Source organism: Pseudarthrobacter sp. GA104, from assembly GCF_009741265.1.
Classification (GTDB): domain Bacteria; phylum Actinomycetota; class Actinomycetes; order Actinomycetales; family Micrococcaceae; genus Arthrobacter.
In genome coordinates, this window is record NZ_WOWL01000001.1 from 2401039 (window position 1) to 2857933 (window position 456895).

The 456895-nt window shown below is 65.9% G+C and carries 404 protein-coding genes, 1 tRNA gene, 6 rRNA genes, 4 pseudogenes and 4 riboswitches (2 of these 419 running past the window's edge); of the genes and pseudogenes, 181 read left to right on the top strand and 234 right to left on the bottom strand.

Annotation, left to right across the window (positions count from 1 at the left end):
• Together GK109_RS10960 and GK109_RS10965 are read right to left on the bottom strand one after the other, a co-directional pair.
• A protein-coding gene (locus GK109_RS10960) for an acyl-CoA dehydrogenase family protein (RefSeq protein ID WP_157240396.1) crosses the window boundary here: on the bottom strand, positions 1–460 show its 5' end (the start). It extends 1586 nt beyond the left edge of the window; the window shows 460 of its 2046 coding nt (coding positions 1–460); it begins with the start codon at positions 458–460; its stop codon lies beyond the left edge, outside the window.
• Between the two features lie 62 nt (positions 461–522).
• On the bottom strand, positions 523–825 hold the full coding sequence (locus tag GK109_RS10965) for a hypothetical protein (RefSeq protein ID WP_157240398.1): 303 nt from the start codon (positions 823–825) through the stop codon (positions 523–525).
• Positions 826–1054: 229 nt separating this feature from the next.
• Here GK109_RS10965 and GK109_RS10970 point away from each other — a divergent pair, with 229 nt between their 5' ends.
• The 8 genes from GK109_RS10970 to GK109_RS11005 all read left to right on the top strand — a co-directional run bounded on the left by GK109_RS10970 (position 1055) and on the right by GK109_RS11005 (position 12182).
• Entirely contained in the window at positions 1055–2509 is a 1455-nt protein-coding gene (locus tag GK109_RS10970; RefSeq protein WP_321214716.1) for a DUF3375 family protein, read from the top strand.
• Positions 2506–3312 (top strand): DUF4194 domain-containing protein, encoded by an 807-nt coding sequence (locus GK109_RS10975; RefSeq protein WP_157240400.1) that lies wholly within the window; start codon positions 2506–2508, stop codon positions 3310–3312. The genes GK109_RS10970 and GK109_RS10975 overlap by 4 nt, the downstream gene beginning before the upstream one ends.
• Positions 3309–6788: an ATP-binding protein gene (locus GK109_RS10980; protein ID WP_370460542.1), complete on the top strand. Its 3480-nt coding sequence runs from the start codon at positions 3309–3311 to the stop codon at positions 6786–6788. Before GK109_RS10975 ends, GK109_RS10980 begins: the two co-directional genes overlap by 4 nt.
• Before the next feature lie 207 nt (positions 6789–6995).
• Complete coding sequence (locus GK109_RS10985; RefSeq protein WP_323058228.1) at positions 6996–8087, top strand: iron-siderophore ABC transporter substrate-binding protein; 1092 nt, start codon at positions 6996–6998, stop codon at positions 8085–8087.
• A gap of 25 nt (positions 8088–8112) precedes the next feature.
• Positions 8113–9204, top strand: coding sequence for an iron ABC transporter permease (locus GK109_RS10990; RefSeq protein WP_157240402.1), 1092 nt, complete (start codon positions 8113–8115; stop codon positions 9202–9204).
• Positions 9205–9269: 65 nt separating this feature from the next.
• Positions 9270–10313, top strand: a complete 1044-nt coding sequence (locus tag GK109_RS10995; protein WP_370460778.1) for a FecCD family ABC transporter permease — start codon at positions 9270–9272, stop codon at positions 10311–10313.
• A 1-nt stretch (position 10314) separates the two neighbouring features.
• Entirely contained in the window at positions 10315–11130 is an 816-nt protein-coding gene (locus GK109_RS11000) for an ABC transporter ATP-binding protein (RefSeq protein WP_370460544.1), read from the top strand.
• A complete protein-coding gene (locus tag GK109_RS11005; protein ID WP_157240404.1) occupies positions 11127–12182 on the top strand; it encodes a siderophore-interacting protein in 1056 nt (351 codons plus the stop codon). The genes GK109_RS11000 and GK109_RS11005 overlap by 4 nt, the downstream gene beginning before the upstream one ends.
• A 22-nt stretch (positions 12183–12204) precedes the next feature.
• On the opposite strand, the gene GK109_RS11010 is transcribed toward GK109_RS11005, so the two are convergent.
• Entirely contained in the window at positions 12205–13155 is a 951-nt protein-coding gene (locus GK109_RS11010; RefSeq protein ID WP_231754845.1) for a family 16 glycosylhydrolase, read from the bottom strand.
• Between the two features lie 340 nt (positions 13156–13495).
• Between GK109_RS11010 and GK109_RS11015 the strand changes: the two genes are divergently transcribed.
• Positions 13496–14341 carry an SGNH/GDSL hydrolase family protein gene (locus tag GK109_RS11015; protein ID WP_157240406.1) on the top strand — a complete coding sequence of 282 codons (846 nt, stop codon included), beginning with the start codon at positions 13496–13498 and terminating at the stop codon, positions 14339–14341.
• A gap of 41 nt (positions 14342–14382) precedes the next feature.
• On the opposite strand, the gene GK109_RS11020 is transcribed toward GK109_RS11015, so the two are convergent.
• Positions 14383–14670 carry a YciI family protein gene (locus GK109_RS11020; protein ID WP_157240408.1) on the bottom strand — a complete coding sequence of 96 codons (288 nt, stop codon included), beginning with the start codon at positions 14668–14670 and terminating at the stop codon, positions 14383–14385.
• A 70-nt stretch (positions 14671–14740) separates the two neighbouring features.
• Between GK109_RS11020 and GK109_RS11025 the strand changes: the two genes are divergently transcribed.
• The 17 genes from GK109_RS11025 (at position 14741) to GK109_RS11105 (ending at position 39558) form a co-directional block, all read left to right on the top strand.
• Positions 14741–15220 carry a MarR family winged helix-turn-helix transcriptional regulator gene (locus GK109_RS11025; RefSeq protein ID WP_104999378.1) on the top strand — a complete coding sequence of 160 codons (480 nt, stop codon included), beginning with the start codon at positions 14741–14743 and terminating at the stop codon, positions 15218–15220.
• Positions 15221–15272: 52 nt separating this feature from the next.
• Positions 15273–16034 carry an SGNH/GDSL hydrolase family protein gene (locus tag GK109_RS11030; RefSeq protein ID WP_157240410.1) on the top strand — a complete coding sequence of 254 codons (762 nt, stop codon included), beginning with the start codon at positions 15273–15275 and terminating at the stop codon, positions 16032–16034.
• A 253-nt stretch (positions 16035–16287) separates the two neighbouring features.
• Positions 16288–16524: a 50S ribosomal protein L28 gene (rpmB, locus tag GK109_RS11035; protein WP_013602738.1), complete on the top strand. Its 237-nt coding sequence runs from the start codon at positions 16288–16290 to the stop codon at positions 16522–16524.
• A complete protein-coding gene (gene rpmG, locus GK109_RS11040) occupies positions 16524–16691 on the top strand; it encodes a 50S ribosomal protein L33 (RefSeq protein WP_013602737.1) in 168 nt (55 codons plus the stop codon). The genes rpmB and rpmG overlap by 1 nt, the downstream gene beginning before the upstream one ends.
• Positions 16692–16693: 2 nt before the next feature.
• The gene (gene rpsN, locus GK109_RS11045) at positions 16694–16999 is read left to right on the top strand and encodes a 30S ribosomal protein S14 (protein WP_009358853.1); all 306 of its coding nucleotides are present in this window, start codon (positions 16694–16696) and stop codon (positions 16997–16999) included.
• Positions 17000–17664: 665 nt separating this feature from the next.
• Positions 17665–19187: ribosomal RNA gene (locus GK109_RS11050) — 16S ribosomal RNA — on the top strand.
• A 496-nt stretch (positions 19188–19683) separates the two neighbouring features.
• Positions 19684–22810 (top strand): 23S ribosomal RNA (locus tag GK109_RS11055).
• Between the two features lie 201 nt (positions 22811–23011).
• Positions 23012–23128, top strand: a 5S ribosomal RNA gene (gene rrf, locus GK109_RS11060).
• The 16S, 23S and 5S rRNA genes sit together here, the layout of an rRNA operon.
• A 97-nt stretch (positions 23129–23225) precedes the next feature.
• Positions 23226–24233 (top strand): LacI family DNA-binding transcriptional regulator, encoded by a 1008-nt coding sequence (locus GK109_RS11065; protein ID WP_157240412.1) that lies wholly within the window; start codon positions 23226–23228, stop codon positions 24231–24233.
• A gap of 119 nt (positions 24234–24352) precedes the next feature.
• Entirely contained in the window at positions 24353–27430 is a 3078-nt protein-coding gene (locus GK109_RS11070) for a glycoside hydrolase family 2 TIM barrel-domain containing protein (RefSeq protein ID WP_157240414.1), read from the top strand.
• 564 nt (positions 27431–27994) lie between these two features.
• Positions 27995–29516: ribosomal RNA gene (locus GK109_RS11075) — 16S ribosomal RNA — on the top strand.
• A gap of 496 nt (positions 29517–30012) precedes the next feature.
• Positions 30013–33139 (top strand): 23S ribosomal RNA (locus tag GK109_RS11080).
• Positions 33140–33367: 228 nt separating this feature from the next.
• Positions 33368–33484, top strand: a 5S ribosomal RNA gene (gene rrf / locus GK109_RS11085).
• 427 nt (positions 33485–33911) lie between these two features.
• Positions 33912–34199, top strand: a complete 288-nt coding sequence (locus GK109_RS11090) for an HU family DNA-binding protein (protein ID WP_009358243.1) — start codon at positions 33912–33914, stop codon at positions 34197–34199.
• A 114-nt stretch (positions 34200–34313) separates the two neighbouring features.
• Positions 34314–36482: a cytochrome c oxidase assembly protein gene (locus GK109_RS11095; protein ID WP_157240416.1), complete on the top strand. Its 2169-nt coding sequence runs from the start codon at positions 34314–34316 to the stop codon at positions 36480–36482.
• A complete protein-coding gene (locus GK109_RS11100; protein ID WP_157240417.1) occupies positions 36482–38509 on the top strand; it encodes an NHL domain-containing thioredoxin family protein in 2028 nt (675 codons plus the stop codon). The genes GK109_RS11095 and GK109_RS11100 overlap by 1 nt, the downstream gene beginning before the upstream one ends.
• 167 nt (positions 38510–38676) lie before the next feature.
• Complete coding sequence (locus tag GK109_RS11105) at positions 38677–39558, top strand: type IV toxin-antitoxin system AbiEi family antitoxin domain-containing protein (RefSeq protein WP_157240419.1); 882 nt, start codon at positions 38677–38679, stop codon at positions 39556–39558.
• A gap of 42 nt (positions 39559–39600) precedes the next feature.
• On the opposite strand, the gene GK109_RS11110 is transcribed toward GK109_RS11105, so the two are convergent.
• From GK109_RS11110 to GK109_RS11140, 7 genes and pseudogenes are all read right to left on the bottom strand, one after another.
• Positions 39601–40593 (bottom strand): hypothetical protein, encoded by a 993-nt coding sequence (locus GK109_RS11110; protein WP_157240421.1) that lies wholly within the window; start codon positions 40591–40593, stop codon positions 39601–39603.
• Between the two features lie 70 nt (positions 40594–40663).
• Entirely contained in the window at positions 40664–42343 is a 1680-nt protein-coding gene (locus GK109_RS11115) for a helicase HerA-like domain-containing protein (protein WP_157240423.1), read from the bottom strand.
• 152 nt (positions 42344–42495) lie between these two features.
• Positions 42496–43293, bottom strand: coding sequence for a polyphosphate--glucose phosphotransferase (gene ppgK, locus GK109_RS11120; protein ID WP_157240424.1), 798 nt, complete (start codon positions 43291–43293; stop codon positions 42496–42498).
• The gene (locus GK109_RS11125) at positions 43293–44969 is read right to left on the bottom strand and encodes an alpha-amylase family glycosyl hydrolase (protein WP_157242865.1); all 1677 of its coding nucleotides are present in this window, start codon (positions 44967–44969) and stop codon (positions 43293–43295) included. The genes ppgK and GK109_RS11125 overlap by 1 nt, the downstream gene beginning before the upstream one ends.
• A 92-nt stretch (positions 44970–45061) precedes the next feature.
• Positions 45062–45952, bottom strand: a complete 891-nt coding sequence (locus GK109_RS11130; RefSeq protein WP_157240426.1) for a carbohydrate ABC transporter permease — start codon at positions 45950–45952, stop codon at positions 45062–45064.
• A complete protein-coding gene (locus GK109_RS11135; protein ID WP_157240427.1) occupies positions 45949–46887 on the bottom strand; it encodes a carbohydrate ABC transporter permease in 939 nt (312 codons plus the stop codon). Before GK109_RS11135 ends, GK109_RS11130 begins: the two co-directional genes overlap by 4 nt.
• A gap of 39 nt (positions 46888–46926) precedes the next feature.
• Positions 46927–48203, bottom strand: a pseudogene (locus GK109_RS11140) (ABC transporter substrate-binding protein).
• A gap of 80 nt (positions 48204–48283) precedes the next feature.
• On the opposite strand from GK109_RS11140, the gene GK109_RS11145 reads away from it, so the two are divergent.
• A complete protein-coding gene (locus tag GK109_RS11145) occupies positions 48284–49513 on the top strand; it encodes an ROK family transcriptional regulator (protein WP_157240431.1) in 1230 nt (409 codons plus the stop codon).
• 63 nt (positions 49514–49576) lie between these two features.
• Here GK109_RS11145 and GK109_RS11150 read toward each other — a convergent pair whose 3' ends face one another.
• Complete coding sequence (locus GK109_RS11150; protein WP_157240433.1) at positions 49577–52732, bottom strand: glucan 1,4-alpha-glucosidase; 3156 nt, start codon at positions 52730–52732, stop codon at positions 49577–49579.
• A 123-nt stretch (positions 52733–52855) separates the two neighbouring features.
• On the opposite strand from GK109_RS11150, the gene GK109_RS11155 reads away from it, so the two are divergent.
• On the top strand, positions 52856–54079 hold the full coding sequence (locus GK109_RS11155) for an ROK family protein (protein WP_197432446.1): 1224 nt from the start codon (positions 52856–52858) through the stop codon (positions 54077–54079).
• 160 nt (positions 54080–54239) lie between these two features.
• Here the strand turns inward: GK109_RS11155 and GK109_RS11160 are convergent, their stop codons facing one another.
• The 4 genes from GK109_RS11160 to GK109_RS11175 form a co-directional block, all read right to left on the bottom strand.
• Complete coding sequence (locus GK109_RS11160) at positions 54240–55841, bottom strand: APC family permease (protein WP_157240437.1); 1602 nt, start codon at positions 55839–55841, stop codon at positions 54240–54242.
• Positions 55842–55930: 89 nt separating this feature from the next.
• Positions 55931–57574, bottom strand: coding sequence for a GMC family oxidoreductase (locus GK109_RS11165; RefSeq protein WP_157240439.1), 1644 nt, complete (start codon positions 57572–57574; stop codon positions 55931–55933).
• Positions 57575–59092 (bottom strand): aldehyde dehydrogenase family protein, encoded by a 1518-nt coding sequence (locus tag GK109_RS11170; RefSeq protein WP_157240440.1) that lies wholly within the window; start codon positions 59090–59092, stop codon positions 57575–57577.
• A 100-nt stretch (positions 59093–59192) separates the two neighbouring features.
• On the bottom strand, positions 59193–59819 hold the full coding sequence (locus GK109_RS11175; RefSeq protein ID WP_157240442.1) for a TetR/AcrR family transcriptional regulator: 627 nt from the start codon (positions 59817–59819) through the stop codon (positions 59193–59195).
• Positions 59820–60075: 256 nt separating this feature from the next.
• Here GK109_RS11175 and GK109_RS11180 point away from each other — a divergent pair, with 256 nt between their 5' ends.
• Positions 60076–62613 carry a PxKF domain-containing protein gene (locus GK109_RS11180; RefSeq protein WP_157240444.1) on the top strand — a complete coding sequence of 846 codons (2538 nt, stop codon included), beginning with the start codon at positions 60076–60078 and terminating at the stop codon, positions 62611–62613.
• 88 nt (positions 62614–62701) lie between these two features.
• On the opposite strand, the gene GK109_RS11185 is transcribed toward GK109_RS11180, so the two are convergent.
• Together GK109_RS11185 and GK109_RS11190 are read right to left on the bottom strand one after the other, a co-directional pair.
• Positions 62702–63400: a type 1 glutamine amidotransferase domain-containing protein gene (locus tag GK109_RS11185; protein WP_157240446.1), complete on the bottom strand. Its 699-nt coding sequence runs from the start codon at positions 63398–63400 to the stop codon at positions 62702–62704.
• A gap of 24 nt (positions 63401–63424) precedes the next feature.
• Complete coding sequence (locus GK109_RS11190) at positions 63425–64297, bottom strand: aldo/keto reductase (protein ID WP_157240447.1); 873 nt, start codon at positions 64295–64297, stop codon at positions 63425–63427.
• A 142-nt stretch (positions 64298–64439) separates the two neighbouring features.
• Between GK109_RS11190 and GK109_RS11195 the strand changes: the two genes are divergently transcribed.
• The 3 genes from GK109_RS11195 to GK109_RS11205 all read left to right on the top strand — a co-directional run bounded on the left by GK109_RS11195 (position 64440) and on the right by GK109_RS11205 (position 69924).
• Positions 64440–65429, top strand: coding sequence for an LLM class flavin-dependent oxidoreductase (locus GK109_RS11195; RefSeq protein ID WP_321214685.1), 990 nt, complete (start codon positions 64440–64442; stop codon positions 65427–65429).
• A 320-nt stretch (positions 65430–65749) separates the two neighbouring features.
• Positions 65750–68380: a trehalase-like domain-containing protein gene (locus GK109_RS11200; protein ID WP_197432447.1), complete on the top strand. Its 2631-nt coding sequence runs from the start codon at positions 65750–65752 to the stop codon at positions 68378–68380.
• A 65-nt stretch (positions 68381–68445) separates the two neighbouring features.
• On the top strand, positions 68446–69924 hold the full coding sequence (locus GK109_RS11205) for an MFS transporter (RefSeq protein ID WP_157240451.1): 1479 nt from the start codon (positions 68446–68448) through the stop codon (positions 69922–69924).
• Positions 69925–69930: 6 nt separating this feature from the next.
• Here GK109_RS11205 and GK109_RS11210 read toward each other — a convergent pair whose 3' ends face one another.
• The 4 genes from GK109_RS11210 to GK109_RS11225 form a co-directional block, all read right to left on the bottom strand.
• Complete coding sequence (locus GK109_RS11210) at positions 69931–71073, bottom strand: FAD-dependent oxidoreductase (protein ID WP_157240453.1); 1143 nt, start codon at positions 71071–71073, stop codon at positions 69931–69933.
• 18 nt (positions 71074–71091) lie between these two features.
• Positions 71092–72018, bottom strand: a complete 927-nt coding sequence (locus GK109_RS11215; RefSeq protein ID WP_157240454.1) for an AEC family transporter — start codon at positions 72016–72018, stop codon at positions 71092–71094.
• A gap of 66 nt (positions 72019–72084) precedes the next feature.
• Positions 72085–72510 (bottom strand): aspartate 1-decarboxylase, encoded by a 426-nt coding sequence (gene panD / locus GK109_RS11220; RefSeq protein ID WP_197432448.1) that lies wholly within the window; start codon positions 72508–72510, stop codon positions 72085–72087.
• 152 nt (positions 72511–72662) lie between these two features.
• The gene (locus GK109_RS11225) at positions 72663–73577 is read right to left on the bottom strand and encodes a LysR family transcriptional regulator (RefSeq protein WP_157240456.1); all 915 of its coding nucleotides are present in this window, start codon (positions 73575–73577) and stop codon (positions 72663–72665) included.
• A 155-nt stretch (positions 73578–73732) separates the two neighbouring features.
• Between GK109_RS11225 and GK109_RS11230 the strand changes: the two genes are divergently transcribed.
• Positions 73733–75196, top strand: coding sequence for an amino acid permease (locus tag GK109_RS11230; RefSeq protein ID WP_157240458.1), 1464 nt, complete (start codon positions 73733–73735; stop codon positions 75194–75196).
• A gap of 128 nt (positions 75197–75324) precedes the next feature.
• Here GK109_RS11230 and GK109_RS11235 read toward each other — a convergent pair whose 3' ends face one another.
• Together GK109_RS11235 and GK109_RS22365 are read right to left on the bottom strand one after the other, a co-directional pair.
• Positions 75325–76128, bottom strand: coding sequence for an IS3 family transposase (locus tag GK109_RS11235; protein WP_370460774.1), 804 nt, complete (start codon positions 76126–76128; stop codon positions 75325–75327).
• A 47-nt stretch (positions 76129–76175) separates the two neighbouring features.
• A complete protein-coding gene (locus tag GK109_RS22365; RefSeq protein ID WP_370460487.1) occupies positions 76176–76499 on the bottom strand; it encodes a helix-turn-helix domain-containing protein in 324 nt (107 codons plus the stop codon).
• Positions 76500–76944: 445 nt separating this feature from the next.
• On the opposite strand from GK109_RS22365, the gene GK109_RS11240 reads away from it, so the two are divergent.
• Positions 76945–80451, top strand: coding sequence for a bifunctional proline dehydrogenase/L-glutamate gamma-semialdehyde dehydrogenase (locus GK109_RS11240; RefSeq protein WP_157240460.1), 3507 nt, complete (start codon positions 76945–76947; stop codon positions 80449–80451).
• A gap of 98 nt (positions 80452–80549) precedes the next feature.
• On the opposite strand, the gene GK109_RS11245 is transcribed toward GK109_RS11240, so the two are convergent.
• Both GK109_RS11245 and GK109_RS11250 read right to left on the bottom strand, forming a co-directional pair.
• Positions 80550–80867, bottom strand: coding sequence for a hypothetical protein (locus tag GK109_RS11245; protein ID WP_157240462.1), 318 nt, complete (start codon positions 80865–80867; stop codon positions 80550–80552).
• A 159-nt stretch (positions 80868–81026) separates the two neighbouring features.
• Positions 81027–81881: a LysR substrate-binding domain-containing protein gene (locus tag GK109_RS11250; protein WP_321214677.1), complete on the bottom strand. Its 855-nt coding sequence runs from the start codon at positions 81879–81881 to the stop codon at positions 81027–81029.
• Positions 81882–82024: 143 nt separating this feature from the next.
• On the opposite strand from GK109_RS11250, the gene GK109_RS11255 reads away from it, so the two are divergent.
• Complete coding sequence (locus tag GK109_RS11255) at positions 82025–83434, top strand: MFS transporter (protein ID WP_370460545.1); 1410 nt, start codon at positions 82025–82027, stop codon at positions 83432–83434.
• Between the two features lie 7 nt (positions 83435–83441).
• On the opposite strand, the gene GK109_RS11260 is transcribed toward GK109_RS11255, so the two are convergent.
• The 3 genes from GK109_RS11260 to GK109_RS11265 form a co-directional block, all read right to left on the bottom strand.
• A complete protein-coding gene (locus GK109_RS11260; RefSeq protein ID WP_370460546.1) occupies positions 83442–84596 on the bottom strand; it encodes a N(5)-(carboxyethyl)ornithine synthase in 1155 nt (384 codons plus the stop codon).
• Complete coding sequence (locus GK109_RS21920; protein WP_197432449.1) at positions 84593–84733, bottom strand: hypothetical protein; 141 nt, start codon at positions 84731–84733, stop codon at positions 84593–84595. The genes GK109_RS11260 and GK109_RS21920 overlap by 4 nt, the downstream gene beginning before the upstream one ends.
• A 97-nt stretch (positions 84734–84830) precedes the next feature.
• Positions 84831–84904 (bottom strand) — tRNA-Gly (locus tag GK109_RS11265).
• Positions 84905–85141: 237 nt separating this feature from the next.
• On the opposite strand from GK109_RS11265, the gene GK109_RS11270 reads away from it, so the two are divergent.
• Entirely contained in the window at positions 85142–85621 is a 480-nt protein-coding gene (locus tag GK109_RS11270; RefSeq protein WP_157240464.1) for an SRPBCC family protein, read from the top strand.
• 3 nt (positions 85622–85624) lie between these two features.
• On the opposite strand, the gene GK109_RS11275 is transcribed toward GK109_RS11270, so the two are convergent.
• Positions 85625–87337, bottom strand: a complete 1713-nt coding sequence (locus GK109_RS11275) for a CAP domain-containing protein (protein ID WP_370460547.1) — start codon at positions 87335–87337, stop codon at positions 85625–85627.
• A gap of 146 nt (positions 87338–87483) precedes the next feature.
• Between GK109_RS11275 and dcd the strand changes: the two genes are divergently transcribed.
• The gene (gene dcd, locus GK109_RS11280; RefSeq protein WP_321214672.1) at positions 87484–88059 is read left to right on the top strand and encodes a dCTP deaminase; all 576 of its coding nucleotides are present in this window, start codon (positions 87484–87486) and stop codon (positions 88057–88059) included.
• Positions 88060–88089: 30 nt separating this feature from the next.
• Here the strand turns inward: dcd and GK109_RS11285 are convergent, their stop codons facing one another.
• The 3 genes from GK109_RS11285 to GK109_RS11295 all read right to left on the bottom strand — a co-directional run bounded on the left by GK109_RS11285 (position 88090) and on the right by GK109_RS11295 (position 91261).
• Positions 88090–89271, bottom strand: coding sequence for a cation:proton antiporter (locus GK109_RS11285; protein WP_370460548.1), 1182 nt, complete (start codon positions 89269–89271; stop codon positions 88090–88092).
• Positions 89272–89276: 5 nt separating this feature from the next.
• On the bottom strand, positions 89277–89759 hold the full coding sequence (locus GK109_RS11290; protein ID WP_157240465.1) for a cation:proton antiporter regulatory subunit: 483 nt from the start codon (positions 89757–89759) through the stop codon (positions 89277–89279).
• A 98-nt stretch (positions 89760–89857) separates the two neighbouring features.
• Entirely contained in the window at positions 89858–91261 is a 1404-nt protein-coding gene (locus GK109_RS11295) for an MFS transporter (protein WP_157240467.1), read from the bottom strand.
• A gap of 194 nt (positions 91262–91455) precedes the next feature.
• Here GK109_RS11295 and GK109_RS11300 point away from each other — a divergent pair, with 194 nt between their 5' ends.
• Genes GK109_RS11300 through mnhG form a run of 6 tightly spaced genes read left to right on the top strand, consistent with a single transcriptional unit; the run spans position 91456 to position 97854 of the window.
• Entirely contained in the window at positions 91456–94527 is a 3072-nt protein-coding gene (locus tag GK109_RS11300) for a Na+/H+ antiporter subunit A (RefSeq protein WP_370460549.1), read from the top strand.
• A complete protein-coding gene (locus GK109_RS11305; RefSeq protein WP_157240469.1) occupies positions 94524–95045 on the top strand; it encodes a Na(+)/H(+) antiporter subunit C in 522 nt (173 codons plus the stop codon). Before GK109_RS11300 ends, GK109_RS11305 begins: the two co-directional genes overlap by 4 nt.
• Complete coding sequence (locus GK109_RS11310) at positions 95042–96646, top strand: Na+/H+ antiporter subunit D (protein ID WP_323057558.1); 1605 nt, start codon at positions 95042–95044, stop codon at positions 96644–96646. Before GK109_RS11305 ends, GK109_RS11310 begins: the two co-directional genes overlap by 4 nt.
• Positions 96643–97188 carry a Na+/H+ antiporter subunit E gene (locus GK109_RS11315; protein ID WP_157240470.1) on the top strand — a complete coding sequence of 182 codons (546 nt, stop codon included), beginning with the start codon at positions 96643–96645 and terminating at the stop codon, positions 97186–97188. The genes GK109_RS11310 and GK109_RS11315 overlap by 4 nt, the downstream gene beginning before the upstream one ends.
• The gene (locus GK109_RS11320) at positions 97185–97463 is read left to right on the top strand and encodes a monovalent cation/H+ antiporter complex subunit F (RefSeq protein WP_157240472.1); all 279 of its coding nucleotides are present in this window, start codon (positions 97185–97187) and stop codon (positions 97461–97463) included. The genes GK109_RS11315 and GK109_RS11320 overlap by 4 nt, the downstream gene beginning before the upstream one ends.
• A complete protein-coding gene (gene mnhG, locus GK109_RS11325) occupies positions 97453–97854 on the top strand; it encodes a monovalent cation/H(+) antiporter subunit G (RefSeq protein WP_157240474.1) in 402 nt (133 codons plus the stop codon). Before GK109_RS11320 ends, mnhG begins: the two co-directional genes overlap by 11 nt.
• Before the next feature lie 18 nt (positions 97855–97872).
• Here mnhG and GK109_RS11330 read toward each other — a convergent pair whose 3' ends face one another.
• From GK109_RS11330 to GK109_RS11350, 5 genes are all read right to left on the bottom strand, one after another.
• Entirely contained in the window at positions 97873–98136 is a 264-nt protein-coding gene (locus GK109_RS11330; RefSeq protein WP_104999338.1) for a DUF4235 domain-containing protein, read from the bottom strand.
• Positions 98137–98214: 78 nt separating this feature from the next.
• Positions 98215–98430: a CDGSH iron-sulfur domain-containing protein gene (locus GK109_RS11335; protein WP_157240476.1), complete on the bottom strand. Its 216-nt coding sequence runs from the start codon at positions 98428–98430 to the stop codon at positions 98215–98217.
• A 56-nt stretch (positions 98431–98486) separates the two neighbouring features.
• Positions 98487–99584, bottom strand: a complete 1098-nt coding sequence (locus GK109_RS11340) for an iron-containing redox enzyme family protein (RefSeq protein WP_157240478.1) — start codon at positions 99582–99584, stop codon at positions 98487–98489.
• The gene (locus GK109_RS11345; RefSeq protein WP_157240480.1) at positions 99571–100149 is read right to left on the bottom strand and encodes a DUF4383 domain-containing protein; all 579 of its coding nucleotides are present in this window, start codon (positions 100147–100149) and stop codon (positions 99571–99573) included. Before GK109_RS11345 ends, GK109_RS11340 begins: the two co-directional genes overlap by 14 nt.
• A gap of 127 nt (positions 100150–100276) precedes the next feature.
• A complete protein-coding gene (locus GK109_RS11350; RefSeq protein WP_157240482.1) occupies positions 100277–100819 on the bottom strand; it encodes a heme-degrading domain-containing protein in 543 nt (180 codons plus the stop codon).
• Positions 100820–100905: 86 nt separating this feature from the next.
• Positions 100906–101046: riboswitch (TPP riboswitch) on the top strand.
• 64 nt (positions 101047–101110) lie between these two features.
• On the opposite strand from GK109_RS11350, the gene GK109_RS11355 reads away from it, so the two are divergent.
• Genes GK109_RS11355 through GK109_RS11365 form a run of 3 tightly spaced genes read left to right on the top strand, consistent with a single transcriptional unit; the run spans position 101111 to position 104087 of the window.
• The gene (locus tag GK109_RS11355; RefSeq protein ID WP_104999333.1) at positions 101111–101734 is read left to right on the top strand and encodes an ECF transporter S component; all 624 of its coding nucleotides are present in this window, start codon (positions 101111–101113) and stop codon (positions 101732–101734) included.
• A complete protein-coding gene (locus GK109_RS11360) occupies positions 101734–103290 on the top strand; it encodes an ABC transporter ATP-binding protein (protein WP_157240483.1) in 1557 nt (518 codons plus the stop codon). The genes GK109_RS11355 and GK109_RS11360 overlap by 1 nt, the downstream gene beginning before the upstream one ends.
• Positions 103287–104087 (top strand): energy-coupling factor transporter transmembrane protein EcfT, encoded by an 801-nt coding sequence (locus tag GK109_RS11365; RefSeq protein WP_157240485.1) that lies wholly within the window; start codon positions 103287–103289, stop codon positions 104085–104087. The genes GK109_RS11360 and GK109_RS11365 overlap by 4 nt, the downstream gene beginning before the upstream one ends.
• A 13-nt stretch (positions 104088–104100) precedes the next feature.
• Here GK109_RS11365 and GK109_RS11370 read toward each other — a convergent pair whose 3' ends face one another.
• Positions 104101–104889 (bottom strand): hypothetical protein, encoded by a 789-nt coding sequence (locus tag GK109_RS11370; RefSeq protein WP_231754847.1) that lies wholly within the window; start codon positions 104887–104889, stop codon positions 104101–104103.
• A gap of 244 nt (positions 104890–105133) precedes the next feature.
• Between GK109_RS11370 and GK109_RS11375 the strand changes: the two genes are divergently transcribed.
• Complete coding sequence (locus GK109_RS11375) at positions 105134–106657, top strand: UDP-N-acetylglucosamine 1-carboxyvinyltransferase (protein WP_157240489.1); 1524 nt, start codon at positions 105134–105136, stop codon at positions 106655–106657.
• A 67-nt stretch (positions 106658–106724) separates the two neighbouring features.
• Complete coding sequence (locus GK109_RS11380; RefSeq protein WP_157240491.1) at positions 106725–107951, top strand: glutamate--cysteine ligase; 1227 nt, start codon at positions 106725–106727, stop codon at positions 107949–107951.
• Between the two features lie 99 nt (positions 107952–108050).
• Here the strand turns inward: GK109_RS11380 and GK109_RS11385 are convergent, their stop codons facing one another.
• Entirely contained in the window at positions 108051–109805 is a 1755-nt protein-coding gene (locus tag GK109_RS11385) for an HNH endonuclease signature motif containing protein (RefSeq protein ID WP_157240492.1), read from the bottom strand.
• A 185-nt stretch (positions 109806–109990) separates the two neighbouring features.
• On the opposite strand from GK109_RS11385, the gene GK109_RS11390 reads away from it, so the two are divergent.
• Positions 109991–110293, top strand: a complete 303-nt coding sequence (locus GK109_RS11390) for a DUF1905 domain-containing protein (protein WP_370460550.1) — start codon at positions 109991–109993, stop codon at positions 110291–110293.
• Between the two features lie 32 nt (positions 110294–110325).
• Here GK109_RS11390 and GK109_RS11395 read toward each other — a convergent pair whose 3' ends face one another.
• The 4 genes from GK109_RS11395 to GK109_RS11410 all read right to left on the bottom strand — a co-directional run bounded on the left by GK109_RS11395 (position 110326) and on the right by GK109_RS11410 (position 112886).
• Positions 110326–111534 (bottom strand): O-succinylhomoserine sulfhydrylase, encoded by a 1209-nt coding sequence (locus GK109_RS11395; RefSeq protein ID WP_370460551.1) that lies wholly within the window; start codon positions 111532–111534, stop codon positions 110326–110328.
• Positions 111535–111945, bottom strand: a complete 411-nt coding sequence (locus tag GK109_RS11400) for a rhodanese-like domain-containing protein (protein WP_157240494.1) — start codon at positions 111943–111945, stop codon at positions 111535–111537.
• Entirely contained in the window at positions 111942–112220 is a 279-nt protein-coding gene (locus tag GK109_RS11405) for a DUF1737 domain-containing protein (RefSeq protein WP_370460552.1), read from the bottom strand. Before GK109_RS11405 ends, GK109_RS11400 begins: the two co-directional genes overlap by 4 nt.
• A gap of 12 nt (positions 112221–112232) precedes the next feature.
• Positions 112233–112347, bottom strand: a riboswitch (SAM riboswitch).
• A gap of 284 nt (positions 112348–112631) precedes the next feature.
• Positions 112632–112886, bottom strand: a complete 255-nt coding sequence (locus tag GK109_RS11410; protein WP_157240496.1) for a hypothetical protein — start codon at positions 112884–112886, stop codon at positions 112632–112634.
• A 265-nt stretch (positions 112887–113151) separates the two neighbouring features.
• Between GK109_RS11410 and GK109_RS11415 the strand changes: the two genes are divergently transcribed.
• A complete protein-coding gene (locus tag GK109_RS11415; protein ID WP_157240498.1) occupies positions 113152–113862 on the top strand; it encodes a TetR/AcrR family transcriptional regulator C-terminal domain-containing protein in 711 nt (236 codons plus the stop codon).
• Positions 113863–113889: 27 nt separating this feature from the next.
• Here GK109_RS11415 and GK109_RS11420 read toward each other — a convergent pair whose 3' ends face one another.
• Positions 113890–114354, bottom strand: coding sequence for a pyridoxamine 5'-phosphate oxidase family protein (locus GK109_RS11420; protein WP_157240499.1), 465 nt, complete (start codon positions 114352–114354; stop codon positions 113890–113892).
• Positions 114355–114420: 66 nt separating this feature from the next.
• The gene (locus GK109_RS11425; RefSeq protein ID WP_157240501.1) at positions 114421–115350 is read right to left on the bottom strand and encodes an aminodeoxychorismate lyase; all 930 of its coding nucleotides are present in this window, start codon (positions 115348–115350) and stop codon (positions 114421–114423) included.
• 131 nt (positions 115351–115481) lie between these two features.
• Between GK109_RS11425 and cls the strand changes: the two genes are divergently transcribed.
• Positions 115482–116921, top strand: a complete 1440-nt coding sequence (gene cls, locus GK109_RS11430; RefSeq protein ID WP_157242875.1) for a cardiolipin synthase — start codon at positions 115482–115484, stop codon at positions 116919–116921.
• Between the two features lie 12 nt (positions 116922–116933).
• Here cls and pabB read toward each other — a convergent pair whose 3' ends face one another.
• The 7 genes from pabB to GK109_RS11465 form a co-directional block, all read right to left on the bottom strand.
• The gene (pabB, locus tag GK109_RS11435; RefSeq protein WP_157240503.1) at positions 116934–119009 is read right to left on the bottom strand and encodes an aminodeoxychorismate synthase component I; all 2076 of its coding nucleotides are present in this window, start codon (positions 119007–119009) and stop codon (positions 116934–116936) included.
• A 16-nt stretch (positions 119010–119025) separates the two neighbouring features.
• A complete protein-coding gene (gene ykgO, locus GK109_RS11440) occupies positions 119026–119148 on the bottom strand; it encodes a type B 50S ribosomal protein L36 (protein ID WP_157240505.1) in 123 nt (40 codons plus the stop codon).
• Positions 119145–120221: a GTP-binding protein gene (locus GK109_RS11445; protein WP_157240506.1), complete on the bottom strand. Its 1077-nt coding sequence runs from the start codon at positions 120219–120221 to the stop codon at positions 119145–119147. Before GK109_RS11445 ends, ykgO begins: the two co-directional genes overlap by 4 nt.
• Positions 120222–120333: 112 nt before the next feature.
• A complete protein-coding gene (locus tag GK109_RS11450) occupies positions 120334–120870 on the bottom strand; it encodes a low molecular weight protein-tyrosine-phosphatase (protein ID WP_157240508.1) in 537 nt (178 codons plus the stop codon).
• Positions 120871–120998: 128 nt separating this feature from the next.
• Positions 120999–121622 carry a LysE family transporter gene (locus GK109_RS11455; protein ID WP_321214658.1) on the bottom strand — a complete coding sequence of 208 codons (624 nt, stop codon included), beginning with the start codon at positions 121620–121622 and terminating at the stop codon, positions 120999–121001.
• Between the two features lie 47 nt (positions 121623–121669).
• On the bottom strand, positions 121670–122488 hold the full coding sequence (locus GK109_RS11460; RefSeq protein WP_157240512.1) for a methyltransferase domain-containing protein: 819 nt from the start codon (positions 122486–122488) through the stop codon (positions 121670–121672).
• Positions 122489–122559: 71 nt separating this feature from the next.
• A complete protein-coding gene (locus tag GK109_RS11465) occupies positions 122560–123093 on the bottom strand; it encodes a MarR family winged helix-turn-helix transcriptional regulator (protein ID WP_157240514.1) in 534 nt (177 codons plus the stop codon).
• Between the two features lie 198 nt (positions 123094–123291).
• Here GK109_RS11465 and GK109_RS11470 point away from each other — a divergent pair, with 198 nt between their 5' ends.
• From GK109_RS11470 to GK109_RS11500, 7 genes are all read left to right on the top strand, one after another.
• Positions 123292–125499: an efflux RND transporter permease subunit gene (locus tag GK109_RS11470; protein WP_157240516.1), complete on the top strand. Its 2208-nt coding sequence runs from the start codon at positions 123292–123294 to the stop codon at positions 125497–125499.
• A gap of 144 nt (positions 125500–125643) precedes the next feature.
• Positions 125644–125919: a hypothetical protein gene (locus GK109_RS11475; RefSeq protein ID WP_157240518.1), complete on the top strand. Its 276-nt coding sequence runs from the start codon at positions 125644–125646 to the stop codon at positions 125917–125919.
• A 251-nt stretch (positions 125920–126170) separates the two neighbouring features.
• On the top strand, positions 126171–128048 hold the full coding sequence (dnaK, locus tag GK109_RS11480; RefSeq protein ID WP_157240520.1) for a molecular chaperone DnaK: 1878 nt from the start codon (positions 126171–126173) through the stop codon (positions 128046–128048).
• 5 nt (positions 128049–128053) lie between these two features.
• A complete protein-coding gene (locus tag GK109_RS11485; RefSeq protein ID WP_157240522.1) occupies positions 128054–128734 on the top strand; it encodes a nucleotide exchange factor GrpE in 681 nt (226 codons plus the stop codon).
• A gap of 260 nt (positions 128735–128994) precedes the next feature.
• Positions 128995–129966: a DnaJ C-terminal domain-containing protein gene (locus GK109_RS11490; RefSeq protein ID WP_157240524.1), complete on the top strand. Its 972-nt coding sequence runs from the start codon at positions 128995–128997 to the stop codon at positions 129964–129966.
• A 14-nt stretch (positions 129967–129980) separates the two neighbouring features.
• Positions 129981–130406 (top strand): heat shock protein transcriptional repressor HspR, encoded by a 426-nt coding sequence (locus tag GK109_RS11495; RefSeq protein WP_104999308.1) that lies wholly within the window; start codon positions 129981–129983, stop codon positions 130404–130406.
• A gap of 205 nt (positions 130407–130611) precedes the next feature.
• Entirely contained in the window at positions 130612–130998 is a 387-nt protein-coding gene (locus tag GK109_RS11500; RefSeq protein ID WP_157242877.1) for a hypothetical protein, read from the top strand.
• A gap of 22 nt (positions 130999–131020) precedes the next feature.
• Here GK109_RS11500 and GK109_RS11505 read toward each other — a convergent pair whose 3' ends face one another.
• From GK109_RS11505 to arsB, 5 genes are read right to left on the bottom strand one after another with little or no spacing between them, the layout of a single operon-like run.
• Positions 131021–131536, bottom strand: coding sequence for a DinB family protein (locus GK109_RS11505; RefSeq protein WP_157240526.1), 516 nt, complete (start codon positions 131534–131536; stop codon positions 131021–131023).
• Complete coding sequence (locus tag GK109_RS11510) at positions 131536–132900, bottom strand: FAD-dependent oxidoreductase (RefSeq protein WP_157240528.1); 1365 nt, start codon at positions 132898–132900, stop codon at positions 131536–131538. Before GK109_RS11510 ends, GK109_RS11505 begins: the two co-directional genes overlap by 1 nt.
• Before the next feature lie 34 nt (positions 132901–132934).
• Positions 132935–133912, bottom strand: a complete 978-nt coding sequence (trxB, locus tag GK109_RS11515) for a thioredoxin-disulfide reductase (protein ID WP_370460779.1) — start codon at positions 133910–133912, stop codon at positions 132935–132937.
• A 53-nt stretch (positions 133913–133965) separates the two neighbouring features.
• Positions 133966–134388, bottom strand: a complete 423-nt coding sequence (locus GK109_RS11520; RefSeq protein WP_157240529.1) for an arsenate reductase ArsC — start codon at positions 134386–134388, stop codon at positions 133966–133968.
• A gap of 24 nt (positions 134389–134412) precedes the next feature.
• Positions 134413–135507, bottom strand: a complete 1095-nt coding sequence (arsB, locus tag GK109_RS11525) for an ACR3 family arsenite efflux transporter (protein WP_370460553.1) — start codon at positions 135505–135507, stop codon at positions 134413–134415.
• A 98-nt stretch (positions 135508–135605) separates the two neighbouring features.
• Here arsB and GK109_RS11530 point away from each other — a divergent pair, with 98 nt between their 5' ends.
• Entirely contained in the window at positions 135606–135956 is a 351-nt protein-coding gene (locus tag GK109_RS11530) for a helix-turn-helix transcriptional regulator (RefSeq protein ID WP_157240533.1), read from the top strand.
• A 12-nt stretch (positions 135957–135968) separates the two neighbouring features.
• Here GK109_RS11530 and GK109_RS11535 read toward each other — a convergent pair whose 3' ends face one another.
• From GK109_RS11535 to GK109_RS11565, 7 genes are read right to left on the bottom strand one after another with little or no spacing between them, the layout of a single operon-like run.
• Positions 135969–136121 (bottom strand): hypothetical protein, encoded by a 153-nt coding sequence (locus GK109_RS11535; RefSeq protein WP_157240535.1) that lies wholly within the window; start codon positions 136119–136121, stop codon positions 135969–135971.
• 11 nt (positions 136122–136132) lie between these two features.
• Positions 136133–137857, bottom strand: a complete 1725-nt coding sequence (locus tag GK109_RS11540; protein WP_370460554.1) for a rhodanese-like domain-containing protein — start codon at positions 137855–137857, stop codon at positions 136133–136135.
• On the bottom strand, positions 137835–138197 hold the full coding sequence (gene trxA / locus GK109_RS11545; RefSeq protein WP_157240537.1) for a thioredoxin: 363 nt from the start codon (positions 138195–138197) through the stop codon (positions 137835–137837). The genes GK109_RS11540 and trxA overlap by 23 nt, the downstream gene beginning before the upstream one ends.
• Positions 138198–138254: 57 nt before the next feature.
• Positions 138255–138551 (bottom strand): rhodanese-like domain-containing protein, encoded by a 297-nt coding sequence (locus GK109_RS11550; protein ID WP_157240539.1) that lies wholly within the window; start codon positions 138549–138551, stop codon positions 138255–138257.
• A gap of 30 nt (positions 138552–138581) precedes the next feature.
• Positions 138582–138923, bottom strand: coding sequence for a rhodanese-like domain-containing protein (locus GK109_RS11555; RefSeq protein WP_321214650.1), 342 nt, complete (start codon positions 138921–138923; stop codon positions 138582–138584).
• A gap of 26 nt (positions 138924–138949) precedes the next feature.
• Positions 138950–139711 (bottom strand): sulfite exporter TauE/SafE family protein, encoded by a 762-nt coding sequence (locus GK109_RS11560; protein WP_157240542.1) that lies wholly within the window; start codon positions 139709–139711, stop codon positions 138950–138952.
• The gene (locus GK109_RS11565; protein ID WP_157240544.1) at positions 139708–140322 is read right to left on the bottom strand and encodes a rhodanese-like domain-containing protein; all 615 of its coding nucleotides are present in this window, start codon (positions 140320–140322) and stop codon (positions 139708–139710) included. Before GK109_RS11565 ends, GK109_RS11560 begins: the two co-directional genes overlap by 4 nt.
• Before the next feature lie 121 nt (positions 140323–140443).
• Here GK109_RS11565 and GK109_RS11570 point away from each other — a divergent pair, with 121 nt between their 5' ends.
• Positions 140444–140701, top strand: coding sequence for a metal-sensitive transcriptional regulator (locus GK109_RS11570; RefSeq protein WP_104999301.1), 258 nt, complete (start codon positions 140444–140446; stop codon positions 140699–140701).
• A gap of 64 nt (positions 140702–140765) precedes the next feature.
• Here the strand turns inward: GK109_RS11570 and GK109_RS11575 are convergent, their stop codons facing one another.
• From GK109_RS11575 to GK109_RS11635, 13 genes are all read right to left on the bottom strand, one after another.
• Complete coding sequence (locus tag GK109_RS11575) at positions 140766–141884, bottom strand: L-idonate 5-dehydrogenase (protein WP_157240545.1); 1119 nt, start codon at positions 141882–141884, stop codon at positions 140766–140768.
• Entirely contained in the window at positions 141884–142654 is a 771-nt protein-coding gene (locus GK109_RS11580) for an SDR family oxidoreductase (RefSeq protein WP_157240547.1), read from the bottom strand. Before GK109_RS11580 ends, GK109_RS11575 begins: the two co-directional genes overlap by 1 nt.
• A complete protein-coding gene (locus GK109_RS11585) occupies positions 142651–143634 on the bottom strand; it encodes an NAD(P)-dependent oxidoreductase (RefSeq protein ID WP_157240548.1) in 984 nt (327 codons plus the stop codon). The genes GK109_RS11580 and GK109_RS11585 overlap by 4 nt, the downstream gene beginning before the upstream one ends.
• 92 nt (positions 143635–143726) lie before the next feature.
• Positions 143727–145076: an MFS transporter gene (locus GK109_RS11590; protein WP_321214645.1), complete on the bottom strand. Its 1350-nt coding sequence runs from the start codon at positions 145074–145076 to the stop codon at positions 143727–143729.
• A gap of 145 nt (positions 145077–145221) precedes the next feature.
• Positions 145222–146022, bottom strand: a complete 801-nt coding sequence (locus GK109_RS11595) for an IclR family transcriptional regulator (RefSeq protein ID WP_066279747.1) — start codon at positions 146020–146022, stop codon at positions 145222–145224.
• A 119-nt stretch (positions 146023–146141) separates the two neighbouring features.
• A complete protein-coding gene (locus tag GK109_RS11600) occupies positions 146142–146879 on the bottom strand; it encodes a fumarylacetoacetate hydrolase family protein (protein WP_157240550.1) in 738 nt (245 codons plus the stop codon).
• 34 nt (positions 146880–146913) lie between these two features.
• Positions 146914–147966 carry a D-2-hydroxyacid dehydrogenase gene (locus GK109_RS11605; protein ID WP_157240552.1) on the bottom strand — a complete coding sequence of 351 codons (1053 nt, stop codon included), beginning with the start codon at positions 147964–147966 and terminating at the stop codon, positions 146914–146916.
• Positions 147967–148069: 103 nt separating this feature from the next.
• Positions 148070–148882, bottom strand: a complete 813-nt coding sequence (locus tag GK109_RS11610) for an HpcH/HpaI aldolase/citrate lyase family protein (protein WP_197432450.1) — start codon at positions 148880–148882, stop codon at positions 148070–148072.
• On the bottom strand, positions 148867–149652 hold the full coding sequence (gene hpaH, locus GK109_RS11615; protein ID WP_157240554.1) for a 2-oxo-hept-4-ene-1,7-dioate hydratase: 786 nt from the start codon (positions 149650–149652) through the stop codon (positions 148867–148869). The genes GK109_RS11610 and hpaH overlap by 16 nt, the downstream gene beginning before the upstream one ends.
• Before the next feature lie 3 nt (positions 149653–149655).
• Positions 149656–150765, bottom strand: coding sequence for a 3,4-dihydroxyphenylacetate 2,3-dioxygenase (gene hpaD, locus GK109_RS11620; protein ID WP_157240556.1), 1110 nt, complete (start codon positions 150763–150765; stop codon positions 149656–149658).
• A gap of 29 nt (positions 150766–150794) precedes the next feature.
• Positions 150795–152309 carry a 5-carboxymethyl-2-hydroxymuconate semialdehyde dehydrogenase gene (gene hpaE, locus GK109_RS11625; protein ID WP_157240558.1) on the bottom strand — a complete coding sequence of 505 codons (1515 nt, stop codon included), beginning with the start codon at positions 152307–152309 and terminating at the stop codon, positions 150795–150797.
• Between the two features lie 68 nt (positions 152310–152377).
• Complete coding sequence (locus tag GK109_RS11630; RefSeq protein WP_157240560.1) at positions 152378–153061, bottom strand: GntR family transcriptional regulator; 684 nt, start codon at positions 153059–153061, stop codon at positions 152378–152380.
• Positions 153054–154520: a fumarylacetoacetate hydrolase family protein gene (locus tag GK109_RS11635; RefSeq protein WP_157240562.1), complete on the bottom strand. Its 1467-nt coding sequence runs from the start codon at positions 154518–154520 to the stop codon at positions 153054–153056. Before GK109_RS11635 ends, GK109_RS11630 begins: the two co-directional genes overlap by 8 nt.
• 218 nt (positions 154521–154738) lie before the next feature.
• Between GK109_RS11635 and GK109_RS11640 the strand changes: the two genes are divergently transcribed.
• Entirely contained in the window at positions 154739–156649 is a 1911-nt protein-coding gene (locus GK109_RS11640; RefSeq protein ID WP_370460555.1) for an FAD-binding monooxygenase, read from the top strand.
• Here the strand turns inward: GK109_RS11640 and GK109_RS11645 are convergent.
• The 3 genes from GK109_RS11645 to GK109_RS11655 form a co-directional block, all read right to left on the bottom strand.
• Positions 156631–157488 (bottom strand): prephenate dehydratase, encoded by an 858-nt coding sequence (locus GK109_RS11645; protein WP_157240564.1) that lies wholly within the window; start codon positions 157486–157488, stop codon positions 156631–156633. The genes GK109_RS11640 and GK109_RS11645 overlap by 19 nt on opposite strands.
• A gap of 110 nt (positions 157489–157598) precedes the next feature.
• On the bottom strand, positions 157599–159500 hold the full coding sequence (locus tag GK109_RS11650; protein ID WP_157240566.1) for an alpha-amylase family glycosyl hydrolase: 1902 nt from the start codon (positions 159498–159500) through the stop codon (positions 157599–157601).
• 69 nt (positions 159501–159569) lie between these two features.
• Entirely contained in the window at positions 159570–160217 is a 648-nt protein-coding gene (locus GK109_RS11655) for an AmiS/UreI family transporter (protein ID WP_157240568.1), read from the bottom strand.
• Between the two features lie 205 nt (positions 160218–160422).
• Between GK109_RS11655 and gdhA the strand changes: the two genes are divergently transcribed.
• The gene (gene gdhA / locus GK109_RS11660) at positions 160423–161760 is read left to right on the top strand and encodes an NADP-specific glutamate dehydrogenase (RefSeq protein WP_157240570.1); all 1338 of its coding nucleotides are present in this window, start codon (positions 160423–160425) and stop codon (positions 161758–161760) included.
• Here gdhA and GK109_RS11665 read toward each other — a convergent pair.
• The 4 genes from GK109_RS11665 to GK109_RS11680 form a co-directional block, all read right to left on the bottom strand.
• Complete coding sequence (locus tag GK109_RS11665) at positions 161757–163448, bottom strand: alkaline phosphatase D family protein (RefSeq protein ID WP_157240572.1); 1692 nt, start codon at positions 163446–163448, stop codon at positions 161757–161759. The two genes, gdhA and GK109_RS11665, sit on opposite strands and share 4 nt — an antisense overlap.
• A gap of 95 nt (positions 163449–163543) precedes the next feature.
• On the bottom strand, positions 163544–164287 hold the full coding sequence (locus GK109_RS11670) for a ThuA domain-containing protein (protein ID WP_157240573.1): 744 nt from the start codon (positions 164285–164287) through the stop codon (positions 163544–163546).
• Positions 164287–165423 carry a Gfo/Idh/MocA family protein gene (locus tag GK109_RS11675; protein WP_157240575.1) on the bottom strand — a complete coding sequence of 379 codons (1137 nt, stop codon included), beginning with the start codon at positions 165421–165423 and terminating at the stop codon, positions 164287–164289. Before GK109_RS11675 ends, GK109_RS11670 begins: the two co-directional genes overlap by 1 nt.
• 152 nt (positions 165424–165575) lie before the next feature.
• Positions 165576–166574 carry a LacI family DNA-binding transcriptional regulator gene (locus tag GK109_RS11680; protein WP_157240577.1) on the bottom strand — a complete coding sequence of 333 codons (999 nt, stop codon included), beginning with the start codon at positions 166572–166574 and terminating at the stop codon, positions 165576–165578.
• A gap of 476 nt (positions 166575–167050) precedes the next feature.
• Here GK109_RS11680 and GK109_RS11685 point away from each other — a divergent pair, with 476 nt between their 5' ends.
• Positions 167051–168340: an ammonium transporter gene (locus GK109_RS11685; protein ID WP_157240579.1), complete on the top strand. Its 1290-nt coding sequence runs from the start codon at positions 167051–167053 to the stop codon at positions 168338–168340.
• A gap of 130 nt (positions 168341–168470) precedes the next feature.
• On the opposite strand, the gene GK109_RS11690 is transcribed toward GK109_RS11685, so the two are convergent.
• Both GK109_RS11690 and GK109_RS11695 read right to left on the bottom strand, forming a co-directional pair.
• Complete coding sequence (locus GK109_RS11690; protein WP_370460556.1) at positions 168471–169145, bottom strand: hypothetical protein; 675 nt, start codon at positions 169143–169145, stop codon at positions 168471–168473.
• Positions 169146–169248: 103 nt separating this feature from the next.
• Positions 169249–172752, bottom strand: coding sequence for an SNF2-related protein (locus GK109_RS11695; protein WP_370460780.1), 3504 nt, complete (start codon positions 172750–172752; stop codon positions 169249–169251).
• 256 nt (positions 172753–173008) lie between these two features.
• On the opposite strand from GK109_RS11695, the gene GK109_RS11700 reads away from it, so the two are divergent.
• A complete protein-coding gene (locus GK109_RS11700; protein WP_157240583.1) occupies positions 173009–173860 on the top strand; it encodes a hypothetical protein in 852 nt (283 codons plus the stop codon).
• A gap of 74 nt (positions 173861–173934) precedes the next feature.
• On the opposite strand, the gene GK109_RS11705 is transcribed toward GK109_RS11700, so the two are convergent.
• Positions 173935–174528 carry a DUF5655 domain-containing protein gene (locus GK109_RS11705; protein ID WP_157240585.1) on the bottom strand — a complete coding sequence of 198 codons (594 nt, stop codon included), beginning with the start codon at positions 174526–174528 and terminating at the stop codon, positions 173935–173937.
• A gap of 179 nt (positions 174529–174707) precedes the next feature.
• Here GK109_RS11705 and GK109_RS11710 point away from each other — a divergent pair, with 179 nt between their 5' ends.
• The 3 genes from GK109_RS11710 to GK109_RS11720 all read left to right on the top strand — a co-directional run bounded on the left by GK109_RS11710 (position 174708) and on the right by GK109_RS11720 (position 176877).
• Entirely contained in the window at positions 174708–175391 is a 684-nt protein-coding gene (locus GK109_RS11710) for a protein tyrosine phosphatase (RefSeq protein WP_157240587.1), read from the top strand.
• A 192-nt stretch (positions 175392–175583) separates the two neighbouring features.
• Positions 175584–176162, top strand: coding sequence for an RNA polymerase sigma factor (locus GK109_RS11715; protein ID WP_157240589.1), 579 nt, complete (start codon positions 175584–175586; stop codon positions 176160–176162).
• Positions 176155–176877, top strand: coding sequence for a hypothetical protein (locus GK109_RS11720; protein ID WP_157240591.1), 723 nt, complete (start codon positions 176155–176157; stop codon positions 176875–176877). The genes GK109_RS11715 and GK109_RS11720 overlap by 8 nt, the downstream gene beginning before the upstream one ends.
• A 10-nt stretch (positions 176878–176887) precedes the next feature.
• On the opposite strand, the gene GK109_RS11725 is transcribed toward GK109_RS11720, so the two are convergent.
• On the bottom strand, positions 176888–177415 hold the full coding sequence (locus GK109_RS11725; protein WP_157240593.1) for a hypothetical protein: 528 nt from the start codon (positions 177413–177415) through the stop codon (positions 176888–176890).
• Positions 177416–177582: 167 nt separating this feature from the next.
• Between GK109_RS11725 and GK109_RS11730 the strand changes: the two genes are divergently transcribed.
• Both GK109_RS11730 and GK109_RS11735 read left to right on the top strand, forming a co-directional pair.
• Positions 177583–178083 (top strand): sigma-70 family RNA polymerase sigma factor, encoded by a 501-nt coding sequence (locus GK109_RS11730; protein ID WP_157240595.1) that lies wholly within the window; start codon positions 177583–177585, stop codon positions 178081–178083.
• Entirely contained in the window at positions 178080–178742 is a 663-nt protein-coding gene (locus GK109_RS11735) for a zf-HC2 domain-containing protein (protein ID WP_323057516.1), read from the top strand. Before GK109_RS11730 ends, GK109_RS11735 begins: the two co-directional genes overlap by 4 nt.
• 66 nt (positions 178743–178808) lie before the next feature.
• On the opposite strand, the gene GK109_RS11740 is transcribed toward GK109_RS11735, so the two are convergent.
• From GK109_RS11740 to GK109_RS11750, 3 genes are all read right to left on the bottom strand, one after another.
• Positions 178809–179657, bottom strand: coding sequence for a DUF1206 domain-containing protein (locus GK109_RS11740; protein WP_157240597.1), 849 nt, complete (start codon positions 179655–179657; stop codon positions 178809–178811).
• 142 nt (positions 179658–179799) lie between these two features.
• Complete coding sequence (trmB, locus tag GK109_RS11745) at positions 179800–180723, bottom strand: tRNA (guanosine(46)-N7)-methyltransferase TrmB (RefSeq protein WP_157240599.1); 924 nt, start codon at positions 180721–180723, stop codon at positions 179800–179802.
• Positions 180724–180759: 36 nt separating this feature from the next.
• Positions 180760–181029 (bottom strand): hypothetical protein, encoded by a 270-nt coding sequence (locus GK109_RS11750; RefSeq protein ID WP_157240602.1) that lies wholly within the window; start codon positions 181027–181029, stop codon positions 180760–180762.
• Between the two features lie 303 nt (positions 181030–181332).
• On the opposite strand from GK109_RS11750, the gene GK109_RS11755 reads away from it, so the two are divergent.
• Positions 181333–182652 carry an MFS transporter gene (locus tag GK109_RS11755; RefSeq protein ID WP_197432451.1) on the top strand — a complete coding sequence of 440 codons (1320 nt, stop codon included), beginning with the start codon at positions 181333–181335 and terminating at the stop codon, positions 182650–182652.
• Between the two features lie 13 nt (positions 182653–182665).
• Complete coding sequence (locus GK109_RS11760; protein ID WP_370460557.1) at positions 182666–184066, top strand: MFS transporter; 1401 nt, start codon at positions 182666–182668, stop codon at positions 184064–184066.
• A 63-nt stretch (positions 184067–184129) separates the two neighbouring features.
• Here GK109_RS11760 and GK109_RS11765 read toward each other — a convergent pair whose 3' ends face one another.
• Positions 184130–184900 (bottom strand): bifunctional 2-polyprenyl-6-hydroxyphenol methylase/3-demethylubiquinol 3-O-methyltransferase UbiG, encoded by a 771-nt coding sequence (locus tag GK109_RS11765; RefSeq protein WP_157240604.1) that lies wholly within the window; start codon positions 184898–184900, stop codon positions 184130–184132.
• Positions 184901–185289: 389 nt separating this feature from the next.
• On the opposite strand from GK109_RS11765, the gene GK109_RS11770 reads away from it, so the two are divergent.
• Positions 185290–187176, top strand: a complete 1887-nt coding sequence (locus GK109_RS11770; protein ID WP_157240606.1) for a DEAD/DEAH box helicase — start codon at positions 185290–185292, stop codon at positions 187174–187176.
• An 89-nt stretch (positions 187177–187265) separates the two neighbouring features.
• Here GK109_RS11770 and GK109_RS11775 read toward each other — a convergent pair whose 3' ends face one another.
• From GK109_RS11775 to pulA, 4 genes are all read right to left on the bottom strand, one after another.
• Positions 187266–187916 (bottom strand): MBL fold metallo-hydrolase, encoded by a 651-nt coding sequence (locus GK109_RS11775; protein WP_157240608.1) that lies wholly within the window; start codon positions 187914–187916, stop codon positions 187266–187268.
• Positions 187917–187926: 10 nt separating this feature from the next.
• Positions 187927–188919, bottom strand: coding sequence for an aldo/keto reductase (locus GK109_RS11780; protein WP_157240610.1), 993 nt, complete (start codon positions 188917–188919; stop codon positions 187927–187929).
• A 58-nt stretch (positions 188920–188977) separates the two neighbouring features.
• Positions 188978–189604, bottom strand: a complete 627-nt coding sequence (locus GK109_RS11785; RefSeq protein ID WP_157240612.1) for a nucleoside/nucleotide kinase family protein — start codon at positions 189602–189604, stop codon at positions 188978–188980.
• Positions 189605–189770: 166 nt separating this feature from the next.
• The gene (gene pulA, locus GK109_RS11790; protein ID WP_157240613.1) at positions 189771–192848 is read right to left on the bottom strand and encodes a pullulanase-type alpha-1,6-glucosidase; all 3078 of its coding nucleotides are present in this window, start codon (positions 192846–192848) and stop codon (positions 189771–189773) included.
• Between the two features lie 195 nt (positions 192849–193043).
• Between pulA and GK109_RS11795 the strand changes: the two genes are divergently transcribed.
• On the top strand, positions 193044–194129 hold the full coding sequence (locus tag GK109_RS11795; RefSeq protein ID WP_157240614.1) for a LacI family DNA-binding transcriptional regulator: 1086 nt from the start codon (positions 193044–193046) through the stop codon (positions 194127–194129).
• On the opposite strand, the gene GK109_RS11800 is transcribed toward GK109_RS11795, so the two are convergent.
• From GK109_RS11800 to GK109_RS11815, 4 genes are all read right to left on the bottom strand, one after another.
• Positions 194071–194409 carry a multidrug efflux SMR transporter gene (locus GK109_RS11800; RefSeq protein WP_157242884.1) on the bottom strand — a complete coding sequence of 113 codons (339 nt, stop codon included), beginning with the start codon at positions 194407–194409 and terminating at the stop codon, positions 194071–194073. The genes GK109_RS11795 and GK109_RS11800 overlap by 59 nt on opposite strands.
• A complete protein-coding gene (locus tag GK109_RS11805; RefSeq protein WP_157240615.1) occupies positions 194409–194732 on the bottom strand; it encodes a multidrug efflux SMR transporter in 324 nt (107 codons plus the stop codon). Before GK109_RS11805 ends, GK109_RS11800 begins: the two co-directional genes overlap by 1 nt.
• Before the next feature lie 9 nt (positions 194733–194741).
• Positions 194742–194807, bottom strand: a riboswitch (guanidine-III (ykkC-III) riboswitch).
• A 148-nt stretch (positions 194808–194955) separates the two neighbouring features.
• Entirely contained in the window at positions 194956–195486 is a 531-nt protein-coding gene (locus GK109_RS11810; protein ID WP_157240616.1) for a ferritin, read from the bottom strand.
• Positions 195487–195541: 55 nt separating this feature from the next.
• Complete coding sequence (locus tag GK109_RS11815) at positions 195542–196723, bottom strand: ROK family protein (protein WP_157240617.1); 1182 nt, start codon at positions 196721–196723, stop codon at positions 195542–195544.
• A gap of 125 nt (positions 196724–196848) precedes the next feature.
• Here GK109_RS11815 and GK109_RS11820 point away from each other — a divergent pair, with 125 nt between their 5' ends.
• The 6 genes from GK109_RS11820 to GK109_RS11845 are packed head-to-tail and all read left to right on the top strand — an operon-like array spanning position 196849 to position 203722.
• Positions 196849–198177: an ABC transporter substrate-binding protein gene (locus GK109_RS11820; protein WP_157240618.1), complete on the top strand. Its 1329-nt coding sequence runs from the start codon at positions 196849–196851 to the stop codon at positions 198175–198177.
• Positions 198177–199082 carry a carbohydrate ABC transporter permease gene (locus GK109_RS11825; RefSeq protein ID WP_197432452.1) on the top strand — a complete coding sequence of 302 codons (906 nt, stop codon included), beginning with the start codon at positions 198177–198179 and terminating at the stop codon, positions 199080–199082. Before GK109_RS11820 ends, GK109_RS11825 begins: the two co-directional genes overlap by 1 nt.
• Positions 199079–199963, top strand: coding sequence for a carbohydrate ABC transporter permease (locus tag GK109_RS11830; RefSeq protein WP_157240619.1), 885 nt, complete (start codon positions 199079–199081; stop codon positions 199961–199963). The genes GK109_RS11825 and GK109_RS11830 overlap by 4 nt, the downstream gene beginning before the upstream one ends.
• Before the next feature lie 22 nt (positions 199964–199985).
• Entirely contained in the window at positions 199986–201074 is a 1089-nt protein-coding gene (locus tag GK109_RS11835; RefSeq protein WP_157240620.1) for an ABC transporter ATP-binding protein, read from the top strand.
• Complete coding sequence (locus GK109_RS11840) at positions 201071–202414, top strand: glycogen debranching protein (RefSeq protein ID WP_157240621.1); 1344 nt, start codon at positions 201071–201073, stop codon at positions 202412–202414. The genes GK109_RS11835 and GK109_RS11840 overlap by 4 nt, the downstream gene beginning before the upstream one ends.
• A gap of 3 nt (positions 202415–202417) precedes the next feature.
• Positions 202418–203722, top strand: coding sequence for a Gfo/Idh/MocA family oxidoreductase (locus GK109_RS11845; protein WP_321214609.1), 1305 nt, complete (start codon positions 202418–202420; stop codon positions 203720–203722).
• Here GK109_RS11845 and GK109_RS11850 read toward each other — a convergent pair.
• Positions 203706–204287, bottom strand: a complete 582-nt coding sequence (locus GK109_RS11850; protein WP_157240622.1) for a HutD family protein — start codon at positions 204285–204287, stop codon at positions 203706–203708. The two genes, GK109_RS11845 and GK109_RS11850, sit on opposite strands and share 17 nt — an antisense overlap.
• 102 nt (positions 204288–204389) lie before the next feature.
• On the opposite strand from GK109_RS11850, the gene GK109_RS11855 reads away from it, so the two are divergent.
• A complete protein-coding gene (locus GK109_RS11855) occupies positions 204390–205004 on the top strand; it encodes a phosphoribosylanthranilate isomerase (protein WP_157240623.1) in 615 nt (204 codons plus the stop codon).
• Positions 205005–205074: 70 nt separating this feature from the next.
• Positions 205075–205476, top strand: a complete 402-nt coding sequence (locus tag GK109_RS11860; RefSeq protein ID WP_157240631.1) for a YccF domain-containing protein — start codon at positions 205075–205077, stop codon at positions 205474–205476.
• A 36-nt stretch (positions 205477–205512) separates the two neighbouring features.
• On the opposite strand, the gene GK109_RS11865 is transcribed toward GK109_RS11860, so the two are convergent.
• Both GK109_RS11865 and GK109_RS11870 read right to left on the bottom strand, forming a co-directional pair.
• A complete protein-coding gene (locus GK109_RS11865; protein WP_321214608.1) occupies positions 205513–206322 on the bottom strand; it encodes a 2-phosphosulfolactate phosphatase in 810 nt (269 codons plus the stop codon).
• On the bottom strand, positions 206319–207188 hold the full coding sequence (locus GK109_RS11870) for a DUF4031 domain-containing protein (RefSeq protein WP_157240633.1): 870 nt from the start codon (positions 207186–207188) through the stop codon (positions 206319–206321). The genes GK109_RS11865 and GK109_RS11870 overlap by 4 nt, the downstream gene beginning before the upstream one ends.
• A gap of 119 nt (positions 207189–207307) precedes the next feature.
• On the opposite strand from GK109_RS11870, the gene GK109_RS11875 reads away from it, so the two are divergent.
• The 4 genes from GK109_RS11875 (at position 207308) to GK109_RS11890 (ending at position 210498) form a co-directional block, all read left to right on the top strand.
• The gene (locus GK109_RS11875) at positions 207308–207718 is read left to right on the top strand and encodes a molybdopterin-binding protein (protein WP_157240636.1); all 411 of its coding nucleotides are present in this window, start codon (positions 207308–207310) and stop codon (positions 207716–207718) included.
• Complete coding sequence (gene modA, locus GK109_RS11880; protein WP_370460559.1) at positions 207715–208521, top strand: molybdate ABC transporter substrate-binding protein; 807 nt, start codon at positions 207715–207717, stop codon at positions 208519–208521. Before GK109_RS11875 ends, modA begins: the two co-directional genes overlap by 4 nt.
• 100 nt (positions 208522–208621) lie before the next feature.
• Complete coding sequence (locus GK109_RS11885) at positions 208622–209452, top strand: ABC transporter permease (RefSeq protein ID WP_321216305.1); 831 nt, start codon at positions 208622–208624, stop codon at positions 209450–209452.
• A complete protein-coding gene (locus GK109_RS11890) occupies positions 209449–210498 on the top strand; it encodes a sulfate/molybdate ABC transporter ATP-binding protein (protein ID WP_370460560.1) in 1050 nt (349 codons plus the stop codon). The genes GK109_RS11885 and GK109_RS11890 overlap by 4 nt, the downstream gene beginning before the upstream one ends.
• A 19-nt stretch (positions 210499–210517) precedes the next feature.
• Here the strand turns inward: GK109_RS11890 and GK109_RS11895 are convergent, their stop codons facing one another.
• Entirely contained in the window at positions 210518–210853 is a 336-nt protein-coding gene (locus tag GK109_RS11895) for a hypothetical protein (RefSeq protein WP_157240638.1), read from the bottom strand.
• A 236-nt stretch (positions 210854–211089) separates the two neighbouring features.
• On the opposite strand from GK109_RS11895, the gene clpB reads away from it, so the two are divergent.
• Positions 211090–213735 (top strand): ATP-dependent chaperone ClpB, encoded by a 2646-nt coding sequence (gene clpB / locus GK109_RS11900; RefSeq protein WP_157240640.1) that lies wholly within the window; start codon positions 211090–211092, stop codon positions 213733–213735.
• Positions 213736–213782: 47 nt separating this feature from the next.
• Here clpB and GK109_RS11905 read toward each other — a convergent pair whose 3' ends face one another.
• A complete protein-coding gene (locus GK109_RS11905; RefSeq protein WP_370460561.1) occupies positions 213783–214448 on the bottom strand; it encodes a septum formation family protein in 666 nt (221 codons plus the stop codon).
• A 274-nt stretch (positions 214449–214722) separates the two neighbouring features.
• On the opposite strand from GK109_RS11905, the gene GK109_RS11910 reads away from it, so the two are divergent.
• A complete protein-coding gene (locus tag GK109_RS11910) occupies positions 214723–214956 on the top strand; it encodes a DUF3073 domain-containing protein (protein ID WP_009359485.1) in 234 nt (77 codons plus the stop codon).
• Positions 214957–215123: 167 nt separating this feature from the next.
• On the opposite strand, the gene GK109_RS11915 is transcribed toward GK109_RS11910, so the two are convergent.
• The 11 genes from GK109_RS11915 to uraD form a co-directional block, all read right to left on the bottom strand.
• A complete protein-coding gene (locus tag GK109_RS11915) occupies positions 215124–216854 on the bottom strand; it encodes an ABC transporter permease subunit (protein WP_157240642.1) in 1731 nt (576 codons plus the stop codon).
• An 8-nt stretch (positions 216855–216862) separates the two neighbouring features.
• A complete protein-coding gene (locus GK109_RS11920; protein WP_157240644.1) occupies positions 216863–218392 on the bottom strand; it encodes an ABC transporter substrate-binding protein in 1530 nt (509 codons plus the stop codon).
• Between the two features lie 63 nt (positions 218393–218455).
• Positions 218456–219718 carry an MFS transporter gene (locus tag GK109_RS11925; protein WP_321214601.1) on the bottom strand — a complete coding sequence of 421 codons (1263 nt, stop codon included), beginning with the start codon at positions 219716–219718 and terminating at the stop codon, positions 218456–218458.
• 17 nt (positions 219719–219735) lie between these two features.
• On the bottom strand, positions 219736–220539 hold the full coding sequence (locus tag GK109_RS11930) for an ABC transporter ATP-binding protein (protein WP_157240646.1): 804 nt from the start codon (positions 220537–220539) through the stop codon (positions 219736–219738).
• On the bottom strand, positions 220536–221267 hold the full coding sequence (locus tag GK109_RS11935) for an ABC transporter ATP-binding protein (RefSeq protein WP_157240649.1): 732 nt from the start codon (positions 221265–221267) through the stop codon (positions 220536–220538). The genes GK109_RS11930 and GK109_RS11935 overlap by 4 nt, the downstream gene beginning before the upstream one ends.
• Positions 221268–221478: 211 nt before the next feature.
• Positions 221479–221784 carry a hypothetical protein gene (locus GK109_RS11940; protein WP_157240651.1) on the bottom strand — a complete coding sequence of 102 codons (306 nt, stop codon included), beginning with the start codon at positions 221782–221784 and terminating at the stop codon, positions 221479–221481.
• A 439-nt stretch (positions 221785–222223) separates the two neighbouring features.
• Positions 222224–223384 carry a phosphoribosylformylglycinamidine cyclo-ligase gene (gene purM / locus GK109_RS11945; RefSeq protein WP_157240653.1) on the bottom strand — a complete coding sequence of 387 codons (1161 nt, stop codon included), beginning with the start codon at positions 223382–223384 and terminating at the stop codon, positions 222224–222226.
• The gene (gene purF, locus GK109_RS11950) at positions 223381–225054 is read right to left on the bottom strand and encodes an amidophosphoribosyltransferase (protein ID WP_370460562.1); all 1674 of its coding nucleotides are present in this window, start codon (positions 225052–225054) and stop codon (positions 223381–223383) included. Before purF ends, purM begins: the two co-directional genes overlap by 4 nt.
• A gap of 74 nt (positions 225055–225128) precedes the next feature.
• Positions 225129–225443, bottom strand: a complete 315-nt coding sequence (locus GK109_RS11955; RefSeq protein ID WP_157240655.1) for a hypothetical protein — start codon at positions 225441–225443, stop codon at positions 225129–225131.
• A 27-nt stretch (positions 225444–225470) separates the two neighbouring features.
• Positions 225471–225809 carry a hydroxyisourate hydrolase gene (uraH, locus tag GK109_RS11960; protein ID WP_157240656.1) on the bottom strand — a complete coding sequence of 113 codons (339 nt, stop codon included), beginning with the start codon at positions 225807–225809 and terminating at the stop codon, positions 225471–225473.
• The gene (gene uraD, locus GK109_RS11965; RefSeq protein WP_157240658.1) at positions 225806–226303 is read right to left on the bottom strand and encodes a 2-oxo-4-hydroxy-4-carboxy-5-ureidoimidazoline decarboxylase; all 498 of its coding nucleotides are present in this window, start codon (positions 226301–226303) and stop codon (positions 225806–225808) included. The genes uraH and uraD overlap by 4 nt, the downstream gene beginning before the upstream one ends.
• 327 nt (positions 226304–226630) lie before the next feature.
• Between uraD and GK109_RS11970 the strand changes: the two genes are divergently transcribed.
• Positions 226631–226957: a hypothetical protein gene (locus GK109_RS11970; protein ID WP_231754849.1), complete on the top strand. Its 327-nt coding sequence runs from the start codon at positions 226631–226633 to the stop codon at positions 226955–226957.
• A gap of 254 nt (positions 226958–227211) precedes the next feature.
• On the opposite strand, the gene GK109_RS11975 is transcribed toward GK109_RS11970, so the two are convergent.
• Together GK109_RS11975 and GK109_RS11980 are read right to left on the bottom strand one after the other, a co-directional pair.
• The gene (locus GK109_RS11975; RefSeq protein ID WP_231754850.1) at positions 227212–227757 is read right to left on the bottom strand and encodes an ABC transporter substrate-binding protein; all 546 of its coding nucleotides are present in this window, start codon (positions 227755–227757) and stop codon (positions 227212–227214) included.
• A gap of 283 nt (positions 227758–228040) precedes the next feature.
• Positions 228041–228610, bottom strand: a complete 570-nt coding sequence (locus GK109_RS11980) for a GNAT family N-acetyltransferase (RefSeq protein ID WP_157240660.1) — start codon at positions 228608–228610, stop codon at positions 228041–228043.
• Between the two features lie 146 nt (positions 228611–228756).
• Between GK109_RS11980 and GK109_RS11985 the strand changes: the two genes are divergently transcribed.
• Both GK109_RS11985 and GK109_RS11990 read left to right on the top strand, forming a co-directional pair.
• Positions 228757–228960 (top strand): hypothetical protein, encoded by a 204-nt coding sequence (locus tag GK109_RS11985; protein ID WP_157240662.1) that lies wholly within the window; start codon positions 228757–228759, stop codon positions 228958–228960.
• A gap of 56 nt (positions 228961–229016) precedes the next feature.
• Complete coding sequence (locus tag GK109_RS11990; RefSeq protein WP_157240664.1) at positions 229017–230513, top strand: MFS transporter; 1497 nt, start codon at positions 229017–229019, stop codon at positions 230511–230513.
• Positions 230514–230646: 133 nt separating this feature from the next.
• Here GK109_RS11990 and bcp read toward each other — a convergent pair whose 3' ends face one another.
• From bcp to GK109_RS12025, 7 genes are all read right to left on the bottom strand, one after another.
• Positions 230647–231126 carry a thioredoxin-dependent thiol peroxidase gene (bcp, locus tag GK109_RS11995; protein ID WP_157240666.1) on the bottom strand — a complete coding sequence of 160 codons (480 nt, stop codon included), beginning with the start codon at positions 231124–231126 and terminating at the stop codon, positions 230647–230649.
• 79 nt (positions 231127–231205) lie between these two features.
• Complete coding sequence (locus tag GK109_RS12000; protein ID WP_157240668.1) at positions 231206–231868, bottom strand: winged helix-turn-helix domain-containing protein; 663 nt, start codon at positions 231866–231868, stop codon at positions 231206–231208.
• Between the two features lie 8 nt (positions 231869–231876).
• The gene (allB, locus tag GK109_RS12005; protein ID WP_157240670.1) at positions 231877–233220 is read right to left on the bottom strand and encodes an allantoinase AllB; all 1344 of its coding nucleotides are present in this window, start codon (positions 233218–233220) and stop codon (positions 231877–231879) included.
• Positions 233213–234412 carry a glycerate kinase gene (locus GK109_RS12010; RefSeq protein ID WP_157240672.1) on the bottom strand — a complete coding sequence of 400 codons (1200 nt, stop codon included), beginning with the start codon at positions 234410–234412 and terminating at the stop codon, positions 233213–233215. The genes allB and GK109_RS12010 overlap by 8 nt, the downstream gene beginning before the upstream one ends.
• A gap of 22 nt (positions 234413–234434) precedes the next feature.
• On the bottom strand, positions 234435–236225 hold the full coding sequence (gene gcl, locus GK109_RS12015; protein WP_157240674.1) for a glyoxylate carboligase: 1791 nt from the start codon (positions 236223–236225) through the stop codon (positions 234435–234437).
• Between the two features lie 120 nt (positions 236226–236345).
• Positions 236346–237275 (bottom strand): 2-hydroxy-3-oxopropionate reductase, encoded by a 930-nt coding sequence (locus GK109_RS12020; protein WP_370460781.1) that lies wholly within the window; start codon positions 237273–237275, stop codon positions 236346–236348.
• A gap of 85 nt (positions 237276–237360) precedes the next feature.
• On the bottom strand, positions 237361–238161 hold the full coding sequence (locus tag GK109_RS12025; protein WP_157240678.1) for a hydroxypyruvate isomerase family protein: 801 nt from the start codon (positions 238159–238161) through the stop codon (positions 237361–237363).
• A gap of 345 nt (positions 238162–238506) precedes the next feature.
• On the opposite strand from GK109_RS12025, the gene GK109_RS12030 reads away from it, so the two are divergent.
• On the top strand, positions 238507–238905 hold the full coding sequence (locus GK109_RS12030) for a cupin domain-containing protein (RefSeq protein WP_157240680.1): 399 nt from the start codon (positions 238507–238509) through the stop codon (positions 238903–238905).
• A 79-nt stretch (positions 238906–238984) separates the two neighbouring features.
• Here the strand turns inward: GK109_RS12030 and GK109_RS12035 are convergent, their stop codons facing one another.
• Together GK109_RS12035 and GK109_RS12040 are read right to left on the bottom strand one after the other, a co-directional pair.
• Positions 238985–240274 carry an MFS transporter gene (locus tag GK109_RS12035; protein WP_157240682.1) on the bottom strand — a complete coding sequence of 430 codons (1290 nt, stop codon included), beginning with the start codon at positions 240272–240274 and terminating at the stop codon, positions 238985–238987.
• Positions 240275–240334: 60 nt separating this feature from the next.
• Entirely contained in the window at positions 240335–241567 is a 1233-nt protein-coding gene (locus GK109_RS12040) for a M20 family metallopeptidase (protein ID WP_370460563.1), read from the bottom strand.
• Positions 241568–241705: 138 nt separating this feature from the next.
• On the opposite strand from GK109_RS12040, the gene GK109_RS12045 reads away from it, so the two are divergent.
• The gene (locus GK109_RS12045) at positions 241706–242737 is read left to right on the top strand and encodes an Lrp/AsnC family transcriptional regulator (protein ID WP_323057485.1); all 1032 of its coding nucleotides are present in this window, start codon (positions 241706–241708) and stop codon (positions 242735–242737) included.
• 59 nt (positions 242738–242796) lie between these two features.
• Here GK109_RS12045 and GK109_RS12050 read toward each other — a convergent pair whose 3' ends face one another.
• Together GK109_RS12050 and GK109_RS12055 are read right to left on the bottom strand one after the other, a co-directional pair.
• Positions 242797–244494 (bottom strand): amidase, encoded by a 1698-nt coding sequence (locus tag GK109_RS12050; RefSeq protein WP_197432453.1) that lies wholly within the window; start codon positions 244492–244494, stop codon positions 242797–242799.
• On the bottom strand, positions 244491–244796 hold the full coding sequence (locus GK109_RS12055) for a hypothetical protein (RefSeq protein WP_157240684.1): 306 nt from the start codon (positions 244794–244796) through the stop codon (positions 244491–244493). Before GK109_RS12055 ends, GK109_RS12050 begins: the two co-directional genes overlap by 4 nt.
• A gap of 240 nt (positions 244797–245036) precedes the next feature.
• Between GK109_RS12055 and GK109_RS12060 the strand changes: the two genes are divergently transcribed.
• From GK109_RS12060 to GK109_RS12070, 3 genes are all read left to right on the top strand, one after another.
• Positions 245037–246494 carry a cation:dicarboxylate symporter family transporter gene (locus GK109_RS12060; protein ID WP_157240686.1) on the top strand — a complete coding sequence of 486 codons (1458 nt, stop codon included), beginning with the start codon at positions 245037–245039 and terminating at the stop codon, positions 246492–246494.
• 38 nt (positions 246495–246532) lie between these two features.
• Positions 246533–246832 carry a putative quinol monooxygenase gene (locus tag GK109_RS12065; protein ID WP_157240688.1) on the top strand — a complete coding sequence of 100 codons (300 nt, stop codon included), beginning with the start codon at positions 246533–246535 and terminating at the stop codon, positions 246830–246832.
• Positions 246833–246925: 93 nt separating this feature from the next.
• A complete protein-coding gene (locus GK109_RS12070; RefSeq protein WP_157240689.1) occupies positions 246926–247855 on the top strand; it encodes a Rieske 2Fe-2S domain-containing protein in 930 nt (309 codons plus the stop codon).
• A gap of 133 nt (positions 247856–247988) precedes the next feature.
• Here the strand turns inward: GK109_RS12070 and GK109_RS12075 are convergent, their stop codons facing one another.
• Genes GK109_RS12075 through GK109_RS12095 form a run of 5 tightly spaced genes read right to left on the bottom strand, consistent with a single transcriptional unit; the run spans position 247989 to position 253788 of the window.
• Entirely contained in the window at positions 247989–249698 is a 1710-nt protein-coding gene (locus GK109_RS12075) for an HNH endonuclease signature motif containing protein (RefSeq protein WP_157240691.1), read from the bottom strand.
• A gap of 54 nt (positions 249699–249752) precedes the next feature.
• Positions 249753–250955, bottom strand: coding sequence for an N-acetylglucosamine-6-phosphate deacetylase (locus tag GK109_RS12080; RefSeq protein WP_157240693.1), 1203 nt, complete (start codon positions 250953–250955; stop codon positions 249753–249755).
• The gene (locus tag GK109_RS12085; protein WP_157240694.1) at positions 250955–251707 is read right to left on the bottom strand and encodes a copper homeostasis protein CutC; all 753 of its coding nucleotides are present in this window, start codon (positions 251705–251707) and stop codon (positions 250955–250957) included. Before GK109_RS12085 ends, GK109_RS12080 begins: the two co-directional genes overlap by 1 nt.
• Positions 251708–251709: 2 nt before the next feature.
• Positions 251710–252489: a glucosamine-6-phosphate deaminase gene (nagB, locus tag GK109_RS12090; protein WP_157240696.1), complete on the bottom strand. Its 780-nt coding sequence runs from the start codon at positions 252487–252489 to the stop codon at positions 251710–251712.
• A 48-nt stretch (positions 252490–252537) separates the two neighbouring features.
• Positions 252538–253788 (bottom strand): PTS transporter subunit EIIC, encoded by a 1251-nt coding sequence (locus tag GK109_RS12095; protein ID WP_157240697.1) that lies wholly within the window; start codon positions 253786–253788, stop codon positions 252538–252540.
• 228 nt (positions 253789–254016) lie between these two features.
• On the opposite strand from GK109_RS12095, the gene GK109_RS12100 reads away from it, so the two are divergent.
• Complete coding sequence (locus GK109_RS12100; protein WP_157240699.1) at positions 254017–254247, top strand: glucose PTS transporter subunit EIIB; 231 nt, start codon at positions 254017–254019, stop codon at positions 254245–254247.
• Positions 254247–254702, top strand: coding sequence for a PTS glucose transporter subunit IIA (locus tag GK109_RS12105; protein WP_157240701.1), 456 nt, complete (start codon positions 254247–254249; stop codon positions 254700–254702). The genes GK109_RS12100 and GK109_RS12105 overlap by 1 nt, the downstream gene beginning before the upstream one ends.
• Positions 254703–254741: 39 nt before the next feature.
• Here GK109_RS12105 and GK109_RS12110 read toward each other — a convergent pair whose 3' ends face one another.
• Entirely contained in the window at positions 254742–255500 is a 759-nt protein-coding gene (locus GK109_RS12110; RefSeq protein WP_323057478.1) for a GntR family transcriptional regulator, read from the bottom strand.
• A gap of 194 nt (positions 255501–255694) precedes the next feature.
• Here GK109_RS12110 and GK109_RS12115 point away from each other — a divergent pair, with 194 nt between their 5' ends.
• Positions 255695–256546 carry a hypothetical protein gene (locus GK109_RS12115; protein WP_231754851.1) on the top strand — a complete coding sequence of 284 codons (852 nt, stop codon included), beginning with the start codon at positions 255695–255697 and terminating at the stop codon, positions 256544–256546.
• A 93-nt stretch (positions 256547–256639) separates the two neighbouring features.
• Here GK109_RS12115 and GK109_RS12120 read toward each other — a convergent pair whose 3' ends face one another.
• Positions 256640–257248: a thymidylate kinase gene (locus tag GK109_RS12120; protein ID WP_157240703.1), complete on the bottom strand. Its 609-nt coding sequence runs from the start codon at positions 257246–257248 to the stop codon at positions 256640–256642.
• 185 nt (positions 257249–257433) lie between these two features.
• Between GK109_RS12120 and GK109_RS12125 the strand changes: the two genes are divergently transcribed.
• Both GK109_RS12125 and GK109_RS12130 read left to right on the top strand, forming a co-directional pair.
• Positions 257434–257703, top strand: a complete 270-nt coding sequence (locus tag GK109_RS12125; protein ID WP_157240704.1) for a hypothetical protein — start codon at positions 257434–257436, stop codon at positions 257701–257703.
• 8 nt (positions 257704–257711) lie between these two features.
• Complete coding sequence (locus tag GK109_RS12130) at positions 257712–258647, top strand: threonine/serine dehydratase (RefSeq protein ID WP_157240706.1); 936 nt, start codon at positions 257712–257714, stop codon at positions 258645–258647.
• Positions 258648–258696: 49 nt separating this feature from the next.
• On the opposite strand, the gene GK109_RS12135 is transcribed toward GK109_RS12130, so the two are convergent.
• Complete coding sequence (locus tag GK109_RS12135) at positions 258697–259035, bottom strand: hypothetical protein (RefSeq protein ID WP_157240708.1); 339 nt, start codon at positions 259033–259035, stop codon at positions 258697–258699.
• Between the two features lie 154 nt (positions 259036–259189).
• On the opposite strand from GK109_RS12135, the gene GK109_RS12140 reads away from it, so the two are divergent.
• Positions 259190–260134 (top strand): hypothetical protein, encoded by a 945-nt coding sequence (locus GK109_RS12140; protein ID WP_157240710.1) that lies wholly within the window; start codon positions 259190–259192, stop codon positions 260132–260134.
• An 84-nt stretch (positions 260135–260218) separates the two neighbouring features.
• Here GK109_RS12140 and GK109_RS12145 read toward each other — a convergent pair whose 3' ends face one another.
• From GK109_RS12145 to GK109_RS12155, 3 genes are all read right to left on the bottom strand, one after another.
• A complete protein-coding gene (locus GK109_RS12145) occupies positions 260219–260860 on the bottom strand; it encodes an NADPH-dependent F420 reductase (protein WP_157240712.1) in 642 nt (213 codons plus the stop codon).
• A 70-nt stretch (positions 260861–260930) separates the two neighbouring features.
• Positions 260931–261614, bottom strand: coding sequence for a YitT family protein (locus GK109_RS12150; RefSeq protein WP_370460564.1), 684 nt, complete (start codon positions 261612–261614; stop codon positions 260931–260933).
• Entirely contained in the window at positions 261611–262705 is a 1095-nt protein-coding gene (locus GK109_RS12155) for a histidinol-phosphate transaminase (protein WP_157240714.1), read from the bottom strand. The genes GK109_RS12150 and GK109_RS12155 overlap by 4 nt, the downstream gene beginning before the upstream one ends.
• 92 nt (positions 262706–262797) lie before the next feature.
• Here GK109_RS12155 and GK109_RS12160 point away from each other — a divergent pair, with 92 nt between their 5' ends.
• Together GK109_RS12160 and GK109_RS12165 are read left to right on the top strand one after the other, a co-directional pair.
• Positions 262798–263301 (top strand): Lrp/AsnC family transcriptional regulator, encoded by a 504-nt coding sequence (locus tag GK109_RS12160; RefSeq protein WP_157240716.1) that lies wholly within the window; start codon positions 262798–262800, stop codon positions 263299–263301.
• Positions 263302–263509: 208 nt separating this feature from the next.
• Positions 263510–265507, top strand: a complete 1998-nt coding sequence (locus GK109_RS12165) for a rhamnogalacturonan lyase (protein ID WP_157240718.1) — start codon at positions 263510–263512, stop codon at positions 265505–265507.
• Positions 265508–265591: 84 nt separating this feature from the next.
• Here GK109_RS12165 and GK109_RS12170 read toward each other — a convergent pair whose 3' ends face one another.
• From GK109_RS12170 to GK109_RS12180, 3 genes are all read right to left on the bottom strand, one after another.
• Entirely contained in the window at positions 265592–266533 is a 942-nt protein-coding gene (locus tag GK109_RS12170) for an SRPBCC family protein (protein ID WP_157240720.1), read from the bottom strand.
• A gap of 179 nt (positions 266534–266712) precedes the next feature.
• Entirely contained in the window at positions 266713–267375 is a 663-nt protein-coding gene (locus tag GK109_RS12175) for an SRPBCC family protein (protein ID WP_157240722.1), read from the bottom strand.
• Between the two features lie 201 nt (positions 267376–267576).
• The gene (locus GK109_RS12180) at positions 267577–270243 is read right to left on the bottom strand and encodes a Tat pathway signal sequence domain protein (protein ID WP_157240723.1); all 2667 of its coding nucleotides are present in this window, start codon (positions 270241–270243) and stop codon (positions 267577–267579) included.
• A 249-nt stretch (positions 270244–270492) separates the two neighbouring features.
• Here GK109_RS12180 and GK109_RS12185 point away from each other — a divergent pair, with 249 nt between their 5' ends.
• On the top strand, positions 270493–271104 hold the full coding sequence (locus GK109_RS12185) for an NADPH-dependent FMN reductase (protein ID WP_157240725.1): 612 nt from the start codon (positions 270493–270495) through the stop codon (positions 271102–271104).
• A 71-nt stretch (positions 271105–271175) separates the two neighbouring features.
• Here GK109_RS12185 and GK109_RS12190 read toward each other — a convergent pair whose 3' ends face one another.
• Positions 271176–271652, bottom strand: a complete 477-nt coding sequence (locus GK109_RS12190; RefSeq protein ID WP_157240727.1) for a sensor histidine kinase — start codon at positions 271650–271652, stop codon at positions 271176–271178.
• Positions 271653–271866: 214 nt separating this feature from the next.
• On the opposite strand from GK109_RS12190, the gene GK109_RS12195 reads away from it, so the two are divergent.
• Positions 271867–272622, top strand: coding sequence for a ZIP family metal transporter (locus GK109_RS12195; protein ID WP_157240729.1), 756 nt, complete (start codon positions 271867–271869; stop codon positions 272620–272622).
• A gap of 46 nt (positions 272623–272668) precedes the next feature.
• On the opposite strand, the gene GK109_RS12200 is transcribed toward GK109_RS12195, so the two are convergent.
• Together GK109_RS12200 and GK109_RS12205 are read right to left on the bottom strand one after the other, a co-directional pair.
• Positions 272669–273388 (bottom strand): ABC transporter ATP-binding protein, encoded by a 720-nt coding sequence (locus GK109_RS12200; RefSeq protein WP_231754852.1) that lies wholly within the window; start codon positions 273386–273388, stop codon positions 272669–272671.
• Between the two features lie 12 nt (positions 273389–273400).
• Positions 273401–274507 (bottom strand): FtsX-like permease family protein, encoded by a 1107-nt coding sequence (locus tag GK109_RS12205; protein WP_370460565.1) that lies wholly within the window; start codon positions 274505–274507, stop codon positions 273401–273403.
• A gap of 183 nt (positions 274508–274690) precedes the next feature.
• On the opposite strand from GK109_RS12205, the gene GK109_RS12210 reads away from it, so the two are divergent.
• From GK109_RS12210 to GK109_RS12235, 6 genes are all read left to right on the top strand, one after another.
• On the top strand, positions 274691–276034 hold the full coding sequence (locus GK109_RS12210) for a sensor histidine kinase (RefSeq protein WP_157240731.1): 1344 nt from the start codon (positions 274691–274693) through the stop codon (positions 276032–276034).
• Entirely contained in the window at positions 276027–276686 is a 660-nt protein-coding gene (locus GK109_RS12215; RefSeq protein WP_157240733.1) for a response regulator transcription factor, read from the top strand. The genes GK109_RS12210 and GK109_RS12215 overlap by 8 nt, the downstream gene beginning before the upstream one ends.
• Before the next feature lie 160 nt (positions 276687–276846).
• Positions 276847–277665 (top strand): pyruvate, water dikinase regulatory protein, encoded by an 819-nt coding sequence (locus GK109_RS12220; protein WP_157240735.1) that lies wholly within the window; start codon positions 276847–276849, stop codon positions 277663–277665.
• Positions 277666–277814: 149 nt separating this feature from the next.
• Positions 277815–280208, top strand: a complete 2394-nt coding sequence (ppsA, locus tag GK109_RS12225; RefSeq protein ID WP_157240737.1) for a phosphoenolpyruvate synthase — start codon at positions 277815–277817, stop codon at positions 280206–280208.
• Between the two features lie 95 nt (positions 280209–280303).
• The gene (locus tag GK109_RS12230) at positions 280304–280753 is read left to right on the top strand and encodes an SRPBCC family protein (RefSeq protein WP_157240739.1); all 450 of its coding nucleotides are present in this window, start codon (positions 280304–280306) and stop codon (positions 280751–280753) included.
• A gap of 10 nt (positions 280754–280763) precedes the next feature.
• A complete protein-coding gene (locus tag GK109_RS12235; protein WP_157240741.1) occupies positions 280764–281228 on the top strand; it encodes a pyridoxamine 5'-phosphate oxidase family protein in 465 nt (154 codons plus the stop codon).
• A gap of 214 nt (positions 281229–281442) precedes the next feature.
• Here GK109_RS12235 and GK109_RS12240 read toward each other — a convergent pair whose 3' ends face one another.
• Both GK109_RS12240 and GK109_RS12245 read right to left on the bottom strand, forming a co-directional pair.
• Positions 281443–282699, bottom strand: coding sequence for an SLC13 family permease (locus GK109_RS12240; RefSeq protein ID WP_231755048.1), 1257 nt, complete (start codon positions 282697–282699; stop codon positions 281443–281445).
• A gap of 403 nt (positions 282700–283102) precedes the next feature.
• The gene (locus tag GK109_RS12245) at positions 283103–284146 is read right to left on the bottom strand and encodes a LacI family DNA-binding transcriptional regulator (RefSeq protein ID WP_157240745.1); all 1044 of its coding nucleotides are present in this window, start codon (positions 284144–284146) and stop codon (positions 283103–283105) included.
• Positions 284147–284311: 165 nt separating this feature from the next.
• Here GK109_RS12245 and GK109_RS12250 point away from each other — a divergent pair, with 165 nt between their 5' ends.
• Positions 284312–285247: a dihydrodipicolinate synthase family protein gene (locus tag GK109_RS12250; protein WP_157240747.1), complete on the top strand. Its 936-nt coding sequence runs from the start codon at positions 284312–284314 to the stop codon at positions 285245–285247.
• Between the two features lie 124 nt (positions 285248–285371).
• Positions 285372–286670, top strand: coding sequence for an Nramp family divalent metal transporter (locus GK109_RS12255; protein WP_197432455.1), 1299 nt, complete (start codon positions 285372–285374; stop codon positions 286668–286670).
• A 466-nt stretch (positions 286671–287136) separates the two neighbouring features.
• On the opposite strand, the gene GK109_RS12260 is transcribed toward GK109_RS12255, so the two are convergent.
• From GK109_RS12260 to GK109_RS12275, 4 genes are all read right to left on the bottom strand, one after another.
• Positions 287137–287517, bottom strand: coding sequence for a universal stress protein (locus GK109_RS12260; protein WP_157240749.1), 381 nt, complete (start codon positions 287515–287517; stop codon positions 287137–287139).
• Between the two features lie 35 nt (positions 287518–287552).
• Positions 287553–289523: a tripartite tricarboxylate transporter permease gene (locus GK109_RS12265; protein ID WP_157240751.1), complete on the bottom strand. Its 1971-nt coding sequence runs from the start codon at positions 289521–289523 to the stop codon at positions 287553–287555.
• Positions 289524–289531: 8 nt separating this feature from the next.
• Positions 289532–290743: a tripartite tricarboxylate transporter substrate-binding protein gene (locus tag GK109_RS12270; protein WP_157240753.1), complete on the bottom strand. Its 1212-nt coding sequence runs from the start codon at positions 290741–290743 to the stop codon at positions 289532–289534.
• Positions 290744–290827: 84 nt separating this feature from the next.
• On the bottom strand, positions 290828–291907 hold the full coding sequence (locus tag GK109_RS12275; RefSeq protein ID WP_157240755.1) for a PrpF domain-containing protein: 1080 nt from the start codon (positions 291905–291907) through the stop codon (positions 290828–290830).
• 278 nt (positions 291908–292185) lie between these two features.
• Between GK109_RS12275 and GK109_RS12280 the strand changes: the two genes are divergently transcribed.
• Positions 292186–293100 carry a LysR family transcriptional regulator gene (locus GK109_RS12280; RefSeq protein WP_157240757.1) on the top strand — a complete coding sequence of 305 codons (915 nt, stop codon included), beginning with the start codon at positions 292186–292188 and terminating at the stop codon, positions 293098–293100.
• Positions 293101–293106: 6 nt separating this feature from the next.
• Here the strand turns inward: GK109_RS12280 and GK109_RS12285 are convergent, their stop codons facing one another.
• Positions 293107–293751 (bottom strand): DNA alkylation repair protein, encoded by a 645-nt coding sequence (locus tag GK109_RS12285; protein ID WP_157242902.1) that lies wholly within the window; start codon positions 293749–293751, stop codon positions 293107–293109.
• A 200-nt stretch (positions 293752–293951) separates the two neighbouring features.
• On the opposite strand from GK109_RS12285, the gene GK109_RS12290 reads away from it, so the two are divergent.
• The 8 genes from GK109_RS12290 (at position 293952) to GK109_RS12325 (ending at position 305005) form a co-directional block, all read left to right on the top strand.
• Positions 293952–297665, top strand: a complete 3714-nt coding sequence (locus GK109_RS12290) for a nitrate reductase subunit alpha (protein WP_197432456.1) — start codon at positions 293952–293954, stop codon at positions 297663–297665.
• Positions 297665–299359 carry a nitrate reductase subunit beta gene (gene narH / locus GK109_RS12295; RefSeq protein ID WP_157240759.1) on the top strand — a complete coding sequence of 565 codons (1695 nt, stop codon included), beginning with the start codon at positions 297665–297667 and terminating at the stop codon, positions 299357–299359. The genes GK109_RS12290 and narH overlap by 1 nt, the downstream gene beginning before the upstream one ends.
• Positions 299356–299976, top strand: a complete 621-nt coding sequence (gene narJ / locus GK109_RS12300; RefSeq protein WP_370460566.1) for a nitrate reductase molybdenum cofactor assembly chaperone — start codon at positions 299356–299358, stop codon at positions 299974–299976. The genes narH and narJ overlap by 4 nt, the downstream gene beginning before the upstream one ends.
• A gap of 2 nt (positions 299977–299978) precedes the next feature.
• A complete protein-coding gene (gene narI, locus GK109_RS12305) occupies positions 299979–300866 on the top strand; it encodes a respiratory nitrate reductase subunit gamma (protein ID WP_157240761.1) in 888 nt (295 codons plus the stop codon).
• Positions 300867–300878: 12 nt separating this feature from the next.
• A complete protein-coding gene (locus GK109_RS12310) occupies positions 300879–302114 on the top strand; it encodes an MFS transporter (RefSeq protein WP_157240763.1) in 1236 nt (411 codons plus the stop codon).
• 5 nt (positions 302115–302119) lie between these two features.
• On the top strand, positions 302120–302866 hold the full coding sequence (locus tag GK109_RS12315; RefSeq protein WP_157240765.1) for a hypothetical protein: 747 nt from the start codon (positions 302120–302122) through the stop codon (positions 302864–302866).
• 374 nt (positions 302867–303240) lie between these two features.
• Positions 303241–304377 carry an ice-binding family protein gene (locus tag GK109_RS12320; RefSeq protein ID WP_231754853.1) on the top strand — a complete coding sequence of 379 codons (1137 nt, stop codon included), beginning with the start codon at positions 303241–303243 and terminating at the stop codon, positions 304375–304377.
• Between the two features lie 10 nt (positions 304378–304387).
• Positions 304388–305005 carry a class F sortase gene (locus GK109_RS12325; protein ID WP_231754854.1) on the top strand — a complete coding sequence of 206 codons (618 nt, stop codon included), beginning with the start codon at positions 304388–304390 and terminating at the stop codon, positions 305003–305005.
• 70 nt (positions 305006–305075) lie between these two features.
• Here GK109_RS12325 and GK109_RS12330 read toward each other — a convergent pair whose 3' ends face one another.
• Positions 305076–305594 (bottom strand): GNAT family N-acetyltransferase, encoded by a 519-nt coding sequence (locus tag GK109_RS12330; RefSeq protein WP_157240769.1) that lies wholly within the window; start codon positions 305592–305594, stop codon positions 305076–305078.
• An 84-nt stretch (positions 305595–305678) separates the two neighbouring features.
• Positions 305679–306095, bottom strand: coding sequence for a hypothetical protein (locus GK109_RS12335; protein WP_157240771.1), 417 nt, complete (start codon positions 306093–306095; stop codon positions 305679–305681).
• Between the two features lie 88 nt (positions 306096–306183).
• Here GK109_RS12335 and GK109_RS12340 point away from each other — a divergent pair, with 88 nt between their 5' ends.
• Positions 306184–306852 carry a metalloregulator ArsR/SmtB family transcription factor gene (locus GK109_RS12340; protein ID WP_157240773.1) on the top strand — a complete coding sequence of 223 codons (669 nt, stop codon included), beginning with the start codon at positions 306184–306186 and terminating at the stop codon, positions 306850–306852.
• A 211-nt stretch (positions 306853–307063) separates the two neighbouring features.
• Here the strand turns inward: GK109_RS12340 and GK109_RS12345 are convergent, their stop codons facing one another.
• From GK109_RS12345 to GK109_RS12380, 8 genes and pseudogenes are all read right to left on the bottom strand, one after another.
• Positions 307064–307729, bottom strand: coding sequence for a haloacid dehalogenase type II (locus tag GK109_RS12345; protein ID WP_370460567.1), 666 nt, complete (start codon positions 307727–307729; stop codon positions 307064–307066).
• Positions 307726–308382, bottom strand: a complete 657-nt coding sequence (locus tag GK109_RS12350) for a TetR/AcrR family transcriptional regulator (RefSeq protein WP_197432457.1) — start codon at positions 308380–308382, stop codon at positions 307726–307728. The genes GK109_RS12345 and GK109_RS12350 overlap by 4 nt, the downstream gene beginning before the upstream one ends.
• Positions 308379–310871, bottom strand: coding sequence for a PEP/pyruvate-binding domain-containing protein (locus tag GK109_RS12355; RefSeq protein WP_157240775.1), 2493 nt, complete (start codon positions 310869–310871; stop codon positions 308379–308381). The genes GK109_RS12350 and GK109_RS12355 overlap by 4 nt, the downstream gene beginning before the upstream one ends.
• 373 nt (positions 310872–311244) lie before the next feature.
• The gene (locus tag GK109_RS12360) at positions 311245–311616 is read right to left on the bottom strand and encodes a PH domain-containing protein (RefSeq protein WP_104999181.1); all 372 of its coding nucleotides are present in this window, start codon (positions 311614–311616) and stop codon (positions 311245–311247) included.
• 18 nt (positions 311617–311634) lie between these two features.
• The gene (locus tag GK109_RS12365) at positions 311635–312141 is read right to left on the bottom strand and encodes a TM2 domain-containing protein (protein ID WP_157240777.1); all 507 of its coding nucleotides are present in this window, start codon (positions 312139–312141) and stop codon (positions 311635–311637) included.
• 253 nt (positions 312142–312394) lie between these two features.
• Positions 312395–313823 (bottom strand): annotated as a pseudogene (locus GK109_RS12370) (MFS transporter).
• Between the two features lie 364 nt (positions 313824–314187).
• Positions 314188–314841, bottom strand: coding sequence for a TetR/AcrR family transcriptional regulator (locus tag GK109_RS12375; RefSeq protein WP_197432458.1), 654 nt, complete (start codon positions 314839–314841; stop codon positions 314188–314190).
• A gap of 91 nt (positions 314842–314932) precedes the next feature.
• Complete coding sequence (locus tag GK109_RS12380; RefSeq protein WP_157240780.1) at positions 314933–316054, bottom strand: alcohol dehydrogenase catalytic domain-containing protein; 1122 nt, start codon at positions 316052–316054, stop codon at positions 314933–314935.
• A gap of 165 nt (positions 316055–316219) precedes the next feature.
• Here GK109_RS12380 and GK109_RS12385 point away from each other — a divergent pair, with 165 nt between their 5' ends.
• The 8 genes from GK109_RS12385 to GK109_RS12420 all read left to right on the top strand — a co-directional run bounded on the left by GK109_RS12385 (position 316220) and on the right by GK109_RS12420 (position 325188).
• On the top strand, positions 316220–317062 hold the full coding sequence (locus tag GK109_RS12385) for an alpha/beta fold hydrolase (RefSeq protein WP_197432459.1): 843 nt from the start codon (positions 316220–316222) through the stop codon (positions 317060–317062).
• A 58-nt stretch (positions 317063–317120) separates the two neighbouring features.
• Positions 317121–318635, top strand: a complete 1515-nt coding sequence (locus tag GK109_RS12390; RefSeq protein ID WP_157242908.1) for an NAD(P)/FAD-dependent oxidoreductase — start codon at positions 317121–317123, stop codon at positions 318633–318635.
• A gap of 63 nt (positions 318636–318698) precedes the next feature.
• Positions 318699–319469, top strand: coding sequence for an SDR family NAD(P)-dependent oxidoreductase (locus tag GK109_RS12395; protein ID WP_157240784.1), 771 nt, complete (start codon positions 318699–318701; stop codon positions 319467–319469).
• 11 nt (positions 319470–319480) lie between these two features.
• Positions 319481–320350 (top strand): SDR family NAD(P)-dependent oxidoreductase, encoded by an 870-nt coding sequence (locus GK109_RS12400; protein WP_197432460.1) that lies wholly within the window; start codon positions 319481–319483, stop codon positions 320348–320350.
• Positions 320351–320459: 109 nt separating this feature from the next.
• On the top strand, positions 320460–321431 hold the full coding sequence (locus GK109_RS12405; protein ID WP_157240789.1) for a tripartite tricarboxylate transporter substrate binding protein: 972 nt from the start codon (positions 320460–320462) through the stop codon (positions 321429–321431).
• A 55-nt stretch (positions 321432–321486) separates the two neighbouring features.
• Positions 321487–321999 (top strand): tripartite tricarboxylate transporter TctB family protein, encoded by a 513-nt coding sequence (locus GK109_RS12410; RefSeq protein ID WP_197432461.1) that lies wholly within the window; start codon positions 321487–321489, stop codon positions 321997–321999.
• A 13-nt stretch (positions 322000–322012) separates the two neighbouring features.
• Positions 322013–323659, top strand: coding sequence for a tripartite tricarboxylate transporter permease (locus GK109_RS12415; RefSeq protein WP_157240793.1), 1647 nt, complete (start codon positions 322013–322015; stop codon positions 323657–323659).
• Between the two features lie 11 nt (positions 323660–323670).
• Positions 323671–325188, top strand: a complete 1518-nt coding sequence (locus GK109_RS12420; RefSeq protein WP_157240795.1) for an MFS transporter — start codon at positions 323671–323673, stop codon at positions 325186–325188.
• Between the two features lie 35 nt (positions 325189–325223).
• On the opposite strand, the gene GK109_RS12425 is transcribed toward GK109_RS12420, so the two are convergent.
• From GK109_RS12425 to GK109_RS12480, 12 genes are all read right to left on the bottom strand, one after another.
• Complete coding sequence (locus GK109_RS12425; RefSeq protein ID WP_370460568.1) at positions 325224–325985, bottom strand: CoA-transferase subunit beta; 762 nt, start codon at positions 325983–325985, stop codon at positions 325224–325226.
• Between the two features lie 71 nt (positions 325986–326056).
• A complete protein-coding gene (locus GK109_RS12430) occupies positions 326057–326971 on the bottom strand; it encodes a CoA transferase subunit A (protein ID WP_370460569.1) in 915 nt (304 codons plus the stop codon).
• A 17-nt stretch (positions 326972–326988) separates the two neighbouring features.
• Positions 326989–327444, bottom strand: a complete 456-nt coding sequence (locus GK109_RS12435) for a MaoC family dehydratase (RefSeq protein ID WP_157240801.1) — start codon at positions 327442–327444, stop codon at positions 326989–326991.
• Between the two features lie 40 nt (positions 327445–327484).
• Positions 327485–328483 carry a tripartite tricarboxylate transporter substrate binding protein gene (locus GK109_RS12440; protein WP_197432462.1) on the bottom strand — a complete coding sequence of 333 codons (999 nt, stop codon included), beginning with the start codon at positions 328481–328483 and terminating at the stop codon, positions 327485–327487.
• 83 nt (positions 328484–328566) lie between these two features.
• Positions 328567–330147, bottom strand: a complete 1581-nt coding sequence (locus GK109_RS12445) for a tripartite tricarboxylate transporter permease (RefSeq protein WP_157240802.1) — start codon at positions 330145–330147, stop codon at positions 328567–328569.
• Between the two features lies 1 nt (position 330148).
• Positions 330149–330682: a tripartite tricarboxylate transporter TctB family protein gene (locus GK109_RS12450; RefSeq protein ID WP_157240804.1), complete on the bottom strand. Its 534-nt coding sequence runs from the start codon at positions 330680–330682 to the stop codon at positions 330149–330151.
• A gap of 18 nt (positions 330683–330700) precedes the next feature.
• Entirely contained in the window at positions 330701–331675 is a 975-nt protein-coding gene (locus tag GK109_RS12455; RefSeq protein ID WP_197432463.1) for a tripartite tricarboxylate transporter substrate binding protein, read from the bottom strand.
• A gap of 251 nt (positions 331676–331926) precedes the next feature.
• Positions 331927–333111 carry a thiolase family protein gene (locus GK109_RS12460; protein ID WP_157240808.1) on the bottom strand — a complete coding sequence of 395 codons (1185 nt, stop codon included), beginning with the start codon at positions 333109–333111 and terminating at the stop codon, positions 331927–331929.
• The gene (gene fabG / locus GK109_RS12465; RefSeq protein WP_157240810.1) at positions 333111–333887 is read right to left on the bottom strand and encodes a 3-oxoacyl-ACP reductase FabG; all 777 of its coding nucleotides are present in this window, start codon (positions 333885–333887) and stop codon (positions 333111–333113) included. The genes GK109_RS12460 and fabG overlap by 1 nt, the downstream gene beginning before the upstream one ends.
• 59 nt (positions 333888–333946) lie before the next feature.
• The gene (locus GK109_RS12470) at positions 333947–335107 is read right to left on the bottom strand and encodes an acyl-CoA dehydrogenase family protein (protein ID WP_157242910.1); all 1161 of its coding nucleotides are present in this window, start codon (positions 335105–335107) and stop codon (positions 333947–333949) included.
• A gap of 102 nt (positions 335108–335209) precedes the next feature.
• A complete protein-coding gene (locus tag GK109_RS12475) occupies positions 335210–335623 on the bottom strand; it encodes a thioesterase family protein (protein WP_197432464.1) in 414 nt (137 codons plus the stop codon).
• Positions 335616–336824 (bottom strand): CaiB/BaiF CoA-transferase family protein, encoded by a 1209-nt coding sequence (locus GK109_RS12480; RefSeq protein ID WP_157240814.1) that lies wholly within the window; start codon positions 336822–336824, stop codon positions 335616–335618. Before GK109_RS12480 ends, GK109_RS12475 begins: the two co-directional genes overlap by 8 nt.
• A 208-nt stretch (positions 336825–337032) precedes the next feature.
• Here GK109_RS12480 and GK109_RS12485 point away from each other — a divergent pair, with 208 nt between their 5' ends.
• The 3 genes from GK109_RS12485 to GK109_RS12495 all read left to right on the top strand — a co-directional run bounded on the left by GK109_RS12485 (position 337033) and on the right by GK109_RS12495 (position 340199).
• On the top strand, positions 337033–337935 hold the full coding sequence (locus GK109_RS12485) for a LysR family transcriptional regulator (protein ID WP_157240816.1): 903 nt from the start codon (positions 337033–337035) through the stop codon (positions 337933–337935).
• Positions 337936–338063: 128 nt separating this feature from the next.
• Positions 338064–339284, top strand: a complete 1221-nt coding sequence (locus GK109_RS12490) for an acyl-CoA dehydrogenase family protein (protein WP_157240817.1) — start codon at positions 338064–338066, stop codon at positions 339282–339284.
• Positions 339285–339332: 48 nt separating this feature from the next.
• On the top strand, positions 339333–340199 hold the full coding sequence (locus GK109_RS12495) for a 3-hydroxyacyl-CoA dehydrogenase family protein (RefSeq protein WP_157240819.1): 867 nt from the start codon (positions 339333–339335) through the stop codon (positions 340197–340199).
• Between the two features lie 13 nt (positions 340200–340212).
• On the opposite strand, the gene GK109_RS12500 is transcribed toward GK109_RS12495, so the two are convergent.
• From GK109_RS12500 to GK109_RS12525, 6 genes are all read right to left on the bottom strand, one after another.
• The gene (locus GK109_RS12500) at positions 340213–341334 is read right to left on the bottom strand and encodes an amidohydrolase (RefSeq protein ID WP_157240821.1); all 1122 of its coding nucleotides are present in this window, start codon (positions 341332–341334) and stop codon (positions 340213–340215) included.
• Positions 341331–342443, bottom strand: coding sequence for a mandelate racemase/muconate lactonizing enzyme family protein (locus GK109_RS12505; protein ID WP_157240823.1), 1113 nt, complete (start codon positions 342441–342443; stop codon positions 341331–341333). The genes GK109_RS12500 and GK109_RS12505 overlap by 4 nt, the downstream gene beginning before the upstream one ends.
• A gap of 62 nt (positions 342444–342505) precedes the next feature.
• Positions 342506–343315, bottom strand: coding sequence for an amino acid ABC transporter ATP-binding protein (locus GK109_RS12510; protein ID WP_157240825.1), 810 nt, complete (start codon positions 343313–343315; stop codon positions 342506–342508).
• A complete protein-coding gene (locus tag GK109_RS12515) occupies positions 343312–344328 on the bottom strand; it encodes an amino acid ABC transporter permease (RefSeq protein WP_157240827.1) in 1017 nt (338 codons plus the stop codon). Before GK109_RS12515 ends, GK109_RS12510 begins: the two co-directional genes overlap by 4 nt.
• On the bottom strand, positions 344325–345266 hold the full coding sequence (locus tag GK109_RS12520) for an ABC transporter substrate-binding protein (protein WP_157240829.1): 942 nt from the start codon (positions 345264–345266) through the stop codon (positions 344325–344327). Before GK109_RS12520 ends, GK109_RS12515 begins: the two co-directional genes overlap by 4 nt.
• Before the next feature lie 23 nt (positions 345267–345289).
• On the bottom strand, positions 345290–346156 hold the full coding sequence (locus GK109_RS12525) for a chorismate synthase (RefSeq protein ID WP_157240831.1): 867 nt from the start codon (positions 346154–346156) through the stop codon (positions 345290–345292).
• Between the two features lie 104 nt (positions 346157–346260).
• Here GK109_RS12525 and GK109_RS12530 point away from each other — a divergent pair, with 104 nt between their 5' ends.
• Positions 346261–347859 (top strand): CdaR family transcriptional regulator, encoded by a 1599-nt coding sequence (locus GK109_RS12530; protein ID WP_157240833.1) that lies wholly within the window; start codon positions 346261–346263, stop codon positions 347857–347859.
• Between the two features lie 5 nt (positions 347860–347864).
• Here the strand turns inward: GK109_RS12530 and GK109_RS12535 are convergent, their stop codons facing one another.
• Positions 347865–348893 carry an ornithine cyclodeaminase gene (locus GK109_RS12535; RefSeq protein WP_157240835.1) on the bottom strand — a complete coding sequence of 343 codons (1029 nt, stop codon included), beginning with the start codon at positions 348891–348893 and terminating at the stop codon, positions 347865–347867.
• Between the two features lie 163 nt (positions 348894–349056).
• Positions 349057–349488: an Lrp/AsnC family transcriptional regulator gene (locus tag GK109_RS12540; RefSeq protein ID WP_157240837.1), complete on the bottom strand. Its 432-nt coding sequence runs from the start codon at positions 349486–349488 to the stop codon at positions 349057–349059.
• Between the two features lie 201 nt (positions 349489–349689).
• On the opposite strand from GK109_RS12540, the gene GK109_RS12545 reads away from it, so the two are divergent.
• Entirely contained in the window at positions 349690–351423 is a 1734-nt protein-coding gene (locus GK109_RS12545) for an ABC transporter ATP-binding protein (RefSeq protein WP_157240839.1), read from the top strand.
• Positions 351420–353444 (top strand): ABC transporter ATP-binding protein, encoded by a 2025-nt coding sequence (locus tag GK109_RS12550; RefSeq protein WP_157240841.1) that lies wholly within the window; start codon positions 351420–351422, stop codon positions 353442–353444. The genes GK109_RS12545 and GK109_RS12550 overlap by 4 nt, the downstream gene beginning before the upstream one ends.
• Positions 353445–353513: 69 nt before the next feature.
• Here GK109_RS12550 and GK109_RS12555 read toward each other — a convergent pair whose 3' ends face one another.
• Both GK109_RS12555 and GK109_RS12560 read right to left on the bottom strand, forming a co-directional pair.
• On the bottom strand, positions 353514–354434 hold the full coding sequence (locus GK109_RS12555) for a DUF4435 domain-containing protein (RefSeq protein ID WP_157240843.1): 921 nt from the start codon (positions 354432–354434) through the stop codon (positions 353514–353516).
• The gene (locus tag GK109_RS12560; protein WP_197432465.1) at positions 354431–355606 is read right to left on the bottom strand and encodes an AAA family ATPase; all 1176 of its coding nucleotides are present in this window, start codon (positions 355604–355606) and stop codon (positions 354431–354433) included. The genes GK109_RS12555 and GK109_RS12560 overlap by 4 nt, the downstream gene beginning before the upstream one ends.
• Before the next feature lie 741 nt (positions 355607–356347).
• Here GK109_RS12560 and GK109_RS12565 point away from each other — a divergent pair.
• A pseudogene (locus GK109_RS12565) lies at positions 356348–357084 on the top strand (homocysteine S-methyltransferase family protein); the annotation flags it as partial.
• 93 nt (positions 357085–357177) lie between these two features.
• Here the strand turns inward: GK109_RS12565 and GK109_RS12570 are convergent.
• Both GK109_RS12570 and GK109_RS12575 read right to left on the bottom strand, forming a co-directional pair.
• Positions 357178–358077 (bottom strand): hypothetical protein, encoded by a 900-nt coding sequence (locus GK109_RS12570; protein ID WP_157240847.1) that lies wholly within the window; start codon positions 358075–358077, stop codon positions 357178–357180.
• A gap of 80 nt (positions 358078–358157) precedes the next feature.
• Complete coding sequence (locus GK109_RS12575) at positions 358158–358784, bottom strand: hypothetical protein (protein ID WP_157240849.1); 627 nt, start codon at positions 358782–358784, stop codon at positions 358158–358160.
• Between the two features lie 470 nt (positions 358785–359254).
• Here GK109_RS12575 and GK109_RS12580 point away from each other — a divergent pair, with 470 nt between their 5' ends.
• Positions 359255–360148 (top strand): hypothetical protein, encoded by an 894-nt coding sequence (locus GK109_RS12580; protein WP_157240851.1) that lies wholly within the window; start codon positions 359255–359257, stop codon positions 360146–360148.
• Between the two features lie 328 nt (positions 360149–360476).
• Here the strand turns inward: GK109_RS12580 and GK109_RS12585 are convergent, their stop codons facing one another.
• On the bottom strand, positions 360477–361112 hold the full coding sequence (locus tag GK109_RS12585) for a hypothetical protein (RefSeq protein WP_157240853.1): 636 nt from the start codon (positions 361110–361112) through the stop codon (positions 360477–360479).
• 241 nt (positions 361113–361353) lie between these two features.
• Between GK109_RS12585 and GK109_RS12590 the strand changes: the two genes are divergently transcribed.
• The 3 genes from GK109_RS12590 (at position 361354) to GK109_RS12600 (ending at position 367301) form a co-directional block, all read left to right on the top strand.
• Positions 361354–362046: a hypothetical protein gene (locus GK109_RS12590; RefSeq protein ID WP_157240855.1), complete on the top strand. Its 693-nt coding sequence runs from the start codon at positions 361354–361356 to the stop codon at positions 362044–362046.
• Positions 362047–362400: 354 nt separating this feature from the next.
• Complete coding sequence (gene metH, locus GK109_RS12595) at positions 362401–366039, top strand: methionine synthase (protein WP_157240857.1); 3639 nt, start codon at positions 362401–362403, stop codon at positions 366037–366039.
• Positions 366040–366068: 29 nt separating this feature from the next.
• Complete coding sequence (locus GK109_RS12600; RefSeq protein WP_370460570.1) at positions 366069–367301, top strand: trans-acting enoyl reductase family protein; 1233 nt, start codon at positions 366069–366071, stop codon at positions 367299–367301.
• Positions 367302–367395: 94 nt separating this feature from the next.
• Here the strand turns inward: GK109_RS12600 and GK109_RS12605 are convergent, their stop codons facing one another.
• A complete protein-coding gene (locus GK109_RS12605; protein WP_370460571.1) occupies positions 367396–368220 on the bottom strand; it encodes an alpha/beta fold hydrolase in 825 nt (274 codons plus the stop codon).
• Between the two features lie 391 nt (positions 368221–368611).
• On the opposite strand from GK109_RS12605, the gene GK109_RS12610 reads away from it, so the two are divergent.
• Positions 368612–370177, top strand: coding sequence for an alpha/beta hydrolase domain-containing protein (locus tag GK109_RS12610; protein ID WP_157240859.1), 1566 nt, complete (start codon positions 368612–368614; stop codon positions 370175–370177).
• 34 nt (positions 370178–370211) lie between these two features.
• On the opposite strand, the gene GK109_RS12615 is transcribed toward GK109_RS12610, so the two are convergent.
• Both GK109_RS12615 and GK109_RS12620 read right to left on the bottom strand, forming a co-directional pair.
• Positions 370212–373049, bottom strand: a complete 2838-nt coding sequence (locus GK109_RS12615) for an ATP-binding cassette domain-containing protein (protein ID WP_157240861.1) — start codon at positions 373047–373049, stop codon at positions 370212–370214.
• The gene (locus GK109_RS12620; RefSeq protein WP_231755054.1) at positions 373046–373615 is read right to left on the bottom strand and encodes a hypothetical protein; all 570 of its coding nucleotides are present in this window, start codon (positions 373613–373615) and stop codon (positions 373046–373048) included. Before GK109_RS12620 ends, GK109_RS12615 begins: the two co-directional genes overlap by 4 nt.
• Before the next feature lie 132 nt (positions 373616–373747).
• On the opposite strand from GK109_RS12620, the gene GK109_RS12625 reads away from it, so the two are divergent.
• Together GK109_RS12625 and GK109_RS12630 are read left to right on the top strand one after the other, a co-directional pair.
• Positions 373748–375028: a wax ester/triacylglycerol synthase domain-containing protein gene (locus GK109_RS12625; RefSeq protein WP_157240863.1), complete on the top strand. Its 1281-nt coding sequence runs from the start codon at positions 373748–373750 to the stop codon at positions 375026–375028.
• 91 nt (positions 375029–375119) lie between these two features.
• Positions 375120–376571: an HNH endonuclease signature motif containing protein gene (locus GK109_RS12630; RefSeq protein WP_157240865.1), complete on the top strand. Its 1452-nt coding sequence runs from the start codon at positions 375120–375122 to the stop codon at positions 376569–376571.
• 39 nt (positions 376572–376610) lie between these two features.
• Here the strand turns inward: GK109_RS12630 and GK109_RS12635 are convergent, their stop codons facing one another.
• The 7 genes and pseudogenes from GK109_RS12635 to GK109_RS12665 form a co-directional block, all read right to left on the bottom strand.
• Positions 376611–377084 carry a GNAT family N-acetyltransferase gene (locus GK109_RS12635; RefSeq protein ID WP_157240867.1) on the bottom strand — a complete coding sequence of 158 codons (474 nt, stop codon included), beginning with the start codon at positions 377082–377084 and terminating at the stop codon, positions 376611–376613.
• 36 nt (positions 377085–377120) lie between these two features.
• The gene (locus tag GK109_RS12640; protein ID WP_370460572.1) at positions 377121–378734 is read right to left on the bottom strand and encodes a phospholipase D-like domain-containing protein; all 1614 of its coding nucleotides are present in this window, start codon (positions 378732–378734) and stop codon (positions 377121–377123) included.
• Positions 378735–378918: 184 nt separating this feature from the next.
• Positions 378919–379283: pseudogene (locus GK109_RS12645) on the bottom strand (GNAT family N-acetyltransferase); the annotation flags it as partial.
• A 131-nt stretch (positions 379284–379414) separates the two neighbouring features.
• Positions 379415–380344 carry a 3-keto-5-aminohexanoate cleavage protein gene (locus GK109_RS12650; protein ID WP_157240869.1) on the bottom strand — a complete coding sequence of 310 codons (930 nt, stop codon included), beginning with the start codon at positions 380342–380344 and terminating at the stop codon, positions 379415–379417.
• A gap of 23 nt (positions 380345–380367) precedes the next feature.
• Complete coding sequence (locus tag GK109_RS12655; RefSeq protein WP_157240870.1) at positions 380368–381132, bottom strand: SDR family oxidoreductase; 765 nt, start codon at positions 381130–381132, stop codon at positions 380368–380370.
• 27 nt (positions 381133–381159) lie between these two features.
• Entirely contained in the window at positions 381160–382494 is a 1335-nt protein-coding gene (locus GK109_RS12660; protein WP_231754856.1) for an MFS transporter, read from the bottom strand.
• Positions 382495–382588: 94 nt separating this feature from the next.
• Complete coding sequence (locus GK109_RS12665; RefSeq protein ID WP_370460573.1) at positions 382589–383641, bottom strand: LacI family DNA-binding transcriptional regulator; 1053 nt, start codon at positions 383639–383641, stop codon at positions 382589–382591.
• Between the two features lie 281 nt (positions 383642–383922).
• Between GK109_RS12665 and GK109_RS12670 the strand changes: the two genes are divergently transcribed.
• Positions 383923–384396, top strand: coding sequence for an SRPBCC family protein (locus tag GK109_RS12670; protein ID WP_104999867.1), 474 nt, complete (start codon positions 383923–383925; stop codon positions 384394–384396).
• Positions 384397–384574: 178 nt separating this feature from the next.
• Positions 384575–385348, top strand: a complete 774-nt coding sequence (locus tag GK109_RS12675) for a methyltransferase domain-containing protein (RefSeq protein WP_157240872.1) — start codon at positions 384575–384577, stop codon at positions 385346–385348.
• A gap of 59 nt (positions 385349–385407) precedes the next feature.
• On the opposite strand, the gene GK109_RS12680 is transcribed toward GK109_RS12675, so the two are convergent.
• Both GK109_RS12680 and GK109_RS12685 read right to left on the bottom strand, forming a co-directional pair.
• Complete coding sequence (locus GK109_RS12680; RefSeq protein ID WP_157240874.1) at positions 385408–386394, bottom strand: aldo/keto reductase; 987 nt, start codon at positions 386392–386394, stop codon at positions 385408–385410.
• Between the two features lie 129 nt (positions 386395–386523).
• Positions 386524–387300: a peptidase gene (locus tag GK109_RS12685; RefSeq protein WP_370460574.1), complete on the bottom strand. Its 777-nt coding sequence runs from the start codon at positions 387298–387300 to the stop codon at positions 386524–386526.
• 440 nt (positions 387301–387740) lie between these two features.
• On the opposite strand from GK109_RS12685, the gene GK109_RS12690 reads away from it, so the two are divergent.
• Positions 387741–388112, top strand: coding sequence for a VOC family protein (locus tag GK109_RS12690; protein WP_157240876.1), 372 nt, complete (start codon positions 387741–387743; stop codon positions 388110–388112).
• On the opposite strand, the gene GK109_RS12695 is transcribed toward GK109_RS12690, so the two are convergent.
• Together GK109_RS12695 and GK109_RS12700 are read right to left on the bottom strand one after the other, a co-directional pair.
• Positions 388109–389344, bottom strand: coding sequence for an NYN domain-containing protein (locus GK109_RS12695; protein ID WP_157240878.1), 1236 nt, complete (start codon positions 389342–389344; stop codon positions 388109–388111). The genes GK109_RS12690 and GK109_RS12695 overlap by 4 nt on opposite strands.
• 108 nt (positions 389345–389452) lie before the next feature.
• Positions 389453–389773 carry a hypothetical protein gene (locus GK109_RS12700; RefSeq protein ID WP_231754857.1) on the bottom strand — a complete coding sequence of 107 codons (321 nt, stop codon included), beginning with the start codon at positions 389771–389773 and terminating at the stop codon, positions 389453–389455.
• 117 nt (positions 389774–389890) lie between these two features.
• Here GK109_RS12700 and GK109_RS12705 point away from each other — a divergent pair, with 117 nt between their 5' ends.
• Complete coding sequence (locus GK109_RS12705) at positions 389891–390643, top strand: GPP34 family phosphoprotein (RefSeq protein ID WP_157240881.1); 753 nt, start codon at positions 389891–389893, stop codon at positions 390641–390643.
• Between the two features lie 33 nt (positions 390644–390676).
• Here the strand turns inward: GK109_RS12705 and GK109_RS12710 are convergent, their stop codons facing one another.
• Positions 390677–392023: an MBL fold metallo-hydrolase gene (locus GK109_RS12710; RefSeq protein WP_157240883.1), complete on the bottom strand. Its 1347-nt coding sequence runs from the start codon at positions 392021–392023 to the stop codon at positions 390677–390679.
• 218 nt (positions 392024–392241) lie between these two features.
• Here GK109_RS12710 and GK109_RS12715 point away from each other — a divergent pair, with 218 nt between their 5' ends.
• The 5 genes from GK109_RS12715 to GK109_RS12735 all read left to right on the top strand — a co-directional run bounded on the left by GK109_RS12715 (position 392242) and on the right by GK109_RS12735 (position 398196).
• A complete protein-coding gene (locus GK109_RS12715) occupies positions 392242–393243 on the top strand; it encodes a LacI family DNA-binding transcriptional regulator (protein ID WP_157240885.1) in 1002 nt (333 codons plus the stop codon).
• A gap of 182 nt (positions 393244–393425) precedes the next feature.
• Entirely contained in the window at positions 393426–394760 is a 1335-nt protein-coding gene (locus GK109_RS12720; protein WP_370460575.1) for an extracellular solute-binding protein, read from the top strand.
• Between the two features lie 27 nt (positions 394761–394787).
• A complete protein-coding gene (locus tag GK109_RS12725) occupies positions 394788–395690 on the top strand; it encodes a carbohydrate ABC transporter permease (RefSeq protein ID WP_157240890.1) in 903 nt (300 codons plus the stop codon).
• A gap of 2 nt (positions 395691–395692) precedes the next feature.
• Positions 395693–396589: a carbohydrate ABC transporter permease gene (locus GK109_RS12730; protein WP_157240892.1), complete on the top strand. Its 897-nt coding sequence runs from the start codon at positions 395693–395695 to the stop codon at positions 396587–396589.
• 68 nt (positions 396590–396657) lie between these two features.
• A complete protein-coding gene (locus GK109_RS12735) occupies positions 396658–398196 on the top strand; it encodes an alpha-N-arabinofuranosidase (protein ID WP_157240894.1) in 1539 nt (512 codons plus the stop codon).
• Between the two features lie 59 nt (positions 398197–398255).
• On the opposite strand, the gene GK109_RS12740 is transcribed toward GK109_RS12735, so the two are convergent.
• Positions 398256–398540 (bottom strand): DUF427 domain-containing protein, encoded by a 285-nt coding sequence (locus GK109_RS12740; RefSeq protein WP_157240896.1) that lies wholly within the window; start codon positions 398538–398540, stop codon positions 398256–398258.
• Between the two features lie 152 nt (positions 398541–398692).
• On the opposite strand from GK109_RS12740, the gene GK109_RS12745 reads away from it, so the two are divergent.
• Entirely contained in the window at positions 398693–399154 is a 462-nt protein-coding gene (locus tag GK109_RS12745) for a RidA family protein (protein ID WP_157240898.1), read from the top strand.
• Between the two features lie 66 nt (positions 399155–399220).
• Here the strand turns inward: GK109_RS12745 and GK109_RS12750 are convergent, their stop codons facing one another.
• From GK109_RS12750 to GK109_RS12765, 4 genes are all read right to left on the bottom strand, one after another.
• Entirely contained in the window at positions 399221–400357 is a 1137-nt protein-coding gene (locus GK109_RS12750; protein ID WP_157242918.1) for a fumarylacetoacetate hydrolase family protein, read from the bottom strand.
• 59 nt (positions 400358–400416) lie between these two features.
• Positions 400417–401898 (bottom strand): aldehyde dehydrogenase (NADP(+)), encoded by a 1482-nt coding sequence (locus GK109_RS12755; RefSeq protein ID WP_157240900.1) that lies wholly within the window; start codon positions 401896–401898, stop codon positions 400417–400419.
• Entirely contained in the window at positions 401895–403241 is a 1347-nt protein-coding gene (locus GK109_RS12760) for an enolase C-terminal domain-like protein (protein ID WP_157240903.1), read from the bottom strand. The genes GK109_RS12755 and GK109_RS12760 overlap by 4 nt, the downstream gene beginning before the upstream one ends.
• Positions 403242–403404: 163 nt before the next feature.
• On the bottom strand, positions 403405–404130 hold the full coding sequence (locus tag GK109_RS12765) for a GntR family transcriptional regulator (RefSeq protein ID WP_321214471.1): 726 nt from the start codon (positions 404128–404130) through the stop codon (positions 403405–403407).
• Between the two features lie 222 nt (positions 404131–404352).
• Here GK109_RS12765 and GK109_RS12770 point away from each other — a divergent pair, with 222 nt between their 5' ends.
• A complete protein-coding gene (locus tag GK109_RS12770; protein ID WP_157240905.1) occupies positions 404353–405690 on the top strand; it encodes an MFS transporter in 1338 nt (445 codons plus the stop codon).
• A gap of 98 nt (positions 405691–405788) precedes the next feature.
• Here the strand turns inward: GK109_RS12770 and GK109_RS12775 are convergent, their stop codons facing one another.
• Positions 405789–407021: an amidohydrolase family protein gene (locus GK109_RS12775; protein WP_157240907.1), complete on the bottom strand. Its 1233-nt coding sequence runs from the start codon at positions 407019–407021 to the stop codon at positions 405789–405791.
• Between the two features lie 103 nt (positions 407022–407124).
• Positions 407125–408378 carry a DUF3100 domain-containing protein gene (locus GK109_RS12780; RefSeq protein WP_197432466.1) on the bottom strand — a complete coding sequence of 418 codons (1254 nt, stop codon included), beginning with the start codon at positions 408376–408378 and terminating at the stop codon, positions 407125–407127.
• Positions 408379–408748: 370 nt separating this feature from the next.
• On the opposite strand from GK109_RS12780, the gene GK109_RS12785 reads away from it, so the two are divergent.
• The 4 genes from GK109_RS12785 (at position 408749) to GK109_RS12800 (ending at position 413541) form a co-directional block, all read left to right on the top strand.
• On the top strand, positions 408749–410236 hold the full coding sequence (locus GK109_RS12785) for an amidohydrolase family protein (protein ID WP_157240910.1): 1488 nt from the start codon (positions 408749–408751) through the stop codon (positions 410234–410236).
• A gap of 185 nt (positions 410237–410421) precedes the next feature.
• A complete protein-coding gene (locus tag GK109_RS12790) occupies positions 410422–411759 on the top strand; it encodes an amidohydrolase family protein (protein WP_157240912.1) in 1338 nt (445 codons plus the stop codon).
• Positions 411760–411843: 84 nt separating this feature from the next.
• The gene (locus GK109_RS12795; protein ID WP_157240914.1) at positions 411844–412830 is read left to right on the top strand and encodes an ornithine cyclodeaminase family protein; all 987 of its coding nucleotides are present in this window, start codon (positions 411844–411846) and stop codon (positions 412828–412830) included.
• A gap of 42 nt (positions 412831–412872) precedes the next feature.
• On the top strand, positions 412873–413541 hold the full coding sequence (locus GK109_RS12800) for a GntR family transcriptional regulator (protein WP_157240917.1): 669 nt from the start codon (positions 412873–412875) through the stop codon (positions 413539–413541).
• 32 nt (positions 413542–413573) lie between these two features.
• Here the strand turns inward: GK109_RS12800 and GK109_RS12805 are convergent, their stop codons facing one another.
• Positions 413574–413933, bottom strand: coding sequence for a VOC family protein (locus tag GK109_RS12805; RefSeq protein ID WP_157240920.1), 360 nt, complete (start codon positions 413931–413933; stop codon positions 413574–413576).
• A 94-nt stretch (positions 413934–414027) separates the two neighbouring features.
• Between GK109_RS12805 and GK109_RS12810 the strand changes: the two genes are divergently transcribed.
• From GK109_RS12810 to purU, 10 genes are all read left to right on the top strand, one after another.
• Positions 414028–414327 (top strand): hypothetical protein, encoded by a 300-nt coding sequence (locus tag GK109_RS12810; protein ID WP_157240922.1) that lies wholly within the window; start codon positions 414028–414030, stop codon positions 414325–414327.
• Positions 414328–414494: 167 nt separating this feature from the next.
• A riboswitch (glycine riboswitch) is annotated at positions 414495–414592 on the top strand.
• A gap of 160 nt (positions 414593–414752) precedes the next feature.
• Positions 414753–417605 carry an aminomethyl-transferring glycine dehydrogenase gene (gene gcvP, locus GK109_RS12815; RefSeq protein ID WP_157240925.1) on the top strand — a complete coding sequence of 951 codons (2853 nt, stop codon included), beginning with the start codon at positions 414753–414755 and terminating at the stop codon, positions 417603–417605.
• 10 nt (positions 417606–417615) lie between these two features.
• Entirely contained in the window at positions 417616–418737 is a 1122-nt protein-coding gene (gene gcvT / locus GK109_RS12820; RefSeq protein WP_157240927.1) for a glycine cleavage system aminomethyltransferase GcvT, read from the top strand.
• A 195-nt stretch (positions 418738–418932) separates the two neighbouring features.
• Positions 418933–419316, top strand: coding sequence for a glycine cleavage system protein GcvH (gcvH, locus tag GK109_RS12825; protein ID WP_157240929.1), 384 nt, complete (start codon positions 418933–418935; stop codon positions 419314–419316).
• Positions 419313–420647, top strand: coding sequence for a serine hydroxymethyltransferase (glyA, locus tag GK109_RS12830; protein ID WP_370460576.1), 1335 nt, complete (start codon positions 419313–419315; stop codon positions 420645–420647). Before gcvH ends, glyA begins: the two co-directional genes overlap by 4 nt.
• A gap of 163 nt (positions 420648–420810) precedes the next feature.
• A complete protein-coding gene (locus GK109_RS12835; RefSeq protein ID WP_157240931.1) occupies positions 420811–422250 on the top strand; it encodes an L-serine ammonia-lyase in 1440 nt (479 codons plus the stop codon).
• Positions 422251–422274: 24 nt separating this feature from the next.
• Positions 422275–423294, top strand: a complete 1020-nt coding sequence (gene lipA / locus GK109_RS12840; protein WP_157240933.1) for a lipoyl synthase — start codon at positions 422275–422277, stop codon at positions 423292–423294.
• Between the two features lie 54 nt (positions 423295–423348).
• Positions 423349–424200: a methylenetetrahydrofolate reductase gene (locus GK109_RS12845; protein ID WP_157240936.1), complete on the top strand. Its 852-nt coding sequence runs from the start codon at positions 423349–423351 to the stop codon at positions 424198–424200.
• On the top strand, positions 424190–425656 hold the full coding sequence (gene cycA / locus GK109_RS12850; protein ID WP_323058033.1) for a D-serine/D-alanine/glycine transporter: 1467 nt from the start codon (positions 424190–424192) through the stop codon (positions 425654–425656). The genes GK109_RS12845 and cycA overlap by 11 nt, the downstream gene beginning before the upstream one ends.
• Positions 425653–426591: a formyltetrahydrofolate deformylase gene (purU, locus tag GK109_RS12855; protein ID WP_157240938.1), complete on the top strand. Its 939-nt coding sequence runs from the start codon at positions 425653–425655 to the stop codon at positions 426589–426591. Before cycA ends, purU begins: the two co-directional genes overlap by 4 nt.
• A 287-nt stretch (positions 426592–426878) precedes the next feature.
• On the opposite strand, the gene GK109_RS12860 is transcribed toward purU, so the two are convergent.
• The 5 genes from GK109_RS12860 to GK109_RS12880 form a co-directional block, all read right to left on the bottom strand.
• Entirely contained in the window at positions 426879–427046 is a 168-nt protein-coding gene (locus tag GK109_RS12860; protein WP_157240941.1) for a hypothetical protein, read from the bottom strand.
• 200 nt (positions 427047–427246) lie between these two features.
• Positions 427247–427669, bottom strand: coding sequence for a universal stress protein (locus tag GK109_RS12865; protein ID WP_104999110.1), 423 nt, complete (start codon positions 427667–427669; stop codon positions 427247–427249).
• Positions 427670–427902: 233 nt separating this feature from the next.
• Entirely contained in the window at positions 427903–429486 is a 1584-nt protein-coding gene (locus tag GK109_RS12870; protein WP_157240943.1) for an HNH endonuclease signature motif containing protein, read from the bottom strand.
• 86 nt (positions 429487–429572) lie between these two features.
• The gene (locus tag GK109_RS12875; protein WP_157240945.1) at positions 429573–431339 is read right to left on the bottom strand and encodes a DUF5671 domain-containing protein; all 1767 of its coding nucleotides are present in this window, start codon (positions 431337–431339) and stop codon (positions 429573–429575) included.
• Complete coding sequence (locus GK109_RS12880) at positions 431336–431800, bottom strand: hypothetical protein (protein ID WP_157240947.1); 465 nt, start codon at positions 431798–431800, stop codon at positions 431336–431338. The genes GK109_RS12875 and GK109_RS12880 overlap by 4 nt, the downstream gene beginning before the upstream one ends.
• A gap of 184 nt (positions 431801–431984) precedes the next feature.
• Here GK109_RS12880 and GK109_RS12885 point away from each other — a divergent pair, with 184 nt between their 5' ends.
• Positions 431985–432845 (top strand): phosphatidylinositol-specific phospholipase C/glycerophosphodiester phosphodiesterase family protein, encoded by an 861-nt coding sequence (locus GK109_RS12885; protein ID WP_321214457.1) that lies wholly within the window; start codon positions 431985–431987, stop codon positions 432843–432845.
• Positions 432846–432880: 35 nt separating this feature from the next.
• Positions 432881–433930 carry a metallophosphoesterase gene (locus GK109_RS12890; protein ID WP_157242922.1) on the top strand — a complete coding sequence of 350 codons (1050 nt, stop codon included), beginning with the start codon at positions 432881–432883 and terminating at the stop codon, positions 433928–433930.
• 104 nt (positions 433931–434034) lie between these two features.
• Here the strand turns inward: GK109_RS12890 and GK109_RS12895 are convergent, their stop codons facing one another.
• Positions 434035–434439 (bottom strand): Hpt domain-containing protein, encoded by a 405-nt coding sequence (locus tag GK109_RS12895; RefSeq protein ID WP_157240949.1) that lies wholly within the window; start codon positions 434437–434439, stop codon positions 434035–434037.
• Positions 434440–434635: 196 nt separating this feature from the next.
• Here GK109_RS12895 and GK109_RS12900 point away from each other — a divergent pair, with 196 nt between their 5' ends.
• Positions 434636–435430 (top strand): oxygenase MpaB family protein, encoded by a 795-nt coding sequence (locus GK109_RS12900; protein WP_157240951.1) that lies wholly within the window; start codon positions 434636–434638, stop codon positions 435428–435430.
• Between the two features lie 79 nt (positions 435431–435509).
• Entirely contained in the window at positions 435510–436364 is an 855-nt protein-coding gene (locus GK109_RS12905) for a phosphatase PAP2 family protein (RefSeq protein ID WP_157240953.1), read from the top strand.
• A gap of 27 nt (positions 436365–436391) precedes the next feature.
• Here GK109_RS12905 and GK109_RS12910 read toward each other — a convergent pair whose 3' ends face one another.
• The 6 genes from GK109_RS12910 to GK109_RS12935 all read right to left on the bottom strand — a co-directional run bounded on the left by GK109_RS12910 (position 436392) and on the right by GK109_RS12935 (position 443562).
• A complete protein-coding gene (locus GK109_RS12910) occupies positions 436392–436874 on the bottom strand; it encodes a hypothetical protein (RefSeq protein ID WP_370460577.1) in 483 nt (160 codons plus the stop codon).
• Entirely contained in the window at positions 436871–439279 is a 2409-nt protein-coding gene (locus GK109_RS12915; protein WP_370460578.1) for a molybdopterin oxidoreductase family protein, read from the bottom strand. The genes GK109_RS12910 and GK109_RS12915 overlap by 4 nt, the downstream gene beginning before the upstream one ends.
• 165 nt (positions 439280–439444) lie before the next feature.
• Positions 439445–440821 carry an LLM class flavin-dependent oxidoreductase gene (locus GK109_RS12920; protein ID WP_157240955.1) on the bottom strand — a complete coding sequence of 459 codons (1377 nt, stop codon included), beginning with the start codon at positions 440819–440821 and terminating at the stop codon, positions 439445–439447.
• Positions 440822–440846: 25 nt separating this feature from the next.
• On the bottom strand, positions 440847–441617 hold the full coding sequence (locus GK109_RS12925; protein ID WP_157240957.1) for an ABC transporter ATP-binding protein: 771 nt from the start codon (positions 441615–441617) through the stop codon (positions 440847–440849).
• Positions 441593–442450, bottom strand: a complete 858-nt coding sequence (locus GK109_RS12930) for an ABC transporter permease (RefSeq protein WP_157240959.1) — start codon at positions 442448–442450, stop codon at positions 441593–441595. The genes GK109_RS12925 and GK109_RS12930 overlap by 25 nt, the downstream gene beginning before the upstream one ends.
• Positions 442447–443562, bottom strand: a complete 1116-nt coding sequence (locus GK109_RS12935) for an ABC transporter substrate-binding protein (protein ID WP_157240961.1) — start codon at positions 443560–443562, stop codon at positions 442447–442449. The genes GK109_RS12930 and GK109_RS12935 overlap by 4 nt, the downstream gene beginning before the upstream one ends.
• Before the next feature lie 498 nt (positions 443563–444060).
• On the opposite strand from GK109_RS12935, the gene GK109_RS12940 reads away from it, so the two are divergent.
• Positions 444061–445203, top strand: coding sequence for a sorbosone dehydrogenase family protein (locus GK109_RS12940; protein WP_157240963.1), 1143 nt, complete (start codon positions 444061–444063; stop codon positions 445201–445203).
• Between the two features lie 12 nt (positions 445204–445215).
• On the opposite strand, the gene GK109_RS12945 is transcribed toward GK109_RS12940, so the two are convergent.
• Entirely contained in the window at positions 445216–446100 is an 885-nt protein-coding gene (locus tag GK109_RS12945) for a helix-turn-helix transcriptional regulator (protein WP_157240965.1), read from the bottom strand.
• A 139-nt stretch (positions 446101–446239) separates the two neighbouring features.
• On the opposite strand from GK109_RS12945, the gene GK109_RS12950 reads away from it, so the two are divergent.
• From GK109_RS12950 to GK109_RS12960, 3 genes are all read left to right on the top strand, one after another.
• Positions 446240–447460: a multidrug effflux MFS transporter gene (locus GK109_RS12950; RefSeq protein ID WP_197432467.1), complete on the top strand. Its 1221-nt coding sequence runs from the start codon at positions 446240–446242 to the stop codon at positions 447458–447460.
• 112 nt (positions 447461–447572) lie between these two features.
• The gene (locus GK109_RS12955; protein ID WP_157240969.1) at positions 447573–448613 is read left to right on the top strand and encodes an NAD(P)-dependent alcohol dehydrogenase; all 1041 of its coding nucleotides are present in this window, start codon (positions 447573–447575) and stop codon (positions 448611–448613) included.
• A gap of 109 nt (positions 448614–448722) precedes the next feature.
• Complete coding sequence (locus GK109_RS12960; protein WP_157240971.1) at positions 448723–448902, top strand: hypothetical protein; 180 nt, start codon at positions 448723–448725, stop codon at positions 448900–448902.
• Positions 448903–448913: 11 nt separating this feature from the next.
• Here the strand turns inward: GK109_RS12960 and GK109_RS12965 are convergent, their stop codons facing one another.
• The 8 genes from GK109_RS12965 to GK109_RS13000 form a co-directional block, all read right to left on the bottom strand.
• Positions 448914–449951 (bottom strand): nitronate monooxygenase, encoded by a 1038-nt coding sequence (locus GK109_RS12965; protein WP_157240973.1) that lies wholly within the window; start codon positions 449949–449951, stop codon positions 448914–448916.
• A gap of 29 nt (positions 449952–449980) precedes the next feature.
• Entirely contained in the window at positions 449981–450826 is an 846-nt protein-coding gene (locus GK109_RS12970) for a type II CAAX prenyl endopeptidase Rce1 family protein (RefSeq protein WP_370460579.1), read from the bottom strand.
• Between the two features lie 170 nt (positions 450827–450996).
• Entirely contained in the window at positions 450997–451194 is a 198-nt protein-coding gene (locus GK109_RS12975; protein WP_157240975.1) for a hypothetical protein, read from the bottom strand.
• Between the two features lie 312 nt (positions 451195–451506).
• A complete protein-coding gene (locus GK109_RS12980; RefSeq protein WP_157240977.1) occupies positions 451507–452277 on the bottom strand; it encodes a GAF and ANTAR domain-containing protein in 771 nt (256 codons plus the stop codon).
• Entirely contained in the window at positions 452274–452528 is a 255-nt protein-coding gene (locus GK109_RS12985; RefSeq protein ID WP_157240979.1) for a hypothetical protein, read from the bottom strand. The genes GK109_RS12980 and GK109_RS12985 overlap by 4 nt, the downstream gene beginning before the upstream one ends.
• Positions 452529–452530: 2 nt before the next feature.
• The gene (locus GK109_RS12990) at positions 452531–453256 is read right to left on the bottom strand and encodes a GAF and ANTAR domain-containing protein (protein ID WP_157240981.1); all 726 of its coding nucleotides are present in this window, start codon (positions 453254–453256) and stop codon (positions 452531–452533) included.
• Between the two features lie 169 nt (positions 453257–453425).
• Positions 453426–453773, bottom strand: a complete 348-nt coding sequence (locus tag GK109_RS12995; protein ID WP_157240983.1) for a hypothetical protein — start codon at positions 453771–453773, stop codon at positions 453426–453428.
• Positions 453774–453782: 9 nt separating this feature from the next.
• On the bottom strand, positions 453783–454502 hold the full coding sequence (locus tag GK109_RS13000) for a GAF and ANTAR domain-containing protein (RefSeq protein WP_157240985.1): 720 nt from the start codon (positions 454500–454502) through the stop codon (positions 453783–453785).
• Positions 454503–454662: 160 nt separating this feature from the next.
• Here GK109_RS13000 and GK109_RS13005 point away from each other — a divergent pair, with 160 nt between their 5' ends.
• Positions 454663–455397 (top strand): GAF and ANTAR domain-containing protein, encoded by a 735-nt coding sequence (locus tag GK109_RS13005; protein WP_157240987.1) that lies wholly within the window; start codon positions 454663–454665, stop codon positions 455395–455397.
• A 29-nt stretch (positions 455398–455426) separates the two neighbouring features.
• Here the strand turns inward: GK109_RS13005 and GK109_RS13010 are convergent, their stop codons facing one another.
• Positions 455427–456155: a hypothetical protein gene (locus tag GK109_RS13010; RefSeq protein ID WP_157240989.1), complete on the bottom strand. Its 729-nt coding sequence runs from the start codon at positions 456153–456155 to the stop codon at positions 455427–455429.
• Positions 456156–456255: 100 nt separating this feature from the next.
• Between GK109_RS13010 and GK109_RS13015 the strand changes: the two genes are divergently transcribed.
• A complete protein-coding gene (locus GK109_RS13015) occupies positions 456256–456588 on the top strand; it encodes a metalloregulator ArsR/SmtB family transcription factor (RefSeq protein ID WP_157240991.1) in 333 nt (110 codons plus the stop codon).
• A 12-nt stretch (positions 456589–456600) separates the two neighbouring features.
• Positions 456601–456895: the 5' portion of an SRPBCC domain-containing protein gene (locus GK109_RS13020; protein ID WP_157240993.1), read on the top strand. 206 nt of this gene lie beyond the right edge of the window; only the first 295 of its 501 coding nucleotides appear in the window; the start codon lies at positions 456601–456603; the stop codon falls past the right edge of the window.

Sequence of the window (456895 nt, forward strand, 5' to 3'; positions counted from 1 at the left end):
GGGCACGGCCGTAGTAAACCAGGGAGAGCCCCAGGCCGCCGTATTCCTCCGGGATCTTCATCCCGAAAACGCCGAGGTCCGCCAGGCCCCGGATGTACTCGTCCGGGATCTTGGCCTCGCGCTCGATCACCCGGCCGTCCATGGTGCGGGCGAACCCGGTCAGGCGCTCCATGAATGCTTCGCCCCGCTCCACGGAGGCAGGATCGGGGGTGGGCCAAGGGTGGACCAGCCCGAGGTCGAAGCTGCCCAGGTAGAGTCCCTTCGCGAAGCTTGGGCGCTCCCAGCCGGTTTCCCGGGCGGCCTCTGCCACGGCGCGGGCGTCCTGGGCTGTGGCGCCGGCACCTAGTTTTCCGGCGGGAACGGGGGTCTCCCCGGGGTGCGCGTCCGTTGCCGTTGCGGTGGAAACGGGGAGGCCGGTGGCGGGGCTTGTTGCGGAGGTGCTGTCAGTGGCGGAGCTCATGGGTTATCTCCTTGGCCGGAATGGCCGGGTGTAGCCATGGATCCGCCGGGTTGGAGAACCCTTCAGCTGTCCCTCAAGATTACCCGCGGGTAGGTTCCGGTGCTAGGGGAGTGCTGGGCCTGGAAATCCCCGGAAACATCCACCGTCGTCGCGTGGTGCACCAGCCTGTCCCAGCCTGCGTTGATGCCGTGGACCACGGCCAGGAGGATGGTGGAAACCACGGTCCAGCCCAGCTTTCCGATCCCCAGCAGCACCAGGGCAACCAGTCCTGCTGCCAGGACGAATGCTGCCAGGACAACCGCGAACACCAGGGTGCCCGCGAAGACCAAGGTGGCGGTTTCAACTGAACTGAGATCGAAGTGCATTGAGTCCCCCTGCTGCGACGTTGCTTTGGTTGAGATCAGTAGCAGAAGCGTAGGGTGGGACCTCTCCGGCCAGCCATAGCCGCCGGGCCGGAAGTAGCTGTTGGTATGGGATCGAAACACTACGGCCGGGTAGGTCACGAAGCGGTCGCGGCGCCTGCGTTAACCTTGTAGTTGGCAGTTTTCGATCCAAGCCGCCGCCCCGCCCCCGCAAACAGCCCAAGGAGAGTGTGTGCCCCGCTCCGCCAGGTCATCCGCTGACGCCATCAGCGCCCGGCTCCGGGACCTCGAACTCCTGACCAAAGGACCTGCCTGGGCCTTGACGCGCTCGGCGCCCTGGGTGATCGCGGTGCTGCAGGCATCCTTCACCCGCACCCGCCCCCAGCTTCCGCTCGAGGAGTTCCACGCCGACGTCGACTCCTTCCTTGAGGAGCTGCGCAGGCAGGATCCCGGGCTGGGCGGCGGCGCCAACGGAAAGTCCTTTGGCGACGAGTGGACGCGCCGGCAGTTCCTGACGCGGCGGAACCAGTCCGGCCAGATCGTTTACGAGGTAACGGAACCGGCCGCCCGTGTGCTCGCCTTCCTGGACAGCCTCTCCAGCGAACGCTCCACCCTCAACGGGTCGCGCCTCGGCACGCTGCTGGGCGACGTCGAGAAGCTCGCCAACGAAACCAACCCGGACCAGAGCGCCCGCCTCGAGTCGCTGGAAGAGGAGATTGAAGAACGCCAGCAGCTGATCCAGGACATCAGCTCCGGCGAGTTCGACGGCCTGCTGGACGACGACCAGGCGGTGGAAGCCGCGGGCAACATCCTGGACCTCGCCGCGAGCCTGCCGGCCGACTACAAAAAGATGCGTGACCGGATCGAGGAACTGGTGGGCGGGCTGCGCAACCAGATCATCGAGGAGTCGCTCACCAAGGGCGCCACCATGGCCCAGGTCCTGGAAGCGGACAAGCGCCTCCGCCAGAGCCCCGAGGGCAGGACCTTCCGTTCCTTCACCGCGTTCCTCGAGGACCCGCAGCAGCAGCTGAGGTTCCGGTCCGCGATCGGCGAGGTCCTCAGCCGGCAGTTCGCCGACGACCTCTCGCCCGAGGACCGGGAAACGCTGAAGAACCTGGTGGCCGAGCTTCGCCAGCAGCACAGCCAGATCCAGCGGATCTACGGCAAGCTGAGCGAAAGCCTCAACACGTACGTGCAAAGCGACGACTTCCGCCAGTCGGTCCGGCTCCGCCAGGTCCTCCGGGAAGCCGAGCAGGCCATCCGGTCCCTTCCGTACGAACGGGAACGCCCCGGCCTGGTCCGCGGTCCTGTCCTCTTCAACGCCGGGTTCGAGTCGCTGTCCATGGTCAAGCTCTTCGACCCTGACGAGTTCGCAGCTCCGCCCAAACTTGCGGACCCTATCGCCTTCAGCGATGCCGACCGCGTGCGCTCGCCGAGGACCGGCAAGGCCAAGCCCGAGGTGGTGCGCGCGGCCATGGCCGGCGCCGCCACGCTTTCCGAAGCCTGGCAGCAGCTGCCCCCGGAAGAGCAGCACATCAACACCATCCGGGCGCTCCTCTCCCACGCCCTTCACGCCGGAGCGGGCTTCGACAAGGAAGCCCTCGACGCCCTGGACTTCGAACAGATAGACGGAACCTCACGCAGGGCCTACCTGCCGCTGGTCACGCTTCCAAAGGATTCACGATGACTGAAGAAATGACCACGACGGCGGCCCCGGAGGCAGAGCGCGGCGAAGGGGCGGCGTCCGGTGCGGAGCGGCCTTTCGCCGTCACCCCGCGCGATACGTTCGTCGACGGTGCGGCCCTCTTCCCGGGTGATACTGGCGTTCTCCCGATGAAGGTGCGGCAGGCACTGGTGAAGCTCCTCAAAGGTCCGTATATCGACGGCGGCCGGGACGAGAAGCTCTGGACCGTCCTCCTGGACAACCAGGTGATCCTGCGCAGCCGGTTGTCGGAGCTGTTCCTCACCATGGAACTGGACCACGAACGGAAGATCGCCGTCCTGCGGCCGGTGGACCCGGACGCGATCGGGGGCAGCGCCCGCTCCAGCATCCTCCGGCAGCAGCGTGCGCTCAGCCGGGTGGAGACCATTGTGCTTCTCCGCCTGCGCCTGCTGCTGGACCGGCATGTCACCGCGCAGACGGACCCCACCATCACGCGCGAGGAGATCGCCGACCTCGTGGCGCACTACCAGCCCGCGGGCCAGCAGGACGCGCTCCGGGATTCGGACGTGGTGAACAGGGCCATCACCAAGCTCCTCGCCCGCCAGCTACTCCTGCCCACGGGCCTGGAGGACGTCTACACCATCTCCAACGCCCTGCCCCTGGCCCTCCCCTTCGAGAACATCGGCGACATCCCGGCCCAAATAGAAGCCTTGGTGGCGGCGACCACAGATCCCGCGGGCACCGAGGCATTAATAGAGCTGGACTCGGATCCGGCGGCTGACCCCGCCGGGACCGGGGACGCAACCGAAGTGGAGGATGCCCGGTGAGCATCGCGAGCATGCTGCCGATGGGCGAGCTGACGAACCCCGGCCAGATGCGCCTTGCCCTGGTGCAGGTGGTCAACTGGGGCACGTTCCACGGGGCGCACACGATGCACGTGGACCGGAACGGCACGCTGCTGACCGGCAACTCAGGTGTAGGCAAGTCGACGCTGTTTGATGCCATGCTGCGGGTTTTCGACGCCCGGCCGAGGTCCAACGAGGCCGCCGCCCAGCGGTCCGGCGGTGCCGTGGAGGACAAGCGGACCACGTTTACGTACATGCGCGGCAAGGTGGGCGACAAGGCCGTCGGCGAGGGCTCGGCGAGTGCCTTCCAGCGGCCCGGGGCCACCTGGTCCGCCGTCGCCCTGACGTTCGACAACGCCGCCGGCACGCGGGTTACCGTGTCTGCGCTGTTCGACCTGCCCAAGAACGGCACTGAGTCCAGCGTGGGACGGTTCTACCTGGTCGACCACCAGCCGCTGGACCTGGAGGCGCTGGAGGGCATCGCGGACAAACGGTTCACCAAGGCTGCCCTGGAGGCGATCTTCCCGGACGCCCAGGTTTTCGATGTCCACAAGGCGTTTGCGGAACGGTTCCGCCGGCTGCTCGGCATCAACTCGGACCAGGCCCTACCGCTCCTGCGCGTGATCCAGGCCGGCAAGGGCCTGGGCGGCAGCGTCAACACGTTCTTCCGCGACCAGGTCCTGGACGCCCCGGCCACGCTCGCGGCAGCGGACGACGTCGTGGAGGAATTCAGCAACCTGATGTCCATCCGGCAGCGGCTGGAGGACGTCCGGCAGCAGCGGGACCAGCTCGCCCCGGTTCCCGGGCTCAACAAGGAGTATGCACAGGCACTGCTGGACGCGAACCGGCTGCGGGACCTGGCAGGCGAAGAATTCGAGGCCTACAAGCAGCAGCTGGCCGTCACGGTCCACGAAAAAACGCTGCTCCGCTTCAAAGAGCTGGCGCAGGCGAAGGCCAAGGAGCTCGGCGCCGAACGAACGGTCCGGGACGGGCTGGCCAAGGAGCTGCGCCAGCTGGAGGCGGACTACAACAACCAGGGCGGCAACGCGATTTCCGCCATTGAGCAGTCGCTGGAGAACGCGCGCGTGGGCCTGAAGCTCCGCGAGCAGGTGGAGGAGGCGGCGCGCCAGGCATTGGCCGACGCCGGCCTGCAGCTGGAGTGGACCTCCGGCGGCTGGGAACAGGCGCACGAGCAGGCGGCCGCGAGGTCGGCAGAGCTCAAGGACGATTCCCAGGCCCTGCAGGAGCTGCGCTTCGAAGCGTTCGACGCGCACGCCACGAAGAAGCGGGAGCTGGCCGCAGCCGAGCAGGAGCTCGTCTCGCTGAAGACGCGCAAGTCGCTGCTGCCGCCGTCGAGCATTGAAAACCGCGCAGCGATCGCCGCCGCCACCGGCATACCCGAGGACCGGATGCCGTTCGCCGGCGAGCTGATGGACCTTGCCGAGGGGGAGGAAAAGTGGCGCCCCGCCGCCGAGCGCGCGCTCCGCAACCTCGCCACCACGCTCCTGGTGCCCGGTGCCCACTTCGCTGCCGTGACCCGCTACCTCAACGACCACAACGTGCGCGGAGCATTGCGCGCGGTTGACGTGTCCAGGCCGCTCTCCGGCGGTGCGCTGGCGCTGGAGGACGTGCACGACGGCGACCTGCTCACCAAGCTGGACATCCTCACCACGGGCGTCGCGGCCGAGGCAGGTTCCTGGATCCGTGAGCGGATCGCGCTGGATTTCGCCTATCCCTGCGTAGAGGATCCGGACGAGCTCGCCGGGCTGGACCGTGGCCTCAGCCTGGGCGGCGTGGTGAAGCGCAACCGCCACACGGTGGAAAAGGACGACCGCTTCACCAGCCGGCAGGACTACGTCCTCGGGTTCGACAATGCCGCCAAGCTGGAACTCGTGGCCGGCCAGGTGGAGGACCTGCGGCAGGAGGTTGCCAAGGCGGCTGAGCTGGCGCAAAGCCGGGAAGACTCGCACCAGGGCATGAGCCGGCAGCTGGAGGCCCTGCGCCGGATCGCGGAGGACCACCGTTCGTGGGAACAGGTTTCGGCGGAGGTTGCTGCCGAGGAGCTTGCCCGGATCGAACAGCGCCTCAAGGATGCGCTGGCCGCCCAGGCGGACCTCGAGCCCCTCCGCGCGGCCATCGAAGAAGTGCGGCAGAAGCACCAGTCCAGCACCGAGGCCGCCGCCGTCCTGCAAAGCGAATACAAGTCGCTGGACCGGCAGCTGACCGCGGCGGATTCACTGCTGGAAGCCGCACGCAACCGCCTGGCCCAGGCGCCGCCGTCGGACGCTACCGTCAGCGCGCTGGAACCGTACTTTGCCGGCTTCGGCGACGTTACTGAGATGCACGAGCTGGACAACCTGGCCAACCGGGTGCGGACCGGACTGCTGGGGGAACTGCACGCAGCGGAGTCGCGCGGGCAGGCGACGGCCGAGCGGCTCACGAGGATTTTCGAGGGGTTCGTCCGGGAGTGGGGGAGCGCCATCTCCGCGGACCATGGCACCTCCATTGGCGCCGCGGGTGAGTTCGAGACCCGCTACCACGCGATCGTGAGCGACGGGCTGCCCGCCCAGGAGGCGGAATTCCGGCAGTTCTTCAACCAGCGCACGCACGAATCCTTCAGCACCCTCCTGCACCTGCTGGACGAGGAACGCCGCTCCATCACCAGCCGCATCCTTCCGCTGAACGGCATCCTCTCGCAGGTCAACTTCCACGAGGGCAGCTTCCTGGAGCTGGACATCAAGCAGACGCTGCCGCCCACTGCCAAACAGTTCAAGGACGCCATCCAGAGCGCGCTCAAGGCGCGCCACACCCGGCCCGCCCGCGCGGACGCCTCCAAGGCGGAGGGCCAGGGCCAGGAGAGGGACGACGACGCCGAGCTCACCGCCCGCTACAAGTCCCTGGAAACCCTGGTGAAGCGGCTGGGCTCACAGGCGCCCGAGGACAGGCGCTGGCGGGCCGAGGTGCTGGACGTGCGCGGCCACCTGTTCATCCAGTGCAAGGAACACCGCGAGGTTGCAGGGCCGGCGTCGGGCAAAAAGGGCGGCGCCAAAAAGTCCGAGGTCTTCATGCACGCGGACACAGGATCCATGTCCGGCGGTGAACGGCAGCGTTTCACGGCCTTCATCATGGCCGCGGCCCTGAGCTACCAGCTGGGCATCGCCGAGCAGGGTTTCACCACCTACGGCACCGTGATGATGGACGAGGCATTCGTGCTGGCGTCCGAGGAGTTTGCGGGCGCCGGGATCAAGGCGCTGCACGAGTTCGGGTTCCAGCTGCTGCTGGCTGCGCCGGAGAACGTCATCGACCTCTCCCGGCACCTCGGTTCCGTCACCGAAATCCTCCGCGACAAGCGCACCAACCGCTCCGGCGTGCTCACGGCGCCTGTCATCAAACCGCGGCCGGGCGAAGAAGGCGCCTGGCGCTCCGAAGCGAACCCGGTGGACATCGTCCTGCGCTGACGGCACGCTCTCTCACTTAATGTGCCTTTTCCCCAAACCCTCCATCACCCGGTGATAGAGGGTTTGGGTTTTTCCTGCATTAAGTGAGAGAGCGTCGGGTGGGTGTGTGCTTCGTCACGAAGGGGAATAAGTTACAGAAACCTTGCGTAATGGCGATAAGGGTAGGTTAGCCTTACTTAAGTTCGCTTCATTCACTTAAGGAGTTCTGTGACTTCCCCCCTCTTCTCCGGGCCCGGCACCACCCGCCGCACGCTGTTCAAGTCAGCCGGCAAGGCCACCGCTGTCCTGGCCGCAGCGGCACTTACCCTCTCCGCCTGCTCAACAGGCCCCGCGTCCTCCACCCCGGACGCCGGGGCATCCAGCTCCAGCAGTGCGCAGTTCCCCGTCACCATCGAGCACGTGTACGGCAAGACCACCATCGAGAAGCAGCCCACCCGGGTAGCCACCGTTTCCTGGGTCAATGACGATGTGGCCATTGCCCTGGGCGTTGTCCCGGTGGGCGTTCCCAAGAACGAATGGGGCGGCAACGAGCAGGGCTCCACGCCCTGGAAGGACGCAGCCCTGGAGGAGCTTGGCGCCGGCTTCGGCTCGGACAAGGCCCCGGTCCAGTACTCCGAGGCGGACGGCATCAACTTCACCGAGATCGCCAAGCTCACCCCGGACGTCATCCTGGCCGCCTACTCCGGCCTCACCGAGGAGGACTACAAGAAACTGAGCGAGATCGCCCCGGTTGTGGCCCATCCGGAACTCGCATACGGAACTTCCTGGCAGGACTCCACCTCCATCATCGGCAAGGCACTTGGCAAGGACGCCGAGGCAACCAAGCTGATCTCCGACACCGAGGCCGCCATCAAGGACAAGGTTGCCGAGTACCCGCAGCTGGCCGGCAAGAGCTTCATCTACGGCAACCTCGAGCCGGCCAAGGGCGACGGCGTCAACGTCTACACCGCCATGGACAACCGCCCGCGCTTCCTCAGCGGGATCGGCATGAAGCTGGCCCCGATCGTTGAGGAGAAGTCCAAGGGTTCCAAGGAGTTCTTCCTCCCCTGGTCGGCTGAAAAGGCCAATGAGCTCGAATCGGACATCTTCGTGACTTGGGTGCCGGATGCAGCCACCGCTGACTCCATCAAGTCAGATCCCCTGCTGAGCCAGATCCCGGCCATCAAGAACGGCGCCCTGGTTGCTGATTCGGACAACACCCTGACGCTGTCCATCTCCGCTTCCTCCCCGCTGAGCCTGCCGTGGTCGCTGGATACGTTCCTGCCCCAGCTGGCCACCGCAGCGGATGCCGTGAAGTAAGCACCGCTCAGGTAGGAACAGATAAATGACGGACAGTACGACGACGGCGGCCCGCCAGGAGCCGGCGCCCGGCACCTTCGTGCCGGGCACGGGGCCTGCAGTACATGCCCCCGGCCGCACGTTTGGAGGGCCGCGCGCCGCCTGGCTGCTGGCCGCCGTCGTTGTACTGGCGCTGCTGGCCGGGGCCTCCCTGGCCATTGGCGCGCGGGGCCTTCCCCTCGCCACCGTGTGGCAGGCGCTCACCTCGTTTGATCCCGCCAACGGCGACCACGCCGTGGTCCACGCCCGCATTCCCCGCACCGTCCTTGGCCTGCTGGCCGGCGGTGCGCTGGGCCTTGCGGGCGCAGCCATGCAGGGCGTGGCCCGCAACCCGCTCGCGGACCCGGGCATTTTGGGTGTTAACGCCGGCGCGGCCCTGGCCGTGGTCACCGGCATCTATGTTTTCGGCGTCGGATCCCTCTCCGGCTACATCTGGTTCGCCTTCGTCGGGGCAGCAGCCGCCGCCGTCGTGGTGTACCTCATTGCTTCCCTGGGCCGGGACGGCGCCACCCCGGTGAAGCTCGCCCTGGCAGGCGCGGCACTGAATGCCGGCCTGTACTCGCTGATGAACGTCATCCTGGTCTCCAGCCAGGACACTTTGGACCGGTTCCGCTTCTGGCAGGTGGGCGGCATCGCCGGGCGCGACTGGTCCGCGGTGCTCTCCGGACTTCCATTCCTTGCCGCGGGGGCCTTCATTGTGCTGCTGACCGGCCGCATCCTCAACAGCCTGGCCCTCGGCGACGACATTGCCCGCGGCCTCGGCCAGCGCGTTGGACTGGCAAGGGCCGTCACGGCCCTCGGCATCGTGCTGCTGTGCGGCTCCGCCACTGCCCTTGCCGGACCCGTCGCCTTCGTGGGCCTGGTCATCCCGCATGCGGTCCGCTTCCTCACCGGCCCCGACTACCGCTGGATCCTGCCGTTCTCCCTGGTCCTTGCGCCGGCGCTGCTGCTGGGGGCCGACATCATCGGCCGCGTGGTCCTCCTGCCCGGCGAAGTCCCGGCCGGCATCATGACCGCCCTCGTCGGCGCGCCCGTCTTCGTCTGGCTGATTCGCCGCGGCAAGGGAGCCGGACTGTGAGCATCACCAAAACCCCCGTCGACCTGTCAGATACGGCTCCGACAACCGGCTTTAAGGGACCAAGACTGACAGGGCAACGCCGGGGACGGCTGCGGGTGAACCGGACCGCCGTCCTCGCCGCCGCCGTCGTAATCCTCTTCGCAGTGTCCGTGCTGCTGGGCAGCTATACCGTGACCATCCCGGACTTCTTCAAAATCCTCGTTGGGCACCTGACAGGCGGGGAAAAGGTCCCCGGCGCCAGCTTCATCGTGATGGAGAACAAGCTGCCGCGGGCGGTCCTCGGCACCATGGTGGGCCTGGCGTTCGGCCTGGCCGGTGCCCTGTTCCAGACCATGCTGCGCAACCCGCTGGCCAGCCCGGACGTCATCGGCATCAGCTACGGCGCCAGCGCCGCCGCGGTGGCCGCCATCGTCATTTTCGGTGCGTCCGGTGCCGTGGTTTCCGGGGCAGCGCTTGCCGGCGCGCTCGGCGTCGCGGCGCTGATCTACGCCATCTCCAGCGGCACCGTGGGCGGAACCGGCCGCGGTGATGCCGCCGGCAACCGGCTCATCCTGGCGGGTGTGGGCATCGCCGCCGCGCTGCATGCCGTGGTGAGCTTCCTGATGACCCGCGCAGACATCCGCACCGCAGCGGATGCCCTCGTCTGGCTCAACGGCTCCCTGAACTCCGCCAGCTGGGACCGGGCCGGGGTGCTGGCCCTTGCCCTCGCCGTCCTGATTCCCGCCGTTGCAGCCATCGCCGGGCCGCTGCGCATCCTGGAGCTCGGCCCCGATGCCGCCGCCGGCCTGGGCATCCGCGTCGGTGCCACCCGCCTCGCGCTGGTCACCATCGCTGTCTCGCTCGCGGCAGTGGCGACGGCGGCTGCCGGCCCGGTCTCGTTCGTCGCCTTCCTGGCCGGGCCCATCGCCCGGCGCTTTACCGGCAAGGCCAGCCTCCCGGCGTCGGCCCTGGTGGGCGCCCTCATTGTCCTCGCGGCAGACTACCTCGCCGCCAATCTTGCACCCCTGCTGCTGGACGGCACCGTCCTGCCGGTGGGCGTCATCACCGGTGCGCTCGGTGCCCCGTTCCTGCTGTGGCTCCTGGTCACGGCCAACCGAAAGGAAGCCTGACGTGGCAGTTCTCAACGCCAAGGACCTGACGCTGAAATATGACCAGCGCTGCGTGGTGGACGGGCTCAACGCCGAAATCCCGGAAGGCAAGGTGACCATGATCGTGGGTGCCAACGCCTGCGGGAAGTCCACCCTCCTCCGAGGCCTGTCCCGGCTCCTCAAACCTGCGGCCGGCACCGTCGCCCTGGACGGCAAGGACATCCACTCGCTGCCCGCCCGTCAACTGGCCCGCACCCTGGGCCTCCTCCCGCAGCACCCCACAGCCCCGGACGGCATCACCGTGAGGGACCTGGTGGGCCGCGGACGCTATCCGCACCAGGGCTTCTTCCGGAGCTGGAGCCCGCAGGATGAGGCTGCGGTGCGGCGCGCACTGGAAGCCACCGAGACGCTGGCCCTCGCCGGGCGGAACGTGGACGAACTCTCCGGCGGACAGCGGCAGCGGGTATGGATCGCCATGGCTTTAGCGCAGGAAACCGACGTGCTGCTCCTGGACGAGCCCACCACCTACCTGGACCTCGCGCACCAGGTGGAGGTCCTGGACCTCGTGACAGACCTGAACCGGCAGCGGGGCACCACCGTGGCCATCGTCCTGCATGACCTGAACCTGGCCGCCCGGTACGCGGACACCGTTATCGCCATGAAGGGCGGGGCCGTGGTGGCAGTCGGTTCCCCCGCCGAGGTGGTCACGGAGGGCCTGGTCCGCAATGTCTTTGGCCTCGAGTCCCGCGTTATCCCCGATCCCCTTTCCGGAACACCCCTGGTCATTCCCATCGGCCGCCACCACGTCCCCGCCAACGAACTGGAGCTCGTTTCATGAAAACCCGGGAAACTGCCGCCGCAAAGACGATGAACACCGAGCCCATGACCCTGGCGTTCGAAGTCACCGTGACATCGGTCCAGGAATTGAGCCCCAACTTCCGCAGGATCACGTTCGGCGGGTACTCGCTGCGGGACTTCGGCGTCCACGGCGACACCCTGGACCTCCGGATCAAGCTCATGATCCCGTCCCTCGCGGCGGACGGCAGCCCGCTGCCCCTCCCGGTGTTCGAAATGAGCTCCTCCGGCTGGTACCGCGAATGGCTCGCCATGGATCCTGCCGTCCGGGGCTCGATGCGGACCTACACGGTCCGGCAGTCGCGCCTCGACGCTGTGTACCCGGAAATCGACGTCGACTTCGTGATGCACTTTGACCACTGTGGCAACGGCGGGCCGGCCGCCAACTGGGCCCTCAACGCGAAGCCGGGCAACGCCATCACCATCATCGGGCCCAACAACAGGGCCGCGCACTGCGTCACCGCCGAGACCTACTCAGGCATCGAATGGCGCCCCGGACTGGCGCAGCGCATCCTGCTGGCCGGCGACGAAACAGCCGTCCCGGCCATCTCCGCCATCCTGGAAAGCCTGCCGGAATACATGACCGGGCACGCCTTCCTGGAAGTCCCCGAAGCCGGCGACTTCCTCGAACTGACCTCGCCGGCCGACATCGAAATCACCTGGCTGGCCCGAGGCGCCTCGATCGGCCGCTCCCGCCCGCACGGCGAGCTGCTCCAGCAGGCAGTGCGTTCGGCGGTTCCTGAGCCCGGTTGGGTTGGCATCAAAGCGTCCGACGGCGGCGCCGGCCCGGAGCCCGAAGACGTCAACGTGGATGTGGACATCCTCTGGGAGACCCCCGCGCGGATGGAGACTTCGGACATCCAGGCCACCAAGAACCCCGACAGACCGGCCGGCGCCATGCCCTTCTACGCCTGGATCGCCGGGGAAGCCGCCGTCATCAAGGACATGCGCCGCTACCTGGTCCGGGACGTCGGAATCGACCGGAAACAGGTCGCGTTCATGGGCTACTGGCGCCAGGGCAAGGCCGAGCTGTAGCCTCAGCCGGAAAAGGGCTGCCTTACTTGTAGACGCGGACCCAATCGACCTGCATCTGCGATGGCTTGGTGGCGGAGCCGTCCGGGAACCAATCCAGCTGCACTGTCTGCTTCATTACGGTAGAGGGCTGGTGCGCCGGGTTCGTGTCCGTGAAGGTCTTTACTCCGTCGACGTATCCGCTGATGCCGTCCGGGGTCCACTCCACCGCGTAGTTGTGCCACTGCGTGCCATCGACAGGCGTCGCCGCTGTGGTCTGGAAATCCGCTCCACCACAGGCGTAGTGCAGGAAGAACCTCATCACGGAGGTGACTGAGCTGCCCTCGGCATAATCGATCTCGGCGCAGTTCGGGGCACTGTTGTTGTTGAGGATCAGGACCGGGTGGTATTTCGGGTCCCGCGCATTGGTTTTCATGCGCGTTTCCCAACGGCCATACCTTTGCTCCGCGAACTTTGCCGACATGCCTCCAGTGGTGCCGGCTGCGTCTCCGCTAACGGTGGCTACGCCGTTGGCAACGGACCAGGCCTGGGGGCTGCGCAGGCCTTTGCCTGCATGCCCTGCACTGTTATAGACACTCCATTTCGTCCGGTCCGGTGCGCCGGTGTAGGAGAATTCGTCGCCCGTCAGGACCGGGCCCCAACCGAAGGCGGTAGCTGCCTGCGCACCGTCACCCGTCGTCGCGAGAGCCTGGCTGACCGGCTGGGCGGCCGCAGCCGCAGGCGCGGGTGCCGCGGCAGGCGCCGGCGCAGACGTGACCGGTGTCGCCTCGGTTGCCTCCTCCGCAGCTGGAGTCTGGCTGCTCGAAGCCGTGGCCGCCGGAGATGCTGTGTCCGTGTCAGTGGGGCCTGGAGTGGCAGGCGCGGACGCGCCGTCGGCCGAGGATGGGTCAGCCGCCCCGTTGGTCGTAGGGGCCGGGCCGCATCCTGTCAGGGACAAAGCACCCATGGTCATAACGATGGCTATTTTCTTGAACAAGATACCTCCGGGCTTAGGGCAGGAAGAAACGACTGATGCACTTGAGACGTTGACGAGTGCGGAAAGCATCTTTGGGCCCCCTTTGGCGGGGCCAGAGCTAGCAGGCGCCGAAGGGGCGCAGCGGGGTCCAGTGATCGGGCGCCCGGGGCCCTGCATTGGGGCCAGCCGCCCACGTTACCTGATCGTGACCATCGGTCGCAAAAATACGACAAGGACCAAGTAGCTGCTGATCGGGCCGATCTGGCCCGGCTCGCGGACCCTGCCGGCAGCTGTCGCCCTTCTGCACATCCTGTTGCTGTCCGTTTACCTTGGCGTCTCTTTGGGCGGTTACTTTCGTCGGATGGGTGCTAATCCTTTGCTTCCGGAGCTGGAGGGCCGGCGGGTATTTGTTGCCTTGGGCGATTCGTTTACCGAGGGCGTCGGGGACCGGGATGAGCGGCTGCCCAACGGGGTCCGGGGCTGGGCAGACCGGGTTGCGGAGAAACTGGCCAAGGCCCAGCCGGGTTGGCGGTACGCGAACCTGGCCATCCGGAGCAAACGCCTCCGGCAGATCATCAACGAGCAGCTGGAACCGGCACTGGCAATGAAGCCCGCCCTGGTAACGCTGTACGCGGGCGGCAATGACATCCTGGACCTGAAGACGGACATGGTGGCCCTCATGGCCGACTATGAAAACTTCGTGGCACAGCTGGCGGAGACCGGAGCTACCTTGGTGCTCTTTACCGGTTTCGACGTCAAGGTCTCAGCGCTGTTGGAACCGCTGAAGAAGCGCAACACCTTCTACAACCAGCGGGTTCGGGCGATTGCGGCAAAATATGGCGCAGTCCTGGTGGATTACTGGTCCCTCGATGCCTTCCATGACCGGCGGATGTGGGACTCGGACCGGCTCCACATGTCCAAGGCCGGGCACAAATACCTGGCAGGGCAGGTGCTGGACCGGCTGGGCGTGCCCCACAAGATCACGCCCAAGGACTGGGAACCGCCCTTACGGCCCAGTCTGCGGGAGTGGGAGCGGCAGCAGCGGCGCTGGATCCACGACTGGGTACTGCCGCTCTTCGGCCGCAAACTTCGCGGCGTCACCCTGGGGGACGAGCTCACCCCGCGGTGGCCGGAACCGGTGAAGGTGCCGCGGAAAGGCGGGCTGAAGAAGCTGGCGGCGAAGTCCTACTGCAGTGAAGCCAACTAGCGTCCCCGGCCTGAGCCTTAGGCCTCAGCTGTCCGGCAGATTTAGCTGTCCAGGAGGATTTCGTAGCCCGGCGCCACCCTTGCGGCGTGGAACTCCATGACTTCGAAGTCCGCAACGCCGTTCGTGTAGAACGGGTCCTGCTTCAGGCAGGCATCGAGGGTGGCGCGGTCCGCCTGGGAGAGCAGCAGGCCGCCCGTCCGCGGCACCTTGCGGCCTGCGGCAATAAAGACTCCGTCATCAAAGGCCTTCTGAAGCCAGGAAATGTGGCCCTCATTGTGGAAGTCCACGATGTCCTGCGGAACCCGGTAACTCAGGGAGACAACATACATGGCCCCAGCCTACCGGCCGCCACAGGACCTACTTGAAGGATCAACCAGGCCGCTCTCGTAGAATGAGGGAATGACCGAACCGCGCTGGCTCAACGCCGACGAACGCCGAGCCTGGCTGGCCCTGGTGAGCATCAATACCCTCCTGCCTGCGGCCTTGGACACCAAGCTCCACACAGCGGGAAAGCTTTCGCTTTTCGACTACACCGTCCTGGCCATGCTCTCCGAAGCGGAAGGCAGGTTCTTGCCCATGAGCGAACTCGCTGCCCGCAGCAGCGCGTCGTTGTCCCGGCTCTCGCACGTGGTGACCAAGCTGCAGAAGCGCGGCTGGGTGGAGCGGCGGCCGCATCCCCATGATGCCCGGGTCACCACCGCACACCTCACCGACGAGGGGATGGCAACCATCGTGGGCCTTGCACCCGGCCATGTGGAGGACGTCCGTGACCTGTTCCTTGATGCCCTCACCGAGCAGGACGTCCTTGACCTGGCCCGGATCGGCGAAAAGGTAGTGGGCCGGCTGGATGCGGACCACTGGATCCTGAGGGAAAACTAGGGTCCCTCGCCCGCGGTTGGTTGCTTCCAACAACTGATGGCAAACTATCCGAATGGATTTCACAACCCGGTTCGTTGCCCTTGGCGACTCCTTCACGGAGGGTGTGGGCGACGACGATTCCACCCGCCCCAATGGTGTCCGCGGCTGGGCGGACCGCGTGGCCCAACAGCTGGGAGCCGCTGACCCCGCCTTCGGCTACGCCAACCTCGCCATCCGCGGGAGGAAGCTCCGCCACATCCTGGCTGAGCAGGTGGACGCCGCCGTGGAACTTAAACCCACCCTGGTGAGCATCTACGCGGGGGCCAACGACATCCTGCGCCCCAGGATCGACATCGATGACCTTTTGGTGGAGTACGACGACGCCATCGCCAAGCTGCGTGCCACCGGTGCCGCCGTGGTGATGTTCACGGGATTCGACGCGCGTGGCTCGAAGGTGTTCAGCACCATGCGTGGGCGCACGGCCATCTACAACGAACTGGTCCGCGGCATCGCCGGCGACCACGGCGCGCTGCTGGTGGACTACTGGCGCTTCAGCGAGTACTACGACTGGGGCATGTGGGCGCAGGACCGGATGCACATGTCCGCTGCCGGGCACGCCAACATGGCCAAGCGGGTGCTGGACGTCCTGGAGCACGACCACTCCATCGACATCCCGCCCATGACGCCCGTCCCCGAACTCAGCGGGCTGGACGCCATCCGGGCCAACGCCCGGTGGTTCCGCGAGTACGCCGGGCCGTGGGTGGTCCGCCGGGTCACCGGGAAGTCGTCCGGGGACGGCCTTAGGCCGAGGTACCCACAGCTCACGCACCTCTAACCCCGGGCCTGCTTATACACCCTCCAGCGCCGGATTGGTCTTTAATTGCGCGAACTCGTAGACTTGGTAGGCGCTAAGTGCGCGGAGCGTGCGCAATTGCTCCGGTTGCCCGGTAATTTCTCCAGGGTGGCCGGTAGTTAGGGGCTCAAGTTGCGTGACTAACCGTTGCCCTTCTTCATTTTTGGGTCGCCCTTAGCAGCATGGTCCAGCAGCAGATATGCGGATCATTACTTTCAATTCTTGAGGAGAAGTCATGGCAGCACACTGCCAAGTGACCGGAGCCGAGCCGGGCTTTGGGCACAGCATTTCGCACTCGCACCGCCGCAACAAGCGCCGGTTCGATCCGAACATTCAGAAGAAGCGCTACTGGGTTCCGTCCCTGCGCCGTAACGTCACGCTGCAGGTCTCTGCACGTGGCATCAAGACCATCGACGTACGCGGCATCGACGTAGTCGTCGCCCAGATTCTGGCTCGTGGGGTGAAGCTCTAGTGGCTAAGGACAAGGACGTACGTCCGATCATCAAGCTCAAGTCGACTGCGGGCACGGGTTACACCTACGTAACCCGCAAGAACCGTCGTAACGATCCGGACCGCATGGTCCTGAAGAAGTACGACCCCAAGATCCGCCAGCACGTCGAATTCCGAGAGGAGCGCTAAACATGGCTAAGAAGTCCAAGATTGCTCGCAACGAGCAGCGCAAGGTCATCGTGGAGCGTTACGCTGCAAAGCGCCTCGAGCTGAAGAAGACCCTGGTTGACGAAAACGCAACCGACGAAGCACGCGAAGCGGCCCGCCTGGGCCTGCAGAAGCTGCCCCGCAACGCGTCCCCGATCCGTCTGCGTAACCGCGACATCATCGACGGCCGCCCCCGCGGTACCTTCCAGAAGTTCGGCATCTCCCGTGTCCGCTTCCGCGACATGGCCCACAAGGGCGAACTTCCGGGCATCACCAAGTCTTCCTGGTAATCCAGCACTGCTGATACCAGCTGCTTGAAAAGGGCCGGCAACCTCACGGTTGCCGGCCCTTTTGCTGTTAAGGATTCTCCGGTTGGCGTCCTTCGATCCGGCGGCCAGGCACTGTGCTGCAGCACACAGGAACGGGATACGACGCCGGGTGGGCTCCCGCGGCCGCCCGTGGGCCGCTTTGCCGCGGAAACACGGGGTTCAGAGGGCCTCGCCAGGGGGATTTGCGGAGGCCCCCGGGGAGGTGTATTGTTTTCTAAGTCGCCGCGAGGGAGACAGCGAAGAGCTGGTTACCGCGGGCGGCCAAACCCCCAAAATCAAGACCAAATTCTGGCAGGGCTTTCGAGCGCTCCTGAAGAGGTGGGGACGACTTCCCGCCGATGAGAATCCTGAAACACGGATTTGCATCGGAACGGAGAGTCGGGTAAGTTTGAAAAGTTGCTCCGGAGCGATCCACGGTGGTTTTTTGCTGGTGGTGGTGCCGGGTGTGTCTGTTGTTTGAGAACTCAATAGTGTGCCAAGTTTGTTGATACCAATTGTTTTAGTGATTGGTTGAATTGACCGGGCTGTCCGCCCCTGTGGGTGGTCTGGTTTTTACAGCTGGTTTCAAATTTTGTGCAGCCTTTTTGTCCCGTTTTCCCGGGGCTGGGGGTTGTGTCTGTTTTACTTCAACGGAGAGTTTGATCCTGGCTCAGGATGAACGCTGGCGGCGTGCTTAACACATGCAAGTCGAACGATGAACCTCACTTGTGGGGGGATTAGTGGCGAACGGGTGAGTAACACGTGAGTAACCTGCCCTTAACTCTGGGATAAGCCTGGGAAACTGGGTCTAATACCGGATATGACTCCTCGTCGCATGGTGGGGGGTGGAAAGCTTTTTGTGGTTTTGGATGGACTCGCGGCCTATCAGCTTGTTGGTGAGGTAATGGCTTACCAAGGCGACGACGGGTAGCCGGCCTGAGAGGGTGACCGGCCACACTGGGACTGAGACACGGCCCAGACTCCTACGGGAGGCAGCAGTGGGGAATATTGCACAATGGGCGCAAGCCTGATGCAGCGACGCCGCGTGAGGGATGACGGCCTTCGGGTTGTAAACCTCTTTCAGTAGGGAAGAAGCGAAAGTGACGGTACCTGCAGAAGAAGCGCCGGCTAACTACGTGCCAGCAGCCGCGGTAATACGTAGGGCGCAAGCGTTATCCGGAATTATTGGGCGTAAAGAGCTCGTAGGCGGTTTGTCGCGTCTGCCGTGAAAGTCCGGGGCTCAACTCCGGATCTGCGGTGGGTACGGGCAGACTAGAGTGATGTAGGGGAGACTGGAATTCCTGGTGTAGCGGTGAAATGCGCAGATATCAGGAGGAACACCGATGGCGAAGGCAGGTCTCTGGGCATTAACTGACGCTGAGGAGCGAAAGCATGGGGAGCGAACAGGATTAGATACCCTGGTAGTCCATGCCGTAAACGTTGGGCACTAGGTGTGGGGGACATTCCACGTTTTCCGCGCCGTAGCTAACGCATTAAGTGCCCCGCCTGGGGAGTACGGCCGCAAGGCTAAAACTCAAAGGAATTGACGGGGGCCCGCACAAGCGGCGGAGCATGCGGATTAATTCGATGCAACGCGAAGAACCTTACCAAGGCTTGACATGAACCGGTAATACCTGGAGACAGGTGCCCCGCTTGCGGTCGGTTTACAGGTGGTGCATGGTTGTCGTCAGCTCGTGTCGTGAGATGTTGGGTTAAGTCCCGCAACGAGCGCAACCCTCGTTCTATGTTGCCAGCACGTGATGGTGGGGACTCATAGGAGACTGCCGGGGTCAACTCGGAGGAAGGTGGGGACGACGTCAAATCATCATGCCCCTTATGTCTTGGGCTTCACGCATGCTACAATGGCCGGTACAAAGGGTTGCGATACTGTGAGGTGGAGCTAATCCCAAAAAGCCGGTCTCAGTTCGGATTGGGGTCTGCAACTCGACCCCATGAAGTCGGAGTCGCTAGTAATCGCAGATCAGCAACGCTGCGGTGAATACGTTCCCGGGCCTTGTACACACCGCCCGTCAAGTCACGAAAGTTGGTAACACCCGAAGCCGGTGGCCTAACCCCTTGTGGGAGGGAGCTGTCGAAGGTGGGACTGGCGATTGGGACTAAGTCGTAACAAGGTAGCCGTACCGGAAGGTGCGGCTGGATCACCTCCTTTCTAAGGAGCACCTACAGATTGTTCGTGCCGTGTATGCGGTGCGGGGGTTTGTCAGGAGTACAGCCCGTTGCGCAGACGCAAGTTCTGCGGCGGGTGCTCAAGGGTGGAATATCAACGAATAGCGGCTGCCGGTTCTTTCCGGTGCTTAGTACGGTTCCTCTTTGCGGGGGTTCCTGGAAGGGTGCTGGTGGGTGCGGGTGGTTTCGTGTTTGGCACACTGTTGGGTCCTGAGGCAACAGGGCCGTGGTTCCGTCCCGTTTTGCGGGGCGGGGTTGCGGGTTTGTTTGTTTCTGGTTTCCTGGCTGCACCGATCATGCATGTTGTGTGTGTGGGGTGTGTGGTTTGGGGTTGTTGTTTGAGAACTACATAGTGGACGCGAGCATCTTTTATAAGAAGCAATTTCCAAGAATATGAACCTGGATCTGTTGTGCTGTCTTTCGGGATGGTGCAGTGGTTTTCGTGGTTTTCTCGAAAATTAGCGTTTTTGATCTTTTGTGGTCAAGTTTTTAAGAGCACACGGTGGATGCCTTGGCATTAGGAGCCGAAGAAGGACGTAGGAATCTGCGATAAGCCTGGGGGAGTCGATAACCGGACTGTGATCCCAGGGTGTCCGAATGGGGAAACCCCGCCGAGCGCGCGAGTGACTCGGTGACCCGCATCTGAACACATAGGGTGCGTGGAGGGAACGCGGGGAAGTGAAACATCTCAGTACCCGCAGGAAGAGAAAACAATAGTGATTCCGTTAGTAGTGGCGAGCGAACGCGGATCAGGCTAAACCGTTCCATGTGTGATAGCCGGCGGGCGTTGCATGGTCGGGGTTGTGGGACTTTCCATACCAGTTCTGCCGGGCTGGTGGGGTGTGATGTGCAGGCATAGGTGAACGGTCTTGAAAGGCCGGCCAGAGAGGGTGTTAGCCCCGTAACCGTAATGTTGTGTACCGCCTGTGAGAGTATCCCAAGTAGTACGGGGCCCGAGAAATCCCGTGCGAATCTGTCAGGACCACCTGATAAGCCTAAATACTCCCTAATGACCGATAGCGGACCAGTACCGTGAGGGAAAGGTGAAAAGTACCCCGGGAGGGGAGTGAAACAGTACCTGAAACCGTGTGCTTACAATCCGTCGGAGCCAGTCTGATTCTGGTGACGGCGTGCCTTTTGAAGAATGAGCCTGCGAGTTAGTGTTACGTCGCGAGGTTAACCCGTGTGGGGCAGCCGTAGCGAAAGCGAGTCTGAATAGGGCGTTGCAGTGGCGTGATCTAGACCCGAAGCGAAGTGATCTACCCATGGCCAGGTTGAAGCGACGGTAAGACGTCGTGGAGGACCGAACCCACTTCAGTTGAAAATGGAGGGGATGAGCTGTGGGTAGGGGTGAAAGGCCAATCAAACTTCGTGATAGCTGGTTCTCCCCGAAATGCATTTAGGTGCAGCGTTGCGTGTTTCTTGCTGGAGGTAGAGCTACTGGATGGCTAATGGGCCCTACAAGGTTACTGACGTCAGCCAAACTCCGAATGCCGGTAAGTGAGAGCGCAGCAGTGAGACTGTGGGGGATAAGCTTCATAGTCGAGAGGGAAACAGCCCAGACCACCAACTAAGGCCCCTAAGCGTGTGCTAAGTGGGAAAGGATGTGGAGTTGCGAAGACAACCAGGAGGTTGGCTTAGAAGCAGCCATCCTTAAAAGAGTGCGTAATAGCTCACTGGTCAAGTGATTCCGCGCCGACAATGTAGCGGGGCTCAAGTACACCGCCGAAGTTGTGGCATTCAAATATTAGCTAAGCCCTTGTGGTTCAGGCGTTTGGATGGGTAGGGGAGCGTCGTGTGGGCGGTGAAGTCGCGGTGTAAACCAGCGGTGGAGCCTACACGAGTGAGAATGCAGGCATGAGTAGCGAAAGACGGGTGAGAAACCCGTCCGCCGAATGATCAAGGGTTCCAGGGTCAAGCTAATCTGCCCTGGGTAAGTCGGGACCTAAGGCGAGGCCGACAGGCGTAGTCGATGGACAACGGGTTGATATTCCCGTACCGGCGAAAAACCGCCCATGCTGAACAGGGGATACTAACTGCCCGAGACCTGCCTGACACCCCTTGTGGGTGAAGGGTTTTGGTGGAGCGCAGGACCTGATCCTGGGAGGCAAGCGTATTAACAGGTGTGACGCAGGAAGGTAGCCGAGCCGGGCGATGGTTGTCCCGGTCTAAGGATGTAGGGCGAACGGTAGGCAAATCCGCTGTTCATGATGCCTGAGATCTGATGGGACCCCCGTTTGGGGGGATTCGGTGATCCTATGCTGCCGAGAAAAGCATCGACGCGAGGTTTTAGCCGCCCGTACCCCAAACCGACACAGGTGATCAGGTAGAGAATACTAAGGCGATCGAGAGAATTATGGTTAAGGAACTCGGCAAAATGCCCCCGTAACTTCGGGAGAAGGGGGGCCCCAACCTTGAACACCACTTGCTGGTGGGAGGGGATCGGGGCCGCAGAGACCAGGGGGAAGCGACTGTTTACTAAAAACACAGGTCCGTGCGAAGTCGCAAGACGATGTATACGGACTGACTCCTGCCCGGTGCTGGAAGGTTAAGAGGACCGGTTAGCCGCAAGGCGAAGCTGAGAATTTAAGCCCCAGTAAACGGCGGTGGTAACTATAACCATCCTAAGGTAGCGAAATTCCTTGTCGGGTAAGTTCCGACCTGCACGAATGGAGTAACGACTTCCCCGCTGTCTCAACCATAAACTCGGCGAAATTGCAGTACGAGTAAAGATGCTCGTTACGCGCAGCAGGACGGAAAGACCCCGAGACCTTTACTATAGTTTGGTATTGGTGTTCGGAGTGGCTTGTGTAGGATAGGTGGGAGACGTTGAAGCCCGGACGCCAGTTCGGGTGGAGTCATCGTTGAAATACCACTCTGGTCACTTTGGACATCTAACTTCGGCCCGTAATCCGGGTCAGGGACAGTGCCTGATGGGTAGTTTAACTGGGGCGGTTGCCTCCTAAAAAGTAACGGAGGCGCCCAAAGGTTCCCTCAGCCTGGTTGGCAATCAGGTGTCGAGTGTAAGTGCACAAGGGAGCTTGACTGTGAGAGAGACATCTCGAGCAGGGACGAAAGTCGGGACTAGTGATCCGGCGGTACATTGTGGAATGGCCGTCGCTCAACGGATAAAAGGTACCTCGGGGATAACAGGCTGATCTTGCCCAAGAGTCCATATCGACGGCATGGTTTGGCACCTCGATGTCGGCTCGTCGCATCCTGGGGCTGGAGTAGGTCCCAAGGGTTGGGCTGTTCGCCCATTAAAGCGGTACGCGAGCTGGGTTTAGAACGTCGTGAGACAGTTCGGTCCCTATCCGCTGCGCGCGCAGGAAATTTGAGAAGGGCTGTCCTTAGTACGAGAGGACCGGGACGGACGAACCTCTGGTGTGTCAGTTGTACTGCCAAGTGCACCGCTGATTAGCTACGTTCGGATGGGATAACCGCTGAAAGCATCTAAGCGGGAAGCTCGCTTCAAGATGAGATTTCCATACACCTCGTGTGTGAGAGGCCCCCAGCCAGACCACTGGGTTGATAGGCCGGATGTGGAAGCGAGGACTAACGACTCGTGAAGCTGACCGGTACTAATAGGCCGATAACTTACACCACACACCACACCCGTGAAACCGGTTCAAAAGCGGTTCCACACCAGGGTTGGTAAAAAGATAACAAGACTGCTTGCGTCCACTATGTGGTTCCCGAACAACAAACCATTTGTTGCAGGGAACACCAACTGAATAACAACACCACAATGTTGTAACCACAACACTTCCCACCCCCCGGGACACCCGGGCGGACGGGTAACAAGGTTACGGCGGTCATAGCGTGGGGGAAACGCCCGGTCCCATTCCGAACCCGGAAGCTAAGACCCACAGCGCCGATGGTACTGCACCCGGGAGGGTGTGGGAGAGTAGGTCACCGCCGGACAACCATTAGGTCGAGGCCCCAACCACCAGGTTGGGGCCTCCCGCATTTAAAAACCACACACCACCACACCACCCACAGCCCGCCTAGACTTACCGTCATGACCTCTAGCTCCAGCGGCCCACAGGTCCGCCGCGCCACCATCCTGGACGTGGCGGCCGCCGCCGGAGTATCCCGGCAGACAGTCACCCGGGCCATGAACGACATGCCTGGCATCAGCGCGGCCACCCGTGAACGTGTCAAGGCGCTGGCAACAGAGCTCGGATATTCCCCTAGCCGGTTCGCGAAAGGCCTGGTGCAGGGCGCCCGCACCTCACTGGGTCTGGCCATTCCGGACCTCACCAACCCGTATTTCCCGGCGTTTGCCTCCAGCGTGGTGGAGGAAGCCACGCAGCGGGGCTGGAACGTGGTGATGGATGATTTTGGCCACGGCAGCGGAAGCGGCCTCGACGCCGTGGCCCGGCTCGCGCCCCAGGTCGATGCCCTGATCGGATACCTTGGGGCCAGCTCGCAGAAAGCCCAGTCCTTGATGGGACGGCGTCCTGTGGTGGTCCTGGACTACCCGGCGGGACAGGCCGCCGGCCGGATCTCCTTTGACTACTTCCATGCGGCACGCATGGCGCTGGAGCACCTTCTGGCGGCACAGCGCCGACGGATCGCCTACCTCGATTCGGACGAAGGCGGGCAGGCCACCACCCGCGGGCTCGCTGTTGCGGCAGCGGCCGCCGACGCCGGCATTGACATCATCATCCTCGAGGCGCAGGACACCGCCCCGGCGGCACGGGAGGCAGTCCGCTCCCTGCTCGAGCAGCACGGCACGGTCGACGGGCTCCTGGTGTTCAACGACCTGATGGCGGCGGGAGCGCTTAAAGCCCTCAATGCCGCCGGCAGGGCAGTGCCGCGGGACTGTGCAGTGATCGGCATGGACGGCATACCCCTGGGCGAACTGGTCTCACCCGAGCTGACCACGCTCGCACTGGACCTGCGTGCAGTAGGCCGGGCCGCCGTCGGACTCGTGGCAGACCTGCTGTCCGGCGCAGTGGAGGCTGGGAGCCCGGACGCCTCCTTGATCCTCAAGCATCAGCTGGTGCTTCGCCAGTCGGCCTGACCCTTCTCAAAGCAGACCTGAACGGCTAGGCTTGAGGCGCTGCCGTGAACGTTCACGTACGGCGAGCGAGACACGGTTCCCCGCACCACAGCCGCAGCCTCCCTGAAGCAAGGAAGCCCATGCCAGCCCATTCGCTTGCCGCCATGGCGGACAGCACGCCCGAAATCATCCCCGGTTCAGCAGCCCGACGCCTGGATCTTGGTGCTGGTGGGATCACGGACCTGGAATCTGTTGAACCCGGCAAGGGCACGTTGCCTCCGCGCGCTTACCTGCACAGCGACGCACCACGGTTGTCGCTGAACGGGGACTGGCAGTTTCGCCTCAGTTCCGGAATCCGGACCGCGCCGAAAGCCGGCTGGCAGTGGGGCAGGCACCTTGATGGGTTCGAGAGCCTGCCCGTACCATCGAGCTGGCCGATGCACGGGCATGGGTCCCCCGCCTACACCAATGTCCAGTTTCCCTTCGCCGTGGAGCCGCCGCATGTGCCGGACGCCAATCCCATTGGCGACCACGTAGTCGTCTTTGAGGCCGGCCCCGAGTTCTTCCCCCACGCCCTGCTGCGGTTCGACGGCATCGAGTCCGCGGGAACCGTGTGGCTGAATGGAAGGGAGCTCGGTACTACGCGCGGCAGCAGGCTGGCCCATGAATTCGATGTGTCCGGGATCCTGGTCCACGGGCAGAACACCCTTGCCGTGCGCGTGGCGCAGTTCTCGGCCGCCAGCTACGTGGAGGACCAGGACATGTGGTGGCTCCCCGGCATCTTCCGGGATGTCACGCTCCAGGCAAGGCCTGAGGCCGGCATCGACGACGTCTTCGTCCACGCAGGCTACGATCACGCCACCGGCGAAGGCACCCTCAAGGTCGAGGTGACCCGGGGCGGACAGGCGATTGACGCCGTCGTCCGCGTTCCCGAACTGGATGCGGAACTGCCCGCAGGCGCGGAACTGCGCATCCCCGCCGTCGAACCCTGGTCTGCGGAGGTGCCCCGGCTCTATGAGGCCACAGTCAGCACCCCCGGAGAGTCCGTGGAGCTGCGGCTCGGCTTCCGCAGCATCGCCATCGAGGACGCGCAGTTCAAGGTCAACGGGCGGCGGATCCTGCTGCGCGGCGTCAACCGTCACGAACACCATCCGCGCCTTGGCCGGGTGGTTCCCAGGGACTTAATGGAGGCCGAACTGCGGCTCATGAAGCAGCACAACATCAATGCCATCCGCACCTCCCATTACCCGCCGCACCCGGATTTCCTGGCACTTGCCGACGAGCTCGGCTTCTACGTTGTGCTCGAGTGCGACCTCGAGACCCATGGCTTTGAGAGTGCCGGCTGGGCCCGGAACCCGAGCGACGACCCGCAGTGGGAAACGGCGCTGGTGGACCGCATGCGCCGCACGGTTGAACGGGACAAGAACCACCCCGCGGTGATCATGTGGTCGCTCGGCAACGAGGCGGGGACCGGCAGGAACCTCGCCGCCATGTCCCGCTGGACCAAGGACCGGGACCCTTCCCGCCCCATCCACTACGAGGGCGACTGGTCCTCCGCGCATGTCGACGTCTACTCCCGGATGTATGCCAGCCAGGCAGAAACGGCCCTGATCGGGCAGGGGATTGAGCCGGCGATCGAAAATGCCGCGCTGGATGCCCGGCGCAGGGCGATGCCATTTGTCCTTTGCGAGTATGTCCACGCCATGGGCAACGGCCCCGGCGGCATGAGCGAGTACCAGGAGCTTTTCGAGAAGTACCCGCGCCTGATGGGCGGCTTCGTGTGGGAGTGGCTGGAACACGGCATCACCGTCGCCTCCCCGTACGGTGGCGAGCACTACGCCTACGGCGGGGACTTCGCCGAGGAAGTTCATGACGGCAATTTCGTCACCGACGGCCTGGTTGATGCGGACCGCAGACCCCGGCCCGGCTTGCTGGACTTCAAGAAGGTCATCGAGCCACTGCGCATAGCGGTGGCAGGTGACTGGTCCGGTTTCACGGTGCGCAACGGCCAGGACTTTGCGGACACCGCTGCGTTCAGCTTCCGTTATGCGGTGGAAGCCGGCGGCAGGACCCTCGCCGCCGGCACTTCGGACGTTCCGCCCGTGGCTCCCCGGGCGGAAGCGGTCATTGGGCTGCCCGCCAGTGTCGCCGCCCTCGCCGCTGCGGAACATGACGGCCGGCCTGCGGTGCTCACCGTCAGTGCAGTCCTCGCCGCTGATTCGGCCTGGGCTGCCTCGGGTCACGAGCTTGCCTGGGGGCAGTCTGTCCGGGAGCCTGACGCTCCGGCCGGTCCGGCGCCGGCTGCAGCCGTGGACGTCCGGGACGGTGAACTGACGCTGGGACCTGTTGTCTTCAGCCGGGTGACGGGCATGCCCACCTCCATAGGCGGCATCCCGGTGGAAAAGTTCGCGCTGAATCTGTGGTGGGCCCCCACGGACAACGACCTCGGCCGTGAATGGGGCGGTGCCGACGAGCGTCCCCTGGCCGCCCAGTGGAAGGATGCCGGCCTCAACCGGCTCCACACCCGGCTGCTGGGTATCACTGCGGACCGCGCTGCCGGCCCCGCCCCTGGGTCCACTGCCGGCCTCACTGCCGACGGCGGGCGGAACGGTGGCGAAGTCCTGACCGTCCGGACGCGTGTAGGTGCTGCGGACAAACAGTACGGAGTATTTGTGGACTATGCGTGGACGAGCGACGGTGAAGCTGTCGGGCTTCGGACGTCGGTCCGGCCGGACGGCGCGTGGGCCAATCGAGGCTCCGGCGTGGAATGGGCGCGGATAGGGCTGGAACTTGTGCTGGGAGAAGAGACGGAGCTGGTGAGCTGGTTCGGCCAGGGCCCCCACCAGAGCTACCCGGATACGGGGCAGGGAGCGCGGAGGGGCTGGTTCTCGCTCCCGCTTTCGGACATGGACGTGGACTACGTGCGGCCACAGGAGTCCGGCGCCCGGTCCGGAGTACGGTCCGCTGCTTTGCGGATTGGGGACCGGGCACTGGAGATAGCCGGTGATCCCTTTGCGCTGACTGTCCGGCCCTACAGCCAGGACGTCCTCGACGCTGCAACGCACCGTCCGGACTTGAAGGCGGACGGCCGGAGCTACCTCTATCTGGACCATGCGCTCAGGGGGGTGGGAACCGCTGCTTGTGGTCCCGGCGTGTTGCCGCAGTACCGGCTTGAGCCCCGTCAAGCCGACTTCTCCCTGACCCTGAGGGTGCGCTAGGGGAGCCGCAAAATGTGAGCCAGTCCATACCACCGGAGGTTGCGGCGCAGAGGTGCCGGCTAAGGCCAAAGAGCCCTGAAAACCGCGGATTTCCGGTGTTCCCAGGGGTCTGTCCCACCCGAGGGGGAGGATTTGCAGAGCGGCTTCCCGCCGTGTATTGTTTTCTGAGTCGCCGCCGCTGAAGCGGAAAAATAGCGGCCAAACCCCTTAGCAAACAGCCTGAAAATGGTTCGCCACTTGGCGCGCCAAACGCGGGCGGGGCCGGGTTCGGAGCAACGAAAATCGCGAAAACGCCGATTTGCAAAGCTCCTTGAAACCGGGTAAGTTTGAAAAGTTGCTCCGGAGCGATCCACGGTGGTTTTTTGCTGGTGGTGGTGCCGGGTGTGTCTGTTGTTTGAGAACTCAATAGTGTGCCAAGTTTGTTGATACCAATTGTTTTAGTGATTGGTTGAATTGACCGGGCTGTCCGCCCCTGTGGGTGGTCTGGTTTTTACAGCTGGTTTCAAATTTTGTGCAGCCTTTTTGTCCCGTTTTCCCGGGGCTGGGGGTTGTGTCTGTTTTACTTCAACGGAGAGTTTGATCCTGGCTCAGGATGAACGCTGGCGGCGTGCTTAACACATGCAAGTCGAACGATGAACCTCACTTGTGGGGGATTAGTGGCGAACGGGTGAGTAACACGTGAGTAACCTGCCCTTAACTCTGGGATAAGCCTGGGAAACTGGGTCTAATACCGGATATGACTCCTCGTCGCATGGTGGGGGGTGGAAAGCTTTTTGTGGTTTTGGATGGACTCGCGGCCTATCAGCTTGTTGGTGAGGTAATGGCTTACCAAGGCGACGACGGGTAGCCGGCCTGAGAGGGTGACCGGCCACACTGGGACTGAGACACGGCCCAGACTCCTACGGGAGGCAGCAGTGGGGAATATTGCACAATGGGCGCAAGCCTGATGCAGCGACGCCGCGTGAGGGATGACGGCCTTCGGGTTGTAAACCTCTTTCAGTAGGGAAGAAGCGAAAGTGACGGTACCTGCAGAAGAAGCGCCGGCTAACTACGTGCCAGCAGCCGCGGTAATACGTAGGGCGCAAGCGTTATCCGGAATTATTGGGCGTAAAGAGCTCGTAGGCGGTTTGTCGCGTCTGCCGTGAAAGTCCGGGGCTCAACTCCGGATCTGCGGTGGGTACGGGCAGACTAGAGTGATGTAGGGGAGACTGGAATTCCTGGTGTAGCGGTGAAATGCGCAGATATCAGGAGGAACACCGATGGCGAAGGCAGGTCTCTGGGCATTAACTGACGCTGAGGAGCGAAAGCATGGGGAGCGAACAGGATTAGATACCCTGGTAGTCCATGCCGTAAACGTTGGGCACTAGGTGTGGGGGACATTCCACGTTTTCCGCGCCGTAGCTAACGCATTAAGTGCCCCGCCTGGGGAGTACGGCCGCAAGGCTAAAACTCAAAGGAATTGACGGGGGCCCGCACAAGCGGCGGAGCATGCGGATTAATTCGATGCAACGCGAAGAACCTTACCAAGGCTTGACATGAACCGGTAATACCTGGAGACAGGTGCCCCGCTTGCGGTCGGTTTACAGGTGGTGCATGGTTGTCGTCAGCTCGTGTCGTGAGATGTTGGGTTAAGTCCCGCAACGAGCGCAACCCTCGTTCTATGTTGCCAGCACGTGATGGTGGGGACTCATAGGAGACTGCCGGGGTCAACTCGGAGGAAGGTGGGGACGACGTCAAATCATCATGCCCCTTATGTCTTGGGCTTCACGCATGCTACAATGGCCGGTACAAAGGGTTGCGATACTGTGAGGTGGAGCTAATCCCAAAAAGCCGGTCTCAGTTCGGATTGGGGTCTGCAACTCGACCCCATGAAGTCGGAGTCGCTAGTAATCGCAGATCAGCAACGCTGCGGTGAATACGTTCCCGGGCCTTGTACACACCGCCCGTCAAGTCACGAAAGTTGGTAACACCCGAAGCCGGTGGCCTAACCCCTTGTGGGAGGGAGCTGTCGAAGGTGGGACTGGCGATTGGGACTAAGTCGTAACAAGGTAGCCGTACCGGAAGGTGCGGCTGGATCACCTCCTTTCTAAGGAGCACCTACAGATTGTTCGTGCCGTGTATGCGGTGCGGGGGTTTGTCAGGAGTACAGCCCGTTGCGCAGACGCAAGTTCTGCGGCGGGTGCTCAAGGGTGGAATATCAACGAATAGCGGCTGCCGGTTCTTTCCGGTGCTTAGTACGGTTCCTCTTTGCGGGGGTTCCTGGAAGGGTGCTGGTGGGTGCGGGTGGTTTCGTGTTTGGCACACTGTTGGGTCCTGAGGCAACAGGGCCGTGGTTCCGTCCCGTTTTGCGGGGCGGGGTTGCGGGTTTGTTTGTTTCTGGTTTCCTGGCTGCACCGATCATGCATGTTGTGTGTGTGGGGTGTGTGGTTTGGGGTTGTTGTTTGAGAACTACATAGTGGACGCGAGCATCTTTTATAAGAAGCAATTTCCAAGAATATGAACCTGGATCTGTTGTGCTGTCTTTCGGGATGGTGCAGTGGTTTTCGTGGTTCTCTCGAAAATTAGCGTTTTTGATCTTTTGTGGTCAAGTTTTTAAGAGCACACGGTGGATGCCTTGGCATTAGGAGCCGAAGAAGGACGTAGGAATCTGCGATAAGCCTGGGGGAGTCGATAACCGGACTGTGATCCCAGGGTGTCCGAATGGGGAAACCCCGCCGAGCGCGCGAGTGACTCGGTGACCCGCATCTGAACACATAGGGTGCGTGGAGGGAACGCGGGGAAGTGAAACATCTCAGTACCCGCAGGAAGAGAAAACAATAGTGATTCCGTTAGTAGTGGCGAGCGAACGCGGATCAGGCTAAACCGTTCCATGTGTGATAGCCGGCGGGCGTTGCATGGTCGGGGTTGTGGGACTTTCCATACCAGTTCTGCCGGGCTGGTGGGGTGTGATGTGCAGGCATAGGTGAACGGTCTTGAAAGGCCGGCCAGAGAGGGTGTTAGCCCCGTAACCGTAATGTTGTGTACCGCCTGTGAGAGTATCCCAAGTAGTACGGGGCCCGAGAAATCCCGTGCGAATCTGTCAGGACCACCTGATAAGCCTAAATACTCCCTAATGACCGATAGCGGACCAGTACCGTGAGGGAAAGGTGAAAAGTACCCCGGGAGGGGAGTGAAACAGTACCTGAAACCGTGTGCTTACAATCCGTCGGAGCCAGTCTGATTCTGGTGACGGCGTGCCTTTTGAAGAATGAGCCTGCGAGTTAGTGTTACGTCGCGAGGTTAACCCGTGTGGGGCAGCCGTAGCGAAAGCGAGTCTGAATAGGGCGTTGCAGTGGCGTGATCTAGACCCGAAGCGAAGTGATCTACCCATGGCCAGGTTGAAGCGACGGTAAGACGTCGTGGAGGACCGAACCCACTTCAGTTGAAAATGGAGGGGATGAGCTGTGGGTAGGGGTGAAAGGCCAATCAAACTTCGTGATAGCTGGTTCTCCCCGAAATGCATTTAGGTGCAGCGTTGCGTGTTTCTTGCTGGAGGTAGAGCTACTGGATGGCTAATGGGCCCTACAAGGTTACTGACGTCAGCCAAACTCCGAATGCCGGTAAGTGAGAGCGCAGCAGTGAGACTGTGGGGGATAAGCTTCATAGTCGAGAGGGAAACAGCCCAGACCACCAACTAAGGCCCCTAAGCGTGTGCTAAGTGGGAAAGGATGTGGAGTTGCGAAGACAACCAGGAGGTTGGCTTAGAAGCAGCCATCCTTAAAAGAGTGCGTAATAGCTCACTGGTCAAGTGATTCCGCGCCGACAATGTAGCGGGGCTCAAGTACACCGCCGAAGTTGTGGCATTCAAATATTAGCTAAGCCCTTGTGGTTCAGGCGTTTGGATGGGTAGGGGAGCGTCGTGTGGGCGGTGAAGTCGCGGTGTAAACCAGCGGTGGAGCCTACACGAGTGAGAATGCAGGCATGAGTAGCGAAAGACGGGTGAGAAACCCGTCCGCCGAATGATCAAGGGTTCCAGGGTCAAGCTAATCTGCCCTGGGTAAGTCGGGACCTAAGGCGAGGCCGACAGGCGTAGTCGATGGACAACGGGTTGATATTCCCGTACCGGCGAAAAACCGCCCATGCTGAACAGGGGATACTAACTGCCCGAGACCTGCCTGACACCCCTTGTGGGTGAAGGGTTTTGGTGGAGCGCAGGACCTGATCCTGGGAGGCAAGCGTATTAACAGGTGTGACGCAGGAAGGTAGCCGAGCCGGGCGATGGTTGTCCCGGTCTAAGGATGTAGGGCGAACGGTAGGCAAATCCGCTGTTCATGATGCCTGAGATCTGATGGGACCCCCGTTTGGGGGGATTCGGTGATCCTATGCTGCCGAGAAAAGCATCGACGCGAGGTTTTAGCCGCCCGTACCCCAAACCGACACAGGTGATCAGGTAGAGAATACTAAGGCGATCGAGAGAATTATGGTTAAGGAACTCGGCAAAATGCCCCCGTAACTTCGGGAGAAGGGGGGCCCCAACCTTGAACACCACTTGCTGGTGGGAGGGGATCGGGGCCGCAGAGACCAGGGGGAAGCGACTGTTTACTAAAAACACAGGTCCGTGCGAAGTCGCAAGACGATGTATACGGACTGACTCCTGCCCGGTGCTGGAAGGTTAAGAGGACCGGTTAGCCGCAAGGCGAAGCTGAGAATTTAAGCCCCAGTAAACGGCGGTGGTAACTATAACCATCCTAAGGTAGCGAAATTCCTTGTCGGGTAAGTTCCGACCTGCACGAATGGAGTAACGACTTCCCCGCTGTCTCAACCATAAACTCGGCGAAATTGCAGTACGAGTAAAGATGCTCGTTACGCGCAGCAGGACGGAAAGACCCCGAGACCTTTACTATAGTTTGGTATTGGTGTTCGGAGTGGCTTGTGTAGGATAGGTGGGAGACGTTGAAGCCCGGACGCCAGTTCGGGTGGAGTCATCGTTGAAATACCACTCTGGTCACTTTGGACATCTAACTTCGGCCCGTAATCCGGGTCAGGGACAGTGCCTGATGGGTAGTTTAACTGGGGCGGTTGCCTCCTAAAAAGTAACGGAGGCGCCCAAAGGTTCCCTCAGCCTGGTTGGCAATCAGGTGTCGAGTGTAAGTGCACAAGGGAGCTTGACTGTGAGAGAGACATCTCGAGCAGGGACGAAAGTCGGGACTAGTGATCCGGCGGTACATTGTGGAATGGCCGTCGCTCAACGGATAAAAGGTACCTCGGGGATAACAGGCTGATCTTGCCCAAGAGTCCATATCGACGGCATGGTTTGGCACCTCGATGTCGGCTCGTCGCATCCTGGGGCTGGAGTAGGTCCCAAGGGTTGGGCTGTTCGCCCATTAAAGCGGTACGCGAGCTGGGTTTAGAACGTCGTGAGACAGTTCGGTCCCTATCCGCTGCGCGCGCAGGAAATTTGAGAAGGGCTGTCCTTAGTACGAGAGGACCGGGACGGACGAACCTCTGGTGTGTCAGTTGTACTGCCAAGTGCACCGCTGATTAGCTACGTTCGGATGGGATAACCGCTGAAAGCATCTAAGCGGGAAGCTCGCTTCAAGATGAGATTTCCATACACCTCGTGTGTGAGAGGCCCCCAGCCAGACCACTGGGTTGATAGGCCGGATGTGGAAGCGAGGACTAACGACTCGTGAAGCTGACCGGTACTAATAGGCCGATAACTTACACCACACACCACACCCGTGAAACCGGTTCAAAAGCGGTTCCACACCAGGGTTGGTAAAAAGATAACAAGACTGCTTGCGTCCACTATGTGGTTCCCGAACAACAAACCATTTGTTGCAGGGAACACCAACTGAATAACAACACCACCCTGCCCTCACACGGGCAGGAAAGCATGTTGTAACCACAACACTTCCCACCCCCGGGGATCACACCCGGGCGGACGGGTAACAAGGTTACGGCGGTCATAGCGTGGGGGAAACGCCCGGTCCCATTCCGAACCCGGAAGCTAAGACCCACAGCGCCGATGGTACTGCACCCGGGAGGGTGTGGGAGAGTAGGTCACCGCCGGACAACCATTAGGTCGAGGCCCCAACCACCAGGTTGGGGCCTCCCGCATTTAACGCCCCCGGGGTTCCCTCTCTCACTTAACGCCCGCTCCCGGGGGACCCTCTCTCACTTAACGCGCCCTCCCGGGGACCCTCCCGCACTGCCCGGCCGGCCCGCCGTCGACCACCAGCGCCAAACTGCAAGAGCATCCCAGGAAACCCCACATCAACCGAGAGAGCATCGCCGAAAAACCCGCATCAACTGAGAGAGCGTCCGCTGGCGGCTGAATCCGGGGTGAAAAACCCGAAAAATCCGGTGATTAACCTCAAAAAGTCGCGGAAACACGCGGAATTTGCGGAACGCGGAGGCCCAAGCTGGTAAGTTTTCGAACAGTGGCTTGTACGCATGCCGCGTATAGGCTCCAGAATCATGACCGTCCAGGAGGACATAAATGGCTAAGAACCGTAGTGAACTTGTTGCAGAGGTAGCTGGCAAGGCCGGCACCAGCCAGGCAGCCGTCAACTCCGTCCTCGACGCACTGTTCGAGGTTTTCGAGACTTCTGTCGCAGCGGGCGAGAAGATCACCATTCCGGGCTGGCTCGCCGTCGAGCGTACCGACCGCGCAGCACGCACCGGCCGCAACCCGCAGACGGGTGAGACCATCCAGATCGCGGCAGGCCACAGCGTCAAGCTGACCGCCGGCTCCAAGCTGAAGGCTGCAGTTTCCAACAAGAAGTAGGCTTCTTCCTCCCCGGCGCGCAGCCGGCGCGGAAAAGGAGCGGCAACCACCAGGTTGCCGCTCCTTTTGTCTTTAAGCCGATTCGCGGCCCGGGCAGGCGTAGCGGACAATGGAATGGTGTCTTCTGCCGCAAAACCACGTTCCACCCAGCCCCCGTCCGTTCCCGGCAAGGGAGTTCGGGGCAACGGTGCGCAGGCGGGGGACAGCGGTGCCTTGGGGATCTCCCGGACATGGCAAGTGGCCGGACTGGCCGCCCTCTTCCTGGGCCTGGCAGCTGCGCTCATCTTCTCCGGGGCTGCCGGCGCCAGGGCAGTCTCTGATCCTGGAGCGCTTGTCCGTTGGGGGCTCCCCGTCAGCAAGGCAATCCACAACGTGTCGCTGGCCACCGTCATCGGCGGCCTTGTCTTCGCCGTCGGCATCCTGCCCAGGAATGCGGGGCCCCGCAGCCGGAGCAAAGAGAGCAGTGAGGCACCCGAACACCCTGCCTTCAGCCGCGCCCTGGCCGTAGCGGCCGCAGCAGGTGCGACGTGGACATTGTCGGCCATCGCGGTCCTGGTCCTCACCTACTCTGATGTTGCCGGACAGGGACTCTCCGGCGATGCCGAGTTCACCCAGGCCCTGGTCTACTTCATGACGGATATCGAGACGGGGCGGGCCTGGCTGGCCGTCACCATCATCGCCGCCGTCGTGACAACGGCCCTGTTCGGAGTGCGGTCCCTCGGCGGCCTGGCGCTGACCCTGATCCTCGCCCTGGCCGGCCTGGTACCCACAGCACTGATCGGCCATTCTTCAAGCTCCTCGGACCACGAAGGCGCCATCAACTCCCTGGGCCTGCACCTGGTAGGGGTCAGCACCTGGGTGGGCGGCATCATCATGCTGGCCCTGCTGTCCGGAATCCTGACCGGCCCCAAAGCCGCAACCGCCACCGACATCACCGAGCCGACGCTCCGCCGGTTCTCGTCGCTGGCCGGTTTTGCCTTCGTGCTCGTTCTCGCGTCCGGCATCATCAACGCCAGCATCCGGGTCACCAACTGGGGTGACCTCTTCGGTTCCCCCTATGGCCAGCTCATCCTGGCCAAGGCGATGGCCACGCTGGTCCTGGGCGGGATCGGGTTCATGCACCGGCAGTGGGTGATCCCGCAGCTGAGCCGCAAGGGCTCCACCATGTCCTCGCGGCGGGTCCTCTGGCAGCTGGTCCTGGCGGAATTCCTGGTGATGGGCGCAACGTCGGGCGTCGCCGTCGCCCTGGGCCGGTCCGCCCCGCCGGAGCCCACAGCCTTCGCGCCCGATGCCACGCCCGCCTTCATCCTCACCGGGTATGAGCTTCCCCCGGAGCTGACCCCCGAACGCTGGCTGACAGAGTGGCGCCTGGACTGGCTCTGGATCGCCGCGGCGCTGTTCGGGCTTGTGTCCTACTTCCTTGGCGTGGCCAAGATCTACCGGCGCGGCGACAAGTGGCAGTGGTTCCGCACCGTGAACTGGGTCATTGGCCTGCTGGTGCTCACCTACATCACCTCTGGTCCGCCGTCGGTCTATGGCCGCGTGCTGTTCTCCGCCCACATGGTGGACCACATGGCGCTGACCATGGTGGCGCCGATCTTCCTGGTGCTGGGGGCGCCTGTGACCCTCGCACTGCGGGCCCTGCCTGCCCGTGGAGACGGTTCCCGCGGGGCGCGTGAGTGGCTGCTGGTGTTCGTCCACTCGAAGTTCTCGCAGCTGGTCACGCACCCGCTCTTCGCCGCCGCGAACTTCGCCGGCTCGATTGTGCTGTTCTACTACTCGGACCTGTTCGGCTTCGCCATGCGCGAGCATGTGGGCCACGAGCTGATGACCGTGCACTTCCTGCTGACCGGCTACATCTTCATCCTGAGCATGATCGGCACCGACCCGCTTCCGCTCCGGGCGCCGTACCCCATGCGGCTCGTCCTGCTCCTGGCCACCATGGGCTTCCACGCGTTCTTCGGCGTGGCCATCATGGGCGGGACCAACCTGCTGGCCGCGGACTACTTCGGGAACCTGGGCAGGGCCTGGGGCCAGTCGGCACTCGCAGACCAGCAGACCGGCGGCGCCGTGGCCTGGGGCATCGGCGAGGTGCCCACGCTCCTGGTGGCAATCGGCGTCGCCATCATGTGGTCCCGGTCGGACGCGCGGGAGACCAAACGCGTGGACCGGGCGGCGGACAGGAATAACGACGCCGATCTCACCGCTTACAACGATATGTTTGCCAAGTTGGCTGAACGCGATGCCAAGCTGGCTGAACGAAACAAGCTGGAAGGACGCTGATGAGCGAAACCGTACGCACGCATGCCCGGGTCCGGGCTTCCGAACTGGTGGGCCGTAACTGGTTGAACACCGGCGGCAAATCACTGGACCTTGAAGCCCTCCGCGGCAAGATCGTGCTGCTGGACTTCTGGACCTTCTGCTGCATCAACTGCCTCCACGTCCTGGACGAGCTGCGGCCGCTGGAGGAACAGTACTCCGATGTCCTGGTGACGGTGGGCGTCCACTCGCCCAAGTTCGAGCACGAGGCCGATCCCGTAGCGCTGGCTGCCGCCGTGGAGCGCTACGAGATCCACCACCCGGTCCTGGACGACCCGGAGCTGGAGACCTGGAAGGCCTATACCGCCCGGGCCTGGCCCACCCTGGTGGTCATCGATCCCGAGGGCTACATCGTGGCGCACCTCTCCGGCGAAGGCCACGCGGACGGCCTGGCCGTGCTGATTCCCGAGCTGATCGCACAACATGAGGCCAAGGGGACGCTGCACCGCGGTTCCGGCCCGTACGTGGCGCCCGAGCCCACGTCCGGCACCCTGCGCTTCCCGGGCAAGGCGCTCTTCCTCCCGCCGGGCCGCGGTTCCACCGCCTCGGAGGGAACGTCCGACGGCGGTACCGCGGCGGGTGCCGCGGCCGCCGGTTCCCCAGCAAGTAAGGGCTCGTGGCTGGTCACCGATACCGGCCACCACCGGCTGGTGGAGCTTGCCACCGACTTCCACACTGTCCTGGGCACCTTTGGCTCCGGCAGCCGGGGCTACTCCGACGGCCCGGCCGCCGGTGACACAGCCGCGGCCCGGTTCAACGAACCCCAGGGCCTGGTCCTGCTGCCGGAAGACGTGGCAGCCAAGGCGGGTTACGACGTCGTCATTGCCGACTCCGTCAACCACCGGCTCCGCGGGCTGTCCCTCGCGGACGGCAAGGCCTCAACCCTGGCCGGCAGCGGCGTCCAGCGGCTGCTGGAGGCGGGACCCGCGCGCGTGGATGAGGACGCGGCGGGATTCACCGGCGAGCTCGGCGGGCACCCGCTGGACGTTGCCCTGAGTTCGCCGTGGGATGTTGTCTGGTCGCGCAAGCTCAACGCCGTGGTGATCGCCATGGCCGGGACGCACCAGATCTTCAGCTTCGATCCCATCACCGGCTCTGTTGCCATTGTGGCCGGCAACGGGCTGGAGGGCCTGCTGGACGGCGCCCCGCACGAGGCCTGGTTCGCCCAGCCCTCCGGCCTGGCCGAGGACGCGGACGGGAACATTTGGGTGGCAGACTCCGAGACGTCCGCCCTCCGCAAGTTGGTGATTGACGACGACGGCAGCGTCACGGTGGAGTCCGCCATCGGCAAGGGGCTGTTCGACTTCGGCTTCCGGGACGGCCCCGCCGCAGAGGCCCGGCTGCAGCACCCCCTGGGTGTGACAGTCCTCCCGGACGGATCAGTGGCGATCGCGGACACCTACAACGGTGCCGTCCGCCGCTACGACCCCGCCTCGGGCACGGTGTCAACGCTCGCGCGCGGCCTCCTGGAGCCGTCAGACGTGATTGTGGACCACACGCATTCGGCCGGTTCCGAGCCACTGCTGGTGGTGGTTGAGGCCAACAAGCACCAGGTGGTGTTCGTTCCCATCCCCAAGGAAGCCCAGCAGGTGGATGAGGGAGCGGTCCAGACCCACCGGCCCAAGAGCCCTGTGGCGCCAGGACCCGTTGAACTGGCCGTCCGCTTCACCGCCCCCACCGGGCAGAAGCTCGATGACCGCTGGGGCGATCCCACGCAGCTGAAGATCTCCTCCACCCCGCCGGAGCTTCTGGTGTCCGGCGGCGGAACGTCCGTGGGGCTGCTGCGGACGCTGGAGCTTTCACCTGAGGTGGCCGAGGGCGTCCTGCACATCACGGCCCGGGCTGCTGCCTGTGACGGCCCCGAGACCGAGGACGGCGAAATCCCGGACCACGCCGCCTGCCACCTCTACCAGCAGGACTGGGGCATCCCCGTGGTGCTGCAGCGCGACGGCGACCGTGAGCTGGTCCTGGACCTCCGCGGGATGGACTGACGCGCCGCCGAGTGTCCAACTGGCCCGGTTATTGGCTTGATGCCGCTTGAAACCGGGCCAGTGCCGCACCTTTTGCCCCCAAAACTGGGCCAGCCTGGGCCCAGGGTTCTCCACATAGCTCCCTTGCTGCCTCCCGTCGACCATGGGACTGCCGACAGTCTGGCTTGATGGACCCAACAGAGATCCTCAGGTCGGCCGGGGGAGTCTTGCTGCGGCGGGATGTGCTGGCCGCCGGTGCTACGGATGTGGAGCTTCGCCGGGCGGTCCGCAGCGGCCAGGTGCTACGGCTGGAACGAGGACTCCTGGCCACGGCAGATGCTGATGCGGAACTGGTGGCTGCAGGTCGTGCCCGCGGCATGGTCACGTGTGTTTCCGCGGCACCGTCATACGGCCTCTGGCGGCTCCGACCTGCTGCCAGTCCGCACTACTGGCAGAGCAATGGCCGGATCGCAGTCCGTTGTGTCAGCCATCGTCTTGCCCTGACGCAGCCACCCCGGTATCGGACCCTGGCAGCACTTCCCGATGTCTTGCTTCATGCCCTTCTTTGCCTGCCGGAACTTGAGTCCCTGGTGATGGTGGAGTGTGCCTACAACCGCGGCGACATCGATCTGCCGTATCTGCTGCGCCACCTCGAGGGCAGCCGGTGTGGCAAAGCGCGGAACGTGGTGTCCAAAGTTGACCGTGGTGCGGATTCCCTGCTCGAAACACTGGCCCGGGTATTGTTCCGGGATGCGGGCATTCTTACCGAGACCCAAGTGTGGATCGACGGAATCGGACGAGTGGACTTCCTGCTGGAAGGGTTCCTCATCGTAGAAATTGACGGGCTCGCCTTCCACCTCGAGGCGCGCCAGTTCAAAAAGGACCGGCGGCGGGATAACTCGGCAATACTGCAGGGCTTGCCCGTGCTCAGGTTCTTCTACGACGACGTGGTTCACGGGCCGGAATCCGTCCTGGCGCAGGTCCGTGAGGTTCTTGCCCGGGGTTCGCTGCGGTGGCCGCAACCACACCGGCCCGGTTATTCGCCCAGCTGGCGCCACAAAGGCCGGTAAACCTGGCATTAGGCAACTAAAACTGGGCTGTTGTGGCAGGGGCTAGAAGCTTAGCACCGGCGTGACCTTGACTGTGTCTCCTGAGACGTCCAGCCGGGTGGTGAAGCTGAAGTCCACCTCTTCACTGAGGGGGTACCAGGCGCCGGTGAACAGGTTCTGCTGGAGGGCCTCAACCTTGGCCTTGCCGTCGAGCGGAGCCACCACCCAGCGCCCGTCGAAGGGCTCGATGGACACGTTGGGGTACTCCGTCACGGTCCACTTGATGGTGCCGTCCTGCACCCTGTTGTTGCTGGCGTAGTAGAACGGGCAGTCGGGCTGGAGCTTCTGCTCCTTGGCTGCTTCGGCTGCGCAGCTGTCCAGGAATTCCTTGACCTTCGCCGAGACGTCCTTCTTCAGGGTGTCCGTGGCCTGGGTGAGGAGGTTGAGCGGCGCTACGGGGGCATCGCGCGCCGTCACCGTGGCCCTGGTGGGTGATGCCGAAAAGTACTGGCCGTTCACGGTGGCCTCGTACTCGCCCGGATAGAACACCGCAAAGGAGTTCCGGCCGTTCGGCATGTTCACCGGCACGCCGTTGACGGTGGCCTCGCTGGCGTTGACCACCGTGATGTCAAGAGTGGGAAGCCTCGACGGAACAAAGGCCCACGTGTTGAAGAAGAGCCACTCGGTTCCGGTTTTCTCCAGCAGAAACTCGGTGCGGAGCCGGCTGCCGTCAATGGTGTATTGCATGGGCACCATGACCTGGTTGTCCGGGAGCTCCACCGCGTCACCGATATCCACGTTCGTGAACCGGGACGTTGCAGTCTGCAGGGCGGTTCCGTCCAGCATGGCGGCGTTGCTGGGCGGCACGGTTGCCCTAAGCAGCCCCAGTGCCTTGCCGCCGTCGCCGCTTTGCAGTGCCTCCAGATACTCCCGGACCGGCTGCTGCGGGCCAGCCACCGTATTGTTGACCAGGTTCACCGCAACGACGGCTCCGGCGACGGCAAGCATGAGTCCCAGCAGCCATCCGGCCGCGATCCTCACCAACGCTTGACTCATCTGCACTGTCATTACGTTACCTGCCAAGCGGCCGACGACGGCAGTCGGGCATGGCGGATGCGGTACCTGGTCAGCGGCGGCGCCGCCGGGACGACGTGCCGAACACCCCGCGCAGCAGCTCCCGCCCAAGCTGCGTGCCGATGGACCTCGCCATGCTCTTCAGCCCGCCGCCCAGGGCTCCGCCCAGCACGCCACCCAGATCCCCCATCATCGAATCACGCGGTTCTTCCGTCCGGGAGCGGCGCGTTCCATCCCCGGAAGCTGCCGGCCGGCTGCTGGGGCGGCCGAGGATCTCCTCCTCGATCCGGCGTGCCTCGGCGTCGATGTCGGTAGTGTCGCCGGCAGCCCTGCCGGGGACGGCCACCCGGCCATCGGCGGCCGGCCCCGTGGGAGCGGCAGCCTTCCCGGAAAGCTTTTCGAAGGCCGACGGATTGTCCACCGCCGTTCCGTACCTGGCCAGCAGGGCTGAAGCCGCCACGGTGCTGCGGACCAAAGCCTCGTCGCTCGGACCCATCACGGACTCGGGCGCCCGCAGGCGGGTCAGCGCCACGGGGGTGGGGGCACCCTTCTCATTCATGACGGTGATGACGGCCTCGCCGATGCCGGCGGACGTCAGGGTTTCCTCCAGGTCGTAGTCGCTGAGCGGAAAGGTGGAGACCGTGGCCTTCAATGCCTTGGCGTCCTCCGGGGTGAACGCGCGGAGGGCATGCTGCACCCGGTTGGCGAGCTGGCCCAGGACCTCGGCCGGGACGTCCTTGGGGGTCTGGGTGACGAAGAAGATTCCCACGCCCTTGGAGCGGATGAGCCGGACCGTGGTGGTGATGGCCTCCAGGAACGCCTTGGAGGCGTCGTTGAAGAGCAGGTGGGCTTCATCGAGGAAGAACACCAGCTTGGGTTTGTCCAGGTCGCCGGCCTCGGGGAGGTCCTCGAACAGGTCGGCCAGCAGCCACATCAGGAAGGTGGAGAACAGCATGGGCTTGGTCTGCAGCGTGGGCAGCTCCAGGCACGTGATGACCCCGCGGCCGTCCGGGGCGGTCCGCAGCAGCTCCGCGGTATCGAATTCGGGTTCCCCGAAAAACCTCTCCAGTCCCTGCGCCTCGAGGCTCACAAGCTCGCGCAGGATCACCCCGGCGGTCGCCTTGGACAGGCCGCCGAGTTCCTCGAGCTGGTCTTTGCCCTCGTCCGAGGTGAGGAACTGGATGACGGCACGGAGGTCCTTCAGGTCAATGAGTTCCAGGCCGTTCTTGTCCGCAAAATAGAAGACCAGCTGCAGGCTCGATTCCTGCGTGTCGTTCAGTTCCATGATCCGCGAGAGCAGGATGGGCCCGAAGGAGGACACCGTGGCCCGCACGGGGACGCCGTTGCCATCGCCGCCCAGGGCCAGGAACTCCACCGGGAACGTCTTGCCCTGCCATGGCTGCCCGATGCCCTCCGTGCGTGCGGTGAGTTTTTCACTGCCGACGGCGGCGGTGGCCAGCCCGGAGAGGTCGCCTTTGATGTCCGCCAGGAAGACCGGCACGCCGGCGGTGGAGAGCTGTTCGGCCATCATGTGCAGTGTGACGGTCTTGCCCGTGCCGGTGGCACCTGCCACGAGGCCGTGCCGGTTCATCATGGAAAGCGGCAGCCGCACCGGCGCGTCCTTGTGGAGCTCGCCGTCCACGATCGCGGCTCCCAGCTCTATGGTGGCGCCTTCCAGCGTGTAGCCCTTCTGGAGGGTGGCAAGCTTCTCTGCTGTGGTTTTGTTGGCCATGGCGTTAGCTTAGCGGCGGCCGCAACCCCGCACCGGTCCGCGCGTCGTGACTAAGGACCGCTTGGGCGGGTGGCAGCTTCGTTGGAAGGGCCGACGGCGGCGTGGTGAGTGCCGCCGTCGGCCCTTTTTGGGGACGGTTTCGTCGGGTGCCCTCAGGCTGCAGCTGCCTGCAGGGCAGCACCCACGACGCCCGCAGAGTTTTCCAGGCTGGCCGGGATGACCGGGGTGCGCAGTGACAGGCGAGGCAGGTATTCGTTGCTGCATTCCGAAATTCCCCCACCGATGATGATCAGGTCGGGCGAGAAGAGGAACTCCACATGTGACAGGTACAGCTGGAGCCGGTCCGCGTACTCAATCCAGTCCAGGCCTGCATTTTCGCGGGCGACGGCCGATGCCCGGGATTCTGCCTTGTGCCCGTCGATTTCCAGATGCCCCAGCTCGAAATTGGGTATCAGCTTTCCATCAACGATGAGTGCTGATCCGATGCCCGTTCCCAACGTGAGGACCAGGACAACGCCGCGTTTGTCCTTCCCGACGCCGTAATGGGCCTCTGCCATACCAGCGGCGTCGGCGTCATTCACCACGCAAACGGGCCGGCCAAGCCGTTCCCGCAAGTAGGCTTGAACATCCAGTCCGATCCAGCCGGCGTCCATGTTTGCTGCCGACCTGGCCACTCCGTGCTGGACTATCGAGGGGATGGCGACGCCGACAGCAGGGGCGCTATGGCCGGGGCTTTCGGATTCGAGCTCATCGATGAGCTGGTCCAGGGTGTTTGCGACTTCATCAACCGTGCCGCAGGCAGGTGTCCGGAGGCGACGGACGCCGCCGACCGGGGTGCCGCTGCCCATGTTGATGATTGCGCCCTTGATCCACGTCCCGCCGACATCGATGCCGATCCCGAAATCCAGTCCGGATGGCACGTCCGTGGTATTGGCCGAGGGTCCTGTCATCACGCTTCCTGGAGCCAGGCCGTGGCCGCTCCGGGCAGGGAACCTGCCGGGAGGGGCGAACTGGAGACCAGTACCTTGCCGGCGGGCAGTTCGAAGGCTTCCGTGCCGAAGTTCGTTACGGAGGTCCAGCCGTTGGGGCGCCGGAAGGCCAGGACGTCAGGCCGGCCGGTTTCCAGCCATTCCAGCGCTTCAGTGGTCTGCAGCCGTGACCGCAGGGCAAGCGCCCTGCGGTAGAGGGACAGGGTTGACTCTTCCCGGGCCTCCTGGGCTTCCACTGAGTAGCCTGCGAACCATTCCGGTTGCGGCAGGTGGGCGCCGCCCGTCCCGAAACCGAACGAGGTGCCCGAGCCTGTCCAGGGCAGCGGCACGCGGCAGCCGTCGCGGCCGATTTCCACGCCTTTGTTGCGGAAGAAGGCCGGGTCCTGGCGTTCTGCGTCGGGGATTTCGCTGCCGACTTCCTGCAGGCCCAGTTCCTCGCCCTGGTAGAGGTACGCGGAGCCTGGAAGGGCGAACATCAGCAACGATGCGGCACGGGCGCGGCGCAGGCCGAGTTCCACGTCGACGTCTTCCTGCTTGCCGCCGGCCAGCAGCCACTGCTTGCCGGCCTCGCCGGCCATGATCCCGCCCTCGGCCGAAGGTCCGGAGACTGGCAGCCCGTAGCGTGTGGCGTGCCGTACGACGTCGTGGTTGGAGAAAACCCACGTGGAGGAAGCGCCGGAAGCCTGGGCCTCGGCGAGGTTCTTGGTGATGATCTTCCGGTACTGGGCGCCGTCAAAGTCTGCCTGCAGCAGGTCGAAATTGAAGGCCTGGCCAAGGCCCTCCGGGCTGGCGTAGCGGGCCCGGCGGTCCGAGTGCACCCAGGCTTCGGCGACGGCGGTGCGCGGCGGGTTGTACTCGTTGAAGAGCTTGCGCCACTCGGCGTAGATCTCGTGGACTTCGTCGCGGTCCCAGTACGGATGCGCACCGGCAAGGTACAGCGCCTCGCCCTGGGTTTCGAGGTCTGCCTTGGTGGGCAGGGACTCTTCGAGGTTCTTGGTCAGGGCATGGGCGACGTCAATCCGGAAACCGTCCACGCCCCGGTCGGACCAGAAGCGCAAGGTCTTCAGGAAGTCTTCGCGAACCTCGCGGTTGTCCCAGTTGAAGTCCGGCTGTTCCTTGGCGAAGATGTGCATGTACCACTGGCCCGGAGTTCCGTCGGGTTCTGTGATGCGTTCCCAGGCGGGACCGCCGAACACGGAGTCCCAGTCTGACGGCGGAAGTTCACCGTTGTCGCCGAGTCCGTCACGGAAGATGTAGCGGTCGCGGGCGGGGGATCCCTTCGGGGAGGCGAGGGCTTCCTGGAACCACTCGTGGCGGTTCGAGGAGTGGTTGGGCACGATGTCCACGATCAGCTTGATGCCGGCGGCGTGCAGGGCGGAGGCCATGTCGTTGAAGTCCTCGAGAGTGCCGAGCCGCGGGTCAACGTTACGGTAGTCGTCCACGTCATAGCCCCCGTCGGCGAGGGCTGAAGGGTAGAACGGGCTCAGCCAGACCGCATCGATTCCCAGAGCCTTCAGGTAAGGGACCTTGGCGGTGATGCCGTTGATGTCACCGATACCGTCGCCGTTGGAGTCGGCGAAGCTGCGGGGGTATATCTGGTAGACCGAGGCCTGGCGCCACCAGTCGGGGTCGGTCATCTGCTTGGGCCCGGTGCTGGTTGCCTTGGTGGCGATGGAGGGCAAGACTTTGTCCTTTACTTTTGTGTCTGTGGTCGGTTTGGCGGCTGGCGTCACTTGACTGCGCCCTGGGTCAGGCCGGACATTACCCAGCGCTGGGTAAAGAGGTAGACGACGATCGCCGGCGCCATCGCCATCAGGTACGAGGCGAAGGCGACGTTGTAGCTGTTGCTGAACTGCGTCTGGAAGATCTTCTGCAGCACCGGGATCGTCTGCAGTTCCGGGTCGGAAATGATGAGTGACGGCATCATGAAGTCGTTCCATGACGCGATGAAGGCGAAGATGCCCACCGTTGCACTCATCGGCCCGAGCAGGGGGAAGATGAGCTTCCAGAACACCTGCCACGTGCCGGCGCCGTCAATGCGCATGCTTTCCTCCAGCTCCAGCGGGATGGAGCGCAGGAAGGCCGTAAAAAGCATCGTGTTGAACGCCAGGGCAAACACGATGTGCAGGATCGCGACGCCGAGTGGATTGTCCAGTCCGACAAGGCCCGTGAGCTGGATCTGCGGCAGCGCCACCACGGGGAACGGGATGAACATCGCCGCGAGCAGGTAGAAGAAGGACCAGCGGAAGAGCCGGCGGTCCCAGTTGCGGACGATCGCGTAGGCTGCCAGCGCCGACACGATGATCTCCCCCGCAACGGCGGTCACGGACACGAACACCGAGATTCCGAAGCCGCGCGGGAAGTTCGTGAGCGTCCATGCCTGGACGAAACTGTCGAAGGTCAGGGGGCTTGGCAGCGAGAAGGCGTTGCCGTCCACCGCCTGGCCGGTGGTTTTGAAGGCCATGCTGATGGTGACGTACAGCGGGACGAGCACGCTGAGCGTGCAGACGATAAGGATGATGGTCGCAGGCCAGTTGCTGCGTTTTTTGCCGGCGCGGATCGGATGTTTCTTCCCGGCGGCCGTGGGTCCTGCTGTGATGGTGCTGGGTGCGCTGCTCATGCTGCGACCCCTCCTTTGCCACGAGTGAAGCGAAGCTGGATGAGTGCGATGACGATGCTGATGAGGAAGAAGATCACGGCATTGGCCATCTGGTACGCGTAGTCGCCGCCTTCGAAGCCACGGAAGATCGACATCGCGACGCTGCGTGTGGCGACTCCGGGGCCGCCGTCGGTAAGGCCAACGATGATGTCGTAGGCGTTGAGGTAGTTCTTGAAGCCAAGGACCATATTGATGACCGCATATCCGGCGACCAGCGGCAGGGTGATGTGCCGCAGGTTGTGCCAGGGCGAAGCTCCGTCGATGGAGCTTGCCTCGTAGACCTCGGCAGGAACCGTGAGAAGCCCTGCGATGTAAATCAGCATCGCACTCGGAATGGACTGCCACGCCGCGACGAAGACGATCGCCAGCCACGCCAGATCGGGGTTGGCGAGGATGCTCGTCGCCAGCGGTTCGATTCCCATGCTTTGGCCCACAAGCGGCAGCGAGTTCGAGAAGAGGTACTGGAAGACGAACGCGATGACGATGCCCGAAATCACCATGGGGATAACGAATACCGTGCGCAGTGCAGCGCGGAAGCGGACACGGGACGTGAGTCCCAGCGCCAGGAGGAAGGCCACGGCGTTGACGGCGATGACGGTCACGAGCGCAAAGGCGAGCGTGAAGCCGTAGGCGCTGAGGACCCCTTCATCCTGGAAAACCGCTATGAAGTTCCGGATGCCGATGAAGTCGAAGTCGCCGAAGCCGACGGAGTTCGTGAAGCTGTAGACGAATCCGAGTACAGCCGGCAGCGTGACGGCGACGGTGAAAATCGCCAGCGCCGGGAACAGGAAGAAGTAGTAGATCGGATCGAGGCGGCGCTTTCGCGCAACCGTCGCTCTGGTCGCTGCCGGGGCCGTCACCACCGCTCTAGTGGAAGGCTTAGTCGTCGATGACATGAATGGTCCTCGTTTCGTGCATTAGAACGGAAGTGGTGGTCACGCGCGGAAAGCCAGGCGCGCCCAGTCGGCGTCAAGCCGGCGCAGCGTGCTCTCGACGTCGGCGCCGCCGATGATCGACTGAAGATAGTTCGCGGCGGGAATGGAGTTCGGAATGAACTGTGAGGCTCCCATGTAGAAGCGGCCGTCGTCGTAGTACTTCTGCATCTCAACGATCCGGGGGTCGGTCACCGCTGGCGCGTCCTTGGTGGTGCCAAAGCCCAGGAATTCGGCGTTGTAGGAGTTCTGGATCTCCGGCTCCATGAGGTATTGAAGGAAGTCGCGGGCACCCTCCTGGGCGTTGGCGACTTCGGGAACCCAGAGCGAAAGGTCGATGTTAACGCGGACCTTCAGGTCGGCGGGGTCGCCGGTCATCGGCAGCGGAAAGGTGCCGAGATCCACATCTGTGCCGGCCTTTTCAATCTCTCCGAAGGCCCACGGCCCCTGGAAGTACATCGCTGCCTGCCCCTGCGCCATGGCAGTGTTGCCGTCCCCGTAGCCGCGGCTGGACGCATCGGGGTTGACGTACGACGTCAGCTGGACCATGCGCTTCACTGGCTCAAGCAGCGTTTTCTGGAACGACACCTCGGAATCCGGTCCGACCTTCTCGCCGATCCGGTGCATTGCCTTGTAGAAGTCGCGCACGTCGACCATGCCGCCGACCGTGTAGTCGAACAGGCCCTGGGCAATCGTCCAGGGGTCGCGGAAAGTGCCGTAGATCGGTGTGATGCCGGCTGCCTTGAGCACCTCGCAGACCTCGATCAGTTCATCCCAGGTTGTCGGGACGGACAGCCCGTTCTGTTCGAAGATGCGGCGGTTGTAGATGACTGAGGCAGCCATGACCGAGTAGGGGATGACGCTCGTACGGCCCGGGTAGGTGGGATACCAGTTCGTAAGGTCGAGGACGTCGTCCCGGATGGAAGCTGCTGCCGGAAGATCCGAAAGGTCCGAGAGCGCCCCGCGCTCCATGAACCTGGCCATCTCAAGGTTGTAGTTGAGGCAACCGAGATCCGGCGGACTGCTGCGCACAAAGCTGGCAGAAAGATTTGTCGCCATGTCATGCAGGACGCGGACCTGGTCCTGCGACGCGGAAAACTTTGCCGCCAGATCGCGGAAGTATGGGACAGCTTCAGGTTTGGACTGGTGGAACGTGACGGTGGGGCGTGTGCCTCCCGGTGCACAACCGGCCAGGGCGAAAGCGGCCAGCGCCCCCCGGAAGCGGCAAGGAAGGTGCGACGGGAGACTCGCGTCCCGGCGGACGTCAAAGGTGGCAACATCGGCTCCTAAGTCGAATTTATTTGGATCTTATATTTAGGTCCTATATGAGGATGGGGGATGCGGGCGATATCGTCAAGGGATGAATACGACGTCGGCGAGCTCAACGCAGCTGTTGCGGCAAATCAACTCCGATGCACTGCTTCGCTTCGCCCTCGAGGAACAGGTGTTCACAGCCGGAGAGGCCATGGCCGCGACCGGGCTGACACGCGCCACGGTACTCGGCGTCTGCGACGGTCTGGTCGACATTGGCTGGCTTGAGGAAGTGGAGGACGGGCAGTCCGATGGCCGTACTCACAAAGGCCGGCCGGCCCGCCGCTACCAAGTGCGTGAGGCTGCCGGTGTTGTTGTTGGGCTGGACGCGGGGGAGTCCTACTTCACGGCGATCGTCGCCGACCTGCGCGGCCGCGAGCTGAACACGCGTCGACAAAGTATTGACTCGCATGCGCTGGGGCGTGCCGGCCGCGGTGCGAGTGCACGGGAGATGATCCGTCTGACCCTCCGCGACATCGGACGCACCCTCGACGACGTCTTACTTACCGTCGTCGGCGTTCCCGCGCCGATCGACGCTTATGGCATGTCCCCCGAAGGCGACTTCTGGCATCTGATGAATTCCGGCTTCGCGTCCCATCTGCCGGGCATGGTCATCGTCGAGAATGACGCCAACCTCGCCGCTATCGCCGAACGCGCCCACGACCCGTCAGCTAATCAAGCAACGTTGCTGACAGGCGAGCGATTCGGCGCCGGCCTGATCGTCGATGGGCACTTGCTGAGAGGACCGCGGGGCGGCGCAGGCGAGATGCGATTCCTCGACACTCTTACCGCCGGCAAGTTCGTGCCCGACGAAGGGGGCACGGACGGGTTTGGCGCACTTGCGCGGAAATGGGCACGCTCGCGCGTTCACTCATACGAGGGCAAAACCATGCTGCGGCACATCCCCGAGGGGGAAATCACCGCGGAGGACGTCTTCCAGGCAGCCCGCGAGGGAGATCCGTTCGCGGCGGACATCATCGCCCGGCTCGGGGACCGACTGGCGCGGATTGCGGTTGTGCTCTCCAGCCTTCTGGACGTTGAACGCGTCATCATCGCAGGAGGGATTTCACGGGCCATCGAACCTGTCCTCGAACACGCACGCACCCTGCTGCGCACGGATTCGGACCTGCCGCTGCCGGAACTCGTTGCGAGCACATTGGGAGCGGAGGTGGTGGTCAGAGGCGCCATCGAGTCCGCTTTGACACGGATCAAACACGAACCTGGCGCGTTCCTCCCGCGGCCGCCCGTTCCTGAAGAGCTGCGGGGCAAACTCCAGTGAAACCGGTATGCCGAATGAGGAAGGCGGGGCCGGAGTTTTCCGGCCCCGCCTTGAGATTAGGACTTATGGTTTCAGCCCGACCATGGGAACCACAACGGGTGATGCTGCTTGCCAGTCAAGAACCGCGGCCTGGCTTTGGCCCTCGCGGACAACCACATCCAGGGCATTTGGATCGCTGGTGTCGGTATCCCGTGAAGGTGTGCTGCCGTCGAATACGCCGGCGCCGCCGCCGAAGCGCCACTCCTTGATCCAGGACGGATCTCCGGCCGCCCAGTATCCGCCGTCGTAGACGGGACGTACGTTGCCGATGCCCTCACCTGGTTCGGCGTTTCCAAACATGGCAACGGCGAATTTTGCGGAGGCAGGATTCAGGTTGCCCAAGCCAGCCTTGGGCACCATGGTGACGATCTGGCGGGCTTCCGGCACCGTCAGCAGTGTCACGGCTGACGTGCGGGTTCCGTCAGGAGCATAAACGCCCGCCCCGTCGAAGCGACCGTCGGTGACAACGACGGAATCCCAGGCATCTTCGACGTTCATGTTTGTGCCCGGCAGGGCCGGGGTGGGGGTCGTATCGCCGTTGCTGAGGTAGACGTTGATCCGCTGGTGTGAGATGCCCTGACCGCCCCAGGGGTTGGTGACCTCGCCTGCAATGGTGGTGACAAACGCGTAGTTATCGTCGGCATCATAGACGTCGACGTCAGTGAGGTCGAAGGCGCCGGGGACGTAGGCCGGGTTGCTCGGGTAGGTGTAGCTTCCAGGACCGTTGTCATCTCCAGACGGGTCCTGCAGTCCGCCGATGCGGGTGCCGTAATGCAGGACGGTCCGGTCCTCGACGGCAGTGCCGCCGTCGGCTCCCACGGCGGCTACGGTCACTGTGTTCTTGGTGCCGGTAAGGGATACGTCCAATGAGAACTTGGATGTGCCGTCGCCCGTCGGGGTAAGCGGGGCCTCGGCAACATTACCGTTGACGGAAACGTATACCTTGGCTGCAGCCGTGATGCCAGCGACAGTGGTGCTGGGGGAGTCGGAAGTGCTGAGCTGGGCAGGTGATTCGACCGTAAGTGCGGGTTCGGCGACAGCGCCTGAACCGTACCGCCGAGCAACGTTCTGCGGTGTCTCAACCGGTGATCCGTTTTCCATGCCCGCAGCAAGCCGCACGTACTGTGCCATTGCCCACGAGAGCGGCGAGGCGGAGCCGGTGCTGCGACCCAGTTCGTGGCGGTAAGTTGTCGGTTCATCCTGGTCCCAAACCTGCTCGGGAATCATGAATCCGTCGTTGGCTGCGGAGTGCATGGTTGCCAGGTACGGGAGCGCATCCTGACCGTTAGCCAGCGCGTATTCGCCCCGCTCACCGGTCAGCAGCGGCCAGAGTCGTCCGATTCCGGTCCCGTCCCATGGCGAACCGTCGGCCTTTTCCCCGTAGCCGTCGTACGTGTAGCGATGCCACATGCGGCCGCCTGGGGTGTCCTGTGAAATGGAGGCGTCTGTCTCGGCAAGGGAATCCGCGACGTGCGCATCGGCGGGCGGCTTCACGCCAAGCCGGACAAACTCCAGGAAGCCGGCGTCCAGCACGGCGTTCTCCGGATGGATGCCTGCACCGTTGCCCCAGTCGCGGACAGCGCCATCGTTGGGGTCGCCGCTTCCGCTGATGCGCAAGTAGTAGTTGCCGTCACCTACCGGTCCGTTGGTCGTGAACATCCACTTTTCCGTGTTGCGCTGCCACTCGTCCGCAGTGGCCCGATAAATCGCAGCGGAAGCGGCGTCACCATTCCCTTCTGCTATGTCTCCGGCAGCCGCCAGGGCGGCGATCTGCGACGCCAGGGTCGACGTTGAATATCCGCCTGTTTCCTCCCAGCGTTCCTGCGGGGTCTTGGGGCCGGCGGCAACAAGATAGTCCGCTGCGGGCTTGAGTTCTTTGGCGTAGAAGTCAGCATCTGTGCGTCCAATTTGGCTCGCCAGCAGGATGGGAAACGCTGTTTCATCCAACTGGATCCCGTTCTGGCCCACGGTTCCGTCAACCTTCGACGTCTGCGGGAAATGTCCGTCCGGCAACTGCTGATACTTGAACAGCCACTCAACGCCGCGGCGGGCAGCTTCCTCGTCCCCGGCAGCGAGCAGGGCAGTCACCGATTGGTACATGTCACGTGCCCACACCGCGTGGTATCCCTCACGGTGTTGCTCGGCGTTCGCTACCTGCCCCCACGGCGTGGTCAGCGATGCGATGAAGGCCCCCGGGAAGGTCTTGTCTTCATGGGCTTTGACCGTCATCAGGGAGACGTTGTACTGCGTCAGAAGATCACCGTCCAGGGCCTTGGCCGGCTTGTCCAGGGATTGCAGGTACTGCTTCCATTCTTTGGTGTACTCCTTCGACACTCTGGGGAAGCCTTGCTTCACGCTCGCGTTTGCGGTCTCGAGGGCCTCCTGCGCATTCGCGCCAAAGCCCAGGGCAAGGGAGAATTCCGTCTTTGCTCCCGTCAGCGCGATCGTTCCCGTCTGGGCGATATTCCCGGGCCCGGCGCCGGTGTAGGCGCCGTCGAGTCTGCCATCTGCACCAAGGTCCGTTCCGCCGTCGCTGGTGCCGACATATCCGGTGCTGGTGGCGCTGAATCCTGAGCTTGAAACCACTGCGGAGGCAACCGGGGTGTCCGGAATGGAAAGGTCTTCTGCCACCAGGGCATTACCGACAGTCCTGCCGGAGTCCCCGCCGGAAGTGCCGGCCAGGGAAGGATCGAACAGGGCATGGAGCTGGTAATTCCCGCCGTCGAGCACCTCGAAGGTAACCCCGAGCATCACAGCAGAGCGCTGCGGGTCTGTCACATAGGTTTTCGTCAACCGCCAGCGACTGGCACTGTCTTCAGTGATCTGCCGGTAGCTCAGCGCCTGCGGGTCAGCGAGCTCCACCCGCCGGGTCGTGTCCTCATTCTCACGCTGGGTGCGGGATCCGTCGCTGACGGCAAACTGGAGTTCGCGGGTATTGGGGGTGTCTGCGCGCGGGTAGTACACCTCGCTGAGGGTCCCCTCTGTCAGGGTGTACCAGACCTTCGAAGCTGTGCTGACGGACGAGCCAACGCCCTCCTTGTCGCCTTTTGTCCACGTCGCGGAAGCCCCCGGCGCCCCCGGCGCGGGTTCTGCTTCTGCGCTGGCAGGGGAAAAGGCGACAGTCGACGCCGCAACTGCAAGGGCGACGGCGGCGCAGCCCGTTCTAAGGTGATGCTTCATTGCTCTCCTCGGTTTTTGAGCACCTGGTATCCCCATCAGTGCTCTCGGGACGAATATATAAAAGCCGTTAATAAACGCACCCCTAGTATGGTGAGCAGTACATAAGCCGGTCAAGGGATGGCGTTGAAAAACAGCACAAGAAAAACGGAGGCCACGCTCCCCGTGCTCCGCAAGATCTCCGCCTCGGCCGTGATGGGAGCCCTCGTTTCCGGCGCCAAACTGGATGCCAGCGGCCTCATGGAAGCGACCGGCCTTTCACGGCCTACCGTCCTGGCCGTCTGCGACGAACTGCTCAAGCTGGGATGGCTGACCGAAGACGGGACCCGCCCGGGATTGCCCACGCGAAGCGGACGCCCATCACGACGGTTCGGGCTGAATGCCAGGGCCGGCTACGTGCTGGGGATCGACCTCGGAGCCACAAAACTGCAGCTGTGCTTGTCCGACCTCGCTGGCACCATCGTCGCCGAATGGTCAGAAAAGTGGCGCGACGAGCACCTCGGGGCGCCTGAACGCCTACTGGTCGCACGGAAGGCCACACGGGAAGTCCTGGCCCGGTCCGGCGTGGATCCGTCCAAGGTGATGGCGGCCGGGATGGCAGTGCCTGCCCCCGTCAGGCCAAACGGACATGCGGTTGCGCTGGAGTCATACCTGCCGGGGCTTTCCTCCCTGGACCTCCGCCTAGCCCTCCGACCGGACTTCAACTGGCCACTGATCGTCGACAATGACGCCAACCTCGCTGTCATCGCCGAGCGCTGGATCGGCGTAGCCCAGGACCTCGATGACGTCGTGGTGCTCCTCTCCGGCGAGCGGTTGGGTGCCGGGATCTACATTGGCGGCCGGCTCATTCGCGGCGGAGGGTCAGCCGGTGAAATGCGGTTCCTCGAACTGGTGGAAGGCGTAGGGAATACAGACGCCATTGGCGGCATGTGCCGGGAACTGGGGGCTATTGCTGCCGCAGACATACTGGACGGCGAGCGGCCGGGATCCCCGAACAGCAGCGAGCTGCTGCGTCTCTGCGGCGGAGTTCCGGCCGCGGTGAACGCCGAGATGGTGATCGAGGCGGCCCGGAAGGGCGACCCCGCAGCATCCGAAGTGATCGATATAGTCACGGAGCGCACAGCCCGTGCCATTGCTGTTGTAGCTACCCTCCTGGATCCCCAGCTGATCGTACTCTCCGGCGGCCCGGCAGGGGCGGGGGATGTCCTCATCCCGTCGCTCGACGAAAAGCTGAAAGAGCTTAATTCCGCTCACCCACGCCTCGCCGCCTCGACACTCACTGACCATGCGGCCCTCCGCGGGGCAGTCCGGGTCGCGCTTGACCACGCCTTTGCATTGTTACTGGACTAGGACAGAATCCTGGCAGGGGTAGCGATCCGTGTGACGGTGGTTCGCCTATCAATGGAGGCCTTGGCGGAACGCTAAAGGAAGGGGCGACGGCGGCACTGAGGTGAGTGCCGTCGTCGCCCCTTCCTTGAAGACCGTCAGCTGACGGTTTAGGACACTTGCCCTAATGCACTTTGGCGTCCACCACGTCCAGTTCTTCCGGAGCCGCCGGAACTACCGGACCTGACGACGGGTGCGCCGCGACTGCCGCGGCGTGCTCCGCCAGCACCCCGGTCTGATGGCGGATCTTCAGCCGGTACAGCAGGGCCCCGCCGCCGGCGACCGCCGCCACGAAAAGCACCCCGCCCCACTGCAGGTACCACTCGAACGGCGGCACGGAGTTGTAGATCTCCTGGCGCGGCCACACCAGGTTCACCGTCATGGCGCCGCCCCACAGGACCGCGAGGATGTTCACGGGCAGTCCCCACGTGCCCAGGCTGAAGCCGGGCTCGGAGCCGTCCTCGGCAAGCGGCCACTTCTTCAGGAGCCGGTTGCGCAGCAAGGGAACGGTGACCAGCAGGTAGGACAGGTAGATCAGGACGATGCTGATGCTGGACATGATGGTGAAGATTGCCGGCTGCATCACATTGACCAGCAGCGGGATGACGGCCATAACGCCGATCACGATGGCAGCGACGGTGGGGGTCCGGCGGACCGGGCACACCTTGCCGAGCTGCCGGCTGAACGGCAGGTTGTTGTCCCGCGCCATGGCGAACATCATGCGGATCGCGGCGGCGTGGACGGCGAGGGTACAAACCACCACGGCCACCACGATGCAGGCGAGGAATGCCTTGCCGAAGGGGCCCCCGAGGACGGAGAGCACCAGGTACTGCAGCCCGCCGTCGGCCGCCCCGAGCTTGGGGTCGGCCAGGTCCGGAGCCGCGAGGATGCCAAAGAGCAGGATCAGCCCGCCCAGCACGAAGGATGCCGTGACGGCACGCAGGATGGCCTTGGGTGCCGTGCGTTTGGGGTCCTTGGTTTCCTCTCCGAGGGAGCTGGCTGTGTCGAAACCGTACATAACGTAGCCGGAGGCCATGGCGCCGATCAGGAACACGCCGAAGAAGCCAAGGTCGTGGCTCTCCCCGAAGCCTGCGGTGTCGAAGAAGACCTCAGGCCCACGCATCACGTGCCAGCCCAGTGCGAGGATCAGGAGTACGGCGGCGATCAGTTCCACGAAGACGCCGATGCTGTTGATCCTGGTCATCAGCTTCACGCCGAAGGCGTTGATCATTGTGGAAATACCGATCATGATGCTGGCCAGCACCACACCGTTCATGGCGAAATCGTACGGGCCGGTGCCATCACCGACGAACTGGAAGCCGGACCAGAGCTGGGGCAGGGTGAGCTGCAGGGCAAGGGCCACGGCGCCGAGCGCCACGATGGACGAGATGAGCAGCAGCCAGCCCGCCAGCCAGGACCAGGTCCCGGAGGCGAGCCGCTTGGCCCAGTTATACACCGATCCGGCCACCGGGTAGCGGCCCGCCAGTTCGGCAAAGCACAATGCCACCATCAGCTGGCCCGCGAAGACGAGGGGCCAGGACCAGGCGTACGCCGGGCCGGCCATGGAAAAGCCAAAGTAGAACAGTTGAAATACACCGGTGAGGATGGAGATGTAGCTGACGCCTGCCGCGAAGCTGGCAAACTTGCCGATGCTCCGGTCCAGGGTCTGCGTGTAGCCAAACTCGTCCATGCCGCTTGAATCAATACTCTTGCTGGGTTCCGCCATGTGGACTCCTAAATCAGAAAAGCACGATGATGATGACCGGCCGGCTGTGGCGCATGGAAGGTTGATGCCCGCCGCCGGGACCTTGCCGCTTAGGCGAGGGACGCGGTGAGCTCCATTTCTTCCATGGTCATGGTGTCGCCGGACCGGCCGGCGCGGATGAGGTCCGCGCAGCGCTCGCCGATCATCATGACGGTGATGTTGGGGTTGACGGTGACGTGTTCCGGCATGACCGAGGCATCGGCGACGCGCAGGCCGGTGACGCCCTTGACACGCAGCTCGGGATCCAGCGGTGACATGTCGTCGTCGGAAGGGCCCATCCGGACGGTGCCCACCGGGTGGTAGACGGTGTTGTGGGTCTTGCGGATGTACTCCCGCAGTTCCTCGTCGGTCTGTGCCTCGATGCCGGGCGAAAGCTCACGCCCGGTCCATTCCGCCATGGCGGGCTGCCCGGCGATTTCGCGGGCCTTGCGGATGCCGGCCACCATGACGCGCATGTCGTGGCCGTCGGGGTCCGTGAAATAGCGGGGGTCCACCATCGGCTTGTCGCGGAAGTCGCGGCTGCGCAGCCGGACGGTGCCGCGGGAACGGGCGTGCGTGACGTTCGGGGTGAGGCTGAAGCCGTTCTCCGTGGTGGGGTAGCCGTGCCGCAGGGTGTTCATGTCGAACGGGACGGAGCCGTAGTGCATCATCAGGTCCGGGCGGTCCAGGCCGTCCTCGGTGGGGGTGAAGATGCCGATCTCCCACCACTGCGTGGACGTCTGCACCATCGGCTGTTTGGCCTCGAACTGCACGACGCCTTCGGGGTGGTCCTGCAGGTGCTCACCCACGCCGGGGGAGTCCACCAGGACCTCGATCCCGTGGTGGGCGAGGTGCGCTGCGGGGCCGATGCCGGAGAGCATCAGCAGCTTGGGGGAGTCGATGGCGCCGGTGGACAGGATGACCTCGCGGTGCGCGGAGAGCCGGTGGGTCCGGCCGAACGCCGAGTCCACCACGTCCACGCCGGTGCAGCGCTTGTCCGCGTCGAATACCAGCTGGCGGGCGCGGAGGCCGGTGAGGAGTGTGAAGTTTTCGCGCTCGATAATCGGGTGGATGTAGGAGACCGAGCTGGAGGACCGGGTGCCGTCCGCGCGGCGGTTGATCTGGAAGAAGTTGGCGCCGTTGACCACGGTGGTCCCGGTGTTGAATTTGGCGCGGGGAATGCCAGCCTGTTCGCAGGCATCGAGGAGCGCGACGCCGGCAGGATCCACCGGGGGCACGTTCATCAGGTGCACGGGGCCGGAGTCCCCGTGGTGCGGGGCGTCCGGGCCGGCGTCCTCGTTGGTTTCCAGGCGCCGGTAGAGCGGCCAGGCCGCGTCGGCGTTCCAGCCGGCGGCGCCGTACTTGGACTCCCACTCGTCCAGGTCCTCCCGTGGAGCCCAGAAGGCGATGCACGAGTTGTGGCTGGAGCAGCCGCCCATGACCTTGGCGCGGGCGTGGCGCATGAAGGAGTTGCCGTTTTTCTGCGGTTCCACCGGGTAGTCCCAGTCGTAGCCGGATTCCAGCAGCTCCATCCAGCGGTCCAGCTGCAGGATCTCGGGGATGTTGCGGTCGTCCGGGCCGGCCTCCACGAGGGCCACGGTCACGTCCGGGTCCTCGCTCAGCCGGGCGGCGACGGCGGCTCCGGCGGATCCGCCGCCGATGACGACGTAGTCGAATCCGCGCTCGCTGAGGTCCTCGATGTTGTCGAAGTGCATCTAGTTCTCCTTGCCGTGGCCAGCGAACCAGCCGGTCACCTGGGGGCTGGTGTTCTGGTAGATGTGCTTGGCTTCCTGGTACTCCGCCAGGCCCGTGGGGCCCAGCTCGCGGCCGACGCCGGACTGGCCGAAGCCGCCCCACTCAGCCTGGGGGAGATAGGGGTGGTAGTCGTTGATCCAGATGGTGCCGTGCCGCAGCCGGGACGCCACGCGCTGCGCCTTTCCGGCATCCTGCGTCCAGACGGCGCCGGCCAGTCCGTAGATGGTGTCGTTCGCGGTGGCCACGGCTTCGTCCTCCGTGCGGAAAGTCTCCACGGTCACCACCGGGCCGAAGGCCTCGTCCACGACCACGGACATTCCCCTTGTCACGCGGTCCAGGACGGTGGGCTGGTAGTAGAAGCCGCCGTCGTACTTTTCCCCCGCCGGCGCCGCGCCGCCGCACCGCAGCCGGGCACCCTCCTTGATGCCGCGCTGGACGTAGGCGTGGACCTTGTCCCGGTGGGCTGCGGAGATCAGCGGCCCGGTTTCTGCGGTCTCGTCGAACGGGCCGCCCAGCCGGATGTCCTGTGCGCGCCGGACCAGCTCGTCCACGAAGCGTTCGGCGATGGATTCCTCCACCAGCAGCCGGGCGCCGGCCGAGCAGACCTGCCCGGAGTGGACGAAGGCGCCGTTGAGGGCGTTGTCCACGGCGGCATCGAAGTCCGCGTCAGCAAACACCACGTTGGGGTTCTTGCCGCCCAGCTCCAGCGCCACCTTCTTGACGGTGCCGGCAGCAGCTGCGGCAATCCGCTTGCCGGTTTCCAGGCCGCCGGTGAAGGAGACAAGGTCGACGGCGGGATGGTCCGAAAGCGGTGCACCCGCCTCCGCGCCGGGGCCGGTGACGAGGTTGGCCACGCCGTCCGGCAGGCCGAGGTCCTGCAGCAGCTGCATGGCCAGGATGGCGGTGGACGGCGTCAGCTCGGACGGCTTGAGGACGAAGGTGCAGCCGGCGGCCAGTGCGGGCGCAATCTTCCACGCGGCCTGGAGCAACGGGTAGTTCCACGGAGTGATGAGGCCGCAGACGCCCACGGGCTCGTAGACGATTTTGCTCACGACGGCGGGGTCCCCGGCGTCCACCACGCGGCCGGACTGCTGCCCGGCGAGCCGGCCGAAGTATTCGAAGCAGGCGGCGACATCGTCCATGTCGATGCGGCTTTCAGCGATCCGCTTCCCGGTGTCCAGTGACTCGGCGCGGGCGAACTTCTCCCGCCGCTCACGGAGTTCCGCGGCGACCCGGAGCAGGAAGGTTCCGCGCCCGGGCGCCGGAACACTTGACCAGACTCCGGAGTCGAAGGCTGCCCGGGCCGCCGCGATGGCCCGTTCGGTGTCTTCCCGGCCGGCCTCGGAGACCGTGGCGGCCAGTTCACCGTCGGCGGGGTTGTGGATTTGGCGTACTGCGCCGGAGGCTGCCGGCTCCCACGCGCCGTTGATGAAGAGGGTGGATGCTGTCTCGTCGTTAGACGGTGTGGCGTAAGTCATACGGAGGACAGTAGCGGAGGTTGAACGAGTGTTCAATACCTATCTTGAACAGACGTTCAAGATTACGGAGGAGGCGGAAGCCGCCGGGATGGGATGTGCCTTACTGCCCCTGGAGCGCGTCCCGGCTGCTGCTGGCGTCGCCCGGCGGGGCGAAGGCGATCTGCTCCGTGCGTGCGATGCTCCGCTGGATGGATTCCTTGTCCACGCCAAGGAGCGACGTCAACCACATGCCGTTTTGTATGACCACGATGTCGGATGACCGCGCGCGGCATTCCTCCCAGGAGAGCCCGGGCAGGGCGTTGGACACCAGCGCCGCCAGGCCGTCGATATAGCGGTCGAAGGCGGCAGCATTGATCTGTGCATAGTCCTCGTCTGCCTGGGCGAGGGCCCAAAGGTGCAGGCGCAGGGACAGGTAGCGGGTGGTCAGCAGGTCGGCGCCCGCTACCCGCCGCAGGGACTTGCGCAGCTGCTCGTCCGGGGGAGACGACGGATCCTGTGCAACCAGCAGGAGATCGTGCTCGTCCACCCGGCGCAGGGCCGCGCGGATCAGGCTGGTCTTGTCGTCGTAGTAGTAGTTCACCAGGCCCAGGGCCACCCCGGCTTCACGCGCCACCGCACGCATGCTCACCCCTGAGATACCGTGACGGGACAGCAGATCGAGCGCTGCTTCGAGGATGCGGGACTGCCTGTCGATCTGTTCGCCATTGTTCACGGTGGTTGTCCCCATCTGGCCAGACTATTGCCAAACCCTTCACGAGTGCACTTTGAGGTTCACGCCGTGGGGCTGGCCTGGCCCTTTCTGCGGTCGCCATCGGGCCGGCCGCAGGCCCAAAACCAAGTAGTGCCGGTCAGCGTGCGCTTCAGAAAACGAGTACTCAAAGAGCAAAGACAGGTGTGCGACTACGCGTGTGCTGTTGCCCCCTCAGCCCATACCTTGAAGTACGTTGCGCCCGCAGTGGGCACATGGTCTTAGGGAGACGCACATGATGAATTCGCCAGGTAGGACGACTGCTGCTGGGGATAGGAGCCTGCTGGGGCGGACGGGCACCCGGGTGGCCGCGGCGGTTGCGGCTGCGGGGCTGGTGCTGGCTGGAGGCGGCGTCGCTTGGGCAGACGCGATCGCGAACAGGCTGGATACCACGGTGGACACCGTCGCGGAAGCCATGACGTTGAACCTCGGTGGCTCTAACGGCACAACCCAGCTGTACGTGGTCAAACTCCCGGATTACGGTACGAATGGCTGCACGATCCAGGGCGGGGAAGCCATTAGCCTCAGCCTGGTATCAAGCGATCCGGACGTGGCAACAGTATCTCCGGCCACCGCGACTTTCGGGAGCTGTGGAGCGGAGACCACTCTCACCGTTACGCCCAAGGGACTTGGCACCACCAACATCGTTGCCACGCCCGGGACCAACACTACGGGCGAACCCTACGACGTCACGCCGGTCAACTTTGGCGTGACGGTGGTGGCTCCAGCCCCTTCAAACACAGCTCCTGTCCTCACCATGTCCGGCGTAACGCCCGGTACCTCCTACACGAAGGGGTCAGCCCCCACCGTTGTCTGCCAGGTGGCGGATAAGGAAGATGGCGCCAGTTCCTTCAACGCCACGCTTGGTGCGCTCTCCGGACCGGACGCCGCCAACGGCCTCGGCTCCCAGACAGCGTCCTGCAGCTACACCGACAAGGGTGGGCTCACCGCCGCGAGTTCGGTAACGTACAACATCGTTGACGGCACGGCCCCCGGGATCAGCTATACCCTCGACGCGGCGCAGCCGGACGGCTTGAACGGGTGGTACCGGAACGCCGTCACGCTGAAGTGGACCGTCACCGAGGGCGACTCGACCAGCACCCTGAACAAGGTCGGCTGCAACGACGTGACGGTGGCGCTGGACCAGCTGCCTGCTGACTACTCATGCTCCGCGAGCAGCAGCGGCGGCTCGGCCGGCACAGTCACCGTCCCCATCAAGAAAGACGGCACGGCGCCGACGGTGAGCTACGCCGACGCGACAGGAAAGGCCGGCAACGACAACTGGTACACCTCCGACGTACTGGCCCGCTTCATTGCAACAGATGCCACATCCGGACTGGCCCCGTCCTCCCAGGAGGTGTCCTCCAGCGGCGAGGGTGCCGATGTAAGGGTCCTGAGCCCTGCGTTCACGGACAACGCGGGCAACACCGTGCCCGACGGAACCATTTCCCAGTCGTTCAAGATCGACAAGACAGCCCCCAGCGTCACCTATGACGCTGCAACCGGAACCGCAGGCTTTGGCGGCTGGTACACCTCCGATGTCCAGGCCAGCTTCAAAGGAACGGACCTCACCTCCGGGCCCCTCAGCGCAACGCAGACGGTGACCTCGTCCGGGGAAGGCGAAGCCGTGACTGTCCAGAGTCCTGCATTCTCGGACAACGCCGGCAACACCACACCTGCCGGCGCCGCTTCCCAGCAATTCAAGATCGACAAGACGGCGCCGTCCGTTGGCTACGACGGGGTCGCATCAGGCACGCTGGGGGAGAACAACTGGTACGTGACCGACGTCGGGGCCCGCTTTACGGCAACGGATGCGACGTCGGGACTGCTGACGTCCTCGCAGACGGTGTACTCCAGCGGGGAGGCAGCGGATGTTAAGGTACTGAGCCCGGTATTCGTAGACAACGCAGGCAACATCACGCCTGCGGGCGCCACGTCCCAGTCCTTCAAGATCGACAAGACAGCGCCGACGGTCCGCTATGTGGGCACGAGCCCCGCAGCCAACCACGACGGCTGGTACAACACGGACGTCGAGGTCACCTTCGGCGCCACCGATCTCGTGTCCGGACCGGTTGACGCGACGAAGAGCGTGACAGCGTCGGACGAAGGGGACACGGTGACGGTCCAAAGCCCCGAGTTCAAGGACCGCGCCGGCAACGTCCGTGCTGCGGGCGCAACCTCCACCACGCTCAAGATCGACAAGACGGCCCCCACGGTGACCTTCGATTCGGTCATCGCGGACGGCTACTACGGGTCGACGCCCGCGGAGCCGACCTGCTCGGCCTCCGATTCACTGTCCGGAGTGCTTGGGACCTGCGAGGTTACCGGTTACGGCACGGGAGTTGGGAAATACACCCTCAGGGCCACGGCCACGGACCTCGCCGGCAACACCACCACCGTTACCCACTCCTACGAAGTCAAGGCCTGGACCATGAAGGGCTTCTACCAGCCGATCGACATGGGCGGTGTCTTGAACACGGTCAAGGGCGGCAGCGCTGTGCCGGCCAAGTTCGAGGTTTTTGCGGGCGAAACCGAGATCACGGACCCCAACCTGATGAAGTTCACCATGGGAACCATCGTCTGTGCACCGAACGCCCAGACCGATGCTATCGAGACGACAGCGGCGGCCGGCAGCACCGTTGTCCGCTATGACGCCATCGCCGGCCAGTTCATCTACAACTGGAAGACGCCTGCAAGCCCCGGCAGCTGCTACCAGCTCACGATGACAGCAAAGGACGGTACCTCGATCAGCGCCAACTTCAAGCTGAAGTAGCGCCAACGGCGGCGGCGCCCAAGGACGTGCGCCGCACAGAAGGGGCCCGGTCACCAGACCGGGCCCCTTCTCTGCCTGAAGTGTGGGACTAGCCCAGCGCCTTGATGACTTCCTTGGCCACATCCTCGCTGGACTGCGGGTTCTGGCCCGTGATCAGGTTGCCGTCCCGCACAACATTTGACGTCCAGGCGGCAGCATTTTCGATCACCGCACCCTTGTCCCTCAGGGCGTCCTCCACCAGCCACGGCGTGTTCTCGCCGGTGCCGCCGCCCAGTTCCTCCTCGTTGCTGAACACCGTGAGGCGACGTCCCGCGAAAACGAAAGCGCCGCCGTCGTCCGTTGCACTCAATAGCCCTGCGGGACCGTGGCAGAAGGGAGCGATGACCTTGCCGTCCTTGTCCGCCGCCGCCAGGAGCCGGCCGAGGTCGGCGTCCTGGTACAGGTCGGCCATGGGCCCGTGCCCGCCGGGCATCACAACGGCGTCGTAGCCGGACGGGTCGACGTCGGCCAGCACCAGCGGGCGCGAGAGCTCGCCGTCGATTGAGTCGAGGTAGTCGCGGAAACCTTGCGCCCGTTCCTCGCCGCCTGCTGACTCGGGAGCCAGGCTCACCTGGTCCACGGTGGGCTTCGCACCCCCGGGGGTCGCGATGTGGACAGTGTGGCCGGCGTCCAGCAGGGTCTGGTGTGCCACCACCAGTTCCTCCGCCCAGAAGCCGGTGGGGTGTTGGCTGCCGTCCTTCATGGTGAGCGAATCGGCGGCCGATACGACCATCAGAATGTTTGCCATAGTGCTGCTCCTGTCTGTGCTTCTCTACTCGCCTGCTGCTTCAAGTTCAGCGTAGGTTTCCTCGTCCAGGGTGACGCCGGCCGCGGCCATGTTTTCCTCCAGGTGCTGCACTGACCCGGTGCCGGGGATCGGCATCATCACGGGAGAGCGGCGCAGCAGCCAGGCCAGTGCAACCTGGGAAGTGGTGGCACCCAAACGCTTGGCGGCCTCGTCCAGCGGCCCTCCCGGCTGCGCCAGCTCACCCGCGGAAATGGGAGCCCACGGGATGAAGCCGATGCCGTTCTCCTCCGAGTAGCGCAGGACGTCCTCGGAGCTCCGGTCCGTCAGGTTGTACCGGTTCTGGACCGTGGAAACGGTGAAGTGCTTCCCGGCCGCCTCGAGCTCCTCCACGCTCACCTGCGAGAGGCCCAGCGCCCGGACCTTGCCCTCGTCCTGGAGCTCGCGCAGCACGCCGAACTGCTCCTCGGCGTCCACCTTGGGGTCGATCCGGTGCAGCTGGAGCAGGTCCAGGGTGTCCACCTTCAGCTTCCGCAGGCTCAGTTCTGTTTGCTGGCGCAGGTACTCCGGGCGGCCCACGGGGATCCACTTGCCTGGCCCGGTGCGGGTGAAGCCCACCTTCGTGGCGATCTTCAGCCCGTCCTTGAACGGGTACAGCGCCTCGGCGAGGATTTCCTCGCTGATGTTGGGGCCGTAGGAATCTGCGGTATCGATGAAGTCAACGCCGAGTTCGACGGCGCGGCGCACCACCGCCACCGCCGCCCGGCGGTCCGCGGGCTCACCCCAGACGCCGTCACCCACGATGCGCATGGCACCGAAGCCGAGCCGGTTCACGGTTCCCAGATCCTTCAAATCGATCGTTTCGGACAGTTCCAACTGGTTCGTTGTCTCTAGGCTCATAGGGGCGGCAACGTCATAAGTTTGCTGAGTATTCCGCAGGTTCCAGAAATAAGCCGGGCGCCGCCGTCGTTATGCCTATCGTGCCCGCCGCGACCCGGCGGGCACATCCCTGCGAAACGTTCCCGAAAGGCCGGCACCTACCGTGACTCTCCCCCTCTCCATCCTTGACCTGGCAACCATCGGCAAGGGCCAGACGGCGGCGGAGAGCTTCGCGGGCAGCGTGGCCATGGCGCAGAGCGCGGAGAAGCTCGGGTACCGGCGGGTCTGGTACGCCGAGCACCACAACATGTCCTCCATCGCGTCCTCCGCCACGAGCGTGCTGATTGCCCATGTGGCCGCCCACACCGAAAGCATCCGGCTGGGTGCCGGCGGCGTCATGCTGCCCAACCACTCGCCGCTGACCATCGCGGAACAGTTCGGAACCCTGGAGACCCTGCACCCGGGCCGCATCGACCTCGGCCTGGGCCGCGCCCCCGGCAGCGACCAGAACACCATGCGCGCGCTGCGGCGGGATCCCATGTCCGCGGACAGCTTCCCGCAGGACGTGCTGGAACTCCAGGGCTACCTCACCGGTCCCACCCGCATCCAGGGCGTTGAGGCCACGCCAGGCAAGGGCACCAACGTGCCGCTGTACATCCTGGGATCCTCCCTGTTCGGCGCGCGCCTCGCCGCCCAGCTGGGACTGCCGTACGCGTTTGCCTCCCACTTTGCACCGAACGCCCTGCAGGATGCCGTGGCCCTGTACCGCCGCGAGTTCAAGCCCTCCGCGCAGCTGGATGCCCCGCACGTCATTGCCGGCGTCAACGTCATCGCGGCGGATTCCGCCTCGGAAGCGCAGGCCATGCTGCAGGCCACCAAGCGCGCCCGCGTGTCCCTGTTCTTCGGCGGCGGCCGCGAGTTCACCGACGACGAAGCGGACATGATCCTCGACTCCCCGCAGGGCCAGCACGTGAGCCAGATGATGACGTACTCCGCGGTGGGAACGCCCGACGTGGTCCTTGATTACCTGGACGGTTTCGGGCGGCACGCCGACGCCGACGAACTCATTGTGGCCCACCAGAGCACCGGCACCGAGGCGCGGCTGCGCTCCGTGGAACTCCTGGCAGAGGCAGCCGGGCTGGTCCGGGTGTAGCGGGCGGGGTCCTGCGCGTCACGCCCAGCACCCTTTTGGGAATGCACGACGGCGGGTTCCCCGGTTCCGGGCGGCAGGCGCCGGCGTCGTGGTCCAGAAAGCTGCCCTGCGTGACGCCGGCTCTCCATGACAACGGCGCTGTCCGTCGGACTTTTACACATACGCAATAAAGGGGACTTTCGGGGGAAACGGCCGGGGCTGAGCATGGGAACTGCCCCCTCGGGAATTACTGGGATTCCCGGGAGGGGCACCAACCGGTAGTCCGCAGGCGATCCAGCGGCTGTAGTCCCGGCCTGGTCCGGCCTCAAAGGGGTACCTGCATGCCTACGCCGTTGAACCAAAGCGTGGCGGATTCCGCACTGCTCACCCGGTCCCTTCCGCTGGATATGCTCCGCGCCTTCATCCAGTCGGATGCGGCGGACAACGGCCTGACGCCTGCGCTGCTGGCCGAACTGAAAGTGCTGGCACGGGTTCCGGGATTGCTGGTGGCCTGCAACTACGGCGGGACCCTGTGCGACGCCGAAGGCATCTCCACCGAGATCCTGCCCCTGGGCAATGCGGCGATAGCCCTGCGCGCCCTGGCTGCCCTACCCAATACCCACGCCGCCATCATTTCGGGACGCTCGCTCCGCGACCTTGCGGCGGTGTCGCGGCTGCCCGTTGAGGTGCACCTGATCGGTTCGCATGGCGCAGAGTCGGATATGGGCTTCGCGCACGCGCAGACCCTGGCCACCGAATCAGTCCTGCAGAAGGTCAACGCGGCGCTCAATGAAGCCGTGGGGTTCCAGGAGGGCATCTGGATTGAACGCAAACCGGTGGCCGTTTCCGTCCACACCCGCCCGGCGCCGCCGGACGTGGTGGAATCCGTGACGGAAACCGCCCGGGAGATTGCCCGCGCCCACGGACTGTTCTTCATTGTGGACGGTTCCGTGCTGGACCTCTCCGTCGTGGAACCGTCCAAGGCCGAGGCGCTGGAAACCCTCCGGTCCCGGCTCGGAGCCAGCGCCGCGATGTTCGCCGGGGACGCCCACAGTGACGAACTGGCCATCGCCACCCTGCGCGGGCCGGACCTCGGACTCAAGGTCGGCCCGGGGGAGACCGCCGCGGCGCACCGCGTCCGCGACCCCGAAGCCTTCGCCCGGGTCCTGGCCCTCCTCTTCGAGCTGCGGCGGGCCTGGCTGTTCGGCGAGGACGCGGTGGGCCTTGAACGGCACACGATGATCGGCAACGGATCCTCCACCGCACTGCTGACGCCGGACGCGAAGATCTGCTGGATGAGCCATCCGCTGCCGGATTCCGGGTCACTTTTCGCCCACATCCTGGGCGGAGACGCGGCCGGCCACTTTTCCGTGGAGCCGGTCAAAGCCTCCCAGGTGCTGGGACAGCGGTACGTGGACAGCACCATGATTGTTGAGACCCGGTGGGCGGACGTCACGGTCACGGACTACCTTGAGCCCGCGCCCGAGGGCATCACCAGTTTGGTCCGGGTGCTGACCGGCCATGGTGCCGCCCGGATTACTTTTGCTCCCAGGCCGGACTACGCCAACGCCCCGTTCAGCATGGAGGCCCGCGGCGGGGAACTGCACGTGGTGGGGACCTCGGAGCCCATCATCCTGTTCGCGCCGGGCGCCACCTTCAGCATCACCTCGGACGGGCGCCACGCCACGGCTACGGCGGCGGTGAACCTGCAGGACGGTCCGGTGGTGCTCAACCTGCGCTGCGGCGATACCGAACCGCAGCCTGCGGACCCCGGCGGGGAGACGGAGCGGCGGGCCGGGGTGGCCCTGCATGCCCGCCAGTGGGTGCAGAAACTTGCCCTGCCCTCCGTCAAACCCTCCCTGGTGCGGCGGTCAGCCCTGGTGCTCCGCGCCCTGGTCCATGAGCCCACCGGCGCCGTCCTCGCGGCCCCCACCACGTCGCTGCCGGAGGGAATCGGCGGCACAAGGAACTGGGACTACCGGTACTGCTGGCTGCGGGACGGGTCCATGACGGTCAACGCGCTGGTGGACCTCGGCTCCACGGCGGAGGCCGCCGGCTTCCTGGCATGGCTGGGGCGGATCCTCGAACATGCGCCCGGCCCCGAGTGGCTGCACCCCCTGTACTCGGTGACCGGCGCGCCGCTTTCCACGGAGGCCGTCGTCGACAGCCTCCCGGGGTACGCGGGCTCCCGTCCGGTCAGGATCGGCAACGCCGCGGACCACCAGGTCCAGTTGGACGTTTTTGGCCCGGTTGCCGAACTGATCCATGCCCTGAGTGAGCGGGAGGGCGCGCTGGCCGACGACCACTGGGAGCTGATGGTCCAAATGGCCTCGGCCGTCCTGGCCCGCTGGCACGAGCCGGACCACGGCATCTGGGAGGCCCGGCGCGCAGCGCGCCACCACGTCTATTCCAAGGTGATGTGCTGGGTGACGCTGGACCGGGCGCTGCGGACGGCTGCCCGCCACGGCCGGGAGCCGGACCCGGCCTGGGCACCCATGGCAGGCACCATCCGCGAGGAGGTGCTGCGCGAGGGCTGGGACGAGTCGGCGAGGTCCTACACCGTTGCCTACGACAGCCCGGACCTCGACGCCGCCGTCCTGCACATCGGCCTCTCCGGCCTGCTGGACGTTTCGGACCAGCGCTTCCTGGACACCGTCACCGCGGTGGAGCGGGAACTGCGCGTGGGTCCCACCGTTTTCCGGTACAGGTACGACGACGGCCTGCCGGGCCTGGAGGGCGGGTTCCACATCTGCACCACCTGGCTGATCGAAGCGTATGTGGCCGTGGGCCGCATCGATGAGGCCTGGGACCTGTTCGACCAGCTGGTGAACCTCTTCGGTCCCACCGGGCTGCTGCCGGAGGAGTACGACCCCGGCACGGAGACACACCTGGGGAACCATCCGCAGGCGTACTCGCACCTGGGCTTCATCCGCTGCGCGCGGCTCCTGGACGCACACCAGGGCAGGCGATAGTCGGGGTCGGCCGCGGGTACCTAGAGTGGAGGTAGCAGGGACCCAAAAAGACTGAAACGAGACTCATGAAGACCGCGCGCGCCCAAGGGGTGGGGTTCCGCTCCGAACGGGGCCCCATCCTCATTGCCCTGATGCTGTCCACCGGCCTGGTGGCCATCGATTCCACGATCGTGGCCACCGCCGTCCCGTCGATCGTCCGGGATGTGGGCGGTTTCGAGTCCTTCCCCTGGCTGTTTTCCGCGTACCTGCTGGCCCAGGCCGTCTCGGTGCCCATCTACGGCAAACTGTCCGACATGCTTGGCCGGAAGCCCATCATCCTGGCGGGCATCGGGCTGTTCCTGCTCGGATCCGTCCTCTGCGGCATCGCCTGGAGCATGCCCGCACTGATCGCGTTCCGCGCCCTGCAGGGCCTCGGTGCGGGGGCCGTCCTGCCGGTTTCCATCACCATCGCCGGGGACATCTACTCGCTGGAGGAACGGGCAAAGGTCCAGGGCTACCTGGCCAGCGTCTGGGCTGTCTCCTCGGTGGTGGGCCCGAGCCTCGGAGGCATCTTCTCCTCGCTGGGAATCTGGCGCGGGATCTTCCTGGTCAACATTCCGCTGTGCCTCCTTGCCGGGTGGATGCTGTTCAGGACCCTGCACGAAAATGTTGAACGCGCCAAGCACCGGGTGGACTACGCCGGGGCTGCCCTGCTGGCTGTGTCACTGGGCCTGCTGATCCTTGGTGCCCTCCAGGGCGGCCAGGGCTGGGCGTGGAATTCCCCGATCAGCATCGGCATCTTTGTTGTGGGCGCCGTGCTGCTGGCGGTGTTCCTGATGGTGGAACGGCGGGCTGCGGAGCCGGTCCTGCCGTCCTGGGTGGTTTCGCGCCGGCTGTTGGGCACCACCACGCTGGTGTCCTTCGGCGTCGGGGCGGTGATGATCGGGCTGACCTCCTATGTGCCCACGTTCCTGGAGGGGGCGCTGGACACTTCGCCCTTTATGGCCGGCCTGGCGCTCGCGGCCCTGACCCTTGGCTGGCCCCTCAGTGCCTCGCAGGCGGGCCGGTTCTACCTGCGGATCGGGTTCAAGGCCACGGCCTTGATCGGGATCTCCGTTACCGTGGCGGGACTCCTGGTCCTGGCCCTCACGGCCGCCACCCCCAATGTGGCACTGGTGGCCGCCAGCTGTTTCGTGGTGGGGCTCGGCCTCGGGCTGGTTGCCACTCCCACCCTGATCTCTGCCCAGTCCAGTGTTGAGTGGAATGAGCGCGGCGTGGTCACCAGCAGCAACATGTTCGCGCGGTCCATTGGGAGCGCGCTGGGTGTGGCGGTCTTCGGCGCGGTGGCCAACGCGGTCTACGCCACCACGGCCGGCGAAGGCGCGGCACCCGCCGTCGTGGCTGCGTCCGGCGCCGTGTTCCTGGCCGCGCTGGTGGGCGGCATCCTCACCGTGGCGGCCGTGCTGGCAATGCCGGCGGTGAAGGCGGGCGCCTCCCGAAAGGACGACGACGGCGGCACGGGCGGGGAGCCGGCCCTCGCCGAAGCAGAGGACAAGACGCGGTAGGCGCTTTTAGCGGGAAGCGCGGAAGATCTCCGGCGCCGGACGGGTGCCTGTGGCGAGGTCGGCGAGGATGCGGCCAATCACGGGGGTGAACTTGAACCCGTGCCCGGAGAACCCGGCGCCGATCACCACGGGGCCGATCCGGTCCAGGATAAAGTCCTCGTCCGGGGTGGTGGTGTAGGTGCAGCTGATGGCCTCGAAGGAATCGGCGTCCACCCCGGGCAGCCACGTCCGCGCGTAGTCCTGCAGGGCGGCGAGCTGCCGGGGTTCGGGCTGGAAGGAGCGCCGGTCAGGATCAACGAGCGGTCCCACGCCGTGCCAGCCGGCCTTGATTCCCTCACCGGGCGTCTCCATGCCGTACACGGGGGAATACCAGCCCTGGTAGTCCGTACCGGTGCCGGGGCAGTGGTTGAAGCCGGGCCACACTGCGCCCGCGTCCGCCACCCGGAAGTGCGCCGGCTGCTCCTGCGTGACCCGCAGCCTGGGAATCTGCAGCCCCGTACCGGTGCTGTTGCTGAACACCGGGCCCAGGAGCTTGTCCGTCCAGCCGCCGGCCGTGACCACAACCTGCGCAGCGGTGACCACCTCGATGCCGGCGCCGGACTCCAGGCCCAGCCGGACGCCGTCGTCCATCACCTGCAGGTCCACCACCTTGGTGTGGTGCCGGATCTCGGCGCCGCGGGCTGCGGCGAGGCGCTGGAATGCAGGAAGCGCCGCTTCGGGGTTGAGCTGGCCGCCGTCGGGCATGTGCAGTGCCTGCTGGTCGAAGCGGATGCCGCGCCAGCGCTCCCCGGCCTCCGCCGGGGGCAGGAGCTCCGCGCGGATGCCCGCCTGCGTCAATGCCTCGGCGATGTCCGGAAGCCGGGGGTCCGGGCCGTGGTTCACAACCCCCGTCCGCGCCAGCAGCGTCTCACCGCTTTCCTGCTCAAGCTCATCCCACAGGGCCAGCCCCTCTGCCAGCATGGCCACATATTCGGGGCGGTGGTAACCGGGGTTCAGGTTGCGGGTGGTGCCGTGCGAGGCCCCGATCTTGTGCCCCGGCCCGAACTGCTCCACCAAAGTCACATGCCGGCCCCGGCGGGACAGCGCCCACGCGGCGGCCGAGCCCATGGCGCCGCCGCCGATCACCACGGTGTCCAGAACAGTATTCATCAGCCCTCCAAACTCGGGTCAGGTCAGCAGCAGTGCCACGCCGATCATCGCCGGCACGGCCACAACGGTTGTGATCAGCACGGTGTCTTTCGCCACGGTGAGGCCGGTCTTGTACCGGCTGGCAGCCACAAAAACATTCTGCGCTGTGGGCAGGGCGGCGGTGACCACCACGGCGAACAGGACATGGCCTTCAAGCCCCAGCACGAACCGGGCAAAGAGATAGGCCAGTGCGGGCTGGACGGCCAGTTTGAAGCCGCTGGCCAGCAGCGTGTCCAGGCGCCGGCAGGCCGAGGCCTGGAGCGGGCGGGTGCCGTTCAGGCTCATGCCAAAAGCGATCAGCATGGCCGGAATCGCCGCACCGCCGATCAGGTGGATGGGCTCCATCACCAGTTGCGGGACCTGCCAGCCCGTCCCGGCGACGGCCAGGCCCAGGGCCGAACCCACGATCATGGGGTTCCGGAGGATCATCACGATGAAGTTCAGCGGCGTGGTGCGGTGGGAGCTGGTGCTTGAATCCAGGAGCATCAGGAACAGCGGCGTGAAGAAGGCGAGCTGGAAGATGAGCAGCGGTGCCACGTAGCTTGCGTCGCCCAGGACGTACACCGCAATGGGGATGCCCAGGTTGGCGGAGTTCACCAGTGAGGCCGCCATGGAGGACATCAGGGACTCGGGCAGCGAGCGTTTGAGCCAGAACCTGGCGATGGCGAAGAAAATGGCCGCGGTGGCCACTGCCGAGACCGCAGCGACCAGCAGTGGCGCCGCGAAAACCTCGGCGAGGCGGGCTTTGCTCAGCGTTTCGAAAAGCAGGGCCGGGCTGGCCACAAAGAAGGTGAGGGAGCTGAGGACCTGCCGGGCGTTGTCGCCCAGGATCTTCTGCCGGCCCACGAACCAGCCCACCAGGATGATGCACCAGACCACAAAGAACCCGGCGAGGACCCCTAGCAAGGGACAATCCGCAGGGAATCAGCCCGGGGGGTGCGGGGGAGCGGTCTGCCGGAAAGCACTCTCCGGTTACAGGGTGGCGTTGTTAAGCGCGAAAGGGGGCCGCATCATTCCCGGCGTGAGGCCCTCGGCCGGGTCGTTGCCCAGCTGGATCACCCGGTTGTTTTCATCCACGTGGACCACCCGCGGTTCATAGGCCTTGGCCTCTTCGGTGGTCATCTGGGCGTAGGTGATCAGGATGACGACGTCGTTCTCGTGCATGAGGTGCGCCGCTGCACCGTTGATGCCGATCACGCCCGAGCCGCGCTCGCCGGCGATGGTGTAGGTCTCAAGCCGCGAGCCGTTGGTCACGTCCACGATGGAGACGAGCTCGCCGGGAAGGATGTCGGCGGCCTCGAGCAGGTCCAGGTCGACGGTGACCGACCCTACGTAGTGCAGGTCGGCGTGCGTGACGGTGGCCCGGTGGATTTTGGACTTGAACATTGTGCGATTCATAACGGCATCAGTCTAGCGTTGGGGGCCCGCCGGCGCAGTGACGCAGGGAACAGTGACGCCGGGGCGGCTCCTGCGCAGTGACGGGGCCCGTCGTTGCGCTGGCCGGTACCCCTGGACGGACACGCTGGAAGGCCACGCACGACGGCGGCTGGTCACCCGCCGTCGTGCTGTGCCACAGCCGCTGCGGTCGCCGCAAGGGTCTCCCGCGCGGCGAGGATCGCGGGCCGCTGGGCGCTGGAGCGGCGGACGGAGGTGAACACCGTGCGGTGCGGCTTGCCTGGCAGGTCAAGGAGCCGGGCGGTGGTGCCGCGCCCCGTCCACACCAGGTCCGGCATCAGCGCCACGGCGTTCCCGGACTCGATGAGGCGGATCTGTGCCTGAAGGTCCGCGGTTTCAAAACGCACGTCGGGCTCGAACCCCGCGCTCCGGCAGGCCTGCTCGGCCCAGTGGCGGGATGCCGCCCCGCGTGGTTCCATGACCCAGGCGAGTTCCGCGGTGTCCTCGATCGAGGAGATGGCGGGACCGCCGTCGGACGCGGGGGGAACGGCGAGCCGGATGGCGTCGGTGGTGAGCTTGACGCGGTCCAGTTCGGGATAGCGCGGGGCGGCGTGCCCGGGGTACTGCTCGGCGATGACAAGGTCGAAGTCGCGTGCCCACGTCTCGTGCAGCGCCGTTTCCGGCTCACGCTGGATCATCTCGATGCGAACTTCGGGATACGTACTGGCCATGCGCGTCAGGGTCTCGGGCATGAGCGCCAGCGCGGCCGACTGGAACACTGCGATCCGCACTGTGCCGGTCACGGTGGTCAGGGACGCCGCAAGGTCCGCCTCGGCCTGTTCCATGGTCTGCAGCAGGCTTGCGGTGTGGGCCACCAGGACCTCCGCCTGCGGGGTGAGCTGCACCCGGCGTCCCGTCTTGCGCAGCAGCTCCACGCCCACTTCCTTTTCCAGCAGCGCCAGCTGCTGGGAGACTGACGACGGGCTGTACTGGAGTGCTTCAGCCACCTCCGCGAGCGTCCCCCGGATGCTCAATTCCCGGAGCAGGCGCAGCCGGCGGACGTCAAGCATGAGGAAATCCTTACCGAAACTAACGAATATAGGTTAGAAGTAGTCACTTTATCTAATGCAAGCCCCCTTGCATACTGTTGGGACCGAGTTACCCCCGTCACAAGCGATTTTTCGCGCGCCGTGGCGGGGTCGCACCCCCCAAGCAGGAGTTCCTGATGAGCACACGAGACATGACCCAGTCGATCATGCGGCGCAAGCCGATTGACGACATTGAAGAAGAGAACAAACATAGTGGCCTCTTTAAGTCACTCGGGCTTTGGCAGCTGACGGCAATCGGCGTTGGCGGCATTATCGGCGTCGGCATCTTCTCCCTCGCGGGGCTGGTGGCCGCCGGTAGCGAAACCACACCCGGGGTGGGGCCCGCGGTACTGATTTCGTTCCTGATTGCCGGCCTCGCGTCGGCAGCGGCAGCACTGTCCTACGCGGAGTTCGCGGGCATGATTCCGCGCGCCGGGTCCGCCTACACCTACGGGTACGTGGCCTTGGGCGAGATCATCGGCTGGTTCATCGGATGGGACCTGCTGCTGGAATACATCGCCATTGTGGCCGTGGTGGCCATCGGCATCTCCGGCTACTTTGATGCCTTCCTCTCCGGAATCGGCATCCACATGCCGGTCTGGATGACATCCACCCCGGATGAGGGCAAGGGCGGAATCGTCAACATCCCCGCCATCGTGGTCTGCCTGATCGTGACCTGGATCCTGTCGCGCGGAACCAAGGCGTTCGGCCGGTTCGAACTGGTGGCAGTGGCCATCAAGGTGGTCCTGATCCTCTTCATCATCGGCCTTGGTGTCTTCTACATCGACACCAACAACTACAACCCGTTCATGCCGTCCGGCTTCGGCCCGGTTCTTGCCGGTTCCGCCACCGTATTCTTCGCGGTCTTCGGCTACGACGCCATGAGTACCGCAGCGGAGGAGGCCACCGACGGCAAGAAGCACATGCCCAAGGCGATCATCCTGTCGCTCATCATCGCCATGCTGCTCTATGTGGCAGCCACCCTGGTCCTCACGGGCATGCAGAACTACAAGGACATCGACCCGAAGGCCGGGTTCGCGTCAGCCTTCACCAGCGTGGGGCTGCCGGTCATTGCCACCATCATTTCCGTCTTCGCGGTGCTGTCCATCCTCACCGTGATGCTGACGTTCCTGCTCGGCGTTACCCGCGTCTGGTTCTCCATGAGCCGCGACGGGCTGCTGCCCGGCTGGTTCTCCAAGACCGACCGGCACGGCACGCCGCAGCGCGTGACCTGGATCGCGGGCGTCGCCTCCGCGCTCCTGGCGGGTGTGTTCCCGATCAAGGCAGTCGCCGACCTGACCAACATCGGCATCCTGGCGGCGTTCGTCGTCGTCTGTTTCTCGGTCATCGTGTTCCGCTACAAGAAGCCCGATGCCCCGCGCGCGTTCCGGCTGCCGTTCATGCCGCTCGTCCCGGCCTTCGGGGTGCTGGCCTCCGCATTCCTGATGTTCCAGCTGCACTGGGAAACGTGGGCGCGGTTCGGCGTCTGGCTCGTCATCGGCCTTGCCATCTACTTCTTCTATGGCAAGAAGAACTCGCTGATGAATCCCGACAGCCCCCGGCATGAGGAGATTGTGGAGATGCACCGCCCCGTCGGCTGACGCTCTATCACTTAACGTCGCTTAAACACGGACGCTCTCTCACTTAACGTCGCTAAACCTCGGACGCTCTATCACCTTCCTGTGGAGGGTGAACTGGTCCCCGGAAGTTGGACTGGCCAAATAGGATCCTAAGCTGCGAGGGCCTGGGCACGGTATTGGACCGGGCTCAGGCCCTTGAGCTTTGTTGAGATTCTTTTGGTGTTGTACCAGTGGATGTATTCCTCGACGGCGGTTGCCAGGGCGTCGGTGTTGAGGAACCGGACGCGGTGGAAGAATTCTGACTTGAGGTGGCCGAAGAAGTTCTCCATGACCGCGTTGTCGTAGCAATTTCCCTTGCGGGACATTGATTGGACCGCGCCGGCGCCCGCGATCAGGGTGCGCCAGGAGGCGTGCCGGTATTGGAAGCCTTGGTCCGAGTGCACCAGCGGTTGCTGACCGGGCTGCAGGCAGGTCAGGGCCTCACGCAGGGAATCGTTGGTGAGCGCAAGGTTCGGGGATGAGCCCAGCGAGTAGGAAATGATCTGCCGGTCGAAGAGGTCCATGACCGGTGAGAGGTAGAGCTTCCGGTCCCCGACGCTGAATTCCGTCACATCAGTTACCCACTTCTGGTTCGGTGCATCAGCGTCGAACTCGCGGTTCAGCACGTTGGGCGCGACCGCGCCCTGTTCGCCTTGGTAGGAGTTGTAGCGCTTCCGGCGCCGGACCTTGCAGACCAGCCCGAGTTCCTGCATCAGCTTCAGCACAGTCTTCTTCGCGACCGTCCACCCTTGTTTGACCAGCTCGCTGTGGATGCGGCGGTGCCCGTACCGGCCATGGTTCGTTTCGAAGATCTCCGTGACCGCGGCTTTGAGTTTCTCTGTCGGGTCCGGCGCCTGCAGCCGGGGCTGGTGATAGAAGAACGTGGACCTGGCCAGCCCGGCGATGTCCAGCAGGACACCAAGCGGATAGTCAGCCTTGAGGGAAACGACGGCTTGAACCTTTACCGTCGTCCCTGTTCCCTCAAGGCCCGCAGTTTTCCCAGGTACGCCACCTCAGCGCGCAGCCGTTCGTTCTCCCGCCGCAACCGCTCAAGCTCGGGCAAATCCGCAGGCGGCGGGGAATCGGGTTTCCGCGGCCGGCCTTTGGGCTTCGGCCGCAACCCGTCCTCGCCTTCGAGCCGGTACGCCCGGACCCACTTTTGCAGCAGCTCACGGGAGGCCAGACCTGCCTCGACTGCCAGATCCGGGCCGGACTCGCCCGCGAGGAAGCGCTCGACCAGGGCACGTTTGAACTCAAACGAGTACGACCTCACCGCCCTGCCCACCAGCACTGCTTGCCCATGAATCCTCCACCGCCCATACAGTGCCCTGACCGGCACACGAGGCGCATCCAGCACCCGGGCCGCCGACCCATACCCGACACCCTTCTCAAACAACGCTACAGCCGCCTCGCGCTGCGCCTCAGACAATGAACTACGTGCATGCATAAAACTGCTCCCCGGAAGTCGGAACTGAATTTCTCAGTCCAACTTCCGGGGAGCAGTTCAGGGTGATAGAGCGTTTCGGTTTTTCCCGCATTAAGTGAGAGAGGGTGGCAAGTACGGTTCGCCGCGTGAGGGACGGGCCGGTGGGGGAAGGGCAATCCTGCCGGGTTCAATGGTTCATTTTTTCTAACCGGTATTGCTTAGAAAAGATCGCTTTATCTTATGTGACTGGAAGCTCATACTGGTTGATAAGACCTCCTTGAACCCCAGAAAGATCGGGAAAACAATGACCCACATTGCAATGGAACCCGCAGCTGCCGCCGGAACTGCGCCCCGGACCGTCGACGTCGACGTGCCCCAGGCCAAGGCCCTGGCAGCCGACGCCGTGGCGCTGGTCCGCCACTGGCTGACCGAGGCCTCGAAGGTGCCCGTGGACGCTTCGGCCCAGCAGCTCGCCGGCGTCCTGAAGGACCCCAACGGCCTGGAATTCACCGTTGGCTTCGTGGACGGCGTGGTCCGCCCCGAGGACCTGAACGTTGCCGCCCGCAACCTCGCGGCACTGGCGCCCAAGGTCCCCGCGTTCCTGCCCTGGTACATGCGCAGCGCCGTAGCGCTGGGCGGAACCATGGCTCCGGTCATGCCGCAGGTGGTCATCCCCATTGCCCGCAAGGTCCTGCGCGAAATGGTGGGCCACCTGATCGTTGACGCGACCGACGCCAAGCTCGGGCCCGCGATTGCCAAGATCCGCAAGGACGGCATCAAGCTCAACGTCAACCTCCTCGGCGAGGCTGTCCTTGGCGAGCACGAGGCCTCCCGCCGGCTCGAAGGAACGCACGCCCTGCTGGCGCGCCCCGACGTCGACTACGTCTCCATCAAGGTCTCCTCCACCGTTGCCCCGCACTCCGCCTGGGCCTTCGACGAAGCCGTGGAGCACGTGGTGGAAAAGCTCACCCCGCTGTTCACCCGCGCAGCTTCGTTTCCCAAAGCCAAGTTCATCAACCTCGACATGGAGGAGTACAAGGACCTGGACATGACCATCGCGGTCTTCACCAGGATCCTGGACAAGCCCGAATTCAAGGACCTGGAAGCGGGCATTGTGCTCCAGGCCTACCTCCCGGATGCCCTGTCCGCGATGATCCGGCTGCAGGACTGGGCGGCTGAACGGCGTGCCAACGGCGGCGCCGCCATCAAGGTGCGTGTGGTCAAGGGCGCAAACCTGCCCATGGAGCAGGTGGAATCCTCCCTGCACGACTGGCCGCTGGCAACCTGGGGCAGCAAGCAGGACTCGGACACCAGCTACAAGAGTGTCATCAACTACTCCCTGCACCCCGAGCGGATCAAGAACATCCGGATCGGCGTGGCCGGCCACAACCTGTTCGACATCGCCTTCGCCTGGCTCCTTGCCAAGCAGCGCGGCATCGCGGATAGCGCACAGCAGAGTATCGAGTTCGAGATGCTCCTGGGCATGGCCCAGGGCCAGGCCGAAGCCGTCAAGAAGGACGTCGGCTCCCTGCTGCTCTACACGCCGGTGGTGCACCCGGCCGAGTTCGACGTCGCCATTGCCTACCTGATCCGCCGCCTCGAAGAGGGCGCCAGCCAGGACAACTTCATGTCCGCCGTGTTCGAGCTGGATAAGAATGAAGTCCTGTTCGAGCGCGAGAAGCAGCGCTTCCTCGCCTCCCTCGCCGAACTGGACAACCGTGTCCCGGCGCCCAACCGAAAGCAGAACCGGAGCCTGCCGCCCGTCCCCAGGCCGCACGACCACTTCGAGAACACCCCGGACACGGACCCGTCCCTGCCCGCCAACCGCGACTGGGGCCGGGCCATCCTGGACCGCGTCCCGTCCTCCACCCTGGGCAGCGCCTCCGTGAAAGCCGCCTTCATCAATGACGAAGCAACCTTGAACGGCGCCATCCAGGCCGCCGTGGAGAAGGGCAAGGCCTGGGGTGCCCTGTCCGGCGCCGAGCGCGCCGAAATCCTGCACCGCGCCGGCGACGTCCTGGAGGCGCGCCGCGCCGACCTGCTTGAGGTCATGGCCAGCGAAACCGGCAAGACCATTGACCAGGGCGACCCCGAGGTCAGCGAAGCCGTGGACTTTGCCCACTACTACGCCGAGTCCGCACGCAAGCTGGACGCGGTCGACGGCGCCACGTTCGTCCCGGCGAAGCTCACCGTCGTAACCCCGCCCTGGAACTTCCCGGTTGCCATCCCCGCCGGGTCCACCCTCGCGGCACTCGCCGCCGGCTCCGCCGTCGTGATCAAGCCTGCCAAGCAGGCCGCCCGCAGCGGCGCCGTCATGGTCGAAGCCCTCTGGGAGGCAGGCGTCCCGAAGGACGTCCTGACCATGGTGCAGCTGGGCGAGCGGGAACTGGGCAAGCAGCTCATCAGCCACCCGGCCGTGGACCGCGTGATCCTCACCGGCGGCTACGAGACCGCCGAACTGTTCCGGTCCTTCCGCCAGGACCTGCCGCTGCTGGCCGAGACGAGCGGCAAGAACGCCATCATCGTCACCCCCAGCGCGGACCTGGACCTGGCAGCCAAGGACGTGGCGTACTCCGCGTTCGGGCACGCCGGCCAGAAGTGCTCGGCCGCGTCGCTGGTGATCCTGGTGGGATCGGTCGCCAAGTCCAAGCGGTTCCACAACCAGCTCATCGACGCCGTGACCTCCCTCAAGGTGGGCTACCCCGAGGACCCCACCAGCCAGATGGGCCCGATCATCGAACCCGCCAAGGGCAAGCTCCTCAACGCCCTCACCACCCTGGGCGAGGGCGAGAACTGGGCCGTGGAACCGAAAAAGCTGGACAACACCGGCCGGCTCTGGAGCCCGGGTGTGCGCTACGGCGTCAAGCGCGGCTCCTACTTCCACCTGACCGAATTCTTCGGACCGGTCCTGGGCGTAATGACCGCCGACACCCTTGAGGAAGCCATCGCCATCCAGAACCAGATCGAGTACGGCCTCACCGCAGGCCTGCACTCCCTGAACTCCGAGGAACTGGGCGTCTGGCTGGACAGCATCCAGGCCGGAAACCTGTACGTGAACCGAGGCATCACCGGCGCCATCGTGCAGCGCCAGCCGTTCGGCGGATGGAAGAAGTCCGCCGTTGGCGCTGGCACCAAGGCCGGCGGGCCAAACTACCTGGCAGGGCTCGGCGATTGGGCGCCCGCCACGGCCTCGGCGCATGCCGCTGTCACCAACCCCGGCGTGCGGCGCATCCTCAACGCTGCCGGCGCTGCCCTGCAGCCCGCCGAGCTCGAGTCCGTGCACCGGGCCCTGGCGTCCGACGCCCAGGCGTGGACGGAGGAGTTCGGCACAGCGAAGGACGTCTCCGGCCTCAGCGCGGAGCGCAACATCTTCCGCTACCGCAGCCTGCCCGTGACGGTCCGCCTGTCCGAAGGCGCGCCGCTGGGCCACCTGGTACGGACTGTGGCAGCCGGTGTGCTGGCGGGTTCTGCGCTCACGGTGTCCTCCGCCGTCGAACTTCCCGCCCAGCTGCGCACCGTGCTCACCGCGCTGGACATCGAAGTAACGGTAGAGTCCGACGCCGAATGGCTGGCTTCCGCGGGCCGGCTCGCCGCGGCGGGGAAGCTTTCCGGCGCACGGGTCCGCCTCATCGGCGGCGATGCGGCAGGCCTTGCCAAGGCCACGGGCGGCCGTCCCGACCTGGCAATCTATGCCCACCCGGTCACCGAAGCCGGCCGCGTGGAACTGCTGCCCTTCCTGCACGAGCAGGCCGTCAGCATCACCGCCCACAGGTTCGGAACGCCCAACCATCTTTCGGACGCCCTGATCTAGAGCCCTGATCCAGGAGTTGCCGGCGCAAGCGTGCCGGCACAAAGAGGGCCGGACGCTCACCTTGCGGTGACCGTCCGGCCCTCTTCGGCCTGCGGATACTAGCCCAGGTACCACCCGGGCGGCGTCCACGTGACTGGAACGCTGTGGGCCGAGAAATCCTCGCACCGGGTGCAGGTGTAGGCGACTTCACCCAGGGTGCCTACCGAACCGTCGCGGCGGTAGGTGGGCGGAATGTAAGACTCAAGGTAGACAAACTCGTCAGTGCGGCATCTGTCACAGGTAGGTTTGCCGACGTATCCGGAGTCGGTGGTGGCAATGCCTGCACCGAGCCTGGAATTGCGGGTTCCAAGCGGCCGCGCAGGGGCGTGTGAGCGGGCATGGGCCGGGCTGTAATGGGGGTTCTTGGCTGTCGTCATTGGCTGCCTGTCCCGAGCCGGAATCCTGGCATGCAGGAGCGGCCTCGTGTTTGGATGACGGCCGGCTGCTTGACCCTGGAAAATTCAGCATAAGCGATGCGGCCTTCCGCAATCAATGGAAACACCGGCTTGGCTTCGTCTGCGGAACACCTTGGGGCGTTATGCTGGTCGGTTAATGGTCCTGCCCACAATTGACTGCGTCAGGGCGTCAATGACTTCGGCGTTGGCCAGCGGGTTGCGGATCAGGGTGAAGTCCACGTCGCCCACCGCGGGCAGGTCGAAGCGCCGGGTAATGATCTTCAGGTCCTCCGGGACGAGCGACGACGGCATGACGGCGACGCCGATCCCCGCCCGTACCGCCGCCAGCACACCGCTGATTTGCCGTGTTGTGCAGGTGATCCGCCAGGTCCTGCCATGGGACTCGAGGGCGTCGATGGCCAGTTTGCGGCTCAGGCTGGGGGACGGGTAGGCGATGAGCGGAACGGGGGCTGACGGGTCCAGCGTTGTCTGCTCCAGGCCCACCCAGGAAAAGGAATCGTGCTGCACCACCGTTCCGTCCTTGGCTCCGGCCACCCATTTCACGAACACAAGGTCCAGTTGCCCCGCGTTGAGCTTCCGGTACAGCTGGTCGCTTTGGCCCACCGTGAGTTCAAGGTTGATCTGCGGGTAGATCTGCCGGAACTCCCGCAGGATCCGCGGCAGGCCTGTAATGGCAAGGTCGTCAGCAGTACCGAACCGCAGCCGTCCGCGCATCGCGGAACCGGAAAAGTACCGTGAAGCGGAGTCGTGCGCAGCGAGGATGTTCCGGGCGAACCCCGCCATGGCGTCCCCGTTGTCAGTGAGCCGGACGTCCCGCGTGTCCCGGCTGACCAGTACCCGCTTGGCGGCCGCCTCCAGCTTGCGGACATGCTGGCTGACCGTGGGCTGGGCCAGTCCGAGCCGCTCGGCGGCCTTTGTGAAACTGAGTGTTTCCGCCACGGCCAGGAAAGAGCGCAGCTGGGCTGGTTCGAACACTATGGACTCCGGGGGCGTCGGGGTGGACGTTGCTGTATTGCAGTCTGCAATAGGAGTTATAGGGACGATACGTCTCCATAATCCGGTGCCTCCAGCCTAGCGTTAAGGACATCCCGGACCGCACGCACTGTGAGGACACACCTGTGGCACCCCCACCGCCTTCATCGGCAACCGTCACCCAGCCCGTCATCGACACCGCACACTCCGCCCCGCCAGATAGCCAAACCCGGCGCGACCAAACCCAACCCAACCAAACCCAGCCCATCGCCGTCGTCAGCGAACGCCTGCCATGGAAGCACACGTTCATCTCCCTCAGGGTTCCCAACTTCCGCATCTTCGCGATCGGCCACTTCATCGCCGTAGTCGCCATCTGGATGCAGCGGATCGCCCAGGACTGGCTGGTGCTGGAACTCTCCGGCTCCGTGACCGCAGTTGGCATCACCGTGGCGCTGCAGTTCCTGCCGTCCCTGCTCCTCGGGCCTTGGGGAGGGATGATTGCGGACCGGTTCGCCAAGCGGAAGATCCTGATCCTGTGCCAGGGCATGGCCGCGGTCCTGGCCGCCGCTCTGGCAGCCCTTGCACTCAGCGGCGCCATTGAGGTGTGGCACGTCTACCTCATCGCACTGGTGCTTGGCCTGGTGACCGTCCTCGACCAGCCGGCACGCCAGGTGTTCGTCAACGAACTGGTGGGGCCCAACTACCTGCGCAACGCCATCAGCGTCAACTCCACCACCTTCCAGCTGGGCGGCCTGATTGGCCCCGCCCTGGCAGGATGGCTGCTGACCGCCGTGGGGGCGGGCTGGGCCTTCGCCGGCAACGCCTTCGCCTGCTGCACTACGGTGGCCATGCTGCTCATCCTGCGCAAGGACCAGTTGTTCGTCAGTGCGCCCACCCCGAAGAGCAAGGGCATGCTGCGCGAGGGGCTGCGGTACGCGTTGGGCAAGCCCACCATCTACTGGCCGTGGCTGATGGCCGGCTTTATTGCGGTCTTCGCCATGGGGCTGCCGGTGGTGCTCGCTGCCTACGCGGACCACGTCTTCAACGTGGGTGCCGGCGGCTATGGCCTCCTGAACGCCCTGGTGGCGCTCGGCGCGCTGGCCGGGGCTGTGGCGTCCACCCGGCGCCGCCACCTCCGGCTGCGGTCCGTGGTGTTCTGCGCGGGAATGTACGGCGCCATGCTCTGCCTGGCCGCCCTGGCCCCGTCCATGCCGGTGTTCGGCGCAGTGATGGTGCTGTCCGGGTTCTGGTGCCTCATGTTCCTCACCGGGTCCAACCAGCTGGTCCAGGTCAGCTCCAACATGGGCATCAGGGGCAGGGTGATGAGCCTGTACATCATGGTGCTGATCGGCGGCCAGGCCATTGGTGGCCCCATGCTCGGCTGGGTCGCTGAACATGCCGATCCGCATGTGGCGCTGATGGTGTCCGGCGGGGTGCCGGCCCTCGCGGCCGTGACCGTCGCACTGATCCTGGCACGCAAGGGTTCGCTGCTGCTGCGGGTGGACCTCAAGGACCGTCGGCAGCCCGTGAGGATTGTCCGGCGGGCGGCGGCGTAGCCTGCGGCTAAAGCGCCCGGTGCGGGTAAGCCTCTTCCCGTTTCTGGAATTCGAGCACGTCCTTGTTGCGGACCACGCCGTCGCGGATCTCGATGGCGCGGGAAATGGTTTCGTTGCCGTCCCATGCCTCGGGGCCGCTGACCACAGTTTCCAGGAACGGCAGCAGGGCCTGGCTGATTTCCCAGCTGGCGGAGTTCCAGAGGTAGGACGGGCTGTGGTCAACGGCGTAGTAGTTGATATGGTCGCCCACCGTGAACATGGGGTCCGCGAAGGTGGTGGACCGTGCCCAGCTGAAACCCATTCCCTCGTCGCATGACACGTCCACGATGAGGCTGCCCGGGTTGAACGCGGCGAGGTCCTCCGTGCGCAGATAGGTCAGCGGGTTGTTGGGATCCTGCAGGGTGCAGTTGACCACGATGTCGCTCTCGGCCAGGAACGGCGCCAGCGGCACCCTGCCCCGTTCAGTGATGACCTGACTGAGGAAGGGTGCTTCGGCGTCGTGATCGAACTGGACGATGTTGACCGAGTGGATGGGGGCGCCGACGGCGGCCACCCCGCGGTTGGTGAGCACCTGGACGTCGTGGATGCCATGGGCATTCAAGGCCGTAACGGCGCCGCGTGCCGTAGCGCCGAAACCGATGACTGTGGCGCTGAGCCGGCGTCCGTAGTCGCCGGTTGAGCCGGTCAGTGCCAGTGCGTGGAGCACTGAGCAGTACCCTGCGAGCTCGTTGTTCTTGTGGAAGACGTGCAGCCCGAAGCCGCCATCGCTGGCCCAGTGGTTCATGGCCTCGAAAGCGATCAGCGTGAGCTTCTTGTCAATGGCCAGCTGCGTAATGGCGCGGTCCTGGACACAGTGCGGCCAGCCCCAGAGGACCTGGCCGTCCCGCAGGTCGGACAAATCCTCCGCTTGCGGCTTCGGCAGGAGGACGACGTCGGCCTCCGCCAGGAGGGCCTCCCTGCCGGCCATCCTGCCCACCAGGGTGGAGAGGTGCGCGTCCGAAACGCCGAAGCGTTCCCCGTAGCCGTGCTCAAGGATGATGTGCTGGCGGATCTCCGGCGCAATGCGCTCGAAATGAAGGGGATGGATGGGGAGGCGGCGTTCGTCCGGTTTCCTGGTGGACGCCAGCACGCCAAGGGTGAGTTGGCTCTGTTGGCCGGTCACTTCTTTTTGGCGGCCTTGCTCGAGGTGATATCCAGGGAACTCGCCGGCGCTGCGGCGGCCCGCTTATCTGCGCGCTTTTCCTTGATGGACTTGCCGGATTTCTTGGATGCTGCTTGACGGGGGGACTTGTCAGCCATGATCGCTCCTGTAGTGGAACCGAATAGGTTCCTGACTACTGACGATACAGGGCGGTACCTAATGGCCCGGCGGGTGCTGGCGGCCCCCCTGAAAACATGGAGCGGCTGACGGGAATCGAACCCGCGTATCAAGCTTGGGAAGCTAGCGCTCTACCATTGAGCTACAGCCGCAATGCCCCGCCGAGGAGGGGCAGAACATAGCTTAGCGCAGATGTGTGCCTGCCCTGCCCATTCGAGGCGCCGGGCGCCGTGTCCTGGCCGGCCCGCGCGTCATCCAGTAACTCTTGAATAACGTCCGCGGCCGTGGCTAGGTGGGCACGCGGAGCGCTGGCTAACCTGAACCGGGTAGCTGCGGTGCCGGGGGGCGCAGCTGCTGCGGCCAGCCGACGTCCACACAGAAAGATCCCCATGGCATTTGCGGAGCATGAGGTCCTGATCAGTCGTGACGCCATGGCCGTATACCTGTACCTGCTGGATGCCACCAATCTTCCGCTCTGGTGCGACTCGGTCCGCAGCGTCACGCTGCTGCAGGGCGCTTCCGCCGCCAAGGGCGCGGTCTACCGGAAGATGGTGGCCGGGCGGTCCGGACTGAGCATTCCAGCGGAACTGGAAATTACCACGGCCCGGCCCGGCGCGGAGATCGAGTTCCAGGTCGTCTCCGGACCTGCGCACCGTTCGGGCGGGTATTACCTCAGTACGGAATCCGGGGGAACGCGTGTCCGGTTTGCCCTGGAAGCCCGGGCGAAGGAGGCCATCGGGTTCCTGAACCGGCCCGGTTTCCTGAACAAGCTCGGCTTTACCAGCAGGATGTTCCAACGGAACCTCCGTTCCGAAGTGGCCCAGCTGGAACGCCTCAAGGACGTCCTGGAGCTCCAGCCGGCCATCTAGTGCCTACTGCGCCAGCCGCTGCCCGGTCCAAGGTCCTGGAATGTTCGACGGCGCCGCCAGGCTTCCCGAGGTCAGGTCCCAGTACTGGACAACATCGGTTGCCCGCCGCAGCGCCAGCCCCGTGGAGTTCAGTCCGGTGACGTCCCTCAGAGCCCTGATGCCTGTTACGTCTCCCCAGCCGGTGGCGACCGTAGGCCTTGTTTCGGCGCGCAGCGCGGGGGTGCCCCAGCCGCGGTGGAGCTGGACCGATCCGTCGGCCCGCAGCGCGAGGACATCCTGGAACCCGTCGGCGTCGTAGTCCACCATGGACAGCTTCCGGGCAGCGCCGACAGAGCCTACGAACGCACGCTCTGAAAGGTCGCCCAGGCCCTTGTTCGGGTACAGGAAGAGACTCCCGGCTCCGTCCAGCGCAAGCAGCTGCGGCATCCGGTTGTTGGCGCACCAGCCACCCACGGCAAGGGTGAGGGGCTCCCATCCCCCTCTCCCGAGGGTGGCAGCGGCCTGGAACCCGCCTGTGGCGATGCCCCGGTGCAGGGTCAGGGTGCCGTCGGTCCACTGGGTCAGGAGATCGTAGGCACCATCCCGGTCCCAGTCGGTCACGAACACCTCCTTGGCGCCCGTGAAGCCTGAACCGATGACCCTGGCGGCGGCATAGGTGCGCGCGCCGGTGGCAGCGCGGGCAAGGAGCTGTCCGGCGGAATCGACGGTCACGAGGTCACCCGGCCCCTTGACCGCTGCGGCTGAGAGGTCCAGCGTGGGCGGCATATGTTTGACGGGTGCGTCGCACACGCTGGCTGCCGCCGGTGGGAAGGCGTTGCCGGACCCGGCACCGCCGGGAGCATCGAGGGTGCCGGCTGGAAGAGTGGTATAGCCGAAGAAGTTCACCACTCCCCAGATCTGGTACGTGCGGTCCGTGTACGAGATGCCGGCGCCCATGACGTTGAAGCGCGGATCGAGCAGCATGGCGTTATGGCCGGCGGAGCTCTTCCACCATTCCACGAGCAGCGCGGCATCGCGGTCAGTTCGGATAGCGATGACCTCGCCGGCGCCGTTGGTCGGACTGAGGGCACGCGGATCGGTCCAGAAACTGGCGCGGTGCTCAATTACCTCGCGGGACGCGATGCTGTCCGACCACTCCTGCGCCAGCCCGGCCACCGTTGGGTGGTATTTCACCGGATTAAGGCCCTTGGACGCCCGGTACTCATTGATTTTGGTGAAGACTGTGAGAATCGCTGCGGCATTGCTGTCCGGAACCAGGGCCTCCGTCGAAGGCAGTGCGGTGGCCGACTCGGGAGCCGCCAAGCGGGAGGGCGCCGGTGAGGCCAGTTCTTCATCCGGGGCCCAGAGCGGCGGAATCCAGGGGACCTCGGGGGCCGGTTCCGCAGTGGCCGTACTCGGCGCCGGTGCCGCCTGCACGCCAGGTGACGGCGCAGCGGGTGCAGGCTCCGGTGCCACTGCGACGGCAGCGCCCGCGGGCGACGCCGGACGGATGCCAGGTTCCACGGCGGGGGTGAGCCCCGACGCAGCCGGGCTTTCGCCCGCGGAGGTACCGCCGTCGTCGTTCACGGTGGCCGTGGCCAGGACGACGCTGGACGGACCCGCCGCTCCCGTTGTCACCCCAGGCGACAGCGGCAGGGGAGGCGTGCCGGCCGACGAGGAGACCAGCGCCAAAGCGCAGAGCGCGCCAATGAAGGCGGGCGCCACCAATTTATTCACAACAACCCCAGCTCTGTTGGGCCATCCGGGAGACCATCCGGCGCCTGAATCACTGAGGCAACATTAGCCCCAGCAGACGCCAGCAACAACGAAAGAATGCGGTTGTGGATAACAGGTACTGATAGGCCATGCGGTAATTTGGGACGGTGCTGATCTCTGACCGCGACATTCGTGCCGAAATAGACTCCCAGCGGATCGTGCTTGAGCCGTACGAACCGGCGATGGTCCAGCCGTCCTCCGTGGACGTGAGGATCGACAAATTCTTCCGCCTGTTCGATAACCACAAGTACGCACACATCGACCCGGCGGAGGAACAGCCGGAGCTCACCCGCCTGGTGGAGGTGGAACAGAACGAGCCGTTCATCCTGCATCCGGGCGAGTTCGTGCTGGGTTCCACCTATGAAACCGTCACGCTGCCGGACGACATCGCCGCCCGGCTGGAGGGCAAGTCCTCCCTGGGCCGGCTGGGGCTGCTGACACACTCCACCGCGGGCTTCATCGACCCCGGTTTTTCGGGCCACGTCACCCTGGAGCTTTCCAACATGGCCACGCTGCCTATCAAGCTGTGGCCCGGCATGAAGATCGGCCAGCTGTGCTTCTTCCGGCTGTCCTCCGCGGCGGAGCACCCCTACGGATCGGGCGAGTACGGCAACCGCTACCAGGGCCAGCGCGGCCCCACGGCGAGCCGCAGCCACCTGAACTTCCACCGCACGTCGATCTAGGCGCGCGCGGTTGGCATCAGGCCCGCGTTCCTAGGCTTTGGCGGCCACGCTCCGGGGCCGCAGCAATGGCCTCACCAGCGGCTCAACATAGCGGGCAGCCAGCGGACCGATGACGGCCATGAGCAGGACGTACGCAGTGGCAAGGGCTGCCAGTTCATCCGAAACCGCTCCTGACGCCACTGCCAGGCCGGCGATGACGATGGAGAACTCGCCGCGCGCAACGAGCGTGGCGCCGGCGCGAAACCGTCCGGGCCTGGCGATCCCTGCGCGCTTGGCCGCCCAGATCCCGGTGGCCATCTTGGTGGCCGCTGTGATGACAGCCAGCACCAGTGCCCAGCCGAGCACCGGCGGGATGGATGAAGGATCGGTGTTGAGCCCGAAAGCCACGAAGAAGATGGCGGCGAAGAGGTCCCGGAGCGGTTCCAGGATGCGGGTGGCGTTGTGGGCCGTTGCCCCTGAGATGGCGATGCCGAGCATGAAGGCACCCACCGCCGCGGAAACCTGCATGGCGGAGGCCAGGCCGGCCACCAGCAGGGCGGCGCCCAGCACGTTCAGGAGGAACACTTCCGAGTTCTCGCTATGGACGGCCTTGGACACGTGATGCCCGTGGCGCAGGGCCACCATCAGCACCACGCTCACAACGGCAAGGGCAATGCCCACGGTGGTGAGGCCGCCGAGGAAGCTGACCCCGGCAAGGATGGTGGTGAGGACCGGAAGATAGACGGCCATGGCCAGGTCCTCGAACACCAGGATGGACAGGACCACCGGCGTTTCCCGGTTGCCCAGCCGGCCCAGGTCCGTGATGACCTTGGCCGCGATCCCCGATGAGGAGATGTAGGTGACCCCGCCCATCACCATGGCGCCGACGCCGCCCCAGCCCAGCAGGTAGGCAAGGGCCGCGCCGGGCAGGAAGTTCAGGACCAGGTCCAGGACACCGGCCTGCCAGGACCGACGCAGGCCAGTAAACAGCTCCGCTGCCGTATATTCCAGTCCGAGCATAAGAAGCAGCAGGATCACGCCGATTTCCCCGGAGAGATGCGCGAACTCCTGCATCCCCTCCAGCTTGACGATGCCGCCGGCGCCGAAGGCCAGCCCGCCCAGGAGGTAGAGCGGGATGGGTGACATTCCGATCCGTCCGGCCAGCCTGGCCAGGAGGCCGAGGCAGAACACAACGGCCCCCAGTTCAACGAGGGTCAGGGCCAGCGGATCCACGGCGTTTATCCGTGACGCAGGATATCGGCTGCCGCGTCGAGGCCTTCCTGGGTGCCCACCGCCACCAGCAGGTCGCCTGTGTGAAGGACGACGTCGGGTCCCGGCGAGGGGAGCACCTCGCCTTCGCGCATGATGGCCACGATGGAGACGCCGCACCTGGTGCGGATGCAGGCCTTGCCCATGGGCTGGTTCTGGAACGGGGAGTCCGGGGCGATGGAGAACTGGCGGGTCACAATTCCCGGAACGTCCTTGTGCTCTTCCGTCAGTTTCATGGCCAGGTGCTGCCCGCCGAGGAGATTGCCCAGGGTTGCGGCCTCCTCGCTGGTAAGGGGTATGGATGCCTGGCAGGTATCGGGATCATCCCAGGTGGAAACAATCAGTTCCGTCTGGCCCTCACGCAGCTCCACCACGCCGATCCGGCGGCCGGAGGCCGTCATGAAATCCTTGCGCCGGCCCAGGCCGGGAAGGTTCGTTTCGTCCACGTTCATGCTTCCAGCCTAGTCTGCCAAGGCCCTGTTGGCGTGGGGGCGGCCACGGGTCCGGGAGGTACCGCAGGACCAGCCGGCATCCCGTGAATCCGCCGCGCCTAGGCGGCCGGAACCACCGCGATGGGGGCCTTGTCCGGAGACTTCACCGGCAGCAGGACCAGCAGCCCGGCCAGGAGCACCACCATGATGCCCAGGATGCCCCAGCGCTGCGCCTCGCCCGGGGCCACGAAGGGAGTGGCCAGGGCGATGCTCAGGGTGAAGAGCGCCGGCGCCAGGAAGCTGACGGCGCGGCCGGTGGTGGCGTAGAGGCCAAAGAGCTCGCCGGATTCCCCATGCGGGGCAAGCCGGGCAAGGTAGGCCCGTGATGAGGACTGGGCGGGCCCCACGAACAGGCAAAGGAAGAGCCCGAACACCCAGAAGGTGGTGCTGCCGGCCCAGGCCATGCCCAGGAACACGTAGTCGCCGTTGCCGAGCACCAGGATGACGGTGCCGGCAACCAGGAGGCCCGCCAGCGATCCGATGATCACCCGCTTCGGGCCGATCCGGTCGTCCAGGAACCCGCCGATGACCGCGCCCACAGCCGCCACCACATTCCCGAAGATGGCGAAGAAGATCACCTGGGACAGCTCAAAGCCGAAGGTGCCCGCGGCGATGATCCCGCCGAAGGTGAAGACGGCGGCCAGCCCGTCGCGGAACACGGCGCTGGCCAGCAGGAAGTAGATGGTGTGCGGGCTGGTGGCGTAGATCGCCTTGATCCGCCGGACCAGCAGCCCATAGCTGGCCAGGAAGCCGAGCCGCCGTGCCTGGGCAGCGCGGGGGAGTTCGGGAACGGCGAAGAGCACGGGAAGGGCGAAGATGAAGAACCAGAGCGCCGAAAAGACGGCCACCAGGCGGATGTTCAGGCTGTCCTGCGTGGACGCCCCGAACCAGTCAAAGCGGGGCTGGACGAACAGCTGGAGCACGATCAGCAGGGCCACGATGCCGCCAAGGTAGCCCGCGCCCCAGCCGAGGCCGCTGACCTTGCCGATGTTCCGCGGCGTGGAGATCTGCGCGAGCATGGCGTTGTAGTTGACGCCGGCGAACTCGAAGAACACGTTGCCCAGCGCAATGAGGGTCACGCCCAACAGCAGGAATTCCGGCTGCGGGAACACGAAGAAACACAGCGCCGTAAGGATGGCGACGGCGGCCGTGTTGACTCCCAGCCACAGCTTGCGCCGGCCGCCGGCGTCAGAGCGCTGGCCCGTGACCGGTGCCAGCAGGGCAATGGCCAGGCCTGCGACTGCCAGTGCAGCTCCAAGGACCGCCGAGGCCCGGTCTTCGCCGCCGAAGGCGTTGGAGGTGAGGTAGACGGTGAAGACGAATGTGGTCATCACCGCGTTGAAGGCCGCTGATCCCCAGTCCCAGGACGCCCACGCCAGGATGCGGCCCTTGCTGGTGGCCTGGGTCCCGGATTCAAGTTCCGAGGACGACTGCGTTGCCCCGGGAGCGCTGGCGCTGTTCATAGGATGCATCGTATCCGCCTGCGGCGAACAGGACGCGGAGCGAACCCCGGGACGCCGGTGTCGGCGGGCGGCCCGCCGGCAAAGACGGGGAAGGCGGCACCGCGGCCTTGATAAACTGAACCTTCCCGGACCCAACGAATGAACCGCCTGCTCCAACTTTTGACAATCGAATCCCTGACGTTGCGGAGATACCAGTGATCACAGTCCTTGCCGTGCACTTTTCGGTGGCTGTCCTCGCGCCACTCCTGTTCAGGGCCTGGGGCCGCAACGCGTTCTACGCACTGGCCGCCGCTCCCGCGGCCTCCTTCGGTTGGCTGCTGCTGCAGCACGGTCCTATCTATTCCGGAACAGGATCCGTCAGCGAAGCAGTCCCCTGGATCCCCGGACTCAAGCTTGAGCTTGCCTTCCGGATGGACGCACTGGCCTGGGTCATGTCGCTGCTGGTGCTGGGTGTGGGTTCCCTTGTCCTGGTCTATTGCGCCCGGTATTTCAAGAAGAAGGACCAGGACCTTGGCGCTTTCGGTGCGCAGCTCCTGGCCTTTGCCGGCGCCATGTTCGGGCTGGTGGTTGCCGATGACCTGCTGCTGCTGTTCATCTTCTGGGAACTCACCACCATCCTGTCCTACCTCCTGATCGGATTCGCGCGGACCAGGCTGGCCGCACGGCGGTCCGCCCTGCAGGCGCTGATCGTCACCACGGCCGGCGGGCTTGCCATGCTGGTGGGCCTCATCATGCTGGGCCACGCGGCCGGAACCTACCGCATCTCCGGCATCTTGGACCAGGCGCCCGCCCTCGCCGGCGGAGACTCCGGCTCGCTGGTGACCGCCGCCGTCGTGCTCATCCTGGTGGGCGCCATCACCAAATCCGCGCTTGTCCCCTTCCACTTCTGGCTTCCCGGCGCCATGGCGGCGCCAACTCCTGTCAGCGCCTACCTGCACGCCGCGGCGATGGTCAAAGCCGGCGTCTACCTGGTGGCCCGGCTCGCTCCGGGCTTTTCCGAGACGGCTTACTGGCAGCCCTTGGTGCTGGGACTTGGCCTGGCCACCATGCTGGTGGGCGGCTACCGGGCGCTGCGGCAGAGCGATATCAAGCTCATCCTTGCCCACGGCACCGTCAGCCAGCTGGGTTTCCTCACCGTGGTGGTGGGCCTTGGCACGCCGGATGCCGCCCTGGCGGGCCTGGCGATGCTCCTTGCGCACGGCCTGTTCAAGGCCACCCTGTTCCTTGTGGTGGGCATCATCGACCACCAGTCGGGGACACGCGATGTCCGGAAGCTGTCCGGGGTGTTCCGGAGTTCCCGCGCGCTCGGGGTAGTCGCCGCCATTGGAGCCGCGTCCATGGCGGGGCTCCCGCTGCTGGCCGGCTTCGTGGCCAAGGAGTCGGTGCTCGAGGCTTTTGTCCACCATGCCAGCGACCCGGCTGCCGGGCCGTGGGGCATGGTGGTCCTTGCCGGCCTGGTCCTGGGCTCCATCCTCACTTTCGCCTACAGTGCGCGCTTCATGTGGGGGGCTTTCGCCGTCAAGCCAGGGGTGGAGCCCACGCCCTTCAAGGCCATCAGGCCGTCGTTCCTGGCCGCACCGGCCATCCTCAGCCTCCTGACCGTCGCCTATGGACTGTGGCCGGCCCCCGTAGATGCGTGGATCCAGCCGTACGCGGCCCTCTTTGCGTCCACCGCGGCCGACGCCGGATCAGCCGCCGGGCAGGCCGGCCACCTGGCGCTGTGGCACGGCTTCACTCCTGCGCTGGGCCTGACGGCCCTCACGTTCGCACTCGGCCTGGCGATGTACTTTGGCCGCAACGCGGTCTCGCGGGCGCAGGCCCTGGTACCGCCGTGGGTGGACGGGGACAAGGCTTACCAGAACACCATCGGTGCGCTGGATGACGTGGCGGTGTGGATCACCGGCCGCACGCAGCGCGGTTCGCTGTACTACTACCTGGCCGTCATTCTCAGCGTCGCGTTCGTGTTGCCCTTGTCCGCCATCCTGCTGGCCGGCAAGCCGTTGCCGGACGGAATCTACCTTGTGGACCCCGGTTCCCCGCTCCAGCTGGTGGTGGGCGCGGGCATCGTGATCGGCGCCCTGGCCGCAGTGAAAGCCAACAAACGGTTCCTGGCGGTCCTGATGGTGTCCGTGACCGGGTACGGCATTGCCCTGATGTTCGCGCTGCAGGGCGCCCCGGACCTGGCCCTGACGCAGATGCTCGTGGAAACCATCATCCTGGTGGCCTTCGTCCTGGCGATGCGCAGCCTGCCGGCCGAGCTCCGGGACCGCACCGGCGGCAAGTACAGGGTGGTGCGCGTAATCATCGGCCTGGGCTTTGGCGCCACCATGGTGTTCGCCGCGATCTACGCCATGGGCGCACGGATCGCCACCCCCGTCTCCCTGGAGTTCCCGCGCCTGGCCTACGAGGGCGGTGGCGGACTCAATATCGTCAACGTCACCCTCGTGGATATCCGTGCCTGGGACACGTTCGGTGAAATCACGGTCCTTGCGCTGGCGGCCACCGGCGTGGCGAGCCTCATCTTCGTCCGCGGCCGCGGCGACCGGATCCTGAAGTCCGCCACGGTTGCCGAGGGCACGGTGGGCCGCCACCGCGGCGTCGACCCCGGCACCCGGGACGCGGCAGCCCTGGCCGTCAGCCGGAAGTTCGCCGCGTCCGCGCGGGACGCGTGGATCGTTGCCGGCCGGACCCTGGCGCCGGAGCGCCGGTCCATCATCTTCGAGGTGGTCACCCGGCTGATCTTCCACTCCATGGTCATCTTCTCGCTCTACCTCCTGCTGGCCGGCCACAACCTGCCCGGCGGCGGATTCGCAGGCGGCCTCACGGCGGGCCTCGCCCTGACCATCCGGTACCTGGCCGGGGGACGGTTCGAGCTCCGCGAAGCCACACCGGTGAGTGCCGGCGCCCTGCTGGGGATCGGGCTCGCCGTGGCTGCGGCTTCGGGCGTGGTGCCGCTGCTGCTGGGCGGCCAGGTCTTCCAGACGGCCATCATCGAACTGTGGCTGCCGGTGTTCGGCGACATCAAGTTCGTCACCTCCACCATCTTTGACATCGGCGTCTACATCGTGGTGGTGGGCCTGGTCCTGGACGTCCTGCGCAGCCTCGGGGCCGAGATCGACGAACACTTTGAAGAGCGCTCCGCGGCTGCAGGCGGAACGCCGGCCGAAGGACAGGACTCCACCTTGGAGGCGCCGGCACCAGCTCCCGACTGGGAGCACGAGCCCGAAGGCTTGGCTCCCGAAACCACCGCAAGGGGCCAAGCATGAGTGTGAACCTGACCCTCCTGATCATCATGGGAGCCCTGTACGCCTGCGGCATCTACCTGATCCTGGAACGCAGCCTGACGCGTGTCCTGCTGGGGCTGATGCTCCTGGCCAATGCAACCAACCTCCTGATCCTGGCGACGGGAGGGTACGCGGGGCTCGCGCCGCTGTACTCAAAGGACATTGCGGCCGGGGACTACAGCGATCCACTTCCGCAGGCGCTGATCCTCACGTCCATCGTCATTTCCTTTGCCGTCACCGCCTTTATGCTCGGCATCATCTACCGCACCTGGGTCCTGGCCCGCCGGGATGAGATCCAGGCCGACATCGAGGACCTCCGGGTTGCGGAAACACCAAGCTTCGACGCCGAGGACGACGCCGAGGTCCCCGCAGAGACATCCGAGTTCCCGATGGCCACGGTCCTGGCCGGCGGCCGCGAAATACCCGCGGAGCAGGCAGCAGCGGAAGAAAAGCCCGGCTCGGAAAACATCACCCCCGGCCCGGAAGAAGGCGGAAAGTGAACCTCGCAAGCCTCGCGCCGCTCGCCGTCGTACTGCCCATCGTGGGCGCCGCCCTGACCTTCCTGCTGATCCGCCACTCACGGGCCCAGCGGGTGGTCAGCATCCTCCTGCTGTCCCTCACGCTCCTGCTCGAATGCCTCCTGCTGGCCTCCGTGTGGGACGGCGGCACGGCGGCGGTGAGCATCGGCGGCTGGCTGCCGCCGTGGGGCATTGTGATGGTGGTGGACCAGTTCTCGTCCCTGATGCTGGTGGTCTCCTCGGCGGTGAGCCTGGCCGTGCTGGTCTACGCCACCGGGCAGGGCATGGCCGACGGCGACCAGGACGCGCCCGTCTCGATCTTCCACCCCACGTACCTGATCCTGGTGGCCGGGGTGTCCAATGCGTTCCTTTCCGGCGACCTCTTCAACCTTTACGTCGGTTTCGAGATCCTGCTGACGGCAAGCTACGTGCTGATGACGCTGGGCGGCACGGGGCCCCGCATCCGGGCGGGCGTCACCTATGTGGTGGTGTCCGTGGTGTCGTCGGTGCTGTTCCTGATCTCGATCGCCATGGTCTACGGGGCCACCGGAACGGTCAACATGGCCGATCTTGCCATGAAGCTCGGTGAGCTGGACCAGGGCACCAGGACCCTCCTGCACGTGATGCTGCTGGTGGCGTTCGGCATCAAGGCGGCCGTGTTCCCGCTGTCGTTCTGGCTGCCCGACTCCTACCCCACCGCCCCGGCGCCGGTCACGGCCGTGTTCGCCGGCCTGCTCACCAAGGTTGGCGTCTATGCCATGGTGCGGACCGAGACGCTCCTCTTTCCCGGGGATTCCCTGAATACTCCCCTCATGGTGGCCGCCCTGCTGACCATGGTGGTGGGGATCCTGGGTGCCCTGGCGCAGAGCGACATCAAACGTCTGCTTTCCTTCACCCTGGTGAGCCACATCGGGTACATGGTGTTTGGCTTGGCGATGTCCTCCGCGGCAGGGCTGGGAGCCGCAGTCTTCTATGTGGCGCACCACATCACCATCCAGACCAGCCTCTTCCTGGTGACGGGGCTGATCGAACGCCGCGGCGGGAGCTCCTCGGTGGACCGGCTGGGCGGCCTCGCCAAGCTGTCCCCGCTGCTGGCACTGCTGTTCTTCATTCCCGCAATGAACCTGGCCGGAATTCCGCCGTTCTCCGGCTTCCTGGGGAAGGTGGGGCTCATGCAGGCCGGGATTGAACTGGGGACGCCGCTCGCGTACGTGCTGGTGATCGGCGGGGTGCTTACCAGCCTGCTGACCCTGCTTGCCGTAGCCAGGGTGTGGAACCGTGCGTTCTGGCGCCGGCCCTCGGACGCCGAGCACCCGGATCCGGTGCTGCTTGCCCCGGCCGCCGGGCGGGCCGACGGTCCTGGCGCCAAACGGAACACCGTCACCCTGCTTCCGCGCACCATGGTGGGCTCGACAGTGGGGCTGGTGGTCCTCGGCCTTGCCCTGACGGTTTTCGCGGGGCCGCTGTTCACGGTCTCGGACCAGGCTGCGCGCGACATGCTGGACCGGACCTCCTACATCCACGCTGTCCTGGGCGGAAACATCGACGTTCCGATGGTTGCCACGCCGGGAGGGGGAAAATGAGCCGCCGCCGTATTTCCCTCCGCCAGGAGCTGCCGCTCCTGGTCTGGCTGGTCATTGTGTGGGGTGCCCTGTGGCAGGACTTCAGCCCCGGCAACCTCCTGTTCGGGGCGTTGCTGGCCGTGGCGGTTGCGCGTCTGTTCTACCTTCCGCCGGTGGAACTCAGCGGCCGGTTCAACATCCTGTACGCCGTTCCCTTCGCGCTCGTCTTCCTGGCCAAGGTGGCGGCTGCCAGCGCGCAGCTCCTGTACCTCGCCATCGCCAAGGGGCCGAAGGTGACCAACGCCGTCGTCGCCGTCCCGCTCCGCAGCCGCCAGGACCTGATGGTCACGGCCACGGGGCACGTGATTTCCCTGATTCCGGGCTCGCTGGTGGTGGAGGTGGACCGCTCCACGTCCACCCTCTACCTGCATGCGCTCAACATCAGTTCCCCGCAGGAAGTCGAAAACCTGAAAAACGAGGTGCGGTCCATCGAGGCGGGGCTGATCAGGATCATGGGCACCAAGGAAGAACTCGAAACCGTGCGAATGGAGGCCGGCGCATGATGCAGACCGTCCTGGCTATTACTGCCGTAATTTTCTCGGTGGCCGCCGCCGGTGCCATCATCAGGATCTCCCGGGGGCCTTCACTGCTGGACCGGGTGCTGGCCACGGACGTCCTGTTGGCCATCCTGGGCGGTGCCCTGTGCGTGGACATGGCCGTCAACAGGCACCTGAACAACCTGATGCTGGTGGTGGCCATTTCCATCATCGGCTTTATCGGGTCCGTGACGGTGGCAAGGTTCGTGGCGGACCGGAGGGAGCAGCCCAATGAGTCCTGATTCCACTGGCCTGGACGCCTGGGTGGATGTGCTGTCCGCCGTGTTCATGATCGTCGGGGCCATCATGTCCCTCGGCGCGGCCATCGGCTTGCTGCGGTTCCCCGACCTGCTCAGCCGCATGCATGCCGCCACCAAGCCGCAGGTGCTGGGGCTGTTCCTGCTCCTGGCGTCCATCGGCCTGCAGCTGCGCACCTGGTGGGTGTGGCCTGTGCTGTTGGTGGCGTGGATTTTCCAGCTGCTCACCGTGCCCGTTTCGGCACACATGGTGGGCCGGGCCGGCTACCGCACCAAGCACCTGCACCGCGAGCTCCTCACCTCCGATGAGCTCGAGGCCGTGGTGCAGAAAGCCGCCGCCAAAGCCGCCCGTGAGGACGGTTCCAGCGACGGCTGAACACCGTTCGGCGTGCTGCTAGACGATGTCCTGGCTCTTGGCGAACCGGGTGATGGCGCGCTGGGTGCCACGGTTGGCCAAGACCTGGATGATGGTGCTCACCGAGGCAGAGATCAGGGCGAACGTCAGCGCCGAGTGAAGGCTCGTGGGGACGTCCTCGTGCTTGCCGGTGGGGGGCTTCCGGCCGGTGGTCTTTTCCCAGATGGCGTTGACGAGCTTCGTGCCGACAAAGCCTGCGCCGAGGCTCACGCCAGTGCCGAGCAGCTTGATGAAGAGGTTCATTCCTAGTACTCCTTGCGGGCGGAAAACGGGCTGTCCCTAGCCTAACCGGCGATGGCGGCCGGCCGGTGCAGGCCTTGCTCAGGTTGCCGGAGGTTCCGTCCGGAACTTGATCATCTTGTGCGTCCCATCGCAATAGGGCTTGATGGCTGACGCCCCGCAGCGGCACAGTGCCACGGTTTTCCGTTCACGGGGCAACGGTTCGCCGGAGGGCGTGACGATCTCGAAGTCGCCGCGCACGATCAGCGGACCGTCGGGGCACACCACGATGGAGCTATCGGCGGGTTCCTGGTTCATTCTTGCTCCTGCTTAGGTAGCCGGGGTGACGGACGACGGCGGGGGACTGGCGCCGCTCATGCTGCCGCCGGGACTGCCGCCCTTAGTGACGTCCCGCCGTTCTCCCAGGACTGCAGGAGATGGGCAGACAGCCTGCCGTCCACCGCCATGGCTGCCGTGGCACCAAACAATACGTCTCCAAGAAGTCCTGGTTCGGCCTCGACAAGGCCGCCGGCCAGGTCGCGGCCGGCGATCTGCTCGTGGACGGCGTCTGCTTCCACGTGTTCATCGAAATAGTGGGTGACGGCGGCATCGAATCCATGCCGCCGGAAACCGCTCCCGTATAAGCGGTTGGGCTGGGAGGAGGTCATCTCATAGATGGCAAGGTGCCCGGTGATGGCACCCCGCAGCCGGCGGTTCAGCGCGAACAGGGACATCAGGTTCACTGCGGCGAGGGAGACGGCCGGGACGGAATCGGCGTAGGCGCCGTATTCGTCCGCCATTCCCAGGCCTCGCAGGGTGCGGGCGAAAAGTGCGCTGTGCATCCGTTCGGGACGTCCGCCGCCGTACTCATCCGCCTGGATTTCCACCAGCGCGGCCTTGGGGCGCCCGGCCAGCCGGGGAATGGCAAAGGTATGGGGATCCGCCTCCTTCAGCTGGTAGATGGACTTATGGATCAGGAATTCCTTGAGCTGGTCCAGGCTGGCCTTCTTTGCCACGTACCGTGAGAGGCTGGGGCCGGTGTCGCGGGCTGCGAGGCTGAACAGGACATCGGCCACGGCATCGCTGGTGGGACGCGAGGCCGCGGGAAGCTCCAGTTCGCCGGCTGCTTCCCGGGCGGCCAGCCTGAGCGCTGACTCGAACGGTTTTTCCAGCAGGTGGCGGACCTGGATCAGTCCCGGCGCCCATTCCCACTCATCGCTGACGCCTTCGAGTCCGCTGTAGTGGAGCTCGTAGAGGCAGAAGAGCGTCAGCTGGAGATCGTCGTCGCCAATGATGTCCGGGGTGGCAGCCAACTGGCCGGTGACCGCCCGGTGCAGCGCCGCTGTTCCGTCGTCCAGGGTTCGGTCATCGGCGGTGCGGCCGCAGGGGCGGGTGCCAAGGGTGCCGGGCGCCTCCGTGAGAAGGGCGAACAAGGCGGTGCTGGCAGGACCGCGCGCTTCAGGGATTTTCATAGTGCTCCTTCAGGTGCGGCGTTGGTGCCGGTTCCGTGACGTCGTCGCTGAGGCTTCCTGACCGGTTGCCGCTGTTGCCGCTGTCGCCGCTGTTGCTGCCGTCGCTGCCGGCAACGCCTGCGGGAACGGCGGGGCCTCGGGCGGCCAGGATGATGGCCAGCGCAATCATGGCCAGGCCGAGGGCCAGGTGCAGCCAGTCGTCTGCGTTGTTCGCGGGGAGGAAATTGGCAGGCGTGGTGTCGCCCGCAAGGAAGCCGTACAACCACAGGAGCAGGTAGGTTACGCCCCCGTAGATGAGGAAGTTCCTGGCCTGGGGATGCGTCCGCGCCATCAGGACCCCTGCAATCCCGAAGAGCAGGTGGAGCGCGTTAAGGAGAATGGACACTTGGAAGACGCTCAATAGCAGCGCCCCTGAACCAGGTCCGGCAAAGCCCAACGAGCCATAGTTGGAGGTAACGCCCGGGATGAAGCCCAGGACGCCGAAAAGGACGAAGACTATTCCCGTTCCGAGGGCGGCCTTTTGCAGGCGTGTTCGTGGGCCCGCCAGGCGGGTGCTTGCTGCCATGTCCTGTTCTCCTCAAAACCCGGAAGACAACATAGTAAGCATGATTACTAATAAATGCTAAGCAGCCTTTGTATTTCTGCTGCCGGTGGACGTGCGTGCAGTGTGGGTCAGTCCGCCAGCTTTGGCATCAGTCCGCCCCCGCGGAGTGGAGCATTTCGCGCAGGGCTTCGACCACCAGGTCGTGATCCTGCACTTGGGGAAGCCCTGAAACCGTGACGGTGGCCACGGCGCCCACTCCGGTGACGTACAGCGGGAAGGAGCCGCCGTGCGCCGCGTACCGGCCCTGGTCGAACCATCCCTGGTCCTCGATCCGGCCGCCGCGAAGCCGGCCGCGCAATCCCACCAGCAGTGAGGGGACCTCATACCGTGCCGCCGTGCGCTGCTTCGCCCGGATCCAGTGATCGTTATCCGGCGTCGCACCGGGCAGCGCCGCATGGAACAGCACCTGCCCGCCCTTCGTGATGTCAATCGCGATGGGCAGCCCGCGCTCCTTGCCCAGCTCCACGAGGAGCAGTCCCAGGTTCAGGGAGTCGTCGAGGGAGAAGCCTGGAAACTGCAGTTCCCGGACTTCGCCTTCAATCCGGGCGATCAGTGCCGCCAGCGATCCCTCCGGCTGGATGGCATCGGAATCCGGGTCGAAGTCGGTCACATGCGGGGAATTGGCAGCCATGGCCCACAATCTACCCCCGCCGCGGTGTAAACTGGACAACGCCCAACAGGGTATTTCTGCAACGAATCATTTCAAGCAAAAGCAACATTCAACGACAGGGGAGCGCCGCCGTCGGGCATCACTGGCAATGCCAGGATCCGCAGGTGGGCGCTGAGAGTGCGGGCAGCCGCAGACCCTCGAACCTGATCCGGTTAGTACCGGCGCAAGGGAGTCGAGTTCTCGAAGTGCGCGCAGCGGCAGCAGTGCCGGCAGCAGCGTCCACTTTCCCCTCCTGTTCCTCAGGAGGATCACATGGCAACAACAGCAGTCAAGAAGACCAGCAGCAAGTCCTGGCGCGTCGTGGACATCGTGGTGGCGGCCCTCATTGCCATCGCCGGCGGTGTCATTTTCTGGGCCTGGTCCCAGGGCGCGGCCGCAGTGTCCGGCCCCATGAACGCCACCTACCCGCCACTGACCGGCCTGATCGCCGGCGGCTGGATGATCCCGGCCGTGCTGGGCATGCTCATCATTCGCAAGCCCGGCGCCGCGCTGTTCTGCGAGACGGTAGCCGCCACCGGTGAGCTGCTCATGGGGTCCCAGTACGGGGCTTCCGTGCTGTTCTCCGGCTTCGTCCAGGGCCTCGGCGCCGAGATCATCTTCGCCATCTTCGTGTACCGGAAGTTCAACCTGCCCGTGGCACTGCTGGCCGGTGCCGCCGCCGGTCTCTTCTGCGGCCTCAACGACTCCTTCGCTCCGTGGGGCTGGAACATCGCCTACTCCGGCGGGGACAAGCTGGTGTACATCGTCTTCACCGCCATCTCCGGCGCGATCATCGCCGGCGCCCTGTCCTGGATCGCCACCCGGGGGCTGGCCAGGACCGGGGTCCTGAGCTCGTTCGCGTCGCGGAAGGCAGCTACGGAGCCTGTTTTCTCCTGATGTCCGCACCTTCCCGCCAGGGCGCGCCCACCGCAGTGCGTCCCGCCGCCGTCACGGCCCGCGGCTGGGGCTGGCGGCATGCCGGGCGCGCCAGGCCGGCGGTCCATGCCCTCGACCTGGACATCCGTCCGGGAGAGCGGGTGCTGCTTTTGGGGCCTTCCGGCGCCGGCAAGTCCACCCTCCTCCATGCTTTGGCGGGGGTCCTGGGGGATGTGGACGACGACGGCGGCGCGGCCGGCGATTCCGACGAGTCGGGTTCGCTGCTGGTTGACGGAGCCTCCCCCCGCGAACAGCGCGGGCGCGCCGGCCTTATGCAGCAGGATCCCGAGACGCAGGTGGTCCTGTCGCGCGTGGGTGACGACGCCGCCTTCGGCGCCGAGAACCTCGCCGTGCCCCGCCACGCCATCTGGAGCCGCGTGCACGAGGCGCTGGACGACGTCGGACTTTCCCACCTCCCGCTGGACCATCCGACGTCGGTACTCTCCGGCGGGCAGAAACAGCGGCTGGCGCTCGCAGGCATCCTTGCCATGCGTCCCGGCCTGATCCTGCTGGACGAGCCGACGGCCAACCTGGACCCGGCGGGCGTGCTGGAGGTCCGCGACGCCGTGGCGCGGTGCCTGGACAAGACCGGCGCCACCCTGGTGGTGGTGGAGCACAGGGTGTCCGTGTGGAAGGACCTGGTGGACCGGATCGTGGTGCTGCAGCCCGGCACCGACGCGAAGGACGCCGTGCTGCTGGACGGTCCGCCGGACCAGGTGCTCAGGGAAGCCCGGAGCATGCTGATTGCTGCCGGGGTGTGGGTGCCCGGCTATGTTCCGGACACCCGGCTGCGGGCGGCGGATCCAGCCAGCGGGACGGGTGGCCTCCTGCTCGCTGCCGAGGAACTGGCGGTGTCCCGTGAACGGGCGCGGCGCAGCGGCTTCCGGAAGGTTCCGCCGGTACCCGTGCAGGCAGGTATTTCCGCGCAGGTCCGGGCCGGGCACGCCTTGGCCGTCACGGGGCCGAACGGGGCCGGGAAGTCCACGTTTGCCCTGACGCTTGCCGGGCTCCTGGAGCCCGTGGCCGGCAAGGTTTCGGCCACGCTGGACCTGAGCCGCGGCGCCGGAATAGACCCGTACAAGTGGAAGGCCGATCAGCTCATCGAGCGGATCGGCACAGTGTTCCAGGAACCCGAACACCAGTTCGTCACAGGGAAGGTGCTGGACGAACTGCTGTTCGGCCCCCGGCACCTTGGCCATGGTGAGGAGCGCGTGGACGAACTGCTGGAGCGCCTGCGGCTTACCCATCTTGTGGATGCCAACCCCTACACGCTTTCGGGCGGGGAGAAGCGGCGGCTGTCCGTGGCAACGGTCCTGGCCGCGCATCCCCAGGTGCTGGTCCTGGACGAGCCTACGTTCGGCCAGGACGCCAACACGTGGGCGGAGCTGGCATCGTTCCTGTCCGAGCTGCTGGATGCCGGCACCGCCGTGGTCTCCGTGACCCATGACGCCGAATTCACGGCGGCGCTGGGTGGAACGGAACTGCGGATGGCCGCGGCGGAACCGGCGGCACCATGAGGCAGGAGCTGAACCTTCGCGGCAACAACGCGCTGCTGACCCGGGCGAACCCGCTCAGCAAGTTCGCCGCCGTCTTCCTCATCACGGCCGTGCTTGCGCTCTCCATAGACTGGGTGTCCGCATCGGTGGCGCTGGTCTTTGAGGTCCTGCTGTTTCCGCTGGCCGGCCTGACGCTCGCACTGCTGTGGCAGCGCGGCTGGCCGCTGATCCTCGCCGCCGCAGTGGGAGGCTGGAGCACCTCCATCCTGGCGCCGGACAGCGGAAAGACGCTGATCGACGTCGGCATCTGGACCATGAGCGAAGGCTCACTGGAGCTGGGCGTGGGCTTCATGCTGCGGGGGCTGGCGATTGCCCTGCCGGCAGTGCTGCTGATGAGCTGCACCGACCCCACAGACCTCGCTGATGCGCTGGCGCAGAAGGCGCGCCTCCCGCACCGCTTCGTGCTGGGAACCCTCGCGGCCATGCGGCTGGTGGGCCTGATGGCAGAAGAGTGGCAGACCATCGGGATGGCCCGCCGCGCGCGCGGGGTGGGTGCCCGCGGCAGCGCCCTGCAGCGCGTGAAGGCGACGCTGGGGCAGAGTTTCGGGCTGCTGGTCCAGGCGATCCGCCGGGCATCGCGGCTCGCGGTGACGATGGAAGCCCGCGGCTTTGGCGGCGGCCGCCGGACGTGGGCCCGCGAATCGACCTACAGTGTGTTGGATGCGTGGGTGCTTGCCGGCGGTGTGGTGATGGCGGCAACAGCGGTTTTTGCCGCAGTCTCGCTGGGCACCTGGAACATGGTGTGGCTGGGGACCTGAAAGCGGGCCAGGCTTACGGGCACGAATAGTTGTAGTCGAAACCCCGCGATACGAACTGGGTCAACTCCACCTCGCCGCCGCCGGTGAGGGGCGCATGCGAACAGGCCATCGCTGCTCCTGACGCGTTCCGGGATCCTGCCAGCCAGCTCGGGAGTGAGTAAAGGTTGCTCGACCCGCTGACAGTTCCAACAATCTGGTCCCACTGCCGGCCCGAGGAGTAAATCCCCACCTGCGCGCCAATGCTGTGGAAGAAATCGGTCATGCCTTCCAGGACTGTCCGGTTGGCATCCTTGTCGGTGTAGGACCAGCTGTTTTCGGTCTCCACATCCAGCCACCAGACGTACGAGCCCGGGTTGCTGATGCCGCGGTGGTGGGCGTCATCGTATGCCTTGGCGAAGCCGTACATGTAGGCGCACGCCTTGCCGTAATCCCCGTCCTTGCAGGGGCCGTACGGGTTGTGCACCGCCCGGCCTGCCGGGTACTCGTCCTCCGCCGGCCACCACGATCCCGCGGCGCCCGGGTTGGCAGTATTGACGTACAGGGACACCGTGGGCCGGCCAGGGTGGCCCGCGGAACCTTCCGCCCAGTCAAGCTGCTCGGCCAGGCAGGGATTGGTGGTGTTGGCCAAACCGTTGTTGACGCCCACAATGGCAAAAGCCTGTCCCGTGGGGAAAGCCGTGTTGCATTGCGGCCAGGAGATGTCGTTCCCCAGGAGCGACTGCACTCCCTCTCCCGGGGAGGGCACCGCGTAGGCAGGCGAGCCGCAGATGAGGAGCAGGGCCGCGAGTAACGGTGCTGCCATTCCCGGCACGCTCCGTGTGCTGCGGGCCGGTGCCCGGCTGACTGGCATCGGCGTGGCTGGTGTCCGGCGCATACTGCCTCCGTTGCCGCTGGACGAACGGGTGCCTTCAGTCTCCCGCCCTTGGAAGGTGCGGTCAAGGAGTCCGTCCCCCTTCGATCGCATCGTTCGGGTAAACGCTCTCCAGCGGCCGCGTTTCAGACTGCCGTGACGGGACCTTTAACTCATTTATGATATAAAGTTGTGTATGACGCAGGAAACCGCTGAACACGTTGCCGCCATGCTGAGGGATGCCCGGGCTGAGAAGGGCTGGACCCAAGGCCAGTTGGCTGCCGAGCTGGGAACGAGCCAGAGCGCCGTTGCCCGCATGGAACAGGGCAAGCAGAACCTGAGCCTGAAAATGATCCAGCGCCTCGAAGTGATCTTCGACCGGAGCATCGTGAACGTGGGCAGGCCGCAGATGACCCACCTGCGCGTTGAAGGCGGGCGCACCCTTTCGGGGTCCGTGGACGTCAACAGCAGCAAGAACGCCGGAGTGGCTTTGCTGTGCGCCAGCCTCATTAACCGGGGGACCACCATTCTTCGCCGCCTCGCACGCATCGAAGAAGTGAACCGGATCGTTGAAGTCCTGACCAGCATCGGTGTGGAGTGCACCTGGCTCAACGACACCGACCTGCTGCTCCGCCGCCCGGCGGTCCTGGACCTGGGCGCGATGGACGTGGACGCCGCGCGCCGCACCCGGAGCGTCATCATGTTGCTGGGACCCCTGCTCGATGAGTCGGCCAGGTACAAGCTTCCCTATGCGGGCGGCTGTGACCTTGGTACCCGGACGGTTGAGCCGCACATGCAGGCACTGCGCCAGTTCGGACTCTCGGTGGAAGCGACAGCAGGCTTCTACGACGTGCAGGCCCCGTCCGCAGACACCCGGGACCGCTCCTTTGTCCTGACTGAGCGCGGCGACACTGTCACCGAGAACGCCATCATGGCCGCGGCCCACCGTGAGGGCACCACCGTTATCCGGAATGCCAGCCCCAACTACATGGTGCAGGACCTCTGCTTCTACCTGGAGATGCTTGGAGTGGTTATCGAGGGGGTGGGAACCACCACCCTGAAGATCACCGGACGCCGGTCAATCGATGCCGACATTGAGTACTACCCCTCGGAGGATCCTATCGAGGCCATGAGCCTGATTACCGCGGGCATTGTCACCAACTCGGAGGTGACCATCCGGCGGGTGCCCATCGAGTTCATGGAAATCGAGCTGGCAACCTTGGGGCAAATGGGCCAGCAGTTGGAGATCTCGGGCGAATATATGGCCCGGAACGGCCGGACGCGGCTGGTGGACGTCACCACGAAGCCTTCCGAGTTGCGCGCTCCGGAGGACAAGATCCACCCAATGCCGTTCCCCGGGCTGAACATCGACAACCTGCCCTTCTTTGCGGTCATCGCAGCGAACGCGCATGGCCAGACCATGATCCACGACTGGGTGTACGAAAACCGGGCCATCTACCTGACCGAGCTGAACCGGTTGGGCGCCCAGGTGCAGCTCCTTGACCCGCACCGGATCTACGTCAACGGCCCCACCAAGTGGCGCGCCGCGGAGGTTGGCTGTCCGCCCGCGCTCCGCCCGGCAGCGTGCCTGCTGTTGGCAATGCTTGCCGCGCGGGGAGTGTCCGAGCTGCGGAACATCTATGTCATCGAGCGTGGCTACGAAGACCTGGCGGAACGGCTTAATACCATCGGGGCGAAAGTGGAGTACTTCCAGGACTAACCATTCACGCTTCGTCATGAACTGCTGTTGACCCTCAATTTCGTCCCTGTTGTCGGAGAATGTCGGTATGCGAACTTTCGGCGTCGAGGAAGAGCTCCTGATCGTTGATCCGGAGAGCGGGGAGCCGCTTGCCCTGGCGGATGCGCTGCTGTCCGGCCGCCGAATGGCCGCCGACGACTCGCCGGATGCACCCCGCCTCCTGGAGACGGAAGACAAAACCGTTTACGACGACGAGATGGGCCTGAGTGCCGAGCTCAAGCTGGAACAGATCGAAACCCAGACGCGGCCCTGCCTGGAGTACCGTGAGCTCCTGGAACAGATCCGGGCCGGGCGGGCACTGGCAGATAAGGCTGCCAAGAAAAACCACGCACGGGTGGCCGCCCTTGCCACCTCGCCGCTGGGCTTGGCCAGCCACACCACTCCGGATCCCCGCTACGCGCGGATGCTTGAGCGCTTCGGCCTGACTGCCCAGGAGCAGCTGACGTGCGGCTTCCATGTCCATACCTACATTGAGTCGCACGACGAAGGCGTGGCTGTCCTGGACCGCATCCGGGACAAGCTCGCCGTCCTTACCGCCTTGAGTGCCAATTCCCCCTTCTGGAACGGCATCCAGACCGGCTTTGAGAGCTACCGGACCCAGGCCTGGAACCGTTGGCCGACGGCCGGGCCCACGGGCATCTATGGCACGTACTCCGCGTACCGGCGGGTGGTCACGCGGCTCCTGGACAGCGGGGTAATGCTGGATGAGGGCATGTTGTATTTTGACGCCCGGCTCTCCCGCAACCATCCCACGGTGGAGGTCCGCGTAGCCGATGTCTGCCTCCGTGCTGAGGACGCCGCACTTATAGCTGTCCTGGTCCGCGCCTTGGTGGAGACTGCGAGCCGCGAGTGGCAGGACGGCGTAGATCCTGCCCCCGTGCCCACGGTGCTTTTGCGCATGGCGTCCTGGCAGGCGAGCAGTGCGGGCCTCAGCGGGGAGCTGCTCGACTTTGGCACATTCCGCCCGGCGAGGGCCGCTGACGTGGTGCGCTCACTGGTGGACTACCTTGCCCCGGTACTGCAGGAACAGGGTGAACTTGCCCTGGCCCGGCAAGGGGTGGAAGACATCATTGCGCGCGGAACAGGAGCTGCCGAACAGCGGCGGGTCCGGGACAAGGTCCTGTCCTCGTCGCAAGGCGGGGACCTCGGCTTCGATGCAGTGGTAAAGCATGCAGTCGACGTGACCATGCGCGGCGGACTGGATCTTTCAAAGGTGGACGAGGCCCCCGAACTGCTGCGCGTCAGGCAGTCCTAGCGGGCAGGGGGCCTTCAGCGGTTCCCGACAAAGCCGTGCCGCCTGGGGCAGTCATGACAGAGCCGTTCGGCCGGGGTCCGTCCCTACACGGCTGTGGTGCTAGGGGACTCCGAGGGATTCCGTGAGCCAGAGGTGCCATTCCGGAAACGGGTCCTTCGGCAGTTCGTCTTCGGAAGGGCCAGGGTCTTCGGGCACATCGAAATCCGGGAGGTCCAGGTCCTTCACCAGGTCAAACTCTTCCGGCAGTGCAAAGCACGCAGGTACCTCAAAGTCGTCGGGCATGTTGAAGTACGCAGGTAACTCACGGCACCCCGGCAAGCTGAAGTACTCGGGCACGTACAAGTCCTGACCCTTCGGCCTAGCCGCTGAAGATGCGTTCCGTAGTCCCGCATTCCAGTCCGGCCAGTGGGGTGGTTCCCAGTCTTGGTGTTCGCTTGTGTAGTGGCGGCCGGTGGGTGAGGTCCAGCCGGGTGGTGCGGTTGTGGTGGCGGGGGTGGGTTTCCAGCCGCTGGTGTGGCGGAGTTTGTGGTGTTTCGGGCAGGGCTGTCCCAGGTTCGAGACTTCGGTGGTGCCGCCGTTGTGCCAGGCGAGGAGGTGGTCGGCTTCGTTGTCGAGGGAGGGGTTGCTGCAGCCGGGGAAGGGGCATTTGCCGTCCCGCAGCCTGAGCCAGTTCCGCATGGCTTTGGTGACCCGGTAGCTGGTGCGGCCGATTTCCAGGGGCGCGCCGTCCCGCGGGTCCACCAGCACCCGGTAGAAGGAGCTGGCACCGTCGGCGACGAGGTCCCGGGCCATCGAGGCAGGGATGGGGCCGGCCCCGTCCAGCACCGCCGGCTCGTCCGTCAAGCCCATCAGGGAAAACACGGGCACGGTGACCAGCACCTGCGGCCGAATCGACGACGACGGGCCGGGACCTGCCACCTCCCCGCCGCCGGAACTTCCCGCCTCACCGTGCCCGGCACTGGTTGCCTCGCTGTGCCCGGTAACCCGGGAGATGTTCCCGCCGCCCAGGAGCGCCTCGGCGAAATTGTCGGCCCTGAGCTGGGTCAGGGTGCGGGCCTCGTCCGGGCCCTGCAGTCCCCGGGAAATGGCGGTCAGCCGGTTCCAGATCGCGGACGCCTGGTCCGCGGGCAGGTAGGCGGCCACCCAGGCCATCGCATCATTATCCGGCCAGCACTCCACCCGCCGGTCCGCCAGGGACTTGGCGTGCCGCTTCGCCAGGCTCTCCGGATGGTGCCGCTCCCGCCACCCCCGCGCCTTGGCCCTGAACCGGTACGCGGGCATCTCCCCCACAGGGCACCCGCGGACCGCCCCCGGGGCGTCCGGGTCCAGGAAATGGGCCTCCAGGGCCGCCGCCCCGGCCGGGCCAAGGCCGACGGTCTGGTCCACCATGGTCCGGGCATGCGCCCAGGAAATCGTCCCGCCCTGCAGGGCGGCCAGGGTCCGGGGCAGCGACGCGGTCAAGGCATGGGCTTCAGCCAGCAAAGCTCCGGCGGCCCGGTCACCGATGGCCAGCGCACACCCGACCTCCGCCACCAGGCTCCGGTCCTGCGCCGTGGCCTCGTGAGGGGACCCGGGCGGAGGATTCATCGCCTTCGTCGCCCCGGCAAGGGCCGCCGCGGCCACTGCCTTCACCGCCGCCAACTTCGCTTCCGACCGCGCCACCCCACCCAGGACATCCAACGCCGCATCAGCAACCCGCTGCAACGGATCATCAACGCCCCCGCCCCCGCCACGGCCACCGGAAACGGCAGGCCCGCCCGCGGCAAGGCCTCCGCCAGCCAGCGCAGCCATAAACGCCGCGACAGAAGCGTCAACCGCTTCCTCCCCCTGCACCACCGCCGCGTTCGATTCCATACCCCCATCATCGCGAGGGGGTCCGACATTATTAGGCCCTACGACGGCCTTCCGGAAAATACTTTTGAAGTTTTTTGTGCCACCTATTCGAGGAAGCGGTGCCCTCGCCTTCCGGGACAAAAGACGCCGGCCGCAAGTGCGGCAAGCTGTGGCGTCCTGCCAACGTCCCGTGCCATACTCAGCGCGTGGCGGCGTCGTATTCCTTCAAAGCAGGCCTGTGGCGCTATCCCGGGGAAGCCGGTTGGCATTTCCTGACCCTGCCGGCGGACGTCGTGGACGATATCCGCGCGCGCAGTTCCGGCCACAGCAAAGCTTTCGGTTCGGTCAAAGTGGCGGCGGAGATTGCCGGCCACGCGTGGCAAACCTCGCTCTTCGCGGATGCCAGGACCGGCACATACCTCTTGCCCGTCAAGAAGGACATCAGGGCCAAGGCCGAGATTAGCGACGGCGACGAAGTGGCCGTTCACCTTTCCCTGCAGAATCTTTGAGGCCATGGCCCCGGGGTGCCGCGGCCGGAGCGCTAGATCTGCTTAAGTGCCTGCTCCAGGTCGCCAATCAGGTCGTCCACGTCCTCCAGCCCCACCGAAAGCCGCACCACGCCGTCGCTCAGCCCAATGGCGGCCCGGCCCTCGGGTCCCATCGCGCGGTGCGTGGTGGTGGCCGGGTGGGTGATGAGCGACTTGGCATCGCCAAGGTTGTTGGAGATGTCGATGATCCGCAGGCCGTCCAGCAGCGCAAACGCCGCGTCCTTGCCCGAGCGGCCGCCGGAGGGGGCGAGTTCCAAGGTGAGGACAGTGCCGCCGGCGCTCATCTGCTTTACGGCCAGCTCGTACTGCGGGTGCGATTTCAGGAGCGGGTACTTCACCCAGCTGACGGCAGGCTGTTCCTCCAGCCATTCCGCGAGGCGCAGGGCTGACGCCGAGGAGTGGTTGACGCGCAGCGCCATGGTCTCGAGGCCCTTGGTCAGGACCCAGGCGTTGAACGCGGACAGTGCTGGTCCGGTGTGGCGCATCAACTGCTTCACCGGCCCGTCAATGAACTCCTTGGTACCCAGGATGGCGCCACCAAGCACCCGGCCCTGGCCGTCGATGTGCTTGGTGCCCGAGTAGACAATCACATCGGCGCCGAACTGCCCGCACCGCTGCAGCAGGGGGGTGGCAAAAACGTTGTCGACGACGACGGTCGCCCCGGCAGCGTGCGCCAGGTCGCTGACCGCAGCAATGTCCACGATCTCCTGCATGGGATTGGACGGCGATTCGAAGAAGACGGCGGTGGTGGGCTCGGAGAGCGCTTCGCGCCACTGCTCCATGTCAGGGCCGTCCACGAAGACGGTCTCCACGCCCCAGCGCGGCAGGATTTCGTTCAGGATCACAAAGCACGAGCCGAAGAGTGAGCGGGCGGCAACCACCCGGTCCCCGGCCGCCAGCAGCGCACCCAGGGCGGTGAAAACCGCGGACATGCCGGACGCCGTCGCGAAGCACGCCTCGGTCCCCTCAAGCAGGCGGAGGCGTTCCTGGAACGTGGCCACGGACGGGTTGCCGTAGCGCGAGTAGACAAAGCGTTCGTCCTCGCCCGTAAAGGCCCGCTCAGCAGCAGCGGCGGATTCGTACACGAAACCGGAGTTCAGGAAGACAGCCTCGCTGGTCTCCTGGAAGTTGGTGCGGTCCAGCCCGCCGCGGACGGCCTGGGTGTCGGGGCTCCAGCCGGCGGCGTCTTCGTTGAAGGTCACTTAGTTCTTTCCCAGGTTGGTCGGCAGGCCGCGGTTCTTCCAGCCGTTGACGGTACGTTCTCCATAACGGTCCGGTTCACCCTCAAAGCCTTCCAGGACGTTGTAGGAGGTGAAGCCGGCCTGCGTGGCGGCGATAGCGGCCGCGATGGAACGCTGGCCGGAACGGCACAGGAACACCAGTTCGGTTGACTTGTCCTCGGGCGCCTGTTGGCTAAGGTCGGTGATGAAGTCGGGGTTGGGGATTCCGCCCGGGAAGGTCCACTGGATGAACAGCGGATCGTTCTCGGTGGCCTTGGTGTCGGGAATGCCGATGTGGGCCCATTCGCCCTCCGTGCGCACATCCACCAGGATGGCGCCCTGCTCGAGCTTTTCCCAGGCCTCCTGCGGGGTCAGGTCTCCGGCGTAGCTCATGCGTGGCCCTCGCCGCCGAAGTCAAGGTCATCGCCGGCGGACTCGAGGTCGTCAACGGCATCTGCCACGGCAGCGTCCGCGGAAGCGATGGCTGCCGGCAGGACTACCGCCTGCGCCACGATCACGCTGCTGCCGTTGAAGGTTGCCGCCGGGCTGCCGTGGAGGACATAGCCTTCCGCCAGCGCGGCGGAGATCCGCTCGCAAAAGGCGCGGTCATCCGGCCCGCTGATGAGGCGGTACGACAGTTTCTCTTCAGGGGCAGGTGCGTCAGACACGACGATCTCCTTCTCTCACGCTTGCAGCTCGAATGGGTCGATATGCCGAGTGTTCACCTGAGGCACCCCGCCGCGAAAGGAGGGTTGCCGACCGGCCAGTCAGGGCTTGGCGCCGGTACTCATTACTCCCCAAAAACGTAACACTTGCCGCCCGCGGCCGCACCGCCGTCGTCGTCATGTTGCGTAACTGAAGTAGGCCGGGCGCCGCAGTGGAGCCCAGTGCCGTCCGGCACCTTCACCTAAAGTACGACGGCGGCTCCTCCTTGGGTGTCCGGGGGTGGGACCCGCGGGAGCGGCAGGATCAATTGATGCAGTAGCAGGGAGCGCGCCTAAGCGCGCTTAAAGAGGAACGGCGTGGACCCTGTGCCCCCAGGCACGTGGTCCACGCCGTATTCGTTTTGATGCCGTTGCTTAGACGAGGCCCGGGTAGCTTGCCAGGATGTAGTCCGCAGCGGCGGGGCCTTTCATGCGCAGCCCCTTGCGGCCGTGCCTGATGCGGCAATTCATGGCTATCCAGAAATTGGATTCCAGGCCGGGCTTCTGCTGGTTGATGAAGCACCAGCTGGTGTACAGGCCGTAAAGGCGGTCACGGTCGAGGGTGGCGTCCGAGGCCTGGTCAATGTAGGTGGCTTCTTTTAGAAAGAGATCGAACTGCGAATGCGCCATGACGGCTTCCCTTCGCTAAGTGCGGTGGTGCCGCCGTTCGGCTACAGCAGCGAACCTCAATGCCGTGCACGGGGCATGGAGTGTTGATGAAGCCCGCGGAAATCAAGAACTAGTTGAAACCGGGGGCTACTAGTTGAAATCAAGGGCTACAGGGCGGTGTCACTGCCGCATCTACAATGTAGACTTTACTCGTAGACAACGGATTCGGCAAGCGAATGGATTACCTATCCGGGTAAAGGGCTTGCCGCCTTCCAGGACGGAAATCATGGCTTCCCCGAAAGTCCAGTCCCCCACCGGGCCGGCCCAAAAGCAAAAGCTGAGCAGGGAGCTGGTGCTAACCAAGGCGCTCGAAGTTGTTGACGCGGAAGGCTTGGAGGCGCTGACCATGCGCCGCCTTGGCCAGGAACTGGGCCGGGATCCGATGAGCCTCTACCGCTATGCGGAGAACCGCGCCGCGCTGCTGGACGGCGTCACCGAACTGGTGCTTAACGAACTCACCATCCACCCCGACGATCCCGATTGGAAAGCCCAGCTGCGCCGCATCGCACACGACCTTCGGAGCCTTGCGCTCCAGCACCCCAATGTGGTGCCGCTGCTTGTGACCAGGCCGCTCTCCACCCCGCTGGGGCTGCGGCCGCTGGGCACGCTGCGTCCCCTCGAGCAGATCCTGTCCCTGCTGATTGGGGCAGGGTTCAGCCCGTCGGACGCCCTCCACGTCTACCGCGCCTACTACGGCTTCCTCTACGGCCACATCCTGAACGAGCTGCAGGAATTCGTTGTGGACCCGGAGGAAAACGAAGTGCTGCTGCGGCTGGGACTGCACCGGTTGCCTGCCAAGGAGTTCCCGCGGCTGCGTGCGCTGGCCCCCGCCCTGGCGGACTACGAAGGATCCGCGGAACTTGACCAGGGGCTAAGTATCCTGCTCTCCGGCCTTGAAGCCCAACTGTCCCTTCAGGACGCAGAGCCAACCGGCTAGCCTGGCCGGACAGGCATTCCGGCCGGGTTATTCGAAAGAGGCCCGCCGCTTGTCCTGCTGGCGCGTGGCCCAGACGTCCGGCCGGTTCACCTTGAAACGGCGGCCGGTCAAAGCACGGGCTGTCAGCCGGATGTAGTTTGCCTTTTCTCCCGGCTGCCATGGCTCCAGCCCCAGGCTGTCCACGGCGTCCTTGTCCGCCTGGTCCTCGATGATCGCCGTATCGCCGCGCAGCACCACGCTCCAGGCCTCTTCGGTATGGGGATCGTAGCCGTCGATCTCCAAGGCGGCAGGCCTCTCTGTCAGGGCACTCCACAGCTTGGTGACGCCGGCCGTACGGAACGCGATGCTGCGGCGGTGCACCACGTAGTTGATTGGAAAGATCTCGGGGTGGCCGTCAACCACCAGTGCAAGGCGGCCGACAGTGTCATTGGCCAGGAGTTCCCAGCATTCGTCAAAGGTCAGGTTGTCATTCGGCTGCGTCTGCGAGTCCATGAACCAAACCTTACGGCCACTGCCCCCGCCGAACCTAGAGCGCAAAGGCCGGAATCACAGGACCGTTTACTGGATGCCCGCGAACAACTCGTTCAGTTCGGCGGTCAGCTCCTTCTGGACGGAGGGCGTGCCGATTTCCTTGCCGTCGATCCGGTTGACCGGCGCCAGCAAACGGACGCTGGAGATCAGCCACACCGCGTCGGCATCCAGCAGGTCCTGCGGCTCAAGCGGGCCGTAGCCCAGTTCCCAGCCCGCAGCCTTCGCCGCGGTGAACAGCGCGCCCTGCGACGTGCCCGGCAGGATGCCGCTGTCCAGCTGGGGCGTGATGAGGCGCTTGACGGAAGTGCCGTCGTCGGACGTTCCTGCGTGGGCCAGCAGCACGGTGGAGGTGGGCCCTTCCAGTACCCGGCCGTCGGAGGAGATGAAGATGACGTCGTCCGCGCCCTGTTTATGGGCATGGCGCAAAGCGGCCATGTTGACGGCGTAGGACAGCGTCTTCGCGCCGAGCAGCAGCCAGGGGGCGCGCTCGGCGGCGTCGCTGTCGTAGCCCCGGTCAAGGAGGATGACGTCGATTCCCGTCTCCCGCTGGCGGCGCGCCAACGCCCCCGTGGGGGACACCTGGACCCAGGCGGTGGGCGCGGCGGCGCCCTCCACACCGCGGGTCACCACCAGTTTGACCACGAGTTCGTCCTCGGCGGCGGAGGCAGGCGGATACTCGGACCGGTACTCGCTCAGTGCAGTCCCGATGGCCCTGCGCCACTCGTCCTCCGGCGGGATAACCAGGTCAAGGGCGTCCGCGGAGCGGGCCAGGCGGTCCAGGTGGGCCTGGACCTTCCGCACGTTGCCGCCTACAGCCAGCATGGTTTCGAAGATCCCGTCCCCGCGGGTGGCGCCCTGGTCCGTGACCAGGAGCTGGGGCTTGGAGGCATCGGCGAGCCGGCCGTCCGGGAACGCGGGGTCGAGGAAAACGAGAACCACGGAAGCTGGAGAGGTCATGGCTCCAGCTTAGTGCGGCGCCGCACGGATAAGCTGGGCAGAGTGCCCTGGCTGGAAACGGTCCGCCGGGAGCCCATCCTCCGGGGGTTTATTTCGTGTTGTGGCCATTCTCGCTTGCCGGCACCGCGCCAATGTGGGTGGTGGTGCTGCTGGGCGTCGCCGACCTCCTGATCAGGGTGCTGGCTGTGGGCATCATTCCGGGCAACAGGCGTCCCACCACGGCGATGGCGTGGCTGCTGGGCATTTTCTTTGTGCCGTTCGTGGGCATCCTGCTGTTCCTGCTGTTCGGCAACTTCAAGCTGTCCAGCCGCCGGCGGGCGCAGCAGCAGCGGGTCAACGAACGCGTGCGGGCCGGGATCTCCTCGCTTTCCGACGTCGAAAGCGACTACCCCGGACCGGAGTGGGTGAAGTCCGCCGCGGAACTGAACCGCCGGCTCGGGTCCCTGCCCATGGTGGACGGCAACTCCGTTGACCTGATTCCCGGCTATCCGGACTCGATCCTGCAGATGACGGAGGCCGTGCGCAAGGCGAAAGAGTTTATCAACGCCGAGTTCTACATCATGAGCACGGACCACATCACCGACGACCTCCTCACCGCGCTGGAGGAGGCAGCCGAGCGCGGCGTCGAAGTCCGCGTGCTGTTCGACCACATCGGGACCCTGCGGGTGCAGGGCTACCGGAAGCTCCTGAAGCGGCTCCGCGCGGGCAAGATCCAGTGGAAGCGCATGCTTCCGCTCCTGCCCATCCACGGCCAGTGGCGCAGGCCTGACCTGCGGAACCACCGCAAAATCATGGTGATCGACGGCGAGGTTGCCTTCACCGGCTCGCAGAACCTGATCGAGCCCTCCTACAACAACCCCCGGCACCGCAAGGCGGGCCGCGAATGGGTGGAGCTCATGGCGCGCCTGCACGGGCCCATTGTGACCACATTGAATGTCGTCTTTGCCACCGACTGGCTCAGCGAAACCGACGAATCCCTGGAGCACCAGCTGCAGCTCCCGTCCAACCCGCACCCCGGGAACGTGACGGCGCAGGTGGTGCCGAGCGGCCCGGGGTTCATCACCGAGAACAACCTGCGGCTTTTCAACACGCTCATCTACTCCGCCCAGCACCGGATCTCGATCTGCAGCCCGTACTTCGTTCCGGATGATTCCCTGCTCTACGCCATCACCACCGCTGCCCAGCGCGGTGTGGACGTGGAGCTGTTCGTCTCCGAGAAGGGCGACCAGTTCCTGGTCCACCACGCCCAGCGGTCCTATTACGAGGCCCTGCTGGAGGCCGGCGTCCGGATCTACTTGTACAAGGCCCCGTTCGTGCTCCACGCCAAGCACTTCACCATCGACGACGAGGTGGCGGTGCTGGGCTCCAGCAACATGGACATGCGTTCCTTCTCCCTGAACCTTGAGGTGTCCGTGATGCTGCTGGGCGAGGACATCGTCACCAAGATGCGTGCGGTGGAGGACACCTACCGGGACATCTCCCACGAGCTGAAACTGGCGGACTGGATCAACCGGCCCCTGGCGGCCCGCTACGTGGACAACGTGGCGAGGCTGACCGCCACCGTCCAGTAAAAACTCCGGGGGTCAGGCGTCCGGGAAGTCCGCTCCCAGGGTGGAGAGGACGCCGAACGCCTTGGTGCGGATTTCCTCGTATTCGTCCTCCGGGACCGAGTCGGCGGTGATGGCGCCCCCGACGCCGAGCGTCAGTTCCGCCGTTCCGTCGCCGGCGGCGTCGATCACCAGGGTCCGGATGGCGACGGCGAGGTCCGTGGCGCCGTTCAGCGAGAAGTAGCCGATGGCGCCGGAGTAGAGCCCGCGCCCGCCACCTTCGAGCCGGTCCAGGATGGCCATGGTGCTGATCTTGGGGGCGCCGGTCATCGAGCCCGCCGGGAAGCAGGCGGCCACGGCTTCGGCCCGGGAGGATCCCCGCTGCAGCTGCGCATCGATCGTGCTCACCATCTGGTGCACCGTGGCGTAGCTCTCGATGGCGCAGAGCCTGCTGACCGTGACGGAGCCCGGGACCGCGAAATGGCTCAGGTCGTTACGCAGCAGGTCCACGATCATGATGTTCTCGGCGCGGTCCTTCAGCGACGCCGCCAGGTCCGTGCGAAGCTGCGCGTCCTCGTGCGGGTCGGCAGCCCGGCGGCGGGTGCCCTTGATGGGCTCGGCGCGCATGCCGCCGTCGGAGGCTATCTTCAGGAACCGCTCGGGCGAGGTGCTGGCCACCGTGAGTCCGCCGAACGCCAGGTAGCTGGCGAACGGGGCCGGATTCCTCCGGCGCAGGGCCAGGTATGCCTGCCACGGGTCCAGCGTGGCCGCCGGAACTTTCGCTGACAGAGTGGTGGTCAGGCAGACCTCGTAGGTGTTTCCCTCGGCGATTTCGTGCTGGGCGGCAGCGATCTTCTCCCGGTACTGCTTGGCGGTATCACGGCTTTGGAATGTGGGCGCTTCCGGAAGTACGACGCCGTTGCTGCCGCCGGCCCGGGCTGCCACGGCCGCCGGCGCGGCGGGGCCGGACGCTGCCTCGACCGCGGCGCGCGCGCCTTCCAGCCACTCGTCGGCATCCGGGGCGTCGAGAGCCAGGAGCCAGGCCGTGCCTTCCGCATGGTCCAGGACAACCGCCCTGCCTGCGAAGATCAGCGAAGCATCAGGCGTGGGCGCGGAATGATCGGATCCGCCGGTTTCCCGCTTGAGTTCGTAGCCCAGGCATCCCAGCCAGCCAAGGGTGAACTCACCGGGGTAGCCTTCGGGGGTGCTGACTGCCGGGTTGCCCCAGACGGTGTCCAGCCAGCGGAAGAAGGGGCGCGCCACCGTGGCGGTGGCGCAGCCTGCCCTTAGCTCGCTTTGTCCGGAACGGTGCGTCATGGACTGGCCGTGTGTGCCGGCGTCGTCCGCCATGATGCTGAAGCGGCTCCGCCCGGCGGCCTCGGACCCTGCCTGGTCACCGGCCTGGCTCGCATTCGATGAGTCGAGCCAGACGGCGTTGGCCGAGGTGCCGTAGAGGGAATTGAACAGCGCTGCTGGATCCGGCCTGGTGTCCAGCTGTTCGGTGCGGATGCTGAGGCCACGGCGCGCCGAAAGCTCGGGGGACAGCGCCGGGGCCAGGGCGGGGAGATACGGCAGGAGCTGCAGGACGTCCGCCGGGGCGGATCCGTCGGCGCGGTTCAGTACCCGGACGTCGGCGTGCTGCGGCACGTCGTCGGTGCGCAGCCATTCCTCCTCCTGCGCAGCCCACTGGTCCCAGTAGGGTTCGTAGGTGCCGCCGTCGCGGTCCAGCGCCCGGGTGCGGCGGACCTCCTCCGGTGAGTCCGCCCAGATGACGGCGCTGAGCAGGCGCCGGGCCGCGGCCGCGGCGGCGCCCACTCCCTCAACGATGACAATCTCGGCCGGCAGCGTGACCCGGGAGTCGCCGTCGTAATGGTTCTGCCAGTCCCAGCTGGTCCAGGTGGCGGCGTCGCCACGGCTCAGGGGCTCCAGAACCGTGGCGACGTAGCGGTCAATGCCGACCATGAGGCCGTTCCAGCCCGGATAAATGTCCTCGAGGTGGAACAGCGACACCCTGTGGTGGGCCCGCAGCCGCGCCGCCAGTTCAACTGCGAGGGTGGTCTTTCCAGCGCCCGAGCGCCCGTCGATGGCAATGATGACGGGGGCTGGGCTCATGAATTAGAGCGTACCGTCATCCCTGCCGCGCTTTCATCCGGGGGTTCTTCCTGTTGATGACGAAGGTCCTCCCGCGCCGCCGGACAACCTGCGCGCCGGGGATCTTTTTCAGTGCGCGGAGTGAATTCCGTACCTTCATGCTGTGCTCCTTGTTTGGTGGTGGTGCAATGCCAGTTCTTCATCGGTGAGCTGGCAGGACATCAGCAGGTTCCCGAGTTCCGCGGCATCAAGGTCCTCGCCCGTCGCTGCTATGACGGAGGCGGCCGGGGCGCCGTGGCCGGCCGGCTGGCTTCCCGCCCCGGGTGCGGCGTGGCCCTCCGGCCAGGCACCGAGGTTCTCCAGCCACACGCGGGGGCCGATGCCCTGGATCGCTATCCGGCAGGCCGGTGCGGACGCTATCCACAGCTGGCCGCGCAGGAGGCAGCATCCTTCTGCCAGGGTTGCCAGTGCGTCCCGGAACCGTCCGGGGTGCAGCGGCCGCTCGATGCGGTGGAACACTGTGGCAAACGGCGACTCCATGCTGCGGGCCGGGGGACCGGGCGGTTGGGCGTTTCCGGGTGCTGTCCTGGCCACCGCGTCGGCGTAGCGGTGCAGTCCCTGCCTGACTGCTGCCGCATCACGGGCCACCTCCGCGTGCGGAGCGAGTTCACGGAGCAGGTGCAGCCCGCGCTCGCGGCCCGGCGGGTCGGGCGGCACAATGTCCGGCTCGGTGAGCAACACGGTGTCCGCGAAGGCGAGTTCGCCCACCAGGAATTCGCCCGGCGTCCGCTCGTCTTCCGGTGCGGGAGTGAAGCCGGATTCAAACAAGGTGTGGGAATCCCAGATGTGGTCCTCCAGGGCATCCGGGGAACACGCGAGGATTACCGTACCCACAGGTGCTGCGCGGGTGAGGCCGCGCCGCAGTGCGGACACCGCGGCTGATGCAGGGACGGCAGGCGGCAGGCCAATGATGATGGCCCCCTTCGTGTTTTCGAGCAGCCGGTCGATGCTCGGGACAAGGTCCAGCCGGACGGCGCAGCTGAGGCAACCGTGTTCCAGCATTGTCTCCTCGCGTTCCAGGAGGATCCGGCCACTGAATATTCGCCGGACCACGAGTCCGTCCTCCATGAGGTCATGAAGGACCACCAGGCTGCCCGGATGGGCTGCCGCAAGGTCTTCGCACGCCTGCTGCCGGCAGAGTGCATCAAGGGAACTGATGACGGTGAGGTTCATGCCATCAATGTAGTTGAGAATCGTTCTCAACTACAAATGGAAGGCCAGCCTTGACGGCCGCCTGCCGCCGTCGTGCCTTCGCTCCGCCTGGCTGTCCTGTTCTGCTGCTTGCCTAAGCCTGGCGCTGGAGCTCGGCGTTCCGGACCGCGGCCACTTTGATGTAATCCAGCAGTCCGGGAAGTGCGGCGTGTACCTGATGCCAGACGGTGTCGAAATCGGCGTGGCCGCCGTACCAGGGGTCTTCGATTCCCTGGTCGAGAAGGTCTTTTTCTGCCAGTTGCGGGTCGAAGCTGCGCAGCATCCGGATCTTGTCCCGGGACTCCTGGTCCGGGGCGGACTCGCTCAACCAGGCGTGGTGGTCGATGTCCAGTGCCAGGATCAGGTCCCGTTCGCGGAACCATTCCGGCTGCCACTGGCGGGCAATGTGCCGGCTGGAGGTAAGTTGTGCCGCTGCCAGCCGCCTGGCCGCCCTCGGGTCGATGGGCCGTCCGGCCTCGTATCCCGTTGTGCCCGCGGATTCCACCGTAACCAAACCGCCCAGCCCTGTGTGTTCCAGCGCCGCGGCGAGCATCAGCTCGGCCATGGGGGACCGGCAGATGTTCCCGGTGCAGACGGCGATCACGCGGTATGGGCTCGGCGGTGAGTTCATGATGCTAAGCATGCGCGCTATTTGCCCCTGTTGGCTAGCGCGTGATTCACAATGCTTGACTGGTTTGTAAAGATTCTGGACTTTCGGTCACATGCTCTTCCGTGGGGCGGCCGGAGCGCGCTGCGTCGTCAGTGGAGGAAGGCCAGCAGGATGCCCACGGCCACAAACAGCACCCCGAAGGCCCGGTTGAGGACAAGTTGGCCGCGGGCGCTGTGGGTGAAGCGCTCAAAGGACCTGGCCGCGGCGGCGAAGAAGAACCACATCACCAGGATGTCAATGGCAACGATGGTTGCCGTCAGTACTGCGTACTGCGCCAGGAGGGGCTGCTCCGGCCGGATGAACTGGGGCATGAAGGCGAGGAAGAAGATGATGGCCTTTGGGTTCAGGAGATTTACCCAGAATCCGCGCCGGAAGATGGACCAGGCGGGCTCGTTCCGAAGGCCGGCAATCTTCTCCTGCCCAAGGTCCGGCTTGCTGAGGAACTGCCGGATGCCCAGATACACCAGGTAGGCGGCGCCCGAATAGCGGATCACGTTGAAGGCGATGGGCGAGCTGGCAACGAGCACCCCCACGCCGAGGGCAACGATCACCACGTGGATCACCAGTGCCGCCTGCTGGCCAAGGATTCCCCACATGGAGCGCCGGAACCCGGCATTCAGCGAGTTGCTCATGGTGTTGATGGCTCCGGCGCCGGGGGTGAAGCTGATCAGGACGCCGGCGCCCGCCAGCGCGAGCCAAAGGGAGAATTGCACCAGTCAATCCTACGTGTGCCCGCCGCGGCGTGGCGGATGGGCGGGCCCTACGCCCGGGCGATCACCTCGCCATTGGGGATCAGGAACCAGCCGTCGTCGGTGGATCCCCAGCGGTGCCAGCCCGCGGAAATCCTTGCCAGGTCCGCCGGGTTGGCGAAGCCATACTCCAGTGCCTGCTCCGCGAAGGCCGAGTGCAGCACGCGTTCGCCCCAGACGCGGGCCTGCCACCGGCGCTGCTGGCCGGTGGCATAGAGCCAGTTGCTGCTGGAGGGCGCGACGTCGGTGAAGCCTGCAGCCTGCGCCCAGCTGACAAGCCGCCGCCCGGCGTCGGGTTCGGCCCCGTTCCTGCGGGCGATGCGCTGGTACAGCTCCATCCATTCGTCAAGCTCCGGAATGGCGGGGTACCAGCTCATGCCGTGGAAGTCGGCGTCGCGCACGGCAACGATCCCGCCGGGCTTGGCCACCCGCCGCATCTCACGCAGGGCCTCCACAGGGTCCGTGAGGTGCTGAAGGACCTGGTGGGCATGGACGACGTCGAACGTCTCGTCCTCGAAGTCCAGGTCGTAGATATTGCCGGCCACGAACTCGACGTTCGGCACCTCCCGCTCCATGGCGAGGGCCTTGGCCTGGGCGATGATGTCCGGTGACCGGTCCAGGCCAGTCACCTTTCCCGGAGCCACCAGAACGGCAAAGTCGCATGTGATGGTGCCCGGGCCGCAGCCGACGTCGAGCACGTTGCAGCCCGGCGTGAGGTGCGGCAGGACGAACGCTGCCGAATTCTGGGCTGTCCTGGCGGCATGGGCGCGGACCACCGATTCGTGGTGGCCGTGCGTATAAACGTCGTCTTCAGGCTGCTGCGCGCTCATAACCAAACGCTACCCCCAACTAGGTAGCGCTAAGTGTCGTTTTGGCCCCTCAAAACGACACTTAGCGCTACCTAGTTGGGTGGGGCGGCTGCGTCCGGCTGGCCTGCGGACGAATCTTCCCGCGCAGCCACCGTTGCTTCCACCATGGCGGCCATGAACCTGCTGACAGTCTCCAGTTCCGCCGGAGTGAAATCGGCCATGGCAGCTCCCATGTGGCGCGCCAGCGGGGCGAAGATGGCGCCGCCGTCCTGGTAGGCCTTGGGCGTCATCTTCAGCTGGACCTGCCGACGGTCCGAGCCGTGCCGCTCGCGGGTCACGTGCCCCGAATGGTCCAGCCGGTCGATCAGGGCGGTTGTCGCGGGGGAGCTCAGGTGCAGTTCCTTGCGCAGGAGCCCGGGCGTGACCACGTTTCCCTTCGCCGTGTGGCGCATGATCGCGGCCAGGGCATTGAGGTCCGTGCGGTGCATGTCCTTCCGCCCGCCTGCTGTATCCACATACCGGTTGGCCTCCAGTGTGAACTCCTGCAGGAGCAGGACCAGCGGGTGCGGCCCCGCGGGCGGACCGGAAGGAGGCCCCTGCAAGGCCGGGCCGGTATTGCCTGCCATGTCCACCTCCTGAATTCGGGGCACCAGTGCATGGCACCGGTGCTTGGCCGTCGGCCGTCCTGACGGATATTACGCCAGCCCGGCCGGCCTGGAGGTACCGGCCGGAGCAAGAAAAGTTAGCCAGGCACTTATCTCTATGATGGAGATACTCTAGTATGGAATCAATCCTACCCGCGTCCCTCCCCTGGAAGGCAAAAAATGAGAACCACATCCAAAGGTTCGGAGCGTGTCCCGTTCTGGTTGCGCTGGCTGCTTCCCGTCATCCTGGTGCTGACCTGGCTGGCGCTGGCGGGCGTCGGAGGGCCAACATTCGGGCGGCTCGAAGAGGTCTCCTCCAACGACCAGGCCTCCTTCCTTCCGGCAGGTGCAGAAGCAACCGAGGCGCAGGACTGGCAGGCCAAGTTCCGTGACTCGGATGAGGTCCCGGGAGTCATCGTGATCGAGAGCAGCGAGGCCTTCACGCCGGCCCAGCTGGGGGAGGTTGCAGGACTGCGGGCGGAGCTCGAGGAACTGCAACTCGGCAGCGCGGTCATTGGACCCATCCCCTCCGAAGACGGCAAAGCCGTCCAGTTCATCGCGCCGATCGATTCCTCGGCCGAGGTCAAGGAAGCCGTGCAGGAGTTGCGGGACACCGTAGCCGGCGCGGCCCCGGAGGGCATGCAGACCTTCGTGACCGGCCCGGCCGGGCTCGCGGCGGACCTCACTGCCGCCTTCGCCGGGATCGACGGGATCCTCCTGCTGGTGGCCCTGGCCGCAGTGTTCGTGATCCTGCTGGTGGTGTACCGCTCCCTCCTGCTGCCCGTCATGGTGCTCCTGACGTCCGTCTTCGCGCTGTGTGCGGCCATCCTGCTGGTGTTCGGCATGGCAAAGGCCGGATGGATCCAGCTGAACGGCCAGAGCCAGGGCATCCTGTCCATCCTGGTCATCGGCGCCGCCACGGATTATGCCCTGCTGTACGTGGCGCGGTTCCGCGAAGCCCTGACCCACACCACCAACCGAACCGCCGCGGTCCTGACCGCGTGGAAAGCGTCCTTCGAGCCCATCCTGGCCTCCGGCGCAACGGTGATCATCGCCCTGCTGTGCCTGCTCTTCTCCGACCTCAACTCCAACAAGGCGCTGGGTCCCGTGGCAGCGGCCGGCATCCTCTGTTCACTGTTTGCCGCGCTGACGCTGCTCCCGGCCCTGATGGCGCTGCTGGGCCGGGCTGCCTTCTGGCCCTTCCGTCCCAAGCTGCTCCCCGCGGACCAGCGCGAACCCGAGCTGGTCACCGGTCTGGAAGGCCAGAAGGGCCTGTGGCGTGCCACCGGGTCCCTGGTTTCCCGGCGGCCCCGCGTGGTGTGGATCGCTTCCGTCCTCCTGCTGCTGGTTGCCTCGGCCGGCGTCCTGCAGCTCAAGGCCAACGGCGTTCCACAAACCGACGTCATCCTCACCGCATCCAACGCCGTTGACGGCCAGGATGCCTTGGCGCGGCATTTCGACGCCGGCAGCGGCAGCCCCGCCGTCGTGGTTGCGGACCAAGGCAGGGCACAGGAAGTACTGGACACCGTGAAAGCGGCCGACGGCGTGGGCGAGGCTTATCTCCTCGCCCGGGGTTCCGTGCCCATCACCGGAGCCCCCGGCGCTCCCGGCGCACCTGACGTCCGCGACGGCAAAGTGCTCATCAACGCCACCCTCAACTCCGCCGCGGACTCCCTTGAAGCCGAGGAAGCGGTCAAGGCGCTGCGCGCCGACGTCAAGTCAGTGGACCCGGAAGCGCTGGTGGGCGGCGTAACCGCGACGGCGCTGGATACCAACACCACCGCACAGCGGGACCTGGTTATCATCATCCCGGTGGTCCTGGTGGTGATCCTCTTCATCCTGATGCTGCTGCTCCGCTCCATCCTGGCGCCGGTGCTGCTGGTGCTCTCGGTGGTGCTGTCCTACGCCGCGGCCATGGGCGTCTCCGCCTTTGTTTTCAACAACATCCTGGGCTTCCCGGGGGCGGATGCCACAGTCCCGCTGTTCGGTTTTGTGTTCCTGGTTGCCCTGGGCGTGGATTACAACATCTTCCTGATGAGCAGGGTCCGCGAGGAGTCCCTCAAGCACGGCACCCGGCCCGGCATCCTTCGCGGGCTGGGCGTCACCGGCGGCGTCATCACCTCCGCCGGCGTGGTTCTTGCGGCCACGTTCGCCGCGCTGGGCGTCATTCCGATCATGTTCCTGGTGCAGCTGGCCTTCATCGTGGCCTTCGGGGTGCTGCTGGACACCGTCCTGGTCCGGTCGCTGCTGGTTCCGGCGCTCGCCTACGACATCGGGCCCCGCATCTGGTGGCCGGGCAAGCTGGGGCGGCCGGAACTGGATGCGGCCATCCAGCGGGAAGCCGGCGGCAGCCCCGAGCGCGTGGTGGAGGGTGCAGGCCGCCGCTAAATCCCGGACCCGGCCAGTGCCGTGCCCCGGATTGCACGTGCCCCCTGAAGGCCGCTGCGCCGCGGCCCTGTTGGCTAAAAGACCCGCTCGATAGACTGCAAATGCGCCCGTATGGACGCGGAACCTCAAGGGAGAGAAGTCATCATGACGGAACATCACGCCGATGAGCAGCCCCGCAAGGGCAGTACAGCGCCGGGACTGGAAGGCGAAGGCGGACAGTATGTGGACGGCGACTACGGCGATGCCGGCACTGTGGGGGACGTCGCCGCGAACCGTGAAGACGGCGAATATGAGGACGGCGATTACGGCGCCGCCGGTACGGCCGGCCGGGCCCGTGAAGCGGATGTGATCGGTGAGGAGCTCACCGACGAACAGGTGAATACCACTGCCGAGGAGCGCCGCCCGGACGGCGACAGGTAACACGGCAGCAAGAAGCAGCGCGGCGGCAGGTTCTCCAGCAGCGAAACGGGGAACCGCCGTCGTCCGCGTTTAAAACCCGGGAACCGCGCCATTGCGCGGGAGTCGCGGCATGTGCGGACCGCCCCGTACCAGAAGTTGAGTGTAGTACGCTCAACTTCGTATTGACATCATCTGTGCGCTGAGTAAAGTTGAGTGCAGAACGCTCAATCAGTGGGCGCCAACCAGTTTCCAAGGAAAGAAGGAAGCAACTCATGTCACGTGCAGTAGGTATTGACCTCGGAACCACCAACTCCGTCGTCTCCGTTCTCGAAGGTGGCGAGCCCACCGTCATTGCCAACGCCGAGGGTGGCCGCACCACGCCGTCCGTCGTTGCGTTCTCCAAGTCCGGCGAGGTCCTGGTGGGCGAGATCGCCAAGCGCCAGGCCGTCAACAACATCGAGCGCACCATCGCCTCGGTCAAGCGCCACATGGGCACCGACTGGACCAAGTCCATCGATGACAAGAAGTACACCCCACAGGAAATTTCCGCGCGTATCCTCATGAAGCTGAAGAACGACGCCGAGTCCTACCTGGGTGAAAAGGTCACCGACGCTGTGATCACCGTCCCGGCGTACTTCAACGACGCCGAGCGCCAGGCAACCAAGGAAGCCGGCGAAATCGCAGGCATGAACGTGCTGCGCATCGTCAACGAGCCCACCGCCGCGGCACTGGCCTACGGCCTGGACAAGGGCAAGGAAGACGAACTCATCCTGGTCTTCGACCTCGGCGGCGGTACCTTCGACGTCTCCCTGCTGGAAGTCGGCAAGGACGAGGACAACTTCTCCACCATCCAGGTCCGCGCCACGGCCGGTGACAACCGCCTCGGCGGCGACGACTGGGACCAGCGCGTTGTTGACTACCTGCTGAACCAGCTCAAGGTCAAGGGCATCGACCTGTCCAAGGACAAGATCGCCCTGCAGCGCCTCCGTGAAGCAGCTGAGCAGGCCAAGAAGGAGCTCTCCTCCTCCACCAGCACCAACGTCTCCCTCCAGTACCTGTCCGTCACCCCCGACGGCCCGGTCCACCTGGACGAGCAGCTGACCCGCGCCAAGTTCCAGGACCTCACCAAGGACCTGCTGGAGCGCACCAAGAAGCCGTTCCACGATGTCATCAAGGAAGCCGGCATCAAGCTCTCCGACATCGACCACATCGTCCTGGTGGGCGGTTCCACCCGTATGCCCGCCGTGTACGAGCTCGTCAAGGAACTCGCCGGCGGCAAGGAGCCGAACAAGGGCGTGAACCCGGACGAGGTTGTGGCCGTTGGCGCAGCCCTCCAGGCAGGTGTCCTGAAGGGTGAGCGCAAGGACGTCCTGCTGATCGACGTCACCCCGCTGTCCCTCGGCATCGAAACCAAGGGTGGCGTGATGACGCACCTGATCGAGCGCAACACCGCCATTCCCACCAAGCGGTCCGAGACCTTCACCACCGCTGACGACAACCAGCCGTCGGTGGCCATCCAGGTCTTCCAGGGTGAGCGCGAATTCACCCGCGACAACAAGCCGCTGGGCACGTTCGAGCTGACCGGCATCGCCCCGGCCCCGCGTGGCATCCCGCAGATCGAGGTCACCTTCGACATCGACGCCAACGGTATTGTCCACGTCTCCGCGAAGGACAAGGGCACCGGCAAGGAACAGTCCATGACCATCACCGGCGGCACCGCGCTCTCCAAGGAAGACATCGACCGCATGGTCCGTGACGCCGAGGAGCACGCAGCCGAGGACAAGGCCCGCCGCGAGGCAACCGACACCCGCAACACTGCCGAGCAGCTCGCCTACTCCGTGGACAAGCTCATCGCGGACAACGCCGACAAGTTGCCTGAAGAGGTCAAGACCGAGGTCCAGGCCGACGTCGACAGCCTCAAGAAGGCACTCGAAGGTACCGACGACGCTGCCGTGAAGGCCGCCTTCGAGAAGCTGCAGGCTTCCCAGGGCAAGCTGGGCGAGGCCATCTACGCCCAGTCCGGTTCCCCGGACGGCGCCACCGGTGCTGCCGGTGCTGAAGGCGCTTCCGCGGGGGCCAAGGCAGGCTCTGCTTCCGATGAGGACATTGTCGACGCCGAGATCATCGACGAAGACGAAGCGAAGAAGTAGCAGCCATGCCCCATCACGGTAACGAGGAAGAGCACACTTCCGCAGGCCAGGAGAACACGGACCAGCGGGGCGACAGCCATGAGCCGGTCATCCGGGACAACCGCAAGGTTGACCCGGTGACCGGGCAGGCCCGCCACCCCGAGGGCGGCCACGCCGCCGCTGCCAAGGATTCCGACGGCGATGCGCTCGCCCAGGCTGAGGAGATCCTGAACGGTGTGGAGGTGCCGGCTGCGGAGTCCGTGGCCCAGGGCGCTGGTTCGGCAGGGACAACCGCAGAGGCCGCCGAGCTGAGGAACGACCTCCTCCGCCTGCAGGCCGAGTACGTCAACTACCGCAAGCGCGTTGAACGCGACCGCGCGGTGGCAGGGGAAATGGCCGTCATCGGCGTCCTGAACTCCCTGCTGCCGGTCCTGGACGACGTCGATGCGGCCCGCCAGCACGGCGACCTCGTTGACGGTCCGTTCGCCGCGATCGCCGCCAAGCTGGAGAACGCGCTGAAGACGTACGGCCTGGTCCGGATCGACGAGACCGGCGTGGAGTTCGATCCCACGATCCACGAGGCCCTGATCCAGCAGCCCGGCGAGGACATCGAGGTTGACACCGTCAGCCAGGTGCTCCGCTCCGGCTACAAGTCAGGCGAACGCGTCCTCCGCGCAGCGCAGGTCATCGTCGCAGTTCCGGCTTAGTCGGGGGTACTTCGGCGCTACGCCGGATAGGGGGCGGTGCCCTCCACACCGCCGCCCCCTATCCGGCCTCCGCGCCGGCGGTCATCTCGCCTAAGGTGAGGTAACCACAAAGCTCGCAGCGGTACAGGGGCCCCGGGAGTGGCATCGGGCCTGCCGGAGCGTGGCGGCTGGGGTCCGCGAGGACCCAGCCGCCACGCGAAGGGGCGGGGGCCCTGTACCGCGGAGAGCTGTTAGTTAGAAGACTTTGAAAGGAAACGCCATTGGCTAGCCAGGATTGGGTGGACAAGGACTTTTACAAGATCCTTGGTGTCGCCAAGGACGCTTCCGACGCCGATATCAAGAAGGCTTATCGGAAGCTGGCCCGGCAGCACCACCCTGATACCAATGCGGGGAACACGGCTTCCGAGAAGAAATTCAAGGACATCTCCGAGGCTTACTCGGTGCTTTCGGATCCCGAGGAGCGCCAGCAGTACGACGCCATCCGGGCCATGGGCGGCGGCGCACGGTTTGCGCCCGGCGGTGCCGGGGCGGGCAACGGCGGCTTCGAGGACATGTTCGGCGGCCTCTTCACCGGCAACACCGGCCGGCATGCCGGCGGCTTCAATCCTTCCGCCGGCGGCATTCCGCCGGAGTTCGCCGACCTGTTCGGCGGCGGCTTTGGCCAGACAGGGTTCCAGCGGACGCCCCAGAAGGGTGCGGACCGTACTGCCTCCACGAGCATTTCCTTCGCCGGCTCCATACGCGGCACCACCATTGGCCTGCGGGAACCGAGCGGTGAAGTCATCGACGTCCGGGTGCCAGCCGGCATCAAGGACGGCCAGAAGGTCCGCGTCCGGGGCAAGGGCCAGCCCGGCGCTGCCGGTTACGGGGACCTGGTGGTGTCCGTCTCGGTCCAGCCGCACGCCTTCTACACGCGCGACGGCGACAACCTCCGTATCCACGTCCCCGTCACCTTCCCCGAGGCTGCTTTAGGTGCGGACATCGAGGTGCCCACTATCGACGGCGAAAAGGTGCGGGTCCGCGTGCCGGCCGGGACGCCGTCGGGCCGCACTCTGCGGGTCAAGGGCAAGGGCGTGAAGACGTCCAAGGGAACCGGCGACCTGCTGGTGACCATCGACGTCGCCGTTCCCAAGAACCTAAACAAGGAAGCCGAAACCGCGGTCAAGGCGTTTGCCGAGGCCACGGCGGGAGCCGATGTCCGTGAGGGCCTGGCCGCCAAGGCCCGGTTGTAGCAGGGAGGTGTGCAGTGGACGTCAGTGCTGACCAGCCCATTTTCGTGATTTCGGTGGCGGCTGAGCTTGCGGACATGCACCCCCAGACGCTGCGGCAGTACGACCGGCTGGGTATCGTCTCGCCTAGCCGCGCTCCCGGAAAGTCCCGCCGCTACTCACAGCGGGACGTGACCATGCTGCGTGAAGTGCAGCGGCTGTCCCAGGAAGGCGTCTCGCTGGAAGGGATCAAGCGGATCCTGGAACTCGAGAACCAGGTGGCCGCCCTGCAGGGCCGGATTGCGGAGCTGACCGAGGAACTCGGCCGGCGCCGGCAGCCCCTGGACGCACGGATCTTCGCGGCCGGCGCGGCCGGCGACGTGGTGAGCCTGGCACGGGGCCAGCGCCCGCGCCCCCGCTCGCAGGCTGTGGTGCTCTGGCGGCCCCGCTCCCTCGGTACATAGCTGCTTTCGCAAGCCGGACCTAAGTACCGCGCCGCCGGTACCGGCCGGAATTAGAGTACTCGCTACTCGTGACCCCGGAGCCCCCGGAAACTTCAATGGAACCACTGCTGGATCAGCAGCAGTGGTTCCAAGGTTTCTGGGGGTTTTCCATGTGTGGTTCCGCTTTTAGCAGCCCTGCCCGTGAGGCGCACCGATGAGCCCGGGGATGGAGTCGGTGGCAGCGTTCAGCGGCTCGCTTCCGGGCCAACTGCTGCTCGCCTTCGGCCAGACGATTGTGGTGGTGTGCGTCTGCTTCGACATGGTGCGCGCGCTGTCCGTCCCGAGGTCCCACCGGCGCTACCTGGCAAGCACTGTCTTCCGGACCCTGGCGGTGCCGTCCATCATCGTCAACGGGCTGACTGTCCTGATCGCCCTGGTGCTGGCGTCCTGGATCGATGTGGTGATGGGAATGTTCGTGCTGATGGCCATCATTTTCCGCCTGCACCACGACAAGGACGAGGACAACTGGTGGAAGGGCAAGGGCAAGAAGCTTGCCCGCTGGGCGCGCCGCCAGTTCTCCGGGCGGACCGCCGTCGCCCCGGCGATGGGGTAACAGGCGTCTCCTGCCGCGGGTGCTAAAGGCTCAGTTGCTTGGCATGGAAGTCGAAGTGCAGCGTGGGGTAGCGGTATACCTCGGCAAGCGTCATCGATGGAGCGAAGAACGGGTCCCACCTGTCCGGAAACGCCATGGAGCGGGACAGCGACGCCTCGCTCTCGCGCTCCAGGCGGCGGGAGAGCGCAGCCAGGGTCCTGTCCAGTTTCCGGCCCATTCTCCGCCTGTCGTAGACGGTCGAAGCCGCCCGCGAGCCCCAGTAATTGACGACGTCGAAAGGCCGGGTTCCGGCGTTGAGCAGCGCCGCGAACGCCTCGCCGGCCGGCTTGGGCAGGCGGCTGACAACGTGGACCAGGGGAATCAGGGCCCGCACCACCATGTACCCGAAGACCATGTGGAAGAGCAGCTGCTCATTGGTCCATCGGGTTCCGTTGCTGCCGCGGCGCAGGTCTTGTGGTGTTGCGCCGTCCAACAGGACCTTGAGCTCGCGGGCCGCACGGGCATACCCGTCCGTGATGTCCTCCTTCGTTGGATCCATCACTGCCTGCCATGCGAAAGCCCGGTGGGAAAGCCCACCAGTACCGGCTCGGGGGCGGTGCAGCAGCCCGCTTCGGAACCCGCCGGGGTGGCGGCCGGGACCTCGCAGCTGGTGCCGGCGTCCGTGGAGCAGACGCCCGTCTCGGGGAGTACCAGCTGGACGGTGTTGGAGGCTTCCTGGTCGCCGGCCAGGGCGGCGACGACGGAGCGGACCTGCTCGTACCCGGTTGCCAGCAGGAAGGTTGGGGCCCGGCCATAGGACTTCATGCCCACGACGTAGAAGTCCTTGTCCGGGTGGGCGAGGAGCTTGGCTCCGTGCGGCGGCACCGTCCCGCACGAGTGGAATTCGGGGTCGATGAGTGGCCCAAGCTGGCGGGGAGCCTCGACGGCAGGGTCGAGGTCAAGCCGGAGCTCGCGCAGCATCGCCAGGTCCGGGCGGAAACCTGTGCAGGGGACGACGACATCGGCATCAAGGGTTCGGCCGTCGACGGATTGCACCGTTACGCCGGAGTCCAGCGCTTTCAGCGAAGCGATGCCAAAGCGGGTGTGCAGTTCGATGGTGCCGGCCTGGACCAGGCGCCGCAGCCGTGAACCCAGTTGCCCGCGCGCCGGCAGGCCGTCTGCGTCCCCGCCGCCATAAACCTTCTCTGCGGACCCGCCACGGACCGCCCACAGGATCCGGGTTGCCGGCTCCTGCCTGGCGAGGTCGGCGAGGCTGATCAGCGTGTTGGCGGCGGAGTGCCCGGCACCGACCACCAGCACCCGCCGTCCCGCGAAGCGGCTCCGCTCCCGGCCGGAAACGTCCGGGAGCGGCGAAGAGATCCTGTCAGCTGCCGCGTTTTCGCCGACGGCCGGCAGCCCTGAGGTGCCCAGCGGGTTCCGGGTGCCCCAGGTGCCGGACGCATCGATCACTGCTGCCACAGTGTGGTCGCGGGTCTCGCCGTTCCCGTGCTGCACCCGCACGGTGAACGGCGTGGTGTCCCGGTCCCGGGAGTGGGTCTTGTCCAGGCCGGCGCGGGTCACCGCCGTGACCCGCGCGCCGGTCTGGAGGCGGGAGCTGATGGCGGGGGTCGCAGCCAGCGGTGCGAGGTAGTTGTCGATGAGTTCCCCGCCGTAGGGCAGCGCGGTGGGGCGGGGGGCTTCCCAGCCGGCGGACTCCAGGAGGCGCACCGCGGCGGCGTCGAGGTTGAACCGCCACGGCGAGAACAGGCGGATGTGCCGCCAATCACCAATGGCCGCGCCCGCCGTCGTGCCTGCCTCAAAGATCAGCGGCTCAAGCCCGCGCTCCAGCAGGTGCGCCGCGGCTGCCAGGCCCACGGGCCCGGCGCCGATTACGGCAACCGGCAGGTTCGTCGTCGAATCCATGTGTCCTCTTTTGTTCTTGGGTGGGCGGGGCGGGTCAGGCGTGGGTTGGTTCCTCGACCAGGGCGGTGGCGATGCTGTCCGCGTCCTCCAGCGCCGCGAGGTAGCGCTCGGCATCCAGGGCGGCGGCGCAGCCGGTGCCGGCCGCGGTGATGGCCTGGCGGTAGCGGTGGTCCACGGCGTCGCCGCAGGCGAAGACGCCGGTGAGGTTGGTGACCGTGGTGGGGGCGTCCACCTTGATGTAGCCCTCGTCGTCCAGGTCCACCTGCCCGGCCACGAGTTCGGTGCGCGGGAGGTGGCCGATGGCGACGAAGATTCCGGTGGCGGACTGCTGGCGGGTTTCCCCGGTGCGGGTGTCCGTCAGCGTGACGCCGGTGACCTTGGTATCGCCGTGGATGGCGGTGACGGCGGAGTTCCAGGCGAAGCTGATCTTGGGGTTGTCCTTGGCACGCTGCGCCATGATGCGGGAGGCCCGCAGTTCGCCCTTGCGCACGACGACGGTGACGGACTTGCCGAACCGGGTCAGGAACATCGCCTCCTCCATGGCCGAGTCGCCGCCGCCTACCACGATGATGTCCTGCTCGCGGAAGAAGAACCCGTCGCAGGTGGCGCACCAGGAAACGCCGTGGCCGCTGAACTTCTTCTCCTCCGGCAGCCCGAGTTCCTTGTAGGCGGAGCCGGTGGCAAGGATGACGGCGGGAGCCTCGTGCACGTCGCCGCCGCCGGTGACCACCCGCTTGAGGTGGCCCGCCAGCGAGACTTCCGTGACGTCGTCGAACACCACCTGCGCGCCGAACTTCTCCGCCTGTTCCTGCAGCCCGTCCATGAGTTCCGGACCCTGGATGCCGCCCGGGAAACCGGGGAAGTTCTCCACTTCAGTGGTGTTCATCAGGGCGCCGCCGGCGGTGACCGAGCCGGCCAGGACCAGGGGCTTGAGCCCTGCCCGGGCGGCGTAGATGGCGGCGGTGTAGCCGGCAGGGCCGGACCCGATGATGATTAACTGTTCTGTGTTCACGGCGTTCACGGTCTCGCTCACGGGAATCTCCTGGGGGTCGGAATCTTGTGGATCTACTTGGCGGCCGGGATGAGGGATTCGATCAGGCCCTCGATGCGGGTCCTGATCTGGTCGCGGATGGGGCGGACGGATTCAACGCCCTTGCCTGCGGGGTCCTCGAGGACCCAGTCCTCGTAGCGCTTGCCGGGGAAGTACGGGCATTCGTCACCGCAGCCCATGGTGATGACGACGTCGGATTCCTTCACGGCCTCCGTGGTCAGGACCTTGGGAACCTCGGCGGACATGTCGATGCCCACCTCGGCCATGGCTTCCACGGCGGACGGGTTGATCTTGTCCGCGGGCTGGGAGCCGGCGGAGCGCACCTCGATGGCGCCCTTGGAAAGGCTGGTGAGGAAGGCAGCGGCCATCTGGGAACGGCCGGCGTTGTGGACGCAGACGAACAGGACGGACGGTTTCTTGGCGGTTTCGGTGCTCATGGTGTTCTCCGGTGGTAACGGTGGTCAGAGGATAGCGGTGGCGGGGCTGAAGAAGCGCTTGCGGGCCCAGAGGGCCGCATACACCAGTGCAACAAGTGCGGGGACTTCTATCAAGGGGCCGACGACGCCGGCAAGGGCCTGGCCGGACGTCACGCCGAAGGTGCCAATCGCCACAGCGATGGCCAGTTCGAAGTTGTTGCCCGCCGCCGTGAAGGCCAGTGTGGTGGTCTTGGCGTAGCCAAGGCCCAGCGACTTGCCGAGCAGCATGCCCGCGCCGAAGACAACCACGAAGTAGACCAGCAGCGGAAGCGCGATGCGGGCTACATCCAGCGGGCGGGCGGTGATGGAGCCTCCCTGCAGGGCGAAGAGGAGGGTGATGGTGAACAGCAGGCCGTAGAGCGCCCAGGGGCCGAGCCTGGGGAGGAATTTTTCCTCGTACCAGTCGCGGCCCCGGGCTTTTTCGCCGAGGGTGCGGGTGAGGAAGCCGGCCAGCAGCGGGACGCCCAGGAAGATCAGCACTGAAAGGGTGATGGCCCAGAAGGAGAAATCGGCGCTGGTGGTGGGAAGGCCCAGCCAGGACGGCAGGAGCTGCAGGTAAAACCAGCCCAGCGCGCCGAACGCAGCCACCTGGAACAGGGAGTTGATGGCAACCAGGACGGCAGCGGATTCCCGGTCCCCGCAGGCGAGGTCGTTCCAGATCATCACCATGGCAATGCACCGGGCCAGGCCCACGATGATCAGGCCGGTCCGGTACTCGGGAAGGTCTGCGAGGAAGAGCCAGGCCAGGACGAACATGAATGCGGGGGCCAGGACCCAGTTGATCACCAGGGACGACACCATGAGTTTCCGGTCGCCCAGCACACGGCGGGTCTGGTCGTAGCGGACCTTCGCAAGCACCGGGTACATCATGACCAGAAGGCCGACGGCGATGGGCAGCGACACTTCGCCCACTTTGACGGCTTCCAGCGCGGTGTCCAGACCGGGGACCAGGTTGCCAAGGAGGAGGCCCAGCACCATGGCAGCGATGATCCACACGGGGAGGAAGCGGTCCAGGGTGGAGAGCTTGCCGGCGACGGCCTCTTCCCCTTGGATGGGCGGTGTCTCGGTCCGGGTGCTCACGGGTCTCCTGTGCTGCTCGGCGATAGATTGATGGAAATCGATATGTGAAGTATCCCCAGCTATATCGATGAATGTCAATCTATTGCATAATGGAAGCCATGAACCCGTTGCAGACTCGTGAACCCGCCGTCGACGCTTCCTGCTGCGTCCCGTCGGGGAGGCCGGTGCTCGGCGCGGAAGATGCCCAGCAGAAAGCCCTGGTTTTCAAGGCACTGGCCGATCCCAACCGCCTGCGCCTGCTGTCGATCGTCAAGGCGGAGGAGTCGGGGGAGTCCTGCGTCTGCGACCTCACGGAGCCACTGGACCTTGGCCAGCCCACCGTCTCCCACCACTTGAAGATCCTGGTGGAAGCCGGGATCCTGCACCGGGAAAAGCGCGGGACGTGGGCCTACTACTCGCTGGTCCCGGGGGCCTTGGACGGCGTCGCCGAAATGCTCGCGGCGCTCTAGGTCACCGCCGCCCTAATACCGCCGGTGGTCTGCGCGGCGCATCCGCACGGCCACCGCGATGCCGGACGCTGCGGTGCTCGCGGCGATCGCCGCGAGCAGGGTGGGGCAGACCATCAGCAGGGACTGCGCCAGGTTCTGGCGCAGTCCCAAAGCGATCGCTGTCATTACTGCTTTGCCTAGTTGCTGGACACGGATTCCCGTGCCTGCTTCCAGGCGCTCCAGCCGGCGTAGCTGCCGTCCAGTTCGACGACGTCGTACCCGGCGCGGCGCAGCGCGCTGGCTGCGACCGAGTTGCGCACCCCGCTCTGGCAGTAGGTCACGATGGTGCCGTTGGCGGGAAGTTCATCCAGGTGCCACATAGCGCGGCCTCCGCTGAGCTGGCGCGATCCGGGGATGTGTCCCGCGGTGTGCTCGGTCCTGTTGCGGACGTCCAGGACCATGGCGGCGTCGAAGTCCTCGAGTTCCTCGGGCTGGATGAGCTTCGGGACGGCGGCGGGGAGGCCTTCAAGGCTTGTGACGTAGCCGGCGACGTTGTCGATGCCGACGCGCACCAGGTGGTCCCACATGTCCTGGGCGGTGTCCTGGTCCGGTGCCAGCAGCACCAGCGGGTTCTTGTCGGTTTCCGGGTTGACTACCCAGGCGCCGTAGCTGGCCACTGATTTGCCGGCAGGGACGTTCAGGGAACGTGCCACCGTGCCTTCGTGGACTTCGCTGTTGGGACGGGTGTCAATGAAGGTCAGGGTGTCCTCCGCCAGGCCTGCAGCGACGATGCCGGGTGCGAGTTCGGGCAGCGGTGCGCGTTCTCCCATGACGGCCGGGCCTTCACGGTTTTCGCGCTTCATGCGGCCGAAGTAGGCGTGGGCGTCCGGCTGGCCGTCGAGGAGCTCGTCGATGAAGCCCTGCTCGTCGTTGGCGGCGAGGTAGGGGCCCCACCAGGCGTAGAGGCGTTCGTAGCCCACCGTGGAGGAGGGGATGGCGCCCAGCGCCTTGCCGCAGGCGCTGCCGGCACCGTGGGCAGGGTGGACCTGGACATAGTCCGGCAGGGTCAGGAACTTGTCCCGGAGGCTGGTGAAGAGCTGCTTGGCCCCCGCGAAGCGGGTGTCGACGCCGCCCGCGGCCTCGTCGAGCAGATCGGGTCGTCCCAGGTCACCGGAGAAGACGAAATCCCCGGAGAGCAGGTAGCCCGGCTGGTCGCTGAACGCGCCGTCCGTCACCAGGAAGGAGAGGTGCTCCGGAGTGTGGCCGGGGGTGTGCAGCGCCTTGATGCTGATGTTCCCCAGGGTGATCGTGTCGCCGTCGAACAGCCGCTCGCCGTCGAATTCGTACTGCCAGTCCGGGCCGCCCTCACCGGAGACATAAATGGTTGCGCCGGTGGCGGCGGCCAGTTCACGGGTGCCGGAAAGGTAGTCCGCATGGATGTGGGTTTCGGTGACGGCCACGATCTTCATGCCGTTCTTCCTGGCGAGGTCCTGGTACACCGCGATGTCGCGGCGGCCGTCGACAACCACGGCTTCGCCCTTTGCCTGGCAACCGATCAGGTAGCTGGCCTGGGCAAGGTCTTCATCGTAAATACGCTCGATAAGCATCTGTTGCTCTCCTTCGTGAAAGCGGTGGAGGGGAAGGTCTAAGGCGTGCTCTGGTATCAATGCTAATACCCCTGGGGGTATACAGCAAGCCTGCTGCTGCCTGTCAGGAATGGCGTGGGGGCAGTCTGCGAGGCGGGCGGGCAGGTCATCCAGCGGGATATTCAGGCTGCCCGGGATGCGGGCGATGGAATACTCCTCCCGGCTCCGGACGTCCACTACCGCGGCGCGGGGCCAGACGCCGGCCAGGCCGTCGGCCGTGATGGTGCGCCACGGTTGCGCCGCCGTCCCCGTTTCAGGCCAGCTGCCGGGCTGCATCCGCGCGGAGCTTGTCCGTGTCCAGCTTCCTTACTTCCTGGATGACTTCTTCGAGGCCGGTGGCGTTGAGGGCTCCAGGCTGAGAGAAGACGAGTGTCCTGTCCTTGAAAGCCATCAGGGTGGGGATGGAGGTGATGTTCGCTGCGGCGGCGAGGGACCGTTCGGCTTCGGTGTCCACTTTGGCGAAGGTGATGTCCGGGTGCCGGTCAGCTGCGGCGCCGTAAGTGGGGGCGAACATGCGGCAGGGGCCGCACCATGCCGCCCAGAAGTCAACGAAGACAATGTCGTTGTTCTCCAGGGTCTCAGCGAAGCTCTGTTCCGTGACGTCGATGGTAGCCATGGAATTTCGTGTCCTTTCGGGCTTTTTGTTGTGGCGGTTCTTGGCGGGATGCAGGAGTCAGGTGGTGGGCAGGCCGGCGCGGGTCCAGGCGACCATGCCGCCGGCCATGGTGTCGGCGGTGAAGCCGGCGCCGTTGAGGGCGTCGGCGACGCGGGCTGAACGGTTGCCGCTACGGCAGACCACTATGACGGGGACGGCAGGGTCCAGTTCGGACAGGCGTGCCTGCAGCTGGCCCATGGGGATGTGCAGGGCGCCGGGGATCATGCCTTCCTCGACCTCGAAGTCCTCGCGGACATCAAGGATGCGGGCGGTGGATAGACGCTGTTCGGCGTCGGTGACGGTGATTTCAGCCATGGGATTCTCCTTCGAAATAGTGGGCTGTTGTCAGCGGACGGGTTCGCCGGCCGAGCGCCAGGCGCCCATGCCGCCGCGCAGGGAGTAGGCCTCGTAGCCCTGCGAAGCGAGGAGCCGCGCCGCTGAAGCGGAGCGGACCCCGGACTGGCACATGGCTATCACTGCCCGGTTCTTGTTGATGCCGGGGGTGCCGGCCTGCAGCCGGTCCAGCGGGATGTGCTTCGCCTGGGGTGCGCGTCCGGAGCGCCATTCCTGGGCGGAGCGGACGTCGATCAGCGCGGCGCCCGAGGACAGGAGGTCCTTGGCCTCAGCTACTGAGACGGTTTTGTAGGGCTTGCTGAAGGCTTTTTTCAGGGAGCTGATGAGGCCCACGGGTTCTCCTTGGGGGGGGTGGTTTGCTAGGCGGTGACGGTACTTGCGGTGACCCATGCCGCGACTGCGAAGATGAGCACCGCGAAAGAAATGCGGACGTGTTTGTCCTTCAGCCGGCGGGCGAGGCGGGCGGCGATGAGGGAGCCAAGGACCGCCGGCACCGCAAAGCTCAGCAGGCCTGGCCAGTCAATGCTGAATCCTGCAGCGTGGGCACCAAAACCGGCGGCTGAATTGATCACGATGATGGCAAGGGCTGAACCCACGGCTTGCTTCATACGCAGGCCCAGGAGCAGGGTGAGGGCGGGTGTAATCAGGAACCCGCCGCCCACCCCGAGCAGCCCCGTGAGGAATCCGACGAGTACGCCAACCCCCACCGCCTTGGGTGCGCAGGAGCGGAAGGCGCGGCTTGGTCCCGTGCTGCAGGATCCGCCGCCGGATTCCTTGGCCTTCATTAGCATGCGTATCCCCGCTGCCACCATGATGACCGCGAAGGCGAGCATCAGTATGTTCGGATCCAGCAGCCGACCCACCGCTGTCCCGCCCCACGCGGCGGGGACGCCGGCTGCGCCGACAATCAGCACTACGGGCCAGTTGATGCCCTCGCGCAGGCGTGGGATCAGCGCTGCCAAGGATGAAGCGCCAACCACCAGGAGGGAAGTGGGGATGGCCTCGGCGGGGGTCATCCCCACGCCATAGACCAGGGCGGGAACAGCAATGATAGAGCCCCCGCCGCCTACTACACCGAGGACGATCCCGACGAAGAGGCCCAGCGACAGGGCCGTAATCATGCTGCCGGCGTCTGCTCGGTGTTGACGGGGAGGGTCAGAATGGCGCTTTCGCGGGTGGGTTCCTTGGCGGCCTTGTTCCACGGCATCGCCGAGAGGGCCTGGCCCATGGCGCAGGTGTTGGTGGCCGCCGAAAACGTGAGGCCGGTGCCGATGGCGCCGGCGAGCATGCGGATCTTCGGCGAGACGAACCTGCCGCCGGCCAGGCCCAGGACCACCAGGGAGCCTGCGGCGAGGCGGACCTGGCGCTCCAGGTCCCAGCGGTCCTTGCCCTTGACGACGTCCCCGCCGGCGGCGGCGAAGCCGGGCGCCCCGCCGGTCAGGACGTAGGCGCCGTCGATCCCGGACTTGCCCAGCCGCTGCCGTGCCTGCTCGGCCCGCGCTCCGGACTGGCAGACCAGGACCACGCGGGAGCCCAGGCGGGCGGCGAGCTCATCGGTGTGCTCGGACAGCAGCGGCAGGGGCACGTTGTAGGAGCCGCGGATGTGCATGGACTCGAATTCTGCGGCGGAGCGCACGTCGATGACGACGAGGTCCTGGTGCTGTTCGATCCAGGTGCGCAGGGTCTCGGGAGCAAGGGCGGTGACGGCCGGTGCCGTGGAAGGGGAAGTCATTGCTGGCCTCTCGTCGGGGGAAGGTGAATACCCCACCGAGTATTACAGATACCCCCGGGGGTAGTCAAAACACCCCGAGGGGTATATAGTTGGAGGCAAGAACCCCACCTACGGAGACCTCATGGAACTCGACTCGACTGAACTGGCCCCAGTGGTCAACCGCCTCAAGCGCGCCCAGGGCCAGCTCGCCGCCGTGACGCGGATGCTGGAGGAAGGCAGGGACTGCAAGGACATCGTCACGCAGCTCGCCGCCGTATCGAAGGCGCTGGACAGGGCCGGCTTCGCGATCATCGCCAGCGGCCTGGAGCAGTGCATTGTCCGCGAGGACGCCACCATGGACAGGAAAGAGCTGGAGAAGCTCTTCCTTTCCCTCGCCTAACCAGGCGGTATTAGAGACTCCGCGCCGGGTGCAGGTCCCCCAAACTGCCCCCGGCGCGGTCCCTTTAGCGCGGGCGTGCTGCTTCTGCAGCTCCTGGTCCGGTGGAGAGCGACGCATCAGGATCGAAGTCCAGCAGGACCTTGCCGGACTCGGCCGAGTCCTTGGCCGTTTCAAAAGCTTCGAGACCGCGTTCCAGCGGGAAGACGTGCGTGGTCACCGGGGCCACGAACAGGGACCCGTCGCCCAGCGCGGCGATGACCTCATCGATCTCGTCGTTGAACCTGAATGATCCCAGCAATTCCAGCTCCCGGGTGATAGCCAGTGAGATCAGTACAGGCTGGGGTCCGGACGGGAGCAAGCCGACCATCACCACTTTGCCGCCACGCACCGCTCCTTTGATGGCCGTCGCCAATCCATAGTGGGAGCCGGAGGACTCGATAACAATGTCTGCCTGGACCGCTGCCAGGGCCTGGGCCTCGCTGGCTTCCAGCACCTCGTCCGCTCCAACTGCCAGTGCAATGTCGAGCGGTTTTCGGTGCAGGTCCGTGGCCACGATGCGGGCCGCACCCGCACGCTTGAGGACGGCGACGGTCAGCGTACCGATAGGGCCGCAGCCCACCACCAGGAACGTCTTGCCCCTGACATCACCGGCGCGGCTCACGGCATGCCACGCCACGCTGGCCGGTTCGATCAGCGCCGCTGCCTTCAGGTCCAGGCCAGGCGGCAGGACCCGCAGCATCCGCGACGGCAGGTTGACGTACCTGCTGAAGGCGCCGTCCGTATGCGGGAACCGTGCGGCACTTCCAAGATAGGTGCAGCCGGGGGACAGGTTGGGCCGGTCTTCGGGATACCTGGCATAGTCCGGACCCTCTCCCGGCCCGGGCGTGGCCGGATGCACGGCGACCGGTGCGCCCTCAGCCGGTCCCGACCCGTCCGCTGCCGCGCGGATGACAGTCCCCACGATCTCGTGGCCAAGCACCATGGGGGCCTTCAGGACCGATTCCCCTGCGGCACCGTGCAGCCAGTAGTGCAGGTCGGAGCCGCAGATTCCGCCGTAGGCAATCTCCACCACGGCCTGGTCGGGCAGGGGTACCGGGAGCGGAATGCTTTCAATGCGCAGGTCGCCTGCAGCATGGGCGACGACGGCGGGACCCGCCGCCGGCAGTTCGGCAACGGTGCGCATCAGACCACCACCGTCATTCCGCCGTCGATGAAGATTGTTTGTCCATTCACGAAATCTGAACCGCTGGAGGCCAGCCAGACTGCCGGTCCGGCGAGGTCCTGGACGGTGCCCCAGCGGTGCGCGGGGGTCCTCCCAAGGATCCAGGTGTTGAACTGCTCATCGTCCACCAGGTTCCGGGTCATTTCGGTGTGGATGTAACCAGGGGCGATGGCGTTGATCTGCAGGCCGGAAGCCGCCCATTCCGCCGTCATGGCGCGGGTGAGGTTTCGCAGGCCGCCCTTGGCAGCGATGTAGGGCGCGATGGTGGGCCGTGCAAGGTCGGCCTGGACGGAGCAGATGTTGATGATCTTGCCACGGCCGCGGGGGATCATGAAGCGGGCGGCCGCCCGGCCCACGAGGAAAGCGCTGGTGAGGTCAGTGGTGATGACCCTTTCCCAGTCTTCGACGTCCAGGTCAACCATGGCGACGCGGTGTTGGATTCCGGCATTGTTGACCAGGATCTCCAGTGGACCTACGTTCTCCTCCACCCAGGCCACGGCACTGGCCACCTCCGCGTCCTTGGTAACGTCGAAGGCGCAGCTGTGGATACGGCCTGGCGGGAAATCGGCGGACATGGAGGTTTCTGCAGCCTTGAGGCGGTCCGCATCCATCCCGTTCAACACCACCGTTGCACCGGCATCGGCCAGGGCACGGGCAAGGGCGTTGCCTATTCCCCGGCTGGAGCCGGTAACTAGCGCCGCACGCCCGGTCAGGTCGAAAAGTGAAGTCATCGTGCAGTCTCCTTGGCCGCTTCGGTCCCGCTGTGGGAAGCGTCTGTGGTGCTGAGGTTCGCAATGGCCTTACGCACCACGGCCAGGTCCAGGTCCCCCAGGCCTTGCGCGAGCAACTGCGCGTAGAGTTCGGTCCCGGCGGACGCCATCGGCGCAGCGGCACCGACGCTTCGTGCACTCTCCACGACAAAAGACAGGTCCTTGTGCATGAACTTAGCCGGTCCTGTGGGCGTGTAGTCCTTTGCTGCCAGGCGGGGACCTACGAGTTCCAGCACCCGGCTTGCAGCGAGCCCGCCGGAGAGCACCTCGAAGAGGGCCGTGACCTCCAGACCGGAGCGTTCCGCAAGCTCGGCTGCTTCGGCGAGGGCCGCCGTCGTGGTGCCGACAACCAGCTGGTTGCATGCTTTGGCCAAGGAGCCCGCCCCGAGCCCGCCGAGCCGCCGGACTGTTGCGCCCATGGCCTGCAGTGCCGGCCGGACCCGCGCGAAGTCCCCTTCCGAGCCGCCTGCCATGATGGCGAGGTCTCCTTGCTTTGCGCCGTGTGTACCGCCGCTGACGGGCGCATCCAGCACTGTGGCGTTCCCGCCGCTTGCCTCGATAACCGCCCGGCCGAAGTCTCTGACGCCCACGGGTGAAACGCTGCTCATGACCACAACGACCGTTCCCGGTTCAGGCGGCGAGGTCCGCCATGCGTCGAGGAGCCCTGCTGCGGCATCTTCAATGAAGGAAAGATCGGGGAGCATAAAAATGATGACCGGCTCGTCCCTCAGGTCCGCCACCGTGGCGGCGCCGCTCCCGCCCAGCCGCAGCAGGTCTTCAACAGCGGCGGGGGAGCGGTTCCATCCCGTGACGGACCATCCCGCCCGCAGCAGGTTGGCGGCCATGGGTGCGCCCATCAGCCCCAGCCCGACAAACCCGGCCCGCGGACGGGTTTGTTCGGCGCCGGAGGGTGGAGCGGCGGAGGTGGTGGCGTTGTTCATGTTCAACCTTTTGGGGACCGGAGGGGCTTGGGGTGCTGACGAACCCGGGGGGCGGCCCCCGCAAGGGGCCGCCCCCCAAGGATCAGGGACTACTACCTGGCGTCCTCAACGAGCACCAGGTCGCGGCCGTTGGTTTCGGGAGTAAAGAACGTGGTGACAAAGGAGATTGCGGCCAGGACCAGTGAGTACAGCGCGGGAACCAGCCAGGAATGGTTGGTTGCAGCGAGCAGCGCAACGCCGATCATGGGTGCGAACCCGCCGGCGAGGACTGCCGAGAGTTCACGGCTGAGGGCCACGCCGGTGAACCGGTGCTGGGAGCCGAAGAGTTCAGGCAGCAGGGCGCATTGCGGACCCAGCATGGACTGCACACCCAGGGCGATGCCTACCGCCATCACTGCCCAAACCAGGGTGACGTTGCCCAGCGTGACCAGGTAGAACGCGGGCAGTGCAATGAGGGCCTGGAATAGTGCCCCGTAGCGGTACACGGGAACCCGGCCGAACCGGTCGGACAGGGCGCCGAAGGTGACCACCATGACTGCTGCGCAGCCGGCGGCGATCAGCAATCCTGTTGGACCAATGAACTTGTCGCCCGGGAATACGCCGGCTGGAAGGCTGATGAATGAGACCAGAAGCGCGGAGTAAACCGACGAGTTGCCGTTTTCACCCATGCGCAGGCCGATTCCGACGAGCACGTTCTTCTTGGAGTGCTTCCAGATTTGACCCACCGGATTCTTGACCACCGCTTTGTGCTTCTCCAGCTCCTGGAAGACCGGTGTTTCCTTCAGTCGGAGCCGGATAAAGACAGCTATAACAATAAGAATGACGCTGGCCAGGAAGGGTACCCGCCACAGCCAGCCCAGCAGGACATCCCGGTCCGCGAGGGCCATCAGGGCGAACGTGCCCGCTCCGAGCAGGGTGCCCAGCTGGATGCCCACGAAGGGCAGGGAGGCAAAGAACCCGCGCCGGCTTCGCGGAGCCACCTCGGAAATCAGCGTGGTTGCCCCGGCCTGCTCGGCGCCGGCGCCAAGGCCCTGGAGGATGCGGAGGGCGACCAGCAGGACGGCACCGAGCATTCCTGCCTGTTCAAAGGTGGGCAGGAGGCCGATGGCGAAGCTTGCCATTCCCATCAGGCCGATGGTGAGGATCAGCACCATCTTCCGGCCGAAGCGGTCTCCGATGTAGCCAAAGACCACCCCGCCGAAGGGCCTCGCGGCAAAGCCGACGCCGTACGTGGCAAACGAGGCGATGACTGCGCCGCTTTCACCCAAGGGGGAAAAGAACAGCGGACCAAAGATCAGTGCTGACGCGAGGCCATAAATGTAAAAGTCGTAGTACTCGAGGGCTGACCCTACAGAGCTGGCAAGCGTTGCCCTTCGCAGCTGCCCCGGTTCGACCACATGGCCGTTCCTGTCGGTCTGCGGTGATTTAGTACGAGTTGTCACAGTAACTCCCTTAAACGCACTCCAGACCCTCGTTGGCCTGGTGGGATAGCAACGACACCTGTTGCATCGATCACTATGCTGAACACAATACAGCAAGTTGAACAGACGGCAAGGGTGAATGCGTTTGTGAAGGAAGCGGCGGCGGTTACCCCATGGGGTTGCCCAGGGAATGGGCGAGTTCCTGGAGTTCCTTGACCATCTGGGCACCCTGCTCAGGCGTGTACGTGGCCTTGAGTGCTGTCACTGACAGGCCGAGGCTGGGACCGTGGGCTCCGCGGGTGGGCACGGCAACGGCCAGGCAGACCACGCCGGTGGTGGATTCCTCGTCCTCAAAGGCGTAGCCCTGTTCGCGGATGGTCTGCAGCTGTGCCTTGAATTCGGCTCCCGTGCGCAGCGACTTCGGCGTCAGCACGGGCAGTTCCGCGTCATCGGGGAAGAGTTCCTCGATGTCATGGTCATGCAGCCGCGCTATCAGTGCCTTGCCCACTGCGCAGAGCGAGACTGGCATTTTGTCGCCGATATTCGACGTCAGTCGTACGGCGGGGTGGCCCTCGTAGCGCGCTAGGTAGATAACGTTCAAGCCGTCGAGCATCGCGATGCGAACGGTCTCGCCGGAGAGTACCGGGGCCTGCTCGCAGTAGCGGTAGAACTCCTGCACCTCATCCAGGCGGCCAAGGTATGCCGCGCCGAGTTCAACCAGCTTGCGGCCAAGGGTGAACTCACTGCCCTGGCGGTTGATAAGCCTGGCTTCCTCCAGCGCCAGCAGCAGGTTCGACGTGGATGATTTGGGGATGCCTACTTCCCGCGAGAGGTCGCTGAGGGTGAGGCGGCCAGTGGCGGAGGAGGCCAGTGCATCCAGGACGGCTGCCGCCCGCGTGACGGCGGGGGCGGGTGAGGCGTTGCCCTGGTTGTCTGGTTGAGGGCCGGAGTTGCGGGAATCGGCCATGATTCTCCTTCGGGTTGCCGCGGCAGGACGAACTGGTGTTCATTTGACTGAACACCATCCATCATAGGGGCGCGCGTCATCGCGTCCCATGCCATGCGTGCTCCGGAAGGCGGGGGAACTCAGGCGACCTTGTTTGTAAGGGTGCCGATTCCCTCGATCACGATGTCCACTTGATCGCCCGGCAGGACTGCCACTGCGGTCCCGGGAGCCCCTGTCATAAGCACGTCGCCGGGTTCCAGCGTCAGCCAGGAAGTTACGTAGACGAGGCACTCCACCACTGAGGAGGGCAGGTTGGACGTCCCGGAGTTCGCCTGGGCCACTCCGTTGACGATGACGTCGATTCCCACAAGGTCCGGATCCGGGATGTCGGTTTCGATCCACGGGCCAAGGGGCGTGTAGTTCACGCCGGCCTTGCCCTGGAAGTTCCGTTCATCCACCAGGCCCTGGTCCACGTTGGTCACGTCATTGACGCACGTATAGCCGAGGACATGCTCCAAGGCGTTGCCGGGCGTCAGCTCCTTCGCTTGTTTCCCGATGACCACTGCGAGTTCGCCTTCCACGTTGACCGTGCCGCGGTCCCGGACGGCGACCACCGGATCGCCGGGATTGGCGAGGGTGTGCACAGACTTATGCCAGGCCTGGATGGGCAGCGGATGGTCGTTCAGCGTCCGGTTGTGTCCGATGCCGAGCACCACAGCCGGCCGGACCGGGGCGAGGAACACGGCATCTGCGCCGGAGGTGGTGTGCCCTGTGTAGCTGAAGGGTTCCTCGAACGGATCAACAATGTGGTGCCACATCCCGCTCCGCTCCACGGCGTGCCGGGCTCCCTCTGCCGTCTTGATTCTTGCGATGCGCATGGATTTCTCCTGACCGTGCTTCGAGCCGGGGGGCTTAGTAGAAGTGGACCGTGTCCACGAGGTGGGGGAGGTCGCCGCCGTCGAGGAAGGTCCGCAGGTTGCTGCAGAAGCGCTCGGTGATGAGGCGGTTCTCGGCGGCACTGAGGGCGGATGTGTGCGGGGAGACCATGACCCTGGGGTGCTCCCAGAGGGGGCTGTCCTCCGGAAGGGGCTCGACGGCGAAGACGTCCAGGCAGGCGTAGCCGACCTGGCCGTTGTTGAGGGCTTCCAGCAGGGCCTCTTCGTCGACGACGGTGCCCCGGCCCACGTTGATGAAGACCGTCCCGGGCTTCATGGCGGCGAACGTTTCATGGTTGTAAAGCTTCTCCGTGAAGGCGGTGCCGGGCAGCGTGTTCACTACTGCATCGGCCGTGGCCAGCAGGGCCGGAAGGCCGGCGTTGTCCACCACCTGCTCGATGCCGTCGATGTGTTCCACGGACCGTTTGGTTCCGCTGACCTTCATCCCCAACGCCCTGGCGATCCTTGCGGTCTCCAGCCCGATTTCGCCCAGCCCGGTGACCACCAATGTGGAGCCGTTGACCAGGCGGGTGGGGATCCGCAGTTCAGGCCATGTTTTGGCGGCCTGGTCCTGGGCCAGTTCTGCGCTCCGTTTGAAGCCGTTGAGGATTCCGAGCGCCGCGAACTCGGCGAGGGGCAGGGCGTGGACGCCGGCTGATGTGGTGATCTTGAACTTTTGCAGGATGTCCTGGTCCAGTCCGGAGGCCTTGGCGGCTCCGCCCGCCCCTGCGGCCATTGCGTGGATCCACTGCAGGCGCGGATTCTCGCGGGCTATGCGGGCGAGGCCGGCGGGGCTTTCGTTGGGGAAGCCGTAAAGCACCTGTGCGCTGTTGAGCATGGCCCAGTAGCGCTCTTCCTGGGCTGGAGTGCGCTTGAAGGCCGGGTCGCCGGAGTGGTCGGCCGGGTAACGCTCGGGTGGCAGGAGCTCGGGCTCGTAGAGGACGGTAACTGACGGATCGACGGCGCGGATCTGCTCCACCAGCTCTGCTTCGAGCGGTACAGCAATCGCAAGGGTGATTGTGGAGGTCATTCGTTCACTATACTGGCTTATGGCTAATATGCTGAACAGATGGCCTGCTGGCTGTCTTCACCTCTGCGAGGCGTCACGCGAGGCAGGTGAATGCGGGACGACGTCAGTAGCTGGCGGTGTTGTCGCGATCGGCAGCCTCCGCCGCCTGGATGTACTGCGCTGCCAGGGCTTCGGAGCCCCTTGCCAGGAGGGCGACGTCGGCGCCCACCAGGATGAAGTTGGCACCCTGGTCGAGGTAGTGGCGGGCGGTGTCCGGGTTGAAGGCGTTAACGCCCGCGGGTTTCCCGGCGGCTTTGGCGGCAGCGAGGCAGTGTTCGACGGCGGCGCGCACCTCGGGGTGTTCCTGCTGTCCCAGCAGGCCCATGGAGGCGGCGAGGTCGGACGGGCCCACGAAGATGGCGTCGACGCCGTCGACCGCCAGGATGTTTTCCACGACGGCTACCGCGGCTTCGGATTCGATCTGTACGGTGACGCTGATGGTCTCGTTGGCCCGGGCGAGGTAGTCCGGGACCCGGTTCCAGCGTGCCGCGCGGGCCAGGGCCGAGCCGACCCCGCGGACGCCCTGCGGCGGGTAGCGGGTTGCGGCCACGGCGGCTTCCGCCTCAGCGGCTGAGTTGACCATGGGGATGAGCAGGTTCTGCACGCCCAGGTCCAGGTACTGCTTAATGAGCACGGTATCGTTGGCGGGCGGGCGGACCATGGTGTGGGCGGGGTAGCCGTGGATGGCCTGGAGCTGGGCGAGGATGGATTCGAGGCTGTTAGGGCTGTGCTCTGCGTCCACCAGGAGCCAGTCCAGCCCGGATCCAGCGCACAGCTCGGCGACCAGGGGGCTTCCGGAACAGACCCACATCCCGGCCAGCGGCCGGTCCGCCCCAGCGAGGGCGTCGCGGAAGGTGTCCTCTATTCGAAGCGGCATGTGACACTCCCCAGGGGTCCGTAGTCGGCGTGGACGGTATCTCCCTTGTACACCCAGAGCGGGCGGGTGAAGGAACCGGCGAGGATGATGTCGCCGGCTTTCAGTGAGTCGCCGTGGGCGGCGATCTTGTTGGCCAGCCAGTGGACGCCGTTGGCCGGGTGGTCCAGGACCCCGGCGGCGACTCCGGTCTCTTCAACGGTCTGGTTCTTGTAGAGGATGGCGGAGACCCAGCGGAGGTCCACGGCGTCGGGCTTCACGGGCCGGCCGCCGATCACCATGGCGCCCATCGCCGCGTTGTCCGAGATGGTGTCCACGATGGTCCTGCCTTCCATCTCGATCCGGGAATCCAGGATCTCCAGGGCCGGGACAACGTAGTCGGTGGCTTTCAGGACGTCGAAGATGGTGCAGCCCGGGCCTTTCAGCCCGTCTTTCAGGACGAAGGCCAGCTCCACCTCCACCCGCGGGTGGGTGTACTGGTCCCAGTCCACGGAGCAGCCGGTTTCCAGCACCATGTCATCGAAGATGGCGCCGTAGTCCGGTTCGGTGATGCCGGTGGCGGCCTGCATGGCCTTGGACGTGAGGCCGATCTTGCGCCCCACCAGGCTCCGTCCGGCTTCCTCGTTCCGCCGCCGCCACAACAGCTGCACGGCGTAGGAGTCCTCCACCGTCATGTCCGGGTAGCGTGCGGTCAGGCGCGGCACAGGTTTCCGGTTACGGCCCGCCTCGACCAGTTCGTCCGCGATGGCCTCGATCGTCCTGTCATCCAGCATGATCTAGACCTGCGCCCCCAGCTTGAAGCCGGTCTTCTGTTCAGTGGCACCGGCGCCTTCTCCTTCTGTTTTCCGGGTGTAGGAGAAGCCGTCGGCACCCACGGTGACCGCCATTTCGCTCTTTTCCTCGCGCTCGATGACCGGCTGCGGGTTGCCGTCCAGGTCCAGGACCAGGGAGGCCTCCGTGTACCAGGAGGGGACCACGGGGTTGCCCCACCAGTCGCGGCGCTGGTTGTCGTGGACGTCCCAGGTGATGGTGGGGTTGTCCGGATCGCCGGTGTAGTAGTCCTGGGTGTAGATCTCCACACGGTGGCCGTCCGGGTCCAGGATGTAGAGGTAGAAGGCGTTGGACACGCCGTGCCGGCCGGGGCCGCGTTCGATCCGGTCGCTGATGCGCAGGGCGCCCATCTTGTCGCAGATCTGGATGATGTTGTGCTTCTCGTGCGTGGCAAAGGCAATGTGGTGCATCCGCGGCCCGTTGCCGCCGGTGAGCGCGGTGTCGTGGACGGTCTGCTTGCGGTGCATCCATGCGGCGTACGTGACGCCGTCGGAATCCTGGATGTCCTCCGAGACGCGGAAGCCGAGGTCCTCGAGGTATTTGCGGCCGCGCGGGACGTCGGGGGTGACCTGGTTGAAGTGGTCCAGGCGGACCAGCTCACCGGCGGAGTAGAGGTCGTAGCGCTGGGTAAGGCGCTCCACGTGCTCCACGTCGTAGAAGAACTCGTACGGGAAGCCCAGCGGGTCTTCGACGCGGACGGAGTCTCCGATGCCCTTGGTGAAGCCTTCCTTGCGGCGTTCAACCCGGCAGCCCAACTCGCGGTAGTACGCCTCTGCGGCGTCCACTTCGGCGGGGGACTTCACCCGGTAGGCGAAGGCCGCTACGGCGGCGACGGGTCCCTTGCGCAGCACCAGGTTGTGGTGGATGAACTCCTCCAGGGTACGCAGGTAGATGGCGTTCTCGTCTTCTTCGGTGACGTGCAGGCCGAGCATGTCCACGTAGAACGCGCGGGATTTGGCGAGGTCGGTGACCACGATTTCCATGTAGGCGCAGCGGACGATGTCCGGAGCCGGGACAGTGGGGGTGGGGATAGGGCCGGTGAACGGGTTGCTCATGATGGTCTCTCTTCTTTGAAAGGGGTTGGCTAGGCGCCGAATTTGGGGGTGTGGACGGTGCCGAGGGTGATGTGGACGGCCTGCTGGTCGGTGTAGAAGTCGATGGAGCGGTAGCCGCCCTCGTGGCCCAGCCCCGAGGCCTTGACGCCGCCGAACGGGGTGCGCAGGTCGCGGACGTTGTGGCTGTTCAGCCAGACCATGCCGGCCTCGACGTTCTGCGAGAAGTTGTGGGCGCGGGTGAGGTTCTGCGTCCAGATGTAGGCGGCGAGGCCGTACTTGGTGTTGTTCGCCAGGGCGAGGGCCTCGTCGTCGTTCTCGAACGGGGTGATCGCGACGACGGGGCCGAAGATTTCCTCCTGGAAGATCCGGGCGTCGGGGGCGACGTCGGCAAACACCGTAGGTGCGATGTAGTTGCCGTCGGGGAGTCCTTCGGGCCGGCCGCCGCCGGCCAGGAGCCGGCCTTCGGATTTGCCGATCTCCACGTAGGAGGCCACCTTTTCGTAGTGTTCGGGGTGGACCAGGGCGCCCACCTCGGTCTTGGGGTCATGCGGGTCGCCGACGACGATGTTCTTTGCGCGGGCGGCGTACTTTTCGCAGAACTCGTCGTAGATGGCGCGTTCCACCAGGATGCGGGAGCCGGCGGTGCAGCGCTCGCCGTTGAGGGAGAAGACGCCGAACAGGGCCGAGTCGATGGCGGCGTCCAGGTCGGCGTCGGCGAATACGACGCAGGGGGATTTGCCGCCGAGTTCCATGGACAGGCCCTTGAGGTTGGCTGCGGCGTTGCGGAAGATCGTCTGGCCGGTAGTGGTCTCGCCGGTGAAGGAGATCAGCGGGACGTCCGGGTGCTTGACCAGGGCGTCGCCGGCTTCCTCGCCGAGGCCGTTGACCAGGTTGAACACCCCGTCAGGGAGGCCGGCGTCCTTGAAGATGGTGGCCCACAGCGAGGCGGAGAGCGGGGTGAACTCGGCTGGCTTGAGGACCACGGTGTTGCCGGTGGCCAGGGCCGGGGCGAGCTTCCAGGACTCCAGCATGAACGGGGTGTTCCACGGGGTGATGAGGCCCGCGACGCCGATCGGCTTGCGGTTCACGTAATTGATCTGTGAGCCGGGGACCTTCATGGCGTCGTCGAACTGGGCCACGATCAGGTCGGCGAAGAAGCGGAAGTTCTCCGCCGCGCGGAGGGCCTGGCCCTTGGCCTGGGTGATGGGCAGGCCGGTATCAAACGTCTCGAGCTCGGCAAGCCGGGCTTCCTGCGCCTCGACGGCGTCCGCGATTTTGTTCAGGACGCGGGCGCGTTCTCGGGGCTTCATCTTCGGCCACGGGCCGTTGGTGAACGCTTCCCGGGCGGCGGCGACGGCGAGGTCTATGTCCTCCTTCTGGCCTGCGGCGGCGGTGGCGTAGTTGGTGTTGGATACCGGGTCCAGGACGTCGAAGGTCTTGCCGGAGACGGAGTCGACGAACTCGCCGTTGATGTAGTGCTGGATGTGGTTGGGAAGGTCCTGCGGCACGTAGTGGGTGGCGGACTGTTCTGCAGTGAACGTCATTGTTGTTTCCTTCGTGATAGTTCAACGCGGGGTCACTTCTGGGCCGATTGGGGCCGTTTATTGGGCGTTTAGTGACCCCGCGTTGCTGGTTGCGGGGTGGTCTGGGCGAGGTAGGCGTCCAGGGTGGCGGAGCGGTGCAGGCGGGCGGCCTTCTCGATGGAATCGGGGTCTGCTCCGGATTCGATGAGCTGCAGCAGCCCTTCGTGCTCCTCCACCGATTCGCGGGCACGGCCCGGGACAAAGCGGAACGTGGAGGACCGCAAAGCTGCCAGCCGGTTCCAGCCGCGGTGGACCAGGTCCAGGATGTGCGGGTTGGGGCAGCGCTCGAACAGGATGCTGTGGAAGTCCTGGTTGAGCCGGGTGAAGCGGACGGGGTCAAAATGCTGGAGGCACTCGCGCATCTCCTCATTCACGGCGCGGGCCCGGGCAATCGCCGCGGCATCGACCAGCGGAGCAGACAGCGCGGTGGCGGCACCTTCCACGATGCTCAGGGTCTGCATGGTGTAGAGGTACTCGGTGGGGTCGATCCCGGCCACGGTGGCGCCCACGTTGCGTTCGAACTTCACCAGTCCTTCGGCCTCGAGCCGGCGGATGGCTTCCCGGACCGGGACCACGCTGAACCCGAGGTCCTTGGCGATGCTGCCGAGCACCAGCCGGTACCCGGGGGTGTAGGTTCCTTCCACAATCCGGGCCTTCACTGCGTCGTAGGCCTGTTGCGACTTGCTGCCCGCGGCCAATACTGCCTCAGTCATTGCTCTTGCCCGCTTTCCAGTCCTCGTACCGTGCCTGCCACTGGGCGTTCATGGGGTAGAGGCCGTCAACGCTGTTGCCCTGCTTCACCATCTCGAAGATGAAGGCTTCTTCCTGTTCCTGCCGAATGCAGTCCTCGACGAGTTCCCCGGCGATGGCCGGCGGGATCACCAGGATGCCGTCGGAGTCGGCCACGATGATGTCGCCGGGCTGCACCGTTGTACCGCCGCAGGCGATGGTGATGTCCGTGTCCCACGGAACGTGGCGGCGTCCCAGCACCGCGGGGTGCGGGTTGGCGAAGTAGGTGGGCATCTCCAGTCCGGCCACGGCGGCGTAGTCCCGGACGCCGCCGTCCGTGATGATCGCCGCGGCGCCGCGGACCTGGGCGCGCAGGGCCAGGATGTCACCCACCGTCCCGGTGCCTTTCTCGCCGCGGGCCTCCATCACCAGGATTTCGCCCTCGTTCACGGAATCGATGGCGCGCTTCTGGGCGTTGAAGCCGCCGCCGTGGGACTTGAACAGGTCCTCCCGGTTGGGGACGTAGCGCAGGGTCCGGGCCAGCCCGACGACGCGGCGGTCCGGGCGCGTGGCCTGCAGCCCGTCGATGCTGACGTTATTAAGGCCGCGTTTGCGCAGCTGCGAGGACAGCGTGGCCGTGGCGACGCTCTCGAGTTTGGCTTTCAGTACCGGGGTGAGGACGCTGGCCGGAGCAGGAAGGCCGGCAGCTTCGCGCGAACCCCACGCTTCCTCCCGCTGCACGTCGTCAACCTTGGGGCCGGCACCAAAGTCAGCGAACGGCGTCGTGCCTTCCTCCACCCTGGTGACCAGGCGGCCGGTGGTGGGGCTGCCATCAAGCGTGCCCACCTCCACCTCCAGCACGTCCCCGGGCCTGGCCACGGAGGCGCCGGCGGGGGTGCCGGTGAGGATGATGTCCCCTTCCTCGAGGGTGAGCAGCTGGGAGAGGTCGGCGACCAGGCGGGCGAACGGGAAAAGCAGGTCCTCCGTGGTGTCGTCCTGGACGAGCTGGCCGTTGTGCCAGGTGCGGATGCGCAGCTTGGCGGGGTCGACGGCGTCTGCCGGGATCAGTGCGGGGCCCACGGGAGTGAAGCCGTCGCCGCCCTTGGAACGCAGGTTCGAGCCTTTGTCCGCCCAGCGCAGGTCATACACGCCCAGGTCGTTGCTCGCGGTAACGGCGGCGACGTGGCTCCACGCGTCCTCGAGCCCGACCCGGCGGGCGGCCTTGCCGATGACCAGGGCAATCTCCCCCTCATAGCCGAGGAGCTCGCAGCCGGCAGGCCGTTCCACCGCGCTGCCGCTCAGCGAGAGCGACGAGGACGGCTTGAGGAAGTACGACGGCTGGGCCGGCGTGCGTCCCCGCTGCGCGGCCCGGCTGGGGTAGTTGATGTGCACCGCGATGACCTTGCGTGCCGCTGCAAGGGTGTCCCCGTTGACCTGCTCCAAACCGTCTCCTCATCGAGTACAAAATCGTATACGATCACTATCGCGCTCGCGTCGGCGTTCGTCAACCCCTTTTCCCGAGGGAATCCCGGTCCCTTGTAGTCCCCGTCACAGGTGGCGTACTGTGGTGCTCAATCGCAGGGTTTCTTATATGGAACCTGAAATTCTATTATCGAACAGCTCGTGCAGCTGAAGCGCCACACAACGAAGTGAGGAATCCCGTGCAGTTTCACCACCACGGTTACGTGTCGGGCGACCCCCGGGTCAAGCCTGCGGCAGGCGTCGGCATCAACCGGCCTGCTGACCTTCCGGACGAAGTCGACGTGCTGATTGTGGGCACCGGACCTGCCGGCATGCTTGCAGCCGCGCAGCTTTCCCAGTTCTCGAATGTCACAACGCGCATTGTTGAACGCCGGGAAGGGCGTCTTCCCATCGGCCAGGCGGACGGCATCCAGGCCCGGAGCGTGGAGACGTTCCAGGCCTTCGGTTTTGCCGAGCGGATCATCGCCGAGGCATACAGGATCACCGAAATGGCGTTCTGGAAGCCGGACCCGGCGGACCACTCGCGCATCGTCCGGGCCGCCCGTGCCGTGGACGACGAGATGGGGATCAGTGAATTCCCGCACCTCATCGTGAACCAGGCCCGCGTCCTGGATTACTTCGCCGAGGTCATGGCCAACTCGCCCACCCGCATGAAGCCCGACTACGGCTACGAATTCCGCGGCCTTGAAGTCACGGGCCAGGGGGAGTACCCCGTCACTGTGACCCTCGCCCGCACCTCCGGCCCAAGCGAAGGCCAGGAGCGGGTGGTCCGCGCCAAGTACGTTGTTGGTGCGGACGGCGCCCGCAGCAAGGTGCGGGACGCCATTGGCTGCCACCTCGCCGGCGACGCCGCCAACCACGCCTGGGGCGTTATGGATGTCCTGGCCGTTACCGACTTCCCGGACATCCGCACCAAGTGCGCCATCCAGGGTGAGAAAGGCAGCATCCTGCTGATCCCCCGGGAAGGCGGCTACCTCTTCCGCATGTACGTGGACCTTGGCGAGGTGGATCCGGACACCAAGGGCGCCATCCGCAAAACCACCATCGAGCAGATCATCCACAAGGCCAACGAGATCCTCCACCCTTACACGCTGGACGTGCGCAACGTGGCATGGCACAGCGTCTACGAGGTGGGCCACCGCCTGACGGACAGGTTTGACGACGTCCTTCCGGAGGACCGCGGCACCCGCACACCGCGGGTGTTCATCACCGGCGACGCCTGCCACACCCACAGTGCCAAGGCCGGCCAGGGCATGAATGTCTCCATGCAGGACGGCTTCAACCTGGCCTGGAAGCTGGGGCACGTGCTGGAAGGCCGCAGCCCGGAGAGCCTGCTGTCCACCTACTCCGAGGAGCGCCAGGTTGTGGCGAAGAACCTTATCGATTTCGATAAGGAGTGGTCCACCATGATGGCCAAGAAGCCCGAAGAGTTCGAACACCCCTCGGACCTTGAGGACTTCTACGTGCGCACCGCTGAATTCCCGGCCGGCTTCATGACCCAGTACACGCCGTCGATGGTGACCGGCAGCGACATCCACCAGGACCTGGCCACGGGTTTTCCCGTGGGCAAGCGCCTCAAATCGGCGCCCGTGGTGCGGGTGGGCGATACCAACCCGATGCACCTGGGCCACCACGCTACGGCTGACGGCCGCTGGCGGATCTACGTTTTCGCCGACGCGGCACCGGCCGGCGGGCACTCAGGTGTGGCGGACTTCGCCGAGTGGCTGGCGAACTCGCCGCAGTCACCGCTGGCCGCGACGCCGTCGGACGCTGACCCGGATGCCTGGTTCGACGTGAAAGTGGTTTACCAGCAGCCCCACACCGCCGTTGACATCAACGCGGTACCGGCGGTGTTCAGGCCGCAGGTGGGCCCGTTCAAGCTGACCGACTACGAGAAGGTGTACGCCACCGATCCCAGCGCGGACATCTTCGAGCTGCGGGGCCTGGACCGCGGCGGCGTGGTGGTGGTGGTCCGTCCGGACCAGTACGTGGCCAACGTCCTGCCGCTCGCGGCGACGGCGGAGCTGGCGGAGTTCTTCGCCGGTCTCCTTAAGCCGCGCCATGCAGCGGGTCAGCCGCTGACGGTCTGAGCCGTCCTGTAGTCCGCGGCGGAGTAGACGCCCAGGATCCGCACCTCGGTGGTGAAGAAGTCCAGTTCCTCGAGGGCCAGCTTCAACGGCAGGTCCTCGGGGTGGCCTTCGACGTCGGCCATGAACATGGTGGCGGCGAATTCGTTGCCCACCATGTAGCTTTCCAGCCGGGTCATGTTCACGCCGTTGGTGGCGAAGCCGCCCAGCGCCTTGTACAGGGCCGAGGGGACGTTGCGGACGCGGAACACAAAGCTGGTGACTGCCGGTCCGGGAAGCTCATCCCGCGCCGGCAGCTCCTTTTCCCGGGCCAGGACCACGAAGCGCGTGGTGTTGGAGGGGTCGTCCTCAACCCGTGAGGCCAGCACTTCCAGGCCATAGATCTGGGCCGCGAGCGGGGGAGCGAGGGACAGCTTGCGGGGATCGTTCCATTCGCTGACTTCCCGGGCGGAACCCGCGGTGTCGCCGGCGATGACGGGCTTGAGGCCGTGCTCGCGGATGAGCTTCCGGCACTGGCCCAGGGCGTGGATGTGGCTGTGCACCTCGGTGGCACCTTCGATGGTGCTGCCCGGGATGCCAAGCAGGTCGAAGTGGATGGGCAGGAAGAACTCCCCCACGATCTGCAGGTTGGACTGCGGCAGCAGGATGTGGATGTCCGCCACCCGGCCGGCGATGGAGTTCTCGATCGGGATCATGGCCAGCTCGGCCTCGCCGCTGGACACGAGTTCAAACGCGTCCTCGAAGCTCGCGCAGGGCACGCTTTCCATGTCGGGGAACATCTGCTTGCACGCGATATTGGAGTTGGCGCCGGGCTCACCCTGGTACGCAATCTTCTGGGCCATGATCCGTATGGTTTCACGCCCCGCCCCCGCCCGCCCAACTGGGTAGCGCTAAGTGTCGTTTTGGGCGGCCAAAACGACACTTAGCGCTACCTAGTTGGGATGGGACGGGCCTAAACGGGAGTGACGCGCAGCCAGAGGTACTGGCGGGGGAGGAGCGTGACCCCCTCGTCCAGCTGCAGCGCTGCTTCGGAGAGAAGGTCGACGGCGGCAGGGGAGTACCCGGAGAAGGTTTCGGCGGGCAGGGCCTGGGGCTGGTCGCTGAAGTTGGCGAGCGCCAGGACCCGTGTTTCAGCCGCGGCGCCGGGCCGCTGGTAGGCAAGGACGGAACGGTTGTTGGTGGAAAAATCCACCAGCCTGGTACCGGCCAGTTCAGGCGTGGCCGCCCGGACCTCAACCATCCGCTTCAGGCCGGCGTACACCGCGCCCGCGGGGGTGGACGGGTCGTGGCGGAGCGCGTATTGGCCCGCCGGGTAGTGGGGCCGGTGCACCCAGCGGCTGTCGGCCTCGTGCCCTTCCTCTTCTGCATACCCGTAGTCGTTGACCTGCCCCACCTCGTCGCCCAGGTACAGGAGCGGGATGCCGCCGGTGCTGAAGGCCACCGAGTGGGCAAGGAGGATCCGCTCCACCGCCTCGGCCGGGTCCACCTCCATGCCGCACAGGGACGCCGTGGTACCTGAAATCCGGCAGTCCCCGGTCTTGGGATTGTCCTGGAACGGGACGCCGCGGGCGAAGCTGCCCGGGAACCGGTTGACGTAGAAGGAGTTCAGGAAACGGCGGTGGTCGAAGCCGTTGATGCCAAGCTCTGCCGCGTCCTCGTCGGCGAAGGTCCAGCCGATGTCGTCATGGCTGCGCACGTAATTGACCCAGGACGTGCCGTCCGGGATGTTGTGCCTTCGTTCGAGCGCCTGCGCCAGCAGCGAGACGTCCCGGGTGGCCAGGGATTCCCAGATCAGCGCCATCTGCAGCGGATTGTAGGAGAGCTGGCATTCGGCCGGATCGATGTAGAGGGCCACCTCGTCCGGATGCACGATTGCCTCGGACTTGAACAGCAGCGACGGCGCGGCCAGCCGGCAGACGGCATTGAAGGCCTGGAGGAGGATGTGGGCCTCGGGCAGGTTTTCGCAGGGGGTGCCCAGCTGCTTCCAGATGAACGCCACGGCATCCATGCGCAGGATGTCAACGCCCTGGTTGGCCAGGAAAAGCATCTCCCCGGCCATGGCCCGGAAGACGTCCGGGTTGGAGTAGTTCAGGTCCCATTGGTAGGTGTGGAAGGTTGCCCACACCCAGCGGCCGTCCTCCATTTGGATGAAGGACCCCGGGTGGTTTTCCGGGAAGATTTCACGCACGTTCTGCTCAAAGGCGTCCGGCATGGTGCGGTCGGGGAAGATCCAGTAGTAGTCGCTGTACTCCGGATCCCCCGACGCCGCCTTGCGGGCCCACTCGTGTTCGTCACTCGTGTGGTTGAAGATGAAGTCCACCACCAGACTGATGCCGTGGGTCCGGAACTCGGAGGCAAGCTCACGGAGCTGTTCCATGGTGCCCAGCTTGGGGTTGACTTGGCGGTAGCTGGAGACGGCGTAGCCGCCGTCGGAGTGCGGCTCGGGCGCGAGGAACAGTGGCATGAGGTGCAGGTAAGTGAGGCCCAGTTCCTTGAAGTACGGAATGTGGGTGCGCAGCCCTTCCAGGCTTTCGGCGTACCTGTCCACGTAGCAGACGCCGCCGAGCATGTTGTTGGACAGGAACCAGCCGCTGTTGGCCTCCCGTTCAGCGTCCAGGGCCTTCAGCTCGGCAGGGCGCCCATCCCAGGAGCGTGCACCCTGGACCACCAGGGCGGCCAGCTGGTCCTGCCAGTCCGGCCGGGATCCGTACAGCGTGCGGAAGAGGCGGCACAGGTCGGGGAAGTGTGCGTCGAACCGCTGCTGAAAGGCGCGATCCGGGGCGGTCCCCGCCTGCGCGAGCGCATCGACGACGTGCTGCCGCACTGTTTCGTCCGCACTGACGAACTCCTGCATTGAAGAACCCCTTCCGACCTCCAGCCGGCGGATCCGGCAGAAACTGGTTACGGCAGTATGCCACGGCGGCTAGCGCCGCGGCTCCCGGGGCAGGGCGGCAGCGGTACCGGGCTTATCCGGTGCGCGCCATTCGCCCGCAGGCGGCCGCCGCGCCAGTATCCCCGCGGCAAGGAAGAGAAGTCCCAACAGCCCGGCGGCGCCGGCGGCAACGTGGGCGCTGCGCGGCCAGAGCCCGGCCATTCCCAGGAAGGCCGGCACCGTGGCGGTCACCTGGCTGGCCAGGACCAGTGCCCAGCCCATGAAGGGGTCCAGCCCGCTCCGGCCGCAGGCCAGGGAGGCGAACATCAGGCCCCAGAGCACCGCCCACGCCAGCCACAGCACGGCGAGCAGGGGATCGGCAGGAAGCCAGAAGAAGGCAAGCAGCACGGCAACGAACGCAACCATCCCGCAGAACCAGCCCAGGCCCTTCGCCCCAAGGCCCAGCAGGATGTCCAGGCCCGCATAGGCGTAGGTCAGCCCGAACAGGAGGATCCCTGCTGCGGTCGGCGCCGTGCCGGCCGCACCGCCCAGGGACAGCACGACGACGCCGAGCACCAGCTGCACGATCCCCACCACCAGGCTCAGGACGGCTGCGTCGCGGCGGGGCAGGTGCCCCAGGGTGGCGAGTCCGTTGACCAGCAGTGCCGCACCGGAGAGGAGCAGGCAGGCGTACGGCATCAGGACGCCCCGCCGCCCGCCGGAAGCGCCGACGGAATTATCGCTAAGTGGAATTTTTCTGTCACAATACGGAGGTTAGAGCATTGTGATTGGGGCCGCCTAACAGTGGCTGGTCGCAATCAGTTAAGTTGAAGCGTAAACTATTTGGGACGACGCCGCCCGCCGCGTGGCTGCCCAGTGTTACGCCCACGGTGAGGAAAGATTCATGGATGCACGGCTGGAGGCCATCAGGGACACTGTCCTGGCCAGGAACCCCGGCGAAGCGGAGTTCCATCAGGCAGTAGTTGAGGTCTTTGAAAGCCTGGGGCCCGTCCATGACAGGCATCCCGAACTCCTTGAAGCCGCAATCCTGGAACGGCTCTGCGAACCGGAGCGGCAGATCATCTTCCGCGTGCCGTGGACTGATGACCAGGGCCGGGTGCAGATCAACCGCGGCTTCCGGGTGGAATTCAACTCGGCGCTGGGCCCGTACAAAGGCGGCCTGCGGTTCCACCCCTCGGTCTACCTGGGCATCGTCAAATTCCTGGGCTTTGAACAGATCTTCAAAAACGCCCTCACCGGCATGCCCATCGGCGGCGGCAAGGGCGGCTCGGACTTCGACCCCCGCGGCCGCAGCGATGGCGAGGTGATGCGGTTCTGCCAGTCCTTCATGACCGAGCTGTACCGGCACATTGGTGAATACACCGACGTCCCGGCCGGCGACATTGGTGTGGGCGGCCGCGAAATCGGCTACCTGTTCGGGCAGTACAAGCGCATCACCAACCGCTACGAATCCGGCGTCCTTACCGGAAAAGGCATTTCCTGGGGCGGATCCCTGGTCCGGCCGGAAGCCACCGGCTTCGGAACCGTGATCTTCACCCAGGAAATGCTGAAGACCCGCGGCACGTCCTTCGACGGCCAGCGCGTGGTGGTCTCAGGCTCCGGAAACGTGGCCATCAATGCGATTGCCAATGCGCAGGCGCTGGGTGCCACTGTGGTGGCCTGCTCCGACTCCTCGGGTTACGTGGTGGATGAGGCGGGCATCGACGTCGCCCTTCTTCGCGAAGTGAAGGAAGTGCAACGGGGCCGCCTGAAAGATTATGCCGAACGCCGTGGCGGCGTGTCCTACGTGGACGGCGGCTCCGTCTGGGAGGTCGATGCCACCGTGGCGCTGCCCTGTGCCACCCAGAACGAGCTCGACGGCGGTGCTGCCGCCCGGCTGGTCCGCAACGGGCTCCTTGCCGTCGGCGAAGGCGCCAACATGCCCTCAACCCGCGACGCGGCGGCCGTGTTCCAGCAGGCCGGCGTGCTGTTCGGTCCGGGCAAGGCCGCCAATGCCGGCGGCGTTGCCACGTCGGCGCTGGAGATGCAGCAGAACGCCAGCCGGGATTCCTGGTCCTTCGAACATACCGAGGAGCGGCTCACCGACATCATGGTGGGCATCCACGACCGCTGCGCCTCCACGGCTGACGAGTACGGCGATCCGGGCAACTACGTGCTCGGCGCCAACATCGGCGGGTTCGTGAAGGTAGCGGACGCCATGCTGGCCCAGGGCCTGATCTAGGAGGGCAGGACGGCAGCATTTCCTGCCGTCCTGCGTGGAGCGACGGTTATCTCGGCCACGCGTTCCAGGCGGGGGTTGAGGTTGTCGCCGCCGTCCACCACGCCCCGCTGCCACCACAGCTTCAAGCCCTCCGGCACCACTTCGAGGCAGGCCAGGTTGTTGTCGAACCATGGGCCTTTGATGCCGGACCAGCGGAAGGGCGGATCCGGAACCCTGGCGGAGCGTGCCGCCAACGCCCCGATCGGCGCGGCCAGGCCGTAGGACATCACGGCGCCGAAGGAGCGCATCAGCCGCGGGAGCGGGTTGCGGATGGGAGAGCAGACCGCCTGGATGATGCGGCTTCCCGAGGGCCGCTCCACTTCGGAGACGTAGGAAAAATGCACGTCGCCCGACAGGAAGGTGACAGTCTCCGGCGCCGGACCGCGCGTCCCCTCTGCCACCTCCGCGGCCATGGCGGCCATCCGCCGGAAGCTGTTTTGGAAGGCACCCCAGTGCTCCAGGTCTACCGCCTGGCGCAGTTTCTCGCCGACCCGTGCCGGGAGCCTGCCCCATGCGCCCTCGGAGACTGCCTCGTCCCAGGCTTCAAGGTGGTGCAGGCCCATCGGCAGGAGGAACGGCAAGGACGTTGCCACGAGCAGGTGCCGGAACCCGCCGCGCATCCGGGCGTCCAGCCAGTCCATTTCGGCGTCGTCCAGCAGGGCCCGGCGGTCAGGGTCCAGGTTCCGGGCGGCACGGGAATCAACCACAAGCAGCCGGGTGTCGCCGAAGTCGCGGCAGTAACTCCACCGGTAGGTTTCCGGATCCTGGTCGGCCCGTTCGGCGAAACTGTCCAGCTCAGCGCTGATGTCCGGTTCGCCGTCCCCGCGGCGGGATGTGATCTTTTGCCAGATCACATCCGCGGCGCGCTCCTGCGGGGACAGGTTTCCCAAATGCTGGTAAACCCAGTACGAGGCCAGCCCGGCCACAATGCGCCCCTGCCACCAGGCGGTGGCCTGCATCGCCTCCCGCCAGCTCCTCGACGAGTTCCAGTCGTCCCGGATGTCATGGTCGTCGAAAATCATGGCACTGGGCAGGGTGGACAGCAGCCATCTGTTCGCGGGGTCGGACCATGCCAGGTGGTAGAGGTGCGCGTACTCCTCGTAGTCCTTGAGCTCTTCGCCGGGAGGCGCCTCAATATCACGCCGGGCCTTGATGAATTCCTGCATCTGTTCGCTGGTTAAATCCGCGTAGACCTGGTCCCCGAGAAATGCCACCAGGTCCGGCCACGGCTCCCCGCCGCCGCCGGAACTCATCGCCACTGCGTAGGCCCGCAAAGCGTCCACGCCGTGGCTCCGGTTGCCGGACTCGTCGTGCGGGACGCTGGTGCGGCAGGAACCGAAGGCCAGGCGCAGCGGCTTGCCGGGTTTGAGGGTGGCGATCACCGGCGGCAGGAACCCCGTCCCGGGCTCGGGCCACACTGGCACTCCGTTGACGGCCACCGCGTACGGTGTCACGGATCCGGGCTCCAGCCCGTCCACTTCCACCAGCGCGTAGTGGTGGCCGTGGACGGCGAAGGTCCGGGCTTTCCACTCCCCGGCCCCGGCGCTGACCGTCACGCTGGCGTTGTCCCGGGTTTCCACCCAGATGCTCGCCGAGGTCTGGTCCACGTACCGCATCATGGGGCCTAACACCAGTGCCGGGGTAGTCATCCCTCAGTTGTACCCGCTGGAACCGGCCCCGGCTATGGGAAACCCGCAGCTGCTGTCGCCAGGGTTGCCATGCCGGAGGCCGGCTGCAGCCATCCTTAGCTGAACCAGTCCCGCGCGGGGTTGGTGACCCCTGGGGCCGAGCGGTGCAGGCCCGGCTGGGCCGCCCACTTCACGCCGTTGGCCAGGACCCGCTGGACCTGCGGGTGGTGGTACACCGGGTACTCCTGGTCGCCGGGGCTGAAGTAGAAGATGCGGCCCTTGCCCCGGGTGAAGGTGACGCCGGAACGGAACACCTCGCCGCCCGCGAAGGAGCTGATGAAGATGAGGTCGTCCGGCTCCGGGATATCGAACAGCTCGCCGTACATCTCCTGTTCGGGGATGACGATGGGGCTGTCCACGCCCTCAGCGATCGGGTGCGAGGGCTTCACGGTCCACACGAGCTCGCGCTCGCCGTCGTTCCGCCAGGCGAGCGAGCAGCTGGTGCCCAGCAGCCTGGTGAACACCTTGGCGAAGTGCCCCGAGTGGAGCACGATCAGGCCCATGCCGCCGAGGACGTGCCGGTGGACGCGTTCGACGACGGCGTCGCTCACCTCATGATGGGCCATGTGTCCCCACCACAGCAGGACGTCCGTCTCCGCGAGCACCTCCTCGTCGAGGCCGTGCTCATCGTCCGTGGCGAGGACCGCCGTCGTAATCTCTGCCTCCGGGTAGAAGGAACGGAGCCCGGCGGCGATGGCACCGTGGATGCCGTCAGGGTAGATCTCCCCGATGTGGGGCGGCTCGTTGATGGCCTCGTGGACGCCCTCGTTCCATACCCGGATCTTCAGTTTGCCGTTCATTAGAGCCGAACCTCCCTCTGCTCCAGCGCTGACTGGTAGCACGCGTCGATGATCTGTGCCCGGTAGAGCGCCAGGGAGCCGTCATGCCCGCCCCAGACTGCCTCGCCGCCCCGGACTGCCGTGACGAAATCCTCCACCACTGCATCATGGGCGCGGCCCGGCAGTACCGGCGGGACGTAATCGGCGCTTTCGCCGTCCTTGTCCGTGAACACCCGCAGCTGGCCCACGGGCGGGAAAGGCGCGCCCTGCACCTTGAGCTCCGCGCCGCCGTCCGTTCCGTAAATCGTGAAGTCCAGGAGGTCGTCCGTCTCCCGGTACGTGGCCCAGCTCGCCTCGATCACCAGGGTTCCGCCGCCCTCGAGCCGGAGGAACGCCGAGGCGAAGTCCTCCACGTCGAAGGCGTGGCTGGATGCCAGGGCGGAGTAGGCGCTGCCGCCGCCCCGCCCCTGTGGTCCCAGTTCCGAATGGGTGGCCGCCGAGACGGCCACCACTTTCGGTTCGCCCAGCAGGTGCAGGGCGTAATCCAGGGCGTGGACGCCGATGTCCGCCAGCGGTCCGCCGCCGGCAAGCTCCGGGTTGGTGAACCAGCTGCCCAGGGTGGGGATGCCGGAGCGGCGCAGCCAGGATGCCTTGGCGTAGTACGGCCGGCCGAGCCCGCCCGCATCGATGACGCCCTTCAGCGCCTGGATGTCGCCGCGGCGGCGGTGGTTGAAGGCGACGTCCAGGACGCGCCCGGCTCTGCGGGCAGCGTCAACCATGGCTTGGCCTTCGACGGCGTTGCGGGCGATGGGCTTCTCGCTCAGGACGTGGATTCCCCGTTCCAGGGCGGCGATGGTGATGGGGGCGTGCAGGAAGGTTGGCACTGCCACGCTGACGGCGTCCAGTCCGCCGTGGTCCAGCATGTCCTTCCAGTCCGCGAAGGCGTTCGGAATGGCGTATTCGGCCTGCAGGGAGTCGCGGAGTTCCTGCTCCATGCCGGCAAGCGAAACGATGCTGACGCCGTCAAGGGCGTGGTAGGCCTTCAGGTGCTGCTGGCCGGCCCATCCGATGCCTACCACGCCCACCCGCAACGCTTCTGCCGGTGCTTCTTCGGGAAGGGCGGCGGGCTGCACTGACGGCTGCTGCTCGTTGATCAAAGGGGTGCTTCCTTAACTGGTGGGTGGCGGAGGGGGCTCTGTGAAGCCGGTTGGAATCGATTCCAACCCGTCGCACCGTTGAAGGCTGCCGCAGGTTTGGAATCGATTCCAAAAGTCTTGCAGCCGCCGTCGAGGACTGTCAACCCCCGGTGCTAGCCCTTCGTGGAGTCGCGGACCACGAGCTCGTGGGGGAGGAAGGTGCGGCCTCGGCGGTGTTCGCCTGGCTCAGTCATGCGTGCGAACAGCGCTTCAAAGGCCACCCGGCCCATCTCGTAGGCGGGCTGCCTGATGGTGGTCAGTTCAGGGACACACATTTCCGCCTGGACGGAATCGTCGAAACCTGCCACGGCGATGTCGTCCGGAACCCGCAGGCCGGCGTCGGTAATCTCGCGGACGCATCCGGCGGCCACAGTATCGCTGCCGCAGAAGACGGCATCGGGCAGCGGGTCCAGCAGCAGGAGTTCCCTGGTGAGGCGGCGCCCGGCATGGAAACCGAACTCGCCCTCAGCGAACAACAGGTGCTCCGGCTGCAGACCTGCCTCCCGGACGGCAGCAAGGAATCCTTCCTCCCGCAGCCGGCCGGAGCGTGCCGCCCTGTTGCCGATCATCGCCAGGCGCCGGCTGCCCGTTGCCAGGAGGTGCCGGGTGATGTCCACGGCGGCCCGCCGGTCGTCGATGGAAACACCGAATGCCGCCTCGGAATCGACGATCTCGCACACCTGGACAACGCTCAGTTGCCCTGCCAGTGCCTCAACATCGGCGTCCGGCATGGTGGGCGAAAAGAGGATCAGGCCGTCCACCGAGCCGTTGCGCAGCATGTCCACCAGCTGCTGTTCCCGCTCGAGGTCCCCCGAGGTGGGTGCGATGAGGCTGACATAGCCGGACAGTGCCGCGGCGTCCCCGAAGCCACGGAAGGCTTCGCTGATGACAGGGGAGTCGAGGCTCTTGGCGAGGGCCAGCAGGCGCATGGTGCGGTCGCGGCGCAGGTCGCGGGCAGAAGCCAGCGGCCGGTAGTTGAGTTCGCGGATGGCACCCTTGACCTTTTCCTTGCTCGCAGCGCTGACTGCCGGGCTGCCGTTAAGGACCCGTGAAACTGTCCCGACCGACACTCCTGCCGTTTTGGCGACGTCCTGGACTGTCGCTCGCGCCATTCCCTCTTCCTTCCGCGACCATTGCACCGGGGTCCTCGCTGCCGTGCCCGTGCATGCAGTGCAGTGGCGGTTTTCCCCAGCTTAGCCGCAGAGCCCTCGCGGCCTGCCACCTATGATGGCCGACATGGGCGGCCAGGCCCGCAATGAGGTCGCCGGAACACTCGCACGAGTGATCGCGACCCGGTTGCGGCGCTACCGCACGTCTCCCGTGCCGCAGCAAACCGTCACGGCGGCCCTGGGGGAGGACCCTGCGCTCAGAGGGACGCCTGAAACTCGCTGGCGGATGACCGAAACGATCATTTAACACGCCGGAAACCCACCCCGAAATAGCCGCCATACAGTTGGAACCAGACGGCAACAGCCGCCCCTCCGCTGAACGTGGTCTCTCCATCCGCGTCCCTCCCCCGGAGTGCCTCCACGGAGCGGCTCTGACGGCAACTTACCGTTCTCTCTTCGCATCTTGAAAGGGGTTTCCCATGGATTCGGGAAATGTCGCTTGGATACTGGCCAGCTCGGCGCTGGTCTGCATGATGATCCCCGCCCTCGCCCTGTTCTACGGGGGCATGGTGGGGTCGCGCCGCATTCTCAACATGATGATGATGTGTTTCGGCGGCGCCAGCCTGGTGGCTGTCCTCTGGGCACTGTTCGGGTACTCGATGGCTTTCGGCAACTCGGTTGGGGGGCTGGGGCTGATCGGTGACGTCACCGAATTCCCCGGCATGGGGCAGCTGCTGGCCGCGGATGAGGAGGCGTCCATCCCGGTCATCCTGTTTGCTGCCTTCCAGCTGTTCTTCGCCTGCGTCACCACGGCGCTGGTGGCAGGCGCCGCAGCGGGCCGCATGAAGTTCGGCGCCTGGATGCTGTTTGCCGGCATCTGGGCCACGATCGTCTATTTCCCTATCGCGCACTGGGTCTTCGCCTTCACTTCGGCGGATGGCAGCGTGACCGGCGGCTGGATCGCCAGCGGGATCAAGGCCATCGACTTCGCCGGCGGCACCGCCGTGCACATGAACGCCGGCGCGGCAGCACTGGCCCTGGCCCTGGTGCTCGGCAAGAGCTCCGGCTGGCCGAAAGTGGAGCACGCCAAGCCGCACAGCCGCCCGCTGGTACTGGTTGGCGCCGGCCTCCTCTGGGTGGGCTGGTTCGGCTTCAACGCCGGCTCCGCGCTGTCCGCCGGCCAGTCGGCGTCGGTGGTTCTCCTCAACACCGCCGTAGCTGCCTCGGCCGGCCTCCTGGCCTGGTCCCTGGTGGAACGGCTCCGCCGCGGGGCAGCCACCAGCATGGGCGCAGCGTCCGGCCTGATCTCGGCGCTCGTGGCCATCACCCCCGCCTGTGGCGCGGTAAGCCCGCTGGGCGCGCTGGCCATCGGGGCGATCGCCGGGGCCGTATGCTCGCTGGCCATTGAACTGAAGTACCGCCTCGGCTACGACGACTCGCTCGACGTTGTGGGCGTCCACCTTGTGGGCGGCATCCTGGGCACGCTCCTGATCGGCCTCTTCGCCACCGATGCTGCCCCGAACGGGGTCAGCGGACTCTTCTACGGCGGCGGCGTTGAACTGCTCGGCGTCCAGGCCCTCGCCACTGTCACGGTGCTCGTTTACTCGTTCGGCATCACCTGGATCCTCGCAAAGATCCTGGACAAGACGATTGGCCTGCGGATCAATCCCGAGGACGAGATGCGCGGCATCGACCTCGCAGCACACTCCGAGCTCGCATACCTTACGGATGAGGATCCGGTGGAGCTGGGCTCTCCGCAGCGCGTGTAGGGATTCCCAGGAAGTCCGGGTGCATGCCATCCGGATCACGAGTCAGGCAGGGGGCCAACCTCCGGACCGGTGCCAGCAGCAGCTGGCTTATAGTTCCGGGGACTGGCCCTTTGTCATGCCCGGGCCGGTGTTAACCGTGTGCCTTGTCCTGTCCGCCATGGCGTGCCCGGAAGGCGTAGACCAGCAAGGCAGTGCCCGCCAGGATCATGACGGCAACCACCACGAAGTCCGCGGCGAGGAGCAGCACCGTGGACTGCAGCGCGAAGATCACCCCAAGCACTGCAAGGACAGCGGCGGGAATCAAGGGCCACTTCATCCGCCCGGCCTGACCGGCCGCCGGGACCGGAACGAGGGACAGCACACCAAAGGTGGCAGCCAGGCCCAGGAACAGGACGGCGGCGGTGGGCATGCCCTGCACCTGCGGCGGGAGTGCCACGACGAGTGCCAGCGTGAACATCACTCCGCCCGGGATAACGGCCCACCAGTTGTCCGGCTGGCGAAGGTAGACCGCGGCAAATCCGGCTGCCATGAACAGGAACAGGAAGGCCGCTCCCGCGCCGCCGCCGGTGAGCTGGGTGGCGGCGACAACCGCAGCCAGGCCCAGGAACACCGATCCGGGGATCGCCGCCCACCAGAACTCCCGGCCGCGAACAAAGAGCGATACGAATACAGCCCCCACAGCGGTGAAGATCACTATCGGCACATAGGCCGCGCTCTCGATCACGTCGAGGAGGTCCAGCAGCAACAGCACACCGACCGCTATCAGGATGACGCCGGTAATGATGCTTGCGTTTGCCGATTTCACTATTCGCCTCCAGGAAGCCGGCAGGCGCCCCGGCCGCTCTGCCGGTTTCAGGTTACGGCGCCTCCCCGAAGCGGACGTAGGGCACAAAGCCCCGCCTTCGCCACTACTCCTTGAACAGCCCGGCCAGGTCTTCCGCAGTGATGGCTCCGCCGGCAAGGGCGTCGCCTTCCATGACATCGGAAAACAGCTGCGACTTGCGGGCCTTCAGGGCCATGACCTTTTCCTCGATGGTGTCCTTCGCCACGAGCCGGTAGACCATCACGTTCCGGGCCTGCCCGATCCGGTGGGTCCGGTCCACGGCCTGCGCCTCCGAGGCCGGGTTCCACCAGGGGTCCAGCAGGAACACATAGTCGGCCTCGGTAAGGTTGAGCCCGAACCCGCCGGCCTTCAGCGAAATCAGGAACACCGGAGCGCTGCCGTTCTTGAACTCGTTGACCACGTCCGCGCGGTTGCGGGTGCTGCCGTCGAGGTAGCAATACTCGATCTTTTCCTCGTCCAGCCGATCCCGCACCTTGCCCAGGAAACCGGTGAACTGGCTGAAAATGAGGGCGCGGTGGCCTTCCGCCACCAGGTCCTCCAGCTGCTCGAACAGCACGTCCAGCTTGCTGGAGCGCACGCCCGAGAGCGACGGGTCGATCAGCGAGGCGTCCAGGCTGAGCTGGCGCAGCAGGGTCAGCGACTGGAAGATGGTGAACCGGTTCTTGTTCACGTCCTCGATCAGCCCCAGGATCTTCTGCCGCTCGCGCTGCAGGTGGGTCTGGTACACCTTCTGGTGGCGCGGGTTCAGCACCACTTCCAGGATCTGCTCCTGCTTGGGCGGCAGGTCCTTGATCACCTGGTCCTTGGTGCGGCGCATCATGAGCGGGCGGACCCGGCGGCGGAGCTTGTCCAGCTGCGCCTTGTCACCGTTCTTTTCCACCGGCTTCTGGTAGTACTCCGCGAAGCGCTTGGGGCTGGAAAAGAGCCCCGGCGCAACAATCGATGTCAGGGCCCAGAACTCCATGAGATTGTTTTCCAGGGGCGTGCCCGTGATGGCCAGCTTGAACGCCGCCGGCAGTTTGCGGGCGCACTGGTACGCCTTGGACTGGTGGTTCTTCACGAACTGCGCCTCGTCCAGCACCAGGCCGGACCATGTGCGGGAGGCATAGGACTCGTAATCGATCCGGAACAGGGCGTAGGACGTGATCACGATGTCCGCCCCGGCCAGGACCTCCGCGGCGTCCTGCCCGCTCTTTCCGAACGTCTCGCTGACGGCGTGCACCTTCAGGCCGGGCGCAAAGCGCGCCGCCTCCGCGGCCCAGTTGCCCACCACGCTGGTGGGGGCAACCACCAAAAAGGGAGCACCGGCGTCGGGCTGGCCTGCTGAAGCGATGGCGCCGGTGATGCTGTCACCGCTGCGGCGAGCGCCGGCGTCGGACGCTGGAGTGTCTGCCGCCGCCAGCGCCAGCTCCTTGGCGGCGCACATCAGGGCCAGCGCCTGCACGGTCTTGCCGAGGCCCATGTCATCCGCGAGGATGCCGCCCAGGCTGTGCCGGTACAGGAAGGTGAGCCAGTTGAAGCCTTCCAGCTGGTACGGGCGCAGCTCCGCGTTGAGGGTGGCGGGGAGCGGGAGGCCGTCCATGCCGCCTTCGAGCAGGCCCCCCACCGCGGACCGCCACGCGGCCGCCTGCTCGTCCACGACACCCAGCTGGGCCAGTTCATCCCACAGGCCGGCCTGGAAGCGGCTGATCTGCAGCGGCGCGTCCTTGTTGTCCTGCAGCGAGCGGGCTTCCTCAATGAGCGCGCGCAGCTGGTGCAGCTCGGGCAGGTCCAGGGAGAAGTAGGCGCCGCTGGGCAGCAGCATCTTGGTCTGCCCGGCGGCCAGGGCGGAGAACACCGCGGCGAAGGACACCGGCTGGCCTTCCAGCGAGATCTGGATGCCAAGGTCGAACCAGTCGCGCTGCTCGGTGGCCTTGGTGGAGAGGGACACCACCGGAGCTTCCTCGGCCTCGCGGTAGTCGGCGATGTCGCCCACGGTGTCCACCTCGACGTCGGGGGCTTCGCGCAGGCGCGGCAGGACCTCCTCGGTGAAGGCCAGGGTGTCCAGGCCCGTCAGTTCGGCGGAGGCCGCGAGCCGGGGGGTGCCCCAGCCGCCGGTGGCGGACTCGCCCAGCGCCGGCACCATGTCCCACGGCTGGCCGATGCCTTCCAGGATGCGGGCCTCGGCGGTGTCGTCGCGGTAGCCGTGGTCGCCGGGGTGGCGCCAGAGGGGCTGGGCCGTGACGAGGTTTCCGCTCTTGTAGTGCCACTCCCAGTGCAGCCGCACGCGGTGGTCCGCGCCGTAGTTTGCCAGCAGGGACAGGGTGGGGACTGCGAGCGCCGGCAGCTCGACGGATTCGTCCCTGGCAGTGACCCGGGCAGTCTGCTTCAGCTTCGGATAGAAGCCGGTCAGGAAGCGCGATTCGTCCTTGGCCGGAATGTGCAGGGTGCTGCCGGCCGTCACGAACGCGAGCAGCTCCTCGCTCAGGCCGCTTTCCAGCGGTGCAAGGGTGATGATCCCGTCGGGGTCGGGCACGCCGGGCAACGACGCTTCTCCGGCGGTGAAGAAGATCCCGTGGGCGGGCCGGCCGATGGTGCCCACGGACGCCGGATCAACCTCGGCCCCCTCCACGGTGATGGCGGGCGCCAGTTCCAGCCCGCCGTCGGCAGCTGTTGTGCCTTGGGAACCTGCCCCGGCGGCGGAGGGTCCGGTGCCGGGGGAGCCGTAGCGGCCGAGGTTAAGGCCGACGGCGGCAGGGGCTTCGGCGAGCCGCACAGGCTCAGTGCCGCGCGAGTGCACCAGGGTGAGGCCGATCTTGCGGGCGTCTGCCAGCAGGCTCCACAGGTTCTTGCCGGCGTAGGAGTTCAGGCCGAGCCAGAAGCCGGAGGGGTTGTACGTCCGGCCGGCAGCGGCGGAATGGCCGGCCAGGAACTCCTGCATCCACTCCACATGCGCCGGGTTGCACTCGCGCCGGAAGTTCAGGTAGTTCAGGGTGGTCCAGGAGACGTCACCGCGGATCCACTTGCCCTTGGCGCCCATGATCACCGGCCGGGCCTTGAGCTGGCGCACGCTGCGGAGCGGGTCCCGCCGACCTGTGTAGGAGAAGTGCGGGGCGGGTTCTTCGATCTCAAATTGCAGCGCCAGCGGAACACCCGTGCTGGGAGGTGCGGTTCCCTGCGAGATCAGCGGGCTGAGCGCCTGCTCCCAGTCGGACAGGGCGGGAGCGGACGGGCTGCGGGACAGCTGTGTGGACGTTGACGGCGCCAGCAGCTGCACGCGGATGGCGGGGTTGTCCTCGGCGGCGAAGAGCAGCGCGGCCACGTGCTTGCAGTCCTTGCGGACCGGGCAGCTGCACACGCCCACGGTGCAGCTCCAGCCGCCTGCCTTGCGGACCAGCTTGGCAGTGGTGGAGTAGGGCACGTCCGCCCCGCCGCGGACCTTGCCCAGCATGAGCCCGGTGGCGGCGTCGAACGAAATGCCCGAGACGCGGCTGCCCATGGCATACGCCAGCCCGGCCGCCAGGGAACGGTCGTTGATGGCGGGGGTTTGTATTGCCAGTGCCGTACTTTCGTCCGGTTGGGATGGAATGGTGCGCGCTACTTTCAGCAGGCCGCGGCGGGCCGCGGCCGGTGGGTGGTTATCTGATCCATCTTAGTTCGCCGGCCGGGCGTGGCGTGCCGCCGTTCCCGCGGCTCCCGCCCTTCGCCGGCTGCCCCGGCGCCGGAAACTTCGCGGACCCGGAAACTTCGCCCGACGTTCATTTCTTCCTCAGCAACACGTCGGCCCGCCCGACGTAGCGTGAAAACGTACCCTGCACCACCCGTCAACAGCAGTGAGGATTTCCATGATCACCAGCCAGCAGCCCGTCGTCCTGACCAGCAGCAGCATCGACTCAAGCGACGAGGACGTCGTAGAGGCCAACGTGAGCATCGTGGATGCCATGCACACCGCCCTGCTCCGGACCGAAGAGATGTCACCCGTGGCCGTCCGCAGCTACTACGTGGACTTCTACCTCACCCAGGCGCTGGAGGGCGGTTTCGCGCAGTACGTGTTCACCGCCGTCGACAGGTCCGAAACTGACACGCTGATCCGCGAAGGCATGGCGGGCATGGGCGCCGCCGCCCACCTTGACCTCTTCAACAGGGCAGTTGAGGCGTTCGACGACCTTTCCGAAGAAGACGAGGAGAACTACCTCGACGGCGGCCTGGATGACACGCAGGACACTCCCGAGGGCGTCCTCCGGATGGAGGAGCTCGACGGCGAGTTCGAGGAGCTGCTGGAGAGCGAAAACATCACCGCGCTTAACGCTGCCTGGCTGCGCGGCCAGGCGGAACTGCTGGTGCTCGACGACGAAGAGGTCGGCGCGTACATTGAGCGCCTGGCGTCAATGATCACCGACCTGCCCGAGCGCAAGGCCCAGGCCGAAGCCGAAGCGCTGGAGGAGGCTCCCGACTTTGAGCTCATCATCCGCGAGCTCTGCAGCGTTGCGGGGTATGAGCTCCTCAAGATCACCATGGGCGACCCCAACTACGTCCACGACGGCGAGCGCGTCCTGGCGTGGCACTTCTCCACCGATCACGGCGACTTCCTCATGGTCGAGGAAGAGGACGAGGCCTACATGATCAACCCGGAAACCCGGGAGATCGTGGCCGCGGTGGAGTTCGAAGAGGCCGACACCGAGATGGCCAACGCCTAGGAGCGTTAGCGGCCGGGCATTGACGGCCCGGGCCGCCGTACTCCAGGCGCGCCCGGGTCCCGTGCCTTGGCCTGTCAGCGGTTCTGCTGCAGGGCGGTCACGAGGATGTCCAGCAGATCCTCATCCACCTGGTCCACGGATGTCAGGCGCACCTTCCGGGTGAAGGGGTCGTCCGCCCGGGTCCTGGCTGCCTCGATCCTGCCTTCAGCAGGGCCGTCGAGCCGGAGGGTCACATCCACTGCCGTATTGGTGGTGCGGGTAACCTGGGCAAACTTGCGCCGCGGGCTGTGCAGTGAAACGTAGCCCTTCCGCATCTGGATCTGCACGCCTTCGGTGGCGGACGCCCAGCCCAGGATGGCGTCCGCGATGGGCCGCAGCCGGGGGTGGCCGGCGTACTGGTCGTCGAGCAGCTCATCGGCGTCCCGGAGCATGAACTCCGGGTAGCCGAACATTTCCCATGACACCGCATACCGGGCGTAACCCGTCACCCCGAAGCCGTCCCGCATCCAGGTGCGGAGCCCGTCGTCGTCCTTGATGCCGGCCGCGCGGGCCTGACCTGCCCAGTGCGCGGTGTCTTTGCCTGTCTTCCGCAGAAGCAGCGCCTTATTGTTGTCCACCATTGTTTGCCAGGTGCTGGCCTTCTTTGTGGGTTCCGGATCCGTAGGCATGGGTCGATCGTAGCGCCGCCGGTCCCGGCCGTCCGGCAGCCGGTGCGGCCTCCTGCAGCAGGGCGTGAAAAAAACTTTTGGCCCTCCGTAACCTTTCCGCCTTCCCCTGCGATGTAGGAGGTGATGGGTCCGCCCGCCGGGCCCGAACCAAACGTGTTGTCTAGTTTCTGGAGTCTCTTATGTCGTTGTTCACCGTTCTTGCCACCAGCAAAGTAGCCGCCGGAGTCCTGGCAGCAGGCACCATCGCCGTCGGCGGAACCGGCGCCGCCGCCGTTTCCGGTGTCCTCCCCGCCGAGGCGCAGCAGACCGCCCACGACCTTTTCGGCGCCCCGGCCCCGAAGCTGGCAGCAGAAGCAGCAGGCGACGCGCAGGCAACTGCCGAGGCGGCCGCTGACGCTGCTGCTGACGCCGACGCTTCCGCAGATGCAGACGCCGACGCTGCGGCCGAAGGCGGCGCCACCGTCACCGACGAAAACGTCTCCGCCAAGGCCGCTGCCTCCGCTGGTGCCAACACGGCCGTTGATGCAGCCGGTGCCGCAGCCTTCGGCCTGTGCACCGCCTTCACCAACGGCGGCCTGAACGCTTCCTCCGAGGGCTTCTCCTCGCTGGTGATCGCCGCTGAAGGCGAGGCAAACATCGAAAGCTTCTGCGCCGACGTCGTTGCCGAGGCTGACGCCGCCGCCGAAGCCGGCGCCGCCGCCACAGGGTCTGCAGCTGTTGATGTTGAACTTCCCGAGGCGCCTGCTGTTCCGGCAGTTCCCGCCGTTCCCGGTGTCGACGGCGAACCTGCCGTTCCCGCCGTTCCGGCTGTCCCCGCCGAGGCCGGCAGCGTAGTGGACACCCCCTCCGTTTCGGTCCGCTAGCCGCCAGTCGGTAGTCTGTACTGCGGGAACGGCAGTGGCTCCGTTCCCGCAGTACGGCAGTCCGGGACTGCACGAACGCCAGCCGCACGTGCCGCAACGTGCCCCGGACCAGATGCCGAATGACGGCACGCAACACCATGGAGACTGGCAGTCCGAACCGGAGACCGGGACAGGCGTGAGCCGCGCCCCGGGATGGAGGAGCCGCTGGTGCTAAGCACTTTGGCCCAAGAAGAGACCGACATACTCGAGAGTACGGCCGGAACAGATCCGGCGGTGCTGTTCGGTGCTGCCTACCGGTCCTTCGCCGGCCCCGTCCAGGGGTACCTCCGGGCGCGCGGGGTGGATGATCCGGAGGCGGTGACGCAGGACGTCTTCCTTGCCTTCTACCCGAAAATCGGCGCTCTCACCGGCGGGCTCCAAGGCGCCAAGTCTCTGCTCTTTTCCATTGCACACGCGCGGATGGTTGATTATTACCGCCGGCTGGAGCGCAGGCCCCAGCTGAGCCCCTACGATCCCGCGCAGGACGCCAGGACCACGCCGTCGGCAGAAGAACACGCCGTTGAACTTCAAGGCGGCGCCGCTGCAATGCTGGACGGACTCAGCGAGGAACACCAGGAAGTACTGGCCCTCCGCGTAGTGGCCGACCTGTCCATAGAACAAGTAGCGGACATCATGGGCAAAAGCACCGGAGCCGTCAAACAGCTCCAGCGCAGGGCCCTGCACAACCTCAAGGCACAGACGCTTCAAAGAAACCAGGCGAATCATGAGTGACACCGCAGCATCCCGCAGCGACGCGTTCGTAAACCAGCTGCTCCTGGAGGCAGGCATGGACGACGACGCCCGGCTCCGCCCCGCGCTGCTGGAGCTCCGTGAGCTCGCTGACGCGGCGCCCGAGCCCTCCGCCGCGGTCGCTGCGCTGATGGCGCCGGCCGGGGCAGCGGCCCTTCACCAGACCGCAACCGTGGAGGATGTCCCTCGTGCGGATGAGCTGGCGGCGCGCCGCAGGGCCAAGCGGCGCCTCGCGCTCACCGCGCTGTCCGTGGCAGTTTCGCTGAGTGCCGGCGGCGCTGTTGCCGCGGCGTCGGACCAGGGGATCCGCGAGTCTTTTACCCACTTGGGCCACAGCATCACGTCATTCGTGACCGGTTCCGGGGGAGCACCTGCCGGCAACCGGGCCGAGGAACCCGCTGCGCCCCTCCCGGCGACTCCAGCCGGCCCGGCAACAGCCCCGGCCGTACCAGCCCCCGCCCCGGATTCCGTGCCGGCCGGCGGAGTCCCGGCTGTGCCTTCCGAAGAGCCCACAGCCCCGGCAACCGCTCCCGGCCAGGCCGTGCCGGGCAAGCCCGCCGACGTACCGGCAGCCGGCACGCTGCCCACCGCCGTTCCGGAGGACCTCGCGGACGGCCTCAGCCGCCCGCCGGTCCCCGTCCCCGGGCCGTCGGACATCCCGCTGCCCCGGACACTGCCCACCGTCCCGGTGCCCTAAAGCACGGCTCTCAATACGCTGCACCACCTGCCTTGATCATGGCGCCTGACGGGCTGGCCAGATACCAGACATTGTTGACGCCCTGGCCCAGGATGTCGCCGGGCTTGGCGTCCTTGGCGAAGTAGTACAGCGGCAGTCCCTCCAGGGTTACCTGCTTCTTCCCGTCCGGCGTCGCGATGGTGCCCAGCGTCCCGCTGACGCCGTCCGCGGACGGCCGTTCCGAGGTAGTGGTGACCGGCGGCCACGCTGCAAGGCAGGCGTCCGTGCAGGCGCTGGTGCCGGAATCCTTTGAATCCTTCGTGAAGAAGTAGACGCTCATGCCCTTGGCGTCCACAACGATGGTCCCGGCGGTTGAAGAGGCCGTCTTGAGGTCGGCGGCGGTGCTGGCGGTTGCAGTGGCTGCGGGTGATCCCGCAGTGGCCGCGGGACTGGCCGCCGGACTGGTGGTGGCCGGTGCTGTGCCGGTGCTGCCGCCGCAGGCAGCCAGCGCCGCGGAAAGGGCCAGCGCGGCGAGGCCTGCGGCTAAGGTGTGTTTCATGGTTTGCTCCTTGGCTGGGCCCGGCGTCGGATCACCGGACGCTAACCCCTACGACGCACCGGGACGGGCTTTGGTTCACCCCGCCTGCGCATTGAACCTTCCGCCGTCCCATGGCGTCTTTACGGGCGTATAAAGAACTGTGCGAAGAACCCGGCAGGAGGGACGGCATGCCGCTTGACGAGGACGTGGTGAAGTCCATCTACCGCGACCACGGCGCTGCCCTGCGCCGCTTTGTGCTGGGCATTTCCCGCGACCCGCAGCTCGCGGAGGACGTGGTCCAGGAAACCGTGTTGCGCGTCTGGCAGCAAACGCCTGAAATCACCGGGAGCCTCCGCAGCTACCTGTACCGGACGGCCCGGAACATCATTATCGACAACTACCGCAGGGCGCAGCGCCGCCCCGCCGAGATGCTGGAAGGCGACGTTACCGAGCCCGCCGTCGTCATGGAAAGAGTGGACGAGCTCCTCAACCGCGTGCTGGTCGAGGAGGCCCTGGTCCGGCTGAGCAAGGAACACCGGGACGTCCTGGTGGCCCTGCACTACCGGCGCTTCACCGTGAACGAGGCCGCCGTCCAGCTCAACATCCCCAGCGGAACGGTCAAGTCCCGCGCCTATTACGCCGTGCGGGCGCTGCGCACCATCCTGGACGAGATGGGCGTGGAACGGTGAACACCGCGGAACCGCACCAGCTGCTGGGCGCTTACCTCCTGGGCGGCCTCGACGCCAAGGACCTCGAAACGTTCGAGGCCCACCTGCAGGAGTGCGGGAAGTGCCGCGACGAACTTGCCGGCCTGGAGAAGATTCCCGTGCTGCTCGACGCCCTCCCCGTGCCGGACGCAGTGGCGCTCACGGCTGTGCCCGGGAGGCTGCCGGATCCGGTGCCGTCCCCCGATCCGGCGCCGCTGCTGCGCAAACTGGCGCACCGCCGTCGGACATTACGACGGCGGTGGACGGCGCTGGCAGCCGCCGCAGCCGCCGCCTGCCTTGCCCTGGGCCTGGCGGGCGGTCCCCTCCTGGCCCGGCCCCCGCAGCCGGACGCCACCTACTCGGTACAGTCCGGCGGCGGCCTCCAGTTCAGGGTCGACCTCGCCCGGAAGACCTGGGGAACGGAGCTTGCCGTGAACGGCAGCAGCCTCCCGGCCGAGGGGACGCTGTCGCTGTGGGTACGGGACCGTGATGGCGGTGAGGACCGGGCGTGCGCCTGGACGGCGACTCCCAGCGGCAGGGTCAAGGTCACCGGGGCCACGCCGCTTCAGTTGGGGAGCATCTCAAGCGTTGAACTGCGCGATGCCACCGAACGCGCCGTGGCCGTGATCACCGTGCCCTGAGGTGCCGCCCCGTGGGGAAGCGCCACCCTTGGGGTAGCGCCAGCCCCGTGGAACCGCCAAAACAGGCTAGTGGTTCAATTTGCCCAGCTTGGCGCGCACCATCATGAATACGCCGTAACAGATCAGGCCTGCCCCCACCGCGGCCAGGAGGTAGACGCCGAAGGGCTGGTCACGGAGGGCGCGGAGCCCGCCGTCGAGCCCCGTGGAGTCCTCCGGATGGGCCTGGAGGGTGGCGACCATGATCAGCAGTCCCGTCAGCAGCAGCACCGTGCCCTTGGCCACGTACCCCGCGACGCCAAGCACTGTAACGGCAGTCCGGGCTGGCGGGGCAGCCGGCATGACCAGGTGCTTTTCGAAGGATTTCCTGAGGCCGCGGATGCCGTAGATGACTCCGGTGACGGCGATGGCGGCGCCCAGCAGGACCAGCAGGGCCACACCGCCGGGAGCCTTCATCAGGGTGAGGGTGAGGTCGGTGGCGGACTTTTGGTTGTCCGCGCCGGACCCTGTTCCCAGGGCGAAGGACATGAGCGTCAACGCGAGTCCGGTGAAGACGAGCGCCTGGGCGCCCGCCTTGGCCTTCTTTCCGGCTTTTTCCTTGGTGGGCAGGCGGTTGTAGTCAAAGATCGCATCGCTGGTTTGCCACAGTGCCAGCCCCGCGCAGGCCGCGAAGCTTGCCCACAGGAGGAATGGTCCCGCGGGCTGGGTGGCGAGCTCGGCCACCGCGCCGCTGAAATCAGCGTTCCCCGTACCTCCAAACGCCAACCGGATGGCGATTGCGCCGACCAGCAGGTGCAGGATGCCGCTCGCCGCGAACCCTGCCCTCGCCAGCAGTTCCAGCGTCCGGGAGTTGGTCACGTTCTCCGCCGCGTCGACGGCCTGCTTCATTTCCTTTTTGATGGCTGTTCCTTTGTGCATCCGCTGAGCTGGCGTGCGCCCCCTGCACACAGGGCAATCGTGCCACGCGAAGGCGGTGCGGAACAGTGGCCGGGCCCCGGCGGCCGGCGGGAGTGGCGGCAGCAGCGTGGCCTGACGCCGGCTGCGGCCCTGCAGGAAGGTCCTACAGCCGGCGGTAGCAGAGATCGAAGATCAGACGCCCGGCCTCGTGGGCCTTGGCCTCGAAGCTGGTCCGGATCCTTCCTTCGAACCGGGGCGCCCAGCCTCCGGTTTCGTCGATTCCTTCGTTGGGTCCGGTGTGCTCGGTGCTGACGGGGGCGCGGCCCTCCCGGACCGGTGCTCCGCCAACGACGGACTCGACGCCCGACTGCCACACCTGCGTGAGGGGGCTTTCGGGCCCGCGGCGCTCGCCGGTGTGCAGGTTTTCAAAGTCCTTGGAACCTGCCAGGACATCCCGGACGTGGACGGCGTAGTTGGACCAGTCGGTGGCGATCCGCCACAGGCCGCCCGGCTTCAGGGCACGGGCCGCGAGGTCCGCAAACTCCGGCTGGATGAGGCGGCGCTTGTGGTGCCGGGACTTGTGCCACGGATCGGGAAAAAAGACCCAGAGTTCGCTGACGGAGCCCGCCGGGAGCATCGTGGCCAGGACCTCGGGGGCGTTGGCCTCCACCACCCGGACATTGCTGAGGCCGCGGCTGTTGATCTTGATGATGGTATTGGCCAGGCCCGGGGTGTAGACCTCGACTGCCAGGAAGTCGGTGTCCGGGTTCTGCTCGGCGGCGTGGCACACGGCGTCGCCCAGGCCCGAGCCGATCTCCACTATGAGGGGAGCCTTGCGGCCGAACTCGGCTTCGGCGTCGAACGTGTAGTCGGGGTGGACCGAGGTGTTCGCAATGTGGCGGGGGACGTCCACTGCCCACCGTTCCGCATGCTCCTCCCAGGCTGCCTGCCGGCGGCCCTGCAGGCGCGTGCCGCGGCGGACGAAGCTGACCGGCCGGCCGCCGTACGTGCCGAAGGAAGCCTGCGTCCCCGGCGTGACGGGCCTCGGGACATGCGGCTGCTGGGGGTTTTCTGGGGATTCGCTCATCACTTCCAGAATAGCGGCGCACGGCCAATGCGCTGCTCACAGTTTCCCCAACTGGTTCAGCGCAGGCCCCGCGGCCAGGGCAACCACTAAGCCGCCGATGCACAGTGCACCAGCAGCCCGCCGCCGCCCGGGCGATGACTGCGGTTGGCCGTACACGATGGGGACGGACAGTGCCAGGGACGGCAGCGAAAAGAGGAGTGGCAGGCTGAAGAACACCAAAGGCACCAGCCAGGGCGTCTCTGAGGGGCCGTTGGACGGATACGTGGCAAGCATGGCAAACATGGCCAGCGGCGCAGTAATGGTCATGCTGGCAAGGGCAAGGCCGGCCAATATCAGGCTGGCGTTTGCTTTGCGGACGTTGCCGTGGACATGGGGCGCCCTACTCTCAGCCGGGGTTTCCCCAGCCTGCGACAGCCCGTGCCCACGTGGCTCATTCGGTGGCTGAATGCCCATCACTCTCCTGTCGTTTGCGTGATCACTGTGCAACCTGCGGCTGCCGCGGACTGCTGCTGCGGGTTCCAACGTAGGCGCAGGGGCGGAACCGCCGGGAGGTGCCGCGGTCCATATGTGGATAACCAGGCAGCCAACCCATCCTGCAAGAATGGGCGGATGAGGGAAGCGACCAACGCCGAGGCAAGGAACCGCCGGGCAGATGACCCTGCGGTGAAGGGGCAGCCAGGGACGCTGGTGGACGCAGAGGTTGACGAGACGCCCGCGCCCGGGCCCACCCAGGTTGGCAGCCGCCGGCAGCTCGTATACCTGGGGCTGTGCCTGGTCCTGATCGGACTGAACCTGCGGACAGTCTTTTCCAGCTTCTCCGCAGTCTTCCCCGAGGTAACGGCCCAGGCAGCCCTGCCCGGCTGGGCCGTGGTGGTGCTGACCACCGTGCCCGTCACGCTGCTGGGCGTGTTCGCACCCCTGGCCCCCGTACTGGCCAGGCGGTTTGGTGCCGAGCGCGTGCTCCTCGGCGCCATGGCGGTGCTTACGGCAGGGCTGTTGCTGCGTCCCGCTGAACTCGGCCTGCCGGGAACCGGGCAGGCCGCCGGCCACCTGCCCGCGCTCCTGGCCGGGACAGCGGCCTGCGGGGCGGCCATCGCCCTGTGCAACGTGCTGCTGCCCGGGCTGGTCAAGCGCGACTTCCCGCACCGGCTGGGCTTGATGGGCGGGCTCTACACCACGGCCATCTGCGCCTCGGCGGCGTTGGGGGCCGGCTTCACCTACCCGGTCTACACGGCAACGGGCGAGTGGACCCTGGCGCTGTGGTCCTGGGCGGTGCCTGCCGCCGTCGTCCTTCTGTTGTTCCTCCCGGTGGCCCTCCGACAGCCGCGCATCCGGCACCAGGCCGTCCGGGACGGCGTGAACGTGTGGCGCTCCCCGGTGGCCTGGCAGGTGACCATCTTTATGGTGCTGCAGGCCATGATGTCCTTCAGCGTCTTCGCCTGGCTGGCGCCGATCCTCCGGGAACGGGGTGTGGACGGGGCAACGGCGGGGCTGATCGTCTCGATGTCCATCGTGCTGCAGATGCTCGGCTCGTTGTTCGCGCCCGCACTTGCCGCCAGGTTGAAGGACCAGCGTGCCATCAACACCGCCGTGGCCCTCCTGACCGGGGCAGGTTTCGCGCTCAGCATCTTCGGCCCCCTGGACCTGGTCTGGGTGTGGGCGGGCCTGCTGGGGCTGGGCCAGGGGAGCCTGACCGCCGTGGCGCTGACCATGATCATGCTGCGGACCCGTGACGGGCACACCGCCGCACACCTGTCCGGAATGATGCAGGGCGTGGGCTACGGGCTGGGCTCCACCGGCACGCTGATGGTGGGCCAGCTGCACCAGGCCACAGGGTCCTTCACCGCCGCGGGTGTCCTGTTCCTGGTGGTGGGCCTGCTGGCGGGGATCTTCGGATACCGCGCCGGCCGCAACCGGTTCGTCAGTTAGGGGCCGGGCTGCCGTGCAGGATTCCGTTGTTCCAGCCACCCGTCCCGCCGCGGGCATTCTCCGGGGGCCGTACCTCTGGGTGACCGTGGGCACGTGCGCCCTGGTGTTCCTGGCGGCGTTCGAATCCCTGGCCGTCACCACCATCATGCCCCTGGTCAGCCGCGAACTCGACGGCGCAGGACTCTACGCGCTCGCGTTTGCCGGCCCGCTGGCAACAGGGGTGATCGGCATGGTTGCCGCCGGAAACTGGTCCGACCGGCGCGGCCCCACAGCCCCGCTCTATGCCTCCGCGGCCTTGTTTGTGCTGGGCCTGCTGATTGCCGGAACCGCGGTGTCCATGCCCGTGCTGGTTGCAGGCCGCCTGGTGCAGGGCCTGGGCGGGGGAGCCCTGACAGTGGCGCTGTATGTGCTGGTGGCGCGCATCTATCCCGGCGCCCTGCACCCCAAGATCTTTGCCGCGTTCTCCGCGGCGTGGGTGGTCCCGTCCCTGGTGGGGCCCTTTGCGGCCGGGATCGTTGCGCAGGTCTTCAGCTGGCACTGGGTTTTCCTGGGCGTCGTGGGGCTGGTCATCCCCGCCCTGCTGATGATCGCGCCTGTGCTCCGGGGACTGGAACCCCCTCCCGGACCGGCCGGGGAGTCGCATCCGCCGCCACCCTGGGCGCTGGGCCGGTTGGCCTGGGCAACCCTGGCGGCGCTCGCCGTGCTGGGGCTCAACCTGTCACGGGAGATCCGGATCCCCGGCGTTCCCGCCGCTCCGGCACTCCTGGCGGCCGCCGCCGTCGTGATTGCCCTGCTGGCCGTCCGCCCGCTGGTGCCGCGGGGCACCCTCACCGCCCGCCGCGGCTTGCCCAGCGTGATCCTGGTGCGCGGGCTCGCCTCGGCCGCGTTCTTCGGGGCCGAGGTTTACCTGCCATACCTGCTGATCGAGCAGTACGCCTTTTCGCCCACCTTCGCCGGCCTTACGCTTACCGGCGGGGCGCTGGCCTGGGCAGGAGCGGCGGCAGTGCAGGGCCGCCTGGGCAGCAGGCTGTCCCATCGCCGTGCGGCGGGCATCGGCGCGCTGATGGTCCTCGGGGCGGTGATCCTCGCCCTGGCCACCACCGCGCTCCACTGGCCTGCCGCCGTCGCGATTGCCGGCTGGATTTTCGCCGGCGGCGGCATGGGGCTGCTGTATCCGCGGCTCAGTGTCATGACCCTCGCCCTGTCCAGCAAGGAGAACGAGGGCTTCAACAGCTCCGCCATGTCCATCGCGGACTCGCTGGGCGGGGCGCTGGCCCTCGCTGCGACGGGCATCGTCTTCGCAGCGTTTACGACGACGACGGAATCCTTCGCCGGGGTCTTTGGCCTTGCCGCCGTGCTCGCCGTAGCCGCGGCCGCCGTCGCGCCCCGGGTCACCGGCCGCCCGCGCACGTAGCGCGCCCGACGGAGCTCCCGGGCAGGTCTGATTCCTGTGGCTGGCCTGATTCCTGGCGCGGGGTCAGGGCAACCGGGTGGCCCGCAGGACGACGTCGGCGATCGTTGCGTGCTGGCCGTCAGGCCCCGTGACCGGCCGCTCCCGGCTGGTCTGGACCTCCAGCTGCCATTCGGGGCTGTCCAGTCCCAGCTCCCGGACGAGCTCGTCACCGGTGTAGAACATCCCCCTGTGGTCGTGCCCGCCGCCCCACGGCGGCAGCCTGTCCGGGTGGTGGCCCACCACCAGCAGCGTGCCGCCGCGCTTGACTGCCGCCGCGGCGGTGCGGAGCGGGCCCTGCCAGGTGAGCTCCTGCGAGTGCAGGAACTGCGATGTCACCAGGTCGAAGGCGTCCCCGGGATCCCATTGGTCAAGGTCAGCCTGCTGCCAGGTGATCCGGCTTCCGATGGCGCCCTCCGCGGCATGGACGCTTTCGCGGGCCAGCCCGGCCTTTTCATGGGAACGTGCCCGGTCCAGGGCCACCGCGGAGACGTCGACGGCGGTGACTGTCCACCCCTGCCGGGCAAGCCAGATGGCATCAGCTCCTTCGCCGCAGCCGAGGTCCAGCGCTTTCCCGGGACGGAGGCCGCCGGCTTCCCGCACCAGCTGGGGGTTGGGCTTGCCGCTCCACAGCCGGGGTTTGCTGCGGTAGCGGTCGTCCCAGATGGCCGCGGCATCGGCTCCGGCGTGTACTGCCACGCCCTCGGCGAACGTGCCGCCGGAGGGGCCGGCGTCGTGCAGCTTCTGCTGCGGTGCAGGATGCTGCGCTTCATTCCGGTGGGGCGCGTGTTCACTCATGCCTCAAGCCTGCCCCGGCCCCGGGCCCAAGGCAACGCCCAACTAGGTAGCGCTAAGTGTCGTTTTCAGGGGTCAAAACGACACTTGGCGCTACCTAGTTGGGAGGGGCGGAAATGGGGAGCGGTCCCGGGATGCTAGACTGGTGGAACTTGATGTGCAGTGATGCCCAGGTTTTCCGGTGTGAAGGTCCTCCTTCATCCAGGGACTGGGCTTTTTTCATGTGAGAGGCACATCCTGCGTCGATGAACGCGTTCCATTTGGTCCCGGCCGCCGCTTTGCATAAGCGGCAGCAGGCTGGTTGATCACCTGAATTTTCTTCGGCGAACCCTTGAGCCAACCGGCATCGGGGGCCGATATCCGCACGGATACCGCCTGAAAGACCTTTGACTTTGACTACATTTGCTGCCCTCGGCACGCCCAAAGCCCTTGCTGACACCCTCACCGCCCAGGGAATCGAAACCCCGTTCCCCATCCAGGTGAAGACCCTCCCTGACACCCTTGCAGGACGCGACGTCCTGGGCCGAGGCCGCACCGGCTCCGGCAAGACCATCGCTTTCGCCATCCCGCTTGTAGCAAGACTCGCTGAGCGGGAAGCCAAGCACTTCCGCAAGCCCGGCCGCCCCATGGGCCTGGTCCTTGCACCTACCCGCGAACTGGCCACCCAGATCAACGCCACCATCGAGCCGCTGGCCAAGGCCGCCGGCCTGAACACCACCGTGATCTACGGCGGCATCTCCCAGGCCAGGCAGGAAAAGGCCCTGCGTGCCGGCGTCGACATTGTCATCGCCTGCCCCGGCCGCCTGGAGGACCTGATCCGCCAGCGCATCCTCACCCTTGAGGCCGTGGAAATCACCGTGCTGGACGAAGCGGACCACATGGCCGACCTCGGCTTCTTGCCCGTAGTGAAGAAGCTCATGGACATGACCCCCAGCCAGGGCCAGCGCCTGCTCTTCTCCGCCACCCTGGACAACGGTGTGGACAAGATCGTCCAGCGCTACCTGTCCAACCCGCTGACCCATTCCGTGGATGACCCGCAGGCCGCGGTCACCACCATGGAGCACCACGTCCTGGTGGTCAACGACCAGACCGTCAAGAAGCAGCTGATCGTGGAGCTTGCCTCCGGCGCCGGCCGCCGTGTCCTCTTCATGCGGACCAAGCACCACGCCCGCAAGCTTGCCAAGACCCTGACCGACGCCGGCATCCCCGCCGTCGACCTGCACGGCAACCTGTCGCAGAACGCCCGTGACCGCAACCTCGCCGAGTTCTCCAACGGTGACGTCCGCGTCCTGGTGGCCACCGACGTCGCCGCCCGCGGTGTTCACGTGGACGACGTCGAACTGGTCATCCACGTCGATCCGCCCACCGAGCACAAGGCATACCTGCACCGTTCCGGCCGCACCGCCCGTGCCGGCTCCGACGGCACCGTGGTCACGCTGACCCTCCCGGAGCAGCAGTCCGACGTGAAGAAGCTGATGAAGGCCGCCGGCGTCGAGGTCAACTTCGAGCGCGTCACCGCCAACTCACCGCTGGTTGCAGAACTCGTGGGCGAGATGGCCGACAAGATTGATCCGCGCACCCGCGCAGCACTGCTGGCCAAGAAAGCCGCGCAGCAGGGCGGCGGCGCCTCCACCGGTGCCAACGCCGAGCGCAAGCGCGCCCGCCGGCAGGCCGCACCCACCACGGGTGGCCGTGGCGGACGGGGCGGACGGGGCAAGGTTTCGGCCGAGCCCGTCCGCACCGATGTTCCCCGCGCCGAGCGCCGGGCCGTGGCCTTCGAGGGCCGCACCGAAGCCCGCGCAGCATTCGACCGGGTGGCTGAGCAGAACGAGGACCGCGCCATTGCGGCGGCGGCGGCACGGCGCAACAACCGTGGCCGCGTCACCGCTTCCACGCACCGCAACGACGTCCCCGCAGCAGGTGGCCGTGCATCGGCTGGCCGCGGTTCGGACGGCCGTGCAGAATCACGCGTCACCCGCAGCGACGCCCCGCGCGGCGGCACCGGGCGCCCGGCTACCTCGGGTGGCCAGCGCAGTGGTCGCCCGGCAACCGGCCAGCGGGCCGCAGCAGGTGCCGGTGCAGGTACCCGCGGTGGCGGTTCACGCTCCGCTGGTGCAGGTGCGGCCACCGGCGGCAACAAAGCCGTCTGGTCCTCCAACACCGGCGGCACCTCCGGCGGGTCCTACGGCTCAAGCAACGGCGGCGGCTCCGGCCGTCCCGCCCGCAGCGGTCCCCGCCGCGCGTCGGCTCCGGCGTCGAACGAGCGCCGCAGCCGCTAACCTTTCGGACTTTCGCGCCCGAAACGGACGGCCGCTCCCGGGATCCCGGGAGCGGCCGTCCGATTCGGTAGCGGAAAGCGGCGGGGTGCTCACCAGCCGCGGGCGCGCCACTCCTCGAGGTGCGGCCGCTCGGCGCCCAGGGTTGTCGGCTTGCCGTGGCCCGGGTGGACGACGGCGGAGTCCGGGTAGGCGCCGAACAGCCGCTTGGTGACGTCGGACAGCAGCTGGCTGAAGCGCTCCGGATCCTTCTGGGTGTTGCCTACGCCGCCGGGGAACAGCGAGTCGCCGGAGAAAATGTGCGTTGGCCCCTCGGGGTCTTCATACACAAAGGCAGTCGAGCCCGGCGTGTGCCCGCGCAGGTGGACGGCCGTGAGCGAAAAGCCGTCCACGGCAACGGTGTCCCCGTGCCCAAGGGGCCGGTCCACTGCGACAGGCAACGCGCCGGCGTCGTCCGTTCCCGCAACGGTCGAAGCCCCGGTGGCGGCCACCAGCTCCTTCAGCGCCCGGACATGGTCCCAGTGCTGGTGCGTGGTGGCGACTACGACCAGCCGGGCTGGTGCGGACGCGTCAGCGGCGCCGTCCTGCAGCAGCTGCTGGATGGCGGGAAGGTCGTCCGCGGCGTCGATCAGCACCTGCTCGCCGCTGCCTTTGGCTGTCAGCAGGTACACGTTGTTGTCCATTTCGCTGACTGAAATGCGGCGGATGGTCAGGGCGGGCAGGTCATACAGAAGTGAGTCCATGGGCCTGAGTCTATTCACGGCCCTCGGACACCCAGTTGGGGTCCGCTGAGCGGGAACCGACGACGGCGGCCGAGGCCTGGTCCAAAGCGTCCAGTTGGGCCGGGGCGAGGTCCAGGGCCAGGGCGCCCAGGTTTTCGTCGATCCGGTGCCGCTTGCGGGTGCCGGGGATGGGGACCACCGGCAGGCCCAGCCGCCTGCCTTGGGCGAACAGCCAGGCGAGTGCCACCTGCGCGGGCGTTGCGCCCAGCTGGCCTGCCACGGACCGGACGGTGTCCACCACTGCCTGGTTGGCACTTGCAGCATCCAGGGCGAAACGGGGGATCCGGCGTCGGAAGTCCTTCTCGCCCAGGCTCGAGGCGTCCACGGTGCCGGTGAGGAATCCCCGGCCCAGCGGCGAATACGGTACAAAACCCACTCCCAGGGCGGCCGCGGCAGGAACAACGTTGCGTTCCACGTCGCGGCTCCAGATGGACCATTCACTCTGGACCGCCGCAATGGGGTGGACGGCGGAGGCGTCCTCCAACTCCTGGGCCGTCACTTCAGACAGCCCCAGGTGCTTGACCTTGCCCTGCTGCACAAGCTCCGCCATGGCCTCCACGGTTTCCACAATCGGAACGCGGAGGTCACGGCGGTGCATGTAGTAGAGGTCGATCACGTCTGTGCCCAGCCGTTGCAGGCTGCGGTCTACGGCCTGGCGGATGTAGCCGGCGTCGCCGCGGATGTCCGTGTACCCGTCAGCCGGCGTACCCACCAACCCGAATTTGGTGGCCAGCTGGACCTCGTCCCGCCGCTCCTTCAGCAGCCGGGCGATCAGTTCCTCGTTGCTGCCCCCGCCATAGATGTCCGCGGTGTCAATGAAGCTGACACCGGAGTCGACGGCGTGATGCAGCGTCCGGAGCGCATCCTCCGCGTCCACCTCCCCGTAGACCGGCGTGAGCGCCATTCCGCCGAAGCCGAGGGGGCTGACGTTGAGGCCGTCGCCCAGTCCAACTGTGGAAGCCATGGGTTCTCCTGTTCGTTTGCTCTTGTTCAGGTTCAAATATTCACAATCGCGGCACGGCCTAATCCCAGGGGATCACCCGGTCCGCCGCCTGCCGGGTGGCCTGGATCAGCACGGCATTGGCTTCGTCGGGACCGGCTGCCCACGCTTCCGCCGCCTGCCGGTCCATCCCGAACGAGACATGCCTTTCCACGAGCCTGCCCAGCCTCAGCGCCGGCGGCGTGTCCACGAACCACACCTCGTCCAGCCGGGCGCGGATGTCTTTCCAGGGTCCCTGCTCCATCAGCAGGTAGTTGCCCTCCGTGATGACCAGCGGCACCTCCGCCGGCACCGCAATGGAGGCTGCCACGGGTTCATCCAGGGTGCGCCGGAACTCCGGTGCGTAAACCACCGGCTCGTCGCGGCGGGCCAGGCGGTCCAGCAGCGAAAGGTACCCGCCGGCGTCGAACGTGTCCATGGCCCCCTTGCGCTGCCGGAGCGGCGTGCCGTCAATGATGGCGTTGCCCAGGTGGAAGCCGTCCATGGGGACCACCACGGCCTGCCCGGGCCCGAACTGCTGCCGGATCCATGCCGCGAAGGTGGACTTGCCCGAGCCGGGCGCTCCGGCGATGCCCAGGATGATGCGCGTCCCGGGAACCAGCCGGCGCCGGAGGGCGTCCATGGCCTGGGTGATCTCGGGGGAGTCCATGCCAAAAGCCTAGACTGCCCGGGGCCCGGACATGCGCTGAGCCTCCCCGCCTTGGGCTTCGGGGACGGCAACGTTCGACGGCGTTTCGCCGGGACACGCCGTCGTCCGTCCTTGAAGGCGGGGAGGCTCAGCAGCGGGCTCTTCAGCCGGGCTTGCTTGGGGCGGGCTAGCCGGCCTGGAACACCGCTACGGTGCGGGCCGGGACGGTGAAGCTGCCGGTGGCCGGATTGTGGGTGGCCGTCCTGACCACCGGATCGATGCCCGATGCCTGGACCGGGTGCAGGCTGTAGGCGGTACCGGTTGTTCCGGCAACTGCCTGGGTCACAGCCTCATCGGCGGCGTTGAACACCACCACCAGCCCGCTCAGGTCCTTGTCCACGTCCGGACCCACTGAATCGTTGATGTGCATGACCACGACGCCTGGAGCCTGGTCCGGCCCTGCGGCAGGGAAGGAGACCTTCTGCTGCACCAGGCCGGCATCACCCAGGTGGAACAGGGGCGTGCTCTTGCGGATCTGCAGCAGCTCAGCCGCCCGGCCGCGCGCTTCAGCGATCGCGGCGGGTGCTGGCTTCAGTGCGGGGTCCGCCAGCAGCGGGCGCAGGTACTGGTACTTGTCCTCGTTGTCGGCCTTGGGCGGGAGTCCGCGGCCGAAGCCGTTGGTGCCATCCGTGTGGTCAAGGATGTTGAACCAGTCACCCGAGTCGTAGCTGTTGCGGTCCAGCGACTTGCTGCGGAGGGATTCCCCGCCCGCGTGCCAGAAGGAGATCCCCTGGCTGAACGCCGTGGTGCTGAGTGCAAGGGTCTGCATCCGTGTCCGTTCCGCCATGGGAGTGTCCTGCGGCAGCTTCAGGGCGAGGGCATCGAACAGTGTCTCGTTGTCGTGCGCCTCCACATAGGTGACCGCCTCCTGCGGATCGCTGGTGTAGCCCGCCGGTGCCCCGTTGTAGGGCACATCGGAGCCCTTGACGGTGGCTCCGGTGCGGTCAACGAAGGAGTAGTCCTTCAGGTTGCCGGTCAGTCCCACCTTGATCAGGTCCTGGGCAAGGAGGAGCGTTGCCTTCTGCTGCTCCGGCGTGCCGTTGGCCGGGGAGCTGTTGGGGTCGGTGAACAGGCCGGACGCGAAGCCCTGGACCCGGGGGTCGGGATCAAAGGGACCGCCGCCGCGGACGGCGTCACGCAGCCGGTCGTTGAAGGTGCCGATGCCCGTTCCGGCCATGTTCTCCTGGGTGGCCTGGACGAACCTGGCATTGTTGGCCACCTCGCCGAAGTTCCAGCCTTCGCCGTAGAGGGTGATGTTCTTGCCGTCCACGCCGTCCTTGGCGAGGGTCAGCTCATCCAGCGCTGCCCGGACGTCCAGCATGTTCTGCTTCGAATGGTGGCCCATGAGGTCAAAGCGGAAGCCGTCCAGTTTGTAGGTTTTGGCAAGCGTTACCAGGGAATCGATCATGAGCTTGCCCATCATCGTGTTTTCGGTAGCCGTGTTGGCGCAGCAGGTGGAGGTCTCAAGGGATCCGGTGGCGGCGTTCAGGCGGTGGTAGTAGCCGGGGACAATCCGGTCCAGGTTGTTGGAGCCGGACTGGCCGGCGCTCGAGGTGTGGTTGTAGACCACATCCTGGATGACGCGCGCACCGGCAGCGTTGAGGCCGGCCACCATTTCGCGGAACTCGGTGATCCGGGCGGTTCCGTCCGGGCTGGTGGCGTAGGAGCCTTCAGGGGTTGTGTAGTGCAGGGGATCGTAGCCCCAGTTGAACCCGTCCCTGGCCGCCGTTTCCGCGATGCATGCCTGCTGTTCCTCCGAATCCGCGGGGAGGGCCGCGAGGTCGCATCCTGGTTCGAGCTGTTCGCTGCGCTGCTCCTCGATGGTGCCGATGTCGTTGACGGGCAACAGGTGGACGGCGTTCATGCCGGCAGCGGTCAGCTCCCGGATGCGCCGCATGCCGTCGCTGTCCGGGTCTGCGAAGGCCTTGTACGTTCCGCGGTGTGTTTCCGGGACGGAGGAATCCGTGATCGAGAAGTCGCGGACGTGCAGCTCGTAGAGGGAGAGGTCCTCCGGCTTGTTGAGTGCCGGCTTCTGCAGCTTCTTCCAGCCGTCAGGGGCAAGGGACCTGTCCTCCACGTCAACAAAGAGGCTGCGCTCAGAGTTGGCTGAGAGGCCCACGCTGTAGGGATCGGTAACCAGGTTCCGCTCAACCTTGCCGGTTTCCGGCACAAAGACCTCCACCTCGTACAGGTAGTAGGCGCCCTTCCAGTCCTTGTCTCCGCTCACGGACCAGACACCGTCCCGGGACGGTTCCATGGGGCGGCTGGAGACGGGCCCGCCGCCGGAGCCCGAGGCGTAGGTGTGGACGGTGACGCTGCGGGCAGTCGGCGCCCACAGTGACAGCTCCGGGCGGTTGCCCTTCCACGCCAGCCCGAGTTCCCGTTCCGCCGCGCCGCGGTACAGGGTGTCCAGAATGCCGGGAACCTGGACTCCGGTGGCTGCCGTGACCTTCCCGTCGGCACCGACGGCAGCGACGAGCAGCTGGCCCTTGAGCAGTTCGCCGGCGCGGGCCGCGTCACCTTCCGCCATCCGCAGCGAGGCAAAGCCGGCCAAGTGGGGGTACCTGGCCGCCAGCCCTGCCTCCAGTGCGCCGGCCGTTTTTTCCAGTGCTGTGTAGCTGCCGCCGGTGACCTGCCCGTCCGCCACCGCCAGGCCGCCGTCGGGCGCGCTGTAGAGGCGGTAGGTTGTTCCCTCGGCTGCGGGGGCCTGCCAGGCGATGGTGTCCGCTGACAGCCAGTGCGCGCCGGCTTCGGCGCCGAGTGCCTCGGGGACGTCGTCGCTGAGGGTGTGGCTGGCGTGGTCGTAGGTGAAGGTGACAGGGCCGCCGGGGGCGTTGAGGACAAGGTCGCCGCCGCCGGCTGCTCCGCCTGCACCGTAGTTTTCGTCCCACGAATTGTTGAGGGCAACCTTCATGCCGTAGGTGCCGGCGGGGATATCGAAGGTGGCGCGGTAGAGCGTTGCCGAGCCCTCAACGGGCCGGAGCCGGCTGGCCGCGCAGTCCGGCTGCCAGTCCCCGGGGCAGCCGATTTCCGATTGCAGCGAGCCAACGAGTGCCACCGCCTGGGGTACGGCCGTGTGGTCCGCGGATGCCGGGAGGGCGAAGCTCCCCAGGGCCAGAGGCGTGGCACAGGCCGCGGCCAGGGCTGCGGTGAGTTTCCTGTTGAGGGCAGCGGGCGGCCCGGATTTTGTGGAGTGATGAGTCATGGAAGACCTTCCTTGAAGACGCCCCGGCCGTCAGCGGTGAGGAGCGGGGGTATCCACGAGCCTAAGTTTCCTTTCACATAGCGTCAATGTTTTTGCTGAAAATTTCACGTCTCGTTTTCATGATCCGAGCAGCCAATTGTCCGTACACTTGAAAGCACCATGACGTCCGGACTCCTGTTCCGGTGAAGGAGCCACATGAGCATGACCGGGGGCGGGGCGGCACCCGCCGCAACCGAACGTCCAAAATTGGAAGACCTGGCGCGGAAGGTCGGCGTCAGCATCGCCACGGTGTCCCGGGTGGTCAACGGGCGCAAGGGCGTTTCACGGGAAGTCCGGCAGGCAGTGCTGGCCGCCATGGACGACCTCGGCTATGAACGTCCCGACCGGGCCCGCAGTGACGTAAAGGGCCAGGTGGGCATCATCGTCCCGGACCTGGCCAACCCGATCTTTCCCGCCATAGCCCAGGCCGTGGTCTCCCTGCTCTCCCAGGAGGACTTCCTTCCCGTCATTTGCGCCCTGCCCGGCGGAGGGCGTTCCGAGGACGAATACATCGAGATGCTCGTGGCGCAGGGTGCCGCCGGCATCATCTTCATCTGCAGTGCCCACGCTGACGGGCAGGCGAGCCTCGAGCGCTACCACCGCCTTCGCGGCCGGGGAATCCCCTTCGTGCTGGTCAACGGCCCCCGCCCGGAACTCGGAGCGGCCTCGGTGTCCAATGACGATGCAGCCGCGATCAGCACCGCTGTCCAGCACCTTGCCAGCCTTGGACACCGCAAAGTGGGATTGGCCATTGGTCCCCACCGCTTCATCCCCAGCCGGCAGAAACTCGCCGGCTTCCGCTCGGCGCTCGCCGAATTCCTGGGCGTGGACAACCCCGAGGCCCACACGGCCACGAGCATGTTCACCGTGGAAGGCGGCCAGAGCGCGGCCAACGAACTCCTCGACTCTGGCCATACCGCGATTGTGTGTGCTTCCGATGTCATGGCCCTTGGAGCCATCCGTGCCGCCCGGGCAAGGGGCCTGCGCGTGCCCGAAGACGTATCCATCGTCGGTTTCGACGACTCGACGTTGATGGCCCTCACCGATCCGCCGCTGACAACGCTCCGGCAGCCTGCCGCCGCGATTGCCCACGCTGCGGTCCATGCCCTCGCTGCCGAGCTTGCCGGTGAGCAGTCCACGCACTCGCCGGTGGTCCTGGCATCCGACCTGGTGCTGCGCGGTTCTACCGGTCCTGCGGCAAAGCCTTCAGGCCGGCAACGCAGCCAACGATCCCCGCAATAAAGACCACTTTGAGCACGCTGAAGGCTTCCGCGCCGGTGGCCATTGCCCAGCCGACGGTCAGGGCGGCGCCAACCCCCACCCACACGGCGTAGGCGGTGCCCAGGGGGATGTGCCGGATGGCCCAGCCCAGTCCCAGCATGCTGAACGTTGCCGTAACGGCGAAAACTATGGTAGGGAGCGGTTTGCTGAAGCCGTAGGACAGGCCAAGGGCCGTGGCCCACACGGCTTCCAGGGCCGCCGAGGCCAGCAGGACTACCCAGGGAACCCTGCGCTGCAGCATCACGCCACCACCTTCAAGCCCGCCACGCACACGGCGATGCCGGACAGCAGGAGGAGGCGTGCCGCCGTCGGGCGCTCCACCCTGGTGGCAATCGCGTAGGCGGAGGTCAGCACCACGCCCACGCCTACCCACACGGCGTAGGCCGTGCCGGTGGGAATGGACTGCATGGCCAGGGCCAGGCCGCCGGTGCTTGCCGCGGCGGACGCCAGGAAGAGTGCGGCCGGAGCGATGCGGCGGCGTCCGGAAGCCTGGAAGGCGCGGTGCAAGGCTGCCGCCCAGACGGCTTCAAGGGCGCCGGAAAGAATGAGTATCAGCCACGACATACGGGATCCTTTGGCCAGTCTTGTCGTGTGCCGGGTACTGAACCGTCGTCCGGAGGCTCGGGTGCAGAGCCTTGGTTTCCAGCGTAGCAACGCACGACGGCGGCGGGCCACCGGTGGTGCCGAACCTCACCACCGCCTCCCCCCACCCCAACTAGGTAGCGCTAAGTGTCGTTATGACCCTCCAAAACGACACTTAGCGCAACTTAGTTGGGCCGGGCGGGGGTTAGAGCGCGCCGCCCGCCGCTTCGGGAGCGGAAGCATCGCGGCCGCCGTCGCCGATGGTCTCCCGGGCGATGAAGTTCTCGATGTCGAACAGGTTGTCCGCGCGCTCGGCGATGTTCAGGAGCGTGGTCATCGAGGAGACTTCCTCCACCTGTTCCTTGAGGAACCAGAGCATGAACTGCTCGCCCAAAGCGTCATTTTCGCCACGGGCCGCCCGGAACAGGTCCTCGATGTTCTTGGTCACTTCCTTCTCCTGCTGCAGGGCCAGGGCCAGCGGCTCGGTGACGGAGGCGAAGTCGTTGCGGACGGCCGGAACGCCGGGGATGGTGAAGGTGATGTCCCGGTCCAGCATGTACTGGACCATCATCATGGCGTGGTTCCGCTCCTCCACGGACTGGCGGTAGAAGTACCTGGCCAGTTGGGGGAGGTCCTGGTTGGCGAACCAGGTGGCCACGGCAATGTACTGCTGCGACGCAGTGAACTCATTGCCGATCTGGGTGGACAGGAGGGCATTGAAGTTTGAAGTGGTCATAGCCCGAGTCTAGGGACGGCCGAGGGGCGTGGCCAGTGTGGGAAGGCTTCACTTCTCAGCCGGCCCGCTGCACCAGCAACTGTTCAACACGCTCCGGCGCGTAAAGGCTCTCCTCCACCAGCCTGCACAGTCCAATGGCCGTGGCGGTCCTGCTGTCCGCCGGCACAATCTCCAGGTCCACCAAGGAGGGTTCGAAGGCGTCGTCCAGGATCTGCCGGCGGCAGGCGCCCAGGAAGTCCGGGAGCACTCCGACGAGCCCGCCAATGGCGATGCGCCCCGGGTTCAGCGTGCCCACGGTCGCGGCGAGCGCACGTCCCAGCACCCTTCCGGCTTCCGCGACGGCGGAGCGAACGGCGGGATTGCTGTCACAGGCGTCCACAAGCTGCCGCAGCGTCCCATAGCTGGAGAGCTTCGGATCGGCGAGCAGCGCCCGCCCCGAGGCCACCGCGGCGAGGCAGCCGTCCCTGCCGCAGCGGCAGCGCCGGCCCGCGGCCTCGGGAACGCGGACGTGCCCGATGTCCCCGGCGGCGCCGTGGGCGCCACGCACCAGGGCGCCGCCGACGATGATGCCGGAGCCGACGCCGGTGCTGACTTTGACAGCCACGAGGGATTCCAGCGGCTCCCGGACCCCCCCGACGGCCATCGAGCGGGCGTCATTTTCCAGCAGGACCGGGCAGTCCAGCCTTGACTCCATCACCTCCTGCAGGCGCAGGAGGTCCCAGTGGGCAAGGACAGTCCGCTCCAGCCCCAGCCGGTGGAGCGGGTCCACGGGAGCGGGCAGTCCCACTCCCGCCCCCACGGGCTGCCGCCCGTCGAGCAGCCGGAGGGATTCCTTGATGACCTGGCCGGCCACGTCCTCCTGGGACCGCGTGATGTCGATGGGCAGCCGGGCGGAGCCCACGATTTCGCGGCTCAGGGACAGGAGGTGGATCCCCGCATGGGTGTGGCCGATCTCGATGCCGAGGACCAGCTTGTTGCGGTCATCGAAGCGAAGGGCGCGCGGCGGCCTGCCGCGCTGCGCATGGATTGGGGTGGATTCGTAAACCAGGCCCGCGGCGAAAAGCGCGTCGAGCCGTTCATAGAGGGTGGACCGCGCCATGCCCGTGATGTCCAGGAGTTCCGCGCGGCTGTAACCTGCCGCGTTCGAGCGCAGCAGCTGGAGGACATGGCCGGCGCTGGTGGCCAGCCCCACCGGAGGCTGGCCAGAGCCCCCGACGAGCGTCCTCTGCTGGGTCATGCTGCTCGCTCCCTCTGAAGTGGACCAGGCTGTCCTGCAGCCGGGGCGTTGACGTGGTCTGGATCACACAATTATGATCGATCATCAGACAAAAATACTATCTGCCCTTTAAGCAGGAGGCTCCCATGTCCGATCTCGCTCACTTCGACGTCAGCCGGCGGACCTTGTTGAAAGGAGGCCTGCTGGCCCTGGCCACGGGCCCCCTCCTCGCGGCCTGCGGCGTGAATACCAGCGGAAGCGGAGGGGCTGGCTCGGTCAACTTCCTCTCCACCCAGTTCTCCCCGGTGGAGGAGCGGCAGAAGTACGAAGCCACGCTCAAGAAGTTCGCCGGGGATATCAAGGTGGCCTACAACCCCGTTGACACCGGCATCTTCAACACCACCCTGAAGTCCCAGCTTGCCGCAGGGAAGGTGGAGGTGGGAATTGCGGGAGGCCTGCACGGCGACCTCGTTCCCTTCGCCTCACAGCTGGAGGACCTGAGTTCCCTGATGAAGGACCTGTCCTCGGCAGGATACTCAGACGACCTGAAGGAGCTGTCCAAGCTGGGCACGGACGTTCCCCGGTACATTCCGTGGATCCAGGCGACATATGTGCTAGCGATCAACAAGAAGGCGCTTGAGTGGCTGCCGTCGGGAGCCGACGTCAACAAACTCACCTACGATCAATACCTGGCATGGGCGCAGGCCGCCAAGGCGGCCAACGGCCGGCCGGTCTTCGGCATTCCGGCCGGGCCCAAGGGCCTCCACCACCGCTTCTACCAGGGTTTCCTCCTCCCCAGCTTCACTGGCGGACAAATCACCACCTTCCGCAACCCGGATGCCGTCACGGCCTGGACCTATATGCGGGAGCTTTGGGCCAACATGAACCCGGCCTCCGCGAATTACGACTTCATGCAGGAACCGCTCGGCAACGGCGAGGTCCTGGTGGCCTGGGACCATGTGGCCCGCCTTATCACCGCGGTCAAGGACAAGCCCGACGAGTGGCTGATGGTGCCGGCGCCGTCCGGTCCGAAGGGCAAGGGCTACCTGCTGATCGTCGGCGGCATGGCAGTGCCCCAAGGTTCACCCGAGAAGGACAAGGCCTTCGAACTCATCAAGGCCCTGTCCAAGCCCGAGGCGCAGATTGAAACACTGAAATCCAATTCCTTCTTCCCCGTTGTCAAGACGGACGTCGGCGGCGACCTTCCCGGCGGCGTGGCCCTTGAGGCAAAGGCAGTCAAGGCCCAGCAGGAGGCCTCCGATGCGCTGCTCGCACTGCCGCCGGTCGGCCTGGGAGAAAAAGACCCGCAGGTTTCCCAGCTCTTCAAGAACTGCTTCCAGGAAATCTGCCTGAACAACGCCGACGTGAAGGCGACGCTGGACCGGCAGGGTGCGGAACTCGCGAAGATCATGGACAGCCTCAACGTCCCCTGCTGGGCGCCCGATCCCAAACAGACCCCATGTAAGGTCGCCTGATGGCAGCCCCCGACGCTCCGGCGGCCGCCAAGCCCCGGCCTGCAGCGCCGCGGGGCCGGCCGCGCAGGAGCGGAACGTCAGCAGCAATGCTGCTGATTGCCCCGTCCATCATCTTCATGACGCTGCTCTTCGGCTGGCCGATGGTCAGCGGCATCCTTCAGGCGTTCGGCGGCCCCGAAGGCCTTACGACCGCGAACTTCAGCCGGATGGCGCAGGACCCCTACTTCTGGTCCTCCGTGGGCAACACGCTGCTCCTTATCGTGGTGATGATTCCGATCCAGTTCGTTCTGGCGCTCTCCATGGCCCTGCTGATCCGGGCAAACCCGCGGGGCTCGTCGGTGTACTTCTACATCTGGGCCATACCCCTGGCCGTCAGCGACCTTGCCGCCGGCCTGGTGTGGTTGACCGTCTTCACGGACCGGGGATACCTCAATTCCGTGCTGGCTTCCGTAGGCCTTGAACCGGTCTCCTGGCTCGCCTACGACAACTACGCCTCGATGTTCATGGCCGTGCTGATCGCCGAGGTCTGGCGGGCCACGTCCCTCGTGTTCGTGATCGTGGTGGCAGGGCTGCAGTCCATCCCCAAGGACTACGAGGAGGCAGCCGGCGTCTTCGGCGCGGGGTTCTGGGACCGGCTCTGGCACGTGACCCTACCGCTGCTGCGTCCCAGCCTCCAGACGGCCCTGATCCTGAGGACCATCCTCGCGTTCCAGACCTTCGCCGTGGCGCTTGCCCTCACCGGCCAGAACTTTCCGCTGGTGGTCGGTGAAACCTACCGGTGGTACACCGGCCTGCAGGACGCCAACGTGGCCTCGGCCCTGGCCCTGGTGGTCATGGCGGTATCCATGGTGACCGCCGTCGGTTACCTCAAGCTCCTGAGAGACCAATCGGAGGCCGCCCGATGAGCCACGCCACCACCAACAAGACAACGGCTCCGGACTCGCGGCCGCAGCCGGAAGTGGACCGCAGGCCGCTGGCACGGCGGCGCAGGAACCGGGTACTGCTCCAGGTGGGCTGCATCGTCATCACGCTCTTCATGGCGCTCCCCATCTACCTCATCGCGCTGTCCGCCACCTCCAGCAGGGCGGCCCTGCAGACGTTCCCCCTGAGCTTTATTCCGAACAACTTCTCCCTCGAGACCATGCAGACGTTCCTGCAGTCCACGGGCATCCTGCCCGGGCTCATCAACTCCGTCCAGGTGGGCATCTTCACCCTCCTGCTCTCCCTGATCATCGGAGTCCCCGCCGGGTACGCGGTGGCACGTTTCGCCTTCCCCGGCCGGGACCCCTACCAGCTCTTCCTGCTCTTCACCCGTGCGTTGCCCATCGTGGTCCTGTCCGTGCCGCTGGCCCAGTTGTTCCTCCAGACGGGCCTGTACGACAGCGCCCTCGCCGTCGTCCTGCTCCACACCGCACTGGCGCTGCCCACCACCATCCTGATCACGTCCTCGGTATTCCTGGGCGTGCCGCGCGACGTCGAGGAAGCTGCCCGCATCTTCGGCTGCAGCCCCGTGCAGGCCTTCCTCAAGGTGGTCATGCCCATGGCCATCCCCGGCATCGCCGCGGCGTCCATCTTCACCTTCGTCATGTCCTGGAACGAAGTCCTCGGCGCGTCGATCCTCACCCTGAACCAGCGCACCTTGCCGGCCCAGGTCCTCAGTTCCCTCGCCGAGTCGCCGCTGGCCTACCGGTTCGCCGGCGGCTTCCTGCTGGTGATTCCGGCACTGATCTTCATCTTCTTCATGCGCCGCTACCTCACAAACATGTGGGGCTCCACGATCCGCTAGTGCTCTCCAGAGAGGCTGTCCCATGGCTGACATCTCCATCAAGGGTCTCCACAAGACCTACCCCGGCAGCACCGAGCTGGCCACGAACAACGTGTCCCTCGAGGTTGCGGAGGGTGAGTTCATGGTGCTTCTCGGGCCCTCCGGCTGCGGGAAGACCACCCTGCTGCGCATGGTGGCGGGGCTGGACTTCCCGGATGAGGGGAGCATCTCCATCGGCGGCCGGGATGTAACGTACCTGCCCCCGCAGGACAGGAACCTCTCCATGGTGTTCCAGTCCTACGCCGTGTTCCCGCACCGCAAGGTCCGCACCAACATCGGGTTCGGCCTGGTGATGAAGAAGGTGCCCAGGGATGAACTCGAGAAGAAGGTCGCCTGGGCGGCCGACCTGCTCCAGCTCACCCCCTACCTGGACCGCTACCCTGCCCAGCTCTCGGGCGGGCAGCGCCAGCGCGTCGCCGTCGCCAGGGCCATCGTCATGGACGCGGACGTGCTGCTCATGGACGAGCCCCTGTCCAACCTGGACGCCCTCCTGCGGCTCGACTTCCGGGCGGAACTGAAAAAGATCGTCCAGCAGTTGGGTTCCACCACGCTTTACGTGACCCACGACCAGGTGGAAGCGATGAGCCTTTCAGACCGGGTGGCCGTGATGAAGAAAGGGCAGATAGCCCAGCTGGGGCATCCCATCACCGTCTACGAGGAGCCGGCTGACCGCTTCGTCGGGGGATTCATCGGCTCGCCGCCAATGAACTTCCTCGAGGGCCGCGTGACGCAGCAGGGCGCCCTGGAAGTCGCCGGCCAAAGCACCGAGGCGCCTGAATTCCTGGCCCGCTCTGCGGCCCGGTCCGGCGGCCTTCCCGTGATGGTCGGGATCCGCGCGGAAAACATCTACATTGAGCAGCGGGGAGCCCCGGGGACCCTTGGCGCCACCGTGGAAGTGGTGGAACCGCTTGGCCACGCAACGCTGCTGACCGTGGACCTGGGCGGACAGACCATCAAGGTCCAGGTTGCCTCCACCGTACGGGTTTCCCCGGGGGAGAAGGTTGGCCTGAGGTTCGACCAGGCAACTATCCGGTTCTTCGACACGGAAACCCAGCTCGGGCTCACGGCATGAGCCCGGACACGTATCCGATCAGGGACCTCGAGGAGCTCGGGCGCCGTGCCAGGGACGTCCTGGCAGCCAACGACCTCGGCACCATGGTCACGGCTGCACCGAACCTGTATCCGCACATGTGGAGCTGGGACGCCGCGTTCGTCGCCGCCGGACTTTCGACCGTGAGCGTCGAACGGGCCCTCCGGGAGCTCGACTACCTGCTGGCCGCCCAGTGGAAAAGCGGGATGATCCCGCACATCGTCTTCTCGGACGTCCCCGGCTACTTCCCCGACATCGAGCGGTGGGGGACCCGCGGGGCCTCGCCGGAGGGTGTGCAGTCCAGCGGCATCTGCCAGCCGCCGGTGCATGCCACCATGCTGCGCCGCATCGTGGAAAGGGCGACGGCGGCGGGCGGCGAGGATGCCAGGCTCGCCGATGAATTCACCCGCCGGACGCTGCCGGGATGGATCGACTGGCACGCCTGGCTGCGGAGCGCCCGCGGCGGGGACGGCTCGGGCCTGCTGACCATCTACCACGGCTGGGAGTCCGGGATGGACAACTCCCCCCGCTTCGACGGCCCGTATTCCAGGGTCAACCCGGGGGAGATGGAGCCGTTCGTCCGCACGGACACGCAGAAGGTCAAGGACCACAGCCAGCGCCCCAGCGACGAGGAGTACAGCCGCTACCTTTGGCTGGTGCAACAGATGGCAGACGTACGGTTCGACGACGCGCAGTTGCCCCGGGTCATGGCCTTCCAGGTCAAGGACGTTTTTATGTCCGCGATCTACGCCGCGGCCAACGAGGACCTGGCCGTGCTGGCGGAACAGTTCGGACTGCCGGAGGAGGCGCCCCGGTTGCGGGAATGGGCCCGGGAATTCCGCGACGGCGTCGACGCGACGGTGGATGGCAGGACCGGACTCGCCCGCGACCGGGACGTGCTGACCGGGGAGTGGATCGGACCTCCCACCATGGCCGGATTCGCGCCCCTCATTTCCACCAATGACCAGGCCCTCCTCGACCGGCAACTGGAAGTCTTCGAAGGGCCGGACTGGACGGGCGACCCCCGCCTGGCCTTCCCGCTGCCGGCTTCCACGTCCACCACCTACGAAGGGCTGAAGCCCCGCCAGTACTGGCGCGGACCCGTATGGCCCGTGATGAACTGGTACCTGGCCCACTGCCTGCGGAGGCGCGGCGACGAGAAGCGCTACCGCCAGCTGCGGGAGGCCTCCCTCGCCCAGCTGATGGAGGGCCACTTCGGTGAGTACTACGAACCCTTCACCGGCGAACCGCTGGGCAGCATGGACCAGTCGTGGACAGCCGCCGTGGCGCTGGAATGGCTTGCCGATCCCGGGAACGGTTGATCAGTGGGCGCCGTGCCGGCGCAAGGGCACCCGGTGCGGCTCCTCATCGCAGGTGCAGGCGCGAGGGGCGCAGCCTATGCCCGGCTCGCCGTTGCCACGGGACAGGCCGTCATTGCGGGCCTGGCCGAGCCGCGCCCGCTGCTGCGCAACCGCCTGGCGGCCGAATTGAAAGTGCCGGCGGAAGGCGTATTCGAGGACTGGCAGGCAATGCTCAAGAACCGCCTGCCGGCCGACGGCATCATCATCGCCACGCCTGACCGGGAGCACGGGGGTCCGTTCGCGGCGGCCGCAGCCCACGGCTACCCCATCCTCCTGGAGAAGCCCGTCGCCGTCGACCCCGCCGGCTGCGCAGAACTGGAACGCCTGGGCCGTGAAAGCGGCGCCACCGCGACTGTCTGCCACGTGTTGCGCTACACCCCGCTGACAGCGCTCCTCAGGGAGTTGCTGTTGGGCGGGGCGGTGGGCCGGATCATCTCCGTCCAACACCTGGAGCCCGTGGGCTTCTGGCATTTCGCGCATTCGTACGTCCGCGGAAACTGGCGCCGGGAGGAAGACTCGAGCCCGTTCCTCCTTGCCAAGTGCACGCACGACGTCGACTGGCTGTCCTTCATCATCGGGAGCAGGCCACTGAAGGTGTCGTCCTTCGGAACGCTGGCCCATTTCCGCCCCGAAGGGGCGCCGGAGGGTGCGGCCCGCCGCTGCATCGACTGCCCCGCCGAGCCCCGCTGCCCCTATTCCGCGCTGAAGATCTATGGTGCGGGCCGCCCCTTGAACGGGGCTAAGGCTGACCCCGCGAGGGCATACTTCGCGGACGTGGTGGATCCGGGCGGCACGCCAGAGTCGCTGCTGCACGCCCTGGCAACCGGCCCCTATGGCCGCTGCGTCTATTTTTCGGACAACGACGTTGTGGACCACCAGGTGGTGAACATTGAATACGAAAACGGCACAACTGCCGCCTTCACGGCCACGGCCTTCACCGCCGTCGGCCCGCGGCGCACCCGGATCTTCGGCAGCCATGGGGAGATCGACGTGGAAGCCGAAGCCATCTCGGTCTTCGATTTCCTGACCGGGACAACCGCTGTCCACCCGGTCCCCGCTGCCACGCCGCGGGTCCAGGGGGAAAAGCACGAGGGCGGCGACCGCGGCCTGGTGCAGGCCTGGGTGGCTGCGCTGGCCACCGGTGACTGGTCGGCGGTGGTGTCTGGACTGGAGGAGTCCCTGGTCAGCCATGCAGCCGTTTTCGCCGCAGAGGAGGCCCGCCGGAGCAGCACTGTTGTGCAGGTCGGCTCGTTCAGTCTGAGCCAGTGACCTGGTCGATGGACACGACGGCAAGGAAGCCGCGGCCCAGGATCTCCGGGGACGCGCTGTCCGAGCCCACCACGGCGTCGTAGCGGCCCAGGGCCTCGGGTTCATGGCTTGCGTCCGAGGCTGTGGCCTGGCCCTGCAGCAGGATCCCCAACTGGCCGGCAAACAGCGGGTGGGCGCGTTTCTTCGAAATCTCAATGATGGACGTGAAACCCTTGACGCTGCCGGCCCGGGTAATGACGTTGAGGTTCCTGACATCTCCCGTGGGAAGGGCGCAGGAGGTGGCGGCCCCGCCGGGAAAACGGAACGGACGGTACCTCTCCAGGGGATGCTCAGCGCCGTCCACGGTCAGGAGCAGGAGTTCGCCCTCGACCACCGTCAGTACCCGCTCCATGCCAGGGAACGGCGAGAAGTCCCCGGCTTTGGTGACCTCGGCGATGCTGACCCGCCAGTCCCACCCGGCATCCTGGAGGGAGGCGGCGTCGGGATGGCCGGCGATCTGGCGCGTGACCCCGCCGCCGTTGCGCCAGGGCTGGGGCTTGCGGTCTGCGAAGCGGATGATCTCCATCAGCCCAGCCTAGTTGGCCTGCCTGCCGGTATCGGCAGCTCCCATCCATCCCTGCTACTCTCCTGCGGGGGGACAACACGAAAACAGCCTAAGGAGCCGGGAATGTTCGTCAAAGTGTGTGGCCTCAGCACGCCGGAATCCATCCGCGCTGCCGCGGAGGCAGGGGCCGACGCGGTGGGTTTCGTCCTCACGGCCAGTCCCCGCGTGGTCTCGCCCTCCCAGGCCTCCGCGCTGCTGGCCGAAGTGCCGGCCGGGGTTACGCCCATCGGCGTGTTCCGTGACGAGCCGGTTGCCGACGCCCTCGCCATCGCCCGTGCCGCCGGGCTGGAGTGGATCCAGCTGCACGGCCGGCGCTCGCGCGGGGACGTGGCCACGGTGCACGACGCCGGCATGAAGCTGGTCAGGGCCGTCACCATGGGTGCCGCAGCCGAGGAGCTGGAGGACTGGGGGGAAGACCTGCTCCTGATCGACGCCGCCGTCCCCGGCTCCGGCGAGGCCTGGGACTATGCGTCCGTGGCCGAAATCCCCGTGCTGCAGGAACGTAAATGGCTGCTGGCAGGCGGGCTGGACGCCGCCAATGTTGCGCAGGCCGCCACGGCGGCGCACGCTTGGGGCGTCGATGTTTCCTCCGGTGTTGAGGCGTCCCGCGGCGTCAAGGACCTGGCCAAGGTCAGCGCCTTCGTGCAGGCGGCCAAGGGAGCTGCTGCTTCGGTCTAGCCGCGGATTCAGGGGCCGGTCAGGGCAGGCCCCCATCCCGCTGCCCCGGCCCCCGGGGCACAATGGAGGGATGAAGGCACTGCTCAACATCATCTGGCTGGTTTTCGGCGGTTTCTGGCTCGCGCTGGGTTATTTCTTCGCGGGGGTCATCTGCTGCCTGCTGGTCATCACCATTCCCTGGGGCATCGCGTCGTTCCGGATCGCTGCGTACACGCTCTGGCCCTTCGGCCGGACGGTGGTGGACAAACCCGGCGGTGCGGGCGTGTTCTCGCTGCTGGGCAACGTCATCTGGCTGCTGGTGGCAGGCATCTGGATCGCCATTGGACACGTGGTCACGGCCTTTGCGATGGCAGTGACCATCATTGGCATCCCGCTGGCCATCGCAAACCTGAAGCTCATCCCGGTGTCCCTGATGCCGCTGGGCAAGCAGATTGTGCCCACCACCCAGCCCTTCGTGTCCTCCTACCGCTAGGACGCCGGGGCGGAACGGCGCGGAACACAGGCAACGTCAGCGGGGGCTGAACGCCCCGCCCGCCATGATGGCCACGGCGTCGCTGTCGTCCAGTTCCGCGGCGATATCGACGTCGGCACCGTAGCCCGCCCCGGTCAGCTCACGGCCGCTCGAGCAGCCACGCAGCATCTCCCGGAGCCGGGGCTCGGCGGCTTCAAAGACGGCCATCGCAGCCACAGCCTCCGGCGAGTATCCGTGCCTGCCGTCTTCGGCCTCGTAGCCGCCCTTGCCCGCGGCCACCAGGCCCGCGATGAATGCCCCCGCCCCGATCTGGTCCTCCACGGCCGGCCGGAGGGTGCCGTCCGGCCAGCGTTCGCCGGCCGCAACCACTGCGATCACTGCATCTTCCGGGAGGTTGGCCGCCACCCAGTCCGCGGTGGCTGCGGCATTCCGGAGGCACACGGTGGCCAGCAACGGAACTGTGCGCGCCAGTTCGTGGCAGAGCGCGGAACCGTTGGGGGACGGCAGGACCACCCGCTCCAGGGAACCGGCAGCCCTAAGGCTTGCGGGGGAGAGGCTGAGCCCGCCCCCGTCCCTGGGCCCGGCCAGCAGGGCTCGGTGGCGGGCAGCGAAATCCTCCGCGCCGGTGTCCTTCCAGGGAAAAGGAAGGACCGCGGCGCCCCGGTCCAGGGCGACGCTTACGCAGGTGCTGAAGGAGAGGACGTCAACCACCACGGCAAGGTCCGCGCCGGACGTTACGGTGCTCCCGCCGTCGAGCCCCCACTCCACCCGGACCGCGTAGGGCAGTTGCCGGTGCGCGGCACTTGCAGTGAACGTGTGGCGGGAATTCGAGGTGGGTGCGTTCACGCCAGTTCGCCCTTCAAATTGCGGTGCGCGGCAGCCAGCCACAGCTCCCTTGCCCTGCCGCTGTGGAACAGCGGCTCCAGTTCCAGCAGATGGCGCACGACGGCGGCGCGCCCGGCCGCGAAGTCGGCGTCGCCGATGTGCGCGTAATCCTTGCGGACGGCAGCAACGTACCTGGCGTATTCCTCCGGGTCCCCGCCCAGGACGGACAGGTCGGCATCGCACAGGAGGGCGCCGTCGCGGTCCCCCTCTTTCGGGCAGTGGTCGGATGTCAGCCTGACAAGCCGTGCCACCTCGGCCGCCTCCGCTTCCGGAAGGCCGGCGCCGTGCAGGCGCTCCTCGGCGAGGCGCGCGGACTCCTCCTCATCCTGGCCGGCTATGCCGCGGTAGACGGCGTCGTGGAACCAGGCCGCCAGCAGGACTGTCCGCGGCGGGTCGTCGGGATCGGTGAGAAGGTCGAGGGCTTCGAGTACCGCCAGCAGGTGCGTGCAGCCGTGATAGTGGCGGTGGTCCTCGCTCCACCGGTCCAGGAGGTCCAGGAAGAGGGCGTCATGGCCGGGCATGATCGAGTTCCAGCGGTTCAGCAGCGGCACCTTGAGCGACTTGTTCCGTTGCCGGGCAGGAATGCGCAGGCCGCTGGCAATGAGCCTGCGGACCAGGATCCGCCCTTCCACGGGAACGGCGCCGGCCGCCACGAGGTCATCGAAGCGGCGCTCCGGAACGTCGTAGTGGTCCCCGTCAAAGGCCCGTTCGGGGACGCCCGCCGCAGCCGCAAACGCGTGCAGTTCCGCCAAAGATTCGTCGGAAATGAGGTGCGAGAAGTGCGTTCCGTGCGCAGGCCAGAGGGGCGGGTCGATGTAGAGGACCATGGGGGAAGTCTAGTGCTGCGCAGCTGCGCGGGCCGGTTGCTCCTTCCAGGAGGACGAAATCCTGAGAAATGCGGCGCCGAGGAGCTCTTTAATCCGCAAATGCGCATTAGAGTGGGGCTATGCCTACTATCCGCGTTTCGGAGGCCGCCCGTTTCCTGGGCGTCAGTGACGATACCGTCCGGCGATGGACCGAGAACGGGAGCCTGACGCCGCGGAAGGACGACGCGGGCCGGCTCGCCGTGGACGGCCTGGAACTGGCGCGGCACGCACAGAAGCTGGCGCAGCTTCCGGCCGATCCGCACCGCACGGGCAGTTCGGCCCGCAACCGCTTCGTGGGCCTCGTCACCGGCATCAAGGCGGACAGTGTGATGGCCCAGGTGGAGCTGCAGTGCGGGCCCTTCCGCGTGGTGTCCCTGATGAGCAGCGAGGCCGTCAAGGAACTGGGACTGGAACTCGGCTCCGTGGCCACCGCCGTGGTCAAGGCCACCACGGTCATCATCGAAACCCCGCAGGGAAAGGGAGCCGCGTGACGCCGGTTCGGCGGGCCGGAGCCCTGCTGGCGGCAATCCTGCTGGCGGCCCTGCTCGCCGGTTGTGCCGGCACCGGTGCTGCCGGCGACGGCGGCAACGCCGCCCAGGGAACCAGCCGGGAAACACTGACCGTTTTCGCCGCTGCTTCCCTTAAAGCCAGTTTTACCGAGCTCGCGGCACGGTTCGAAAAGGAGAACCCCGGAACCGGCGTCACCCTCAGCTTTGCCGGTTCGTCGGACCTGTCCACCCAGATCAGCCAGGGCGCTCCCGCGGACGTGTTCGCCTCGGCGGACACCAGCAACATGGCCAGGCTGCAGGACGCCGGCCTGGTGGACGGCCAACCGCGGGACTTTGCCATCAATACCCTGGCCATCGCCGTCCCGGCAGGGAACCCGGCAGGAATCGGATCCTTCGCCGACCTGGCCAGGAGCGGAACGAAGCTTGTGATGTGCGCCCGCCAGGTGCCCTGCGGGGCCGCCGCGGCCGCCGTCGAACAGCAGACGGGGACGGACCTCAGCCCGGTCAGCGAGGAAAACTCCGTGGCCGATGTCCTGGGCAAAGTCAGCTCGGGAGAGGCTGACGCCGGACTCGTCTACGTCACCGACGTCCGGGCGGCCGGCGGCAAAGTGGACAGCGTTCCCTTTCCCGAGTCGGCCGCAGCGGTGAACACCTACCCCATCGCAACGCTTGCCGGCAGCCGCAACAAGACCGCTGCCGCAAAGTTCCTGGGGCTTGTGGCAGGCCCCGAAGGCAGGGAAGTCCTCGCAGCCGCCGGGTTTGGGCCGGCAGCGGGCAGCAGATGATGGGCAGCATGTGACCGGCAGGCAGTCCAGCCGGCAGCCGTCCGGCCGGCAGCAGGCCAACGGGCGGCAAAGGGGAGGCGGGCGCCAGGCGTATACGGGCATCCCCCGCTGGCTGTACGCGCTGGCAGTCCTGGCAGCCACGGTGGTGGTCCTGCCGCTGGCGGCCATCGTGGCGCGCGTCAACTGGGCCAACTTCGTTCCGCTGGTCACCTCCGAGTCCTCCCTTGCGGCGCTGGGCCTGAGCCTGCGGACCTCGGCGGCCAGCACTGCCCTGTGCGTCGTGCTCGGCGTGCCGCTGGCGGTGGTCCTTGCCCGCGGCGCGCTCCCGCTGCTGGGGCTCCTGCGCGCGCTGGTGCTGCTCCCGCTGGTCCTGCCGCCCGTGGTGGGCGGCATTGCCCTCCTGTACACCTTCGGCCGGCAGGGCCTCCTGGGCGGCGCGATTGAGGTGCTGGGGCTGCAGATCGCGTTTTCCACCACGGCCGTGGTCCTGGCCCAGACCTTCGTGGCACTGCCGTTCCTGGTGGTCAGCCTGGAAGGCGCGCTGCGCACCGGCGGACACAGGTACGAGGCGGTGGCAGCGACGCTCGGTGCATCGCCCGGGACCGTTTTCCGCCGCGTCACGCTGCCGCTCGTCCTGCCCGGCCTGGCCTCCGGCGCGGTCCTTGCCTTCGCCAGGAGCCTGGGCGAATTCGGTGCCACCCTCACGTTCGCCGGCAGCCTCCAGGGGGTTACCCGGACGCTGCCGCTGGAGATCTACCTGCAGCGGGAGACGGACCCCGACGCCGCCGTCGCGCTTTCCCTGGTGCTGGTGGCCGTGGCAGTCGCAGTGGTGGCACTTGCGTACCGGCGCCCGGCGGGCAGGACGCCCGCCCTCCGGTTGTCCGGAGAGCGGACGACGCCGGCTCCCGCGGCGGGCGGGGATGTTCCGTGACGTTCTCGTTCCAGGCAGCCGTGGCGGAGCGCGGTTTCGACGTCGCCTTCTCCGTGGGGCCCGCTGAAACCGTGGCGGTGATGGGACCTAACGGTGCCGGCAAGTCGACGCTGTTCTCCGTCATTGCGGGGCTGCTGCGGCCGGACAGCGGACGGGCCGAGCTGAACGGCCGGACCCTGTTCCATGTGGGGGACGGACGGAACCAGTGGACCCCGCCCCACCGCCGGGGGACGGCGCTGCTGGCGCAGGAACCGCTGCTTTTCCCGCATCTCAACGCCGCGGACAACGTGGCCTTCGGTCCGCGCAGCGCGGGTGCGCCCAGGCCCGTGGCCAGGGCCAGGGCGTTGCAGTGGCTGGCACAGGTGGAAGCTGAAGGCCTTGCGGCACGCCGTCCCGGGGAGCTTTCGGGCGGGCAGGCCCAGCGCGTTGCCGTGGCCCGGGCGCTCGCCGCGGATCCCGGCCTCCTCCTCCTCGATGAACCGATGGCCGCGCTGGACATCCACTCGGCCCCGCTGCTGCGGCGGCTGCTCAAACATGTCCTCGCGGACCGGCCGGCCCTCATCATCACCCACGATGTCCTGGACGCGCTGATGCTGGCGGACCGGGTGGTGATCCTTGAGAACGGGGGCATCGCAGAGGAGGGCCCCACACGGCAGGTGCTGCAACGGCCCCGGAGCGCCTTCGCGGCCGGGCTGGCAGGGCTCAACTTTGTTCCCGGGACGCTCGCCGGTGACGGCATCCTGACCAGCCGGGGCCGGCACATAGCCGGACACAGCGAGGACCCCATCCCCCCGGGACAGGCAGCTGTGGCCGTGTTCCCGCCGTCGTCCGTTTCGGTGTTCCTCACCGATGCCCACGGAAGCCCGCGGAATTCCTTCGAGGTGGCCGTCACCGATCTTGAACCGCATGGCGACTTCATCCGGGTCAGGGCGGGAAGCCTCGCGGCGGACATCACTCCCGCGGCCTCGGCGGACCTCGGCCTGGTTCCCGGCTTGCCGGTGCACTTCGTGGTGAAGGCGACAGCGGTTTCGGTCTACCCGTTGTAGGAGGAAACTGTGCGCCGCCCTACATGCCGGGAAGGTCCAGGGTTTCGTAGACCTGGATGCTGGCCCCGGGCATCATGAGGTGCGGATGGCCGTCCAGCAGCGCCTGGGCACCGGCAAGATCGTCGGCCTGGATGATCCCGTAACCTGCCACCCCCGCAGGGGCTTCAGCGGCCCCTGTTGCGGTGATTTCCGTTCCGGCGCCCAGCGGACTCCCCATGTCCACGATGCCGTCACCGGCGCGTCCGGCCCATTCCATCCAGGCTTTCATGCCCTCCTGCGCGGCTTCCGGCGAGCTTTCCGCCATCTGGGCCTGGGCTGACTGCTGTGCGACGTAAAGAACCACGAACTTTTTCACGGATTGTCCCCTCTTGACTGCGCCGGCGGCACGCTGCCCCCGGCCACAGGCCGATAGTAGAGTGCGCGGCGGCGGATGTGAACAGCAGCGATGGAGGCAGATAGGGTCGATTGCCCCTTCCGCCGCAGCCCTTGAGCTGTTTCGCTGTAGGCAAACAGTCCCGGAAAAGGATCCCCAAAGGAAAGTTGAGCGTAGTACACTCAACTTAGGAAAACTGCCCCCGGAAGGAGCTCTCTTTGGACGTCAAATTCACCACCAAGAGCCAGGAGGCTCTGTCGGCTGCGGCCATGAACGCCTCCACGGCCGGAAACCCCCAGGTGGAGCCCGCGCACCTGCTCAAGGCCCTGATGGACCAGCACGAAGGAGTCGCCGTTGCTCTGCTGCGCGCCACCGGCGCCGATCCGGACTCGGTCAGCGTCCAGGCAAGCAGCGCCATCAAGGCCCTGCCGGCCACCTCCGGCGGCTCCAGCCAGCAGGCCCAGCTCTCCCGGCCCGCCCTGCAGGCCATCCAGAACGCCAAGAACGAAGCCGACCGGCTGGGCGATACGTTCGTCTCCACCGAGGTGCTCCTGCTCGGGCTCTCCGCGGGCAATGATGCCGCGGCCCGCCTGCTGCGCGACGCCGGCGCCTCCCATGAGGCGCTGCTCGCCGCCCTGCCGGGTGTCCGCGGCGACCGCAAGGTGGACAGCCCGGACCCGGAAAACACCTTCCAGGCGCTTGAGAAGTACGGCACGGACCTTACCGGAATGGCCCGGGCCGGCAAGCTGGACCCTGTGATTGGCCGGGATTCCGAAATTCGGCGGGTCATCCAGGTCCTGTCCCGGCGGACCAAGAACAATCCGGTGCTCATCGGCGAACCGGGAGTGGGCAAGACCGCCGTGGTGGAAGGGTTGGCACAGCGGATGGTGGCGGGCGACGTGCCCGAAAGCCTTCGCGGCAAGACCCTCATCTCCCTGGACCTGGGCTCCATGGTGGCGGGCGCCAAGTACCGCGGGGAGTTCGAGGAGCGGCTGAAGGCGGTCCTTGAAGAGATCAAGGGCTCCGAGGGCCAGGTCGTGACCTTCATCGACGAAATCCACACGGTCGTGGGGGCGGGGGCAACCGGTGATTCCTCGATGGATGCCGGCAACATGCTCAAGCCCATGCTGGCCCGCGGCGAGCTGCGGCTGATCGGCGCGACCACCCTGGACGAGTACCGCGAAAACATCGAGAAGGACGCCGCCCTTGAGCGCCGCTTCCAGCAGGTGTACGTCGGCGAACCCAGCGTGGAGGACACCATCGGCATCCTCCGCGGCCTCAAGGAGCGCTACGAGGCCCACCACAAGGTGTCCATCGCCGACTCCGCCCTCGTGGCGGCAGCCACGCTGTCGAACCGGTACATTTCGGGGCGCCAGCTGCCGGACAAGGCCATCGACCTGGTGGACGAGTCCGCGTCCCGCCTCCGGATGGAGATCGATTCCGCCCCGGAGGAGATAGACAAGCTGCGGCGCCAGGTGGACCGGCTCACCATGGAGGAGCTGGCCCTGACCGGGGAATCGGACCCGGCCTCGGTGGAGCGGCTGGCGGCGCTCCGCGCCGACAAGGCTGACAAGGAAGAGGAACTCTCCGCGCTCAACGCCCGGTGGGAGGCTGAAAAGGCAGGACTCAACCGGGTGGGCGACCTGAAGGCCAAACTCGACGAGCTGCGCTCGGCCGCGGACAAGGCCCAGCGCGAGGGCGACCTGGAGACTGCTTCACGGATTCTCTACGGGGAAATCCCGGCGCTCGAACGCGAGCTGACCGCTGCTGCGGAAGCGGAAGCCGCCGTGGTGGACAAGCCAGCCCAGATGGTGGCCGAGGAAGTGACAGCTGAGGACATCGCCGAGGTCATCTCCGCGTGGACCGGCATACCCGCCGGCCGCATGCTGCAGGGCGAGAGCCAGAAGCTGCTGCACATGGAGGCGGAGCTCGGGAAGCGGCTCATCGGCCAGTCGAAGGCCGTCGCGGCAGTCTCCGACGCCGTCCGGCGCGCGCGTGCCGGGATCAGCGATCCCAACCGCCCCACGGGTTCGTTCCTTTTCCTGGGACCCACCGGCGTGGGCAAGACCGAGCTGGCCAAGGCGCTGGCTGATTTCCTGTTCGACGACGAACGCGCCATGGTGCGGATCGACATGTCCGAGTACGGCGAGAAGCATTCCGTGGCCCGCCTTGTGGGGGCGCCTCCGGGCTACGTCGGCTACGAGGAAGGCGGGCAGCTGACCGAGGCCGTCCGCCGTCGTCCCTACTCAGTGGTGCTGCTGGACGAAGTGGAGAAGGCGCACCCGGAGGTGTTCGACATCCTCCTGCAGGTGCTCGACGACGGCCGCCTCACCGACGGGCAGGGCCGCACGGTGGACTTCCGCAATGTGATCCTGGTGCTGACCTCCAACCTGGGCAGCCAGTTCCTGGTGGACCAGTCCCTGGACGCCGAAGCCAAGCGGAACGCCGTCATGGCCACCGTCAACGCATCCTTCAAGCCCGAGTTCCTGAACCGGCTGGACGAGGTTGTGCTGTTCGATGCACTGACCGTGGAGGAGCTGGCGCGCATCGTGGAGCTGCATGTGGACGAACTCGGACGCCGGCTCCATGAGCGCCGCCTGACCCTCGAAGTCACTGATGGTGCCCGGGCCTGGCTCGCCATCTCCGGGTTCGACCCCGCCTACGGCGCCCGGCCGCTCCGCCGCCTGGTGCAGCGGGAAATCGGCGACAGGCTGGCGAAAGCCATCCTGGCCGGTGAGATCAGCGACGGCGATACGGTGCTGGTGGACACGGCGGCGGACCTTGAGGAACTCACTGCGGCCGGAACGGGCCTCCCGTCCGCGCCGTTGGGCGGCAGCGGCCTGTCCGTCCGGCGCAAGGACTGAGGCCCGCGGGGGCAAAACGCAGGCGTGCTGCCCGGGCGGTTTGGCCGCTAGGGCAGCACGCTTGCGTTGATCACATTGCCGCCCGGGGCAGTCACATAGCAGTCGACCCTGCGGTCGCCGGATTCCCAGCTGGTGGTGCTGGGGAAGCTGCGCTCGAAGTTCAAGTCGTAGTCGTTGGCGGCCGGGCCCAGCCTTGCTGCCTGGCACGCTTCCAGGGCCTTGGCCTTCAGTGCCTCGGCGCCGGGATAGGAGCCGCGCTCCGGGTAGCGGAACAATGCCACGAGCTGGGCTGAGTGCCCGGCATCGCAGGGCACCACGGTGGAGGACAGCGACTCGGGGTCGAAGTCCTTGAAGCAGTCGCCCAGCGCATAGTCGGCCGGCTGGACCCCCTCGCGGGGCAGAGGCGGCGGCGTTGCGGGTGGCGTGACCGTGGTTTCCAGCTCCCCCGGAACCTGGCCCCGGGAAGTGCTGCTGTCCGGGTTGGAGTTCAGCCAGAGGGCAAGCCACACCAGCGAGCCGATAACGGCCAGCAGGACGGCCACAAAGAACGCTATCCACAGGGTTCGCCGCCTCACCCACCCGGACCTCGGCGCCGCACCGTCCTGCGGTTGCATGTGCGGGTGCAGGACCGGCCGGGCAGCAGGGGCAGGCACGCGGGGCAGCCCGGCCGTGGGCGGCGAGGAGGGCTTCGGCGGGACGTCCTGGTGGTTCACGGGGATGGATCCTCCTGCGTTCTCTCCGCGGCGGGCAGCCGGTCTGCGGCCTGTATCAGCAGTTGTCCAAGTGACTCTACCGAAGAAAAAAGCCGGAAACCTGCGGCTCGGGGCCGTGAATGGTAACGCAAACCACCTGCGGGGGCCGTTCGTGGCAAGCGGGGGCAGTCGAAAGCATGTAATCTAGGTGTACGACAAATTGACCAAACATTCCGGGGCCTCACCGATAGCCAAGGTGACCACCTCCGGTCCAAGTACAAAAGGGGGTCACGCCATGGGGCGCGGCCGTCAAAAGGCAAAAGCTACCAAGCAGGCTCGGGATATCAAGTACTACTCCCCGAACACTGACTACTCGGCACTTCAGCGTGAGCTGACGGGCCCAAGCAGTCGTGCCACGAGCCATTACGCGAATGAGCCGGTTGAACCGGACTATTCGGCTTATGTGGATAAGTACGCGGATGATTTGGAAGAAGACGACGACGAGGTAGACACCCGTCGGATCGGCTAGTTGTCGCAAGGTGCTGTTGCCGTTACCGGGCAGCCCTGTGACGCCGCAGCACTAACGGATCAGCTATGGATCCTGGTCCCAGGACCAGTGCGGCGCTTCTTTTTCGGCCCTTTGGAACCTGGTGTCCCAAGGTGCCGACTTCAGTTATTGGGCCCGCTGCCCGCACCTCAACGGTGCAGGCGGCGGGCTTTCTGCTGCCCTCCGCCAGCCAGTCCCACTGCCACTACGGACGCCAGGACCAGTGCGGAGGCGGGTGCCAGGACCGCCCACGGGGCACGCTCAACATAGCCCATGCCCTCGGCCAGGATGAGTCCCCACTCCGGCGAGGGCTGCTGCGGGCCCAGCCCCAGGAATCCGAGAGCCGCCAGCGCGAGTGCCGTTCCGGGCAGCCGGAGCATCGCATGGCGCAGGAGCGGGGCGGCCACCGCCGGGAGGATGTAGCGGAGCATGATGCGTGCCTTGCCCACCCCGAGTACGGGAAGGATGCGCACATACGGCTGCGCCCTTGCTTCCTGGGCCAAAGCCGCAGTGTGCGCCGCCAGGGGCGCCCAGCTCACGGCGGCCACGGCGAGGGCCGCGCCGTGTGCCGAGGGGCCCGTGAGCGCAGCAACAACAAGGCCGGCAAGGATGGGCGGGGCCGCGTTCGTTACCTCCAGGGGTCCCGTGGCGGCAAGAGGAAAGAGTCCGACGGCGATTCCCACGGCCAGGCAGGCCAGCACCACTGCCAGCGCTGTCCCCAGCGTTCCCACGGCCCCGTGCCCCACCCGCGCCAGCAGGTCCCGGCCGCTGGCGTCGGCGCCGAACGGGAGTGTCCAGGCGGGCGGCGCCAGCCTGGCGTGCCCGGAGGCGAGGGGGTCGCGCAGCAGCCCGGCCCCGGCAACCAGGAGCAGGGCCAGGCCGGCCACCGCCGGCGCGGCCAGATGCCGGCGGTTCGCTGACCGCGGGGGCTCGGGAAGCGGAAGCGTTCCGAAGCGGACCGCGGGCCCGATCAGCAGGTGCCGCACCGCCGTCGTCAGCGTTCCCACCAGCAGGGCGAACCCCATCAGTGCCAGCATGCCGGCCTGCAGGGTGGGGACGTCCTGCGCGCTGGCAGCGCCCAGCAGCGCCCGGCCGAGCCCTGGAATGGCGAATACCTTTTCCACTGCCACTGCACCGCCGGTCAGCCCCACCAGGACCAGGCCGGCCTGCGGGAGCACGGCGGGAAGCGCCCGGCGGAGCACCGCTGCGGCCAGCAGCGCAGGCCCGGCCCCGGCCATCCGCCACGTGGCCACCCACTGTTCGGCAAACGCTGCCCGGACGGCGTCGGAGACCAGCAGCCCGATCAGACCGCCGGCCGGGATTCCGAGCGAAAGGGCTGGCAGGACCGCATGCTCCGGGCCCTGCCAGCCGAAGGGCGGAAACCACCGCAGCCAGATGGCACCCGCCACCAGCAGCACGGCGGCCAGCAGGAACTCGGGCAGTGATGTCAGCGCAGCGGACAGGGCGCCCGACGCCGGTCTGCGCCGCCCCCGCAGCCCGTCCACTACCGCCGGCGCGCAGGCTAGCAGCGCCACGAGTGCCGCGGACGCGATGGCGAACGCCATCAGGGTCATCGAGACGCCCAGCGCCGCCGCGATGCCGGGTCCCACGGGTGTGCTGCTGATCCAGGACGTGCCCAGGTCGCCGGCCAAGATCCCCTGTACCCAGGACAGGAGCATGGCCGCCGGGCCCTGCTCCAGGCCGAGCTCGGCGCGGATTGCGGCGAGTGCCTCGGGCGTGGGCTCCCGGTCCGCGTACCTGGCCCGCAGGACGGTGTATTCGGCGCCGCGGCCCGAGAGCCAGGGCATCATCCCGATCAGCACCACCAGGCCAAGCAGGGCGAGGACCCGGGACACGGTGACTTTGACTGCAGCGGACATCCCGGACCTCACTGCGCGCCGCCCGTGATCCCGGTCCGGCTGGTAATCAGGGCCCGTTCCCGCGGATCCCGCTCCACCCCGGCCACCCGTGCCGATTCACCCTGGATGACGCGTTCGTGGAGCAGCGGGATGGCGGCGTCCCGGGCAAGGATGAGGCTTTCGGCGGCGGCAATGGCGGCGCGGCGGTCCGGACCGGCAGGCATGCCCGCGGCCGTGGCCAGGGCTGCGTCTACCCGGGGGTCGCAGAACTGGGAGATGTTGAAGGATCCGGTGCAGGAGAAATCGCTGTAAAGGTAGGCAACCGGGTCGCCCGAATCCAGCACTGTGGCACGCGAGAGGATGAAGGCATCGAACTTCCCTGCCAGCGCGTCAGCCTCGATGTGCTGGTACTCCCGGACATCCTGCTCCACGGAAAATCCTGCGGCTTCCAGCTGCTGCTCAAGCTGGACGGCGACCTCGGGCAGCTCGGCGCGGTCCGTGAAGGTGCCGAGCCGGATGGCGGTCCCCCTGACCGCGGTGGCGGCCGCCCGGGTGGCCAGGGCTGCTGCGTACTCATCGCTTTCCCGCTGCCCGGCTGCCCACGGGAGTGCCGGGCCCAGCAACCCGGCGGCTTTGTCTGCCCGCCCTTCATAGACCCGGTCCACGATGGTGCCGGCGTCAATTGCGGCGCGGGCTGCGGCGCGGACGGCCGGGTCCGCGAAGGGGCCCGACGCCGTGTTGAGGTACAGCGTGTTGGTCCGCGGCATGGGCACCTCGTGCACCAGCCCGGGTTCGATCCGGGCCACCTGGCCCACAGGGATGGCTTCCACAACATCCGCGTCGCCGGTCCGGAGGGCTGCTGCCCGGGCGGTGCCGTCCGGGACGAACTGGACGTCCACGCCGTCGGCCTCCGCCTGCGCGCCCCAGTACGCGTCGAAGCGGTCCAGCCGGGCCGAGGATGTGCCCTCCACCGAAACCAGCCGGTAGGGCCCGGTGCCCGCGTTCACGGGACTGACCACACCGCCGTCCTTATATGCCGAGGCCGCGAGGATGGCCAGTTGCGGGCTTGAGAGCCGCTGGGGCAGGAGCGGATCCGGTGCTGCCGTCGTAATGATGACCGCGTTTGAGCCCTCCGCCCGGGCGGTGAGTTCCACGCCGTCCAGGATCCTGGGCTTGGGGCTGCCCTGCGCCGCGGCAGTCAGCGAGGCAGCGACTTCCACCGGGGTCATGGCGGTTCCATCGTGGAACTCCACGCTGTCCCGCAGGACAAAACGCCAGGAGGTCCGGTCCGCCTGCAGCCACTCCGTTGCCAGGGCAGGTTGCGCCTCGCCCAGCCTGTCCAGTTCCACCAGGGTCTCCGCTGTCTTCCAGCGTGAAAGCTTGAAGGCGTCATCGCTGAGGGGCGACAGTCCCGAACGCGGCGGCTGGAGCATCGCCAGTTTGATGCGGCGCTCGCCGTTTCCGCTGCCTGCTGCATGCCCGCCGCCGGCGAAGCATCCGGTGAGGCTGACCGTGAGGAGGACGGCGGTAAGCGTCATGAGGTGGGTTTCCAGTCGCATTATGGGCACGTTGATACCTGTTTCGATGAGTGGTGGAGGGAACTGGCCGGGGCTGGGCCCGTGTTAGGTGCCAGGGGTTGAGCGTGTGGGTGGCAGGAGCCCGGGAAGTCCGACGGCGGGAATCACCATGAGTGCCGCCATTACCGCCCATGGCAAGGCGGCGGCGCCCGGGTGGGTGGCCGCTGAGTAGAGCGGCCCCAGGACGAGGTTGCCCAGCAGGACAGCGCACCCGCCCATGCTCGCCAGGAATCCGTAATAGATGCCGGAGCGGCGGCCGCGGGCGAAGTCGAGGACCAGCGGCATGGCCACCGGACCGGCGCACATGTGCCCAAGGCAGAGCCCCGCCACCAGCAGCAGTGCCGGCAGGAGCTGCAGTGTGCCGGCGGCAGGGGACTGGGCCAGCAGGGCCATTCCGGCGAAGGCCAGGCCCTTGAGGGTGAAGCCGGTGGTGAGCGCGCGTCCCGGACCCATCCGGACGCTCAACCGGGAGATGGGCAGCTGCAGCGCAATGGTCAGGACCGAGGCGGCGGCGAACAGGCCGGCCAGCGCGCCGGCTCCCGCCCCGGTCCTGGCCAGTTCGACGGGGAGGCCGAAATACAGCTGGTTGTAGGCCAGGAGGCTGACGCTGTACAGGGCCGCGAAAGCCACAAAGCGCCTCTCCCGCAGCATCCCGGTGATTCCATCTGCGCGCGGGACGGCTTCCCGCAGGGGGACCGCGGCCCTGAGCATGTCCGGCGCCGGTCGTGAATCTTCAGCGGGCATGCTGCGCCACAGGACCATGGTCATTACGGCAAACACCGCCGCCCCCGCCAGCGCTGCCCAGCTGAAGGAAATGCCCAGCAGCAGGGCCCCCAGCAGGGGCCCGGCCACCGCTCCGATTTCTCCGCAGATGGCGAGGAGCGCAAAAAGTCCCGCCGCCTTCCCGCCGGTGTTCCGTCGTCGTTCTTCCGCCTTCCCCAGCAGGGACTCCAGCGCCGGCGAGAACAGCGCGCCGCCCATCCCGGTGAGGACTGCCCCCAGGAGGAACAGCGCAAAGCTGCCGGCCATGGCCAGGGTGAGGTAGCCGGAAATGCGCACGAGGCAGCCCGCCACCATGGCCCGCCGCGGGCCCCACCTGTCCATGACCATTCCGCCCACCAGGAAAAGCCCCTGCTGGCAGAAGACCCTGGCGCCGAGGACCACTCCCACGGCCGTGGCGGTCATGCCGAAGTCCCGGGTCAAAACCAGGGCCAGGAACGGCACCACGGCGTAGAAGCCGATATTGAAAACAAGCTGGCTTGCCAGGAGCAGGCCGGGGGACGGGCGAGGCGCTGTGTCCGTCGGCACCGCAGTCCCAAGTGCCGTCACAGGACACCGGCCGGGGCATGGCAGGGGAACTGCAGGGCTGATGAAGCGCGCACCAGTGCAGCGGCTTCGGGGCTGCCTGGGTTTTCCAGCACCTGGTGCGTGGGAGCGTGCTCCACGATGCGGCCCTGCGAAAGGACGGCGGTGGTGGCGCACAACCTGGCAGCAGTGCCGAGGTCATGGGTGACCAGGAGCAGGCCCAGGCCTTCCTCGCGGACCAGCCGGCCCAACAGCGACAGGACGTTATCCCGCAGGGGGAGATCCAGGCCGCTGACGGGTTCATCGGCCAGCAGGTAGGCCGGCCGCACTGCCATGGCCCGGGCAATGGCCACCCTCTGGTTCTGGCCGCCGGACAACTCGCCGGGGCGGCTCTCCATTAGGCCGGCAGGGAGCTCGACCCGTTCCAGTGCGTCGGCCACGAGGCTCCGGTGGTTCCCTTCCACCCATAGCTGCCTTAGTGGTTCCCGCAGCAGCTGCGCAACAGACATCCGGGGGTCGAGGCTACCGGCCGGGTTCTGCGGGATGTACTGCACCGCCTGCCGGTACCAGCGCAGGGACCGGACAGGTCCGGGCCTGACCGCACGGGCACCGAGGGTGACCGTGCCGGCGTCGGGCTTTGCCAGGGCCAGCAGGATCCGCACCAGGGTGGACTTCCCGGAACCGGAGCTCCCCACCAGGGCCGTGCTGGTGCCCGGTGAAAGGTGCAGGCTGATGTTGTGGAGTGTCCCTGCCGGCCTTTTCCTGCGGAAGCCGGGCCTGGGGTAGGTGAAGGAAATGTTGTCGGCAGTGAGCGGCCCCATCATGCTGCGGCCGCCGTTACCAGGCGGCGCGTGTAGGGGTGTTGCGGGTCTTGGAGCAACTCGGCCATGGGTGCCTGCTCCACGATGCGGCCGGCTTCCATCACGATGGCGCGCGTGCAGAGCGCGGCGGCCGCGGTGAGGTCGTGGGTAATGAAGAGCAGGCTGCGGCCGTCGGCTCCCCAGCCGCGAAGGGTCTCAAGTACTTTCAGTTGCGTGACGGCGTCGAGGGCGGTGGTGGGTTCGTCCGCCACCAGGACGGGACTGCCGCAGGCCAGGGCGAGGGCGATGCAGACGCGCTGCAGTTGTCCGCCGGAGAGCTGGCCGGTATAGCACGGAAGGATCCGGGCGGGTTCCCCTATGCCTGCCTGTGACAACAGCCGGGCCGCTTCCGTCCTTGCTTCTGCCCGGCTGGACCCTGCGGCGAGCAGCGGAATGGCGAGCTGCCTGCCGACCGGAACGAGGGGGTTGAGGGCCGTCGCCGGGTCCTGGCTGATGAAGGCTGCCCTGGTTGGCCGTGGCGTCCCCGGCGCAAAAGTGATCGTCCCGGTGGCGGTGATCCCGTCCGGAAGCGAGCCGGCCAGCGCCGATGCCGTGAGGGACTTGCCCGATCCCGAGGCTCCCAGCAGGGCGACGCATTCACCGGCCTCTACTGAAAAGGTCAGGGGATGCACCAATCTCCGCGTGCCGAGCGAGAGGGCAAGATCTGTCACGGACAGGGCTGGTGCAGGCATGGATGCGTCATTTCATGGCAGGACTTTCAAAGGGTCAAGCCACATGCTATCAAGAATCATTCGCATTTAAGGTCTTGTGAGAAGTTCGGGGACTGGCTGCGCACACAAAGGAGCCCCAGCCGATGGCTGGGGCTCCTCGAGTGAAAACCCGGAGGGAGGACGGTGCGCTGAAGGCGCTGAGGCTTGCCCTCTTATCCGGTCCGCTGCGCTGCTAGTTATTGACGATGCGAACCGGGCCGGTGGCGGTATCGCAGACTGTCCGCTCGGTACCGGTGGCGTCTACTGCTTCGCCAAGGACTGCGACCGATCCGATGTCGGCGACGTCGCAGAGGGTTGCTGCGACACTGGCTGCAACATTCACGTCCACGGCATCCTCGACGGTGATGTCGCCGACGGTGACGTTTACAAGGCCGTCATTCAACGTGTTGTTGTCCGCTGCCTGCGAAGGCCCGGCAACGGCGCCCAGCAGGAACAGGCTTCCAGCGGCTGCGGCGGTGGCTTTTTTCAGAACTGACATGATTTTCGCTCCCTTGATATCTGCCCTGGTGCCCCTGTCGGGCAGTCCGCAATTGGGTGTGCTGACTGCCTGATGCCGTGCTGCTGCACGGCGCAGGTACCGGACGTCTTTGTGGTTGCTTCTTTTGGCATCCGCCGGATCGGCGGGGGAAGGCGGTCCAACCGAGCGGGCGATTATCGCCGGACTCGTGCGGGGCGGGCATGGCGCTCTCGAAAACCCCGCGTTGACCTTCTGTGCTGCACTTCCACTTACAAGCCTAAAGCTAAGCATGCTTAGCAGTCAAGGGAACTGAGTGTCTTATCTCAGGTTTCCGGTTCCTGCAGCCTTTCCCGGCGCTGGTTAAAGCAACTTTCCCGGCGCTGGTTAAAGCAAATCGAGTGCTCCGCACCTGCCGTTTTGACGGGTCAAAAGGGCCGGTACGGAGCACTCGATGGGGTTGTCAGGCGTAGGCGTTGACCAAGCGAACCGCGCCGCCGTCCACGCCCTTGGCGCCCTGCACGTAGTCCGGACCGGACTTGAGGATTGCGTCCGAATCCTCGGTGACGGTGCCCATGACCCAGGACGGCAGGCCGCGGTCGTTGAGGCGGGTCACTGCAGCGTCCGCGGCTTCGGGGGACACGATGGCCACCATGCCCACACCCAGGTTCAGGGTGCGTTCCAGGTCCGCCAGCGGCACGTTGCCCAGTTCGGACACCAGCTTGAAGATGGCGGGCAGTTCCCAGGTGCTGCGGTCCACGGTGGCCACGAGGCCCTGGGGGAGCACGCGGGCCAGGTTGGCGGCGAGGCCGCCGCCGGTGACGTGGCTGAAGCCGTGCACGGCGGCCGTGCCGGTGACGGGGAAGGCGCGGGCCAGGTCCAGGCAGTCCGCGGCGTAGACGCGGGTGGGCTCAAGGAGTTCCTCGCCAAGGGTGCGGCCCAGTTCGGAGACCTGGCGGTCCAGTGCCCAGCCGGCGTGGTTGATCACGCGGCGGACCAGGGAATAACCGTTGGAGTGCAGGCCGGAGGAGGCCATGCCGATTACCACGTCACCGGCGCGCACGCGGTCCGGTCCCAGGAGTTGGTCGGCTTCAACCACGCCGGTGGCCGCGCCTGCGACGTCGTACTCGTGCTCGCCCAGCAGGCCGGGGTGTTCGGCGGTTTCGCCGCCCACCAGTGCCGTGCCGGCGACCGAGCAGGCTGCTGCGATGCCGCGGACAATGTCGGCGATGCGCTCCGGTACCACTTTGCCGCAGGCGATGTAGTCGGTCATGTACAGCGGCTCAGCGCCAACCACGACGATGTCGTCCACCACCATGCCGACGAGGTCGAACCCGATGGTGTCGTGGATGTCCATGGCCTGGGCGATGGCAACCTTGGTGCCCACGCCGTCGGTGGACGTGGCCAGCAGCGGCTTCTTGAAGGTCAGGAGCCTGGAGACGTCGTAGAGTCCGGCGAAACCGCCCACCCCGCCGATCACCGAGGAGTTGTGGGTAGCCTTGACGGCGTCCTTCATCAGCTCGACGGCGCGGTCCCCGGCTTCAACGTCAACGCCGGCGGAGGCGTAGGTGATGCCGGCTGCGTTAGCGGGGGTGTTGCCAGGGGCGGGGGCAGCGGAAGTCATACGGACTCTTTCTTGTCAGCGCCGGCGGTGGCGGCGTGTACATCCGGCACAAGGTCGGCGTCGGTGAGCAGGTTTTCAAACTCGGAGTCCGGTCCGGGATCGCAACCGGTGGCGCCGGACTTCTCCGCCGGATCTTCCTGGGAATCAACAGAGAGGGCAGCTGTTGCGCCCGGAAGGGCCGACGGCGAGGGCTTGAGCCCGCCGAGGTCCGTCCGCTCCAGCAGGTTCTTGCCCAGCTTGTCCGCACCCGGAAGTTCGATGGGGTACTTGCCGGTGAAGCAGGCAGTGCAGAGCCGCTCCCGCGGCTGCCGGGTGGCGCCGATCATCCCGTCTTCGGAGATGTAGGCCAGCGAGTCCGCCCCGATGGCCTGCGAGATCTCGTCGATGGTGGCGCCGTTGGCAATCAGCTCGGCCCGGGAGGCGAAGTCGATGCCGTAGAAGCACGGCCACTGCACGGGCGGGGAGGAAATCTTGACGTGGACCGCGGCTGCCCCGGCCTCGCGGAGCATGCGGACGATGGCCCGCTGGGTGTTGCCGCGGACGATGGAATCGTCCACCACCACAACGCGCTTGCCGCGGATCACGGACTCGAGGGCGTTGAGCTTGAGCCGGATGCCCAGCTGGCGGAGGGTCTGCGACGGCTGGATGAACGTACGGCCCACGTACGAGTTCTTGACGAAGCCGTGTGCAAAGGGAATGCCGCTTTCCTCGGCGTAGCCCACAGCAGCCGGCGTGCCGGACTCGGGGACCGGGATGACGATGTCCGCCACCTGCGTGTTCTCGCGGGCCAGCTGGCGGCCCATCTCCACGCGGGATTCATAGACGGAGCGGCCGGCAATGGCGGCGTCCGGACGCGCCAGGTAGACGTACTCGAAAACGCAACCGGCCGGCGTCGGCTCCGCAAAACGCTGGGAACGCACGCCCTGCTCGTCAATGGCGATGAACTCGCCGGGCTCGATCTCGCGGATGAAGCTGGCGCCCACGGTGGCGAGGGCGGACTGCTCGGACGCCACCACCCAACCGCGCTCCAGGCGGCCCAGCACCAGCGGGCGGATGCCGTAGGTGTCGCGCGCCGCGTAGAGGGTGCCTTCGTCCATGAACACGAAGCAGAAGCCGCCCTTGATCTTGGGCAGCAGCTCGGTGGCGGTTTCCTCGAGGCTCTTGCCGGGCTCGCCTTCCAGCAGGGCGGTGACCAAGGCGGTGTCAGAGGTGTTGCCCTGCTTCATTTCGCCGGTGAGCTGGCCGCCGTTCCGTTCCTGGATCATGGCGTTGAGCTCGGCGGTGTTGGTCAGGTTGCCGTTGTGTGCCAGGGCGACGGTGCCGGTGCTGGTGGCGCCGAGGGTGGGCTGCGCGTTGGCCCAGTGGCTTGCGCCGGTGGTGGAGTAGCGGCAGTGTCCCACCGCCAGGTGCCCGGTCAGGGTGTTCAGCGTGGTCTCGTCGAAGACCTGGGAGACGAGTCCCATGTCCTTGTAGACGTTGATCCGCTTGCCGTCGCTGGTGGCAATACCAGCCGACTCCTGACCGCGGTGCTGCAGTGCATACAGCCCGTAATAGGTAAGTTTTGCTACTTCTTCACCTGGTGCCCAGACTCCGAAGACGCCACAAGCGTCCTGCGGGCCTTTTTCGCCAGGGAGAAGATCATGGGAAAGTTTTCCATCGCCGCGTGCCACTGGTCGATTATCTCACGACATGGGGTAGGACTTTTCCGGCCGCCCGTTTGTGACCCGGGCCCGCTGCAGCGGGCCTACGGCTGGGGATCCGTGTCCGGCTCGGAGTCCGGCACGGCTTCCACCACGGCCCGCTGCTGCCGCCTGACACTGCGGCGGTCCAGGATCAGCGCCAGCACGGCCCCGAGGATGGCGCCGCCGCCCGCGAACAGCACCATGAAGAACCCAAAGACGGCGCCGGCGTCGAAGCTGGGGTTCTCAGGAACTGCATACGCCGCCACCGCTGCCGCCGCGATGCCCACCAGTGCGCCGAGGATGAGGAACGGCACATACTTGGGCGCGCGGCGGACGGTAACTTCGCGCCGCTCGGCAGGGGGTTGTTCAGTAGGCATGCATCAAGCCTACATTTTTCGATGGCTTCAGCTGCCGCGGTAGGTGGAGTAGGCGAACGGGCTCAGGAGGAGCGGGACGTGGTAGTGCTCCGGGCCGGTCACCTCGAACACCAGGTCCACTTCAGGGAAGAACGTGGCAGTCTGCAGGCCTGAGTAGTAGTCGCCGGTGGCGAAGTTGAGCTTGTAGTGCCCGGCCTCCAGCCGCTCCGGACCGAGGTCCTTGGCGCGGCCGTCGGCGTCGGTGATGGAATCTGCCACGTGGCGCCAGGTGCCGCCGTCGTTCCGGTAAAGGACGACGGCGACTCCCGCCGCCGGGCGTCCGGCACCAGTGTCCAGGATGTGCGTAGTGATGTGGGAGACGCTCATTCGGTGATCAGTCCTTCAAGCCGGAGTACGGCGATTTCGCGCAGCTGCTGGGCCACGATGGTGTCTTCTTCAGCATGGGAGTTTGTGAGCCGTTCGTTCAGGGCCTGCAGGATTTGCGGGGCGGTTCGGCCGGCGGCGCGGATCAGGAAGACCCTCCCGAACTTCTCCTCGTAGTCCCTGTTGCCGCGGGCCAGGGCTTCCGCGAGGGCCGTGTCCGCAGGATCCACCCCGGCCTGCTCGGAACGGGACATGGACGCTTCGGTGGTGGCCGCCGTCGGACGTTCCCCGATGCGCGGATGGTGCGCCATGGCGGACTCCACCTCGGCGGGGGTGAAGGGGTTGGCAGCCTGCGACGCCCAGGCCAGCAGGGCATCCTTGCTGGCGAACGGGCGGCCCGCGGTGACGGCATCCACCCATCGGTTGACGTCGATGCAGGGCCTCAGGGTTTGGGCGGCCCGGGCCGGGTCCGCGCTGTTGAATTCGGCAAGCTTCATGCTGGCTCGTTCCTTGGGTAAATCTGCTGGCATCCATGGTGACGGCTATGCGGAGGCCGGACTTCCCGGCGCCGGCAACTGGCTGTCGCGCGGCTTCCGCATCATGGAACTGTTATTTCAGCATACGTAATATTGAAGAGCAGCCGGGCTGTGGTGTCAAGAGACTACAACAGAAGCGGTGCTGCCCGATCTTGCGGAAAACCTTGGACCGGCTTGCCCGGACGTTGAGGTGCGGGCGGGACACTCGAAGACAGGCAGCAGCTTCCACCGGACGAGGGTCAAAGACGACCCGCCGGGGAGGCTGAACGGCTCGGAGAAGGTGCAGCCATGGGACAAGTCAAGATCACAGACCAGGCGGGAGTCGGTTCGGCCGCCGGCGCGGCCCTGGACAAGGGCCTGGATAAGGGCCGCGCTTTGTTGCGCGTCTACTTTCACAGGCGGAAGGTCCGCGCAGCGGCCAGCGCGCTGGCCGAAGCCCTGGCGGAATCGAGGGAAGTCTGGAGCTGGCCGGGGGACAGGCTTCCGGTAGGCGCCGAGATGTCCCAGCAGGTGGAGAAGCTGACCCGCCGGCTCAAGTTGGAAACCGAAGCGCACCACAGGCTGGAAGCGCTTTTCAGGACTGCGGACGGGGGCCGTTCCGTACTGGCGTTTTAAGTGCCACACTTATGAGCAATCGAGTGGCTGGGGGTTTACCGAGTCAGGAGATTGCTATGAGTTGGTTTACAGGGTGGGCATACCTAATTGCGGGACTCATGACAGCGGACGCCCTGCTCCTGGCGCTCTGGGCGATCGACGAGGGCTGGCCCGGGAGCTGGTGGAAGAAACCCTGACCCGGCGCCGCAGATTTTAGAGTCGTGTGGGCGGCCCCGGAGGGCCGCCCACACTACTTCGTTTACTGCCGCTAAGGGTTAGAGCCCAAGCACGCGGTTCAGCAGGTTCGCCAGTCCGGCCGTGCCGTTGCCGTCCAGCAGTCCAGCCACTGCGCACAACAGGTTGCCAACCAGGTTGCCGGCGCCCGGCACAGCGGTGATGTCCAGCTGAACCTGGTTGAGATCCACCACGAGGCCCAGGACGTTGAGGTTGAGGGGTCCCAGGTCGAGGTTGATGATGTCGCAGGCCGTGTTGGACTGGCCGGCTTCCACGGTGGTTGTCACGGTCTGGCTGACGGGCGTGGCAACGCCGGCAAGGTCCGTGAACGTACCGTCTACCAGGCCTGTGACAGTCAGGTTCCCGTCCTGGGTACCAAAGCCCGTGGGCGTGAAGGAACCGGCAAAGGTTCCTACCCCGTCAATCGTTTGGTTGATTGTTCCCGTCACGCTGGCCAGGTCGGTGGCGCTCGCCGATGCTGCCGGGACCGGTGCCGGAGGGGCCGCTGACGCGGGCGCTCCTGCGCCGAAGATCATCGCTCCGGAAAGAGCTGCTGCTGCTATAGGTGCTAAGACTCGTGTTCGCATCTCTGATGTTCCTTTCAGTGCCGGGTTGACCGGCGCTTGAACCCCCGGCATTCCAGCCCCCATGCGGGACTGCCGGCGGAACTCTTGATTTGCTTATGAAGGATTCGTTACAACATCCGCAACGGCATTGCATGATCAGCCACACCGTCGTCACGACGCTAATACTAAGCATGCTGATCAGTCAATCACGCGATCAAATTTGACAAAATCTCCTGAGTGGGTGTTCAGCGGGTTTGCGGCCCCAAAAGACCTCCGCAGACGCTCCTAAAGTCCGCAGACGCTCCTAAAGAGCGAGGCGCATCAGCACCCGAGGGAAGCCATTAAGAACGGACCCGGTGTCCGCCGCCTTGGCGAAACCCGCGTCCTCAAACAGTTTCCGGGTGCCCACGTAGGCCATGGTGAGGTCCACTTTCCTGCCGCCGTTGTCCACCGGATAGCCCTCGATGGCCGGGGCACCATAGCTCCGGGCCAGGTCTACGGCGCCTGCCAGCAACTGGTGCGAGATGCCCCTGCCGCGGTACCCGGGCCGCACCCTGATGCACCAGACCGACCAGACATCCGCGCCGTCCACATGCGGGATCTTCCGGTTGCCGGCGAAACTGGTGTCCGCGCGGGGGTGGACCGCTGCCCACCCAACCGGCTCACCGCCGTCGTACGCCAATATCCCCGGCGGCGGATCCTCCGCCACCAACTGCCGCACCAGGTCCCCGCGCTCAGGTCCGCGCAACGCCTGGTTCAGTTTGGACGGGATGCGGTAGCTCAGGCACCAGCACACGTTGGCGTCCGGCCGCTTGGGCCCAACTATGGTTTTGACGTCCTCGAATTGTGTTGCGGGTCGGACCTGGATGTCCATGCGGCCATCCTGTCACCGGGCAGGGAGTCCGGCAACAGCACTCTCGAGGCTTCCCTGGGGCATTGCCGTGCCGCAGAAGGGGGACACTCCGACCGGGCAGCGATAGACTGGGCAGCCAGGTAACGGCAGAAGACATGGCGGGCACAATGAACGATAAGCTGCATCTCACTCCGGACGACCAGTTCCCCGAGGACCTGGAAAAGGTATCGGATAACGAATTGCAGGTCCTGGACAGCCGCATCCAGCGCCAGCTCGACCACGAAATGGTCGTTGATGGCGAATCGGACCGTGAAACCGAGTTCCGCCACTATGAACTGGACGTTGAGTTCAACGACCGCGACAAACGCTGACCTCTGACCCGTCCCGGCCATGTCCATGAGTGCGGGACGTCACTACACTGGGACGCATGACCGAGCAGGAACCGGTCCGGCCGCGCGCCGCATCAGCTTCCGACGGCGGTAAGAGACCCGGCGGGGACCTGGCGGACACGTCCGTCCCGGTAGGGGTAGGGGAGGCCCTGCACCTCACTGATCCGGACGCCGTCGACACTTCCCTGCGCACTCCGGCCCAGCGCTCCCGCACCTTCACCGGGATCCTGGTGAACACCGCCCTCGCCAACGTCACCACCAGCTACCTCTGGTTTGCGCTGACGTTCTGGGTGTACCTGGAAACGCGCAACGTCATAGCAACCGGTGTGGTGGGCGGTGCCTACATGCTGCTGATCGCCCTTTCCAGCATCAGCTTCGGCACCTTCGTGGACCGCTACCGCAAGCTGGCCGTGATGCGCTTCGCCGCGGCCTTCACCCTGGTGATGTTCGTGCTGTCCGGGGTCATGTTCCTGCTGGCCCCCTCGTCGTTGCTGCTGGACCTGGCCCGGCCGTGGTTCTGGGTTTTCGTCATGGTCATCCTGATCGGCGCCGTGGTGGAGAACATGCGGAACATCGCCCTCTCCACCACCGTCACCATCCTCATCGAGCCGGACCGGCGGGCAAACGCCAACGGGCTGGTGGGCATGGTGCAGGGACTGATGTTCATTGTCACCTCAGTGCTCTCCGGGCTCTCGGTGGGGCTGCTGGGCATGGGCTGGACCATCGGAGCCGCCCTGGTGCTTACCGCGCTTGCATTCGCGCACCTGCTCACCCTGCGCATGCCCGAGGAGGTGCGGGCGGCGGCAACGGATGCGCACGGCGGCTTCGACCTGCGCGGCTCCCTCTCCGCGGTACTGGCCATTTCGGGGCTGTTCGCGCTGATCCTCTTCTCCACATTCAACAACTTCATCGGCGGCGTCTACATGGCGTTGATGGACCCGTACGGCCTGGAGATGTTCCCCGTTGAACTGTGGGGGATCTTCTCCGCTGTCGGCTTCACCGGGATCCTGGTGGGCGGGGCGCTGATCGGAAAGTTCGGGCTCGGGGCCAATCCGCTGCGCACCCTCCTCGCCGCCGTGGTGCTGATGGGCGTCCTCGGCGCGGTGTTCACGCTGCGGGAGTGGGCCTGGCTCTACATCGCCGGCATCTGGGCGTACCTGGTCCTGGTGCCTTTTGTGGAGGCGGCGGAGCAGACGGTCATCCAGCAGGTGGTCCCTTTGCAGCGGCAGGGCCGGGTGTTCGGGTTCGCCATGGCGTTCGAGTCCGCTGCTTCGCCGGTCACGGCATTCCTCATTGCGCCGATCGCCCAGTTCTGGATCATCCCCTACGCCCGGTCCGCGGACGGCGCCGCCCGGCTGGCCCCGCTCCTGGGCGAGGGCACCTCCCGCGGCATCGCCCTGGTGTTCCTGATTGCCGGAACCATCATGGTTGTGGCCGCGCTGCTGGCCTTCCTCACGCCGGTCTATCGTCGGATCTCTGCATCCTATGCGCAGGCGGCAGCGGCCGAGGCGAAAGCGGCGGCCAACGGCTCTTAACGCCGGACGCTCCCGCAGTTCTTGAACTGCAGGAGCGTCCGGGGAAAAGCCGCGCTAAGTGCGGGAGCGTCGGGGGAAACCCGACATTAAGTGCGGGAGCGTCCGGGGAAACCCGACATTAAGTGCGGGAGCGTTAGATCCCCAGGGCTTCCTTCAGGGCCGCGACGTGGCCGTCGGCCGTCACCTGGTACTGGGCAAGGGTGACGTTGCCTTCGGGGTCCACCACCACGGTGGAGCGGACGAGGCCCTCGACGATTTCGCCGTTGACGAGCTTCTCGCCCCAGGCGCCGTAGGCCAGGGCAACGGCGTGGTCGGGATCGGAGAGGAGCGGGAAGGTCAGGGAGAAGTCGCCCGTGAAGCCGGCCAGCGCCTCCGGGGCATCGGGGGAGATGCCGATGACCTCGTAGCCCTTGCCCTGCAGGGAGGCCAGGCTGTCGCGGAAGTCGCAGGCCTCGGTGGTGCAGCCGGGGGTGGCGGCCTTGGGGTAGAAGTACACAATGACGTTCTTGCCACGGTAATCGGCCAGGGAAGTCTCGCGGCCCTGGGCGTCCTGGAGGGTGAAATCAGGGGCCTGGGTTCCGGGCTGAAGCTTGGTGGTCAGGGTGGGGCTCATGGCGTTCCTTCGGAAGACTCGTCAGTTACGGGCAAACATCAAGTGAAGCGGGTTCGCGCTTAGTCATACAACTCCGGCGTCATATGCTGTATTCCGCCGGGCCTCGGACGGTGGCGCAGGAACCGGGCACAAACTGGTATCCGCCGCCCCGGACGGTGGCCACGGCATGGCGGGCATTCCCGAGTTTCCGGCGGACCCGGCCCACATAGACATCGATGGCCCGGGCTGAGGCGCCGGGGAACTGCAGCGACTCCAGGAACTCTTGTAGTTCCTCCCTGCTGACAGCCCGGGACAGGTGGGTCACCAGGTACCTGAGCACCTTGAATTCGACGCCGGTCAGCGGCACGGGGCTGCCGTCCAGCAGGACGGTGTCCGCGGCGAGGTCCACGGCGACCCGGCTCACAGGGCCGGCCGACGGCGGCAGGCAGGTGCCGGCGTCGGCCTCGTTGGGCGCCGGGGTATCGCCGGGGTCCTCCGCCGCGGAAGGAGTGCGGGAGGAGTGGTCTGCGGCTCCTTCCGTGGCGGAGACCCCGGACGTGGTGGCTCCGGCGGCAGGCCAATGGACTTCCGCCTCCGGAGCAGTTTCGAGGGCCTTGGCAAGGACAAGCCGGGCGGCGCGGGCCAGGAGCTCGGGGCTTGTGCCTTCCCCGGGAACCACCCACACGGCCAGCCCGCGGGCAGCAGCGCGCTTGGCCTGAACCAGGTGCCGGGGCACCCCGGGCTGGTGTGCTTCCACTGCCATGGCGCGTCCTAGACTCCGCCGCGGCGGATCAGCTTGCCCGTGGGGGTCTGGCCGTCCACCACGGCGCCGCGCAGGAAGGTCTTGCGGACCACGCCGGAAAGAGCCTTGCCGTCGTAGGGGGTGATGGGGTTCTTGTGCTTGAGCTTGGACACGTCCACAACGAACGCCTCGTCCGGGGCAAAGATGGCGAAATCCGCGTCATAGCCGAGCGCCAGCTGGCCCTTGTTGGACAGGCGGGCCAGGGCTGCCGGCTTCTCACCCATCCAGCTGACCACCTGCTCCAGCGGGATGCCGCGGTGCCGTGCCTCGGTCCAGATCAGGGACAGGCCCAGCTGCAGCGACGAGACGCCGCCCCAGGCCACCGCGAAGTCGCCGTTTTCCAGGTCCTTCAGGTCAAGGGTGGAGGGGGAGTGGTCCGAGACGATGCAGTCGATGGTGCCGTCCTGCAGGCCCTGCCACAGCAGTTCCCGGTTGGAGGCCTCACGGATGGGCGGGCAGCACTTGTAGGCAGTGGCGCCGTCCGGGATTTCCTCGGCCATCAGCGTCAGGTAGTGCGGACACGTCTCCACGGTGAGCTTCACGCCGTCGCGCTTTGCGCTGGCGATCATGGGCAGGGCGTCCGACGACGAGAGGTGCAGGATGTGGGCACGCGCACCGGTCCAGCGCGCGCGTTCAATGACCTCGGCGATGGCCTTGTTCTCGGCGCCACGGGGGCGGGAGGCCAGGAACGTGGAGTAGTGGTCGCCGCCGGGGTGGGGTGCGCGGTCGATGGCGTGCGAGTCCTCGGCGTGGACGATCATGAGGGAGTCGAAGGACTTGAGCTCGGCCATGTCCTCCTCCATCTCGTCCGCGTCCAGGTGCGGGAACTCGTCCACGCCCGAGTGCAGGAGGAAGCATTTGAAGCCGAAGACGCCCTCGTCGTGCAGGGGGCGAAGGTCGGCCTTGTTGCCGGGGATGGCGCCGCCCCAGAACCCGACGTCGATGAACGCCTGGTCCTCGGCCACCTCGCGCTTGAGCTTGAGGTTCTCCACGGTGGTGGTGGGCGGGACGGAGTTCAGCGGCATGTCGATGATGGTGGTCACGCCGCCGGCTGCCGCCGCGCGGGTGGCGGAGGCGAAGCCCTCCCACTCGGTGCGGCCGGGCTCGTTGACGTGCACATGGGTGTCCACGAGGCCGGGGATCAGGGTTTCGTCGTCGGCCAGCTCAATGACCTCCGCACCGGCCAGGCCGTTGCCCAGCGGTTCGAGGGCCACGATCTTCCCGCCGCGGACTCCCACTTCGCGGGGTGCCAGCCCGGCCGTGGTGAGGATGCGCTGGCCGCGGATGACCAGGTCAAAACGTTCTTCAGACATGGAGGTCCTCCTTGGTGGTGGCGGAACGGGCCAGCGTATCGCCGGCCAGCCTTCCGCCGATCTGTGTTCCCAGTTGCTCGAGAAGCTGCGCTGCCTCTGTCATGCACCTGTTTATATTGCTTTCAAGCTCGGTCAAAGCGTAGACGTCCTCGAATCCGGCGGCGCTTGCCTGGCCGGTTTCAAGGGTGGTCCGGCCGCACACAGCGATCACCGGGACGCCTTGGGCGGCGGCTGCGCGGGCAACGCCCATGGGTGTCTTGCCCAACAGGCTTTGTTCGTCCAGGCTGCCCTCGCCGGTGATCACGAGGTCGGCGCCGGCCAGCCGGTCCACCAGCCCCGTGAATTCGAGGACGACGTCGATGCCCGGGCGGCGGGTCGCGGCGAGGACGGCGATGGCTGCGTAGCCAACGCCGCCTGCCGCTCCGGCGCCCGGGGCTTCCGCCGCTTTAATTGCGCGGTGACCGATTTCCCTGGCCAGGACTTCGACAAACCTGGCCAGGGCGGCGTCGAGCACGTCGACGTCCTGTTGCGTGGCACCCTTTTGCGGGCCGAAAATCGCCGCGGCGCCCTGGGCGCCCAGCAGGGGATTGTCGACGTCGGATGCCAGCACAAAGCGTGTGTCCTTCAGGCGGGGTTCGAAGCCGCTGAAGTCGATCCGGTCCAGACGGGCCAGGGCGGCGCCGCCGGGCGGAAGTTCGTTGCCCTCGCTGTCGAGGAACCGGGCACCGAGCCCCTGCAGGACTCCGGCGCCGCCGTCGGTGTTGGCGCTGCCGCCAACCCCAAGGATGATGCGGTTGCAGCCGGCGTCCAGGGCGGCGGCGATGAGCTGGCCGGTGCCCAGGCTCGTGGCGGTGCGTGCCGCCGTCGAGCCTGGCCTTCCGCCAACCAATGCCTGGGCGGAGAGCAGTGCCAGGCCCGAGGCGGCCGCCATCTCGATGACTGCCTCATTGCCCCGGACCGCGAACTCGGCCGTGACCGGTTCGCCGGAGGGCCCGGCCACCACGGCGCTGCGGCGGGTGAAGCCTGAGCCGACCGCGGCGTCCAGGGTCCCTTCGCCGCCGTCGGCTACTGGAATCCGGGCCACCTCAAGGTTCCCGCCGGCCGCGGCCTGAAGCCCCTTTTCCAGGTGGCTGCAGACTTCCGGGGCGGACAGGGAGCCCTTGAATTTATCCGGGGCAATGACGATGCGCATGGCAGTGTCTGTCTTTCTCGTTCTAGCCCTGCAGAGCCAGGATGGCGGTGGGGGCGTCTGCTGCCGATTCTGCCAGTTCCTCGAACTCGTTGATGGCGTTGATTTCCAGCCCCATGGAGATGTTGGTGACCTTTTCCAGGATCACTTCCACCACGACAGGAACCTGGAACTCGCCCATGAGGGCCTTGGCCTTGTCGAACGCGGCGGCGAGATCGTTGGGGTCCTCCACGCGCACGGCCTTGCAGCCCAGGCCCTCGGCCACCTTGAGGTGGTCCACGCCGTAGCCGCGGGTTTCCTCGGACAGGTGGGTGCTGTTGATGTTCTCGAAGGCCAGGGACACGTTCTGCTCCATGCTGAAGCCGCGCTGCGACTGGCGGATCAGGCCCAGGTAGGAGTTGTTCACCACCACGTGGATGTACGGCAGGTTGAACTGCGCACCCACGGCCAGTTCCTCGATCATGAACTGGAAGTCGTAGTCTCCGGACAAGGCCACCACGGTCTCGTCCGGCTTGCCGCGGACCACGCCGAGGGCTGCCGGGGCGGTCCAGCCCAGGGGGCCCGCCTGGCCGGCGTTGATCCACTTGCGCGGTCCGAACACGTGCAGCATCTGCGCGCCGGCGATCTGGGACAAGCCGATGGTGGACACGTAGATGGTGTCGCGGCCGAAGGACTTGTTCATCTCCTCGTACACGCGCTGCGGCTTGATGGGGATGTTCTCGAAGTGCGTCTTGCGGTGCAGGGAGGCCTTGCGGTCCTGGCACTCGGCAACCCAGGCGCTGTAATCCGGCAGGGACCCTGCCGCCTTGCGCTCTTTGGCGAGCTCGACCAGCCCTGCCAGCGCGGCGCCGGCGTCGGACGCGATGCCCAGGTCCGGGGAGAACACGCGGCCGATCTGCGTGGGCTCGATGTCGATGTGCACGAACTTGCGGCCGGCCGTGTAGGTGTCCAGTCCGCCGGTGTGGCGGTTGGCCCAGCGGTTGCCGATGCCGATCACGAAGTCGCTCTGCAGGTAGTTCTCGTTGCCGTAGCGGTGGGAGGTCTGCAGGCCCACCATGCCGGCCATCAGCCGGTGGTCGTCCGGGATGGTGCCCCAGCCCATCAGCGTGGGGATGACGGGGACGTCCAGGATCTCGGCCAGCTCAACCAGCTGGGCCGAGGCGCCGGCGTTGATGATGCCGCCGCCGGCCACGATCAGCGGGTGCTTGGCCGCGGTCAGCATGTCCAGGGCCTTTTCGAGCTGCTTGCGGGAGGCCTTGGGCTTTTCGACGGGGAGGGGCTCGTAGGTGTCGATGTCGAACTCGATCTCGGCCATCTGCACGTCGATCGGCAGGTCCAGCAGCACCGGGCCGGGGCGGCCGGAGCGCATCAGCTGGAAGGCCTTCTGGAAGGCGCCGGGAACCTGGCCGGGCTCCAGGATGGTCATGGCCATCTTGGTCACGGGCTTGGCGATGGACTCGATGTCCACGGCCTGGAAGTCTTCCTTGTGCAGCTTGGCCACGGGGGCCTGGCCGGTGATGCAGAGCATCGGGATGGAGTCGGCCCAGGCGGCGTACAGGCCGGTGATCATGTCGGTGCCGGCAGGGCCGGAGGTGCCGATGCAGATGCCGATGTTGCCGTCCTTGGCGCGGCTGTAACCGTCCGCCATGTGGCTTGCGCCTTCAACGTGGCGGGCCAGGGTGTGGCGGATCCCGCCGTGGGCGCGCATTGCGGAATAGAAGGGGTTGATTGCGGCGCCTGGCAGGCCGAACGCCTCGATGGCGCCTTCCTTTTCCAGGATGGCCACCGCTGCATCAACGGTACGCATCTTGCTCATGGGGTGCTCCTTGAAAGCTTGAAAAGTCTGTTTTTGGGTGTGCTGAGGGAGCCGCCGTCGTTTTCATGGACGACGGCGGGTCCCCTGCTGGTGTTTCTTAGGCGCCTGTGGCGCTGGTGCTTATTTCCTGCCGCTGAGTTGCAGGACCTGCTTGAAGAGTCCGGAGTGGTCGAGGCTGCCGTCGCCCTGGTTGACGGTGGCGGCGACGAGCTGGGCGACGACGGCGCCGAGGGGGATGGCGACGTTGGCTTCGCGGGCGGCGGAGGTGACGATGCCGAGGTCCTTGTGGTGCAGGGCGAGGCGGAAGCCGGGGTCGAAGTTGCGGTCCAGCATTTTCTGGCCCTTCTGGTCCAGGACCTTGGAGCCGGCCAGGCCGCCGCCGAGGACCTTGAGGGCGGCGTCGGTGTCCACGCCGTAGGCCTCCAGGAAGGCGATGGCCTCGCCCAGGACCTCGATGTTGACCGCGACGATCAGCTGGTTTGCAGCCTTGACGGTCTGGCCGGAGCCGGAGGGGCCCACGTGCACGATGGTTTTGCCGACGGCGTTCAGGACGTCCTGGGCGTCGTCGAAGTCTTCCTTGTCGCCGCCCACCATGATGGAGAGGACGGCGTCGATGGCGCCCTGTTCGCCGCCGGAAACGGGGGCGTCGAGGGGGCGGATGCCGGCCTCGCGGGCTTCATCGGCGAGGCGCTTGGCCACGTCCGGGCGGATGCTGGAGGCGTCGATCCACAGTGCGCCCTGCTTGGCGTTGGCGAAGACGCCGTCCTTGCCGCTGACCACGCCCTCGACATCGGGGGAGTCCGGCACCATGGTGATGACGACGTCGGCATCCTTGACGGCGTCAGCGATGCCCGTGGCGCCCTTGCCGCCTTCTGAAACCAGTTTGTCGATCTTGTCCTGGCTGCGGTTGAAGCCGGTGACGGTGTGGCCGGCCTTGACCAGGTTGATGGCCATGGGCAGGCCCATGATTCCGAGTCCGATGACTGCAACGTTGCTCATGATGGTTCTCTTTCCTGAAGTCTGTGTGGTGCCGGAGGTGCCGGTGGGGATGCCCGGCCCAACTAGGTAGCGCTAAGTGTCGTTATGAGGGCTCAAAACGACACTTGGCGCTACTCAGTTGGGTGGGGCGGGTGGACTAGCGGGAGGCGTGTTCGCGGATGGCCCAGCTGAAGGCTGTTTCCTGCGGTTCCTTGTATTCGAGTCCGATGTAGCCCGTGTAGCCGAGTTCGCGGCTGCGGGCGATCCATTGGCCCAGCGGGAGCGTGCCCGTTCCCGGGGCGCCGCGGCCGGGGTTGTCGGCGATCTGGATGTGGCCGAAGTCCTTGGCATGGTTTTCGATGACGGACTCGACGTCGTCCCCGTTGACTGCGAGGTGGTAGAAGTCGGCGAGGAGCTTGATGTTTTCGACGCCGGCCTCCGCCTTCACGCGGGCGATGACCTTGAGTGCGTCATCAGCGGTGAGGAGCGGGTATTTGGGTGCGCCGCTGACGGGTTCCAGGAGGACGGTGCCGCCGATGTGGGCGACGCCTTCTGCCGCTGCCGCCAGGTTCCTGACCGCGAGTTCGTCCTGCTCCTTGGGGGTGGAGCCGTCCTGCCGGTTCCCGTAAAGGGCGTTGAAGGCCTTGCAGCCCAGGCGCCCGCCGATGCCGGCAACAACCTCGATGTTGTCCTTGAACTCTGACTCGCGTCCCGTCCAGGACACCAGGCCGCGGTCCCCGCCCGGCATGTTGCCGGCGTTGAAGTTCAGGCCCGTGAGCTGGACGCCGGCGTCCTTGATGGCGTTCTCGAATTCGGTGACCTGGGTGTCGGAGGGAACTGAGGACTCGAAGGGCCACCAGAACTCGACAGCGTCAAAGCCGGCTGCCTTGGCTGCCGCGGGGCGCTCGAGCAGGGGCAGTTCAGTAAGGAGGATGGAGCAGTTCACTGTGTACGTCATCGTAGGTCCTTCCAGGGAGGGCTTTGATCTATCTTCCTTTGCGGCGGGCTTGCTTCAAGTTTTCGCTTTGTGGAATTTAGATTCTGCTTTATGAAAAGTCTAGGGAAGGATGGGCGCCGGAGTCAAGGCGGACCGGTTTGGGAGGGGGAGGAAATTTCCCATTGACTTCAGGTGCTGCAGGGCTACGGTTAGAGATACATCGGCACGGTCCGGTGGAGGGGTGGGCGCCGGGGCAGGGGCGCACGCCGCTACATGGTCTCAATACAACTTCGCCGCTCGTCGGTATCCATTCCATCGCCTGGTCCGCGCCGGGCGTTCTCCACACCACTCATAGGCTGTGACCTCATGACGGCAAATTTCATCAGGGAACTGGCAGTCAAGTCCTTGGATTCACCGGACTCGAAGCGTTGCCCGGACAAGGCGGAATTCGACCTTGTCACCGTTGACGACTACTCCGTGGCGCGCCTGATCCTCGCGCCGGGCTGGCGGTGGTCGGACTCTGCAAGGCCCTCCGAGCTGACCCCCTACTGCGAGCACCACCACCTCGGCTATTGCATATCGGGGCAACTGGAGGTGGAAACGCCCGACGGTGGACGGTCAACGATTCACGCCCATGACACTTATGCGCTGCCTCCCGGGCACGATGAATGGGTGGTTGGCGACGAGCCGTTCGTCGCCGTCGAATTCCTGGGCGCGGCCTCGTTCGGCCGCCCCCGCAGCTTCGGAATGCACGCCAGGATCTAGCACGGCACCAAAAAGTCCCCTGCCGCTCTTGTGAGCGGCAGGGGACCGGTGGTGCGCCGGGGCGGGCGGCCCCAGCTTCCTAGTGGGTCAGGTCCTTGCCCTTCGTCTCGGGAATGGTGAAGACGAACGCGGCACTGATGGCCAGCAGGACCACCGCATACACGTTGAACACCTGCGGGACGCCCAAGGTGGTTCCCAGCCACTGCTGCAGGTACGGGGCCGTTCCGCCGAAGGCTGCCACGCAGATGGAGTACGGGACGCCGACGCCCACGGTGCGGATCGACGTCGGGAACAGCTCGGCATAGACGGCCGGGACAATGGCGGCGCTCGCGGCGATGAAGATCAGCATCACGGACATGCTCACCGCCAGCTGCCACGCAGAGTCCTTCAGCAGCCAGGTCATGGGGAAGTGGAGTACCCCGCCGCCGATCGCGCCGGACCACAGGACCTTCTTGCGTCCGATGCGGTCGGACAGCTTGCCCCAGAAGGGAAGTGCGGCGATGAACACGATGTTGGCGACCACGCCGGCCCACAGCGCCTCGCCGCGGTCGATCTTCAGGGCGGTGGTGGCGTAGCTCGGCGCCACGACGCCCCAGATGTAGTAGATCACCGTGAGGCCCACGGTGAGGCCGATGACCTGCAGCGCCTGCTTGCGGTGGCGGACAATCTGGGGCCAGATCGGAGCGCGCTTTTCGGCGACGGACTCGCCTTCGAAGGCATCGGTCTCGTGCAGCCGTGACCGCATGATCAGCGCGTACAGGCCCATCGCCGCGCCCAGGAGGAACGGAATCCGCCAGCCCCAGGCGTTCATGGCCTCGGTGGTCAGCGTCATGTTCAGGACGGCGCCCAGCAGTGTGCCGAACAGGATGCCCACGGTTCCGGAGGTGTAGATCAGGGTTGCCCAGAACCCGCGGTGCTCCTTGGGTGCCATTTCCGAGAGGTAGGTTTGCGACGACGGCAGCTCGCCGCCGTGCGCCAGGCCCTGGACCAGGCGGGCCACCAGCAGCATGAGCGAGGCCCAGGCGCCGACGCTGGCGAACGTCGGCGCGATGCCGATCATCAGGCTGCCCAGTGAAGCGAGTCCGACGGCGAGCGTCATGGACGTCTTTCGGCCCACCCTGTCGCCAATCCAGCCGAAGAGGAAGCCGCCGAAGGGCCGTGCGACGAAGCCGACGGCGAAGATCGCCAGCGTGGACAGCACGGCCGACGCGGGATCGGCTTTGCTGAAGAGCTGGCTGGCGATGAAGGGCGTGAACGTGGCGTAAATGGCCCAGTCGTACCATTCGACGGCATTGCCGATGCCGGTCCCGACGATGGTTTTAGCGGTGGACACGCGTCCAGTCTGCTGCTTGCTTACTGCGATGGACATGGTTACTTCCTGAGGATTGGGGAGGATGGCGGGGATAGGGATGGGGGAGGCCGACGGCGGCTAGGACGCCGCTGCCAGCGCCGCCAGGCGCGATGTGGCGAGTTCGGTGTAAAGCGCTGCCCCGTCAGCCAGCACGCCGTCGTCGAACGTTGCGTAAGGCGAGTGGTTGAACGGTGAGGTGGCCGGATCGCCGCCGGGGGCGACGGCGCTGAGGCCGACGAAGGTGCCCGGCACCTCGGCCAGCACGCGGGAGAAGTCCTCGGAGCCGCTCAGCGGAGTGGCCCAACGGGAGAGGCGGCGCTCGCCGAAGAGCCCTGCGATGACTTTTTCCGCCGTGTGGGTTTCGTCCTCGTTGGTGATGGTGAGGGGGTATTCCTCCTGGTAGTCGACGTGGACTTCCACCCCGTGCGCGGCAGCGATTCCTTGGAGCAGGCGCGGCACGGCTTCCTTCATCTTCAGGCGGGATTCCTCGGAGAAGGTCCGGACCGTCGCCTCGATGCGCGCCGTTTCGGGAATGACGTTCCGCTTGGTGCCGGCATGGAGCACGCCCACCGAGAGCACCACGGGATCGAACATGTTGAACTGTCGGGTCACCATGACCTGGAGGGCCGTGACCATTTCGGCCGCCACGGTGACGGGATCCTTCGCGGAGTGCGGGGCCGAGCCGTGGCCGCCGGCGCCGAGTACCGTGACCTCAAGCCCGTCCGAGGAGCTGAGCATCACGCCGGACTTTGTGCAAAACGTGCCGTGGGGCTCGAGGGAGGAAAACACGTGCATCCCGTAGGCCGCCTGGACCCGGGTGCCGGCGGCGTCCAGGACGCCTTCGCGGATCATGTAGCTGGCTCCGTCGCAGCCTTCTTCGCCGGGCTGGAACATGAGGACGACGTCGCCCTGCAGCTGGTGCTGCCTCTCGGCGAGGAGCGTTGCGGCCCCGGCGAGCATCGAGGTGTGCAGGTCGTGGCCGCAGGCGTGCATGGCGCCGTCCGTCCGGGATGAGAATTCGACGCCGGTCTTTTCCTGCACCGGGAGGCCGTCCATGTCCGCGCGGAGGAGGACCGCGGGCCGGTTCGTCATGGTGCTTTCCGCTGCAGCCATGCCGCCGCCGCGAAGCACCGCGGTGACGGAGGTGGTGTCCTTGCCCAGGGTGATCTCGAAGGGAAGTCCGTCCAGGGCCTGGAGGACCTTGTCCTGGGTCCGGGGAAGGTGAAGCCCGATTTCCGGGTGCCTGTGCAGGTCCTGGCGGAGGCGGATGAGGTCCCCCTGCAGTTCCTGCGCATCTTCGGTTACGGGCACTTGTCACTCCTCGCATTGGCGTTCCGGGTCTGTGGACTATTCTGGAGTGGCGCAGTTCACATCCTTCGAAACCGCTGGAAATATGCTGCAAGTACGGCCTCTCTGCAGGATTCGTGCAGAAGAAACAAGGGGTGATCCGTGGAACTCAGCGAAGACGACCTGGCGCTCATCCAGGTACTGCAGTCCTCCCCGCGGCTCGGCTGGGCGGATGCGTCAAAGGTGCTGGGCGTCCACGCCACCACGCTTGCTGCCCGGTGGGAGCGGCTGGCATCAAGCGGGGCAGCGTGGGTCACCGCCCACCTGGTGGGGGATCCGCAGCAGATGCTCCTGGCGTTCGTTGCGGTGGACTGCGAGATGCATCTTCGTGACAGTGTCACGGCGCAATTGGCGGCCGTGCCGGAGATCGTCACCGTCGAGGAGGCGGCCAGCAACCGGGACCTGATGCTGACCGTCATCACGAAATCGTTGGACGAGTTCAGCAGCCGGGTTGTTGCCCGGCTGAAGACCGTTGAGGGGCTCACCAAGTACCAGACGGCGCTTTGTACACGGCTTCACACCAGCGCGGACGAGTGGCGCCTGAACGTCCTGGACCGGACCCAGCTGGCAACCCTGAGGACGCTGGGTGCTTCGGCCGGTGCGGGGACGCGGCGGCCGGACCCGCAGGGTGAACTGCCGGCGAGCCACCTGGACCTGTTGCCGTACCTCGCGCGGGACGGACGCGCCACGGCGGCTGACATCGCGCGGGGGCTGGGGCGCCACCCGGCCACAGTGCAGCGGCAGCTGAACCGCGTGCTGGCCAGCGGCATCCTGCTGTTCCGGTGCGAAATTGCGCAGGCCTACTCTTCCTACCCGGTGACCTGCCAATGGTTCGCGAACGTTCCGGCCGGCCGCCATGAGGCTGCCGCCGCCGAAATCCGTACCATCAGCAACGTCCGGCTCAGCGCCTCCACCACAGGCCCCACCAATTTCGTGATCATCATGTGGCTGCAGTCCCTGGCGGACGTGATGAACGCCGAACTGGCACTGCAGCAGAAGGTCCCGGACATCGAACTGGTGGAGAGCGTGGTGATGCTGCGGACCGTCAAACGGGTCGGCTGGATGCTGAAGGAGGATACGACGTCGAGCGGCGCGGTGGTGGTGGAGGCCGGAGGACTGCCGGCTGCGGACTGAGCCGTGGACGTCCCGGCCCGCCTCCTGGAAGGGGGCGGGACCGGGGGCTTCCGGGGCTGCTACTGGGACAGCTCGGCCACCTCGTGCGCCTCGAGACGGCCCCGGCCCGGTGGAACGGGCGCGGCCGCAACCTTGCCGCGGGCGCTCTTGCTGAAGGGCTTCCGGGACTTGGACGGATCAACGGAGATCGGCTCGGGGGAGTCCCCGGCAGGGTTCGCCGGGCGCCGCAGGTGCCAGTCCGTCACGGCCTGGTACGCCGCAGCCACGGCAAGGAGCCGGTCCTCGGCGAAGGGCTGGCCGCCGAGGATGGTGCCGATGGGAACGCCCGCGGAGTCGAAGCCGATGGGCAGGGCGAGTTCCGGCAGGCCGATGGCATCGAACGGGTTGGGGCTGGTCTGCAGCACCACGTCGCACTGCTCGAACAGGTCGTCCAGCACGCGTTCCAGCAGCAGGACCTTGGCACGCTGGCCCAGCACATACTCGTTCGCGCCGAGCATGGAGCCCTGCAGCCAGCCGGTTACCGACACCCCGAAGCTGCGCAGGTCCTTGCGCAGCACCGGCAGGAAGGGCTCGCTGCGTTCCGGCAGCCGGACGTTGTTGAAGGCCGTGCTGGTGAGGGTGTCCCAGTCCTCCGGCAACCGCACGTCGACCACCTGGATGCCTTCAATGCCGGCGAGCTTGTCCAGGAAGGCCCGGCGTGCGGCCGCTGTTTCCGATGAGCCTGCGGTGAAGTCCGGGATGACGCCCACGCGGGTCCCCCAGCGCATGGCCACCTTGTTGCCGCGCTTCACCGGGGTGGCGGCCTGGATCAGGTCCGGAACCGGTGGAAGCCCCAGTGTCCGCGGATCGTTGGGATCCTCGCCGGCCATGGTGCTCAACATGATTGCCGCGTCCTTGGCATCCCTGGCGAGGGGGCCAGGGTGGTCGCGGGTATAGCTCAGGGGGATGATGCCGTACAGCGAGACCCGGCCCATGGTGGGTTTGAGCCCGGTGAGGTTCTGGGCGTTGGAGGGCGCGGTGATGGAACCGCCGGTTTGGGTTCCGACGCTGGACGCCGCCATCCGTGCGGCCACAGCCGTGGCTGAGCCGGACGAGGACCCGCCGGGATTCGTCTGCGGATTCCCCGGCGTCCACGCATTGACGGTGGTGATGCGGCCGTCCGGCGTGGTGGCCCTGGTGGTGGCGAGCGGCCCCATCTGGGTCTTGCCAAGGACGATGCCGCCGGCATTCGCCAGCCTGGAGACCGCCGTCGCGTCAAAAGGGGGAACAAAGTCCTTGAAGATGTAGGAGTTCGCCGTCGTGGGATAGGCACGGGTGTAGTAGTTGTCCTTGATGGCCAGGGGAATGCCGTGCAGGGGACCCTTGTACGCCGCGCCGGCCAGGGCGCGGGCGCTGGCAAGGGCGTCGTCGGCGGCCACGAGGTTGAAAGCCTGGTAGCCCGCATCAAAGGCGCCGATCCGGTCGAGGTAGGCCTCCACCAGGAGTTCCGCACTGAGCCGGCCCTGCCGGATGAGGCTTGCTGCTTCCGCGATGGTCAGTTCGGTGATGTCGGCGAGGGCCTCGGGCCGGACGTCGCCGTAGGCGTCCGGGTTGATGCCCGCGGGCACTGTTGCCGAGGGCGCCGCATGGGCAACGGCGGGAAGCGCCGCCGCGCCCAACGAGGTGGCCGCAGCCAGCACGGCAAACCTGTTGACGAATGACCGGCGGTCGATGGTGCGGTCCATGGGCTGGCTGGTCGAGCTTTCCACCGGGTTCATGCCGTCCTCCGTGCAGTGTCAATCGAGGGGTACAGGGCCGGAGGGGCCGCCTGCTGGGACAAGAGCGCAGGGTCAGCATTGCCTGCCGGGCCGGCGAAAGGCACCTGGTAGGCGCTGAGTTCAGCGACTGTGGTGCGCATGAAGGAGCGCAGGCTGGCCAGGACCGACGCCTGTCCCGGGCTTCCCGTCTCCGGGTCGCTGGCGGTTCCGGCGGGAAGCTGGTTCAGGTCGATGCCGAGCGAGGCGAGGCGGGCCCGGATCATGGTGTCCAGTTCGGCGTCGGTGGGGGGAGTGAGTGGCATGATGCTCCGTTTCTTCGGGGCTGGGGTGCAGCCCGTGCAGCTGAGACAAGGGGATACTTTCACTTCCCCGTGGCGCTGTCATGTCACATAAGTTGCCGGCTCATTTCGCCCCGACGGACCCCGTCGGTTTAATAATTCCGCATTACGGATTTATCTTTCCGGAAACATGCATTCCCTAGCGTTGCTCGTGACCCTGCGGCATCCCGTGTGCCGTCCGTCCTTCAACGAACAGGCACTGGCATGAACTTCACCGCCGACGCAGCACCCTCCCTGCAACCGCCAACCGGGGCGCCCAGGCAGCCGCTCTACAAGTCCCTCTTCTTCCAGATCCTGGTTGCCGTCGTCGCCGGCGTCCTGATCGGCCACTTCTGGCCTGACACCGGCGCGGCGCTTCGCCCCCTGGGTGACGGCTTCATCCAGTTGATCAAGATGATCATCGCGCCGCTGATCTTCCTGGTGATCGTCACCGGCATCGCGGCAGTCAGCGACGTCAAGGCCGTAGGCCGCGTCGGGGTGAAGGCGCTGGCCTATTTCACGGCAGCCACGCTGTTCGCCCTGGTCTTCGGCCTCGTTGTGGGGAACCTTGTCCAGCCCGGCGCGGGCCTGAACATCGATCCGGCGTCGCTCTCCCAGGACGCCCTCAACGCGAAAACCGCCACCGCCCCGCCCAAGGACGCCGGCGCCTTCATCCTGGGAATCATTCCCACGAGCGTGGTGGGCGCCTTTGCCGGCAACAGCCTGCTGCAGGTCCTGTGCTTCGCGGTGTTCTTCGGTGCGGCGATCGTCGTCGTCGGCCGTGAACGCTGCCTGCCGGTCATCACCCTGATGGAAACGGTGCTGGAACTGTTCTTCAAGATCATGGGCTGGGTGATGCGGGTGGCTCCCGTGGGAGCCTTCGGCGCCATGGCCTTCATCATCGGACAATACGGCCTGGGCTCGCTGGGCACCTATGCGCTGCTGATCGCAGCCTGCTATGGCGCGGCAATCGTGTTCATCGGGCTGCTGTTCGTGGTGGCGTGGGCGTATCCGCGGGTGCCGCTGTGGCAGTTCATGAAGTACACCCGGGAGGAATTCCTCCTGGCGCTGGGCACCGCGTCCACCGAGTCCGTGATGCCACGCATCATGACCAAGCTGACCAACGCCGGCTGTTCCCGCGCCACCACCGGCCTGGTGGTCCCCACCGGCTACTCCTTCAACCTGGACGGCGCCGCGCTTTACCTTTCCATCTCGCTGCTGTTCCTGGCGCAGGCCTTTGGCTACAACCTGGACCTGGGCCAGCAACTTGCCGCCCTTGGGGTCCTCATGCTTACGTCCAAAGGAATGGCCGGCGTACCCGGTTCGGCGTTCCTGGCGCTCTCCGCCACCGCGGGAGCGCTGGGGATCTTCCCGGTGGCCGGCGTCGCGCTGCTCCTTGGCGCGGACCGGTTGATGGACTCCATGCGCGTAGTGGTGAACCTGCTGGGGAACTGCGTTGCCACTTTTGTGGTGGCAAAGTGGGAGGGCCAGTTCGACCGTGCCGCCATGCTTCGCGCCTTTGCCGGTGACATCGCCTTTGCCGGTGGCATTACGACGGCGGAGGCAGCGACGGAGCCAGCCAGCAGCAAAGTGCCGGGTGGCCCCGCAGTGGTGCCCGAAGCAGAACCGTCCCGGCCGGCGGAAACCCTGCCCGTGGAGACGTCCCCTGCGAGGGCGCGGTAGCGCCGCGTTCTGTCGTGCCCGTCATGCACACTGTCCCTATGACCTTTGCGAATGTGGGAACCCTCGAGACCAAACCCGGCCAGCGTGACGCCGTCGTTTCCATCCTGGTCCGGCCCATGGCCGGGCTGAAGGAGGCAGGCTGCCTGCTGTATGAGGTCGGCATCAACGATGCCGCGCCGGACACGGTGTTCGTCTGTGAACTGTGGGAATCGCCGGAGGCCCACCGGGCTTCGCTCGAACTGGACAGCGTGCAGGCTGCCATAACCGAGGCCATGCCCCTGCTGTCCGGCGAAATGGGCGGCCACCAGTTCACGGTGCTTGGTTCTCCACTCCGTTAGCCTTCCGCGCCCCATTGCCCTGTGCCCCGCCCGCCCCAGCAAGTAAGCTTCCGGGCAACGGCTGGAGACGGAGCAAAGGGGTAAGGGAGACGCATGAAACCGCTGCCTGCATTGGAACTTGTTACCCGCCTGGAGGATGCCGAGTGGCTGGATCCTGTGGCCAAGAAGGTCCGAAAGGTGGTGAAGCGGGTTATCCGCCCGAAGTGGGCGCGCGACGTCCTCCATGGCGTTCCCATAGGGCACCCCGTGCATCCGCTGGCGGTCCAGGTGCCGCTCGGGGCCTGGATATCGGCCGCTGTACTGGATGCTTTCCCCGGTAATGATCGGGCTGCCGCAGTCCTGATCGGAGTGGGAACCGGCACCGCTGTGCCCTCCGCCGTCGCAGGTTTTACCGATTGGAGCCAGCTGCACCCCCAGCAGCAGCGGGTGGGGCTGGTTCACGCTGCCGCCAACATCACCGCAACGGGCCTTTACCTTGCCTCCTTGGTTGCACGTGCCCGGGGCGGCCGGGGAAGCGGCAAGGTGCTCGCTTACCTGGGCCTTGCCGTGGTGGGTGCGGGCGGTTTCCTGGGTGGCCACCTGACCTACCGGCAGGCGGCCGGCGTTAACCACAGCGAGGAGATCCCGCACCGCTTCCCGAGCGGCTGGCAGCCCCTGGCACCGCTGGCGGAACTGCCGGACGGCAAGCTCCACAAGGTTGTTGTTGCCGAAATCCCGTTGCTTGTTTACCGGGCGGCAGAAGATGTGCACGTTCTGTCCGATGTCTGCAGCCACCTCTCCGGGCCGCTTCACGAAGGCAAGCTGAAGGGCGGCAGGCTTCAGGCCGGGGCGGTTCAGGCTGGCGGGGCTTCTGGCGGTGGTGATGGCAGCGGCGACCCGTGCGTCGTCTGCCCTTGGCACGGAAGCACCTTCTCGCTCCGTACGGGAGAAGTCCAGGCTGGCCCCGCAACGGCACGGCAGCCACTGTTCGAAACCCGTGTGAGCGACGGCCTCGTGGAAGTGTGCCTGCCGGGGGCTGAGTAGGCGCGCTCGCCTGAGGCCTTAGCCGGGCGTGCGCCCGGCCGCAGGGCAGGGCGGTGTCCCGCCCGCGTAGTTGGCACCGTCTATTTGGCCGGGTCTGTATTTGGCCGGGTCTGCGGCGGGCATGTGGTGTCGGCTAGGTCAGCGCCGGGTCGCCGGCCCTTAAAGGGTCGCGGGCCCAAACGGCCGGCAGGGCATAGAAGTCCTCCCATAAGGGGTCGTCCGCCGGCAGATCGTCCGGGTCCAGCAGGTTGTCACCCACAGGTTCCTCGGGAGGAGGTTCCACGTAAGGGAGGTCTCCGGCAGGGCAGCCATGAGTAGTGAACATGGATGGATACGGCAGCAGGCCAGGCGTTTGCCCGGTGTGCTGCTCCTTCGGTTTTGGCCGCGCCGGCACGTCCGGCCAGTGGGGTGGTTCCCAGTCCTGGTGTTCGCTTGTGTAGTGGCGGCCGGTGGGTGAGGTCCAGCCGGGTGGTGCGGTTGTGGTGGCGGGGGTGGGTTTCCAGCCGCTGGTGTGGCGGAGTTTGTGGTGTTTCGGGCAGGGCTGGCCGAGGTTCGATACTCCTGTGGTGCCGCCGTTGTGCCAGGCGAGGAGGTGGTCGGCTTCGTTGTCGAGGGAGGGGTTGTTGCAGCCGGGGAAGGGGCATTTTCCGTCCCTTAGCCTGAGCCAGTTCCGCATGGCTTTGGTGACCCGGTAGCTGGTGCGGTCGATTTCCAGGGGCGCGCCGTCCCGCGGGTCCACCAGCACCCGGTAGAAGGAGCTGGCACCGTCGGCGACGAGGTCCCGGGCCATGGAGGCGGGGATGGGTCCGTACCCGTCCAGCACCGCCGGCTCATCAGTCAGGCCGAGCAGGGCGAACACTGGCACGGTGACCAGCACCTGCGGCCGAATCGACGACGACGGGCCGGGACCTGCCACCTCCCCGCCGCCGGAACTTCCCGCGTCACCGTGCCCGGCACTGGTTGCCTCGCTGTGTCCGGTAACCCGGGAGATGTTCCCGCCGCCCAGGAGCGCCTCGGCGAGATTGTCGGCCCTGAGCTGGGTCAGGGTGCGGGCCTCGTCCGGGCCCTGCAGTCCCCGGGAAATGGCGGTCAGCCGGTTCCAGACCGCGGATGCCTGGTCCGCGGGCAGGTAGGCGGCCACCCAGGCCATCGCGTCGTTATCCGGCCAGTACTCCACCCGCCGGTCCGCCAGGGACTTGGCATGCCGCTTCGCCAGGCTCTCCGGATGGTGCCGCTCCCGCCACCCCCGCGCCTTGGCCCTGAACCGGTACGCCGGCATCTCCCCCACCGGGCACCCGCGGACCGCCCCCGGGGCGTCCGGATCCAGGAAATGGGCCTCCAGGGCCGCCGCCCCGGCCGGGCCAAGGCCGACGGTCTGGTCCACCATGGTCCGGGCATGCGCCCAGGAAATCGTCCCGCCCTGCAGGGCGGCCAGGGTCCGGGGCAGCGACGCGGTCAAGGCATGGGCTTCAGCCAGCAAAGCACCGGCGGCCCGGTCGCCGATGGCCAGCGCACACCCGACCTCGGCCACCAGGCTCCGGTCCTGCGCCGTGGCCTCGTGAGGGGACCCGGGCGGAGGATTCATCGCCTTCGTCGCCCCGGCAAGGGCCGCCGCGGCCACTGCCTTCACCGCCGCCAACTTCGCTTCCGACCGCGCCACCCCACCCAGGACATCCAACGCCGCATCAGCAACCCGCTGTAACGGATCATCATCAGCCCCGCCCGCAAGACCGGAACCGGCGGTACCGGAAACAGCGGTACCGCTGCCATTAAGCACCCCCGCAAAAGCAGCCACAGATGCGTCTACTGCCGCCTCCGCCTCCGCCACCGGGTTGCTTTCCATGAATCCATCTTGGCAGTGGGGTCTGACATTCAACGGCCGGACAACCGAACAGTGCTACCCCGGCGGTGTGACCCACTCGCCGCGCCGCAGCACTCCCTCAAGACGCAGGTCCCGGTCAACGACAACGACGTCGGCCGGCATGCCTTCGCGGAGGTCGCCTGCCTGTGCTGAGAATCCCAGGACGGACGCAGGAACCGCGGTGGCCGCCGTCGTTGCTTCCTGCAGGGTGACGCCAGCCGCCACGGTGGACCGCAGAACGTCGAGCATCGTTGCCGTACCACCGGCGATCGCGCCATTGCCATCCGTCCGGGCCACGCCTCCGTCAACCGTCACCGCAAGGGTGCCCAGCCGGTACTGGCCATCGTGCAGGCCCGTTGCCGCCATGGAGTCCGTGACCAGCGCGATGTTTTCCGCGCCCACCAGTTCGAACACCATTTTGACCGTCTCCGGAGCCAGGTGGACGCCGTCGGCAATCAGTTCCACGACGGCGTTGCCGGCATGGGCCGCACCCAGGCTGGCGGACACCGGACCGGGGGAGCGGTGGTGCAGGCTGGGCATTGCATTGAAGAGGTGCGTGACGGTGGGCCGGATCCGGCCGGTGGTATTGGCCGGCACCGCGAGCCCTTCAGCCGCCCGTTCCAGGAATGCGGAGGCCGTCTGGCTGTCCGCGGCGGTGTGGCCCAGGGAGGGGATGATTCCACGCGCCGTCAGCAGGTCGACCAGCGTGGAGGCGCCCGGCAGTTCGGCCGCCAGCGTCATGGAAACCAGGGAAGCGCCCGCCGCCTCCAACAGCCGGGCCATCAACGCTGCATCGGGTTCCAACAGCAGCCCAGGATCGTGCGCGCCGCACTGCCCGGCCGAGAGGAAGGGACCTTCCAGGTGCGTGCCCGCAACCAGCCCCTCTTCGGCCAAGGCCCGCAGCACCTTCACGTTCCGGAGCAGATCAGCAGGGGCAGCGGTGACCAGGCTGGCCAGCAGCGTGGTGGTTCCGCGGCTGTGCAGGTAGCGGGCCGCTGAACGGCCACCCGCCGCCGAAGCTTCGGAGAAGTCCGAGCCGTGGGCCCCGTGGCAGTGCAGGTCCACCAGCCCGGGCAGCAGGATGCGGCGGGGCTGTGGTTCGCCCGGCCCGCCTTGCCCGGGAAATTGCGACGCCGGCCCGGCATAGGTGACCCGTCCGCCGTCGACCGCTACCAAGCCGTCCGCGACGTCCATGGTTGCGGAGACGAGGCGGCCGCGAAGTATCAGTTCACTGCCCATCATGCAGCCTTTCGAAGAGCAGCTGCCATCCCGGCAGCAAGTGAGGGATCCGCGGCACGAGCCCTGGACCCTGTGGAGGGGTCTACCCCGCGCGCCGAGGTGTGGATGGCGTGGACACCGCTGTGGACCAGCCCGGACATGTGTTCCAGCCGTACTCCGCCCCCGGCCATGATCTGTACCGACGGGGCATGGTCCCGTCCCAGCTGAACCAAATGCGCCAGCATAGGCAGCCCGGTGGCGCAGTCAGGGCTTCCGCCGCTGGTGAGGACCCGGTTGGCGCCGGCCCGTTCCAGACGGGCCAATGCATCAGCAGGGTCCAGGCCCGCTGCGAGGGCAGTATCGAATGCCCGGTGGAAGGTCATCTCTGCGTCCGGGTGGCGGCGGCGGGCCACCCCGGCAAGGCGCTGAAATGCCGGAACGTCCGGGCCGCCGTCGGCCGCCAACACTCCTACGACGACGCCCGCGGCACCGGCGTCCAGCACCGCCGCCACATCGCGCTCAAGTACGTCAAGCTCCTCAGCCGTGTACACGAAGCCGCCGGGCCGCGGCCGGACAAGCACATGGACCGGAAGGCCCACCAGGCACGCCTGCGTCACGGTGCCGATGCTTGGCGTGATGCCGTCCGTTTCCGCGAGTGCGGCGCAGAGCTCAACCCGCGCGGCGCCCACAGACACTGCGAGCCGCACCCCCTCGGCGTCTTCCACCGCCAGCTCAAGTAGCGGCAGTCCCGCCCGGCTCAGGGACCGTGCCATTCTCAGAGACCCTGCCAGGCGGGCTTCCGCCCAAAGGTGTCTTGGTAGTACGCCCGGTGCGCCAGCATGGACGCAGCAGCCTCGTCCACCAGGACCGTGACGTGCGGATGGAGCTGGAGCGCGGACGCAGGGCATAGCGCCGCCACGGGACCTTCCACTGCTGCCGCGACGGCCCCGGCCTTGGCTTCACCCATCGCAAGAAGCAGCAGGTGCCGCGCCTCCAGGATGGTGCCCAGGCCCTGGGTCAGTACATGGTCCGGAACCGCCGCGGGATCCGTAAAGAAGCGGGCGTTGTCCTGCCGGGTCTGCTGGGTGAGGGTCTTGATCCTGGTCCGGGAGGCCAGCGAGGACATCGGTTCGTTGAAGCCCACATGGCCGTCCGAGCCGATTCCCAGGATTTGGATGTCCACTCCACCCGATGCTGCAATGGCCGCCTCATACCGTGCGGCCTCGGCGTCGAGATCCTCCGCCACGCCATCCAGGCCGTGCACCGTCCCTGCCGGGAAGTCCACACTGTCCACGAACTCCCGCCGGATCACCGAGTGGTAGGACTGAGGGTGCGTGCCGGGCAGGCCAACATACTCATCAAGGAGGAAGGCTTGCGTCCCGGCAAAGCTCAGCCCGCCGTTCCGGTGCCGTTGGATGAGCTCGCGGTACGTGCCGAGGGGCGTTGACCCGGTGGCCAGGCCGAGCACTGACGGGCCGCTGAGGACCTGCTGCTCGATGGCGTCCGCGGCCGTGCGGGCCACGTCGGCGGGGGTGCGGAGGATAACGATTTCCATGCGGTTAGGGTGCTTTCGGTTGCTAGTGCCAAGGACAGGATTGCCGGCCTACTTGGCGGCGTCGGTTTCTATGGTGATCTCGTCGTCCTCGCGGCCCGGGGTGCGGAGGTTCCAGCGTTTGATCACGAAGGAGAAGAGGAAATAGTAGATCGCCGCGTAGCCCAGGCCGATGGGGATAAGCAGCCACCCGTTTTGCGCCTTGCCGAAGTTGAGGACGAAGTCGATCAGGCCTGCCGAGAAGGTGAAGCCATGGTGGATGTCCAGCGCATTCACCAAGGCCATGGACGTGCCGGTCAGGGCCGCGTGCACGATGTAGAGCGGGAAGGCGACGAACATGAAGGAGTACTCAAGCGGTTCGGTGATGCCGGTGAAGAACGCGGTCAGGGCTGTGGAGAGCATGATGCCGCCCACCACCTTCTTCTGGCTGGGCTTTGCGTGGCGCCAGATGGCCAGGGCGGCTGCCGGCAGGCCGAACATCATGATGGGGAAGAACCCGGCCATGAAGGCGCCGGCGGCGGGGTCGCCTGCGAAGAAGCGGTTCAGGTCGCCGCGGACCAGCTGACCGGAGGCGTCGGTGTAGTCGCCAATAAGGAACCAAAGCCCGGAGTTGAGGATGTGGTGCAGGCCTGCCGGGAGGAGCATGCGGTTGGCGAAGCCATAGATGCCGCCGCCGAGCTCGGGGTTTCCGGCGACAGCCTGCCCTGCCGCTGACAGGCCGGAGTTGAAGATGGGGTACACCAGCGCCAGACAGACGCCGGCAACCAGGCTGGCGACGGATGTCAGGATGGGCACCAGGCGGCGGCCGCTGAAGAAGCCCAGGAAGTCGGGCAGTTTGGTGCGGTAGAACCGCTGCCACAAGGTGGCGGAAAACAGGCCCACGACAATGCCGGCCAGCACACCGTAGTTGATCACCGATTGCTTGCCGGAAGGATCAACCTGGCCGGCCAGGACCAGCGGCGACATTGCCTTGAAGACGCCGTCGATCACCATGTAGCCCACCACTGCTGCCAGCGCGGTGGATCCGTCCGCCTTCTTGGCCCAGCCGATGGCGATGCCCACAGCGAAGATGAGCGGCAGCCACGTGAAGACGGCGTTGCCGGCGGCCGAAATGACGGCGGCGCCGCCTTCGAATCCGGGAATGGCGCCGAGCAGGTCGGCCTGGCCGATGCGCAGGAGGAGGCCGGCGGCGGGGAGGACGGCGATGGGCAGCATCAGGCAGCGGCCCAGCCGCTGAAGGGTGGCGAAAGCCCTGTTCGGCTTTTTCTCTGGAGCCAGTGCGGCGGTCTCGGATGTTGGCATGATTGCACCTCTGCGGGTTCGGATGGGGGCTTGTGGAGTGGGGGTCACAGCCGGTACTGTCTGGTTATGACCAGTTCAGTGTGATTCATCCCACGGACCCTGTCAAGGCATGAGGAAAACCCCGCGGTTATCCGAATGTCCGGCGGGACAAGCCGTGACTGGTCGCACCTGGGCCGCCGGCCCGGTGCTGAAGAAGTGCCCCCGTGGGCACCGTCAGAAAGGGCAGCCATGTCCAAAGCACAACAAATCATTGAAGGCCTGGGCGGAGCCGGCAACATCGTGGAGGTCGAGGCGTGCATCACGCGCCTCCGCACGGAAGTCAAGGATTCCTCCCTGGTCAATGAGGCATCCTTGAAGGCTGCCGGAGCGCACGGGGTGCTGACCGCCGGCACGGCCGTCCAGGTCATTGTGGGACCCGAGGCCGACATGCTCGCCGAAGACATCGAGGACCTGCTCTGATGCCGTCGCTTGTTGTCCACGCGCCCATTGGCGGCACGGTTGTTCCCCTGGCCGAGGTTCCGGATCCGGTCTTCGCGGGCCAGATGGTGGGCGCGGGTGCGGCGGTCGAGCCGCCGGCCGGGGAAGCGTTCGACGTCGTGTCCCCGGTGTCGGGGAAGGTGGTAAAGCTCCTGCCCCACGCCTTTGTGGTGGTGGAGTCGTCAGGGCGCGGCGTGCTGACCCACGTGGGCATCGATACCGTCAAGCTCAAGGGCGAAGGCTTCAAGCTGCTCATAGCCCAGGGGGACACCGTCGGCGCCGGTGACCCTGTCATGCATGTGGACCCCGCCGCCGCCCTTGCTGCGGGGTATTCGCTGGTGAGTCCCGTCGTCGTGCTTGACTCCAAGCCGGACACCGCAACCCTCGTCGTGTCCGGCGGGGTGGCCGCCGGTTCCGGCCTGTTCCGGATGGACTAACAGCGCCCGAAGTGTCTGTTGGCCCCGGCCGGACGGCGGCTAGAGCCGAACTTCCATGGTGAGGGAGTAGCGGTCGGAACGGTACCAGGACCGCGAATGCTCAATGGCCAGGTGGCCTGAATACGAGACGCGGTCGAAGGCCAGTACCGGCGCCCCGGTTCCCGTGCCGAGGAGCGCCCCGACGTCCGCCGGGGCGCCCTCGGACCGCACGCTTTGCCGTGCCCTGTCGATTTGGTGGCCGAACTGCGCTGCCAGCGCCTTGTAGACGGACCCCGTCAGGTCGATATCCAGCAGCCCCGCCGCGTGCTCCGGGTTGTACCAGGCGTCATCAACGCTTACTGGCCGGCCATCCGCCAGCCGGAGGCGCCGGAGGTGGATCGCTTCCGACCCTGGCTCCAGGCTCAGCGCTTCCGCGGTGTCATCCGGGGCTGCGGCGGCCTCGGCCACAAGCACGACGGTGCTGGGAACGTGGCCCATGGCTTCCATCTCCTGTGTGAAGGAGGCCAGGTGCAGGGTGGACTGCACGGGAGAGTCCGCCACATAGGTGCCCTTCGCCGGGACCCGGACCAGGTGCCCTTCGTTGACCAGGCGGCCGATGGCGGCCCGGACGGTAATCCTGCTGACGCCGTAGGTGTCCATGAGGGTACGCTCGCTGGGCAGGCGGGCGCCCGGTTCCAGTTCGTCCTTGGCCAGCTTCAGGATGATCAGGCGCAGCTGCTCATGCTTGGGGACCTGGGAGTTGTTGATGCCCGGGCCGGCTGGCGCAGCGCTGCCCGCTGGTGGTGCTGTGGCTGGCACGTGTGCCCCCTCCGATCCGTGGAGCGGTCCGGTAAGGACCACTGAAACGGATTATTCCATATGGACGCCTGGCCGGCGGATCCTTTGGCCCGGCGACCTGCCGGACTTGTGCCGGATATTTCCCGCGGAGGTTTGAATCCCTTAGGCTAGGAACACTAAGCATGCTTTCTATTTCTTGTAAGGGGTTGTACCTGATGCGAAAAGTACCTGCGCTTGGAGTGTTGACAGCAGCGATGATTGCGTTGGCCGGTTGTACGGGCGGCGGTGGTGCTGCCAGCCCTTCGGCTTCGGAGACGGCTTCGGCTTCCGCTACGGCTGAGGCGAAGGTTTACAGCGAGGATGAGCTCCGCGACCTGATCTCCGGCTTGACTGATGACGACGGCAATGAGCTGAAGCTGTATTCCAAGGAACAGGTGGACCAGGGCGGAAACATCGCCAGCCTGCTCCTGAGCACCGCAAACGTGGATCCTGCAGACTGCAAGGACATCGCCACGGCCGGGCTGCTGGACAAGGTGGAAAGCGGCGACGTGGCCGTGGCGCTTTCTGAGGGGGACCAGCCCCGCAGCCTGTCCGCCCAGTCAGGCAGCGAGGGGCCGGACGCCGTGAAGGTGCTCAGTGACATCAGCGGCAAGATGGACAAGTGTGCCAAGTTCTCCGTAGAGGCGCTGGGACAAAAGTACGAGGTCACCAGCGAGGAGGTGAAGGCAGAGACTGACGCCGAGAAGACCTTCGCCACGATGAGCACCCGCAGCGGCGAAAACCAGCAGAAGCTGATGCAGGTCTCCGCTGCCCAGGGGCGGCTGCTGGTGGTTGCCACCAAGGGCGGCGCCAACCTCGGCGACCCGGACCGGAAGGAGCTGGAGGACCTCATCAACCAGGTGCTGAAGAAGGCCGACGGCGGCAGCGGGACTTCCAGCCCGACGTCCACCAGCACGTCCCGTTCCACCAGTACGTCCTCGCCGGGCGGTTCGGCCTCACCTACGGCAACGAAGAGCGAGTCGACGGGCAGCGCGACCTCCTCGGCGTCGCCGACTTCATCGCGCTAAGGCGTTGTCGCGCCAGGGCTGCCTTTTGGGGAGGGCGGGCGGACTGTGGGTCCGCCCGCCCTTTGTCCGTGCGGACCCAGTCACCGTGGAGCGCTAGTCACCGTGGAGCGCCGGCTGGGCTGCCGCCGTCGAGGGCGTCAGTTGGCGGATGACGCCCGCCAGACGCTGCGCCAGCTCCGGGGCGGGCACCGACGCGTCAACCTTCAGGAAGCCGGTGAATTCCGGCAGGTGGCGGTACCCGCGGTCGAAGGCCACCAGGTCGTCCAGCGTCTCCGCGTCGGTACCGCGGGAGACGATGCGGTGGTGCGCCAGGAGCGGGTCCACCTCAAGATGCACGACAGCCTCGGGAGCGGGAAGCTTATCCAGCAGCCAGGGGAGTAGGCGGCCGCGTCCCAGTCCTTTCGTTTCCCGGAGGGCCAGCTGGCAATACAGGTGCCGGTCCATCACCACCAGGCCGTTAAAGCGGCTGGCACGCAGGTGGTTCACCAACACGTTCCACACCCGGAACGTGGTTTCCACGGCGTCCGCCACACGGCTGGGCGGGCGGATCCCAAGCTTCGCGGCCAGGACGGACATGCTGCGCCGGCCTGCGTGGTTGTTGAGCAGCAGTACGCGGCCGCCTTCAGCCGCAACGGCTGACACCAGGGCTTGGGCGGCCGTGGACTTTCCCGAACCGTCAATCCCGGTCAGGACAATGATCATGTGGCCTCCTTTCGCCATCGTGTTAACGCAGGGTACGCTCCGGAAGTCCCGGCGGAGTCGCAATTCACAGGATATGGGCGCCATCTCACAGCTTCCGGCGGCCCGAAGAGGCCAGCCCGTAGGGTGGAGAGCGGTACGGGTACATCCCCGCCGAACACCGCAGTTCCCAAGCGAAAGGCAGAACCATGACTGCTAGCAACGACGAGCCGCAGAACACCGCAGACCTTCGGGGCCCGGGAGATCCGGACGAAGCCGGGGAAGCCAGCGCAGCCAAGCAGGCCCCGCAGGGCGGCCAGCACCCGGAACTGCCCGGTGCCGGCAACATCCGGGAAGAGCAGCAGGCACATGCTGCAGGAACCGTGCCGGCGTCCTACACGGGCAGCGGCGAACCGCCCCGGGAACACAAGCCCGAGGATGCCCTGCAGGAGCCGGGAACCTGGGACGACGAGGTCTAAGCGCAGCAATGATTACCCGTGCCGACGTGGAACAGGCAGCACGAAGGATCTCCGGCCTCACCCGCATAACGCCTGTCCTCGAAAGCGACCCTAAAGTCTTCCCCGGCCCGGTGTGGTTCAAATGCGAATATATGCAGCACACCGGAACGTTCAAGGCCCGTGGCGCCCTCAACAGGGTCTTGGCTGCCAGGGAACGCGGCGAGCTTAAGCCGGATGTCGGCATCGTGGTGGCCTCCGGCGGCAACGCCGGACTGGCCAACGCCTACGCAGCCGCACAGCTGGGCGTCCCCGCTGCCGTGTTCGTCCCCGCCGCCGCGCCCGCAGTGAAGGTCCGCAAACTCAAGGCCATCGGCGCGGCAGTGGTGCAGGGCGGGGCGGAGTACGCGGAGGCGTACCAGGCGGCCGTCAAGCACGCCAGGGAAACCGGGGCGGTTTACTGCCATGCCTATGACCAGCCCGAAATAGCCGCCGGAGCCGGAACGGTAGGGCTCGAGCTCCTGGACCAGGTGGGCGGGCTGGATACCGTCCTGGTTGCCGTGGGCGGCGGCGGCCTGATGGCGGGAATCGCGGCGGCAGTCGAGGGCCGGGCCAAAGTGGTGGCGGTGGAGCCGGAGACGGCACCGACGCTGCACTCAGCGTTGGCCGCCGGAGCGCCTGTTGACGTCCCGGTATCAGGCGTGGCGGCGGATTCCCTCGGTGCCCGCCGCATCGGCGACATCGGCTTCTCCGTGGCGGTCCGCGCCGGCGTCGAAAGCGTCCTGGTGTCCGACGCCGACATCATCGAAGCCCGCCAAAAGCTGTGGGAGGACTACCGGATCATCGTGGAACACGGCGCCGCTGCCGGTTATGCCGCGCTGACGTCCGGCGCCTACCTCCCGGGCGTGGGCGAACGCGTGGCGGTCATCCTGTGCGGCGCCAATACGGATCCGGCCACCCTCACGTGACCGGACCCGGGGGAAAGCGCGCGGCAAGCCATCCGGAATCGGCCGGGAATCAGCTGCAGAACTGGCTGTAGGTGGCGCCGGCTTCCTCGTAGCCGGACTGGAGCTCGCCAAGCTTTGCCTCGTCCGGCGTTTCCTTGGCCTGCTCATCCGTGTACGCGAGGATGGATGCAAGGGCACCCTTGAGGTCGTCCGAGGCGACGGCGTGGATCGGACGGATCTGGTTGGCCAGGCGGTTCATGCCGGTCTTGCCGGCGTTGTTGGCCGGGTTCGACACAACGGACTGGATCCGCTCGCAGGTTTCCGCGGTGGTGAGCTGGTTCGAGGCGGTGCAGGCCGTTGCGGAGACAACGAGGCCGGCGGCGATCAGGGCTGTGGCGAGTTTCTTCATCGGTCCCTCAGTAGTTGATTGAGGTTTCGATTGTAAGCAGAACGGGGGCCCCGATGTCTTGGCGGGTTCCCTGCAGGTGCCTAGACTGGCAACACCATCGTGCGGAGCTGCCGCAGATCGGCCCCGCGCAAGAGCCCAAAACCAAGGAAGCATCATGCGCCGAACCGTACAACGCCGTGCCGCCGTCGGAGTTTTTGCATTGGTAGCCCTGATCGTTCCCGCCGCAGTACCGGCAACTGCCTCACCGCCCTCCGGGGACGGCGTCATTGTGTTGGAGGGGGCGACAGGCACCGAAGGCATAGCAGCCGGTGAGGGCACCACCTTCTATGCCGGTGACCGCCTCAATGGAGACATCTACCGCGGCGACATCCGCGACGACACTGCCGGACTGTTTATCGACGCGCCGGACGGCAGGGCGGCAATCGGCATGAAGGCGGACGTCACGCACGACCTCCTCTTTGTTGCCGGCGGCGGTACCGGTGACGCCTACGTTTACAGCACGGACACAGGCGGCACGGTCGGCGTGGTCCACCTGGCTGCCGGGCAGGACGCGTTCATCAACGACGTCACCCTGACCAAGGACGGCGCATGGTTCACCAACTCCTTCGCGGCGGAGCTGTACTTCCTGCCGGTGGACAAGGACGGCGGGCTGGGGGAGGTGGAAACGGTCACCTTGACGGGACCTGCGGCGGACCCTTGGACCGGCTTCGGACCCAACGGCATCGCCGCCGTCAACGGCGGCAAGACCCTGATCCTGGCGCACTCGGCATTTGGGGCGCTGTTCACCGTGGACCCTGACGGCGTGGATTCAGGGACCGCCGCTACAGCCCGGATTGGGGGCTTTGATGTGCCCAACGTGGACGGCATCCTGGTCCAAGGCCGCCAGCTGTGGGCAGTCCAGAACCAGAAGAACCGGATCAGCAGGATCAAGCTCGCCAGTGACCTTTCGTCCGGGGTTGTAGGGGACGTCATCACCAGCCCCGCCTTCAACGTCCCCACCACGATTGCCAAGTTCGGCAACACCCTCGCCGCCGTGAACGCGAAGTTCGGCCAGGCCGCAACCGAGTTCGAGGTAGTCCTCGTCCCCGCGCGGGACTAGCTTCCCGACTGGCTGGCAGTTAACGTCGCCAAAACACGATTTCGCGACGTTTGCTGCCAGCCAGTTTGCGGGTCTTGCGTGCCGTCAGGGGGTCCGGGTCGCCTTGCCCAGGTTTTCCTTCAGCTCGGCGGCGTCCTGCCGGACAACGTACGCGGGGCGGTCCCGCTCCACGCGCCAGCTGTCCTCCAGGAGGCCGATGTTCACGGTATCGAAGCCGAACTCGTCATAAAGGCGGGTGACCAGTTCGGCGGCCTCCGGATGGTCGCTGGCCGTTGCCAGGGCGCGCCGGTCCTCGGCTGCGGAAGGCTTCCCGTCCGTGGTGATCTCGGCGGCCATAATGTGGTTGAAGCCCTTGGCCACCTTCGAGTCGCGCAGGTGTTCCTGGAGCAGCCCGGATGTGGTGGCCTCGCCGTTGTCCAGGGCCGGGATCCGTCCGTCCCGTTCCCAGTAGTAGTTGTTGGCGTCGATCACGATCTTGCCGGCCAGCGGTTCAGCCGGGACGTCCCTGTAGTTCTTCAGCGGAACGGCGACGACGGCGAAATCGCCGGCCGCCGCTGCCTCCGCAGGCGTTGCGGCCCGGGCGTTCGGGCCGAGTTCCGCCACCAGTCCGGCCAGCGTTTCAGGGCCGCGGGAGTTGCTGATGACTACGTCGTAGCCCAGCTCCACCGCCTTCCGGGCAATCTGGCTTCCAATAAGTCCTGCACCGATGATTCCGATTGTTGTCATGTCCCGGGCAACAGCGGCTTGCGCGAAGATATTTCAGGGCTGGTCCGGGAATAAATCGGCGGACCGGCGGTCACTTTCCCAGATAGCGTCCCGGGCGGTGGTTCAGGGCGAGGATGAAGTTCAGGAGGACGGCTCCGGCGGCGGAGAGCAGCACCATCAGGGGAGCCACCACGGCCAGCGCGGCCAGGACGATTGCCACGTCCAGCACCATTTGGACGTACCCGGCGCGCCACTTCAGCTTTTCCTGCAGCAGCAGGGCCAGGATGCTGAAGCCGCCCAGGCTGGACTGGTGCCGGAACAGGATCAGCAGGCCGACGCCGGCCAGCAGATTGCCGCCCAGCACCCCGTACACCGGGTCGATGTGCAGGGCACCGAGGGCCCACGGGTGCAGGCCGGACATGGCCGAGACCAGCCCAATGGCGGCCCCGGTCCGGAGGGCAAAGTTCCAGCCCTTCTTCCAGACCGCCAGGGCAAAGAACGGCGCGTTCACCGCCATGAAGATGACGCCGAAAGAAACCGGGAGGGAGTAGCTGAGCAGCAGGGCCAGGCCCGCCGTGCCGCCCGTGACGGCCTCGCTGGACTTGAGCAGGAACAGTCCCAGCGAGGCGGCGAAGGCGCCCGTGAGGATCCCCAGGACATCTTCGATGGCGGAATGGCGGACGGCCGACGGCGGCACGGGGCTGGGTGCCTCCGGCCCCGCGTCCGGTGTGGTTGGGGCGGTGGTGGTTTCGGGTGTCGCGGTTGGCGTGCTCACTGGGCGGCAAACCGCCCGCGGTCCGCGAGCACGGCGAGCACCCGGTTGTTCGTTTCCCTGTCCGCCAAGGTGACCCGGACGCCGTCGCCCGCGTATCCCCGTGCAAGGATGTCGGCGTCGGCAAGCGCTGCAAGGATCTGTTCCCGCAGCCCGTCAGATGCCCGCAGCCAGTAGAAATTGGCCTGGCTGTCGGGGACAGTCCAGCCGGACTGGCGCAAGGAGGAAACAACCCGGGTGCGCTCCTCCGCCACCGCATCGGTCCTTTCCCGGATCTCAACCTGCGCCTCCAGCGACGCCACCGCGGCGGCCTGCGCCATGCGGTTGACGCCGAATGGAATGGCGGTGCGCCGCAGCCCCTCAGCCACGGCCGGGCGGGCGATGGCGTAGCCAATCCGCAGCCCGGCCAGTCCGTAGGCTTTAGAGAAGGTCCGCAGGACACACAGGTTCGGGTGCCGGCGGTAGAGTTCCAGGGAATCCAAGCCGGGGCCCCGTTGGAATTCGATGTAGGCCTCGTCCAGCACCACCAGGACGTGCGGCGGCACGGCTCCGAGGAATTCCTCCAGCGCGTCCGCCGGGATGGACACGCCGGTGGGGTTGTTGGGGGAACAGAGGATGACCAGCCGCGTCCGCGCGGTGACGGCAGCGGCCATGGCGGGAAGGTCGTGGTGCTCGTCGTCGCGGAGGGGGACGGGGACAGGCACGGCCCCGGCCACCGTCACCAGGATGGGGTAGGCCTCAAAGGAACGCCAGGCGAAAACCACCTCGTCGCCGTGGCCACATACCGCGGAAATGATCTGCTGCAGCACCCCGGAACTTCCCGGCCCGGCAGCAACCTCATCCGCGGACACGGAGAGGTGGGGCGCGATCGCGTCACGGACGTCCACGGCGCCCATGCTGGGGTACCGGTGGATCCTGCCCGCCTCGGCAGAGATCACCTCGACGACCGAGGGCAGGGGATCGAAGTGGCTCTCGTTCGAAGCGAGGGCGGCAGTCAGGGCCGTTTCTGCACTCCTCCCGGCAACGTACGCGGGGAGGTTTGCGACGGCGGAACGCACCTCTGGTGCCGGTGCCTGGGGAAGGATGGTGGCCATGAAGGCATCGTGGGGCAGCGCGGGGCATCTGCGCAACACAGGCTAACCAGGCAGGACAGAAACGGGCGCTGAAGGAGGGGCAACATGACAAAATGCTCACCATGCACCTCATCGATGCCTTGGACGCCGAAATCCTCCTGGCCATGGACGCAGACCCGCAGGCGACGGTCCTGTCCCTGTCGCGGACGTTGGGCGTGGCCCGCAACACCGTGCACGCGCGGCTCCGGCGCCTGGTCAACGACGGCAGCCTTGCCCCGTTCAGCCAGCGCGTCCGCACCGGCGCCCTCGGGCTGCCGCTGATCGCCTTCATCTCGATCTCCATCAGCCAGTCCGCCAGCGATGAGGCCATGGCCGCACTGCGCACCATCCCGGAAATCATCGAGATGCACGCCACCACCGGCGATGCCGACCTGCTCGCGAAAGTCGCCGCGAAGGACCCGGCTGACCTCCATAGGGTCACCCGCAGCATGCTGGCGATTGCCGGCGTCGTACGCACAAGCACGGCCATGTCCCTGGTGGAGGTCATGCCCGCCAGGACGCTGCCGCTCCTGCAGGAGGCAGCGGGCCGGCCGCGCGGCGAGGCCGGCGCGAACTGAACTGAACGGAACAATATCTCCCATTTGCTCCCGTCGAGGCCTTGACCGGGCTTGTAAAGCGCTGATAGAAGTTAAGGGCAGAAAACGCTTTCTACCGGATCCCAAACCTCACCCCCTTTTCGTGAATGGTGGATTTTGGCCTGCAATGAAACGTTCCAAACTGTCGTGCGGCAGACTCAGCTGCCGCCGCATCAAAGGAGATGTACTTTTGGCTTATCCCTCGAAACGTTCCCCTTCAACCCGTGCGGGCCGCGCCTGGAAAGCGGCCCCCAAAGCCGCGGCGGCATCGCTCACGGCCGCCGCCCTGGCGCTCACCGGCGTGCCGCTGGCGCAGGCCAACCCCAATACCGCACCCGGTCAGTCCGGAAAGACTGAACTGAAGCGCCAGGTGGAGAACCTGGACCGGGCGCCCGTCGCCGTGCTCACGGACCAGGGCGTCACGCTGGGCTGGCGCATGCTTGGCCTGGACCAGGACAGTGTGGGCTTCCATGTGATCCGCGACGGCGTCCAGCTCACCGACGAGCCCATCCGCAACACCACCACCTATGTTGATCCGGCCGGCACGGCGGCTTCCAGGTACGTCATCATGACGGTGGGCAACGGCAGCGGGCAGGACAAGCTCAGCGCCGAAGTCACGCCGCTGGCCGAAAACTACCTGGCCATCAAGCTGGACAAGCCCGCCGACGGCGTCAGCAAGGACGGCAAGCCGTACACCTACTCGGCCAACGATTCGAGCGTTGCGGACCTGGACGGCGACGGCACTTACGAAATCATCCAGCTCTGGAACCCGTCCAACGCCCAGGACAACTCCAAGTCCGGCTTCACCGGGAATGTGTACGTGGACGCCTACAAGATGGACGGCACCAGGCTGTGGCGCATCGACCTGGGCCGCAACATCCGTGCCGGCGCCCACTACACCCAGATGCTGGCCTACGACTTCGACGGTGACGGCAAGGGCGAAGTGGCCTTCAAGACTGCGGACGGCACCACGGACGCGGCCGGAACCGTGATCGGGGACCCCGCAGCGGACCACCGGAACAGCGCCGGCTATGTCCTGTCCGGGCCGGAATTCCTCACCGTGTTCAACGGCGCCACCGGCACCATCATGGACACCGTTGCCTACGATCCGCCGCGCGGCAGCGTCTCCGCCTGGGGCGACGGCTACGGCAACCGCGTGGACCGCTTCCTGGCCGGCGTCGCCTACCTCGACGGCGAAAAGCCGTCCCTGATGTTCAGCCGCGGCTACTACACGCGCACGGTCCTGGTCACCTACGACCTCGTGGACGGCAAGCTGGTCAAGCGCTGGACCTTCGACTCGGACATTGCCGGAGCCCAGTACAGGGGCCAGGGCAACCACAACCTCTCCGTGGCTGACGTGGACCAGGACGGCAAGGACGAATTCGTCTTCGGCTCCATGACCATTGACGACGACGGCACGCCCCTTTACAACACCAGGCTGGGCCATGGCGACGCCATCCACACGGGGGACCTTGACCCCTCGCGGCCGGGATTGGAAACGTTCGCCGTGCACGAGAGCATGTCAGCCAGCGGCAACCGCGGCGCCACCTTCCGCGACGCGGGCACCGGTGAAGTGCTCTGGAGCATTCCCGCCGTCAAGGACACCGGCCGCGGCGCCACCGGCGACATCGACCCCCGGTTCCCCGGCTCGGAAAGCTGGGCCGTTGGCGGCGATGCGTCCTGGAACTCCCCGCGCGGCCAGCTCATGTCAGCGAAGGGCGAACTGATCGCCGAAAAGATCCCGGCAGCCAACTTCATGGCCTGGTGGGACGGGGACCTTCTCCGCGAGATCGTGGACCACGACTTTGACGCCACCGCCGGCATGGGCGTGCCCACCATTTCGAAGTGGAACTGGGAGGCCGGGTCCAGCGACAGGCTGCTCACGGCCACCGGCGCCCGGACCAACAACCACACGAAGGGCAACCCGTCGCTCCAGGCGGACCTCCTGGGTGACTGGCGCGAGGAACTGGCCTTCCCGTCGTCGGACAGCACTGAGCTGCGGATCTACACCACCACCTCGCCCACCGGGGTCCGGCTCCGCACCCTGATGCACGATCCGATGTACCGGACCGGGGTGGCCCGCGAGACGGTCGGCTACAACCAGCCGCCGCACCCGAGCTTCTTCATCGGCGAGGGCATGGAGGCTCCGGCAGCGCCCGCCGTGATGTACGCGGGCACGGAGAAGTAGTACCCGGCACCGGCAGGGCAAAAACGCCGCCCGCCTCCGGCAGGAGGCGGGCGGCGCTTTCTGTTGCGCTGCGGCTACACCCGGTTAGTGCTGGCCGAGGTTGCCGCCAACGGGCGGCAGGCCGCCGTCGGGCCGGCGCTCATCCCCGCGCCGTTCGCCCGCGCTCAGGTTCTCGCCCTCAACCGTCTCGTCCGACTCCCCGGTGGTGTCCACGAGGCCGTTGGTCTGGTCGAAGGCGTGGCCGATCCTGTCATCGCCCAGGTCGGCGACCGAACCGGTGGAGCCTGCGGCCGCCGTCGTGCCCGAAACCGTGCCGGCGGCGGTTGGCGCCTCCGTGGTTGTTGTGTCCGTTGGAATCGGCGTGACCGTGACAGGCTCCCCGGAGTCCACCGGGGTGACCGTTACGTCCGCGTCCTCGGCCGTGTCCTTCTTTGAACCGGCCATTGCGGCTGCTGCGCCCGCTGCCGCTGCGACGCCCACGCCCGCGGCCACCTTGCCGGACACTCCGGCCTTGCCGGAATCGCCCAGGGATCCCGCGGCGTCTTCCACGCCGGGCGTGCCGACTGGCGCCCCGGAGCTCACGCGGCCGCGCCAGGCTCCGCTGGCGTAGCCCTCATCCTCGATGAATTCCTTGAACCGCTTGAGGTCCGCCTCGGCCTGGCGGTCCACAACGTTGAGCTTGTCGCCCACCTTTTCGATGATTCCTTCGGGCTCATATTCGAGCGTCAGCTGCAGGGAGGTCTGGCCGCCGCCGACGTCCTCGAACTCGACTGCCCCGGCGTTCGTGGCACCGTCGGTAGCTGCCCAGGCCACCTTGCGGTCCGGGACCTGCTCCAGGATCCTGGCTTCCCACTGCCGGCGGATGCCGGCGATCTCGGCCACCCACTCGAGCCGGTCGTCACTGAGCTGCTTCACGCTCTTGACGCCGCCCATGAAGTGCGGGAACTCCTCGAACTGGGTCCACTGGTTGTAAGCAGTGCTTACCGGTACGTTCACCAGAATGCGTTTTTCCACCTTCGTGCTCATAACGTCTCCTTCGCTGTGTCACCGGAAGCTGACAAGTCGGTAAAAATCATCAGCATGCTTACCAACATACCTTTTGGGTGGCCCGGTTTCCAGAGCACCTCCCCCAACTAGGTAGCGCTAAGTGTCGTTTTGAGGCTCCAAAACGACACTTAGAGCTACTTAGTTGGGAAGGGACGGGTTCAGTGCTGGCCCATGCTCCCATCGATCGGCGGGAGATTACCCCCGCTGCGGCGGGCCCGGCGTTCAGCGGAACTGTGGCTTTCACCCTCGGCCGTCTCATCCGACTCGCCCTCGAGGTCCACCAGGCCGCCGGTCTGGTCGAACGGGTGGGCGAAGCGGTTGTAGGGCGGCTGCTCGGCCGCCGCCTTGGCATCGGCCGGCGCGGTCGTTCCGGCCGGCGCCGTGGTTCCGGTCTGGGCGGCACGGCCCCGGTGTTCGATGTATTCCTTGAAATCCTTCAGGTCGTGTTCCGCCTGGCGGCCCACCACATGCAGCAGGCTGCCCACCCTTTCCACTACCCCGGCCGGCTTGTACTCCAGGGTCAGCGTGAGCTCGGTCCGGTTATTGCCGGCGTCCCTGAAATCGACGGCGCCGGAGTTGGTGACGCCTTCAGTCGCGGCCCAGGCCACCCGCCGGCCGGGAAGTTGCTCAAGGATCTTGGCTTCCCAGTGCCGCCGTACCCCGCCGATGTGGGCCACCCACTTGAGTCGGTCATTGCCGAGGCGGGTCACGCTGTCCACGCCACCCATGAAGCGGGGAAACTCCTCGAACTGGGTCCACTGGTTGTAGGCGGTGCTGACCGGTACATCGACCACAATCCGTTTCTCCACTTTCGTGCTCATCACGTCTCCTTCGACTGAACCGAATTCCATGAAGTAACTGAGGTCATCAGTAGCTATAAGTCTGCTCCGCCTGCAGGCTCCCCACCACCCCTCCCAGACCCCCAACTAGGTAGCGCCAAGTGTCGTTTTGGAGCTTCAAAACGACACTTGGCGCTACCTAGTTGGGATGGGTGGTGGGGCGGTTGTGCGTGGGGGCGGGGGTCAGCCGGGGAGGTGCCTGCCGATCAGCGAAAGGTTCTGGATCACCGCCAGGCCGAACTGGGAGGCGTCGTTGGTGGAGACTGTGGGTGCCTCGTCCACGGGCACAAGCACGTGCGGCGGCTCGATCTTCCGAAGCGTGAACGCCGACCCATGGTTGAGGTGTTCGCCTCCTTCGGCAAAGCTCGCCCAGGCCCGCGCAGCGAGTTCGGGGTCGTCCAGCCGGGCTGCAGCATAGGCGGTCAGCCGACTGTGCGCCTGGGTAAGGTAGATGCCCTCAAGCGGCTGGCCCACGGCTTCCACCTGTTCCTCCTTCGTGGCCAGGAAGAGCCGGCAGTACTGCAGCCACGCCCGCTCGAAGTCCGGATCGGGGACCAGGTCCACCAGTTCGCTGCAGATCTCCACCAGGCCGAACACGGCACTGAGGTGGGAGACCTGGATCAGCTCGCGGCCGGTGTCGAACCGGCCCCTGTCCAGGTCATACAGCGCCTCGCCGGTGAGGAAGCCGTACTTGAGGGCGCCGATGTCCGCCATGGTGCCCAAGAGGCGGTCCCGGGAACGGGGGTTGCCCGTGCGTTCCCAGTCCGTAAGCCACGTGGCGGCGAGCGAGCCCCAGTCCGTGCCGAGCCCCACCCCCAGGGCGCCGCGGTCCGGCCGGTAGCTGTCGGCGTCGGGCCGGACTTTGCGCACGGGATCCAGGCCCAGGAAGTTCCGGTCGCTGTCCACCAGTTCGGTGAGCAGGTCCCCGGTGCGTTCGTCCGCGGTCAGGTAGTAGTAGAAACGGCGGTAGGCAGGCGTGCTGATGCGGAGCTGCTTGGCGCTGCAGCCCCAGTGCTGGACGTTGTGCCGGGAGCCGAGGCCGCGCCAGGGCCCCAGGTGGTAGACGTCCACCTCCCCGGTGTGCCGGGTCATGGCCTCGGCGAACCGGAAGATGTCCGCCCGGCCGGAGCGCAGGTAGGAGTACCAGAGCCAGAGGTCGGGGGAGAGCTCGGAGTTGTCCCACGCGTAGCCGCCCACGTCATACCGCCATACGTGCCGGTCAAAGTCGTAGGTGTGCATCACATCGCCGTAGTTCCAGAACCCGTACCAGCGGCGCTGCTCCACCTGGCCGGCGTAGAAATCGAAGAGGAAGTCCAGCTGGGCCTCAAGCTCCGCGCGGGCAGGAGTGCTGCGGTCCACCGGAGCCCAGTCGCCGAAGACGCCCGCGGAGTGCAAGTGCTCCGGAGTGGCCTGGAGCAGGGCCGGGGTGGAGGCGGCCAGGGCATCGGCCGCCAGGCTGTCCGTTGACGGCGTGCCCTCGTACGCAAACAGGGTCAACTCATGCGTGCGGGCAATTCCCGTGGGATTGCCGAATCCCGGCTCGTAGTCCTCGTATGTGATTTCGAGCCCCTCGAGCTGTTCCTCGAACGTGTCCTGGCCGAGGCCGTCGTGGTAAAAGCGCAGGTCCATCGGCCGGGCCTCGGGGGAGTACAGCCACGCGGTCAGCGTGGCTTCATCAGTGGTGGCGTCCCGGATGTCCAGCTGGCCGGGGTGCGACTGCCAGAAGTCCTTGATGCCCACACCGAAACCGCCCCGGGAGTCGCTCAGCGAGCAGAAACCGGCCGACCTTGTTCCGCCGGAGATGCCCACCCAGGCGTGGCCGGTCGCAGTGCGCTTGCGCAGCTCGAAGCCGTCGGCGCTGAGCTGGCTGAGCGTAAAGTCGTTCCACGCCGGGATCAAATGCAGCCGGTCCGACACCTCCGGGTTCCATGCCGCGGGCGGCGGGGTGGGCCTGCCCTCCACCTGCGCCCGGCGGACGTCCTCGCCGGGGTCCCGCCGCAGGCCGGTCAGGCCGCGGACCCCTTCGGTGAGGAAGCCGCCGTCGGCCCCTGCCATCCGGACGTGGCGGTCATGGAGTCCGGACTCCAGCGGCACGCTGAACCGGACGCCAAGCCCGGCGAGGAAATCCCGCTCCGCGTCGCCGTCCCAGATAAAGGAGTGGACCATCCGGACGCTGCGGGCGTTGGCATGGAAGTAGAACCGGACCACGAACGGGAGCCACTCCCGGCGGCTGCTTCCGGGCGCGTCAGGCCGGTGGTGCCCCTCCAGCCGCACCACGGCGCGGACGGGTCCGCTTTGTTCAAGCGTGACCTCGGTGACCTCGCCGGTGAAGGCTTCCCGGCTGAAGGTGCCGGCACCCTCGGATAGGGCGTCCTGCACGAGGCTGGCCAGGCGGGCGTCCCGTGCCACGTCGGCGCCGTTGCGGGTGAGGCTGCTGAACAGGGTGGAGCCGCTGCGGTTGAGCACCATCCGGAGAGTGCCGGTGTCCACAGTGAGGGAGTCAGCGGTTTCCGTGACGGTGACGTTGGTGCCGCTAGCGACGTTGGTGACGTCCGACGGCGGGAGGTTGCCTTCGCGGGGTGACGCGCCGCCGTCGGACCTTACGAGGTAAGCCGCCGACGGCGAGTCCGTGGCGGGAAGCGCGAGGCCCGCCCACTTGAGGGAACCGTCCGGCCAGGTGGCCAGGGGCCAGGACTGGGCGGCGACCGCGTCCCCACTGGCGTCCATGACCGAAAGGGCCGCTGCGGCGGGGACGGAGCCGCGGGCAAACGGCATTCCCCAGGTGGTTCCGCCGCTGAGCTGTGCAGGCGCCTCGCCGTCGAGCCATCTGATGGGGGTGCTGTCCGTCATGTCATCCAATTCGTCGTGTGATGATGCCGTGGGAAACCGTTTTCTGATTCGTTTCAAAAATAGCTCCGGAGCCGGCGGACCGCAAGGGGCACCCACCAGTCGAAAGGGCGTGCTTGCCGCTCTGGAAGCTCCCGGACTTCTGTGCTGGACTGGTGGGGCAGTGGGCATCACGCGCCGTCCAGCCGCGGCGGCACCTTTCCCAAAAAAACATGGACGGCCGGCGCTGACCGGCCCTTGGAAGGAACACTCATGGCACCGTTCAAAATCGGATACTTCGTGGGGAGCCTCGCCACCGGCTCCATCAACCGGGTCCTCTCCCAGGCTTTGATCAAACTGGCTCCGGAGGAGCTGGAGTTCACCGAGATTCCCATCAGGGACCTACCCCTGTACAGCTATGACTACGACGCCGACTTTCCGCCCGAAGGCCGCGCCCTCAAGGAGGCCATCGAAGCCTCGGACGGAATCCTTTTTGTGTCCCCCGAATACAACCGTTCCATCCCCGGGGCCCTCAAGAACGCCATCGACTGGGGATCCCGGCCCTGGGGGACCAACTCATTCGCCCGCAAGCCCACCGGCATCATTGGAGCGTCCGTGGGCAGCATCGGCACTGCGGTGATGCAGTCCTCGTTCCGCAGCGTCCTCAGCTTCCTGGACGCCCCGCAGCTGAACGCCCCGGAAGCCTACATCCACTACAGCGCTGCCGTGTTCGGTGAGGGCGGCGAGGTCAAGGACGAGGGGACCGCCAAGTTCCTGCGCCACTACATGGAGGAGTACAGCGCCTTCGTTGCCCGCGTCCTGGCCGCGAACGCGCCCGGCCACATCGGCGACCTTGAACTGGATGAGGAGAAGCTCACCAGGTAGGCGGCCCCGAGCCAGTGACGCGCCAATGATTACGGATGCCCGCTGTCCCAGTACGGCGGGCATCCGAGTCTTTAATCGAGCGGCAGCGTCACCGTGACGCTGGTGCCGTGCCCCGGACTGGAGCGGATATCCAACGAGCCGCCCGCTTCGTGCACGGCCACCGCCATGAGCCGCAGTCCGTAGCCGTGGTGCCGCCCGCAGGTGGCGAGCTCGCTGTCAAAGCCCGTGCCGTCGTCGGACACCACCAGGCGGATCCCGTGGTCCACGGCGGCGAGCTGGACGGTCAGGCGGGACGCGTCCGAGTATTTATAGGCGTTGCTCAGGGCCTCGCGGGCCGACTGGTAGAGGAGGGACGCGCAGTCCGCCGGAATCTCGATGCCCCAGTGCGGAGTATCCCAGCGGACCGCGGTCCCGTGCTGGCGGAGGGGGCCGGTGAGCCGGTCAATGCAGCCGGCAAGCCCCAGTGTGCGGAAGTCCACCGGATGCTGATCCGTGAGGACGCCTCCTACGGCAATGACGTCGCCGTCAAAAGCTGTTTGGTCTCCCATGGCTTCCTGCTCTCCCCACAAGCTGGTTGATGCTATGGCTCCAGCGTGGACCCCAAACGTCAACGGCCAGCAAGGTTTAACTCAAGATCCCATCAATTCTTGGTGCCGCGCCCGGTTCCACTACTCTGGCTGTCTCAGCGAGCACGGCTTCCGGACCCGGAACCGGCTTCACTGGGTCGGATGGCTCCCGCGGGGGGAGCGGGAAGTGGTGCACATGCCGCTGTGGTTGCAGGCTTTGTTATGGGGCACGGCCGCCGGAGGGGCGCTGGTCCTGGGGGCGGCGTTGTCCTGGCGCTGGAACCTGCCGCCCAAGCTGGTCTCCTCCGTCATGTCCTTCGGGGCAGGCGTGCTCATCTCGGCCCTGGCCTTCGAACTGGTGGACGAGGCCGTGCAGGGCGGCGGGCTGTGGCCCACGGTGGCCGGCTTCCTGGCAGGCTCCGTGGTGTATGTCGCGGCCAACATGACGCTGTCCCGGGCCGGGGCCAAACACCGGAAACGCTCCGGGAACCAGCAGCCGTCCGAGGCGGAAAATCCCGGCAGCGGCACTGCCATTGCCTTCGGTGCCCTCCTGGACGGCGTCCCGGAATCCGTGGTCCTGGGCGTGGGCATGCTGGCAGGCGGAGCCGTCAGCCCGGCCATGATGGCCGCCGTCTTCATCTCCAACGTCCCCGAGGGCCTCTCCGGAAGTGCCGGCATGAAGAAGGCCGGCCGCAGTGCCCGCTATGTCTTCGGACTGTGGGGCGGCATCGCCGTACTGTGCGGGGTGGCCTCGCTTATTGGCTACGTCGCGCTGGAAAACGCTCCCGGCGCAGTGGTGGCGTTCATTACCGCGGTGGCCGCCGGCGGCATCCTGGCCATGCTGGCGGACACCATGATCCCGGAGGCCTTCGAGGAGCATCACAACCTCACCGGATTAACAGCCTCCCTGGGGTTCCTCGCCGCCTTCACGATCCACCACCTCGGAGAATAGGGCGACGGCGGGACGCGGCTGCCGGGGTGCGCGCCCCTGCATGTTCTCAGGCGCCCGTCAGGACCGGGGCCGTGAGGACGCCGTCCCGCATGGTGGCCACAACGTCGGTCAGCGGCACGAATTCGGTGTCGTGGGTGACCATCACCGTGGCCACGTTGAATTCCGAGGTGACCTCGCGCAGGAGCCGGATGATCGATGTGCTGCGTTCGTGGTCCAGGGCTGCCGTCGGCTCGTCCACCAGCAGGACTTTCGGGTTCCCCATCAGTGCCCGGGCGATGTTCACCCGCTGGCGCTGGCCGCCGGAAAGCTGGTGCGGCAGTTTGCCGGCGCTCGCGGACAGTCCGACGACGTCCAGGAGTTCGGCGGCTTTCCTGCCGGCCGCTTTGGCGGGCTTTCCCCGCAAATGGTCGCTGATGATGAGCTGTTCGGCGGCCGTCAGGGAGGGGAGCAGGTTGGGCTGCTGGAAGATGATGCCCACCTTGCCGCGCCGCAGGGCGGTAAGGTCCCTGTCCCTGAGCCCGGCGGTATCGGTGCCGTCGATGGTCACCTGTCCCCGGGTGGGCCGGACCAGGGTGGCGGCGGTGGCCAGCAGGCTTGATTTGCCGGACCCCGACGGCCCCACCAGGGAGACCAGCTGCCCCGCCTGTACGGTGAGGCTGACCCGGTCCAGGGCCGTTGTTGTTCCGCCCCCGTCCGGGTATTCGAGGGTGACGTCGGCCAGGCTCAGGGGAGCGGGCCCGGAGGCAGGAAACTGCATGGTGTTCATGGTTTGTCCTTTCTAGTTCCCGCCGAGGGCGAGCAGGGGATCGATGGTGGTGACGCGCCGCACCGCGAGGGCCGCGCCGGCGAGTCCCAGGGCAATAATTCCGACGACGGGCACCAGCGTGGTGGCTGCCGTGAGCAGGAACGGGGCAGCCTGGGCGGCAAGGAGCCCGGCGGCCACACCAAGGATCCCGCCGGCGCCCGCCCCCGCCACCAGGACAAGTGCGGCCTGGGTGATGGCGTCCCGAAGGATGTAGGAGCCGGGGGCGCCCATGGCCTTCAGGACGGCAATGTCCCGGGTCCGCTGGATGGTCCATACCGTCAGGAACGCCACGATCACCAGGGACGAGATGCCGTACAGGAAAGCCTGCATCAGGGTCAGGGAGCCGTTCTCGCTCTTGAACGAGCCCAGCGCCTGGAACGAGCCGGTCCGTGAGGCGCTCACTGTGTTGGCCGCGGCGTTGGCTGCGGCTTCATCGGGGGCGGCGCCGTCCGCATGGGTGACGGCGACGACGGTGGCCAGCTGCCCGCCGTCGGACACGTGTGCCAGCGCGGTCCACGCTGGAAGCGCCGTCCACACCACACTCGTGTGGGCGTACCACTGGTCCTCAACAACGGCGCTGACGGAAAGTTCCACGCCGCCGATGTCCAGCGCGTCGCCCTGCCCGAGGGACAGCGCCTCCGCCACCGAAGCGCCCACCACCGCAGTGCCGGCTGACACGTCGGACGGCGCCAGCCCGCTTCCGGGAGCGACACCAAAGACGGCCACATTGGCCGTGCCCGAGCCGGCGGCAGCACCCTGGGCGCGGGTTTGGGTGATGCCCAGCGGTTCGGCGGAGCCAACACCCGGCTGGTGCTTCCAGGTGTCCACCTGGGCGGCGGTGACTGAGCTGTCGGTGTAGGAGGCCGTGGGAACACTGGAACCGGGTGCGCCGAACACCACCGTGTCCACCGGCGAACCGGCAGCAGCACCCAGCTTGCCAATCGCGGAAGTGGACTGCTCGGCCAGCCCGGCAGTCAGGCCGGACAGCATGACCAGCAGCAGGGTGATCAGGGCCACCACGCCGCCCATCATGGCGAACCGGCCCTTGGCGAAACGGATGTCGCGGAGTGCGAGGAACACGTTGTTCTTCTCTCGGTAGGGAGTTGCAGGGAGGGATCTCTGGAAGGAGGTCCCAATCCACTGTCCCGCGCGGCGGCTCCCGGGCAATCGTGCAGCCAGTTGAGCCGCGGAGGAGGAATGGTGGAACCGGGCGTCAACCTTTTGATTGACGCGTCGCCGGCCAGCCCGGCATAAGCTGGTGAAATGCCCGCCGCGCCGCCACTGCCCCCTGTCAGCGCACCCGGGGAGGGTGTGCCGCGGGACCCGCTGAGCGCCGTCGAATCGGCGTCATCCGAAGCGATCCTGCGGGTGCTGAGGGTGGCGCTGCACACCGGGTTCGCAACCTTGCTGGTGGTGGGCGTGGTCCGGCTGCTTGCACCGGGATCCGCGGGATCCTTCCCGCTTCTGTGGGCCGGAGTTGCCCTTCTCCTGGCCGGCGTTTACCTCACCGGGACTGTCCTGGAACACCGCTTTGCCGCAGGCCGGACCACCTTCGACCCCCGGCGTCACGGCATCCAGTGGCTGGCCGCGGTGACGGCACTGTGGGCCCTCCTGCTGATGGGAAGCGCCGAGTTCGCCTGGCTGGCTTTCCCGCTGTTTTTCCTGCACGTCCACCTGCTGCCCCGGCCCGCCGCGCTGCTGACCATTGCGCTGATGACAGCGGCGGTCATTGCCTCCCAGTGGTCCGCCAGCGGTGAGCCGGTTCCGCACGTGGCAGCCGTCGTCGGGCCGCTGTTTGGCGCCGTCTTCGCCGTCATCACCGGCCTTGCCTACGTCGCCCTCTACCGTGAAGCCGAGAACCAGCGGCGGGCCGCGGACGAGCTGCGCCGGACCCGGCAGGAACTGGCAGCATCCCAGCACGAGGCCGGGGTGCTGGCGGAGCGGGAGCGGCTGGCCCGGGAGATCCATGACACGCTGGCGCAGGGCCTTTCCAGCATCGTCCTGCTTGCCCGCGCGGCGGAAAAGTCGCTGGCTGACGGGGACCGGGGCACTGCCGCATCCCGGGTGGCCCTCATGCAGCAGACGGCTGCCGACAACCTGGCCGAAGCGCGCAGCTTTGTCCGCGGCCTGTCCTCGCCGCAACTGCACGAAACAACACTGGTGGAGGCCCTGCGCCGGCTTTGCGAGAACACTGAATCGGGTGCCGCCGCCCGCGGGATGCCTCTCCGCTGCCGGCTGGAAGTGGACGGCGACCCCGTCGAACTGCCGCAGCCGTACCGGGTCACCCTGCTCCGTGCCGCCCAGGCCAGCCTCGCCAACGTCCGCGACCACGCCCGCGCCAGCACCGCCGTCGTCACCCTCACCTTCCTGGGCACTGAGGTGACCATGGACATTTACGACGACGGCATCGGCTTTGACCCGTCCCTTGCTGTCCGTGCAGCGCACGACGGCGGTGCGGACGGCAGCGGCTTCGGCCTGCGCTCGCTGCAGCAACGGGTTAATTCACTCCACGGGTCGCTGGAACTGGAGGCGGCGCCGGGGGAAGGGGCGGTGGTGGCCATCCGGCTGCCGCTCGATGACACCTCCGTGGGAGGCGCCGATGAGTAGCGTGCGGGTTCTGCTGGTCGATGACCATCCGGTGGTCCGGGCCGGCCTGAGGGCCATGCTCACAGAGTTTGAGGGCATCTCCGTCGCTGCGGAAGCGGCCGACGGCACGGCTGCGCTGAAGGAACTGGCGCGGCTCACGGTCCTGGGCGAAGGAGTGGACCTTGTCCTCATGGACCTGCAGATGGGGGCCGGCATGGACGGGGTAGCGGCCACCGCCGAAATCCGGAGGCTGGCGGTGCCGCCGCCCGTCCTGATCCTCACCACCTACGACACGGACGCGGACATCCTGGCCGCCGTGGAGGCAGGGGCCAGCGGTTACATGCTCAAGGACGCGCCGCCGGAACAGATCCGGCAGGCCGTGTTCGCGGCCGCAGCGGGGGAAACCGTCCTTGCACCGCGGGCGGCGGCCCTGCTCATGAAGCGGATCACCAACCCGGCCACCTCCCTCACCCCGCGAGAAGTCCAGCTGCTGGAGCTGTTGGCCACCGGGCTTTCCAACCGCGCTATTGCCAAACAGGTGTTCATTTCGGAGGCGACGGTCAAGACGCACCTGGTCCACATCTACGGGAAACTCGGCGTGGACAACCGGACGGCGGCCATCGCGGCTGCCACCCGGCGCCGGATCATCCGCCCGCCGGGGCAGGGCACGTAACCGCCCGCGGAGCCGAGGGGGGCCACCGCCCCCGTAAACTCGATGTCATCACCGCCCGGACCCGTTCCCCGCCGTCGCTGAACGAAAGGCATCCCATGACGTTCTACCGCCATGACCCGCGGCTCATACTTCCCGCCGCCGTGGAAGTCCGAAAAGCACCATGAGCAGCGGCGATCTCCGTCCCGTCTACTTCCTCTCGGACAGCACCGGCATCACTGCGGAAACGCTCGGCAATACCCTGCTGACGCAGTTTCCCGTGAACAATTTCGACCGTGTAACAATCCCGTTCATCACCAACGCGGGGCAGGCGCGTTCCGTCGTCGAGACCATCGACGGCCTCGCTGCCAAGGGCCTGCAGCCCATTGTCTTTTCCACGGCGGTCAACGGCGAAATACGGCAGATCCTTGGCACCTGCCAGGGCATCGTCGTGGACCTCATCGGGACCCATATTGGAGTCCTGGAACAGGGGCTCGGCACGCCGGCCAGCGGGGAACCGGGCAGGGCGCACGGGCTGGGGAACGCTGCCCGATACCAGTCAAGGATGGCCGCGGTGGAGTACGCCATGGAGCACGACGACGGCCAGAGCCTGCGCGCATTGGAGAAGGCACAGGTCATCCTGGTGGCCCCCTCCCGGTGCGGCAAGACCCCCACCACCATGTACCTGGCCCTGCAGCACGGGATCTTCGCCGCCAACTTTCCCTTGGTGGACGAGGACTTTGAGCGGGAAGGACTGCCGAAACCGCTGAGGCCCTTTGTTTCGAAGTGTTTCGGCCTGACCACGAATCCGCTGCGGCTCAGCCAGGTCCGCACCGAACGGCGGCGCGGCTCCCCCTACGCTTCCCTGCGCCAGTGCGGGTTCGAGCTGCGCAGCGCGGAGCGCCTGTACGAGTCCTACGGGATTCCGTACCTGAATTCGGCCAGCGTGTCCGTTGAGGAAATGGCGGCGACCATCCTCCAGAAGATGAACCTCAAGCATTAGGGAAAAGTTTCACAAGTCCAGTGTGGCGCACGTCATGTGGCAGGACTTTTGGAGACCTGACACTGTGGACAGGAACTGTGCGCACCTACGCGCGTCCGCCGTGCGCGGATGCGGGTAGGTGCGCGACCCTCTGCAAAGGAGCAGCAACTATGACAACAGACATCCTGTGGTTCTCCGAACTCGGGCTCAAGGACCTGGACCGGGTGGGCGGCAAGAATGCCTCCCTCGGCGAAATGGTGCAGAACCTGACCTCCGCCGGCGTACAGGTGCCGGACGGTTTCGCCACCACCGCTGACGCCTACCGCCGCTTCCTGGCAGACTCCGGCCTGGACCAGAAGATCGCCGACCGGCTGGTGGGCCTGGATACTGATGATGTGACGGCCTTGGCCGCAGCAGGCCAGGAGATCCGGTCCCTGGTGCGCGGGACGCCTTTCCTCCCGGACTTCGAAGAACAGATCCGGAACTCCTACCAGCAGCTGGTCGAGAAGCACGGCGGCTCCGCGGACCTCTCCTGGGCGGTGCGGTCCAGTGCGACCGCCGAAGATCTGCCCGACGCCTCCTTCGCCGGGCAGCAGGAAACCTTCCTGAACGTCCGCGGCATCGAGAACATCCTGCAGGCCATCAAGGACGTCTTCGCGTCCCTGTACAACGACCGGGCCATCGCCTACCGCGTCCACCACAAGTTCGAGCACGCCGACGTGGCACTTTCGGCCGGCGTCCAGCGGATGGTGCGCTCCGACGTCGGGTCCTCCGGTGTCATGTTCACCATGGACACCGAATCAGGCTTCCAGGACGCCGTTTTTGTCACCTCATCCTACGGCCTGGGCGAAGCCGTCGTCCAGGGTGCCGTGAACCCGGACGAGTTCTACGTGTACAAGCCGGCCCTGGCGGCGGGCCGCCCCGCCATCCTCAAGCGCGGCCTGGGCGAGAAAGCCCTCCAGATGACCTACACGAACAGCCAGGAAGTGGGCCGCACCATCGACTTCGTGCCGGTGGAGGCTTCCCTGCGCTCGCGCTTCAGCCTCAGCGACGACGACGTCGAGCAGCTCGCCCGGCACGCCGTCGCCATCGAGAAGCACTACGGCCGGCCCATGGACATTGAGTGGGGCAAGGACGGCATTGACGGCGGCCTGTACATCCTGCAGGCACGCCCGGAAACCGTGCAGTCCCGCCGTGCCCCCGGCAGCCAGACCCGCTTCCGCCTCAACGAAACCGGCCCGGTCCTGGCGGAAGGCCGTGCCATTGGCCAGCGCATCGGCGCCGGCAGCGTCCGCATCCTCACCGCACTCGACCAGATGGCGGCATTCCAGACGGGCGACGTCCTCGTCGCGGACATGACCGATCCCGACTGGGAACCGATCATGAAGCGCGCCTCCGCCATCGTCACAAACCGCGGCGGCCGGACCTGCCATGCCGCCATCATCGCCCGCGAGCTGGGGATCCCCGCGGTGGTGGGAACCGGCCACGCAACTGATGCGCTGTCCGACGGCGTCGAGGTCACTGTTTCCTGCGCCGACGGCGAGACCGGGGTCATCTACAAGGGGCTGCTGGACTTCACGGTCGAGGAAACCGGGATCACCCAACTGCCCGAGGCGCCGGTGAAAGTGATGATGAACGTGGGAACGCCGGAACAGGCGTTTACCTTTGCCCAGCTGCCCAACCACGGCGTGGGCCTTGCCCGCCTCGAGTTCATCATCAACCGCCAGATCGGCATCCACCCCAAAGCCTTGCTGAACCTTGAGGACCAGGCGCCGGACGTGGCTGATGAAATCCGGGAACGGATCGCCGCCTATGACAGCCCGCGCGACTACTACATCAAGCGCCTGGCCGAGGGTGTGGCCACCATCGCCGCCGCCTTCGCGCCTGAGCCGGTCATCGTGCGCATGTCCGATTTCAAGTCCAACGAGTATGCCAACCTCATCGGCGGGCCCGCCTACGAACCGCACGAAGAAAACCCGATGCTCGGTTTCCGCGGCGCCTCACGCTACCTCGATCCCTCGTTCCGGGACTGCTTCGACCTCGAGTGCGAGGCGCTGTCCTTCGTCCGCAACGAGATGGGCCTGACCAACGTCAAGCTCATGATCCCCTTCGTGCGGACCCTGGACGAGGCCCGCGGCGTTATCGACCTCCTCGCGGAGAACGGGCTGCGGCGCGGCGAAAATGGCCTCGAGGTCATCATGATGTGCGAACTGCCGTCCAACGCGCTGCTGGCGGACGAGTTCCTGGACTACTTCGACGGTTTCTCCATCGGCTCCAACGACATGACCCAGCTGACCTTGGGCCTTGACCGGGATTCGGCGGTGGTGGCCGGGGGCTTCGATGAGCGCGATCCTGCCGTGAAGAAGCTGTTGGCAATGGCAATTCGGGCTTGCAGGGAGCGCGGTAAGTACGTCGGTATCTGTGGCCAGGGCCCCAGCGACCACCCCGACCTGGCGGAGTGGCTGGTTGACCAGGGCATCGAATCCGTCTCCCTCAACCCGGACACCGTGGTGGACACCTGGATCAGGCTTGCTGAAAGCAGGCAGCTGGCCCCCCAGGGCTGAGGGACCTTCGGCACTTCCGCTCCTGCCAGGTTGAGTCAAAGCTGTTCGCAGGGCCCGTGCCGCGGGTCCTGCGGACGGCGGCCTTGGAGGGAACGATGAAGCCGATCATCGGAGAAATAGTGATCGCCGCCCCGATCGAGGCAGTCTTCGATTTCGTGGCGGACGAAACCAACGAGCCCCTCTACAACCCACGCATGGTGCAGGTGGAGAAGCTCACGCCCGGGCCCGTTGGGCTCGGGACCCGGTACGCCGCCGTCATGAAGGGGCGGCGCCGCACCCGCGTGACCATCGAGTGCACGGGGTTCAACCGTCCCCGTTCGCTGAAATCGCACAGCCGGACTTCCGGCCTGGACATCACCGGCGGACTGACTTTCGCCCCGCAAGGAAACCACTGCAGGCTCCGCTGGGTCTGGAGGCTGGAGCCGCACGGCCCGCTGCGGCTTCTCGGACCCCTGGTGAGGGCCGTGGGCAACCGCCGGGAACAGGCCACCTGGATGGCGCTGAAGGAATACCTGGAGCTGCGCCAGCCTGCCGGGCAAGTCTAGGATCATGGCCATGGGCATGACACAGCCGGGATCGAACACCGAGGTCCTCACTGAAGCGGAGTGCTGGAAGTACCTGCGCTCCTCGTACATCGGCAGGCTGGCGGTCATCAACGGGACCGCCCCCGAGATTTTTCCGGTGAACATCGTGGCGGCAGAGGAGGCACTCTATTTTCGGACTGCCCCTGGCACCAAGTTGCGCTCCTTGCTCGCAGGGGCCGCTGTGGCGCTGGAGACGGACGGGCTGAACGCGTACAGCACCGAGGTGTGGAGCGTGGTGGTCAAAGGCATTCCCGAGCCCGTGGAAGACGGCGTCTTGCCCCTGGAGCTTGCGGACCCGGACCGTGAACCTTGGGAACCAGGCCTCAAGGAGCACCTGGTTCGGATCAACCCCACCGAGGTCACCGGACGCAGGTTCGCTGTCCACACGCGGACGCGGTGGTGGCCGCCGCTGGATTTCTCGTCGGACTGGACGTAGGGCATCAGAGGCGGTTCGATCCAAGGGCACTCTCAGGTTCTGCTCAAGGTTCGATCAATATTCGCGGTGATCTGCCGAATTGGACTTTGGCGGAAGCTATCACCGGATAGATTGCTGTCTGTTTCCACGTTCCCCAACACGGAAGCAAGGGAGCCCCCGCGCTGGAGCTAGACTCGCGCGGGGGTTCCGCCATTCTGCGAGGCGCCCGGACCGCTCACACGATGCCCATCGGTACCAGCAAGGCCCAGGCCAGCAGCGGGCCGGCCAGCACTACCGCGCCGGCGTAGGCCATCAGTTGGCGGTATACGCGCTGCCGGTCATCCTCCCGTGCGTTGGCAACGATCAGCGCACCGTCCGTGGAGAAGGGGGACACATCAACCACTGTGGCGGCGATGGCCAGGGCGGCGACCGTGCCGGAGGCGCTCAGGGAACTGGTGGCCAGCAGCGGGCCCGCCAACGGGATGAACGCAGTCAGCAAAGCTGTTGAGGAGGCAAAGGCCGAGCCAACGCCGATGACATAACAAAGGACGAGGGCAATGACCAGCGGCGCGCCCAATGCCAGGGCATGCCCGGCGAGGGTATCAATCACTCCCACGTGCTGGAGCAGGGAGACATAGGTGATCATGCCCGCCACCAGCAGGACAGTGGACCACGAGATGCCGCCGATGAAGGTCTGGTGTTCCTTGATGTTGATCAGTGCCAGGAGGAGGCCGGCGGAAAGGGCAACAAAACCGATGGGCATGCGGAAGCCCAGCGTGCACACCAGCATCACCACGATCAAGGCCAGGGTGACGATCTGCTGGCCATGCGGGCGCCCGGAAGGTGACGTATCAACGTCCGCGTGCTGGCCACCCTTACTGTCGCGAAGCCTGCCTGTAAGGGCGAACAGCACGATGGTCAGGACTGACAGGATGAGGTTGACGGCAAAGCTCGCGGCGAAAAGCGAGCCTTGGGAAATGGGAAAGCCGTTTTCCGCTGCAATCCCGTGCACCAGGACGCCGGCCACGGACAACGGGGAAAAGCCCCCCGCATGGGCGCCATTGATGATGAAGGCGCCCATCAGCACGGGATGGATGCGGGATTCGTAGGCAAAGCCGATGGCGGCCGGGGCCAGCAGGGCGACGGCGGCGGGGGAAAAGGTTCCCAGTGCCGTCAGTGCAGCGGCCATGAGAAAGAACACCCAGGGAAGCAGCAGGGTCCTTCCCCTCACGAGGCGCACGCACGTCTGGACAATGATGTCGATCGTGCCGTTCCGCTGGGCCATGCTGAAGAAGTAGGTGACCCCAATGATGGTCAGGACGATGCTGGCGGGGAACTCCGCCAGGATCTCCCTATCTGTCATTCCAAGCATGAAGTAGCCGACGCCGAAGGACGCCACCAGCCCCATCACCCCGATGTTCAGCGGCCACTTCGTGGCGACGATAAACATCACCACGAGGATGGCGAGTGGGATGATCTGAACAGCTGTCATGGCAGGCTCCGGTTCCGTGGCGGCTGCCGGGCTGAAGATGGTGTTGCCCGGCGGGAGGGCGCCCAGGATTGTGGTTGCGGCCGCCACCAGCAGGATACGGCTGCGGCGGGCGGTGCCCGGGATAAGCCGTCCCGGGTGTCGGCTTTCACCGGGTCTGCGGTTGGCTGCGCAGCCTCATGGTGGCTGTCCTGATGTTGTTACCGGGCTCAGTTCCGCGGCCGTTGTAGGGTCGTGGCTACCCAGGGGAGGCGGGTATGGCTTTGGTTGCTGTGCCTGGTGATCTGGTAACGGCTGCTCCTGCGGCGGCCTGACGGGCGTGCGTCGGTGAAAGATCGCCGTTATTGCCTTGAGCGAATCTCCCGCGCTGAGGCGACAAGGTCCAGATGGCGCCGCTGATGGCGCCCTAGGAGACGTGGGGAACGGGTGGTGCGGAGTGTCGGGGTGGGCCGCTCGATTGGCGGGGTATGAGTGTTGGCATGGATTTCCGGATCCTGGGTTCTTTTCCGGGGTTCACGATGAGGTCTATCGCGTTGCCTGCGATCTGATCCAGGGGCACTCGCACGGAAGAGAGCGGGATTGAGAGGCGGGACGAGAGTGGTATGTCGTTGTAGCCGACCAGGGCAAGGTCGTCTCCCACGGTGATGCCCAGGCGGTGGGCGGCCGCGATGACCCCCATTGCCAGGTTGTCATTGGCAGCGAACACCGCAGTCGGGCGTTGCCCCGTATCGCTGGCCAGCAATGATTCCGCGGCGGCAACCCCGCTTTCGATGCCGTAACCAGCGGCCATCAGCCAATCTTCACGCGCCTTAAGGCCGGCTCCTTCCAAGGCTTTGCGCGCGCCGGCGAGGCGGCCAATCCCGGTGGAGGTGAATGATGGCCCGGTCACAACGGCTATGTCACGGTGCCCGAGATCAATGAGGTGCCTGACCGCCAGGTATCCGCCCACCTCATCGTCGCCGAGGGCCGAGGGGCTAACCCCATCGGTACGCAGCACCAGCGCATGCGCCACGCCCCGTTCACGCAGATGCCGGGGCAGGTCGTCGTCAAGTCTGGCCGTGGCAAGGATCAGCCCGTCGACATTGCGGTCAAGGAGTGTTTCGGCAGCCCTGCGTTCGTCGTCGGGATCATCGCCGCTGGTAGCAACCATGGCAAAGTACCCGCGGTCCGAGGCTGCCCGCTCGAGTTGCTCAAACATGAGGGCCATGACGGTATCACTGAGCCTCGGCACCAGCACTCCGAGGGTCCGGGTCTCACCCCTGCGCAGGTTGGACGCAAAAGAGTTGCGACGATAGCCAAGCTCCTCGGCTATTTTCCTGACGTGGGCTGCTGAAGCGGAACGCGACGTCATACGTTCATCCAGGGCGCGGCTAGCGGTGGAGATGCTCACGCCGCTGGCCGCAGCAACGTCCTTAAGTGTGACGATCGTGCCGGGGGCGGCCGGTTCCATGGCGGTTCTCCTCTTCAAAAGGGGCGTACCAGACACTCTATTCCTCCTTTTTGCAAACCTTCTCTTGACAGTGAGGTGGAACACGTTGCAATATTGAAAACGTTCCCGCAAACGTTCTCATCACAGCGGGACTGCCGACCATCAAAGAAGACAGAGGTAGCTCAAATGACCATCGATCTCCGTGGGCTGGTCCCCGCACCCGTAACCCCGTTCAACCGCGACGGCAGCGTCGACGTCGACGCGATCCACCGGCTCGGCGGCTGGCTGGCCAGCGTCGAGGGCGTCAAGGGCCTGGTGGTCCTGGGCCACGCGGGGGAAGGAACGTTCCTCACCCAGGACGAGCAGGCGCTCGTCATCCGTGAGTTCAAGAGCGCCGTGAATGGCGAAATCCCGATCATCGCCGGCATTACCGGTGAAGGTAACACCGTCGCTGCCCTGGAAGCCAAGCGTGCCGTTGAAGCCGGCGCCGAGGCCGGCCTCGTCTATCCGTCCCACGGATGGCTCCGCTTCGGCTACCAGAAGGGCGCCCCGCAGACCCGCTACAAGGAAATCTACGAAACCTCCGGCCTGCCACTGATCCTCTTCCAGTACCCGGACGCCACCAAGGCCACCTATGACCTGGAAACCCAGCTCGAGATCGCCGGCCAGGAAGGCGTGTTTGCCACCAAGAACGGCGTCCGCAACATGAAGCGCTGGGACACCGAGATCCCCGTCCTGCGCGCGAACTATCCAGACCTGCAGATCCTCACCTGCCATGATGAGTACCTGCTCCACACCATGTTCGACGTCGACGGGGCACTGGTCGGCTACGGCGGACTCGCCCCGGAGCCGCTGGTCGAACTCATCGCCGCTGGTAAGGCCAAGGACTATGCAGCAGCCCGCGCGATCCACGACCGCCTGCTGCCCGTGACTAAGAACGTCTACCACCGAGGCTCCCACATGGAAGGCACCGTCGCCCTCAAGGAAGGCCTCGTCGCCCGCGGCATCCTCGAGCACGCAACCGTCCGCCCGCCGCTGCTTCCCTTGGCCGAAGGCGCAGGCGACGAAATCGCACTGGCCCTCAAATCCGCGAACCTGGGCAGTGTCACCGCGAGCGTCTGATCCACTCGCCCCGGATCCTTCCGGGTGGCGGGCCTGCGGGCCCGCCACCCGTTCCAAGCCTCAAACTCTCCATCCCGGTCGATGACGACCCCCAGCAACGTCGCTGTAAAAGGAGGACTCGCCGATGCGCGAGCAGAATAAGACCATCACCAGCCCCATAACCAGGGAAGAAAAGATGGCAACCAAGCAAGGAAACCCGGCCCAAGGCACCACAAAGAAGCCCCGTACATTCCTGGGCTACCTCGCCCTTATGGGCCCCGCCTTCGTCGTCGGAGCCTGGCAATTCGGCCCCGGCAACCTCACCACCGCCGTCCAGGCAGGCAGCCGCTTCGACTACAGTCTCGTGTGGGTCATCGCCGTCTCCACCATCCTGATGATCTTCTTCACCGACATGAGCGTACGGCTCGGCATCGCAACACCCACGTCCCTGATCACCTCCATCAAAGAACACCTGGGCAAATGGGTTGGAATCCTTGCGGGCTTCGGCGTTTTTGGCATCACGCTGATGTTCTCCGTCGGCAACGCCGTCGGATCCGGCCTCGGCCTGTCCCTGGTCTTCGGCGGGTCCCCGGTCCTCTGGACCGTTGTCTGCACCGTCGCCGTCGGCCTCGTCCTGGCCCTCAAAAACGTTTACGGCATCGTCGAAAAGGCCCTGCTGGTCATCGTTGTCCTCATGGGCCTGGCCTTCATCGCCAGCACCGTCGTCGCCCAACCCGACTGGTACCGCTCCATGGAAGGCATGGTCCCGACACTTCCGCCCGGAAGCGAAATCCTCATCGTCGCCCTCGTCGGAACCAACTTCTCCATCAACGCCGCCTTCTACACCTCCTACGGCATCAAGGAACACCGCCGCACCCGCGCCGACTACCGCGACATCACCCTCGTTGACACCATCCCCGGCATCGTCGCACCCGGCATCATGACCGCCCTGGTTATCATGGTCGCCGCAGCCGTCCTGGGAAAGACCGGAGCTGAAGCCGGAACCATCAACGCCCTCGCCTCCGTCTTCGCACCCCTGGCGGGCCCCGTTGGAGCCAAGATCTTCGCCCTCGGCCTCTCCGGAGCCGCTTTCTCATCCATGATCGCCAACGCCACCGCGGGCGGCACCATGCTCTCCGACGGCCTGGGCCGCGGGGCCAAAGCAGGCTCACCCACAGCCCGCATCATCACAGGCATCATCCTTGCCTTCGGCCTGATCATCACCCTGACCTTCCAGTCCTCACCGGTGGCCCTGATCGTCATCGCCCAATCCCTCACCGTACTCATCGCCCCCATGCTCGGCGTGCTGATCGTCATCATGGCCAACAGGCGCTCCATCATGGGAGAACTCCGCAACAAATGGTGGCAAAACCTCTTCGGCGCTATCGGCCTCATCGCCATCATCGCCTCCTCCATGCGACTCATCACCACCCTGCTCGGCTAAGGTAGCCGGCGTAAGCCGCAAACCAGCCCATAAGAAGCGCCCCCTGCACACTGAACTGCTCCCCGGAGTTTGGACTGAGGAATTCAGTTCTGACTTCCGGGGAGCAGTTTTTTGCGTGTAGATAGTTCGTTGTCCGAGGCTCAGCGTGAGGCGGCTGTAGCGTGGTTGAGAAAGGTCTTGCAGTTACGGCGACGGCTAATCTGTTGGGCGTGTCTAATTAGGCGCCGAAATTACAGCGGGAACCGGGGCCTCCGGACGGGAATCCTCGTTGACAACATCATTGAGATTCCTTCGTCCGGCGTATCGGAAAAGATGGCCACATAAGGGGAGGCAGGGCCCGGAGATGGCCCTGCCTCCTGTGCGTGCGCGCCGTCCTCCGCGCCCGTCTCTCGGGCTTCCTGTTGCGATGGAGTGCGTGGACGGCGGCACGCGCGCCGGACGGGGGTCCGGCAGGTTGTGCCTGTACTTACAGCCTGTCGGCCCGCACGGCGAGCACGGGGCAAGTGGCGTCCAGGAGGATCCGCTGAACGGTGCTTCCCAAAATGAGCTTGCCCACCATGGAGCGGTGCCGCAGGCCAATGACGACCATTTCGACGTCTCGGTCCTGCGCAATCTGGATCACTGCATCTCCCGGGTCGGCCAAAACGGAGGATTCGACCGTGAGGGCAAGCCCGGCATCGGACAGCTTGCCTTCCAGTTCCGCGATCTCGTGATCGTCGAGGTCATGGTGTCCCCGGCCCACATTGACAATCAGCAGATCCGACTTTCGCAGGTGCGCTTCCTTGATGCCCTCCGTGAGTGCTTCCCGTCCTTCGGGGGCGGGCGCATAGGCCACGAGTACCGTCATTTGTCTTTCTCCAATGGTTTAGGGGGTAGGGACTGCTAGACAAGGGTATTGAGCCAGCCTTGCGGCAGGTCGATCGGCAGCAGGGAGGGGAGCGCCAGGAGGACGACATACAGCACCCCTGTATAGATGACCGCGACCTTGAGGCGGGCCCTTGCGACCACCAGCAGGAACGCGGGAATGAAAACCGTCACGGCCACGAGGTATCCGAATACTGCGGTGAGTGCCAGGAAACCGGTCATCCATGCGAAGGTTTTCAGTGCGAAGCCTGCATCGAGCGTCCAGCCGGCCCGAGCGGCCCTGGTCCGGACCCGTGCCCGAATTTCGGTGAAGAGGAGGATCCCGGAGAAGGCCAGTCCGCCGATGCTCACCAGCTGGGGGACGAGCCTGGCCTCGGGTGAGAAGGACGCCGATGATATGAGGGCTGCGGCAAACGCGACGGCGAAGATGCCGGATGCTGCCAGGGACCAGGTCGAGTTCTTCAGGGGCGCTTCGTCGTCCTCCGGCTGCTCATCCCTGTGCCCGTCGTCGAGGTTGGTCTGGCGGCGGGCGCGGATGAACTTGACGAAGGCCCACATCATCGGAAGGACCAGGATCGCCAGGAAGACCAGGACACCGGGCCGGGCCATCCAGTCGAAGCCTTCGTACAGGCTGTCTGTGAGGAAGTAATAGCGTTCCAGCGGGATTGCCAACACGAAGCCGATGAGGAAGGGCGCCCGCGGGAACCCGGTGGACTTCAGCAGCCAGCCAAAGACGCCCAAAATGATCATCACCCAGAGGTCGCCCAGCTGGCCGCCCTCCTGGAATGAGCCGAGGAGCATAACGGCCACGAGTCCCGCGGCCAGGACGGCGAAGGGGACCTTAGTCAGCTTTGCCAGCTGCTTGACGCTGAGGAAGCAGAAGAGCGCTCCGAGAATGGATGCGATGGCGAAGGACCAGACGATCAGGTACATCAGGTCCAGGTGCTCGGTGATGATCGAAGGACCGGGCTGGATGCCGTATGTGAGGAGCATTCCGAGGAGCATCGCGGAGGGTACGCCGCCGGGGATGCCGAAGAGAAGGGTGGGGATCAGGTCGCCGGCCTCCACGGAGTTGTTGGCGCTTTCGGGGCCGACGATTCCGCGCGGATCGCCCTTGCCGAACTGGCGCTTGTCCTTGGCGGTGGCAACGGCCTGTCCGTAGGCCAGCCAGGTTCCTGCGGTGGCTCCGACGCCGGGGAGGACGCCGGCCCAGATGCCGATGAGCGCTCCGCGGATGACCTGGGTCCAGTGGCTGAGCCATTCCCGGATGCCTTGGCCCCAGCCGCCGCCGAGGGTTATTGTTTCCCTTTGTCCGCGCCGCTGGCTTGCACGTGATGCGATTTCGGCCAGGCCGAAGATTCCCAGGGCAACGGCCACGAGCGACAGGCCGTCGCCGAGGAACAGGCTGCCGAACGTGAAGCGTTCCTCGGCCGTGGTGGGTGAGGTTCCCACCATGCCGAGGACCAGGCCAAGGAGTCCGGCGGAGACACCCTTGATGATGTTTCCCCGCGAAAGGACTGCGGCCAGGGCTACGCCCAGGACGGTCAGCATGAACAGTTCCGGGCTGGCGAAGGAGAGCACGAGAGGCCGGGCAAGCGGTATCGCCAGGGTCAGGCCGATTGCGCCGATGATGCCTCCGGCCATTGACGAGAGGAACGCAAGCGTCAGGGCACGGGCTGCCTGTCCTTTCTTGGCCATGGAGTAACCGTCCAGCATGGTCACGCTCGCAGACGCGGATCCGGGTGCGCCGAGCAGCACGGCGGAAACGGTGTCTGAAGTATGGACGACGGCGAGGGCTCCAATCAGGAGGGCCAGCGCCTGGGGCGGTTCCATGCCGAAAGTGATGGGCAGGAGGATTGCGACGGCGCCGGTGCCGCCCAGCCCCGGGATGAGGCCCATGATGAGGCCGGCTACGGTGCCGATCAGGAGCATGATGAGGAGGGAGGGGTCAGCGAGGGATGCCAGCGCTGCCATTGCGGAGTCAAGCATGATGGTCCTTATTCAACGTGGATGTTGTATTTGTCCGCGAGCAGCCCTGTGACATAGGACCGGACGGAGTTGCTGACGGAGTAGGCGTCCCGGACGCGGTCTGCCACGCCGGTGTCCGCGACGAGGGGGTAGCCGCCGAGGACTTTGGCGGCCTTTTCCTGGAAGCCTTTGTCGGTCCCGAGCTTTTCGCTGGAACTGCGGAGCAGCTCATAGGCTTTTTCGGGTGTCTCCTGCGGAACCCACAGTCCTTTTTGGTAGGTGTAGGTCAGTCCCAGCAGGGTCTTGTACGCTTCGAACTTCTCGCCCGCGGGTTTCTCTCCGTGGAGCGTTTCGTAGGCCTCGGCGACTGTGGGTACATCAGGGAAATTGGGGTCCCGGACAACGTTGCCTGCTCCGTCCAGCTGGCCAAAGGACATGAGCACAACGGCTTTGCCCTCCTTGGCGATGCCGGCAACGGCTGAGCCGTAGGCCGAGGTGGTCTGGTAGTCCAGGTCGATTTCCCCGCGCTGGAGCGCCAGGTTGACCGGTCCCCGGCCTTCAAAGCCGAAGGTGCTTGTCACGTCCGCTTCGAGCAGGTCGAAGGCAACAAGCGTGGTGATGTCCAGGCCCGTGGCGCTGATGCCGCCGAATTCCAGGGGCGTATCCCGGTTTATCAGGTCCTGAAGACCGGACACCCCGGCCTCGGCGCGGGCATAGATGACCCCGCCGGTGCCGTTGACGACGACGGGCTTGAGGTCTTCGAAGGAATACTTCACGGCCGAGCGGCCCAGGACCCAGGGGACAACGGTCGATGCCGTGCCCACCAGGATTTCCGTGCCGTCTGTCTTTGCCGAGCGGGCAAACCTGTTGGTGCCCAGGATGCCTTCGCCGCCGGCCTCGTTCACGGGCGCAAAACCGGGGCGGCCCGCAACATAGTTGGTTAGTTCGGTGCCGATGAAACGTGCCCAGGTATCGGTTCCGCCGCCTGACGCGAGGGGGATCAGGAACTCCAGGGTTTCGCCGCTGAAGTCCCCGTCCTCGGTGCTGGAGGGCGGGTTCAGCAGGCTTCCGCCGAGGACCGTGGTGGCGGTGCCCAGCAACGCGAAGGCGCCGACGGCTGAAAGGATGGTCCGCCGGGAATGCTTGGGCGGCTCTGGCAGGTCCGCTTCTTCGTACTGCCCGGCAAGTGCCTCTTGCGGAGCGGTTCCGGGTGGTTCCAAGGATGACTTGTTGCTCGTCATTGAGATGATCCTTTTGATCGGGTGCCTATCTCGGCGCAGCGCCTTCCAGGAGCGCGCGAGGGGCAGATTGTTGTGGTTGCGCGCTTACCAGGTCTCTGGCAGCAACAGTTCTGCATCGGCCAAGCGGCGGGCACTTCGGAGGGTGCCCACAACCGGGACACCGTCGCGGGTCTCGGCCCAGGTTTGGACGAGGCCCGCAGGAGTCCGCATGGCGAGCCCGGAAGAAGCGTCGGTGGAGATCAGGTCCCGCACCACGGTGCCTTCATGCTGTGCAGCCATAGTCAGGGCGACGCTTCCGGTGATCGCCAGCGCCGGGTGGAGCTTGCCCATTGACAGCATCCGGACCACCAGGTCGGCTCCCTCATCCGAGGACGGCCGGGCCACCAGCGCGAGCTTCGGAATCGCACGCTCGGCTTCGGCCCTCGTGGCGGCCAGGCCCATTCGAACCGCTGCGTCCCGCCGCACGTCGTCCAGGTGCACGAGGAGTTCAGCCTGGCCATCGATCTCCCCGGCTGTCTCATTCCCGGTGAGTCCCACGGAAGCAGCCTCCAGGATGATCAGCGGCGCACCGGCATCAATCAGGGTGGCAGGGATTTCCCGCCCGTCGAACGTTACCTTCTCCACCGGCTCTCCGGTCGGGAAGAGCTTCCCGGTTGTCCGTCCTGCAGGATCGAAGAAACCCATGCCCACGGACAGCCCCGGGAACGGAACGCCCGGAATCATGAGGGTACCGGTCTCCTGGAGCCTGCCGTCCGGGGTGGAAACCTTCTGCAGGATGAGCTGGTCGGTGTTCGTGTTCAGCGTCCGCACGGATGTCGTTTCCTGGCCGGCATCAACCCAGCCCCGATCGATTGCGTACGGTGCCACCACCGCTGAGCAGTTGCCGCAGTTGCTTCCCCAGTCAACCCTGTGCTCCTCGACGGCCACCTGGGCGAAGGTGTAGTCAACGTCTGCCTCGGCGCTGGCTGAGCGGGAAAGGATCACAGCCTTGCTGGTCGTGGAGGTTCCCCCGCCCACGCCGTCAATCTGGCGGTTGTCCGGGCTGCCGAACAGCCGAAGGAGGACTTCGTCAACGCTCTTTCCGGGGACTTGGAGGTTGTCCCATTCGAACACCCAGCACTTACTGGTTCCGCCCCGCATCCACGCTGCTGGGATTCTAAACATGATTGCTTTCACACCTTCCTGGGCCCTGCTGTGGGCCGTTCCGCCTTTCGGCTAGGACCTAGTGTGATCCGCCCCATCATTGAATTACAAACGCTATTTTTTGCAGGGTCTTGCACTTTTACTTCAATCAAATGGCGGCTGGACGGGCATTTCGAAGGTCATGGCAGCCCTTTCCTTGACTCCGACGGCGTGCGGCCCGTCCCCGTTCGGCTGTGGATGAAGGTGCAGGCTAAAATCCTTAAGGGGATGTAAGCAACACTTCAAAGGAGTCCGTGCCGATGCTCAATGTTCGAAGGCTGGAACTGCTGCTGGACGTGGTGGAGCTCGGATCCATCACGGCAGCGGCCGAGAAGCACGTGTACTCGCCGTCAGGCGTGTCCCAGCAGCTGCGGCGACTGGAATCGGAGATCGGCCAGCCGCTTCTTCAGCGACAGACCCGCGGAATGGTACCGACGGATGCCGGCCACGTCCTGGCGGCGCACACGCGCCGCATCCTCAGGCAGATGGCGGCTGCCGAAGCGGACCTCGCCGAAATCGCCGGGCTGAACAGGGGCAGCCTCACCATGGGAACCTTCCCCACGCTGGGAGGTTCGTTTCTTCCCTTGGTCATCAGCAAGTTCAAACGCCAGTACCCTGCCATTGAGCTGCATGTGCGCAGCAGCCGCTTTGAGGACTTGGTCGAGATGCTGGAGAACGGGCAGGTGGGCATGTCCCTCCTCTGGGACTACGAATGGAGCAGGATCAACGCCGAGGACTTTGCCCTCACCACGGTTTTCGAGGACGCAACCGCCCTCGTTGTGGGAAAGGACCACCGGCTGGCCCGGCGCAAGCAGGTTGACATGGCGGACCTTGCCGATGAGGAGTGGATTGTCCGCGAGGAAGCGCACCCGGTGGTGGAGGTGCTCCAACGAAGCGCCCGTGCCGCGGGTTTCACCCCCCGGATCGCCTTCCACGCCAATGACTACCAGGAAGCCCAGGCGATGGTCAGCGTGGGGCTCGGCATCGCCTTGGCGCCTCGAACCGCCGTCGTCAACAAACACCCGGGGGTCAGCATCGTCTCCCTGGGCACTACCGCACCCTCAAGGCGGGTCCTGCTCGCGCACCGTCACGACAGGGTGCGGGCCGCAGCCGAGATTGCCTTCCAAACCACGCTCCTGGAAGTGGCGAAGGAATCAACGGCCGACTTCCGGTGACGGCCCTTAGTGCCCCGCCTGCCGGCGCACCATTTCGTTGATCCACGCGGGGGCGAACGGTGAGGTGCAGCCCGGGGGAGTGGGGTAGTCCTTGAGCACCTCCAGGCGCTCGCCGATCTCCAGCGCGCGGGCCCTGAGCCCGGGGTGCCCAATGCCGATCTGGGCCAGGCAGGTGTTCATGGCCCACTGCAGCCGGTCCGGGGAGTCCTTCATCTCCGCCTCGATGACGTCCAGCAGCCCCTCAAGGTCCAGGCCGTCAGGCGCCTTCACCACGCGCTCGCTTGTCAACGCCCAGCCGGCACTTGCTACTACCGGATCAGGATCGGACAGCCAGGCCACCCGCAGCTCCTCGGCGTGCGGGTTCTTCTTCACCACGTAGTTCACCAGCCAGTCCTGCACCTTGGGCGCCCGCGCCTCCCGCAGCATCGCATCCAGTTCGCCACGCCCGAACGCCTTCGGCCGGCAAACCAGGAGCGCCAGCAGCCGCGCCGCGGTATCGCCCGTGGCCCAGAGGTCACGGGCAAGTTCCTGTTGGGTTTTGAGCCGCTTGGCGATGGCACGCAGTTTGCTGAGGTTCACGCCGTGGTCATCCCCGTGCCTCTCGTTCACCTCGCGCGCCCTCGGGTCCTCGAGCCCGGCCAGTTCGGCCATCAGCTCCGCCACGCCCGCCTTGGCTAACGTCGTCTCAGCCACCGCAGCCTCCTGTCCAGTGTGTCCGAAGTCCAGCCTAGGGCGGGAAGCGCTCCGGCGCAGGCGCCCGGCAGGCGACCAGAGCCTAGTCCTGCCACCAAGCAGCTGCAACCAGTCGAAAGACCCTACTGGACCAGCCGCGCCGCACCTACGGTGGCAGCATGGCTGAGGAGCGTTTTGTCGCGGGGGTGGACGGGCCGGCATCGGATGCAATGCTGAAGCTGGGCAGGTTCTTTACGAAGTGGGACCAGACCGACGACGGCAGGGCAGTTTTCCGGGAGGGTGGCCGCAAGGGGGATATCTTCTACCGCGACCGGTGGAGCCACGACAAGGTGGTCCGCTCCACCCACGGGGTGAACTGCACCGGCTCCTGCTCCTGGAAGGTGTACGTCAAGGACGGCATCATCACCTGGGAATCGCAGCAGACCGACTACCCTTCCGTGGGCCCCGACAGTCCCGAATATGAACCGCGGGGCTGCCCCCGCGGGGCTGCCTTTTCCTGGTACACGTACTCGCCCACCCGGGTCCGTTTCCCCTACGCCCGCGGCGTGCTGGTGGAGATGTACCGCGAGGCCAAGGCCCGGCTGGGAGACCCCGTGCTGGCGTTCGCCGAGATCGCCGCCGACCCGGAGAAGCGCCGCCGCTACCAGCAGGCCCGGGGCAAGGGCGGGCTGGTCCGGGTGTCCTGGCAGGAAGCCATCGAAATCGCGGCCGCGGCGCACGTGAACACCATCAAGACCTACGGCCCGGACCGCTGCGCCGGCTTCTCGCCCATCCCCGCGATGTCCATGGTCTCGCACGCGGTGGGAACCCGCTTCATCCAGCTCATCGGCGGGGTGATGACCTCCTTCTACGACTGGTACGCGGACCTTCCCGTGGCCAGCCCGCAGGTGTTCGGAGACCAGACCGACGTCCCCGAATCCGGCGACTGGTGGGACGCCCGCTACCTCATGATGTGGGGCTCCAACGTTCCGGTCACCCGCACCCCGGACGCGCACTGGATGGCCGAGGTGCGGTACCGCGGCACCAAGGTGGTCACCGTCAGCCCGGACTACGCGGACAACACCAAGTTCGCGGACGAGTGGCTCCCCGCCCAGGCTGGAACCGACGCCGCGCTGGCCATGGCCATGGGGCACGTGATGCTCAAGGAATTCTTCGTGGACCGGCAGGTTCCCTTCTTCACGGACTACGTCAAGCAGTACACGGACCTGCCGTTCCTGGTCAGGCTGGAAAAGCGCGACGACGGCGCGTTGACGCCGTCGAAATTCCTCACCGCGCGTGACATCCCGGCGGAGTCCGGGGCTGAGGACGCGGCGTTCCGCACCGTCCTGTTCGACAAGAAGGCCGGCCGTCCGGCCGTCCCCAACGGCTCCATGGGATTCCGCTACTCCGGCAGCGGAGAGGGCAGATGGAACCTGGACCTTGAAGGGATGGACCCCGCACTGTCCCTGCAGGAGGTCTCGGGTGAAAGCGCCGAGATCCTGCTGCCGTGCTTCGAGCAGGCGGACGGCACCGGCAGCGTGCTCCGGCGCGGGGTGCCCGTGATCGAGGTGGAGGGCCAGCTGGCCACCACGGTGTTCGACCTGATGCTCGCCCAGTACGGCGTGGGCCGCGAAGGGCTGCCCGGAGAGTGGGCCGCGGGGTATGACGACGCCGCCACCCCGTACACCCCGGCCTGGCAGGAGGAGATCACGTCCGTCCCCGCGCAGGCCTGCATCCGGGTGGCCCGCGAGTTCGCCCGGAACGCCGAGCAGTCCAGGGGCCGGTCCATGATCATCATGGGCGCCGGGATCTGCCAGTGGTTCCACGGCGACACCACCTACCGGGCGGTGCTGGCCCTCGTGATGCTGACCGGCTGCATGGGCCGGAACGGGGGCGGCTGGGCGCACTACGTGGGGCAGGAAAAGACCCGCCCCATCACCGGCTGGGTGTCGCTGGCCAACGCCCTGGACTGGTCCCGGCCGCCGCGCACCATGATCGGCACCGGGTACTGGTACATGCACACGGACCAGTGGCGCCAGGACGGCTACTCCGCGGACGCGCTGAAGTCCCCGCTGTCCACCGGCGCCCTGGACGGCCTGCACACCGCGGACGCCATAGCCCAGTCCGCAAGGCTTGGCTGGATGCCGTTCTACCCGCAGTTCGACCGCAATCCCCTGGACCTCGCCGACGAGGCGGAGGCCGCCGTCGCTGCCGGAACCGCCAAGGACACCCCCGGCTACATCGCGGACGCACTGAAGAACCGGACCCTGAACCCGGCCATCGAGGACGTGGATGCCCCGGAGAACTGGCCGCGCACCCTGGTCCTCTGGCGCTCCAACCTCTTCGGGTCCTCGGCGAAGGGCAACGAGTACTTCCTCCGGAACCTGCTGGGCACCCACAACAACGTCCTGGGCGAGGACCACGCGGAGGGGCTGAAACCCACGCACGTGAAATGGCACGAGAAGGCGCCCGAAGGGAAGCTGGACCTGCTGGTCTCCGCCGACTTCCGGATGACCTCCACCACGCTGCTGTCCGACGTCGTGTTTCCCGCCGCCACCTGGTACGAAAAGCACGACCTCTCCTCCACGGACATGCACCCGTTCGTCCACGCGTTCACCCCGGCGATCGACCCGCCCTGGGAAACCAAGACCGACTTTGACACCTTCCACCTGCTGGCCCGCGAGTTCTCCCGGCTGGCCAGGACCCATCTGGGCGTCCGGCGCGACCTGGTGAGCGTGCCGCTGCAGCACGATACCCCTGGCCAGCTGGCCCAGCCCGGCGGGACGGTCCGCGACTGGCGGAAGCCGGACATCCCCGCCGTCCCCGGGCAGAACATGCCCGTCTTTTCCGTGGTGGAGCGGGACTATACGGCCATCGCGGACAAGCTCGCCGCCGTCGGGCCCCTGGCGGACAAGCTGGGCTTCACCGTCAAGAACGTCACCTACAAACTGGACGGCCCGCTGAACCGGCTCAGCCACTCCAACGGCGTGATGCTCGGCGGCGCCGCGGACGGCCGGCCGGCCCTGGACACAGATGCCAAAATGGCGGAGGCCATCCTGGCGTTCTCCGGCACCACCAACGGCATGCTTTCCGTGCAGGGCTTCAAGGACCTGGAAGTCCGGACCGGAAGGAAGCTGGCGGACCTCGCCGAGGGCTCGGAGGAAAAGTTCATCACCTTCGCCCAGACCCAGGCCGCCCCGGTGCCGGTGATCACCTCGCCGGAATGGTCCGGCTCGGAAACCGGCGGACGCCGCTACGCCCCGTTCACCATCAACATCGAACGGCTCAAGCCCTTCCACACCCTCACCGGCCGGATGCACTTCTTCCTGGACCACGACTGGCTCACGGACATCGGCGAAGCCCTTCCCATCTACCGGCCGCCGCTGGACATGCACCGGCTCTTCGGCGAACCCAAACTCGGCCGGAACGGGCAGCTGGAGGTGGTGGTCCGGTACCTGACGCCGCACTCCAAGTGGTCCATCCACTCCGAATACCAGGACAACCTGCTGATGCTCTCGCTGTCCCGCGGCGGGCCCACGGTGTGGATGAGCCCGGCGGACGCCGATTCCATCCAGATCAGGGACAACGACTGGGTGGAATGCCTGAACATCAACGGAGTCCTGGTGGCCCGGGCGATCGTCAGCCACCGGATGCCCGCCGGTGTGGTGTACGTGCACCATGCCCAGGAGCGCACCATCGACGTGCCGAAGTCGGAGGCCACCGGGCGGCGCGGCGGCATCCACAATTCGGTCACCCGGCTGCTGGTGAAACCTTCGCACCTGATCGGGGGCTACGCGCAACTGGCGTACGCGTTCAACTACCTCGGCCCCACCGGAAACCAGCGCGACATGGTGGCCACGGTCCGCCGCCGCTCACAGGAGGTGCAGTACTGATGCGGGTCATGGCTCAAATGGGCATGGTGATGAACCTGGACAAGTGCATCGGCTGCCACACGTGTTCGGTGACCTGCAAGCAGGCCTGGACCAACCGGGCAGGCACCGAGTACGTCTGGTTCAACAACGTGGAAACCCGCCCCGGGCAGGGGTATCCCCGAAGGTACGAGGACCAGGACAAGTGGCGCGGCGGCTGGGCGCTGAACAAGCGGGGCAGGCTGGTGCTCAAGGCCGGCGGCCGGGTGAAGAAAATGTTCGGCATCTTTGCCAGCCCGGTCCAGCCCGAGCTCAAGGACTACTACGAGCCCTGGACCTACGACTATAAAACCCTGGTGGACGCGCCCCTGGGTGACGACTTTCCGGTGGCCCGGCCCAAATCCCTGATCACCGGGGAGGACACCAAGGTCACCTGGTCCGCCAACTGGGACGACAACCTGGGCGGCTCCGCGGAGAACGGGCACCTGGACCCGCTGGTGGAGAAGGTCCGGCGGGAGTCCGAGGACAAGATCAAGTTCGCGTACGAGCAGACGTTCATGTTCTACCTGCCGCGGATCTGCGAGCACTGCCTGAACCCGTCCTGCATGGCCTCCTGCCCCTCCGGCGCCATCTACAAGCGGGTGGAGGACGGGATTGTGCTGGTGGACCAGGACAAGTGCCGCGGCTGGCGGCAGTGCGTCACCGGCTGCCCGTACAAGAAGATCTACTTCAACCACAAGACCGGCAAGGCCGAGAAGTGCACCTTCTGCTACCCCCGGGTGGAGGTGGGGATTCCCACGGTGTGCTCGGAGACCTGCGTGGGCCGGCTGCGGTACCTGGGGCTGTTTTTGTACGACGCCGATGCGGTCACCGCGGCGGCGTCCGTCACCGACCCGAAGGATCTCTACGACGCCCAGATGGACGTCCTGCTGGACCCTAACGATCCCGCCGTCCAGGCCGAAGCCCGGGCGCAGGACATCCCGGAGGACTGGATCGACGCCGCCCGGCGCTCGCCGGTGTACGCCCTCGCCAAGGTCTACAAGGTAGCGCTGCCGCTGCACCCGGAGTACCGGACCATGCCGATGGTCTGGTACGTGCCGCCGCTGTCCCCGGTGGTGGACCTGCTGCGGGACCAGGGGCACGACGGCGAGGACCACGGCAACCTGTTCGGCGCCATAGATGCGCTGCGGATCCCGGTGGAGTACCTCGCCGAGCTCTTCACCGCCGGGGACGCGGACCGGGTCACCGCGGTGCTGAAGAAGCTTGCGGCCATGCGTGCGTTCATGCGAGGCATCAGCCTGGGCAACGATCCGGACGAGTCCATCGCCGAGGCCGTGGGCATGGACGGGCAGGCCATGTACGAGATGTACCGGCTGATGGCCATCGCCAAGTACGACGAGCGGTACGTCATCCCCAAGGCGCACGTGGAGCAGGCGCACGACCTGGAGGAGATGGGCTGCTCGCTGGATTTCGACGGCGGCCCGGGCATGCAGGATTCCTCGCCGTTCGGTGAGGCGAGTGGCAGGCCGGTGCCGGTTGCGATGGACACGTTCAACGCCCTGCGCGACCGGCAGACCAGCGGTGAGGTATCAGCGGGAACCAGCCTGAAGGGCAGGGTGAACCTGCTGAACTGGGACGGCCGGGGGGCACCGCCGGGCCTTTTCCCGGACAAGGGACCGGAGCCGGGCACGTTGGCCGCGGCGGAGGACCAGCCGTGAGCCGCCGCGACCAGGTGGCGTACATGGCCGGCGCGTGGTGCCTGTCCTACCCGGACGAGGACCTCCTGGCCAAGGTCCCGCTCATGCGCGCCGCGCTCGCGGAGTTCCCGGCCGCCGTCGAACCCTTCCAGGAGGTGCTGGACGCACTGGAATCCACGCCGCTGATGGAGAGCCAGGCACACTACGTGCGGGAGTTCGACCTCAGCCGTCGCCACGCCCTGCACCTGAGCTACTGGACGGACGGGGACACCCGGCGCCGCGGCGAGGTGCTGGGCAGCTTCAAGAAGGCCTACCGGCAAAGCGACATTTTGGTGGACACCCAGGGAGAGCTGCCGGACTACCTGCCCATGGTGCTGGAATACACGGCGCTGGTGGACTTCTCCGCGGGGCGGGAGCTGCTGATCCGGTACCGGCCCAGCCTGGAGATGCTGAAGTTCGGCTTGCTGCGGGACAAGCTGCCGCAAGCCAGGATCCTGGCGGCCATCTGCGCCACGCTGCCCGGAAAGTCGCCGGCCGACGAACAGGCCGTGATGCGGATGGCGGGCTACGGGCCACCCACCGAGGCGGTTGGCCTTGACCCCTACGATCCGCGCCTGCTGCCCGTGAAGGGGGCCTGACCATGGTGACCTTTGAAACGCTGCCTTTTGAAACACAGCCCGGAGCCGCCGTCGAACTCTCTGCCCTGGACACTGTGCTGTGGGGTGTCCTGCCCTACGTGATGGTGGTGGTCCTGGCGGGCGGGCTGGTCTGGCGGTACAAGTACGACCAGTTCGGCTGGACCACCCGGTCCTCCCAGCTCTACGAATCCAGGCTGTTGCGGATCGCCTCGCCGCTGTTCCACTTCGGCCTGCTCGCCGTGATCGCCGGGCACTTCTTCGGTCTGGTTATCCCGATGTCCTGGACGGAGGCGGTGGGGATGAGCCAGGACTTCTACCACTTCAACGCCCTGTTCGTGGGCGGGATCGCGGGCGTGGGAACCCTGGGCGGGATCGTCCTGCTGATCTACCGGCGCCGCACCACCGGGCCCGTGTTCATGGCCACCACCAAGAACGATAAAACCATGTACGTGGTCCTCACTGCCGCCATCGTGTTCGGCCTGTGGACCACGCTGGCCAGCGTGTTCGAGGGCGAGCACGCGCACAACTACCGCGAAACCGTGGCTCCGTGGTTCCGTTCGCTGTTCATCTTCCAGCCGGACATCGCAGCCATGGCCGCCGCGCCGTTCTCCTTCCACCTGCACACGCTGGTGGGGATGGCGCTGTTCATCATCTGGCCGTTCACCCGGCTGGTCCACGCCTTCACTGCACCGTTCCACTACCTCTTCCGCCCGTACATCGTGTACCGCTCGCGGGACCGGGTGAAGACAGGTGCTGCGGCCGGTGGACGCCCGGGCCGGAGGGTCGGAACCGGGGCGGGCGGCAAGGCCGCGCAGAATCCCAACGCCCCCAGCGCCCGGCGCGGCTGGTCCGCCGTCGGGACCCAGGACCGGGACACCCGGAACCGGTGAGAGGAGAAGACAATGGCCGCAGCCGCCCAGCCCACTGAAACCTCCCACCCGGGCAAGGGACGGAACCTGGCCCTGGCCACTGCCGCCTCGGTCACCGCCTTCTGGGCGTGGAACATCGTGGCGCCGCTGGGCGCGCGCTACACCCAGGGGATGGGGCTGGACCCAACCTCCACAGCGGTGCTGGTGGCCATGCCCATTTTTGTGGGCGCGCTGGGCCGGATCGTGATGGGCGCCCTCACGGACCGCTACGGCGGCCGGGTCATGTTCACGGTTGTCCTGCTTGGCAGTGTCCCGCCCGTCCTGCTGGTGGCCCTCGGCGGCACCCTCGGTTCCTACGCCGTGGTGCTGGGCGCCGGCCTCTTGCTGGGCATTGCAGGTACCGTGTTCGCCGTCGGAATCCCCTTCGTTTCCGCCTGGTACGAACCCTCACGGCGCGGCTTCGCGACGGGCGTTTTCGGCGCCGGGATGGGCGGGACCGCGCTGGCGGCCTTCCTGACCCCGCGTCTGGTGACCTGGATCGGCTACCTGCCCACGCACCTGCTGATTGCCGGGCTGCTGGTGGTGATGGGGGCCGTGATCTGGTTCAACCTGAAGGAGTCCCCGGACTGGAAGCGGAACACCGCGCCGGTGATCCCGAAACTCAAGGACGCGGCCGGGCTCGCCGTCACCTGGAAGCTGTGTTTCCTCTACGCCATCGTCTTTGGCGGGTTCGTCTCCTTCGCCACGTACCTGCCCACGTACCTCCGGGATATCTACCAGTTCGATCCCACTGCTGCAGGCACCCGAACTGCGGGTTTCGCCCTGGCGGCGGTCCTGTTCCGGCCCATCGGGGGAGCGGTCGCGGACAAAATCGGGTCCAAGCCAGTGGTCCTCACGTCGCTGGCGGGCATCGCGGTCCTGGCTTTCATCGTGAACCTGCGGCCCGACGGCGAGATCCCGGCAGGCCTCACCTTCGTGGCCATGGCGGCATCGCTCGGCCTGGGCGCCGGTGGCGTGTTTGCCTGGGTGGGCAGGCTCGCGCCACAGGGGAAGGTGGGCAGCATCAGCGGCATTGTCAGCGCGGCCGGTGGAATGGGCGGCTACTTCCCGCCGCTGGTCATGGGAGCCACCTACAACGCAGCGGACAACAGCTACTTCATCGGCCTCATGCTGCTGGTGGTCACGGCAGTCATCGCCTTCGTGTTCACCATCGTTGCGGTCCGGTCGCCGAAGCAGCCCGCACCGCAGGGTGCATTGAAGGGGACGTAGATGTCATGAAACGGTCAGCGTGGCCCGGCGCGGCACTACTTCTTTCGCTTTCGCTGCTCACCGCGTGCGGCGGGCAAGCCGGCCAACCGCAGGGGACGTCGTCGGGCGTTACCGCAACGGCAAGCGCCACCCGCACGCAAACGACGACGGCGGCACCCTCGCCGAGTGCCTCCGGTGGCCCCTCTGTTGCCTCGCCGTCGGCTTCCTGGACCACCTACACCACGGCGGCCGGCGACCTGGCGTTCGACCTGCCCTCCACATGGAACATCAAGGACCCGGCGGGGGAGCTGGCCGAGGGCGGCGGGGCATTCGCCGAGGTGACCAGCGAGGATGGGCGGCTGCTGGCGACGCTGCGCACCAACATGGCCACCGGCTCCACGTGCACCGAAAAGTACCCCTACTCGGTCCTCGAATCGCAGGAGATGCCGCAGCTGGCGCAATACGGCACCGTTCCGCGGTACACCTTCGAAACCCGCGGCAACGACATCGCAGCAGGCCCGCCGGATACCCCGGCGGCGGCCTACGGCATCACCACCGCGCCCCTTCCCGAAGGTGACTCTGCCTGCTACATGTTCCACTTCTTCAACTGGCCGCCCAACGCCGCCACGTTCGGGGCGTTCTACAACCCCGAGCTGAACCTGACGCCGGGCGACCCGTCGCTGCCGTACCTGGAGAAGGCGAAGCTGTATGCGGGGACGCCGGAGTATGCGGATATCAAGCGGATGATCACGTCGCTGCGGCCGGCGGGTTAGGAACGGAACGTTCGGCGGAAATGCTCTGCAACCGCGACACATCCAGGGAATTGAATAATTCTTTTTGGGTTCCAGGTGCGCCCTCAAGGGCCTGGGATTGGCGCGGGAGCCCGCCCTGACCAGCCACGATGGGGACTAGGGACCGCGTCGGCCGTTCCCAGGTTCCTCCGGGGTCTTCCCGCAGTTTGCGGAGACCGTAGGCGGACCACCGTTTGAAGCGTAGAGTCCGCAGGTATCGCTCCCTCACAATTTGTCAGGCAGTGCTTTGGGGCGTTTGCCCGCTGGGGGAAGGAACTGCCATGCAACACTGCTCTGCGCAACGACGCGGGTCACAACGACACACCTCGGGGGCATCCCGGCGCCGGCAAACAGCAATGGCAGGGGGTGCAGCCGGAGTTGTTATCCTGGCGGTCGCCTTGGTTTGGCAGCAGTCACCCGCCTTCGCTGCCACGCCGGTGGGTTTGGGCACTGCCACCTCCTACTCCGTGCTCGCCGGCTCCGCAGTGACCAACACCGGCCCATCCACCCTCCAGGGGGACCTGGGCGTCAGCCCCGGGACTGCAATCACAGGCTTTCCGCCAGGGATTACGGCGGGGGCCATCCACGCGGCAGATGCGGTTGCGGTGCAAGCGCAGTCGGACCTGACCACTGCCTATAACGCCGCAGCAGGGCAGCCGTTGACCACCAGCGTTGCAGGGGACCTTGTGGGCATGACGTTGACTGAAGGTGTCTACAGGTCCACCAGTTCGCTGGCCCTCAGCGGACAGCTCACCCTGGACGGGCAGGGCAACCCCAACTCCGTCTTCGTGTTCCAGGTGGCGTCGACTTTGATCACCGCGTCAGCCAGCAGCGTCATCCTCACCAACGGCGCCCAGGCCTGCAATGTGTTTTGGCAGGTAGGCAGTTCGGCCACCCTGGGTACCGCATCGAGTTTCAAAGGTTCCATTCTTGCCCTCACCTCCATAACAGCGGAGACCAACGCCGTTGTGGAGGGCCGGGTTCTCGCCCGTAACGGTCAGGTCTCCCTGGACACAAACGTGATCACCAACCCGGCTTGCACGCCAGCCGCAACCACACCGCCCATTTCGGGCACACCGACGGCCACGGCAACGCCCACGGAGACGGCCTCCCCGACTGAGACGGCGACGGCGACGGCGACTGCGACTGCGACCAGCACACCAACTGCTACGGAGACAGCATCAGGGTCCGCCACAGCGACGCCGACTGCAACAACCGTCGACAGCCCGACGGCGACAGCCGCAGGTGGAGCAGGTGGAGCAGCGGGCAATGGGCCAGGTGCCAACGGCGCCAGTTCCTCCGCCCCTGCAGCAGCTGTCCCGCTGGCCGGTACTGGTGCAGGGGGACGGAACCAGGGCACGAACATTGATACGGCCGCGGGCCTCCCAGTTGGAGGTCAGGAGGCACTCGGAATAGTCATGGCGGCCCTTGCCGTGACCGCGGCCATCGTCTTTGCAGCCAGGCTGGTGCTCGGAAGGCGTCGGAGTAGTTAGGACCAAGGGCTTGCGGCGGAAAGCCGTCCTCTCCCTCGTGGGGGCGGCAGGCTTAGCGGCGGCAATCCTGGGCGGCGGGTCCGCGCAGACCCGGAGTCCAGAGGCCCTGCCGCAATCGTCTCTGTCGGCTGCCGCAGAGGCGCCGTCCCCCTCGGTGGAACATGGTCCACTGCAGGAAGCTGCCGCCTCGCAGCCCGTGCACATCGCTTACCCCGCGGTGGAGATGGACCAAGCCGTCCTGCCGCTCTCTCTTACGGAGCAGGAGGCGAGCCTTGGCTCCCTTGTTCCTCCCCCTACTCCGGACGCTTACTGGCTGACCCCGTACGGCACACCTGGTCCAGGCTCCACCAACACGACGTACATCGTCGGGCACAGCTGGGAGGGGCGTCCTTCCCCCTTCAACGGGATCAGTTCACGCGCGCAGCCGGGCGATCGGCTGACCGTATCCACGGCGCAAGGGCCGCTGGTCTTCACCGTCGATGAGATCACCACGGAGTACAAGGACACCCTGAGGGACAGCGCGATCTGGGACAGGGTCCCGGGCAGGCTTGTCCTGATCACCCGCTTTACCGAGGATCTGTGGGGGACCAACATCATCATCCAGGCCAGCCCCCTGCCCTCGGATTAGCGCAGACCAACGCCTGGAGCATGAACGCGCATCGCGACTTCCAACCGCAGCCCTGTCTTCCGCGGACCGGTTACGCCGTGTCGATCCAGTAGCGGCGTTTGCCGTTGCGGGTGTCCTCGTGAACGCCGCCGTTCTTTTCGATGGTGGCCCGGGAGCCTGCGTTATCCTCATCGCAGGTAAGGAGGACCCGCTGGATTCCAAGTTCCCGGGCGATCGGCAGGGCATCAGCCAGCGCCCTGGCTGCATGGCCGCGGCGCCGTGCAGAGGGCCTGACACTGTAGCCGATGTGCCCGCCCTCGTTGAGGAGGAAGTCCGTCAGCTCGTGCCTGATGGCGAGTGAGCCAAGGAACGTGCCGCCTTCAACGATCCACAGGTAGGTGCAGGGCACATGCCCCGGCTTGCGCGGGGTCTCCGGCAGTGCGTCTCTAAGTAGCGCGTCCACGAAGCGGCCGAAAGTTTGGGGATTTTTTAGTTGCTCCAGGGGCCAGTCCTCTGCGCCTCCGCCGTCACGCCGGGCGCCGTCGAACTCAACGGCTCCTTCCAGCCAGGAGGAGTGGTAAGTAACGTCCGGAGCGATGAGGCGGGCCATCACAAGATCGTATTCGAAATGGCGGGCTGGACGCCGGGCCTGCACGAGTGGGCCCAGCGCCCACCCTTGCCAGTCCATTTCAGCTCACCTGAAGATGCCTGTCCCCGGGGAGAGCCGGTTCAGGGCCAGTGCGCCGACCAGGAGCCCGAAGTCCCGCAATGCCACGTCGTAAAAGCCGCCGAGAACCAGGAGGTTGACGATGATGCCGAGAAGCCAGACGGCCACGAGCAGTGAGCCGAACCGCGGACGCACAGCGACGGCAATGCCGGCTATCACCTCGACGACGCCCACCACATACATGATGGTCTGGGCGGGCAGGGGCACGATGGACGTGGCCACCGGGGCGAGGTAGATCGTCCAGTCGACCAGCAGGTTGGTGAACTTGTCTAACCCAAAAACGATCGGTGCAACCGTGAAGACCGTGCGGAGCAAAAGGAAGGCCTGGTGTTCCCCTCTTTGGTCCTGTGCCTGCGCCGGCGTGTGGGCTGCTCGTGTTGTCATGATGGACTCCTTCTAAAAGTAGATATCTTGATTTTAGAAAGTGCCGTAGATTTAAACAAGAGGAATCTTTTTAGAAAGAGGTGCGGGCATGACCAGGCTTCCGTGGGCACGCCGGGTGGTTGCGCTGTCCTCCCTCGGGGACGAAAAGCGGCGGCAGTTGTACGAGCTGGTGCTCGCTGCTCCTGCCGCGCTGAGCCGGGACGAGGCTGCTGACGCCATGGACCTTCCCCGGAGTACCGTGTCATTCCACCTGGACAGGCTGGTGGCCGACGGGCTGCTTGCCGTGGAGTTCCACAAGCCGGCCGGAAAGTCCGGGCCGGGGTCAGGGCGCCCCTCGAAGGTGTACCGGGCCGTTGCCCGTGAAGTGGGCGTTTCCGTGCCGGACAGGAACTACGACCTCGCCGGGGAGCTGATGGCAGCGGCCATCGACGAGGCGGCGGCAACCAACCAGCCGGTGCGTGACGTTCTCCTCGCCACCGCCTATGCCAAGGGGAAGGTGCTGGCCGCGGACAGCCAGGGCCTGGAGGACTTCCTCGTCGCTTTCGGCTACCGTCCCAATCCCGACGGCAGCGGCGGGTTCACGCTGCCCAACTGCCCCTTCCACCGCCTCTCGGAGGGGCACCCAGGTGTCGTCTGTGCCATGAACGGGGCCTTTCTCAGCGGGGCGGCGGCCGGCAGCGGCGAGCCGGAAGAACGGGTTGCGGCCAACAACAGCCCGGGGCAGTGCTGCGCCACGATCACTCCGCGTGGAGCCTGAAGAACGTCCGACGGCGGGCGGACAGTCCCTGCGGCGGGCGCTCCCTGGGTGCCGCAGGAGTCCCGCGGCATCCGCCCTAAGGGCAGAGCCGGTCGAGGGTCTCCTGCGGGAAGTTTGTCCAGTCTGCTCGGGGCGCGGCTGACTGCATTCACGTGCTGGGTTCCGGGTTTGCCTGACATGCCAACGGCGCCCGTTGCGTTCCGGGCCCATCTCAGGCCAGGGCAGCAGCCAACTGGTCCAGCGCCGGCACGGTGTAGTCCGGAGCCTGGAAATACTTGGGGTACTGGACGCCGGACCGGTTGATCCATGCGGTTCCGAGGCCGGCCTTCGCGGCCCCGTGGATGTCCCAGGGATGAACGGCCACCAGCAGCAGCTCATCGGGCGCTGCGCCGCACGTGGACGCGGCGTACCCGTAGGCTGCCCGTGCCGGTTTCCAGGCCGGCGCGTCCTCTACGGAGAGCAGCAGTTCAAAGCTGTCCCTGATCCCGGCGTCGGTGAACAGTTTCTCGGCAACCCCGGTAGCGCCGTTGGACAAGGTGGCCAGCCGGAACCCCGCAGCTTTGAGTGCCTTCACTCCTTCCGGGACATCCTGGTGCAGGCCAAGCCCTGCCAGTCCTGCCATCACATGCTCCACCGCAGCGTCAGGATCCCTGTCAAGGTCCATGCCGGCGAACAGGCCGCGCAGGGCCTCTGCACCGATCTCGGCGAAAGACCCGTTGCCGCCGGCTGCGGTGAGGGCAAAGCCGTCGCGCAGCAGCGTGGCAAACCACAGCTTGGCCAGGGACGCCGGTGCACCTACCCCTTCGAACCTGCCTGCCAGGGGGGACATGTCCGAGAGGGTTTCATTGACGTCGAAAACAATGGTGGAAGGTTTCACGGGCGCAGCCCTCCTTCAGTTACAGTTTCAGGTGCCCGCCGGGTGTGCCCCGGCTCGAGGCCGAACAGCGGCAGCACCACTTCGTCCACAATCCCCACCAGGAAGTCATCCTCGATGGGGCCGGAGCCGAAGATGAACCGTTGCCGCAGCAGGGCGGGACCGGCCTCGAGCCTGAAGCCAGTCACGAGGTCCGGATCGCATTCGCCCCGTCTTACGGCGCTGGCAAGGATCTCATGCATCATCCTGCTGGCGTTTCCATGCGTGAACTCACGGACTTCTGCGGCAACTTCGGGGTTCTGCAAGGCCTCACCCAACACTCCGCGAACGGCCTGTCCAACGGTCCCTTCCAGCAGCCGGGCAGCCTGCCGCATGACGGTCAAGGTATCCAGCCGCAGGCTGCCGGTGTCCGGGACGGTGTCCGGGCCATGCATAGAGGCGTAGGCGGCGTCCAGTACCAGGGCGGCGCGGCCGGGCCAGCGCCGGTAGAGGGAGGCTTTGCTTGCGCGCGCGCGTTCGGCTACCCGGTCCATAGTCAGCGCAGAGTATCCGGATTCGGCGATCTCTGCCAGGACGGCATCGAAGATCGCGTTGTTCAGGACCGCGCCGCGCCGGCGCGGCAGCTTTCGATGGTCCGGACCGGCTCCGGCGGTCACGACGACGGCTCCGCAACAGCCGCCGTGACCTGTCCGCGGGTGCCGTCCACCAGGACCAGCTGGCCGGTCTGCAGGTCACGGGTCCCCGACCCGGTGGCCATGACGGCGGGGATCCCGTATTCCCGGGCGACGATGGCAGCATGGGAGGCGATTCCGCCGGCGTCAACCACGACGGCGGCCGCGCGCTGGAACAGGGGAGTCCAGGATGGGTTGGTGTAGGGGCAGACAAGGACCTCGCCGCTGCGGAGCAGTCGGAATTCGTCCGGCCCGCGAATGATCCTCACCGTCCCGGTGGCCTGGCCGCGGCTGGCGGGCATGCCGGACACCAGAGTTCCGGGCGCCGGACGCATGTGAGCGAACAGCGTTGCCGTGTCCAGCAGCGGAATGCCTTCCAGTTCCCGGCGTTTCGCGGCCCTGGCCAGCACCAGCCGGCGGTAGCGTTCCCTCTCGGCGGCAGGCAGCGCGCCGCCGTCGTCCATTCCCGCCAGTTCTTCAAAGCGCAGGTGCTGGACATCGGCCGCATCAGCCAGCACCCCGGCATCGCACAGCCGCCGGCCCAGTTCGGACAGCGCGCGCCGGAGCGGCGGCAGCACCATGGTGGCGTAGAAGTGGCTGTCTTCGCGGAAGGCGGTCCCGGCTTTTGCGGCGTCGACGGCGGACAGCAGGTGCCGCCGCAGGGCCGCGATCCGCAGGGCGGGATGACGTTTCAGTTCCGCAAGGGCCTGGCCGGTTTGGTCTGCGGCCGGCCGCCGCTCTCCCATCATGGAGGTGACCAGACCTAGAACCACCTCGGGGGCATCGGACCAGGTCGGTGAACTGGACAAGAGCACGCTGACGGTTTCACGGTGGCCGTATTCTGCCAGGAATGCCTGGAATTGTGTGTGGAACTCCTTGAATTCAGGATCGTGCTCCAGCCGGGAAAGCAGTTCGCCCGGTTCCAGTTCCGTGAAGGCCCGGGCCAGCGTGCCCTGCGACCGGACCTGGTCGGCCAAGGCCTCCAGCGCACGGTTTGCCTGGCTGGTGCGGGTTTCCGCGCCGGCGATGAGTGCCGGGCCAAGGTGCCTCTTGCCCAGCAGCATGAGCATCAGGCGCAGCTTGGCCTGCGGAAGGAAAGCTCCCGGCAGGTACGAGATCCGCAGCTCGGTGATCCCCCGCATCGTGGCGAAGGCGTCCTCCGCGAGCCCGATCACCCCTCGCCAGGCCAAGGTCCGGGGGTCCTGGGCGTTGAGCCGCCGGACGTTCTCCAGGAATGTGGAGAACCTGCTGTCCCGGGTCCACCGGGTTGGATTGAACCGGCGGGCCCGGCGCACCACGGAAACGGGTGCGCCGAGCGTGCGAAGTGTAGGGTGCGGCACCGGAGGAACCAGCCGGACCACCACGCCGTCCTCCTCCGGCAGCAAGTCGTTCACCGACGGGAAGACGACGCCGACGCTTCCGGCCATGCCGTGGAGCATGGCCAGAATGCCGCGCTGCATCCAGCCGGACACGTCCAGGGGATACGGACGTTCCTGGAACATCTCCAGGAAGAACGGACCCATCAGGCGCTGGAACGGGTTCAGGTGTAGTGGCTGCGGCGGCAGGGCGGTCATCGGCCGCGACTGGAGCACGTACAGGCGCCCGCCGGTGATGGCCCATTCCATGTCCTGCGGTCGGCCGAAATGATCCTGGGCACGTATTGCCAGCCGCGCCAGTTCCGCCAACTGCCCTGTGCCGAGGGCAGCCTGCCGGCTGCCCGTGCCGGCGCTCTCCCCGGTGCCCCCGCCGGCAAGGGCCCGGATCACAACCTCATGGGCGCCCGGGATGAACGATTTTGTCCGGCCCGAACGGTCCAGCACGTAGTGTTCCGGCGTGACGCGTCCAGAAACCACGGCCTCGCCCAGGCCGGGGCTGGCATCGACCACGATTTCACCGCGCTCGCCGGTTACCGGGTTCGCGCTGAACAGGACTCCCGCGGTGTCCGCTGGCACCATGTCCTGCACGACGACGGCAATCGACACTTCCCGCGGGTTGATCTCCTGGCGCTGCCGGTAGGCGATGGCGCGGTCCGTCCACAGCGAAGCCCAACATTCCACCACGGCACGGGTCACTGCCTGCTCGCCGACAACGTTCAGGAAAGTGTCCTGTTGCCCGGCAAAGGCGGCTCCTGGCAGGTCTTCGGCGGTGGCACTGGAACGCACGGCCACCGGACCGCCGCCCAGCGCGGCGTAAGCCGCCGCAATATCAGCGGTGACGCACGCCGGCACGTGGGATTCGGCGAACAGCGCGCGGATCCGTGCCCCGGCGTTTTCGGCTTCGAGCAACCCTTCCAGTTCGGCGCCCAGGCCGGTTTCTGCCAGCAGGGTGGCGTAGGCGGCGGTTGTGACCACAAAGCCCGCTGGAACAGGGAAGCCGTGGCGCACGAGCTCACCGAGATTGGCTCCCTTTCCGCCAGCCAACGCCAGGTCCGCGGCGCCGAAGTCGGCGAGCATCCCGGTAAATTTTTCAGTCATCCGGGACTCCCTGGGGACAGAGGGGGGCGGAGCGGCCGTTGGTCCAATGCCCCAGAAGCATCACAGGCAGGATTCCCGGAAGTGCCGCACGAATGGCTGTTGGAAACTGCGGGATTGCGGCGCTGCTTGCGGTCCATTGGGCCCCGGTTTAGAGAACTAATGGTTCTCTATAAGAGTACGTTCGTTGTGCCAAGGCCGACAAGGCTTTGACTCGGCCTCGGCATGAAAGTGGACGTCGAGGCGCCGTCAGGGCCCCGGAACCGGTCGGCCCTGCCCCACAACGCGATGGGTGGCTGGGCCGCCGGTATCCGGGCACTTCCCTCGACGTAGAAGGGCGGCCGGAGCATCCGATCGCCCTTCCACGTGCTGACTGCTATTTGGTGTTCAGCATGTTCCAGAGAATCAAGTCATGTGCGTGCTTGGCTTTGTCATCGCCGCGGAAGTCCGCTTCCTTGATGCTGCCACCCGTGTCGATTCCGATGCTCGAGGTTGACGCGAACCTGCCCATCATCGACTTGTTGGACAGCATCGAGACGGAGCGGATGTTCTTGTAGGGCACGGACACGACGGCAAGTTTGTTTCCGACGAAGCTCTTGTCCTGGAGGATTACGCGCATGTTGGTGATGCCCACGAAGCCGGTACCGACCCCGATGCAGTCGTAAACGGCGTAGACGATTTCTCCCTGCAGGAGCCCGGCCCTGATTTGCTCGAGCTGTTCATACTTGTCGTGAATGATCTCAGTCAAAGTGCAGTCTCCTTCGGCCTAGTTGCGGAGCGGAACGCCGTGGGCGTCCCGCTGGAAGTAGACGGCGCCCGCGAGGATCATGATGCCCTCGATAAGGCCCCACAAGGCGAGGAATCCCAAGCCCAGCACACTCAGGACGATCGCGAGCACGAGCTGGATGATGCCGATCTTTGTATATCCAAGGTAAAAGCGGTGGATACCCAGGCCACCCAGGAATATGCCCAACAAGCCTGCCGCGATCTTCGACTTGGACTGCGGGTAACCGTAACCCGGCTGCGGCATCGGCGGCTGGCCTGAGTATTGCGGCGGCTGGGGCATGGGCGGCTGGCCTGAGTACTGGGGCGGCTGGGGCATGGGCGGCTGGCCTGAGTACTGCGGCGGCTGCGGCATTGGCGGCTGCGCAGAGTACTGCGGGCCGGGGAAGGGCGGCGGGGTTGGAGCTTGGGCGCCGTTGTAAGGAGGGGGCACAGGCGGGCCGTAATTTTCCTGCGGGGCCGAGTTCGCGTCGGGGTGTTGCTGGGTCATGGTTGATGCCTTCCGGAGAATGATGATGCGGCCCCAGGTGACCGGGCGGCGGCAGTCAACGACGGCATCCCCCAGAATCCATAGCCTTCCTTAGTGTGACGGACTGCTGGGCAAATTTCCCTGTAAGCCGCAGTGTTTCCTCCTGAAGACGTCGAGGACGTTCTTAACGAAAGCGGTCGACGGCGGGGAGTCCCGCCGTCGACCGCTTGGCCTTGGGTGCCACTTGCGGTAGCCCGTCCCGCGGCCGCATCCGTTACCCCGCCGCCACGCTTTCACGGGCAAGAGCGGGCTCTGGCGCCTCAATTTCGTCCTTGCGGGTCTCGAGGTCGCCGAGCGACTTGCCCTTGGTGTCGGGGGGACAGGAGGGTAGCGAGCGCTGCGACGGCGCAGATACCCAGCGTGGTCAGCCCGATGACCAGGGGGACGTTGGCGGACCCCGGGGGAGCGACGGCGGTGAAGATGCTTGGGAAGAACGATGCGATCATGAGGCCCACGTTCTGCGACACGGCGAACCCTGTGACGCGGATCCGCATGGGGAACTGCTCCTGGAAGAACGTGGCAAAGGTGGCGTTCCACATCTGGAAGAAGATGCCCTGGACGATCACGATGCAGACGAAGACCAGTGCCAGGCTTCCCTGCTCGATGGCCCGCAGGTATCCGCCGGCCAGCACGCCACCGCCCACGCCGCCGGCCACCATCAGCATCCGCCGGCCGATCCTGTCCGAGAGCGCGCCGAACAGCGGAATGGTGACGACGGCGGCGATGTTGGCCACGAGGGTGACCCACAGGAAGTCGCTGCTGGAGAAGCCGTTGCCGTAGCCCTTCTGCGTGGCGTAGGAGACACCGAAGATGAGCGTTGCCATGCCGATCACGTTGGTGAAGGTCATCAGGATGCAGCGGACCAGGACCCACGGGTAGCCGCGGACCAGGTCAACGAGGGGGAACCGCTGCTTGGCCTTGCCGGCCTCGGACTGCGCAGCATACGCCGGCGGCTCCTGCACCCGGCGGCGGATGATGTAGCCCGCCAGGATCACAAAGGCGCTGAGCAGGAACGGGATGCGCCAGCCCCAGGCCTGGAACTGGTCGGCGGGCAGGATGGCTGCAAGGGGAAGCAGGACGGCGGTGGCCAGGATGGAGCCCACCTGGGTGCCCTGCAGGCTGAAGCTTGCGAAGAAGCCGCGCCTGGCGTCGGGGGAGTGCTCCACGATCATCGCGCTGGCGCCGCCCAGTTCTCCTGCGACGGCGAAGCCCTGGATGAGGCGGAGGATCACCAGCATTATTGGCGCCAGGATGCCCACCTGTCCGTACGTGGGCAATAGTCCGACGGCGAAGGTGGCGAAGCCCATCAGCAGCATGGCGAAGACGAGCACCTGCTTGCGGCCGTGCCGGTCACCGTATGCTCCCAGTACGACGGCGCCTACCGGGCGGGAGACGTAGCCCACCGCGTAGGTGGCGAGCGAGGCGATGATCCCCACGGTCGGGTTTTCGGTGGGGAAGAAGATGGCGGGGAAGATGAGCGTCGCTGCCAGCGAGTACAGTGCGAAGTCGTAGTATTCGAGTGCGCTTCCGATCCAGCCGCTCATCGCCGCCTTCTTCGGGTCCCGCTGGCCAGCGCCGGCTTCCGGGATAGGACGGGTTTCCCCGGGGGTGCTGCTCATTCTGGTGAATTCCTTCGTCGTCATTGGCAAGGAACCGGAACTGTTGTGTTCCGGATGGTCGACGGGGACCTTGAAGGTGCCGGGCTTCGGAAAGCCCTTTCCCTTGAATCGTTTCATCAAGAATAGGATAGTGATGCCGGTTACGTCAACGCGGTAACCGAACAGCATTTGCAGAGGGCCTGACCAGGCCGCTTTCCGCCATCAGGGATCGCGTAGGCGGCGGTTGTGACCACAAAGCCCGCAGTAACAGGGAAGCTAGGAGCACATCCTGCGGGACCACGAGCCCTGGACGCCTTTTCTAGGGGTGGACAACGGACTGGACGACCTCAGTCAAGCGACTCCTGCTTCTCGGCCCAGATGGACGCCCTGCTGGCAGGCGCTGGATCTTTCAAAACCGGAAAAGCGGTTCGATCTGCACGCGCAGGCGCTCGCGGAGTTTCTCCCAGAGATCCTCCGGGCGGAATCCGCGCGCCGGGGTGCGAAGGATCTCATGGATATAGGTTCCGTTGCAGTTCTGCGCAACGATCAGTGAGTCGACGTCGGCGCTGAGGTATCCGGCTTTCCTGGCGTCGTCGAGGATGGCGGCGATCAGGGCGATAACCCTGTCGCCCTGGGAGATGCTCTGGGCCCCAAGCTGGCTTCCGGCCTTGAAGCCGTGGTGCAGGTAGCTCGTGACGTTCTCCGGGTCGGTTGCGTAGAACCGGGCGCGTGCACGGAAGATGGCGTAGATCCGCTCCACATAGTCCCGCGCGGTGGAAGTATTGGCGGCCAGTTCCTTGTCCGCGTCTTCGATGGCCTGGAGCGTCGTATCCATGCGCTCGCCGATAACCAGTAGCAGCAGTTCGTGCTTGTTACTGACGTAACGGAAAAGGGTGGCCTCCCCGACCCCGGCAAGCTCGGCCACTTCCTTGGTGGTGGTGTGCTCGTAGCCCCGCTCGTTGAAGAGCTGTTCTGCTGCAGCGCGGATGTTCTGGTAACGCTCGATCCGGGCCTTCTCGCGCAGCCCGACGGGAGCACCACTTGCGGAGGCCTCCGAAGTCATCGTCTTCATCCTTTATTAACGTTCCTATCAGCGGTGGGGTACCGGGCGGCCGTTCGCAGCTGCCGGGGTTCAGTTCTGGTGCCGATAACTCTCAATTGAACATCACGATCTGGCGGATGGCATTTCCATCGGCGAGTTCATCCATCGCCTCGTTGATGTTGTCCAGGGTGATCACCGACGAAGCCAGTTTTTCGACCGGCAGCCTTCCTTCGCGCCACATCTGGGCGTAGACCGGGATGTCGCGGGCGGGTACTGCGGAGCCCAGGTAGGAACCGACGATGGTGCGGGCCTCGGCTGTGATCCCCAACGGTTCAATGGATGACAGCACTCCCGCAGCCGGCAGTCCGGCAGTCACCGTGGTGCCGCCGGGCGCCGTGGCCTGCACCGCGGTTTCGAAGGCACGGGGGTGGCCGGCCGCCTCGATGACGATGTGGGCCCGGATGCCCAGGTCCGCGGCCTCGGCAGGCGAGTACGTTTCTGTTGCCCCCAGTTCCCGCGCTGTGATCAGTTTGTCCGGGTTCGCATCGACGCCGATGATCCGGGCGGGTTCGGCCCACGCTGAGGAGATTGCGACGGCGGTCAGCAGAGCTGCCATGCCGACTCCTCCGAGGCCGACGATCATGATGTCCTGCCCCTCCTGGGGATTCCCCGCGTTGATGACGGCCCCGCCTCCAGTCAGCACCGCACACCCAAGAAGTGCAGCGACCGACGGCGGCACGTCGCTTCCGACCGGGACAACCGAGCGGCGGCTGAGCACGGCATGGGTCGCGAAGCCGGAGACTCCGAGGTGGTGACGGACAGGCTGGCCGGCACGCGTCAGTCGGGTGGACCCCCCTGGCAGCGTTCCGGCCCCGTTTGATTCTGTACCGACGCTGCACGGCAGCTTGCCCCCGGTGCGGCAGTTGGGGCACTCCTCGCAGCGCGGCAGGAAAACCGTGACCACCCGCTGGCCCGGTTCAAGGTCATCGACATCCGCGCCGACAGCGACGACCGTACCGGCGGCCTCGTGGCCGAGCAGCATGGGCAGCGGACGGGGGCGGTCGCCGTTGACCACGGAGAGGTCCGAGTGGCAGATACCCGCAGCCTCCATCCGTGTCAGGACTTCCTGCGGTCCCGGCCCGGCGAGGTCAAGCTCCGCAACGGAAAGCGGGCGGGACCGGGCGTATGGACGTGGGGAGCCGACGGTCTCCAGGACCGCGCCGGTAATCTTCATTGTTTCCCTTCCAATGATTGTGCTTCGTATCACTCTTATGCTTTTATGAGAGTGTAATCCGCACGGAGTGCACTTTCAATATCGTGTCACTGCCGCGCTGCCTGCACCCGATCGGATTCCCTCATCGTTATCAGTACCGGCCAGTCAAATTCGAAGGGATTGGAATTGAAGATTCATCCAGATGCAAACGAGGGTGCCGTCCACGTCGGGGGCCTTTCGGTTCCTTTCCATGACACGCTTGCACCGGAAGACTCCCGGGACACCGTGGTCCTGGTCCACGGAACGGGCGGAAGCGCCAAGACTCATTTCCGCACCCTCTTTCCCATGCTTGCCGCCCGGTACCGTGTCCTGGCCGTTGACCTGCAGAGCCCTGCCGGGGAACCGACCCTCGACGGATTGTCAGGGCAGGTTGCGGCCGTCATCGACCACCGCGCTCCTGCTCAGCCGGTCCATGTGGTCGGCTACTCACTGGGCGCACTGGTGGCGGCCGACCTCGCCGCTTCCCGCCCCGAAAGCGTGTCAAGCCTGACCCTGGTGGCCGGTTGGGTCAGGGCCGACGCCCAGCAGCGGCTTCGCAACCGGATCTGGAAGCGGCTCTTCGAGTCGGATCAGGACCTCCTGCGCGAGTTCGTCACCTGGACAGCCTATGGACACCCTTTCCTTGCCGGCCGGGGCGACGCTGACATCCAGGCCCTGATTGATGCCCGGACCTTCCCGGAGGGGATTGCCGGTCAGATGCGGCTCAACGCCGTTGCCGATTTGAGCGGCAGGCTTGCAGCGATCACCGCTCCGTCCCTGGTCATTGCCGGCGCCCACGACCAGATGGTGCCCGCCCGGCAGACCCAGCTCCTTTTCGGAGGCCTTCCGAACGCCCGCTACGCGGTCATCGACAGTGGTCACGCCGTCCCGCAGGAGCGCCCGGCCCAGCTGTTCCAGCTCATCAACGAATTTGTGACGGACCCCGCCGCTTCTCCTGCGGGCCGGATCCGGGAAGCACTCTTTGTCTAGCCCGTCGGGACCAGCACGCAACAACACACACATTGGAGGAACAGTGGAAAGTACCCCTATGGGTTATCCGGCGTCCGGTTCGCCGGTCGACGTCATCATCGTCGGCACAGGCTTTGGCGGCCTTGGCATGGGCGCAAAACTGGCCCGCGAGGGCGAACGCTCATTCATCATTCTCGAACGGGCGGAAGACGTGGGCGGAACCTGGCGCGACAACCACTATCCCGGCGCGGCCTGCGATGTGCCGTCGCTGCTGTACTCGTTTTCCTTCCGCCCCAACCCTGAATGGTCCCGGATGTTCGCCCCCCAGGAGGAAATCCTCGGTTACCTGCGCAGCGTCGCCCGGGAAGAGAACCTCCTTGAACGGATCGTGTTCGGCGCCGAACTGACCGACGCCCGCTGGGATGAGGCGGAAGCGCTGTGGAAAGTCAGCACCCCCAAAGGTGAGTTTGCAGCCAAAACCCTGGTGACCGCCGTCGGGCATCTGTCCGAGCCGAAGATGCCCGACATCGAGGGACTGAGCGACTTCTCCGGCGAAGTGTTCCACTCAGCGCAGTGGAATGACGGGATTGACCTGGCGGGCAAGCGGGTGGGCATCGTCGGCTCGGGAGCCACGGCCATCCAGGTCTTGCCCGAGGTGGCAAAGATCGCCGGGGAGGTCGTTGTGTTCCAGCGCTCGGCCCCGTACGTGACGCCGCGACCGGACCGGGCCTACACCGAGGAGGAAAAGGGTCTTTTCCGCAAGATGCCCGAGGTGATGCAGGAACTGCGGGAGGAGATGTTCTGGTCCAATGAGGAGCGCTACGCCCAGCGCCGGGGCACCCCGACGCTGGTCTCCGCTGCAGCGCAGGTCGCCCTGGACCATCTCCACCGGCAGATTGAGGATCCGGAACTGCGCCGGAAGCTAACCCCGGACTACACGTTCGGCTGCAAGAGGGTCCTGAAATCCAGCGATTACTACCCGACGTTCACACAGGAGCACGTCCACCTGGAAACCGGCGGCGTCACGCGTGTGGAGGGCAGCCGTGTTATCGGCGGGGACGGAGGCAGCCGCGAACTGGATGTCATCATCGCCTGCACGGGTTTTGAAGCGACAGACCTGCCCATTGCCTACCGCATCTACGGCCGCGACGGCCAGCCGCTCAGTGAACGCTGGGCCAACGGCATGCAGGCCTACGCCACCACGGCCGTGCATGGGTTCCCGAACCTGTGGATCATCAACGGGCCCAACACCGGGCTGGGCCACAACTCCGCCGTCTACATCGCCGAGGCCCAGATCGACTACATCATGGGCGCGGTGAACTTCCGCGACCAGGCCGCTGTGCCGGCGCTGGAGGTGAGCAGGGAAGCGGAGGATGCCTTCATGGACCGTGTGGACCAGCTGGCGCAGGGCACTGTGTGGCTCGACGGCGGCTGCAGCAGCTGGTACGTTGACCACCGCAACGGGCGGCTGACCACACTGTGGCCGGAACCGGCCTATACCTTCCGCCAAGTCAACGCGCCCTTTGACCCTGAACCCTATCTGGCCGGATCCACGGACCAAGCCAGGGAAGAAGCCCTGGCCGGAGTGCGCTAACGGCCCCACGGGGAGACTGCCGAGAAGAAGGCCGCCTCCCGTTCAACGAGGAACGGACAAAGCATGAGTAACAACCAGCAGCACCACCGAACAGTCGTCGTCACCGGCGCGGCCGGGGGCATCGGCCGCGGCATCGTGGAGTCATTCCTGGCCAGCGGGGACCGGGTGATCGCCGTGGATGCATCAGACTCCGCACTGGCCGGCCTCCGGGCGGACCTGGATCCGCAGGGCGGATCCCTGCAGGCAATGCAGTGTGACGTCACTGAGCCCGGCGACTGGCAACGGATCGCAGAGGCGGTGGAGGCCAGCCCGGAAACCCCTGCGGTGCTGGTCAACAACGCCGGCATCTCCCCGAAGCGGGACGGACAAAAGATCCCGGGTGATGAAGTCCCCTTGGATGAGTGGATGAGTGTCCTGGCGGTGAACCTCACAGGCCCGTTCCTAGGTATCCAGGCCCTGGTACCGCACATGAAGAACACTGGATTCGGCAGGATCGTCAACATGTCCTCCCTGGCAGGACGCGACGGCGGCAGGCTGGGCGGCGTCCACTATGCCGCGACCAAGACGGGCCTGTTGGGCCTGACCCGTTCCTTCGCGCGGGAACTCGCACCGTTCGGTATCACCGTCAACGCCATCGCCCCGGGGCGGATCGACGCCGGCATGGCCGCCGGCGTCTCCGACGAAGTCAACCGGAACTATCTCAGCCGCATCCCGGTGGGCCGGCTGGGCAGCGCCGATGACGTTGCCCAGGCCGTCCAGTACCTGGCCGCCGTTGAAAACGGCTTCGTCACGGGCGTCACGGTTGACGTCAACGGAGGGTCGTACATGGGATGAGATTCCAATCCTTGAATCCTCCGGAGGCGGGCGGGAGCGGGGCGGACCGATTGCGGGGGCCGGACAGGCTGCGGGGCAAGGTGGTACTGGTTACCGGCGGTGCCGGCGGTATCGCCGCGGCCACGGCCCGGCGCCTGGCCGCCGCGGGAGCACACGTATCCCTCGTCGACCGCGACCAGCCAGCCCTGGACCAGCTGGTCTCCACTCTGGGAGAGGGCCATCTGGCCACGGCAGCGGATGTGACGGACCAAATGTCCTTGCAGGCCGCAGCCCGGCGGACAGTTGAGCACTTCGGCCGGCTGGACATCGTCTTTGCCTGCGCCGGGATCGGCAGTGCCTCCACGGTGGCCGTTTCCAGCACCGAGGACCTGCTGCGGATCGTCGACGTCAATCTTGGCGGTGTGATCAGGACCGTCAAGGCCACCTTGGAGGAGATCACCGCAAACCGGGGCTACTACCTGCTCATGAGTTCGGCCGCCGCGTTGAAGAATGTTCCGCGGGCCAACGCGTATGCCGCCTCCAAGGCGGGCGTGGAGGCCTTCGGCGGGGCGCTGCGGCTGGAACTGGCCCATAAGGGCGTTGACGTGGGCGTCGCGCATCCGGCATGGGTGAGCACCGGCATGATTTCCGGGGCGGGAAGCCGGGCCGGAGAGAGCCGCTCCCTTCCGTGGCCGTTCAACGTGGTGTCCAGCACGGAGACCTGCGCCGACCTTCTCGTCGGCGCGATCGCCGCGCGGCGGCGCAAGGTATTCGTCCCGCGCAGCCTGGCCCTGATGGATCCGCTGCGGTGGATCTCAACCGGGCCGCTGTGGGACGCCTTCATGAAACCCCGGGCGGCGCTGAGCGTCTCCCGGCTCGAATCAGCAGCACCCAACGAATGATTTATTTCACCGGAGGCGGTTGTGCCGCCGGTCACAATCCTGTATTACTGAGAGGGCACTCCTTGCGGAGTGCACTCTCAACTTCAGACCGAAACCACCAGAGGTTACCTTGAACAAGACTCGCGTGTTCTTCGCTGCCGTCACTGTCGCCGGCCTTTCGCTTTCCGTCACGGGCTGCTCCGGTGCCTCCAAGGCATCATCCGAAAGCTACCCGACCAAGTCCATTACGTTCGTCATGCCCTATGCCGCCGGAGGGCCTTCGGATACAACGGCGCGTGCCTACGGTGCCTGCCTCGGGAAGCTGCTGGGCGGCACCTTCGTGGTGGAGAACCTTGACAGCGGAGCAGGTGCAGTGGCCATGCAAAAGTTGGCCGGCGCCAAACCCGACGGCTACACCGTAGGGCTCAGCACCAACGGGCCTATGGTCCTGAATCCGATGAGCAACGACCTGGCCTACTCCCAGGACGATTTCCAGGCCCTGGGCACCATGGCAGCCATCCCCACCCTTTTCGCCGTGCCAAAGGACTCCCCGTACAAGAGCCTGCAGGAGTTGTTCGACGCCGCCAAGGCCAACCCCGGGAAGATCTCCATCGGTGTTCCCGGCGCCACCAGCTCGCTGGCCACTGAACTCAAGCGCCTGCAGAAGGAGAGCGGCATCGAGTTCGCCCTGGTTCCCACCTCCGGCAGCGCCGAACTCATCACCAACCTGCTGGGCAGCCACATCGACGCCGGATTCGTCAACGACTACCTCGACGTTGAGGCCCAGGTGAAAGACGGCGCCCTCGTCCCGCTCGCTGCTGCCGGTGAAGCACGCTCGGAGGCCTTCCCCGACGCTCCCACGGCCAAGGAGGCCGGCTTCGACGTCAAGACCACCTCGGTCTACGGGCTCTTCGCCCCCAAGGGCCTGCCGCAGCAGGTTTCGGAGAAACTCGAAAGCGGCGTCGAAACCTGCAGCAAGGACACCGAAGTCATCGGCCAGATCGGCGACCGGTTCGTGCCGAACAGCTTCTCAAATGCGGAAGCGACCCAGCAGGTTTTTGCCGACATGCGCACCCGCTACGAGCCCCTCCTGGCGAAGTAACTAACAACGACTCAACCGCCGGCCAATGACGGCCGGCACGAAGAAGGGTGAACCCATGGTTTCTACTCCCGTGGAAGCGGCCGCCGAAATCCGGGAACCGGAAAGGCCCCGCACCGGCGCCCTGCGCTGGCAGCGCAGAATCGCTCCGCTCGTCCTGCTCGCACTGGGCCTTGGGGCTGCGGCCGGGTCATGGCAGTTGAAGCTGGGCACCCTGCACAATCCTGCCCCTGGCCTCTGGCCGTTCGCCATCTCGCTGGCCATCGTCTTCAGCGCCGCGGCACTGATCGTGTGGCCGGGACATGAGCCGCTGGAGGCTTGGGGCCGCCGGAGCGTGTCGGTAATGGCCGGCATCGCGAGCCTTGCCGCGTTCATAGTGCTCTTCGAACTGGTGGGCTTCTTCATCCCGGCCGTGCTGATGCTCCTGTTGTGGCTTCGGGTGTTCGGCCGGGAGTCGTGGCGCTGGACGGCTGTCTTCGCCGCGGCTGGCCCGGCAGTGCTTTATGTCATCTTCGACCGGCTCCTCGGCGTACCCTTCCCCGCCGACCTGGCGCTTGACGCCTTCGTCTAGAACGGACCCTCACATGGATATCCTGAGCAACCTCGGTGAAGGCTTCTCTGTGGCCTTAGACCCGGTGAACCTGCTGTTCGTCCTGATCGGCGTGGTGGTGGGAACCGCCATCGGCGTCCTGCCCGGCCTGGGCCCCACGGCGACAATTGCGCTGCTGCTGCCCATCACCTACACCATGGATCCGACCGCTTCGATCATCATGCTGGCCGGCATCTACTACGGATCGATGTACGGGGGCACCATCACTTCCGTGCTGCTGCGCCTGCCGGGCGAGGCAGCCTCGGTGGTGACCACCTTCGACGGCTACCAGATGACCAAGCAGGGCCGTGCCGGCGCGGCCCTGGGCATCTCCGCCATAGGTTCTTTCATCGGCGGCACCGTGGCCGTCATCGGCCTGACGTTCATGGCGCCCGCGCTGGGCAAGATCGCCCTGTCGATGGGTCCGGCCGGCTTTGTTGCCCTCATGGTCATGGGCCTGTTCCTGGTCACGTCCCTGGGCACCGGATCCACCATCAAAAGCGTATGCATGGCCGCCGTCGGCCTGCTCCTGTCCACGGTCGGACAGGATCCCGTCAACGGGTCGGCGCGTTTCACATTCGGCCAGGCGCCGCTGCTGGGCGGCCTGGACTTCGTGGCCGTGGCAATGGGCCTGTTCGGCGTCGCTGAACTGCTGCGATCCCTCGAACAGACCGAAAAAGCCCAGGCCATCAAGGCCAAGATCAAAAACATCTGGCCTTCGCGGAAGGACATGAAGGACTCTGCCGGTGCCATCGGCCGAGGATCGGTCCTCGGGTTCTTCATCGGCATCCTTCCCGGCGGCGGCGGAGTCATCTCCTCCCTGGCCTCCTACGCGCTGGAGAAGCGCCGGGCGAAGGATCCCAGCCGGTTCGGAAAGGGTGCCATCGAAGGTGTCGCAGGACCGGAAACGGCGAACAACGCGTCCTCGACCACGGCGTTTATTCCGCTGCTGGTGCTTGGCATTCCCTCCAACGTGGTGCTGGCAATGATCTTCGGCGCCCTGCTGATGCACGGCATCACCCCGGGTCCGCGGCTTATGACCGATCACTCCGGACTCTTCTGGGGCGTTATCGCTTCGATGTACATCGGCAACCTGATGCTGCTCATCCTCAACATTCCGCTCGTGGGCATCTTCATCCAGATGCTGCGCGTGCGCCAAGGCATCCTCGTCGCTTTTTCCCTGCTGATCGTGTTGATCGGCGTTTACTCGATCAACAACAGTTCCTTCGACATGTGGGTTGTGCTGGCCTTCGGCGTCCTCGGGTGGATCATGTCCAAGACAGGTTTCGACGCCGGCCCGCTGGTCCTGGCCTTCGTCCTCGGACCTATCCTGGAAAAATCCTTCCGACAGTCCATGCTGATTTCCGGCGGCAGCCTCGACATCTTTGTCACCGACCCGGCCGCCGCAATCATTTTCAGCCTTATTCTCGCCGTCATTGCCATCAAGGCCGTCAGCGGCTTCCGGCGCCGCTTTGCCGGAGCCAAGGCCTCCTTTCACGTGCCGGTGGCGGAGGAGCAAGCTCCGCAGGCCACGTCCGACGGCGGTGACCCAGCAGTACTCCCCGCCGCCTCTTCAGGACCGGGTGAGGGGGCGCCGGCAGCCCAGCATGCCGACAAGCAACACAGCCCCACCGCCCGCTGATCGCCAACGGAATGCCTGTACGCGGGAAAGGCAGAGCATCGAAGCCCAGGGCTGCCGGCAGGCTCCTTGTACCGGTGCTGTGCCTGTGCGGAACGACCGTCACGCTTCAGCAGGCTACGGTGGTTCCCCTGCTGCCCGACCTGCCGCGCTTGCTCGGGATCTCCGTTGAGGACGCCTCCTGGGTCCTCACCGCCACACTGCTCGCAAGTGCAGTGGCCACCCCGGTGCTGAGCCGTCTGGCAGACATGTTCGGCAAACGCCGGATCATGCTCGTCTGCCTGGTCATGATGACCATCGGCTCAGCACTGGTGGCGTTGAATCTGGGTTTTCCGGCCATGATCGCCGGCCGCGCGCTCCAGGGATCCGCCGCAGCCCTCGTGCCCGTGGGCATCAGCGTCCTGCGCGAGGAGATCCCCGCCATGAAGCTGGGTCCAGCCGTCGCGATGATCAGCGCCACCTTGGGTTTCGGGAGCGCGCTGGGTCTTCCGCTGGCCGGTGTGCTGTATGAGTTCCTCGGCTGGCAGTCAATTTTTTGGAGCGCCGCTGCGGTCGGAATCGTCCTGGTCGCGCTATTGCCGCTGGTCATGCCGGAATCCCGGGTCCGCACGCCGGGCACGTTCGACTACGGAGGGGCCATCCTGCTCTCGACGGCCCTGACCGCCGCACTTCTTGCCTTGTCCAAGGGCGGTACCTGGGGCTGGACCAGTGCCCCGACGCTGATAACGGCACTAACCGCGGTCGCTGCCCTGGCCATGTGGGTCCCGCTCGAACTGAAGATCAGTCAACCAATGCTGGACCTGCGGACATCGGCCCGGAGACCCGTGCTGATCACGAACCTGGTGGCGGTCCTCGTGGGCTACTCCATGTACTCCAACCTGCTCTCCACCACCCAGCAGTTGCAGATGCCTGGCGCGGCCGGATACGGCTTCGGCCTGAGCGTGATGGCTGCCGGCCTTTGCATGGTTCCCATCGGCTTGGCAATGGTGCTCTTCACTCCCGTATCCGCCCTCAGCAGCCGCCGTTACGGCGCCAAAACCGCCCTCATTATGGGCTCCCTCGTTTCTGCCGCCGGCTACGTTGGCCGCCTCTTCCTGACCGAAGAAGTCTGGATGGTGATGCTGGGAGCCGTTGTCATAGGCATCGGCAACGCCATCGCCTATGCAGCGATGCCCATCCTCATCATGGGATCTGTCCCCGTAACCGTCACTGCCGCTGCCAATGGGCTGAACACCGTGCTGCGCGTCATCGGAACCACCATCGGCAGCGCCGCCGTGGCCGTGCTGCTGGCCTCAACCACACTGACGCTTGACGGAACAGAGCACCCATCCTTCCGAGCCTTCGAACACGTCTTCTGGATTGCCGCGGCAGCAGCCCTTACTGCTGCGGTACTGGCGAGCTTCCTGCCCCGGCAACGCCCCTCATTAACCAAAAAGGTCGGCCGAATCGATCAGGGCATCAGGAAACACGGCGCCGGCAATCTGATGGCAGAGCGTCACACTGCCAGCGTGGGGGAGTGGCCAGGCCGGTGATTCCTGTCGATCCGGAGGGGATACCGGACCCGGACTCATCGCAGGTATACCCGCTCCGGATCCAACACGTCCCGCAGCAGTGCCAGTTCCCGGCCGGTCGGCGGCACCGTGGTGACCAGGTTCTTCGAGACCTCCAGGTCCCACCCCGTGGCTGCCCTGACGTCGTCCACCTCGACGCCGGGATGTACAGCGGTAAGGACAAGCTCTTCGTCGATGCCCCGGCGTGTCATGATGCCCAGATCCGTAATGACGGTGGTCACGCCCAGGCCCGCGGGCATCACGCCGCCGCGGGCCGCCGCCGCCCGACGCGGTCCGGGCGTGGTGCAGAAATCGAGGTCCGCCACGAGGGACCGGGGATTGTGCCGGCGCATCACGACGAAGATTTCGCCGGCCCCGGCCATCGCCTCGATGGCGCCCCCGGAGCCTGGGAGCTTACTGGCCGGTGCCGCCCAGTCCTTTCCGATCAGGCTGGAGTTCAGGCTGCCGTATCTGTCCACCTGGGCGGCACCGAGGAATCCGACGTCCACGCGCTGTCCCTGCAGCACGAAGTTGAACAGCTGCGCCATGGGCAGGACCCCCGCCGCGCCGGTGACGAGGACCGAATCCGAAATACTGCGCGGCAGGTCGGCCGGCTGCGCCCCGGTCACGCCTGACTCATAGATTATTTCGACGCCGGGAGAAACCGTCCGCTGCGCCAAGGACACTGCCAGGGTGGGAAGTCCGTGTCCGGCGAACACCACATGCTTTCCTTCCAGCGCACGGGCGGACAGGGTGGTGAGAAGCTCACTGCTGGTCACTTCCGGCTGTGCAGGTTCCGTTTGGCGGCAGGATACGCGTGTCGATGATTTTTCCGATCGTTCCGTGATGCTCATTTGCGGCCTCCGTAGTTGACCGGAACGGAGAATGCCGCCTCGACCTGCAGGCGGTCCCAGTAGTCCGGGCCGAGACGGGCAATATACTCGGCATGGTCCCGGGTGCCGTGGATGTTTTCCTGCAGCCAGTCGCGAAGCCGCCGCGGATCGCGGGCGAGCTCGGACCAGCGGCGGCTGAACCCGTCGTCGCGGTCATAGTAGCCCTGGACCGAATGAGGATGCGCTCCGCGCGGACAGTGGACCACTGCGTCGACTACGTGGGATGGAACGATGGTGCGGTTCGGATCGGAGCGGATGACGCCGTCGTCCACTATTTCCTCGACCGTGACAATGACCCTCCTAGCGGCGAAGGCAGCTTCGGCCTGCACGCCAAGAATGCCCCACGCCTGGATGTTGCCGGCCCGGTCGGCCCGCTGCGCGTGAATGATCGTCACGTCGGGATTCAGCGCTGGGACCACGTGGATTTCCTCCCCGCCGTACGGGTCCTTGACGGACCGTATCTTTCCGTTCAGTGCCACGAGATCGCTGCCCCGGTAGGAGTTGATGGGATAAAACGGAAGCTTCGAGGCACCCGCAAGGTACCGGCAAACCATGCCCCCGTGGCTGTATTCCTCAAGGTCCAACGGAACCGGGTCCGAGTTCTCCACCCGCCGGCGCAGCTCGTGGAGCGAGCCTGCCGAACTGTTTCCGACAAAGGAGCCGATGACCCCCTTCAGGCAACCGGCCGCCAGCAGTTGGTCAATCATCACGTCGCCGGTCATCCGGGCCAGCGTCAGGTCACGGAATCCCTGCCGGATTATTTCGTGGGCAGCCGCCACCGGAACCAGGTGCCCGAATCCCTCGATGGCCACAAGCTGGCCGTCCCGGATGTGCTCCGCCACGGCCTCGCTGAGGGATGTTCTCTTGTCCACCGGCCTGCCGAGGCCCCTCAGCCGACCATCAAGGAGACTGTTTCAGCCACGCAGGCCGGCCGGGCCCCGCCCTCGAGTTGAATCTCATGGCGGATCACCACCTGGCTGCCTTGGGCCGCCGGCGTGACGGAGACGAGGGTGAGGCGGCTCCGGACCCGGGAACCCACCGGGACCGGGCTCGGAAACCGGACCTTGTTCAGCCCGTAGTTCACGATCATCTTCAATCCATTGACCCGGTACACCTCTTGTGCCAAGAATGGGATCATCGACAGGGTCAGGTAGCCGTGGGCAACCGGACGCCCAAACGGGCCGCCGGCCGCCCTCTCCGGATCGACGTGGATCCACTGCTGGTCGCCGGTGGCATCGGCAAAGTCCTGAATCCGGTCCTGTTGGACACTGTGCCAGCCGCTCACACCAAGTTCTGAGCCAATCAGCGGCACAAGCTCCGCCAGGCCATTCAGTTCCCTCACCATGAAAATCTCCCGTTGACTAGGACGACGATTGTTACCCGGCTCACCGGCCGAGGATCGGTTCGTAGAGTGCCTTGATCCGGGCAAAGTTGGCGCCCAGCTCCTCGGCACCAATGAATTCCTTCGGCACAAAGTTCTTTCCGATCTGCTCAACGACCTTGGGGTCGCTAAGGCAGGTTTCGAGTTCGCGTTCGAGGGTGGACACAACAGCGTCCGGCATGCCCTGGGGACCGAACAGGCCGTAGATTGACGTGGCATTCACCAAGTCCGGGAACCCCGATTCGGCCAGCGTCGGTACGTCGGGGAGCCAGCCGAGCCGTTCAGGCGTGGTGGCGGCAACGGGAAGGAAAGACCCCTCGGTAATCCGTGCCTGGACATCAGGATGATCGTTGATGAAAAGTGCATCCACATGCCCGCCCAGCAGATTGGTGGTCATCTCCGCGTTACCCGAGGCCGGCACGGCGGTGATCTCAACCCCGTAGTCGTTCTTCAGCCGCTGCAGTTCAATGGCCGCGGGACTCGTAGCACCAGGAACACCCATCGAGATTGCTCCAGGATCCGCCCTGGCCGCTTCGAAGAGCTCTGCTGCGTCCTTGTAGGGGGAGTTTGTTCCCACAACGATCAGGGTCGGATTGTCGGCCATGACACCTATGGGTTCAACGTCCGCAAGACTGTAGCTCAGCGAGTTGATCATAGGGGCCATGACCAGCGTGCCGGTGGTACCGAGCGCCAGCGTCTGGCCGTCGGGTTTAGAACCCACCAGCTCCTGCATTGCGACGGCTCCGCTGCCGCCGGGTTTGTTTTCGACGACGAAGGCCTCGCCGAGGCTGTTCCCCAAACAGGCGGCAACCGAACGGGCGGTAAGATCCGAGGGGCCGCCGGCGGCATAGGGCATAAGGATGGTGACCGGCTTCGCGGGATAGTCGGATCCGGCATTCCCGGGGCCGGCGGAACCGGCCACACCGCACGCTGCTACGGTCAGGGATGCCAGCGATGCCAAGGCAAGCCCGGCGGTCGTTTGAAGGCGCAAGACGTTCTTCAAGGTGCTCCCTTGTCTTTCTGTCGAATTGTTTTTCGGTCGACTCGCAACCGATGGCGCTCACGGATGGACGCGGCGGCGCGGAATCATTCTTCGGTGCCGGAATCCGGAGTCCCCTCGCGCCTGGCCGAGGCGTGGACGAGCGTATTGCCCTCTTCCGGGCCTGCAGCGGCTGCGCGGCGCGTCCTGCGCTGCCGCCGTCTGCGGCTGATGAAGCCGTAGACGATGAACAGCCCGATCAGGATGAAGATGGTCGCGGACACCGGGTCCGAGGCGAAAATACCGAAGCTTCCTTCGGAGATCAGCATCGTCTGGCGGAAGGATTTCTCCAGGATCGGGCCCAGGATGAAAGCCAGCACCAGGGGGCCTGGGTCAAAGTGAGCCTTGATCATGATCCAGCCGAGAACCCCGAACGCGAGCACCACCCACATGTCGAACGGGTTGTTGTTGATGGAGAACACGCCGACCATGACCACCAGCAGGGCGAAGGTCGAAAGGATCCCCGTCCGTACCCGGAGCATCTGGATGAAGACTCCAACCAGCGGGATATTGAGGATGATGAGCATCAGGTTGCCGATGTACATTGACGCGACGACGCCCCAGAAAACGTTGGGATGCTCGTTGATCAGCTGCGGCCCCGGTGTGATCCCGTGCAGCAGGAGCGCTCCGTAGATCATGGCCAGGACAACGTTGGACGGGATGCCCAGGACGAGCAGCGGAATGAAGGCCGACGTTGATGAGGCGTTATTCGCTGTCTCGGGACCGGCGACGCCTTCGATGGCACCCTTTCCGAACCGGCTGGGATCCTTCGCGCGGCGTTTCTCCATGGCATAGGATGCCAGCGATGAGATGACGCCGCCGCCGCCGGGCAGGACGCCGATGAAGAAGCCCAGCACCGAGCCCCGGGCTATCGCACCGGAGGAGTCACGGAAATCCTTGCGCGAGGGCCAGATGTTCTTGATTTTGGCGGTGACGGCCTGGCCCTTTTCGCTCCGCTCGAGGCTATGGAGCAGTTCTCCCACACCGAAAAGCCCCATGGCGATAGCGACGAAATCCAACCCGCCCAGCAGCGACGTCTGGCCGAACGTGAAGCGTGCGGTTCCGGTGACCGGGTCCTGGCCCACGGTTGAGAGCAGGAGGCCGACTCCTGCCATGAACAGGCTCTTGACCGTTGAACCGGTGCCGAGGGAGGTCACCAGGAACAGGCCCAGGATCATGATGGCGACGTAGCCCGCCGGGCCCACCGCCACGGCCACCTTGGCAAGCAATGGAGCCAGGAAGGTAAGGCCGATGATGGCTACCGTGCCGCCGATAAAGGAACCGACCGCGGAAATGCCGAGCGCCGTTCCGGCCCTGCCCTGCTTGGTCATCTGATAACCGTCAAAGGTGGTGACCACTGATGCGGCCTCGCCGGGAAGACGCAGGAGGACTGAGGTGATCGTTCCGCCGTACATGGAACCGTAGTAGATGCCGGCCAGCATGATCACCGCGCCGACCGGATCCATCGTGTAGGTGATCGGCAGCAGGAGCGCGATGGTGGCGGTCGGTCCCAGTCCCGGCAGGACGCCGATGGCAGTTCCGATGACCACACCGACGAATACGAACAGCAGGTTCATCGGGTCAAAGGCTACAGAGAAGCCTTGGCCCAGGTTGTTCAGGGCGTCCATATCAGAATCCGATCATCGGGAAGAGGCTGGTGACTACGATGTCGTCGGGAAACGGCACCCCAAGCAGGCCTGCGAAAACAACGTGCAGCACGACGGCACCTCCGACAGCCAAGGGGACGGCCCAGCGCCACGGCTCGCGGCCGAAGGCCCGGAGCCAGAGCAGAAGCATCAGGAATGCCGGAACCAGGAAGCCTATGGCTTCAAAAAGCACCACGAACACGCACAGGCTGCCCACGCCGCCCGCAATAGCGGCCGTCCGCCGGGTCCAGGACTCGGGAACCGCCGCGTCCGGGAACAGCACGAGGGCCACCGCCGCGATGGTCACCGCGACGGAGACGATAAAGGGCCAGAGCCCGGGACCGGGGCTGTTCAGCTCTCCCAGCGAGAGCTGCCAGGACCCGATCACGGCCGATACTCCGGCGGCGACCAGGAGAAGGGGGACCAGGCGGCGGAGCCGATGCCGGGGCCTGTCGGGGTGTCCGGCCGCCGGACGGGCATCGTCCACCTCTGCGGGGCCAAGAGCGGGTTTCGTCATATCCATGCCTTTGTTGATTTACTTCCCTAGGAGGGGTTGGTAGAGGTCCTGCATGGCAGTGAATGCGGTGTGCAGCTCTTTGGAACCGGCGAATTCGTCAGGCACAAACCGTTCGCCGACCTGTTCAGCCACGCCCGGATCAGCGGCGCAAGTCTTGAGTTCGCCTTCGAGCTTGGAGACGACGTTCTCCGGCATGCCTTTCGGGCCGACGACGCCGAACACCGAAACTGCGTTAACCAGATCCTTGAAGCCGACTTCGGCCAGCGTCGGAACCTCGGAGTACCAGGCGGCGCGTTCCGGGCTGCTGATGGCAAGCGGCTTGAAGGATCCGTCCGCGATCCGTGCTGCAACGTCGGAATGGTCGGTTATGAACAGTGCGTCGACATGGCCGCCGAGCAGATTCGTGGTCATTTCCGCGTTGCCGGCGGTCGGAACCGCCGTGACCTCGATGCCGTAGTCGGACTTCAACCGCGTCAGCTCGATCGCTGCGGAGGTGGTCGCCCCGGGAACCGCGACGCTGAGCTTCCCGGGACTTGCCTTGGCCGCCGCGAAGAATTCCTTCGCATCGGCAAACGGCGAGTCGGCGCCGACCACGAGCACGGTGGGCATCTCGGCCATGACTCCGACCGAGGTGAAGTCAGCCAGGCTGTAGCCTAATTTGTTCACGATGGGGTTCATGACCAGCGGGCCGTTGGTGCCGAGCCCGAGCGTGTGGCCGTCCGGCTTGGCGCCGGCCAACTCCTGCATGGCTATGCCGCCGCTGCCGCCGGGCTTGTTTTCAACCACGACGGGCTTTCCCAGGCTGCGTTCGAGGCAGGATGCGTAGGCGAGTGCTGTCATGGAGGAGGGGCCACCCGCGGCGAAAGGGACCAGGAACCGCACCGGCTTCTTCGGGTAGTCGGATCCGTCATTGGCACGGGCCGCTCCACCGGCGCCGCAGCCCACCAGTGCCAGCGAGATCCCCACAAGCCCTGCAGAGACTTTCAAATGCATTGCGCTTCGCTTCTTCAAAACGGACCTCATTGTCGTTCGGGTTGGTGGTTGGTCTTGCACATTGTGTTGATCGCCTTTGTGTTAGCTAGATCACTCTCGCAGAGTGTTCAATTCGAATCCAATACCAAATTGAGCACCGATTGATGTGCTTAGGGCATCAATAATCAGTCGGGCATTCGCGGCGGGGAGCGGCGCTGTGAGGTCACCCCTCGCCGTCGTTATTCAGCGGTTTTCAGCAAGGAAACAAGGGGTCAGGCTCGTTCGAGGAGCATCGCGGTACCTTGCCCGAGCCCCACGCACATGGTGGCCAGGCCCCTGGCCGCACCTTCACGCTCCATCCTGCCCAGCAGCGTAACGGCGATCCGGGCACCGGAGGATCCAAGGGGGTGGCCGAGCGCGATTGCGCCGCCGTCCCGGTTCACGATCTCCTCGTTCATTCCCAGCCTGCGCATGCAGGCCAGTGCCTGCACCGCGAAGGCCTCGTTGAGCTCGATCGCCCCCACGTCATCGAGTGACCAGCCGGCCCGCCCAAGCACCTTGAGTGTGGCCGGCACCGGGCCGATGCCCATGATCTCCGGCGGCACGCCCGCGGAGGCGCCGTCGACGATTCGTGCCCGCGCGTGAAGGTTCAGCCGCTCGACGGCATTTTTACTGGCAACAACGACGGCGGAGGCGCCGTCATTGAGTGAACTGGAGTTTCCCGCGGTCACCACGCCGCCGGGGTGCACCACCGAGCGCAGGCCCGCCAGCGCTTCGAGGGTCGTTTCGCGTCGGGGACCCTCGTCCTCCTTGACAGCTCCCCGCTTAGTCTCCACCGGAACGATCTCCGCCAGGAAACGGCCTTCATCCACAGCCGCAAGGGCCCGTTGATGTGAACGGAGCGCGAAGGCATCCGCGTCCTCGCGGGAAATACCGTCCACGCGCGCCAGCTCCTCTGCCGTCTCCGGCATCGAAAAGGTGGATTTGGGGCGTTCGTGGAACTTCGGATTCAGGAAGCGCGAACCAATGGAGGTATCGGCGATTTCTCCCGGGCGTCCGAACGCCTTCTCAGGCTTTGCCAGCACCCAGGGGGCCCGGGACATGGATTCCACTCCGCCGGCCACTACGATATCCGCCGCACCTGACTTGATCATCTGCGATGCGATGATGATGGCGCTGAGCCCGGAGGCGCAAAGCCGGTTCACGGTCATCCCCGGGACACTGTCCGGGAAGCCTGCGAGCAGGGATGCCATCCGCGCCACATTGCGGTTGTCCTCTCCCGCCTGGTTGGTGTTGCCCAGGATCACCTCATCGACGTCGGCAGCCTCGATTCCTGCCCGCCGAACAGCTTCGCCGAGAACGAGTGCCGCCAGGTCATCCGGACGGACCCCGGACAGTGAGCCGCCGTAGCGCCCCACCGGGGTGCGCACCCCGCCCACCAGGAATGCTTCAGCCATCAACGTGCTCCTCCATTGATGTAAAGCGTCTGCCCGGAGACATATGAGGAGTCATCGCTGGCGAAGAAGGCAATGGCGGCGGCCACTTCCTCCGGTTCCCCGACCCGGCCCAATGGGGTGCGCTCGGCCACGGATTTCTGGTGCTCCTCCGGCGTGCTGCCGACCCGTCCAGCTGTCGCAGCGGTCATGGCGGTGGCGATGTAGCCCGGCGCCACCGCGTTGACGTTGATGTTGAACGGACCCAGTTCCAGTGCCAGTGTGGCGGTGAGTCCCTGGATCCCTGCCTTGGCGGCAGCATAGTTAGCCTGCCCGCGGTTGCCCAGCGCGGAGCGGCTGCTCAGGCTGACAATCTTTCCGTACCGGGCCTGCACCATGAACTTCTGCGCTGCCTTGGCGCAAAGGTAGGCGCTGGTCAGGTTGGTGGCCAGGACAGAATCCCAGTCCGGACGGTCCATTTTGAAGAGCATGTTGTCCCGGGTGATGCCGGCGTTGTTGACCAGGATGTCGATGCGTCCGTGGTCGGCGAAGATCTGCCCGAAGACCTCGGCAACCTGTTCCTCGCTCGTGACATCACAGGCGGCACTGACTGCCGAACCTCCGGCCGCCCCGACGGCGGCGTCTGAGCTGATCCCGGCGGCCGTGGCCGCCGCCCGCTCGGCGTTCAGGTCCAGGATGGCAACCGTCGCGCCCTCCGCGGCCAGCCGGAGCGCGGTGGCAGCGCCGATCCCCTGTGCCCCGCCTGTGACGATGGCGGTCTTGTTCTTCAGCCTGTTCATTGGCTCTCCCTCTTGGCTTGTTCTTCGTTTGGTTTGGCTTGTTCCTGGCAAGAAGGACGTCATCCGGAGAATGCGGAGATGCCGGTGATATCGCGGCCGATCAGCAGCGACTGGATGGAGTCCGTTCCCTCGTACGTGTGGACGACTTCCATATCAGTCATGTGGCGCGCTACATGGTTTTCCAGCAGCAGCCCGTTGCCGCCCAGGATGTCGCGGGCTTCCTGGCAGATCCAGCGCGCCTTCTGGGCCGTGTGCATCTTGGCCAGTGACGCCATGGGGCCGGTCATTTTCCCTTGGTCGGCGAGGGCGGCCAGGCGAAAGCAAATCAGCTGCATGGCGGTCAACTCGGCCAGCATGTTGGCGAGCTTGTTCTGCACCAGCTGATAACTGGCAATGGGCTTGCCGAACTGCACGCGTTCCTTCGCGTATTTCACTGCGGCCTCGTACGCGGCGATCCCGTGGCCCACTGATTCCCAGGAGGCACCGCCACGGGTCGCGGTGAGCACACGGGTGACATCGCGGAAGGAATTCGCCTCGGCGAGCTTGTTCTCCGCCGGAATCCGCAGATTTTCAATGGTGATGTCGGGCTGCAGAATCGCCCTTTTGCCGATCTTGCCGGTGATCACCTCGGCCCGGTAGCCCGCCGGGTAGCTGCCGTCGCCGTTCTTTTCCAGAATGAACGCCTTGACCTTGCCGTCCGCTTCATCCCGGGCCCAGAGCACGACGACGTCGGCGAAGCTCGCGTTGCCGATCCAGCGTTTGCGGCCGTTCAGGATGTAGTGGTCACCGTCCCGGCGCGCGCTCGTTTCCAGCCCCACGGAGTCCGAGCCATGGTCCGGCTCGGTGAGTCCGAAGGCCCCGATCTTTTCCAGCCTGGCCATCCCGGGAAGCCACCGCTGCTTCTGCTCCTCGCTGCCGAGCGTATTGATGGTGCCCATCGCCAGGCCGGACTGGACCCCGATGAAGGTGTTGATGGAACCGTCGCCCCGTGCCATCTCCATGGCCACCATTCCGGCCGCCAGGCGGCTCATGCCGGGGCAGCCGTAGCCTTCGATGGTTGTGCCGACGATGCCGAGCGCCGCGATCTTGGGGACGAGGGCGAACGGAAATTCCGCCCGGTCCCAATAGTCGTTGATGACCGGCAGAAGGTCGGTTTCGACAAAATTACGGACCTTCTTCCGGATGATCCGTTCGTCTTCGGAGAGGAAGTCATCGACCATGAAGTAGTCGCTGTTGATCTCTTCTGTAACCACAGTTTTTCCTTTGTCTCTGGACAGCCGGGGTTGCCCGCAGTGTTTGTCCGGTTGTTGTTTGGGTGCCGCTCAGACCGGCACTTCAGCGCGCAGATAGCGCTCCAAGTAGTCTCTTTCCCTGGCGTCGAGCGCCCGGGCCTTCCCGGTCGCGTCGTCGAGGGAAACCATGACTGTTGAGGCGTCCAGGACCAGGTTCCCGTCCTGGTATCCGGCGTAGGCCATGGTGTAGGACCTGTCCCCGATGCGTGCCACCCAGATGTCCACGTCAACGTCCTGGCCGAACTCGATGGGCCGGCGGTAATGCAGCGTCAGGGACGCCACCAGGGTGGTTGTTTCGGCGGCAGCGGCTGCGGAGGCCGCGTGGCGCCGCCACTGAATCCGGGCCTCTTCCAGCAGGGTTGCCACGCGCGCATTGTTTACATGGCCGTTGACGTCCTGGTCGGACCAGCGGACGTACACCTGTGCGCGGAATTCCTCAGCCAACGAGCCGCACCTCCTTGGCGGCCAGCCAGGTGCGGACCAGATCGGAGCTGGCATTGAGTTCCGGCGGGGCCAGTTCATAACTGACCGGGGTTTGCGAGAAGGCAACCGGGTGGCGCACGGAGGGAATCCGGCGTTCGCCGTTTCCGGCCATAACGACCGGTTCCAGTCCCAGTTTCCGGGCGAGTTCAATGCCGCCCTTGACGTCCTGGATGGGCGCGCAGGGCAGGCCTAGTCCGGAAAGGTGCTCAAACCACTCAGCCGCGGAACGCTCGGCCAGGCGCCCCTGGAGGATGGGCCGCAGCTCCTCACGGTTGGCGTTGCGCTCCTGCGGGTTGCCGAAGCGCGGGTCTGCGGCAACTTCGGGAATGCCCAGAGCATCACAGAGTTTGGTGAACTGGCCGTTGTTTCCTGCCACGACGATCAGCATTCCGTCGCCTGTAGGCATCGGTTCATAGGGGTACAGGCTGGGGTGCTCGTTGCCCATGCGGGTGGGTACCAGCCCGCCGGTGACATAGGCCGCCGACTGGTTGACCATTCCGGACAGGGCGGACGAGAGCAGGTTCAGCTCAACAAGCTGCCCCTGGCCGGTGTTGTCCTTGTGGTGGAGTGCCCCAAGAATGCCGATGCTGGCGTGCAGGCCGGTGATCACGTCGAATATGGCCAGTCCGGCACGGTATGGTTCGGTGTCCTGCCCGCCGGTGAGGCTCATCATCCCGGACACCGCCTGGACCAACAGATCGTAGCCCGGCAAGCCCGCGCCCCCGGCGGTGCCGAAACCGGTAATGGACGCGTAGATGACATCCGGGTTCAGTGCGGAAACGCTGTCGTAGTCCAGCTTGAACTGCTCCAGCCCGCCAGGCTTGAAGTTCTCCACGAGGACATCTGCCCTTGCGGCGAGTTCGCGGGCAACTTCAAGATCTGACTCGTCCCTGAAGTCGAGCACAATCGAATGCTTGTTGCGGTTGACGGACAGATAGAACGTGGCTTCATCGTCACGGACGGGCGGCTTCCAGCCGCGGGTGTCGTCTCCCTGCGGGCTCTCGACCTTAATCACCGTCGCTCCCATGTCCGCCAACAGCATGGTGCAATACGGTCCGGCGAGGACGCGGGTGAAGTCCGCAACAACCACGCCGCTCAGCGGCCCGCTGCCGGAGCGGCCGAAAGCCTGGTTCAGCCTTGATGCAGCGTCAGTTTGATTCATGTCATGCCTTCCGGTTTGTGCTCCACATCACCCACTGTGGCAAACCCATTACTTCGCGTCCAATACGTATTCCGGCCCCCTTTGATGCGCAAAGCGCAACAAAGGCCCTGCTCTTGCCGCCGCGCAGCCCCTGGTGGAAAAACAGCATTGATGCGGAAGCCTCACTGACGTTTGACGCTTCTATGTGCCTGACGCATAATTGCCCGCTATGGAGATCCAGCAGATCCGCGCGTTCCTGGCCGTTGCCCAAGAGCTGCATTTCGGGCGGGCCGCCCAGCAGCTGCACATGGCCCAGCCCCCGGTCAGCCGTGCAGTCCAGAACCTGGAACGGGAGCTCGGCGCCCCCCTCTTTGAGCGCAGCACCCGCTCTGTGCGGCTCACCCCGGCGGGCGAGGCCCTGGTCCAGCCGGCGACGGATATTCTCGATGCCTGCCGGCGGGCCAGGACCATGGTTGCCAACGCCGGCAAGGGCGAGACCGGGCGCGTGAGGGTCGCTTTCGCCGGAGCGTCGTCGCACGTCATGGTCGGAAAGCTGGCAAAACTGGTCCGCAAAACACACCCGGGCATCGACTTCGAGCTGTACAGCTCGAATTTCGCCATCCCGGCCCTGGACAAAGTCGCCAACGGCGCCATGGAAATCGGGCTGGGACGGTGGAACTTCATCCCGGCAGCCCTCGACTCCCGGGTCATTGCCAACGAAAAACTCGTCATCGCCGTGCACGCCGGCCACCCACTGGCCGGGCGGGCCTCGGTGCGGATGGCTGACCTGGACGGCGAGCCATTCGTTACCCTGCCCGCGGATCCCGGCGCGGTCCTGCGCGACCATCTCCTCAGGCTTGCCAGCGATGCCGGGTTCCTGCCTTCAATTGTGCAGGTAGCCCCGGATTCACTGACGCTGGTCTCACTGGTGGCCGCTGAAATCGGGGTGGCGATGACGGTCTCCTCCGTTGCGGAGAATCTCCACTATCCGGGCGTGTTGTTCCTTCCCCTGGAGGACCCCGCGGACCCTGTCCTGCTGCGAATGATTTGGCGCAAGGACAACACCAGTCCCGCCCTCCGGGAGGTTCTGAGGCTTTCTGAAATTGCGCTGCCGACACCCGAACTTGACTGAGCGTCTAATGCTCCGAACGAATCAATAGTGCTGCCATTTGGTATTGGATCGGAACATAAATTGCTGTCACAGTGAACGGGGCGAACGCAAACCAACGCCGTTAGGCCGTCACAGTCGGAGGATCAAAGATGAGCGTCACACCAGAAACCCTGTCCGAACCGGAACTGCAGGCCGCTTCCGCCGTTGCCGGCGAGGTCCGCTCGGACGTGCTTGACCTGCAGGGACTGCGCAGCAGTGACGAACTGAAGCTGCGGGACACCGTCCGCCGGTTCGTGCACGAGCGCATCAAGCCGAACATCAAGGACTGGTATGAAGCTGCGCACTTCCCGGTGGAAATTTCCCAAGAGATGGGTGCCCTGGGGCTCCTGGGAATGCACCTGAAGGGCTACGGCTGCCCGGGCCGTTCCGCCGTCGAATACGGTTTGGCGGCGATGGAACTGGAAGCCGGAGACTCCGGGCTGCGGACGTTCGTCTCGGTCCAGGGCTCATTGGCGATGACCGCCATCCACAAATGGGGTTCGGAGGACCAGAAGAACCGCTACCTGCCCGGCATGGCGAAGGGTGAGATCATCGGCTGCTTTGGCCTCACCGAACCCACGGCAGGCTCGGATCCCTCCAGCATGCAGACCTTCGCCCGCCGCGACGGCAACCAATGGGTCATCAGCGGCGCGAAGCGGTGGATCGGGTTGGCCTCCGTGGCGCAGATCGCCGTCATTTGGGCCGCTACGGAGGACGGCGTCCGCGGTTTCCTGGTTCCCACCGACACCCCCGGCTTCACCGCCACACCCATAGAGCCAAAGCTCTCCATGCGGGCATCGATCCAGTGCGATATCACCCTTGAGAACGTCACAGTGGACGACACCGCCAGGCTGCCGGGCGCCGCGGGCCTCCGCGGCCCGTTCTCCTGCCTGAATGAAGCCCGCTACGGCATTATCTGGGGTGCCATGGGGGCGGCCCGGGACAGCTACGAGCAGGCGCTGGCCTACTCGCTGGAGCGGATGCAGTTCGATAAACCGCTGGCTGCGTACCAGATCACGCAGCAGAAGTTGGTGGACATGCTGCTGGAAATCCAGAAGGGCACCCTGCTGGCGATCCACACGGGCCGGCTCAAGGATGCCGGCACCCTTGCACCCGTCCAGATCTCCGTAGGCAAACTCAACAACGTCCGGGAAGCCATCAAGATCTGCCGCGACGCCCGCGCCATCCTGGGCGGCAACGGCATCACCCTGGACTATTCGCCCCTGCGCCACGCCAACAACCTGGAGTCTGTCCGGACCTACGAAGGCACCGACGAGGTCCACACCCTGATCCTGGGTAACCACATCACCGGGATTCCCGCTTTCCGCTGAGCTAGGCGCCGGTCGGGGATCTTCCCGTCGCACCAGGAGAAGAGAATCATGCAGGTCAACAGGATTTTGGTGGTCGGGGCCGGAGCCATGGGCTCACAGATCGGCATGGTGTGCGCACTGGCCGGCTACCAGGTCACCATCCAGGATGTCGCGGCGGACATGCTGGCAGCCGCCCGGAGCCAGCTCACCGACCGGATGAACAGCAGCGTGGCCAAGGGGCGCCGGAGCCGACAGGATGCCGGGGCCGCCCTGGCGCGGCTCACCTTCACCAGCTCGCTGGAGGCCGGCGCCGCGGATGCCGACTTCGTGATCGAGGCCGCCACCGAGAAACTCGAAGTGAAGCGCAGCATCTTCGCGGCGCTGGGACGGGCAGCCCCCACGCACGCCATCCTGGCCACGAATTCCTCCACGCTGGGCTCCTCGAAAGTGGCCGAGGAGACAGGGCGGCCGGAGCAGGTCTGCAACATGCATTTCTTCAACCCGGCCCTGGTCATGAAATGTGTTGAGGTGGTCCGCCACGCCAAGACATCTCCGGACACGGTGGACACCACCATGAATCTGGCGCGCTCATTGGGCAAATCGCCCGTCCTTATCAACCGCGAGATCCCCGGATTTGTGGCCAACAGACTCATGGGCGCCATCCGGGACGAGGCACTCCGGCTTTACGCGGACGGCATCGCCAGTGTCAGCGACATCGACACTGCAGCCAGGACTGCGCTGGGCCACCCCATGGGGCCGTTTGAGCTGATGGACCTGGTGGGCCTTGACGTGAGCTACCTGATCCGGCAAGCGACCTTCGAGGAAACGCAGGACCCGGCGGACCTGCCCCACCCCGCCTTGGCGGAGCTCTACGAACAAGGTAATTACGGCCGGAAAACCGGGCAGGGCTGGTACCGGTATGACCAGCCGGCATGACTAGACCTGCCTTCTATTCGCTCCGGGCCAGCGACTGCCGGCAGGACGCCAGAAGGACATCCACGGCGCGTTCCATCGCACCGCCGTCGAACGTCATGTCCGGGTGGTGGAGTCCGGGTTGGACGTTTGCCCCGACGGCCAGCATGGCCGCCTGAAGCGCAGGGTTCTGCCGGGTGTAGAAGTGGAAGTCGTCCGAGCCTGACGTGACGATCCTGGGACGCAGGTACTCCCTGCCCAATGTCGCCGTGACCGACGAAGCCAGGACGGCCTCGGCCTTGTGCCCTATCACTGCAGCAGGCACCTCATCCCGGAAGTCGAGGCGGATCTCCGCCCCGCTGTTCGCCGCCACCGATCGGCACACCTCCACCAGCCCCGTCCGCAGCGTGGCCATGGCTTCGTTGGTTTGGGCGCGCAGGTCCACCCCGAAGCATCCGCTGCCGGGGATGACGTTGAGGTTTCTTCCGCCGGCGTGCAGCATTGTCATTTTCGCGGAACTCGGGATCTGCGGATCGACCTTGATGCGCTGCAGCCCTGCCGAGATTTCAAGCGCAAGTTCGACGGCGTTCGCTCCGAGGTGGGGCCGTGCCCCATGGTGGTCCTCACCTGTGATGGTGCCGCTGGCGAAGAGGCAGGCCCCGTGGGAGATGGCGGGCGCCAGGCAGGGAGCGGGGAGTTCCTGCTGCGGGCGCAGGTGCACGCCAAAGAGATACTCAAGCCCGTCCGCGGCACCAAGTGACGCCACCAGTTCCGCCCCGTTGCCCGCCTCCTCCGCGGGTTGGAAGATGGCACGGACGGCTCCGTTGAGCGGCTCCGGCTGCTCCGCAAGTTCGAGCATGACGGAAGCGACTATCGCCATGTTGGCATCATGGCCGCACGAATGCACAGCAATCCGTTTCCCGTCCACCTCCTGCACCAAGGCATCCATATCCGCCCTGAGCCCTATCCTGGGAACTCCCTCCCCGGCATCCACGGTGAAACCGGGAAAATCGGAAAATTTCCGTGGTTCGAGGCCCGCTTCCGCGAGCAGGCCGGCAAGGTACGCGGAGGTGGCGAACTCCTCCATGCTCGGTTCCGGGTGATCGTGCAGGTGGTTCCAGATGTCGTGCAGACGGCGGCGCGCTGCCTCATTGATCACGCAGTGACCCCGCACTCGCTGACCGTTAGGTCGGCCAGGACATCGAGGTCCACGTCCACCCCCAGCCCCGGGCCCTCGCCGATCTGGACTTCGGGCAGGACGTACTGAAGGTTTCCGGGTTCCCGGGCGAACTTAACGGGTCCCGAGAGTTCGGTGGAGACAATGTTTGGATGGGACAGGGCCAGATGGAAGCCGGCGGCCGAGGCGATGCTGGTTTCCAGCATGGAACCGATCTGGACCTTGAGGCCGCCGAGTTCGGCTTGGGTGGCCAGCCGGTGGCAGGGCGTGATTCCGCCGCTCTTCATGAGCTTGAGGTTGACCATGTCCACTGAACGGTCCCTGACGAACCGGCCCAGGTCGGCGGCGTCCACCACTGATTCGTCGGCCATCAGGCGGGCGCCGGTGGCCTGGCGCAGCAGCTTGAAACCGTCGATATCGTCGGCGTGGAGCGGTTGTTCCACCCAGTCGATTCCGTAGGGTTCCAAGGCAGCAATCATCTCTCGTGCCGTTGCGGGATCGGCCCACCCCTGGTTGGCGTCCACCCGGATCGCGAGGTCCGTGCCGATTGCTGCGCGGACAGCCCGGACGCGTTCGATGTCCAGGCCATCACCGCCGCCGAGCTTCATCTTGAGGTGGCGGTAGCCCTGGCTCCGGGCCTGGACTGCCTGTTCGGCCAGGGTCTCCGGGGCAAGGATGCTCATGACCCTCGCGATCGTGGGCTGCTCCGGGCGCCGCCCGCCGAGCAGGCTGTAAATGGGGCGGTTGGCTGCTTTGCCGGCCAGGTCCCAACAGGCAATGTCGACGGCGGCCTTTGCGGCTCCGCAGCCCTTGAGCGCCCTGTTGAGCTGCTGGTGGACGGCTGTGATATCGCGGGGATCCAGCCCCAGGACTGCGGGAATCAACTCCGTTCGCAGCGCTTCGACGGTTCCCGTGGGCGTTTCCCCGGTGATGTGCCCGTCCGGGACACTCTCGCCGTAGCCGATCAGGCCGTCGTCTGTTTCGAGGGTGAGGATGACGCTGGGCATTGACGAGTAGCTGTCGTAGGACACCACGAACGGTTCCAGCAAGGGGACATCGATCAGGGTGATGGTGGCGCGGGATATCTTCAATTCAGGCTCACTGTTCAAAGAGGTAGGACGGAAGCGTGCCGTCCTGGCGGTGGGAAGCGGGACTACATCACGCTCTCGAGGAAGGAAATGGTCCTTGGGTTTTGCGGGTTGTCCAGCACGTCTTCGGGGGCGCCGGACTCCACCACCACCCCGCCGTCCATGAACACCACGCTGTCGCCCGCGCCGCGTGCGAAGCCGATCTCGTGCGTGACAACGATCATGGTCATGCCGTCCGCTGCCAGGGTCCGCATGACGTCCAGGACATCGCCCACCAGTTCCGGGTCAAGGGCGCTGGTTGGCTCATCGAACAGGAGGAGCTGGGGATCCATGGCAAGTGCGCGGGCGATGGCGACCCGCTGCTGCTGCCCGCCTGAAAGCTGGGACGGATAGGCCTTGGACAGGTGGGCCAGTCCCACCCTGTCCAGCAGTTCCATCCCGCGCTTGACGGCCTCCGCCTTGGGCACCCTTTTGACGCCGACCGGGGCGGCCCAGATGTTCTCCAGTGCGGTCATGTGGGGAAAGAGGTTGAAGCGCTGGAAGACCATTCCGATGCCCCGGCGCTGTTTGGCAACCTCGCGGGGTCTCATCTCGAAAATTTTGTCCTGGCGTTGCGCGTAGCCAATCAGGTCGCCCGCAACGGAGATCCGGCCGCCGTCGATCCGTTCGAGGTGGTTGATGCAGCGGAGGAAGGTGGATTTACCTGAACCGGACGGACCCAGGAGGCACATGACCTCGCCGGTGTTGACCGTCAGGGAGATGCCTTTCAGCACCTCGACGCCGCCATAGTGCTTCCGTACGTTGCTGGCCACGAGGAGCGGCTGTGCGGCCGGCCGGTGGCCGGTACGCCTGGGGGAGGCCAGTGCCTCGGTCATGACGGTTGTCCTTTCGATGCTTTCGGGGCCGAACCGGGGGACGTTGCCGTACCGGGGGACCGCTGTTTACCTAGCACTGCCCTGATCCTGGCCAGGGGAGTGGGAGCCTGCTGGCGGGCGTTGCCCCTGCCGTAGTGGCGTTCCAGGTAGTACTGGGGAACGGACAGCGCCGAGGTGAGGAAGAGGTACCAACAACTGACAACGATGAGGAGTTCCACCTGGCGCAGGTTCTGGGAAGAGATCTGCGTGGCCACGGTGTAGAGCTCCAGCACCGCGATAACGGAGAGCAAAGACGTGTTTTTGAGCATCGAGATCGTCTCATTGCCCATTGGCGGGATGATGACCCGCATGGCCTGGGGCAGGACCACACGGAACAGGGTGAAGGCCGGGGACATTCCCAGGGAGGATGCAGCTTCGTGCTGCCCGGCGTCGACGGACAGCATCCCGCCGCGAATGATTTCCGCTGAATAGGCGGCCTGGTTCAGGGTCATGGCGAGCAGTCCGGCAGTGAAGGCCGGGACCAGGGTGTTGGTGTCCACGGAGAAGACAGTGAATTCCGTGAAGGGAATGCCCAGCGAGATCTGTGAATACAGCAGTCCCAGGTAGCCCCAAAAGACCACTTGGATCAGCAGGGGAGTGCCCCGGAAGACCCAGACGTAGAACCAGGCGAAGGCGTTCATGACGGGATTCGTGGACAGCCGCATCACGGCGAGGAATACGCCAAAAACCGTGGACACCACCATGGATACAACGGTGAGGACAATCGTCAGGCCCACGCCCCCGAGGATCCGGGGATGGAACACATAGGTGCCAATGGTGCCGTGGTCGATGTTCGGGTTGGTCCACAGTGATGCCGCCAGCGCGGCAGCGCCCAGGGCAAGGAGGGCAGCTCCCACCCAGCGCCAGGGGTGCCGGAGGGGAACGGCTACGACGTCGTCCTGGCTGCTTCCATGGGCAGGCACGGTTCCGGGGCCGGCAGGTTTCTGGCGAGGGGTGGTGACGGCGGTGTTCATGGCTTGGTACCGCCCAGGTTCAGCCCGGTCTCCTTGACCGTGTAGTCGGAGAGGCTGTATTTGGCCAGGATCCGATCGTAGGTGCCGTCTGCGATGACCGACTGGAGGGCGGCCAGCAGCGCCTTCGAAAGCTCAGCGTCCTTCTTGAGAACACCTATACCGGTGTAGACGGGGTTGTATCCGGCCGGGTTGGCAGGGTCTTTTACGAGGTCGAAGATCTTCCCGCCGCCGGCGGTCGTGGCGGCATAGGCTGCCACCGCCGAATCAACGACGTCGGCTGCGGCCTTTCCGGACCGGACGGCTGTTTGGACGTCCGTCTCCAGCGGGAGTTCGGAGATCCTGATGGGCCGGGATCCTTTGTCCAGGCACTGCTGATCATAGGTGCGGAGGATTTCGGCCTGGACGGTGGCCTTCTGCACGGCGACGTCTTTGTCGCACAGGTCCAGGACGGTGGTGATGTTTCCGGGGTTCCCTTCGGGGACCAGGATCGAGAATCCTGCGTGGAAGTAGTCCACGAAATCCAGCGTTTCCTGGCGCTCCGGGGTGTCGTTCATCCCCGACATGATGATGTCGTTCTTGCCCGATTGCAGGGAGGGAATGATGCTGTCGAACGCCTGGGTCCGGAGCTCCAGCCGCACCCCGAGCTTGGCTCCGAGGGCCTGGGCGAGATCGTAGTCCAGGCCCGTGAGCTGCTGGTTTTCGTCGAACATCTCCATGGGTGGATAGGGAATGTCGGAGGCGACGTTGATGACGCCTGCGCTCTTGAAGCGTTCGGGAAGAGCGGCGGCGGCCGCGGCGTCCACGGCGCCTCCCGAAAAGGCGTTCGCATTGCTGGCAGGTGTTGTCTCTGCCGAGCAGGCTGCCAGGCCTGTCGCCAGCGCGAGGCCGGCGGCAAGGACGGCCGTCCGGGCCGTTACTGCACGGGATGTGATGCGCATGGGTTCTCCTCTTGGGGGTGGGTTTAGGCCTGGTCGGGCGCGGTCAGTTTGTACCAGCCGTCTCGCGTGACGCCGGATGCTTGACGCCCCGACGCGAAAGCGGGTTCGAAGATCTCCCGCACGAGCACACGCCACCGGGCTGCGGCGTCGGGGTTCGAGCCGCGGAGTGCCACGATGTCCCGCGGCGCGCGGCACCACAGCGTTCCGCCCGATTCCAGGAGGACAGGCAGCGAGTCGGGGCCGTATTCGAGGACGGCAGCCGAGTGGTCAGGTGGAAGTTCGATCTCCGCATGGATTCCGCGCCCGGCATCCATGCTCCGCTGGGAGGCCAGCGGCCATACCGCCACGAGGCGGTCGCTTTCGTCGTTGGCGTTGATCTCGTCCTGCATCTGGCCATAGAAGTTGCAGGCATACTCTGATGCGTACGCTCCCAGCTTGGTGAGGTTGAAGCGGGCGTTGCGGCTGACCAGCGGGTCAAAGGTCCAGGTCATGGTGTCGATGCCCCGGGCCAGTGACCAAGCCCGCTGGTGTTGTTTGAGGGCGAACCCAACGCCCTTGTCGCCGCTGCCGGGAAGCACGCCGGCAATCAGCGAGTAGGTGGATCGCCCTCCGGGGGAGACGATCCCCACCGCCGCTCCGCACAGTTGCCCGGCGTGGTCGTAAGCGGCGGACACATTGCAGCCGGCATGCGCAATGCTGCGCAGAAGGTCGAAGGGGATAGGTGCGCCGTGCGGTGACATGCCCCAGATGGCAATGAGCAGTGCTTCCACGTCCCGGAGGCGGTCGCGGTCGTGTTCGTCCACCACCAGGACACCGGCCCTGGACGCTGCTGCGGTTGCTGATTCTGCGGCTTGAAGTGCGGCCGGACCGGCATCAAGAGTAAGTGACATGCGTCAACTATCTGCTGTGCCAGCACGCGGCGGCTTCAGTGCAGGCAACGAAGGTTATCGACTCTTCTTGTGTTCCAGCACCATAGGTGTGAAGCTTTAGCCCTATGACCGAGGCCACCCATCGCAATGACAGCATCCACCTGCCCCACCTGCTGAAGATGCTCGAGGACACCGGACTGGTGCTCGGTTCAGGAGCGGTGCCGCCCAGGTTGTCCCTGATGAGTCCGTCGCTCTATGACCCCTTCGTGCCGCTTGAAGGCCTGCGTGGGGGCATTTTGCTCGGGATCGGGCTGCACCCCGCGGACCCGGGCACTGCAGGCGTGGTCCGGGATGCGGCGGAAGCCGGCTTTGCCGCAGTGGTGGTCAAGAAGCTCCACCAGGACATCGGACACCTCGCAGCGGTGGCGGACGAAGCCGGCATCGCCCTCCTGGTGGTGGACGACGACGTGAGGTGGCGGCATCTCAATGCACTCCTGGACTCTGCCCTCAACGCCTCGGCAGATGCCGGTAGCACCATCTCACCGCTGGGAGTGGGGGACCTTTTCGCGTTGGCAAACGCCATTGCGGCGATGGTCGGAGGGGCTACCACCATCGAGAACCTGCAGGAACAGGTGTTGGCGTACTCCACGCTTGAGGACCAGCCGATCGATGAGGACCGGCGCAGGGGAATCCTTGGCCGGCAGGTGCCCTACCTGCCCGAAAACGCGGGCCAGTACGCGGCGGTGTTCCGGTCCTCCGGGGCAGTCCGGATCGAGGGCGTCCGGCCCGCCATGGACAGGATGGCGATAGCAGTCCGGGCGGGCAAGGAGCCCCTGGGATCAATCTGGGTTGTTGATGTCCATGGCGATCTGGATGGCGAAGCCGAACAGGCCCTGGAACGCGCCGCGGACATTGCAGCGCTCCACATGCTCCGCGCCCGCAGCAGCCATGATCTCGCACGCCAGCAACGCGCGGAGCTGCTGCGCAGGCTCCTCGAAGGAGGCGACGACGCCATCCTGGTTGCCGAACAGCTGGGGCTGCGGAATTCGGGTCCCTTTGCGGTCGTCGCTTTTCAGGCGGAACCCGGGCAGGCAGCCGAGACTACGCTGGTGAGGATTGCGGACTTGGTGACCACGCAGTGCGAGGCCCACGGCCAAGGCGCTCAATGCGTGCAGGCGGGCTCTACCATTTATGCAATATTCCCGGCGGCGGCTGCGTCGTCCCTGGGGTCAATCGAAGCCCTTGCCCGGAGGCTCAACGATCGTTCCCGGGCATCGCTGGGAGTTGAGCTGCGTGCGGCAGCGGGTCCCGCGGTCGACGCCGTCTCGGACATCAGCCGTTCACGGCATGACGCCGATCTTGTCCTGCTGATGCTCGCCTCGGACGGCTTCCCGGGCACGTACGCCAGCGCAGGGGAGGTCCGCAGCCGCCTCACCCTCCTGGAGTTGGCCGCGGCGTTCCGGGCGGCACCGCACCTTCTGTCCGCTGCCGCCCGGAGAATCCAAGAGTACGACGCCGATTTTGGCACCGGATATGCCCTGACGCTGAGAACCTACCTTGACTGCTCCCGCGATTCCGCAAGGACAGCGGCAGCCTTGTCCCTGCACCAGAACACTCTCCGGTACCGCCTCAAGCGCCTGCGGGACCTCTTCGGCGTGGATTTGGACCAGCCCGAGGACACGCTGGTGCTGTGGCTAAGCTTGCACGTGCTCGAGCTGAACTAGCCGGGCTAGCCGACCGGGGAGAGCGCGCCCACCAGGCCGAAGAGGTCTTTGGGATCCTCCGGGTTTGCGACCAGGTCGATCTCTTCGAAGAAGTCGGATCCCTGGACCGCATCCCGCACATAGCGGAGGGCGGAGAAGTCCTCGATGGCGAAGCCGACAGAGTCGAAGATGGTGACCTGCTCAGGCGTTGACCGCCCGGCAGCCCCTCCGGCCAGGACCTGACAGAACTCGGTCACGGCAAAGTCCGCCGGCATCTGCTGGATCTCGCCTTCGATTCGGGTCTGCGGCGTGTACTCCACGAACACCTCGCCGAGTTCCAGGATGGCGGCGTCAAGTTCGGTCTTTCCCGGGCAGTCCCCGCCGATGGCGTTGATGTGGACGCCGGGGCAGATCATGTCTGCGCTGAGGACAGTGGCGTTGGCCTTGTCCGCGGTACACGTGGTGATGACGTCCGCACCCTGGACGGCGTCGGCCGCAGAAGACGCAATGTGGACATCGAAACCCAGCGGTGCCGCATTGCGCAGCAGCTTCGCCATGGCGGCCTGGTCAGTATCCCAGACCCGGAGGGTGGTGATCCCCAGGGCGGCCTTGAACGCCAAAGCCTGGAACTCCGACTGGCTTCCCGTGCCGATCATGGCCATCACAGAGGAGTCGGGGCGGGCAAGCCTTCTGCCAACCATGCCGGAAGTGGCTGCAGTCCGCAGGGCTGTCAGCAGCGTCATCTCCGTCAGGAACGTGGGGTATCCGTTGTGGACATCTGCCAGCACTCCGAATGCGGTTACTGTCTGGAAGCCTCGGGCGGGGTTCGAGGGGTGACCATTGACGTATTTGAAACCGTAGGTCTCGTGGTCGCTCGTAGGCATGAGTTCAATGACGCCAAACGGAGTGTGGCTGGCAACCCGGGGAGTCTTATCGAAGGATTCCCAGCGGCGGAAGTCGTCCTCAAGGTAGTCCATCATTTCCGAGATGATGGTTTGCGTTCCCGTGCGGGCCACCCAGCGAACCATGTTGTGAACATCCACAAAACGCGTCATTGCGCTCCTTCTTCCGTGTGAACCATTAGTGTCCTCACGGTATTCGGCGCCGATAAGCGCCCACAATGAGCAAAGCGCGTACTTTTCGTCAAAGACATAGACATTCTGCCAGGTCATTTCTGGCATTGTGCAAGATCACGCACTCAGCGCTCCGCTCGGGCCCCTACCTGAGCACCGAACTGAGCAGCAGGCTTGTTTCACTGTTGAGCACGCCATTGACCGCACGGATCCTGCCAAGGACATCGTCGAAGCCGCTGAGGTTTTCGGTGGCCAGTTCCGCTACGAGGTCCCAGCCGCCGTTGGTGGTGTGCAGTGCGCGGATTTCCGGAAAACCGCGTAACTCCCGTATGACGTTCTTGGCAGACCTGCCCTCGACCGCGATCAGCGTGATGGCGCGAATTGTCAGTGGATCTACTTCGTCACGGACCCGTGCCGTAAAGCCCACGATGGTTCCAGAGGCGAGCAGGCGTTCAAGGCGGCTATTCACGGTAGCCCTCGCCACTCCAAGCCGGCGCGACAGGCTGGCCACAGACTCCCGGCCGTCCTCGCGGAGGGCAGACAGCAGCCTGCGATGAAGATCAGTGAGGTCAGTCATGTACAGAACGTATAACGATGGTTTGCAATACGCGCATTCTGGGAGGCAAGACGCAAGCCCTGATGTTGCCTGCAGGATCAGCAAAATACGCCCTCCGAGAACCAGCCCGGATTCTCCTGCATCGGCACGGCCTGTTCCCAGCCTCCGGACGTAAACTGACCTTCGCACCACCTCTTGTGGACACTGTGTCAGGAGCCGCCCATGCTCTGGAAGCTGCTTGTTGAATACCTGCGGCCGCACCGGCCGCTGCTCGCCGCCGTCGTGGTTTTCCAGCTGGCGCAGTCCATCGCGTCCCTGTACCTGCCCACCCTGAACGCGGACATCATTGATGAGGGTGTGGCCAAGGCGAACATCGGCTACATCCTGAGCCTGGGCGGCGTGATGCTGGCGATCACCCTGCTGCAGATCGTGTGCGCGGTGATCGCGGTGTACTTCGCGGCGAAGGCGGCCATGGGCGTGGGCCGGGACCTTCGGGGCGCGATCTTCAAACGGGTGGGGGAGTTCTCCGAGCAGGAAGTCACCAAGTTCGGCGCGCCAAGCCTGATCACACGGTCCACGAACGACGTGCAGCAGGTCCAGCAGCTGGTGCTCATGTCCGCCACCATGCTGGTCACTGCGCCCATGCTCAGCATCGGCGGGGTGATTATGGCCGTGCGGCAGGACGTGCAGCTGTCCTGGCTGATCGCCGTCGCGGTCCCGGTGCTGCTGGTCGCCGTCGGCCTGCTCACCGCCCGGATGGTGCCGCTGTTCCGCAAGATGCAGAAGCGGATCGACACCGTGAACCGCGTCCTCCGCGAGCAGCTCACCGGCATCCGCGTGGTCCGCGCGTTCGTCCGCGAGGACATCGAGACCGCGCGCTTCGCCCAGGCCAACGACGACGTCACGGACACCGCCCTCCGTGCCGGCCGGCTCATGGCCCTCGCGTTCCCGGTGGTGATGCTGGTGCTGAACGTCTCCAGCGTGGCCGTGATCTGGTTCGGCTCGTTCCGCATCCAGGACGGCTCCATGCAGGTGGGCACGCTCATCGCCTTCCTGAGCTACCTGATCCAGATCCTGATGTCCGTCATGATGGCCACGTTCATGGCCGTGATGATCCCGCGCGCCGCCGTCTCCGCGGACCGGATCGGCGAGGTGCTGCGCACCGAGTCCAGCGTCCGCCCGCCACGGAACCCCCTGAGCAGCGAGGTCCGGCGCGGCGAGCTGGAAATGCGCGACGTCGGATTCGCCTACCCGGGTGCCGACCAGCCCGTCCTTTCCGGCATCAGCTTCACCGCCATGGCGGGGCAGACGACGGCGATCATCGGCAGCACCGGCTCCGGCAAGACCACCCTGGTGAACCTCATGCCCCGGCTGTTCGACGCGACCAGCGGGGCCGTAAGGATGGACGGCGTGGACGTGCGCGAGCTGCACCCGGACCTGCTCTGGGGGCACATCGGCCTGGTCCCGCAGCGGCCCTACCTGTTCAGCGGCACCGTGCGCAGCAACCTGCTCTACGGCAAGCCGGACGCCACCGAGGACGAGCTCTGGACCGCCCTGGAAATCGCCCAGGCGCGGGACTTCGTGGAACGGATGGACGGCGGCCTGGACGCGCCCATCAGCCAGGGCGGCACCAACGTCTCCGGCGGGCAGCGGCAGCGGCTGGCCATCGCCCGGGCCCTGGTGAAGCGTCCCGAGCTGTACATCTTCGACGACTCGTTCTCCTCGCTGGACACCGGCACCGACGCCCGCCTCCGCCAGGCCCTCAAGCGCAGCACCGCCGGCGCCACGCTGGTGATCATCGCCCAGCGCGTCTCCAGCATCGTGGACGCGGACCAGATTTTAGTGCTCGACGGCGGCAGGATCGTGGGGCGCGGAACGCATAGTGAACTGCTGGAGACGTCGGAGACGTACCGCGAGATCGTCTCGTCCCAGCTGGCGGCGGAGGAGACGGTATGAGCCGCCAGCCCTCTCCCGCACCCGGCACCCAAGCCGCACCCGCCTCTGCGACCGGCGGCGCCGCCGTCGTACGCATTCCCCGTCCGATGGGCGGGCCGGGACGTGGCGGGCCGTTCGCGGGGATGAACGTCCCGGCGGAGAAGGCGATGAACTTCTGGCCGTCGGCCAAACGGCTGCTGGGGAAGCTGCGGCCGGAGCGGGCGTGGCTGCTGCTGGTGTTCGTGACGGCGGTGGCCGGGGTGGCGCTCTCGGTGACCGGGCCGCGGCTGCTGGGGGAGGGCACCAACCTGATCTTCGCCGGGGTGGTGTCCCGGGAGCTGCCCGCGGGGGTGAGCAAGGAGCAGCTGATCGCGCAGCTGCGGGCGTCCGGGGAGGGGCAGCGCGCGGACATGCTCAGCGCCATGGACCTGGTGCCGGGGCAGGGGATCGACTTCGCCGCGCTGGGGAATGTGCTGGCGTGGGCGCTGGTGCTGTATGTGCTGTCGTCGGCGTTCATGTGGGTGCAGGCGTATGTGCTGAACGGGGTGGTGCAGCGGACGGTGTTCGGGCTGCGCGGGGAGATCGAGGCGAAGATCCACCGGCTGCCGCTGCGGTATTTCGACTCGATCCAGCGCGGCGAGCTGCTCAGCCGGGTGACCAACGACGTGGACAACATCTCCCAGAGCCTGCAGCAGACCATCAGCCAGGCGGTCACGTCGGTGCTGACGGTGCTGGGCGTGCTGGTGATGATGGTGATCCTCTCGCCCACGCTGGCGCTGATCGCGCTGGTGACCATTCCGCTGACGCTGGGGATCACGGCGCTGATTGCCAAGCGCTCGCAGAAGCTGTTTGTGGCGCAGTGGAAGAACACAGGTGAGTTAAATGGGCAGATCGAGGAGACGTACACCGGGCATGCGCTGGTGAAGGTGTTCGGCCGGCAGCGCGAGGTGGAGGAGCGGTTCCGGCAGAAGAACGCGGAGCTGTATGAGGCGAGCTTCGGGGCGCAGTTCATTTCCGGGCTGATCATGCCGGCCATGACGTTCATCGGGAACCTGGTGTACGTGGGGATCGCGGTGGTGGGCGGGCTGCAGGTGGCGTCCGGGGCGATGCAGCTGGGCGATGTGCAGGCGTTCATCCAGTACTCGCGGCAGTTCACCATGCCGCTGGCGCAGCTGGGGTCCATGGCGAACGTGCTGCAGTCGGGGGTTGCCTCGGCGGAGCGGGTGTTCTCGTTGTTGGATGAGGACGAGGAGTCTGAGGAGCCGGCCCCTTCCACCGGGCCGGCGTTCGGGCGGGGGCGACTGGTATTCGAGGATGTGTCGTTCTCGTATTCGCCGGACAAGCCGCTGATTTCCGGGCTGTCTTTGGTGGCGGAGCCGGGGCAGACGGTGGCGATTGTGGGCCCCACCGGGGCGGGCAAGACCACGCTGGTGAACCTGATGATGCGGTTCTACGAGCTGGATGCCGGGCGGATAACGCTCGACGGCGTGGACGTCACCTCGGTGCCGCGGCGCGAGCTGCGCTCGCGGCTGGGGATGGTGCTGCAGGATACGTGGCTGTTCGGCGGGACCATCCGGGACAACATTGCTTATGGGCGGCCTGGGGCTACTGAAGACGAGATTCTGGAGGCGGCGCGGGCGACGTATGTGGACCGGTTCGTGCGGTCGCTGCCGGACGGGTATGACACCGTGCTGGACGACGAGGGCGCCAACGTGTCCGCGGGGGAGAAGCAGCTGCTGACGATTGCGCGGGCGTTCCTGGCGCGGCCCTCTGTGCTGATCCTGGATGAGGCGACGTCTTCGGTGGATACCCGGACCGAGGTGCTGGTGCAGAAGGCGATGAGTGCACTGCGGTCCGACCGGACCTCCTTTGTCATCGCCCACCGCCTGTCCACGATCCGCGACGCCGACCTCATCCTGGTGATGGAGGCCGGCCAGATCGTGGAGCAGGGGACGCACTCTTCACTGCTGGCTGCCGGCGGGGCTTACGCACGGCTGTACGAAGCGCAGTTCGCGGCACCGGTGGCGGAAATTGAGGAATAGAGTTCGCTGATCCGCGAAGAGCCGTATAGCCACAAAAATTTCACAAGGCGCAGTCAAAGTTGCGAAAACCTAGCGTGGGTCTAGGAGGCCTAGTCTGCCGTAGTGGTAGCTCGCCTGATGTTCAAAGTTTATATTGTCCAGCATTACCAAAGTCAATTGCATAGACCTCGCCTTGACGTCTCGCTCATTGACTGCGTAGACCGGTGAAATCAAATGTATGATAAACCCGGGTATCAGCTTTCCTTTGAGGAGGCGAAAGTATTTTGCGCTCTCGTAGACCGAGTCAACCATCCCGCTAATCACGGCAAACTGCTGCTCGGGATCCTCGACAACTGCTGTCTGAATAAGGGCCTGATAGTGACTGCTGTATGCGGCCGAATCATATGCCCCGTAAAGATGTTCGTTGATTTGTGATGGGCGTGAGGGGGTGACCTGACATCTGGAGCGCAATGGCTCGGACGCGATGCAGAGGGTAAGCCAGGCCCGCCAGCGAAGGGCAAGTTCGAATGCGTAATTCGACGCTAAAGCGAACGCTGCATCACTCTCCTCAGAGGTCAATGAGAATACCGTTGCTAGCGCCTTCTTCAAGTCACCTTGGCGGTAAATCTCCGCTTCCACGTCCGGCGCATGCGTGTAAATTATATGAGGATTATCGTGAAGTTTCCCTGAAAACTCATCGAAGTCGCGATCTAGGAAGAAGACCATATGCTTAAGTTGGCTATTGGTCTTCAAGGTCAAGTGATTGGTATTTTTGAAAAACTCAAAGTGACTGAGAACGGCCGACTTTCCGCCGGTGCTAACGGGTTCATCGGATATTTCGGAACTCCGAATGATCCTTACGCCAGCATTTGATATTTCTGGATGGGATGTCAGGAGACGTTCATAGTAGACAGCATCATGGTTCTTGCCCTCAACGAAGACTGTGTACTTTGCGGCGGTGATACGAGCAACGCCCGCGAACCCGGTACGGGAGTATCTGGGAATGCTCATAGTTCAAAAATTTGGTGTTCTGGGACGCGGGCAACAACTTCAGGGGAGTGCGTTGCAAGGATCAACTGGCAGTCTGGGTTCACAGCCTGCATACACGCGACTAATTGACGTTGCCAATCGATGTGCATAGATAGTTCTGGTTCATCAACCATCACTGGACTTGACTCGCCCGCAAGTGTAGTGAGGAGGATGCGAAGTAACTGCTTCTCACCAGAGGATAAACGATCCACGCTGATCGACCTCCGGCCTCCCGCCTGGACCTCGATCCTGCTATATCGGGTGAAACGAATTTTCTTATCACCGGAGTACAGTGCCTCTATTGTTTTTTGAAAGGCAAGCTGGGAACGGGTTGCTTTTTCTATGTCAGCGTTCACGTCGCGGATTCGATGGACGACGCTTTGCAGTTCCTTTTGATTTCGGTATCGCTTCATGAAAGCTGCCCGATCAACATCCAGTTGCATTCCCTGCTGTACCAGGAAGTCAAGGACAAGTCGATAAGCGTCGTCCTCATCAATTGCGGTTTCCGGTAGTTCGCTAGCGCGCACCATGACGCTCTGAAATAGGACTGAAAGAATGTCTGCCAAGCCCTTTTGCTGTATCTCCCTAATTTTGACCAGAGAAACCGAGTTATACTGACGCCAGGCTGTTTCAATGTCGGCTTCGAAATCGAAATCCTCCACATCATAAGTTGATGCGCCAGACAACCTTCCTATTCGCCGGACCTGAATGTCGTTCAACCGGCTGATGGGGAGGAAGCTATGTTGGTAGGGTAGTTCGTAATCGGGCCCTACATCTCCCTCGATAACTCGCGTCACCCATCCTTCCCCTTCAGGGGAATCTTCGAAATGGTCTGACCGGTCGTAATGGGAACGCTGGTCATGTGGGCGTGGTGCTTTGTGAGAAGATCGGTTACCGGGCGCCTCCCGCTTAAGAGTTCGCTCTAACGTTGCGTTATAATTTTCGCTGAAAAAAATGACCCGAGCAAACTCGAATGAAACGTCGGAAATTGCACCTGGGTCGTTGGCAAGCGCAGACTGAAGAATGCGGAGAAAGGAAGTCTTTCCCGAACCGTTAAGACCCCAAAAAACGTTTAATGAATTGTCCAGCTTGAACTTGTGAGTTTTTATCGACCCAGCCAGACCTTGAATCTCTGCCTCAATGATCTTGGTCAACTTCAGTCCTCTGCTATGGATCGTAGGCCCGCGCTGCGGAACCGGCCAACATAGTCGGCCGTCATGATCATAGTGGCTTTTGAAGATGTGCCGAGCAGCAACCAAGAAAGTTTCCGAGCCTTCGGTTCGAAGCGGGTAGTCTTCGAAAGCCTCCATTCGCCCGCACAACCAACGCCCTCGCATGAGACGCGCCGGAGTGCTGCTTCACAAGCGTGGAAGCGACTCTTGGCCTGTGAACGGCAGACTGCTGGTAGCCCACGAGCTGGAGGGTGTCCAGCCCGAAGTTACGCTCGAGAGCCTCTACCTGGACTCGCTGCGGAACTTGTCCCCAGCCAGCAGTGCCACTGTGTTTACCTGAAGTGGTACAGCGGCCTGCAGCCGAGCGCCGCGAGGTCATGAGCCGCTACACCAACGGCACGCACCAAGACCGGCACGGTCACCCTAATCATCAGCGGTAACCGCCCGTTCCAGCACGCAGTAACAGAAGCGGTTCAGCTTCTAGAAAAGCCGCGCCGCCTGACTCACCCTGTGCAGGCCCGCCGAACTCTCGCCGCAGATCATTGACAACTCGACCGCCCTTTCGCTTGTAGGACGTCGTCTTCTGCGGCGGCGAGTAATCGGGAGAAATTACGACTTGGTGCCGCATCTTTGGGCTAGCCAGCCGAACCTCCTGGAGGTTCCCGCCCTCGTAGTACATGGACACACAGCGCAACGTGCCGCCCCCGCACGTAACCTGTTTAGATGCCTCGTTTTGCGCTTGATATTGAGTCCTGCCCCGCCCCTTCCGTGCGCAGGAGCTCCTGGACGCCGTGAACCACCGCGTGGTCATCGCTGACGGCGCGATGGGCACGATGCTGCAGGGCCGGGACCTCTCACTTGAGAAGGACTTCCTGGGCCTCGAAGGCTGCAACGAGATCCTCAATGACACGCGGCCCGATGTCCTCGCGGACATCCACGACGCCTACTTCGCCACGGGCATCGACGCCGTCGAGACCAACACCTTCGGCGCCAACTGGTCCAACCTCTCCGACTACGGCATTGACGACCGGATCGAGGAGCTCGCGCGCAAGGGCGCCCAGATCGCCCGCGAACGCGCCGAAGCGGCAGAACAAACAGACGGACGGATGCGCTGGGTCCTTGGCTCCATGGGCCCGGGCACCAAGCTCCCCAGCCTCGGGCACACCAGCTACGACTACCTCAAGCAGACGTTCGCCCTGCAGGCCGAGGGCCTCATCGACGGCGGCGCGGACGCCTTCCTCATCGAAACCAGCCAGGACCTCCTGCAGACCAAGGCCGCCGTCAACGGCTGCAAGCAGGCCATCGTCACCCGCGGCATCCGCCTCCCCATCTTCGTCGAGGTGACGGTCGAAACCACCGGAACCATGCTCATGGGTTCCGAAATCGGCGCCGCGCTGACCGCCCTCGAGCCGCTCGGCGTCGACGCCATCGGCCTGAACTGCGCCACCGGACCGGACGAAAGACCGAAGAAGTGTCCTCCCGCCATGCGGTATCCAGCTTCCGGGCGCAGTTCAACGCAGTGCCGGTCCTTCTGCACCTGCAGAGGTCGAAAGCTAAGGCCTTTTCAGCGCCTGCTCCGGCTGCTTGCGAGAGAACAGCGGGTGAACCTGAAGGCTTGGGCTGGCAACTATGGATAGTTGGTCACCTGCTTCGTTTGGCACCAAGCCAATGTTCAGGGATCCTATAAACTCCTCGATCGAGTGCCTCCCCCACCGGAGCAATACCAACGCTCTCTCTTCGCTAAGAACTCGTCCTGTCAGTACCCCGCCCCCTTCCATCACGTGCCTGTATGCCAGGTCGTTGAAGAATTGGGGTGCCCAAGCGAAGCCATGGGCGAAACCCGAGCAGAGCTGCCATCGCGAGAAGAAGTCTGTGCCGCGTTCTTTGTCCACTTGGCGTAATGCATCTGATCTGTTCAAAGGGGCCTTGATGGCGGACTTCCTCAAGCCGAGGAACGCCGCACTCCCTAAGAGACTGTCGACTTGCGCTTTGGAGTCTTCGGATGATTTACGCGCATCGGCTTGGACGTTGCCCGGGACGCCAGGGTCAGCAGCCATATGTGAAAAGAACTTTGAGGCATTAAACAGTGAATCATGCGCAACTCTTAGCGCCCGTTCCTGCCTTCCTGCTCGTCCTTTTCCGGTAAGGACCCACATCCCGACGCCCGAAAGTTCCACCGCGCCCCGAACTAACGTCGGGATGCCTGCAGGATGCAGTCTTCCTAATCCGGCAGCGAGACCAAAGGCGGACGTGAGGTCATCAACTGCTGTATCGAGGAGTGAACGGACGATGGCAGCAACAGACGAGCCTTCCGGCATGCCTGTTTCATCTCGGGCCAATAGGCTCGTCGCGTCCGGCGGATAGGACGCTCTGTTAGATGTGCGTTTGTGGGTTTTCTCCAACCACAGGCCCAGGTCGTTCCAGTCACGTGAGTACTCATTTTCATTTGGCATCTTTAAAGTCTGGCAGAAGAGACTTTATGCAGTGCGAAGGCAGTTAGGGGCAGGAAGTGCGGTGGAAACCTATGGACCTGTTAGTCGAGGTTTTCCGCCCTCTCCGCCAAGGCCGGAAGGGCGTTCATAACTCGGAGAAGCGCTAACCGCGCGTTCTCGAACTGTTTGTCAGAAGTTACCTGTGGCGGCCAATTCAGCTGCTTGTTGTTGGGTGGCCAAATTCGGTAGGCCGGCGTTGCTTCGACGGTAGTCATGGCCTTTAGGTCTATGGCTCGTCGAGCTGGTGGTGTCCAGGGAATGTCAGGCTTGAAATACTGCTGAATGAAGTAGACGCCTTGAACTCCTAGAAGTGAGCTCGCTAAATTGCGAGGATTAGTGGCTAAAGCTGTCTGCGGATCGACATCTCGGTTTAGTACCAAAAGGTGTGTTTCGTGCCACATCGAGAATGTGGAGAGGAGGGAATTGGTGATTCCGATATAGATACGGCTGCTTTGCGGCGGACGCTTGGAGTTCTTGAAGGCCACGTAGTCCTCCTCGATGAAGACGCGATCTCGCGGGTCCCGGTATTGGTCATACATAAGAAAACCTTTGTAGGCCCAAGCGGCAAGCTGTGTCTTGGTGCGTGCATCTACCACGTGCGCGTCGGGCCTTGGTGGATTCGCCATTTTCTTGAGGGGTCGCCGAACAGCGTTTTCAAGTGTGGACATCCAGCCGTTATTGCACGCCGCACATACTGTCTTTACGGTGACCTCGTGTAGATTCGGGGTCCTGTTTCCGCGGTGCTCGTCAATCTCGACGAATCTTCCCCGGGCATTCTTTCTTACTACTGTCTGGGGAAAGGGTGCTTGGTAGGAACCTTCCCGTTTTATGTAGGACTGCGGTGCGGAGAACTGTTGCAACCACTGCGGGTATACATGTTCCCGGGTCAGGGGCAGACCCCCGCAGAAAATGCAAACTCTCATGTTCTAAATCTAGGCATCGCGAGGGCTCATGGCCATCGCCGCACCAACATTGCCGCGACTACCTCAACCGGCGCCTCGATCACCGTGATCACCCCTTGATGACTGGAACCGCTACTTCGTAGTGAATGCCGCACGATTGTGGGACCCTTAATCCACAGAGCGAGGAGGCAAGTAATTTGTATTCCTTTCGGGAGCGGTTTCACCTGGGCGACAGGGTGCGAATCGGAGAAACGGGACGAGAACTTGTTCTGACCACCGAGGATGATGCACCCCAGATAGTCTTCATTACAGCATTGAACTCTCCGTCCATATCAGACGCTGCGGACCTAGCTCTCAACGGGGAAGGCTTCGCGAGCGGCGAAGAAGCGGCTGAAGCTGCAGAGAGATGGTCATCCTACCTTCAGCTTGGATTAGCCAGGCGGTACGCGGGAGCAGAATTCAGCCGAGCTGAGCCTGAAGCCGGGCGGTTCATGTTTGAACATGAAGGCAGCCCGGTCCTAAAAGACGCGCCCGGCAAAATCATCTACAAAACGGAGCCTCGACCCGTTTTCTCACACTTCAGTGCAACGGCTTTAGTAAACAAGGACCCAACCAGTATCGCCCAGGCTGTCCGGGCTGCGAAGGAGAAACGTCTCTCCCCGACCCTCAATCACAGAATTGCCTTCGACCTCTTTGGCATGTCTTTTTCGTATGCGAACGTCACTACCCGCTTCGTGACGTTGATGATGGCTGTGGAGACCCTCATCAACCAAAAAACTCATCCTCCCGAAGTCACACAGCTCATAGATGGCTTCCTCGCACAGACAGCTGTGTCTGGGATACCCGTGAATCTGAAAGCTTCACTGTCGGGAGCCTTGCGCCAAATGAAGGAGCAATCAGTGGGGCAGGCCGGCAGGGAGCTCGCAGCCGGAGCGTTATCTGGACGGACATACCAAAATCTTGAACCGGCAGCATTCTTTAGCAAGTGCTACACGTTGCGAAGCAAGCTCGTGCACGGGGAGTCAAGCAGGACCAACCTGGACGAAGTCAATCTCAGGGCGGCGCACTTGGAGCTTTTCGTCGGAGATTTGCTGTCTGCACCACTACTCAACGACGTGCCGGATTCGTAACAAGCAAATGACCAGTCACTGATGCTCGATCGAATCAGCCAGCCCGACCGCTATGACAACAATAGGTTGATAGAAGCAGCCGGCTCGAGGACCAGCGAGTGGAGACCGAAAGCAACATCGCGCGGGCTACGGTTCGACGGAACACAACGAGAAATTTTGCCGACAACCTGTCGAACACCGTTATCAGCCAAATCCAAATCCAGATACGTGGCCGCCTCGCCGCAGTCCGCAGTGAGCCCCTCACCCCAGCACTGCAGTAACCATGGGCAAGGCGGCAGCCAAAGTCTGGAAGTCTCCTACCGGTGCGGTAGTTGCTGCTGAACTTCACCTAGAGCATTCCCTTGTCCCACAAGCTGACCCGATGCTTGAGGCTGTCGATGGTGTTGAGGAACTGGGAGTAGGTCTCGAACGTCGCGTTGTTGGCGTTGTCCACTAGATGTTTCTTGAAGTTTTGAGCCTCTCGGAACGTTGACAACGTCTCGCTGTCGATCATCTTGTTGCGATGTAAATCGGCCAATGCGTGCACGACGCTATTTGGCCGCCTATAGGGATTTGATGATCCGCCTGAGCCCATAAACAAGCGTTGGTGCAAGTTCAGGGAGGTGTCTTCAAGGTCGGCCCAGCTGAACTCTATCTGTGCCTTCGCATTGTTCAGGACGTCGGCCTCATCCGAGTCAATCACGTCAGGTTCAGCTTCAGGTTCCTGAGACGAGGCTGTGGAACCCTCATCTCTCTTTTTCAGCTTTTCGGGAAGCTTGCCCACCTTTTCCGACAACTCACCGGCTTCTTCCCTTAGAGAGACCGATACTCCGGCGAAAGCCGCCTCTTTTAGGCGGACGAAGATGCCGTTAATCTGCTTTCGGAACATACACAAGGCAACCAGGATTACACCGGGCCACGCGAGAACCTTCAGAAATTCCACCACGACCAGAGCGACGTCCCGCGCAACTATTCCGTAATCCATGCCCCACCTTTACGAGATGCTCCCGCGAACGAGGAAGCCGAATTGAGCGTACTAGGGCAATCGGGACACCGGAAATCTGGCAATCTACCTTCCGAACCGCTCCGGCTCTCGTCCACCTGCTTTTGCGGGCAGCCTTCGAGATTGCCTGTCGCTGCCGGAGCTTAGAGTTAGGATATGCAGCAGCTCCTTGACTTCGCTTTTGCGAGATTGCATCACGCCACAGCGAAGCGTAAGGAATTTGGTGAATCTTGGAAAGACTACATCGACCCATCCTTGGGACATCGACATCCGCACCATCAGCCCAACGTCGTTCGAAATCCTAGCGGTCACACGAGAGCAAGCACCGGTACAGATGTCACTGGCGTTCAGTGATTGGCTGGCAACAATTCGTGCAGCGCTAGACAACGGCCTATACGCCTGGGTTGCAACGGCCACCGGCCAGAACCCGCCTCCCCTCGCTGAGCGTATCCAGTATCCGATCTGCTCAACACCTAAGGAATACGCCAGTCAGCGGAAACGCTTGTCCGGCGTTCCCCATGACATTCTCGACAAACTTGAAATGTCTCAGCCCTATCAGGTGGACTCGGGTCCCGAAAGCACCCTGGTCTACTGGGTCCATGAATTAGCCCGCGTCGACCGACACCGGAGCTTGCACATAGGACTTGGTAGGGTCAGTGCGCATCGAATCCGCCTGCTACTACCTGAAGATGTGTCCCCAACTTTTGACGAGTCGGTGAAGCCGTTCCAGCACATTGACGGGGAGCTCTTGATCGGCCATTTCACCACGAGCAAGACAATCTCCCGCTTTGACATGAAGGTGGATTTCAGGGGTGTAGGGAACGACCCGGAAATCCACGCAGGGGCTGGTTCTAAGTTGGATGGACGACCGACATCTCTTGTTGACAGGATGGGTACACAGAGCTTTTCACTCTGAACACAGTCGAAAATATGGCTTACTTCAGTGGTGTCGAGCCACAAGACGGCTTTCTTACCTTCGATCCGCCTGAAGAAAGCTGAGTCCCTTCGATGCGGGTGCAAAGGCAGACGCCCAACAATCCGTTTGATCCTTTGTATCGGTAGAGGTGCTTAATAGCCCCGCGGTGTTCGAGCGTCAGGAAACCAGCCCTCCGGTGCTTTTCGTCTCCAGTTGCAGTTGTCGGTCTTCCGCCAAGACCGGCCACCGAAGACAGGCTCTGATCGAAGGGTCTTGGGAGGAACGTCCACCCACGCCGTCGTAGTACATGGACACACTGCGCAACGTTCCGGCCCCCACACGTAACCTGTTTAGATGCCTCGTTTTGCGCTTGATATTGAGTCCGTGCCCCGCCCTGCCCGTTCGCAGGAGCTTCTGGACGCCGTGAACCACTCCGTGGTTATTGCTGACGGCGCAATGGGCACGATGCTGCAGGGCCGGGACCTCTCACTTGAGAAGGACTTCCTAGGCCTCGAAGGCTGCAACGAGATCCTCAATGACACCCGCCCCGACGTCCTTGCCGACATCCACGACGCCTACTTCGCCACGGGCATCGACGCGGTCGAAACCAACACCTTCGGCGCCAACTGGTCCAACCTCTCCGACTACGGCATTGACGACCGGATCGAGGAGCTCGCGCGCAAGGGCGCCCAGATCGCCCGCGAACGCGCCGAAGCGGCGCAACAAACAGACGGACGGATGCGCTGGGTCCTTGGCTCCATGGGCCCGGGCACCAAGCTCCCCAGCCTCGGCCACACCAGCTACGACTACCTCAAACAGACCTTCGCCCTCCAGGCCGAGGGCCTCATCGACGGCGGCGCGGACGCCTTCCTCATCGAAACCAGCCAGGACCTCCTGCAGACCAAGGCCGCCGTCAACGGCTGCAAGCAGGCCATCGTCACCCGCGGCATCCGCCTCCCCATCTTCGTCGAGGTGACGGTCGAAACCACCGGAACCATGCTCATGGGTTCCGAAATCGGCGCCGCGCTGACCGCCCTCGAGCCGCTCGGCGTCGACGCCATCGGCCTGAACTGCGCCACCGGACCGGACGAGATGAGCGAGCACCTCCGCCATCTCTCCAAGCAGTCCTCCGTCGCCATCGCCTGCATGCCCAACGCAGGCCTGCCCATCCTCGGCGCCAACGGCGCGCACTACCCGCTCACCCCCACCGAACTCGCCACCGCGCACGAGCAGTTCGTCCGCGAGTTCGGCCTCGGCCTGGTGGGCGGCTGCTGCGGTACGACGCCGGAACACATGGCCGCCGTCGTCGAACGCCTTGCGCCCTTCCGCACCCGCGAGACGAAAGCGAGCAGCGGCCCCGCCCGCGTCCCCACCGAACGCGAAGCCGGCGTCGCCTCCCTCTACCAGCACGTCAACTTCGACCAGGACGCCTCCTACCTCGCCATCGGTGAACGCACCAACGCGAACGGTTCCAAGGCGTTCCGCCAGGCGATGCTCGAAGAGCGCTGGGACGACTGCGTGGACATCGCCCGCGAGCAGATCCGCGTCGGCGCCCACCTGCTGGACGTCTGCATCGACTATGTGGGGCGCGACGGCGTTGCGGACATCAAGGAGGTCGTCTCGCGTTTCGCGTCGGCCTCCACCCTCCCGCTCGTCATCGACTCCACGGAACCGCCCGTGCTGCAGGCCGGCCTCGAACACATCGGCGGCCGCCCGGTGGTCAACTCCGTCAACTACGAGGACGGCGACGGCCCGGACAGCCGCTTCGCGCGCATCATGCCCCTCGTGAAGGAACACGGCACCGCCGTGATCGCCCTGACTATCGACGAACAGGGCCAGGCCCGCACCACCGAGGGCAAGGTGGCGATCGCCTCACGCCTCGTCGACGCCCTGGTGGGCGAATGGGGGATGCGCGTCGAGGACATCATCGTGGACGCCCTGACCTTCCCCGTCGCCACCGGCCAGGAAGAGACCCGCCGCGACGGCATCGAAACCATCGAGGCCATCCGCCAGATCACCGCCAAGTACCCGGGCATCAACACCACGCTCGGCGTCTCCAACGTGTCCTTCGGACTGAACCCGGCAGCCCGCGTCGTCCTGAACTCCGTGTTCCTGCACGAGGCCGTGCAGGCGGGCCTGACCAGCGGCATCATCGACGCCGCCAAGATCGTGCCGCTCGCCTCCTTGCCGGAAGAGCAGCGCAAGGTGGCCCTGGACCTCGTCTGGGACAAGCGCGAATACGACGCCGAGGGCAACACCACGTACGACCCCCTGGCCATCATGCTGGACATGTTCGCCGGCGTCGACACCGCAGCGCTCAAGGACCAGCGCGCCGCCGAACTTGCCGCGCTGCCCACGGGCGCGCGCCTGGAACGCCGCATCATCGACGGCGAAGGCAAGGGCCTCGAGGAGGACCTGGACCTGGCGCGCAGCGAGGGCATGACCCCGCTCGGCATCATCAATGACCACCTGCTCGAGGGCATGAAGGTGGTGGGCGAGCGTTTCGGCGCCGGTGAGATGCAGCTGCCGTTCGTGCTGCAGTCCGCCGAGGTGATGAAGAACGCCGTCGCCCTGCTCGAGCCGCACATGGAGAAGTCCGACTCCTCGGGCAAGGGCACCATGGTGATCGCCACCGTCCGCGGCGACGTGCACGACATCGGCAAGAACCTGGTGGACATCATCCTCACCAACAACGGCTACAAAGTGGTCAACATCGGCATCAAGCAGGGCATCGCCGAGATCATCGCCGCGGCCGAGCAGCACAACGCGGACGTGATCGGCATGTCCGGCCTGCTGGTGAAGTCCACCGTGGTGATGAAGGAAAACCTTGCGGAGCTGCAGTCCCGCGGCCTGGCGAAGAAGTGGCCCGTGATTCTCGGCGGCGCAGCCCTGACCCGCGCCTACGTGGAGCAGGACCTGGCGGAGCAGTTTGACGGCGTGGTCCGCTACGCCAAGGACGCCTTCGAGGGCCTGTCCCTCATGGAGCCGCTGGTCCGCGTGGCCCGCGGCGAATCGCCGGAAGACGTCGGCCTGCCGCCGCTGAAGAAGCGCATCCACAAGGGCGGCGCGAAGTTCACGGTCACCGAGCCCGAAGCGATGCCCGGCCGGTCCGACGTCGCCTCCGATAACCCCGTGCCCGCGCCGCCGTTCTGGGGCACGCGCATTGTGCGCGGTGTCTCGCTCCACGACTACTCGGCGTTCCTCGACGAGCGCGCCACGTTCATGGGGCAGTGGGGGCTCAAGCCCGGCCGCGGCGAAGACGGCGCCTCCTATGAGGAACTGGTGGAACGCGAGGGCCGGCCGCGCCTGCGCTACTGGCTGGACCGCATCCTCGGCGAGGGCATGCTGGACGCGTCCGTCGCCTACGGCTACTTCCCGGTGGTTTCCGAAGGGGAACAGGTGGTGGTGCTGCACCACGGCGAGGATCGCGACGGCGTCCTGGGCCCCGCGGGACTGCTCGCCCCGGACGGTGGTTCCGGCGGTCCGATCGGCACCGACCGGCTGCGCTTCGACTTCCCGCGCCAGCGCCGCGACCGGCACCTGTGCCTCGCGGACTTTGTGAAGTCCCGCGAATCCGGCCACATCGACGTGCTGCCGGTGCAGCTGGTCACGGCCGGCTCGAAGATCGAGGAGTTCACCTCCAAGATGTTCGCCGCCAACCAGTACCGCGACTACTACGAACTCAACGGCCTGGTCATGCAGCTCACCGAGGCGCTGGCCGAGTTCTGGCACGCACGGATCCGCAAGGAGCTGGGTTTCGCCGCCGAGGAGCCCAAGGACACAGCGGGGTATTTCAAGCTTGAGTACCGCGGTGCCCGGTTCTCGCTCGGCTACCCCGCGTGCCCGGACATGGAGGACCGCCGCAAGGTGACGGAGCTGCTGAAGCCGGAACGGATGGGCGTGGTCCTCAGCGACGAGCTGATGCTGCACCCCGAACAGTCCACGGACGCGTTTGTGTTCCACCACCCGGAGGCGAAGTACTTCAAGGTGTGAGTGCAATGCCGCTGTGAAAGGCTGCAGTTGTGGACACCTCATCTCGGGAAAATGACCTCGTTCTCTACGGAGCGACGGGTTTCGTTGGCAGACTGATCGCCGCCTACATAGCGGAACATGCACCGGCCGGTGTGCGAGTCGGACTCGCGGGCCGGTCCACGTCCAGACTCGAGGCGGTTCGGTCGCAGTTGCCGGCCGCGGCGCACGGATGGGCCCTCATCGAAGCCGACTCGGAGGATGCGGACTCAATCGCCGCCCTGGCTGCGAACACACGCGTGCTCTTCACCACCGTCGGTCCATACGCAAAACACGGACTACCCGTCGTCGAGGCCTGTGCCCGGGCCGGTACCCACTACGCCGACCTCGCCGGTGAGGTGTCCTTCATCCGGGAGGCGATCGATCGCTACGACGCTCTGGCCAGGACGACCGGGGCACGGATCGTGCACTCCTGCGGCTACGACTCCGTGCCGTCCGACCTCGCCGTACTGCTGCTTCATCAGGCCGCAGAAGCCGATGGCGCTGGCGGTTTAGCCGAGGTCCAACTCGTTGCTAAGGCCAAGGGCGGCATCAGCGGAGGCACGTTCGAATCGATGCGCGGGCAGCTTGACGCGATGCGATCGAGCACCGCCCTGAGGTCACTAGCCGCGGACCCCTTCGCTCTGAGCCCCGACCGCGCCCGGGAGCCGACAACACCCCAGCCACCCGACGCCGGTCCTGTACGCCGTTCGGCTGACGGCACCTGGACCGCGCCGTTCATCATGGCCCCCGTCAACACCCGGATAGTGCGCCGCAGCAACGCATTGCAGGGTTGGGCCTACGGCCGCTCCCTTCAGTACGGCGAGGTGATGGGGGTGGCCCCCGGACCGGCAGGAGCGGTCCTCGCCGGGGCAATGGCACTCGGGCTTCGGGCATTCACGGGCGCGATGGCCTTCCCGCCCACCCGGAAGGTCCTCGACCGCTTTCTTCCGGCACCGGGTACGGGTCCGAGCATCAGCACGCAGCGCGCGGGCTGGTTCCACTCCCAGGTGACCGCCCGCACCGAGGACGGCCAGCGTTACCAGGCGATTGCTGCTGGCCCCGGTGATCCCGGCTATGCCGCCACCGCCGTGATGGCAGGGGAGACTGCACTCGCTCTTGCCCTCGACGGTGACCGGCTGCCAACCGCCAAAGGGTCGCTGACACCGGCCACCGCACTCGGCAACGTGCTCATACAGCGACTCCGCGCGGCCGGCCACACCTACCAGGTAACCAAACTCGCCTGAACCCGGATCCTGCAGCTCGCCTGAAATGGGCAATCATTGACTGAACCTGCCTCGACCGGGCAAAACCGGGCGGGGGAGGGGCCAGCGGCGCCTGTCAGGAGCGGGTATCGAGGTAGTGGAGAATCTCCCGGGCCGTTTCCTCCGGGGCGCTGACGTGGGGGCAATGCCCGGTGGCCTGGAGCTGCACCAGGGTGCTGTGTTCCAGATTCTTGTGCAGGTAGGCGCCCACTTCCGGCGGGGCAAGCCGATCGTCGGAGCACTGCAGAATCAGGCAGCTGGTGCGCACCTTCTTCAGTTCAGGGCGGGTGTCGGAGAAAAAGGTTACCTCGGCGAAGTGCCGTGCGATGGTTGGATTTGTCCGGCAGAAGCTGCCACGCAGATCCTCCGCTAGCTCCGGCTCTTGCGGGTTGCCCATAACCATGGGCGCCAGGGCCGCGGCCCAGGCGAAATAGTTGCTGTCCAGGGATGCCAGCAGGCCCTCGATGTCTTCTCTCGAAAACCCGCCCACGTAGCCGTCGTACGGGTCATCCGTATGACGGGGTGAAGGAGCAAGCAGGACTAAGTGGGAGAAAGGGTTGGGGTCCTGCACTGCGGCGATCACGGCGATCATCGTGCTGACACTGTGGCCCACCAGGATGACGTCATCGAGTTCAAGGGCGGCGCAAATCTCCAGCAGGTCCGACGCGTACCCATTCAGGGACCCGTACTTGTCCCAGTCATAGGCGCTGATGTCGGAGTGTCCTGCACCAACATGATCAAAAAGCACCAGCCGGTAATCATCAACAAAATAGGGCAGCAGCTTCCGCCATATAGCCTGATCGCAGCCAAAACCATGGGCGAACATCATCACAGGCCCATCATCCCGGCCGGATATGGTGACATTGTTCCGGCCGATTACCGCAGCAGCTGCTTCGATCACATTCTCCCTGACCCTCCGTAGAGTGGCATCCTGTCCCAGACTATCCACGGGGAATTGCGAATCCTAGGGATCCTCCCACTATGACCTTCACAGCGACATCGATGCAGCCCGCTGCAAAAGCCTGCGCCCCCTTGACCGCCCGAGCTGGAGACCGGCTTCACCCCTATTTACAGGATTTGCGGTTGATGCTCGCTGCGCCACCGTTGGCGCCATGACAGTCAATACCTACCCTTGACCGTTTCGGTCAACCATATCTACTGTGGAGTAACATCGCTCCCTGACGTTGTCACGTTTGAACTGAGCGTCGATCTCGCAGCAAGGGCACACGGCGCCGAAGCCTGTGTTCCGGAGCGCGCCGGGCAGTGCAGCCCGGATCCGAGAAGGAGCATCGATGAACACCCGTGCCCGAGCATCCATCCTGCTGACGCTGTCCCTCGCCTTTGCGGGCCTCAGCGCGTCAGCCGTTCCAGCCAACGCAGAGGCTCCCGCTCCGCCCGGGCAGGTCGCAGAGTCTGCCGGGGCGACGCCGGTACCCACTGTGCAGGGTCCCTTGGCGGCTACCGCCGAGTCGAACCCGTTCGGTGCGGCCAGCCATCAAGAGGTCCCCCAGGATCTATCGAAGCTCGGCTATGACGAGGAGGAGTACCTGGTCAGCGGCACCTCGAATGTCTATAGCTGGCCCGCCGCGGGCCCCGCCCAGATCCGAACCCCCGACGCCCCCTACACCACCCGCGTCCTGGTCCGTAAGCCCGCCGAGGGCCAGAAGTTCAGCGGCAACGTGGTGGTTGAGATGCTCAACCCCAGTAATCTGTTCGACCTCAACATCGGCTGGGCAATGGCCCATGAGCAGATCGTCGCCAACGGAGACGCCTGGGTAGGCATCACCGCCAAGCCGATAGCCGTTGAGGCGCTCAAGAACTTCGATTCGGCGCGGTACGAGGCCTTGTCCTTCGCCAATCCGCTGCCGCTGACCGATCCCCGCAACTGTGCAACGGTGGCCGCTGACTCATCCCGGACGACGGAGAACGGCCTGATCTGGGACATCTACTCGCAAGTCGGCGCTTGGCTCAAGAGCAATGATCCCGCCAACCCGCTGCGCTACGGATCGCCGACCACCCGCGTGGAGCACGCCTACGGCTTCGGCTACTCCCAGACCGGAGGCTTCCTGGTCAACTACATCAACGGCGTCCACCCGCTCGTCGTCGAGTCCGACGGCGAGCCGGTCTATGACGCGTACATGGTCGCTGTGGCCGGTGGCGCGTTCGCTGGCGCGTATCCCATGAACCAGTGCGAGACTGCCCCGCCCGCCAACGACGTCCGCCGCCAGTTCAAGGACGTCGGGGTGCCCATCATGCGGATCATGTCCCAGTCTGACTACCTCCGGGGCATCGGATCCCGGCGCGCCGACAGCGACGCTCCAGGGGACCGGTACCGGCACTACGAGATGGCGGGCGCCGGCCACGCCACACCGGACGAGCTCACCTTCTCGGCCTCGTCCGAAGACATCATCGCCGCGGGCCGGTCTGTCCCGCCCGCGTCCTGCAACGAGGGGCCGCGCAGCAGGTTCCCCAGCTCCATCTTCTTCAACTCCGCCCTGCAAAACCTCGACCTCTGGGTCCGGGAGGGCATCGCGCCGCCGCGCGCTGAACCGATCCTCGTCCGCGACGGCGCGCCGGTGCTGGACGAGTTCGGCAACGTGCAGGGCGGCCTGCGCTCGCCGTTCCTCGACGCTCCGACGAGCACCTGGTACGGCACTGCCACCGGCGCGTCGTTCTGCTTCATCGCCGGCTACGAGCGGCCCCTTGGGCAGGACGTGCTCGATGGCTTGTACGGGAACCACGGCGACTACGTGGCGGCCGTGAAGAGCAGCGTTCGAGCCCTCGAGGACCAGGCATTCCTGACGGACTACGATGCCCGCCGTCTCCTCACGGAGGCCGCGCAAAGCAAGACACCCTGACGAGCCATCGGGTCGGCGCGTTCCATCAGTAGCCTCAAACCCCGATGTGAAGCCGGTCTTTGGCCTGGGCGGAATGAGCCTTTTCGGCTTGACCGCCTGCGCTGGAGACCGGCTTCACCCGCCTTAGTGCGGCGAGGATCGCCCGGCCCACCACCGCGATGCCGATGATGGTGGTGACGGCGCGCAGGGTGTCCCAGCCCGCCGTCGACGTCACCAGCGAGTACAGCAGGAAGCTGCTCAGGTTGGTGCCCAGCGGCGCGCCGGGCACATAGGAGATGCCGGTGCCGGCGCCCACCGCGAAAGGCCAGAACCACAGGTTGGTCAGCAGGCCGAACAGGTAGGACGCCACGACGCCGTAGGCCGCCAGCATCCACAGTTCGGCCTTGCCCCGCACCCGCCGGGGAAGAAGCCCCGCCCCTGCACCCACCCACGCACAGGCGAAGATCTGGAACGGAGTCCACGGCCCGATCCCGCCCCACAGGGCACTTGAGAGGGCGATGGTGGCGGCGCCGAGCAGCATGCCGAACCGCGCGCCGAACGCCCGGCCGGCCAGGATCAGCAGGATGAACACTGCTTCAACGCCCCCGACGCCGGTGCTCGCCACCCGGACTGCCGTACCGACGGCGGCCAGGACGCCGAGCAGCGCCACAGTATGTGCCGAGCGGACCGAGCCGTCCAGGGACACAACGATGGCGACGGCGGCGAGCGGCGCGATTGCCAGCGCTGCGTAGGGGAGGGCGGCGGCTGCATCCTGCGGGAGGGCCGCAGCAAGCAGCGGCCAGCAGAACGCTGCGAGGGCTACGAGGTTTGCGGTTCCGAGGACGGCGAGTTCGACGCCGCGCGGCAGCCGGATGCGGGGCTTCCGTTCCGCGCCCTGGAAGTCCGGTTCGGTGAATGGCTTTGGCCGGGCGCCCGCCTGCCGTGGAATCAGGTCAAGCGGTTCCGGCGCGTCAGTCACCGTTGAGGATGGCGCGACGCCGTCCCGCATCGGGAGGATCCGGGCGCCGAGGCCGTGGGCAAAGTCGTGGTCGTGGGTGGCGATCAGGACTGCAGTGCCAGCCTCCGCCGCGGCCCGGAGCGCGGCCGAGACCGCCGTCCGCGCCGCGGGATCGAGTCCGCGGGTGGGCTCGTCGATCAGGAGAACCGGGGGACTGTCCATGGTCTGCAGCGCAATGGCCAGGATCCGGCGCTCGCCTGCAGAAAGGTCCCGGGGATGCTCGTGGCCAATGGGAATGCTGACGTCTCCCCGCAAACGGGCCAGGCGCGACGCCGCGAAGCCGGGCTCGGGCTGTTGGCCGTTCTTTCGGCGCGCAAGGCGCCGCTCGGCCGCGCGGAGCTCTCCCTCGACCGTATCCCTGGTGAAGAGGTCGTCCGAGGCGTCCGGCACCAGGGCGACGCGGCCGCCGTCGGCCGTTCCGCCGTCGTTGGTTTTTACTCCGCCCTCCCCCTCACCCAAGGCAAGCGCTACGAGCAGGGACGACTTCCCGGCCCCGTTCGGCCCCACCAGGGCCACCACTTCACCGCGGTGCAGGGTGAGGGAGGCGTCGCGCACCAGCGGCGTGCCCTTGCGGTGCACCGCAAGGTTGGTCGCTGTCAGCACGAGCGCTTGATCGGCCGGTTGTGCCGGCGCTGGATGAGAAGCATCGCGGTGTGAAGGCGCCGACGGCGCGGCGCCCGGCACCAGGGCGCCGTCGGCAATGGTCCACCAGGAGTCGGCAACCGGGACGAGCGCCGTGGCCCGGTGCTCCGCCACGATGACGCAGACGCCGTCGCCCGCGAGGGTGTTGAGCACGCCGATGACATGCCTGCGGGCCGTAGTGTCTAGGTCTGCCAGCGGCTCGTCCACCAGGAGCAGGGGAGGCTGCTCCACCACCGCGGCGGCGATGGCCACGAGCGTTGCCTCACCGGCCGAGAGGGTGCTGATGTTCCGGTCCAGCAGCGCCGAGACCCCGATGCGCTGGGCGACCTCCAGCACCCGGGCATTGGCGGCGGCTGATGGCATACCGCGCAACTCAAGGGCGAGGGAGATCTCGTCCCGCACGCGGGTGCTGGCGAAGGCGGCACGGGGATTCTGGAGGACGACGCCGATGAGGCGGGCGGTATCGCGCGGCGGCGTGGCGGCGCGGTCCGTTCCGGCGATGCGCACGGTGCCGGAGATATCGCCGCCGTCGACGTGGGAGAGCAGGCCGGCAATGCCCCGCAGGATGGTGGACTTGCCGGAGCCCGTGGGCCCCGTAATGACGGTGATGGACCCGCTCTGCGGCGTGAACCCGGCAACGCGGACCTGCGCGTCGCCGATGCGGAACCGGGCGTCGCGCACCAGGAGCGGGCCGCCGTCGTCGTTCCCCGGTTGTTGGGCGGCGCGGCTCCCGAAGCCGCGCAGCTCCAGGGCGGCGGCAACCCGGGCCGCGTGTTCAAGGGTGCGCTCGAGGACGGGCACCAGGGCGCGGGGTCCGAAGCGTTCGCCCCGCAACCGGAACGCCAAGCGGACGGAGGTCACGGCGTCGGCCAGCGCGGGGAGTGCCGCCCATGCCACGACGAGCGTGCGGGCCAGGCCCTGCATGGGGCCGCGGCGGGCCAGGTGAACGAAGCCGCGGGCCACGTCCACGAATGCGTTCAGCAGTCCGAAGCCGACAAACAGCCCGGCAATCGGCAGGGCGGACAGGACCGCCGCCCACAGCCCGGGCCCGGTGACCGGACCGAGGAACACCACGTGGGCGTACGGGGCCGGCAGCCGCATGGCCGGCAGGTCGAGCAGGATGGGCGAGCCAAGGCCCGCGCCGTTGAAAAGGACGCGGTAGATGACCCGCGCCGCGATGAACACGACGGCGAGAGCAATGCCGGCGCGCAGCGGCGCGGGTCGGAAGGTCATGCCGCGGGGGCGGCCGGTTCGCCGTCGACGGTGAAGAGCAGTTCCAGGCTCTCGCCGGGGCTGAGCTTGAGGCTGTCCAGGCCTTCCTGCGCGTAGGCCCACGTGCCGGCGGCGGGCTTCACCCAGAGGGCCCAATAAGAGACCGTGTTTTTGTCATCGCACGCTTCGCGGGTAGTGCCGCCCTTGTGCTTGATATCGAAGTCCGCAGCGGGCACGCCGTTGACGCGGCACGCGAAGCTCGTGGGGTACTTGGCGGTGCCCTCGATCTTCACGTCGGCTTTGCCCAGCACGTCCGATGCCAGAGTGGGACCGTCCACGGGCACGCACACGGACTTGTCAGCGGCAGACTGCTTCAGTGCGCCGGAATCGACGATGACCTTCACGCCGTCGCAAGTCCCGGCCGTGCCGGATGCTGTGCTGGGTGCGGCGCTCGACGAAGCGGCGGCGGAGGAGGCCGGCGCGGAAGTGGTGGGCTGGCTGGCGGCCGGCGCGGAACAGGCGGCGAGGGTAAACAGGAGACCGGCGGCGGCGAGGGAGCTCGCGGCGGCGGTTCGCATCTTAGTCAAAGTCACTTGTTAAGGGTAGGGCGTTGCCTGTCCTTATCTGGATGCGGTGGCGTTGTGTGACGTCAGGGGCTGCAGTGATTTCCTGTCCGCCCACGCGCTGACAAGCCGGTGTTTCGCGGTTACTGTCAAGGCATGCACCCGGCGACGCAAAAGCTGGCTCCTGCTGATGAGGCGAACCTGGTGCTCGACCACGCCGGGCAGGTCAACGTGTTCCTGGCCGCCTGCCTGCTCGGGCCGGGCGGTTTCCTGGCTCCGGACGGCACACCGGACATGGCGCGGCTTAGGGCGACGCTCCTCGAGCGGATTGCGGATTTGCCGGCGCTCCGCAAAAGAGTAATCCAAGTGGGCCGCCGACATCACTGGGTTGAATCCGTGCCCGACGTCGAGCACCACATCCGTCTCGTGGAGCCCGTCGATGGCCTGGGGGGACTTCAGGACAAGTGTGCCGAACTGACGGGGGAGCCACTGGCATGGGACCGCCCGATGTGGGAGGTCCTGGTGGTACCGGGCGCCTCAGCGACGGGCGTGGGTGTTGTGCTGCGGATCCATCATGCGGTGGCCGACGGGATGACAGCGGCGGTGATCGTGCAGCAGCTCTTTGATCCCGGGGAACCGGGGGAGCAGCCGGCGGGTGAGGCGCATCTGCGCCTGCCGGAAAAGGCACCGCAGTCCCAGCCCGGGAACGATTTACGCCGCACCGTGCGTCGGGTTACGACCGGCCTGTTTCGTATCCTCAAGACCCTGTGGGGCTCTGGCGTGGGTGGCACGGTGCTGCTCGGTGAGCGCAGCTCGCACCGCGGCGTCGCTTTTCTGCAGACAGATATCGAAGCCCTGGAGACGGCGGTGCGTCCGCGGGGTGCCACGGTAAACGACGCACTCCTCGCCGCGGCCGCGGCCGGCTTCCGGGCGGTCCTGGCGGCTGCCGGCGAGCCGATCGCCGCCCGGTTGCCGGTGTCAGTGCCGGTGGCGCTGCGGCGCCGCGGGGCTGCAGCGAACCAAGTGGGAGTCATGCTTGTGCAGCTGCCGCTCGGCGAGCCCGACCCCGACGTGCGCTTGCGGCTCATCGCCGCCCAGACCCGTGAGGAGAAGCTGCGGGCAAGGGAACAAGGCACCTTGGAGTTTATGCGCGGGCCGATCGGTGCCCGCATCCTGGACCGATTCTCCCGGAAGCAGCGTGTTGTTGCCGGGTTCGTCAGCAACGTGCCGGGTCCGAAAGGAACTTACCGCCTCGCCGGAGCCCCGGTTATCGCCCTCTGGCCCCTTGGGATCCTCCCGGGAAACGTACGGCTCGGTGTCGCGGCTGTCTCTTACGGCGGCAATCTGTGTTGCGGGATCCACTTCGACGCGTTGAACGTGCCGGGCGACGTCTTTGCTTCTGCGATGGGCGAGGAGATGGCGCGCCTGTGCGGGTAAGCGCAGGGCTGGGACGCAGCCTAAAGTGAGCGGTCGACGGCGGGAGGTTCCCGCCGTCGTCGTTGTCAGACCCTCCTGCCATGCTGTGGTTATGGAAGCCGGTGTGGTTGTCAATGCGGAAGTCAGGGCCCAGCTGGTGGCTGCCGTTGACTCGGTGACCGGGCTGGTTGATGAGCTTGCGGGTGTTGTGGCCGGCCCGTCGGCCGCCGCGGATGCGCCCTACCGGCTTCCTGATGCTGATGCTGATCCGCTGCAGGAGCTTTCCGAGGCGTGCCTGGATGGGTTAGGGGTGCTGGCACGGGTTGAGGCCGCGACGGCGGCGGTGAAAGTCCGGCTGGTGGCTGCCTACACGGAGGCCGCAGCGGTGCTGGAGGGCCCGCCGGCCAGCGCCTATGAAGCGTCGGCGCGGGAGGTGAGCCGAGTGGCAGAAGTCGCCTGCGTGCTGACGATCGGTGAACGGGCCGCGTCCGCCCTGCTGGGGGAGGCCCACGCGCTAACCACGTCGTTGCCGGCGGCACTCGATGCGCTGCAAACCGGCACCATCGGCTGGCAGCACGCCCGCATCGTGGTCGACGAAACAACCGGCCTCAGCCCCGCAGCCGCCTCTGCCCTGGAGGCGCACTTCTTCGACCCGGACGCGCCCCGACCGGCCCGCGGTGCCGCACCCGGAGAGCTGGCGCCTGCCCGGTTCCGGCGTAAGGTCCGGGCGTGGCGGGAACGCCACCACCCCGAGTCGCTTGAGGCACGCCACGCAAAGAGCGTGGGGGACCGGCGGATGGAGTTCAGCCCGGACCGGGACGGCATGGCCTGGTTGTCGTTGTACCTTCCCGGAGATACGGCCTTGGCTATCTGGAACAAGTCGACGGCACTGGCCCGCGGCCTTCAAAGCCCGGGCGAACCGCGCAACCTGAGCCAGTTGCGCGCGGACATCGCCGCTGGGCTGCTGCTGGGCAGTGCGAACCAGGACGTCGGAGACGTGCCTTCCCCTAAGGCTGATGTACTGGTTACCGTTCCGGTCTTCTCCCTCCTGGGCCTTACGGACGAACCCGCCGAGGTCGATGGGCTGGGGCCGGTCCCGCCGTCGATTGCACGCAGGCTCGTTGCCGACGGTGCCAACTCGTTCTACCGCGTCCTGGTCGACCCGAGGGATGGAGCGCCGCTGGAAATCGGGCGCACCAGCTACCGGCTCCCGGAAGCGTTGAAGCGGTGGCTCAAGATGAGGGACGGCACGTGCACCTTCCCGGGCTGCAGCAACAACAGCCTGGACAATGAGGCGGACCATCTCACCGCCTGGCAGCGCGGCGGCACCACCGGAATCAGCAACCTTGGGCAGGCATGCCCGAAGCACCACCGGCTCAAACACGGGTCGGGTTGGACACCGATGCAGGCAGGAAAGGATCGGCCGCCCGGCTGGATTTCGCCGACCGGCCGATGCTATCCCGCCGAGCACCCGGACCGGGAACCACCACTCTGGCCGCCGGGCTGCCTGCCAGCAACCGATAGCCCACTGGAACAGGCCATACTGGCGCGCCTCGCCGCCTGACGCCCCGGGCTGTGTTTCCGGTGTCCGCTGGAGCGGGTCCTAGAGTCGGAGCTCCATGAAGACGCTGTTGGGGTCCAGGACGTAGCCGGCGAAAGGCGGGCACTCGGAAAAGCCGTTCCGGGCATACAGGCGCCGGGCGGGGGCGAAGTAGTCCTCGGTACCGGTCTCAAGGTAGAGGCGCTCGAGGTTCCGGGTGCGGGCGTCGTCGAGGATATGGCGGAGCATCAAGGTGGCTACGCCCCGTCCCCGAGCGCCTGCCGCAGTGCGCATGGACTTGATCTCGCCGTGCCTGGGCGGGCCGGCAGGGGCCGCCAGGAGCTTGAGTGCGCCGCACCCCAGCAGGTCGCCGTCCTCACGGGCGGTCCAGAACGTGATTGACGGCGCCGAGAGGGCGGAATGGTCCAGGGCATGGACGCTTTCGGCCGGCGAGGTGGCGAACATGTCCGCCAGGTGTTCGCTGAGGAGTTGATGGACGTCGCCGCGGGCGGGGTCGTCCCGGTCAATGGAAATCATCGGCTCAAATGTACCGGCTGGCGCGGTGGATCCTGCCTAGAACTTGGTTGTGCCGCGGATTTTGCGGGGGCGGCCGTCCGGGTCCACCAGAAGGCGGTAGGCAGGGTCCGCCCAGAGACGCTGAAGGCGCGGCACGGGTTCTGTGGTGTGGTGCCGTGCATGTCCCTTGGGCCGGGGCCCGAGTCGGCCGGTTTCGTACCAATAATCCAGAGCGTCCGCGGTTGCATTCCACAGGGCGAGCCCGTCCGACGGAGCTAGTAGCCGGGGGTCATCCTGGTCCAGGCCCAGGTGTTCAGCCCAGAGCTGGAGCCGGAGCCCCTGGGCCAAAGGCCGGGACGCCCCGGAACCAGTATCAGCACCGGGCGCCTCCCCCTGGCCAGCGGAGTTGTCGATGACCGCGCAGGTGAGCTCGCTGTCCGTGGTCCAGGACCGCCGGTTGAAGTTGTCCGATCCGCACGTAAACCAGGTGTCGTCGATGATGCAGACCTTGGCATGGACATAGATCGGCGTCCCGGCCCTGTTCTCCAGGTTGAACACGCCGAATCTGTCGGGGGCAACGCGGCGCATCTTTTCAATGGCGCGCAGCTGGCCGAGCCGCTTGGGTGGCCCTCCCAGCGGGCCGTCGGAGTCCGGGTAGCGGGGCACCACGGCGATCACGTTTAATGCGGGGTTCTGTTCGAGGGCCGCTGCGATGCCGGCCGCCACCTCAGCCGACCACAGGTACTGGTCCTCGATGTAAATCAAGGAGCGGGCCAGGCCGAAAGCTTTGGTGTAGGCCCGGGCAACGCTCCGCTCACCATCGGGTGCGAACGGGAACGGCGGATGCTTCACGCCGTAGGTGCGCAGCAGCTGCACGGCGTGATGGCCCGCCGGCGGCGGTGGCGGCGCAGTTTCCGGCAGGGGCTCGGGGTGCCGGGGCATATCGGCCAGGCGCTGCAGCAGCATCCGGTAAGGAGTGCGCCGGTCCAGGGGATGGGGGTCATCCCACCGTTCCGCGAACAGTTTCAGCACATCTGCCACAACCGGGCCGCGCAGTTCCAGGGCGGCATCGTGCCAGGGAGGCTGTTTCCCGTACCGGGGATCCATCTCCACCGCCTGCGGGTCTCCCATGTGATCGGCGTCGTCCCGGCGGCTGTGGGAGAGGTCGATCCCGCCGACGAATGCGACGTCCCGGGAAGGGTCATTACGGTTGCGGATGACGAACAGTTTTTGGTGATGGCAGCCGAAGAGGCGCACCCGCTGGTCCAGCAGCACCTCACCGCCGGCGTCGTTGATCTGGCGGCTGAGGTGCTCGTTGGACAGGTTGCTCATGGGTGCAGACACGCGCTCTCCGTGCGATCTCCACACCAGGCCGCGCACTTCCACCCCGTCCCGGGCCAGCCGCGCCAGCAACTCCCCGATGGCCGGCCCGTCCGCCGTAAGCTTTTCGTCGCCGTCGCCTCGCCAGTCGGTGAACCACACGCGGTCTCCCGCTTGCAGAGCGGACAGCTCCTCGTGGAGCCGGGCGAAATAGGTGGCACCGTGAACCAGGGGCCGCACCAGGTTGCCCTCCGACCAGGACGGCGATCCCGCATTGCCCGCATGCACGTCGGCGGCCGCGTTGCCCCACTCGGCGGCACTCAAGAACCAGTAACCAGCACTACTGTCCACTCGTCATTCCCTTCGGGATCCGGGGCCCGTCATTAGGCGTCCGGCCTACCAGTAGCCTACGACTGGGGCGGCCAATGTCATCGGCCCGTTGTGGGGCGTTGGCTGGGAGTAGGGAAAGCCATGTTGTCACCTCAATATCCGCAGCGCGCCCGCGCGGGCAGCCGGAGGGCCGTCCTAAGAAGCGAAGTTCCATGAAAACGCTGTTGGGATCCAGGGCGTAGCCGGCGAACGGCGGGCATTCGGTGAAGCCGTTCCGGGCATACAGGCGCCGTGCCGGAGCGAAGTAGTCCGCGGTCCCGGTCGCAAAGTAGACGATGGATTTGACCTCGCCGTGCAGCGCTGCCCCGGGCGGGGATTCGAGGAGCTTGAGTGCGCCGCACCCCAGCACATCACCGTCCTCGCGGGCGGTCCAGAACGTCATCGACGGCCCGGACAGGGCGGAGTGGTCCAGGGGCGTGGACGCTTTCGGCCGGCGAGGTGGCGTACGTGTTCGCCGAGGAGTTGATGGACATCGCAGCGTGCTGGACCGTCCCGGTCAACGGAGATCATCAGCCTAAACCTACCTGCAGCGCATCACGCTGGATGCCTCCGCGAACGCCACCACCTGCATCCGGTGACGGACGACGGCGGGCGCCTCCCGCCGTCGTCCGCTTACTACTCTTTGTGGTGAGTCTGATGCGTCAGAACCCGACGTTCCCCTTGCCCTTGAGCTGGAGAATTTCGCGTGCTTCGTCCGGCGTCGCAATCTGGAAGTTCAGCGCCTCCAGGATCGTGCGGATGCGCGTTACCTGTTCGGCGTTGGTCTTCGCCAGCTGGCCGGGTCCAATCCACAACGAGTCCTCCAGCCCCACCCTGACGTGTGAGCCCATGGCTGCGCCGATGGTGGCCAGGGGCATCTGGTTCCTGCCCGCTCCCAGGATGGACCACTCGTACTGGTCGCCCAGGAGGCGGTCCGCGGTCCGGCGCATGTGCATCAGATCCTCGGGATGGGCGCCAATACCTCCCAGGAGACCGAAAACGGACTGCACGAACAGGGGACCCCGGGCCAGGCCGCGGGCGTGGAAATGCGCCAGGTTGTTCAGGTGCGATATGTCATAGCACTCGAACTCGAAGCGGGTGCCGTTTCCGTTTCCGATGCCGAGAATGGTCTCGATGTCCTGGAATGTGTTCTTGAAGACGAGGTCCCGGCTCTTCTCGAGGTTCTCGCGTTCCCAGTCGTGCTCGAAGTCGTTGAACCGCTCCAGCATTGGATACAGGCCGAAGTTCATTGAACCCATGTTTAGGGACGCCAGTTCGGGTTTGAAGATGGACGCCGGCCGCATGCGTTCTTCCACCGTCATGTGCGGCGAACCGCCGGTGGTGATGTTGATGACGGCATCGGTATTGGCCTTTAGCTTTTCAAGGATCGGCGCGAAGTGGTCAGGATCCTGGGACGGGCGGCCGTCCCGAGGGTCCCGGGCATGCATATGGACGATCGCCGCGCCCGCTTCCGCCGCCCCGATGGCCGCGTCGGCGATCTCCTCCGGAGAGACAGGAAGGTGCGGCGACATCGACGGCGTGTGGATGGCGCCGGTGACGGCGCTTGTGATGATGACTTTTCGCTGTGCCATGGTGTGTTCCTTGTCCGTTGCGTTTAGTAAAGCTTTTCTGTGTTGCCGTCCACCGCGAGGACCTGGCCGTTCACATTCCGGGCCAGGCTGCTCGCGGAGAAGGCTGCCATGTTGGCGATGTCCTCCGCAGTGACCATGCGTTGCATTGATGACTGGTTGTTGTAGACCGCGGCAACGTCCTCCACGGATCTGCCCAGCATGTCCGCCTTGGCCGAGATAACAGCCTGGATCCGGGGCCCGTCTACGGCTCCGGGACAAATGGCGTTCGCCCGTATCCCCTCGGGTCCAAGCTCGATGGCCAAGGTCTTGGTGAACCCGACGACGGCCCATTTCGAGGCGGAGTAGGCGCTGCGGCCTGCCATCCCGAGGCGGCCTGCCGCTGAGGAAAGGTTCACAATGGCGGGGTCGGTCCCCCTGCGCAGCATCCCGAGGGAGTGTTTCACGCAGTAGAACTGGCCGTGGATGTTGACGTCAAATGTACGGGTCCATGCATCGCTGGTAAGCGTTTCCACCGGCCCTGTGGGGCCGGCCACCCCGGCGTTGTTGACCAGGACATCGAGGCCGCCAAGTTCAGTTTCCACAGAGGACATCAGCCGAATGACGTCTTCCTCGACGGAGGCATCGGAAACGCTGGCCTTGAAGCCGTACTTCCGGGCAGTTTCGACCGCCCGTTGATCGATATCGGTCACGTACACGTGGGCGCCAAGATCCTTGAACTTCTTTGCGATCGCCAGGCCGATTCCGTTGGCGCCGGCGGTGACAAGTACTCTTTTGCCGGAAAAGTCCATTTCTATCTCCTGAAGTGGGTGATGCGGTTACCGAGCCGAGACCGCAACGGCATCGGAGTCGGAGGTTTCATTGTCGAGTTCGCCGTATTTCAGGAAGAACGACAGGAAGGCGCCAACGGCACAGACGGCGACGACGAACCAGAGGCCAGCCAGCTTGCTCCCGGTGGCATCCTGCATGTAGCCCATGACGTACGGGCCGAGGAATCCGCCAAAGAGGCCGATGGTGTTGACGAAGGCGATACCGCCAGCCAGGGTGGAACCGCTGAGACGGCTGGCCGGGAACGTGAAGAGAATGGGCTGCATGGCGAAGAAACAGAAGGCGCCGAGGCAGAACCCGATAAGGCCCACAACCGGGCCGGAGATGGCCCCCAGGGTGAAGCCCACACAAATGCCGATCATCGTGGTGCTCACGAGCTTTTGGGCCTTGGATCCTGTGTTGGCGAAGCGCGGAACGAAATAGGAGCCGAGGGCGGCAAAGATCCATGGAATGGCAGTCAGCAGGCCGATTTCGAATGAGGACAGATCGCCATAGGTGCCGATAATGGACGGCAGGAAGAAGGAAAGTGCGTATACGGCGATTTGCTCGCTGAGGTAGATGCCCACCACCAGGAGAATCTGCTTGTCTTTCCAGACTCCGGACAGCTTATGGGTGCCGGACGCCGCCGAGCCTTCGGCGTCTTCCGCGGCGATCCTTGCCTCAAGATCTGCGGCTTCTTCATAACTAAGGAATTTGGCCTTCGTGGGACGGTCCGGCAGCATCTTCCAGACGATGATGGCAAGGAAACACGCCGGGAGGCCTTCGATCAGGAACATCCACTGCCACCCGTGCAGGCCCCCAATTCCTTCCATATTCAGCAGCGCACCACCAAGCGGGGCGCCGATGATGTTCGCAAAGGAGACGCCCAGGAGAAAGAGGCCATTCGCCTTCGCGCGCTCCTTCCGCACAAACCACTGCGTCAGGAAATACATGATCCCCGGGAACAGGCCGGCTTCGGCGACGCCGAGGAGCATACGCATGATGTAGAAGGACCACTCGTTTGTAACGAACATCATGGCGGCGGATATCAGGCCCCACGAAACCATGATCCGGGTAATCCAAAACCGGGCGCCGACCCTGTGCATGATGAGGTTCGACGGGATTTCGGAGAGTGCATAGGTCAGGAAGAAGAGGCCTGCGCCGATGCCATAGGCGGTCGCCGAAATACCGAGGTCAATTTCCAGCCTGCCTTTGGCAATGCCGATATTTGTCCGGTCCAGGAAGCTCATGATGTACGAAATGATGAGCAAGGGCATGAGCTTGCGCAGAATGAGCGTGCTGACTTCTTTTGGCGATCGCATCGCCGTTTGTCCGGGAAAGGGCATGTTTTTTCCTTAGGTGGATCGGGCAGCAAAAAGGCACACGGCGTCATTGCCACCGAACGTTTGCTGCTATCGACGGGTGATTTAGGGGGGAAGGTCAGAGGACAGCGGCGGGATTGCAGCCGCAGGTTCTGCCGATGTGCAGTTGGTGTGCACACGTCAGCGATTGGTAGAGGGTGGAGGGCTTTTCCATCCGCTTCAGGAGGATGGCAAACGCCTCGTTCGCCATTTCCTGCTGGGGTTGGATGATGGTGGTGAGGTTGATCAGCCCCGAAATGCTGTGGGGGAGACCGTCGGAACCTGTGACTGCGACGTCCTCCGGGATGCGGAGTCCCCGGGAGAGGGCATATTCCATGACCCCGATGGCAATCTCATCGCTGCCGCACACCACAGCACGCGGTTTTTGTCCCGAGGCAAATAGTCTCGCCGCAGCGACGCGTCCGCCGGTGTTGTTGAGGTGGGTGCTGATCTTCCAGCCGCCTCTGATGGTGATGCCTGCCTCCGCCGCTGTTCGGATGAAGCCCTGCTCGCGGGCCAGCGACGCGCTTGAAAGACGGGGACCAATGACGGTGGCAATGTCCTTATACCCATGCGAGATGACGTGCTCCATGATCAGCGACCCGGCAGCGATGTCGTCGATCCCAACAAAATCCCCTTCCAGGTAGGTGGACCTGCGGGACAGATAGACAAAAGGTATCTTTGCTGCCCTCAAAGTGCGCAGCGCGGTGGCGTCCTTCCTGAATGCCGCCGCAATAATGACGCCGTCCACATTCCGGGTAGCCAACGTGGACGTAATCTGGCTCATGATGTCCGCATCGTCCTGCGTGGTGGCAGTAAATACTTCATATCCAGCTTCCGCGGCTGCAGTTATGACCCCCTGCGCCCACCGCGTATACATCGGGTTGACGATGTTGGGCAGGACGAGCCCGATGACGCGCGTGCGCTGCGGATCGAGGCCGGGGCCCGAACTCCGGGGCCGGAAGCCGAGTTCGTTTGCCACGGATATGACATGGCGGCGCGTTTCCGGAGAAACGCCCGTTTTTCCATTGAGCACATACGAGACGGTGGCAGCGGAGACACCCGCGGCGCGGGCCACGGAGGCTGCAGAAACGAACCGGCCCTGTCTTGGCTCGGACAGCGAAAGCTCCACTTCTGGCACCTCCTTGGACAGCAGCGGGTTTGTGTGAACAACGTCACCTTATGAGCCCTTAAAGTCTTAAGCAACGTTAAGTAGGGCAGCAGCCCGCCATCGCCCGCGCCCACCAGACGGAAGCCGACGACGGCAGGAGACTCACGCCGTCGTCCGCGATCCTGAAGGTCTGGACACCGGTGCCCGCCGGACTTATCGTGCAAAAGTGGCGGCTGCCTGACTGGCAGGATGGCAAACTCTGCCGGTCCGCTGTTGCGGCCGTCCCTCATGAGGAGGAAGCAATGGAACACGTTGAAGAGACCGTTGAAGTAGCAGTGCCGCTGCGGACCGCGTACAACCAGTGGACCCAGTTCGAATCCTTTCCGCAGTTCATGTCCGGTGTCGAATCCGTGACCCAGCTGACTGACACCACCAACCATTGGGTTACCAAGGTGGGCGGTGTGCAGCGGGAATTCGATACTGAAATAGTCGACCAGGAGCCTGACGACCGGATCGCCTGGCGCAGCACCGACGGCAAGTCCCATGCCGGCATCATCAGGTTTACGCCCCTGGATGCCAACCACACGAAGGTCAGGGTCCATTTCGAATGGGCACCGGAAACCCTCACTGAAAAAGCAGGTGCGGCACTGAAGATGGACCAGATGCAGGTGAAATCTGACATGCGCAAGTTCAAGGACTTCATCGAATCGCGCGGTACCGAAACCGGCGGCTGGCGCGGCGAAGTCGAGGACACCGGCCCCACCGGGCAGCTCTAGAAGTGCCGGGCGGCGCCGGCTGAGGAAGCGGCGCCTCGCAAACGGAAAGCGGACGACGGCGGGACCTCCCGCCGTTTGTCCGCGTCGGTGGCGCCTGCGCCCTCTTGACGTTCAAATTGGAGGCGAGGAGACTCATCCCACCGCTTTCAAGTCCGTGAAATTAAGGGCAGGAAGATCCATGGAAACCACTCCGGGACAGCTCGATACCGCCGATCTCGAGGACCGTGTCCGCTCCATGTATGAGCTGGTCGCCACTTACCCGCATCAGGAATTCCATTTCGAAACCGGGCGGGCACTCGCCGAACGACTGGGCTATCCCAGCCTGGACCTGGACCGCATTCCCGCTCCTGCCATCGAGTCTTTTGCCGGCGTGGGCTACTTCCACGACCTGGCGGCCCTGCAGCCCGGCGAATCAGTTTTGGACCTTGGAAGTGGCTCGGGCATGGACAGCTTCCTCGCCGCGTTCGCGGTAGGAGACACCGGCGCGGTGATCGGCGTCGACATGACACCTGCGCAGGTGGAGAAAGCCCGCCACCTGGGCGCGGACTTTGCCAACACGGAATTCCGGCAGGGCCGCGTCGAGGCCCCCGACGTCCCGCCGGGCTCGCTGGACTGCATCATCTCCAACGGTGTCATCAACCTGGTTCCGGAGAAAGCGCGCGTGTTGGACGCAGCTGCTCGGGCACTGAAACCCGGAGGCCGCCTGGTGGTTGCGGACATCGTTTCTGCGGTGCCGCTCCCGGAAAATGTCACGTGCGACGCGTCCTTGTGGGCCGCGTGCATTGGCGGAGCCATGCAGCAGGACAGTTTCCTGGCGGCGATCGAGTCGGCCGGGTTCACGGTGGACACCGTCCGCCCCAACGGGGCCTACCGCTTCCTCTCCAGCCGGGCGGTGAAGGCCACCGGCAAATACGGCGTGGCCAGCATCAGTGTGGCCGCACGCCGGGCGTAAGCTCCGGTTCACTGATGCCGACCGCCGCCACGCCGTCGTCCGCTTGCAACCGCCGCCGCTCACCGCCCGACGTAGCGCATGTGCGTATCGTTGTAGCGGTTGCCCTGCACCCCGATCCGGCTGGCGACGGCGTTCAGGTCCGCCACATCATCGGCGGACAGCGCAACGGCTGTCGCTCCGGTGTTCTCCTCGAGGCGCTCCCGGCGGCGTGTGCCGGGGATGGGCACGATCCAGGGATGCTGTGCCAGCAGCCATGCCAGCGCGATCTGTCCGGGGGTGGCGTTCTTGGCGGCAGCGAGTTCCGCGACATGCTTCACCAGCGCCTGGTTGGCGGCGCGGTTCTTCGGGGTGAAACGGGGGATGGTGCCGCGGACGTCGCCTTCCGCGAACTGCGTGGACGTATCCACAGTCCCGGTAAGGAAGCCCTTGCCGAGCGGGCTGAAGGGCACGAACCCGATCCCAAGTTCGGCCAGGGCGGGCAGCACTTCCGGCTCCGGATCCCGGGTCCACAGGGAGTACTCGCTCTGGACGGCCGTCACCGGAAAGACGGCGTGGGCGGCGCGGATGGTCGCGGCCGAGGCCTCGGAGAGCCCGAAGTGGCGGACCTTGCCGGCCTGGACGAGCTCGCCCACGGCGCCGGCCACCTCTTCAATGGGCACATTGGGGTCCACGCGGTGCTGGTAGAACAGGTCCAGCGTGTCCAAGCGCAGCCGGCGCAGCGACTCGTCCGCGACGCGTTTGATCTGCTCGGGTGAGCTGTCCAGCCCCACAGATTTGCCGCCCTCGATCCGCCACCCGAACTTCGTTGCGATCACTACTTCGTCCCGCACCGGCGCGAGTGCTTCCCCGACGATTTCCTCGTTGACGTAGGGGCCGTACACCTCGGCGGTGTCAAAGAAGTTGACTCCCAGGCCGACCGCGTCACGGATCACCCCGATCATCGCCTGGCGGTCCCCGGGGTTGGGGCCGTAGCCCTGCGACATGCCCATGCAGCCGAGGCCGATCGCCGAAACCTGCAGTCCCTGTCCGAGTGTTCGTGTATGCATGATGACTCCTTTGCCCCTGGCAGTCCGTGCCGGCACGCTTGTGCGCGGCCTTCCTCCAGTCAACGGCCTATCGGGCGCGTTAGGGAGTGTCTGCTGAAACAGGTAACAGCAGGCCCCCTTTAGCTGGCTTCAGATCCGCGGGACGCACTTCCCCCTGCCCAACAGCGCAAGGCCGGCACGGTCCCCTTCCCCGAAGTCCACTCGCCCGCTGTTCTCCGCATACATCAGCTGGGTGGGGTCGTCCACATGGTCCAGCCCCACCACATGCGCCAGTTCGTGCATGATGACCGCCCTGACCAAAGCGGGCCCGTCGGGGAAAGCCAGCGTTTCAGCCAGTGCCGGCGCGTCAAGCTGGACCTGGCCGGTGACGTACACGTACGGCTCGCCTGTTACCTGGAGCGAGGAGCTTCCACCGGTTCCCGCAACCCTTCCGGCAAGGTCCGGTGCCTCCTCCGGTGTGGACCATGCAATCAGGATGGGCGCCCACTTCCTGCCGTAACGGTCAGGCTGGTACGCCGCCCGGTCCGTCGACGGGGCCTCCGTGGTAGGTCCGTCATACACAAACTGCAGGCCCGTGGCCGCGGACACGGCAGCGACGGACTGCTGGATAAGCTGGTCCGTGCCCGGCGGCGCAAGGTCCGGCCGCACCACGTAATGGATCGGACGGCACGGGTCGTAGGCAACAAACTGCTGGTCCGGGTCGGGTGGCTCCTGGAGAACGTACGCGGTGGATCCTGTCGTGGCGGCCGGAACGCCGAGGGGAGACGAGGCCGCCTCAAACCCAGGGGGAGGGACATCGGCGCCGGGCAGGTGGGGCAGGGCCGCTGGCAGGACGAACCGGTCGAACAAAGTGGGCGTGAAGTAGAGCCCCGCAACGAGCGCCAGGCCCAGGACGGTGGCTGACACCGATTTCCACCTCAGGGTGCGCCCGGGCCTTGTCCCGCGGTAGCTCCGCCTCTTTGATGCAACCGGGGTGGGAGCGGCGCGCCAAGGTTCAGGATCCTGGAGCTTCCCGAGCGCCTCATCTATGGCCCACTGCGGGATGCGCCCGCTCGGCGAACGGCGGACGCCCGGGATATTCAGCCCGTTGCCAGGCACGTCCGAAGAATCCCTTTTGCCAAAACCTGATACCACCGGCGCCCCCTGTGCCCCCAACCCATCCTCAGGATGGTCCGCTCAGCATAATAGCTGCCGGAGGCAGTGGCCTTGACGGCGGCGCCTTCAATGCGCCTGGATGGATCTCCCCATGTTGGAAGCGGCGTTCTGCTTGTAGTCTGTTCCTGCTGCGCCGGACAGCAGCCGGCAGCACTCGGTAGTTCCGTCCCTTATGGAGAGTGGAGTAGGACATGCAGCTCGGCGCTTTTTCTGTCAGCCTGGCGGTCAAGGACATTGCGGCCTCCGCTGTTTTCTACGAGAAACTCGGCTTCAGCAGGTTCGGCGGCGACATCACGCAGAACTGGCTGATCCTGAAAAATGGTGACACGGTCATCGGCCTCTTCCAGGACATGTTCGAGAAGAACATGCTCACGTTCAACCCGGGCTGGAACCAGGACGCCGAGGCGGTGGACCCGTTCACCGACGTGCGTGATATCCAGCGGGAACTGAAGGCCAAAGGCCTGGAGTTCGTCTCCGAAGCGGACGAGGGAACCAAGGGCCCGGCGAGCTTTATGGTGCTGGATCCGGACGGCAACCCGGTGCTTTTCGACCAGCACGTCTAGGCATCCAGCAGCCCGCCGCTGGCCCACCGGCGAACCGCCAGCTTTTCAGCGGCATCGAACTCCAGCAGCGCCACCCGGCAGAGTTCTTCCACATTCGCCGTCCACGCTGCTGCCAGTTCCGCGGCCGTCGCCTGGTCGCTGAGCTGGAAGTTGGCGTACGCGAGGCCCTGCAGGACGAAACTGACCGCGTTGCGCGACACCGGCTGGCCGGCACTAACGCAGTCGTCCCGCACCTGGCGGCTCAGCTCGGTGCGGTTGACCGGATGTTCACGAAGCCGGGCCGCCAAGGACTGGAAAATCTGCCGGAACTGGGACGCTGAAAGAGCCGGCACATCCGTCACGCGGGTGACCTGCTCTTCGACGCCCGGCTGCTGCTCCGCCGGCACGGGAAGATCCTCGACCGAGAACCGTTTCCCGTCCCAGACCCAGCCGCCCTGGGCTGCCGAATACTCCACGTCCTTGCCGATCTGCGAGACCCAGGTCCCGAACTTTCCGAAGCCGCCCCAGTCCGTCTTCAGGGAAGGGTCTGCCGTGAGCGCCCGGTGGGCCACCATCGCGCCGACCACCGGTCCCGGCGCGGAGCGCACGAACTCCAGGACCTCACGGATTGCCGGGGAGCTTACTTTCGTCTTGGCCTTGGCTGCGGGAGGAACCTGCGGTTGCTTCACAGACGCCATCGCATGAATGGGCTCAACCGTCGTTCCGTTGAGGATCGCAACGAAATCGTGGGACTCCACAACGTGGTCCGCCATCTCCCGGTAAGCGAACGCCACCGCGCCGGCAGCGATGACCGTCGTCATCCGGTCAGCCGCACGGAACCGCTGGATCAGGGACGTGAAGTCGGCGTCGGCCGAGGCGATGAAGAACTCTTCGATCCCGCCGCTTCCGGAGAGCGCGTCCATGGCATCGAGCACCAGGTTGATGTCCGTGCTGCTCTTCCCCCGCTGCGTGAGCGACGGGCAGTCGATCACGCGGAAACCGGCCCGGGTCCAATATGTCCGGTACTTCGAGTACACCATCGGGTTCAGGTAGCAGTTGCGGATCAGGAAGCGGCGGGGCCCCTCCCCGGAACCGCCGGCTGACAATGCGTCCGCCCAATGCTTCGGGTCCTCGGCGAACCGCTTCGCCGCCAGCGGATCCAGTGCCTGCAGGCCGGTAAAGACGTTGTCGAAATCCACAAACATCGCTGCCCGGATGCCAGGCCTGCGGGAGGGGGAGAGTGCCTCGTTCATGGGGCCAGTGTGCCAGCAACGCCGCCCACCGGCGACCCCTCCGGATGCGACACGCAAGCGGACGACGGCGGGACGTCCCGCCGTCGTCCGTTTCCTTCTGCCCGTGGTTCAGGTGGAGAGGTTCCAGTGGACCCGGATGGCCTCGGCAATGGGGCCGTCCTTGACGTCGACCCGGAAGGCAACGGGCGCAGTCCCCGTTTCTTCGATGACTGCGTCACGGTAGACGCGGCCGCAGGAGGGACAGAGCGTGTAGAGGTCCTCATCGGCGGGCCATTCCGCCAATTCCGGCGGGACAGGGGGTTCTCCTGAATGCACGGGGACGCCGCGTGAGTTGGCCTGTATCAATCCGTCCTTGCTGACGGTGTTGCCGCACACGCAGGTGATTGTGGTGACATCATGGTCAACCACTTCGGCAGTTTCGGTGTCCACGGCGACCTCCCCGGCGCTGGAAGAGACGTTACGGTATCAGCTTATGCCTGCCGATCCGCCGGGAAACTAGGTACTTCGGCCGTAGTAGCCGCTGCCAGGCGGGCGCACCATGGTGCTATGGACGCTGAAACACCGAAAGCGATGGAACTGAGCCTTCCCCAGGCGTTCCTGCTGCTGGCCACAAATGACACCACCGGAAAACCCGAAATTCCGGTCTTCGCACTGCGGACCACGCTGGCAGGTGCTGTGCTGGCCGAGCTGGACCTGCTCGGTGCTATCGAGCTGCAGGGCAAGCACGTCAGGGTTGCCGGCACTGCTCCGGACACCCATCTGCAGCACGAGCTGGAGCTCCTCCGCGGCAAGTCACGGCCGCACACTCCACGATGGTGGGTCTCGGCGCTTGAGAGCCGCGCCGAAGTGCAGCGCGTCTACGAGGGGATGGCCTCCCTGGGCATCGTGGAACACGTCGGCGAAAGGCACCTGGGCCTTTTCCGCGCCGTGCGCTACCCGGAAAAGGACCATGCTCCGGAGGCCGCACTCCTGAAAAAGATCGAAGCGGCACTCAGCGGTGCGCCGTCCAACCTCGAGCCACCGGACACAGGGGCCGCCGACGCAACGGCCACCGATGCCGGCACTGCCGCACCCCAGGTACAGGATTCCGCGTCCGCCAAGACCGGCACCAAGGCCCCCGAACCCAGGACCATAGCGCTGATCGCCCTGCTCCAGGCGGCCGGGCTGCTCGGCAAGCTCTTCCCGGAAGCGGACAGGGTCCGGGCCAGTGAGCTGGCCAAGGACTACTGGCCGTCCCGCGCCGTGGAGGACGAACTCCGCATGATCAGGCTGGCGGAGGAAGAAGCCGCGAACCTCTAACACGGCAGGCACCGTTTCACGCCGGCGGAGCCCTCATGCCAGGGCGAGGCCGGCCTTCCTCGCGTCGCGGAATTTGGCATCGATGTGCACCACGTCGCGGCCTGCGCGCTGCAGCAGGCTTGCCGCCACCGCCGAGCGGTACCCGGACCCGCAGTGCACCCACAGCCGCCCGGCGGGCACCTCGTCCATGCGGCGCAGCAGCTCGTGGACCGGGATGTTTGTTGCCTCGCGGATGTGCGACTCTTCGAACTCGTCGGTGCGGCGGACGTCCAGGAGGGGCTCGTCGGTGGGCCTCTGCAGCACTTCCTGCCAGCCAACGCTGCGGTAGGAGGAGGTGGGTGCCCCGGGCGCGAGTTCCCCGGGTCCGCTGCCGATTGCCGCGTCCGGGTTGTCGATCCCGATGCGGGAAAGGTCCCGGATGGCGTTCTCCACGTCCTGGTGCTCACCCACCAGGGTCAGCTGTTCGTCCCAGGGCAGGACCCAGCCCAGGAAGGCGGTGAACTTGGTGCCGTCGCCGTATTCGAAGCTGACGCTGCCGCTGAGGTGGCTGTTGGCAAAGGCAATGCGGTTCCGCAGGTCCACCACCCACTCTCCCCGCTGGAGGCGGGCCGCCAGCTCATCCTGGTCCAGGGAGTCGGGCAGTTCCAGGTCCGGCGCCGTGGGTCCTGCGAGGTTGATCGGGGCCATATGGGCGTAATAGGACGGATAAGCCGTGAGGTTGTGGATGAGCTCCTGGACGAAGTGGTCCTCGTCCGGATCTGTCAGGGCATGGTTTTCCTTCAGCTGCTCGCCGATGGTGGAGGACTCCGCCCCGCTGGCCGGGCCTGAGGAACAGAAGGAGCCGAAGCCATGGGTGGGGTAGAGCCCGGCGTCCTTGCCGGCCTCGTCCACCAGGCGCCGCACCGAGGCGTATTGGTGGTGGGTGAGCGGCACGGTGTCTTCGTCGCTGACCAGGTCGGTGCGGCCCACGGAGCCGTAGAGCAGGCTCCCTCCGGAGAATACGGCCTGGCGCTCGCCGTCCGTGACGATGTAGGAGAGGTGGTGGTGGGTGTGCCCTGGCGTGGCCACCGCCTTGAGGACCATCCTTCCCACCTGCACCGTGTCTCCGTCCGAGATCGGCTGGCGGCGGTAAGGAACGTCGTCCGCGGCGTTGACCAGGTAGGCGGCGTTGTGGTCATTGGCCAGCTGCAGCCCGCCCGTGACGTAGTCGTTGTGGATGTGCGTTTCCGCCACGTGCGTGATCCTCACCCCGGCGTCCGCGACGGCCTTTTCCACCCGGTCGGTGTCCCGCTGGGGATCGATGACGATGCCCACCGCGCCGTCGTGGACCAGGTAGGTGCGGTCGCCAAGCTGGGGCGTTTCGATAGTGACGACTTCCATGCCGGGTTCCTCCTTGGACGGGTATCAGCCTGATCGCCACGTTACCCCCGGCAATGCCGGGCTGGTAGCCCCGCCTGCACCCCTCACGCAGGAGGCGGACGACGGCGGGAGGTCCCGCCGTCGTCCGTCCCGACTGGCGGTAAAATCGTCAGCAGGCCCGCCGTCGGAAGGCGGCCACTCGCTGCCGGCTCTTGCCCGGAAAGTTTGGAAGGGGAGCATTGCGCGCAACGGTCAAGGATGTCGCCCGCCGTGCCGGGGTCTCACCCAAGACTGTCTCGAACGTGATGAACGGCATCGTTCCGGTGAGCGGGGCCACCCGGTCCAAGGTGGAGCAGGCCATCCTCGAACTGGATTACGTCCCCAACCTCTCCGCCCGCGGGCTGCGTAACGGGAGGTCCGGCGTGATTGCGCTGGCCCTGCCTGACCTGGGCACGCCGTACTCGGCAGAAATTGCCCACAATATTGTCGAAGTGGCACACGAGCAGGGCTGGATCGTGCAGATCGAGGAGACCGGCTCGGATCCCCAGCGCGAACACGAACTCATGGTGCGCGCCCGCTCCAACCTGATCGACGGGCTCATCCTTAATCCCGTAGTGCTGGACGAGAGTGCCGTGCAGGTGGGCGTTGCCCTGCCGCCAGTGGTCCTGCTCGGTGAGGTCAAGCAAAAGCTCGCCGACCGCGTGCACGTGGACAGTGTCGGCGCCGCGCGGGACATGACCCTCGCCCTGGCCGCGTCCGGGCGACGCCGGATCGCCGTCCTGGGAACCACCGAGGGCCGGGGATCCGCCGCGGCGATCCAGAGGACGCAAGGTTATGAAGAGGCCCTGGGGATCCTGGGCATTGACCGGGACGAGTCGCTGCTGATCCCCTGCGAAAGATGGACGCCGCAGACCGCCGCCGATGCGCTTACGGCCTACCTGGACACGCATCCTGTTCCGGAAGCGTTGTTCTGCTTCACCGATTCCATGGCAATCGGCGCCCTGAGCGTGCTCTGGAAGAGGTGCCTGCGGATACCGGACGACATTGCCGTGGCGGGCTTCGATGACATTGCCGACGGCCGCTACGCCGTGCCTTCCTTGACCACTGTCTCCTTCGACAAGCGCGCCATTGCCAGCGAAGCCCTACGCCTCCTGACGGAGCGGATGGCGGACCGCGGCCAGGAACAGCGCGTGGTCTCCATCGACTACACGATCGTGGAGCGGGATAGCAGCCGCGGCTGAAACGAGAGCATTCCACCAAGTTGTTTGCGCTAACAGTTTTTCCTTGCGGCAGCCATTACATCGATGTAACGTGAGACCTGCGTCACTTCCCCCAAGACATCTGCCGGGGACGGAGCGCGCCGGAACCGGAACTTTAGGCAACAGTAGGAACCTTTCAGCGGACCCATCCAAAGGAGTGATTGGTGAAGCAGTTTGAATTTTTGCCCGGGAAACAGTTGTCCCGCCGGCAGTTACTGACAGGAACGGCCGCCCTGGGCAGCGTCCTGGCAACAGGCGCACTGACGGGCTGCGGCGGAAACGCCCAGGCTGCCGGCGTGCGGGACATCGGGTTCTGGCATTTGCTGTCCGGTGGCGACGGCATCAAGATGCAGGCGATGATCAACGGCGCCAACCAGGCCAACCCTGCGTTCAAGGTGCATCCCACCGTGCTGGCGTGGGGGCCGCCGTACTACACCAAACTGGCCATGGCCTCTGCGGGCGGACGTCCGCCGGAGCTGGCGATCATGCATGCCAGCCGGGTGCCGGGCTACGCCCCCGGCGGCCTGATCGACCCCTGGGACCTCTCGCTGCTGGCAGAGCACGGCGTCACGGGCGACAACTTCGCCCCGCGCATTTGGGAGAAGAGCCAGCAGAACGGCAAGGTGTTCTCCATCGCCCTGGATTCGCATCCGTTCGTCATGTTCTACAACACGGACGTCGCCGGGAAGGCTGGAGTCCTGGCCGGAAACGGACAACTGCAGGAAGTGGCCTCCCCGCAGGAGTTCCTGGCCATGGCCAGGGAGATGCAGAAGGTCACCCAGGCCCACGGATTGTCCTTTGGCTACCTTGGCAGCGGATCCCAGATGTGGCGGCTTTTCTACACGCTCTACAAACAGCACGGCGCGGACATCACCCTGACGCCGGGCCGGCCGATGAAGGTCGACCGGGACGCAGCCATTGAGTCGCTGGACTTCATGGCATCGCTTTTCGACGACACCATCGCGGCCAAGAGCGGCGACATCAGCACGGGCATCGCGGAATTCGCCCGCGGCGGCTCGGGAATGCTGTTCAGCGGTGTCTGGGAGCTGCCGACGCTCAAGAAGGCGGGCCTGCCGGTGGATGCGGCCACCATTCCCACGCTCTACGGCACCCCGGCTGCCTACGCAGACTCGCATTCCTTCGTCCTTCCGCGGCAGCTGAACGTGGACGACACGAAGCGCCGCGACGTCTACAAGTTCGTCAGCGACGTCCTCAAGGGATCACTGTCCTGGGCAGAAGCGGGCCACATTCCCGCGTACCAGCCGGTGGTCCAGTCCCAGGCCTATAAGGACCTCACACCGCAGGCGCACTATGCCAATGCGGCCGACGTCATCGCCTACGACCCCGAAGCCTGGTTCAGCGGCTCGGGATCTGACTGGCAGACCTACTTCGCGGAGAACGTCCAGAACGTCCTCCTTGGCCGCGACAAAGCGGCCGCCGGCTGGGACGCCTTCGAAGAGCGCACCAACCACCTGCTTTCCCGGCCCAACCCCGTCTAAACCCACCGAGCGACAAAGGAGTCCTTCATGAGTTCTTCACTAGCAGCCCGGCGGAGCCCCGGGAGCCTCACCAGGAGCAACCTCAGCGGCTGGGGGTTCGCCGCGCCCTTCCTGGTTTTCTTCCTCGTTTTCCTTGTGTGGCCCCTTCTCTACGGCGTCTACATGAGCCTCACCGGCAAGTCCCTGACCGGAGCCAATGACAGCCTGATCGGCTTTGCGAACTACGCCGAAGCCTTGTCCGACGCCGGCATGTGGCGCTCACTCGGCAACACCCTGTACTTCACCGTGATCAGCACGGTCCCGCTGGTGCTGGTGGCCCTGGTGATGGCGGCACTGCTCAATGTCGGTTTGCCGGCCCAGTGGCTGTGGCGGCTCTCCTACTTTGCCCCGTACCTGCTCGCGTCCACCGTGGTTTCACTGTTCTTCACGTGGATGTACAACCCGCAGCTTGGCCTCATCAACGATTCCCTGTCCAAGATCGGAATCCCCAAGGTCGCCTGGCTCAACGACCCCAACGTGGCCATGTGGGCGATCGTCATTGCCACCCTCTGGTGGACGGTGGGGTTCAACTTCCTGCTCTACCTGGCGGCGATGCAGAACATCCCGCACCAGCACTATGAGGCAGCATCCCTCGACGGTGCCGGGGCCTGGCGCCAGTTCTTCTCCATCACCCTGCCGCAGCTGACCCCCACCACCGTGATGATCGTGCTCCTCCAGATCCTCGCCTCGCTCAAGATCTTCGACCAGGTGTACCAGATGACCGCCGGAGGGCCCGGAGGATCAACCCGGCCCGTGGTGCAGTACATCTTTGAAACCGGATTCACCGGCTACCGGCTGGGCTATTCCGCAGCCATCTCCTACATCTTCTTCGGACTGATAGTGCTCGTCTCGGTCATGCAGTTCGTCATCACCCGCCGCAGGAGTGCATAACCATGGCAATTCAGACCCTCGACCGCCCCGAGTCAGGCATCAGCACCAGCCAGGACCTCCGCCAGCCACGCAAGAAAATGACGGCAGGCAAGATCGCCGCCGTCGCGGTTGCCGCGCTGATCGCAGTCCTCTGGCTGGTCCCCTTCGCCTGGGCAACCGCCACCGCCTTCAAGACCGAGACGGATGCCGCGGCTCCGAAGATCAGCTGGGTGCCGCCGTCGGGCTTTACGCCCGAAGCGTTCGTGAAAGTGTTCCAGGACGGCAACATCCCGCTGTGGACGTGGAACTCGCTGTACACCTCGGCGGCCATCACGGCCATCACCCTGGTGATCTCTGCGCTCGTGGCCTACGCACTGTCCCGGATCAACTTCAAGGGCAAGAAGGTGCTGATGACGGTGATCATCGCCTCCATCATCGTCCCGCCGCCGGTCCTGATCATCCCGCTTTTCTACCAGATGCTCGCCCTGCACATGATCGACACCTCCTGGGCCATCATCCTGCCGCAGGTCATCCACCCGGCGATGGTGTTCGTGCTCAAGAAGTTCTTCGACCAGATTCCCCGCGAACTTGAAGAAGCGGCGGTGATGGACGGCGCCAGCCGCATGCGGATCTTCACCCAAATCGTCCTGCCGCTGTCCCGGCCCATCCTTGCCGCCGTCGCCATCTTCGTGTTCATCGGCGCCTGGAACAACTTCCTGTGGCCCTTCATCGCCACCAACGACGGCGCGCTCCTCACCCTGCCGGTGGGGCTGCAGACCATCAAGAGCGCCTACGGCATCCAGTACGCGCAGAACATGGCGTCCGCCCTGCTCGCTGCGCTGCCGCTCATCCTCGTCTTCCTCTTCTTCCAGCGCCAGATCATCAAGGGCGTTGCGACGACGGGCCTCGCCGGAACCTGAACCGGCACCTTCCGCCTGCAAACCAACGCCACGAAACAGACCTGAACAACGACCAAGGAGTGCTGTACATGTCCCGCGCACGGATCACCCTCGACCGCGACTTCACCATCGGCGAAGTTCCCCGCCGCCTCTTTGGCTCCTTCGTGGAGCACATGGGCCGCTGCGTCTACACCGGCATCTACGAACCGGGCCACCCCGAAGCCGATGCCAAAGGCTTCCGGCAAGACGTCCTCAAGCTCGTCAAGGAACTCGGGGCCACCGTCATCCGGTATCCGGGCGGCAACTTCGTCTCCGGTTACAACTGGGAGGACGGCATCGGCCCGCGCGAGAACCGTCCGCGCCGGCTGGACGGCGCCTGGCACACCGTGGAGACCAACGCGTTCGGCCTGCATGAATTCGTCGACTGGTCCCGCCAGGCCGGCACGGAAATCATGGAAGCCATCAACCTGGGCACCAAGGGCGTGGAGGCGGCCCGCGAGATCGTGGAATACGCCAACCACCCCGGCGGCAGCTACTGGTCCGACCTCCGCGCCAAGAACGGCCACAAGGATCCGTTCAACATCAAGCTCTGGTGCCTGGGCAACGAGATGGACGGCCCCTGGCAGATCGGCCACAAGACTGCCGAGGAATACGGCCGCCTGGCGCAGGAGGCCGCCAAGGCCATGCGCTTCGTGGACCCGGACATCGAACTGGTGGCCTGCGGAAGTTCCAACTCGGGCATGCCCACCTTCGGCGCCTGGGAACAGACTGTCCTGACGCACGCCTACGACGAGGTGGACTACGTGTCCCTCCACGCCTACTACCAGGAGCACGACGGCGACGCCGGCAGCTTCCTGGCCAGCGCAGTGGACACGGACTACTTCATCGAATCAGTCATCGCGACTGCCGACGCCGTCCGGGCGAAGGGCAAGCACAAGAAGCACATCAACCTGTCCTTCGACGAGTGGAACGTCTGGTACCAGCGCGGCCGGGACACCGAGGACCAGCTGCGCAACGTCGCCAAGGCCGGCTGGCGCGAGCACCCCCGGCTCATCGAGGACAAGTACAACGTGACGGATGCCGTGGTGGTGGGAACCCTGCTGAACTCGCTGCTCCGCCACGGCGACCGCGTCAAGATCGCCAACCAGGCGCAGCTGGTCAATGTCATCGCCCCGATCCTCAGCGAGGAAAACGGCCCGGCCTGGCGCCAGACCATCTTCCACCCGTTCGCCCGCATGGCCGAGCTGGCCACGGGACAGATCCTGCGCCTGTCCGTTGACTCGGACAAGTACGAAAACGCGCGCTTCGGCGGCACCGACCTGGTGGATGTCAGCGCGACGTGGAACGAGGAGACGGGCCGCGTGGCGCTCTTCCTGGCAAACCGCGGCCTGGAGGAAGCGGCGGACATCGACGTCTCACTGCGCGGGTTTGATGCCCGCCAGGTGGTCCGCGCGGAGGTCCTGGAGATCCCTGAGGGCGGGGACCGTTTCACCGCCAACAGCCAGGACCGCCCGGACCAGGTGGGACTCAAGCCGCTGCAAGGGGCGAAGGCCAGCGGCTCCGAGCTCCGGGCAACGCTTCCGGCGCTGTCCTGGGCCGTGATTGAGCTGGACGTCGCCAAGAACTGACCGGGGCGGCCCACAAGGGAGCGGACGACGGCGGGAACCTCCCGGCGTCGTCCGCTCTGCTAGTGCTCGATGGTCACGCCCCGCCAGAAGGCGATGCGGTCCTCGATCTGCTTGGCGCGCGGCTTCGGCTCCGGGTAGAACCAGGCCGCGTCCACGTTCAGTTTCCCGTCCACTTCCAGCGTGTGGTAGCTGGCCCTGCCTTTCCATGGGCAGACCGAATAGAGGTCGCTGTCCCGCAGGTAGCCGGCGTTGACGGCGTCGCGCGGGAAGTAGTGGTTGCCCTCCACCACCACGGTGTCCGCGGATTCGGCGATGACTTTTCCGTTCCAGATAGCCCTGACCATGTGGTTCCGTTCTGTTGGGTGCCGGCTGGACGCAGGCGGCATGCTCGTAGCGATGCCAACGGAATAAGGGGCGCAGTTGTTCCCGGCGGTCTCTGGGAATCCTTGGACCGCTAGTCTGGAAACGGGGCCCGAACACGCTAGGGGATGACCACATGACGCCTGAGCAGAAGCTCGCCGGTGCTGGATTGGTGCTGCCGCCACCGCACCCGCTGGTTGGAACCTTTGCCCTCATCACCCGGCATGCGGATGTCCTCCATGTTTCCGGGCACGGGGCCTTCGCGGACGGAGAGCCGATCCACCGCGGCAAGCTGGGAGCGGACCTTACAACGGCGGAGGGAAAGGAGGCGGCCCGGGCCGTCATGCTTTCCCTGCTCAGCACTGTGCGCGACCACCTCGGCGGGCTGGACCGGGTGGCCCGCGTCCTGAAGGCCGTCATTTTTGTGAACAGCACGCCCGGGTTCACCGAGCACCATCTTGTTGCCAACGGCGCCACCGAGGTGCTGGCCCTAGCGTTCGGCACGGAGCGGCTGCCGGCCCGGACGGCTATCGGGGTCAGCTCCCTTCCGCTGGGCTTCGCGGTGGAAATAGAGGCAACTGTCCAAATCGCCGATTAAAGAAGCGGACGTCTTAAAGAAGCGGACGACGGCGGGAACCTCCCGCCGTCGTCCGCTTCCGGCCGCCTACCGCACCTGGGCAGCAGACTCCTGAAGGGCCCGCTGGTGGTGCAGGTACTCGAACAGCTGCCGCAGCCCGAACGACCATTCCGGCAATTCCTCGGCGCGGCCCACCGGGTTGACCAGCGCACCGAGGTGCCGGCTGCGGATGGTCACGGTGTCGCCCATCTTGTGCGTGAAGCCCTGCCCCGGCTGGTCGCGGTCCTGCGTCGGGGCGAACAGGGTGCCGGTGAACAGTGCGAAGCCGTCCGGGTACTGGTGGTGGCGCCCCCGGGTCGCGGCCACCAGTTCTTCGAACGGCCGGCTGATCCGGGCCACCGAGTTGCGGCCCTCAAGGCAGAAGCCGTCCGTGCCATCGACCCGCAGCAGGATCTCCTCCTCGCGGAGCGTGTCCAGGGTGAAGCCGCCGTCGAACAGCCGGATGAAGGGGCCCAGCGCGCAGGAGGCGTTGTTGTCCTTCGCCTTGCCCAGGAGCAGGGCGCTGCGGCCCTCCACGTCCCGAAGGTTGACGTCGTTGCCGAGCGTGGCGCCCACAACGGAACCCGCCGAGGTGGCGATCAGCACCAGCTCCGGCTCGGGGTTGTTCCAGTGGGAAAACGACGGGATCCCCACCTGCGCGCCAAGGCCCACCGACGCAAGCACCGGGGCCTTGGTGAACACCTCGGGGTCCGGCCCGATGCCCACCTCCAGGTACTGCGACCACAGCCCTTCCGCGATCAGCACCTTCTTGGCCTCGGCGGCTTCGGGCGAGCCAGGCCGGACCGCGGCGATGCTGCCGCCCAGCGCCTTCGCCACCAGCTCCCGGGTCTGCCTGGCGCGGCTGGCGTCGCCGCCGCAGCGCTCTTCAATCACCCGCTCGATCATGCTGTCCACGAACGTCACGCCGCAGGCCTTGACGACCTGGAGGTCCACCGGGGCCAGGAGATGCGGCCGGGTTGTATCGCGGGCCAGGGACGCCTCGATGATCTCCGACGCCGACCATCGGGGCACGGTCATGGCGCCCCGGACGGCTGCCACCAGGTCCGGGCGTTCGAGGAGTGCGGAGACCGTTTCGGCCAGGGGCTGGAGGTCATAGACGTCCCCGCCCTGGACCGCCACGACGCGCGGGCCGGACGCTTCGACGTCCCAGATCCTGCCGATCATGAGCGCGCCGGCTGCATCCTCCGGAAGGACCGACGACGGTCCGGTGGGCCTTGGCGTGTTCACTGGCCGCCGCCCGCCGTCGCCGGCGCAGCTTCCGGCCGCTGCCACTCGCCGTCGATGCGCTGCGGCACCCGCCAGGGGTTGGCATCCTGCACCGGTTCCGGCAGCCGGTCCGCCGGGAAGGACTGGAAGGCCACGGGCCGGAGGAAACGCCGGATGGCAGCCGTCCCCACGGACGTGGTGTTGGACGACGTCGCCGGGTAAGGCCCGCCGTGGTGCTGCGCGTAGCTGACGGTGACGCCCGTGGGCCAGCCGTTCCACAGCACCCTGCCGCTGATGTCGGTGAGCCGGGCGGCAAGGTCGGAGACGTCGTCGTCCGCTTCCGCCTGCAGGGTGGTGGTGAGCTGCCCCTCGAGGAGTCCGGCCAGTGCCGGGAGCTCGGACTCGTCCCCGTACTCCACGATCAGGCTCGCCGGCCCGAACATCTCCTGACGGAGGATGGACGGATCCTTGCGCACCGCGGACGCCGAGGTGTGCAGCACGGTGGGGGACGGCGCCTCCGCAAAGTCGCCCTCCACCAGCACCTCCACGCCCTGCGTTCCACGGAGACCGCCGACGGCGCCCGCGAACCCCTCATGCAGACGCTCGCTGAGCAGCGGCGCGGCAATGAAATCCTTGAGCGCTTCGTTCAGCGCCGCGCGGACGGCGTCGGTGTGCCCGCGGGGAATGAACAGCAGGCCCGGTTTGGTGCAGAACTGGCCCATGCCCAGGGTGAAGGAGCCCGCGTAGCCGGCGACGATCCCGTCGCGGCGTGCGGCCCAGGCTTTCTCCGTCACGAAGACGGCGTTGATCCCGCCGAGCTCGCCGAAGAAGGGGATGGGCTCGGGCCGCGCTGCGGCACGGTTGAACAGGGCGCGGCCGCCCGCCGTCGAGCCGGTGAAGCCGATGGCCTTTGTCAGGGGGTGGTCCACGAGGGCCTCCGCGGCGGACCTTCCGGTCACCAGGGCAAAGAGGCCCGACGGCGCGCCGGCGGCGTCGAGTGCGGCCACCGCAACCTCTGCGGTGCGCAGGGCAAGCTGCAGGTGCCCGTCGTGCGCCTTGTGCACCACGGCGCAGCCGGCGGCAAGCGCCGAGGCACTGTCGCCGCCCATCACGCTGAAGGCAAACGGGAAGTTGGAGGCGCCGAAGACGCCCACCACCCCGAGCGGCACGTTGTAGCGGCGCAGGTCGGGCCGCGGCCCCATGCCCCATTCCGGATCCGCGTGGTCGATCGTGGCATCGAAGTGCTCGCCGCGCCGGATCTCGTCCGCGAAGAGCCGGAGCTGGAAGGTGCTGCGCTTCAGTTCGCCGCGGAGACGCGCCTCCGCCAGGTGGGTTTCCTGTTCCCCGAGGGCCACCAGCACGTCAGCGTCTGCGTCCAGCGCTGTTGCCACCGCGTCCAGCCATGACGCCCGGGTGAAGGGATCCGCCGTCCGGGCCTTTTCGAAGGCGGCGTGGGCCGCTTCGACGACGGCGTCCAGCTCTTCCACGCTGGTGGTCATCGGACGCCTCCCGCCGGGGCGAGCCGGGCCCCGGTGACGGCGGCGCGGTTGCCTACTTCGGCCCAGCCGGCACCGCCCGGGAATTCCCAGCGGGACCGCGAGGCGCTGAGCATTTCGGCGCCGGTGCCGGGCAGCTGCGGGGCAGCGTAGCGGCCGTTAACGATCCGGACCGGCTCGGCGAAGTGCTCGTGCAGGTGGTCCACATACTCGATCATGCGCCCGTCCTGGCTGCCGGTGATTGCCGCATAGTCGAAGAAGGAGAAATGCTGGACGAGCTCGCAGAGCCCCACGCCGCCGGCGTGCGGACAGACCGGGACGCCGAACTTGGCGGCGAGCAGCAGGTTGGCGATGTTCTCGTTGACGCCGGCCACGCGGGTGGAGTCAAGCTGGAGGACGTCGATGGAGCCTGCCTGCAGCAGCTGCTTGAACACAATGCGGCTGGCAACGGCCTCACCGGTGGCAACGCGGACCGGGGCCACGCCCCTGCGGATGTCCGCGTGGCCCAGGATGTCATCGGTGCTGGTGGGCTCTTCAATCCAGTACGGGTTGAACTCTGCAAGCTGGTTCACCCATTCGATGGCTTCGGAGACCTCCCAGCGCTGGTTGGCGTCGATGGCGATGGGAAGTTCACCCACGGCCTGCCGCGCCAGGGCCATGCGGCGGCGGTCATCGTTGATGTCTCCGCCCACTTTGAGCTTGATCATGGAGAAGCCGTCCGCTGCCGCCTGCTTGCTGAGCCGGACCAGCTTTTCGTCGCTGTAGCCCAGCCAGCCGGGGGAGGTGGTGTAGGCGGGGTAGCCGTCCACCTTGAGGGCGGCGATCCGTGCGGCCTTCCCGTCCTCGCCGGCGCGCAGGATGTCCAGGGCCTGCTGGGGGTTGAGGGCATCCCGGATGTGGGTGAAGTCGACGACGTCGACGATCTCCTCGGCGGGCATTTCGCTGAGCAGGAGCCACAGCGGCTTGTTTTCGCGCCGGGCCCGGATGTCCCAGAGCGCACTGACCAGGGCGCCGGCCGCCATCTGGGTCACGCCCTTTTCCGGGCCGAGCCAGCGCAGCTGGGAATCGTGGATGAGCCGCTTGGAGGCGTTGCCAAGGTCGTAGATGAGCTCGTCGATGTCCCGGCCCACCAGGAGGGCTGCATAGGAATCGATGGCGTGGGTGATGACCTCGTTGCCGCGGCCGCAGCTGAACACAAAACCGTGGCCTTCGTCGCCCGCGTCGGTGCGGATGACCACGTACGCGGCGGAGTAGTCGGGGTCGACGTTGACTGCGTCGGAGCCGTCAAGTTCCAGGGACGTCGGGAAGCGGACGTCCTGGGTACGGATGGAAGAAATGGAAGGCATGCTGGTCTTCTCTCTGCACTGGGAGGAGTTCGTGGGCTATTCCTATATGAAGTTTGATAATCATATAGGAAGTGTGAGGCAGGTCAAGTTTTCCGGCGGCCCTGGCGCACAAAAAAAGAAGCCCGGCAGGTTGCCGGGCTTCCCTGTGATTGCTGGCCTGGAGTCACACGATGCGGGTCCTGGGCGGGCCGCCTTCCTCAAGGGGCTCGAGCTCCACTGTTCCCTCGAACGCCTGGGCGAAGCGGGTGAAGGAATTCCTGATGTGCTGTGCCATCGCCGCCTCCGCCTCCTCCGGCCGGCAGGCCTGGATGGCTTCCCGGACGGCGGAATGCTCGGCCATGGTGCTGGCCCCGTCAACGTCTGCCGGGTAGAGGCGGAAGGTATGCAGGTGGCAGTGCGTCTGGGCGAAGGCGTGCCGGACCACAGGGTTCCCGGCTGCGGCAAGGATGGTGTCGTGGAAGCGCGTGTCATGCGCAACGAGGTCCTGCCGCAGGTCACCTCCGCCCCTCATCACGCCCTGGAAGGCGGCCAGTTCTTTCTCCAGCGCCCTGGCGGGGTTTGCGAGCCGGTCCACTGCTGCCGCGCGGGCGGCCCACGGCTCCACCAGCAGCCGGAATTCAAACAGTGACCGCAGTTCGTCCAGGCCCAGCAGGGGAGTGGTGCTGTAGCCGCGCCCGGGGGTGTAGACCACCAGGTTGTCGCCCTCGAGCCGCTGGAGCACTTCCCGGACCGGCGTCTGGGATACGCCCATGGTGCGGGAAACGGCGTCGATGTTGATCCGGGTGCCCGGTTCGATTTCCCCGTTGAGGATTGACGCGCGCATCGCGGAGTAGACGTCGGTGACGGCTGCTTTGATGCGGGAAGTCTCGGACGGTTGACGTGGTGGCACGCGTTTACCTCTTTGCAGTGTGTTGCCGGAGTCGCTGTGGGAATCATAAGCCACCGGCCGGTTCCGGGTGCTCGCGGAAGTTTTTTGGGCGGGGGACTTGTCTTGGATCACTTTCTATATATGATTAACCGCATTCCTATATGATCGTTTCCCCAACAAGCGCGCCCCGGCCCTCCCTGTGCCGTGTCGCCCGAAGCCCATGTTTACGTCAAAGGAGACCGCATGACTGCTCTAGGCAGTAGGCTTGCCCCCAAAACTTCCCCCAAGGCTCCCCGCACCATGACCCGAAAACGCTGGATGATCATCTGGCTCGCCTTCATTGGCCTGAGCATCAACTACCTTGACCGCTCCAGCCTTAGTGTCGCGCTGCCGTTCATGGGCAAGGACTTCGAGCTCTCGGCAACCCAGCAGGGCCTGATCTTCGCGGCCTTCTTCTGGGCCTACGACTTCTGCCAGCTGGCTGCCGGCTGGTACGTGGACAAAGTGGGTCCGCGCAGGTCGTTCTCCCTCGCGGCCGTATGGTGGTCCATCTTCACCATGGTCACCGCTGCGGCGACGAACTTCTGGTCCCTTTTCGCCGCCCGGTTCCTGCTGGGCGTTGGCGAAAGCCCCGCCCCCAGCACCGCGGCCAAGGTGGTGGCCACCTGGTTCCCGGTCCGGGAGCGTGCGTTTGCCACGAGCATCTGGGACTCCGGCTCCCGTGTCGGCGCGGTGATCGCCCTGCCGATCGTGACCCTGATTGTTGCCTTCACGTCATGGCACGCCGTGTTCATCATCATCGGCATTGCCGGCATCATCTGGGCCGCGGTCTGGTGGAAGGTGTACCGCAGCCCCGAAGAGCACCCGACGGCGGACGCCGCCGAGATTGCCTACATCCAGGAAGGCGGTGCGCGCAGCGCCGCAAGCGATGACGAGGGCGCCGCCAAGCTTCCGTGGCGCTCGCTGTTCAAGTACCGGACCGTGCTGAGCATGATGTTCGGCTTCTTCTGCCTCAACAGTGCCATCTACTTCTTCATCACCTTCTTCCCGAGCTACCTGGTGAAGGAGCGCGGCTTCGACCTGCTCAAGCTCGGCTTCTTCGGAGCCATCCCCGGAATCTGCGCCGTGCTGTTCGGCTGGCTGGCGGGGTACGTTGCAGACCGCGCCGTCCAGCGCGGCGTCTCGGTGACCCGGGTCCGCAAGACCGCCATCGCCGGCGGCTTGACCGGCGGCTCGGTCATCATGTTCGCTGCGCTGGTGCCCGAGGCCTGGATGGCGCTGGCCCTGCTGTCGGTGGCGTATTCCAGCCTGACGGTCGCAGCAACCGGCATCTGGTCGCTTCCGGCAGATGTTGCCCCCAGCTCACGCCACGTGGGCTCCATCGGCGGCCTCCAGAACTTCGCCTCCAACCTGGCCGGCATCTTCACCCCGATCCTGATCGGCGTCCTGGTGGACCAGACAGGCTCCTTCGTGGCCCCGCTTGCCGTCATCGGTGGGGTGGCCCTGGTCGGCGCCGCCAACTACCTCTTCGTGATGGGCAAGATCGAGCCCCTGAAGGTGGCTGAACCCGCAAAGGTCTAGCGGGAGGATCGCAAAACATCAGCGGACGACGGCGGGAGGTTCCCGCCGTCGTCCGCTTTGCTTTCTCCGTCCGGAAAGCATCAGGGACAGCGCGTGGGTCAGGCGGCCGGTTCCGCAAGGACAACCAAACCGTCGGCGACGAGCCTGCCGGCGTGGATGACGGTACGGTCCGTGCCGCGGTCCATGACGGTGCTGGTGACGGTTTCGCCGTCCACAATGACGATGTCTGCCGCATCTCCAACAGCGAGGCCGGGCCGGTCATCCGGGCCGGTGAGGCGTTGAACCGTCCGGTCCATGATGGCGGCGCCGCCAATGGTGGCGATCGCCGCGCAGTGCTCAATCAGGCGGTCCTGGCGCAGCCGGTGGGTGAAGGCCAATTGCCAGGTGCGGTCCAGCATGTCGCAGTTGCCGTATGGGCTCCAGTAGTCCCGTTGGCCATCCTCGCCAAGACCCACGCGGATCCCGGCCGCGGTCATCTGGACCAGGTCGAACTGGGTGCCGGCGGTTGCCGGGGCCACTGTCGCCCAGGCTACGTCCAGTTCGGCCATCTGCTCCATGAGGCGGGCAGTCACATCCGGGTGGACGTTGGCCAGATCGTAAGCGTGGGAAAGCGACACGCGTCCCTGCATGCCCAGCGCCCGGGTGCGTTCGAAGACAAGTTCGGCGCTGAAGACGCCAAGGTGCCCGGGTTCGTGAAGGTGAATATCGACGTCGGCCCCGTACTTCTCCGCCAGGCCGAACACGATTTCCAGATGGCGGGCGGGATCGCGGTCCAGTTGGCAGGGGTCGATGCCTCCGATGGTCGTGGCCCCCGCACGCAGTGCCTCCTCGAGCAGCGGGACAGTGCCTTCCTCCTGCAGGAGGCCGGCCTGGGGAAACGCCATGATCTCCACGTCTGCAGCATGGGCAAAGCGCTCCTTCGCGGCCATGACTGCCTCGAAGCGTTCAAGCTTGCAGTCCACATCGATCTGGGCATAGGAGCGGACGCGCGTGGTGCCGCGTGCAATCATCCGTTCCAGCGTCCCCGCCACAACATCGGGGTAGGGGATGGGGGTGTCGCGCCAGTTCTTCCGGTCATTGCACATCATGTTCCACACCCCCGGCGAACCGGTGTGCTCACGGAAGGGCAGCCCGATCCGGGTCGAGTCAAGGTGGACGTGCACATCCGTGAATGCAGGGAGGGCAATCCGGCCGCGCCCGTCCAGCTTCCGGCCGGAAGCGTCACCAGTTACGGCGCCGGTCCCCACCGCACGGATGGCCGCGATCCGCCCCGCGCTAATTTCCAGGTCTACGGCGTCCCCGCCCCACGGGCGGACATTGGTGATGAGCATGGTTCGATCCTTTTGCAGTGCTGTCCCGGTTAAGGGTCTGTGGTGTTAACGGCGGGGGGAAGGCACCGGGCCCGGAGGCCCGCCGCCTTCCCCGCAGTATGGACTAGAAATGGAAGGCGACCTGCGCGATCACTGCGGCGGCAACGAAGCTCGCGGTGAAGGTCATCAGGGCGACGATGATGATCTTCCAGCTCAATGAGCGGAGTGCCTTCACATCACGGCCCAGTGACATGCCGATCAGGGCGATCATTGGCAGGCCTGCGAAGAGGACGTTGATGTTCTGCGTGGTGGAGGCGATGAAGGGGCCGATGGGCAGGAACGTCGCGGACGCAATCGTTGCAAGGGCAAGGACCCAGATGCTGGACGGAACCGCCGGAACGAGCCTGGCCAGGACCAGGGCGATGGCAGTAAGGACCAGCAGGATGGTCACGCCGACCACATCCAGCGGTCGCATTGAACCCGTGCCCAGCGTGTTCAGCAGGATGCCTGCCACTCCCGTCGCGGCGAAGGCGGTGAGCCACGTCCTGGGGGAACGGAGAACAGTGGGGTCCGCTTCGATGCCGTTGACGTCCACGGTGTCAGTGACGGCCGGCTCATCCGCTTCCACAGCGGCCGCGCCGGAGCGCGCGTGGGCGGATCCGCCTGTTTTGCCACCAGCTGCGGAACCAAGGAGAGCGCCGCCGCGGACACGGCGGCCCAGATCGTCCCGCCCGAAAATGCGGGACCACATCGTGTAAAGCTTCTGGCACATAGGCAGCGCGATGAAAACGCCGGCGTAGAAGCCGACGATGTTGGTCACCAGATTGGACAGGGCAGCAAGGGCCATGATCTCGCCCGCCATCTCCGGATACAGGATGGACAGGGCACCCACGCCGCCGAGCATCATGGAGGCGGACCCGAGTCCAAGACCCAGCGCGAGGGCCCGCGGGTCAAAGAAGTCCAGTCCACCCAGAAGGCCCGCCAACAGCGAGATGAACACGGCACCGAATACACTGCCCAAAACCCACACCGCGAATACGCCGCGGTACTCGGGGGAACGGACGCCAAAGCGCTGGATCGCGAAAGCAAGGTAGGACTCGCGGTCAATCGACCACGTGGCACCGATGGCTGTGCGGCCCAGGCCAAGCGCAACCGCGACCGGCAGTGCCAGGATCACTGTGCCCAACACATGGCCCACCTCCTGCAGCAGGATCGCGGGACCGATGTTCGTGAACTTCGTCAAGGACGGCCCGATCTGCGTGCCGAGGCCCGCGAGGAAGAACACGATGGAGACATCCATGAGGTGGGTGGACACCGCACGGGCACGCCCGCCGATTGGTTTCCATCTCTGGACTCCTAGGAAGCCGCCGATGAGCACGGTCCACAGGCATCAGGACAATCGCGGCGGGGCCGAGGTGGAATTTATGGGTTCCGATCATGATGGCCGCGGCACAAACGGCGGTGGATAGCGCGATCATTGCGAACCACAGGGCGGGGCGGGCACGGAAAGTATGCGACGGTACCGCGTCCACTAGGACGGATGCGGTGCCGCCTGTGGTCTTCGCTTCATTGCGCATGACGCAGGCCTTTCGAGGGGGAACGGGGAGGAGCGAGCGATATACAGCCCAGGTTTCGGGAATGTCGCTCTGGTATACCAAAAGACTGTATACTCGTACCCAGTGAGAGGCAAGTCACATTTTTGTAGGCGCCCGGAACCCACGCCCGGCGCCCAGGTGCAAGGAGGCACGATGTACACGAAAATCTCCGCCCGGTACGTTCTGGGTTTTGATGGAAAACAGCACACCCTCATTGAGCACGGCGAAGTCGTGTTCGAAGGTGCTGTCATCGTCTTTGTCGGCCGCGGCTATGACGGTCCCGTGGATGAGGAACGCGACTACGGCAAGAGCCTGGTCATCCCCGGACTGATTGACCTGGATGCGCTCGCCGACATCGACCACCTCATCCTCGACTCGTGGCCTTCGCCTGAAGTTGCCGCCGGCCACTTGTGGTCCGAGAACTACTTTGCCAACAACCGCCGGGATGTGTTCAGCCCGGCTGAACGCGCCAAGGTGCGGGAGTTCGCGCTGGCGCAACTGGCACTGCACGGCATTACCACCTATATGCCGATTGGCTCGGAGATCCACAGCTCCTGGGCCGAAGGGCTCGATGAACTGGTGGACATGGCGCGGACCAGCCGTCGGATCGGACTCCGGGGCTACCTCGGGCCGGCCTACCGGTCGGGGGTCCACGTCACCACTGCGGCGGGGGACCGCGAAGTCCACTTCGATGAGGCCCGCGGGGTTGCCGGGCTGCAGGACGCACAGGATTTCCTGGACTTCGCGGCTGACCTCGCGGACCCGCTTATCACGGGCGTCCTGCTCCCGTGCCGGATTGAGACCTTGTCCGAAAACCTCATGCGGGAGACTGCCCGGATTGCCCGTGAGCGGGACGCCCTCGTGCGGCTGCACTGTCTGCAATCTCCCCTGGAAGACGGGCTGTTGCTGCGCTCTGCCGGGCGCAGCGTGCTGGAACTTCTGGAATCCACGGGCCTTTTCGGCACCCGCCTCCTCATTCCTCACGGCGTGGTGATTGACGCCAGGAATCCTGCTGCGGCGGCCGCCGGAGGCCCGTTGGACCTGCTGGCCAGGCACGGCGTCAGCATTGTCCACTGCCCCTTGACGTCCTTCCGTTACCAGAAGCAGCTTGTGTCATTCGACCGTTTCCGCGAGGCCGGCGTCAATCTCTGCCTGGGCACCGATTCCTTCCCTCCGGACCTGGTTCGGGGCATCGACGTGGGGATGCACCTGACCCGGCTGGTCGAGGAAAGGCCCGACGCAGGCGCCCTGGCTGACTACTTCGACGCCGCCACCCTCGGCGGGGCCACGGCCCTTGGGCGGCCGGACCTGGGAAGGCTTGCGCCCGGTATGCAGGCGGACATTACGGTAGTCTCGCTGGCCGGCTTCGCAGATGGTGTCGTCGAGGACCCGCTGCGCACACTCGTGCTGAACGGCACGGCCCGCCAGGTGACCGATACCTTCGTGGCCGGGCGTGCCGTCGTCGTCGACGGCGCCCTGCCCGGCCTGGACCTCGAGTCCCTGCGGGCCGAGGGGCAGCAACTGTTCGACCGGATGCGGGCAGCCTACTCCGAGCGGGACAGCCGGCGCCGGGACCCTGATGAGCTGTTTCCGCCCACGTATCCGCCAGCGGACATCGTCGCTCCGGCAGGCGTTTCCTAACCTGGCTCCGGCAATTCGCATTCCCGCCCACGCTAGTCCTTGGTATACCAGTGGGGCTATTGTGAACGCATTCGGGGCCACCAGTACGTAGGGGGCGAAGCTCGACCGCCCCCGCCAATCGCTTGACATTGACCCGTCCACGGACCCCGCGCTTCCGCCGCAGGGCTCATCCCTTTGGAGAAACCATGTGCCTGCACGACCACACCCCCGCCGCCCTCCCTTCCCCGGCCGTTCCGCGCCGCGGGATCCTCGCCGGAGCAGCCGCCCTCGCCGGGATCTCGGTGGCCAGCCTTGCCGCCCAGCTGGGAAATGCCCCGGCGGCGAAAGCGGAGGGCAACACGGCAGGCCCCGGCCGCCGTGGGCGTCCCGCTTCGCCGCCGCCGATGATCATCGAAGGCGGCACCATCGTGGATCCCCAGACCGGCGACGCTGTCTATGACGGCGTCCTGGTGCTGGAAGGAGGAAAGGTCAGTGCGGTCGGTACCCGGGAGGAAACGCGACGTGCAGTGGCCGCGCTTGCCGGGCGGGCACACGTGGTGGACGCCTCCGGCCGCTGGGTCATTCCAGGACTCATCGACGTGCATGTCCATGCGAACGCGCTGTCGGATGCGCGCGCCATTCTGCAGGGCGGAGCAACCAGCGTCAGGAGCGGCTCGAGCAGCTTTTACCAGGACGTCGCCTTGGCCGCCCTGCCTGCCTGGGCCGCCGGAGCCTCGCCCCGGATGAGCCCTGCCGGGCTGTTCGTCTCACCCGAGCTGGGGGACTCGCTCCTCGCCGACCCTGACCTTGCACCCCTTGCCTCCCTGGCTGGCGGAGTCAGGGAAACGGGCGATCTCGCCTACCTCACGCGCGTGAACCTGAACCGCGGCGCGCAGGTGATTAAGACAAGGGCCAACCCCCGGGCGGGCCTGCCGGAGCAGGATCCCCGTGAGCTGGTCTACAACTACGATCAGCTCTCCGCCGTGGTCAAGGCGGCAGGCAAAGCGGGTGTGCTGTGCCATGCCTACAGTGCCGAAGGGATAGACGGCGCGGTCCGGGCAGGGGTGCGCAGCATCGAGCACGGAGTCTTCGTCACCGAAGAGACCATCTCCCGCATGTCCAGGCAGGGGACGTACTTCACACCCACCATGGATGCCATCACCAGCATGGCGGGCTCGTCCAACCCAATCCTTGCCGCCCGCGGCAAGGAGTACACACCCATCATCAAAGCAGCCGTGAAAGCCGCCCATGATGCCGGCGTGACCGTCGTTGCGGGGACGGACTCGTTCGGATCCGACGTGACTCCGATCGGCACGGAAGTCCGCCTGTTGAGTGAGGCCGGGCTTTCCCCCCTGGAAGCCCTGAGGGCCGCCACGGTCAATGCCGCCGCGCTGCTGGGCTGGAGTGAAAACGCCGGCCGGCTGGTGCCCGGTTCCTTCGCGGACGCCGTCATTGTGGACTCTGATCCCCTGTCCAGCGGCTCCGCCTTGGAAGGAATCCGGGCCGTGGTGGCGCAGGGAGTCCTTGTCAGGAACAGCCTCTGAGCCACCGTGCCTCTCAGGGCGGGGTTTCCCCGCCAACCCTGACCGCCCAAGCTAACGCCCCCTTCCATTCCGAAAGCGACCCCCATGACCCTGATCCTTAAAGCCTCCGAGCTCGAAACCCTGGCCGATATGCCCGGAACCATTGCCGCCGTCGAACGCGTCTTTGCCGGCCTGAGCCGAGGTACCGCTGTCCAGCCCGCGCCGGATTCGCTCCTCCTGCCGTCGTCGGATGCCCGGTTCCTGCCGATGGCGGCGCTGTCCGGGCCGGAGGAGCTGGCATCCGTGAAACTACTGGCGGACATCCCGTCCAACGGCGGGGCCGGCCTGCCCTCGCAGCGGTCCACCATCATGCTCGTAAGCCAGCTGACCGGTGAAACACTGGCCATCCTGGACGGTAAGGTCCCCACCCGGGTCCGTACGGCCGCTGCCAGCGCGGTGGCGACGAAGCTGCTTGCCAGGCCCGGGAGTGCCACCTTGGGGTTGGTGGGGGCGGGGGCCCTGGCGGTGGCACATGTGGAAGCCATGCTGGCCGTCCTGCCGATCAGAAATGTCCTGGTGTGGTCCCGTTCCACTGAGACGGTCGCTGCGTTCTGTGACCGGATTTCCTCATACGGGCTGCACATCACGCGGGCCGCCAGTGTGCAGGAAGTTGTTGAGAACTCGGACGTGCTGTGCACCCTCACGCCAGCGGTTGAGCCGCTGGTCAAGGGGGAGTGGTTCCAGCCCGGACTGCACGTCAACGCCGTCGGATCCCGTCCGCGGCCTGACCACCGGGAGATTGACTCAGCGGGTATGGCGCGGGCGCGGGTCTTCGTGGACAGCCTGGCCACGGCCCAAGCGAAGTCAGGGGGACTGATCGTCCCTGTGGCTGAAGGCGTCATGGGCTTTGACGATGTGGAAGCCGAACTTGGTGACGTGGCGGCCGGGATAAAAGCAGGCCGTCTGGGGGATGAGGACATAACCTTGTTCAATTCGGTGGGTATCGGCCTGCAGGACCTTGCCATCGGGAGGCTCCTGTATGACGCTGCACTCAACCAGGGGGTCGGCACCCGCGTGGAGCTGAATAACTGAGGCAGCCCGGAAGCAGGGCACTGGAACCAACAGGAGGCATCTTTGAGTACCCAGGCGGACGCACCCGCGTCTTCGGCTGATGCTACCCGTGCACGGATCCGGGAGTTGATCATCTCGGGTGACTTCGCGCCCGGTTCACGGCTCAGGGAACGCGAGCTGTCACAGGCCCTGGACGTTTCCCGGGTCCCCGTCCGCGAAGCCCTCCAGCAGCTGGAAGCCGAAGGTTTCATTGACACCTCGCCACGGCGCGGGGCCACCGTCAAGCAGATCACCCTGAGGGACGTCAATGAACTCTTTGATGTCCGGCTCAGCCTCGAGGTCCTCGCAGCGCGGCTCGCCGCCCAGGCCGCCGCCCGGGGTGAGTCCACAGCGCGCCTGCAGCACATGATGGACAAGGCCGAAGAAGCAACCCTGCGCCACGACCACACGGAGATCCCGCTCATCAACACGGCCCTGCACGCGGAGATCGTCTCGATGGGAGGCAACTCGCTGCTGGAGTACTCCATGAAGCCTCTGCTGGGCAGGATGCAGTGGCTCTTCACCCTGACCGGGCACCGTGATCCCCAGGTCCAGTGCGCGGAGCACCTGAGCCTGTGCCGGGCCATCTATGACGGCAAGGCCGAACTTGCGGCGGCGCTGGCGTTCGCCCATGTGGAGCTGGGCCGGGAACCATCACTGCAGGGGCTGGCCGGGCAACTGCCTGAAAACTGACCCGGCCGGAAGTTCAAGGTTCGACGGCGGGGCTACCGCGGACTTTTGTCAACGACGCAGAACCTGTTGCCGTCGGGGTCGGCGAGGACCACGAAATCGGGGTTCTCCGGGTACAGGTCCCAGTCGACGCGCTGGGCGCCGAGTGAAACCAGCCGTTGCACCTCGGCGCCCTGATCGTCCGCATACAGGTCCAGGTGAATGCGCGGGTGCTCCTGGACCGGCGTTTCGCTCAGCATGAGGGCGAGCTGCGCTCCCGGGCCCGAAGCCGGCACCAGGATCACCCAGGTTTCGTCCCCGGGCTCCTGCGGGACGTAGCCGAGGGCGGCGTGCCAAAAGGCGGTTGCGCGGGCGACGTCGTTGACGCCGAGGACGGTGCTGCCTATGGTCAACATCCGCCCAGCCTAAACCCGCTGCCCGGAGCCTGTCTTGCCCCGGAGCCGGACCCCTGAGCCGGACGCCGGGGGCGGCCCGGCTAGACTCGCCTGCATGGGGGACAACAACGCACCTGAAGACCGCAAAACTCCGCCGCCTGCCCGGGTTCTTGCCGCCGTCGTTCCCATCGCTGGCTTTGTGACGGTAGTGGCGGGGTGCCTCGTCGCATGGAGCAACGCAGACGCCAGCTTCGGCTGGTTCGCCTACGCGCCGCTGAGCAACCGGCTTTTCAGCGGCAGCGGCATCGCCTTGGTTACCCAAGGTACACAGATCGGCCTGGCCGTCGCCGTCGTCGGACTGCTCGTCCTGGCGTTCTGGGCGGGGTACCGGCTGGGCAGGGAAGCCTCCCGCTAGAACTTCCGGAAGCTTCCTAATTGCACTGTCTCCGTGCACCTGATGCCTTCGACCACGTCCGGCGCGTCCCGCCGTCGTAAGCCTGCCTTGGAAAGACGCGGATTTTGCATCCAGCCCCATAACCCGGTAAGGTGTGAGCCGTGTCACCGACAAGTGGCACGTGCTTATGATCTGCGGCGGGAGAGTCCTGCCGGTACGTTCTGCAGGCGCCGTAGGAGCAAATCCTCCCCAGGAATCTCTCAGGCCCACGTACCGCCGCGGCAAGGCAACTCTGGAAAGCAGTCCGGGCAACCGGGCTCACCGACGGTGCAAGTGGCGCCCCGCTGAACAGCAGGGCAACGCAAAACTCTCAGGTCCAATACAGAGCGGGGAGGAACCCGAATCAAAGTGGCACCGGTTGCCACCTGAATTATGGAGTTCCTCTCATGACGGTTCAATCGTCCCCAACCACCTTCGCAGACCGCCATATCGGCGCGCGCCGCCAGTCCGACATCGACACCATGCTCAAGGCCGTCGGCTACGACACCCTTGATGGCCTCGTGGACAGCGCAGTTCCGGATTCCATCCGCCAGGACAAGCCGCTCACCCTTGAGGGCGCCCTCAGCGAAGTGCAGGTCCTCGCCGAGCTCCGCAAGCTGGCCGGCAAGAACAAGATGGCCGTGCAGATGATCGGCCAGGGCTACTACGACACCGTGACCCCGCCGGTGATCCGCCGCAACATCCTTGAAGCCCCCGCCTGGTACACCGCCTACACCCCGTACCAGCCCGAGATTTCCCAGGGCCGGCTCGAGGCGCTGCTGAACTTCCAGACCATGGTCCAGGACCTCACCGCGCTCCCGGTGGCCAACGCCTCCCTCCTCGACGAAGCCACCGCCGTCGCCGAAGCCGTGCTGCTGATGCGCCGCGCCAACAAGTCCAAGACTGCGAAGGACGGCAAGACCGTCCTCGACGCCGACCTCCTGCCGCAGACCATCGCCATCGTGCTGGGCCGCGCCGAAGCCCTGGGCTTCGAGGTGGAAATCGCAGACCTCACCAACGGACTTCCCGACGGCGACATCAACGGCGTCGTCCTGCAGCAGCCCGGCGTCTCCGGCCGCGTCTGGGACCAGTCCGCCGTCATCGCCGAAGCCAAGGAGCGCGGCGCGCTGGTCACCGTCGCTGCCGACCTCCTGGCACTCACCCTCATCACCCCGCCGGGCGAGCAGGGCGCGGACATCGCCGTCGGCTCCACCCAGCGCTTTGGCGTGCCGTTGTTCTTTGGCGGACCGCACGCCGCCTACATGGCCGTCCGCGACGGCATGGAACGCACCCTCCCCGGCCGCATCGTGGGCGTTTCCAAGGACAACGCCGGCGTCCCCGCCTACCGCCTGGCACTGCAGACCCGCGAGCAGCACATCCGCCGCGAGAAGGCCACGTCCAACATCTGCACCGCCCAGGCGCTGCTGGCCATCGTCTCCTCCTTCTACGCCGTCTACCACGGCCCCGACGGCCTGAAGGCGATCGCCGAGACTGTCCACAACAACGCCCGCGCCCTGGCCGCCACGCTGAAGACCGCCGGCCGCGAACTGGTGTCCGACACCTTCTTCGACACCCTCACGGTCAGTGTTCCCGGCAAGGCCGCCAAGGTGATCACCGCCGCCGAAGCCCGCGGCATCAACCTGCGCCTCATCGACGCGGACACCGTTGGCGTGTCCGTTGATGAAACCACGACGCCGGAGGTCCTCGCCGCGGTTGCCGTCGCCTTTGGCGCCGGTCCGGTTGTGTCCGGTGAGGGCTTCGAGCTGCCCGAATCGGTGCTGCGCACCTCCAGCTACCTGCAGCACCCGGTGTTCAACACGCACCGTTCCGAGACCCAGCTGCTGCGCTACATCCGCCGCCTCTCCGACCGGGACCTGGCACTGGACCGCACCATGATCCCGCTGGGCTCCTGCACCATGAAGCTGAACGCCACCGCCGAGATGGAAGCCATCTCCTGGCCGGAGTTCGCCTCCATCCACCCGTTCGCCCCCGACTCCCAGACCGAGGGCTGGCGCGAACTGATTGCGGGCCTGGAAGCCGACCTCGCCGAAATCACCGGCTACGACCAGGTATCCATCCAGCCCAACGCCGGCTCCCAGGGCGAGCTCGCCGGCCTGCTGGCGATCCGCGGCTACCACCACTCCCGCGGGGACCAGCAGCGCAACGTCTGCCTGATCCCGGCATCGGCGCACGGCACCAACGCCGCCTCCGCCGTGCTCGCGGGCATGAAGGTTGTGGTTGTTGCCACCGCTGCAGACGGCACCATCGACCACGCCGACCTGCAGGCCAAGATCGAGGCCCACAAGGACGTCCTCTCGGCCATCATGATCACGTACCCGTCCACGCACGGCGTGTACGACTCCGATGTCCGCGAGGTGTGCGACGCGATCCACGCCGCCGGCGGCCAGGTGTACGTTGACGGCGCCAACCTGAACGCACTTGTAGGCCTCGCCCAGCCGGGCAAGTTCGGCGGCGACGTCTCCCACCTGAACCTGCACAAGACCTTCTGCATCCCGCACGGCGGCGGCGGACCCGGCGTCGGCCCGGTTGCTGCCAAGGCACACCTGGCACCGTTCATGCCGGGCGACGCGAACAAGGCCGCCCATGAAGCCGGGCATGGCGTCGCGATTTCCGCTTCGCGCTTCGGCTCCGCCGGTGTGCTCCCGATCTCCTGGGCCTACGTGAAGCTGATGGGCGGGCAGGGCCTGACCGAGGCCACCAAGTCCGCGCTCCTGGCTGCGAACTACGTCGCAGCCCGCCTGGACGAGCACTTCCCGGTCCTCTACACCGGTGAAAGCGGCCTCGTTGCGCACGAGTGCATCCTTGACCTGCGCGAGCTGACCGCCCGCACGGGTGTCACGGCCGAGGACGTGGCCAAGCGGCTCATCGACTTCGGCTTCCACGCCCCCACGCTGTCCTTCCCGGTGGCGGGCACCCTGATGGTGGAGCCCACCGAGTCCGAGGACCTCGCGGAGATCGACCGCTTCATCGAAGCCATGATCACCATCCGCAAGGAAATCGACCAGGTGGCCGCCGGCGACTTCACCGTTGAGAAGTCCCCGCTGCGCAACGCACCCCACACGGCCGCCGCCGTCGTCTCCTCTGAATGGGACCGGACGTACCCGCGCGAACAGGCCGCCTTCCCGGTGGCATCGCTCCGGCAGGACAAGTACTTCCCGCCCGTCGGCCGCATCGACGGCGCGGCAGGGGACCGCAACCTGGTCTGCTCCTGCCCGCCTCTTTCCGAGTTTGAGAACTAAGGATTCCGTGATGACTGAGAACTACACCGCGCTCTATGAGCAGCACAAGATTGCCGGCGCATCCTTCACCGACTTCGGCGGCTGGCAGATGCCCCTGAAGTACAGCTCCGAGCTGGCCGAACACCACGCTGTCCGCAACGCCGCCGGACTGTTCGACCTCTCCCACATGGGCGAAGTTTGGGTTACCGGCCCGGATGCCGCAGCCTTCCTGGACTACGCCCTGGCCGGCAAGCTGTCCGCGGTTGCCGTGGGCAAGGCCAAGTACTCGCTGATCTGCCAGGAAGACGGCGGCATCATCGACGACCTCATTTCCTACCGGCGGAGTGAAGACAAGTACCTTGTGGTGCCCAACGCCGGCAACGCTGCGGTGGTTGCCGCAGCGCTGGCTGAGCGGGCTGCCGGCTTCGAAGTCACAGTGAAAGACGTTTCCGCCGAGACCTCCCTCATCGCGGTGCAGGGACCGAACGCCGAGGCCATCCTGCTGACGCTCGTTCCTGCGGATCAACACTCCCTGGTGACGGAGCTGAAGTATTACGCGGCCGTCGAGGTGGAAATTAACGGGCAGGACCTGCTGCTGGCCCGCACCGGGTACACCGGCGAGGACGGCTTCGAGATCTACATCCCCAATGAGGACGCCGCCGGTCTGTGGGACGCGCTGCTGGAAGTTGGTGCCGGCCACGGGCTCATCCCCGCAGGCCTGGCCTGCCGCGACTCGCTCCGCCTCGAAGCGGGCATGCCGCTCTACGGCAACGAGCTCTCCCGCGAAGGCAACCCCTACGCAGCCGGCCTGGGCCCCGTGGTTTCGCTGGCCAAGGAATCCGACTTCGTGGGCAAGGCCGTGCTCGCCGAACTCAAAGCACTCGGCGCAGGCTCCACGTCCGGCCGCAAGCTCGTGGGACTCAAGGGCCTGGGCCGCCGCGCCGGCCGCAGCCACTACCCGGTCCTCAAGGACGGCAACGTCGTGGGCGAGGTGACGTCCGGCCAGCCTTCACCCACCCTCGGGTACCCGATCGCGATGGCCTACGTCGACGTCGAACACTCCGAACCCGGCACCGCCCTGGACATCGACCTCCGCGGCAAGCCGGAGCCCTTCGAAGTAGTAGCACTCCCGTTCTACAAGCGCCAGAAGTAACGCCCGCCCCGGCGGGGCTGACATCCTCTGCATGCTGCTCCTTCGTCGCTTTGACGCATGCTGCCGGATGCCAGCCTCGCCGGCCCTCGACGCTCTCTCACTTGATGCGGGTTTTGGGCCGCCGCTCTCTCACTTGATGCGGGTTTTGGGCCGACGCTCTCTCACTTTCTCAAACACGAACCTAAGGAAAAACACATGGCAAAAGTTGCTGCTGAACTGAAGTACTCCGCCGAGCACGAATGGGTTGCTGCTGACGGATCCGGGCCCACCGGCGTCGGGATCTCGGCTGTGGCTGCCGAAGCCCTCGGCGACATCGTGTACGTGGACCTCCCCGAGGTTGGCTCCACCGTGACCGCGGGGGAGACCTGCGGCGAGGTGGAGTCCACCAAGTCCGTCTCCGACCTCTACGCTCCCGTCACCGGCGAAGTTGTCGAGATCAACGACGAAGTGGTCTCCGACCCCGCCCTGATCAACAACGATCCCTACGGCGCCGGCTGGCTCTTCAAGGTGGCCGTCACCGAAGAAGGCCCGCTGATGTCCGCTGAGGAATACGCGGCAGCCAACGGCGGCGAACTGTGAGCAGCGCGGCAGCAGGCACCGGTACAGTGACGGCCTTCGAGCAGGTGGTTTCGCCGAGTCTCGACGCGGACCTCTCCACCCTGGACCCGGAGATCGCCGCGAAGATCGACGACGAACTCACCCGCCAGCGCGACGGCCTGGAGATGATCGCCTCCGAGAACCACACCGCCGTGGCCGTCATGCAGGCGCAGGGCTCGGTGCTGACCAACAAGTACGCCGAGGGCTACCCGGGCAAGCGCTACTACGGCGGCTGCGAACACGTGGACGTCATCGAACAGCTCGCCATCGACCGGATCAAGGCGCTCTTCGGCGCGGGGTTCGCCAATGTGCAGCCGCACTCCGGCGCCCAGGCCAATGCCTCGGTGATGCACGCGCTGATCAAGCCGGGCGACACCATCATGGGCCTGAACCTTGCCCACGGCGGGCACCTCACCCACGGCATGAAGATCAACTTCTCCGGCAAGCTCTACAACGTGGTCCCCTACGGCGTCCGCGAGGACACCCACACAGTGGACATGGCCGAGGTGGAGCGCCTGGCCCAGGAGACCAGGCCGGCGCTGATCGTGGCCGGCTGGTCCGCCTACGCCCGGCAGCTGGACTTCGCCGAGTTCCGCCGCATCGCTGATTCCGTGGGCGCCTACCTCATGGTGGACATGGCGCACTTCGCCGGGCTCGTGGCCGCCGGCCTGCACCCGTCGCCGGTGCCCCACGCGCACGTGACCACGTCCACCACGCACAAGACCCTCGCCGGTCCGCGCGGCGGCATCATCCTGACGAACGACGCCGACATCGCCAAGAAGATCAACTCGGCTGTGTTCCCCGGACAGCAGGGCGGACCGCTGGAGCACGTGATTGCGGGCAAGGCCGTGGCGTTCAAGATCGCCGCGTCCGCCGAGTTCAAGGAGCGCCAGCAGCGCGTCCTTGCCGGCGCCCGGATCCTCGCCGAGCGCCTGGTCCAGCCGGACGTCACGGCCAAGGGCATCAGCGTGGTCTCCGGCGGCACCGATGTGCACCTGGTCCTGGTCGACCTGCGCAACTGCGAGCTCGACGGGCAGCAGGCCGAGGACCGCCTCGCGGCCATCGACATCACCGTCAACCGCAACGCCGTCCCCTTCGACCCGCGGCCGCCGATGGTGACCTCCGGCCTCCGGATCGGCACGCCTGCCCTGGCCACCCGCGGGTTCGGCGAGGACGCCTTCCGCGAGGTCGCGGACATCATCGCCGAGGCATTGACGGCCGACGCCGACGCCGACCTTTCGGGGCTGCGTCACCGCGTCGAAGCCCTCGCCAAAGCCCACCCGCTCTACCCGGGCGTCGCACCACTGTCCTGACCTCGGTTGCGTCCGCGACGGCGGACCGGACTTTTCACGCGTGCTGGCTCGTTCCTCGCCTCTGACGCACGCTTCCGAAAAGCCCGGCTCCGCCGGCGCTCGTGCCCATGTCACCTTGGTGACGCTCCACCCACCCATTACACGTCTCGTTAGGAATCCCACCATGGCCGTTGGCGTCTTTGATCTGTTTTCCATTGGGATCGGACCCTCGAGTTCTCATACTGTGGGGCCGATGCGGGCTGCTGCTGTTTTTGCTGAGGAGCTCAAGGGTTCCGGGGTGCTGGCGGAGGTGGCGTCGTTGCGGGTGGATTTGTATGGGTCGTTGGCGGCGACGGGCCACGGGCATGGGACGATGACGGCCATTTTGCTGGGTTTGGAGGGGTTTCATCCGGAGTTGATTTTGCCGGAGGAGGTGGAGGAGCGGCTGGCGGCGATCGCGGAGACGGGGTTGCTGCAGCTGGCCGGTGCGGTGGCGTTGCCGTACGGGGTGAAGGATATGGTGCTGCGGCCGTTGACTGTCCTGCCGCGGCACACGAACGGGATGACGTTCACGGTCTCCGACGCGGCCGGGAAGGTTTTGCATGCGGCGACGTTCTTTTCGGTGGGCGGCGGGTTCATTGTCCGTGAGGGCGAGGAGGACGCGGCCCAGCTGGAGCTGGAGGAGTCCAAGAAGGAGCTGCCGTTGCCGTTCCGGACCGCGGCGGAGTTGCTGGAGCATTGCCGGGAGACCGGGCTGGGCATCAGTGATGTGATGCGGGTGAACGAGGAGGACAGCCGCACCCCGGGGGAGATCCGGGCGGGCCTGCTGCACATCTATTCGGTGATGGAGGGGTGTGTGGCCGCGTCGCTGAAGCGTGAGGGGGTGCTGCCGGGCGGGTTGAAGGTCCGCCGCCGGGCCCCGGACTGGTATGACCGGCTGCGGAAGGAAAGCGCCCGGCCGGCCGGGTCCGAGGACGAAGGCGACGGGGCCGGGGAGTTTCATGATCCGAAGTATTGGCAGGAGTGGGTTAATTTGATCGCTCTGGCGGTCAATGAGGAGAACGCCTCGGGCGGGCGGGTGGTCACGGCGCCGACGAACGGGGCGGCGGGGATCATCCCGGCGGTGCTGTATTACGCGCTGCATTTCGCGCCGGGGATGGAGAACGCGTCCCGGGTGGACCGGGAGGATGTGGTGGTGAAGTTCCTGCTCGCCGCGGGCGCGGTGGGGGTCCTGTACAAGGAGCAGGCGTCGATTTCGGGGGCTGAGGTGGGCTGCCAGGGCGAGGTGGGCTCGGCGTCGTCGATGGCCGCCGCCGGGCTGGCGGAGGTGATGGGCGGGACTCCGGCGCAGGTGGAGAACGCCGCGGAGATCGCGATGGAGCACAACCTGGGCCTGACCTGTGATCCGATCGGGGGCCTGGTGCAGGTGCCCTGCATTGAACGGAACGCGATCGCGGCGGCGAAGGCGATCAACGCGGCGAAGATGGCGCTCTGGGGCGACGGTTCGCACCGGGTTTCGCTCGATGAGGTCATCGTGACCATGCGGGAGACCGGCAAGGACATGAGCTCCAAATACAAGGAAACGGCCATGGGCGGCCTCGCCGTCAACGTCGTCGAATGCTAGTCGAATGCAAAAGGAAGAACACTAATGACATTGGCACCTGAAGGCCGGAAGCTTTTGCGCGTTGAACAGCGCAACTCGGCTGTCCCGGTGGAGCGGAAGCCGGACTGGATCAAGGCCAAGGTCCAGATGGGCCCGGAGTTCGTCCAGCTCAAGAACCTGGTCAAGAAGGAAGGCCTGCACACGGTGTGTGAGGAGGCCGGCTGCCCCAACATCTTCGAGTGCTGGGAGGACAAGGAAGCCACGTTCCTGATCGGCGGGTCCGAGTGCACCCGGCGGTGTGACTTCTGCCAGATCGATACCGGCAAGCCCTCCCCGGTGGACAGGTTCGAGCCCACCAAGGTGGCCCGCTCCGTCCAGGCCATGCAGCTGCGCTACGCCACCGTCACCGGGGTGGCCCGTGACGACCTTGAGGACGAGGGCGTGTGGCTGTACGCCGAAACGGTCCGCAAGATCCACGAACTGAACCCCGGCACCGGGGTGGAGCTGCTGATCCCGGACTTTTCCGGCAAACCCGAACACATCGAAGCGATCTGCGACTCCAGGCCCGAGGTCTTCGCCCACAACGTGGAGACGGTGCCGAGGATTTTCAAGCGGATCCGGCCCGCGTTCCGCTACGAGCGGTCCCTGGACGTGATCACGCAGGGCCGGAACCTGGGCATGGTGACCAAGTCCAACCTGATCCTGGGCATGGGCGAGACCCGGGAAGAGATCTCCGAGGCGCTGCGGGACCTGCACGAGGCCGGCTGCGACCTGATCACCATCACCCAGTACCTGCGCCCGTCCGAGCGGCACCTGCCGGTGGACCGCTGGGTCAAGCCGCAGGAATTCGTGGACCTCCAGGACGAGGCCAACGAGATCGGCTTCCTCGGCGTCATGTCCGGACCACTGGTCCGTTCCTCCTACCGCGCCGGCCGGCTCTGGGCCACCGCGATGCGGAAGAAGGGCCGGGACATCCCCGCCGAACTCGCCCACATCGCCGACGGCATCCAGGACTCCGGCACCACCCGCCAGGAAGCCAGCTCACTGCTCGCCGCCACGGCCTGATGCGGGACCTGCCCAAGGCTGAAGCTTTCCGTACCTGATGACCAGACAGGACCAATGATGTTCCCCATCAGAATCGAAATCATCCCTTCCGAAGGAATCGTTGAGCAGGTCCAGGCCCTGGTGCCCCGGAGCACCACGCTCAGCGTCACCTGCCTGCCGCACCACGGCATCGAGCGGACCATGCGCACCGCGGTGGAGGCGGCCGACCTCGGTTATACCGTGGTCCCGCACCTGGCTGCGCGGAGCATCCGCAGCCGCGCCGAGCTCACCGAGATCATCCGGGGCTGCAACGCCGCCGGCATCGGCGAGGTGTTCGTCATCGGCGGCGACCGGAAACAGCCGGCAGGCACGTACGACTCCGCCCTTCCGGTACTGGAAGACATCGCCCAGTACACCGGCGGGACCATGCGGGCCGGAGTTGCCGGCTATCCCGAGGGCCATCCGGTGGCCAGCCCCCTGGACCTGCTGGACGGCTTGCTGGCCAAGCAGCACCTGGCCTCGCATGTGGTCACCCAAATGTGCTTCGACCCGGGAAGAATCCATGACTACGCGGCACTTTTGCGCCGCGAAGGCGTACGCCTGCCCGTCTGGGCGGGCGTGGCGGGGTCCGTCCCGCGGACGAAACTGGTGGCACTCGCCACGCAGATCGGCGTCGGAAGTTCCCTGAAATTCCTCAGCCGCAAGGGCCCGCTGGCCCGCAAACTCCTGAGCGGGGACCGCTACTCGCCGGACAGCCTGATCACCGGGCTGGCAACACAGCCGGGCAACATTGCCGGCATCCACCTTTACAGCTTCAACAGCCTTGCTTCGGCGCCGGACTATGGCGTCCACCCAGCGCCGGAACAGGCATCCCCTTCCGCAGCACTCCACCCAGCATTGATTCGAGGAGCAGCACGTGACCACTAAATCCACTACTTCCCACCAGGAGCCGCATCTCGAGCGGCAACTCACCAACAGGCACATCCAGCTGATCGCCATTGGCGGCGCCATCGGCACCGGCCTGTTCATGGGCTCCGGCAAAACCATCTCCGCGGCCGGGCCGTCCGTCATCTTCGTCTACATGATCATCGGCTTCATGCTGTTCTTCGTCATGCGGGCCATGGGCGAACTGCTGCTGAGCAACCTGAACTACAAATCCTTCAGTGACTTCGCCGCGGACCTCCTCGGCCCCTGGGCGGGTTTTTTCACCGGCTGGACCTACTGGTTCTGCTGGGTGATCACCGGAATCGCGGACGTCATCGCGATCGCCGGCTACTCCAAGGAGCTCTGGCCGGGGCTGCCGCTCTGGATCCCGGGCCTGGCCACCGTGGCCATCCTGCTGCTCCTGAACCTCGTCACCGTGAAGGCGTTCGGCGAGACCGAGTTCTGGTTTGCCCTGATCAAGATCATCGCCATCGCGGCGCTGATCATCGTGGGCATGTTCATGATCTTCACGGGCTTCCAGTCCGACGCCGGCCCTGCCACCTTCACGAACCTGTGGAGCCACGGCGGCATGTTCCCGAACGAGTTCATGGGTTTCGTGGCCGGCTTCCAGATTGCGGTGTTCGCGTTTGTGGGCATTGAACTGGTGGGCACCACGGCAGCCGAGGCCAAGGACCCGGAGAAGAACCTGCCCAAGGCCATCAACTCCATCCCCATCCGCGTGCTGCTCTTCTACGTTGGCGCCCTCATCGTCCTGATGTCCGTCACCCCGTGGACCCAGTTCCAGGCAGGCCACAGCCCGTTCATCGCCATGTTCTCCCTGGCCGGCCTCGGCGCTGCAGCCACCGTGGTGAACCTGGTGGTGCTCAGCTCCGCCATGTCCTCGGCCAACTCCGGCATCTACTCCACCTCCCGCATGGTGTACGGGCTGGCCCAGGAGGGCGACGCGCCGTCGGCGTTCGGTGCCCTGTCACGCCGCAAGGTCCCGCAGAACGCGCTGTTCCTCTCCTGCGTCCTGCTGCTCTCCGGGGTGGTGCTGATGTACGCAGGCCAGGACATCGGCAAGGCCTTCGACATGGTGACCACCGTGTCCGCCGTCTGCTTCGTGTTCGTCTGGTCCATCATCCTGGCCAGCTACCTGGCGTTCCGCCGCCGCCGCCCGCACCTGCATGAGGCATCGAAGTACCGGATGCCCGGCGGCGTGCCGATGGTCTGGGTGGTCTTCGCGTTCTTCGCCTTTGTCCTGTGGGCCCTGACCACGCAGCCGGACACGCTCCTGGCGCTGCTGGCCACACCGTTGTGGTTCGTCATCCTCGGCGTTGCCTGGCTGGCCATCCGCCGCCGCCCGGCCCACCTGGCAAGGTACGCGGAGTTCCAGTCAGATCTTGCCCGGGAAGCGGAAACGTCCAAGGCCCGGGAACTTGAGAAGGTGCAGAAATGAGCACGGCCACCACGCTCACCCCCAACATTCCCGCAGCCGCCCCTGCACACGATGCCGCGGACCCGGCCGCCGCCGTCGAACATGTCCTGACGGTTGACTGCGTGGAATCACCCGGGATTGTCCACGCGATCTCCGCGTTCCTGCTGGAGCAGGGGTGCGACATCATCGACATCAAGCAGTACGGTGACAAGGCACAGGGGCACTTCTTCATGCGCGTGCACTTCTCCTCCGGGTCTCCGGCCGCCCGGCAGCCCGCCGGCACTGAAGAGCTGCGCAGCGGCTTCGCCCCGGTTGCGGAGAAGTGGCAGATGAACTGGCAGCTCGAACCGCACGGCCGGAAACGCCGGGTGCTGGTGATGGTGTCCAAGATGGGGCACTGCCTCAACGACCTGCTGTTCCGGGCGCGGACGGGCGATATCCCGGTGGAGATCGTGGCCGTCGTCTCCAACCACCGCGACCAGGAGGGCCTGGTCCAGTGGCACGGCATCCCGTTCTTCCACGTACCGGTCACCAAGGACACCAAGGCCGACGCCGAGGCCCGGCTCCTGGAGCTCGTGGACGCGTTAGACGTGGAACTGGTGGTCCTGGCCCGCTACATGCAGGTCCTGAGCGACGACCTTTCAGCCAAGCTGGCGGGGAAAACCATCAACATCCACCACTCGTTCCTGCCCAGCTTCAAAGGCGCGAAGCCCTACCACCAGGCGTATGAGCGCGGCGTCAAGACCGTGGGCGCCACCGCCCACTACGTCAATGCAGAACTGGACGAGGGCCCGATCATCTCGCAGCAGGTCATCGAGGTGGACCACACGTACACTGCCGATGACCTGGTGGCCGTGGGCCGGGACGCCGAGTGCGTGGCGCTGCGGAACGCCGTTCGCTGGCACTGCGAGGGCCGGATCCTGCTGCTGGGCAACCGCACCGTCGTCCTGCGGTAGGGGAGTTCCTCCGCCGAAACAGGCCAAGGCGGAAGGCTGACGGAAGCGGACGACGGCGGGACCTCCCGCCGTCGTCCGCTTTCCTTTGGCAGGGGGATCGGTGGTTGACCTGCCCGCCCGCAAACGGCAACGATGGGTATGGCGGACTTCGGTGCGGGCCGGAAACGGCGGATAACAACCTGGATTAGTGCGCTGGCCGTGTTGGGCGCATGGCTTTCGAAGTCATACCGGTGATTCAGGTGGCCCGCACTTTTCGAGCTGTGGGGCCCGGGTCCTGCTGGAGGTTGCTAGGGCCAGTCGGCAAGGCGGAACTGTAGGGGCTGCCTGATTCCGATCAGGAGTTCGCCCGTCCATTCGGCCACACTGCGCTGGCGGTCATCGGGCGGGTCTGGAATCAGGGGCTGCCGGGGGTCCTCAAACGCGTTGTCCCCTGGAGTGTCATTTGAGCTTTTCATGGTTTCCCTTTGGTGTGCCTGTGAAGCAACCCTAGGCAGGCAGCCATACCAGGGGAAGGGGGTTTATCTAGCGACAAGATAAACTTCGCAAATCTTGAGGAAAGCTCCCTTAAAGCAAACGGGCGACGGGCGGGAGGTCCCGTCGTCGCCCGTTTGCTGGCCGCTGGTCCCGGTACCTTGGCTGGCCCCGGCGGTGTTGCCTAGTCTTCGTACGTGTTGGCGATGTAGACATCGCAGGGGGCGTTGTGCGCCACACTGTTGGCCACGCTGCCCAGGAGACGGCCGATGCCGCGCATCCTCCGGTTGCCCACCACGATCAGCCGGGCGTCCAGGCGCATGGCTTCCTTGATGAGGGAATCGGCGGGTTTTCCGCGGGCGGCGAAGTGGGTGACCTCCACCCCCGGCCGCGTGTCGGCCAGTGACTTCGCGACGTTTTCGGAGGCATCGGAGTTCCAGACCCTCACCTCGTCCGAGCCGACGCCGAAGGTCTCGGAACGGTCGACGTCGAATGCGGTCACCACGTGAAGCGAAGCTCCCAACGCCTTTGCAAGGTCCAGCGCCTTCTCGGCGGCCTTCAATGCCGAGGGGCTGCCGTCCACCCCTACTACCACTACTCCACTCATGCTTGGCTCCTTTGCTCGTGTACTTCCAGCGTTCACTGCCCAGTCTAGGGAAGTTCGGGCTGACGCCCCCATGCCAATTTGCGGATGGCACGCGCGACTTGTTGGTTCAGGGGACGCTAGGGCCCGGCACAGCCGAACACTTTGCCAAAGAACGCCCCCGGCACGTCCGCGGCCGCTTGGGTTTCCGCTTCGGACGCAGGCCGCTGCAGGGCAGGTCTCCGCCCGGCGGCAGGTCAGGGACGGGCATGCAAGAACTTGTCTATTGCATCTTCCGCTGGGGACTGGCCGATGTAAGCAATTTCCGGAGGGCAACAAGGTGGGCCACCGCGCACAGCCTGCAGTTGAGCCGGGTTCCCTGGCCACTGTGGTGGTTCCCAGTCGTGGTGTTCGGGCTTGTAGTGGCGGCCGGTGGGTGAGGTCCAGCCGGGTGGCTGGGTTTTGGTGCCGGGGGTGGGTTTCCAGCGGCTGTTGTGTTTGAGGCGGTGGTGTTTGGGGCAGAGTTGGGCCAGGTTGCTGATTCCGGTGGTTCCGCCGTGGTGCCAGGCGGTGAGGTGGTCTGCCTCGTTGTCCGAAGTCCGGTTGTTGCAGCCGGGGAAGGTGCATTTTCCGTCGCGGAGGCGGAGTGCTTGTTTCATGGCTTTGGTGAGGCGGTAGCTGGTGCGGCCGATTTCCAGTGGTGCACCGTCGCGCGGGTCCACCAGGACGCGGTGGAACGAGGTGGCGCCGTCGGCGACGAGTTTGCGGGCCGTAGAGGCGGGGATGGGCCCGTAGCCGTCCAGCATTGCGGGTTCATCGGTGAGACCGAGGAGGGCGAACACCGGGACGGTGACGAGGACGTCCGCCTTGGGCGCCGGGACCTTGCCCAGACGCGCAGCGTCCCCTTCTGCCGGGGCCGCGTTTGCAGGCGCAGCGTCCTCGTCTGCTGTGTCCCTGGTGCTGGTGTTGGTGCTGCGCGTGTCCGGTGTGCTGAGCAGCAGGGCTGCGGCGGTGTCGGGGCGGAGTTGGGTGAGGGTGCGGGATTCGTTGGGGCCTTGGAGTCCGCGGGCGAGGGCGGTGGTGCGGTTCCAGATGGCGGATGCGGTGTCACCGGGGAGGTACAGCGAGAGCCAGGCCATGCCGTCGCGGTCCGGGGAATATTCCATCCGCCGGTCCGTTGCTGCCTTGGCGTGGCGCTTTTCGAGGGATTCGGGGTGGTGGCGTTCGCGCCAGGCCCGCACCTTTGCCCGGAACCGGGAGGGCACAAGGTCACCGGGTGCGGCTCCGCGGGCCGGGTGGGGCGCGTCCGCGTCCAGGAAATGGACGGCCATGGCGGCGGCGCCCGCGGGGCCGAGGCTGTGGGTTTCGTCGGCGAGGATTTTGGCGTGCTGCCAGGAGATGGTCCCGGCGGACAGGGCGTCCAGGGCCAGCGGGAGGGAGCGCAGCTGCCGGGCCTGGCTGATGAGCGCCCCGGCAGCCGGGGAGCTCACGGTCAGGACGCCGGCGATTTCCTCGATAATGGACATCTCCTGGTAGGACCTGTCCTGCAGGGAGGCGTTCGGCGGGATCATGGCGTGCTGGAGTTCGAGGATCTCCGCCCCGTCCCGGGCCTTGGCCGCGGCCAGTTGTGCTTCCAGCCGCGCTACAACCGCCAGGCGCTCCAGCCGGTTATCGATCTTCCGCTGCAGGACATCCACAACAGGGTCCGGGCCGGCGGGAGCAGCAGGACCAGCATCCAGCCGGGCTTCCTCGAGAAACAGGGCGTCAAGGGCGCCAACAGAGGCATGAATACCCTCCATCACCACCGCAGCCCCCGCGTTAGTCCCCGCGCCGTTTCCCATACCTATATCGTCGCGGGAGGGTCTGACATTTTTCTGCGCGTGCGTTGTTAAGCAGGCGCCAACGTGGGCAGCCGCTCTCAGAACAGCTAGCGCCGGGAACCCGCATTGGCCAGCGGGATGACCTCCAGCCGCGCCGCGGGGCCCAGGATTACCAGGACGTGCCGGGACGCGACGCCTTCCAACGCCGCAGCGATGCGCGGAATGACGTCGCTGGCCGGAGTCGAAGTTTCAGCCGCAGCAGAATCACCCGCAGCAATGTCACCCGCCGCGGTACCAGCCCCGCCGGAGGCCGGACCTGACGCCGGAAGGGCGGAGCCGCCGTCGTCCGCCCGCAGCCATAAGGTGACCCTGGCGCCGCCGGTGGCTTCAGCGATGCCCGCTGCCAAAGCCTCCGCGTCCGCCTGGGGCGCAGTGACAACCGTGACTGCGTCGACGGTGCGTTTCCTGGCGGGCCGCGCGGCGGCGAGGAGGGCACGGTCGTGCCGCCACAGCGCGAAGTGATAACCCGCTACCAGTCCGGCGGCCACCAGGAGCCCGAACGGTGCACGGATGCGGTCAAGGAGGCTGCCGCCGGTGACGTCCCCGAGCAGGAATTCGAAGAGCCGGTAGCCGATCACCAGGAGCGTGATGAGTGCAACCACCGCGCTGACTCCAAAGAATGCGATGAGGTAGACGCGGCGTCCGGGCGGAATGTCCTCGGCAGCCCGCGGCTGCTTCAGGGGCTTCCACGCCAGCCACCAGACAGGCCCGCCCACCACGAGGGAACTGAGACCGCCAAGCAGCAGGGTCCGCGTGGCCCCTCCCGCCAGCGGCGACACTGCCGCAGCCAGCAGCGCGTTGACCACAACGCCCACCCCGGACGCGGCGGCAGCGAGGGCCACGGCCGACGTGACCAGCAGGCTTGCCCGCATGGTGCCGGGGGAACGGCGGATCGAGGCCGTGCGGTGATACCGCCACACCAGCGCCCCCACGAGCGCCGCGGCAATGGCCGGGGCCAATGGCTCAAGCAGTTCGTTCATGGGATTGTTCCGGTCGAACGCCAGGCGCAGGAGCACAAACAGGACCACGCCCGCGCCGCCAAGGGCCGTGATGCCGGCAGCAAAGATCCCGACGGCGATCATGATGACGTCAACGAGGCCCGTCTGGAAGCGGCGCCCGCCCTCCCTGAACCAGTGCCACCACCACACGATGGCTCCGCCGGCCGCCCACACCAGCGAACGGAGCACGGAGTACCACCAGGGTTCAACGGTGACGGTCAGCGGGAAGCCGCGGATTGCGACGTCCAGGAGCCCGCCGAGGGCTGCGATCCCGGCGCCGGCACCGAGCAGCAGGCCGAACACGGACCCGACGACGGCACGCACGTCCTCGAGGTGCACCGTGGGTTTCTTCGGGTGCTTCCACATCCAGCGGTGCCAGGCCCAGATGGCCGCCCAAACAATGGTGTTGGCCAGCGTGGGCGCCCAGTCGTTGCCCCGCTGTCCGATGAATGACGTGGCCAGCCCCAGGAAGGAGGTGGTGAAGATGATGAGCGAGACGCCGTACATGGCGGTGATGTAGAGGCCCCACCCGGCTGAGGTGCGTTCCGCCTCGTCGTCGAGCCGCCGCCAGACAAACCACCACAGAAGCAGGGCGAGCGGGCCGCCAATCAGGGTGAATGCAAGCGACCGGGCAAGCCCGGCCACGTCCGTGGAGGCCAGGACTGCCCCCGATGTGAACAGGCGTTCCAGCAGTCCGCTGAGGCCGGACGCCGCGATCAGCACCAAGGCGAAGAGCAGGGCGTACTGGATCAGACGGCGCAGGGTGGTCTGGGCGTGTCCCGCCGTCGGGGCCGTCAGCTGCGCGGGGGAAGTCATGGCTTCACCGGCGTTCCCGAGCAGGCCATCAGCATGTAGGGGGCCTGGCTGATCTTCCAGTTCCCGTCCTCCTTGACCAGGGTGAAGATGTCCTCCATCTCGTACTCGGAGGGGCCGAAGGGGCCGTCCTGGTACGAGTTGACCATGGAGACCTTCACGGTGGCGGACTGGTCCCGCTCCGTCGTCGACACCAGGACAACCCGCGCGGGGCGGGGCTCGCCGGAGAAGGAGCCTCGGCAAACCGTCCGGGCAGAATCGGTGAGGTAGGTCTCTGCGGTGGCGATATCGCCGTCGATCACCGCCGTGCTGTACCGCTGGACAACGCCGGCCGGGCTGGCTTCATCCAGCGGCGCGGGGTCGCCGCGGGAAAACACCACGGCAAGGGCCACCACCACCAGCACGCCGATGATGCCAAGCAGCACGAGGATGATCCGGTCCGGTTTTCGCGCTGCATCGGTCATGGCGCCAGTATGCCGTTTTTGGGCTGGTTCCGCTGGTGTCTTTAGGCCCGACTCTTCCTGTTCACTTTTCCGCAACCGTGGGGTCCTCGGGTGTTATTGCGCGCCAACAATCCTTGTCACGCACACACTGCCCCATCCCAACAGCCGGGCAGTGAATCCCCGCAGCTGTATCAAGGAGAACTCCGTGTTCGTGAAAAGCGCCGTCACCGCCCTCGTTGCCCTGGCTTCCCTGACAGGGACTGCCGCAGCCCCCGCGGCCATTGCCCAGTCTTCCAGCCCTTCACCGGTCCTGGGTCAGCCGCTGGCCGCCGCCCATGCCCACAATGACTATGAGCATGAGCGGCCGCTGTTCGATGCGCTGGAGCACGGCTTCACCAGTGTTGAAGCCGACGTCTGGCTGGTGGACGGTGAACTGCTGGTGGCGCACGACCTCGAGGATGTGAAGGCCGGCGTCACGCTCGAAAGCCTCTACCTTGACCCGCTGGAAGACCTGGTCCGCGGCCAGGAGGGCCACAGCGTGTACCCGGGGTGGGACGGCAGCCTGCAGCTCCTCATCGACATCAAGAGCGAAGGCGAAGCCACCTACGCCGCCGTCGAACAGGAGCTCGCCGAGCACCGCGACATCATGAGCCGCTACAGCGAGGGCAAAACCAAGACCGGCCCGGTCACCGCAGTGATCAGCGGAAACCGTCCCCTGGCCACCATGCAGGCGCAGGACCAGAGGTTCGGATTCTATGACGGCCGCGCCGCCGACCTCACCTCCGGCATGCCGGCCGAGCTCATGCCCCTGGTCAGCAACAACTGGACCAAGCTCTTCACCTGGCAGGGCGTGGGACCCATGCCGGAGGCCGAACGCGCCAAGCTGCACGCCTACGTTGCCGAAGCCCACTCCAACGGCTACCGCGTCCGCTTCTGGGCCACCCCGGACCAGGCCGGCCCGGCCCGGGACGCCATGTGGAACGAGCTTGTCGACGCCGGAGTGGACCACATCAACACGGACGACCTCGCGGGGCTGCAGCAGTTCCTGACGGCCCGCACGCAGTAACCACCCCGAGCCAGCAGACAGGAAACACCGTGGCTATGAAGACCCTTGCTACAACCGCGACGACGGCGGCCCTCCTTGCGTTCGGCCTCCTTGCCTCCCAGCCGGCATACGCCGCCGACAACACTCCCAAAGATGCGGACGGGCAGGACGCCTTCAGCTTCGGCGTCATCGGCGACATTCCCTACGGCGAACAGGAAATCGCGAAATTCCCTGCCCGCATCCAGGACCTCAACGCGGACCGCAGCCTTGATTTCGTGGCCCACGTCGGTGACATCAAGAACGGATCGTCCGTCTGCTCGGACGGGTATTTTGCCTTCATCCGGGAACAGTTCGACACATTCGAGCTCCCGTTGGTGTTCACCCCGGGCGACAACGAGTGGGTGGACTGCCACCGCGCCAACAACGGCGCCTACAACCCGCTCGAACGGCTGGCCAAGCTGAGGGAAGTGTTCTTCAACGAACCCGGCAAGACCCTCGGTGCCACCATGCCGGTCAAATCCCAGGAGGCCCTCGGTCTTCCGGAGAATGTCCGCTTCACCGAGAACCGGGTTGCCTTTTCGGTGGTGAACGTCCAGGGCAGCAACAACTCGCTCCAGCCGTGGAGCGGCCTCGGCGAAACCGCAGTGACGCCCGAACAGCAGGCCGAAGTGGAGTACCGCACCGAGGCTGTCCTGGACCAGATCCGTGCCACCTTCAGTGACGCCGCCCGGCGCAACGACAGGGCAGTGGTGCTGATGGCCCAGGCCGACATGTTCGACCCCTCGCTGCTCGCTGCCGCGTCCGCCAACCCGGCGGTCGTCTCCGGCTTCCGCGAGATCGTGGACACCATCGTTGAGGAAACCAACCGGTTCGACGCCCCGGTTTACCTCATCAACGGCGACAGCCACGTGTTCGCCGAGAACCAGCCGCTGGCGCCGGGCTCGCCGTGGCTGGACATCTACGGCCAGGAGGCAGCGGCTGACGATCTCCAGCGCATCACTGTGGACGGCTCTGCCAATGCCACCAACTATGTCCGGTTCACCGCGTCAGGGAACAGCGCGGGCGGCCCGGTCCTGTCATGGGAAAAGGTGCCCTTCACCCGGTAGCCCCACGCCTTCCAAACGGACGACGGCGGGAGGTCCCGCCGTCGTCCGCTTGCTTTGTGGAGGCATTCAGTGAGGGAGCAGGGCGCCCTATCCTGGCGCCCCGTTCAATGCCCTTGTTTCAGGTGGTTCTGCAGGACATAGACGGTCCGCTGGGCGCACTGCTTGATCCGCCGGAGGTGGTCCGCCGCGATGAGGGGCAGGGTGACGGCCGGGTCCCCGCTCCCGGCCTGGCGGCGCAGCGCCTGTTCGAGTTCGGCGGCATAGGCTGCCAGCCGTTCGGCACCCACCATCTGGCTTGACGTTTTCAGGCTCAGCACGGCGTCCATGGAGCCGGCCACGTCGCCGGTGGTGAGCGAAAGCCGTACTTTTTGCAGCCGCTGGGGCATGTGCGCGATGAAGTTCTCCACGAAAACCTTCCACACGCCCTCGTCATCCTCGAGATCGTCGCGCAGCCGTTCGAGCACTGCGGGGTCCAGGAGCGGCCGGGCATAGGCGTCCGGCTGAGTCATGGCAGGGCCTCCGTGCCATTCATGACCGCCCCCTTCACAGTCGGAACACCCGCGGGGTTTGTGCGCAGGGCTTTTGAAGGACGGTACGTGCAGAGCGGGTGGAGGGCACGAGTGGTGGGTACTCGATTTTTTTCGCGGGTACTGCTCGCGCCCGCCGCCATCGTCCGACCTTGCATCCCTCCGGTAGCCTGTTGCAATGGTGAGTGGAATTGCCGATCTGGGCGCGGAGGCGATCCTGCTTGCCGGAGCAGGGCGGGCCATCCTGCTGCAGCTTGCCGAGCCGGGGGTGGGGCGGGGCGTCGCCGAGCACAGCACGTTCACGGACCGGCCCATCAACAGGCTCAAGGGCACCCTGACCTACGTCTACGCCGTGGTTTACGGCACCGACGAGCAGGTGAAGGAGGTCCGCCGCAGGGTCAACCGCGCCCACGCGCCTGTGCGCCGGGCTGCCGATGACGAATCGCCGGGGTACAACGCGTACGACGCCGGGCTGCAGCTGTGGGTGGCAGCGACGCTCTACGACACCGCGCTGACCATCATCGAGAAAATCTACGGTCCACTCGACGACGAGTCCGCCGACGCCATGTACCGCGATTACGCGAAGCTGGGCACGGCCCTGCAACTGCCCGGGCATATGTGGCCGGAGGACAGGGCCGCGTTTGGACGCTACTGGGATGGGAAGATGCGTGCATTGCGGGCTGATGAGAATGCCGTGCGCTTTGGCCGGGGACTCCTGTATCCAAAGCGGGCGGCGCTGTGGTACCTCGCCATCATGCCCTTCGCCAGGTTCCTCACCGCAGGCCTCCTGCCGGACCAGTTGCGCCAAGACTTCGGCCTGGCTTGGAGCCACCGCCATGAGCGCCGCTTCAACCGCACCTTCAAGATCCTGGCGGTGACCTACCCGAAGCTGCCCCAGGGCATCCGGCACTGGTTCAAGGACTACTGCCTGAACCAGCTCGACATCAGCTCCCGCCGGGCAGTGACCGCGTAGTTCCAACCTGCTGACGCGCCGGCAGAACAAGGTAAGGTTGCTTACTAACTTGATCTCCGGCAGCGAAGGGCCAAAAGACATGGTTGCAGGCAACAATCCGCCCCACCCGGCGGCGGCCCAAACCGGGGTCAAAGGCGAAGTCCACCAGGACCGCTTTGTTGGCGGGCAGGACCTCACCAGGTGGGATACCAGGCCGGGCCGGCTCCTGGCGTCCGTCGCCAAACGCATCAGCGGCCTTTTCGGGTCCCACGCGGTATTGATCATCACCTTGGCCGTCGGGGCAGCGCTGGCGGTTTCGCTGGCTGCGGTTTTCGCGCAGGTCTACGAATCCGTCGTCGAAGCCGATGGAGTTGCCGGACTTGACCATCCCGTCCTGGACGGCGCAAAAACGCTCAGGTCCCCGGGATTGGACATCCTCGTCACCACCTATACGGACGTGGGCGGGACCGTCGGGATGCCGGTGCTGGCTTTGGCCGTCATGGCCGGCCTGGCGTTCAAGCGCCGGTCCGTGACCCCTGTCATCCTCATGCTCGTTGCCGGGCTCGGTTCGCTGCTGATGACTATCGCGGGCAAGGAGCTGGTGGGCAGGACCAGGCCGGACCTGGCCGATGCCGTGCCGCCCTACGAGTACTCAGCTTCATTCCCCAGTGGCCACTCCCTGAATTCCGTGGTGATCGCGGGCATCGTGGCCTACCTGATCATCCTCCGCCTCACCACGGCCCGCGCCCGGATACTCACGGGAGTGGCGGCGGCGGTTTTTGCGGCAACCATGGGGCTAAGCCGGGTCTACCTCGGCCACCACTGGCTTACGGACGTGCTGGGCGCCTGGGCACTCGGAGCGGCCTGGCTGGCTCTGGTCATCACTGCCCACCGGCTCTACCTCACCACGCGGGTGCACCCGGCCGCGCCGGTGTCCGGGCCCGCCAGGCCCTGACCCGCAGCGTGCCCCGGACGTACGCCGTCAGCTGATGAGGACCTGGGTGGAGCTTTCCTTGAGCTTGGCGTTGGCCCACTTTGCCTGGCGGAGAGTCTCCGGGTGGCACCTCTTCGCCACGTCAAGCAGGTCCGTGTGCTTGATTCCCTGTGCGGCCTGGGCCAGCATCTCCCAGTCCAGGGATACCCCCGAGGCCTTGAGGTAGATTTCCCGCAGGTCCTGCAGCAGGAGCAGCCCGGCGTCCTTGTTGCGTCCAAGGAGTTCGCTGCCCTTCTCCCGCAGCTTCATGCCCACGCTGGATTCGTCCGCCGGCTCCGGGTCAAGGTCCTGGCCGTAAACCTTTGCGACGGCGGCGAGCTCACGGAGGTGCTCCCGCGACCAGCCTGCCAGGTCCCGTGCCAGGTAAAAGACTTCATGGTCCACCTTGTGCCGTTCCGAAACGTGCAGCAGCGCGTGCACCAGTTCCGTTTCGGAACGGTGCAGTTCTTTCAGGACCAGCCCGATCTTCACTGTGCACCCCCGGCTGCCGGTGCCTCAACAGGCGCTGATGCGGTGATGGCAGGTGCAGGCGCCGGGCCGTCCCCTGGCCCGACGCGGACGAGCCGGGCCGCCGCCGTCTTGAAGACGGGCTGTTTGGAGGCTGCATCCCAGTCCGTGATGGTGAGCTCGTTGGCTGCCCGTCCGTGGCCTGCCGGTTCCTTCCCGTCCGCCGTGTCCCAGTAGCCGTAATGGAACGGCAGGAAGACCACCCCGCGCCGGATTCCGCTGACCCTGGCCTGGGCACGCACGGTGCCCCGGGGAGTGGTGATGTCCACGATGTCTCCTTCCGAGACTCCATGCGTGCCGGCGTCGGCCGTTGAAACCTCAACCCAGACCTCCGGCGCCGCTGACTGAAGCTCGGGCGCACGTCCCGTCTTAGTCCTCGTGTGGAAGTGGTAGAGGGTGCGGCCGGTAATCAGCTGCAGCGGGAAGTCCCCGCTGGGCAGTTCGTGGGCCGGCAGGTACTTGGCGGCCTTAATGACGGCTTTCCCTTCGGGGTTCAACGCCTTGTATTCGTCCGGCTCCACCGGCGCTCCGGTGACCAGGTCCCGGCCATACGTCTCGCAGTAGTCCGGGTGGGCCCAGAATTTGCCGTCTGCGTAGAGCCGTTCTGTGCCCTCGGGGTTGGCGGAATTGCAGGGCCATTGGATTCCGCTGGGTCCGCGCAGCTTCGCGTAACTCAGCCCGGTGTAGTCGCAGGGGCGCCCGCGGCTGCATTCCTTCCAGGCTTCGAAGGCCGCTTCCGGGTTGTCCCATTTCACCAGCGGCAGGCCGTCCTTGTCCTTGAGTTCCATCCGCTGCGCGTAGTCCAGGAAGATGTCCAGGTCCGGCTTCGCTTCGCCGGGCGGGTCCACTGCCTTCTCCGAGAGGTGGACCGTGCGGTCTGCGTTGGTGAAGGTTCCGGTCTTTTCACCCCATGTGGCGGCCGGAAGGACCACATCGGCCAGTTGCGCGGTTTCGGACAGGAAGATGTCCTGGACCACCAGGAACAGCCGGTCCTGCGACAGGATGGACCGGATGCGTGCCAGTTCGGGCAGCGACACAGCGGGGTTGGTGCCGCTGACCCACAGCATCCGGATGGAGCCGTCCTCGGCGTAGCGCATCATCTGCATCACGTGCGTGGGCGGCGACTGGTGCGGGATGGCCATCGGGTCGACGTTCCACACCCGGGCCAGGTCCTTCACGTGGGCGTCGTTTGACCAGTTCCGGAAGGCGGGAAAGTCCCCGTCCGCACCGCATTCGCGGGTGTTTTCTGCGCTGGGCTGCCCGTTCATCTGGAGGACGCCGCATCCTGGTTTGCCCAGCATGCCCCGGATGATGTGCAGGTTGTTTACCTGGACCGCGGCAGCCGTCGCCTGGTGGGACTGGTAAAAACCCTGCAGCACGGTGGAGAGCAGGCGTTCCGCCTGGCCAAGGATCCGGGCAGCCTCACGGAGGTCCGCTTCCGGCACGTCACAGATTCCAGCCACGACGGCGGGGGAGTAGTTCTTCACCCGCTCCTCCAGGTTGGAGTACCCCACCGAGTGCTCCTCGATGTAGGAGGCGTCCGCCCACCCGTTGGCGATGACCTCGTGCAGGAGGGCATTCATCAGGGCCACGTTCGTCCCTGGCCGCGGTGCCAGGTGAACGGTTGCGGCCCTCGCCACCGGGGTGGGCCGGGGATCAACACAGATGATCTGCGGCGGGTTCGGCCCGGCGAGGCGGTCCAGGATCCGGGTCCAGAGCACGCTCTGCGTTTCCGCCATGTTGTGGCCGAAGAGCGCTATGACGTCCGCGTGGTCAATGTCCGTATAGCTTCCGGGCTGCCCGTCGCAGCCGAAGGATTCCTTCAACGCCTCCGCCGCCGTCGCCGTGCACAACCGCGTGTTGCCGTCCACATGGCTGGTTCCCAGGCCGCCGTGCGCAACCAGGCCCAGCGTGTAGTACTCCTCCGCGAAGAGCTGGCCCGTGGTGTAGAAGCCGATGGCGCTCCCGCCCTGCTCCGCCAGCAGTTCCTTGCTCCTGGCCACAACCCTGTCCATGGCCGTGTCCCAGTCAGTTTCCACCAAGCGGCCGTTCTCACGGATCAAGGGCGTGGTAAGCCGGTCCGGCGACGCATTCGCCTGCCACCCGTATAGGTCCTTGGGCCCCAGCCTGCCGCGGTTCACCCGGTCCCCGGCGCGGCCCCGGACCCCGGCAATCTTCCCGTCCTTCACGGCGATGTCCATCGCGTCACCGTTGGAGTGGAGCAAGGATGCCGCCTGGACCCAGCGGTCCACGTCGGAGGGTTCCAGGCCCTCGGCAAGATGTGAATCCACCCGCGCCGGCCACTCCTGGCCCGGTCCATACGGGGTCCGGGTTCCCCACGGTTCGGCGATCCTGTCCACTCGGGCCACAGCAGTCCTCCGGTCATCCAGCTGGAAACACTGGTCCCCGGCGGCGCCGGAGCCACGTGTGCCCGACTTTACGGAGGCCGCCACCGCATCACAAGAGCCCGGGCGCGGAGCCCCAGCGAAGAACACTGCACCAGCGTGGCCGCCTCAGCGGGCTGTGCCGGCCCATCAGAATGCCGCTCCGATCGAGGCCAGCTCCGGCGCAACAGCGCCGGCGAAGCGGTTGGCCGGGCGGTCCAGGCCGTAGTGCTCGCGCAGGGTGGTGCCCGCGTAGCCGGTCCGGAAGAGGCCGCGCTCCTGCAGGATGGGCACCACCTGGTCCACGAATGCCTCCAGGCCGGAGGGGAGCACCGGCGGCATGATGTTGAAGCCGTCCGCCGCGCCGCCGTCGAACCATTCCTGGATGGCGTCCGCCACCTGCACCGGGGTGCCCGTGAAGGTGCGGTGCCCGCGGCCGCCGCCCAGGCGGCCGATCAGCTGGCGCACCGTGAGCTGCTCCCTGCGGGCGAGCTGGACGATCAGGGTGTAGCGGCTCTTGGCGCCCTCGATCTCGTCCTCGCCGGGCAGGTCCTCGGGCAGCTGGCGGTCCAGGGGCAGGTCCTCCGGCGCCACCCGGAGCGTCTTGGCCAGCTGGATCCTGGCGTACTCGGGCTTGATCAGCCGGTCCAGTTCCCGCTCCAGCTCCAGGGCCTCTTCCTCCGTGGCACCGATGACCGGCACGATGCCCGGCAGGATCTTGATGGTCTCCGGGGCGCGGCCGGCAGCAGCGGTTCGGGCCTTCAAATCCTGGTAGAACTCCTGCGCATCGGCAAGGGTCTGGTGCGCGGTGAAGACGGCGTCGGCGTACCGGGCGGCGAGATCCTTGCCGTCCTCGGAGGATCCCGCCTGCACAATCAGCGGGTGCCCCTGCGGCGAGCGGGGGACGTTGAGGGGACCGCGGACCCTGAAGTGCTTGCCCTCGTGGTCGATCACGCGGATCTTTTCGGCGGCGCCCCAGACGCCCTCGGCCTTGTCCGCGAGCACGGCGTCATCCTGCCAGCTGTCCCACAGCTTCCGGGCCACCTCGATGAACTCGGCGGCACGCTCGTACCGGACAGCATGGGCGGGCTGGTCATCCACGCCGAAGTTGCGGGCGGCGTCCGGGCCGGCGGTGGTGACCACATTCCAGCCGGCGCGGCCACCGCTCACCCAGTCCACGGAGGCGAAGCGGCGGGCCAGGTTGAAGGGATCGTTGTAGGTGGTGGAGGCCGTGGCGATCAGCCCGATGCGTTCCGTGGCGCCGGCGATGGCGGTCAGCAGCACGGTGGGCTCGAGCTTGCCGGCCGGGCGGCGGCCCACCTCGCCGAAAAGGACGGGGGAGTCGGCGAAGAAGATGGAGTCCAGCTTGCCGCGCTCGGCGGTGCGGGCCAGCTGCTTGTAATGCTCCACGTTGGTGCTGGAGTGCGGGTCGCTTTCGGGCAGCCGCCACGAGGCCTCGTGGTGGCCGGTGCTCATGAGGAAGGCGTTGAGGTGGAGTTGGCGGTAAGGACGATTGGTGGCAGTCATGGGTTAATCCTTCGGGTCTGGAGGTTTAGTGGCTGGCGCCGACGACGCCAAGATCGGTGAGGAGGTCGCGGCGGAGGGTTTCGTGGCCGGCTGCGTCTTTTGCCGTTCCGACGTCGGGCGCAACAGTGCGGACGGTGGCAACGCGGCCGCTGTCGAGGACAACGATCCGGTCCGCGAGGGCGATGGCCTCGTCCACGTCGTGCGTCACGAGCAGGACAGCCGGCCGGTGGGCGGCAACGAGGTCCCGGAGGAGTCCGTGCATCCTGATCCGGGTCAGCGCGTCCAGCGCGCCGAACGGTTCGTCTGCCAGGAGCAGCTGCGGCTCACGGACCAGCGAGCGGGCCAGCGCCACGCGCTGCTGTTCGCCGCCGGACAGCTCGTGCGGCCAGGACTTCTCGCGGCCGGCGAGCCCCACCTCGGCGAGGGCCTTGCGTGCCCGGGCCTCGGCGTCGTGCTCCCGCAGCCCCAGGGTGACGTTGCCCAGCACGCTGTCCCACGGCAGCAGCCGGGAGTCCTGGAACACCACGGACACGCGCTCGGGGACAGTGATCACACCGCTGCCGCGCACGTCGTGGTCCAGCCCGGCGAGTGCCCGCAGCAGGGTGCTCTTGCCGCAGCCACTGGGACCGAGCAGGGCCACGAACTCGCCGGGGGCGATGTCCAGGTCCACGCCGTTCAGGACGCCTTTGGGGCCAAAGCTGCGGATCAGGCCGCGGACCGAAACTGCAGTGACAGTGCCGGGAGGGGCGACGCCGGAAGGGGCGACGGCGGTCAGCCCGCCAGTGTGCGCTGCCATGAGAGGGCCTTTCGTTCGAAGAAGCGGACGGCGCCGTCGGACAGCAGGCCGAGAAGGCCGTAGACGGCCAGTCCGAGGACGATGATGTTGGTTTGGCCATAGGTGCGGGCGAGCTCCATCATGTAGCCGATGCCGCTGGTGGCGTTGATCTGTTCCACCACCACCAGCGACACCCAGGCGCCCGTGACCGCGAAGCGCAGGCCCAGGAAGAAGCCGGGGAGGGCGCCGGGGAGGACCACCTTGCGGATGAAGGCGGCGCGGCCCAGGCCCACGGTCTGGGCGAGCTCCACGTAGCGCAGGTCGATCCCGCGCAGCCCGGCGTGGGTCTGCAGGTAGATCGGGACAAAGACACCGAGGGTGATGGTGAGGACCTTCATGGTCTCGTCGATTCCGAACCACAGGATGAGCAGCGGGATCAGGGCCAGGCCGGGGATGGCCCGCTTGATCTGCACCGGGCCGTCGATGAGCGCCTCACCCGCGCGGCTCAGCCCGGACAGCAGGGCCAGCAGGGCGCCCACGACGATGCCGAAGAAGAGCCCCAGGCCAGCCCGCTGGGCGGAGATGGCGAGGTTCTCCTGGAGCCGGCCGTCGGCGAGGAGTTCCCCGGCGGTGGCCACTACCGTCCAGGGCTCGGAGAGGATGCGCGGATCCAGCAGCCCGGTGGCCGAGGAGGCGGCCCACAACAACAGCAGCACCGAGGGGCCCAGCAGCCAAGCCAGCTGCCGCCGCTTTCCCGGTCCCAGCCGGCGGCCGGTGGGCCGCACGTCCTCGCGCGCGGCGAGCGTCGGGTCCAGGTGCGGTTCGACGGCGGGACGTTCCAGTACGGCGCTCATGCGGTGCCTCCCTTGCCCGCCGCGGCGAAGGCGGTGCCCGCGATGGCCTCGAAACGGGTGTCGTAGAGGTCGTCCGCTTTCAACTGCGGCTTCTTCTGTTCCCGGGCCAGCAGGTCGATGGTCTGCTGGTGGCGTCCGATGGCCTCGGTCCAGGACGTGGGAACGTCCCGCTTGCCCGCGGCGTCGATCAGGTACTGCCCGTCCTCGGCGGAAAGCCCCTGATCCTTGACGTAGTAGCCTTCCAGCCATTCCTTGGGGTGGTCCTCGATCCAGCGCTGCGCTTTGCCCCAGGCCTCAACGTACTTGGCCAGGGCGGCGGCCTTGGCGGGATCTGCCAGGACGTTGGCGGGGGAGTAGAGGTGTCCCGGATCATCCCGCAGGCCGTGCCGGAGGGTGGTGGCGCCGTCGGCCCTGTACTTGGCGAGGTAGCGCTTGATCTGCACGCCGCCCAGCGGCGCCGCATCCACCTGCTTGCCGGACAGCGCCGAAGAGTAGGCGTCACCGGTGCTGGGCAGCTCCACCAGCTTGACGTCCTCCTGCTTGAGCCCGGCCTTCTCAAGGATCCGCAGGACCAGGGCGCCCTGTGCCTGTCCGGGGCTGTACGCCACTTTTTTGCCGCGCAGGTCTTCCAGCCTGCTGATGCCGGCGCCGGGAGCGACGCCCAGTTCGTACAGCGGGTGGTTCACGGCGTCCTGGCGGTAGGCGCTCGCGATGATCCGCACGTCCAGGCCGGTCCAGGTTGCGTGGATGGGCGGAATGTCCGCCACGGAGCCGACGTCCAGGGCGTTGGCCCTGAAGGCCTCCGTGGTCTGCGGACCGCCCGAGATGTTGGCGAATTCCACGTTGATGCCGTCCAGGTCCTTGACCAGGCCGGACAGCTCAAGCGCCACGCGGATGCTGGGATCGCCCACCTTGATGGTGGTCCCTCCGGGGACTGAGGTGGCGAGCGGGGCAAACGACGCCTGGCTGGCCGGGTTGCCGGCTGTGGCGGTGCCGCCGCAGGCGGTCAGGAGGCCGACGGCGGGAATCGCCAGGAGTGCGCCCAGCGCCTTGCGGCGGGTGAACGGCCGGACGGAGGGCGGCCGGGGCGGGGAAAATGCGGGGAAGGTCATGGGATGCCTTTCGAAGGGTGGAGTGGCGGGTATCCGGGCGCGACGAATCGCCCGGTGACCGGGAAGACGAAACGGGATGGAGGAGGGTGCCGGCGTCGGACGAATGCGCCCGACGCGCCGGAACTCAGCGCTGGGGACCTGTGGAACTGCTGCCGAAGCTAGCGCCGGTGTGCTGCCATTCGGCGGGACGGAATCATTCGGAAGCTGCAACAGCACGGACCCCACGTGGCGGCGCTGTCCGCGCGGCTGGAGATGTCAGGCATCGGGTCCTCCTTCTCGTAGCAGGTGCTGTTTTTACGGGCCTGGCCGGTGCCGTTGAAACACCTAAGCACGCCTGGCGAGGCCTTGGCCAGCGGCCCGAAACGGAAGCTCAACAGGACGAAACGGCGCTACTTACTCCGCCATTCCCGGGTCAAAACGGGCAACGCGGCGCCATGATCCGCAATGCGGGTTAATGTGACTGGAAGGGTTGTGGGATGCGGTTGACGGGAGAAACACATGGATCGCCGGGTCCTCGCCGCGGCAGCCGCGGGAACATGCATCCTACTGGCAGGCTGCACCGCCGCCCCGTCACCCGCGCCGGCAACCACGTCCCCTGCACCGGCGACCTCCTCCACGCCTCCATCCGCTCCGGCGTCCTCCGTCCCCGCAACTGATCCCGCGCCCGCAGCGGCAGCCGCCATCGCCGGCACGCCCCAGCCGGTGGCCACGGGCCTCAACGCTCCGTGGTCGGTGGTCTTCCGCGACGGGACGCCGCTGGTCAGCGAGCGGAACAGCGGGCAGGTCCTGGAACTTTCCCCTGAGGGCTCGGCGCGGTCCATCGGAACCGTCCAGGGTGTAGCTGCACGGGGAGAATCAGGGCTGTTGGGCCTTGCCGTGAGCAGCCAGGGCGACCTGTACGTGTATTCGACGGCGGCGGACGGCAACCGGGTCCAACGTTTCCCGGTCAACGGCGAACCGGGCTCACTGTCGCTGGGGCAGCCGGACACGCTCCTCGAACGCATCCCGTCCGCGAGCATCCACGACGGCGGCCGGATCGCCTTCGGTCCCGACGGCATGCTCTACGTGACGGCCGGTGATGCGAGCCGGCGCGACAGCGCCCAGGACCGGGATTCGCTCGCCGGAAAGATCCTGCGGATGACTCCCGACGGCGGTGTCCCGGCGGACAACCCCTTCCCGGGATCGCTGGTCTACAGCTATGGGCACCGCAACCCGCAGGGCCTGGCGTGGGCGGACGACGGAACCATGTTCGCCACCGAGTTCGGCCAGAACACGTGGGACGAGCTGAACATCATCACGCCCGGCGCCAACTACGGCTGGCCAACGGTGGAGGGCATCGCGGGCAGGCCGGGCTTCGTGGACCCGGTGCAGCAGTGGCAGCCAGGAGCCGCAAGCCCCAGCGGCATGGCCCACGCGGGCGGAACACTGTTCCTGGCCAACCTGCGCGGACAGGTCCTGCGGTCCGTCCCCGTCTCCGACCCCGCCACATCCACGGAGCATTTCAGCCGCGAGTACGGCCGGATCCGGGACGTGGCGCTGGCCCCGGACGGCCGGCTGTGGTTCCTGACCAACAACACCGACGGCCGCGGCGATCCCCGCCCCGGGGACGACCGGATCCTCGCCGTCGACCTCGAAAGATGAGCAGGCGCTTCGTCAGCCCCGTGCGCCGGCCTGGGCCAGTTCCACGATGTTCTCGGTGGCGGCCCAGGAGGCGAGGAGCTTGAGGGCCTCATCGGAGGGGCTGCCGGGTGTGGCCGGGTAGACGGTCAGGGAATGCCCCGGGTCCTCCTCCAGCCCCAGCACCTGGTAGTTCAGTTCCAGGAGCCCCACCACGGGATGCTGGAAGAGTTTCGTTCCCGCGTAGTGGCGGCGGACGTTGTGCGCAGCCCAGCGCGTCCGGAACTCGTCGCTGCGCATGGACAGCTCCCCAATGAGTTCGGCAATCCCCTTGTCGTGCGGATTCCGGCCCGCCTCGCGCCGCAGGATGGCAACGTTGGTGTTCGCTGCCCGCTCCCAGTCGATATAGAAGTTGTGGGCCCGGGGATCCAGGAAAATGAACCGCGAGTGGTTCGCGGGCCTGGCGGTGCTGCGGTACATGTCGGAGTACAGCGCGTAGCCCAGGGTGTTGGCGGCCACGATGTCCATCCGGTTGTTCCCGATGAATGCCGGCGCGCCGGTGATGGTGTCCAGCAGGAACTGCAGCTCCGGCCGGACCCCGGACGGCACCGGGGGCGCCGCCCGCTTGCGTCCCGATGTGTTGGCTGTCCGGGCGAGGTCGTAAAGATGGTCGTGCTCGGCGCGGTCCAGCTCCAGTGCGCGGGCGATGGCGTCAAGGACGCTGTCCGAGACGCCCGTGAGGTTGCCGCGCTCCAGCCGGGTGTAGTAGTCAACGCTGACGCCGGCAAGCCTGGCCACTTCTTCCCTGCGGAGCCCGGGGACGCGGCGGCGCCCGCCGTAGGGTTCAATTCCTGCCTGCTCCGGCGTGATGCGTCCACGGCGGGTGGACAGGAACTGTCGTACCTCGGCTCGGTTATCCATAAAGGACACGTTACGACGAATCGGGAAACCGTAAGGAGGGTCTGCCAAAACCCGTTTCAGCAGGGCCCTCGCTACGCCTGCGGGCGGCCGGTTTGATGGAGAAGACCCCTCAGCCAGCAACCGGATGGAGCATCAAACCATGCTGCCTACTACCATGCGTGCGCCGGCGGTGAGCGCCCTCCCGGCGACGCTGGTGGCCACGGTCATCTTCCTGACGGCCGTGGCGCCGCTGGCAACGGACATGTATGTTCCGGCCTTTCCCCGCGTTTCGGCGGAGTTCAGCACCACGGCGTCCGCCGTGCAGCTGACCCTGACCACGTTCTTCGCCGGGATGGGGCTGGGACAGCTGGTGGGCGGGCCGTTCAGCGACCAGCGCGGGCGGCGGTTGCCGCTGGTGGCCGGCACCCTCCTGATGACGGCGGCGTCGGTTGCGTGTGCCGTGTCGCCGGACATCGGAATCCTGATGCTGGCCCGGTTCCTGCAGGGCTTTGGCGGCGGCTGGGCCATGGTCATCGGCCGCGCCGTCATTGTGGACCTGGCCCACGGTCCACAGCTGGTCCGGGTACTCAACATAGTCATGGGGATTGGCGGTGTTGCGCCCATTATCAGCCCGCTGCTCGGTGCGGTCATCCTGCAGCTGACCGGGTGGCGGGTGACGTTCTGGACGCTCGCAGCCCTTGGCATCCTCATGACGCTCTGTGCCCTGTTCGTCGTTCCGGAATCGCTCCCGCCGGAGAAGCGCCACCCGGGCGGGCTGGCTGAATTCGGCCGCGCGGCCAAGTCCGTGCTCTCAAACCGCCGTTTTGTTGGCTACGTCATGGTGGCGTCGTCGGCCTTCATTGCCTTGTTCGCGTATGTGGCGACGTCCGCGTTCATCCTGCAGGGCATGAATGGCCTGTCTCCGGTCATGTATTCGATCGTGTTCGCCGCGAACGCCGGCGGCATGACCATCGCCGCCCTGCTGTCTGCCCGCCTGGCAGGCCGTGTGTCGACGAGGAAAGTCATCTTTGCGGGCCAGCTCCTCGCCCTTGCCGCGGGGGTGGCCATGCTGGCCGGGGCGCTGTGGTGGGCCACTCCGCTGCTGGTGGCCATGGGCAGCTTCTTTGCCCTCATGGTGGCCCAAGGCCTGATCAACACCAACGGCGGCGCCCTCGCCTCGGCGGAGGTACCCGGGCACCCGGGGACCAGTTCGGCGGTCCTGGGGCTCGTGCAGTGGACCACCGCCGGAATTGTGGCGCCCCTAGCGGGCCTGGGCGGCGAGGACACAGCCGTTCCCATGGCGCTGCTGATGATTGGCGGGGCACTGCTTTCCATTGCGGGGCTCCTTGTCCTGGCCCGCCCGCACAACCGCCAAGGGTAGGACTGCCAGAACCAGTTACAACAGGGCCACCTCTACGGGCCTCGGAACCCGGTGTGACGGCATTGCACGCCTGTAGCATTTCAATATCCCCCAAACAGACCTCAGGAGACCCATGACCACCGTCAAGGCTTACGCATCCCCGTCCTCGACTGAGGACCTCATTCCCACCACCATCGAACGCCGCGAAGTCGGCCCCAACGACGTCCTGATCGAGATCAAGTTCGCCGGCATCTGCCACTCGGACATCCACACGGTCCGCGGCGACTGGGGCCCGCAGCAGTACCCGCTGGTTCCCGGCCATGAGATCGCGGGCGTCGTCACCCAGGTAGGGCCCGCCGTCACCCGGCACGCCGTGGGCGACCGCGTCGGCGTCGGCTGCATGGTCAACTCCTGCAAGGAGTGCGCCAACTGCCTGAAGGGCGAGGAGCAGTACTGCCTCAAGGGCAACGTCGGCACCTATGGGGCCGTGGACCGCGACGGCACCGTCACCCAGGGCGGCTACTCCACCCACGTCGTGGTGACCGAAGACTTCGTGGTCCGGATTCCCGAGGGAATCGAACTCGACGCCGCCGCGCCGCTGCTCTGCGCCGGCATCACCACCTACTCGCCACTGCGCCACTGGGGTGCGGGACCCGGCAAGAAGGTTGCCGTCGTCGGGCTCGGCGGGCTCGGCCACATGGCCGTCAAGCTTGCCCACGCGATGGGCGCCGAAGTGACGGTGCTGTCCCAGTCGCTCAAGAAGCAGGAGGACGGCCTCAAGCTGGGCGCCGACCACTACTACGCCACCAGCGATGAGAACACCTTCGCCGACCTGGCCGGCAGCTTCGACCTGATCATCAACACCGTCAGCGCCTCGATCGACATCAGCTCCTACCTGCAGCTGCTCACCCTCGACGGCGCGCTGGTGAACGTCGGCGCCCCCGCGGAGCCGCTCCCGGTCAACGCGTTCGCGCTCATCATGGGCCGCCGCTCCTTTGCCGGTTCCATGATCGGCGGCATCCGCGAAACGCAGGAGATGCTGGACTTCTGCGCCGAGCACGGCCTCGGCGCGGAGATCGAGGTCATCCCCGCGGAGAAGATCAACGAGGCCTACGAGCGCGTCCTCGCCTCGGACGTCCGCTACCGCTTCGTGATCGACACCGCCACCCTCTAACAGCACAACGCATTCGACGGCGGCCGGTCCCGGAAAGGGGCCGGCCGCCGTGGTGCGTGCGGGAGCCTTCTCCTGCAATCCCCTGCCGGGGACGCAACGAATAACCGGCATGAACTACTACACCCCGGCGGCGCAGGACCGGGCCCGGGACGCCGCATCCGATGCCATCGAGAAAGTGCTCAACGGCATGTCCGAACCGTTGAGCAGGCACGCCCTGAACGCCCGCTGGAAAAGGGCGTGCGAAGCCATGGACAGATACCTGGAAGCGCAGGACACGGGCGAGGAATAGGCCCGCTCCGGTCAGGGCCGCAGGACTGCGAGGATTCTTGCCGCGGGGCCTTCGACCGTGTGCCTAAAACCCGTTCCCGCCCACAGGCTCATGGAATCCGGATCCCCGGCAGCAGCGGCCGCGGCGCGCAGGGGAGCGGTGAGGTGGTGGATCTCCGGATATCCGTAAGGGGCCTCGCCATCGTGGCGGCGCATGAATTCGTTGTAGAGTCCGCGGGCGTTCCGCCCCGAGAAGGAGCGGGTGACCGAGGTGGTGGTGAAGCGCCCGGAGGCCAGGGCCGTCCGGTGGGCTGCCTTGGTGCCGGCCTCGTCGGCGCGCAGGAAGGCTGTTCCGGCCTGGACCGCCACAGCTCCGCGGGCGAGTGCGGCCCGGGCGTCGTCTCCCGTGGCGATTCCGCCGGCCGCTATCAGTGGCACCCGGAGATCCGCCAACTCCTCAAGCAGGCCGTGCAGGGATTCATCCTCAGGCCGCCTGGCGGTGTCAAAGGTGCCGCGGTGTCCGCCGGCTTCGGGCCCCTGGACGCAGAGTGCATCAATGCCTGCATCAACTGCCCGGAGTGCCTCAGGCCGTGAGGTCACTGTGCCGATGACGCAGACGCCCCGCTCCTGCAGGGCGGCGACCACGGCTGGGTCCGGAAGATCGAAAGTGAAGGAGACGACGGCGGGCGCCTCCTCCAGCAGGACGTCCAACTTGGCGTCCCAATCGTCGTCGTCGTGACGCGGATCGCCGAGGGCGGCGCCCAGGCGTTCCGCCTCCGGCGCCAGGGACAGTGTGTACCGGTCCAGTGCCTGGGGACTGATCATCGAGGGCTGCGGGACGAACACGTTGACGCCGAAGGGACCGTCGGTCAGCTGACGGGTGGTCCCGATCTCCGCCTTCACGGCTGCGGCGGTTTTGTAGCCTGCCGCAAGGAAGCCAAGTCCTCCTGCCGTACTTACCGCCGCGGCCAGTTCCGGGGTGGACGGCCCGCCTGCCATCGGCGCCTGGACCACGGGCAACAGCAGGGAAGCGACACTGAAACGGGGTGTGCTGGGGATGGAGGAATCCAAGATGTCAGGCCGCTTTCTGGCTGGGGAGTTCAGTACAGGAAAATGCTGATCCACTCGCGGTTGTGCGCGTGGATCAGCACCAGGAACAGGACAAAGTCGAACAGCAGGTGGACGCTCACAATGTAGGACAGCGACTTGGTGACCGTGAACAGCCGGGCCTGCAGCAGGGCAAACGGGAAGATGAAGAAGGGTGCCCAGGCGTGGAAGCCCAGTTCCCAGAGGAAGGACGTGAACAGTACCGCCTGCAGCAGGTTTGCCTGCCAGTCCGGGAGGTGCCGGCGCAGCAGGGTGAACGCGGTGCAGATGAAGAAGAGCTCGTCCCAGATGCCCAGCACGTTCGTCCCCAGGAAGAGCCGGATAATGCCGTCCGGGTCGCTCACTGCGGGCCAGTTGTTGTAGACGCCGGTGCGGATCATGTACACGGGCATCAGGGCATAGCCGATCACCAGGACAGCCGGCAGGTACCATTTTTCGGCGCGCGTCCACGGCGTTCCGGTCCTGATCGGGAACCGGATGGCGTGGTCCCTGGTGACGAACCTCGAGACAGAATAGGGGATGCCGACGGCCAGGACCATGGCCGTTCCCATCACCGCCATGTGCTCAGTGCTGATGTCCGTGGTGATGGGGACCAGGCTCATGGCCGTCAGCCCGACTCCGATCAGGGCAAGGTCAACCAGGAGGCGGCGGCTGATGAAGCCGGCCACGGCCAGCGCGGCCGCCAAAAGCAGGAATCCGGAAAGGCGGTCCTGCCATGCGAAGAGCAGGAAGCCCGACGCCGACACAAGGGCCGCCGGGAGCAAGGAAAGTGACGCCGCGGCCGGCTGTCCAGCGCCCGCCACAGCGGCGTCCGCTTGCGCTTGTGGTTGCTGCCTCATGGTTACCTTTGTTGCTCGGGCGGCGCTCCGGCCTGGATGCCACACAGTCTACTTGCCGCCCACCAGAGCAGGGAAAGGCCAGCGTCAACCCCTCGCCGGGCGGGCGGTTAACGCAAGCGGACGACGGCGGGAGGTCCCGGCGTCGTCCGCTTGCGTCTTGGTGTGGCCGCCTAGGCGGAGGCCAGCGCCTTGCCCTCGCCGCGCAGGCTCAGGGTGAAGGTGTTGGGGCCGCTGCAGGTGACGGCGACGCGGCAGGTGGTGGTGTTGTGCCGCGCGGAAAGGTCGCTGACCGCAGAGTCAAGGGTGTGGTGGAGCGTGGACCGGTCCCAGATTTTGAGGGTCACGGAGTCATTGGCATCGAACGTCATTATTCAACTTCCATTTCTTGCGGTTGGCGGCCTGGAATCTTCATTGCCCGGGCCGTGTCCTCGTCTATGAGGACGGACTGCAGGTGGGAAAGCGCATTCCCGTACTTCAATAGTGGCGGCTGCCGAAAGGGTTGGCAACCGAATCCGGGCCGATGTGACCAAGCACACCGGCCGCCGGCGGGCTGCGGTCTTCTTTGGGTGCAGGCCCGGCCGACATCTTCCATAGTGCCCAGCCGGCAGCATCGCCCTCAACATTGTTGCGAGTGAATCTCATCACGTCCGCCGGCGCAGGCCGATGCCCGCGCCGGGGTGTTAGGCGTCGAAGTAGGTCTTGATTTCCTTCTCGCCGGAGATGGAGGCGATGACCGCCGCCGCCACCTCGCGGAGCTTGATGTTGCGCGTGCTGGAGGCCTTGGTGAGGATTTCGAACGCCGTTTCCCGGCTGCACCGGTTCTCGGCCATGACGGCTCCGACGGCCATGTCGATGATGGTGCGCGACTGCAGGGCGGTGGAGAGGTCGGCTTTCGCCTCGCTGAGCTGTGTGATGCGAAGGACCAGCCTCAGTGATCCGGCTGCCTGGCGGGCGAAGGATTCCACGGTGGAGATGTCTTCAGCCGAAAAACCGTGGCTGCGGTTGGAGTAGAGGTTCAGGACGGCCTCTGCATCGCCGGCCAAATCCAGCGGCACGGCAAGGATGGAGGCAACGCCTTGCGCCTGGGCCACTTTCATGTACGGCGCCCAGCGGTGCTCGCCAGCCAGGTCGGGGACCAGCAGCGGACTTTTCGTGCGCAGGGCAGTAAGGCACGGGCCTTCACCGAATCCGTTCTGCAGTTCGTCCAGGGCCCGCGCTTCGTCGTCACTGCTTGCCACGGCCTTGGGCCTTTTGTGGCGGATCACGGTGATGCCGGCGTGGACCGTGCTGCCTGGCGTGGACAGCCGGTCAGCGGCAACCACGGCAAGGTCGGTGAGGAAGCCGGCGATGTCCTGGCTGTCCAGGACCAGTTCCTGCAGCCTCGTGTCCATACCGGGGGTTTCGTGGCTTCCCGTGCCGGAGCTGCCGGTGAAGTGTTCCGGGTTTGTCATGGCGGCTCCTCCTCGTCCATCATCTCCATCATTGCTGTGTCAATCAGGTGTACTTGCGCGGCCGGTATGTCCAGGGCGTCGTGGAGGTAGGCGTCAAGCGACACTTCATCGAGGTCGCCGCCGATGCCGTAATAGTAAATCCAGAGCTTTTCCAAGGGCAGGTCTGTGGTCCGGTAGCGCCGGGCAGCCCCCTTGCGTTCCTGGGCTGCCCGATCCGGCAGTTCGGGCCCGTCGGCCCCGAAGGGATACATCCCTACACTCGGTCATTGGGGAGTGCAGGGAGCTCGGCTCCTCGCACGATGTTCTGGGCGATCACGTGGATTTTGCGGTTGCTGGATTTCGCCGCCAGGCGGAGGATCTCCAGGGCGCCGTCCCGCCCGCCCCTGTGCTGGAGCATGATGAGGGACACGGCCGCGTCCACAGTTGCCCTGGATTTGAGGGCCGCCCTGAGGTGCTCAGGGTGGACGTCCGCCCCATGAAGACGCAGCGCGATGCGGAGGACCCTGGACATGGATGCTGCATGCTGCTCCAGGAGGACCACGGTGCCCTCATTGAATGCACTGGTCGTCCCTGCGTAGCAGTTAAGGCTCGCCCGTGATGACGCGTCTGTGGAAATGGGGACAGCAAGGACGGACCGGACGCCCTCCTGGGCTGCCGCCTCGGCATAGGCGCTCCAGCGCTCGTCACCCGCCAGGTCCGGAACCCACACGAGGCGCTGGAGCCGGGCTGCGGTGAGGCAGGGGCCCTCGCCGAACGAATACTGGGTTTCGTCCAGCCGCCGGCCCTCTTCGCTGCTGCTGGCAACTGTTGACAATCCGCCGTCCCGCTCCAGTGTGATGGTGCACGTGACTTGACCGTCGGCACCCGCCATGGATGCGGAAAGGGTGGCCAGTCCCAGGAGGAATTCAGGGAAACCCGGACTTTCGAGCAGCAGGTCCTGCATCTGGTCTGAAGCGGTGAGCGTGCTTTCCTTGGCCATTAGGCCTCGATCCCTGGGTGCACCAGAAGCCCGTCCTCTGGTTGGCGGCCGCTGCTCTCTACGCTGGCTGGCCCGAGTGTTCAACCTCCGGAGCGTTTCTGTCCCGAAGATCTCCTACTACTGACATTACGCCCCTGCGGGAGCTATTGATACGCGGCGGCCGATGGGGCTACTCGTCCCGGTCCGGTTGCCGGCTGGTGCTGTCTTCGGTGCCTGGCTGCCCCTCGCCTGCCGAGTCGGGAACGCCGGAAGCGGGGCCGCTGTCGAAGTCGTCAGAGTAGGGCGCCCGTGGCCGCGGGAGATCGTCAATCAGTTCGTTTGCCGCCAGCGCCAACAGGTCGCGCTGGACCGGGGGCAGGGAAAGGAGCCCCTGAAGATAGGCTTCCACCTCATATTCCCCTGCGTCTCCCGACAGGCTGAAGTATTTCAGCCACAGCTCTGACACCGGGATATCCGCTGCCTTCATGGCTGCCCGGAGCCGGCGCCGCTGTTCCGGTTCGTTGGGATCAAAGCCCATTTGCAGGTCCTAGGCTCCGGGAGGCAGCGTCCCGGCGAGGACGCGTTCGCTGACGTGCTGCAATGCTGTGTTCTCGCTGCGGGCAAATTTCATCAGCTGCTGCAGGGCAGCTTCATGGGTCAGGCCGGATCGCTCCATCAGCACTCCGCAGGCGCGGTTCACCAGGTCCCGCGTGTAGAGGGATGCCTGCAGGCCCTCGGTCATTCGGTGCGGAGCCTCGCTGGCCTGGATGTGGGCAAGCAACGTGGCTGCCGGGGCCGCGAAGAGCTGGAGCAGGGCCGCGCTGGATGCGTCATAGACGCCGGGGGCGGCGGCGTACAACTTCAATGCGCCGAGGGATTCACGGCCGGCGATCAGGGGAGCGCTGACCACTGACGCTATGGGCAGCCCCCTGACGGCCTTCCGCCACTCGGGCCACCGGGACTCACCTTCCAGGTCCCTGACCAGCACGGGTTCCTCTGCCGCCCACGCGGTCAGGCAGGGTCCTTCCCCGCACTCGTACTGGATGGCATCCGCCTGGCTCACAATCCCGTCGGTATAGCCGCTGCTGGTGCGGCGCCCGCGGGCGTCCATGAGCGAGACGCCGGCCCCTATGGTGCCGGCAACCGACTCCTTGGCGGCCTGGGCCAGGAGCCGGACAGCCGTAGTGGCCTTTTCCTCCGTCAGCAGCAGCCCTTGAATCCGAGCAACGACAGTGCTGAGCTCGTCAAGGGGAAGTCGCTGCGCCATACTCTCAGCATAGAGCCAAGCCCCGGAGGTCTTCCCTTCCGGTATCAGGCATTTCCCGTGGCCGGGCGAGCCCCACCTTCAGCTGTGGTCCGCGCAGCCTGGGGTTTCCGGAGGCGGAATGCCTGCTGCCCGACAGCAGGCGGGACAGTAAGATGGGCCCATGTCGAGTTCACCGGATAGAGAACAGATAGAAGAGCTTCAGAGCATCCTGGTGGGCGCAGAAAACGTTGTTGAGTTCCTCACCGGACTCGCCGGCCTGGCTGCAGCATCTGTCTCTGACGTTGCGGGGGACCACGTCGAATGTGCAGTCACCCTCAAACTGCGGCGAAAGCCCACTACCGTGGCCGGCAGCAGCCAGCGCGCAGTCGAACTGGACCAGGTTGAGCAGGCCGTGGGGGACGGTCCGTGCATCAAAGCGCTGCGGGAGATGTCCCCGGTGATCGTGGACGATGTTGCCACGGACTCCCGGTGGCCGGAGCTGACCCGACAGCTGGCGGAAGCAAACGTCCGCAGTTCCCTGGGCGTGCCGCTGGAGATCAGCGACGAGGCCAGCGTTGCCTTGAATTTCTTTGCGTCGAAGCCGGGCATGTTCACGGCCAATGTCTACGACAAGGCCCTGGGCTTCGCTGCAGCGGCGCACAACACGCTCCACCTCTCGGTCCGCCTCGATACTGCGCAAAGCCGGGCGGACAACCTGGAAGCGGCCATGCAAAGCAGGACCGCGATCAATCTGGCTTGCGGAGTCATCATGGCCCAGAACCGGTGTTCCCAGGCAGAAGCGATGGACATCCTCACCAAAGTCTCCAGCAACCGCAACAGGAAGCTGCGGGACGTCGCAGCGGAACTCATTGAACAACTAAGCGGCGACAGCGTCCAGACGCACTTCGACGCCTAAGGGCTGCCCGCAGCCTGCCGTCCCGCTACTCAGGCCGCACGCAGGACGGAGACGCTGCAGCCTGTCCCGGACCTGCGGACGTCCCAGCAAGTGCCCCTGCCCAGCACCTCAAAGCCGTCATTTTCCGGTGCCGCCAGGACCAGGGCGGTGTCCTCATCGATCGCTACAGCCCTGTCCACCAGGCCTCCGGCCACGGCACCCACGGCCCGGCTGAGCGTGCCCGCCTGGGCCGCATGCACATCCACGGCGAACGGGGCCAGGCCCAGTCCGTCCCGGATCTCGACTTCCGCCAGGCCCTCCGAGCATTCCCCGCCGCACACTTCGACGCCGTGAATCAGATGACCCCCTATCAGTGCCCTGCGGGGCGCCACCATGGCCCCCGCGGAAAAGCCGAGGTACGGCGTACCGGCGCCAACCACCCGTGAGATGGCGGCCGCCGCGGCGCTGAGCCCATCCCAGTAGGCCGGCGTCAGCCCGCCGCCCACCACCACGCCGTGGACGCCGTCGAATACGGCCGGATCCGCCGGATACGCCGAACTGAGCAGGACCGGCACCAGCTCAACCGGTGCGCGGGCGAGGAGTGGTTCCGCGTACTCCGGCAGGGCTTCCTCAGGGTTCCCGCTGCGGTGGTGTAGCGCCGCGGCAATCCGGACGGGACCTTCCCCGCCGCTGTGTTCCTGGACGTCACGGACGAAGCGGTCGAACAACTCGGGGAAGGCTGCAGGGTCGGGACCGGCGCCCGCCAGGAAGATGCTCATGGCCTTCAAGATACCCGGATGCAGGGGCTTTGCGGCGCAAAGTGAACGGGGTCCCGGCTTCCATTGACACCGGGGTCCCGCGGGGCTATCGTACAACCAAATGGTTGTAGATCAGCTCAGTGATGCGGACGTCGATCGCCTGTTCCAGGCGCTGGCGGACGCCACCCGGCGGGACATTGTCCGCCGCGTAACAGCCGGGGAGTATTCCGTCTCCGGCCTTGCTGCCCTCTACGACATGAGCTTCGCCGCCGTCCAGAAGCATGTGGCGGTGCTGGAGCGCGCGTCCCTGGTCACCAAGGAAAAGCGCGGAAGGGAGCAGATGGTGCGGGGTAACCATGAAGGCCTGCAAAAAGCCCGGCGGCTGCTCGATGAGTACGAGGCGATCTGGCGGCAGCGCGTCGACCGGATCGCGGACATTCTGGCTGAAGGATAGGAAGGTTGCGCAATGCCTGTTATCAGTTCCACCAAGAATCTCGAGGCCCTCAGCCTCACGCTCGTGGCGGAGTTCGACGCCGGCGTCGAGCGCGTCTGGCAGATCTGGGAAGACCCGCGCCAGCTGGAGCGCTGGTGGGGTCCGCCCAACTATCCGGCCACGTTTGACCGGTTCGACTTCCAGCCCGGCGGGAAGGCCGGGTATTACATGACCACCCCGGAAGGCGAGAAGCCCCGAGGGTGGTGGAAATTCAGGACCATCGAGCCGCCGCGGAAGCTCGAATTCGATGACGGCTTCGCTGACGAAA

What these genes read in the sequence shown, in the direction of transcription:
- GK109_RS11015 (WP_157240406.1), top strand. Translation starts at nt 13,496, where the DNA reads ATGGGTGCTAATCCTTTGCTTCCGGAGCTGGAGGGCCGGCGGGTATTT.
- GK109_RS12495 (WP_157240819.1), top strand. Translation starts at nt 339,333, where the DNA reads ATGCAGGTCAACAGGATTTTGGTGGTCGGGGCCGGAGCCATGGGCTCA.
- GK109_RS11510 (WP_157240528.1), bottom strand. Translation starts at nt 132,900, where the DNA reads ATGGATTCGACGACGAACCTGCCGGTTGCCGTAATCGGCGCCGGGCCC.
- GK109_RS11935 (WP_157240649.1), bottom strand. Translation starts at nt 221,267, where the DNA reads ATGCCTGCACCAGCCCTGTCCGTGACAGATCTTGCCCTCTCGCTCGGC.
- GK109_RS21920 (WP_197432449.1), bottom strand. Translation starts at nt 84,733, where the DNA reads ATGGCTGACAAGTCCCCCCGTCAAGCAGCATCCAAGAAATCCGGCAAG.
- GK109_RS11110 (WP_157240421.1), bottom strand. Translation starts at nt 40,593, where the DNA reads ATGAGTCAAGCGTTGGTGAGGATCGCGGCCGGATGGCTGCTGGGACTC.
- GK109_RS12255 (WP_197432455.1), top strand. Translation starts at nt 285,372, where the DNA reads ATGCGCGAGCAGAATAAGACCATCACCAGCCCCATAACCAGGGAAGAA.
- GK109_RS11570 (WP_104999301.1), top strand. Translation starts at nt 140,444, where the DNA reads ATGGAACTCGACTCGACTGAACTGGCCCCAGTGGTCAACCGCCTCAAG.
- GK109_RS12265 (WP_157240751.1), bottom strand. Translation starts at nt 289,523, where the DNA reads ATGCTTGACTCCGCAATGGCAGCGCTGGCATCCCTCGCTGACCCCTCC.
- GK109_RS11345 (WP_157240480.1), bottom strand. Translation starts at nt 100,149, where the DNA reads ATGGCAGCAAGCACCCGCCTGGCGGGCCCACGAACACGCCTGCAAAAG.
- GK109_RS12000 (WP_157240668.1), bottom strand. Translation starts at nt 231,868, where the DNA reads ATGGCAGTGGAAGCACACCAGCCCGGGGTGCCCCGGCACCTGGTTCAG.
- dnaK (WP_157240520.1), top strand. Translation starts at nt 126,171, where the DNA reads ATGTCACGTGCAGTAGGTATTGACCTCGGAACCACCAACTCCGTCGTC.
- GK109_RS11190 (WP_157240447.1), bottom strand. Translation starts at nt 64,297, where the DNA reads ATGAGCCTAGAGACAACGAACCAGTTGGAACTGTCCGAAACGATCGAT.
- GK109_RS12695 (WP_157240878.1), bottom strand. Translation starts at nt 389,344, where the DNA reads ATGAACGAGGCACTCTCCCCCTCCCGCAGGCCTGGCATCCGGGCAGCG.
- GK109_RS11990 (WP_157240664.1), top strand. Translation starts at nt 229,017, where the DNA reads ATGACCGAGCAGGAACCGGTCCGGCCGCGCGCCGCATCAGCTTCCGAC.
- GK109_RS11445 (WP_157240506.1), bottom strand. Translation starts at nt 120,221, where the DNA reads ATGAACCTCACCGTCATCAGTTCCCTTGATGCACTCTGCCGGCAGCAG.
- GK109_RS12185 (WP_157240725.1), top strand. Translation starts at nt 270,493, where the DNA reads ATGGCACCGTTCAAAATCGGATACTTCGTGGGGAGCCTCGCCACCGGC.
- GK109_RS12515 (WP_157240827.1), bottom strand. Translation starts at nt 344,328, where the DNA reads ATGAACACCGCCGTCACCACCCCTCGCCAGAAACCTGCCGGCCCCGGA.
- GK109_RS12525 (WP_157240831.1), bottom strand. Translation starts at nt 346,156, where the DNA reads ATGTCACTTACTCTTGATGCCGGTCCGGCCGCACTTCAAGCCGCAGAA.
- narI (WP_157240761.1), top strand. Translation starts at nt 299,979, where the DNA reads ATGGTGACCTTTGAAACGCTGCCTTTTGAAACACAGCCCGGAGCCGCC.
- GK109_RS11755 (WP_197432451.1), top strand. Translation starts at nt 181,333, where the DNA reads ATGAGGGAAGCGACCAACGCCGAGGCAAGGAACCGCCGGGCAGATGAC.
- GK109_RS12675 (WP_157240872.1), top strand. Translation starts at nt 384,575, where the DNA reads ATGGAAACCACTCCGGGACAGCTCGATACCGCCGATCTCGAGGACCGT.
- GK109_RS12930 (WP_157240959.1), bottom strand. Translation starts at nt 442,450, where the DNA reads ATGAGCGCCGTACTGGAACGTCCCGCCGTCGAACCGCACCTGGACCCG.
- GK109_RS12610 (WP_157240859.1), top strand. Translation starts at nt 368,612, where the DNA reads ATGAACACCCGTGCCCGAGCATCCATCCTGCTGACGCTGTCCCTCGCC.
- GK109_RS11475 (WP_157240518.1), top strand. Translation starts at nt 125,644, where the DNA reads ATGACGGAACATCACGCCGATGAGCAGCCCCGCAAGGGCAGTACAGCG.
- GK109_RS12785 (WP_157240910.1), top strand. Translation starts at nt 408,749, where the DNA reads ATGTACACGAAAATCTCCGCCCGGTACGTTCTGGGTTTTGATGGAAAA.
- GK109_RS12155 (WP_157240714.1), bottom strand. Translation starts at nt 262,705, where the DNA reads ATGGCCACCATCCTTCCCCAGGCACCGGCACCAGAGGTGCGTTCCGCC.
- ppgK (WP_157240424.1), bottom strand. Translation starts at nt 43,293, where the DNA reads ATGACAGGACCCTCGGCCAATACCACGGACGTGCCATCCGGACTGGAT.
- GK109_RS11240 (WP_157240460.1), top strand. Translation starts at nt 76,945, where the DNA reads ATGACCCACATTGCAATGGAACCCGCAGCTGCCGCCGGAACTGCGCCC.
- GK109_RS12115 (WP_231754851.1), top strand. Translation starts at nt 255,695, where the DNA reads ATGCGAAAAGTACCTGCGCTTGGAGTGTTGACAGCAGCGATGATTGCG.
- purU (WP_157240938.1), top strand. Translation starts at nt 425,653, where the DNA reads ATGAGCACGGCCACCACGCTCACCCCCAACATTCCCGCAGCCGCCCCT.
- GK109_RS12550 (WP_157240841.1), top strand. Translation starts at nt 351,420, where the DNA reads ATGAGCCGCCAGCCCTCTCCCGCACCCGGCACCCAAGCCGCACCCGCC.
- GK109_RS12795 (WP_157240914.1), top strand. Translation starts at nt 411,844, where the DNA reads ATGACCCTGATCCTTAAAGCCTCCGAGCTCGAAACCCTGGCCGATATG.
- GK109_RS12075 (WP_157240691.1), bottom strand. Translation starts at nt 249,698, where the DNA reads ATGGAAAGCAACCCGGTGGCGGAGGCGGAGGCGGCAGTAGACGCATCT.
- purM (WP_157240653.1), bottom strand. Translation starts at nt 223,384, where the DNA reads ATGACTTCCGCTGCCCCCGCCCCTGGCAACACCCCCGCTAACGCAGCC.
- GK109_RS10975 (WP_157240400.1), top strand. Translation starts at nt 2,506, where the DNA reads ATGACTGAAGAAATGACCACGACGGCGGCCCCGGAGGCAGAGCGCGGC.
- GK109_RS11685 (WP_157240579.1), top strand. Translation starts at nt 167,051, where the DNA reads ATGGATTCGGGAAATGTCGCTTGGATACTGGCCAGCTCGGCGCTGGTC.
- GK109_RS12280 (WP_157240757.1), top strand. Translation starts at nt 292,186, where the DNA reads ATGCTCAATGTTCGAAGGCTGGAACTGCTGCTGGACGTGGTGGAGCTC.
- GK109_RS12510 (WP_157240825.1), bottom strand. Translation starts at nt 343,315, where the DNA reads ATGACCGAGGCACTGGCCTCCCCCAGGCGTACCGGCCACCGGCCGGCC.
- rpmB (WP_013602738.1), top strand. Translation starts at nt 16,288, where the DNA reads ATGGCAGCACACTGCCAAGTGACCGGAGCCGAGCCGGGCTTTGGGCAC.
- GK109_RS12630 (WP_157240865.1), top strand. Translation starts at nt 375,120, where the DNA reads ATGGAAGCCGGTGTGGTTGTCAATGCGGAAGTCAGGGCCCAGCTGGTG.
- GK109_RS11550 (WP_157240539.1), bottom strand. Translation starts at nt 138,551, where the DNA reads ATGGCTGAAATCACCGTCACCGACGCCGAACAGCGTCTATCCACCGCC.
- GK109_RS12880 (WP_157240947.1), bottom strand. Translation starts at nt 431,800, where the DNA reads ATGACCGATGCAGCGCGAAAACCGGACCGGATCATCCTCGTGCTGCTT.
- GK109_RS12860 (WP_157240941.1), bottom strand. Translation starts at nt 427,046, where the DNA reads ATGAAAAGCTCAAATGACACTCCAGGGGACAACGCGTTTGAGGACCCC.
- GK109_RS11170 (WP_157240440.1), bottom strand. Translation starts at nt 59,092, where the DNA reads ATGACTTACGCCACACCGTCTAACGACGAGACAGCATCCACCCTCTTC.
- GK109_RS11105 (WP_157240419.1), top strand. Translation starts at nt 38,677, where the DNA reads ATGGACCCAACAGAGATCCTCAGGTCGGCCGGGGGAGTCTTGCTGCGG.
- GK109_RS12725 (WP_157240890.1), top strand. Translation starts at nt 394,788, where the DNA reads ATGAGTTCTTCACTAGCAGCCCGGCGGAGCCCCGGGAGCCTCACCAGG.
- GK109_RS12490 (WP_157240817.1), top strand. Translation starts at nt 338,064, where the DNA reads ATGAGCGTCACACCAGAAACCCTGTCCGAACCGGAACTGCAGGCCGCT.
- GK109_RS12130 (WP_157240706.1), top strand. Translation starts at nt 257,712, where the DNA reads ATGATTACCCGTGCCGACGTGGAACAGGCAGCACGAAGGATCTCCGGC.
- GK109_RS12330 (WP_157240769.1), bottom strand. Translation starts at nt 305,594, where the DNA reads ATGGCCCGCCTCATCGCTCCGGACGTTACTTACCACTCCTCCTGGCTG.
- GK109_RS12010 (WP_157240672.1), bottom strand. Translation starts at nt 234,412, where the DNA reads ATGCGCATCGTCATTGCCCCGGATAAATTCAAGGGCTCCCTGTCCGCC.
- GK109_RS12670 (WP_104999867.1), top strand. Translation starts at nt 383,923, where the DNA reads ATGGAACACGTTGAAGAGACCGTTGAAGTAGCAGTGCCGCTGCGGACC.
- GK109_RS11975 (WP_231754850.1), bottom strand. Translation starts at nt 227,757, where the DNA reads ATGCGAACACGAGTCTTAGCACCTATAGCAGCAGCAGCTCTTTCCGGA.
- GK109_RS12450 (WP_157240804.1), bottom strand. Translation starts at nt 330,682, where the DNA reads ATGACGAAACCCGCTCTTGGCCCCGCAGAGGTGGACGATGCCCGTCCG.
- GK109_RS12485 (WP_157240816.1), top strand. Translation starts at nt 337,033, where the DNA reads ATGGAGATCCAGCAGATCCGCGCGTTCCTGGCCGTTGCCCAAGAGCTG.
- GK109_RS11800 (WP_157242884.1), bottom strand. Translation starts at nt 194,409, where the DNA reads ATGCTGCAGCGCAGGGTTCCCTGGGTAGTCCTGCTGGCCTCGGCGGCC.
- GK109_RS12530 (WP_157240833.1), top strand. Translation starts at nt 346,261, where the DNA reads ATGACCGAGGCCACCCATCGCAATGACAGCATCCACCTGCCCCACCTG.
- GK109_RS10965 (WP_157240398.1), bottom strand. Translation starts at nt 825, where the DNA reads ATGCACTTCGATCTCAGTTCAGTTGAAACCGCCACCTTGGTCTTCGCG.
- GK109_RS11005 (WP_157240404.1), top strand. Translation starts at nt 11,127, where the DNA reads ATGAAAACCCGGGAAACTGCCGCCGCAAAGACGATGAACACCGAGCCC.
- GK109_RS11500 (WP_157242877.1), top strand. Translation starts at nt 130,612, where the DNA reads ATGGAGTCGGTGGCAGCGTTCAGCGGCTCGCTTCCGGGCCAACTGCTG.
- GK109_RS12900 (WP_157240951.1), top strand. Translation starts at nt 434,636, where the DNA reads ATGGTGAGTGGAATTGCCGATCTGGGCGCGGAGGCGATCCTGCTTGCC.
- GK109_RS12215 (WP_157240733.1), top strand. Translation starts at nt 276,027, where the DNA reads ATGAGTAGCGTGCGGGTTCTGCTGGTCGATGACCATCCGGTGGTCCGG.
- GK109_RS12065 (WP_157240688.1), top strand. Translation starts at nt 246,533, where the DNA reads ATGACCTTTGCGAATGTGGGAACCCTCGAGACCAAACCCGGCCAGCGT.
- GK109_RS11335 (WP_157240476.1), bottom strand. Translation starts at nt 98,430, where the DNA reads ATGAACCAGGAACCCGCCGATAGCTCCATCGTGGTGTGCCCCGACGGT.
- GK109_RS12935 (WP_157240961.1), bottom strand. Translation starts at nt 443,562, where the DNA reads ATGACCTTCCCCGCATTTTCCCCGCCCCGGCCGCCCTCCGTCCGGCCG.
- GK109_RS12310 (WP_157240763.1), top strand. Translation starts at nt 300,879, where the DNA reads ATGGCCGCAGCCGCCCAGCCCACTGAAACCTCCCACCCGGGCAAGGGA.
- GK109_RS12730 (WP_157240892.1), top strand. Translation starts at nt 395,693, where the DNA reads ATGGCAATTCAGACCCTCGACCGCCCCGAGTCAGGCATCAGCACCAGC.
- GK109_RS12170 (WP_157240720.1), bottom strand. Translation starts at nt 266,533, where the DNA reads ATGAGCACGAAGGTGGAAAAACGCATTCTGGTGAACGTACCGGTAAGC.
- GK109_RS11715 (WP_157240589.1), top strand. Translation starts at nt 175,584, where the DNA reads ATGGAGGAGCCGCTGGTGCTAAGCACTTTGGCCCAAGAAGAGACCGAC.
- GK109_RS12905 (WP_157240953.1), top strand. Translation starts at nt 435,510, where the DNA reads ATGGTTGCAGGCAACAATCCGCCCCACCCGGCGGCGGCCCAAACCGGG.
- GK109_RS12760 (WP_157240903.1), bottom strand. Translation starts at nt 403,241, where the DNA reads ATGCCTTCCATTTCTTCCATCCGTACCCAGGACGTCCGCTTCCCGACG.
- GK109_RS11595 (WP_066279747.1), bottom strand. Translation starts at nt 146,022, where the DNA reads ATGGCCGATTCCCGCAACTCCGGCCCTCAACCAGACAACCAGGGCAAC.
- GK109_RS11185 (WP_157240446.1), bottom strand. Translation starts at nt 63,400, where the DNA reads ATGGCAAACATTCTGATGGTCGTATCGGCCGCCGATTCGCTCACCATG.
- GK109_RS12635 (WP_157240867.1), bottom strand. Translation starts at nt 377,084, where the DNA reads ATGATTTCCATTGACCGGGACGACCCCGCCCGCGGCGACGTCCATCAA.
- GK109_RS11655 (WP_157240568.1), bottom strand. Translation starts at nt 160,217, where the DNA reads ATGCCGTACGCCTGCCTGCTCCTCTCCGGTGCGGCACTGCTGGTCAAC.
- GK109_RS12925 (WP_157240957.1), bottom strand. Translation starts at nt 441,617, where the DNA reads ATGGCAGCGCACACTGGCGGGCTGACCGCCGTCGCCCCTTCCGGCGTC.
- GK109_RS12240 (WP_231755048.1), bottom strand. Translation starts at nt 282,699, where the DNA reads ATGACAGCTGTTCAGATCATCCCACTCGCCATCCTCGTGGTGATGTTT.
- GK109_RS11165 (WP_157240439.1), bottom strand. Translation starts at nt 57,574, where the DNA reads ATGCACTTCGACAACATCGAGGACCTCAGCGAGCGCGGATTCGACTAC.
- GK109_RS11485 (WP_157240522.1), top strand. Translation starts at nt 128,054, where the DNA reads ATGCCCCATCACGGTAACGAGGAAGAGCACACTTCCGCAGGCCAGGAG.
- GK109_RS11665 (WP_157240572.1), bottom strand. Translation starts at nt 163,448, where the DNA reads ATGACTACCCCGGCACTGGTGTTAGGCCCCATGATGCGGTACGTGGAC.
- GK109_RS11020 (WP_157240408.1), bottom strand. Translation starts at nt 14,670, where the DNA reads ATGTATGTTGTCTCCCTGAGTTACCGGGTTCCGCAGGACATCGTGGAC.
- GK109_RS11380 (WP_157240491.1), top strand. Translation starts at nt 106,725, where the DNA reads ATGCGAACTTTCGGCGTCGAGGAAGAGCTCCTGATCGTTGATCCGGAG.
- GK109_RS12270 (WP_157240753.1), bottom strand. Translation starts at nt 290,743, where the DNA reads ATGACGAGCAACAAGTCATCCTTGGAACCACCCGGAACCGCTCCGCAA.
- GK109_RS12340 (WP_157240773.1), top strand. Translation starts at nt 306,184, where the DNA reads ATGACCAGGCTTCCGTGGGCACGCCGGGTGGTTGCGCTGTCCTCCCTC.
- GK109_RS11245 (WP_157240462.1), bottom strand. Translation starts at nt 80,867, where the DNA reads ATGACGACAGCCAAGAACCCCCATTACAGCCCGGCCCATGCCCGCTCA.
- GK109_RS12135 (WP_157240708.1), bottom strand. Translation starts at nt 259,035, where the DNA reads ATGAAGAAACTCGCCACAGCCCTGATCGCCGCCGGCCTCGTTGTCTCC.
- metH (WP_157240857.1), top strand. Translation starts at nt 362,401, where the DNA reads ATGCCTCGTTTTGCGCTTGATATTGAGTCCGTGCCCCGCCCTGCCCGT.
- GK109_RS12145 (WP_157240712.1), bottom strand. Translation starts at nt 260,860, where the DNA reads ATGACAACAATCGGAATCATCGGTGCAGGACTTATTGGAAGCCAGATT.
- GK109_RS12890 (WP_157242922.1), top strand. Translation starts at nt 432,881, where the DNA reads ATGAAGACCCTTGCTACAACCGCGACGACGGCGGCCCTCCTTGCGTTC.
- ykgO (WP_157240505.1), bottom strand. Translation starts at nt 119,148, where the DNA reads ATGAAGGTACGGAATTCACTCCGCGCACTGAAAAAGATCCCCGGCGCG.
- GK109_RS13010 (WP_157240989.1), bottom strand. Translation starts at nt 456,155, where the DNA reads ATGAGCATCTTCCTGGCGGGCGCCGGTCCCGACCCTGCAGCCTTCCCC.
- GK109_RS12625 (WP_157240863.1), top strand. Translation starts at nt 373,748, where the DNA reads ATGCACCCGGCGACGCAAAAGCTGGCTCCTGCTGATGAGGCGAACCTG.
- GK109_RS11290 (WP_157240465.1), bottom strand. Translation starts at nt 89,759, where the DNA reads ATGAACGTGGACGAAACGAACCTTCCCGGCCTGGGCCGGCGCAAGGAT.
- GK109_RS11780 (WP_157240610.1), bottom strand. Translation starts at nt 188,919, where the DNA reads ATGGCTTCCACAGTTGGACTGGGCGACGGCCTCAACGTCAGCCCCCTC.
- GK109_RS12120 (WP_157240703.1), bottom strand. Translation starts at nt 257,248, where the DNA reads ATGATCATTGTCCTGACCGGGATTGACGGTTCGGGAAAGTCCACGGCC.
- GK109_RS12085 (WP_157240694.1), bottom strand. Translation starts at nt 251,707, where the DNA reads ATGGCACGGTCCCTGAGCCGGGCGGGACTGCCGCTACTTGAGCTGGCG.
- GK109_RS12540 (WP_157240837.1), bottom strand. Translation starts at nt 349,488, where the DNA reads ATGACTGACCTCACTGATCTTCATCGCAGGCTGCTGTCTGCCCTCCGC.
- GK109_RS12710 (WP_157240883.1), bottom strand. Translation starts at nt 392,023, where the DNA reads ATGGAAGTCGTCACTATCGAAACGCCCCAGCTTGGCGACCGCACCTAC.
- GK109_RS12745 (WP_157240898.1), top strand. Translation starts at nt 398,693, where the DNA reads ATGACGCCTGAGCAGAAGCTCGCCGGTGCTGGATTGGTGCTGCCGCCA.
- GK109_RS11025 (WP_104999378.1), top strand. Translation starts at nt 14,741, where the DNA reads ATGACCGAACCGCGCTGGCTCAACGCCGACGAACGCCGAGCCTGGCTG.
- GK109_RS12990 (WP_157240981.1), bottom strand. Translation starts at nt 453,256, where the DNA reads ATGGCCAAGGAAAGCACGCTCACCGCTTCAGACCAGATGCAGGACCTG.
- GK109_RS13000 (WP_157240985.1), bottom strand. Translation starts at nt 454,502, where the DNA reads ATGGCGCAGCGACTTCCCCTTGACGAGCTCAGCACTGTCGTTGCTCGG.
- GK109_RS12835 (WP_157240931.1), top strand. Translation starts at nt 420,811, where the DNA reads ATGGCCGTTGGCGTCTTTGATCTGTTTTCCATTGGGATCGGACCCTCG.
- GK109_RS11575 (WP_157240545.1), bottom strand. Translation starts at nt 141,884, where the DNA reads ATGCGCACCGTTGCCGAACTGCCGGCGGCGGGTCCCGCCGTCGTCGCC.
- hpaE (WP_157240558.1), bottom strand. Translation starts at nt 152,309, where the DNA reads ATGACGTTCACTGCAGAACAGTCCGCCACCCACTACGTGCCGCAGGAC.
- GK109_RS12105 (WP_157240701.1), top strand. Translation starts at nt 254,247, where the DNA reads ATGCCGTCGCTTGTTGTCCACGCGCCCATTGGCGGCACGGTTGTTCCC.
- GK109_RS11740 (WP_157240597.1), bottom strand. Translation starts at nt 179,657, where the DNA reads ATGCACAAAGGAACAGCCATCAAAAAGGAAATGAAGCAGGCCGTCGAC.
- GK109_RS12615 (WP_157240861.1), bottom strand. Translation starts at nt 373,049, where the DNA reads ATGACCTTCCGACCCGCGCCGCTGCGCGCCGGCATTGCTCTCGCCGTC.
- GK109_RS11580 (WP_157240547.1), bottom strand. Translation starts at nt 142,654, where the DNA reads ATGACTTCACTTTTCGACCTGACCGGGCGTGCGGCGCTAGTTACCGGC.
- GK109_RS11850 (WP_157240622.1), bottom strand. Translation starts at nt 204,287, where the DNA reads ATGGAGATCATCCGCTTCGCAGACCGCAAGCCCCAGCCCTGGCGCAAC.
- GK109_RS12030 (WP_157240680.1), top strand. Translation starts at nt 238,507, where the DNA reads ATGACGGCAAATTTCATCAGGGAACTGGCAGTCAAGTCCTTGGATTCA.
- GK109_RS11270 (WP_157240464.1), top strand. Translation starts at nt 85,142, where the DNA reads ATGGCATTTGCGGAGCATGAGGTCCTGATCAGTCGTGACGCCATGGCC.
- GK109_RS11720 (WP_157240591.1), top strand. Translation starts at nt 176,155, where the DNA reads ATGAGTGACACCGCAGCATCCCGCAGCGACGCGTTCGTAAACCAGCTG.
- GK109_RS12375 (WP_197432458.1), bottom strand. Translation starts at nt 314,841, where the DNA reads ATGACTTCGGAGGCCTCCGCAAGTGGTGCTCCCGTCGGGCTGCGCGAG.
- GK109_RS12100 (WP_157240699.1), top strand. Translation starts at nt 254,017, where the DNA reads ATGTCCAAAGCACAACAAATCATTGAAGGCCTGGGCGGAGCCGGCAAC.
- GK109_RS11930 (WP_157240646.1), bottom strand. Translation starts at nt 220,539, where the DNA reads ATGATGGGGCCGCTCACTGCCGACAACATTTCCTTCACCTACCCCAGG.
- GK109_RS11030 (WP_157240410.1), top strand. Translation starts at nt 15,273, where the DNA reads ATGGATTTCACAACCCGGTTCGTTGCCCTTGGCGACTCCTTCACGGAG.
- GK109_RS11980 (WP_157240660.1), bottom strand. Translation starts at nt 228,610, where the DNA reads ATGGACATCCAGGTCCGACCCGCAACACAATTCGAGGACGTCAAAACC.
- GK109_RS12320 (WP_231754853.1), top strand. Translation starts at nt 303,241, where the DNA reads ATGGCAGGGGGTGCAGCCGGAGTTGTTATCCTGGCGGTCGCCTTGGTT.
- GK109_RS12285 (WP_157242902.1), bottom strand. Translation starts at nt 293,751, where the DNA reads ATGGCCGAACTGGCCGGGCTCGAGGACCCGAGGGCGCGCGAGGTGAAC.
- GK109_RS12810 (WP_157240922.1), top strand. Translation starts at nt 414,028, where the DNA reads ATGGGGGACAACAACGCACCTGAAGACCGCAAAACTCCGCCGCCTGCC.
- GK109_RS11125 (WP_157242865.1), bottom strand. Translation starts at nt 44,969, where the DNA reads ATGACCGACCCCGACTGGTGGCGCCAGGCCTCGGTCTACCAGATATAC.
- GK109_RS11180 (WP_157240444.1), top strand. Translation starts at nt 60,076, where the DNA reads ATGATGAATTCGCCAGGTAGGACGACTGCTGCTGGGGATAGGAGCCTG.
- GK109_RS11650 (WP_157240566.1), bottom strand. Translation starts at nt 159,500, where the DNA reads ATGCAGGAGTTCGTCAGTGCGGACGAAACAGTGCGGCAGCACGTCGTC.
- GK109_RS11230 (WP_157240458.1), top strand. Translation starts at nt 73,733, where the DNA reads ATGAGCACACGAGACATGACCCAGTCGATCATGCGGCGCAAGCCGATT.
- GK109_RS12980 (WP_157240977.1), bottom strand. Translation starts at nt 452,277, where the DNA reads ATGACAAACCCGGAACACTTCACCGGCAGCTCCGGCACGGGAAGCCAC.
- GK109_RS12095 (WP_157240697.1), bottom strand. Translation starts at nt 253,788, where the DNA reads ATGCCAACATCCGAGACCGCCGCACTGGCTCCAGAGAAAAAGCCGAAC.
- GK109_RS11820 (WP_157240618.1), top strand. Translation starts at nt 196,849, where the DNA reads ATGTCCGATCTCGCTCACTTCGACGTCAGCCGGCGGACCTTGTTGAAA.
- hpaH (WP_157240554.1), bottom strand. Translation starts at nt 149,652, where the DNA reads ATGCTGGATGACAGGACGATCGAGGCCATCGCGGACGAACTGGTCGAG.
- hpaD (WP_157240556.1), bottom strand. Translation starts at nt 150,765, where the DNA reads ATGAGCAACCCGTTCACCGGCCCTATCCCCACCCCCACTGTCCCGGCT.
- GK109_RS12070 (WP_157240689.1), top strand. Translation starts at nt 246,926, where the DNA reads ATGAAACCGCTGCCTGCATTGGAACTTGTTACCCGCCTGGAGGATGCC.
- GK109_RS12050 (WP_197432453.1), bottom strand. Translation starts at nt 244,494, where the DNA reads ATGAACCCGGTGGAAAGCTCGACCAGCCAGCCCATGGACCGCACCATC.
- GK109_RS12365 (WP_157240777.1), bottom strand. Translation starts at nt 312,141, where the DNA reads ATGACCCAGCAACACCCCGACGCGAACTCGGCCCCGCAGGAAAATTAC.
- nagB (WP_157240696.1), bottom strand. Translation starts at nt 252,489, where the DNA reads ATGGAAATCGTTATCCTCCGCACCCCCGCCGACGTGGCCCGCACGGCC.
- GK109_RS11795 (WP_157240614.1), top strand. Translation starts at nt 193,044, where the DNA reads ATGAGCATGACCGGGGGCGGGGCGGCACCCGCCGCAACCGAACGTCCA.
- GK109_RS12175 (WP_157240722.1), bottom strand. Translation starts at nt 267,375, where the DNA reads ATGAGCACGAAAGTGGAGAAACGGATTGTGGTCGATGTACCGGTCAGC.
- GK109_RS11205 (WP_157240451.1), top strand. Translation starts at nt 68,446, where the DNA reads ATGAAGACCGCGCGCGCCCAAGGGGTGGGGTTCCGCTCCGAACGGGGC.
- trmB (WP_157240599.1), bottom strand. Translation starts at nt 180,723, where the DNA reads ATGAGCGAATCCCCAGAAAACCCCCAGCAGCCGCATGTCCCGAGGCCC.
- GK109_RS11985 (WP_157240662.1), top strand. Translation starts at nt 228,757, where the DNA reads ATGAACGATAAGCTGCATCTCACTCCGGACGACCAGTTCCCCGAGGAC.
- GK109_RS11705 (WP_157240585.1), bottom strand. Translation starts at nt 174,528, where the DNA reads ATGCCTACGGATCCGGAACCCACAAAGAAGGCCAGCACCTGGCAAACA.
- GK109_RS11560 (WP_157240542.1), bottom strand. Translation starts at nt 139,711, where the DNA reads ATGATTACGGCCCTGTCGCTGGGCCTCTTCGTCGGGATCGTCCTCGGT.
- GK109_RS12650 (WP_157240869.1), bottom strand. Translation starts at nt 380,344, where the DNA reads ATGGCACAGCGAAAAGTCATCATCACAAGCGCCGTCACCGGCGCCATC.
- GK109_RS12895 (WP_157240949.1), bottom strand. Translation starts at nt 434,439, where the DNA reads ATGACTCAGCCGGACGCCTATGCCCGGCCGCTCCTGGACCCCGCAGTG.
- GK109_RS12955 (WP_157240969.1), top strand. Translation starts at nt 447,573, where the DNA reads ATGACCACCGTCAAGGCTTACGCATCCCCGTCCTCGACTGAGGACCTC.
- GK109_RS11725 (WP_157240593.1), bottom strand. Translation starts at nt 177,415, where the DNA reads ATGAAACACACCTTAGCCGCAGGCCTCGCCGCGCTGGCCCTTTCCGCG.
- ppsA (WP_157240737.1), top strand. Translation starts at nt 277,815, where the DNA reads ATGACAACAGACATCCTGTGGTTCTCCGAACTCGGGCTCAAGGACCTG.
- fabG (WP_157240810.1), bottom strand. Translation starts at nt 333,887, where the DNA reads ATGAACAGGCTGAAGAACAAGACCGCCATCGTCACAGGCGGGGCACAG.
- GK109_RS11680 (WP_157240577.1), bottom strand. Translation starts at nt 166,574, where the DNA reads ATGGCGCGAGCGACAGTCCAGGACGTCGCCAAAACGGCAGGAGTGTCG.
- GK109_RS12545 (WP_157240839.1), top strand. Translation starts at nt 349,690, where the DNA reads ATGCTCTGGAAGCTGCTTGTTGAATACCTGCGGCCGCACCGGCCGCTG.
- GK109_RS12740 (WP_157240896.1), bottom strand. Translation starts at nt 398,540, where the DNA reads ATGGTCAGGGCTATCTGGAACGGAAAAGTCATCGCCGAATCCGCGGAC.
- GK109_RS11330 (WP_104999338.1), bottom strand. Translation starts at nt 98,136, where the DNA reads ATGAACCTCTTCATCAAGCTGCTCGGCACTGGCGTGAGCCTCGGCGCA.
- GK109_RS11370 (WP_231754847.1), bottom strand. Translation starts at nt 104,889, where the DNA reads ATGGCAGCACCGTTACTCGCGGCCCTGCTCCTCATCTGCGGCTCGCCT.
- GK109_RS11295 (WP_157240467.1), bottom strand. Translation starts at nt 91,261, where the DNA reads ATGAACAGCGCCAGCGCTCCCGGGGCAACGCAGTCGTCCTCGGAACTT.
- GK109_RS12970 (WP_370460579.1), bottom strand. Translation starts at nt 450,826, where the DNA reads ATGAGGCAGCAACCACAAGCGCAAGCGGACGCCGCTGTGGCGGGCGCT.
- GK109_RS12060 (WP_157240686.1), top strand. Translation starts at nt 245,037, where the DNA reads ATGAACTTCACCGCCGACGCAGCACCCTCCCTGCAACCGCCAACCGGG.
- GK109_RS11470 (WP_157240516.1), top strand. Translation starts at nt 123,292, where the DNA reads ATGAGAACCACATCCAAAGGTTCGGAGCGTGTCCCGTTCTGGTTGCGC.
- GK109_RS11855 (WP_157240623.1), top strand. Translation starts at nt 204,390, where the DNA reads ATGTTCGTCAAAGTGTGTGGCCTCAGCACGCCGGAATCCATCCGCGCT.
- GK109_RS12025 (WP_157240678.1), bottom strand. Translation starts at nt 238,161, where the DNA reads ATGACGTACACAGTGAACTGCTCCATCCTCCTTACTGAACTGCCCCTG.
- GK109_RS11460 (WP_157240512.1), bottom strand. Translation starts at nt 122,488, where the DNA reads ATGAGCGCGCAGCAGCCTGAAGACGACGTTTATACGCACGGCCACCAC.
- GK109_RS11415 (WP_157240498.1), top strand. Translation starts at nt 113,152, where the DNA reads ATGGCTTCCCCGAAAGTCCAGTCCCCCACCGGGCCGGCCCAAAAGCAA.
- GK109_RS12575 (WP_157240849.1), bottom strand. Translation starts at nt 358,784, where the DNA reads ATGTCCACACTTGAAAACGCTGTTCGGCGACCCCTCAAGAAAATGGCG.
- GK109_RS12480 (WP_157240814.1), bottom strand. Translation starts at nt 336,824, where the DNA reads ATGAATCAAACTGACGCTGCATCAAGGCTGAACCAGGCTTTCGGCCGC.
- GK109_RS11355 (WP_104999333.1), top strand. Translation starts at nt 101,111, where the DNA reads ATGGCAACAACAGCAGTCAAGAAGACCAGCAGCAAGTCCTGGCGCGTC.
- GK109_RS11610 (WP_197432450.1), bottom strand. Translation starts at nt 148,882, where the DNA reads ATGCCGCTTCGAATAGAGGACACCTTCCGCGACGCCCTCGCTGGGGCG.
- GK109_RS12180 (WP_157240723.1), bottom strand. Translation starts at nt 270,243, where the DNA reads ATGACGGACAGCACCCCCATCAGATGGCTCGACGGCGAGGCGCCTGCA.
- GK109_RS12355 (WP_157240775.1), bottom strand. Translation starts at nt 310,871, where the DNA reads ATGACTGAAAAATTTACCGGGATGCTCGCCGACTTCGGCGCCGCGGAC.
- GK109_RS11765 (WP_157240604.1), bottom strand. Translation starts at nt 184,900, where the DNA reads ATGAGTGAACACGCGCCCCACCGGAATGAAGCGCAGCATCCTGCACCG.
- GK109_RS11210 (WP_157240453.1), bottom strand. Translation starts at nt 71,073, where the DNA reads ATGAATACTGTTCTGGACACCGTGGTGATCGGCGGCGGCGCCATGGGC.
- GK109_RS11365 (WP_157240485.1), top strand. Translation starts at nt 103,287, where the DNA reads ATGAGGCAGGAGCTGAACCTTCGCGGCAACAACGCGCTGCTGACCCGG.
- GK109_RS12570 (WP_157240847.1), bottom strand. Translation starts at nt 358,077, where the DNA reads ATGCCAAATGAAAATGAGTACTCACGTGACTGGAACGACCTGGGCCTG.
- GK109_RS11835 (WP_157240620.1), top strand. Translation starts at nt 199,986, where the DNA reads ATGGCTGACATCTCCATCAAGGGTCTCCACAAGACCTACCCCGGCAGC.
- GK109_RS12875 (WP_157240945.1), bottom strand. Translation starts at nt 431,339, where the DNA reads ATGACTTCCCCCGCGCAGCTGACGGCCCCGACGGCGGGACACGCCCAG.
- GK109_RS11200 (WP_197432447.1), top strand. Translation starts at nt 65,750, where the DNA reads ATGCCTACGCCGTTGAACCAAAGCGTGGCGGATTCCGCACTGCTCACC.
- GK109_RS12195 (WP_157240729.1), top strand. Translation starts at nt 271,867, where the DNA reads ATGCCGCTGTGGTTGCAGGCTTTGTTATGGGGCACGGCCGCCGGAGGG.
- GK109_RS11710 (WP_157240587.1), top strand. Translation starts at nt 174,708, where the DNA reads ATGTCGTTGTTCACCGTTCTTGCCACCAGCAAAGTAGCCGCCGGAGTC.
- GK109_RS13005 (WP_157240987.1), top strand. Translation starts at nt 454,663, where the DNA reads ATGTCGAGTTCACCGGATAGAGAACAGATAGAAGAGCTTCAGAGCATC.
- GK109_RS12245 (WP_157240745.1), bottom strand. Translation starts at nt 284,146, where the DNA reads ATGGAACCGGCCGCCCCCGGCACGATCGTCACACTTAAGGACGTTGCT.
- GK109_RS12160 (WP_157240716.1), top strand. Translation starts at nt 262,798, where the DNA reads ATGCTCACCATGCACCTCATCGATGCCTTGGACGCCGAAATCCTCCTG.
- GK109_RS12035 (WP_157240682.1), bottom strand. Translation starts at nt 240,274, where the DNA reads ATGTCCATCGCAGTAAGCAAGCAGCAGACTGGACGCGTGTCCACCGCT.
- GK109_RS12250 (WP_157240747.1), top strand. Translation starts at nt 284,312, where the DNA reads ATGACCATCGATCTCCGTGGGCTGGTCCCCGCACCCGTAACCCCGTTC.
- GK109_RS12755 (WP_157240900.1), bottom strand. Translation starts at nt 401,898, where the DNA reads ATGACCACCAGCGTGGAAGAGCTGGACGCCGTCGTCGAAGCGGCCCAC.
- GK109_RS12455 (WP_197432463.1), bottom strand. Translation starts at nt 331,675, where the DNA reads ATGCATTTGAAAGTCTCTGCAGGGCTTGTGGGGATCTCGCTGGCACTG.
- GK109_RS12470 (WP_157242910.1), bottom strand. Translation starts at nt 335,107, where the DNA reads ATGGTCGATGACTTCCTCTCCGAAGACGAACGGATCATCCGGAAGAAG.
- GK109_RS12315 (WP_157240765.1), top strand. Translation starts at nt 302,120, where the DNA reads ATGAAACGGTCAGCGTGGCCCGGCGCGGCACTACTTCTTTCGCTTTCG.
- GK109_RS11670 (WP_157240573.1), bottom strand. Translation starts at nt 164,287, where the DNA reads ATGAACGGCAAACTGAAGATCCGGGTATGGAACGAGGGCGTCCACGAG.
- pabB (WP_157240503.1), bottom strand. Translation starts at nt 119,009, where the DNA reads ATGAGCCCAGCCCCCGTCATCATTGCCATCGACGGGCGCTCGGGCGCT.
- GK109_RS11700 (WP_157240583.1), top strand. Translation starts at nt 173,009, where the DNA reads ATGATCACCAGCCAGCAGCCCGTCGTCCTGACCAGCAGCAGCATCGAC.
- GK109_RS11065 (WP_157240412.1), top strand. Translation starts at nt 23,226, where the DNA reads ATGACCTCTAGCTCCAGCGGCCCACAGGTCCGCCGCGCCACCATCCTG.
- GK109_RS12870 (WP_157240943.1), bottom strand. Translation starts at nt 429,486, where the DNA reads ATGGGAAACGGCGCGGGGACTAACGCGGGGGCTGCGGTGGTGATGGAG.
- GK109_RS12845 (WP_157240936.1), top strand. Translation starts at nt 423,349, where the DNA reads ATGATGTTCCCCATCAGAATCGAAATCATCCCTTCCGAAGGAATCGTT.
- GK109_RS11130 (WP_157240426.1), bottom strand. Translation starts at nt 45,952, where the DNA reads ATGAGCAGCGCACCCAGCACCATCACAGCAGGACCCACGGCCGCCGGG.
- GK109_RS11825 (WP_197432452.1), top strand. Translation starts at nt 198,177, where the DNA reads ATGGCAGCCCCCGACGCTCCGGCGGCCGCCAAGCCCCGGCCTGCAGCG.
- GK109_RS12705 (WP_157240881.1), top strand. Translation starts at nt 389,891, where the DNA reads ATGGACGCTGAAACACCGAAAGCGATGGAACTGAGCCTTCCCCAGGCG.
- gdhA (WP_157240570.1), top strand. Translation starts at nt 160,423, where the DNA reads ATGGATGCACGGCTGGAGGCCATCAGGGACACTGTCCTGGCCAGGAAC.
- GK109_RS11730 (WP_157240595.1), top strand. Translation starts at nt 177,583, where the DNA reads ATGCCGCTTGACGAGGACGTGGTGAAGTCCATCTACCGCGACCACGGC.
- GK109_RS11315 (WP_157240470.1), top strand. Translation starts at nt 96,643, where the DNA reads ATGAGCCGCCGCCGTATTTCCCTCCGCCAGGAGCTGCCGCTCCTGGTC.
- GK109_RS11585 (WP_157240548.1), bottom strand. Translation starts at nt 143,634, where the DNA reads ATGAACAACGCCACCACCTCCGCCGCTCCACCCTCCGGCGCCGAACAA.
- GK109_RS12080 (WP_157240693.1), bottom strand. Translation starts at nt 250,955, where the DNA reads ATGGGCAGTGAACTGATACTTCGCGGCCGCCTCGTCTCCGCAACCATG.
- GK109_RS11955 (WP_157240655.1), bottom strand. Translation starts at nt 225,443, where the DNA reads ATGCCTACTGAACAACCCCCTGCCGAGCGGCGCGAAGTTACCGTCCGC.
- GK109_RS12655 (WP_157240870.1), bottom strand. Translation starts at nt 381,132, where the DNA reads ATGGACTTTTCCGGCAAAAGAGTACTTGTCACCGCCGGCGCCAACGGA.
- GK109_RS11115 (WP_157240423.1), bottom strand. Translation starts at nt 42,343, where the DNA reads ATGGCCAACAAAACCACAGCAGAGAAGCTTGCCACCCTCCAGAAGGGC.
- GK109_RS11410 (WP_157240496.1), bottom strand. Translation starts at nt 112,886, where the DNA reads ATGGCGCATTCGCAGTTCGATCTCTTTCTAAAAGAAGCCACCTACATT.
- GK109_RS12775 (WP_157240907.1), bottom strand. Translation starts at nt 407,021, where the DNA reads ATGCTCATCACCAATGTCCGCCCGTGGGGCGGGGACGCCGTAGACCTG.
- bcp (WP_157240666.1), bottom strand. Translation starts at nt 231,126, where the DNA reads ATGAGCCCCACCCTGACCACCAAGCTTCAGCCCGGAACCCAGGCCCCT.
- GK109_RS11465 (WP_157240514.1), bottom strand. Translation starts at nt 123,093, where the DNA reads ATGGCAGGCAATACCGGCCCGGCCTTGCAGGGGCCTCCTTCCGGTCCG.
- GK109_RS12770 (WP_157240905.1), top strand. Translation starts at nt 404,353, where the DNA reads ATGACTGCTCTAGGCAGTAGGCTTGCCCCCAAAACTTCCCCCAAGGCT.
- GK109_RS11360 (WP_157240483.1), top strand. Translation starts at nt 101,734, where the DNA reads ATGTCCGCACCTTCCCGCCAGGGCGCGCCCACCGCAGTGCGTCCCGCC.
- GK109_RS12230 (WP_157240739.1), top strand. Translation starts at nt 280,304, where the DNA reads ATGAAGCCGATCATCGGAGAAATAGTGATCGCCGCCCCGATCGAGGCA.
- GK109_RS12290 (WP_197432456.1), top strand. Translation starts at nt 293,952, where the DNA reads ATGGCTGAGGAGCGTTTTGTCGCGGGGGTGGACGGGCCGGCATCGGAT.
- GK109_RS11805 (WP_157240615.1), bottom strand. Translation starts at nt 194,732, where the DNA reads ATGTCGTGGCTGATACTCATTCTTTCCGGCGCCCTTGAAGCCGTCTGG.
- narH (WP_157240759.1), top strand. Translation starts at nt 297,665, where the DNA reads ATGCGGGTCATGGCTCAAATGGGCATGGTGATGAACCTGGACAAGTGC.
- GK109_RS12660 (WP_231754856.1), bottom strand. Translation starts at nt 382,494, where the DNA reads ATGCCCTTTCCCGGACAAACGGCGATGCGATCGCCAAAAGAAGTCAGC.
- GK109_RS12985 (WP_157240979.1), bottom strand. Translation starts at nt 452,528, where the DNA reads ATGTATCCCTTCGGGGCCGACGGGCCCGAACTGCCGGATCGGGCAGCC.
- GK109_RS12975 (WP_157240975.1), bottom strand. Translation starts at nt 451,194, where the DNA reads ATGACGTTCGATGCCAATGACTCCGTGACCCTCAAAATCTGGGACCGG.
- GK109_RS11400 (WP_157240494.1), bottom strand. Translation starts at nt 111,945, where the DNA reads ATGAGCTACGCCGGAGACCTGACCCCGCAGGAGGCCTGGGAAAAGCTC.
- lipA (WP_157240933.1), top strand. Translation starts at nt 422,275, where the DNA reads ATGACATTGGCACCTGAAGGCCGGAAGCTTTTGCGCGTTGAACAGCGC.
- GK109_RS11175 (WP_157240442.1), bottom strand. Translation starts at nt 59,819, where the DNA reads ATGGGGACAACCACCGTGAACAATGGCGAACAGATCGACAGGCAGTCC.
- GK109_RS11530 (WP_157240533.1), top strand. Translation starts at nt 135,606, where the DNA reads ATGAACCCGTTGCAGACTCGTGAACCCGCCGTCGACGCTTCCTGCTGC.
- GK109_RS12435 (WP_157240801.1), bottom strand. Translation starts at nt 327,444, where the DNA reads ATGGTGAGGGAACTGAATGGCCTGGCGGAGCTTGTGCCGCTGATTGGC.
- GK109_RS11840 (WP_157240621.1), top strand. Translation starts at nt 201,071, where the DNA reads ATGAGCCCGGACACGTATCCGATCAGGGACCTCGAGGAGCTCGGGCGC.
- GK109_RS12805 (WP_157240920.1), bottom strand. Translation starts at nt 413,933, where the DNA reads ATGTTGACCATAGGCAGCACCGTCCTCGGCGTCAACGACGTCGCCCGC.
- GK109_RS11540 (WP_370460554.1), bottom strand. Translation starts at nt 137,857, where the DNA reads ATGCAGCCCGGCAGCTGGCCTGAAACGGGGACGGCGGCGCAACCGTGG.
- GK109_RS11320 (WP_157240472.1), top strand. Translation starts at nt 97,185, where the DNA reads ATGATGCAGACCGTCCTGGCTATTACTGCCGTAATTTTCTCGGTGGCC.
- GK109_RS11450 (WP_157240508.1), bottom strand. Translation starts at nt 120,870, where the DNA reads ATGAACTCACCGCCGAGCCCATACCGCGTGATCGCCGTCTGCACCGGG.
- gcvT (WP_157240927.1), top strand. Translation starts at nt 417,616, where the DNA reads ATGACTGAGAACTACACCGCGCTCTATGAGCAGCACAAGATTGCCGGC.
- panD (WP_197432448.1), bottom strand. Translation starts at nt 72,510, where the DNA reads ATGAATCGCACAATGTTCAAGTCCAAAATCCACCGGGCCACCGTCACG.
- GK109_RS11860 (WP_157240631.1), top strand. Translation starts at nt 205,075, where the DNA reads ATGAAGGCACTGCTCAACATCATCTGGCTGGTTTTCGGCGGTTTCTGG.
- GK109_RS11870 (WP_157240633.1), bottom strand. Translation starts at nt 207,188, where the DNA reads ATGGTCCTCTACATCGACCCGCCCCTCTGGCCTGCGCACGGAACGCAC.
- GK109_RS12055 (WP_157240684.1), bottom strand. Translation starts at nt 244,796, where the DNA reads ATGCCACTCACTCCCCCCACCGACGCCGAACTGGACACCATGATCCGG.
- GK109_RS12585 (WP_157240853.1), bottom strand. Translation starts at nt 361,112, where the DNA reads ATGGATTACGGAATAGTTGCGCGGGACGTCGCTCTGGTCGTGGTGGAA.
- GK109_RS12445 (WP_157240802.1), bottom strand. Translation starts at nt 330,147, where the DNA reads ATGGACGCCCTGAACAACCTGGGCCAAGGCTTCTCTGTAGCCTTTGAC.
- GK109_RS11305 (WP_157240469.1), top strand. Translation starts at nt 94,524, where the DNA reads ATGAGTGTGAACCTGACCCTCCTGATCATCATGGGAGCCCTGTACGCC.
- GK109_RS11420 (WP_157240499.1), bottom strand. Translation starts at nt 114,354, where the DNA reads ATGGACTCGCAGACGCAGCCGAATGACAACCTGACCTTTGACGAATGC.
- GK109_RS12200 (WP_231754852.1), bottom strand. Translation starts at nt 273,388, where the DNA reads ATGAACACCATGCAGTTTCCTGCCTCCGGGCCCGCTCCCCTGAGCCTG.
- GK109_RS12210 (WP_157240731.1), top strand. Translation starts at nt 274,691, where the DNA reads ATGCCCGCCGCGCCGCCACTGCCCCCTGTCAGCGCACCCGGGGAGGGT.
- GK109_RS12945 (WP_157240965.1), bottom strand. Translation starts at nt 446,100, where the DNA reads ATGGATAACCGAGCCGAGGTACGACAGTTCCTGTCCACCCGCCGTGGA.
- uraH (WP_157240656.1), bottom strand. Translation starts at nt 225,809, where the DNA reads ATGAGCGTCTCCCACATCACTACGCACATCCTGGACACTGGTGCCGGA.
- GK109_RS11225 (WP_157240456.1), bottom strand. Translation starts at nt 73,577, where the DNA reads ATGCTTGACGTCCGCCGGCTGCGCCTGCTCCGGGAATTGAGCATCCGG.
- GK109_RS12395 (WP_157240784.1), top strand. Translation starts at nt 318,699, where the DNA reads ATGAGTAACAACCAGCAGCACCACCGAACAGTCGTCGTCACCGGCGCG.
- GK109_RS11810 (WP_157240616.1), bottom strand. Translation starts at nt 195,486, where the DNA reads ATGACCACTTCAAACTTCAATGCCCTCCTGTCCACCCAGATCGGCAAT.
- GK109_RS11630 (WP_157240560.1), bottom strand. Translation starts at nt 153,061, where the DNA reads ATGACTGAGGCAGTATTGGCCGCGGGCAGCAAGTCGCAACAGGCCTAC.
- GK109_RS12535 (WP_157240835.1), bottom strand. Translation starts at nt 348,893, where the DNA reads ATGACGCGTTTTGTGGATGTTCACAACATGGTTCGCTGGGTGGCCCGC.
- GK109_RS11095 (WP_157240416.1), top strand. Translation starts at nt 34,314, where the DNA reads ATGGTGTCTTCTGCCGCAAAACCACGTTCCACCCAGCCCCCGTCCGTT.
- GK109_RS11830 (WP_157240619.1), top strand. Translation starts at nt 199,079, where the DNA reads ATGAGCCACGCCACCACCAACAAGACAACGGCTCCGGACTCGCGGCCG.
- GK109_RS11565 (WP_157240544.1), bottom strand. Translation starts at nt 140,322, where the DNA reads ATGACTTCCCCTTCCACGGCACCGGCCGTCACCGCCCTTGCTCCCGAG.
- GK109_RS12460 (WP_157240808.1), bottom strand. Translation starts at nt 333,111, where the DNA reads ATGGCTGAAGCATTCCTGGTGGGCGGGGTGCGCACCCCGGTGGGGCGC.
- GK109_RS11425 (WP_157240501.1), bottom strand. Translation starts at nt 115,350, where the DNA reads ATGACCTCTCCAGCTTCCGTGGTTCTCGTTTTCCTCGACCCCGCGTTC.
- trxA (WP_157240537.1), bottom strand. Translation starts at nt 138,197, where the DNA reads ATGGCTACCATCGACGTCACGGAACAGAGCTTCGCTGAGACCCTGGAG.
- GK109_RS10990 (WP_157240402.1), top strand. Translation starts at nt 8,113, where the DNA reads ATGACGGACAGTACGACGACGGCGGCCCGCCAGGAGCCGGCGCCCGGC.
- GK109_RS11645 (WP_157240564.1), bottom strand. Translation starts at nt 157,488, where the DNA reads ATGGCCCAGAAGATTGCGTACCAGGGTGAGCCCGGCGCCAACTCCAAT.
- GK109_RS12235 (WP_157240741.1), top strand. Translation starts at nt 280,764, where the DNA reads ATGGGCATGACACAGCCGGGATCGAACACCGAGGTCCTCACTGAAGCG.
- GK109_RS12790 (WP_157240912.1), top strand. Translation starts at nt 410,422, where the DNA reads ATGTGCCTGCACGACCACACCCCCGCCGCCCTCCCTTCCCCGGCCGTT.
- pulA (WP_157240613.1), bottom strand. Translation starts at nt 192,848, where the DNA reads ATGACTCATCACTCCACAAAATCCGGGCCGCCCGCTGCCCTCAACAGG.
- GK109_RS12260 (WP_157240749.1), bottom strand. Translation starts at nt 287,517, where the DNA reads ATGACGGTACTCGTGGCCTATGCGCCCGCCCCCGAAGGACGGGAAGCA.
- GK109_RS11070 (WP_157240414.1), top strand. Translation starts at nt 24,353, where the DNA reads ATGCCAGCCCATTCGCTTGCCGCCATGGCGGACAGCACGCCCGAAATC.
- gcvH (WP_157240929.1), top strand. Translation starts at nt 418,933, where the DNA reads ATGGCAAAAGTTGCTGCTGAACTGAAGTACTCCGCCGAGCACGAATGG.
- GK109_RS12950 (WP_197432467.1), top strand. Translation starts at nt 446,240, where the DNA reads ATGCTGCCTACTACCATGCGTGCGCCGGCGGTGAGCGCCCTCCCGGCG.
- GK109_RS11920 (WP_157240644.1), bottom strand. Translation starts at nt 218,392, where the DNA reads ATGCGACTGGAAACCCACCTCATGACGCTTACCGCCGTCCTCCTCACG.
- GK109_RS12520 (WP_157240829.1), bottom strand. Translation starts at nt 345,266, where the DNA reads ATGCGCATCACATCCCGTGCAGTAACGGCCCGGACGGCCGTCCTTGCC.
- GK109_RS11505 (WP_157240526.1), bottom strand. Translation starts at nt 131,536, where the DNA reads ATGGATCCAACGAAGGAGGACATCACGGACGGGTATGCCCGTGCGGCC.
- GK109_RS12995 (WP_157240983.1), bottom strand. Translation starts at nt 453,773, where the DNA reads ATGGGCTTTGATCCCAACGAACCGGAACAGCGGCGCCGGCTCCGGGCA.
- GK109_RS11940 (WP_157240651.1), bottom strand. Translation starts at nt 221,784, where the DNA reads ATGTCAGTTCTGAAAAAAGCCACCGCCGCAGCCGCTGGAAGCCTGTTC.
- rpsN (WP_009358853.1), top strand. Translation starts at nt 16,694, where the DNA reads ATGGCTAAGAAGTCCAAGATTGCTCGCAACGAGCAGCGCAAGGTCATC.
- GK109_RS11520 (WP_157240529.1), bottom strand. Translation starts at nt 134,388, where the DNA reads ATGAGCACCGAAACCGCCAAGAAACCGTCCGTCCTGTTCGTCTGCGTC.
- GK109_RS11875 (WP_157240636.1), top strand. Translation starts at nt 207,308, where the DNA reads ATGCCTACTATCCGCGTTTCGGAGGCCGCCCGTTTCCTGGGCGTCAGT.
- GK109_RS12735 (WP_157240894.1), top strand. Translation starts at nt 396,658, where the DNA reads ATGTCCCGCGCACGGATCACCCTCGACCGCGACTTCACCATCGGCGAA.
- GK109_RS11910 (WP_009359485.1), top strand. Translation starts at nt 214,723, where the DNA reads ATGGGGCGCGGCCGTCAAAAGGCAAAAGCTACCAAGCAGGCTCGGGAT.
- allB (WP_157240670.1), bottom strand. Translation starts at nt 233,220, where the DNA reads ATGTCTGAAGAACGTTTTGACCTGGTCATCCGCGGCCAGCGCATCCTC.
- GK109_RS12865 (WP_104999110.1), bottom strand. Translation starts at nt 427,669, where the DNA reads ATGAGTGGAGTAGTGGTAGTAGGGGTGGACGGCAGCCCCTCGGCATTG.
- cls (WP_157242875.1), top strand. Translation starts at nt 115,482, where the DNA reads ATGTGGGTGGTGGTGCTGCTGGGCGTCGCCGACCTCCTGATCAGGGTG.
- GK109_RS12680 (WP_157240874.1), bottom strand. Translation starts at nt 386,394, where the DNA reads ATGCATACACGAACACTCGGACAGGGACTGCAGGTTTCGGCGATCGGC.
- GK109_RS11100 (WP_157240417.1), top strand. Translation starts at nt 36,482, where the DNA reads ATGAGCGAAACCGTACGCACGCATGCCCGGGTCCGGGCTTCCGAACTG.
- GK109_RS11815 (WP_157240617.1), bottom strand. Translation starts at nt 196,723, where the DNA reads ATGACCCAGCAGAGGACGCTCGTCGGGGGCTCTGGCCAGCCTCCGGTG.
- gcvP (WP_157240925.1), top strand. Translation starts at nt 414,753, where the DNA reads ATGACGGTTCAATCGTCCCCAACCACCTTCGCAGACCGCCATATCGGC.
- GK109_RS11340 (WP_157240478.1), bottom strand. Translation starts at nt 99,584, where the DNA reads ATGAAAATCCCTGAAGCGCGCGGTCCTGCCAGCACCGCCTTGTTCGCC.
- GK109_RS11090 (WP_009358243.1), top strand. Translation starts at nt 33,912, where the DNA reads ATGGCTAAGAACCGTAGTGAACTTGTTGCAGAGGTAGCTGGCAAGGCC.
- uraD (WP_157240658.1), bottom strand. Translation starts at nt 226,303, where the DNA reads ATGAAGCTTGCCGAATTCAACAGCGCGGACCCGGCCCGGGCCGCCCAA.
- GK109_RS12420 (WP_157240795.1), top strand. Translation starts at nt 323,671, where the DNA reads ATGCCTGTACGCGGGAAAGGCAGAGCATCGAAGCCCAGGGCTGCCGGC.
- GK109_RS11915 (WP_157240642.1), bottom strand. Translation starts at nt 216,854, where the DNA reads ATGTCCGCTGCAGTCAAAGTCACCGTGTCCCGGGTCCTCGCCCTGCTT.
- GK109_RS11775 (WP_157240608.1), bottom strand. Translation starts at nt 187,916, where the DNA reads ATGGACTCACTTCTGTATGACCTGCCCGCCCTGACCATCCGCCGCATT.
- GK109_RS12920 (WP_157240955.1), bottom strand. Translation starts at nt 440,821, where the DNA reads ATGACTGCCACCAATCGTCCTTACCGCCAACTCCACCTCAACGCCTTC.
- GK109_RS12410 (WP_197432461.1), top strand. Translation starts at nt 321,487, where the DNA reads ATGGTTTCTACTCCCGTGGAAGCGGCCGCCGAAATCCGGGAACCGGAA.
- GK109_RS12555 (WP_157240843.1), bottom strand. Translation starts at nt 354,434, where the DNA reads ATGAGCATTCCCAGATACTCCCGTACCGGGTTCGCGGGCGTTGCTCGT.
- mnhG (WP_157240474.1), top strand. Translation starts at nt 97,453, where the DNA reads ATGAGTCCTGATTCCACTGGCCTGGACGCCTGGGTGGATGTGCTGTCC.
- gcl (WP_157240674.1), bottom strand. Translation starts at nt 236,225, where the DNA reads ATGAGCAAGATGCGTACCGTTGATGCAGCGGTGGCCATCCTGGAAAAG.
- GK109_RS11150 (WP_157240433.1), bottom strand. Translation starts at nt 52,732, where the DNA reads ATGAAGCATCACCTTAGAACGGGCTGCGCCGCCGTCGCCCTTGCAGTT.
- GK109_RS11385 (WP_157240492.1), bottom strand. Translation starts at nt 109,805, where the DNA reads ATGGAATCGAACGCGGCGGTGGTGCAGGGGGAGGAAGCGGTTGACGCT.
- GK109_RS12275 (WP_157240755.1), bottom strand. Translation starts at nt 291,907, where the DNA reads ATGTTTAGAATCCCAGCAGCGTGGATGCGGGGCGGAACCAGTAAGTGC.
- GK109_RS12960 (WP_157240971.1), top strand. Translation starts at nt 448,723, where the DNA reads ATGAACTACTACACCCCGGCGGCGCAGGACCGGGCCCGGGACGCCGCA.
- GK109_RS11605 (WP_157240552.1), bottom strand. Translation starts at nt 147,966, where the DNA reads ATGACCTCCACAATCACCCTTGCGATTGCTGTACCGCTCGAAGCAGAG.
- GK109_RS12220 (WP_157240735.1), top strand. Translation starts at nt 276,847, where the DNA reads ATGAGCAGCGGCGATCTCCGTCCCGTCTACTTCCTCTCGGACAGCACC.
- GK109_RS12690 (WP_157240876.1), top strand. Translation starts at nt 387,741, where the DNA reads ATGCAGCTCGGCGCTTTTTCTGTCAGCCTGGCGGTCAAGGACATTGCG.
- GK109_RS11135 (WP_157240427.1), bottom strand. Translation starts at nt 46,887, where the DNA reads ATGTCATCGACGACTAAGCCTTCCACTAGAGCGGTGGTGACGGCCCCG.
- GK109_RS12940 (WP_157240963.1), top strand. Translation starts at nt 444,061, where the DNA reads ATGGATCGCCGGGTCCTCGCCGCGGCAGCCGCGGGAACATGCATCCTA.
- GK109_RS12190 (WP_157240727.1), bottom strand. Translation starts at nt 271,652, where the DNA reads ATGGGAGACCAAACAGCTTTTGACGGCGACGTCATTGCCGTAGGAGGC.
- GK109_RS11145 (WP_157240431.1), top strand. Translation starts at nt 48,284, where the DNA reads ATGAATACGACGTCGGCGAGCTCAACGCAGCTGTTGCGGCAAATCAAC.
- GK109_RS11785 (WP_157240612.1), bottom strand. Translation starts at nt 189,604, where the DNA reads ATGGACTCCCCCGAGATCACCCAGGCCATGGACGCCCTCCGGCGCCGG.
- GK109_RS12335 (WP_157240771.1), bottom strand. Translation starts at nt 306,095, where the DNA reads ATGACAACACGAGCAGCCCACACGCCGGCGCAGGCACAGGACCAAAGA.
- GK109_RS11535 (WP_157240535.1), bottom strand. Translation starts at nt 136,121, where the DNA reads ATGACAGCGATCGCTTTGGGACTGCGCCAGAACCTGGCGCAGTCCCTG.
- GK109_RS12380 (WP_157240780.1), bottom strand. Translation starts at nt 316,054, where the DNA reads ATGAAGATTACCGGCGCGGTCCTGGAGACCGTCGGCTCCCCACGTCCA.
- GK109_RS12140 (WP_157240710.1), top strand. Translation starts at nt 259,190, where the DNA reads ATGCGCCGAACCGTACAACGCCGTGCCGCCGTCGGAGTTTTTGCATTG.
- GK109_RS11375 (WP_157240489.1), top strand. Translation starts at nt 105,134, where the DNA reads ATGACGCAGGAAACCGCTGAACACGTTGCCGCCATGCTGAGGGATGCC.
- GK109_RS12390 (WP_157242908.1), top strand. Translation starts at nt 317,121, where the DNA reads ATGGGTTATCCGGCGTCCGGTTCGCCGGTCGACGTCATCATCGTCGGC.
- GK109_RS13015 (WP_157240991.1), top strand. Translation starts at nt 456,256, where the DNA reads ATGGTTGTAGATCAGCTCAGTGATGCGGACGTCGATCGCCTGTTCCAG.
- GK109_RS11970 (WP_231754849.1), top strand. Translation starts at nt 226,631, where the DNA reads ATGGGACAAGTCAAGATCACAGACCAGGCGGGAGTCGGTTCGGCCGCC.
- GK109_RS12415 (WP_157240793.1), top strand. Translation starts at nt 322,013, where the DNA reads ATGGATATCCTGAGCAACCTCGGTGAAGGCTTCTCTGTGGCCTTAGAC.
- GK109_RS11160 (WP_157240437.1), bottom strand. Translation starts at nt 55,841, where the DNA reads ATGGCGGAACCCAGCAAGAGTATTGATTCAAGCGGCATGGACGAGTTT.
- GK109_RS12125 (WP_157240704.1), top strand. Translation starts at nt 257,434, where the DNA reads ATGACTGCTAGCAACGACGAGCCGCAGAACACCGCAGACCTTCGGGGC.
- GK109_RS11350 (WP_157240482.1), bottom strand. Translation starts at nt 100,819, where the DNA reads ATGGCTGCCAATTCCCCGCATGTGACCGACTTCGACCCGGATTCCGAT.
- GK109_RS11750 (WP_157240602.1), bottom strand. Translation starts at nt 181,029, where the DNA reads ATGACCATTACTGCGCCGCTGGCCATGTTTGCCATGCTTGCCACGTAT.
- GK109_RS12750 (WP_157242918.1), bottom strand. Translation starts at nt 400,357, where the DNA reads ATGATCGGCAGGATCTGGGACGTCGAAGCGTCCGGCCCGCGCGTCGTG.
- GK109_RS11600 (WP_157240550.1), bottom strand. Translation starts at nt 146,879, where the DNA reads ATGCGCATCGCAAGAATCAAGACGGCAGAGGGAGCCCGGCACGCCGTG.